The 461,373-nt window shown below is 58.6% G+C and carries 392 protein-coding genes, 4 tRNA genes, 26 pseudogenes, 1 riboswitch and 2 other annotated features (1 of these 425 only partly in view); of the genes and pseudogenes, 243 read left to right on the top strand and 179 right to left on the bottom strand.

The features are described from left to right. Both AC4ANE_RS19385 and AC4ANE_RS19380 read left to right on the top strand, forming a co-directional pair. A protein-coding gene (locus AC4ANE_RS19385; RefSeq protein WP_002554485.1) for a lactonase family protein crosses the window boundary here: on the top strand, positions 1-1,077 show its 3' portion. It extends 96 nt beyond the left edge of the window; 1,077 of the gene's 1,173 nt are visible here — the last part of the coding sequence; its start codon lies beyond the left edge, outside the window; the stop codon is at positions 1,075-1,077. 175 nt (positions 1,078-1,252) lie between these two features. Beyond that, a complete protein-coding gene (locus tag AC4ANE_RS19380; protein ID WP_011169181.1) occupies positions 1,253-1,435 on the top strand; it encodes a hypothetical protein in 183 nt (60 codons plus the stop codon). Between the two features lie 281 nt (positions 1,436-1,716). Here the strand turns inward: AC4ANE_RS19380 and AC4ANE_RS19375 are convergent, their stop codons facing one another. From AC4ANE_RS19375 to AC4ANE_RS19330, 10 genes are all read right to left on the bottom strand, one after another. Then, complete coding sequence (locus AC4ANE_RS19375; protein WP_044423719.1) at positions 1,717-5,361, bottom strand: AAA family ATPase; 3,645 nt, start codon at positions 5,359-5,361, stop codon at positions 1,717-1,719. Then, positions 5,358-6,602, bottom strand: coding sequence for an exonuclease SbcCD subunit D C-terminal domain-containing protein (locus AC4ANE_RS19370; RefSeq protein WP_002554482.1), 1,245 nt, complete (start codon positions 6,600-6,602; stop codon positions 5,358-5,360). Before AC4ANE_RS19370 ends, AC4ANE_RS19375 begins: the two co-directional genes overlap by 4 nt. 41 nt (positions 6,603-6,643) lie before the next feature. Continuing rightward, positions 6,644-8,302: a BatD family protein gene (locus AC4ANE_RS19365; RefSeq protein WP_002554481.1), complete on the bottom strand. Its 1,659-nt coding sequence runs from the start codon at positions 8,300-8,302 to the stop codon at positions 6,644-6,646. Beyond that, a complete protein-coding gene (locus tag AC4ANE_RS19360; RefSeq protein WP_002554480.1) occupies positions 8,299-10,017 on the bottom strand; it encodes a VWA domain-containing protein in 1,719 nt (572 codons plus the stop codon). Before AC4ANE_RS19360 ends, AC4ANE_RS19365 begins: the two co-directional genes overlap by 4 nt. After that, a complete protein-coding gene (locus AC4ANE_RS19355) occupies positions 10,014-11,072 on the bottom strand; it encodes a vWA domain-containing protein (RefSeq protein ID WP_031595706.1) in 1,059 nt (352 codons plus the stop codon). Before AC4ANE_RS19355 ends, AC4ANE_RS19360 begins: the two co-directional genes overlap by 4 nt. Further along, positions 11,065-11,559, bottom strand: coding sequence for a DUF4381 domain-containing protein (locus AC4ANE_RS19350; protein WP_002554478.1), 495 nt, complete (start codon positions 11,557-11,559; stop codon positions 11,065-11,067). Before AC4ANE_RS19350 ends, AC4ANE_RS19355 begins: the two co-directional genes overlap by 8 nt. Continuing rightward, on the bottom strand, positions 11,556-12,500 hold the full coding sequence (locus AC4ANE_RS19345) for a DUF58 domain-containing protein (protein WP_002554477.1): 945 nt from the start codon (positions 12,498-12,500) through the stop codon (positions 11,556-11,558). The genes AC4ANE_RS19350 and AC4ANE_RS19345 overlap by 4 nt, the downstream gene beginning before the upstream one ends. A 4-nt stretch (positions 12,501-12,504) precedes the next feature. Then, positions 12,505-13,464 carry an AAA family ATPase gene (locus AC4ANE_RS19340; protein ID WP_002554476.1) on the bottom strand — a complete coding sequence of 320 codons (960 nt, stop codon included), beginning with the start codon at positions 13,462-13,464 and terminating at the stop codon, positions 12,505-12,507. Between the two features lie 210 nt (positions 13,465-13,674). Beyond that, a complete protein-coding gene (locus AC4ANE_RS19335) occupies positions 13,675-14,421 on the bottom strand; it encodes an amidohydrolase family protein (protein WP_002554475.1) in 747 nt (248 codons plus the stop codon). Between the two features lie 46 nt (positions 14,422-14,467). Further along, a complete protein-coding gene (locus AC4ANE_RS19330; RefSeq protein WP_460408469.1) occupies positions 14,468-14,827 on the bottom strand; it encodes a hypothetical protein in 360 nt (119 codons plus the stop codon). Between the two features lie 366 nt (positions 14,828-15,193). Between AC4ANE_RS19330 and AC4ANE_RS19325 the strand changes: the two genes are divergently transcribed. Beyond that, complete coding sequence (locus tag AC4ANE_RS19325; protein WP_002554473.1) at positions 15,194-20,053, top strand: NAD-glutamate dehydrogenase; 4,860 nt, start codon at positions 15,194-15,196, stop codon at positions 20,051-20,053. An 86-nt stretch (positions 20,054-20,139) separates the two neighbouring features. Here AC4ANE_RS19325 and mntP read toward each other — a convergent pair whose 3' ends face one another. Both mntP and acnB read right to left on the bottom strand, forming a co-directional pair. Continuing rightward, on the bottom strand, positions 20,140-20,685 hold the full coding sequence (gene mntP, locus AC4ANE_RS19320) for a manganese efflux pump MntP (protein ID WP_460408467.1): 546 nt from the start codon (positions 20,683-20,685) through the stop codon (positions 20,140-20,142). A 278-nt stretch (positions 20,686-20,963) separates the two neighbouring features. Continuing rightward, positions 20,964-23,564: a bifunctional aconitate hydratase 2/2-methylisocitrate dehydratase gene (gene acnB, locus AC4ANE_RS19315; protein WP_002554471.1), complete on the bottom strand. Its 2,601-nt coding sequence runs from the start codon at positions 23,562-23,564 to the stop codon at positions 20,964-20,966. A gap of 402 nt (positions 23,565-23,966) precedes the next feature. Between acnB and AC4ANE_RS19310 the strand changes: the two genes are divergently transcribed. The 5 genes from AC4ANE_RS19310 to AC4ANE_RS19290 all read left to right on the top strand — a co-directional run bounded on the left by AC4ANE_RS19310 (position 23,967) and on the right by AC4ANE_RS19290 (position 28,670). Beyond that, on the top strand, positions 23,967-24,437 hold the full coding sequence (locus AC4ANE_RS19310; RefSeq protein ID WP_002554470.1) for a DUF1289 domain-containing protein: 471 nt from the start codon (positions 23,967-23,969) through the stop codon (positions 24,435-24,437). A gap of 96 nt (positions 24,438-24,533) precedes the next feature. Continuing rightward, entirely contained in the window at positions 24,534-25,145 is a 612-nt protein-coding gene (locus AC4ANE_RS19305) for a MiaE family protein (RefSeq protein ID WP_002554469.1), read from the top strand. A 149-nt stretch (positions 25,146-25,294) separates the two neighbouring features. Further along, on the top strand, positions 25,295-25,783 hold the full coding sequence (locus tag AC4ANE_RS19300; protein WP_002554468.1) for a MarR family winged helix-turn-helix transcriptional regulator: 489 nt from the start codon (positions 25,295-25,297) through the stop codon (positions 25,781-25,783). A gap of 76 nt (positions 25,784-25,859) precedes the next feature. Next, positions 25,860-27,068 carry an HlyD/EmrA/EmrK family protein gene (locus tag AC4ANE_RS19295; RefSeq protein ID WP_002554467.1) on the top strand — a complete coding sequence of 403 codons (1,209 nt, stop codon included), beginning with the start codon at positions 25,860-25,862 and terminating at the stop codon, positions 27,066-27,068. 63 nt (positions 27,069-27,131) lie between these two features. Next, complete coding sequence (locus AC4ANE_RS19290; RefSeq protein ID WP_002554466.1) at positions 27,132-28,670, top strand: DHA2 family efflux MFS transporter permease subunit; 1,539 nt, start codon at positions 27,132-27,134, stop codon at positions 28,668-28,670. 183 nt (positions 28,671-28,853) lie between these two features. On the opposite strand, the gene AC4ANE_RS19285 is transcribed toward AC4ANE_RS19290, so the two are convergent. Next, entirely contained in the window at positions 28,854-30,308 is a 1,455-nt protein-coding gene (locus AC4ANE_RS19285) for a TrkH family potassium uptake protein (RefSeq protein WP_004665905.1), read from the bottom strand. Positions 30,309-30,481: 173 nt separating this feature from the next. Here AC4ANE_RS19285 and AC4ANE_RS19280 point away from each other — a divergent pair, with 173 nt between their 5' ends. Beyond that, positions 30,482-31,042 carry a nitroreductase family protein gene (locus AC4ANE_RS19280; RefSeq protein ID WP_002554464.1) on the top strand — a complete coding sequence of 187 codons (561 nt, stop codon included), beginning with the start codon at positions 30,482-30,484 and terminating at the stop codon, positions 31,040-31,042. On the opposite strand, the gene AC4ANE_RS19275 is transcribed toward AC4ANE_RS19280, so the two are convergent. From AC4ANE_RS19275 to AC4ANE_RS19250, 6 genes are all read right to left on the bottom strand, one after another. After that, entirely contained in the window at positions 31,039-32,388 is a 1,350-nt protein-coding gene (locus tag AC4ANE_RS19275) for a sensor histidine kinase (RefSeq protein ID WP_031595702.1), read from the bottom strand. The genes AC4ANE_RS19280 and AC4ANE_RS19275 overlap by 4 nt on opposite strands. A gap of 86 nt (positions 32,389-32,474) precedes the next feature. After that, positions 32,475-32,960 carry a Spy/CpxP family protein refolding chaperone gene (locus AC4ANE_RS19270; RefSeq protein WP_002554462.1) on the bottom strand — a complete coding sequence of 162 codons (486 nt, stop codon included), beginning with the start codon at positions 32,958-32,960 and terminating at the stop codon, positions 32,475-32,477. Between the two features lie 109 nt (positions 32,961-33,069). Continuing rightward, positions 33,070-33,747 (bottom strand): response regulator transcription factor, encoded by a 678-nt coding sequence (locus AC4ANE_RS19265; RefSeq protein ID WP_002554461.1) that lies wholly within the window; start codon positions 33,745-33,747, stop codon positions 33,070-33,072. Positions 33,748-33,754: 7 nt separating this feature from the next. Then, positions 33,755-34,168 (bottom strand): SH3 domain-containing protein, encoded by a 414-nt coding sequence (locus AC4ANE_RS19260; RefSeq protein WP_002554460.1) that lies wholly within the window; start codon positions 34,166-34,168, stop codon positions 33,755-33,757. Between the two features lie 143 nt (positions 34,169-34,311). Next, on the bottom strand, positions 34,312-34,611 hold the full coding sequence (locus AC4ANE_RS19255; protein ID WP_002554459.1) for a YciI family protein: 300 nt from the start codon (positions 34,609-34,611) through the stop codon (positions 34,312-34,314). 1 nt (position 34,612) lies between these two features. Further along, the gene (locus tag AC4ANE_RS19250) at positions 34,613-35,209 is read right to left on the bottom strand and encodes a septation protein A (RefSeq protein WP_002554458.1); all 597 of its coding nucleotides are present in this window, start codon (positions 35,207-35,209) and stop codon (positions 34,613-34,615) included. A gap of 65 nt (positions 35,210-35,274) precedes the next feature. Between AC4ANE_RS19250 and AC4ANE_RS19245 the strand changes: the two genes are divergently transcribed. The 8 genes from AC4ANE_RS19245 to arfB all read left to right on the top strand — a co-directional run bounded on the left by AC4ANE_RS19245 (position 35,275) and on the right by arfB (position 42,397). Then, a complete protein-coding gene (locus AC4ANE_RS19245; RefSeq protein ID WP_002554457.1) occupies positions 35,275-36,138 on the top strand; it encodes a PHP domain-containing protein in 864 nt (287 codons plus the stop codon). 13 nt (positions 36,139-36,151) lie between these two features. Beyond that, a complete protein-coding gene (locus tag AC4ANE_RS19240) occupies positions 36,152-36,781 on the top strand; it encodes an L-threonylcarbamoyladenylate synthase (protein WP_031595699.1) in 630 nt (209 codons plus the stop codon). Next, positions 36,781-37,599: a segregation and condensation protein A gene (locus tag AC4ANE_RS19235; RefSeq protein ID WP_002554455.1), complete on the top strand. Its 819-nt coding sequence runs from the start codon at positions 36,781-36,783 to the stop codon at positions 37,597-37,599. The genes AC4ANE_RS19240 and AC4ANE_RS19235 overlap by 1 nt, the downstream gene beginning before the upstream one ends. Positions 37,600-37,614: 15 nt before the next feature. Beyond that, complete coding sequence (gene scpB, locus AC4ANE_RS19230) at positions 37,615-38,400, top strand: SMC-Scp complex subunit ScpB (RefSeq protein WP_044318422.1); 786 nt, start codon at positions 37,615-37,617, stop codon at positions 38,398-38,400. Positions 38,401-38,671: 271 nt separating this feature from the next. Beyond that, positions 38,672-38,863: a DUF1289 domain-containing protein gene (locus AC4ANE_RS19225; protein ID WP_002554453.1), complete on the top strand. Its 192-nt coding sequence runs from the start codon at positions 38,672-38,674 to the stop codon at positions 38,861-38,863. 181 nt (positions 38,864-39,044) lie between these two features. After that, positions 39,045-40,271 (top strand): 23S rRNA pseudouridine(2605) synthase RluB, encoded by a 1,227-nt coding sequence (gene rluB, locus AC4ANE_RS19220; RefSeq protein WP_002554452.1) that lies wholly within the window; start codon positions 39,045-39,047, stop codon positions 40,269-40,271. Positions 40,272-40,542: 271 nt separating this feature from the next. Further along, positions 40,543-41,952: an amino acid permease gene (locus AC4ANE_RS19215; protein WP_002554451.1), complete on the top strand. Its 1,410-nt coding sequence runs from the start codon at positions 40,543-40,545 to the stop codon at positions 41,950-41,952. A 31-nt stretch (positions 41,953-41,983) separates the two neighbouring features. Further along, positions 41,984-42,397 carry an alternative ribosome rescue aminoacyl-tRNA hydrolase ArfB gene (gene arfB, locus AC4ANE_RS19210; protein WP_002554450.1) on the top strand — a complete coding sequence of 138 codons (414 nt, stop codon included), beginning with the start codon at positions 41,984-41,986 and terminating at the stop codon, positions 42,395-42,397. Between the two features lie 145 nt (positions 42,398-42,542). Here arfB and AC4ANE_RS19205 read toward each other — a convergent pair whose 3' ends face one another. The 4 genes from AC4ANE_RS19205 to phhA all read right to left on the bottom strand — a co-directional run bounded on the left by AC4ANE_RS19205 (position 42,543) and on the right by phhA (position 45,714). Continuing rightward, positions 42,543-43,742, bottom strand: a complete 1,200-nt coding sequence (locus tag AC4ANE_RS19205; protein WP_002554449.1) for an MFS transporter — start codon at positions 43,740-43,742, stop codon at positions 42,543-42,545. A 138-nt stretch (positions 43,743-43,880) separates the two neighbouring features. Further along, positions 43,881-44,060: a hypothetical protein gene (locus AC4ANE_RS19200; protein WP_002554448.1), complete on the bottom strand. Its 180-nt coding sequence runs from the start codon at positions 44,058-44,060 to the stop codon at positions 43,881-43,883. Between the two features lie 464 nt (positions 44,061-44,524). After that, positions 44,525-44,881: a 4a-hydroxytetrahydrobiopterin dehydratase gene (locus AC4ANE_RS19195; protein ID WP_031595694.1), complete on the bottom strand. Its 357-nt coding sequence runs from the start codon at positions 44,879-44,881 to the stop codon at positions 44,525-44,527. A 35-nt stretch (positions 44,882-44,916) separates the two neighbouring features. Further along, positions 44,917-45,714 (bottom strand): phenylalanine 4-monooxygenase, encoded by a 798-nt coding sequence (phhA, locus tag AC4ANE_RS19190; protein WP_031595692.1) that lies wholly within the window; start codon positions 45,712-45,714, stop codon positions 44,917-44,919. A 267-nt stretch (positions 45,715-45,981) separates the two neighbouring features. On the opposite strand from phhA, the pseudogene AC4ANE_RS19185 reads away from it, so the two are divergent. Further along, positions 45,982-47,511, top strand: a pseudogene (locus AC4ANE_RS19185) (sigma-54-dependent transcriptional regulator); the annotation flags it as partial. Positions 47,512-47,659: 148 nt separating this feature from the next. On the opposite strand, the gene AC4ANE_RS19180 reads toward AC4ANE_RS19185, so the two are convergent. Continuing rightward, positions 47,660-47,926, bottom strand: coding sequence for a DUF2790 domain-containing protein (locus AC4ANE_RS19180; protein ID WP_002554445.1), 267 nt, complete (start codon positions 47,924-47,926; stop codon positions 47,660-47,662). A 318-nt stretch (positions 47,927-48,244) separates the two neighbouring features. On the opposite strand from AC4ANE_RS19180, the gene acs reads away from it, so the two are divergent. The 11 genes and pseudogenes from acs to AC4ANE_RS19125 all read left to right on the top strand — a co-directional run. Continuing rightward, positions 48,245-50,200 carry an acetate--CoA ligase gene (acs, locus tag AC4ANE_RS19175; RefSeq protein ID WP_002554444.1) on the top strand — a complete coding sequence of 652 codons (1,956 nt, stop codon included), beginning with the start codon at positions 48,245-48,247 and terminating at the stop codon, positions 50,198-50,200. A 529-nt stretch (positions 50,201-50,729) separates the two neighbouring features. Next, positions 50,730-51,506 carry an ABC transporter substrate-binding protein gene (locus AC4ANE_RS19170; protein WP_002554443.1) on the top strand — a complete coding sequence of 259 codons (777 nt, stop codon included), beginning with the start codon at positions 50,730-50,732 and terminating at the stop codon, positions 51,504-51,506. Positions 51,507-51,606: 100 nt separating this feature from the next. Further along, positions 51,607-52,269: pseudogene (locus AC4ANE_RS19165) on the top strand (ABC transporter permease); the annotation flags it as partial. After that, on the top strand, positions 52,266-52,964 hold the full coding sequence (locus AC4ANE_RS19160) for an ABC transporter permease (protein WP_002554441.1): 699 nt from the start codon (positions 52,266-52,268) through the stop codon (positions 52,962-52,964). The pseudogene AC4ANE_RS19165 and the gene AC4ANE_RS19160, both read left to right, overlap by 4 nt. 1 nt (position 52,965) lies before the next feature. Beyond that, entirely contained in the window at positions 52,966-54,078 is a 1,113-nt protein-coding gene (locus AC4ANE_RS19155; RefSeq protein WP_002554440.1) for a succinylglutamate desuccinylase/aspartoacylase family protein, read from the top strand. A 22-nt stretch (positions 54,079-54,100) separates the two neighbouring features. Then, positions 54,101-54,865 (top strand): ABC transporter ATP-binding protein, encoded by a 765-nt coding sequence (locus AC4ANE_RS19150; protein WP_002554439.1) that lies wholly within the window; start codon positions 54,101-54,103, stop codon positions 54,863-54,865. 135 nt (positions 54,866-55,000) lie between these two features. After that, a complete protein-coding gene (argR, locus tag AC4ANE_RS19145; RefSeq protein ID WP_002554438.1) occupies positions 55,001-55,993 on the top strand; it encodes a transcriptional regulator ArgR in 993 nt (330 codons plus the stop codon). A gap of 236 nt (positions 55,994-56,229) precedes the next feature. Next, on the top strand, positions 56,230-57,447 hold the full coding sequence (locus AC4ANE_RS19140) for an aspartate aminotransferase family protein (RefSeq protein WP_002554437.1): 1,218 nt from the start codon (positions 56,230-56,232) through the stop codon (positions 57,445-57,447). A 132-nt stretch (positions 57,448-57,579) separates the two neighbouring features. Then, a complete protein-coding gene (gene aruF / locus AC4ANE_RS19135) occupies positions 57,580-58,611 on the top strand; it encodes an arginine/ornithine succinyltransferase subunit alpha (RefSeq protein WP_002554436.1) in 1,032 nt (343 codons plus the stop codon). Positions 58,612-58,674: 63 nt separating this feature from the next. Beyond that, positions 58,675-59,700, top strand: coding sequence for an arginine N-succinyltransferase (gene astA, locus AC4ANE_RS19130; protein ID WP_002554435.1), 1,026 nt, complete (start codon positions 58,675-58,677; stop codon positions 59,698-59,700). After that, positions 59,697-60,155 (top strand): annotated as a pseudogene (locus AC4ANE_RS19125) (aldehyde dehydrogenase family protein); the annotation flags it as partial. The gene astA and the pseudogene AC4ANE_RS19125, both read left to right, overlap by 4 nt. Before the next feature lie 127 nt (positions 60,156-60,282). On the opposite strand, the gene AC4ANE_RS19120 reads toward AC4ANE_RS19125, so the two are convergent. After that, positions 60,283-61,263 (bottom strand): IS5 family transposase, encoded by a 981-nt coding sequence (locus tag AC4ANE_RS19120; protein WP_044424202.1) that lies wholly within the window; start codon positions 61,261-61,263, stop codon positions 60,283-60,285. Between the two features lie 60 nt (positions 61,264-61,323). Between AC4ANE_RS19120 and astD the strand changes: the two are divergent. The 4 genes and pseudogenes from astD to astE all read left to right on the top strand — a co-directional run. Then, positions 61,324-62,337: pseudogene (gene astD, locus AC4ANE_RS19115) on the top strand (succinylglutamate-semialdehyde dehydrogenase); the annotation flags it as partial. A gap of 48 nt (positions 62,338-62,385) precedes the next feature. Further along, positions 62,386-63,732 (top strand): N-succinylarginine dihydrolase, encoded by a 1,347-nt coding sequence (gene astB / locus AC4ANE_RS19110; RefSeq protein WP_002554433.1) that lies wholly within the window; start codon positions 62,386-62,388, stop codon positions 63,730-63,732. A 61-nt stretch (positions 63,733-63,793) separates the two neighbouring features. Beyond that, positions 63,794-64,081, top strand: coding sequence for a hypothetical protein (locus AC4ANE_RS19105; protein WP_002554432.1), 288 nt, complete (start codon positions 63,794-63,796; stop codon positions 64,079-64,081). 12 nt (positions 64,082-64,093) lie between these two features. Then, the gene (gene astE, locus AC4ANE_RS19100; RefSeq protein ID WP_002554431.1) at positions 64,094-65,101 is read left to right on the top strand and encodes a succinylglutamate desuccinylase; all 1,008 of its coding nucleotides are present in this window, start codon (positions 64,094-64,096) and stop codon (positions 65,099-65,101) included. 218 nt (positions 65,102-65,319) lie between these two features. Here astE and AC4ANE_RS19095 read toward each other — a convergent pair whose 3' ends face one another. Beyond that, entirely contained in the window at positions 65,320-65,832 is a 513-nt protein-coding gene (locus AC4ANE_RS19095) for a 6,7-dimethyl-8-ribityllumazine synthase (RefSeq protein ID WP_002554430.1), read from the bottom strand. A gap of 80 nt (positions 65,833-65,912) precedes the next feature. Between AC4ANE_RS19095 and AC4ANE_RS19090 the strand changes: the two genes are divergently transcribed. From AC4ANE_RS19090 to AC4ANE_RS19055, 8 genes are all read left to right on the top strand, one after another. Further along, positions 65,913-66,893, top strand: a complete 981-nt coding sequence (locus AC4ANE_RS19090) for an IS5 family transposase (protein ID WP_044424202.1) — start codon at positions 65,913-65,915, stop codon at positions 66,891-66,893. A 236-nt stretch (positions 66,894-67,129) separates the two neighbouring features. Further along, positions 67,130-67,296, bottom strand: a riboswitch (FMN riboswitch). A gap of 212 nt (positions 67,297-67,508) precedes the next feature. Continuing rightward, a complete protein-coding gene (gene ltaE / locus AC4ANE_RS19085; protein WP_002554429.1) occupies positions 67,509-68,513 on the top strand; it encodes a low-specificity L-threonine aldolase in 1,005 nt (334 codons plus the stop codon). A gap of 144 nt (positions 68,514-68,657) precedes the next feature. After that, positions 68,658-71,282 (top strand): alanine--tRNA ligase, encoded by a 2,625-nt coding sequence (gene alaS / locus AC4ANE_RS19080; RefSeq protein ID WP_002554428.1) that lies wholly within the window; start codon positions 68,658-68,660, stop codon positions 71,280-71,282. 93 nt (positions 71,283-71,375) lie between these two features. Continuing rightward, positions 71,376-72,608 carry an aspartate kinase gene (locus tag AC4ANE_RS19075; protein WP_002554427.1) on the top strand — a complete coding sequence of 411 codons (1,233 nt, stop codon included), beginning with the start codon at positions 71,376-71,378 and terminating at the stop codon, positions 72,606-72,608. A 171-nt stretch (positions 72,609-72,779) separates the two neighbouring features. Next, positions 72,780-72,968, top strand: coding sequence for a carbon storage regulator CsrA (csrA, locus tag AC4ANE_RS19070; RefSeq protein ID WP_002554426.1), 189 nt, complete (start codon positions 72,780-72,782; stop codon positions 72,966-72,968). 62 nt (positions 72,969-73,030) lie between these two features. Next, positions 73,031-73,121: transfer RNA gene (locus tag AC4ANE_RS19065), tRNA-Ser, on the top strand. A gap of 109 nt (positions 73,122-73,230) precedes the next feature. Continuing rightward, positions 73,231-73,307 (top strand) — tRNA-Arg (locus tag AC4ANE_RS19060). A gap of 87 nt (positions 73,308-73,394) precedes the next feature. After that, positions 73,395-73,471 (top strand) — tRNA-Arg (locus tag AC4ANE_RS19055). 43 nt (positions 73,472-73,514) lie between these two features. Here the strand turns inward: AC4ANE_RS19055 and bamE are convergent. Then, positions 73,515-74,006, bottom strand: a complete 492-nt coding sequence (gene bamE, locus AC4ANE_RS19050) for an outer membrane protein assembly factor BamE domain-containing protein (protein ID WP_002554425.1) — start codon at positions 74,004-74,006, stop codon at positions 73,515-73,517. Between the two features lie 324 nt (positions 74,007-74,330). Here bamE and mgtE point away from each other — a divergent pair, with 324 nt between their 5' ends. Then, a complete protein-coding gene (mgtE, locus tag AC4ANE_RS19045) occupies positions 74,331-75,773 on the top strand; it encodes a magnesium transporter (protein WP_002554424.1) in 1,443 nt (480 codons plus the stop codon). 177 nt (positions 75,774-75,950) lie between these two features. Here mgtE and AC4ANE_RS19040 read toward each other — a convergent pair whose 3' ends face one another. The 3 genes from AC4ANE_RS19040 to AC4ANE_RS19030 all read right to left on the bottom strand — a co-directional run bounded on the left by AC4ANE_RS19040 (position 75,951) and on the right by AC4ANE_RS19030 (position 77,184). Next, entirely contained in the window at positions 75,951-76,277 is a 327-nt protein-coding gene (locus AC4ANE_RS19040) for an Arc family DNA-binding protein (protein ID WP_002554423.1), read from the bottom strand. A 445-nt stretch (positions 76,278-76,722) separates the two neighbouring features. Beyond that, complete coding sequence (locus AC4ANE_RS19035; RefSeq protein ID WP_002554422.1) at positions 76,723-76,908, bottom strand: PA3371 family protein; 186 nt, start codon at positions 76,906-76,908, stop codon at positions 76,723-76,725. A gap of 36 nt (positions 76,909-76,944) precedes the next feature. Beyond that, positions 76,945-77,184: a hypothetical protein gene (locus AC4ANE_RS19030; protein WP_002554421.1), complete on the bottom strand. Its 240-nt coding sequence runs from the start codon at positions 77,182-77,184 to the stop codon at positions 76,945-76,947. A gap of 315 nt (positions 77,185-77,499) precedes the next feature. Here AC4ANE_RS19030 and AC4ANE_RS19025 point away from each other — a divergent pair. Then, positions 77,500-77,576 (top strand) — tRNA-Arg (locus tag AC4ANE_RS19025). Between the two features lie 289 nt (positions 77,577-77,865). On the opposite strand, the gene AC4ANE_RS19020 is transcribed toward AC4ANE_RS19025, so the two are convergent. Then, positions 77,866-78,171 carry a hypothetical protein gene (locus tag AC4ANE_RS19020; RefSeq protein WP_180273449.1) on the bottom strand — a complete coding sequence of 102 codons (306 nt, stop codon included), beginning with the start codon at positions 78,169-78,171 and terminating at the stop codon, positions 77,866-77,868. A 110-nt stretch (positions 78,172-78,281) separates the two neighbouring features. Beyond that, positions 78,282-79,541 carry an IS256-like element ISPsy17 family transposase gene (locus tag AC4ANE_RS19015; protein WP_054082596.1) on the bottom strand — a complete coding sequence of 420 codons (1,260 nt, stop codon included), beginning with the start codon at positions 79,539-79,541 and terminating at the stop codon, positions 78,282-78,284. A gap of 291 nt (positions 79,542-79,832) precedes the next feature. On the opposite strand from AC4ANE_RS19015, the gene AC4ANE_RS19010 reads away from it, so the two are divergent. Together AC4ANE_RS19010 and AC4ANE_RS19005 are read left to right on the top strand one after the other, a co-directional pair. Next, positions 79,833-80,813 (top strand): IS5 family transposase, encoded by a 981-nt coding sequence (locus tag AC4ANE_RS19010; RefSeq protein ID WP_044424202.1) that lies wholly within the window; start codon positions 79,833-79,835, stop codon positions 80,811-80,813. Positions 80,814-80,972: 159 nt separating this feature from the next. Further along, positions 80,973-81,221, top strand: a pseudogene (locus AC4ANE_RS19005) (transposase); the annotation flags it as partial. A 139-nt stretch (positions 81,222-81,360) separates the two neighbouring features. Here the strand turns inward: AC4ANE_RS19005 and AC4ANE_RS19000 are convergent. Beyond that, complete coding sequence (locus AC4ANE_RS19000; protein ID WP_002554419.1) at positions 81,361-82,377, bottom strand: IS110 family RNA-guided transposase; 1,017 nt, start codon at positions 82,375-82,377, stop codon at positions 81,361-81,363. Between the two features lie 74 nt (positions 82,378-82,451). Between AC4ANE_RS19000 and AC4ANE_RS18995 the strand changes: the two are divergent. The 5 genes and pseudogenes from AC4ANE_RS18995 to AC4ANE_RS18975 form a co-directional block, all read left to right on the top strand. Further along, positions 82,452-83,351 (top strand): annotated as a pseudogene (locus AC4ANE_RS18995) (IS3 family transposase); the annotation flags it as partial. 130 nt (positions 83,352-83,481) lie between these two features. Continuing rightward, positions 83,482-83,733: a type III secretion system chaperone family protein gene (locus tag AC4ANE_RS18990; protein ID WP_170947405.1), complete on the top strand. Its 252-nt coding sequence runs from the start codon at positions 83,482-83,484 to the stop codon at positions 83,731-83,733. Positions 83,734-84,262: 529 nt separating this feature from the next. After that, entirely contained in the window at positions 84,263-85,777 is a 1,515-nt protein-coding gene (gene istA, locus AC4ANE_RS18985) for an IS21 family transposase (RefSeq protein ID WP_054082386.1), read from the top strand. Positions 85,778-85,797: 20 nt separating this feature from the next. Continuing rightward, positions 85,798-86,552, top strand: a pseudogene (istB, locus tag AC4ANE_RS18980) (IS21-like element ISPsy14 family helper ATPase IstB). Between the two features lie 860 nt (positions 86,553-87,412). Further along, entirely contained in the window at positions 87,413-88,951 is a 1,539-nt protein-coding gene (locus AC4ANE_RS18975) for a PAS domain-containing hybrid sensor histidine kinase/response regulator (RefSeq protein ID WP_031598481.1), read from the top strand. A gap of 589 nt (positions 88,952-89,540) precedes the next feature. Here the strand turns inward: AC4ANE_RS18975 and AC4ANE_RS18970 are convergent. The 3 genes and pseudogenes from AC4ANE_RS18970 to AC4ANE_RS18960 all read right to left on the bottom strand — a co-directional run. After that, complete coding sequence (locus AC4ANE_RS18970; RefSeq protein ID WP_005734824.1) at positions 89,541-90,056, bottom strand: GAF domain-containing protein; 516 nt, start codon at positions 90,054-90,056, stop codon at positions 89,541-89,543. A 302-nt stretch (positions 90,057-90,358) separates the two neighbouring features. After that, positions 90,359-90,607, bottom strand: coding sequence for a hypothetical protein (locus tag AC4ANE_RS18965; protein WP_031598479.1), 249 nt, complete (start codon positions 90,605-90,607; stop codon positions 90,359-90,361). Between the two features lie 826 nt (positions 90,608-91,433). Further along, positions 91,434-92,111: pseudogene (locus AC4ANE_RS18960) on the bottom strand (Tn3 family transposase); the annotation flags it as partial. A 126-nt stretch (positions 92,112-92,237) separates the two neighbouring features. Here AC4ANE_RS18960 and AC4ANE_RS18955 point away from each other — a divergent pair. Then, positions 92,238-93,893 (top strand): annotated as a pseudogene (locus tag AC4ANE_RS18955) (HopW family type III effector protein). 40 nt (positions 93,894-93,933) lie between these two features. Continuing rightward, positions 93,934-94,056, top strand: a pseudogene (locus tag AC4ANE_RS18950) (transposase); the annotation flags it as partial. Between the two features lie 161 nt (positions 94,057-94,217). On the opposite strand, the gene istB (AC4ANE_RS18945) reads toward AC4ANE_RS18950, so the two are convergent. After that, positions 94,218-95,021 (bottom strand): IS21-like element ISPsy20 family helper ATPase IstB, encoded by an 804-nt coding sequence (gene istB / locus AC4ANE_RS18945; RefSeq protein WP_031598096.1) that lies wholly within the window; start codon positions 95,019-95,021, stop codon positions 94,218-94,220. Then, on the bottom strand, positions 95,014-96,513 hold the full coding sequence (gene istA, locus AC4ANE_RS18940; protein ID WP_122302115.1) for an IS21-like element ISPsy20 family transposase: 1,500 nt from the start codon (positions 96,511-96,513) through the stop codon (positions 95,014-95,016). The genes istB (AC4ANE_RS18945) and istA (AC4ANE_RS18940) overlap by 8 nt, the downstream gene beginning before the upstream one ends. 530 nt (positions 96,514-97,043) lie before the next feature. Here istA (AC4ANE_RS18940) and AC4ANE_RS18935 point away from each other — a divergent pair. The 5 genes and pseudogenes from AC4ANE_RS18935 to AC4ANE_RS18915 all read left to right on the top strand — a co-directional run bounded on the left by AC4ANE_RS18935 (position 97,044) and on the right by AC4ANE_RS18915 (position 99,013). After that, a complete protein-coding gene (locus tag AC4ANE_RS18935; RefSeq protein ID WP_003381346.1) occupies positions 97,044-97,301 on the top strand; it encodes a FitA-like ribbon-helix-helix domain-containing protein in 258 nt (85 codons plus the stop codon). After that, positions 97,298-97,729: a type II toxin-antitoxin system VapC family toxin gene (locus AC4ANE_RS18930; RefSeq protein ID WP_460408466.1), complete on the top strand. Its 432-nt coding sequence runs from the start codon at positions 97,298-97,300 to the stop codon at positions 97,727-97,729. Before AC4ANE_RS18935 ends, AC4ANE_RS18930 begins: the two co-directional genes overlap by 4 nt. Positions 97,730-97,769: 40 nt before the next feature. Then, positions 97,770-98,367: pseudogene (locus tag AC4ANE_RS18925) on the top strand (recombinase family protein). 176 nt (positions 98,368-98,543) lie between these two features. Next, entirely contained in the window at positions 98,544-98,732 is a 189-nt protein-coding gene (gene relB, locus AC4ANE_RS18920; protein ID WP_002556028.1) for a type II toxin-antitoxin system RelB family antitoxin, read from the top strand. Beyond that, positions 98,732-99,013, top strand: coding sequence for a type II toxin-antitoxin system RelE/ParE family toxin (locus AC4ANE_RS18915; RefSeq protein ID WP_002556029.1), 282 nt, complete (start codon positions 98,732-98,734; stop codon positions 99,011-99,013). Before relB ends, AC4ANE_RS18915 begins: the two co-directional genes overlap by 1 nt. Before the next feature lie 299 nt (positions 99,014-99,312). On the opposite strand, the gene xopAG is transcribed toward AC4ANE_RS18915, so the two are convergent. Next, positions 99,313-100,794, bottom strand: coding sequence for a XopAG/AvrGf1 family type III secretion system effector (xopAG, locus tag AC4ANE_RS18910; RefSeq protein WP_002556030.1), 1,482 nt, complete (start codon positions 100,792-100,794; stop codon positions 99,313-99,315). Between the two features lie 395 nt (positions 100,795-101,189). Here xopAG and AC4ANE_RS18905 point away from each other — a divergent pair. Next, a pseudogene (locus tag AC4ANE_RS18905) lies at positions 101,190-101,555 on the top strand (transposase zinc-binding domain-containing protein); the annotation flags it as partial. A gap of 55 nt (positions 101,556-101,610) precedes the next feature. Here the strand turns inward: AC4ANE_RS18905 and istB (AC4ANE_RS18900) are convergent. Both istB (AC4ANE_RS18900) and istA (AC4ANE_RS18895) read right to left on the bottom strand, forming a co-directional pair. Continuing rightward, a pseudogene (gene istB, locus AC4ANE_RS18900) lies at positions 101,611-102,365 on the bottom strand (IS21-like element ISPsy14 family helper ATPase IstB). Positions 102,366-102,385: 20 nt separating this feature from the next. Beyond that, positions 102,386-103,900, bottom strand: a complete 1,515-nt coding sequence (istA, locus tag AC4ANE_RS18895; protein WP_054082386.1) for an IS21 family transposase — start codon at positions 103,898-103,900, stop codon at positions 102,386-102,388. A gap of 204 nt (positions 103,901-104,104) precedes the next feature. Between istA (AC4ANE_RS18895) and AC4ANE_RS18890 the strand changes: the two are divergent. Continuing rightward, a pseudogene (locus AC4ANE_RS18890) lies at positions 104,105-105,022 on the top strand (IS91 family transposase); the annotation flags it as partial. A 211-nt stretch (positions 105,023-105,233) separates the two neighbouring features. Here the strand turns inward: AC4ANE_RS18890 and AC4ANE_RS18885 are convergent. Next, positions 105,234-105,551 (bottom strand): hypothetical protein, encoded by a 318-nt coding sequence (locus AC4ANE_RS18885; RefSeq protein ID WP_080719072.1) that lies wholly within the window; start codon positions 105,549-105,551, stop codon positions 105,234-105,236. 34 nt (positions 105,552-105,585) lie between these two features. Next, on the bottom strand, positions 105,586-105,783 hold the full coding sequence (locus AC4ANE_RS18880; RefSeq protein ID WP_031599159.1) for a hypothetical protein: 198 nt from the start codon (positions 105,781-105,783) through the stop codon (positions 105,586-105,588). Positions 105,784-105,933: 150 nt separating this feature from the next. Between AC4ANE_RS18880 and AC4ANE_RS18875 the strand changes: the two genes are divergently transcribed. Together AC4ANE_RS18875 and AC4ANE_RS18870 are read left to right on the top strand one after the other, a co-directional pair. Continuing rightward, entirely contained in the window at positions 105,934-107,019 is a 1,086-nt protein-coding gene (locus tag AC4ANE_RS18875) for a DUF3616 domain-containing protein (RefSeq protein WP_002556026.1), read from the top strand. Positions 107,020-107,313: 294 nt separating this feature from the next. Beyond that, positions 107,314-108,329 (top strand): annotated as a pseudogene (locus AC4ANE_RS18870) (phosphatase domain-containing protein). A gap of 389 nt (positions 108,330-108,718) precedes the next feature. On the opposite strand, the gene AC4ANE_RS18865 reads toward AC4ANE_RS18870, so the two are convergent. Beyond that, complete coding sequence (locus AC4ANE_RS18865; RefSeq protein WP_460408464.1) at positions 108,719-109,753, bottom strand: IS110 family RNA-guided transposase; 1,035 nt, start codon at positions 109,751-109,753, stop codon at positions 108,719-108,721. Between the two features lie 398 nt (positions 109,754-110,151). On the opposite strand from AC4ANE_RS18865, the gene AC4ANE_RS18860 reads away from it, so the two are divergent. Together AC4ANE_RS18860 and AC4ANE_RS18855 are read left to right on the top strand one after the other, a co-directional pair. Further along, entirely contained in the window at positions 110,152-111,186 is a 1,035-nt protein-coding gene (locus AC4ANE_RS18860) for an IS110 family RNA-guided transposase (RefSeq protein ID WP_460408464.1), read from the top strand. Between the two features lie 733 nt (positions 111,187-111,919). Then, positions 111,920-113,001: pseudogene (locus tag AC4ANE_RS18855) on the top strand (type III effector); the annotation flags it as partial. Positions 113,002-113,039: 38 nt separating this feature from the next. Here AC4ANE_RS18855 and AC4ANE_RS18850 read toward each other — a convergent pair. The 3 genes from AC4ANE_RS18850 to AC4ANE_RS18840 all read right to left on the bottom strand — a co-directional run bounded on the left by AC4ANE_RS18850 (position 113,040) and on the right by AC4ANE_RS18840 (position 116,073). Then, positions 113,040-114,262, bottom strand: a protein-coding gene (locus tag AC4ANE_RS18850) for an IS3-like element IS51 family transposase (protein ID WP_095178853.1) whose coding sequence is annotated in 2 segments (ribosomal slippage) — positions 113,040-113,977 and positions 113,977-114,262 — 1,224 coding nt in all. Because the reading frame shifts where the segments join, the coding sequence is not laid out codon by codon here. Beyond that, positions 113,868-113,984: a sequence feature (AL1L pseudoknot), on the bottom strand. It overlaps the preceding gene by 117 nt. An 89-nt stretch (positions 114,263-114,351) precedes the next feature. Further along, a complete protein-coding gene (locus AC4ANE_RS18845) occupies positions 114,352-115,140 on the bottom strand; it encodes an SDR family NAD(P)-dependent oxidoreductase (protein WP_031598579.1) in 789 nt (262 codons plus the stop codon). 333 nt (positions 115,141-115,473) lie between these two features. Continuing rightward, positions 115,474-116,073 carry a TetR/AcrR family transcriptional regulator gene (locus AC4ANE_RS18840; protein WP_460408463.1) on the bottom strand — a complete coding sequence of 200 codons (600 nt, stop codon included), beginning with the start codon at positions 116,071-116,073 and terminating at the stop codon, positions 115,474-115,476. Positions 116,074-116,189: 116 nt separating this feature from the next. Here AC4ANE_RS18840 and AC4ANE_RS18835 point away from each other — a divergent pair, with 116 nt between their 5' ends. From AC4ANE_RS18835 to AC4ANE_RS18825, 3 genes are all read left to right on the top strand, one after another. After that, on the top strand, positions 116,190-117,074 hold the full coding sequence (locus AC4ANE_RS18835; RefSeq protein WP_005733776.1) for an alpha/beta hydrolase: 885 nt from the start codon (positions 116,190-116,192) through the stop codon (positions 117,072-117,074). A gap of 45 nt (positions 117,075-117,119) precedes the next feature. Then, positions 117,120-117,434 (top strand): hypothetical protein, encoded by a 315-nt coding sequence (locus tag AC4ANE_RS18830; RefSeq protein WP_002554386.1) that lies wholly within the window; start codon positions 117,120-117,122, stop codon positions 117,432-117,434. 257 nt (positions 117,435-117,691) lie between these two features. Beyond that, positions 117,692-118,723 carry a methyl-accepting chemotaxis protein gene (locus AC4ANE_RS18825; RefSeq protein WP_002554385.1) on the top strand — a complete coding sequence of 344 codons (1,032 nt, stop codon included), beginning with the start codon at positions 117,692-117,694 and terminating at the stop codon, positions 118,721-118,723. 68 nt (positions 118,724-118,791) lie between these two features. On the opposite strand, the gene AC4ANE_RS18820 is transcribed toward AC4ANE_RS18825, so the two are convergent. The 4 genes from AC4ANE_RS18820 to AC4ANE_RS18805 all read right to left on the bottom strand — a co-directional run bounded on the left by AC4ANE_RS18820 (position 118,792) and on the right by AC4ANE_RS18805 (position 125,081). After that, positions 118,792-120,669, bottom strand: coding sequence for a methyl-accepting chemotaxis protein (locus AC4ANE_RS18820; protein ID WP_002554384.1), 1,878 nt, complete (start codon positions 120,667-120,669; stop codon positions 118,792-118,794). A 219-nt stretch (positions 120,670-120,888) separates the two neighbouring features. Then, on the bottom strand, positions 120,889-121,218 hold the full coding sequence (locus AC4ANE_RS18815; RefSeq protein ID WP_002554383.1) for a hypothetical protein: 330 nt from the start codon (positions 121,216-121,218) through the stop codon (positions 120,889-120,891). Positions 121,219-121,222: 4 nt separating this feature from the next. Beyond that, positions 121,223-123,295 carry a hybrid sensor histidine kinase/response regulator gene (locus AC4ANE_RS18810; RefSeq protein ID WP_002554382.1) on the bottom strand — a complete coding sequence of 691 codons (2,073 nt, stop codon included), beginning with the start codon at positions 123,293-123,295 and terminating at the stop codon, positions 121,223-121,225. A 334-nt stretch (positions 123,296-123,629) separates the two neighbouring features. Further along, a complete protein-coding gene (locus AC4ANE_RS18805; RefSeq protein ID WP_002554381.1) occupies positions 123,630-125,081 on the bottom strand; it encodes an NCS1 family nucleobase:cation symporter-1 in 1,452 nt (483 codons plus the stop codon). 344 nt (positions 125,082-125,425) lie between these two features. Between AC4ANE_RS18805 and AC4ANE_RS18800 the strand changes: the two genes are divergently transcribed. Beyond that, entirely contained in the window at positions 125,426-126,145 is a 720-nt protein-coding gene (locus AC4ANE_RS18800; protein ID WP_002554380.1) for a GntR family transcriptional regulator, read from the top strand. 10 nt (positions 126,146-126,155) lie between these two features. Next, positions 126,156-126,887 carry an aspartate/glutamate racemase family protein gene (locus AC4ANE_RS18795; protein ID WP_002554379.1) on the top strand — a complete coding sequence of 244 codons (732 nt, stop codon included), beginning with the start codon at positions 126,156-126,158 and terminating at the stop codon, positions 126,885-126,887. A 243-nt stretch (positions 126,888-127,130) separates the two neighbouring features. On the opposite strand, the gene AC4ANE_RS18790 is transcribed toward AC4ANE_RS18795, so the two are convergent. Both AC4ANE_RS18790 and AC4ANE_RS18785 read right to left on the bottom strand, forming a co-directional pair. Continuing rightward, positions 127,131-128,366 (bottom strand): zinc-dependent alcohol dehydrogenase, encoded by a 1,236-nt coding sequence (locus AC4ANE_RS18790; RefSeq protein WP_002554378.1) that lies wholly within the window; start codon positions 128,364-128,366, stop codon positions 127,131-127,133. Positions 128,367-128,468: 102 nt separating this feature from the next. Further along, a complete protein-coding gene (locus AC4ANE_RS18785) occupies positions 128,469-129,374 on the bottom strand; it encodes a LysR family transcriptional regulator (protein WP_002554377.1) in 906 nt (301 codons plus the stop codon). A 172-nt stretch (positions 129,375-129,546) separates the two neighbouring features. Here AC4ANE_RS18785 and AC4ANE_RS18780 point away from each other — a divergent pair, with 172 nt between their 5' ends. The 3 genes from AC4ANE_RS18780 to AC4ANE_RS18770 are packed head-to-tail and all read left to right on the top strand — an operon-like array spanning position 129,547 to position 133,120. Beyond that, positions 129,547-130,437, top strand: coding sequence for an NAD(P)-dependent oxidoreductase (locus AC4ANE_RS18780; RefSeq protein WP_460408462.1), 891 nt, complete (start codon positions 129,547-129,549; stop codon positions 130,435-130,437). A gap of 3 nt (positions 130,438-130,440) precedes the next feature. After that, a complete protein-coding gene (locus AC4ANE_RS18775; protein WP_002554375.1) occupies positions 130,441-131,958 on the top strand; it encodes an aldehyde dehydrogenase family protein in 1,518 nt (505 codons plus the stop codon). A 4-nt stretch (positions 131,959-131,962) separates the two neighbouring features. Next, the gene (locus tag AC4ANE_RS18770; RefSeq protein WP_002554374.1) at positions 131,963-133,120 is read left to right on the top strand and encodes a M20 aminoacylase family protein; all 1,158 of its coding nucleotides are present in this window, start codon (positions 131,963-131,965) and stop codon (positions 133,118-133,120) included. 122 nt (positions 133,121-133,242) lie between these two features. On the opposite strand, the gene AC4ANE_RS18765 is transcribed toward AC4ANE_RS18770, so the two are convergent. Continuing rightward, positions 133,243-134,169, bottom strand: coding sequence for a LysR family transcriptional regulator (locus tag AC4ANE_RS18765; protein ID WP_002554373.1), 927 nt, complete (start codon positions 134,167-134,169; stop codon positions 133,243-133,245). 151 nt (positions 134,170-134,320) lie between these two features. On the opposite strand from AC4ANE_RS18765, the gene AC4ANE_RS18760 reads away from it, so the two are divergent. Together AC4ANE_RS18760 and AC4ANE_RS18755 are read left to right on the top strand one after the other, a co-directional pair. Further along, entirely contained in the window at positions 134,321-135,103 is a 783-nt protein-coding gene (locus AC4ANE_RS18760) for a YqcI/YcgG family protein (protein WP_031597270.1), read from the top strand. A gap of 6 nt (positions 135,104-135,109) precedes the next feature. Next, positions 135,110-135,751, top strand: coding sequence for a LysE family translocator (locus AC4ANE_RS18755; RefSeq protein ID WP_002554371.1), 642 nt, complete (start codon positions 135,110-135,112; stop codon positions 135,749-135,751). A gap of 13 nt (positions 135,752-135,764) precedes the next feature. On the opposite strand, the gene AC4ANE_RS18750 is transcribed toward AC4ANE_RS18755, so the two are convergent. Next, the gene (locus tag AC4ANE_RS18750; RefSeq protein WP_002554370.1) at positions 135,765-137,141 is read right to left on the bottom strand and encodes an L-serine ammonia-lyase; all 1,377 of its coding nucleotides are present in this window, start codon (positions 137,139-137,141) and stop codon (positions 135,765-135,767) included. 129 nt (positions 137,142-137,270) lie between these two features. Between AC4ANE_RS18750 and AC4ANE_RS18745 the strand changes: the two genes are divergently transcribed. Continuing rightward, positions 137,271-138,182 (top strand): LysR substrate-binding domain-containing protein, encoded by a 912-nt coding sequence (locus AC4ANE_RS18745; RefSeq protein WP_002554369.1) that lies wholly within the window; start codon positions 137,271-137,273, stop codon positions 138,180-138,182. Positions 138,183-138,194: 12 nt separating this feature from the next. Here the strand turns inward: AC4ANE_RS18745 and AC4ANE_RS18740 are convergent, their stop codons facing one another. From AC4ANE_RS18740 to AC4ANE_RS18730, 3 genes are all read right to left on the bottom strand, one after another. After that, complete coding sequence (locus tag AC4ANE_RS18740; protein WP_002554368.1) at positions 138,195-139,523, bottom strand: DUF3100 domain-containing protein; 1,329 nt, start codon at positions 139,521-139,523, stop codon at positions 138,195-138,197. A 780-nt stretch (positions 139,524-140,303) separates the two neighbouring features. Continuing rightward, on the bottom strand, positions 140,304-141,683 hold the full coding sequence (hglS, locus tag AC4ANE_RS18735) for a 2-oxoadipate dioxygenase/decarboxylase HglS (RefSeq protein WP_002554367.1): 1,380 nt from the start codon (positions 141,681-141,683) through the stop codon (positions 140,304-140,306). A gap of 23 nt (positions 141,684-141,706) precedes the next feature. Next, on the bottom strand, positions 141,707-142,954 hold the full coding sequence (locus AC4ANE_RS18730) for a 2-aminoadipate transaminase (protein ID WP_002554366.1): 1,248 nt from the start codon (positions 142,952-142,954) through the stop codon (positions 141,707-141,709). 253 nt (positions 142,955-143,207) lie between these two features. On the opposite strand from AC4ANE_RS18730, the gene amaB reads away from it, so the two are divergent. Both amaB and amaA read left to right on the top strand, forming a co-directional pair. Next, positions 143,208-144,698, top strand: coding sequence for an L-piperidine-6-carboxylate dehydrogenase (amaB, locus tag AC4ANE_RS18725; protein WP_002554365.1), 1,491 nt, complete (start codon positions 143,208-143,210; stop codon positions 144,696-144,698). A gap of 42 nt (positions 144,699-144,740) precedes the next feature. Then, on the top strand, positions 144,741-146,027 hold the full coding sequence (gene amaA / locus AC4ANE_RS18720) for an L-pipecolate oxidase (protein ID WP_002554364.1): 1,287 nt from the start codon (positions 144,741-144,743) through the stop codon (positions 146,025-146,027). 12 nt (positions 146,028-146,039) lie between these two features. On the opposite strand, the gene AC4ANE_RS18715 is transcribed toward amaA, so the two are convergent. After that, positions 146,040-147,413 (bottom strand): sensor histidine kinase, encoded by a 1,374-nt coding sequence (locus tag AC4ANE_RS18715; RefSeq protein WP_002554363.1) that lies wholly within the window; start codon positions 147,411-147,413, stop codon positions 146,040-146,042. Continuing rightward, a complete protein-coding gene (locus AC4ANE_RS18710) occupies positions 147,410-148,072 on the bottom strand; it encodes a response regulator (protein WP_002554362.1) in 663 nt (220 codons plus the stop codon). The genes AC4ANE_RS18715 and AC4ANE_RS18710 overlap by 4 nt, the downstream gene beginning before the upstream one ends. 168 nt (positions 148,073-148,240) lie before the next feature. Here AC4ANE_RS18710 and AC4ANE_RS18705 point away from each other — a divergent pair, with 168 nt between their 5' ends. The 7 genes from AC4ANE_RS18705 (at position 148,241) to AC4ANE_RS18675 (ending at position 156,246) form a co-directional block, all read left to right on the top strand. After that, positions 148,241-148,504 carry a PepSY domain-containing protein gene (locus AC4ANE_RS18705; RefSeq protein WP_002554361.1) on the top strand — a complete coding sequence of 88 codons (264 nt, stop codon included), beginning with the start codon at positions 148,241-148,243 and terminating at the stop codon, positions 148,502-148,504. Further along, on the top strand, positions 148,504-149,049 hold the full coding sequence (locus AC4ANE_RS18700; protein WP_002554360.1) for a cytochrome b/b6 domain-containing protein: 546 nt from the start codon (positions 148,504-148,506) through the stop codon (positions 149,047-149,049). The genes AC4ANE_RS18705 and AC4ANE_RS18700 overlap by 1 nt, the downstream gene beginning before the upstream one ends. A gap of 38 nt (positions 149,050-149,087) precedes the next feature. Next, a complete protein-coding gene (locus AC4ANE_RS18695) occupies positions 149,088-150,386 on the top strand; it encodes a sialidase family protein (RefSeq protein WP_460408460.1) in 1,299 nt (432 codons plus the stop codon). After that, positions 150,383-151,003: a hypothetical protein gene (locus AC4ANE_RS18690; RefSeq protein WP_002554358.1), complete on the top strand. Its 621-nt coding sequence runs from the start codon at positions 150,383-150,385 to the stop codon at positions 151,001-151,003. Before AC4ANE_RS18695 ends, AC4ANE_RS18690 begins: the two co-directional genes overlap by 4 nt. 10 nt (positions 151,004-151,013) lie before the next feature. Next, positions 151,014-153,047: an LTA synthase family protein gene (locus AC4ANE_RS18685; protein WP_031597956.1), complete on the top strand. Its 2,034-nt coding sequence runs from the start codon at positions 151,014-151,016 to the stop codon at positions 153,045-153,047. A gap of 350 nt (positions 153,048-153,397) precedes the next feature. Beyond that, entirely contained in the window at positions 153,398-154,012 is a 615-nt protein-coding gene (locus AC4ANE_RS18680; protein ID WP_460408459.1) for a biliverdin-producing heme oxygenase, read from the top strand. Then, a complete protein-coding gene (locus AC4ANE_RS18675; protein ID WP_460408458.1) occupies positions 154,009-156,246 on the top strand; it encodes an ATP-binding protein in 2,238 nt (745 codons plus the stop codon). Before AC4ANE_RS18680 ends, AC4ANE_RS18675 begins: the two co-directional genes overlap by 4 nt. 47 nt (positions 156,247-156,293) lie before the next feature. Here AC4ANE_RS18675 and AC4ANE_RS18670 read toward each other — a convergent pair whose 3' ends face one another. The 4 genes and pseudogenes from AC4ANE_RS18670 to AC4ANE_RS18655 form a co-directional block, all read right to left on the bottom strand. Next, a complete protein-coding gene (locus AC4ANE_RS18670) occupies positions 156,294-156,935 on the bottom strand; it encodes a hypothetical protein (RefSeq protein ID WP_002554354.1) in 642 nt (213 codons plus the stop codon). Next, positions 156,932-157,441 (bottom strand): annotated as a pseudogene (locus tag AC4ANE_RS18665) (hypothetical protein); the annotation flags it as partial. The pseudogene AC4ANE_RS18665 and the gene AC4ANE_RS18670, both read right to left, overlap by 4 nt. A gap of 116 nt (positions 157,442-157,557) precedes the next feature. Continuing rightward, positions 157,558-158,241: a permease gene (locus tag AC4ANE_RS18660; RefSeq protein WP_460408456.1), complete on the bottom strand. Its 684-nt coding sequence runs from the start codon at positions 158,239-158,241 to the stop codon at positions 157,558-157,560. Beyond that, a pseudogene (locus tag AC4ANE_RS18655) lies at positions 158,238-158,903 on the bottom strand (hypothetical protein); the annotation flags it as partial. The pseudogene AC4ANE_RS18655 and the gene AC4ANE_RS18660, both read right to left, overlap by 4 nt. A 52-nt stretch (positions 158,904-158,955) precedes the next feature. On the opposite strand from AC4ANE_RS18655, the gene AC4ANE_RS18650 reads away from it, so the two are divergent. Then, complete coding sequence (locus AC4ANE_RS18650) at positions 158,956-160,215, top strand: IS256-like element ISPsy17 family transposase (protein ID WP_054082596.1); 1,260 nt, start codon at positions 158,956-158,958, stop codon at positions 160,213-160,215. A 55-nt stretch (positions 160,216-160,270) separates the two neighbouring features. Here AC4ANE_RS18650 and AC4ANE_RS18645 read toward each other — a convergent pair. From AC4ANE_RS18645 to pobA, 12 genes and pseudogenes are all read right to left on the bottom strand, one after another. Continuing rightward, positions 160,271-163,018 (bottom strand): annotated as a pseudogene (locus tag AC4ANE_RS18645) (toxin VasX); the annotation flags it as partial. Between the two features lie 292 nt (positions 163,019-163,310). Continuing rightward, the gene (locus AC4ANE_RS18640) at positions 163,311-164,081 is read right to left on the bottom strand and encodes a DeoR/GlpR family DNA-binding transcription regulator (RefSeq protein WP_002554350.1); all 771 of its coding nucleotides are present in this window, start codon (positions 164,079-164,081) and stop codon (positions 163,311-163,313) included. 39 nt (positions 164,082-164,120) lie between these two features. Further along, the gene (locus AC4ANE_RS18635) at positions 164,121-164,807 is read right to left on the bottom strand and encodes an SDR family NAD(P)-dependent oxidoreductase (RefSeq protein WP_002554349.1); all 687 of its coding nucleotides are present in this window, start codon (positions 164,805-164,807) and stop codon (positions 164,121-164,123) included. A 54-nt stretch (positions 164,808-164,861) separates the two neighbouring features. Further along, the gene (locus tag AC4ANE_RS18630; protein ID WP_002554348.1) at positions 164,862-165,986 is read right to left on the bottom strand and encodes a sialidase family protein; all 1,125 of its coding nucleotides are present in this window, start codon (positions 165,984-165,986) and stop codon (positions 164,862-164,864) included. Continuing rightward, positions 165,973-167,388, bottom strand: coding sequence for a sodium:solute symporter family protein (locus AC4ANE_RS18625; protein WP_031595782.1), 1,416 nt, complete (start codon positions 167,386-167,388; stop codon positions 165,973-165,975). The genes AC4ANE_RS18630 and AC4ANE_RS18625 overlap by 14 nt, the downstream gene beginning before the upstream one ends. A gap of 78 nt (positions 167,389-167,466) precedes the next feature. Continuing rightward, entirely contained in the window at positions 167,467-168,501 is a 1,035-nt protein-coding gene (gene pdxA, locus AC4ANE_RS18620) for a 4-hydroxythreonine-4-phosphate dehydrogenase PdxA (protein WP_460408454.1), read from the bottom strand. Then, on the bottom strand, positions 168,494-169,753 hold the full coding sequence (locus tag AC4ANE_RS18615; protein WP_002554345.1) for a four-carbon acid sugar kinase family protein: 1,260 nt from the start codon (positions 169,751-169,753) through the stop codon (positions 168,494-168,496). The genes pdxA and AC4ANE_RS18615 overlap by 8 nt, the downstream gene beginning before the upstream one ends. Then, positions 169,750-170,919 (bottom strand): iron-containing alcohol dehydrogenase, encoded by a 1,170-nt coding sequence (locus AC4ANE_RS18610; RefSeq protein ID WP_031595786.1) that lies wholly within the window; start codon positions 170,917-170,919, stop codon positions 169,750-169,752. Before AC4ANE_RS18610 ends, AC4ANE_RS18615 begins: the two co-directional genes overlap by 4 nt. 10 nt (positions 170,920-170,929) lie before the next feature. Further along, the gene (locus AC4ANE_RS18605) at positions 170,930-171,415 is read right to left on the bottom strand and encodes a dihydrodipicolinate synthase family protein (protein ID WP_235208760.1); all 486 of its coding nucleotides are present in this window, start codon (positions 171,413-171,415) and stop codon (positions 170,930-170,932) included. A gap of 91 nt (positions 171,416-171,506) precedes the next feature. Continuing rightward, positions 171,507-171,824, bottom strand: a pseudogene (locus AC4ANE_RS18600) (dihydrodipicolinate synthase family protein); the annotation flags it as partial. Between the two features lie 170 nt (positions 171,825-171,994). Further along, on the bottom strand, positions 171,995-173,320 hold the full coding sequence (locus tag AC4ANE_RS18595; protein WP_002554342.1) for an MFS transporter: 1,326 nt from the start codon (positions 173,318-173,320) through the stop codon (positions 171,995-171,997). 301 nt (positions 173,321-173,621) lie between these two features. Beyond that, complete coding sequence (gene pobA / locus AC4ANE_RS18590) at positions 173,622-174,806, bottom strand: 4-hydroxybenzoate 3-monooxygenase (RefSeq protein WP_002554341.1); 1,185 nt, start codon at positions 174,804-174,806, stop codon at positions 173,622-173,624. Positions 174,807-174,958: 152 nt separating this feature from the next. On the opposite strand from pobA, the gene AC4ANE_RS18585 reads away from it, so the two are divergent. Next, complete coding sequence (locus tag AC4ANE_RS18585; RefSeq protein ID WP_002554340.1) at positions 174,959-175,828, top strand: helix-turn-helix domain-containing protein; 870 nt, start codon at positions 174,959-174,961, stop codon at positions 175,826-175,828. Positions 175,829-175,879: 51 nt separating this feature from the next. Here AC4ANE_RS18585 and ppnN read toward each other — a convergent pair whose 3' ends face one another. Further along, positions 175,880-177,253 carry a nucleotide 5'-monophosphate nucleosidase PpnN gene (gene ppnN / locus AC4ANE_RS18580; RefSeq protein WP_002554339.1) on the bottom strand — a complete coding sequence of 458 codons (1,374 nt, stop codon included), beginning with the start codon at positions 177,251-177,253 and terminating at the stop codon, positions 175,880-175,882. Positions 177,254-177,705: 452 nt separating this feature from the next. Between ppnN and AC4ANE_RS18575 the strand changes: the two genes are divergently transcribed. The 7 genes from AC4ANE_RS18575 to AC4ANE_RS18545 all read left to right on the top strand — a co-directional run bounded on the left by AC4ANE_RS18575 (position 177,706) and on the right by AC4ANE_RS18545 (position 184,000). Then, the gene (locus tag AC4ANE_RS18575) at positions 177,706-178,380 is read left to right on the top strand and encodes a TIGR04211 family SH3 domain-containing protein (RefSeq protein WP_002554338.1); all 675 of its coding nucleotides are present in this window, start codon (positions 177,706-177,708) and stop codon (positions 178,378-178,380) included. A gap of 367 nt (positions 178,381-178,747) precedes the next feature. Further along, positions 178,748-180,349, top strand: coding sequence for a tetratricopeptide repeat-containing response regulator (locus tag AC4ANE_RS18570; protein WP_002554337.1), 1,602 nt, complete (start codon positions 178,748-178,750; stop codon positions 180,347-180,349). Then, complete coding sequence (locus tag AC4ANE_RS18565; protein WP_002554336.1) at positions 180,346-181,041, top strand: sensor histidine kinase; 696 nt, start codon at positions 180,346-180,348, stop codon at positions 181,039-181,041. The genes AC4ANE_RS18570 and AC4ANE_RS18565 overlap by 4 nt, the downstream gene beginning before the upstream one ends. A 275-nt stretch (positions 181,042-181,316) precedes the next feature. After that, positions 181,317-181,526, top strand: a complete 210-nt coding sequence (locus tag AC4ANE_RS18560) for a hypothetical protein (RefSeq protein ID WP_002554335.1) — start codon at positions 181,317-181,319, stop codon at positions 181,524-181,526. A 52-nt stretch (positions 181,527-181,578) separates the two neighbouring features. After that, positions 181,579-182,340, top strand: coding sequence for an SDR family NAD(P)-dependent oxidoreductase (locus AC4ANE_RS18555; RefSeq protein ID WP_002554334.1), 762 nt, complete (start codon positions 181,579-181,581; stop codon positions 182,338-182,340). Next, positions 182,337-182,978, top strand: coding sequence for a dTDP-4-amino-4,6-dideoxy-D-glucose acetyltransferase VioB (vioB, locus tag AC4ANE_RS18550; RefSeq protein WP_002554333.1), 642 nt, complete (start codon positions 182,337-182,339; stop codon positions 182,976-182,978). Before AC4ANE_RS18555 ends, vioB begins: the two co-directional genes overlap by 4 nt. Before the next feature lie 5 nt (positions 182,979-182,983). Beyond that, a complete protein-coding gene (locus AC4ANE_RS18545; protein ID WP_002554332.1) occupies positions 182,984-184,000 on the top strand; it encodes a ketoacyl-ACP synthase III in 1,017 nt (338 codons plus the stop codon). A 62-nt stretch (positions 184,001-184,062) separates the two neighbouring features. Here the strand turns inward: AC4ANE_RS18545 and AC4ANE_RS18540 are convergent, their stop codons facing one another. From AC4ANE_RS18540 to vioA, 3 genes are all read right to left on the bottom strand, one after another. Beyond that, positions 184,063-187,584 (bottom strand): glycosyltransferase, encoded by a 3,522-nt coding sequence (locus AC4ANE_RS18540; protein WP_002554331.1) that lies wholly within the window; start codon positions 187,582-187,584, stop codon positions 184,063-184,065. Positions 187,585-187,658: 74 nt separating this feature from the next. Next, complete coding sequence (locus tag AC4ANE_RS18535; RefSeq protein WP_002554330.1) at positions 187,659-188,384, bottom strand: class I SAM-dependent methyltransferase; 726 nt, start codon at positions 188,382-188,384, stop codon at positions 187,659-187,661. Continuing rightward, entirely contained in the window at positions 188,384-189,502 is a 1,119-nt protein-coding gene (gene vioA, locus AC4ANE_RS18530; RefSeq protein WP_460408452.1) for a dTDP-4-amino-4,6-dideoxy-D-glucose aminotransferase VioA, read from the bottom strand. The genes AC4ANE_RS18535 and vioA overlap by 1 nt, the downstream gene beginning before the upstream one ends. Before the next feature lie 384 nt (positions 189,503-189,886). Between vioA and AC4ANE_RS18525 the strand changes: the two genes are divergently transcribed. Continuing rightward, on the top strand, positions 189,887-191,128 hold the full coding sequence (locus AC4ANE_RS18525) for a glutamine synthetase family protein (protein WP_161794679.1): 1,242 nt from the start codon (positions 189,887-189,889) through the stop codon (positions 191,126-191,128). Positions 191,129-191,182: 54 nt separating this feature from the next. Further along, a complete protein-coding gene (locus AC4ANE_RS18520; RefSeq protein WP_002554327.1) occupies positions 191,183-192,592 on the top strand; it encodes an MFS transporter in 1,410 nt (469 codons plus the stop codon). Between the two features lie 77 nt (positions 192,593-192,669). Here AC4ANE_RS18520 and AC4ANE_RS18515 read toward each other — a convergent pair whose 3' ends face one another. The 4 genes from AC4ANE_RS18515 to flgA all read right to left on the bottom strand — a co-directional run bounded on the left by AC4ANE_RS18515 (position 192,670) and on the right by flgA (position 195,249). After that, positions 192,670-193,416 (bottom strand): flagellar brake protein, encoded by a 747-nt coding sequence (locus tag AC4ANE_RS18515; RefSeq protein ID WP_031595790.1) that lies wholly within the window; start codon positions 193,414-193,416, stop codon positions 192,670-192,672. A gap of 82 nt (positions 193,417-193,498) precedes the next feature. Continuing rightward, on the bottom strand, positions 193,499-193,966 hold the full coding sequence (locus AC4ANE_RS18510) for a flagella synthesis protein FlgN (protein WP_002554325.1): 468 nt from the start codon (positions 193,964-193,966) through the stop codon (positions 193,499-193,501). Between the two features lie 49 nt (positions 193,967-194,015). Then, positions 194,016-194,330 (bottom strand): flagellar biosynthesis anti-sigma factor FlgM, encoded by a 315-nt coding sequence (gene flgM / locus AC4ANE_RS18505; RefSeq protein WP_002554324.1) that lies wholly within the window; start codon positions 194,328-194,330, stop codon positions 194,016-194,018. 160 nt (positions 194,331-194,490) lie between these two features. Further along, entirely contained in the window at positions 194,491-195,249 is a 759-nt protein-coding gene (flgA, locus tag AC4ANE_RS18500; protein WP_002554323.1) for a flagellar basal body P-ring formation chaperone FlgA, read from the bottom strand. Positions 195,250-195,327: 78 nt separating this feature from the next. On the opposite strand from flgA, the gene AC4ANE_RS18495 reads away from it, so the two are divergent. After that, entirely contained in the window at positions 195,328-196,254 is a 927-nt protein-coding gene (locus tag AC4ANE_RS18495; protein WP_002554322.1) for a chemotaxis protein CheV, read from the top strand. Positions 196,255-196,305: 51 nt separating this feature from the next. After that, positions 196,306-197,133 (top strand): protein-glutamate O-methyltransferase CheR, encoded by an 828-nt coding sequence (gene cheR, locus AC4ANE_RS18490; RefSeq protein ID WP_002554321.1) that lies wholly within the window; start codon positions 196,306-196,308, stop codon positions 197,131-197,133. Positions 197,134-197,225: 92 nt separating this feature from the next. Here cheR and cynR read toward each other — a convergent pair whose 3' ends face one another. Continuing rightward, positions 197,226-198,137, bottom strand: a complete 912-nt coding sequence (gene cynR, locus AC4ANE_RS18485; RefSeq protein ID WP_002554320.1) for a transcriptional regulator CynR — start codon at positions 198,135-198,137, stop codon at positions 197,226-197,228. A gap of 73 nt (positions 198,138-198,210) precedes the next feature. On the opposite strand from cynR, the gene cynS reads away from it, so the two are divergent. The 7 genes from cynS (at position 198,211) to AC4ANE_RS18450 (ending at position 204,297) form a co-directional block, all read left to right on the top strand. Next, positions 198,211-198,678, top strand: a complete 468-nt coding sequence (cynS, locus tag AC4ANE_RS18480; RefSeq protein WP_004658714.1) for a cyanase — start codon at positions 198,211-198,213, stop codon at positions 198,676-198,678. Between the two features lie 10 nt (positions 198,679-198,688). After that, entirely contained in the window at positions 198,689-199,162 is a 474-nt protein-coding gene (locus tag AC4ANE_RS18475) for a nuclear transport factor 2 family protein (RefSeq protein WP_002554318.1), read from the top strand. Positions 199,163-199,441: 279 nt separating this feature from the next. After that, on the top strand, positions 199,442-199,849 hold the full coding sequence (gene flgB, locus AC4ANE_RS18470) for a flagellar basal body rod protein FlgB (protein WP_002554317.1): 408 nt from the start codon (positions 199,442-199,444) through the stop codon (positions 199,847-199,849). A gap of 3 nt (positions 199,850-199,852) precedes the next feature. Next, entirely contained in the window at positions 199,853-200,293 is a 441-nt protein-coding gene (gene flgC, locus AC4ANE_RS18465) for a flagellar basal body rod protein FlgC (protein ID WP_002554316.1), read from the top strand. Between the two features lie 15 nt (positions 200,294-200,308). Further along, positions 200,309-200,995, top strand: a complete 687-nt coding sequence (gene flgD, locus AC4ANE_RS18460) for a flagellar hook assembly protein FlgD (protein WP_002554315.1) — start codon at positions 200,309-200,311, stop codon at positions 200,993-200,995. Between the two features lie 25 nt (positions 200,996-201,020). Beyond that, positions 201,021-202,346 carry a flagellar hook protein FlgE gene (gene flgE, locus AC4ANE_RS18455; RefSeq protein ID WP_002554314.1) on the top strand — a complete coding sequence of 442 codons (1,326 nt, stop codon included), beginning with the start codon at positions 201,021-201,023 and terminating at the stop codon, positions 202,344-202,346. Positions 202,347-202,536: 190 nt separating this feature from the next. Continuing rightward, positions 202,537-204,297 carry a flagellar hook protein FlgE gene (locus AC4ANE_RS18450; protein WP_002554313.1) on the top strand — a complete coding sequence of 587 codons (1,761 nt, stop codon included), beginning with the start codon at positions 202,537-202,539 and terminating at the stop codon, positions 204,295-204,297. On the opposite strand, the gene AC4ANE_RS18445 is transcribed toward AC4ANE_RS18450, so the two are convergent. Further along, on the bottom strand, positions 204,298-204,489 hold the full coding sequence (locus AC4ANE_RS18445; protein WP_005754776.1) for a hypothetical protein: 192 nt from the start codon (positions 204,487-204,489) through the stop codon (positions 204,298-204,300). It abuts the gene before it with no gap. A 283-nt stretch (positions 204,490-204,772) separates the two neighbouring features. On the opposite strand from AC4ANE_RS18445, the gene AC4ANE_RS18440 reads away from it, so the two are divergent. From AC4ANE_RS18440 to AC4ANE_RS18190, 51 genes are all read left to right on the top strand, one after another. Continuing rightward, complete coding sequence (locus AC4ANE_RS18440; protein ID WP_004658719.1) at positions 204,773-205,513, top strand: flagellar basal body rod protein FlgF; 741 nt, start codon at positions 204,773-204,775, stop codon at positions 205,511-205,513. 46 nt (positions 205,514-205,559) lie between these two features. After that, on the top strand, positions 205,560-206,348 hold the full coding sequence (gene flgG / locus AC4ANE_RS18435) for a flagellar basal-body rod protein FlgG (RefSeq protein WP_002554310.1): 789 nt from the start codon (positions 205,560-205,562) through the stop codon (positions 206,346-206,348). Positions 206,349-206,432: 84 nt separating this feature from the next. Next, the gene (gene flgH, locus AC4ANE_RS18430; RefSeq protein ID WP_002554309.1) at positions 206,433-207,146 is read left to right on the top strand and encodes a flagellar basal body L-ring protein FlgH; all 714 of its coding nucleotides are present in this window, start codon (positions 206,433-206,435) and stop codon (positions 207,144-207,146) included. A gap of 13 nt (positions 207,147-207,159) precedes the next feature. Continuing rightward, complete coding sequence (locus AC4ANE_RS18425) at positions 207,160-208,269, top strand: flagellar basal body P-ring protein FlgI (RefSeq protein ID WP_031595793.1); 1,110 nt, start codon at positions 207,160-207,162, stop codon at positions 208,267-208,269. A gap of 10 nt (positions 208,270-208,279) precedes the next feature. After that, positions 208,280-209,524 carry a flagellar assembly peptidoglycan hydrolase FlgJ gene (gene flgJ, locus AC4ANE_RS18420; RefSeq protein WP_002554307.1) on the top strand — a complete coding sequence of 415 codons (1,245 nt, stop codon included), beginning with the start codon at positions 208,280-208,282 and terminating at the stop codon, positions 209,522-209,524. Between the two features lie 11 nt (positions 209,525-209,535). Continuing rightward, positions 209,536-211,596 carry a flagellar hook-associated protein FlgK gene (gene flgK / locus AC4ANE_RS18415; RefSeq protein WP_002554306.1) on the top strand — a complete coding sequence of 687 codons (2,061 nt, stop codon included), beginning with the start codon at positions 209,536-209,538 and terminating at the stop codon, positions 211,594-211,596. 13 nt (positions 211,597-211,609) lie between these two features. Further along, positions 211,610-213,202 (top strand): flagellar hook-associated protein 3, encoded by a 1,593-nt coding sequence (locus tag AC4ANE_RS18410; protein ID WP_002554305.1) that lies wholly within the window; start codon positions 211,610-211,612, stop codon positions 213,200-213,202. Positions 213,203-213,290: 88 nt separating this feature from the next. Beyond that, positions 213,291-216,866, top strand: coding sequence for a glycosyltransferase (locus AC4ANE_RS18405; RefSeq protein WP_031595794.1), 3,576 nt, complete (start codon positions 213,291-213,293; stop codon positions 216,864-216,866). Positions 216,867-217,007: 141 nt separating this feature from the next. Continuing rightward, a complete protein-coding gene (locus AC4ANE_RS18400) occupies positions 217,008-219,914 on the top strand; it encodes a glycosyltransferase (protein ID WP_002554303.1) in 2,907 nt (968 codons plus the stop codon). 285 nt (positions 219,915-220,199) lie between these two features. After that, the gene (locus AC4ANE_RS18395; protein WP_002554302.1) at positions 220,200-221,126 is read left to right on the top strand and encodes a ketoacyl-ACP synthase III; all 927 of its coding nucleotides are present in this window, start codon (positions 220,200-220,202) and stop codon (positions 221,124-221,126) included. 328 nt (positions 221,127-221,454) lie between these two features. After that, entirely contained in the window at positions 221,455-222,303 is an 849-nt protein-coding gene (locus tag AC4ANE_RS18390) for a flagellin domain-containing protein (RefSeq protein ID WP_002554301.1), read from the top strand. A gap of 72 nt (positions 222,304-222,375) precedes the next feature. After that, complete coding sequence (locus AC4ANE_RS18385) at positions 222,376-222,768, top strand: flagellar protein FlaG (RefSeq protein WP_002554300.1); 393 nt, start codon at positions 222,376-222,378, stop codon at positions 222,766-222,768. An 83-nt stretch (positions 222,769-222,851) separates the two neighbouring features. Continuing rightward, complete coding sequence (fliD, locus tag AC4ANE_RS18380; protein WP_002554299.1) at positions 222,852-224,330, top strand: flagellar filament capping protein FliD; 1,479 nt, start codon at positions 222,852-222,854, stop codon at positions 224,328-224,330. Between the two features lie 125 nt (positions 224,331-224,455). Continuing rightward, positions 224,456-224,854: a flagellar export chaperone FliS gene (gene fliS, locus AC4ANE_RS18375; RefSeq protein WP_002554298.1), complete on the top strand. Its 399-nt coding sequence runs from the start codon at positions 224,456-224,458 to the stop codon at positions 224,852-224,854. A 26-nt stretch (positions 224,855-224,880) separates the two neighbouring features. Continuing rightward, the gene (gene fliT / locus AC4ANE_RS18370; protein ID WP_002554297.1) at positions 224,881-225,177 is read left to right on the top strand and encodes a flagellar protein FliT; all 297 of its coding nucleotides are present in this window, start codon (positions 224,881-224,883) and stop codon (positions 225,175-225,177) included. Between the two features lie 177 nt (positions 225,178-225,354). Continuing rightward, the gene (fleQ, locus tag AC4ANE_RS18365) at positions 225,355-226,830 is read left to right on the top strand and encodes a transcriptional regulator FleQ (protein WP_002554296.1); all 1,476 of its coding nucleotides are present in this window, start codon (positions 225,355-225,357) and stop codon (positions 226,828-226,830) included. 122 nt (positions 226,831-226,952) lie between these two features. After that, entirely contained in the window at positions 226,953-228,167 is a 1,215-nt protein-coding gene (locus AC4ANE_RS18360) for a sensor histidine kinase (RefSeq protein ID WP_002554295.1), read from the top strand. Further along, positions 228,167-229,576, top strand: a complete 1,410-nt coding sequence (locus AC4ANE_RS18355) for a sigma-54-dependent transcriptional regulator (protein WP_002554294.1) — start codon at positions 228,167-228,169, stop codon at positions 229,574-229,576. The genes AC4ANE_RS18360 and AC4ANE_RS18355 overlap by 1 nt, the downstream gene beginning before the upstream one ends. Positions 229,577-229,818: 242 nt before the next feature. After that, positions 229,819-230,148, top strand: a complete 330-nt coding sequence (gene fliE / locus AC4ANE_RS18350; RefSeq protein ID WP_002554293.1) for a flagellar hook-basal body complex protein FliE — start codon at positions 229,819-229,821, stop codon at positions 230,146-230,148. 15 nt (positions 230,149-230,163) lie between these two features. Beyond that, a complete protein-coding gene (fliF, locus tag AC4ANE_RS18345; RefSeq protein ID WP_002554292.1) occupies positions 230,164-231,948 on the top strand; it encodes a flagellar basal-body MS-ring/collar protein FliF in 1,785 nt (594 codons plus the stop codon). Further along, positions 231,941-232,957: a flagellar motor switch protein FliG gene (fliG, locus tag AC4ANE_RS18340; RefSeq protein WP_002554291.1), complete on the top strand. Its 1,017-nt coding sequence runs from the start codon at positions 231,941-231,943 to the stop codon at positions 232,955-232,957. Before fliF ends, fliG begins: the two co-directional genes overlap by 8 nt. 15 nt (positions 232,958-232,972) lie before the next feature. After that, entirely contained in the window at positions 232,973-233,791 is an 819-nt protein-coding gene (fliH, locus tag AC4ANE_RS18335; protein ID WP_002554290.1) for a flagellar assembly protein FliH, read from the top strand. Then, positions 233,781-235,139: a flagellar protein export ATPase FliI gene (gene fliI / locus AC4ANE_RS18330; RefSeq protein WP_031597204.1), complete on the top strand. Its 1,359-nt coding sequence runs from the start codon at positions 233,781-233,783 to the stop codon at positions 235,137-235,139. The genes fliH and fliI overlap by 11 nt, the downstream gene beginning before the upstream one ends. A gap of 6 nt (positions 235,140-235,145) precedes the next feature. Then, a complete protein-coding gene (fliJ, locus tag AC4ANE_RS18325) occupies positions 235,146-235,595 on the top strand; it encodes a flagellar export protein FliJ (protein WP_002554288.1) in 450 nt (149 codons plus the stop codon). 85 nt (positions 235,596-235,680) lie between these two features. Beyond that, positions 235,681-236,031 (top strand): STAS domain-containing protein, encoded by a 351-nt coding sequence (locus AC4ANE_RS18320; RefSeq protein WP_002554287.1) that lies wholly within the window; start codon positions 235,681-235,683, stop codon positions 236,029-236,031. Then, a complete protein-coding gene (locus AC4ANE_RS18315; protein ID WP_031597201.1) occupies positions 235,988-237,694 on the top strand; it encodes a fused response regulator/phosphatase in 1,707 nt (568 codons plus the stop codon). Before AC4ANE_RS18320 ends, AC4ANE_RS18315 begins: the two co-directional genes overlap by 44 nt. A gap of 33 nt (positions 237,695-237,727) precedes the next feature. Next, a complete protein-coding gene (locus tag AC4ANE_RS18310) occupies positions 237,728-238,084 on the top strand; it encodes an Hpt domain-containing protein (protein WP_002554284.1) in 357 nt (118 codons plus the stop codon). Positions 238,085-238,209: 125 nt separating this feature from the next. Next, positions 238,210-239,613, top strand: a complete 1,404-nt coding sequence (locus tag AC4ANE_RS18305; RefSeq protein WP_002554283.1) for a flagellar hook-length control protein FliK — start codon at positions 238,210-238,212, stop codon at positions 239,611-239,613. 778 nt (positions 239,614-240,391) lie between these two features. Then, positions 240,392-240,892: a flagellar basal body-associated protein FliL gene (gene fliL / locus AC4ANE_RS18300; protein ID WP_002554282.1), complete on the top strand. Its 501-nt coding sequence runs from the start codon at positions 240,392-240,394 to the stop codon at positions 240,890-240,892. A gap of 9 nt (positions 240,893-240,901) precedes the next feature. Then, a complete protein-coding gene (gene fliM / locus AC4ANE_RS18295; protein ID WP_002554281.1) occupies positions 240,902-241,870 on the top strand; it encodes a flagellar motor switch protein FliM in 969 nt (322 codons plus the stop codon). A gap of 61 nt (positions 241,871-241,931) precedes the next feature. After that, positions 241,932-242,390, top strand: a complete 459-nt coding sequence (fliN, locus tag AC4ANE_RS18290; RefSeq protein WP_002554280.1) for a flagellar motor switch protein FliN — start codon at positions 241,932-241,934, stop codon at positions 242,388-242,390. Continuing rightward, the gene (fliO, locus tag AC4ANE_RS18285; RefSeq protein ID WP_002554279.1) at positions 242,391-242,831 is read left to right on the top strand and encodes a flagellar biosynthetic protein FliO; all 441 of its coding nucleotides are present in this window, start codon (positions 242,391-242,393) and stop codon (positions 242,829-242,831) included. It begins immediately after the preceding gene. Next, positions 242,831-243,583 (top strand): flagellar type III secretion system pore protein FliP, encoded by a 753-nt coding sequence (gene fliP, locus AC4ANE_RS18280; protein WP_002554278.1) that lies wholly within the window; start codon positions 242,831-242,833, stop codon positions 243,581-243,583. The genes fliO and fliP overlap by 1 nt, the downstream gene beginning before the upstream one ends. 25 nt (positions 243,584-243,608) lie before the next feature. Next, positions 243,609-243,878 carry a flagellar biosynthetic protein FliQ gene (locus AC4ANE_RS18275; RefSeq protein ID WP_002554277.1) on the top strand — a complete coding sequence of 90 codons (270 nt, stop codon included), beginning with the start codon at positions 243,609-243,611 and terminating at the stop codon, positions 243,876-243,878. 6 nt (positions 243,879-243,884) lie between these two features. Further along, entirely contained in the window at positions 243,885-244,670 is a 786-nt protein-coding gene (gene fliR / locus AC4ANE_RS18270) for a flagellar biosynthetic protein FliR (RefSeq protein ID WP_002554276.1), read from the top strand. Position 244,671: 1 nt separating this feature from the next. After that, positions 244,672-245,808: a flagellar biosynthesis protein FlhB gene (gene flhB, locus AC4ANE_RS18265; RefSeq protein ID WP_002554275.1), complete on the top strand. Its 1,137-nt coding sequence runs from the start codon at positions 244,672-244,674 to the stop codon at positions 245,806-245,808. 619 nt (positions 245,809-246,427) lie between these two features. Then, complete coding sequence (locus AC4ANE_RS18260; protein ID WP_044424202.1) at positions 246,428-247,408, top strand: IS5 family transposase; 981 nt, start codon at positions 246,428-246,430, stop codon at positions 247,406-247,408. A 237-nt stretch (positions 247,409-247,645) separates the two neighbouring features. Then, positions 247,646-249,775 carry a flagellar biosynthesis protein FlhA gene (gene flhA, locus AC4ANE_RS18255; RefSeq protein WP_002554274.1) on the top strand — a complete coding sequence of 710 codons (2,130 nt, stop codon included), beginning with the start codon at positions 247,646-247,648 and terminating at the stop codon, positions 249,773-249,775. A gap of 11 nt (positions 249,776-249,786) precedes the next feature. Beyond that, a complete protein-coding gene (gene flhF / locus AC4ANE_RS18250) occupies positions 249,787-251,115 on the top strand; it encodes a flagellar biosynthesis GTPase FlhF (RefSeq protein WP_002554273.1) in 1,329 nt (442 codons plus the stop codon). Between the two features lie 115 nt (positions 251,116-251,230). Next, entirely contained in the window at positions 251,231-252,064 is an 834-nt protein-coding gene (gene fleN, locus AC4ANE_RS18245) for a flagellar synthesis regulator FleN (protein ID WP_003412391.1), read from the top strand. Further along, entirely contained in the window at positions 252,061-252,801 is a 741-nt protein-coding gene (gene fliA / locus AC4ANE_RS18240) for an RNA polymerase sigma factor FliA (RefSeq protein WP_002554271.1), read from the top strand. The genes fleN and fliA overlap by 4 nt, the downstream gene beginning before the upstream one ends. 252 nt (positions 252,802-253,053) lie before the next feature. After that, positions 253,054-253,428: a chemotaxis response regulator CheY gene (locus tag AC4ANE_RS18235; RefSeq protein WP_011169086.1), complete on the top strand. Its 375-nt coding sequence runs from the start codon at positions 253,054-253,056 to the stop codon at positions 253,426-253,428. Positions 253,429-253,447: 19 nt separating this feature from the next. Then, positions 253,448-254,233 (top strand): protein phosphatase CheZ, encoded by a 786-nt coding sequence (locus tag AC4ANE_RS18230; RefSeq protein ID WP_002554269.1) that lies wholly within the window; start codon positions 253,448-253,450, stop codon positions 254,231-254,233. A 33-nt stretch (positions 254,234-254,266) separates the two neighbouring features. Continuing rightward, positions 254,267-256,555 carry a chemotaxis protein CheA gene (locus tag AC4ANE_RS18225; protein ID WP_044423774.1) on the top strand — a complete coding sequence of 763 codons (2,289 nt, stop codon included), beginning with the start codon at positions 254,267-254,269 and terminating at the stop codon, positions 256,553-256,555. A gap of 50 nt (positions 256,556-256,605) precedes the next feature. Continuing rightward, a complete protein-coding gene (locus AC4ANE_RS18220; protein ID WP_002554267.1) occupies positions 256,606-257,769 on the top strand; it encodes a protein-glutamate methylesterase/protein-glutamine glutaminase in 1,164 nt (387 codons plus the stop codon). Further along, positions 257,769-258,509, top strand: a complete 741-nt coding sequence (locus tag AC4ANE_RS18215; RefSeq protein ID WP_002554266.1) for a flagellar motor protein — start codon at positions 257,769-257,771, stop codon at positions 258,507-258,509. Before AC4ANE_RS18220 ends, AC4ANE_RS18215 begins: the two co-directional genes overlap by 1 nt. 6 nt (positions 258,510-258,515) lie before the next feature. After that, a complete protein-coding gene (gene motD, locus AC4ANE_RS18210) occupies positions 258,516-259,403 on the top strand; it encodes a flagellar motor protein MotD (protein WP_002554265.1) in 888 nt (295 codons plus the stop codon). Positions 259,404-259,447: 44 nt separating this feature from the next. Next, positions 259,448-260,236: a ParA family protein gene (locus tag AC4ANE_RS18205; RefSeq protein ID WP_002554264.1), complete on the top strand. Its 789-nt coding sequence runs from the start codon at positions 259,448-259,450 to the stop codon at positions 260,234-260,236. A 75-nt stretch (positions 260,237-260,311) separates the two neighbouring features. After that, the gene (locus AC4ANE_RS18200; RefSeq protein ID WP_005731582.1) at positions 260,312-261,199 is read left to right on the top strand and encodes a CheW domain-containing protein; all 888 of its coding nucleotides are present in this window, start codon (positions 260,312-260,314) and stop codon (positions 261,197-261,199) included. A gap of 57 nt (positions 261,200-261,256) precedes the next feature. Then, on the top strand, positions 261,257-261,736 hold the full coding sequence (locus AC4ANE_RS18195) for a chemotaxis protein CheW (protein ID WP_002554262.1): 480 nt from the start codon (positions 261,257-261,259) through the stop codon (positions 261,734-261,736). Then, positions 261,737-262,138, top strand: a complete 402-nt coding sequence (locus tag AC4ANE_RS18190) for a DUF2802 domain-containing protein (protein ID WP_002554261.1) — start codon at positions 261,737-261,739, stop codon at positions 262,136-262,138. Positions 262,139-262,703: 565 nt separating this feature from the next. Here the strand turns inward: AC4ANE_RS18190 and AC4ANE_RS18185 are convergent. Next, the gene (locus AC4ANE_RS18185; protein ID WP_002554260.1) at positions 262,704-263,252 is read right to left on the bottom strand and encodes an adenine phosphoribosyltransferase; all 549 of its coding nucleotides are present in this window, start codon (positions 263,250-263,252) and stop codon (positions 262,704-262,706) included. Positions 263,253-263,313: 61 nt separating this feature from the next. Next, complete coding sequence (fnr, locus tag AC4ANE_RS18180) at positions 263,314-264,048, bottom strand: fumarate/nitrate reduction transcriptional regulator Fnr (RefSeq protein ID WP_002554259.1); 735 nt, start codon at positions 264,046-264,048, stop codon at positions 263,314-263,316. A 152-nt stretch (positions 264,049-264,200) separates the two neighbouring features. Between fnr and AC4ANE_RS18175 the strand changes: the two genes are divergently transcribed. Further along, the gene (locus AC4ANE_RS18175) at positions 264,201-264,671 is read left to right on the top strand and encodes a hypothetical protein (protein WP_002554258.1); all 471 of its coding nucleotides are present in this window, start codon (positions 264,201-264,203) and stop codon (positions 264,669-264,671) included. A 14-nt stretch (positions 264,672-264,685) separates the two neighbouring features. On the opposite strand, the gene hemN is transcribed toward AC4ANE_RS18175, so the two are convergent. The 12 genes from hemN to ccoN form a co-directional block, all read right to left on the bottom strand. Then, positions 264,686-266,068: an oxygen-independent coproporphyrinogen III oxidase gene (gene hemN / locus AC4ANE_RS18170; RefSeq protein ID WP_002554257.1), complete on the bottom strand. Its 1,383-nt coding sequence runs from the start codon at positions 266,066-266,068 to the stop codon at positions 264,686-264,688. A 96-nt stretch (positions 266,069-266,164) separates the two neighbouring features. Then, complete coding sequence (locus AC4ANE_RS18165) at positions 266,165-266,848, bottom strand: sulfite exporter TauE/SafE family protein (protein ID WP_002554256.1); 684 nt, start codon at positions 266,846-266,848, stop codon at positions 266,165-266,167. Next, positions 266,841-267,044, bottom strand: coding sequence for a cbb3-type cytochrome oxidase assembly protein CcoS (ccoS, locus tag AC4ANE_RS18160; protein ID WP_002554255.1), 204 nt, complete (start codon positions 267,042-267,044; stop codon positions 266,841-266,843). Before ccoS ends, AC4ANE_RS18165 begins: the two co-directional genes overlap by 8 nt. Further along, positions 267,023-269,497: a heavy metal translocating P-type ATPase gene (locus AC4ANE_RS18155; protein ID WP_002554254.1), complete on the bottom strand. Its 2,475-nt coding sequence runs from the start codon at positions 269,495-269,497 to the stop codon at positions 267,023-267,025. The genes ccoS and AC4ANE_RS18155 overlap by 22 nt, the downstream gene beginning before the upstream one ends. Positions 269,498-269,499: 2 nt before the next feature. Next, entirely contained in the window at positions 269,500-270,036 is a 537-nt protein-coding gene (locus AC4ANE_RS18150; protein WP_002554253.1) for a FixH family protein, read from the bottom strand. Positions 270,037-270,046: 10 nt separating this feature from the next. Beyond that, on the bottom strand, positions 270,047-271,459 hold the full coding sequence (gene ccoG, locus AC4ANE_RS18145) for a cytochrome c oxidase accessory protein CcoG (RefSeq protein WP_031595107.1): 1,413 nt from the start codon (positions 271,457-271,459) through the stop codon (positions 270,047-270,049). Between the two features lie 64 nt (positions 271,460-271,523). Further along, on the bottom strand, positions 271,524-271,976 hold the full coding sequence (locus AC4ANE_RS18140; RefSeq protein ID WP_002554251.1) for a type II toxin-antitoxin system VapC family toxin: 453 nt from the start codon (positions 271,974-271,976) through the stop codon (positions 271,524-271,526). Next, the gene (locus tag AC4ANE_RS18135; RefSeq protein ID WP_002554250.1) at positions 271,976-272,227 is read right to left on the bottom strand and encodes a type II toxin-antitoxin system prevent-host-death family antitoxin; all 252 of its coding nucleotides are present in this window, start codon (positions 272,225-272,227) and stop codon (positions 271,976-271,978) included. Before AC4ANE_RS18135 ends, AC4ANE_RS18140 begins: the two co-directional genes overlap by 1 nt. 124 nt (positions 272,228-272,351) lie before the next feature. After that, positions 272,352-273,329 carry a cytochrome-c oxidase, cbb3-type subunit III gene (gene ccoP / locus AC4ANE_RS18130; protein ID WP_002554249.1) on the bottom strand — a complete coding sequence of 326 codons (978 nt, stop codon included), beginning with the start codon at positions 273,327-273,329 and terminating at the stop codon, positions 272,352-272,354. Beyond that, complete coding sequence (locus AC4ANE_RS18125) at positions 273,326-273,517, bottom strand: CcoQ/FixQ family Cbb3-type cytochrome c oxidase assembly chaperone (protein WP_002554248.1); 192 nt, start codon at positions 273,515-273,517, stop codon at positions 273,326-273,328. The genes ccoP and AC4ANE_RS18125 overlap by 4 nt, the downstream gene beginning before the upstream one ends. A gap of 5 nt (positions 273,518-273,522) precedes the next feature. Beyond that, on the bottom strand, positions 273,523-274,131 hold the full coding sequence (ccoO, locus tag AC4ANE_RS18120; protein ID WP_460408448.1) for a cytochrome-c oxidase, cbb3-type subunit II: 609 nt from the start codon (positions 274,129-274,131) through the stop codon (positions 273,523-273,525). Then, positions 274,131-275,573, bottom strand: a complete 1,443-nt coding sequence (gene ccoN, locus AC4ANE_RS18115; protein ID WP_002554246.1) for a cytochrome-c oxidase, cbb3-type subunit I — start codon at positions 275,571-275,573, stop codon at positions 274,131-274,133. Before ccoN ends, ccoO begins: the two co-directional genes overlap by 1 nt. A 666-nt stretch (positions 275,574-276,239) precedes the next feature. On the opposite strand from ccoN, the gene AC4ANE_RS18110 reads away from it, so the two are divergent. After that, a complete protein-coding gene (locus tag AC4ANE_RS18110; protein WP_002554245.1) occupies positions 276,240-276,929 on the top strand; it encodes an alpha/beta family hydrolase in 690 nt (229 codons plus the stop codon). Between the two features lies 1 nt (position 276,930). Here AC4ANE_RS18110 and AC4ANE_RS18105 read toward each other — a convergent pair whose 3' ends face one another. From AC4ANE_RS18105 to AC4ANE_RS18095, 3 genes are all read right to left on the bottom strand, one after another. Then, complete coding sequence (locus tag AC4ANE_RS18105) at positions 276,931-277,389, bottom strand: hypothetical protein (protein WP_005731593.1); 459 nt, start codon at positions 277,387-277,389, stop codon at positions 276,931-276,933. A gap of 91 nt (positions 277,390-277,480) precedes the next feature. Then, positions 277,481-279,073: an immunoglobulin-like domain-containing protein gene (locus tag AC4ANE_RS18100; RefSeq protein ID WP_031595106.1), complete on the bottom strand. Its 1,593-nt coding sequence runs from the start codon at positions 279,071-279,073 to the stop codon at positions 277,481-277,483. A gap of 51 nt (positions 279,074-279,124) precedes the next feature. Beyond that, entirely contained in the window at positions 279,125-281,005 is a 1,881-nt protein-coding gene (locus tag AC4ANE_RS18095) for a hypothetical protein (RefSeq protein ID WP_002554241.1), read from the bottom strand. 337 nt (positions 281,006-281,342) lie between these two features. On the opposite strand from AC4ANE_RS18095, the gene AC4ANE_RS18090 reads away from it, so the two are divergent. The 3 genes and pseudogenes from AC4ANE_RS18090 to AC4ANE_RS18080 form a co-directional block, all read left to right on the top strand. After that, the gene (locus AC4ANE_RS18090) at positions 281,343-281,840 is read left to right on the top strand and encodes a hypothetical protein (protein ID WP_460408447.1); all 498 of its coding nucleotides are present in this window, start codon (positions 281,343-281,345) and stop codon (positions 281,838-281,840) included. Positions 281,841-281,852: 12 nt separating this feature from the next. Continuing rightward, a protein-coding gene (locus tag AC4ANE_RS18085; RefSeq protein ID WP_095178853.1) for an IS3-like element IS51 family transposase occupies positions 281,853-283,075 on the top strand; the annotation gives its coding sequence in 2 pieces (ribosomal slippage) (positions 281,853-282,138 and positions 282,138-283,075; 1,224 coding nt in all). Continuing rightward, positions 282,131-282,247: a sequence feature (AL1L pseudoknot), on the top strand. Its footprint overlaps the gene before it by 117 nt. Before the next feature lie 30 nt (positions 283,076-283,105). After that, positions 283,106-284,953: pseudogene (locus tag AC4ANE_RS18080) on the top strand (autotransporter outer membrane beta-barrel domain-containing protein); the annotation flags it as partial. 64 nt (positions 284,954-285,017) lie between these two features. On the opposite strand, the gene AC4ANE_RS18075 reads toward AC4ANE_RS18080, so the two are convergent. The 4 genes from AC4ANE_RS18075 to acnA all read right to left on the bottom strand — a co-directional run bounded on the left by AC4ANE_RS18075 (position 285,018) and on the right by acnA (position 291,801). Continuing rightward, positions 285,018-285,542 (bottom strand): hypothetical protein, encoded by a 525-nt coding sequence (locus AC4ANE_RS18075; protein ID WP_002554239.1) that lies wholly within the window; start codon positions 285,540-285,542, stop codon positions 285,018-285,020. A gap of 931 nt (positions 285,543-286,473) precedes the next feature. Then, positions 286,474-288,039, bottom strand: coding sequence for a methyl-accepting chemotaxis protein (locus AC4ANE_RS18070; protein WP_031595104.1), 1,566 nt, complete (start codon positions 288,037-288,039; stop codon positions 286,474-286,476). 96 nt (positions 288,040-288,135) lie between these two features. Continuing rightward, entirely contained in the window at positions 288,136-288,909 is a 774-nt protein-coding gene (locus AC4ANE_RS18065; RefSeq protein WP_460409004.1) for a CPBP family intramembrane glutamic endopeptidase, read from the bottom strand. Between the two features lie 147 nt (positions 288,910-289,056). Next, positions 289,057-291,801, bottom strand: coding sequence for an aconitate hydratase AcnA (gene acnA, locus AC4ANE_RS18060; RefSeq protein ID WP_460408446.1), 2,745 nt, complete (start codon positions 291,799-291,801; stop codon positions 289,057-289,059). A gap of 192 nt (positions 291,802-291,993) precedes the next feature. On the opposite strand from acnA, the gene rlmM reads away from it, so the two are divergent. After that, positions 291,994-293,067, top strand: coding sequence for a 23S rRNA (cytidine(2498)-2'-O)-methyltransferase RlmM (rlmM, locus tag AC4ANE_RS18055; RefSeq protein WP_002554235.1), 1,074 nt, complete (start codon positions 291,994-291,996; stop codon positions 293,065-293,067). Positions 293,068-293,967: 900 nt separating this feature from the next. Here the strand turns inward: rlmM and AC4ANE_RS18050 are convergent. The 5 genes from AC4ANE_RS18050 to AC4ANE_RS18030 form a co-directional block, all read right to left on the bottom strand. Beyond that, positions 293,968-295,428, bottom strand: a complete 1,461-nt coding sequence (locus tag AC4ANE_RS18050) for an aldehyde dehydrogenase family protein (RefSeq protein ID WP_002554234.1) — start codon at positions 295,426-295,428, stop codon at positions 293,968-293,970. Between the two features lie 184 nt (positions 295,429-295,612). After that, a complete protein-coding gene (locus AC4ANE_RS18045; RefSeq protein ID WP_002554233.1) occupies positions 295,613-296,473 on the bottom strand; it encodes a GNAT family N-acetyltransferase in 861 nt (286 codons plus the stop codon). Between the two features lie 38 nt (positions 296,474-296,511). Further along, entirely contained in the window at positions 296,512-297,696 is a 1,185-nt protein-coding gene (locus AC4ANE_RS18040) for an NAD(P)/FAD-dependent oxidoreductase (protein ID WP_460408444.1), read from the bottom strand. Positions 297,697-297,715: 19 nt separating this feature from the next. Beyond that, a complete protein-coding gene (locus AC4ANE_RS18035; RefSeq protein WP_002554231.1) occupies positions 297,716-298,108 on the bottom strand; it encodes a RidA family protein in 393 nt (130 codons plus the stop codon). Next, entirely contained in the window at positions 298,098-299,234 is a 1,137-nt protein-coding gene (locus AC4ANE_RS18030) for a DSD1 family PLP-dependent enzyme (protein ID WP_002554230.1), read from the bottom strand. Before AC4ANE_RS18030 ends, AC4ANE_RS18035 begins: the two co-directional genes overlap by 11 nt. Positions 299,235-299,329: 95 nt before the next feature. Between AC4ANE_RS18030 and AC4ANE_RS18025 the strand changes: the two are divergent. Both AC4ANE_RS18025 and recR read left to right on the top strand, forming a co-directional pair. Continuing rightward, a pseudogene (locus AC4ANE_RS18025) lies at positions 299,330-300,213 on the top strand (LysR family transcriptional regulator). Between the two features lie 110 nt (positions 300,214-300,323). Continuing rightward, positions 300,324-300,926, top strand: coding sequence for a recombination mediator RecR (gene recR, locus AC4ANE_RS18020; protein WP_002554228.1), 603 nt, complete (start codon positions 300,324-300,326; stop codon positions 300,924-300,926). An 18-nt stretch (positions 300,927-300,944) separates the two neighbouring features. Here the strand turns inward: recR and AC4ANE_RS18015 are convergent, their stop codons facing one another. From AC4ANE_RS18015 to fliK, 3 genes are all read right to left on the bottom strand, one after another. Next, entirely contained in the window at positions 300,945-301,841 is an 897-nt protein-coding gene (locus tag AC4ANE_RS18015) for a metal-dependent hydrolase (RefSeq protein WP_460408443.1), read from the bottom strand. A gap of 119 nt (positions 301,842-301,960) precedes the next feature. Further along, positions 301,961-302,284 carry an EscU/YscU/HrcU family type III secretion system export apparatus switch protein gene (locus tag AC4ANE_RS18010; protein ID WP_002554226.1) on the bottom strand — a complete coding sequence of 108 codons (324 nt, stop codon included), beginning with the start codon at positions 302,282-302,284 and terminating at the stop codon, positions 301,961-301,963. Next, complete coding sequence (gene fliK / locus AC4ANE_RS18005; RefSeq protein WP_031595100.1) at positions 302,284-303,921, bottom strand: flagellar hook-length control protein FliK; 1,638 nt, start codon at positions 303,919-303,921, stop codon at positions 302,284-302,286. The genes AC4ANE_RS18010 and fliK overlap by 1 nt, the downstream gene beginning before the upstream one ends. Positions 303,922-304,111: 190 nt before the next feature. Between fliK and ccmA the strand changes: the two genes are divergently transcribed. The 10 genes from ccmA to AC4ANE_RS17955 are packed head-to-tail and all read left to right on the top strand — an operon-like array spanning position 304,112 to position 311,526. Next, on the top strand, positions 304,112-304,789 hold the full coding sequence (ccmA, locus tag AC4ANE_RS18000) for a cytochrome c biogenesis heme-transporting ATPase CcmA (protein ID WP_460408442.1): 678 nt from the start codon (positions 304,112-304,114) through the stop codon (positions 304,787-304,789). Next, positions 304,786-305,457, top strand: coding sequence for a heme exporter protein CcmB (gene ccmB, locus AC4ANE_RS17995; RefSeq protein WP_002554224.1), 672 nt, complete (start codon positions 304,786-304,788; stop codon positions 305,455-305,457). Before ccmA ends, ccmB begins: the two co-directional genes overlap by 4 nt. Positions 305,458-305,511: 54 nt before the next feature. After that, positions 305,512-306,315 (top strand): heme ABC transporter permease, encoded by an 804-nt coding sequence (locus AC4ANE_RS17990; RefSeq protein ID WP_002554223.1) that lies wholly within the window; start codon positions 305,512-305,514, stop codon positions 306,313-306,315. Beyond that, positions 306,312-306,488 (top strand): heme exporter protein CcmD, encoded by a 177-nt coding sequence (gene ccmD, locus AC4ANE_RS17985; RefSeq protein WP_002554222.1) that lies wholly within the window; start codon positions 306,312-306,314, stop codon positions 306,486-306,488. Before AC4ANE_RS17990 ends, ccmD begins: the two co-directional genes overlap by 4 nt. Then, positions 306,485-306,952 carry a cytochrome c maturation protein CcmE gene (ccmE, locus tag AC4ANE_RS17980; RefSeq protein ID WP_002554221.1) on the top strand — a complete coding sequence of 156 codons (468 nt, stop codon included), beginning with the start codon at positions 306,485-306,487 and terminating at the stop codon, positions 306,950-306,952. Before ccmD ends, ccmE begins: the two co-directional genes overlap by 4 nt. 3 nt (positions 306,953-306,955) lie before the next feature. Further along, positions 306,956-308,929, top strand: coding sequence for a heme lyase CcmF/NrfE family subunit (locus AC4ANE_RS17975; RefSeq protein ID WP_002554220.1), 1,974 nt, complete (start codon positions 306,956-306,958; stop codon positions 308,927-308,929). Next, entirely contained in the window at positions 308,926-309,462 is a 537-nt protein-coding gene (locus tag AC4ANE_RS17970) for a DsbE family thiol:disulfide interchange protein (RefSeq protein WP_002554219.1), read from the top strand. The genes AC4ANE_RS17975 and AC4ANE_RS17970 overlap by 4 nt, the downstream gene beginning before the upstream one ends. Then, positions 309,459-309,929, top strand: coding sequence for a cytochrome c-type biogenesis protein (locus AC4ANE_RS17965; RefSeq protein ID WP_002554218.1), 471 nt, complete (start codon positions 309,459-309,461; stop codon positions 309,927-309,929). Before AC4ANE_RS17970 ends, AC4ANE_RS17965 begins: the two co-directional genes overlap by 4 nt. Further along, positions 309,926-311,107, top strand: a complete 1,182-nt coding sequence (gene ccmI, locus AC4ANE_RS17960; RefSeq protein ID WP_002554217.1) for a c-type cytochrome biogenesis protein CcmI — start codon at positions 309,926-309,928, stop codon at positions 311,105-311,107. The genes AC4ANE_RS17965 and ccmI overlap by 4 nt, the downstream gene beginning before the upstream one ends. Positions 311,108-311,118: 11 nt before the next feature. Beyond that, positions 311,119-311,526, top strand: a complete 408-nt coding sequence (locus AC4ANE_RS17955; RefSeq protein ID WP_002554216.1) for a hypothetical protein — start codon at positions 311,119-311,121, stop codon at positions 311,524-311,526. Between the two features lie 59 nt (positions 311,527-311,585). Here the strand turns inward: AC4ANE_RS17955 and AC4ANE_RS17950 are convergent. The 3 genes and pseudogenes from AC4ANE_RS17950 to AC4ANE_RS17940 all read right to left on the bottom strand — a co-directional run bounded on the left by AC4ANE_RS17950 (position 311,586) and on the right by AC4ANE_RS17940 (position 314,681). Beyond that, positions 311,586-312,583, bottom strand: a pseudogene (locus AC4ANE_RS17950) (sulfate ABC transporter substrate-binding protein). A 103-nt stretch (positions 312,584-312,686) separates the two neighbouring features. Continuing rightward, positions 312,687-313,520, bottom strand: a complete 834-nt coding sequence (locus AC4ANE_RS17945; RefSeq protein WP_002554214.1) for an ion transporter — start codon at positions 313,518-313,520, stop codon at positions 312,687-312,689. Positions 313,521-313,667: 147 nt separating this feature from the next. Beyond that, positions 313,668-314,681 (bottom strand): AraC family transcriptional regulator, encoded by a 1,014-nt coding sequence (locus tag AC4ANE_RS17940; RefSeq protein ID WP_031595095.1) that lies wholly within the window; start codon positions 314,679-314,681, stop codon positions 313,668-313,670. Positions 314,682-315,002: 321 nt separating this feature from the next. Here AC4ANE_RS17940 and AC4ANE_RS17935 point away from each other — a divergent pair, with 321 nt between their 5' ends. The 6 genes from AC4ANE_RS17935 (at position 315,003) to AC4ANE_RS17910 (ending at position 321,568) form a co-directional block, all read left to right on the top strand. Next, positions 315,003-316,250: a dienelactone hydrolase family protein gene (locus AC4ANE_RS17935; protein ID WP_031595093.1), complete on the top strand. Its 1,248-nt coding sequence runs from the start codon at positions 315,003-315,005 to the stop codon at positions 316,248-316,250. 9 nt (positions 316,251-316,259) lie between these two features. Next, positions 316,260-317,063, top strand: a complete 804-nt coding sequence (locus AC4ANE_RS17930) for an SDR family oxidoreductase (RefSeq protein ID WP_002554211.1) — start codon at positions 316,260-316,262, stop codon at positions 317,061-317,063. A gap of 84 nt (positions 317,064-317,147) precedes the next feature. Beyond that, positions 317,148-318,386, top strand: a complete 1,239-nt coding sequence (locus tag AC4ANE_RS17925; RefSeq protein WP_031595090.1) for a styrene monooxygenase/indole monooxygenase family protein — start codon at positions 317,148-317,150, stop codon at positions 318,384-318,386. Between the two features lie 23 nt (positions 318,387-318,409). Further along, positions 318,410-318,946, top strand: coding sequence for a flavin reductase family protein (locus tag AC4ANE_RS17920; RefSeq protein ID WP_002554209.1), 537 nt, complete (start codon positions 318,410-318,412; stop codon positions 318,944-318,946). Between the two features lie 40 nt (positions 318,947-318,986). Further along, complete coding sequence (locus AC4ANE_RS17915) at positions 318,987-319,922, top strand: SphA family protein (protein WP_460408440.1); 936 nt, start codon at positions 318,987-318,989, stop codon at positions 319,920-319,922. Positions 319,923-320,005: 83 nt separating this feature from the next. Then, positions 320,006-321,568, top strand: a complete 1,563-nt coding sequence (locus AC4ANE_RS17910; RefSeq protein WP_031595087.1) for a methyl-accepting chemotaxis protein — start codon at positions 320,006-320,008, stop codon at positions 321,566-321,568. A gap of 160 nt (positions 321,569-321,728) precedes the next feature. Here the strand turns inward: AC4ANE_RS17910 and AC4ANE_RS17905 are convergent, their stop codons facing one another. After that, the gene (locus AC4ANE_RS17905) at positions 321,729-322,739 is read right to left on the bottom strand and encodes an AraC family transcriptional regulator (protein WP_002554206.1); all 1,011 of its coding nucleotides are present in this window, start codon (positions 322,737-322,739) and stop codon (positions 321,729-321,731) included. A 208-nt stretch (positions 322,740-322,947) separates the two neighbouring features. Between AC4ANE_RS17905 and antA the strand changes: the two genes are divergently transcribed. The 6 genes from antA (at position 322,948) to catA (ending at position 328,378) form a co-directional block, all read left to right on the top strand. Then, complete coding sequence (gene antA / locus AC4ANE_RS17900; RefSeq protein ID WP_002554205.1) at positions 322,948-324,351, top strand: anthranilate 1,2-dioxygenase large subunit; 1,404 nt, start codon at positions 322,948-322,950, stop codon at positions 324,349-324,351. Positions 324,352-324,353: 2 nt separating this feature from the next. Further along, on the top strand, positions 324,354-324,863 hold the full coding sequence (antB, locus tag AC4ANE_RS17895; RefSeq protein WP_002554204.1) for an anthranilate 1,2-dioxygenase small subunit: 510 nt from the start codon (positions 324,354-324,356) through the stop codon (positions 324,861-324,863). 15 nt (positions 324,864-324,878) lie between these two features. Further along, on the top strand, positions 324,879-325,901 hold the full coding sequence (antC, locus tag AC4ANE_RS17890; protein WP_002554203.1) for an anthranilate 1,2-dioxygenase electron transfer component AntC: 1,023 nt from the start codon (positions 324,879-324,881) through the stop codon (positions 325,899-325,901). Positions 325,902-325,958: 57 nt separating this feature from the next. Beyond that, entirely contained in the window at positions 325,959-327,080 is a 1,122-nt protein-coding gene (locus tag AC4ANE_RS17885) for a muconate cycloisomerase family protein (protein ID WP_460408439.1), read from the top strand. 40 nt (positions 327,081-327,120) lie between these two features. Further along, positions 327,121-327,411 (top strand): muconolactone Delta-isomerase, encoded by a 291-nt coding sequence (catC, locus tag AC4ANE_RS17880; RefSeq protein ID WP_005733728.1) that lies wholly within the window; start codon positions 327,121-327,123, stop codon positions 327,409-327,411. A 61-nt stretch (positions 327,412-327,472) separates the two neighbouring features. Further along, positions 327,473-328,378 (top strand): catechol 1,2-dioxygenase, encoded by a 906-nt coding sequence (gene catA, locus AC4ANE_RS17875; RefSeq protein WP_005733729.1) that lies wholly within the window; start codon positions 327,473-327,475, stop codon positions 328,376-328,378. A 118-nt stretch (positions 328,379-328,496) separates the two neighbouring features. On the opposite strand, the gene AC4ANE_RS17870 is transcribed toward catA, so the two are convergent. After that, a protein-coding gene (locus AC4ANE_RS17870; protein WP_460409003.1) for an IS3 family transposase occupies positions 328,497-329,872 on the bottom strand; the annotation gives its coding sequence in 2 pieces (ribosomal slippage) (positions 328,497-329,401 and positions 329,401-329,872; 1,377 coding nt in all). Positions 329,873-330,252: 380 nt separating this feature from the next. Here AC4ANE_RS17870 and AC4ANE_RS17865 point away from each other — a divergent pair. After that, the gene (locus AC4ANE_RS17865; protein ID WP_002554199.1) at positions 330,253-330,798 is read left to right on the top strand and encodes a GNAT family N-acetyltransferase; all 546 of its coding nucleotides are present in this window, start codon (positions 330,253-330,255) and stop codon (positions 330,796-330,798) included. A 20-nt stretch (positions 330,799-330,818) separates the two neighbouring features. On the opposite strand, the gene AC4ANE_RS17860 is transcribed toward AC4ANE_RS17865, so the two are convergent. Genes AC4ANE_RS17860 through AC4ANE_RS17840 form a run of 5 tightly spaced genes read right to left on the bottom strand, consistent with a single transcriptional unit; the run spans position 330,819 to position 335,872 of the window. Further along, entirely contained in the window at positions 330,819-332,252 is a 1,434-nt protein-coding gene (locus tag AC4ANE_RS17860) for an efflux transporter outer membrane subunit (RefSeq protein ID WP_002554198.1), read from the bottom strand. Then, the gene (locus tag AC4ANE_RS17855) at positions 332,249-333,133 is read right to left on the bottom strand and encodes an efflux RND transporter periplasmic adaptor subunit (protein WP_005744634.1); all 885 of its coding nucleotides are present in this window, start codon (positions 333,131-333,133) and stop codon (positions 332,249-332,251) included. The genes AC4ANE_RS17860 and AC4ANE_RS17855 overlap by 4 nt, the downstream gene beginning before the upstream one ends. After that, positions 333,130-333,339, bottom strand: coding sequence for a DUF1656 domain-containing protein (locus tag AC4ANE_RS17850; protein ID WP_002554196.1), 210 nt, complete (start codon positions 333,337-333,339; stop codon positions 333,130-333,132). Before AC4ANE_RS17850 ends, AC4ANE_RS17855 begins: the two co-directional genes overlap by 4 nt. Then, a complete protein-coding gene (locus tag AC4ANE_RS17845; protein WP_002554195.1) occupies positions 333,336-335,423 on the bottom strand; it encodes an FUSC family protein in 2,088 nt (695 codons plus the stop codon). Before AC4ANE_RS17845 ends, AC4ANE_RS17850 begins: the two co-directional genes overlap by 4 nt. Next, entirely contained in the window at positions 335,420-335,872 is a 453-nt protein-coding gene (locus AC4ANE_RS17840; RefSeq protein WP_002554194.1) for a MarR family winged helix-turn-helix transcriptional regulator, read from the bottom strand. The genes AC4ANE_RS17845 and AC4ANE_RS17840 overlap by 4 nt, the downstream gene beginning before the upstream one ends. A gap of 555 nt (positions 335,873-336,427) precedes the next feature. On the opposite strand from AC4ANE_RS17840, the gene AC4ANE_RS17835 reads away from it, so the two are divergent. Then, positions 336,428-337,096, top strand: coding sequence for a polysaccharide lyase family 7 protein (locus AC4ANE_RS17835; RefSeq protein WP_002554193.1), 669 nt, complete (start codon positions 336,428-336,430; stop codon positions 337,094-337,096). A 19-nt stretch (positions 337,097-337,115) separates the two neighbouring features. On the opposite strand, the gene AC4ANE_RS17830 is transcribed toward AC4ANE_RS17835, so the two are convergent. Then, positions 337,116-338,504, bottom strand: a complete 1,389-nt coding sequence (locus AC4ANE_RS17830) for a heavy metal sensor histidine kinase (protein WP_031597597.1) — start codon at positions 338,502-338,504, stop codon at positions 337,116-337,118. After that, on the bottom strand, positions 338,483-339,172 hold the full coding sequence (locus tag AC4ANE_RS17825; protein WP_002554192.1) for a heavy metal response regulator transcription factor: 690 nt from the start codon (positions 339,170-339,172) through the stop codon (positions 338,483-338,485). The genes AC4ANE_RS17830 and AC4ANE_RS17825 overlap by 22 nt, the downstream gene beginning before the upstream one ends. 169 nt (positions 339,173-339,341) lie before the next feature. Between AC4ANE_RS17825 and AC4ANE_RS17820 the strand changes: the two genes are divergently transcribed. The 3 genes from AC4ANE_RS17820 to AC4ANE_RS17810 all read left to right on the top strand — a co-directional run bounded on the left by AC4ANE_RS17820 (position 339,342) and on the right by AC4ANE_RS17810 (position 341,407). Next, positions 339,342-339,947 carry a hypothetical protein gene (locus AC4ANE_RS17820; RefSeq protein ID WP_002554191.1) on the top strand — a complete coding sequence of 202 codons (606 nt, stop codon included), beginning with the start codon at positions 339,342-339,344 and terminating at the stop codon, positions 339,945-339,947. Positions 339,948-340,019: 72 nt separating this feature from the next. Beyond that, the gene (locus AC4ANE_RS17815) at positions 340,020-340,640 is read left to right on the top strand and encodes a cytochrome b/b6 domain-containing protein (protein WP_002554190.1); all 621 of its coding nucleotides are present in this window, start codon (positions 340,020-340,022) and stop codon (positions 340,638-340,640) included. After that, complete coding sequence (locus AC4ANE_RS17810; protein ID WP_002554189.1) at positions 340,637-341,407, top strand: molybdopterin-dependent oxidoreductase; 771 nt, start codon at positions 340,637-340,639, stop codon at positions 341,405-341,407. The genes AC4ANE_RS17815 and AC4ANE_RS17810 overlap by 4 nt, the downstream gene beginning before the upstream one ends. Positions 341,408-341,839: 432 nt before the next feature. Here the strand turns inward: AC4ANE_RS17810 and efeO (AC4ANE_RS17805) are convergent, their stop codons facing one another. From efeO (AC4ANE_RS17805) to efeU, 4 genes are read right to left on the bottom strand one after another with little or no spacing between them, the layout of a single operon-like run. Then, complete coding sequence (efeO, locus tag AC4ANE_RS17805; RefSeq protein ID WP_002554188.1) at positions 341,840-342,664, bottom strand: iron uptake system protein EfeO; 825 nt, start codon at positions 342,662-342,664, stop codon at positions 341,840-341,842. Between the two features lie 29 nt (positions 342,665-342,693). Beyond that, positions 342,694-344,016 carry an iron uptake transporter deferrochelatase/peroxidase subunit gene (gene efeB, locus AC4ANE_RS17800; protein WP_002554187.1) on the bottom strand — a complete coding sequence of 441 codons (1,323 nt, stop codon included), beginning with the start codon at positions 344,014-344,016 and terminating at the stop codon, positions 342,694-342,696. Between the two features lie 24 nt (positions 344,017-344,040). Then, on the bottom strand, positions 344,041-345,252 hold the full coding sequence (gene efeO, locus AC4ANE_RS17795) for an iron uptake system protein EfeO (RefSeq protein WP_002554186.1): 1,212 nt from the start codon (positions 345,250-345,252) through the stop codon (positions 344,041-344,043). Between the two features lie 8 nt (positions 345,253-345,260). After that, on the bottom strand, positions 345,261-346,115 hold the full coding sequence (gene efeU, locus AC4ANE_RS17790; RefSeq protein ID WP_002554185.1) for an iron uptake transporter permease EfeU: 855 nt from the start codon (positions 346,113-346,115) through the stop codon (positions 345,261-345,263). 261 nt (positions 346,116-346,376) lie between these two features. On the opposite strand from efeU, the gene AC4ANE_RS17785 reads away from it, so the two are divergent. Both AC4ANE_RS17785 and ada read left to right on the top strand, forming a co-directional pair. Further along, positions 346,377-347,042 (top strand): DNA-3-methyladenine glycosylase family protein, encoded by a 666-nt coding sequence (locus AC4ANE_RS17785; protein ID WP_460408437.1) that lies wholly within the window; start codon positions 346,377-346,379, stop codon positions 347,040-347,042. A 70-nt stretch (positions 347,043-347,112) separates the two neighbouring features. Continuing rightward, entirely contained in the window at positions 347,113-348,219 is a 1,107-nt protein-coding gene (gene ada, locus AC4ANE_RS17780; protein ID WP_002554182.1) for a bifunctional DNA-binding transcriptional regulator/O6-methylguanine-DNA methyltransferase Ada, read from the top strand. On the opposite strand, the gene ampC is transcribed toward ada, so the two are convergent. Together ampC and AC4ANE_RS17770 are read right to left on the bottom strand one after the other, a co-directional pair. Next, positions 348,208-349,365 carry a class C beta-lactamase gene (gene ampC / locus AC4ANE_RS17775; RefSeq protein ID WP_031595856.1) on the bottom strand — a complete coding sequence of 386 codons (1,158 nt, stop codon included), beginning with the start codon at positions 349,363-349,365 and terminating at the stop codon, positions 348,208-348,210. The two genes, ada and ampC, sit on opposite strands and share 12 nt — an antisense overlap. Continuing rightward, complete coding sequence (locus tag AC4ANE_RS17770) at positions 349,365-349,511, bottom strand: hypothetical protein (protein WP_005744526.1); 147 nt, start codon at positions 349,509-349,511, stop codon at positions 349,365-349,367. The genes ampC and AC4ANE_RS17770 overlap by 1 nt, the downstream gene beginning before the upstream one ends. On the opposite strand from AC4ANE_RS17770, the gene AC4ANE_RS17765 reads away from it, so the two are divergent. Further along, entirely contained in the window at positions 349,510-350,955 is a 1,446-nt protein-coding gene (locus AC4ANE_RS17765) for a SulP family inorganic anion transporter (protein WP_031595854.1), read from the top strand. The genes AC4ANE_RS17770 and AC4ANE_RS17765 overlap by 2 nt on opposite strands. Positions 350,956-351,006: 51 nt before the next feature. Next, positions 351,007-352,122: a cell division protein ZapE gene (gene zapE / locus AC4ANE_RS17760; RefSeq protein ID WP_031595853.1), complete on the top strand. Its 1,116-nt coding sequence runs from the start codon at positions 351,007-351,009 to the stop codon at positions 352,120-352,122. A gap of 3 nt (positions 352,123-352,125) precedes the next feature. Here zapE and rarD read toward each other — a convergent pair whose 3' ends face one another. Beyond that, a complete protein-coding gene (gene rarD, locus AC4ANE_RS17755) occupies positions 352,126-353,010 on the bottom strand; it encodes an EamA family transporter RarD (RefSeq protein ID WP_002554179.1) in 885 nt (294 codons plus the stop codon). A gap of 224 nt (positions 353,011-353,234) precedes the next feature. On the opposite strand from rarD, the pseudogene AC4ANE_RS17750 reads away from it, so the two are divergent. Continuing rightward, positions 353,235-354,388 (top strand): annotated as a pseudogene (locus tag AC4ANE_RS17750) (MFS transporter). Between the two features lie 6 nt (positions 354,389-354,394). Here AC4ANE_RS17750 and AC4ANE_RS17745 read toward each other — a convergent pair. Continuing rightward, positions 354,395-355,228: a PhzF family phenazine biosynthesis protein gene (locus AC4ANE_RS17745; protein ID WP_460408435.1), complete on the bottom strand. Its 834-nt coding sequence runs from the start codon at positions 355,226-355,228 to the stop codon at positions 354,395-354,397. A 128-nt stretch (positions 355,229-355,356) separates the two neighbouring features. Beyond that, complete coding sequence (locus AC4ANE_RS17740; protein ID WP_002554176.1) at positions 355,357-355,839, bottom strand: multidrug/biocide efflux PACE transporter; 483 nt, start codon at positions 355,837-355,839, stop codon at positions 355,357-355,359. A 99-nt stretch (positions 355,840-355,938) separates the two neighbouring features. Between AC4ANE_RS17740 and AC4ANE_RS17735 the strand changes: the two genes are divergently transcribed. The 3 genes from AC4ANE_RS17735 (at position 355,939) to AC4ANE_RS17725 (ending at position 359,440) form a co-directional block, all read left to right on the top strand. Then, positions 355,939-356,823: a LysR family transcriptional regulator gene (locus tag AC4ANE_RS17735; protein ID WP_002554175.1), complete on the top strand. Its 885-nt coding sequence runs from the start codon at positions 355,939-355,941 to the stop codon at positions 356,821-356,823. A gap of 97 nt (positions 356,824-356,920) precedes the next feature. Continuing rightward, positions 356,921-357,139 (top strand): DUF6434 domain-containing protein, encoded by a 219-nt coding sequence (locus AC4ANE_RS17730; protein WP_002554174.1) that lies wholly within the window; start codon positions 356,921-356,923, stop codon positions 357,137-357,139. Positions 357,140-357,346: 207 nt separating this feature from the next. Continuing rightward, positions 357,347-359,440 carry a hybrid sensor histidine kinase/response regulator gene (locus AC4ANE_RS17725; RefSeq protein ID WP_002554173.1) on the top strand — a complete coding sequence of 698 codons (2,094 nt, stop codon included), beginning with the start codon at positions 357,347-357,349 and terminating at the stop codon, positions 359,438-359,440. Positions 359,441-359,452: 12 nt separating this feature from the next. On the opposite strand, the gene AC4ANE_RS17720 is transcribed toward AC4ANE_RS17725, so the two are convergent. Both AC4ANE_RS17720 and katB read right to left on the bottom strand, forming a co-directional pair. Then, positions 359,453-360,013: an ankyrin repeat domain-containing protein gene (locus AC4ANE_RS17720; RefSeq protein WP_002554172.1), complete on the bottom strand. Its 561-nt coding sequence runs from the start codon at positions 360,011-360,013 to the stop codon at positions 359,453-359,455. Positions 360,014-360,074: 61 nt separating this feature from the next. Continuing rightward, a complete protein-coding gene (katB, locus tag AC4ANE_RS17715; RefSeq protein ID WP_004665787.1) occupies positions 360,075-361,580 on the bottom strand; it encodes a catalase KatB in 1,506 nt (501 codons plus the stop codon). 567 nt (positions 361,581-362,147) lie between these two features. On the opposite strand from katB, the gene AC4ANE_RS17710 reads away from it, so the two are divergent. The 4 genes and pseudogenes from AC4ANE_RS17710 (at position 362,148) to AC4ANE_RS17695 (ending at position 365,718) form a co-directional block, all read left to right on the top strand. Then, entirely contained in the window at positions 362,148-362,873 is a 726-nt protein-coding gene (locus tag AC4ANE_RS17710) for a GNAT family N-acetyltransferase (RefSeq protein WP_002554170.1), read from the top strand. 115 nt (positions 362,874-362,988) lie between these two features. Beyond that, a pseudogene (locus tag AC4ANE_RS17705) lies at positions 362,989-363,840 on the top strand (MCP four helix bundle domain-containing protein); the annotation flags it as partial. Continuing rightward, complete coding sequence (locus tag AC4ANE_RS17700) at positions 363,835-364,698, top strand: methyl-accepting chemotaxis protein (RefSeq protein WP_410477270.1); 864 nt, start codon at positions 363,835-363,837, stop codon at positions 364,696-364,698. The pseudogene AC4ANE_RS17705 and the gene AC4ANE_RS17700, both read left to right, overlap by 6 nt. Before the next feature lie 138 nt (positions 364,699-364,836). Then, positions 364,837-365,718, top strand: coding sequence for a CAP domain-containing protein (locus AC4ANE_RS17695; RefSeq protein ID WP_002554168.1), 882 nt, complete (start codon positions 364,837-364,839; stop codon positions 365,716-365,718). Between the two features lie 28 nt (positions 365,719-365,746). Here AC4ANE_RS17695 and AC4ANE_RS17690 read toward each other — a convergent pair whose 3' ends face one another. From AC4ANE_RS17690 to AC4ANE_RS17680, 3 genes are all read right to left on the bottom strand, one after another. Beyond that, positions 365,747-366,175, bottom strand: a complete 429-nt coding sequence (locus AC4ANE_RS17690; RefSeq protein WP_002554167.1) for a nuclear transport factor 2 family protein — start codon at positions 366,173-366,175, stop codon at positions 365,747-365,749. A gap of 141 nt (positions 366,176-366,316) precedes the next feature. Then, positions 366,317-367,945, bottom strand: a complete 1,629-nt coding sequence (locus tag AC4ANE_RS17685; RefSeq protein WP_002554166.1) for a methyl-accepting chemotaxis protein — start codon at positions 367,943-367,945, stop codon at positions 366,317-366,319. Positions 367,946-368,130: 185 nt separating this feature from the next. Continuing rightward, positions 368,131-368,760, bottom strand: a complete 630-nt coding sequence (locus AC4ANE_RS17680; RefSeq protein WP_002554165.1) for a TetR/AcrR family transcriptional regulator — start codon at positions 368,758-368,760, stop codon at positions 368,131-368,133. A 224-nt stretch (positions 368,761-368,984) separates the two neighbouring features. Here AC4ANE_RS17680 and AC4ANE_RS17675 point away from each other — a divergent pair, with 224 nt between their 5' ends. Next, positions 368,985-369,506, top strand: a complete 522-nt coding sequence (locus tag AC4ANE_RS17675) for a DUF3237 domain-containing protein (protein WP_002554164.1) — start codon at positions 368,985-368,987, stop codon at positions 369,504-369,506. Between the two features lie 58 nt (positions 369,507-369,564). On the opposite strand, the gene AC4ANE_RS17670 is transcribed toward AC4ANE_RS17675, so the two are convergent. The 3 genes from AC4ANE_RS17670 to AC4ANE_RS17660 form a co-directional block, all read right to left on the bottom strand. After that, complete coding sequence (locus AC4ANE_RS17670) at positions 369,565-371,685, bottom strand: TonB-dependent siderophore receptor (RefSeq protein ID WP_002554163.1); 2,121 nt, start codon at positions 371,683-371,685, stop codon at positions 369,565-369,567. Between the two features lie 110 nt (positions 371,686-371,795). Continuing rightward, positions 371,796-372,233: a GNAT family acetyltransferase gene (locus AC4ANE_RS17665; protein WP_002554162.1), complete on the bottom strand. Its 438-nt coding sequence runs from the start codon at positions 372,231-372,233 to the stop codon at positions 371,796-371,798. 54 nt (positions 372,234-372,287) lie between these two features. Continuing rightward, positions 372,288-373,232 (bottom strand): alpha/beta hydrolase, encoded by a 945-nt coding sequence (locus AC4ANE_RS17660; protein ID WP_002554161.1) that lies wholly within the window; start codon positions 373,230-373,232, stop codon positions 372,288-372,290. A gap of 363 nt (positions 373,233-373,595) precedes the next feature. Here AC4ANE_RS17660 and AC4ANE_RS17655 point away from each other — a divergent pair, with 363 nt between their 5' ends. The 3 genes from AC4ANE_RS17655 to AC4ANE_RS17645 all read left to right on the top strand — a co-directional run bounded on the left by AC4ANE_RS17655 (position 373,596) and on the right by AC4ANE_RS17645 (position 376,865). Then, positions 373,596-374,078, top strand: coding sequence for a GNAT family N-acetyltransferase (locus AC4ANE_RS17655; RefSeq protein WP_002554160.1), 483 nt, complete (start codon positions 373,596-373,598; stop codon positions 374,076-374,078). A 459-nt stretch (positions 374,079-374,537) separates the two neighbouring features. After that, positions 374,538-374,798: a DUF1652 domain-containing protein gene (locus AC4ANE_RS17650; RefSeq protein WP_002554159.1), complete on the top strand. Its 261-nt coding sequence runs from the start codon at positions 374,538-374,540 to the stop codon at positions 374,796-374,798. 666 nt (positions 374,799-375,464) lie between these two features. Beyond that, complete coding sequence (locus tag AC4ANE_RS17645) at positions 375,465-376,865, top strand: hypothetical protein (RefSeq protein ID WP_002554158.1); 1,401 nt, start codon at positions 375,465-375,467, stop codon at positions 376,863-376,865. Between the two features lie 108 nt (positions 376,866-376,973). Here the strand turns inward: AC4ANE_RS17645 and csrA (AC4ANE_RS17640) are convergent, their stop codons facing one another. From csrA (AC4ANE_RS17640) to AC4ANE_RS17630, 3 genes are all read right to left on the bottom strand, one after another. Next, complete coding sequence (gene csrA / locus AC4ANE_RS17640; RefSeq protein WP_002554157.1) at positions 376,974-377,162, bottom strand: carbon storage regulator CsrA; 189 nt, start codon at positions 377,160-377,162, stop codon at positions 376,974-376,976. A 558-nt stretch (positions 377,163-377,720) separates the two neighbouring features. Beyond that, a complete protein-coding gene (locus AC4ANE_RS17635) occupies positions 377,721-379,073 on the bottom strand; it encodes a GntP family permease (protein WP_004667761.1) in 1,353 nt (450 codons plus the stop codon). 100 nt (positions 379,074-379,173) lie between these two features. Then, positions 379,174-379,662, bottom strand: a complete 489-nt coding sequence (locus AC4ANE_RS17630; RefSeq protein WP_005732609.1) for a gluconokinase — start codon at positions 379,660-379,662, stop codon at positions 379,174-379,176. Positions 379,663-379,944: 282 nt separating this feature from the next. Here AC4ANE_RS17630 and gntR point away from each other — a divergent pair, with 282 nt between their 5' ends. Together gntR and AC4ANE_RS17620 are read left to right on the top strand one after the other, a co-directional pair. Beyond that, positions 379,945-380,961, top strand: coding sequence for an HTH-type transcriptional regulator GntR (gene gntR / locus AC4ANE_RS17625; RefSeq protein WP_002554155.1), 1,017 nt, complete (start codon positions 379,945-379,947; stop codon positions 380,959-380,961). Between the two features lie 328 nt (positions 380,962-381,289). Further along, positions 381,290-382,261 (top strand): WD40 repeat domain-containing protein, encoded by a 972-nt coding sequence (locus AC4ANE_RS17620; protein WP_002554154.1) that lies wholly within the window; start codon positions 381,290-381,292, stop codon positions 382,259-382,261. A 78-nt stretch (positions 382,262-382,339) separates the two neighbouring features. On the opposite strand, the gene AC4ANE_RS17615 is transcribed toward AC4ANE_RS17620, so the two are convergent. From AC4ANE_RS17615 to glcD, 4 genes are read right to left on the bottom strand one after another with little or no spacing between them, the layout of a single operon-like run. Beyond that, positions 382,340-382,747, bottom strand: a complete 408-nt coding sequence (locus AC4ANE_RS17615; protein ID WP_002554153.1) for a heme-binding protein — start codon at positions 382,745-382,747, stop codon at positions 382,340-382,342. 35 nt (positions 382,748-382,782) lie between these two features. Beyond that, positions 382,783-384,015, bottom strand: coding sequence for a glycolate oxidase subunit GlcF (gene glcF, locus AC4ANE_RS17610; RefSeq protein ID WP_460408433.1), 1,233 nt, complete (start codon positions 384,013-384,015; stop codon positions 382,783-382,785). Positions 384,016-384,017: 2 nt separating this feature from the next. Continuing rightward, the gene (gene glcE, locus AC4ANE_RS17605; RefSeq protein ID WP_002554151.1) at positions 384,018-385,076 is read right to left on the bottom strand and encodes a glycolate oxidase subunit GlcE; all 1,059 of its coding nucleotides are present in this window, start codon (positions 385,074-385,076) and stop codon (positions 384,018-384,020) included. Then, the gene (gene glcD / locus AC4ANE_RS17600; RefSeq protein WP_002554150.1) at positions 385,076-386,575 is read right to left on the bottom strand and encodes a glycolate oxidase subunit GlcD; all 1,500 of its coding nucleotides are present in this window, start codon (positions 386,573-386,575) and stop codon (positions 385,076-385,078) included. The genes glcE and glcD overlap by 1 nt, the downstream gene beginning before the upstream one ends. Positions 386,576-386,734: 159 nt before the next feature. On the opposite strand from glcD, the gene maiA reads away from it, so the two are divergent. Next, positions 386,735-387,370 (top strand): maleylacetoacetate isomerase, encoded by a 636-nt coding sequence (maiA, locus tag AC4ANE_RS17595; protein WP_031595844.1) that lies wholly within the window; start codon positions 386,735-386,737, stop codon positions 387,368-387,370. 144 nt (positions 387,371-387,514) lie between these two features. Further along, the gene (hppD, locus tag AC4ANE_RS17590) at positions 387,515-388,591 is read left to right on the top strand and encodes a 4-hydroxyphenylpyruvate dioxygenase (RefSeq protein ID WP_031595842.1); all 1,077 of its coding nucleotides are present in this window, start codon (positions 387,515-387,517) and stop codon (positions 388,589-388,591) included. A 58-nt stretch (positions 388,592-388,649) separates the two neighbouring features. On the opposite strand, the gene AC4ANE_RS17585 is transcribed toward hppD, so the two are convergent. Continuing rightward, complete coding sequence (locus tag AC4ANE_RS17585; protein WP_031595840.1) at positions 388,650-390,848, bottom strand: putative bifunctional diguanylate cyclase/phosphodiesterase; 2,199 nt, start codon at positions 390,846-390,848, stop codon at positions 388,650-388,652. A gap of 356 nt (positions 390,849-391,204) precedes the next feature. Here AC4ANE_RS17585 and AC4ANE_RS17580 point away from each other — a divergent pair. After that, positions 391,205-392,775: pseudogene (locus AC4ANE_RS17580) on the top strand (sensor domain-containing diguanylate cyclase). Between the two features lies 1 nt (position 392,776). Here the strand turns inward: AC4ANE_RS17580 and AC4ANE_RS17575 are convergent. After that, positions 392,777-393,568 (bottom strand): IclR family transcriptional regulator, encoded by a 792-nt coding sequence (locus tag AC4ANE_RS17575; protein WP_002554144.1) that lies wholly within the window; start codon positions 393,566-393,568, stop codon positions 392,777-392,779. A gap of 138 nt (positions 393,569-393,706) precedes the next feature. Between AC4ANE_RS17575 and hmgA the strand changes: the two genes are divergently transcribed. Then, positions 393,707-395,014, top strand: coding sequence for a homogentisate 1,2-dioxygenase (gene hmgA, locus AC4ANE_RS17570; RefSeq protein WP_002554143.1), 1,308 nt, complete (start codon positions 393,707-393,709; stop codon positions 395,012-395,014). Further along, entirely contained in the window at positions 395,011-396,306 is a 1,296-nt protein-coding gene (fahA, locus tag AC4ANE_RS17565) for a fumarylacetoacetase (RefSeq protein ID WP_002554142.1), read from the top strand. The genes hmgA and fahA overlap by 4 nt, the downstream gene beginning before the upstream one ends. A gap of 18 nt (positions 396,307-396,324) precedes the next feature. Here the strand turns inward: fahA and AC4ANE_RS17560 are convergent, their stop codons facing one another. Beyond that, positions 396,325-396,939 (bottom strand): TetR/AcrR family transcriptional regulator, encoded by a 615-nt coding sequence (locus tag AC4ANE_RS17560; protein WP_002554141.1) that lies wholly within the window; start codon positions 396,937-396,939, stop codon positions 396,325-396,327. A gap of 194 nt (positions 396,940-397,133) precedes the next feature. Between AC4ANE_RS17560 and AC4ANE_RS17555 the strand changes: the two genes are divergently transcribed. The 3 genes from AC4ANE_RS17555 (at position 397,134) to AC4ANE_RS17545 (ending at position 400,581) form a co-directional block, all read left to right on the top strand. Beyond that, positions 397,134-398,237: an MBL fold metallo-hydrolase gene (locus tag AC4ANE_RS17555; protein WP_031595838.1), complete on the top strand. Its 1,104-nt coding sequence runs from the start codon at positions 397,134-397,136 to the stop codon at positions 398,235-398,237. Between the two features lie 113 nt (positions 398,238-398,350). Continuing rightward, entirely contained in the window at positions 398,351-399,568 is a 1,218-nt protein-coding gene (locus AC4ANE_RS17550) for a cyanate transporter (RefSeq protein WP_002554139.1), read from the top strand. A 77-nt stretch (positions 399,569-399,645) separates the two neighbouring features. After that, on the top strand, positions 399,646-400,581 hold the full coding sequence (locus AC4ANE_RS17545; protein WP_057425588.1) for a LysR family transcriptional regulator: 936 nt from the start codon (positions 399,646-399,648) through the stop codon (positions 400,579-400,581). Positions 400,582-400,587: 6 nt separating this feature from the next. Here AC4ANE_RS17545 and AC4ANE_RS17540 read toward each other — a convergent pair whose 3' ends face one another. The 3 genes from AC4ANE_RS17540 to AC4ANE_RS17530 form a co-directional block, all read right to left on the bottom strand. Further along, a complete protein-coding gene (locus tag AC4ANE_RS17540) occupies positions 400,588-400,737 on the bottom strand; it encodes a hypothetical protein (protein ID WP_002554136.1) in 150 nt (49 codons plus the stop codon). Positions 400,738-400,863: 126 nt separating this feature from the next. Next, positions 400,864-401,541: a type 1 glutamine amidotransferase domain-containing protein gene (locus AC4ANE_RS17535; protein WP_002554135.1), complete on the bottom strand. Its 678-nt coding sequence runs from the start codon at positions 401,539-401,541 to the stop codon at positions 400,864-400,866. 158 nt (positions 401,542-401,699) lie between these two features. After that, entirely contained in the window at positions 401,700-402,917 is a 1,218-nt protein-coding gene (locus tag AC4ANE_RS17530) for an aldose 1-epimerase family protein (RefSeq protein ID WP_002554134.1), read from the bottom strand. A gap of 314 nt (positions 402,918-403,231) precedes the next feature. On the opposite strand from AC4ANE_RS17530, the gene AC4ANE_RS17525 reads away from it, so the two are divergent. Then, positions 403,232-404,583 (top strand): IS3 family transposase gene (locus AC4ANE_RS17525; protein ID WP_095077641.1). Its coding sequence is split into 2 segments (ribosomal slippage): positions 403,232-403,691 and positions 403,691-404,583, totalling 1,353 coding nucleotides; the frame shifts between segments, so codons are not numbered across the junction. Between the two features lie 536 nt (positions 404,584-405,119). On the opposite strand, the gene AC4ANE_RS17520 is transcribed toward AC4ANE_RS17525, so the two are convergent. The 3 genes from AC4ANE_RS17520 to AC4ANE_RS17510 all read right to left on the bottom strand — a co-directional run bounded on the left by AC4ANE_RS17520 (position 405,120) and on the right by AC4ANE_RS17510 (position 407,666). Next, positions 405,120-405,446, bottom strand: coding sequence for a DUF7693 family protein (locus AC4ANE_RS17520; RefSeq protein WP_002554133.1), 327 nt, complete (start codon positions 405,444-405,446; stop codon positions 405,120-405,122). Between the two features lie 82 nt (positions 405,447-405,528). Next, positions 405,529-406,440, bottom strand: a complete 912-nt coding sequence (locus tag AC4ANE_RS17515; protein WP_002554132.1) for a hypothetical protein — start codon at positions 406,438-406,440, stop codon at positions 405,529-405,531. Positions 406,441-406,505: 65 nt separating this feature from the next. Next, on the bottom strand, positions 406,506-407,666 hold the full coding sequence (locus AC4ANE_RS17510) for a TDT family transporter (protein WP_002554131.1): 1,161 nt from the start codon (positions 407,664-407,666) through the stop codon (positions 406,506-406,508). Between the two features lie 129 nt (positions 407,667-407,795). Between AC4ANE_RS17510 and AC4ANE_RS17505 the strand changes: the two genes are divergently transcribed. Then, on the top strand, positions 407,796-408,749 hold the full coding sequence (locus AC4ANE_RS17505) for a LysR family transcriptional regulator (RefSeq protein ID WP_002554130.1): 954 nt from the start codon (positions 407,796-407,798) through the stop codon (positions 408,747-408,749). On the opposite strand, the gene AC4ANE_RS17500 is transcribed toward AC4ANE_RS17505, so the two are convergent. From AC4ANE_RS17500 to AC4ANE_RS17450, 11 genes are all read right to left on the bottom strand, one after another. Further along, positions 408,683-410,098: a lipid II flippase MurJ gene (locus AC4ANE_RS17500; RefSeq protein ID WP_002554129.1), complete on the bottom strand. Its 1,416-nt coding sequence runs from the start codon at positions 410,096-410,098 to the stop codon at positions 408,683-408,685. The two genes, AC4ANE_RS17505 and AC4ANE_RS17500, sit on opposite strands and share 67 nt — an antisense overlap. Before the next feature lie 15 nt (positions 410,099-410,113). Further along, positions 410,114-410,935 carry an acyltransferase gene (locus AC4ANE_RS17495; protein WP_002554128.1) on the bottom strand — a complete coding sequence of 274 codons (822 nt, stop codon included), beginning with the start codon at positions 410,933-410,935 and terminating at the stop codon, positions 410,114-410,116. After that, positions 410,932-412,347: an O-antigen ligase family protein gene (locus AC4ANE_RS17490; RefSeq protein ID WP_031594878.1), complete on the bottom strand. Its 1,416-nt coding sequence runs from the start codon at positions 412,345-412,347 to the stop codon at positions 410,932-410,934. Before AC4ANE_RS17490 ends, AC4ANE_RS17495 begins: the two co-directional genes overlap by 4 nt. Beyond that, complete coding sequence (locus AC4ANE_RS17485; RefSeq protein WP_002554126.1) at positions 412,347-413,447, bottom strand: glycosyltransferase family 4 protein; 1,101 nt, start codon at positions 413,445-413,447, stop codon at positions 412,347-412,349. Before AC4ANE_RS17485 ends, AC4ANE_RS17490 begins: the two co-directional genes overlap by 1 nt. Further along, positions 413,438-414,655: a glycosyltransferase family 4 protein gene (locus AC4ANE_RS17480; RefSeq protein WP_002554125.1), complete on the bottom strand. Its 1,218-nt coding sequence runs from the start codon at positions 414,653-414,655 to the stop codon at positions 413,438-413,440. The genes AC4ANE_RS17485 and AC4ANE_RS17480 overlap by 10 nt, the downstream gene beginning before the upstream one ends. 2 nt (positions 414,656-414,657) lie before the next feature. Continuing rightward, positions 414,658-415,971 (bottom strand): cellulase family glycosylhydrolase, encoded by a 1,314-nt coding sequence (locus tag AC4ANE_RS17475; RefSeq protein ID WP_002554124.1) that lies wholly within the window; start codon positions 415,969-415,971, stop codon positions 414,658-414,660. Between the two features lies 1 nt (position 415,972). Next, positions 415,973-417,151, bottom strand: coding sequence for a glycosyltransferase (locus AC4ANE_RS17470; RefSeq protein ID WP_002554123.1), 1,179 nt, complete (start codon positions 417,149-417,151; stop codon positions 415,973-415,975). Further along, the gene (locus AC4ANE_RS17465) at positions 417,151-419,142 is read right to left on the bottom strand and encodes a GumC family protein (RefSeq protein WP_002554122.1); all 1,992 of its coding nucleotides are present in this window, start codon (positions 419,140-419,142) and stop codon (positions 417,151-417,153) included. Before AC4ANE_RS17465 ends, AC4ANE_RS17470 begins: the two co-directional genes overlap by 1 nt. A gap of 17 nt (positions 419,143-419,159) precedes the next feature. Next, positions 419,160-419,939, bottom strand: coding sequence for a polysaccharide biosynthesis/export family protein (locus AC4ANE_RS17460; RefSeq protein WP_002554121.1), 780 nt, complete (start codon positions 419,937-419,939; stop codon positions 419,160-419,162). 131 nt (positions 419,940-420,070) lie between these two features. Continuing rightward, the gene (locus AC4ANE_RS17455; RefSeq protein WP_002554120.1) at positions 420,071-421,528 is read right to left on the bottom strand and encodes a mannose-1-phosphate guanylyltransferase/mannose-6-phosphate isomerase; all 1,458 of its coding nucleotides are present in this window, start codon (positions 421,526-421,528) and stop codon (positions 420,071-420,073) included. Then, positions 421,528-422,964: an undecaprenyl-phosphate glucose phosphotransferase gene (locus AC4ANE_RS17450; RefSeq protein WP_005732642.1), complete on the bottom strand. Its 1,437-nt coding sequence runs from the start codon at positions 422,962-422,964 to the stop codon at positions 421,528-421,530. Before AC4ANE_RS17450 ends, AC4ANE_RS17455 begins: the two co-directional genes overlap by 1 nt. Positions 422,965-423,486: 522 nt before the next feature. Here AC4ANE_RS17450 and yegS point away from each other — a divergent pair. Further along, complete coding sequence (gene yegS, locus AC4ANE_RS17445; RefSeq protein WP_002554118.1) at positions 423,487-424,404, top strand: lipid kinase YegS; 918 nt, start codon at positions 423,487-423,489, stop codon at positions 424,402-424,404. On the opposite strand, the gene AC4ANE_RS17440 is transcribed toward yegS, so the two are convergent. Together AC4ANE_RS17440 and AC4ANE_RS17435 are read right to left on the bottom strand one after the other, a co-directional pair. Next, positions 424,388-425,050 (bottom strand): response regulator, encoded by a 663-nt coding sequence (locus AC4ANE_RS17440; protein WP_460408431.1) that lies wholly within the window; start codon positions 425,048-425,050, stop codon positions 424,388-424,390. The genes yegS and AC4ANE_RS17440 overlap by 17 nt on opposite strands. Positions 425,051-425,207: 157 nt before the next feature. Further along, complete coding sequence (locus tag AC4ANE_RS17435; protein ID WP_002554116.1) at positions 425,208-425,639, bottom strand: hypothetical protein; 432 nt, start codon at positions 425,637-425,639, stop codon at positions 425,208-425,210. A 450-nt stretch (positions 425,640-426,089) separates the two neighbouring features. Here AC4ANE_RS17435 and AC4ANE_RS17430 point away from each other — a divergent pair, with 450 nt between their 5' ends. Next, the gene (locus AC4ANE_RS17430) at positions 426,090-427,016 is read left to right on the top strand and encodes a chemotaxis protein CheV (protein ID WP_002554114.1); all 927 of its coding nucleotides are present in this window, start codon (positions 426,090-426,092) and stop codon (positions 427,014-427,016) included. A gap of 102 nt (positions 427,017-427,118) precedes the next feature. Then, a complete protein-coding gene (locus AC4ANE_RS17425; RefSeq protein ID WP_005732645.1) occupies positions 427,119-427,928 on the top strand; it encodes an MOSC domain-containing protein in 810 nt (269 codons plus the stop codon). Between the two features lie 48 nt (positions 427,929-427,976). On the opposite strand, the gene AC4ANE_RS17420 is transcribed toward AC4ANE_RS17425, so the two are convergent. Further along, positions 427,977-429,905, bottom strand: coding sequence for a transglycosylase SLT domain-containing protein (locus tag AC4ANE_RS17420; RefSeq protein ID WP_460408430.1), 1,929 nt, complete (start codon positions 429,903-429,905; stop codon positions 427,977-427,979). Between the two features lie 204 nt (positions 429,906-430,109). On the opposite strand from AC4ANE_RS17420, the gene AC4ANE_RS17415 reads away from it, so the two are divergent. Continuing rightward, positions 430,110-432,020, top strand: a complete 1,911-nt coding sequence (locus tag AC4ANE_RS17415; protein ID WP_002554111.1) for an ATP-binding cassette domain-containing protein — start codon at positions 430,110-430,112, stop codon at positions 432,018-432,020. 66 nt (positions 432,021-432,086) lie between these two features. On the opposite strand, the gene AC4ANE_RS17410 is transcribed toward AC4ANE_RS17415, so the two are convergent. Beyond that, entirely contained in the window at positions 432,087-432,527 is a 441-nt protein-coding gene (locus tag AC4ANE_RS17410; protein WP_002554110.1) for a universal stress protein, read from the bottom strand. Positions 432,528-432,658: 131 nt separating this feature from the next. On the opposite strand from AC4ANE_RS17410, the gene AC4ANE_RS17405 reads away from it, so the two are divergent. The 7 genes from AC4ANE_RS17405 to AC4ANE_RS17375 all read left to right on the top strand — a co-directional run bounded on the left by AC4ANE_RS17405 (position 432,659) and on the right by AC4ANE_RS17375 (position 441,101). Continuing rightward, positions 432,659-433,096, top strand: coding sequence for a hypothetical protein (locus AC4ANE_RS17405; protein ID WP_002554109.1), 438 nt, complete (start codon positions 432,659-432,661; stop codon positions 433,094-433,096). A 651-nt stretch (positions 433,097-433,747) separates the two neighbouring features. Further along, positions 433,748-435,913 (top strand): fatty acid oxidation complex subunit alpha FadB, encoded by a 2,166-nt coding sequence (fadB, locus tag AC4ANE_RS17400; RefSeq protein WP_002554107.1) that lies wholly within the window; start codon positions 433,748-433,750, stop codon positions 435,911-435,913. 4 nt (positions 435,914-435,917) lie between these two features. Further along, positions 435,918-437,093, top strand: a complete 1,176-nt coding sequence (fadA, locus tag AC4ANE_RS17395) for an acetyl-CoA C-acyltransferase FadA (protein ID WP_002554106.1) — start codon at positions 435,918-435,920, stop codon at positions 437,091-437,093. 106 nt (positions 437,094-437,199) lie between these two features. Further along, positions 437,200-437,490 (top strand): DUF1653 domain-containing protein, encoded by a 291-nt coding sequence (locus AC4ANE_RS17390; protein ID WP_002554105.1) that lies wholly within the window; start codon positions 437,200-437,202, stop codon positions 437,488-437,490. A 59-nt stretch (positions 437,491-437,549) separates the two neighbouring features. Next, positions 437,550-440,162, top strand: a complete 2,613-nt coding sequence (gene topA / locus AC4ANE_RS17385; protein WP_002554104.1) for a type I DNA topoisomerase — start codon at positions 437,550-437,552, stop codon at positions 440,160-440,162. Positions 440,163-440,284: 122 nt separating this feature from the next. Continuing rightward, positions 440,285-440,806, top strand: coding sequence for a DUF6586 family protein (locus AC4ANE_RS17380; RefSeq protein ID WP_002554103.1), 522 nt, complete (start codon positions 440,285-440,287; stop codon positions 440,804-440,806). A 61-nt stretch (positions 440,807-440,867) separates the two neighbouring features. Then, entirely contained in the window at positions 440,868-441,101 is a 234-nt protein-coding gene (locus AC4ANE_RS17375) for a hypothetical protein (protein ID WP_002554102.1), read from the top strand. A 16-nt stretch (positions 441,102-441,117) separates the two neighbouring features. On the opposite strand, the gene sulA is transcribed toward AC4ANE_RS17375, so the two are convergent. Both sulA and lexA read right to left on the bottom strand, forming a co-directional pair. Further along, positions 441,118-441,588 (bottom strand): SOS-induced cell division inhibitor SulA, encoded by a 471-nt coding sequence (gene sulA / locus AC4ANE_RS17370; protein ID WP_002554101.1) that lies wholly within the window; start codon positions 441,586-441,588, stop codon positions 441,118-441,120. Between the two features lie 9 nt (positions 441,589-441,597). Then, the gene (lexA, locus tag AC4ANE_RS17365) at positions 441,598-442,206 is read right to left on the bottom strand and encodes a transcriptional repressor LexA (protein ID WP_002554100.1); all 609 of its coding nucleotides are present in this window, start codon (positions 442,204-442,206) and stop codon (positions 441,598-441,600) included. Between the two features lie 258 nt (positions 442,207-442,464). Between lexA and psrA the strand changes: the two genes are divergently transcribed. The 3 genes from psrA to AC4ANE_RS17350 all read left to right on the top strand — a co-directional run bounded on the left by psrA (position 442,465) and on the right by AC4ANE_RS17350 (position 445,045). Further along, positions 442,465-443,181 carry a transcriptional regulator PsrA gene (psrA, locus tag AC4ANE_RS17360; RefSeq protein WP_002554099.1) on the top strand — a complete coding sequence of 239 codons (717 nt, stop codon included), beginning with the start codon at positions 442,465-442,467 and terminating at the stop codon, positions 443,179-443,181. Positions 443,182-443,296: 115 nt separating this feature from the next. After that, complete coding sequence (nagZ, locus tag AC4ANE_RS17355; protein ID WP_170947350.1) at positions 443,297-444,295, top strand: beta-N-acetylhexosaminidase; 999 nt, start codon at positions 443,297-443,299, stop codon at positions 444,293-444,295. A 9-nt stretch (positions 444,296-444,304) separates the two neighbouring features. Further along, complete coding sequence (locus AC4ANE_RS17350; RefSeq protein ID WP_002554097.1) at positions 444,305-445,045, top strand: S-methyl-5'-thioinosine phosphorylase; 741 nt, start codon at positions 444,305-444,307, stop codon at positions 445,043-445,045. 1 nt (position 445,046) lies between these two features. Here the strand turns inward: AC4ANE_RS17350 and AC4ANE_RS17345 are convergent, their stop codons facing one another. Next, positions 445,047-445,586: a cytochrome b gene (locus AC4ANE_RS17345; RefSeq protein ID WP_002554096.1), complete on the bottom strand. Its 540-nt coding sequence runs from the start codon at positions 445,584-445,586 to the stop codon at positions 445,047-445,049. Positions 445,587-445,802: 216 nt separating this feature from the next. On the opposite strand from AC4ANE_RS17345, the gene AC4ANE_RS17340 reads away from it, so the two are divergent. The 3 genes from AC4ANE_RS17340 to AC4ANE_RS17330 are packed head-to-tail and all read left to right on the top strand — an operon-like array spanning position 445,803 to position 448,830. Then, positions 445,803-446,588, top strand: coding sequence for an endonuclease/exonuclease/phosphatase family protein (locus tag AC4ANE_RS17340; protein WP_002554095.1), 786 nt, complete (start codon positions 445,803-445,805; stop codon positions 446,586-446,588). Beyond that, entirely contained in the window at positions 446,585-447,835 is a 1,251-nt protein-coding gene (gene clsB / locus AC4ANE_RS17335) for a cardiolipin synthase ClsB (protein ID WP_002554094.1), read from the top strand. Before AC4ANE_RS17340 ends, clsB begins: the two co-directional genes overlap by 4 nt. Then, positions 447,832-448,830, top strand: coding sequence for a lysylphosphatidylglycerol synthase domain-containing protein (locus tag AC4ANE_RS17330; RefSeq protein WP_002554093.1), 999 nt, complete (start codon positions 447,832-447,834; stop codon positions 448,828-448,830). The genes clsB and AC4ANE_RS17330 overlap by 4 nt, the downstream gene beginning before the upstream one ends. A 19-nt stretch (positions 448,831-448,849) precedes the next feature. Here the strand turns inward: AC4ANE_RS17330 and AC4ANE_RS17325 are convergent, their stop codons facing one another. Continuing rightward, on the bottom strand, positions 448,850-449,758 hold the full coding sequence (locus tag AC4ANE_RS17325) for a MurR/RpiR family transcriptional regulator (protein ID WP_002554092.1): 909 nt from the start codon (positions 449,756-449,758) through the stop codon (positions 448,850-448,852). A 292-nt stretch (positions 449,759-450,050) separates the two neighbouring features. Between AC4ANE_RS17325 and AC4ANE_RS17320 the strand changes: the two genes are divergently transcribed. The 9 genes from AC4ANE_RS17320 to AC4ANE_RS17280 all read left to right on the top strand — a co-directional run bounded on the left by AC4ANE_RS17320 (position 450,051) and on the right by AC4ANE_RS17280 (position 461,232). Next, positions 450,051-451,988, top strand: coding sequence for a bifunctional 5-dehydro-2-deoxygluconokinase/5-dehydro-2-deoxyphosphogluconate aldolase (locus AC4ANE_RS17320; protein WP_002554091.1), 1,938 nt, complete (start codon positions 450,051-450,053; stop codon positions 451,986-451,988). A 46-nt stretch (positions 451,989-452,034) separates the two neighbouring features. Next, complete coding sequence (iolE, locus tag AC4ANE_RS17315; RefSeq protein ID WP_004665739.1) at positions 452,035-452,940, top strand: myo-inosose-2 dehydratase; 906 nt, start codon at positions 452,035-452,037, stop codon at positions 452,938-452,940. A gap of 13 nt (positions 452,941-452,953) precedes the next feature. After that, positions 452,954-453,763 (top strand): 5-deoxy-glucuronate isomerase, encoded by an 810-nt coding sequence (iolB, locus tag AC4ANE_RS17310; RefSeq protein WP_002554088.1) that lies wholly within the window; start codon positions 452,954-452,956, stop codon positions 453,761-453,763. Between the two features lie 28 nt (positions 453,764-453,791). Continuing rightward, positions 453,792-455,294 carry a CoA-acylating methylmalonate-semialdehyde dehydrogenase gene (locus AC4ANE_RS17305; protein ID WP_002554087.1) on the top strand — a complete coding sequence of 501 codons (1,503 nt, stop codon included), beginning with the start codon at positions 453,792-453,794 and terminating at the stop codon, positions 455,292-455,294. A 35-nt stretch (positions 455,295-455,329) separates the two neighbouring features. Next, on the top strand, positions 455,330-456,160 hold the full coding sequence (locus AC4ANE_RS17300) for a TIM barrel protein (RefSeq protein ID WP_002554086.1): 831 nt from the start codon (positions 455,330-455,332) through the stop codon (positions 456,158-456,160). A 58-nt stretch (positions 456,161-456,218) separates the two neighbouring features. Further along, positions 456,219-458,156 (top strand): 3D-(3,5/4)-trihydroxycyclohexane-1,2-dione acylhydrolase (decyclizing), encoded by a 1,938-nt coding sequence (gene iolD / locus AC4ANE_RS17295; protein ID WP_002554085.1) that lies wholly within the window; start codon positions 456,219-456,221, stop codon positions 458,154-458,156. Positions 458,157-458,223: 67 nt separating this feature from the next. After that, on the top strand, positions 458,224-459,234 hold the full coding sequence (gene iolG, locus AC4ANE_RS17290) for a bifunctional inositol 2-dehydrogenase/D-chiro-inositol 1-dehydrogenase (protein WP_002554084.1): 1,011 nt from the start codon (positions 458,224-458,226) through the stop codon (positions 459,232-459,234). 51 nt (positions 459,235-459,285) lie between these two features. Next, positions 459,286-460,146 (top strand): sugar phosphate isomerase/epimerase family protein, encoded by an 861-nt coding sequence (locus AC4ANE_RS17285; RefSeq protein ID WP_002554083.1) that lies wholly within the window; start codon positions 459,286-459,288, stop codon positions 460,144-460,146. 66 nt (positions 460,147-460,212) lie between these two features. Beyond that, positions 460,213-461,232: a Gfo/Idh/MocA family protein gene (locus tag AC4ANE_RS17280; RefSeq protein WP_460408428.1), complete on the top strand. Its 1,020-nt coding sequence runs from the start codon at positions 460,213-460,215 to the stop codon at positions 461,230-461,232. The last annotated feature ends 141 nt before the right edge of the window (positions 461,233-461,373 follow it).

Below are 461,373 nucleotides of genomic sequence, written 5' to 3'. Positions count from 1 at the left end.
GGTTCCTACACACAAGGCAAGAGTGAAGGGATCTATCGTTTTGCCTTCAACAGCGAAACCGGGATGATCGATGCCAAGCCGCTGCAAGTGGTCAAAACCGAAAACCCCTCGTGGCTGACAGTGTCCAGAGACCAGCGTTATCTGTTCGCGGTCAATGAAAACGGCCCAGGGCAAAAAGATGTGGTCGGTAAGGTCAGCAGCTTTGCAATCGACCCGAAAACCCGTCAGATCACGCCGATCAATCAGGTTCAAAGCCGCGGTGAAGAACCGACGCACTCCAGCCTGAGTTATGACGGCCGCTACCTGTTCGTTGCCAACTACGCAGTAAACCCTGAACCGGGCGGCGCGCTGACAGTGGTGCCAGTGGGCAAGGACGGTACGTTGAGCGAGGCCGTTCAGGTCTTGCCGCTGGGGCCCGGAAGCAAGGTCAACAGTGAGCGGCAGATGTCGTCACATGTGCACCTGGCCGTGCCGACCCCGGATGACAAGTACGTAGTGAGCGCTGACTTGGGCGCTGACAAGCTGTTTGTGTATCGCTACGACGCGAGCCAGGCCAAGCCACTGCAGCCAGCCAAGGAGCCGACCGTGCAATTGCCGGGTGGCTCCGGACCACGTCACACCCTGTTCAGTGCTGATGGCAAGCATGCCTGGCTGGTGCTGGAAATGACGGCGCAGGTCGCGGTGTTTGACTACCATGACGGCGTCTTCAAGCAGACCCAACTGGTTGATATGAAGAACAAAGGCGTGCAGGAGAAAAACGGTGGCGGTGCCTTGCACACCTCACCGGACGGCAAGTTTCTCTATGTGACCAATCGTGGTGACGCGAATCAGGTCGTGGTATTCCGTATCGATCAGGCCAGCGGCAAGCTGGAAGAAATTCAGCGCCGTTCCCTGGAAGGCAAGGAGCCACGCGAGTTCGCCTTTGACCCGACTGGCAAGTACATGCTGTTCGCCAATCAGAAGAGCAACCAGATCGTAACCGTGCGCCGTGATCCGCAGAGCGGGAAGATCGGTGAAACTGTGCAGAAATTTAATGCAGATTCACCTTCTTATCTGCGTTTTCTGACTGACAAGTAAGCCTTTCCAGCTCCAGCCCTCTAGATACAAGGGCTGGAGCCGTTATCATTCTTGATGATATGGGTTAGTGCTACAAAAGATTTCTGCTGAACCACCCTCGGGCGTAAGTTTGAGTCACGGCCAAGACGGCTAACACTTCAAGCAAACGCTAACCGGATAACGAGGGGTGACCGACATGAATTTCAATCTTTTCTCCATCATTGCTGCATCGGCTGTTTCCGCAAGCGTTGCGCTTCCAGCCAGTGCCAGTGTCGATGTAACTGACAAAAAAGCCCACGCTGCTCAGACCTACACCTCGAAATACCTGCAACAGAGCGCTAATTTCTACGCAGCGCTGGATCACAAATCCGCTCAATGATTCATCAGCCGTCACGCTTTCGCGAGCATGTTCGCCAACACAGGTCCCTGCGACTTACTGCCCACTGCGCGGCAGACCATGCACGGAATGTCAGGCGAGCCTGTTCGCGAAAGCATTGACGGCGATGGCGTATTCAAGACCGGACGCAGAGCGTCCATAACGGCATGCGACGCGGAGCGCCGCACGATAGTTGAAAGCGTCCAGAACACGATAGTTGAGATTATCGTTCCGCACGCTCCAGCGTGGGAATGCCGTTCGTGACGCTCCGCGTCACAGCTCTTTCAGTTACCCAACTCGATTGTGCTCAACCCATTCCCCTGGCGACGCACTTTGATCTGCACCGGAATCCGTTCATGCATTTCCTGTACGTGGGAGATCACGCCGACCTTGCGACCCTGTGCCTGCAAGCCGTCCAGTGCGTCCATCGCCAGTTGCAGCGATTCCGGGTCGAGGCTGCCGAAGCCCTCGTCGATGAACAGCGATTCGATACGCAGCGTGCTGGAGGCCATCGACGCCAGTCCCAGCGCCAACGCCAGCGAGACCAGGAAGGTTTCGCCACCCGACAGCGAGTGAACCGAGCGTAGTTCGTCGCCCATTTCGGTGTCCATGACCAGCAGGCCGAGCATGCTGCCGCCGCGTTTCAGGCGGTAGCGGCGCACCAGTTGCCGGAGCTGCGCATTGGCATGGTGGACCAGCAGGTCAAGGTTGTAGGCTTGGGCGATCTTGCGGAATTTGTCGCCTTCGGCCGAGCCGATCAGCGATGCCAGGCGTGCCCAGCGCAGGTATTCGTCATTGGCATCGTTGATGCGCGCCTGCAACTCGCTGTTGGCGTTGCGACGGCGCTGATCTTCGCTGAGTTCGGCGCGCAGGTCGGCGCATTGCTGCTCGCCGAGCGCGGACTGTTCATGGGCCTGTTGCAGCGCTGCCGCCAGTTGCGTGCTGTCGCTAAGGTCGCTGTGTTGCGCCTGATGCTGTTGCAGGCGCTGATCGCGCTCCTGCAGCAATACTTTTGCCTGCTCCAGCGCTTTGTCGGTAGCGTTCAGTTGCAGACGCAGTTGCTCGACATGCGCGTCATCGTAAGTCAGCAGCGTGTCGAGCGCGGTATCGTCCAGCTCGGGATGCTGGCCGCGCCACTCGCTGATCTGCACATCAAGTTCAGCCAGTTCCTGCTGCAAGGATTGCTGTTGTTGCTGGGCGGACTTGAGTTCGGCAGCCAGCTGGATCAACTGGCTTTGAATCTGCTGCAGAGCCTCGGCGGCCGAGCTTTCGGTTTGCCTGGCTTGCTCGATGGCGTTTTCCAGCGCCTGTTGCCAGTGCTCGGCAGTCGCATGCTCGCCCAGCAAGCCGGTCAGTGCCTGCTGGCTGGCCTGTTGCTGCTCGCCTAGCCGGGCGACTTCCTGCGCCAGTTCGGTCTGGCGGTGCAGGCGAGTCTGCTGCTCGATTTGATGCTTTTCGATCTTCTGCTGGCGCTCGCTCTGCTCCTGCTGCTCTTCGTGTTGCTGCTCAAGTTGATCCAGACGCTGAGTCACCTGCTGCTCAAGCTGCATCACCGTTGCCGATGCATCGCTGCGCAGCCCCTCAAGCACGTGTGGCGAGACCAGCGGCGTGAATGCGCTCAGTTCTTCTTCCAGCCGCTGCCTGTCGACGTCCAGCTGCTTGAGCTGCTCGGCAACATGGCTCGCCGCGGTCTGACTGGCTTCTGTGGCTGCCTGAAGTTGCTGCTGCAAGCGGGCGGCGTCTTTCTGCAGGGTCAGCAACGCTTCCTGGCGTTGCTCGTCACGGGTGATGACTTCGCTCAGGTTATTCAATTGCTGGCTCAACCAGCTGTCACGCTTGCCTGCGTCGTGGTCGAGCAATTGAGCCGCGAGGGGATGAGATTCCAGGTCCGGTGCAAGGGTTTGATGGCGCAGGGTGAGCTGTTCGTGCTGACGCAGCAGCTCTTTCTGGCGAGCGATCACGCCGCCAACCTGCTCGCGCAATTGGTTGCGCTGTTCGGTCAGTTGGTCCACCGCCTTCTGCGCGCTGGCCTGCTCGTTGTCATCATGTTGCGTGAGGCTTTCCAGCAAAGCTTCCGGCTGATGCCAAGGGTGTTCGATGCTGCCACAGACCGGGCAGGGCTGGTCGTCCTGCAACTGGACGCGCAATTCTTCAACGCTGGCGCTGCGGGCCAGGCGTTGACGTTCCAGCAGTTGCCGGGTAACGGTCAGGGTCTGTTCGGCGACGGTCAGTTCATCACGAACGCGAATGCCTTCGCTGTTGAGCTGTTCGCGTTGCTGCTGAGCGCTTTGCTGTTGCTGCGCCAGATCGGCCAGTTGTCGGTCTACGTCCTGCTGGCTGGCCCACAGACGGGCCAGGTCTTCGAATGCGCGTTGCTGCTTGCGATTGTCCTGCAGCAGGCTGCCGAGAATCTGTACCTGTTCAGTCACCGCATCCACTTCGCAATCGGCTTCGCGGTACAGCAATTCCAGCGCGCTGCGTTGCTCGGTCAACTGTTGATCGGCCGTGCTGGCACGTTGCTGCAGTGCAGGCAGTTCACTCTGCCCGTGCTTGAGGCGGTTGGCGATCAGCGTGAGGGATTTCAGGCGGTCGCGCCAGGCGCTCCAGGCCTGAGCCAGCGGGGCCAGTTCGCTGCTGTGCTCCAGTTGCTCGGCAATACGTTCAAGGCGCTGCGAAACCTGTTGCTGCTGGTCGAGCAGAATGTGCAGGCTGGCCTGACCCTCAGTACAAAGCTGTCCGGTTTGCTGATGCAGGTCAGACACCTTGGCCAGTTCCTGGGCCAGGTGGTTCAGCGTGTTCTGTGTGTCAAAAGCCTGCTGCAACAGCGGTTTGGCGTTGCTGTGGGTTTGCTGGGCCGCCAGCAGACTGGCGTGCGCCTGGGTGCGGCGGGTCTCCAGTTGTTGCTGCTGATCTTGCAGCGAAGCCTGCTGTTGCTGATGCTGACGAATTTGTTCCGCCAGCGGGTTGAGCTGGGCGTTCAGCGTGACCCGACGCGTGAAACGGTGGCGCTGCGGGCCCAGGCGTTCCAGTTGGCCGAGGGTCTGACGTGCTCCGCTCTGGTCGTCCCAGGCCTGTTGAGTACGGGTGATCGCTTCCTGAGCGGCAAGATGTTCGTCGCGCAGGCGGTGCAGCTCGATCAGCCACTGCTGTTTGATTTCCAGTTGCCGTTGCTGTGCCTGGTGCGCCTTGAGCTGCTGCTGCGCATCGTTGAGGCGTTGCTCCAGTTCGGCCAGCAGCTCCGGAGCCAGCGGGACGATGTTGCTGGCTTGAGCAGTGAGGGTTTTAAGCGCTTCCTCGGCCTCTTTGCTCTTGCTGTAAGCGCGCCGCCCGAGCTGGCTGTAGATGGCGGTATTGGTCAGCTTCTCCAGCAGTTCGCTGCGTTCCTTGTCGTCGGCCTTGAGGAAGGCGCTGAACTCGCTCTGGGCAAGCATCACGGCACGGGTGAACTGCTCGAAGTTGAGCCCCAGACGCTGCTCGATCAGTTGCTCGAATTCACGCTTGCTCTGGTTGCTGAGCACCTGTTCGCTGTCCAGGTCGGTCAGGGTCTGGCGGCTGGCCTGCAGCTTTTTGGTCGCGTTGTCGCGTGCGCGGTTGGTTTCCCAGCGGGCGCGATAACGGCGCTGATCGATGCCGATAAAGTCCACTTCTGCGTAACCGCTGCCCGTGCCACGCCGCAGCAGGGTGCGCGGGTCGCTGGTGGTGATGTCGCCGTCGATGTCCGGGACCTTGGACTGGCCGATATTACTCAGCCGCGGAATCGCTCCGAACAGCGCCAGGCACAAGGCGTCGAGCAGGGTGCTTTTACCTGCGCCGGTCGGGCCGGTAATGGCGAACAGACCGGCGCTGGCCAGCGGCTCGGCAGTGAAATCGATTTCAAACGGCCCGGCCAGCGAGGCAAGGTTTTTCAGGCGAATGGCAAGGATTTTCATGGCTGTTCGCTCTCCTGCTGGACTTCACGCAGCAGCGTGGCGAAATCGGTCAGGGTCTGTTCGTCGACCTCGCTGCCGAAGTTGTCCTGCCAGGCACGGCTGAACAATTCCTGAGGCGTTAGCTGGTCCAGCTCGATCAGGGCGGCTTCACCCTCGTTGCCGTCGGCACTGCTTTTACCGGCGTATTCAGCACCGATGCGCACCAACCGCACGGCTTTGCCTTGCAGCGCGGTTTCGATCTGGTTGCGCAGGTCCGGTTGCGGTTCATCAAGACGCACGCGCACTTCCAGCCACGGCTGGCGGTCCGGGTCGGCAAGCAGGTCGATGTCCGGCAGCGCCTTGAGCTGTACCAGCAAATCGGCCAAGGGCGCAGGCCCCAGGCGTTGCAGGTTGACGGCGCGAGGGATGAGCAACGGCTCGACACTGGTCAGCGTCTCACCGTCGCAATTGATCTCGAGAATCTGGTGCTGATAGCTGATTTCCGAAAAGGACAGCGGGATCGGCGAGCCGCTGTAGCGAATGCGCTCTTCACCATTGACTCGTTGCGGCTTGTGCAAATGGCCAAGCGCGACATAGGTGATGCTCGGCCCGAACAGGCTGGCCGGCAGGGCTTCGGCGTTGCCGATGATTAGGCTGCGCTCGGAGTCTTCCGAGACCGAACCGCCCGCCATGTGCGCGTGGCTGATGGCGATCAGTGCCTGACCTGGCTGGCGCTTGAGGTTGGCTGCTTCGATCAGCAACTCATGAACCCGACCGATACCGCGCAGGTAGTCGTCACCCAGCGTCGGGCCGGTGACCTCGGCAGGACGCAGGAAGGGTAGCGCCAGGCACCAGGCTTTGACGTTGCCTTCGGCGTCCGGCAACGGTAGCAGCAGGCGTTCGGCGTCCAGCACACCGTCGTCCAGCCACATCACCCTGCCCAGTGCGTGTGTGCGCAAACGGCGCATCAGGGGTGCAGGGAGTTCGATACGCGAGCCGGAGTCGTGGTTGCCTGCGATCATCACGATGGTCAGCAGCGGCTGCCGTTCATGGGCGTTGACGATGAAGTCGTACAGGCGTTCCTGCGCTTTGACCGGCGGGTTGACGGTGTCGAAGATGTCGCCCGCGATCAACAGTACATCAGGTTTTCGTTCGGCCAGACGGGCCAGCAGCCAGGTCAGAAAGCAGGCGTGTTCGAAATCCCGCTCCTGACCGTGCAGGTTCTGACCCAGATGCCAGTCAGAGGTGTGAAACAGACGCATTGGTTTACCTTGTCGTGAGAGGTGTTGCCTGAGCTGCATCCTCACTTGGGATACAGCGGTGGCAACCCGGCATCGCCTGCCGGGTCCTTGATATGTTCGGCGGCGGGCAGCTTGCGCACGGCGCGCCAGAGGTCTTCACCCAGCCACAGCTTGCCGGTCTCGCTATAAAGCGCGCCGTTCAGACCGTCCAGTGCATCGGACAGCGGCACGAAACGCGCGGCCATTTCGGCCAGGGTTTCCGGCTGCTGGCGTGCCCACGCGTCGAGTGCCTGACGGGTGCCTTGAGGGTCGTTGGCCAGGCAGGCGCGTTTGAGGTCATCCAGTACGGTACGCGGGCTGGGCCCGGTCTGCACGGCCCGGGCGATTGCCGGCTGCCCGCGGGCCCGCCACCACAGGGCGAAACCGTAAAAGGTGGTGCAGGCCAGCAATAGCGTGCTCAGTTGCCACGGCCAGACCGGCGGGCCGATCACCGTCACGCCGCTCATGTCGTTGTTCACCGGCGTGTCCACTGCCAGGCCGGGGTTGCTGCTGATCTGCAGGGTACGTGCGGCCAGGCTGGTGTGTTCCAGGTGATCTTCACGGGTATTCCACCAGGTCACTTCAACCGCAGGCAGGTCAATTGCCCCGGCGCGGGTTGGCACCAGTGCCTCGCGTTCTTCGCGGGTACCGATCAGGCCGCGTTCGCTGGGCAGGTTGCGCAGCTGTGGCTGATCCGGATAACGCCGCAGGCCGGGCACTTCGGTGGGCGGCAAGGGTGGCAGTTGCGCACCGGCCAGGCCTTCGGCCTTGAGTATGAGGGTGCGGGTCAGTGAATCGCCGACCTGAGTGGTGCCGGGCTCGGGGCTCCAGCTCTCTTCAAGGCTGATACTGCGCGCCGGCAACCAGGCGACATCAGCCGGGTAGTCGGCGGGCTTGGGTTTGACGGTCAACGGCACTTCGGCGGATTTGACCCGCACCGATCGACCTGGTTGCGGGCCGAACGGGTTGGCATCCTGGCCTTGCGAGCCTTCGGCAGGTGTCTGCACCAGCGTAGCGCTGAACACTTGTGCCGGTATCTTCAGCACGCCGCTTTGCTGCGGATAGATCGCGTAGCGTGTTTCGATCACGCCATGACGCACACCATTGATCAGCTTTTCGTAGGTGCGCGAATCACCCAGTTTTTCGACCCGTGCGTCCGGTACTTGCAAAGGGCTCAGGCTGCTGTCGTCGAACAGCGACACCGAGTGGTAGACGCGCAGGGTCAGCACGGTCTGGGCCTGAACATAGACGCTGTCCTGATCGAGGCTCGCTTCGATGAAGATCGACGCCAGATGGCTGCCTGGGTCCTGGGGCTCGCTTTGCAGAACCTGTAGCGTCAGTGGCTGGCTTTTCAGCTCACCCAGTTGCAACAACGGGATCAACACGCTGCCGGTCTCGCGAGGCAGCAGGGTGACGATCCAGCGAGTGGTGGCCTGACTGCTGCCGTCCAGGGTTTTCAGGCTGTTGAGCTGGCGCGTGTCGCGCACCTCGAAACTGCTTTCCAAGGCGCTCATGTCCGGCTTGCCGAACTGCGTCACATCATCGGTTTCCAGCGTCAACTCGACAGTTTCCCCGGCGTTCAGGCGCGTGCGGTCGACGCTGGCGGTCAGTTGCGCAGCCTGCAATGACAAGCTGATCAGGCTCAGCAGCAGGCCGATCAATAAGGTGTACACGCGACTCATCGGGTCTTTTCCTGATGTTGCTGTTCGTAGCGAAATTTGCGCCGCAGCAGCTCGCCCGGATCATCCGGAATCTGCCTCAGCCACTGTTCCAGTTCCTGACGCCGCTCGCCGGTAATAGGGGTGTCTGCGGCCTGGAGCGGTGGGCGGGTAGTTTGCTCGTCGTCCGCCGATTCGCCTGAGGTGGCCTGACCGCTGACGTCTGGCGGCAGGCTCTCGCTGGCACCGGGCTGATCCGAGCGGGACGGGTTCTGATCGGCTGGCGATGCACTGCTGTTGGGGTCCTGTGACGCTTGCTGGCCTTCTTCGCCCTGATCGGCCTTGTTCTGTTCATCCTCGGCAGGCTTCTGGACATCGGCCTTGTCCAGCAGGCTTTGTACCAGCGCCCGGTTGGTTTGTGCCGCGGGAAACTCGGGCTGGCGGTCCAGGGCCTGTTCGTAGGCATCCAGTGCTGCCGCCAGCTCGCCGCTGCGCGCCAGGGCATTGCCGCGATTGTAATGGTCGGCGGCGCTGTTGCCTTCGGCAAACTGCTGGGCGGCGCTGACGTAGTCTTCGGCCTGGTAAAAGGCCACGCCTTTCCAGCGCGGGTCTTCGAAGCGTTGTGCGGCCTCGGCTGGCCGATGCTGCTCCAGTAGCCGCTGGCCCTGTTGATCGGGACGCAGCCACAGGTCCTGAAACTCGAACGCCTGGCTGTTTTGCGGAAACATGAACAGTAGCGGCAGACAGAACAGCCAGCCGCGCCGACCAGCCAGGGCTGCGATCAACAATAGCGGGAGCAGGAACCAGTGGCCCTGATCGGCCCAGGTATCGAGTTGCACGACCTGCCCGTCGCTGCTCATGTGCTGGGGGCTGGCCAGCAGGCCAAGGCTGTGCAAATCTTCTTCATCGCCTCGTGCCTGACGATAGCTGCCGCCGACCTGATCGGCGAATTCGTTGAGGCTGTTGCTGTCCAGGCGCGACACCAGAATGGCGCCCTGGTCGTCCTTGAGCAGGCTGCCGTTTTCCTGCATGACCGGCGCGCCGTCAGCCGTACCGATGCCAAGGATCAGCAACGGCGGCGATTGCCCGCGCAACGCCGTACGGATGCCCTGACGTTCCTGTTCGCTCAGTGACGAGGTGATCAGCAGAATTCGCCCTTGGCCCAGTGCGCCCTGTTTCAGCAGGTGCAGGGCTTTCTGGACCGCCAGATCGGCACGCTGGCCGGTCATGGGCATGATCGACGGCCTGATGGCTTCCAGCAGGTTATGGCTGGTGACCAGGTCATCGGACAGCGGCACCAGCGTGTGCGCGCTGCCCGCATAGACGACGATGGCGGTCTGCGCATCGCTGCGCTTTTGCAACAGGTCCAGCAGTTTGCGTTTCGCCTGTTCCAGGCGGGTGGGCGCATTGTCGGTGGCGAGCATCTGCGGGGTGAGTTCAAGTATCACCACCAGCGGATCGACCGGTTTCTGGCTGATCTGTTCGACACGCTGCCAGCTGGGGCCCAGCAACGCGAAAAGCGCCAGCAGCCATGCCAGCCCGAGTGCGACCCACGGCAGTTTACTGTTGCTGCCGCGCCCACCGTTGAGCAGTACGGCATGAAAGTGGGTCGGCAGAAGCATTTGCCAGCGCCCGGCGCGTTTCTGCCGATGCCAGAGCCGCCAGATCAACAGCGCCAGCAACGGCAGGATCAGCAGCCATTCGGGGCGAAACCAGTGCGGCCACAGAGAGGCGATCATCGCGACCTCCAGAGGCTTTTGACGTGCTCACGCCAGTTGACGGAACGCACGACGGTCAGCAGGCGTTGCAGCGCATTGTTTGGCCACAGTTCACGCAGTACCAGCAGTACGCTCAACAGCAGGGCTGTCGCCAGCGGCCATTGATAAAGCGTCTGCGCCGGACGTGCCTGGGTGGGCTGCTGGGCAACCGGTTCCAGGCTGTCCAGGGTGGCGCGAATCTTTTCCAGTTGGTCGCCGTCGCGAGCACGGAAATACTGGCCGCCACTGAGGCTGGCGATTTCCTTGAGCGTCGGCTCGTCCAGATCAAGGCTCGGATTGAGGCCGAGGACGCTTTGCAGCGCGTCCTTGTCGGGGTCCGAGCCAATACCGATGGGGTAGATTTTTACGCCTTCTTCGGCAGCCAGCCGCGCGGCAGTGATCGGATCGATCTGACCGGCGTTATTGGCACCGTCGGTGACCAGCACCAGCACGCGGCTGGTGGCCGGGCGCAAGCGCAGGCGTTTCAGGCCCAGACCGATAGCATCGCCAAGCGCAGTGTTCTTGCCTGCAATACCGATTTTTGCCTCGTCAAGCCAGACCCTTACAGTGCGCCGGTCATAGGTGAGCGGTGCCTGGACAAAAGCCTGAGTGCCAAACAGGATCAAACCGACCCGGTCGCCCTTGCGGCCCTCGAGAAAGTCACCGAGCAACTGTTGCACCAGCACCAGTCGGCTGACTTCATCGCTTTTCCACTGCATGTCGGGGTAGTCCATGGAACCGGACACGTCGACAGCCACCAGCAGGTCGCGCCCGCTGGCAGCCACTGGCAGTGGCTCGCCCAGCCATTGCGGTCGCGCGGTGGCTATCAACAGCAACAGCCAGATGAGCAGAAAGGGCGCACGCTGTCTCCAGACCGGCAGATTGGCCTTGGCGCGGCGTCCACTCAGCCCTTCGAGTTCACTGAGAAAACTGACCTTTAGCGCCGGCTCGCCGCTGTCGGCCATGGGCAGCAGGGCGCGCATCAGCCACGGCAGCGGCAGCAGGGCGAAAACCCAGGGCCAGACGAACTCAAACATGTTTGCGGATCCAGGTATCAACCGCCTGGGTCAGCCCGGTGATGGCCTTGTCGTCCAGCTTGCACTCGGGTTTGTAGGCACCTTCGACCAGAATCATCCAGCGCGTCAGGCCTGCCGCCGGGCAGCGGTTGTCGAGGAACGCCAGCCATTTTCGGCCGTTCAGCGTGTGGCTCTGGCTGTGCGGATAATGGTTGCGGCACAGGCGTTTGAGCAGGCCGTTGATCTGCTGCAGCCAGGCACCTGCCGGGGCGCCATCGTAGGGCTTGGGCAAGCTGGCGAGTTCCGCCAGGGCGGCGAGGCGAACCGGGTCCAGCGGTTGTTCGCTGCGAACCTTGCGCGCCTTGACCGGCAGCAGTACACGCAAACGCCACAGGCCCCAGCCCACTGCCGGGATCAGCAACAGCAGCAGCCACCACCCCGGGGCAAGCGGCCAAAAGCCGACGGCTTCGGGAGCAATCAGCGGCTCGAGCTGATCAAGCGGATTCATTTGCGCTTCACCGGACGCTTTGCGTTGAGGTATTCGCGCAATTGTTCAACGAGTTCCGCCTGGGTGCTCAAGGGCATTAGCAATACCCGCAGTTTCTGCGCCAGCAATTCCCAGCGCGCAGAGCGGTCTTCGCCCTGTTGCCGGTAGGCGCGGCGCAGTTCGGGGTTGAGGGTATCGAGTTCCAGCTGCGCGCCGCGTTCGGCAAAGCGCAGCAGGCCCGCAGCGGGCAGCGCACGGTCCAGTGGGTCGGACAATGGCAGCAACAGCAGGTCGCTGTGGCGTGACAGCAGGCTCAACTGTTGTTCGGCAGCATCGGAAAGGGCGCGTTCGTCGCACAACACGATGACCAGGCTGCCAGGGCGCAGCACTTCCCTAGCGCGACGCAGCGCAGTGCCGAAGGCATCGCGGTCTGCCGGGATCTCGGTGTGCAGTGACTGATTGACCCGCACCAGTCGGTTGAGCAACTGCAACAGGCTTTGTTTGCTGCGTCGGGGCTTGATCTCGTAGTGCTCGTTATCGCCGAACACCAGCCCGCCGACCCGGTCGTTGTGTTCCAGCGCGGCCCAGCCGATCAGCGCGGCAGCCTGGGCCGCGAGTACCGACTTGAACATCAGGCCGGAGCCGAAGAACAGTCGACGGCTTTGCTCCACCAGAATGAAAATCGGCCGCTCGCGTTCTTCGTGGAACAGCTTGGTGTGCGGCTCCTGAGTGCGTGCGGTCACTCGCCAGTCGATGCTGCGCACGTCGTCGCCAGCCTGATAGACCCGCACCTGATCGAAATCCACGCCGCGCCCGCGCAGTTTGGAATGGTGCAGGCCGATCAACGGGCTGCGTTGGCTGGGCGTAGAGAACAGCTGCACTTCCCGCACCCGATGACGCATTTCGATCAGCTCGCTGAGGCTGACGCGGATGCCCGGCTGGGGGATCAGGTAGGGTTGCATGGGCTCAGGCGACGGCCACGACGTCGAGGATGCGCTGAATCACGCGATCCTGATCGATACCGGCAGCTTCGGCTTCGAACGACAGGATGATCCGGTGGCGCAATACATCGAACAGCACTGCCTGAATGTCTTCGGGGCTGACGAAGTCACGTCCGGCCAGCCAGGCATGTGCGCGGGCGCAGCGGTCCAGCGAAATGGAACCACGCGGGCTGGCACCGTAGGCAATCCACTCGGCCAGTTCCGGGTCGAATTTGGCCGGGGTCCGGGTGGCCATGACCAGTTGCACCAGGTACTCCTCGACCGCATCGGCCATGTACAGGCCGAGAATTTCCTTGCGTGCGGCAAAGATCGCCTGCTGGCTGACACGGCGTTCCGGCTTGGTTTCGCCATTCAGGGCTTCGCCACGCGCCTGTTGCAGGATCTTGCGTTCGACGGCGGCATCCGGGAAACCGATCTTGACGTGCATCAGAAAGCGATCGAGCTGAGCTTCTGGCAACGGGTAGGTGCCTTCCTGCTCAATGGGGTTCTGGGTGGCCATGACCAGAAACAGCGGTGACAGGTCGTAGGTGCTGCGGCCCACGCTCACCTGGCGTTCGGCCATGGCTTCGAGCAGCGCTGACTGAACCTTGGCCGGCGCACGGTTGATTTCGTCGGCCAGTACCAGATTGTGGAAGATCGGCCCTTGCTGGAATACGAAACTGCCGGTTTCCGGGCGATAGATTTCCGTACCGGTGATGTCGGCAGGCAGCAGGTCGGGGGTGAACTGAATGCGGTGGAACTGTGCTTCGATGCCTTCTGCCAGTTCCTTGATGGCCTTGGTCTTGGCCAGGCCGGGTGCGCCTTCGACCAGCATGTGACCGTCGGCAAGCAGGGCGATGAGCAGGCGTTCGATCAGCTTTTCCTGGCCAAGGATCTGCGTTGAAAGAAAGGTTCGCAGCGCAATCAGCGCTTCACGATGTTCCATCGGTGACGGTTCCTGGCAGGGTGATCAGCTGTGTCTGGTGACTGCTGAGCTGGGGGCGATACTTTAATCCATCCAGGCAGGTATCGACTAACGACTACCGCGTTTTTTATTGCATTTAGAGACGCATACGTCATTTAACTGGGAATTGCCCTACATGTTCTGTGTATGGGCGTGTAGGACGACAGGGTCAGGCCGTCGAATGCGGCAGGGTTAGAGCCGATAGAATTCAGCTGCGTTATCCCACAACGCCTGACGGGCGCCGCCTTCACCCAGTGCGTCGATCAGCAATTCGATATCGTCAGGCTGGAAAGGGCGGGGCGCTCGCGTGGAGGGCAGGTCAGTGCCGAACATCAACGCATTCGGATTGGCGGCATGGATATCCCTGAGTGCTTCGCGCACCGGGAAGTCAACGCGTCCAAAACCACAGGCCTTGACCCGCACACCGCGCTCGGCAAGACGCAGCACCACGGGCAATCCTTCGGCGCTCAATCCCAGGTGATCGATGCTGATCGCTGGCAATTTCAGCAGACGGGTTTCTATTTCCGCCAGTTCTCGGGAGTCGATGTACAGCTCCGAATGCCAGCCTGCGCGTTCATGCACTCGCACGGCCAGCGCTTCCAGCTGGTCGAGCTGCTCCGAGCCGCCGCGCTTGAGATTGAAACGCAGGGCGCGCACGCCTGCGGCATTGAGGGTGTCCAGTTCAGTATCGGTGACACTGGCGGGCAGTTGAGTGACACCGACGAAGCCCGGCCCCAGCAAGCGCAGCGCCTGAAGTAAATAACCCTGATCAAAGCCCTGAAAGGACCCGGACACCACCGCGCCGCCCTGAACGCCCAGCGGCTGGACCGTCGCAAGGTAGTCTCCGACGCCGAACGGGTCCGGCAGGTAGCCGTTATTGGCGATCAGCGGGAAGTGCGGGTCGATGATATGGCAGTGGGCGTCGAAAATGCGGTTCATGACGGGCTCCTGTACGGCGAAGTACTCACTCTAGCGGTTTTGCCCGTTAACTGATCGTGCTGGTGTACTCGCCCACGTTTTCAAGAATGATCTGTAGCGTGTGGTGAACATCCTGCAGCTCGGCTGCGTCGGTGCCGTGCAGAATTTCATACTGGTGGTGGCCATCGAGCTGCTTCGCGTCCTCCGGGGTGATTTCCACCAACAGGCGCTCGGCACTGAAGCTGACTTTCAGGCTGGACACATTCAGTGACTTTTCATCGCTGACAGTGATTTCCACTTCGTTCTCGTCCGGGAAGCGGGCCAGGGAAAACAGCACGCCGTTCTCTGCGTGGCAGCAAAGCAGCGCCATGTCGTCGTATTCGTCGTCGCACGGGTTGGCGATGAGGCTGGCGGTCTTGATTTGCATGATGGGGCTCCGGGTCTTGGCAACTGAGGCGTCAGGGGGATTTTGCCAGTCCCGAGTAAATTTTGTCGGGGATGTTTGGCACCATCGTGCGGATTTTAACGCGACCTGATGACCGAATATGTCGCAGCCTCGTAAGCAGCACGCCGTCAGCTCTCGTTAAGCTGCATGGCAGACGAGTGGTGTACGGTGTCGGATGCGCGCAGTTTTTTATTCCCGCATTCAAATGTGACTACCCTGACACAGCGCGCGTTAGTACTTTAGCTTTACACTCGATCAGGTTATGCCCACGCAAGTGAATGTAAGGGCACACCGGTCGCAACACCTTCTTCAAGCCTCCCCAATAAAAGCCAAAGCGGAGTACCACAGATGGCGTTCTTCACCGCAGCCAGCAAGGCCGACTTCCAGCATCAACTGCAAGCGGCACTGGCTCAGCACATCAGCGAACAGGCACTGCCACAAGTGGCGCTGTTTGCCGAGCAATTCTTCGGCATCATTTCCCTCGACGAACTCACCCAGCGGCGTCTGTCCGACCTGGCAGGCTGCACCTTGTCCGCATGGCGCCTGCTGGAGCGTTTCGAGCACGCTCACCCGCAGGTCCGGGTCTACAACCCTGATTACGAGCGCCACGGCTGGCAGTCGACTCATACTGCCGTTGAAGTGCTGCATCACGACCTGCCGTTTCTGGTCGACTCCGTGCGTACCGAGCTGAACCGTCGCGGTTACAGCATCCACACCCTGCAGACCACCGTACTGAGCGTGCGTCGCGGCGCTGCTGGCGAACTGTTGGAGCTGCTGCCCAAGGGCACCACCGGCGAGGACGTGCTGCAGGAATCGCTGATGTACCTGGAGATCGACCGCTGCGCCAACGTCAGCGAGTTGAATGTGCTGGCTCGCGAGCTGGGGCAGGTGCTGGGCGAGGTACGTGCTGCCGTCGAAGACTTCGGGCCGATGAAAGCGCGTCTGCATGAGCTGCTGGCCAGTATCGATGCCAACGAATCCAATACCGACGTCGAAGAGAAGGCCGAGATCAAGGTCTTCCTGCAATGGCTGGTGGATAACCACTTCACCTTTCTGGGTTATGAAGAGTTTGAAGTACGCAACGACGCCGAAGGCGGCCAGTTGGTGTATGACGAGTCGTCTTTCCTGGGGCTGACCCGACTGTTACGCCCCGGTCTGACCCGCGAAGAGCTGCACATCGAAGACTACGCAGTGAAATACCTGCAAGAGCCGGTGCTGCTGTCGTTTGCCAAGGCGGCGCATCCAAGCCGCGTACACCGTCCTGCCTATCCGGATTACGTGTCGATCCGGCAGATCGATGCCTCGGGCAAGGTCATCAAGGAATGTCGCTTCATGGGCCTGTACACCTCGTCGGTGTATGGCGAGAGCGTACGGCAGATCCCGTACATCCGTCGCAAGGTCGCAGAAGTCGAGCGCCGTTCCGGTTTCGACGCCAAGGCGCACCTGGGCAAGGAGTTGGCGCAGGTCGTCGAAGTGCTGCCCCGTGACGACTTGTTCCAGACGCCGGTGGACGAGTTGTTCACTACGGTCATGTCCATCGTGCAGATTCAGGAGCGCAACAAGATTCGCGTGTTCCTGCGCAAGGACCCATACGGCCGTTTCTGCTACTGCCTGGCTTATGTGCCGCGCGACGTGTATTCAACCGAAGTGCGCCAGAAGATCCAGCAGGTATTGATGGATCGCCTGAAAGCCAGCGATTGCGAGTTCTGGACGTTCTTCTCTGAATCCGTGCTGGCGCGTGTGCAGTTGATCCTGCGGGTCGATCCGAAGGTCAATCTGGACATCGACGTTGCCCAGCTGGAAAACGAAGTCATTCAGGCCTGTCGCTCGTGGAAAGACGACTACGCCAGTCTTGTGGTCGAGAGCTTTGGCGAGGCCCACGGCACCAACGTGCTGGCCGATTTCCCGAAAGGTTTCCCGGCCGGCTACCGCGAGCGCTTTGCTGCGCATTCGGCGGTGGTCGACATGCAGCACGTGCTGAGCCTGAGCGAAACCAATCCGCTGGTGATGAGCTTCTATCAGCCACTGGCTGGTGGCCGCCAGCAATTGCATTGCAAGCTGTATCACGCCGACACACCGCTGGCACTGTCCGATGTGTTGCCGATTCTTGAAAACCTCGGTCTGCGTGTACTGGGCGAGTTCCCGTATCGCCTGCACCACGCCAATGGTCGCGAATTCTGGATTCATGACTTCGCCTTTACCTATGGCGAAGGTCTGAACCTCGATATTCAACAGCTCAATGACACCTTGCAGGATGCGTTCGTGCATATCGTGCGCGGCGACGCCGAAAACGATGCGTTCAACCGTCTGGTGCTGACTGCCGGTCTGCCTTGGCGCGACGTGGCGCTGCTGCGTGCCTATGCGCGCTATCTGAAGCAGATTCGTCTGGGCTTCGATCTGGGCTACATCGCCAGCACGCTGAACAACCACACCGACATTGCCCGCGAGCTGACGCGTCTGTTCAAGACCCGTTTCTACCTGGCGCGCAAGCTGGGTTCCGACGATCTGGATGACAAGCAGCTGCGTCTGGAACAGGCGATTCTGACTGCCCTGGACGACGTTCAGGTGCTCAACGAAGACCGCATCCTGCGTCGTTATCTGGACCTGATCAAGGCGACCCTGCGGACCAACTTCTATCAGGCTGATGCCAACGGGCAGAGCAAGGGCTATTTCAGCTTCAAGTTCAACCCGCGCCTGATCCCCGAATTGCCAAAGCCGGTGCCCAAGTTTGAAATCTTCGTCTACTCGCCGCGCGTCGAAGGCGTGCACCTGCGCTTCGGCAACGTGGCGCGTGGCGGCCTGCGCTGGTCTGATCGCGAAGAAGACTTCCGTACCGAAGTGCTGGGCCTGGTAAAAGCCCAGCAGGTGAAGAACTCGGTCATCGTGCCGGTCGGCGCGAAGGGCGGTTTTGTGCCGCGCCGTCTGCCGACCACTGGCAACCGTGATGAGGTGCAGGCTGAAGCGATTGCCTGCTACCGCATCTTCATCTCGGGGCTGCTGGACATCACCGACAACCTCAAGGAAGGCGTGCTGGTACCGCCGGTCAATGTGGTGCGTCATGACGATGATGACCCGTATCTGGTAGTCGCAGCCGACAAGGGCACCGCTACCTTTTCCGACATCGCCAACGGCATCGCCATCGACTACGGCTTCTGGCTGGGTGACGCGTTCGCGTCCGGTGGTTCGGCCGGTTATGACCACAAGAAGATGGGCATCACCGCCAAGGGCGCGTGGGTAGGCGTGCAGCGTCACTTCCGTGAGCGCGACATCAATGTCCAGCAGGACAGCATCAGTGTGATCGGCATCGGCGACATGGCCGGTGACGTGTTCGGCAACGGCTTGCTGATGTCCGACAAGCTGCAACTGGTTGCCGCATTCAACCACCTGCACATTTTCATCGATCCGAATCCGGACCCGGCCAGCAGCTTTGTCGAGCGTCAGCGCCTGTTCAATCTGCCGCGCTCGTCCTGGACCGACTACGACACCAGCATCATGTCCGCTGGCGGCGGGATCTTCCCGCGCAGCCTGAAGAGTATCGCCATCACCGAACAGATGAAGGCGCGCTTCGATATCAAGGCCGACAAGCTGACCCCGACCGAACTGCTGCATGCGCTGCTCAAGGCGCCGGTCGATCTGTTGTGGAACGGCGGTATCGGCACGTACGTGAAGTCCAGCGAAGAATCGCATGCCGATGTGGGCGACAAGGCCAACGATGCGCTGCGCGTCGATGGCAACGAGCTGCGCTGCAAGGTGGTGGGCGAGGGTGGCAACCTGGGCATGACCCAGCTGGGCCGTGTCGAGTTCGGCCTCAATGGCGGCGCGACCAACACCGACTTCATCGACAACGCCGGTGGTGTGGACTGCTCCGACCACGAAGTGAACATCAAGATCCTGCTCAACGAGGTGGTGCAGGCCGGTGACATGACCGGGAAGCAGCGCAACCAGCTGCTCGAAAGCATGACCGACGAAGTGGGCCACCTGGTGCTGGGTAACAACTACAAGCAGACTCAGGCACTGTCGTTGGCAGCACGCCGTGCTTACGAGCGGATTGCTGAATACAAGCGTCTGATGAATGACCTGGAGGCCCGTGGCAAGCTCGACCGCGCCATTGAGTTCCTGCCTGCTGAAGAGCAGATCGCCGAGCGGGTGGCGGCCAAACAGGGCTTGAGCCGTGCCGAACTGTCGGTATTGATCTCATACAGCAAGATCGACCTCAAGGAAGCGTTGCTGGAATCCCGTGTGCCGGATGACGATTATCTGGCGCGCGATATGGAAACTGCATTCCCGCCATCGCTGGGGGCCAGATTTTCAACGGCCATGCGCAGTCATCGTCTGAAACGCGAGATCGTCAGCACCCAGATCGCCAACGATCTGGTCAACCACATGGGCATCACCTTCGTGCAGCGGCTCAAGGAGTCGACCGGCATGAGTGCTGCGGCTGTGGCTGGTGCTTACGTGATTGTGCGCGACATCTTCCACCTGCCGCACTGGTTCCGTCAGATCGAAGCGCTGGACTACAAGGTTTCCGCCGAGATCCAGCTGGCGCTGATGGATGAACTGATGCGTCTTGGGCGTCGTGCAACGCGCTGGTTCCTGCGCAGTCGTCGCAACGAGCTGGATGCCGGTCGTGACGTGGCGCACTTCGGTCCGCACCTCGCCGCACTGGGCCTCAAGCTTGACGAGTTGCTGGAAGACGGGCCTACCCGCGAGATATGGCAGACGCGTTATCAGGCTTATGTCGAAGCCGGTGTGCCGGAACTGCTGGCGCGTATGGTGGCGGGTACGACGCACCTGTACACGCTGCTGCCGATCATCGAAGCCTCCGACGTGACCGGGCAGAACGCTGCCGACGTGGCCAAGGCGTACTTTGCCGTGGGCAGCGCGCTGGACATCACCTGGTACTTGCAACAGATCAGCAGCCTGCCGGTGGAAAACAACTGGCAGGCCCTGGCGCGTGAAGCGTTCCGTGACGATGTCGACTGGCAACAGCGGGCGATCACCGTGTCGGTCCTGCAAATGGCTGACGGTCCTTCGGAGATCGATGCGCGTCTGGCCCTGTGGCTGGAGCAGCACTCGCTGATGGTCGAGCGCTGGCGTGCCATGCTGGTCGAGCTTCGTGCGGCAAGCGGCACGGATTACGCCATGTACGCCGTTGCCAACCGTGAGCTGCTGGACCTGGCCATGAGTGGGCAGGCCCTGACGGTCTGACCGCTGTCGTAGCAAGGCCGTAAGCAAAAAAACCGCATCGAAAGATGCGGTTTTTTTGTGCGTGGTTACAGGCTTCAGGCTGTCGATCAAGCCGCTGACAGGTGCTCGTACAGAATCGTCGCGCCGACGATTTCAGCGCGCTTGCCGACCATGGTGCCGAGCACTCGGCCCAACATCACCCCGATGGTGACCATTACCGTGGTTGCCAAGCCAATCGCCAGGGCGGCAATCACGATATTGACGTCGACAAATGCCAGACCTACGCCGACCGCCAGTGCATCGATGCTGGTGGCGAATGCGGTGACGGCGAGAATCCAGAACGAGTGCTGGCCGGGTTTTTCCTGTTCTTCATCGTCATCGTGTTTGATGCCGTTGTAGATCATGTGCAGGCCCAGTACCAGCAACAAGGTGAAGGCAATCCAGTGGTCCCAGCTTTCAGCGAAGCGGGCGGCGACCTGACCGATGCCCCAACCGATCACCGGGGTGATGGTCTCGATAGCGCCGAATATCAAACCGGTACGCAACGCTTCGATAAAGCGCGGTTTATGCAGGCTTGCTCCTTTACCAAGGGCCGCAGCAAAGGCGTCCGTGGACATGGCAAGCGCGAGAAAGAGGAGGGAAATCGGGTTCACGGTTATATCCAGTCGGGCTATGAGTCAACGACGCAACCACACGCCCGACTTTAGGCATGGATGCATCGTTGGTCTCGCCAACCAGAAGGTGTCCGCACCACGGCATGCAGCCGAGAATGTTGATGCGAACGCTCAGTGACCGGAGTCAAGAGCAGGCTACTCCCCAACAAGGGTCGCTACTATAGCCATCCGAATGTGAAAAATATATGTACGAGGGTGATTCAAACAAAAAAAACCCCATCACGAGGATGGGGTTCTTTTAACGCCTGCTTTCGTGCTTACACTTGAACGGCCGGGATGTTGGCGTTCGCAGCGGCTTCACGGAACTCGGCGATCTGATCGAAGCTCAGGTAGCGGTACACGTCCGCTGCCATGGTGTCGATCTGGTTGGCGTAGCCCATGTACTCTTCGACGGTCGGCAGGCGACCCAGAATCGAAGCAACGGACGCCAGCTCGGCGGAGGCCAGGTAGACGTTCGCGCCGTCACCCAGACGGTTCGGGAAGTTACGGGTCGACGTCGACACTACGGTCGAGTTCGGTTCCACGCGTGCCTGGTTACCCATGCACAGCGAGCAGCCCGGCATTTCCATACGCGCGCCAGCCTTACCGTAGATGCCGTAGTAGCCTTCTTCGGTCAGTTGGTGAGCGTCCATCTTGGTCGGCGGCGACAGCCACAGACGCGTCGGCAGCTGGCCCTTGACCTGATCCAGCAACTTGCCCGCAGCGCGGAAGTGGCCGATGTTGGTCATGCAGGAGCCGATGAACACTTCGTCGATCTTCTCGCCCTGTACCGAAGACAGCAGGCGGGCATCGTCCGGGTCGTTCGGCGCGCAGAGCACAGGCTCTTTGACGTCGGCCAGATCGATTTCGATGATTTCGGCGTACTCGGCGTCCTTGTCGGCTTCCAGCAGCTCCGGGTTGGCAACCCAGGCTTCCATCGCCTGAGCACGACGCTCCAGGGTGCGCGGATCACCGTAACCCTGTTCGATCATCCAGCGCAGCAGGGTGATGTTCGAATTCAGGTATTCAATGATCGGCTCTTTGGCCAGCTTGATGGTGCAACCGGCAGCCGAACGCTCGGCAGAGGCGTCAGACAGCTCGAAAGCCTGCTCGATGCTCAGGTTGTCGAGGCCTTCGATTTCCAGGATGCGGCCGGAGAATGCGTTCTTCTTGCCTTTCTTCTCTACGGTCAGCAGGCTAGCCTGAATGGCGTAGTAAGGAATGGCGTGAACCAGGTCGCGCAGGGTGATGCCGGGTTGCATCTTGCCCTTGAAGCGAACCAGGATCGACTCAGGCATGTCCAGCGGCATGACGCCGGTAGCAGCGGCAAACGCCACCAGACCGGAACCGGCCGGGAAGGAGATACCGATCGGGAAGCGGGTGTGCGAGTCGCCACCGGTGCCGACGGTGTCCGGCAGCAGCATGCGGTTCAGCCAGCTGTGGATGATGCCGTCGCCTGGACGCAGGGAAACGCCGCCGCGGGTCATGATGAAGTCAGGCAGCGTGTGGTGCGTCTTGACGTCGATAGGCTTTGGATAGGCTGCAGTGTGGCAGAACGACTGCATGACCAGGTCGGTCGAGAAGCCCAGGCATGCCAGGTCTTTCAACTCGTCGCGGGTCATCGGGCCAGTGGTGTCCTGGGAACCGACGGTGGTCATCTTCGGCTCGCAGTAGGTGCCAGGACGAACGCCTGCAACGCCGCACGCCTTGCCGACCATCTTCTGCGCCAGGGTGTAACCCTTGGTGCTTTCGGCTGGCTGGTCAGGGGTCTTGAACAGGTCGAACTCAGGCAGGCCCAGTTCGGCGCGCGCCTTGCTGGTCAGGCCGCGACCGATGATCAGCGGAATACGACCGCCTGCGCGAACTTCGTCGAGCAGCACCGGGGTCTTCATTTCGAAGGTGGTGATGACTTCGTCGCTGTCGTGCTTGCACACCTTGCCGGCGTACGGGTAGACGTCGATCACGTCACCCATGTTGATGTTCGAGACATCGAATTCGATCGGCAGGGCGCCAGCATCTTCCATGGTGTTGTAGAAGATCGGGGCAATCTTGCTGCCGAAGCAGAAACCACCGGCACGCTTGTTCGGCACGTAAGGAACGTCGTCGCCGAAGAACCACAGTACCGAGTTGGTTGCCGATTTACGCGAGGAACCGGTACCGACCACGTCGCCGACGTAGGCAATAGGGAAACCCTGACCGCGCATTTCTTCGATCTGTTTCATCGGGCCGATAGAGCCCTGAACGTCTGGAACGATGCCGTCACGGGCCATTTTCAGCATGGCAAGGGCGTGCAGCGGGATATCCGGACGGGACCAGGCATCAGGTGCCGGGGACAGGTCATCGGTGTTGGTTTCGCCGGTGACCTTGAAGACGCGCAGGCTGATCTTGTCGGCCAGCGTCGGACGCTTCTTGAACCACTCGCCGTCAGCCCAGGACTGCAGGACAGCCTTGGCGTGAGCGTTGCCGTTTTTGGCTTTTTCGGCCACGTCGTGGAAGGCATCGAACATCAGCAGGGTGTGCTTGAGCTGTTCGGCGGCGACCGGCGCGAGGGTGGCGTCGTCGAGCAGTTCAACCAGGGTGACGATGTTGTAGCCGCCCTGCATGGTGCCCAACAGTTCGGTTGCACGTTTTTTGTCGATCAGGGGAGAAGTGGCTTCGCCCTTGGCCAGGGCAGACAGGAAACCGGCCTTTACGTAAGCGGCTTCGTCAACGCCTGGCGGAACGCGGTTGGTGATCAGATCGACAAGGAAAGCTTCTTCGCCAGCCGGGGGATTCTTCAGCAGCTCGACCAGGCCTGCAGTTTGTTCGGCGTTAAGCGGCTGGGGCACGATGCCCTGGGCGGCACGCTCTTCGATGTGTTTACGGTAGGCTTCAAGCACAGTATTAACCCTCATCAGTGGTCCCAAATGGGTGTCCGGGACGCTCATCCAGAAATCGTCCGTACCCACGCAAGGCTTATTGAGCCTTGTTGGCAGGGTGTCGGCGATTCCTAACAGAAGCTGTTTTCAAAGTTTTACGCCTGCAGAACGGGGGGAGTGACGGTCGACACGGCCATTCTTGATGAGGGAATGGCCTGTCGACGCCGCAATGCGGGGTTAACCTGACTGTGCTCGTGACGCTTTGAAAACAGCTTCCAACGGACATTGGCGCCTTAAAAGGCTCGCTGATTCTACGCCAAAACTTCGCTAAAGGTAAGTTAGCCCCTACATCTTCGGGGGTGAACTTGCTTAGACAAAGGGCTAACATTAGCCCCTGTTTCGCCTTCCCCAGTCCTGCCTGACATGCCCGATTACATTATCAAAACCCCCTGCGTCGGCCTTTGCTCCACTGTTTATGGGGACCTGGTGTGCCGTGGCTGCAAGCGGTTCCACCACGAGGTCATCCACTGGAACGGCTATAACGAGGATGAAAAAAGAGCGGTATGGCTGCGTCTGGAACAATTGCTGGTCCAGGTGATGACTGCCAAGCTTGAAGTCTTCGATGCCGACAAGCTGCGCGCGCAGCTCACCCAGCGCAAGATCCGTTTCGTGCCGCATCAGTCCGAGTATTGCTGGGCCTACCAGTTGATCGCGCGCGGCGCACGGGTCATTAGTCAGGTTGAGGCCTACGGCTTTGTGCTGCTGCCGGAGTTTCGTGACTGGACGCTGCCGGAATTGCGCGATGCGATCGATCGCGAGTTTTTCCTGCTGTCCGAGGCGCATTATCAGCGTTACATCGCACCGGGCTTTCTGCGCGATGCGTTCGGGGCCTGATCAGGCAGCCGTCCTTCATTGCATGCATTTGTATCGCGAGGCATCGTCGCTCCTCGTATAATGCCGGGCTTTGTCTCTCTGTCATTCTGTGAGCTTATGTACCCGATCCCCGAAATCGAAGCCTTCCTGCTTTGCCGCACCCCCGACAGCTGGGTTCAGGCCGCGTTGCGCAACCTGGATATCTTGCTGATCGACCATGCGAACAATGAGAAGAAGGCGGCCGGGGCTGCGTTTCAGTTCATGTTTCAGTACAACGACAAGTTCGACCTGTTGAGCAAGATGTCGCGTCTGGCTCGGGAAGAGCTGCGCCATTTCGAGCAAGTGATCAGCATCATCAGAAAGCGCCAGATCCCTATGGCCAACATCAGCTCGGCGCGTTATGCCGGAGCGCTGCGCAAACTTGTGCGCAATCACAATCCTTACCGACTGACCGACGCGCTGATCGTCGGTGCCATTGTCGAGGCCCGTTCCTGTGAGCGCTTCGCTGCGCTGGTGCCTCACCTGGACGAAGAGCTGGCCAAATTCTACGGCGGCCTGCTGAAATCCGAAGCGCGGCATTTTCAGGATTATCTCAAGCTGGCTTACAGCTACGGCGACAAGGCTGATGTCGATGCCAAGATCGAGGAAATCCGTCTGGCCGAGCGTGAGCTGATCGAAAGCCCTGACGAAGAGTTTCGCTTTCACAGTGGTGTGCCCTTCGCCGCCTGATTCCCCGCGCGCACCTTCAAAAACGACCGCCTTGCCAGCGGTCGTTTTTTTATGGGTATTTAGTAAGCAAGCTAATAAATGCTTTGACAACGGCTGCCTAGGCAGTAATATTTTGCAATCACTGCCTAGGCAGCTATCTGGATGATTTTTTGAAACATTTCAGCCCCGACAATTTCGATTCCAGCCTGATCGGGCTGCTGGTCGGTCGTACCAATGCGCTCAAAGACCGCATGCTCGACAAGTACCTGCTGCCTTATGACGTGACGTTCGCGCAGTTCAAGGTGCTGATCATCATTGCCCAGTTCTCGACCGACACCCCTGTGGAATTGTGTCGTCACCTGTCGCTGGACAGCGGTTCGATGACCCGCATGCTCGATCGTCTGGAGCAGAAAGGGCTGGTTGTGCGCCAGCGGTCAGCGACTGATCGTCGCCAGGTGCGCCTGGCGCTGACGGAGCAGGGGCAGGCGCTCTCGGACCTGCTGCCGCAGATTGGTGCGGACGCCATGAATGACACCTTTGCCGCGCTCGACAGTGGTGAGGTCGAGACCCTGACAAGGATTCTCACCAAGGTACTGGTGGCCGCCGATGACCACATCACCCTGACTCGTCTGAGCTTCAACCCCAAAGCTAAAAGCTGAGCGGCAGACCTGTCGGCAGGCGTGCGCCTGCCGCTCGTTCCTGTCTCGCCGCTTCGCTGATAAAAAGGTAACTGCCATGGCCACTGCCGCCACTGAAAACACATCTGCCCCGTCCTCACAGCAAACGCCGAAGCCCGGCAAGCGCAAGTTCCTGCTGATCGGGCTCGCCGTCATCGTCGTGATTCTTGGTTTGGCCATCTGGGCCTGGTACGAGTTTTACGGCCAATGGAGCGAAGAGACCGACGACGCCTACGTGAATGGCAATGTCGTCGAAATCACCCCGTTGGTTACCGGAACCGTTATCAGCATTGGTGCCGACGACGGGGATCTGGTGCACGAAGGGCAGGTGCTGCTCAAATTCGACCCGAGCGATGCCGAAGTTTCGCTGCAAAGCGCCGAGGCCAATCTGGGTAAGGTTGTGCGTCAGGTGCGTGGTTTGTACAGCAATGTCGATGGCATGAAGGCACAACTGGCTGCGCAGCGCACCGCCGTGCAGACCGCTCAGGAGAACTACAACCGTCGGCGCAGTCTGGCTGCGGGCGGGGCGATTTCCCAGGAAGAGCTGTCGCATTCCAGAGACAGCCTGACCAGCGCGCAAAGTGAGTTGAACAACATTCAGCAGCAGTTGAGCACCAGCGTGGCGCTGGTCGATGACACGGTTGTTTCTTCACATCCCGACGTCAAGGCTGCTGCCTCCCAGTTGCGTCAGGCCTTTCTGGCCAATGCACGCAGTACGCTGGTAGCGCCGGTCACCGGTTATGTGGCCAAGCGCAGCGTGCAACTGGGCCAGCGCATCCAGCCGGGCACCGCGACCATGGCTGTGATCCCGCTGGATCAGTTGTGGATCGATGCCAACTTCAAGGAAACCCAACTGGGCAAGATGCGCATCGGTCAACCGGTGGAGATCAGCTCCGACCTGTATGGCAGCGATGTGAAGTACAGCGGCACCATCGACAGCCTGGGCGCAGGCACCGGCAGTGCCTTTGCGCTGTTGCCGGCACAGAACGCGACGGGTAACTGGATCAAGATCGTCCAGCGTGTGCCGGTCCGTGTACATATCAACCCTGAAGAGCTGGCGAAGCATCCGTTGCGCATCGGTCTGTCGACCACCGTCGAGGTCAATCTGCATGACCAGAGCGGTCCGGTGCTGGCGCAACAGCCGCGCAAGCAGGCCGCTTTCAGCACTCAGGTTTACGCCACGCAGCTTGCCGACGCTGATGCGTTGATCGCCCGTCTGATTCACGAGAACAGTGCTTCCAGTGGCAAGACTGCCGTTCAGCGCTGAACCGCCAATCCGTGAACCCCGACCACTTGGCCGGGGTGTCGCACTCGTCTTCAGGGATTTGCGATGAGCAACAACGCCCCCGCTTCTTTTACCCCGCCAAGCCTGTTGCTGTGCACCATCGGTCTGTCGCTGGCGACCTTCATGCAGGTGCTCGATACCACGATTGCCAACGTGGCGTTGCCGACCATCGCCGGCAACCTGGGGGTCAGCTCCGAGCAGAGCACCTGGGTGATTACCTCGTTCGCAGTCAGCAACGCGATTGCCTTGCCGCTGACCGGCTGGCTCAGTCGCCGCTTTGGTGAGGTGAAGCTGTTTCTGTGGGCAACCATTCTGTTCGTGATGGCGTCGTTTTTGTGTGGCATTTCCCAGTCCATGCCGGAACTGGTGGGGTTCCGGGCGTTGCAGGGCATGGTGGCCGGTCCTCTGTATCCGATGAGCCAGACATTGCTGATCGCGGTTTATCCTCCGGCGAAAAGGGGCATGGCGCTGGCATTGCTGGCGATGGTGACGGTGGTTGCGCCTATCGCCGGGCCGATCCTCGGTGGCTGGATCACTGACAGTTACAGTTGGCCGTGGATTTTCTTTATCAACATCCCCATCGGCCTGTTTGCGGTACTGGTGGTGCGTTCGCAGATGGCTAAAAGGCCGGTCAGCACTGCTCATCAACCGCTGGATTACATCGGCTTGCTGGCCTTGATTGTCGGTGTCGGCGCGCTGCAGATAGTGCTCGACAAGGGCAATGATCTGGACTGGTTCGAGTCGAACTTCATCATCTTCGGTTCGCTGATTTCGCTGGTTGCGCTGGTCGTCTTCGTGATCTGGGAAATGACCGACAAGCACCCGATCGTTAACCTGCGGCTGTTTGCCTACCGCAATTTCCGTATCGGTACGCTGGTCATGATCGGCGGCTATTCAGGCTTCTTCGGTATCAACCTGATTCTGCCGCAGTGGTTGCAGACCCAGATGGGCTACACCGCGACCTGGGCGGGGCTGGCCGTCGCGCCGATTGGCATCCTGCCGGTGCTGATGTCGCCCTTTGTCGGCAAGTACGCGCACAAGTTCGACTTGCGTCTGCTGGCAGGGCTGGCGTTTCTGGCGATGGGGCTGAGCTGTTTCATGCGTGCCGGCTTCAATACTGACGTGGATTTCGAGCACGTGGCGCTGGTGCAGTTGTTCATGGGCATCGGTGTGGCGCTGTTCTTTATGCCGACCCTGAGCATTCTGTTGTCCGACCTGCCACCCAATCAGATCGCCGACGGCTCGGGGCTGGCGACCTTCCTGCGCACCCTGGGCGGCAGCTTTGCGGCGTCGCTGACCACCTGGATCTGGATCCGTCGCGCCAACCAGCATCATGCCTATCTGAGTGAAAACATCAGCACTTTCGACCCGACAACCCGGCATGCCCTCGACAGCCTGGGCGGCGCGAGCCCGCAGGCCTACGCACAGCTGGAACGCACCCTCAACGCGCAGGCCTACATGATGTCCACGGTGGATTATTTCTACCTGCTGGGCTGGGTATTCGCGGGGCTGATACTGCTGGTCTGGCTGGCCAAACCGCCGTTTGGCGCCAAGGCGGGGCCAGCGGCGGGTGGCGGGCACTAGTTGCTATGCGCCTGGCTGAACCGAGCCTTGGCCAAACCGCCCCAGGGCGCTTTTAAACCGCGATGGCACTGACGACGCAGAGTGCGACTGCATTACCACCCGGAGCTTGGGAACGATAAATCAAATGCCGTCTTCGCGAATAAGCGAAGCGTCGCCCGGTCTGCTCCCGCGCCCAGCCAGACCTCAATGCCGCCAGAACGCCGGCACACACAGCACCAGCACGGTAATGATCTCCAGGCGGCCGAGCAGCATGCCGCCGGACAGAATCCATTTGGCAGCATCGGGTAGGGTAGAGAAGTTGCCCGCAGGCCCAATCACCTCGCCCAGCCCCGGCCCTACGCCGGACACAGTGCTGGCAGCCCCGGTCAGTGCGGTCATCCAGTCCAGCCCGAGCAGCGACAACATCAATGCGATCAGGCAGATGGTGATGGTGAAGAAAAACGAAAAGGTCAGAATCGAGCGAACGATTTCGTCGTCCAGTCTATGGCCGTTGTATTTCTGCTTCATCACCGCGCGTGGGTGAATCAGTTGATTAAGGTTGGTCTTGAGCAGGATATAGGCGACCTGAAAGCGGAAGATCTTCACCCCGCCCGCCGTCGAGCCCGAACAGCCGCCGATGAAACCCAGATAGAAGAACAGCATCAGCGAGAAGTTGCCCCACAGGCTGTAGTCACCGAGTGCAAAACCGGTAGTCGTCACCACCGACGTCACGTTCAGGGCCACGTGACGCAGCGCCTCGGTCCACGGCAGGTCGGTGGTGTTGGCGTACCAGACGGTCATTACCAGCCAGGTGACCAACAGCAGCCCGATCAGCCCCTGCACCTGCTCATCCTTGATCAACGCCTTGCGATTACCGCGCAGGGTCGCGACATACAGGGTAAAGGGCAGGCTGCCGAGGATCATCACCACAATCGCGACCCAATGCACCGCAGGCTGCGGCCACTTGGCCAGCGACAGGTCGGAGGTAGAGAACCCGCCCGTGGAAATGGCCGACATCGCATGGTTGATCGCATCGAACAGGCTCATGCCCGCCGCCCAGAAGGCCAGGCTGCCCAGCGCGGTAAAGCCGACATAGGCCAGCACAATGAACTTGGCCACCATGTGCGAGCGGGGCATGACCTTTTCCGAGCGGTCCGACGATTCGGTCTGGAACAGGCGCATGCCACCAATGCGCAGCAACGGCAGAATCGCCACGGCCATACCGATGAAGCCGATACCGCCAAGCCAGTGCAGCATCGAACGCCAGATCAGAATGCCCGGTGACATGCTGTCCAGATGGCTGAGCACGGTGGAACCGGTGGCGGTGATGCCTGACATGCTTTCAAAGAACGAATCGGTGTAACTGATGTGCTGGGTCAGCAGAAAGGGCAGGGCGGCGAAGATGCACACCACGATCCAGCTGGAGACGGTCAGCATGTACATGTCCCGCGGGCGCAACTGGACGTTGTCGGGGCGTCCGGGCACCACCAGCGCCAGGCCGGCGATAAAGGTGATGGCGCTGGCCCACAGAAACTCGCGCAGGTCCTCGAAACGGTCGTAGATGACCAGCGTAGCCATAGGCACGATCATGGCGACAGCCAGGGTGATCAGGAAGATGCCGATAATGAAACCGATGATGCGAAAGGTCGGCAACGACATGAATGGCTCGGGCGGGTGTGAGGGAAGGCGCCATTCTACCCGCGCTTGAAGGCATGTAAACCAGTGCAGCCAGGGGCAGGGTTCGACAGAGTGGGTAAGGAATTGTCCGTCGCACTCGTTATTGACGGTAAACAGGCTCTAGAATGCTCGATCACTTTTCAAGGAGACAGTCCATGCAGGCGCTCGACGTTTTGCTCAATCGTGTATCGGTTCCACGACTGGTCGACCCGGCCCCGGACGCTGCGCAGCGGGAAATCATGTTCGGTGCGGCGCTGCGCTCACCGGATCATGGACAGCTCAAGCCTTATCGTTTCCTGACCGTCGAAGGCCCGGCCCGTGAGCGCATGGGCGAGCTGCTGGTGGAAGCGCTGCAGCAAAGTAGCGGTGAGATTACCCCGCAGGCGCTGGAAAAGGCCCGTCTGGGACCGTTGCGCGCACCCTTGGTCGTGGTGGTGATCGCTCGCTTGCAAGACCATTTCAAGGTTCCGCGTTCGGAACAACTGATCACCGCCGGGTGCGCCGCCCACGGCGTGTTGCTGGCGGCATATGCACTGGGTGTCGGCGCGGTCTGGAGGACGGGTGAGCTGTGCTATACGCCACACGTCGCCAAAGGGTTCGGGCTTGAGGCCGACGAAGAGGTGATTGGCTTTCTATACCTCGGCACCCCGCAGAACCCGCCGCGCGAAGCCCCGAAAGTCGACGTTGGCGGGTTTGTCAGCGAGTGGCAAGGCTAAACAGATGATGAGCTGAGCGGTTCTCTGGGCAGATCCAGCGTGGCAATGAAGCCGCCGTCCGGGTGATTGCCCAGTATCAGGCTGCCGCCATGCCGTTCCGCTGCGCGTTTGGCGATCGCCAGCCCCAGGCCGTGTCCCGGCGTCGTCTGGCCGGGGGCGCGGTAAAACGGCTCGCCCAGTTGTGCCAGATGTTCGTCCGCAACCCCCGGGCCATGATCGCGGACGCTCAGACGGACGTAATCGCCGACCTGAGTTGCCTGCAGATCGATGCGCTGACCGGTGGAGTTGAAGCGCAGCGCGTTGCGCAGCAGGTTGTCCAGCGCACGTTCGATCATGTCCGGCCAGCCTTTGAGCTGCAGGTTGTCCTGCACCTCGACGCGAATGTTCTGGTCGATACCGTCCAGTTGGGTGTCGTTCTTCAGGCGCTGCAGCAGCGCTTCGAGGTCGACAGGCTCAGGGCCGCGAAGCTCGGCGTCGAGGCGCGCCAGGGCCAGGATCTCGCTGATCAGCGCCTCCAGCCGGTCGCATTCACGACCCAGCCGTGGCCAGAGCTTTTCCCGCTCGGCGGGCTCCGCACGTTCAGCCAGCGCCAGGGCGATACGCAGCCGGGCCAGTGGCGAACGAAGTTCATGTGACACATCACGCAATAGCTGCCGCTGGCTGCCGATAAGGCTTTGCAGGCGTGCGCCCATACGGTTGAAGTCAGTGGCCAGTACGCCGAATTCGTCACGCCGATTGGCCAGTTGGCCGAGGCTGTGCTGTTGATAGCTGGTCTGCCCCAGATCATGCACGGCGCCGCGCAGACGGCTCAGCGGTCGGGTGATCGAGAGTGTCACGAACAGGCTGAAAAGGGTCAGCACCACCAGTGCAATGCCCAGCGCACTCAGCGGCCACATCAGGCTCTGGCGATGCCACTCGTCGAGCTCCGGGTGTGGAACGCGGTAGATGAACAGGTACGTTTCACCGGTTTTCGGGCTGCTGTATTCAGTGGCCAGGCGGCGCCATGGCAGTTTGCGGCCCTGATCCTCGTCGGCCTGCTGTCGGGCTTCCAGCGCGGCGGCGCGCGGCGGGAAAGTGCCACGCACCATAGGCTCGCCGCTGTCGCTGAGCACCTGAACGTCGATACGATTGCGTCGTTTGATGTCCTGAAGGAAATCCTGAGCGTTATCCGCGCCCTTTTCCTCGAAGCGCTGTGTCCATTGTTCCGGCAGTGAGTTGAGCACCGGATGACGATTGAGAATCCATGCGTCCTGATTGAGCATGTGCCCGACGAGCACCGACAGGCCTCCCACCAGAGCAATGGCCAGCCAGAAGCTGGCCAGGATTCGCCAGAACAATGAACGCACAGGATTTCCTCGGTCTCAGTAAAAAAGCCCGGCATGCGCGTGCATGCCGGGTTGTGTTCAGCTTATCGGGCCGCGAGGCCTGATGATTACAGCGTTTTTGCCGCTTTTGCTGCTTTCCAGGCCTTGAACTCGGCCCATTCGGCGCGACGCTCATCTTCTTTCTTCTTGATTTCGTCAAACAGCTTCTGCTGGTCAGGCCTCAGCAGTGCACGAACTTCGCTGTCGGTCTTGGAGCGTTTGGCTTCGATTTCGTCGTGCATTGCTTTCTGGTCGGCAGCAGGCATTTTTTCCAGGTAGCTCTGAGTGATTTCGCGGCGCTCGTGCCGTTGCTCGCGCATCAAGCGTTCGATCTGCTGACGCTGTTCACGTGTCAGGTCCAGCTTGGCCATCGGTCCCATCGGGCCAGGGCCGCGATCCATACGTGGGCCAGGGCCAGGGCCGCGGTCATCGCGATCCATGTGCATGGCAGGTGCGTCAGCATCCGGGCCACCGGCAGGTGGCGCTGGTGGTGCGGCCATGGCAATGGTCGGCAGGGCAGTGGCGAACATCAAAGCGATCAGGGTCTTGCGCATGGTGTATCTCCTTGTCTCTAGTGCGGCTCGATGCCGATGAGCCCAGTTTAGGGAGATCAAGGTCAAGCGCAGTCAGCGCTTGGTAAAGCTTGTGTAAGGGGGCAGTTGCTTACAAAGCATAATAATAGCCGCGGCTGCGCAGGGCGACGATGCGTGGACGACCGTCAGCGTGAGGGCCGATTTTCTTGCGCAGGTTGCTGACGTGCATGTCCAGGCTGCGGTCGTAGAGCGTCAGTTTGCGGCCCAGCGCCAGTTGCGCCAGCTCCTGCTTGTCCAGTGGTTCGCCGGGCTGGCGCATCAGTGCTTCAAGCAGACGGCTTTCGGAGACGGTGAGGGTCAGTTCCTTTTCGTCGACACTGACCACGCCGCGCATCGGGCTGAAGGTCAGGTCACCCAGTTCCAGTTGCGTAGACGACGCCACCGGGTGACTGCGACGCAGCACGGCGCGCAGGCGGGCGGTGAGCTCACGCGGGTCGCAGGGTTTTGCCAGGTAGTCATCAGCGCCCAGTTCAAGGCCCAGAATGCGGTCCAGCGGTTCGCCACGTGCCGAGAGCATGACCACCGGCAGGTCCGGGTGGTCATTGCGCAATTGCTTGAGCAGTTCCAGGCCGCTGCCATCAGGCAGCATCACGTCCAGCACCACGGCCGCCGGAGCTGCATCGGCCAGAGCCTGACGCGCACTGGCCCCGTCGTGACAGGCGCGCACCTGAAAGCCTTCCTGGCTCAGCCAACTGCTCAGCAGTTCGCACAGCTCCTGATCATCATCAATTAGTAACAGCTCGCTCATGACTCACTCAATTTAGCCACTGCCGACGTTGCCTACGCCAACCGCTGACCAATATACCGCACAGAAGGGCGAACATCGCAACGCCACCGCCTGCGATGAACCATTGTTGCTGCTCTGTCAGCAGGCGCGGGGGCACTGCGGACAGTGCTTCTTTGAGCTGCAACTTGAGCTTTTGGTTCTCCTGGCGCAAACGTGTCAACAAGGCGTTGTCGCGTTCCGGATCGACGTTTTGCAACTGCCGTGTCAGCTCGTCGCGCTGACGCTCGCTGTCCTTGAGCCGCAACTGAAGGTCGGCAATCTGATTGGCGGGGCTGGGCAGGTGCAAAGGCTGCACTGCGCCGCTCTCATTGACCGTCTCGGCGTTCACCTGAAACCCCGTCGCCATCAAAACTGCCAACAGACACCACGTACCTGAACGCATCTGAACTCCCTTTTACCGAGCCGTATAAATTCGCACATTGAGCAGGGTATCGGCAGGGTGTCAGGAAGGATGAGCAAGAGGCGGGGTTCAATACGGCTCTGCCTCGGTTGAGGCAGAGCGCGTAAGGGTGTCCGAGGAGGTGATCAGGGCAGGACGAGCTTGAATGGCTTGACCACGACATTGGCATAAACGCCTGCCGCAACATATGGATCGGCTTCGGCCCACGCCTTGGCGGCGCTTTGCGATTCAAACTCGGCCACGATCAGGCTGCCGCTGAAACCGGCAGCACCCGGGTCGTTGCTGTCGACTGCCGGGTGTGGGCCGGCCAGCACCAGACGGCCTTCATCCTTGAGCGCGTTTAGGCGCTCAAGGTGTGCCGGGCGCACGCTGAGGCGTTTTTCCAGCGAGTTTTCGACGTCGGTGGCGATGATTGCGTAGAGCATGTCAGTCCTCGGATTTGGTCGTATTGGGTGCGGTGTCGTGCAGATGGCGTGACAGGTAGATCCCCTGGCCGACCAGGAAGATCAGGGTCATGCCCAGGCTGCCGAATACTTTGAAGTCGACCCAGAATTCCTGATAGGTGAAGGCCACGTACAGGTTGGCCGCGCCGCAGAACAGGAAGAATACGATCCAGGCGATGTTGAGCCGGGTCCAGATCGCCGCTGGCAGTGTCAATGCGTGGCCCATGATGCGCTGGATAAGCGGGCGGTCACCGATGAAATGACTGCCGGCGAAAGCCACGGCAAATAGCCAGTTGACCACCGGGGCTTTCCATTTCAGGAAGGTTTCGCTGTGGAAGGCCAGTGTCAGACTGCCAAACACCAGACAGGCGACCAGTGTGAGCCACTGGCTTTTTTCCAGCTTGCGCTGTTTGAGGTAAAGAATGCCGTAGACCACCACCGAACTGATGATCAGCATCGCCGTTGCGCTGAAAATGCCGCCTACCATATAGGTATTGCCGAGGATATCCACGGCACGCGGCTCGGTTTTGTAAACGATGAAAAACAGGAGCAGCGGGATGAAGTCGATGAATTGTTTCACAATGGCAGCCAGAAGCAGGATGTGGCGGCATAATAACAAACATCAATGAACACGAAAGCACCACTATGAATGTTGACCTGCACTGCCACAGCACCGCTTCCGACGGGGCGCTCTCGCCCACGGCACTGGTTGCCCGTGCTCATGAAAACGGCGTGCGCGTCCTTTCGCTGACCGACCACGACACCCTCGAAGGGCTTGAAGAAGCCCGCGCGGCAGCGCATTCATTGGGCATGCAGCTGGTCAACGGGGTGGAGCTGTCCTGCACCTGGGGCGGTGCGACCATCCATATTCTGGGCTATGGATTCGATACCCAGGCCCCGGCGCTGACTGAAGCTATCAGCCGTTTGCATGAGGGACGCTGGCTGCGTGCTGAAGAAATCAGCCGCAAATTGGCGATCAAAGGTATGCCTGGCGCGCTGGAAGGCGCTCGCGCGATCCAGCAGGAGCTGGGTGACAGCGGTAATGCGCCTGCTCGCCCGCATTTTGCTGACTTCATGGTGCGCGCAGGTTTCGTCAAGGACCGCGCCGAGGCGTTTCGCAAATGGCTGGGTGCTGGCAAACTGGGCGATGTGAAGCAGCACTGGCCAACGCTGGAAGAAACCGTCGCCACCTTGCGGGCATCGGGTGCATGGGTCAGCCTCGCGCATCCTTCACATTATGACTTTACTCGCAGTAAACGGCGTAAACTGGTCGGCGATTTCGTCCAGGCCGGTGGGCACGCCATAGAAGTGGTCAATGGCATGCAGCCTGCCGATCAGGTGGGGACCCTGGCCATCCTTGCACGCGAGTTCGGTCTGCTGGTTTCTGCCGGCAGCGACTTCCACGGTCCTGGCAACTGGGGCGAGATCGGCACTTATCGTCCCGTGCCTGAAGATCTACCGCCTTTGTGGTGCAGATTCAAACATGAACAGCCTACTGCCGCCGTCTGAACAGGAAGTTACCGTGAGTCAATTTTTCCAGGTCCATCCGGAAAACCCGCAGCAGCGCCTGATCAAACAGGCCGCGGAAATCATAAAAGCCGGCGGGCTGGTGGTGTACCCGACAGATTCGTCCTATGCGCTGGGTTGCCAGATCGGTGACAAGAGCGCCATCGAGCGTATCCGCCGCCTGCGTCAGCTGGACGACAAGCACAACTTCACCCTGATGTGCTGCGACCTGTCGCAACTGGGGCTTTTTGCCAAGGTCGACACTGGCGCTTTCCGTGCCCTCAAGGCTCACACCCCAGGGCCTTACACCTTTATTCTCAACGCCACCCGCGAGGTGCCGCGCCTGGTGCTGCACCCCAAGCGCCGCACTATTGGCCTGCGCGTGCCGAGCCATCCCATTGCCCAGGCCTTGCTCGAGCAATTGGGCGAGCCGCTGATGAGCGTCAGCCTGATCATGCCGGGTGACACTGTGCCGCTCAGCGATCCCTACGAGATGCGCCAGATTCTCGAGCATCAGGTGGACCTGATCATTGATGGCGGGATCGGCGGTATTTCGGCGTCCACAGTCATCAACCTGGCTGGCGGAGAGCCAGAAGTGGTTCGGGTTGGCTGCGGTGATCCAACGCCGTTCGGTGAACGCGCTTAATGACCGTCGTCGAGTCCGTCGACAGCCAGGCAGACGCCCAGCAGGAGCTGCCGTTCGCGCTGGTCTACGGGCGTGCGGTCACGCAGATGCCGCTGGACCTGTACATTCCGCCCGATGCGCTGGAGGTCTTTCTTGAAGCGTTCGAGGGGCCGCTCGACCTGCTGCTGTACCTGATCCGCAAACAGAACATCGATATCCTCGATATTCCCGTGGCCGAGATCACCAAGCAGTACATGGGGTACGTCGAGTTGATGAAAACCGTGCGCCTGGAGCTGGCGGCCGAATACCTGGTCATGGCCGCCATGCTGGCTGAGATCAAGTCGCGCATGCTGCTGCCGCGCTCGGCGGAAGTCGAAGAGGAAGAGGGCGACCCGCGCGCCGAGCTGATTCGCCGCCTGCAGGAATACGAGCGCTTCAAGGCCGCTGCTGAAGGTATTGACGGCCTGAGCCGGGTCGGCCGCGATGTCATCGTACCGAAACTGGACGCCCCCGAAGCCCGTGCGCGCAAGTTGCTGCCGGATGTCAGTCTTGAAGAAGTGCTGATGTCGATGGCCGAAGTGCTGCACCGCGGCGACATGTTCGAAAGCCATCAGGTCAGCCGCGAGGCGCTGTCGACGCGTGAGCGCATGAGCGACGTGCTGGAACGTCTCAAGGGCAGCGGTTTTGTACCGTTCGCCGAGCTGTTTACCGCAGAAGAAGGGCGTTTGGGTGTGGTCGTGACATTTATGGCGGTGCTGGAGCTGGTCAAGGAATCCCTTGTCGAGCTGGTCCAAAACGAGCCCTTTGCGGTGATCCATGTCCGGGCGCGAGCCGAGTAGAGCAAGAACACACCCATGAACCTCAACGAACCGCGTGAACTGGCCCCGTTGCTTGAAGCCTTTCTGCTGGCCTCCGGAAAGCCGCAGACACTGGAGCGGCTGTATGAGCTGTTCGAAGAGGGCGAGCGTCCCGAACCGCCGATTTTCAAAAAAGCGTTGGAGGTGCTGCGTAAGTCCTGCGAGGGGCGTGCTTTCGAACTCAAGGAAGTCGCTTCGGGGTATCGCCTGCAGATTCGTGACCGGTTCTCCCCTTGGGTCGGACGGTTGTGGGAAGAACGGCCGCAGCGTTACTCCCGCGCCATGCTGGAAACCCTGGCTTTGATCGCTTATCGCCAGCCGATCACGCGGGGCGAAATTGAAGACGTGCGCGGTGTTGCGGTGAACAGCCACATCGTCAAGACCCTGCTGGAACGCGAGTGGATTCGGGTGGTGGGCTATCGTGACGTGCCCGGTAAGCCGGCGATGTTTGCCACCACCAAGGGTTTTCTGGATCACTTCAACCTCAAAAGCCTGGACGAGCTGCCGCCGCTGGCCGACCTGCGCGAGATGGAAACCGAGCCGGTCCTGGATTTCGAAGACGCCCCCGTACCCGCGCACCTGCAGGCCCTGGCCGACGCCAGCCTCGATCCGGAAGCGGAACCCGAAGCACCTCGCGACGAAACCAGCTTCCGCAGCCTGCTGGTGGAACTGGATTCGATGGAGCAAGGCCTCAAGACCGACTTCGACGACCTGCTGCGGGCGGAGCCAGAGCCAGAGCCAGATCCAGATCCTGAAGACGACAAAGGCGACGATGAGGTCTGATTGACTATCGCTCCCACGCTGAAGCGTTCAGCGTGATACACAAGTCTCGTGGGAGCGAGCTTGCTCGCGAAGGCGATGGTGCAGGCTCGCTATTTTCGGATTCTGTAAGGGCCCTTTCGCGAGCAAGCTCGCTCCCACAAGACCTGTATGTAGCCATGAGCGTTCTGCGTCCTCTTGATACCTCGTCCTGGAGCGTGCAGCGCACTTCGGTCGAATTCATACGCCTGACCAGAGTCACAAACTATATCCCTCGCCATGAGACCCGCTGCCCATGAGTTCGACCAAGAACCCCTGCATCAGCCTGTGCAAGTTCGATGATGATATCTGCCTGGGCTGTGGCCGCAGCAAGCGGGAAATCAAGGCCTGGAAGAAACTCGACAAGGATGACAAGCGCACGGTACTCGAGGAGTCTGCCAAGCGGCTGGCGAAGCTCAAGACCGCCGGTCGTAAAAAGAAGAAGTGATTCGGGCATTTGCCACTGACGCTGGATGCGTAAACCGACGCAGGGGCGTATGATGGCCGACCCTCGGCGATCATACGCCCGGGCTTTCAAGTATTTCGCCCTGCCGCTATCCACAGCGTGCCGGGCACAGGTCTTGCCGGTTCTCGGCCAGCCCTGATTCGACACACCGGGAGGTGCCCAGATGAGTGAAAAAGACAAGCAGGACAGCCAGGAAATCGGACCCGCAGGCGAAAAGCTGCAGAAGGTTCTGGCGCGCATTGGCGTGGGTTCACGCCGTGACGTAGAAGCCTGGATTACCCAAGGCCGCATCAAGGTCAATGGCAAGGACGCGACCCTCGGTCAACGCGTCGACCTGCATGACGCCATCAGTGTCGATGGTCGCGTCATCAAGCGCGAAGAAGCAGCCGAAACGGTTCGCCGCGTGATCATGTACAACAAGCCCGATGGCGAAATCTGCACCCGTGACGACCCTGAAGGTCGTCCGACCGTGTTCGATCGTCTGCCGCGCCCGAAAGAGGGTCGCTGGATCAACATCGGCCGTCTCGACATCAACACCACCGGTCTGCTGATGTTCACCACTGACGGTGAACTCGCCAACCGTCTGATGCACCCGTCGTTTGAAATGGACCGCGAATACGCGGTTCGTGTGCGTGGCGAAGTCGATGACGACATGCTGCTGCGCCTCAAGAATGGTGTGATTCTTAAAGACGGTCCGGCACGTTTCACCGACATCCAGCAGGCACCAGGCGGCGAAGGTTTCAACCACTGGTATCACTGCGTGGTAATGGAAGGTCGTAACCGTGAAGTGCGCCGTCTCTGGGAATCCCAGGGGCTGGTGGTCAGCCGTCTGAAGCGCGTGCGTTACGGGCCGGTGTTCCTCAACTCCGACCTGCCGATGGGCCGCTGGCGCGAAATGAGCCAGTACGAAGTCGACATTCTGGCTGCCGAAGTCGGTCTGCAACCTGTGGCCCAGCCGCAGATGAATGCCAAGACCAAAGACAAGATGGAACGTCTGCAGCGTCAATCGTCGCGCCCTCTGGGCAAAGGCGAGCGCGTTCGCACCTTGCGTCCGGCTGCTGGCGCTCCGGCGACTGGCGACCGCGCACCGCGTCAGCCGCAAATTACCGGCAGCGAACGTGATCGTCCGCGTGGCGGCGACTCCACGCAGCGTCCTTCGCCGCGCAAGGACTCGGGCAAGCCCGGTTCTCGTGCACCGCGTCCGGCAGACAACAGCCGTGGCACACCGGTCGCCGAGCGTCCGAGCGAGATGAATAAGCGCCCGGCCAAGCCTGGGCCAAAGCGTGTCGGCATCAAGCTGGTCAACGACGATGCGCCGTCAGGCAAGCGTCGCGGTCCACCGGCAGGTTCAGGTCAGCGTCCAGGCTTCGGTCGTCGCAAGCCTGAGTGATCCTGTGGTGTGAATGAATGGCATCGCCAGCCCCAAGGGCTGGCGTTGTCGTTTTTGGCGATGTGAAAAACCTTGTCATACAGCCCCGCTGCATTCATTTCCCTGTTTCAAACCTCAACCTGGATGCAGGTGTACAATGCCGCGCTTTTTTCTGTGAATCATTGCTGCTCAATACTTCGGATCACCCGTCCGGGGTGCTGCAATTCTGTTGCGTCACAAGCGCGGCAGTTCCTTTTCGGTCACAGAACAAGAACAATCAGGTAGCTATCGAATGAGTGAAACAACTGCATCCTCGGGTGAATTGAAGCGCGGTCTGAAGAATCGGCACATTCAGCTGATTGCTCTGGGCGGCGCTATCGGCACTGGCTTGTTTCTCGGCTCGGCGGGCGTGCTGAAATCAGCCGGGCCGTCGATGATTCTCGGTTATGCCATCTGCGGCTTCATCGCCTTCATGATCATGCGCCAGCTTGGCGAGATGATCGTCGAAGAACCCGTCGCCGGGTCGTTCAGCCATTTTGCCCACAATTATTGGGGCGGTTTCGCCGGGTTCCTGTCCGGCTGGAATTGCTGGCTGCTGTACATCCTGGTCGGTATGTCGGAGCTGACTGCTGTCGGCAAGTACATTCATTACTGGCTGCCGGACATCCCGAGCTGGGTTTCAGCGGCTGCGTTCTTCATTCTCATCAATGCCATCAACCTGACCAACGTCAAGGTGTTCGGCGAGACCGAGTTCTGGTTCGCGATCATCAAGGTGGTGGCGATTATCGGCATGATCGCGCTGGGCAGTTACATGCTGGTCAGTGGCAGTTGCGGCCCGCAGGCGTCGGTCAGCAACCTCTGGGAACACGGCGGATTCTTTCCCAATGGTGTCGGCGGGCTGGTCATGGCGCTGGCAATCATCATGTTCTCGTTTGGCGGCCTGGAAATGCTCGGCTTCACCGCTGCCGAGGCCGAACAGCCGAAGACCGTGATCCCCAAGGCGATCAATCAGGTCATCTACCGCATTCTGATTTTCTACATCGGCGCACTGGTGGTGCTGTTGTCGCTGACACCCTGGGACAGCCTGCTGGCCAGCCTCAATGCCTCGGGTGACTCCTATAGCGGCAGCCCGTTCGTGCAGGTGTTCTCGATGCTGGGTAGCGATGCGGCGGCGCATATCCTGAACTTCGTGGTACTGACTGCAGCGCTGTCGGTCTATAACAGCGGCACTTATTGCAACAGCCGCATGTTGGTAGGCATGGCCGAGCAGGGCGATGCGCCCAGGGCGCTGGCGCAGGTCGACAGGCGCGGGGTGCCGGTCAAGGCTATCTTTGCGTCTGCCGCGGTGACCGTGGTGGCGGTTCTGCTCAATTACTTCGTGCCGCAGCAGGCGCTGGAGCTGTTGATGTCGCTGGTAGTGGCCACCCTGGTCATCAACTGGGCGATGATCAGCTATTCGCATCTGAAATTCCGCCAGCACATGAACCGTACCGGCCAAGTGCCGCTGTTCAAGGCGCTGTGGTATCCCTACGGTAACTACGTGTGTCTGGCGTTTGTGCTGTTTATCCTCGGCATCATGCTGATGATTCCCGGCATCCAGATATCGGTTTACGCGATACCGGTCTGGCTGGCGGTCATGTGGGTGTGTTATCGAGCCAAGAACAGGCGTAGCGTTGTCATGAATGCCGAGACTGGTAAATAACCGTGCCTGGAGCAGAAAAGAAGATGCCCCGATGCTGGTGATTTCCAACAATGTCCATCTGCCGGACGCCGAGATCGAGTTGACGGCCATTTGCGCCCAGGGCGCGGGCGGTCAGAACGTCAACAAGGTCTCCAGCGCCGTGCATTTGCGTTTCGACATCAACGCCTCGTCGCTGCCGCCGTTCTACAAGGAGCGGCTGCTGGCGTTGAGTGACAGCCGCATCACCAGAGATGGCGTGATCGTGCTCAAGGCCCAGCAATACCGCACTCAGGAACAGAACCGCGCCGACGCGTTATTGCGCTTGAGCGAGTTGATCGTCAACGCCGCCAAAGTCGAAAAGAAACGCCGCCCGACACGGCCGACCCTGGGTTCCAAGACCCGCCGCCTGGAGTCCAAGAGCAAACGCGGCTCGATCAAGGCCGGACGCGGGAAAGTGGATTTCTGAGTACGGCTGGCCCTTCAAGATCGGACGCAGAGCGTCCAGAACGGCGTTACCACGCGGGAGCGTGGGAACGATCAGCCCGAATATCGTGCGTCGCTCCGCGTCGCATGCCGTTCTGGAGCGCGGGAGCGATGACCGGAACAGATCATCACTGGCGTACCACCTGCGTCTGCTTGTACAGATAGACGCTCAACGCCAGCCCGGTAAGTGACGCCAGCGCCGCGAACAGGAAGATCGAGACAAAGCCGAAGCCTGCGGCAATCGCGCCTGCCAGTGGGCCGGTGATGCCCAGGGACAGGTCGATGAACAGCGAATAAGCGCCGACCGCAGCGCCCCGGCTGGAGGCAGGGACGAGATTGACGGCTTCCACGCCCAGTGCGGGAAACACCAGCGAGAACCCGAAACCGGTCAACGCCGCGCCAGCCAGTGCCAGCTCCGGAGTGGGGGCCATCCACAGCAGCAACAACCCCAGGCTTTCCACTGACAGGCAGACAATCGCTACCCGAAAGCCGCCCAGACGATTGATCAGGTTGCCGAACAGCAGGCGCGCCGCGATGAAGCTGCCACCGAACAGGGTCAGACACAGCGCCGCATTCGGCCAGTGGTTGCTCGCGTAATACAGGGTGATAAAGGTGGCGATGGTGCCGAAGCCGATGCCGCCCAGCGCCAGGCCCATGCCGTGTGGAAACACTCGCCCCAGTACGTGCATGAAGGGCAGCCGTTCACCTGGCACAATCGGTGCGGCCTGCTTGTGCCAGGTCAGGTACAGGCCCAGTGCGCAGAGCAGCATGATGCTGACACCTACTGTCCACAACCCGAGTGAGTCAACCATCCAGACACCCAGCGGTGCGCCGATGGCCAGAGCGCCGTAGCTGGCGATACCGTTCCAGGAGATCACTTTGGCAGTGTTCTGCGCGCCGACCCGGCCGATGCCCCAGCCAATCGAGCCCGAACCTACCAGACTTTCCGCGCTGCCGAGAATCACCCGGCCAATCAGCAGAATCACCAGGCTCGCCATCGGCCAGCTGTCCAGCCAGACCGGCACCAGCATGAACACACCGCTCAGTCCGCAGCCGGTCAGGCCGATCTGCACGGCTTTCTTGCTGCCCAGATTGTCGATGATACGGCTCGCCCATGGTCGACTGATCAATGTCGCCAGGTACTGCACGCTGATCACCAGGCCTGCGATAACCGCGCCGAAGCCTAAATCGCTGTGGACGTAGCCTGGCAGTACGGCAAGCGGAATACCGATATTCAGGTAGCCGATAAACGTGAACATCACAATGGAAATGACGGTCTGGGTAACAGCCATAGAGGTTTGCGGCGTGGTTTGCTGTGTCTCGGGCATGGGGCAGGCTTTCATTCTGTGCGGGTATGGCGTTCGAGCGGGCAGGGAAAAACCCTTAGCAAGCTCTCGAAGTGCTTATCATACCGACGCATCGCGTCATGCAGGTGCAACGAAGTGAAATAAACGGCGAATGGAGGATTATTTGTTTGCCGGGGCTACAAGCTGTGTGGTCACGAGGGCGGCCAAGGCGTTTTCCTGAGTACCGAAACGGGCGAGCAGGGCGCTCTGTTTTTCCGGGCTGAGGCGTGACCAGATTTCGATCATTTTCTCGGCGGTGCCAATCAGGGCATTGGCTTGCGTTTCAGTGAAGTCGCTCATAAAAATCTGCTGTTTGCCTGTTACTGGTTTTCCAGGCGTATTGAAAATCGGCAGAACCGTTTTTCGATACGCCTGAAAACAATCGCCTTCAGTCTTTGCTTCCGGCTTTCTGGCTGTCTTGAGCCGAGGGTGCTGCTTTCATTGCGACAGGTTGACCAAGCTCCTGTTGAGCCAGGGTCGACTGTTGTGGTTCCTGTTGGCCTGGTGGGAAGTTAGGGATTTCATGCATCGTCGTCGCTCCTCGCAAGGGGTTGCAGATAGAACCGTGCTTTAAAAAAGCCTGCGCAGGATACCCCACTGAAAATGACAATCAGGATATTTTTTTATCCTCATTGGCTTGTCAGCGAAACAAAATCGCATTTTCACTGTCCGGGCCTATGCCTTGCGAGTCGCTGCACGCTTTGGTTTTACTGCGTTATGGCTGCATCAGGGCGCAATAACCCTCGTAGACCTTCTCGCAAAAATTATTTGCGGCCCTCGGCGCCACGGGCCACTTCATCGGTGCGTGCGGCCATGATGAAGTCGTTGCGGTGCAGGCCTTTGATCGAGTGGCTCCACCAGGTCACCGTCACTTTGCCCCATTCGGTCAGCAGGCCTGGATGGTGGCCTTCAGCCTCGGCAATCTCGCCGACCGCGTTAGTGAACGCCAAAGCGAATTTGAAGTTCCTGAACAGGAACACTTTTTCCAGCTGCATGACGCCGTCGCGCACTTCAATGTTCCAGTCGGGGATCTGTTTGAGCAGTTCCGGCAGCTCGGCTTCGCTGACTTGTGGGGCGTCTGCTCGGCAGGCTTCGCAATGGGCTTGATTCAAGGTACTCATAAACAGGGTTTCCTTTTCAGATACCTGGCCGCGTTTCAGGCCGCGTGGCTTTTGGTTTTAGGTGGGAATTTCGGGGCGTGCAAGCCCAACTGCATGCCCTGTTCTACCAGCGCCATGATGTCTTCCTGCGCCAGGTCGAACAGGCGCTTGAGGCTTGGCAGAACAAAATACAGCGGTTGCAGAATGTCGATGCGGTACGGCGTGCGCATCGCTTCAAGCGGGTCGAATAGCTGGTGTTCGGGAGCCGGCGACAGGCTGTACACCGCTTCCTTGGGCGAAGAAAGAATACCGCCGCCGTAGATTTTGCGCCCCTGTGGTGTATCGACCAGACCAAATTCGATGGTCATCCAGTACAGCCGGGCCAGGTACACGCGTTGTTCCTTGCTCGCGCTCAGGCCGAGTTTGCCGTAGGTATGGGTAAATTCGGCAAACCACGGATTGGTCAGCAGTGGGCAGTGACCAAAGATTTCATGAAAGATATCCGGCTCCTGAAGATAATCCAGTTCTTCCTCGGTGCGAATAAAGGTCGCCACCGGGAAGCGCTTGCTGGCCAGCAGTTCAAAGAACGTCTGGAACGGGATCAGCGCTGGCACTCGCTCAACCTGCCAGCCGGTGGTTGCACCCAGCACCTTATTTATTTCACCCAGCTGCGGAATGCGCTCATGGGGCAGGCCCAGTTGCTCGATACCGTCCAGATACTCCTGGCAGGCCCGACCTTGAATGATCGTCATCTGCCGGGTAATCAGAGTGTTCCATACCGAATGTTCGGCTGCTGTGTAATCAATGAAGCCCGAAGCGTCCGGCTCGCGTGCCACGTAAAGCGTCTGGGCCATGCTGATGTCCTCGAAAGGCTGCTCTTGTAAACGTATTTTTGTAAAAGCCTGCCTGCAGGAATAACCCGCTTTCGACGATGGGTCTGCCTGCGAAAGCCGTCGCGCTCCCATCTTGTCGCCCAAATTCGTAACGAAAACTTTACTTATGGTTCCCGTGGACCATGAATTCAGCAGATTTCTCTCTCGCGAAGCGTGCCTCTGTAACGTATTGTTGACGGAAAACTTTGCCACTCTCTAAAAACCCACGTTCACAGGGGCGACCGAATCATGCGCATCAAGGTGCATTGCCAGAACCGGATCGGCATTCTTCGCGACATTCTCGATCTGTTGGTGGCCTACGGCGTCAACGTGGCGCGTGGTGAAGTGGGGGGCGAGCATGGCGACGCTATCTATCTGCATTGCCCGAACCTGATCAATCTGCAGTTTCAGGCCCTGCGCCCGAAGTTTGAGGCGATCACCGGTGTATTCGGCGTCAAGCGCGTTGGGCTGATGCCCAGCGAGCGTCGGCACATGGAGCTTAACGCCTTGCTCGGCGCGCTGGAGTTCCCTGTGCTGTCCATCGACATGGCCGGTGCAATCGTCGCAGCCAATCGTGCCGCCGCGCAGTTGTTGGGCGTGCGGGTGGATGAAGTGCCGGGGATGCCGTTGTCGCGCTATGCCGAGGATTTCGACCTGTCTGAGCTGGTGCGGGCCAGCCAGTCGCGGATCAATGGTCTGCGGGTCAAGGTGCGCGGCGATGTGTTTCTCGCCGACATCGCCCCGTTGCAATCGGAGCACGATGACAGCGAAGCCATGGCCGGGGCTGTATTGACCCTGCACCGCGCTGATCGGGTTGGTGAGCGCATCTACCATGTGCGCAAACAGGAGTTACGCGGCTTTGACAGCATCTTTCAGAGTTCGAAGGTCATGGCTGCGGTGGTCCGCGAGGCGCGGCGCATGGCACCACTCGATGCGCCGCTGCTGATCGAGGGCGAAACCGGCACCGGCAAGGAATTGCTGGCCCGTGCCTGCCACCTTGCCAGCCCGCGTGGCCAGTCACCGCTGATGGCGCTCAACTGTGCCGGGCTGTCGGAGTCCATGGCCGAGATTGAGCTGTTCGGCTACGACCCCGGTGCGTTCGAGGGCGCGCGAGCGGAAGGCCGGCTCGGGTTGCTGGAGCTGACAGCAGGCGGCACGCTGTTCCTTGATGGTGTGGGTGAGCTGAGTGCGCGAATGCAGGCCAAGCTGCTGCGTTTCATTCAGGACGGCAGCTTTCGCCGGGTCGGCAGCGACGAGGACATGTTTCTCGATGTGCGTGTGATGTGTTCGACCCAGGTCGACCTGTCGGAGCTATGCGCCCAAGGGGTCTTCAGGCAGGACCTTTATCATCGCCTCAATGTGCTGTCGCTGCACATACCGCCGTTGCGCGATTGTCTGGACGGTCTTGAGCCGCTGGTGGAGCACTTTCTGGATCACGCCAGCCGCCAGATCGGCTGCCCGTTACCAGGCATTGCGCCGGCTGCCATCAAGCGCCTGAGTCAGTACCACTGGCCCGGAAATGTAAGGCAATTGGAAAATGTATTGTTTCAGGCTGTATCGCTGTGTGACGGCAGCAAGGTGCAGGCCGAGCATATTCGTTTGCCGGATTACGGTGTGCGGCCAGGGCTGAGCGACGTGTCTCTGGAAGGGGGGCTGGACGCTATTATCGGGCGTTTCGAAAAATCGGTGCTGGAACATTTATATGCGCAATATCCCAGCAGTCGCCAATTGGGCAAACGCCTGGGGGTGTCACATACAACCATTGCCAACAAGTTGCGTGGCTATGAGTTGAGTTGGGGCGTGAGTCAGGCCGGCACGCAGCCGATCAACAATCCGCTGATTGACCGCCCGGCAATCAACGCTCGTGTATACGCCCCGCAATCAATATCTGCGAGGCGTCGAGCACGGGTCGCAACAGCGAAAAGCATCAACCGTTACTGCAGCCGTTGCCCATCACCTGGTAGCTCATGGTGTGCCTTGCGCCTTGCGAGTCTTCATAGACCATGCGCGCCGGGACCACTTCGCAGACATTGGGGATCTGGCTGATGGAAATAACCCGGGCGATATCCAGATGAGTGCCATACGTGTATTGCTCGACACGGGCTTGCTGGGCAGCAACTTTGGTCTGCGATTCTTCGGCCATGGCGAAGCTGCTGACACCGCACAGTGCCAATGTCACTAATAAAGCTTTCATTGTGTTTTACCTTTTTGAAAGTGAGCGCGTCCGCATCACGTTTTTAGCGTCATGTACGAACTCTGTTTGATATCAAGAAGCGGGCTGCGTGGGGGCAGCTGATAGTTGCCGTATTGGCGAGATGAATTCTAGGCCTGTTGCATGGCGACATATATAAAGACTTTGGATAAGCGCTTTCATCAAAACGGTAATAATCCGGGGGGGGGGGGGCGCTTGACGCTCCGGTCCCGCCGGTAATACCAACGTCGAATGGCCCCACCGGGTGGGGCGGGATACAACGGGTGCATAAAACAACAACTATCCACCGAGGTAACCAAGATGAGTGCAGCTTCCCTGTACCCCGTCCGCCCAGAAGTCGCAGCGACTACGCTGACGGATGAAGCGACCTACAAGGCCATGTACCAGCAGTCGGTGGTCAACCCTGATGGTTTCTGGCGTGAACAGGCTCAGCGCCTCGACTGGATCAAACCTTTCAGTGTGGTCAAGCAAACCTCGTTCGACGACCATCGGGTCGATATCAAATGGTTCGCCGACGGTACGCTGAACGTTGCCTATAACTGCCTGGATCGCCATCTGGCAGAGCGCGGCGACACGATTGCGATCATCTGGGAAGGCGATGACCCTTCCGAGCACCGTGAAATCACCTACCGCGAGCTACACGCCGAAGTCTGCAAGTTTGCCAACGCACTGCGCGGGCAGGACGTGCACCGTGGTGACGTCGTCACTATCTACATGCCGATGATCCCCGAGGCTGTGGTCGCCATGCTGGCGTGCGCCCGGATCGGTGCGATTCACTCGGTGGTATTCGGCGGTTTCTCGCCGGAAGCACTGGCTGGCCGGATCATCGATTGCAGTTCCAAGGTGGTCATTACTGCGGATGAAGGCCTGCGCGGTGGCAAGAAGACTGCGCTCAAGGCGAATGTCGACCGTGCACTGACCAATCCGGAAACCAGCAGCGTGCAGAAGGTCATCGTCTGCAAACGTACCGGTGGCGAAATCGAGTGGAACCGTCATCGTGACATCTGGTACCACTCGCTTCTGGAAGTGGCCTCCAGCACCTGCGCGCCAAAAGAGATGGGGGCCGAAGAGTCGCTGTTCATCCTCTACACCTCGGGCTCGACCGGCAAACCCAAGGGTGTGTTGCACACCACTGCGGGTTATCTGCTTTACGCGGCGCTGACCCATGAGCGTGTGTTCGACTACAAGCCGGGCGAAATCTACTGGTGCACCGCGGACGTCGGCTGGGTCACCGGGCACAGCTACATTGTCTATGGCCCCTTGGCCAATGGTGCAACCACGCTGCTGTTTGAAGGTGTGCCGAACTACCCGGACATCACGCGTGTGTCGAAAATCATCGACAAGCACAAGGTCAATATCCTCTACACCGCGCCTACCGCGATCCGCGCCATGATGGCCGAGGGCACCAAGTCCGTTGAAGGTGCCGACGGGTCCAGTCTGCGTCTGTTGGGTTCGGTGGGCGAGCCGATCAACCCGGAAGCCTGGGGCTGGTACTACAACACCGTTGGCAAACAGAACTGCCCTATTGTCGATACCTGGTGGCAGACCGAAACCGGTGGCATTCTGATCAGCCCGCTGCCAGGCGCAACAGCGCTGAAACCGGGCTCGGCAACACGTCCGTTCTTCGGCGTGATTCCGGCGCTGGTGGACAACCTGGGCAACCTCATCGAGGGCGCGGCCGAAGGCAATCTGGTGATTCTCGATTCCTGGCCGGGTCAGTCACGCTCGCTGTATGGCGACCACGACCGTTTCGTCGACACCTACTTCAAGACCTTCCGTGGCATGTACTTCACCGGTGACGGTGCCCGTCGCGATGAGGACGGCTACTACTGGATCACCGGGCGCGTAGATGATGTGCTCAACGTTTCCGGCCATCGCATGGGCACCGCAGAGATTGAAAGCGCGATGGTTGCGCACCCGAAAGTCGCCGAAGCCGCAGTGGTCGGTGTGCCACATGACTTGAAAGGGCAGGGCATCTACGTCTACGTCACCCTCAACGGTGGCGAAGAACCGAGCGACGCGCTGCGCACTGAGTTGCGCAACTGGGTGCGCAAGGAGATCGGCCCGATTGCTTCGCCTGATTTCATCCAGTGGGCACCTGGATTGCCGAAGACCCGTTCGGGGAAGATCATGCGCCGTATCCTGCGCAAGATTGCCACCGCTGAGTACGATGCGCTGGGTGACATCTCGACGCTGGCCGATCCGGGTGTGGTGCAGCACCTGATTGACACGCACAAGACCATGAACGCTGCCTGACCGCTCATTGACTGAGCGCGCCTCGTCCGGTTAATGCCGGGCGGGGCGCTTTTGTTTGTGCGGCCCGGTATCGGAAACGAGATATATATCGGTTTGTTACGGGTTTACACGGCGTTGTCGGACGGTGCTTCATTGTGGGACGTTCTCTGGCTTTCTTGTAGGAAGCTGCGACGCATCAGGGCGTTTCATCCGCCATATGGAACGCTGGGCTTGCCGGATTAGAAGGGTTTGCCAATAATGGGCGCGCTTTTTGCTGTTATGACAGGTTTGGCTGGCTCTGCTGGATCAGCAGAAATATGCTTCGTCAATAGCTGGTAGTGGGTTTTTCGGTGCATCTGTAACTAGTTGTCGCATTGAAGAAATATCGACTTCGAGCCTGTCGTTAAAATGCCCGTCATTCGCCGAAGGTCCGTGAGCCACCAATGCGGTGTCACGCCCCCGGCGTCGCTCTCCCCCGAGATTGTCCTTTCGCACATTGGGCGCTTGCTCACTTTGCCACTTGTCGTGCTTTACCGATGGAGTCCTGGAAATGAAGAAGCTCATGCTTATTGGCGCGATGGCGTTGTCCGTGCTCGCCCAGCCGATCTTTGCTGATGAAAAACCGCTGAAAATCGGCATCGAAGCGGCTTACCCTCCGTTCGCTTCCAAGGCTCCGGATGGCAGCATCGTCGGTTTTGACTACGACATCGGCAATGCGCTGTGTGAAGAAATGAAGGTCAAGTGCACCTGGGTCGAGCAGGAATTCGACGGCCTTATCCCGGCGCTGAAAGTGCGCAAGATCGACGCGATCCTTTCTTCCATGTCGATCACCGACGACCGCAAGAAGTCTGTGGATTTTACCGGTAAGTACTACAATTCCCCGGCCCGTCTGGTCATGAAAGACGGCACCGTGATCAGCGACAGCCTGGCGGAACTCAAGGGCAAGAAAATCGGCGTGCAGCGCGGTTCGATCCATGAGCGTTTCGCCCGTGAAGTTCTTGCCCCCAAAGGTGTGGAAGTGACGCCGTACGGTTCGCAGAACGAAATCTACCTGGACATCGGTGCGGGTCGTCTGGATGGCACGATTGCCGACGCCACCCTGCTGCAGGACGGTTTCCTGAAGACCGACGCAGGCAAGGGCTATGCGTTCACAGGTCCATCGTTCACCGACCCGAAATACTTCGGTGACGGCATCGGCATCGCCGTGCGCAAGGGTGACAAGGCCAACCTTGAGCGCCTGAATGCCGCCATTGCAGCCATCCGTGCCAACGGCAAGTACAAGGCTATCCAGGACAAATATTTCGACTTCGATATCTACGGCAAGTAAGTCGTCATACCGATCCTGATCAATGGCGCAAACAGAATTGCCTGGCTTGCGCCATTTTTATTCCACGCTTGAGGACCGCACATCATGTTGAAAGGTTACCCTCGAAGGTGCCTGGCTGACGTTGCAGCTGGCCCTGTCGTCGATGGCTCTGGCGATCGTTCTCGGTCTGATCGGCGTGGCGCTTCGTCTGTCGCCGGTACGCTGGATTGCCTGGCTGGGCGATCTGTACAGCACGGTCATTCGCGGCATTCCCGATCTGGTCCTGATATTGCTGATTTTCTACGGCGGTCAGGACCTGCTCAACCGCGTTGCGCCGCTGCTGGATTTTGATGACTACATCGATCTTGACCCCTTGCTGGCCGGGATCTGCACTCTGGGCTTCATTTTTGGTGCCTATCTCTCGGAAACCTTTCGCGGTGCGTTCATGGCCATCCCCAAGGGGCAGGCCGAAGCAGGCATGGCGTATGGCCTGAGCAGCGGCAAGGTGTTCTTCCGCATTCTGGTGCCGCAGATGATTCGTCTGGCCATCCCCGGTTTCACCAATAACTGGCTGGTCTTGACCAAGGCCACTGCACTGATTTCCGTGGTCGGCCTGCAGGACATGATGTTCAAGGCCAAGCAGGCGGCCGATGCCACCCGCGAGCCTTTCACCTTTTTTCTGGCGGTTGCAGCGATGTACCTGGTGATTACCAGTGTTTCGCTGCTCGCTCTGCGTTACCTCGAAAAACGCTACTCGGTAGGCGTCAGGGCGGCTGACCTATGATCTTTGACTACAACGTGATCTGGGACAGCCTGCCGCTGTACTTCGGCGGCTTGCTGACCACCCTGAAACTGCTGGCGATTTCGCTCGCATTCGGGTTGCTCGCGGCGTTGCCGCTGGGCCTGATGCGGGTCTCGAAAAACCCTTGGGTCAATATGCCGGCCTGGCTGTACACCTATGTGATCCGCGGCACGCCGATGCTGGTCCAGCTGTTCCTGATCTATTACGGGCTGGCTCAGTTCGACGCGGTGCGCGAAAGCTTTTTATGGCCTTGGCTGTCCAGTGCTACGTTCTGTGCCTGTCTGGCGTTCACTATCAATACCAGCGCCTATACGGCCGAGATCATTGCCGGCAGCCTCAAGGCCACGCCGGCCGGTGAAATCGAGGCTGCGCGGGCCATGGGCATGTCGAAGGCCAAAATGTATCGGCGCATTCTGCTGCCGTCGGCCTTGCGCCGGGCGCTGCCGCAGTACAGCAACGAGGTCATCATGATGCTGCAGACGACCAGTCTGGCCTCCATCGTGACCCTGATCGACATCACCGGCGCTGCCCGCACGGTCAACGCGCAGTTCTACCTGCCGTTCGAGGCTTACGTTACCGCAGGCGTTTTCTATCTGTGCCTGACATTCATTCTGGTGCGGCTGTTCAAAATTGCCGAACGCCGCTGGCTGGGCTATCTGGCCCCACGGAAGGTCTGAAATGCAAAGAATCGATCATGTATTGCCGTGGAGCACCCTCGGCACCGAACGCACGCTGAGTGTCTTTCGCTTCGGCACTGGCGAGCGAAAAGCCTACATTCAGGCCAGTCTGCACGCAGACGAACTGCCCGGCATGCGCACCGCCTGGGAGTTGAAGAGACGCCTGACCGAGCTGGAACAGCAAGGCGCGCTCAAGGGCGTCGTCGAGCTGGTGCCGGTGGCCAACCCGCTGGGGCTGGGGCAGTTGCTGCAAGGTGCGCATCAGGGGCGTTTCGAGTTCGGCAGCGGCAAGAATTTCAACCGTGACTTCACCGAGCTGAGCGAGCCGGTCGCCGAGTTGCTGGAAGGCCAGTTGGGCGATGACCCGCGCGCCAATACCCAATTGATTCGTCAGGCGATGATGACTGCACTTGAAGGCTTGCCTGCCGCGCAATCGGAGTTGCAAGGCATGCAGCGCATCCTGCTCAAGCATGCCAGCATCGCTGATGTGGTGCTGGATCTGCATTGCGATGCCGATGCCGCGCTGCACATGTATGCCTTGCCACAGCACTGGCCGCAATGGCGCTCGCTGTCGGCGCACCTGAATATTCAGGTGGCACTGCTGGCCGAGGATTCCGGTGGCAGTTCCTTCGATGAAGCCTGTTCGCTGCCGTGGTTGCGTCTGTCACGGACCTTCCCGCAGGCGCAGATCCCGCTGGCGTGTCTGGCGACCACTATCGAGCTGGGTGGTCAGGCCGACACCGGCAAGCCTCAGGCGCAAGCGCACGCCGAAGGCATTCTGGCGTTTCTGGCCGAACAGGGTTTTATCAGCGGTGACTGGCCGCAGCCCGCACATCAAGCCTGTGAAGGTCTGCCATTCGAAGGTACCGAATTGCTCTATGCGCCGCATCCTGGCGTGGTGACATTCCTGCGTGCCGCAGGCGATAAAGTCGAAATCGGCGATGCGCTGTTCGAAGTCATCGACCCGCTGTCCGATCAGGTCAGTACCATTTGTGCGAATACTGCCGGGGTGCTGTTTGCCATCGAGCGGCTTCGTTACGCTCAACCAGGTTTCTGGCTGGCCAAAGTGGCGGGGCGCACCGCGCTGCGTCATGGACGTCTGCTCAGTGATTGACCGTTCTGTGGGAGCCCAAAGCATGAACAAACTGGAAGTGCAGGACCTGCACAAGCGCTATGGCAGTCACGAAGTGATCAAGGGCGTGTCCCTGACCGCCAAAGCTGGCGATGTCATCAGCATCATCGGCTCCAGCGGCTCGGGCAAAAGCACCTTTCTGCGCTGCATCAACCTGCTCGAACAGCCCCATGCCGGCAAGATCCTGCTCAACAACGAAGAGTTGAAGCTGGTGCCGAACAAGGACGGCGGTCTGAAAGCTGCCGACGCCAGACAGTTGCAGCGCATGCGCTCACGTCTGTCGATGGTGTTCCAGCACTTCAACCTGTGGTCGCACATGACGGCGCTGCAGAACATCATCGAAGCGCCGGTTCATGTTCTGGGCGTGTCGAAAAAGGAAGCGCTGGAAAAAGCCGAGCACTACCTGGCCAAGGTCGGCGTGTCCCATCGTAAGGACGCTTATCCAGGACACATGTCCGGTGGCGAGCAGCAGCGTGTGGCCATTGCCCGCGCGCTGGCGATGGAACCTGAAGTGATGCTGTTCGACGAGCCTACCTCGGCGCTCGACCCTGAACTGGTTGGTGATGTGCTCAAGGTCATGCAGGGGCTGGCTCAGGAAGGCCGGACCATGGTGGTGGTGACTCACGAAATGGGCTTTGCCCGGGAAGTCTCCAACCAGCTGGTTTTCCTGCACCAGGGTGTGGTTCTGGAGCGTGGTGACCCGCGCGAGGTACTGGCCAACCCGCAGACCGAGCGTCTGCAGCAGTTCCTGTCCGGCAGCCTCAAGTGACGATCGGCATCGCATGGCGATGCCTTTTTACGGCAGAACAGGGCATGCTGCGCGACGCGCGACATGACCTGGATGTTCCAGATCGAGCCATCTTCTGAGGCTCGGCTTTTGCGGCAATACGTATCGGATGTCCCAATGACTGCCCATCGAATAGGTTTTCTCGTCTGGCCTGGCACCAAAGCCCTGACTCTGGCACTTGCCGAGGAAGCCTTGCGTGTCGCTCAGCGCGTTCATCCTGAAGTGGTCTACGAATTGTCGTTTCTACAGGCCGAGGCAGGGGAGCCGACAGCGGTTGCCGGAGCCTGGCAATTGCCGGGCGAGCCCTGGACCGGGCGACTGGACGGTTTTCAGAAGCTGTTTCTGCTCGCTGATGAGCCTCCGGCAGGCGTGGCTCCGGCGCTGGGCAGCGCGCTCAAGCAACTGGTGCGTGCCGGCTGTTCGATTGGCGGGCTGTCGGCGGGCGTTTACCCGCTCGCGCAACTGGGCCTGCTGGATGGCTATCGCGCTGCCGTGCACTGGCGCTGGCAGGACGACTTCGCCGAGCGCTTCCCCAAGGTCATCGCCACCAGCCATTTGTTCGACTGGGACCGGGATCGTCTGACCGCCTGCGGTGGCATGTCGGTGCTCGACCTGCTGCTGGCGGTGCTGTCTCGCGATCATGGCGCGGAACTGGCCGGGGCGGTTTCCGAAGAACTGGTGGTCGAACGCATTCGCGAAGGCGGCGAGCGTCAGCGCATTCCGTTGCAGAACCGTCTGGGCTCCAGCCATCCAAAGCTGACCCAGGCTGTACTGTTGATGGAAGCCAACATCGAAGAGCCGTTGACCACTGACGAAATCGCCCAGCACGTGTGTGTGTCGCGCCGTCAGCTAGAGCGAATCTTCAAGCAGTACCTCAACCGTGTACCCAGTCAGTATTACCTGGAGCTGCGCCTGAACAAGGCGCGTCAGATGTTGATGCAGACCAGCAAGTCGATCATTCAGATCGGTCTTTCGTGCGGTTTTTCCTCGGGGCCGCACTTCTCCAGCGCCTACCGCAACTTCTTCGGTGCCACGCCGCGTGAAGACCGCAACCAGCGACGCAGCAGCAGCCCGTTCGAACTTTCGCCGGTGCCTGCCGAACGCGGTTGATTGTCTTGTCACGATAGAAGTGCTGCCGCGACAGCTCTGGTCCAGACAGGCCGGCCTCAATCCGTTTAAACTGCGCCTTTGTGACGCAATATGTCGCATTGCCGAAAACCTTGAAAAAACCCGGTTTTGCGCTGTAACAAGTTGTCGCCTGGCGGCAAGGCCGAACACAATTCAGTCCTTACAATCTTCCCATCGCTCGCCAGTTTCAGGCAGGCGTTCCTCATCAGGAGACTCCGATGTCCGTTGAGCATGCTGCGGTGCAACGCGCCGATTTCGACCAGGTAATGGTCCCCAATTACGCCCCGGCCGGGTTCATCCCCGTGCGCGGTGCGGGCTCCCGGGTCTGGGATCAGGCGGGGCGCGAACTGGTGGATTTCTCGGGCGGGATCGCCGTCAACGTATTGGGCCACTGCCATCCGGCGCTGGTCGGTGCCTTGACCGAGCAGGCCAACAACCTCTGGCATGTGTCCAACGTTTTCACCAACGAGCCGACCCTGCGTCTGGCGAAAAAGCTGGTGGATTCGACCTTCGCCGAGCGCGTGTTCTTCTGTAACTCGGGTGCTGAAGCCAACGAAGCCGCCTTCAAGCTGGCGCGTCGTGTGGCGCATGACCAGTACGGCCCGGAAAAATACGAAATCATCGCGGCGCTGAACAGTTTTCATGGCCGTACCCTGTTCACTGTCAGCGTCGGTGGCCAGCCGAAATACTCCGATGGTTTCGGGCCGAAAATCACCGGCATCAGCCACGTGCCGTACAACGACCTTGAAGCGTTGAAAGCGGCTGTTACCGACAAGACCTGCGCCGTGGTGCTGGAGCCGATTCAAGGCGAGGGCGGCGTGTTGCCGGGCCAGCTGGAATACCTGCAAAGCGCGCGCAAGCTGTGTGACGAGCACAACGCGTTGCTGGTATTCGATGAAGTGCAGAGCGGCATGGGCCGTAGCGGTCATCTGTTCGCCTACATGCATTACGGCGTGACCCCGGACATACTTTCCAGCGCTAAAAGCATCGGTGGCGGCTTCCCCCTGGCGGCCATGCTGACCACTGAAAAACTTGCCAAACACTTTGCGGTCGGCGTTCACGGCACCACGTATGGCGGCAACCCGCTGGCCTGCGCGGTCGGTGAAGCGGTGATTGATGTCGTCAATACGCCTGAAGTGCTGGCTGGCGTGCAGCGCAAGCATCAGCAATTCAAGACCCGCCTGGAGAGCATCGGCCAGCAATATGGCGTGTTCACCGAAGTGCGCGGCCTGGGCCTGTTGATCGGCTGCGTGCTGTCCGACGCCTGGAAAGGCAAGGCCAAGGACATTTTCAACGCCGCTGAAGCCCAGGATCTGATGATTCTGCAGGCCGGTCCCGACGTGATCCGTTTCGCGCCGAGCCTGGTGATTGAAGACGCAGACATCGAAGAAGGCCTGAACCGCTTCGAGCGTGCCATCGCCAAGCTGACGTCCTGATTCATCCGCTTTATCCCGGTGTCTGCCTGATCGGCAAACACCGGACATTTTCCTGTGCTGTGCGGCATGATGCCGTGTGGTGCTTTTACCAGTGCCGGCGTAAATGCCGGTCGATCTACAAGGAGTGGCACCATGCTGGTGATGCGCCCTGCGCAAATGGCTGATCTGGCCGAGGTTCAACGCCTCGCTGCCGACAGCCCTATCGGTGTCACGTCCTTGCCCGACGATGCTGGCCGCCTGACCGACAAGATCGGCTCGTCGGAGGCATCATTCGCCGCCGAGGTCAGCTTCAACGGCGAAGAAACCTACTTTTTCGTGCTCGAAGACAGCGAAAGCGGCAAGCTGGTGGGCTGCTCGGGCATTGTTGCTTCGGCGGGCTACTCCGAGCCGTTTTACAGTTTTCGCAACGAAACCTTCGTGCATGCTTCCCGCGAACTGAAGATCCATAACAAGATCCATGTTCTGTCCCAGTGTCACGACCTGACCGGTAACAGCCTGCTGACCAGTTTCTACGTGGTCCCGGAGCTGGTTGGCACTGCTTGGTCGGAGCTCAACTCTCGCGGCCGCCTGCTGTTTGTTGCCAGTCACCCCGAGCGTTTCGCCGATTCGGTGGTCACCGAGATCGTCGGTTACAGCGACGAACAGGGAGATTCGCCATTCTGGGATGCCATCGGGCGCAACTTCTTCGATCTCAACTACGCCGCTGCCGAGCGCCTGTGCGGGCTGAAAAGCCGGACCTTCCTCGCCGAGCTGATGCCGCATTACCCGATCTACGTGCCATTGCTGCCTGACGCTGCGCAGGAGGCCATGGGTCAGGTGCATCCGCGTGCGCAGATCACCTTCGACATCCTGATGCGCGAAGGCTTTGAAACCGACCATTACATCGACATCTTCGACGGTGGCCCGACCCTGCATGCCAAGGTATCCGGAATCCGGTCCATCGCGCAGAGCCGTCTGGTGCCGGTCAAGGTCGAAACCGCGCAAAGCAGCGATGTCGGCACAGGCGGGCGTCTTTATCTGGTTGCCAACGGCCTGTTGCAGGATTACCGCGCGGTGCTCCTGGAACTGGACTGGGCACCTGGCAGACCGGTGGTGCTGAGCCTGCAGGCCGCCGAAGCACTGGGCGTTGGTGAAGGTGCCAGTGTGCGGATCGTCGCGGTCTGAGCCAGACGTTCGATAGCCGATTAGCGAGTTTCAAGGCTCTCGATGAGCCGCTGAGGAGATAACATGATCGTTCGTCCTGTACGCAGCAGTGACCTGCCTGCGCTGATCGAGCTGGCGCGCAGCACCGGTGCCGGTCTGACGACACTGCCCGCCAATGACCAGCGTCTCGCGCACCGGGTAGGCTGGGCTGAAAAGACCTTTCGCGGAGAAGCCGAGCGCGGCGATGCCGACTATCTGTTCGTGCTTGAAGATGACGATGGTCGGGTGGTCGGTATCTCTGCCATCGCCGGGGCGGTCGGCCTGCGCGAGCCCTGGTACAACTATCGGGTCGGCCTCACGGTCAGTGCGTCGCAGGAACTGAACATCTACCGGGAAATCCCGACCCTGTTCCTGGCCAACGACCTGACCGGCAATTCCGAGCTGTGCTCGCTGTTCCTGCACAGCGATTCACGCAATGGCCTCAATGGCCGCCTGCTGTCCAAGGCGCGCATGCTGTTCATCGCCGAATTTCCGAAGCTGTTCGGTAACAAGATCATTGCCGAGATGCGTGGCATGTCCGACGAGAATGGCCGGTCGCCGTTCTGGGAAAGTCTGGGTCGGCATTTCTTCAAGATGGAATTCAGCCAGGCCGATTACCTGACCGGTGTTGGCAACAAGGCATTCATTGCCGAGTTGATGCCCAAGTTTCCGCTGTACAGCTGCTTTCTTTCCGAAGATGCACGCAATGTGATCGGCCGCGTGCATGCCGACACCGAGCCTGCGCTGACCATGCTCAAGGGCGAGGGTTTCTCGTATCAGGGTTACGTCGACATCTTCGATGCTGGGCCTGCCATCGAGTGCGAGACCGGCAAGATTCGCGCAATCAAGGACAGCCAGACGCTGGTACTGGCCATCGGTACGCCAGGTGACGATGCGCCGCAGTTTCTGATTTACAACCGCAAGCGTGAAGACTGCCGCATTACGGTAGGCGCTGCGCGTTTCGCCGCTGGCACGCTGGTGGTTGCGCCACAAACCGCCAAGCGGCTGCGCATGAGTGCAGGCGACAACGTGCGCGCCGTGCCTTTGTCTGCGGCGCGGGAGGGCGTTTGATGAGTACCCTCTACATTGCAGGTGCATGGCAGGCCGGGCAGGGCGAGCTGTTCCATTCGTTGAACCCGGTGAGCCAGCAAACGCTCTGGTCTGGGCAGGCTGCTACGCCAGAACAAGTCGATTACGCAGTGCAGGCTGCGCGTCAGGCATTTCCCGGCTGGGCGCAGCGCTCTCTGGATCAGCGCATTGCTGTGCTGGAGGCCTTTGCTGCCAGCCTCAAGGGCCGCGCCGATGAACTGGCGCATTGCATCGGTGAAGAAACCGGCAAGCCTTTGTGGGAGTCAGCGACCGAAGTAACCAGCATGGTCAACAAGATTGCCATCTCGGTGCAGAGCTATCGCGAACGAACCGGCGAAAAGAGCGGGCCGCTGGGCGACGCCACGGCAGTATTGCGTCATAAGCCACATGGCGTGGTCGCGGTGTTCGGGCCGTACAACTTTCCTGGTCATCTGCCTAAGGATGCTCCGATCAACTTGCCGCGCAGCGGTGGCAAGCCGTAATTTGCCAGGCACATAGCGCTATTTTTCTGAAAACGGTCTGATGCAGTGTGAGTCGAGCGCGTTTTTCGCTCGGTTTTCCGTGTTAAGCGCGCAACTCACCCAAACCCATTAGTCGCTTTCGAGCCATCCACAGGTTCGACAGGGCGAACAGCGTGGTCAGTTGGGCCGTGTTTTTCATCAGCCCACGAAAGCGTACTTTCACGTAACCAAACTGGCGCTTGATGACCCGAAACGGATGCTCGACCTTGGCGCGTGTCTGCGCTTTGCAGTACTCGATCTTGCGCTTGGCTTTGTACAACAGGCTGCGTTTGTTCAGCTTGGAATACGTGCTGCGCCGCGCCGCGATTTGCCAGATCACGTTACGATTTTCGTGCTCTTCACGCTTCTCGACACCGGTGTAGCCAGCGTCCGCATAGACCGCGTTTTCTTCCCCGTGGAGCAGTTCGGCGACTTGAGTGACATCGGCCACATTGGCCGCAGTGCCATGGACGTGATGAACCAGTCCAGACTCAACGTCAGCGCCGATGTGGGCCTTCATACCGAAGAAATACTGGTTACCCTTCTTTGTCTGATGCATCTCGGGATCACGCTCGCCGTCTTTGTTCTTGGTCGAGCTTGGGGCATGAATAATGGTGGCATCGACGATGGTGCCCTGGCGCAGCGACAGGCCTTTTTCCTGCAAATAACCGTTGATGACCGCGAGGATTGCAGGAGCCAGTTGATGTTTCTCCAGCAGGTGCCGGAAGTTCATGATCGTGGTGTCTTCCGGTATCGGCGCACTCAACGTCAGGCGTGCAAACTGGCGCATGGGGGTGATTTCGTAGAGCGCTTCTTCCATGGCCGGATCACTCAGGGAGAACCAGTTCTGCAGCAGGTGAATGCGCAGCATGGTTTCCAGCGGATAAGGTTTTCTGCCACCGCCGGCCTTGGGGTAGAACGGTTCGATCAGGCCCAGCAGACCTGTCCAGGGGACGACCTGATCCATCTCGGCGAGGAAGCGTTCGCGGCGTGTCTGCTTGCGCTTGCTGGCATATTCGAAATCGGAAAAGCTCATCTGGCTCATGGGAGGCTCGGATCAGGTGGTCAGGCGATTTTCGCATAACCGGGACTTGTTCGGAGATTCCCTAACGGGCACATCGTTCCGGCCTTGCTGGCGGGCAATACGGTAGTGTTCAAGCCCAGCGAACTGACGCCGAAAGTCGCCGAACTGACCATCAAGTGCTGGATCGAAGCCGGGTTGCCTGCCGGTGTTCTCAACCTGCTGCAAGGCGGGCGCGAAACCGGTATCGCACTGGCTGCCAACCCAGGCATCGACGGGCTGTTCTTCACCGGCTCAAGCCGCACCGGTGATGCGCTGCACCAACAGTTCGCCGGGCGTCCCGACAAAATTCTCGCGTTGGAAATGGGCGGTAACAATCCACTGATCGTTGATCAGGTTCAGGACATCGACGCAGCGGTTTACACCATCATTCAGTCGACGTTCATTTCTGCAGGCCAGCGCTGCACCTGCGCGCGTCGCCTGTTGGTGCCCGAGGGCGACTGGGGCGATGCCTTGCTGGCGCGGCTGGTTGCCGTCAGCGCGACTATCGAGGTGGGGGCGTTCGATCAGCAGCCGTCTCCGTTCATGGGCTCGGTCATTTCACTGGAGGCCGCACACGCCTTGCTCGACGCGCAGCGCAACCTGCTCGCCAACGGCGCAGTGACCTTGCTGGAAATGCGTCAGCCGCAGGCCGGAGCAGCGCTGCTGACGCCGGGCATTATCGATGTCAGCGCGGTCGCCGAGCGGCCTGACGAAGAGCTGTTCGGCCCGCTGTTGCAGGTTATCCGCTACGCCGGTTTCGACGCCGCCATCGCCGAAGCCAACGCCACTCGCTATGGCCTGGCGGCAGGCTTGCTCTCGGACTCCGAAGCACGCTATCAGCAGTTCTGGCTGCACAGCCGCGCCGGGATCGTCAACTGGAACAAACAGCTGACCGGCGCCGCCAGCAGCGCACCGTTCGGCGGGGTCGGCGCCTCGGGCAACCACCGCGCCAGCGCTTATTACGCAGCCGACTATTGCGCCTATCCGGTGGCTTCGCTGGAGGCGGGCAGCCTGACCCTGCCGACGACACTGACTCCCGGCATCAGGCTGAGCTGACAGGGTGCGCACGATTGCTTATAAAAACAGATCCACGGAGCCTTGCCGATGAAGTCCTGTGAAGTGAATTTTGACGGTCTGGTCGGGCCAACCCACAACTACGGCGGGTTGTCCTACGGTAATGTCGCCTCCCAGAGTAACAGCCAGCAATGCGCGAACCCGCGTGAAGCGGCGCTGCAAGGCCTGGCGAAAATGAAAGCGCTGATGGACCTGGGTTTTACCCAGGGCGTGCTGGCACCGCAGGAACGCCCTGATGTGGCCGGTTTGCGGCAGTTGGGTTTCACCGGCAGCGATGAACAGGTGATTGAAAAAGCTGCCCGTCAGGACATGCCGTTGCTGGTTGCCAGTTGCTCGGCATCGAGCATGTGGGTGGCCAACGCCGCGACGGTCAGCCCCAGTGCAGACACGGTAGATGGGCGCGTGCATTTCACGGCGGCCAACCTCAACTGCAAATACCATCGCAGCATCGAGCACCCGACCACCAGCCGCGTGCTGGGGGCGATGTTTGCCGATGCAAAGCACTTTGCCCATCATCCTGCGTTGCCACCAGTCGCGCAGTTCGGTGACGAAGGCGCGGCCAACCACACCCGTTTCTGTCAGGACTACGGCCAGCCCGGTGTGGAGTTTTTCGTTTTTGGCCGCAGTGCGTTCGATACCCGCTACCCGGCACCGCAAAAGTATCCGGCCCGCCAGACCCTGGAAGCGTCACGAGCTGTTGCGCGTTTGCATGGCTTGAGCGAGGGCGGCGTGGTTTATGCTCAGCAGAACCCGGCGGTCATTGATCAGGGTGTATTTCATAACGATGTGATCGCGGTCGGCAACGGTGAGGTGCTGTTCTATCACGAGGATGCATTCCTCAACACCGAGCTGATGCTCAATGAGCTGCGCGACAAACTCGGCCGTGTCGGTGGGCAGTTGCGGGCGATTTGTGTGCCGCGTGCCGAAGTCTCGGTGCAGGATGCGGTGCGCTCTTACCTGTTCAATAGCCAGTTGTTGTCACGCCCGGACGGCTCGATGCTGCTGATCGTGCCGCAGGAGTGTCAGGCCAATGCGAGCGTCTGGGCTTATCTGCAGCGATTGATTGCCGATGACGGCCCGGTTGCCCAGGTCAAAGTGTTCGACCTCAAGCAAAGCATGCAGAACGGCGGCGGCCCTGCATGCCTGCGACTGCGTGTGGCGCTCAAGGAAACCGAGCTGGCTGCGGTGAACCCTGGCGTGATCATGACCGCGCCGCTGTACGACACGCTGACGCAATGGGTCGACAGGCACTACCGTGATCGCATGAGTGAAAACGATCTGGCCGATCCCCGATTGCTGAGCGAATGCCGTACGGCATTGGATGAACTTACGCAAATCCTTAAACTGGGTGCCGTCTATCCGTTTCAACTGAATTGAAACACCCTGCGCGCCGGGCAAATGTCTGGCGCATGATTTCTTTATCTAGAGCATTCCGACTATGAGCGACGCCCTGCAACTGATCCTTGAAGACACCGATGGCGCCCAGCTGGAAACCTCTTGCACCCGCGTTGCCATTATCTGGCAGGGCAAGGAGCTGTGGATTCAGCAGGATGGCCGTGGCCAATTGCTGATCGGTGTTGATGTCGAAGAAGACGATGCCGAGTACGCCAACCTGCTGCTGCGCCCGTTGGCAACCAACCTGGTCAGCCTGCAACTGGAAATGGAGCCAGCCGACGCAGGTGCCGACGAAGACGGTCACGTTCACGGTCCTGACTGCAACCACTAAGGAAGTTGCCCTATGCTCGCCCTCGGCAAATTGCTTGAACTGACCCTGGCTGGACGTGAGCCAGCGGAAAAGACTCAACTGACCGTCGAAGGCGTGCGAATGCGATGGATGGGCGAGGGGGCTCTGGAGGTCCGCCCGCCGGAGGTCCGTGACAATGGCACGGACCTGCTGCTCTCTGCCGGTATTCATGGCAACGAGACTGCACCCATCGAGCTGCTGGATGAACTGATCCGCAGCATCGCGCGCGGCGACCTTAAACCGCGCGCACGTATTCTGTTCCTGTTTGGCAATCCCGACGCCATGCGGCGCGGTACCCGGTTTGTCGAGCAGGACGTCAATCGGCTGTTCAACGGTCGTCACGAGCAAAGTGGCGGTGCAGAAGCCCTGCGTGCCTGCGAGCTGGAGCACTTGGCCGCCAGCTTTTTCAGCCTGCCGGATCGCTACCGCCTGCATTACGACCTGCACACTGCCATTCGCGGTTCGAAGATCGAGCAGTTCGCGCTGTACCCGTGGAAAGAAGGTCGTCAGCACTCGCGTCTCGAACTGGCCCGGCTGCGTGCTGCGGGGATGAGTGCGGTGTTGCTGCAGAACAAACCGTCCATTGTGTTCAGTGCCTATACCTACGATCAGCTGGGTGCCGAGGCCTTTACTCTGGAACTGGGCAAGGCCCGGCCGTTCGGCCAGAACCAACAGGTCAACCTTGCGCCGCTGCGTCTGCGTCTGGAGCAGATCATCGAAGGCCGCGAGCCCGAGCTGGATGAAAATCTTGAGGGGTTGCAGCTGTTCAGCGTGGCACGCGAAGTCATCAAGCGCACCGATGCATTCACGTTCAACCTCGCCGATGCTGTAGAAAACTTCTCACCGCTGGAAAAGGGCTACGTGCTGGCCGAAGACGCGGGTGGTTCACGCTGGGTGGTAGAGGAGGATGGCGCGAGAATCATCTTCCCCAACCCGAAGGTCAAAAACGGCCTGCGGGCGGGGATTCTGATTGTGCCGACTGATGCGGGTAGCCTTGGCTGATCGCTGGGCACCCACAAGATCGGACGCAGAGCGTCCAGAACGGCATTCCCACGCTGGAGCGTGAGGAACGATAATCTCAACTATCGTGCGACGCTGCAGCGTGAGGAGCGATAATCTCGACTATCGTGCGACGCTCCGCGTCGGCATGCCGTTCTGGACGCTCTGCGTCCTCTTTGCGACCGTCCTGAAGAACGCCTCTCGTGCCGCTGCTACGCGTTTCAGCAGGCCGCTTTTTGCTGAGCGTCCAGGCGACGCAGGCTGCGTACCTTGTTCAAGGTGTCAGCGCAGGTCTTGGCCGCTTCTTCGCCTTTGTGCGAGAAGTGATCGAAGAAGAACTTCTGATGTTCTTCGCCCGCATGGAAGTGGTGCGGTGTCAGGACCACGGAAAACACCGGTACTTCGGTTTCCAGCTGGACCTGCATCAGCGCGCTGACCACTGACTGCGCAACGAATTCATGGCGATAGATGCCGCCGTCCACTACCAGTGCAGCGCCGACGATGCCAGCGTAGCGGCCGGTATTGGCCAGCAGTTTTGCATGCAGCGGAATTTCGAAGGCACCGCCCACTTCAAAGATGTCGATGTCACTTTCCGCATAGCCATGATTGGCCATCTCGGCGATAAAACCTTTACGGCTTTGATCGACGATATCCTTGTGCCAGCAGGCCTGGATGAAGGCGACGCGTTCGTTCGGGTGGTTTTTGCTTTTGCTGTCGATTGCAGTAGGTTGCACGTGTTCTGACTCCTGTTTAGGAATCTCCGAACAAGTCCCGGTTATGCGAAAATCGCCTGACCACCTGATCCGAGCCTCCCATGAGCCAGATGAGCTTTTCCGATTTCGAATATGCCAGCAAGCGCAAGCAGACACGCCGCGAACGCTTCCTCGCCGAGATGGATCAGGTCGTCCCCTGGACAGGTCTGCTGGGCCTGATCGAACCGTTCTACCCCAAGGCCGGCGGTGGCAGAAAACCTTATCCGCTGGAAACCATGCTGCGCATTCACCTGCTGCAGAACTGGTTCTCCCTGAGTGATCCGGCCATGGAAGAAGCGCTCTACGAAATCACCCCCATGCGCCAGTTTGCACGCCTGACGTTGAGTGCGCCGATACCGGAAGACACCACGATCATGAACTTCCGGCACCTGCTGGAGAAACATCAACTGGCTCCTGCAATCCTCGCGGTCATCAACGGTTATTTGCAGGAAAAAGGCCTGTCGCTGCGCCAGGGCACCATCGTCGATGCCACCATTATTCATGCCCCAAGCTCGACCAAGAACAAAGACGGCGAGCGTGATCCCGAGATGCATCAGACAAAGAAGGGTAACCAGTATTTCTTCGGTATGAAGGCCCACATCGGCGCTGACGTTGAGTCTGGACTGGTTCATCACGTCCATGGCACTGCGGCCAATGTGGCCGATGTCACTCAAGTCGCCGAACTGCTCCACGGGGAAGAAAACGCGGTCTATGCGGACGCTGGCTACACCGGTGTCGAGAAGCGTGAAGAGCACGAAAATCGTAACGTGATCTGGCAAATCGCGGCGCGGCGCAGCACGTATTCCAAGCTGAACAAACGCAGCCTGTTGTACAAAGCCAAGCGCAAGATCGAGTACTGCAAAGCGCAGACACGCGCCAAGGTCGAGCATCCGTTTCGGGTCATCAAGCGCCAGTTTGGTTACGTGAAAGTACGCTTTCGTGGGCTGATGAAAAACACGGCCCAACTGACCACGCTGTTCGCCCTGTCGAACCTGTGGATGGCTCGAAAGCGACTAATGGGTTTGGGTGAGTTGCGCGCTTAACACGGAAAACCGAGCGAAAAACGCGCTCGACTCACACTGCATCAGACCGTTTTCAGAAAAATAGCGCTATGTGCCTGGCAAATTACGGCTTGCCACCGCTGCGCGGCAAGTTGATCGGAGCATCCTTTATGGAAAAAACAGGGCGTTTGGATCGAAAGGGATTCAAGTCGCGTAGGAAAGCCTCCTGAACGATGTCGTTCATGATGAGGTTTTGCAGACGTTCTTGCAGACACCAATCCCGCTCTCTCTTCATCCGGACTATGACCGTCGGCCCCGGAATCACACCGGGTCTGCTGACCTTGCCGATCGCCAGCCAAAGCTGCGACCCCCAAGCGCTCGCGGGCTAGACGCATTGCGCGCCATTACCGCCGGTGGGGAATTGCACCCCGCCCTGAGAACGTTGCCGGCACTTTACGTGGCCGGCGCGGGATTTTTATCACAGTTCGCTGGATCATGCATGGACACTTTCGTACGGTGCACCTACCTTTTTCTTATAAGGGCACGGAGTATCGAGAGCGGCGGTGCTTGATTATCATGTACCGCGTCTTCAGTAATGCCTTGTTGCAAGCCAAAGGTTGCATGCATTATCGATCTTCAACTTCAGGGAGCTTTTTCGTGACTGTCATCGATCTGCGCAGCGACACAGTGACTCTGCCTACGGCCGGTATGCGCGATGCCATGGCACGTGCGCCCGTTGGCGATGACGTCTACGGTGAGGACCCAACCGTCAACCTGCTCGAAGCGACGCTCGACGAGCGCCTCGGGTTTGATGCTGCGCTGTTCGTGCCGTCAGGCACCATGAGCAATCTGCTGGCACTGATGGCGCACTGTGAGCGTGGCGATGAATACATCGTTGGTCAGCAGGCCCACACGTATAAGTACGAAGGCGGCGGTGCAGCGGTGCTGGGCTCTATTCAGCCACAGCCACTGGACGTGCAGGCCGATGGCTCGCTGGACTTGCAGCAGGTGCTCGACGCCATCAAACCCGATGACTTTCACTTCGCCCGCACACGCCTGCTGGCCCTGGAAAACACCATGCAGGGCAAGGTGCTACCGTTGGAATACCTGGCCGCCGCACGCACACTGACGCTGGAAAAAGGCCTCGCCCTTCATCTGGACGGCGCACGGCTGTACAACTCATCGGTCAGGCTGGGAGTCGATGTCCGCGAGATTACCCGGCACTTCGATTCGGTATCGGTGTGCCTTTCCAAGGGTCTGGGCGCACCGATCGGCTCGGTGCTGTGCGGATCGCAGCCGTTGATCGCCAGAGCGCGCCGCTTGCGCAAAATGCTCGGTGGCGGCATGCGTCAGGCCGGAGTGCTGGCTGCCGCAGGGCTCTACGCGCTGGATAATCAGGTCGAGCGGCTGGCGGATGACCATGCCAATGCTGCGTTTCTGGCCGAAGGCCTGAGCGGGCTCGGCTACGCTGTCGAGCCGGTGCAGACCAATATGGTCTACGTGCAGATTGGTGAGCGCGCTGCAGCACTCAAGGCGTTCTGCGCCGAGCGTGGCATCGTGCTCACAGCCGCGTCGCGACTGCGCATGGTGACCCATCTGAATGTGTCGCGTGCGCAGGTTGAACAGGTCATCGCTGCATTTGCAGCCTTTGAACACTCATGAGATGACGATAATCCAGTTAGTTGTTTCTATCGCACAAACACACTGTACCGAGGGCGCAACGCCTATATAATGCGGCCCTTTGCCGTCGCTACGTCATTTGACGTTTTGCACTTGCCTCTGGCCGCAGTCTCCGTGGAAGAACCTATGAAAAGCGCAGAAATCCGTGAAGCCTTCCTTGGCTTCTTCGAAGAGCAAGGCCACACCCGTGTTGCTTCAAGCTCCTTGATTCCGGGCAATGACCCAACCCTGCTGTTCACTAACGCAGGCATGAACCAGTTCAAGGATTGCTTCCTGGGCCAGGAAAAACGCGCCTACACCCGCGCCGTTACCAGTCAGAAATGCGTGCGTGCCGGTGGCAAGCACAATGACCTGGAAAACGTCGGCTATACCGCTCGTCACCACACTTTTTTCGAAATGCTGGGCAACTTCAGCTTCGGTGACTATTTCAAGCGTGATGCCATCACCTACGCCTGGACTTTCCTGACCTCCGAGAAATGGCTGAACCTGCCCAAGGAAAAGCTTTGGGTCACGGTCTACGCGACCGACGACGAAGCCTACGACATCTGGACCAAAGAGATCGGCGTGCCTGCCGAGCGCATGGTTCGTATCGGCGACAACAAAGGCGCGCCTTACGCCTCCGATAACTTCTGGACGATGGGCGATACCGGGCCATGCGGTCCTTGCAGCGAGATTTTCTTCGATCACGGCCCGGAAATCTGGGGTGGCCCGCCAGGCTCGCCGGAAGAAGACGGTGACCGTTACATCGAAATCTGGAACAACGTATTCATGCAGTTCAACCGTACGGCTGATGGCGTGTTGCACCCACTGCCGGCGCCCTCGGTCGATACCGGTATGGGCCTGGAGCGTGTCAGTGCCGTTCTGCAACACGTACATTCCAACTATGAAATCGACCTGTTCCAGAGCCTGCTGGCTGCGTCGGCCAAGGCCATTGGTTGCAGCAATGACAACCAGGCTTCGCTGAAGGTCGTGGCGGACCACATCCGTTCTTGCGGTTTCCTGATCGCAGACGGCGTGCTGCCTTCCAACGAAGGTCGTGGCTATGTCCTGCGCCGCATCATTCGTCGCGCCTGCCGTCACGGCAACAAGCTGGGTGCCAAGGGCAGCTTCTTCTACCAGATCGTTGCGGCGCTGGTGGCCGAAATGGGCTCTGCGTTCCCTGAGCTGGTGCAACAGCAGTCGCATATCGAGCGCGTGCTGAAAGGTGAAGAGGAACAGTTCGCCAAGACCCTTGAACAGGGTCTGAAAATTCTTGAACAGGATCTGGCTGACCTCAAAGGCACCGTGGTGCCGGGTGAAGTCGTGTTCAAGCTGTACGACACCTACGGTTTCCCGATGGACCTGACGGGTGACATCGCCCGCGAGCGCAATCTGACCCTGGACGAAGCCGGCTTCGAGCGTGAAATGGACGCCCAGCGCGTGCGCGCCCGTTCGGCCAGCTCGTTTGGCATGGACTACAACAGCCTGGTCAAGGTCGACGTCGCCACGCAGTTCACCGGTTACTCTGCAACGACTGGCAGCGCCAGCGTTGTGTCGCTGTATAAAGAAGGTCAGTCGGTCACTCACCTGAATGAAGGCGAAGAGGGCGTGGTGATTCTCGACACCACCCCGTTCTATGCCGAATCAGGCGGTCAGATCGGCGACAGTGGTTTCCTGCATGCCGGTGATGTGCGTTTTGATGTCAGTGACACCACCAAGACTGGCGGTGCGTTCCTGCACCACGGTGTTGTGGCGTCCGGCAGCCTGAGCGTTGGCGCACAGGTTGAAACACAGGTGGCCGATGAAGTTCGCGATGCAACCAAATTGAATCATTCGGCCACTCACTTGCTGCACGCCGCATTGCGTCAGGTGCTGGGTGAGCATGTTCAACAGAAAGGCTCGCTGGTCGACAGTCAGCGTCTGCGCTTTGACTTCAGCCATTTCGAGGCGATCAAGCCCGATCAACTGCGTGCGCTGGAAGATATAGTCAACGCCGAGATTCGCAAGAACACCGAGGTAATGACCGAAGAAACCGATATCGACACGGCGAAGAAGAAGGGCGCCATGGCGCTGTTCGGCGAAAAGTACGGCGACAGTGTTCGCGTACTGAGCATGGGCGGCGAGTTTTCCGTCGAGCTGTGTGGTGGCATTCACGCCAGCCGCACCGGTGACATCGCGCTGTTCAAGATCGTCAGTGAAGGCGGTGTCGCTGCAGGTGTGCGGCGTATCGAGGCGGTTACCGGTGCTGCTGCGCTGGCCTGGCTGAATGCGGCCGAAGATCAACTCAAGGAAGCTGCGACGCTGGTCAAAGGCAATCGCGACAACCTGCTGGACAAGCTGACGGCTGTGCTTGAGCGCAACCGTCTGCTGGAAAAACAACTGGAACAACTGCAAGCCAAGGCAGCCAGTGCCGCCGGCGACGACATGTCGTCTGCCGCGCTGGATGTCAAAGGGGTCAAGGTTCTGGCTACGCGCCTGGATGGCCAGGACGGCAAGGCGCTGCTGGCGCTTGTCGACCAGTTGAAGAACAAGCTCGGCCGCGCAGTGATCCTGCTCGGCAGTGTTCATGAGGACAAGGTTGTCTTGGTCGCAGGCGTGACCAAGGACCTGACTGGCCAACTCAAAGCCGGTGATTTGATGAAGCAGGCGGCTGCCGCTGTCGGTGGTAAAGGCGGTGGGCGTCCTGATATGGCTCAAGGCGGTGGTGTCGATGCAGGTGCGTTGGATTCAGCGCTGGCACTGGCCGTTCCTTTTGTAGAGCAGGGTATCTGAGTCGAGTCTGCAGGCCTGTCGATTGCCGGCAGGCCTTGCAAGGATTTGAATGGGTTAATAGGTGCTCTTAACGGGTTCTGAGGCGGCTTTGAGATGGCTTTAATCGTACAGAAATTTGGCGGCACCTCGGTGGGCTCTGTAGAGCGCATCGAGCAGGTGGCCGACAAGGTCAAGAAATTCCGTGAGGCTGGAGACGACCTTGTGGTCGTGCTGTCGGCCATGAGCGGCGAAACCAACCGTTTGATCGAGCTGGCCAGGCAGATCAGTGATCAGCCGGTTCCCCGTGAGCTGGACGTGATCGTTTCCACTGGCGAGCAGGTCACCATCGCGCTGCTGGCGATGGCGCTGATGAAACGTGGCGTGCCTGCGGTGTCCTACACCGGCAATCAGGTCCGTATCCTTACCGACAGCGCGCACAACAAGGCGCGCATCCTGCAGATCGACGACCAGAAGATCCGCTCCGACCTGAAAGCCGGTCGTGTGGTGGTGGTCGCCGGCTTCCAGGGCGTCGATGAGCACGGCAACATCACCACCCTCGGCCGTGGTGGCTCGGACACTACCGGTGTTGCGCTGGCCGCAGCGCTGAAAGCTGACGAGTGCCAGATCTACACTGACGTCGATGGTGTGTACACCACCGACCCGCGTGTCGTGTCGCAGGCTCAGCGCCTCGACAAGATCACCTTCGAAGAGATGCTGGAAATGGCCAGCCTCGGGTCCAAGGTGCTGCAGATCCGAGCGGTCGAGTTCGCCGGCAAATACAACGTCCCGCTGCGCGTTTTGCACAGCTTCAAAGAGGGGCCGGGCACCCTCATTACAATCGATGAAGAGGAATCCATGGAACAGCCGATCATTTCCGGCATCGCCTTCAACCGCGATGAAGCCAAGCTGACCATCCGTGGTGTGCCAGACACCCCCGGCGTAGCGTTCAAGATTCTCGGCCCGATCAGCGCGGCCAATATCGAAGTCGACATGATCGTGCAGAATGTTTCGCACGATAACACCACCGATTTCACCTTCACGATCCATCGCAACGACTATCAGGCGGCCTTGCAGGTGCTTGAGTCCACCGCGCGTGAGATCAGCGCTCGTGAAGTGTCCGGCGATACCAAGATCGCCAAGGTGTCCATTGTCGGTGTCGGCATGCGCTCGCATGCAGGCGTTGCCAGCCGTATGTTTGAAGCATTGGCCAAGGAAAGTATCAATATACAGATGATCTCCACGTCGGAAATCAAGGTTTCCGTGGTCATCGAAGAGAAGTATCTGGAGTTGGCTGTGCGCGCGTTGCACACGGCTTTTGAGCTGGATGCTCCGCGGCAGGGTGAGTGATCCTGTCGTCGAAGGACGCGGTCCGACCGCGTCTTTCGGGTGCTGCGCAGAAAGGCTGTGGTTTTCTTTGCGTTAGTCGATACACAGGTAAGGGTTGTGGCCTTGTGCTACAGGTCGATGCCTACTGGTTTGCAGACTGTTGTCCCTGAATAAAGGCGTAAGGAGAAAAGTATGCTGATTCTGACTCGTCGGTGCGCGGAAAGCCTGATCATTGGTGACGGTGAGATTACCGTGACCGTGCTCGGAGTGAAGGGTAATCAGGTGCGTATTGGTGTCAATGCGCCCAAGGAAGTCGCTGTCCACCGTGAAGAGATTTACCTTCGCATCAAGAAAGAGAAGGACGAAGAACCAAGCCATTAATTTTTATTGAATTTTTGGTTTGCAAACGGGGAAAAGGGTGGTTATTATACGCCCCGTGTTGCGGAGAGCTGGCCGAGTGGCCGAAGGCGCTCCCCTGCTAAGGGAGTACACCTCAAAAGGGTGTCGGGGGTTCGAATCCCCCGTTCTCCGCCATTATTTATGTAGTGCGTAAGATTGGGTTTGATCGGTAAGTTGTTGAATTTACTAGAAAAAGTGCTTGACTAAACAATATTACGACCTATAATGCGCGGCACCAACACATGCACTCGTAGCTCAGCTGGATAGAGTACTCGGCTACGAACCGAGCGGTCACAGGTTCGAATCCTGTCGAGTGCACCATTTAAAGTTGTTTGAAGTGTTGTAAGCAATTACAAGGTTTCCGATAACTGGCTTCAACCAGAGGTGATCTGGTCTAAAAACACCAATGCACTCGTAGCTCAGCTGGATAGAGTACTCGGCTACGAACCGAGCGGTCACAGGTTCGAATCCTGTCGAGTGCACCATACAACGAAAAGCCCACATCGAAAGATGTGGGCTTTTTGCTTTCTAGCGTTTTCCTTTAACGCATCCGTTCCCGTCGAATGTCACATTGTTGCTGCGGCCCTTTTTCTGGTTGTACACGTAATGCAATTCGCCATTACGGTTGGTGATTTTGTCCGGACGCCCCAGCAGGCTCTCGACATCACGCATAGTCATGCCGGGAGGTGTGCGCTGGTTGATGATAGCTGCCCGACGCTGTTCGGCGCTAAGGCGGTTGCCGCAACCATCATCGCGCGTGCCGACCACTACCAGTTCCTGGCTCGCGGGCTTCCTGCGTGTTGGCGCTGAAAGGTTTGCGGGCGGGAGTAACCCGATGTTGGTTCCCGGTGGCGCATTGAAGGCCCTTTGCATGCTGGTGCTGTGGCCTTCAGGGCAGCCGAGAGTGGTGAACATGATTTTTCCGGAAGCGTCTTCGCAGCGATGAACAGTGCTGGCGGTCGCGGGTGCAGGAGCGCAGAGTAGAGCGCTCCACAGGGATAGATGAACGGCTGTGCGCATGCTCAAGTCCTCCATGACAGGGTGTCGTGCAAGCCTAGCCGCAGCCTCTGGAGGCGGCGAGCAGGTTTTCTTGGCTGAATGTGACGTTGAGGCCGGGCCAGCTCACAGAGTTTTACAGGTTTGTGCTGCAAACGGTTGTTATAGGCCGAATTTCTCGCATGCGCTTCTCTAAAAGCGGTGTATCATTGCGCCCGTCAGCTCCGCCGGGGCTTGTGGAACACCTCCATGGACTTACCCAGTCGTTACTCAATAATGTTTTTCAACAATCATGAATTAACTGATTGATCTCCCGGCGTGCTCCGCTGCTGGGAGTGGAGTTCGCCTATGACCGAAAGAGAAGTAAAAAAAACGCAGGAAAGCTTGCAGGATCGCCTGGCTCAGGTTGTCGATCTGCTGCAGCGCCAGCGTATTGTTGAAGACCTGACCCATCGTCAGGAAGGTCAGCATCAGGACCGTGTAGAAAACCTGGTTCACCGGCAGAACCTCGTCGAGTTGCAACGCAAGCTCGAAGACCTTCACTCTGCCGACGTCGCTTATATCCTCGAAGCCCTGCCTCTGGAAGATCGTCTGACCGTATGGCAGCTGGTCAAGGCTGAGCGTGACGGCGACATTCTTCTTGAAGTATCCGATTCCGTTCGTGAAACCCTGATCGCTGACATGGATGATCACGAGTTGCTCGCGGCGGCACGGGACATGGACGCCGACGAACTGGCTGACCTTGCTCCCGAGTTGCCCCGTGATGTCGTTCACGAGCTTATGGAGGCACTGGATTCACAACAGCGTGAGCGCGTCCGTTCGGCTTTGTCCTATGACGAGGATCAGGTCGGTGCGCTGATGGACTTCGAGATGGTGACGATCCGTGAGGATGTCAGCCTTGAAGTGGTGCTGCGCTACCTGCGCAGGTTGAAAGAGCTGCCGGGCCACACCGACAAACTGTTTGTGGTCGACTCCGAAGGCGTGCTCAAGGGTGTGCTGCCGATCAAGCGCCTGCTGGTCAATGATCCGGAGAAGCAGGTTGGCGAAGTCATGGCCAACGATCCGGTCAGCTTTCACCCGGAAGACGATGCCTACGATGCGGCACAGGCCTTCGAGCGTTACGACCTTATCTCTACGCCGGTGGTGGACAAGAACGGCAAGCTGATCGGCCGTCTGACCATCGATGAAATGGTCGACCTGATTCGTGAAGAGAGCGAAAGCGAAGTTCTCAACATGGCGGGTCTGCGCGAAGAAGAAGATATTTTCGCTTCGGTATGGCGTTCCCTGCGCAACCGTTGGGCCTGGCTGGCAGTCAATCTGGTGACGGCCTTCCTGGCTTCGCGCGTGATCGGCCTGTTCGAAGGCTCCATCGAGAAGCTGGTGGCGCTCGCTGCGCTGATGCCTATCGTGGCCGGGATTGGTGGCAACTCCGGTAATCAGACCATCACCATGATCGTTCGCGCGATGGCGCTGGATCAGGTCAATACCGGTAATACCGCCCGCTTGCTGCGCAAGGAACTGGCTGTCGGCTTGATCAACGGTTTGCTCTGGGGCGGGGTGATCGGCGTGGTTGCCTACATGCTGTATGGCAGTTGGTCGCTAGGCGTGGTCATGACCGCAGCCATGACGCTCAATCTGCTGCTGGCGGCGCTGATGGGCGTTTCCATCCCTATGGCGCTGGCGCGCCTGGGGCGAGACCCTGCCATGGGAGCAAGCGTCATGATTACGGCGATGACCGACAGCGGCGGTTTCTTCATCTTCCTGGGGTTGGCGACGATCTTTCTGCTCTAAGCTTTCTGTTTCAAGATAGGCTCTTAAAATAAAAAAACCGCCATGATCAGGCGGTTTTTTATGCCCTGACGAAGTCTTCGGCTTGCCATGTACTGCCGCTAGGCCTACGACTACTAACGAAAAAGGCTACAACGAAAAAGGCCAGCTTTCGCTGGCCTTTGTCTGTTACACCAAGTCTCAGGACTCTTCGGAAGCGAGTTCCGTGTCATGAGCAATCAGCGAAACAAGTGCATTCTGTTGACGATGTGAAAGCTGACGAAAACGTTGCAGCAGCTCGCGTTCGTGCAAGGACAGCTCAGGACTGTCAAGACGCAGGCTTGGTTCATCACCAAGTGCGCCTTCCTGAATCAGGCTTTGTTCGAGACGAGCAATGATTTCCGAGTTCATGCTGCGGTGATGATTCTTGGCTACCTCTTGCACGCGATTACGCATGCCGTCTGGTAGGCGAACGACGAACTTGTCAGCCGTGCGGCTGGAATAAGTAGCCTGTTTCATAGGGCTCATATATTTAACCGGTTAGTTCAGGGGAAGCGGTTCTAGCAAGTGGCCGCAAGATTGTCATCGTGAGACAGTCATTTTGGCCAAATGTTCAACCGGGGTTCCAAGGGGCCGACATCATGCCGTAATACGTCGAATCCTTGGCGTCAATTCTGTGACAAATATTGACTCAGGTGGCGGCTTTTGGCCAGCACCAATTATCAGAAATGCGAGCAAATTTGCAAAGTCCTCGCATTTGCCCCTGAATAACCGGGCACGTCACTGAGCTTCTTTTTGCCATCATGGCCATCTGACTCTGAGAGTAGGTCGGAATTCAGCGCAAACGAAGCTACCCGACCAAGGGTTGCGAGGGCGGGGCGAAAGCAGGATTTGGAGGATATGAGCGCAGTGCTCGGCGCGATGAGCGGGTCGAGCGAGAGGGTTGTGAGCTTTTGGTGCTATGCCTTTTAGATTAGCGAAGCACCGGGTCGAATTTGATACGACGGCCGAGAAAAAGCGCTACTACGAAAAGACTGGCGAACACGCCTGCAGCGATGTTGGCAGCGATGCTCAGGGTGTGCGCTTGGACAGGAAGCAACAGGTCAACGATCACAGCCATAATCGCCAGGACCAGAAATGACAACGCGGATTTTGACATGGCTACTCTCTCTATAAATGGCTGGTTCAAGCGTTCTCAGAAAATCCAGCGCTGCTCGGCGCGTGGCATCTGGAGTGAATCATCATCGTCATTGGCCAATACCGCTGCGCTAGCAATGCGGTCAGTCATGATAGCCAACTGAGGCGCATGGCTGATCTGGTGATGAACAGGAGCAGGTGCGGTGACCTGCGTGTCACTGGCGCCGGAGTCATGAAAATGAAATGCCACCAGAGCCACCAGAGCTGCCGCATTCAACACTGAGAGAGTCTTGTTCATTTTCCAGTACCTGTGCCCGACCGTTTGGGAGGAGATGTGTTCACTGATACTGATAATGCAGTCTGCATGCCAATCAGAAAATGATAAAAATTCCTTTTAAATCAATGACATATTAATTGAAAAAAGTCGGGTGCAGTGCGTTTTGCAATGATGGCTTTTTGGGGGATTGCAAATTGCATGATCGGTTTATTCAGCCGCGTTTCGGGGCGACATCGGCTACAGCTTTGAAGGGCAATGACGACATGACAAAAGCGGCACATGCCGCTAAGATGCACGCCGTCCTCGCTGGCACCGATCGGTGTGCTGGCACGCAGTGTCTCAGTAGCTCAATTGGATAGAGCATCCCCCTCCTAAGGGGAAGGTTGGCAGTTCGAACCTGCCCTGGGACACCATAATTATCAAGTGGTTAGCGAGACTTGGTGTTAGCTTTTTCGATTATCCTTGTCGCTAGTCCCCACTTTGGTCCCCACTTCTCTGCACGTTCATTATCGAGAGATCCACCAAGGAACCATGGTTGTTTTGGTCGATTTCCGAAACTGGTGCTAGCTCGTTCTCACTTTCTTTGAATTCCATTCCAATTGAAAAGTCATTTGCGCTGCAGTTGATCTCGATACGTCGGAATTGGTCGGCACGTTTGAGCCGCCCATGTAGGGGCGGCTGACAGAGATAAACCCTTACAGGTCATGTGTGCTTGTGCCCAAATCCCCGAGGCTGAAGAAACATGTTTTCTAGGTCATTTGGGCCAACATCGGAAGCGTCCTTCACCTGCAACGATCTCTTAAGCAGATAGATTCCGTCGATGAATTGCGGTGGTTGCCCAGGCACCATTACAACTGGCATTAAGAGATAAGCACCAGCCTTCTTGTAGTCGTCCAAAAACCTTGTGAGGTTGACGTCATCAGCAGGTTCCATGGTCAGGGAGCGCGACGCCAGCATCGCAACTTGTAGATCCCCTTGATCCCTCGGGATCTTTGAGGTGATGACCATTCCGTAATGCGTCGGATGCTCGATGGAAAACCGGCGAACAATGCCTACGGGGAGTATCAGTTTTTTTGTGTTCGGGCTGGTTAGGGCCTGCCGTCAGGCAGGCCCTTGTTTTACCAGCTCGGTCTGGTAAATCGGTCTCCGTACAGGATCGCAAATTGATTCATTGCCACTTTCCAGTCGTGTGCCGCATGACCCCAGTTGGCGGTGATGTTGCGCAACCCAAGCCATATCAGTTTCGTCGCGGCCTCATCGGTCGGGAAGTGCCCTCGAGTCTTGATGATCTTGCGTAACTGGGCATTGATGCTCTCGATGGCATTGGTCGTGTAAACCACTTTGCGGATGCCCGCCGGGAAAACAAAAAACGGTATAACCCGATCCCAGGCGCGACGCCATGCAGCAACCACAGTCGGATACTGCTTGCCCCAGGGGCCCGCTTCAAAGGCGTTAAGCTCTTGCTCAGCCACATCTGCATTGATCGCCTGGTAGATCGGCTTGAGTGCTTTGGCCAGTGCCCGACGTTTATCCCAAGCGGCATAGTCCAAGCTGTTGCGGATCAGATGCACGATGCAGGTTTGCAGCGTCGTGGCAGGAAAAACCGCCCCCAACGCCTCCGGTATTCCTTTGAGGCCATCCGTGACGGCGATCAGAACATCTTCAACGCCACGAGTCTTGAGGTCGTTGAACACCTTCATCCAAAACTTGGCACCCTCGGTGCTCTCGATCCATATACCCAGAATGTCGCGCGTGCCATCAGGTAATACCCCCAGCGCCAGATAAATAGCCTTGTTGCACACTAACCCCTCGTCCCGGATTTTGACCCGTAACGCATCGAAGAAGATCACCGGATACATCGGTTCCAAGGGTCGTTGCTGCCAAGTGCCCACCTCTTCCATGACCGCATCGGTGACTGAGCTGATGAAGTCATGGGACACGTTAGTTCCATACTGCTCAGATAGAAAAGCGCGGATCTCACGCACCGTCATGCCCCGGGCGTACATGGCAATTATCTTGTCGTCGAAGCCTGTAAAACGTCGTTCGTGCTTGGGAATCAGGATCGGGGCGAAGCTACCATCGCGGTCTCTGGGGATATCCAGGCGAAGCGGCCCGTCGTCGGTCAGAACCGTCTTGCTGCTTTTGCCATTACGCTGATTGGTCGACTCCTCAGGGCGCTCCGCGCCCTGAGGGTAACCAAGGTGGTGACCCAGCTCGGCGCCTAGCGCACGCTCGATCAGAGCCTTCTTGAACGCCATGGACGCGTCTTGAATGGCTTCGGCGCTCATCGGGCCTTTAACAAACTGCTCGATCAGCTCTTGGGGAATCGAGGGCAACTCCCTCGCTGTTGCATTGGCGGACTTCTTTTTGGTCGGCATACATGCACCTCTAGCTACATGTTATGCCCGAACACAAAATTTCTGACAGTCTCTGCCTACGTGGATTTCCTCCTCCTTGTCTACTGTCCCGAATCGCTCTCGCCACCGCTCAAATATTTTTACGGCCGCATCCCTATCCTTAAACATTATCGCAATGAAGGGCGGCGCCATGGGATTAACCACTCCATAAGCTATGTGTAGTGGTCTAATGAAACCGGACACCCATTTAGGGAATCTCCGAACAAGTCCCGGTTATGCGAAAATCGCCTGACCACCTGATCCGAGCCTCCCATGAGCCAGATGAGCTTTTCCGATTTCGAATATGCCAGCAAGCGCAAGCAGACACGCCGCGAACGCTTCCTCGCCGAGATGGATCAGGTCGTCCCCTGGACAGGTCTGCTGGGCCTGATCGAACCGTTCTACCCCAAGGCCGGCGGTGGCAGAAAACCTTATCCGCTGGAAACCATGCTGCGCATTCACCTGCTGCAGAACTGGTTCTCCCTGAGTGATCCGGCCATGGAAGAAGCGCTCTACGAAATCACCCCCATGCGCCAGTTTGCACGCCTGACGTTGAGTGCGCCGATACCGGAAGACACCACGATCATGAACTTCCGGCACCTGCTGGAGAAACATCAACTGGCTCCTGCAATCCTCGCGGTCATCAACGGTTATTTGCAGGAAAAAGGCCTGTCGCTGCGCCAGGGCACCATCGTCGATGCCACCATTATTCATGCCCCAAGCTCGACCAAGAACAAAGACGGCGAGCGTGATCCCGAGATGCATCAGACAAAGAAGGGTAACCAGTATTTCTTCGGTATGAAGGCCCACATCGGCGCTGACGTTGAGTCTGGACTGGTTCATCACGTCCATGGCACTGCGGCCAATGTGGCCGATGTCACTCAAGTCGCCGAACTGCTCCACGGGGAAGAAAACGCGGTCTATGCGGACGCTGGCTACACCGGTGTCGAGAAGCGTGAAGAGCACGAAAATCGTAACGTGATCTGGCAAATCGCGGCGCGGCGCAGCACGTATTCCAAGCTGAACAAACGCAGCCTGTTGTACAAAGCCAAGCGCAAGATCGAGTACTGCAAAGCGCAGACACGCGCCAAGGTCGAGCATCCGTTTCGGGTCATCAAGCGCCAGTTTGGTTACGTGAAAGTACGCTTTCGTGGGCTGATGAAAAACACGGCCCAACTGACCACGCTGTTCGCCCTGTCGAACCTGTGGATGGCTCGAAAGCGACTAATGGGTTTGGGTGAGTTGCGCGCTTAACACGGAAAACCGAGCGAAAAACGCGCTCGACTCACACTGCATCAGACCGTTTTCAGAAAAATAGCGCTATGTGCCTGGCAAATTACGGCTTGCCACCGCTGCGCGGCAAGTTGATCGGAGCATCCTTAGGCGAGAATGCTCGCCAGACAGAGGTGTCTGATGACCAAACAACGCCGTACCTTTTCCGCTGAATTCAAACGTGAGGCCGTAGGCCTCGTGCTCGATCAAGACTATAGCCACATTGAGGCCTCTCGCTCGCTTGGTGTCGGAGAGTCTGCTTTGCGCCGATGGGTCGACCAGGTGCAGCAAGAACGCACGGGCGTCACCCCGCAGAGCAAGGCGCTGACCCCGGAGCAGCAGAAAATCCAAGAGCTGGAAGCCCGAATTGCTCGCCTTGAGCGGGAAAAAGGCTAACGGCTTCTTGCTGAGCCAATTTTTAAAACAGGTTCTTCGTCAGGCTGATAGGCCGTTTACGTCATCCACTATTCAGCTATCGCAAAACCTGAAAGGTAAATCGTGGTACAGCAACAACTGCCGAATCAGGCGCTCAGGCGCCTGGCCCTGCTTCGTACTGCGTATGGTGCGCGGCTATCGCCCAAGCGATTCGCGCCAGCTTGTTAGCCAAGGCACAGGCCACAACATTGGAGTGGCGTCGACTCAGCAATGAACGAACCCAGTCGGCCAAGGCTCCTTTCTGGTGATCGAGTCTCTGCATGTAGACCCTGGAACATTGCACGAGCAACTGTCGAAGGTGCTTGTCGCCGCGTTTACTGATCCCCAGTAAGTTGGCCTTGCCGCCGGTGCTGTATTGCTTGGGTACCAATCCCACTGATGCGGCAAAGTCCTGGCTGCATCGATACTGCTCACCATCGCCCATCTCCACAGCTAGCAGGCTGGCGGTGATCGGGCCTACACATGGAATGCTCAGCAAACGGCTACCCAGATCATCATCGGCCACTTGGCATGCCAGCTCTTTATCCATTGCCTTGATTTGCTCATCCAGATAGATGAGGTGATTGTGCAAACGCTGCAGCAGCACCGTCAGACGAACGGGAAGTTCATGCTCAGCCAAAACAACCGCCAGACGCTTCATGATGGCCAAACCTCTGGGCAGGCTGACGCCAAATTCCAATAGAAAACCGTGCATCTGATTAGCGGTTCTGGTGCGATCACGCACCAACGATTCGCGCATCCGATGGAGTACAGAAAGGGTTTGCTGGGATTCAGTCTTGGGCGTAACGAAACGCATCGAAGGACGAGAAGCGGCTTCGCAAATCGCCTCAGCGTCGACAAAGTCGTTTTTGTTGCCCTTGACGAAGGGCTTGACGAACTGCGGGGAAATCAGCTTGGGCGTGTGTCCAATTGCCGCCAACTGACGAGCAACACAGTGCGACCCCGCACAGGCCTCCATTGCCACGACACAGCTCTGCGAGCTGGCAAAAAATTGCATCATGTGCGCCCGTGAACATTTTTTGCGAAACACCTCCCGGCCTGACTTATCCTGGCCGTGCAGATGGAACGTATGTTTACCGAGATCAATACCTATCAGCGCTGACTCGCTCATGATGATGCCCTCCGAAAATAAAGCACCCTGCTAAAGCTTAGCCCTCGCAGGGTGTGGGGGTGACCATCTCATTAGGCTACCGCGCTCTTGATATCGGAAGATCTCGAGGGTTCGCGCTGATTGACCAGTTGAGCATCCACGAGCCGGTTGATTGGCTGTGCAAGGTGTTTGAAGTGACCCGCTCGTGCTACTACGCTCGGCGTCTCAGGCGCCGCACACCGGATGTAGAACGCCTTCGATTGCGCAGTCGGGTGAACGAGTTGTTCACCCAAGGCCGCAGTGCTCCCGGTAGCCGTAGCATCACGGCCATGATGCAGGACGACGGCGAGCGAATCGGGCGATTCAAGGTGCGCAGCCTGATGCGCGAGCTGGAGTTGGTCAGCAAACAACCGGGATCGCATGCTTACAAAAAGGCGACGGTCGAGCGGCCCGACATTCCTAATATTTTGAACCGGGAGTTTGATGTGTCCGCTCCTGACCACGTCTGGTGTGGCGATATCACTTACACCTGGGCTCAAGGGAAATGGCAGTATCTGGCGGTTGTGCTAGATCTTTTTGCCTGCCGTGTTGTGGGCTGGGCGTTGTCGGGAAAGCCGGATGCCGACTTGGTCATCAAGGCCTTGGACATGGCTTACGAGCAGCGAGGGAAGCCTCAAGGTTTGCTGTTCCACTCCGACCAAGGCTCGCAATATGGAAGCCGGAGTTTTCGCCAGCGCCTTTGGCGATATCGCATGCGTCAGAGCATGAGCCGGCGAGGAAATTGTTGGGATAATGCGCCGATGGAGCGGGTGTTCAGGAGCCTTAAAACCGAGTGGATACCGACCATGGGCTACACGACGGTCCAACAAGCTCAGCGGGATATCAGCCATTTTTTGATGCACCGGTACAACTGGATTCGACCGCACCAATTTAATGGTGGACTGCCACCGGCTCAGGCCAAGAAAAAACTTAACGTCGTGTCCGGGATCAGTTGACCACTACAATGCCACACTAAATCCAGCCGAAAAATACGGGCCGCCCGGAATCTTGGTATGCCGCTATGGAACTAAACCCATAATATCGACCACACATATCATATGTGTCATCTACGAATGGGAAAAACATATGAAAACAAATTTTGATCGATGGGTGGATGCTCTGATAGCGCGTTACAAGCTACCTACGCCACCCGGAAAGCAGTTCGAGGATGAGGTTTATCGCTTTATGGTCAACGACGATATTCCCGTTAAGATTTATGGAGAACGTGACGGTTGTATTTATTTACATAGCACTCTTGGTGCGTATCAAGATAAGTACGAAGGATTTAGTCGTGAGCTACTTCAAGCTAATGACTTTAGCCTAAAAAAACCTGCCTGATATTAGGTCTTGATAATCAATATAATCTGATTTTGCATGCTCGGCTGTTGCCAGCGGACATCGAAGGCGCACAGGGGGTCGCAAGTTTTGAGCACTTTATCGATAGCAGTAGCGCAATAAAAAACCACTTCAATCTTAAGTGAGGAATCTTCCATGGGCATATGTGCATCATCCAGTCGCAACCAATATAGTCCAACAGTATCTAGTACCTGTTCACCTCAGCATGTCGCGTCGCACGGAAACCTAGCCAGCAGCGGCGGAAATCGTATTACGTCTGTAGACCAGCTAAACTCTACTGAGCGTAAACGGTTTTTAGAACAGCAAGATTGCGGATTCCACGACTATCCGGACACCCATTCCACCAACATCCGGACACTGATTCCATGCTGATCCGGACACTCATTCCACAAGCATCTGGACACCGATTCCACGGCCATCCGGACACTTTCAGGCAGGCAGCAACGCAGGACTATTCACTACTATCGACCTCTTTTTTCGAAGCGAAGAGGTCGTCGTGGAGCGTTTATCCATGCGTAAAATCCGAGAGGTACTACGCCTAAAGTTCGACGCTGGCCTGTCCGTGCGCAAGATCGCCGCCAGCTTATCCATCGGCCATTCGAGTGCAGGGGATTACCTTTGCCGGTTCGCCGCCAGTGGGCTTCAGTGGCCCATCGATATTTCTGACGCGGAGTTGAATCGACGGCTGTTTCCACCGGCAGTGCCAGTGCCGACCGACCAGCGCCCAATGCCTGACTGGGCATGGGTACACGCGGAGTTGCGCCGCCCCGGCGTCACTTTGGCCTTGCTCTGGCAGGAATATCGACTCGCTCACCCGCAAGGCTTCCAATACAGCTGGTTCTGCGAGCACTACCGCCTTTGGACCGCCAAGGTCGACGTGGTCATGCGCCAGGAGCATCGTGCTGGCGAAAAGCTGTTCGTCGATTACGCCGGGCAAACAGCGCCGGTCATCGACCGACAAACCGGCGAGATCCGTCAGGCTCAGATCTTCGTCGCCGTTCTCGGCGCGTCCAGCTACACCTTTGCCGAGGCCACCTGGTCGCAGAAACTGCCCGACTGGCTGGGCTCGCACGTCCGATGCTTTGCTTTTTTCGGCGGCACAACGCAGATCCTGGTGCCCGATAATCTGCGCAGTGGCGTGACTAAAGCGCACCGTTACGAGCCGGATATCAACCCCAGCTACCGCGATCTGGCCGAGCATTACGGCGTCGCCGTCTTGCCTGCTCGCTCGCGCAAGCCCAAGGACAAAGCCAAGGTCGAAGTCGGCGTGCAAGTGGTCGAACGCTGGATCCTGGCGGTGCTGCGCAACCGCCAGTTCTTCTCGCTTGGCGAACTCAACACAGCCATCGCGCTACTGCTGGATCGCCTCAACCACAAGCCCTTCAAAAAGCTGCCCGGCTCACGCCGGTCAGCCTTCGAGGCCATCGACCAACCGGCCCTGGAAGGCCTGCCGGAACACCCGTACGTCTATGCCGAATGGAAAAAGGTACGCGTCCATATCGACTATCACGTTGAGGTCGATGGCCACTTTTACTCGGTGCCGTACCAGCTGGTGAAGCACCAAGTCGAAGTGCGGCTCACGGCCCAGACCGTCGAGTGCTTCCACGCCAACCAGCGCGTGGCCAGCCACCTTCGCTCGCAGCACAAAGGCCGCCACACCACCCAAACCGAGCACATGCCCAAGAGCCACCGCGAGCACGCCGAATGGACACCGCAACGGCTGATCCGCTGGGCAGAGCAGACCGGGCCTAACACCGCCGGCGTCATCACCTACATCCTCGAACGCCGAATCCATCCGCAACACGGCTTCCGCGCCTGCCTGGGCATCCTGCGCCTGAGCAAACAGCACGGCGAAGCGCGGCTGGAAGCCGCGTGCCAGCGTGCGCTGGCACTGGGCGCATGCAGCTACAAAAGCCTCGAGTCGATCCTGCGCCAAGGGCTGGAGCGCCTGCCGCTGGCCCAGCAAAACCTGCCGCTGCTGCCTGACGAGCACATCAACCTGCGTGGCCCGGGCTACTACCACTGACCTGAGAAAGGAGCTTCGAAATGCTACCGAATCCAACGCTCGACAAGCTACAAACCTTGCGCCTGCACGGCATGATCAAGTCGCTGGGCGAACAACACGCAACGCCTGATATCAATGATCTGAGCTTCGACGAACGCTTCGGTCTGATGGTCGATCGCGAGCTGACCGAGCGCGAAGACGCCCGCCTGACCACCCGCCTCAAAGCCGCGCGGTTGCGCCACAACGCCTGCCTGGAAGACATCGACTACCGCAGCCCGCGTGGCCTGGATAAGGCCTTGATCCTGCAACTGGGCAGCGGCCAATGGCTGCGCGATGGCCTGAACCTGATCATCGGCGGCCGACGGGCGTAGGTAAAACCTGGCTTGCCTGCGCGCTGGCTCACAAAGCCTGCCGCGACGGTTACAGCGTGCGCTATCTGCGTCTGCCGCGCTTGATGGAAGAACTAGGCCTGGCCCACGGCGATGGCCGCTTCGCCAAATTGATGGCCGGCTACGCCAAGACTGACCTGCTGATCCTGGACGACTGGGGCCTGGCACCGTTTACCGCCGCGCAACGGCGCGACATGCTTGAGCTGCTGGACGACCGCTACGGCAACCGCTCGACGCTGGTGACCAGCCAAATGCCAGTGGACAAATGGCATGCGTTGATCGGCGATCCGACCTTGGGCGATGCGATCCTCGACCGGCTGGTGCATAACGCTTATCGAATTGAACTGAAGGGTGAATCGATGCGCAGGCGCGCAACGAAATTGACGGCGGCAGGGGCTTCAGACTAACAATGCAAACCTGCGTCGCTGCGCTCCGACTGCCTGTCCGGATAAGCGTGGAACGAGTGTCCGGATGTTGGTGGGCTGAGTGTCCGGATGACGTGGAATTCGCACAAAGGAGACACATTGATTGCTAAAGAGGTGATGCGCCTTAGTAAACCCTATATTGGTCCCGTGAGGTTAGAATGGCCTGAGATTACGGTTTCGAAATTAGGGTCTGCCAGGGACATCGCAACACCCCCATTACAAGTGATCTACAGCCATCCTGTTGAATCTGCCGTCGACCTCATCTACTCACAGATTCGGTGGATGACCCTGTGGATAACCTCAGCGCAAGTTGGGCTTACCCGCCGTGCTGCTGGGCTGTGAAGCATTGGTCTTTTTTTGACCAATGCCTGTCGCGTCAACGGCGTGAGTCGATTGGAGGTATTTTCAACACGGTGTTGACCTGTCTGTGCATCTGGTTGGCTTCTGCATGCAGTGTCGCCGCCAAGGTGCTGGCTATGGGCGACAAAGCATTGTCTGTTGGCGCTGATTGCGAATTAACCCGTTGGGTGATGACATGCTAATCCAGCATCAATCGGTAAATATTCAGCATTGATATGATGCGCAAGGTAGAAGCCAGGGGCAGCAAAATTTCGGTAACGGAGTCAACCCTGCGCCAGCGTCACCATAACCCGGGAACTAAGCACGTTCGGCGGGGCCATACTGACTCACGATCAAATAGACTGGACTCGCATCGTAGACATGGGGCATTTTTCAAGCGGAAGCTACGCGCTGAGCTATCAGCATCCACTCGTTCATCTTTGAATTGGGTTTTCCAGTCCTGCCAAGGATTTTTAGTTGTTACTTTCCGATGAGACATCATCATGGATGCGTTACCCACCCACCTGCTTCAGCTCGCGCTACAGAGTGCCGACCTGGGGGTCTGGATGCTCGATCTGGAGCGCGACCAAGAAGTCCTGAGATCTCTTCGCCACGATCAGATTTTTGGCTACGAAACCCTCCAGCCCCAATGGGGACTGGAGATTGCTCTGACGCATATCGTTGAGGAGGATCGCCATATCCTCACGGATGCTTTCGAGCGTGCAAGAACGGTCGGCTCACTGAGTTGCGAATTTCGTGTGCGCTGGCCGGACGGTTCCATTCATTGGGTTTCACCGCTCGGGCGGACCGAGTTTTCTGAAGGCGGCATTCCTCTACGTGTATCTGGCGTGGTCGCGGATATTACAGTCCGCAAGCAAATGGAAGCCGAATCGTTGCAAAGAAGCAAAATGGCTGCGATCGGCGAGCTTACTGCAGGCATCGCCCATGACTTCAATAATATCCTCCAAGGTCTCGGCGTCTCTTTCGAACTTATTTCTAACCTCGCCAGATCTGGACGCTTCTCGGCAGTTCCTGAGCGAGCTAGGCGCGGACAAGAGCTGGTTCAGCGGGCTGCAATGATCACACACCGACTACTAGCTTTCTCTCGGCGCTCGCCACTTGCCCCATGTGCACTCGACCTTGCGAGCCGTCTGCCTGATATCGTAAGCCTCCTACGTCCTACTGCGGAACACCACGTCAACGTGACGGTGTGGGTATCTCCGAATCTTCCAGCTATTCACGTTGATAGTGCCCAATTTGAGGCGGCAATCCTCAATCTTTTGGTCAATGCGCGAGATGCGAGCCCACGAGGTGGGAATATCGAAGTGACGGCGCAACAAGCCCAGGATATGACGCTTGCTCTGGATGACGATAAAACGTATCAGAGCTTTGCACTCATCGAGGTCATGGACCAAGGTAGTGGCATCCCGCTGGAGCAACTCGACCAGGTATTTGAGCCATTCTTTACCACCAAACCGATTGGAGCCGGGACGGGACTGGGCTTGTCCCAGGTTTACGGTTTTGCTAACCAGTCGGGGGGCAAAGTCGACTTGGATAGTGTGCTCGGAGTCGGGACTCGGGTTCGAATGTGGTTACCCTTTGAAAGTTCTGACTCATCAACAGACGCGGTCGTCGAAACGCTGTCACCTAGCCTTGAGCAGTCATCAGTTATAGATAAGCCAACAGGCCGCATTCTGTTGGTAGATGATGAGTTTGAAGTGCGTGAAACGATGGCGACCTGGCTAAAGCAGTTGGGTCATGAGGTTATCGTCGCCAGCGACGCTTCCGGTGCACTAGAGCGCATGCGCGAAGCTGCTGAATCCTTCGATTTGATGATCAGCGATATCGGCTTGACCGGCCCAATGGATGGCTGCGAGTTGGCCTATCAATGCCGAGTGCTGTACGACGATATGCCCGTATTGCTTGTCACCGGTTATGCCGGAGACGACTTGGAGAAACGTCTCCCGCCAGACACGCTGGTGCTGGTCAAACCCTTCGATATGCCGACGTTGGTCGCTGCGATCGCCAAATGTGTAACTTAGAGCCAGTTGGTTTAGCTCGCGCCCGGCCTGGAGGGCAGCGGCCCTAGAAATGATCAGAGCCCATACCAACGTGCTGATTGGCGTGGTCGTGCCAACTACTGATCAGACTCGGCCACCGAATACTGATCTCGTGAAGCTCGCACATTGGAAGCGAGAGTAAGTCAACGCAAGCGAACTCGCTGCTTGCCAGTTGCCTCGCGTCGTTCAAAACAGTAAGCCGACAACCAAGCCAGAATCTTGGTACGGGCAACCTGAACTGCTGCAGGAAATCCTGAAATTGGCGAATCCTGTGCGCGGGAGTAAGGTTGCAGCTTTCAAATGGTTGGAAAAGCCCAACCCTATTTAGACGATAAGCGACCAATTGAACTCGCTGAATCTGATGAAGGTGCGACTCGAGTGCTGGAGTACATGAAGAACTGGGTTGCTCAGCATTTATAAGTCTCCGTTTCGGACGAACAGAACGAGAGCTGATCCTCCAGTATTGCTGTCTGGCCGCCTTCTTAAGCTGCTAACTGTTATTCCGGGGCTATGTACTGCGAGGAGAAAAATCAGTCTCAGCGTGCTGTAAAGATGAACTTTTTCGCCATGGCTACGACGCATGTTCTTGTTGGTTTATACGCATAGAAAAAATCACGCCGATCAGCTTGGCAATTATTTCCAAAGTGCTAATTACATCTGGGTCATCAAGCAGCGCTGGCTGTGAATCTATGGCACACAGGCTCCCAAAAAGCGTTCCATTAGAAAAAAATATAGGTATTGCTACGTAGCTTTCGAAGCCAAAAAGGCTCACGTTCGGATGATCGCGGTATTTCGGATCTTGGCTCAACCTCGGAATCACTAGAGTCTTGTGATCAAAACGCATTGCATTGCAAAGGCTCTCCTCCAAAGCAAAAGCATCACCTGGTGCGATGCCAAAATGCACGGCATCATGAACTGCACACGCAATCCAGTCGCTTTCTGTAAACTTGGCAATGGACACGAATCTCATCTGAGTAAGGCGGCTGACCAATTGCAATGTGCTAGTAGTCGCTTCAATTTCAGCGATAGCGGAGAATTCGGCCGCGGTGATCACAGGTTTATCTGGGTTGGTATTGGAAAATCTCATGTGCGTCCTATCAGATAAAGCTTTCTTTTGAATCGTTCCGTATACGGTATCATGGGCTCACTGGACGTGGCCAAAATATCTCAACGTTTCTCGCCGCAGAAGTACCGACAGGGTCGCGGTTGGTGGTGTTGCTTCAACGGCTTTTGAGCAGCCGATAAGCGCTCTGCGAACTTGCCTTGCCAAAAATGCTATTGATTTATACCACGCTCGCACAGCCGTCACCATATGCATTAGGGCGACGGGGCCAGCCAGAGAAAGCCGCTCAGTTATTGGGGCCGCAGTTTCATGGGCATGGAATGCTTTTACTGTTCTTGGCAGGCTCGACGACGTTTCCAAAAATGCTTCTTAGTCTCAATTTCGTCGAGCAAGGCCATCCATTGATCAACTGTGATTAGCATCTGATCTTGCGCACAATGTAGATACCCAGCTGCATATGCAGCTTGTGTTTCTAGAACCTGTTCGTTTGAGGAATCAGAGATCCTATCAATCACGATCCGAGCATCTTTCAGGGTAAGCTCGAAAAACAGTGCAGATAAACTACGTTCTTTCACTAGACGCTATCCTTAGGTGTGGTGCTCAGCGGGGTGTCTTCTGTGCACGCTTACAATCTTCACTGACAAGCAGCGCGTGTCCGACTACTGCTAAGGCCGCGACTTAGCGGGCTGATGGAAGATATGGATTTTCAGTCAGGTGTTTGTCACTGATCTGAGTCTGGTAGGTGTTCGTCGCACCACAAATCCAATCCATCGGCACGGTAGGTAGTCGATCGCTCCCCGATTCGGAGCCAGTGTTCTCGTAACATTCGATAGCGATTGGCGTCTCGCCGTAGCGTGTCCAGCTCGTTATCTGCCGCCTCGATTAGGTCAACCGTAATGGAGACTGCTTTGTCTGTGAACTCGTCCCAATTCCGGGGTTCATGCGCAGCAGACCTGAGATCCACAAGGCCTCCACCAAATTTGGGAGACCCATAAAAGATTACTAGCGCGTCACGCATCGCGACTCCAGGTATTCCATACCCGCAATCGGAGTGCTGTTCTACAAGTCCGTTGGCATGCACAAGCCGCCATTCGTAGCTGGCATTCTCAGGGTCGCCAAAGACTTCAGCCGTTACACCTTCTTCCAAGTCAAGTCGGTAGCGGTCCAAGGTGCGCACGTCCTTTGTTATCCTAAGATACAATTCGGCACGAAATTTCATAGTGCAGATCCGTTCGATTTCTCGGATAGATTACAGCCTCGAGTGCATCATTGTTCACAGAAAATGAGAAAACCGAGGCCAAGCGGCTACCGCCCTGCTTGGCCAGCCCGCTTTACCACTGCTTGCGGCTAGTGGGCGGTTCAACCGTGAGCCAGCGATCTGCAGGAGATGCCTGGTGACGCCCCCCTGCGAGTGCATGGCAAAGCACGCAAGATCTCGTTCCTGTGGGTACGGACGTGCTCGATGTTCAGCGTGCCGCCCATCATGGGTCGCAGTGTGGTGTAGTCTTGGATATTCTGCGGCATATACAGCTTAGTTTCGGTCAAGTCGTCGCGGATGCGCGGCGCAAAACGAAAGCCAGCAGGTGCTTTATGACGAAGACAAGGTCAGTGAACCTCGCCGTGCCTGTGTAGTGTTACTCGGTCAGAAGATCTGACTCGTGATACAGCAAACCATCGAGCGCGTAGGTCGCGTCCCGCACACCGACTTTAAACATGCGGGCACTGAATGGTGCGAGTTGGTCAGAGAGGCGGGTATGGAACAGCCACCCACGGTTCGTTGCCGTGCTTCGGGTTGACGTGCCCCATGCTGTGGCCTCGACCGCCTGCAAGGAAGCGCTAGCCATCGCAGGGCAAGGTAGTGCCGTCTCGATCATTGCCAGGGGCGGTGTCGAGTGCTGATGCATCCCGGGGCGGGATCATCAGTCCGGACTGGGTGAGGATAGCGTCAGGGAGTTCACTGTCCTTGGCCAGCTTGGCGACAGTCGCCAGCGCAGCTCCAGCAACTGCAAGCGCTCCTCCAGATTCTGGTCGCTGTTTGGGTTTGTTCGCCAATGGCAGCGCCTGTTCCTTCTTGAGTGCAGGGCGCCGGTGCGTGCGTTTGGCGGCGACTCCTGCCTCACTAAACGCGGGTATCAAGAGGGCATATTCCGTCTAGGTGGTGCTTACCGTACAATTTTATCCCAGCCCTGCTAATTCCTCGGGTTCATGCGGTTTCACCCCCGACGCAGGGAACCGTTCTGGGCGGGACACCACTCATTCCTTTCATTGCGTCGCTATGCCGTTGAAAGAAGGAGTAAATCAATGAATCCAGCTCAGATCACGCGTCCGTCTCAATTATTCCTGGCGAGTATTTCCACTGCGTCCTCCGAAGCCGAGAGCAGCCATGCGCAATCGCCTCAGCAAGCTCGTACTCGTGCATTCGTCGCCTCTGGTGAATTGAACGCTGCATTCGGGCGCACTTCAACTGCGCCGACGCAAGACTTCACAAGACTGTTGGGTGCTGTTCAGCGTGAACTGGAGAGGGCGATCACATCGTTTCCTGCTGTTGCCGAACTCGCCAATCAGCTTGCCGAGGCTGCAATGGGCAAGCATTGGTCGGCGCATGATGAGCAGCAGGCGCTGAAAGAGGTAATTGACCGCTGCACGAGCCAGCAGGCACACACACCGGTGTCCCATCCTTCTCATGATGCACTGACCCAAGTGTGCGAAAGTCTGAAAACGGTGCGGCTGCATCAGTCAATAAGCGATATGGTCAATGAGTCACACGCGACGGTTCGAGGCGTTCCGGATCTTTTGGCCTTGATCCATATTGATCCCAAGGTTTTGGCCGATATGCCAGTCAGTATGTCGTCCCATGTGAAGTTCGGCAGTTTCATTTGCCTGGCCAGAGCTCGCGTAGCGGAGCTAAGTGAAAGCCTCAATAGTAATTCTGGAGAAGTCGCCCTTTAGCTCCATCCTCATGCCGATACGCTTTTGGGTCTTGAGAAGCTGCCTGAGGCTTTGGCTGCATTAACGGAGAATTGCCCAGATACACCTACGCAGGATGATCTACTCGCCTTGGCGGAAGAGGCTGGGGGCTTGCTGCAGAATTTGCGTAGCAAAGGTCTCTTGCCCCGATCAGAGGTATCGAGCGAGTCGTACGAAACGTTGGTGCGCAGTTGCGAGGCCGTCGAGCCAAAGTTGACGCTGGGCCAGGTGTTGCTCAAGGCGGGCGGTGATGGGCCGCTCGACGCACGGCGTGTTCATCTTGAAGCTTTGCGCCACGCTCCGACACATGCAGCTTCCGGCGATTCTGGATCACGCGCGCCCGAGCGAGTGGCTGGCGGTTCGCGAAAAGCGGCTGGTCTTTATGCAGAGAAAAAGAGGACAAATTGGACCCAAGCAACCGGGGTCGCCGGGAAAATCGGTCACAAGATTGAATCCCTGTTGGGGATGCGAGATGCGCAGTCTCGTGTCCAGGTGTTCGTCGCATTCATGGCCGATGGGAAGGGGAATACGGACGCAACAACGCTCGATCTAGGTAACGGGTGGACGAGGGTAACGCGTGTCATCAAGGGGAAAACGGCCTTGATCGACTTCCAATGCGAAAGTGATGGGCAGGTTGTAGACGCACGACATCCCGGCAGATTTCCCTTGTTGCCCGAAGGGCATGAGCGGGAAGCCTTCAATACTGTACTTCAAGAACTGAAATTCAGGGGAGCTGAGACGTTGTCCAAAGTCCCTGTATATTACGTCAATAGGAATACGCGGGGTTACGTCATTCCTACCCATGGCTATGTGGTCGCTGGTCACCCCAACCGCGGGCGCAAGAGCGGAGCAGTGTTGTATGGCGTTGGGGGTGAGTCGCCCCGGGTTTTGTAGACACCTCCATGCCTTAAACTGAGGCCAATCAGGAGGTGCCATGAGCAACCCACGTTATCCCGAAGAATTCAAAATCCAAGCGGTCAATCAAGTGACCGAAAAGAAGCTGCCTGTCGCTGATGTGGCGGCGCGTCTTGGCGTGTCGACGCATAGCCTCTATGCCTGTTGGCGCTGATTGAAAACTGACCCACCCTGCCGATTGAAAATTGACCCAGGACGGATTGCTGATTTTTGCCCCAGCAATTGTGGATAAGCTTAGCAGCAGTGTTCCGATTGAAGACGCATCAAGCCCCACCGCATGCAGCAGGGCATTTATGGTGCGGATCAAAATGGCTCATCGTCCTCGATATCATTTCCGTCCTTTCGCTTTCGTTCGCGTGTTTTGATCTTTGTCTGGGCAGCCAATGTGCTGTGTTGTAGGCGGTAGGACTCGTTGCCCGTTTCGACGATGTGGCAGTGGTGTGTCAGCCGATCCAGCAACGCGGTGGTCATCTTGGCGTCGCCAAACACACTCGACCATTCCGAGAAGCTCAGGTTGGTGGTGATGACCACGCTGGTGTGTTCGTACAGTTTGGACAGCAGGTGAAATAACAGGGCGCCACCGCTTTGGCTGAAGGGCAAATATCCGAGTTCATCCAGTATCACCAGGTCTGTGCGCAGCAGTGCCTGGGCGATTCGCCCTGCCTTGCCATCGTACTTCTCACGCTCCAGCAGATTCACCAGATCCACCGTGGAAAAGAAGCGCACGCGTTTGTTGTAGGCCGTGATTCCGGATACAGCCAAGGCACTGGCCAGGTGTGTTTTCCCGGTGCCAGGGCCGCCGATGAACACGACATTCTGCGCGGTTTCAGTGAACGCCAAGCTGGATAGATCGCTGACCAGCCGGGCATCAGCGCTGGAAGCGCTGAAGTCAAAGCCAGCTAAGTCACGGTGCATGGGGAGTTTTGCCATGTTCATCTGATGATTCACCGAGCGCACCGCGCGATCCGCATGTTCCTGCTGAAGCAGATGTTCCAGCAGCCATTTCGATGAAGCCGTCGACGCTGTTCCTTGAGAGACCAGTTCTTCCCAAGCACTGGCCATGCCGTGCAGGCGCAGTTCTTTGAGTTCAGTCATTAGGTCACGCATTGCGATTCTCCTCATCGGTCGTACGGAGCCGGTCGTAGCGTGCTGTATTGGCAACCGGCGCCACTTTGAGTTGCAGGCTGGTTTCTACACAGGGAGGTGGTGCGGTGGAGGTCAGGCGGGCAACGACATTGAGGATGTGATCGGCGCTCAGACTTCCCGATTCAAGTACCAGCTCCACCGCCACCAGCACTGGTTCGAGACCGGCGATGGGCACAGCAGCCAGTACCTGCATCATGATTCGATCACCGTTGGTGTGACGCCTCAGTCCGCGTTTAAGAAGCTGTAACGGTTTTGGCAGATCAGCAAATGGAGCGCCATTGCGCAGTGCACCAGGCTTGCGTTCGATGAGTGGGATGTAGTGCTGCCAGTCAAAACCGATCTGATCTCGATCAAAGAGGCGCTCGTGACTGGCGATCACCGTTTCGTCGGCAATGACCACGATTCGCGAAGGGTACAAACGGCTGCTGACCCATTGACCCACACGCTCGCAAGGCACCGAATAACGATTGCGCGCCACGCTGATCAGGCAGGTGCTAGAGACACGGACGGTGCGTTCCACGTAGCCATCAAAGGCCGTCGGCATCGGCATCATTTCAGCCTGCTCCAGCTCCAGGACTTCTGCCACCGTCAAACCGTTGTACTGCGGATGTACAAGTTCAGCCCAGAGCGTACGACAGCGTTGGCCGAGCCAGACGTTCAGCTCCTCGAAGGTATGGAACATGCAATTTTGAGCATCGAGCCAGATTCGCCTCCGGCTGTCTTGCACGTTCTTTTCGACGATGCCTTTCTCCCAGCCAGAGGCCACGTTGCAGAAGTCCGGATCGAACAGATAGTGCGCGCACATCACGGAAAACCGGGCATTGACCGTGCGGCCTTTGCCTTTGTTAACCTTGTCGACAGCCGTTTTCATGTTGTCGTAGATGCCGCGACGTGGCACGCCACCCAACGCTCCAAACGAACGTGTATGGGCATCAAACAGCATCTCGTGGCCTTGACTGGGGTACGCAACCAACCAGAACGCGCGACTTGCGCACAGCTTCATATGGGAGACCTGGATACGTCGAAACAGGCCACCGATCAGCAGGCCTTCTTCGCTCCAGTCAAACTGAAAGGCCTCACCGAGGGCAAAAGTCAGCGGTACAAAAGCGCGTACAGACTTGCCTTGCTCGCACCGCCAAGAGCGGACAAACGCCGTGAGCTGGCTGTAACCGCCGTCATAACCCTCGGCCTTGATCTGCTCAAAAAGTGCCTTGGCGCTCCTACGGTTGTGTTTTGGCCGGAACGAATCAGCCTTGAGCGCCTGCTCTAAGGTCTCGTGAAAAGGGTTGAGCTTATTGAAGGATGCGCACCGTTGGTACGCTGGTTGATTGGCTTCGGGCGCTCTGACCCATTTTCGGATGGTGTTTCTCGACAGCCCGGTACGCTTGGCTATCTGATGCAGCGAGAGCTTGTCGCGGAAGTACATCCGCCGGATTTTTCCCAACATTTCCATGCTGATCACCCTGTGTTCTCCTGCTCAAAAAGTGAGCAGAAGCAGTTGAACACCTGGGTCAGTTTTCAGTCGGCAGAACAGCCTCTACTGGGTCAGTTTTCGGTCAGCGGCAACAGCGCGAGCAATGGCGCTCTTGTAAACGCCCCCTTTTTGAGATGCCGTACCGATACGAAGTGCCATACCGCCTCCAGTCAAGCTCAGTGCGTTATTGCGTTATTGCGTCAATTAACGCAATCAATCGTAATCCTCATTCATTGCACAAGCAAGAGAATTATAACGCTTTGACGCTTTGACGCAAAATTAGGTAGGGAGATAGCTCAGAGCGTAATATGGAAGGAAACCAATCATCATGGCGTAAAAGGTAGGCTCATTGTGACCTAGCTCTAAAGGGTCGCGTTTAGGCCGATTGATCCATAGCTAATGAGCAGAGCTTCGTCGGGTATACCTAAATAGACCAGCCTAGCATTCTTGATTTATGGTATCAAAAGCATATAGTGATAGCACTGATGGCAAAAACTGGTAACTACCAAGTGGCAAACGTGAACGTAAGAAATCTACCCGATGAAGTGCATCGAGCAATCCGCATCCAAGCTGCCCTGCACGGGCGCAGCACCGAGGCCGAAATACGCGACATCTTGGAGCGGGCGGCGAGACCCGAGGGACGTGTGAAACTTGGCTCGTTCCTAGCTTCTATTGCCCGTGAGGTTGGTGGTCTGACCGATAAAGAACACACCTTGTTTGAGAACACGCGCATCACGTCTCCGGCCCGTGCGGTGAGCTTTGAATGATCCTGCTCGATACGAACGTAATTTCAGAACCGCAGCGCCGAGAGCCCAATGCCCACGTCCTTGACTGGATAGACGCACAAGCGCTGGAAACGCTTTATGTGTCCACCATCACGGTAGCCGAGTTGCGTGCAGGTATCGCGCTGATGCCTGTCGGAAAACGCCAGGATAGCTTGCGTGAAAACCTGGAAAAGCACCTGCTGCCGATGTTCGCCAATAGGGTGCTGTCGTTCGATATGACTTGTACGAAGGCTTATGCCGAGCTGCTGGCCAAGTCCCGCGCAGCCGGGTTGGCGGTCGAAACGGCAGATGCCTTCATTGCAGCCATCGCCATCGCCATCGCCATCGCCAACGGCTTCACCGTCGCCACCCGTGACACTGGCCCTTTTGAGGCTGCCGGGTTGAACGTCATTAACCCCTGGGAAGCGTAAACGTAGTGTTGAATCAGGAACGTATCTAAAGGATTAAAGTATGACGACTCTCAACGTTGCGCGGGTGTACCTGCGTGTCAGTACCGAAGACCAGGACTTGCAGCGCCAAGAAGCGATCATTGGCAATGCGCGAGCATCGGACTACTACGTGGCTGCGGTCTATCGCGAAAAAGCATCGGGCGCTCGATCCGACCGTCCCGAGCTGTTGCGCATGAGATCGAATCAGCCGTCTTCCCTTGGTCGAAGCAGAAAAGCTTGTGGACGCGATCAAGGCTAAGGGCGCACGCTTGGCGGTTCCCGGCATCGTCGATCTATCGGAATTGGCCGAGGCATCCAGTGGCGTCGCCAAGGTGGTGTTGCAAGGCGTACAAGACATGCTGTTGCGTGTGGCACTGCAAATAGCACGTGACGACTTCGAGGACCGGCGAGAGCGACAGCGGCAGGGCATCGACTTGGCCAAGAGCGCTGGTCTATATAGAGGACGCAAGCCGAATGCTAAAGTGCATGAACAGATCATTGCCTTTAAAAGCGGCGGGTGTAGCATTGCAGAGACTGCGCGGCTGGCGGGTGTCAGTGTCAGTGTCAGCCAGGTAAAACGTGTTTGGTCGCAGTACCTGGCGGCTAAGGCAGATGTCTGAGCGCTGCCTTGGTCCAGAGCCTGTCTGTGACCTTGCTGAAGTATTTTCAGTCACTTGATTTGCAGTGCAACGATGGATGGCTCAGATTTGGCGTACATATGATGCGAAAATGACGTACACATGGCGTGAACGCTATGTAACAGTGATGTAAAACCCTCCCAGCTGGAGAAAGCCACATGGCCAACCTCTCACCCATCGTTTCAGAATTCGAAACCGATGAACAGGCCGCAAGCTACGACCGCTGGTTTCGCGCCAAGGTCGCCGCCAGTCTGGCCGATCCGCGTCCGGCCATCCCTCACGATGAGGTCATGGCGGAAATAGAAGCGCTGATCGATCAGGTTGAAACCCAACGTGAGAAACGCTGATGCTGCCGGTGGTCTGGCTCAGTCCCGCACTGGATGATCTGCGCGAAATCGCAACCTACATCGCATGGGAAAACCCGAGCGCAGCGCGCCGGTTGAAAAGCCTCCTGCAGGAGGCTATCGAGCCGGTAGCCGAACACCCCTATTTATATCGTTCTGGGCGAGCGCCAGGCACTCGCGAGCTGGTGGCTCATCCAAACTACGTCCTGGTCTATCGTGTCACCCTCAAGCGCATCGAGGTCGTGAACGTAATCCACGCTAGGCAGGAATACCCCTCTCCCTGATTGGTGGCGTATTTGCGGGTATTAAGCGGCTGCTTGCTGAGCGTCCGTAGGACGATCCTCTTTCGGACAGCGTATTGAGCAGATTACCGTGAGCTCAGGAGAGTCCTGCGGCTCCTGAAGTCGGTTGGCTGTTCCATTGCTCCCCGGACCCCAACAGAAACTATTGGGCTTGTGCTCAATGGGGAAGCCCTTGTAGTACGATTTTTTCCGAATTCTGCGGGCTCCCCAACCAGAGAGGCGACAACCATCCTGAGACCGGAGGGACTATCGGCATTCTTTCTGTCGACCGTCCCCACACTTTAGCCGTTGTAAAACTGCTTAGAGGCGTTTTTGCATATCTGTTTGTAGAAATCGTCACCGTCCTGGACAGTAAAACCAGCACCCACAAAGCACCCTCGCGCAATTTCGCGGAGAGAATGCCTGATTCCGCTCGAATTGTCGTATACGGCATTGAGGCAACCTATCAGAATCACAACATCATCTTTTGACAAGGGGGCCTCACCACTCATTATTCTTGCGTGATTAACACAGGACGTCGCGTTGAGAGCTGTAAACGAGTCTCCTAATCCAGAGGCGTCTTCAAATCCTACACCTGAATCAATAAGTTTTACATGAGTTAAAGGTAGGTTTTTCAAGTCTGACATTGATTTATGTTCCAAATCCTCTATTTTATCGAGGGGTAGCTTGAAGATTTTTTCTTGTATATAAATATATGCATGGTAGAGCACCGGTCCTGCAATGCTGGTATTCCTCTTAAACACACTCTTTGCTAAATCTTGCTCTGAGAACGGCCTACTTAGTTCTATTTTATCAGCTTCGTCTTGGAGTACAGTGCCTCGATTATAATGACTTTTCAATATGATCCGTTCCGCATCACCCCAAGTGTCTTCACCCGCATAGACCTGTCTGAAAACCAAAAGTGCTTGGCCTGCTGCGAATTGGGAATCACTGTTGAGCGTGATATTCTTTCGAAGTAAGTTATCAAGAGTTTCCATACACTGCTTGGGCGTGAGAGCTTTTTCGCTATGAGTCTTTTCTATGAAGTGTTTCAGGCCTTTTTCCACAAATGGCTTTGTGATAGAGCGAGATGTATAACCAGTAGATCCCGTTTCCTCATTTCTAACTCCAGTCAAAGAATATTTGTTCTTGCTTATATAGGCCTCGCTATTTGTAAGGTCGAAGTCTTTTGGTATTTTTTCCGGATTGAGTTTTTTTATTGCTTCTTCATTGGTAAGCTCACCTTTCAGGCACATAATATTCTTCAGAATTGATGAGTGCGCTTGTTCGGTGTCAACTAGGTCGGAGAGGTACTCTTTAGTTGCCGCACGATAATCAATCATCGTTAAAAATTGATTCTCTCCGCAAAGCCTAAGCGGGCTTAAAAGCGAGTTATTATTTTCAAGAGTGCTGCTATGGTTGTTTTGGTAGCGCTTTCGCGCTTTGTCTTGTGCATCGTTAAGCCTGGCATCGCTGGTAAAACCACATTTGCCATCATGCAGAGAAGTGGTAGAAAGAAAAAAATTATTGGCAGTTTTATCGTAGAGGTAGGCGCTGCCTGCAAGGTATGCAGCGTACCTCATGGCGCGGAACGGCAATTTAGAGTTATTGCTGGATTGGCCTTTTGAATCGCCTTCGTGTGTCTTTGCGGTTTGCGTAGCGCTCAGCGCAGCGGGTTCATTATTTTTCGCTATTGTATTAGTTGCTTCTATCTTAGGCGATGCATTAAAAGTAGTCTGCACCATTCTTGACGCTGAAGAGAGATGACTGTTCTTTATTTGCATAATCTAGGTATCCTATGTGCTTCTGGTCATTAGCTCGTTTTACAAAGCTATACGTGGTCGTCGCCAAGCGTAGAGTTCCACAATGAATTTTCCTTCCCCCTCCAGCTCCAGTCCAGAGTGCATCCAGATTGATTATGTTGCCATCGCTCTGGATGGTTAATGTCCGCTAGCCAGGATCAACCAACTATTAATATAGGTCAAAGAAAGTTGCAGTTATCTGCTCCTAAACTTGCACTGATTGCAAGCGCGGCCGTTTTCGATTGCAAGCCGCTACACCTAACTTTAACGACTTGCACGAACAGGGCAGCCTGCGGCTGCAAATCGCCCGTTCTTGCGATCGCGTAGCAGCAGAAACATGGATTTGAGCTTTGTCATGAGGCCCATTATTGATCATCATGAAGCCTGCTTACCCACCGCTGCTGCTTCAGATGAGTCCAGCCTACACACCTCGACCGCTCAAAAACCTCTTCACCGCCAATCAATGCTGGGCACACCTCCTCGAGGAGGGCGGCTTGCGCAACATCGAAGTCGAGTCCGTCACCAAAATGCTGGCCTGCGGCACCTCGATCCTGGGCGTCAAACACTACACCTGCGGCAACCACAGCTGCCCGCACGCCAAATACCTGTGCAACACCTGCAGCTGCCGCGCCTGTCCATCCTGCGGCAAAAAAGCTACCGATCAGTGGATCGCCAATCAACAGCACCGCTTACCTGCGAATTCCACGTCATCCGGACACTCAGCCCACCAACATCCGGACACTCGTTCCACGCTTATCCGGACAGGCAGTCGGAGCGCAGCGACGCAGGTTTGCATTGTTAGTCTGAAGCCCCTGCCGCCGTCAATTTCGTTGCGCGCCTGCGCATCGATTCACCCTTCAGTTCAATTCGATAAGCGTTATGCACCAGCCGGTCGAGGATCGCATCGCCCAAGGTCGGATCGCCGATCAACGCATGCCATTTGTCCACTGGCATTTGGCTGGTCACCAGCGTCGAGCGGTTGCCGTAGCGGTCGTCCAGCAGCTCAAGCATGTCGCGCCGTTGCGCGGCGGTAAACGGTGCCAGGCCCCAGTCGTCCAGGATCAGCAGGTCAGTCTTGGCGTAGCCGGCCATCAATTTGGCGAAGCGGCCATCGCCGTGGGCCAGGCCTAGTTCTTCCATCAAGCGCGGCAGACGCAGATAGCGCACGCTGTAACCGTCGCGGCAGGCTTTGTGAGCCAGCGCGCAGGCAAGCCAGGTTTTACCTACGCCCGTCGGCCGCCGATGATCAGGTTCAGGCCATCGCGCAGCCATTGGCCGCTGCCCAGTTGCAGGATCAAGGCCTTATCCAGGCCACGCGGGCTGCGGTAGTCGATGTCTTCCAGGCAGGCGTTGTGGCGCAACCGCGCGGCTTTGAGGCGGGTGGTCAGGCGGGCGTCTTCGCGCTCGGTCAGCTCGCGATCGACCATCAGACCGAAGCGTTCGTCGAAGCTCAGATCATTGATATCAGGCGTTGCGTGTTGTTCGCCCAGCGACTTGATCATGCCGTGCAGGCGCAAGGTTTGTAGCTTGTCGAGCGTTGGATTCGGTAGCATTTCGAAGCTCCTTTCTCAGGTCAGTGGTAGTAGCCCGGGCCACGCAGGTTGATGTGCTCGTCAGGCAGCAGCGGCAGGTTTTGCTGGGCCAGCGGCAGGCGCTCCAGCCCTTGGCGCAGGATCGACTCGAGGCTTTTGTAGCTGCATGCGCCCAGTGCCAGCGCACGCTGGCACGCGGCTTCCAGCCGCGCTTCGCCGTGCTGTTTGCTCAGGCGCAGGATGCCCAGGCAGGCGCGGAAGCCGTGTTGCGGATGGATTCGGCGTTCGAGGATGTAGGTGATGACGCCGGCGGTGTTAGGCCCGGTCTGCTCTGCCCAGCGGATCAGCCGTTGCGGTGTCCATTCGGCGTGCTCGCGGTGGCTCTTGGGCATGTGCTCGGTTTGGGTGGTGTGGCGGCCTTTGTGCTGCGAGCGAAGGTGGCTGGCCACGCGCTGGTTGGCGTGGAAGCACTCGACGGTCTGGGCCGTGAGCCGCACTTCGACTTGGTGCTTCACCAGCTGGTACGGCACCGAGTAAAAGTGGCCATCGACCTCAACGTGATAGTCGATATGGACGCGTACCTTTTTCCATTCGGCATAGACGTACGGGTGTTCCGGCAGGCCTTCCAGGGCCGGTTGGTCGATGGCCTCGAAGGCTGACCGGCGTGAGCCGGGCAGCTTTTTGAAGGGCTTGTGGTTGAGGCGATCCAGCAGTAGCGCGATGGCTGTGTTGAGTTCGCCAAGCGAGAAGAACTGGCGGTTGCGCAGCACCGCCAGGATCCAGCGTTCGACCACTTGCACGCCGACTTCGACCTTGGCTTTGTCCTTGGGCTTGCGCGAGCGAGCAGGCAAGACGGCGACGCCGTAATGCTCGGCCAGATCGCGGTAGCTGGGGTTGATATCCGGCTCGTAACGGTGCGCTTTAGTCACGCCACTGCGCAGATTATCGGGCACCAGGATCTGCGTTGTGCCGCCGAAAAAAGCAAAGCATCGGACGTGCGAGCCCAGCCAGTCGGGCAGTTTCTGCGACCAGGTGGCCTCGGCAAAGGTGTAGCTGGACGCGCCGAGAACGGCGACGAAGATCTGAGCCTGACGGATCTCGCCGGTTTGTCGGTCGATGACCGGCGCTGTTTGCCCGGCGTAATCGACGAACAGCTTTTCGCCAGCACGATGCTCCTGGCGCATGACCACGTCGACCTTGGCGGTCCAAAGGCGGTAGTGCTCGCAGAACCAGCTGTATTGGAAGCCTTGCGGGTGAGCGAGTCGATATTCCTGCCAGAGCAAGGCCAAAGTGACGCCGGGGCGGCGCAACTCCGCGTGTACCCATGCCCAGTCAGGCATTGGGCGCTGGTCGGTCGGCACTGGCACTGCCGGTGGAAACAGCCGTCGATTCAACTCCGCGTCAGAAATATCGATGGGCCACTGAAGCCCACTGGCGGCGAACCGGCAAAGGTAATCCCCTGCACTCGAATGGCCGATGGATAAGCTGGCGGCGATCTTGCGCACGGACAGGCCAGCGTCGAACTTTAGGCGTAGTACCTCTCGGATTTTACGCATGGATAAACGCTCCACGACGACCTCTTCGCTTCGAAAAAAGAGGTCGATAGTAGTGAATAGTCCTGCGTTGCTGCCTGCCTGAAAGTGTCCGGATGGCCGTGGAATCGGTGTCCAGATGCTTGTGGAATGAGTGTCCGGATCAGCATGGAATCAGTGTCCGGATGTTGGTGGAATGGGTGTCCGGATAGTCGTGGAATCCGCAGCTTACCCGAGTGTACCTGGCAACACCTGGTGTTCACATTGCCTGACACCCTGTGGCCGCTGTTCTTTCATAACCGTCACTGGCTCGATGCCTTGTGTCGCCTGGCCGTCGACAACCTGCTCTATGCGGGCCGACGCCGGGGCGTGGAGGTGGGTGTTTTCTGCGCCATCCACACCTACGGCCGGCGACTTAACTGGCACCCACACATCCATGTCTCGGTCACCTTGGGTGGGATCGATGACGCAGGTGTCTGGAAAGATCTGTCGTTTCATCCATCAGCCTTGCGTCGGCGCTGGATGTGGAATGTACGCCAGTACCTGCTCAGTCAGTGGGAGCACACCACCGTCCCACCTGAAAACGCTCATCTGCAGAGCGAAAATGACTGGCGTCACCTTGTGCTCAACGCCGGTGGTCAGCACTGGCACATCCACTTGTCGAAGAAGACGAAAAACGGCCGAAAGACAATCAATTACCTGGGCCACTACCTGAAAAAACCGCCCATCTCGGGCAGTCGTCTGGCGCACTACACCTCCGGTGCCACGTTGAGCTTCACCTGCCTGGATCACCGCACCAAGACCTATCAGCAGGAAACACTGAGCCAGACCGACATGCTGCGCCGGGTGGTGCAGCACATCCCCGAAAAGCACTTTCGGATGATCCGGTATTTTGGATTTCTGGCCAACCGCGTCTGTGGCCGACAGCTACCCCGGGTGTATGAGGCGCTACGCATGGAAAGGCGTGGCAAAGCGCCAAAACTGTATTTTGCGCAGATGAGCAAAGCGTTCTTGCATCGGGATCCGTTCAGCTGCGTGCTGTGCGGAGCGCGGATGGTGTACACCGCAGCCATCGCCGGCCTGACGGTGCAGGGCTTGATCAACAACGCTCAAAGCATCACGCAATTGAGGTACGTGCCGGCCTGATACGGGAGAGGTGCGTCCAAAATCTGGAAAAGGTACAGAAAAGTCGCTTTCAATCCATTTTTCGGCGTGGGTGATGGGTGAAAAAAGCTTTTTGCCGACATCGACGCCACGTTGGCATCACGCAGAGGGTGCCTTTTTAGGAGGATTACCCTGTATAGGAATTATTGAAATTCCTATACATCGAGGCACGCTGCGTGTTCAACTACGACCGTCATGAAGCTCCGCGACGAGCTCGCGCAACGTTACGAAGCACCCAGCCCGCTTTTGAAAAAGCCCACCGGTTCAGGACGAGGCTATCAAGCGGGTCATACGGGCGGTTGTCCCAGTCGTGGCTTGAGATATTCACCCTTCTAGCATTTGTGATCAGTGTTCCTGTGTGCCCTCCCCGAGAAATCAATTGGACTGAATCATCTGACTGTCGCTCGAATTCGATCCGAACCAGAATGGGATAGTCATACCCATTGCCTTTGGCCTGAAGCGGCTCAGTACACGTTATGAACCCCATGACAGGGATAGCAATCGCGTTCATAGAATGTCCCTTAGCCCTTTGGCTGTGCAGCGGCTCATTGGATATAAGCGCTTTCGATCAACCACGTAGCATCAGCGGCTGTGGGTACAGGATTGAGCGCTATGTTAGCCAGCTTTTTTTCTATCCACGTCAGCAGTGCGGTACGCCCTGCTGGACAAGGCATTAGATCACGCTCCAAATGGTTGGCAAGCTCTGAGATAGCCACATCGCGCTCGGCACTTTTTGCAGTCATCGCAATTTTCCTATGCATGGACCGGGGCATTGCCCTCTGAAGCGGTGGGTGTAGCATTACGGAGACAGCGCGGCTGGCCGGGGTCTACGCCCCCGCAGCGCAGCATGTCGGCTTGTCACCCTGTCAACTTTATCTGAAAGGAGCATACTCATGCGTAAACGTACTGCGCTACTGCGTTTTGATCCAGCGCTTGCCTCATTGCGCGATGGCATTTCGGCAGTTCAACGGATTGGTACCACGCTCTGGATCGCCAACGATGAAACCACGAGCCTTGAACGGCTGACCGTTAGAAATGCTGCGCGAGGCGAGGTGATATGTGATGAGCACCGATCATTTTCACTAATCAAGTATTTAAAGTTACCTCTACCAAAGTCGGATGCGGAGATCGATATCGAGGGGCTGGCCTATGATCACGGCACGGGTTACCTCTGGCTGGCCGGCTCACATAGCCTGAAACGCAAGAAGGCCAAAGCCGACGATTCCTCGCAGAAGAACATCAAGCAGCTATCGACGGTAGAGGCGGATGGCAATCGTTATTTGTTGGCCCGCATCCCGGTGGTTCAGGAGGGCGACAGCCATGTACTTACCAAAAAGGTGGATACCGATGCTAGAACAGCAGCACAGCTAAACGGTAACGAATTCGGCAATGACTTGATCAAGGAAATTGCAAAAGACGATCAACTGAAAGACTTTCTGCTGATCCCGAGTAAGGACAATGGTTTTGACATCGAAGGGCTGGTAGTCATCGGCTCGCGCCTGTTGTTAGGGTTGCGTGGTCCGGTACTCCGCGGTTGGGCCATCGTGTTTGAGATCGAGCCCGAACTGAGCAAGGACTCGACTGATACGCTGGTGCTCAAGAAGATTGGTCCAGATGGGCGCAGATACCGTAAACACTTCTTCGAGCTGAATGGCCTGGGTGTGCGTGACCTGTGCATCTCTGGTGACGACCTGCTGATTCTGGCGGGGCCGACAATGGAGCTGGACGGTCCGGTAAAAGTCTTTCGCTGGCACGGTGACTTTGCCGAAGAAGAAAGCGTGATTTTCTCGGACCAATTGGAGATCGTGATGGAGGTGCCTTTCGGGCAAGGCGTCGATCATGCCGAGGGCATGTGCATCTTTGGCACCGGAGAACAGGCCGGTGATGAGCTGTTGATTGTTTACGACGTTGCCGCGCAGCGTCGCAAGCTTGGTGACACAGATGTAGAAGCGGACTTGTTTACGCCAAATCAGCTTTAAAGACTTGGCGAAATCGGGGTTTGGGGAGCAACGGAACCGTAAACGCACTTAAGAAGTGGTTAGATGTAGCGGCTTGCAATCGAAAACCCGCGGGCTCGCATTAATTGCGACTATCAGTAGCCGCTGGCTCGGATTGCCAACGACATGCGCAATGTCGTCGCACGTTTCAAGCTGGTTGGCTGATCAGACCGGCACAAAATGCCGAAATTTCCGTCACGGGGTCTCACTGCCAGTTGGAACCGTTGGAGCCTATGCGCCCACGAAAGAGGTGCATTTGTTCATAGGATCCAATTCATGCAGAATCATGTCATTACTTCCCGAGGCGTCATACCTTTGTCGAGAGGGGGTTCAGCCAGCGATCTCGAGCCTGCCTATGCGCAGTTGACTCCCGAAGCCTATCGACACGCGGTTACGAAATTCAAACAAGCGCTGACTACACCGGAGCGGCCGACCGGTGAACCCGTGTTCCTCTATGACCGCACACCAGGCGAACTGGAAAATTTCCGTTCTTCGGACAGTTTTATTCTTCCTCATCACCTCAATCAAAAAGGCTGGGACACGCTGCACATTTCCGGCAGTGCCAGTATCGCCAGTTTGGAGCAAGTGCAACGCTTACATCCCACCCCCGAAAGCCCCGTCGTGGTATTGGATGTACGAGAAGAATCTCACGCGATCGTTGGGGGCTATCCATGTACTTGGCGACTGGGCAACAATTGGGCGAACGTGGGTAAAAGTCGCAATGCCGTCATCGCCGATGAGCAATCTCGCATCGCTGCGCTCAAGCAGCAGCCAGCAGTCGAGATCATTCATCGCAAGGATGCCAAACACGGGCTGGAGAATCCTCGTAAGGTAGTGTTGAAGAACCCGGATATCTCCAGTGAAGAAGACTTGGTGAAGTCCACTGGTGCAGGGTACCTGCGTTTGATGGTGACCGACCACATGGGCCCACGTTCGGAAGACATTGACCTATTCCTAGCCATGGAGCGCGCGTTACCCGAGCACGGTCGGGTACATATCCATTGCGGTGTCGGGCAAGGCCGCACAGGCATCTTCATCGCCATGCACGACATGCTCAAGAACGCTCACCGCGTATCGTTTCATGACCTGATAGAACGCCAACTCGCGTTCAATCCAGGTCGCGCGCTGGATTTCAACAAGGATGTCACCCACGAAGGCCGCGCCAACCTGCGCAATGACCGCTTGGAATTCATTTCGCTGTTTTACGAATACGCCAAGCAAACCCCAAAGGAGCGCCCCGCTCATGGTCAGAATGGCTCGCTGACCCGAACACCCCCTCTCAACAACGCTGACTGACTAACAGGGGTACTTCAGAAAACGGAATTTAAAGTAGGGGAGCACGCAGAATCCGGAAAAAATCGTACTACAAGGGCTTCCCCATTGAGCACAAGCCCAATAGTTTCTGTTTGACTCCGCTGCATATGCCGGATCGACGTAAGAAGGTGAAGGACTGCGGTACTACAAACGGTCATCTTGAGCTGATCGCTCGGACCCTGATGAAAGACGCACGTGAGGGCCTCGTTCGCTAACCGGGACTGAATTTCCCATACGATTTTTCAGGTATCCCCCACGCAGGTCCAACCCGCTTCACATCAACGACGGCAGTGCACATTGATCCTTTTATCCGCTCATGATCCTCGCCCTAACGCCTTACAAGGTGATCAGTCATGACCTCTGGTGTTTACGCGCCCGTTGGTTCTGCCTGTTCAGGCTTGAACGTGTCGCCGTAATGCAGAACGGCCCAGGCCATCCTCGCATTCTTGGCGGCAATCGCCACGGCCGCACGCCAGTAACCCCGTCGCTCCATGAGGTTGCGGATCCAGCGACTGAGAGGGTCTTGCTTATTGCCCAGGTTGGCCATGACAGATCGAGCTCCAAGCACCAGTAGACTGCGTAAATAGGCATCCCCGGCTTTGGTGATACTTCCCAGGCGCTGCTTGCCGCCGCTACTGTACTGGCTTGGCGTCAGACCGTGCCAGGCAGCCACTTGGCGACCGTTTCTGAAGTCGTGCCCATCTCCAATACTGGCCACTAAAGCACTTGCTGTGGTCGAGCCAACCCCACGCAATTGCAGCAGCCTACGGCTGCGGTCGTCTTCGCGAGCGATCTGATTGATGGCTCGATCAAGTTCCACCAGCCGATCCTCGATATGGCTGGTGTGCTCCAACAGTTCACTCATGCACCGTCTTGCCCAGCCAGGCAAGGTGTCCAGACAGGGACCAATCTCTTTTCTCAATCGCTCTGGGCTTTGTGGCAGGACCACGCCGAATTCAGAAAGTAATCCGCGCAGTCGGTTGTACGTAGAGGTGCGTTCTTCGATGAATCCCTGGCGGGTTCGATGAAGGCAAAGAGTGGCCTGCTGATGCTCGTCTTTAACAGGGACAAACCGCATGCTGGGTCGGGTCACTGCCTCACAGATCGCGGCCGCATCTGCGGCATCGTTCTTGCCGCGCTTACCCGACCTTCTATAAGGCGAAACGAGTTTAGGAGCCATCAACTTGACCGTATGGCCGTGCTCGGCGAACACCCTCGCCCAATGATGAGCGCCTGAGCAAGCCTCCATACCAATCAAGCACGGGGGCAACTGGGCGATCAATGGCACCAGTTGATCCCGCGCAACCTTGGGCTTCACCAAGGTTGCATTACCAGCCTCATCAACGCCGTGAACGGCGAATACGGCCTTGGCTAGATCGATTCCCACGGTAATAATTGGCATGGACTTCCCCTCCTGTGGTTTTGATGCAGGTTTGACACTTCATCATGGCACTTCGATGCCGATTCGCGACTTTCGCCGCGCCCTCTGGACGGGGAAGTCCCTTTCATTCGGTAAGCTCTGCCGACAGGAGATAGGGCCATGTCACGCCTGGGCGGTGTCTAATTGAAGTACACCTCAATCCGGCGTCAGGATACTCACTGGCACCGCGTCAGACTAGGGCCGTTTTCTGCATTTTCTGACGCCGAGGCGTCTATCTTTATGGTTTCAACTGACAGGTAGAATGCTTAGCGAATGAAAGGGACTTCCCCGTCCCAAGGGCGCGGCGAAAGTCGCGAATCGGCATCGAAGTGCCATGATGAAGTGTCAAACCTGCATCAAAACCACAGGAGGGGAAGTCCATGCCAATTATTACCGTGGGAATCGATCTAGCCAAGGCCGTATTCGCCGTTCACGGCGTTGATGAGGCTGGTAATGCAACCTTGGTGAAGCCCAAGGTTGCGCGGGATCAACTGGTGCCATTGATCGCCCAGTTGCCCCCGTGCTTGATTGGTATGGAGGCTTGCTCAGGCGCTCATCATTGGGCGAGGGTGTTCGCCGAGCACGGCCATACGGTCAAGTTGATGGCTCCTAAACTCGTTTCGCCTTATAGAAGGTCGGGTAAGCGCGGCAAGAACGATGCCGCAGATGCGGCCGCGATCTGTGAGGCAGTGACCCGACCCAGCATGCGGTTTGTCCCTGTTAAAGACGAGCATCAGCAGGCCACTCTTTGCCTTCATCGAACCCGCCAGGGATTCATCGAAGAACGCACCTCTACGTACAACCGACTGCGCGGATTACTTTCTGAATTCGGCGTGGTCCTGCCACAAAGCCCAGAGCGATTGAGAAAAGAGATTGGTCCCTGTCTGGACACCTTGCCTGGCTGGGCAAGACGGTGCATGAGTGAACTGTTGGAGCACACCAGCCATATCGAGGATCGGCTGGTGGAACTTGATCGAGCCATCAATCAGATCGCTCGCGAAGACGACCGCAGCCGTAGGCTGCTGCAATTGCGTGGGGTTGGCTCGACCACAGCAAGTGCTTTAGTGGCCAGTATTGGAGATGGGCACGACTTCAGAAACGGTCGCCAAGTGGCTGCCTGGCACGGTCTGACGCCAAGCCAGTACAGTAGCGGCGGCAAGCAGCGCCTGGGAAGTATCACCAAAGCCGGGGATGCCTATTTACGCAGTCTACTGGTGCTTGGAGCTCGATCTGTCATGGCCAACCTGGGCAATAAGCAAGACCCTCTCAGTCGCTGGATCCGCAACCTCATGGAGCGACGGGGTTACTGGCGTGCGGCCGTGGCGATTGCCGCCAAGAATGCGAGGATGGCCTGGGCCGTTCTGCATTACGGCGACACGTTCAAGCCTGAACAGGCAGAACCAACGGGCGCGTAAACACCAGAGGTCATGACTGATCACCTTGTAAGGCGTTAGGGCGAGGATCATGAGCGGATAAAAGGATCAATGTGCACTGCCGTCGTTGATGTGAAGCGGGTTGGACCTGCGTGGGGGATACCTGAAAAATCGTATGGGAAATTCAGTCCCGGTTAGCGAACGAGGCCCTCACGTGCGTCTTTCATCAGGGTCCGAGCGATCAGCTCAAGATGACCGTTTGTAGTACCGCAGTCCTTCACCTTCTTACGTCGATCCGGCATATGCAGCGGAGTCAAACAGAAACTATTGGGCTTGTGCTCAATGGGGAAGCCCTTGTAGTACGATTTTTTCCGAATTCTCTAGGCTCCCCAAGAAGGCAATCGATAACCGAGGCATACGGATCGTCTCTGTGGATCCGCCCACCAGCCATCAAGGCATGACGGCTTAGTCGGGTGATGAGTTCACCGACCGCATGTCCCATTCGTTGCGTAAGATGTTTTCACCCTTCTAGCATTTGTGATCAGGGTTCCTGTGTGCCCTCCCCGGGAAATCAATTGGACTGAATCATCTCACTGTCGCTCGAATTCGATCCAAACCAGAATGGGATAGTCATACATTGTCTTTGGCCTGAAGCGGCTCAGTACACGACACGTTATGAACCCCGTGACAGGGGTAGGAATCTCGTTCATAAAATGTCCCTCAGCGCTTTGGCTGTGCAGCGGCCCAGCAATCCTGCCAAGTCTATTATCAGACTCTGTTTCGAAGCTGTCTTTGGAACCCTCCTGTGATTTCGAACACTCATTGGCGGGGCGTCGGCTCTTGCCGGCTGGTCAAATAAACAACAATGTCGAGGCAGCGATGAAGCCCGTTCAATCAGTTAGTGCAACACAACACTACAATCCTCTAACCAATCTTGGGCAAGAAGCGTCATGCTCTCATGAAATAAGTGGCATCACGCAAACAGAGGGAATGCAGGCCACCGCTGCAACGACGCAGACCGCAGAGCAACTTACCACGGCGCGCGTTAGAGACATCACGGCGGCGGCCAAGGTCATACCGGACGGGACGACTGTGATGTCGCGCAAGCCGGAAGACCTCAGCCAATTGCAGACTGCCTATCTGGCCGCCAAAAATGCGCCCACGCACCCTGACCTCTACCTTAAGCTCTGCGAAACTTTTCGGGTACACGACGAGCGCCACGCCAGCGAAGGCCATGAGAACATCTGCGCGAAGACCATGACTGCTCGGATAGACGACGATGCGATCCGTGTAATGGCATATGCCTCTAGGGGCATGCATGGCGGTGATGTGAACAATTTCCTAAAGTTCAGCTTCAACTCTGGCCTGCCAAACCCTATCAGCAGCGCGTTACCCAGTATGCTTACGTTCGGTGCGTCAAGCTTCATCGGCGCCGTCCACGGACCGTGGTCTGGTTTCGGCAGCGCGCTTGCGTTCGCGGCCGCCAAGCCGTTCATGGCCGGCGGCATTCAGCCTGCCATTGTTTCGTTGTGCGACAACATCCGCGGACGTAATGCGCCAACCGTGCTGGCCAAAGGCGAAGTCAATGACGAGATCTGGTTGGATGCCGCAGCCCAGACTCTGGAGGGCCTGAACGAGGACACGCGTCGTGCTCTGACTTCTTTCGATGATGCTGTGCAGGCCGCGATTACGTCGGTGGGGATAAGGGATCCGAAGTTTCTCGAAACGGACGAAGGACTTGAATTGTTTTTCGATCATTTGAGCGATACCCACTTCAATTGTCTGCGCGAGGCCCTAGAGGGCGTCAATAATGCGCTGCAGAACACCGCTCCGCAGACTCGGGAATCACTTAGAGCTGAACCGCCCCGGGTTTCTCGGAGACCCTTTTGTTTGAGTCATGCCACCTGGGCAGACTCGGTGAGTTGCTGATAATAGATTGCTTCTGCTTCGACCGGTGGAATATGACCGATTGGCTCCAGCAGGCGGCGGTGATTGAACCAGTCCACCCATTTCAGGGTTTCCAGCTCCACCGCCCCCCGTGTGGGCCAAGAGCGTCGATGAATCACTTCAGCCTTGTAAAGACCATTGATGGTCTCAGCCAAAGCATTGTCGTAAGAGTCACCGACACTCCCGACCGATGGCTCAATACCGGCTTCGACAAGACGCTCGGTATAGCGAATGGACACGTACTGCACGCCACGGTCACTGTGGTGAATGAGTCCACCCTGCTTGACTGGGCGACGGGCGTAAAGGGCTTGCTCCAGTGCATCGAGTACAAAATCGGTACGCGCTGAACTGGACACCTTCCAACCGACGATGAATCGGGCAAAGACATCAATGATGAAGGCCACGTAAACAAAACCCTGCCAGGTACTGACGTAGGTAAAGTCCGATACCCATAGGGCGTTCGGGCACTCAGCCACAAACTGACGGTTGACATGATCCTGCGGGCACGGCCTGGCTTGGTCGCTGACCGTCGTCTTGACGGGCTTGCCGCGTACCACGCCTTGCAGGCCCAGCTCTCCCATCAGACGTTGCACTGTACAGCGGGCGACTTGCAGTCCGTCACGCAGCAATTGTCGCCAGACCTTGCGCACGCCATATACCTGGAAGTGCTCATCCCAGACTCGCTGGATGTGCTCACCCAGTTCCTGGTCACGCTGCGCACGCGCTGACTGCTGGCTGGGGTCAGCCTGCTGAGCAGCGTACCGGTAGTACGTCGACGGGGCGATTGGCAACACCTTGCAAATCGGCTCGACCCCGTAAGACTGGCGGTTTTCATCAATAAACGTCTTCATCGTTTGAATGGGCGGTCGAGCTCCGCCTGGGCAAAATAGGCTGAGGCCTTACGCAAGATCTCGTTAGCTTGACGCAACTGACGGTTCTCACGCTCCAAGAGCTTGACTCGCTCACGTTCGACTGTGCTCAGCCCATCACGCTGGCCGCTGTTGCGCTCAGATTGGCGAACCCACAGCCGTAATGTCTCGGGCGTGCAGCCGATCTTGGGGGCAATGGCACTGATGGTGGCCCACTGCGACTCGTACTCAGGAAGGTGTTCGAAAACCATCCTGATGGCCCGCTCACGGACCTCTGGGGAATACTTCGGTAGTTTTTTCATCGCTCCATCCTCTCAAAGGTTGGAGTCTCCGAGAAACCCGGGGCGGTTCAGTCTGCAGATTTGAGCTACTCATGATGGGTACCCTGGTTTCAGGCTTTGGTCAGATAGCGCTCTGCGGCGTTCGCCTGTCGAATGTCCGACAGCAACCCTTGCCGCGCGCCATCAAGCGCGTCCCATCGACCTGCAACGTGCAGTGGCGGAATGGTCACCAGTTCGCGACGATCGAAGCCCACCAGCGCTGCATCGACCAGTTCTTCGACGTCCATCACCTCGGGGAGGGTGTTGAGGTCGATCCCGGCGCGCTCCCAGATTTCGGTGCGGGTAGCTGCCGGCAGGACCGCCTGGATGTACACGCCCTTGGGTGCCAGTTCCAGGTTCAAGCCTTGAGACAGGAACAGCACATAAGCCTTGGTGGCACCGTAAACGGTCATACCGAGCTCTGGCGCCAAGCCCACCACCGACCCGAGGTTGACGATTGAACCGGTACCGGACTGCGCGAAGCGAGGGGCCACTGCGGCAGCGAGTCGCGTCAGCGCAACAATGTTGAGGGCGACAAGCTTTTCAATAGCCTCAGCGCTCTGCTCAATGAATCCGCCGGACTGAGCAATACCTGCGTTATTGATAAGGACGCCGATCCGGGCATCGTCGCGCAGGCGAGTTTCAAGCGCTGTGAGGTCGTCAGAGTTGGTCAGGTCGGCCTGAAGCACTTCGACAGATACGTCGTTTTCTTCACTCAGCCTTGCTGCCAGAGCATCGAGGCGTAGCTTGTCACGTGCGACAAGCACCAGGTTGTGGCCACGACGGGTAAATCGCTCAGCATAAATGGCACCAATACCGCTGGAAGCGCCAGTGATGAGAACAGTGGAGAGAGTAGTCATTGGTGATGTCCTGACAAGTAATGCAATAAGGGCAGCCAGGCGTTTGCGCCTGCGATTGTCGGTCACCCGGCAGGGCCTTCGACGCTGACGCAGAAGGGCCCTGCCAATTGATCCTTGGCGTTATGATTACGATCAAAATCTAAAATGTCAACTTATTGATGTTGGTCGACATCAAAATATGGCGAGGTCGTGTGCGCCTGCATTCATAGGCGAGAGGGGCGAAGAGAAATCTCGCGCGCAGGCGCTTTGGCCGCTCGGGAGATGCGGCGCAGAGGGCGTTTCAGAGGGCGAAGTGGGCATATAGGCACGGGCGCTTTTGCGGGGCGCGGAGCGCTATGGTGTAAGCAAAAAAGACGCCATCGGTTTGAGTATCGATTCGGCCGAGGCCACAGAGAGTTCGTCCGGCTTTCTGTCGATCGCCAATGAGGCATACACATGCGCAGTGCTCCAGGCGAGGAAGGTGCGTTGCTCAAGCACTGTCGAGTCTGGTTCGGCACCGTTTTTTGCGACCCATGCTGTACGTATCGACTGACGAAGCAGTTGCAGCGTGGCTTCGCCTGAAGTGAGCAACCTGGGTAATGTGCGGTTGACCCCGCCCATTCCGAACATCAACCGGAAGTGCTGTGGGTAGTTTTTAGCGAAATTGACATAGCCTATCCCACAGCCCAGTACACAGTCGCCAAGGTCCCGCTGCGCGGCACGGATAGCGTCGACCATCCGTTCATAACCATCGGCCACCACCTCTGCCATCAGGTTTTCCAGAGAGCCGAAATGGTGCGCAGGTGCGGCGTGTGAAACGTTCGCCCGTCTTGCGCATTCACGCAGTGAGAGTCCTCGCATGCCTGCTTCCCCCACGATGTCCCAGGCCGCCTGCCGCAAGACGGTCGGCAAGTTGCCATGGTGGTAAGTACGCGGGGTATCTGAGGTCGACATACGAAGCTCCCTGTCATGAAATAAAAGTTATACAGCCATCGTACAGCCTATCTTGTCAGTGACAAGATAGGCTGCTCTAATTGCTCCAGGTATTATGGCTGGTGCGGAGAATACCGATGAGCAAACTTACCAACAGGCTTCGATTATTGACGCTGCGGGGCACCTTCATGCTTGCCAGCCGTATTCTACCTGGCCCCACCGGAAGATACCTTGCCCGACGTTTCGTGACACCCCAGGCCGCAGGACGTGCCGAGGCTGCGGCTGCGCTGAGCGCATCGGCGGATGTGCAAACGGGTACTCTGGAACTGAACGGGTTCAAGATCTGCACCTACGTGTGGGGAGATCCTTCCAGTCAACCTTATGTGTTGTTCTCCCATGGGTGGTCAAGCTACGCGATGCGTTTTGTCGGCTGGGTGCCGTTGTTACGATCGATGGGCTATGCGGTGGTTGGTTTTGATCAGCCTGCCCATGGATTAAGCTCTGGCGATATCAGCCACATGCCGCAGTTTGTGGAAGTGCTTCAGCAGGTAGGACGCCATTTCGGAAAGCCTGCGGCCGTGATCGCTCATTCGTTGGGCGCTTCGTCAATCATTTTCGCTCAGGAAGAGCAGTGGCGTCCCGACCGGTTTGTGTTGATTGCGCCGTTCCTGGCCCCGGCTGACAACGCGCTTCATCAGTTTGAAACTTTTGGTATCGCGCACAAGGTTTTCGCACCTTTTGAAGGATACTTGCATGCGCTGAGCGGCCGCCGCTTCGCGGATTACGACGCTTCTGCGCGACTGCAGTTGCTTGATCGTCCAGCGCTTATTATTCATGACCGCCGAGATCGCGAAACCCCGTGGGAAAAGGGGGCTCGGTTCGCAAAGCTATGGCCCGGAGCACGTCTTTTTACCACGGAAGGGCTGGGCCATAACCGGCTGATTGATCACCCCTCCGTTACTGCTGAAGTGATGGAGTTTCTGAAGCCGGATAGCCACTTGCCAACGCCGATTGAACCATGACCTGGCTGGAGACGCGGGTCGTGGTTCCTGAAGCTGGAGGTCACTGTGAGCAATCATCATTTTTCCGATGAGCTGGCCGTGCTGGAGATCGTTGACAGCGCCCATTTTTTCCGCCCTGGAAAGATGACGTCTGGTCAGCTGTACCTGAGTTTGATTCGTCTCCAGCCAGCGGTTCCGGCAATAGGGGAATTCATGGAGATGATCGATACTCTTGTGAAAGAAGGCCTGTTGATTTCAGGTGCCGTATTGCCCTGTGACGCTTCGTTTCCCTATGTGCAGCATATTATTTTCGGTCTTACCGAGGTGGGCGAGGCTGTAGTGCAAGCAACAAAGTCTGAGATCGAAAGCGTCAACAGTTGAGTGCATGCCCTCAGCCCGAAGCCCTTCCGCATACATGCTTCTTAAACCCGTCGTGCAAACGTTCCGTGCGCAATGCTTGCAGATTGTCGACCTTCAAAACTACATTAGCGGGGTTGAGGGCATTACGACATCAGTCGATAAAAACAGGAAGCCCAGACTTCCGCGCCCTTGAGAATGACAACTTCTTTCCCTCTGTTTTTTGCACGACGATTGTGCGATGGCTGCCGCCTACGGTAACTCATTGAAGCAGAAAGAAAATGATCGAACCCGAACGAATTGTGACCCTGTCCCGTGAAGTGGAATCTCTGGCAACTCGTGGCGTCAGCGATATACAACTGATCACCCGCCAGACTCGATTGCTGGCAATAAACGCGCTGATCGAAGCGGCGCATGCAGGTAAAGCCGGTCGGGGTTTTGCGGTGGTGGCCGAGGAGGTGAAGAATATCTCCGAGCAGATTTCAAAGATTGCCAGCGGTCTGACTCAAGACCTGCAAGCGTCGGTCAATGAACTGACCGAACTTGGTAAGGGCATGTGTTTTGATGTGCGAGGACAACGGCTGGCAGACCTCGCACTGAACCTGATCGAAATCATTGATCGCAATTTGTACGAGCGCACGTGCGATGTTCGCTGGTGGGCGACCGATGCATCGCTGGTTGATGTACTGATGACCCCAACTGCGCAGAGTCGCGCACACTCCAGTGAGCGCCTCGGCGTCATTCTGGACAGTTATACGGTGTACCTGGACATCTGGGTTGCTAATACAACCGGCTGCGTGATTGCGTCCGGTCGGCCCGATACCTTCGACAAGGTTATCGGTGCGAATGTAAATGAGGCGACTTGGTTCAAGCAGGCGGTGCGGCACTCGTCTGGCGATCAATACTTTGCCGGTGAAGTCGCTGTGGAGCCCTTGCTCAACGGCTCGCAAACCTGTGCGTTCAGTGCAGCCGTGCGCAGTAACGCCGGCAAACACTCACCTGTGATCGGCGTCATCGGGATTTTCTTTGACTGGAAGAATCAGTCGGACTCGGTGATCAATGGCGTGCGTCTGAGTGATGAAGAGCGCATCCGCACCCGAGTGATGATGGTCGATGCCAGCCACAGGATAATTGCCAGTTCCGACCCCCAAAGCCCGTTGGGCCACAGTATCGACTTGCAGACCAGGGCGGGGCAGGCCACCGGTTACAGCACACTGCCCAACAACAGCATTCAAGGGTATTCAATGACCCCGGGCTTTGAGACTTATCCCGGCATGGGGTGGCTGGTGGTGATTGAACAGCAGTTGCCTTAGTTGCGCGTGCTTCCTGGCAGTCGGGATGTAGAGCCGCTGCCAGAAATTCTCTGGCAGCGGCTTGAGCGTTATATACGGAAGCTACCCACCAGCTGAGTCAAGCGGGTGGATTGCTGTTCAAGGTCAGTGCAGGCGCGCAGGGTAGCGTTCAAGTTCTCCACGCCTTGCTGGTTCAGGGTATTGATCTCTGTGATATCCACATTGATCGCTTCCACAACGGCAGTTTGTTCTTCGGTCGCCGTGGCAACCGAATGGTTCATGCCGTCGATTTCGCCAATGCGTTCGGTAACGTGTTCAAGGCTTGCAACGGCCTTGTTGGCAATGCCGACCGTTTCAACACTTTCACGCTGGCTTTCGTTCATGAGCGCAACAGCCTCGCGAGCGCCCGATTGCAGCTGCTCGATCAGGCTCGCCGATTCTTGCGTTCGGTGGGCCAGGCTGCGTACTTCGTCGGCCACCACGGCAAAACCTCGGCCGGCTTCACCCGCGCGTGCCGCCTCGATGGCTGCGTTAAGGGCCAGCAGGTTGGTCTGTTGAGAGATGCCGGTAATCACTTCCAGTATCTGGCCGATGTTGGCGGTTTTTGTATTGAGCGTTTCAATCTGTTCACTTGCGTTGCTGATGCGCTTTGACAGGCGGCTCATGGCCGCGATGTTCTGCCCGACCACGTCCTGACCGTCCGAGGCCAGCGTGCGTGCATCGCTTGAATGGCCAGAGGCGCGCGCGGCGTTCTGGGCAATCTCCTGGGTTGCAGCGCCCAGCTCATTGATGGCTGCGGCCACGCTGTTGGTACGGTTGGACTGCTGATCGGAATTGAGCATCGACGAGTTGGAGGCATTCACTACCCGCTGGGCAACTTCATTGAGCTGTACCGTGGAGGAGGCTACTTCACGCATCGAGTCGTGGATTCGTTCTACAAAGAGGTTGAAGCCGTTGCCCAGATACCCGAACTCGTCTTCGCTCTGAATCGTCAAGCGTTTGGTCAGATCACCTTCGCCGGCAGCGATATCGTGCATGGCGCGGCCCATCAGGTTGAGCGGCCGCATCAGTACGCTCAGAAGCATTCCCAGCAGAAGGATTATCAGCACCACCGCAATGACAGTCGCCACGATGGCCGAGTTTCTGAACTCGCCCAGTGCTGCATAGGCGATCTCTTTGTCCATCGCCACGCCCACATACCAGTTGACGGAAGGCAGCCCGTCTACATGGGCAAACGTAAGAATCTGAGCTTTTCCGGCATGCTCGCTTTCGCTCAGGTTCTGGGACAATTTCGGCGTATTCGCCGGGTAGACTTCTGCCAGCGTTTTCATTACCAGCGAAGTGTCCGGGTGGACCAGAATGCGGCCATTCGCATCGACCAGAAACGCGTAGCCGTCGCCATGAAGGCGCAGCGAGCTGATCATTTTCACCAGTATTTCCAGGCTCAGATCACCGCCAATGACCCCGGATACACCCGATGCACTTTTGACCGGTGTGGCAAGAGTCACGATCAACCCTTTGGTCACAGCATCCAGATACGGTTCGGTGAGGATCGTCTTGCCTGCGCGCACGGCATCGACATACCACGGCCGGGTCCTGGGGTCATAGTCGGCCGGCATGTCATCAGGCGGCTGAGTGACGAAAGAACCATCGCTCTTACCCTGGTAAATACTCATGAAGGTGGCGATAAGCGTGGGTTGGCCGAGGGCAAGATTCTGCGCGTCGGTTGATTGCGGCGAAGACGCATTTTCCGCCAGGTTCTCTACCAGAAGAATTCGCCCTGAAAGCCAGTTGCGGATGTTGCCTGCGGTGCTGTCACCCGTCTGATTCAGGTTCTCCTTCAATTGCAGGCGCAGGGCGTTGCGTTGCAGATAGTCGTTGTAAAACGTGAACAGGGTGAATGCGGCGATCACTACGAGAGACGCCGCCAACAGGATTTTATGGCTGAATTTTAGCGATTTTGTCATGCCGATAAGGGCCTTTAGAGGGGGAGTGCCGAGATGTGAAGTACAGCAAAAGCAATAGCGGTTTATCGGCGGGCGCGCCGATTAATAAATGCTGGTTATCATATAAATGCTTCGCGGAGCGTCTATCACAGCGCCTCAGGGGCAAGGCGAGGCCTAATCCGATGATCAAGCGGGGCGGTGAATAGTAATGAATGAGGTTTGCCGCTGTATCGAAGGCGTTTACTTAGTCGATCGTTGTGCTTCTGACACTTCATACCACTGCGCATATGGCGTGTTTTCCACATTGCACCGATTGAAATCCCTCGCCCCGTCAGTCCACCAGACGTCGCCGCGCTCCCCAAGTGCAACCTTGGCCTGGTGAACCCCGGTCCGGGCGGCTTTCAGTGCATCTGAATCCGCGCTTGCCTTGGCTGCCTTGACTTCGCGCCGGGCAGCCATCAACTCATTCACTAGTCGCTGACGAACCTCTTCGCTCAGGGACGGATTGGAACATCGCCAGAGTTGTCCCTTGACCACAAAATACCGGCCATCGGGTGTCGTAGGGTGCACGCTATCAATAGCAGCGAGTGGCTGCATCCGCGCCGATCAGGCCTGTCACTCGCCCGGCGAGAGCATCCAGCCCGAACGGTTTGGTCAAAACTTGTGTGCAGGGCCGCAGGTGGCAGTCGTCCAGCACTGAAGTCTTGGCGTAGCCAGTGATGAACAGGGTCGGCAGCCCCGGTCGGCAGTCGCCCGCAGCGTCAGCCATTTCCCGGCCGTTCATGCCGCCCGGCAAACCGATGTCACTGATGAGCAGGTCGATGCGGGTATCTGACTGCAGGATCTGCAAACCTGACTGAGCGTCGCCTGCTTCCAGGCAGTTGTAGCCCAGGCCGGTGATCACCTCGGCGACAAGCATTCTGACCGACGGCTCGTCATCAACGATCAGAACGGTTTCGCCGGTGTGCTGCGCTGGCTCTTCGGTTATTTCGGGCTCGGCAGCGCGTGGAGCATTTTCAGCAATATGCCGTGGCAGGTGCATGACTACGCTGGTGCCATGACCTTCAACCGACTCGACGCGGATCTGACCGCCGGACTGGCGCACAAAACCGTAGACCATCGACAGGCCCAGGCCGGTCCCGGCGCCAATGGGTTTGGTGGTGAAGAACGGTTCAAACGCCTTGGCGACGGTGTCCGGGCTCATCCCCATGCCAGTATCTGTGACGCGGATGCTCAAGTGCTCGCCGGCAGGAATGCCGTGGTCAGGGTCGGTACATTCTTCAATGGACGCATTGGCTGTTTCGATGACGATGCGCCCGCCACTGGGCATTGCGTCACGGGCGTTCAGGCACAGGTTCAGCAGCGAACTTTCCAACTGGGCATGATCGATCAGTGCAGGCCACAAGTCATCGTGGGCGACGACTTTTATATCTATCTCCGGGCCGACCGTGCGTGCAATAAGTTCTTCCATGTCCTGAATCAACACGTTGACGTTGGTGACTCTCGGGGACAGGTTCTGACGCCGCGAAAACGCCAGCAGCCGGTGAGTCAGCGAAGCCGCGCGCCGTACTGCGCCCTGAGCGACCGACACGTACCGGTCTACATCACCGACACGGCCTTGAGCCAGTCGTTTGGTGATCAGTTCAAGGCTGCCGGAAATGCCGGCCAGCAGGTTGTTGAAGTCATGTGCGATGCCGCCTGTCAGTTGTCCGACGGCGTCCATCTTCTGGGAATGGCGCAGGGCGTCTTCGATCTGCTCACGTTCGAAAACGGCTTGTTCGATGCGCTGTTCGAGTGTCTGATTGAGTTCTCTGACCGCTTCTTCGGCTTTTTTTCTGGCGGTGACATCAACAGATGAGCCGATCAGACCGATCACCTCGCCGTTTTCATCGAGCAAGGGCGCTTTGGTCGAGAGCCACGTCGCTGCAGAGCCGTCAGGCAGGTTGACCTGTTCTTCGATCTGTTCGCTGACATTGTTCTGCATGATCCGCCGGTCGGTTTCCATGAGCACCCGTGCCTGTTGCTGATCATCCAGAAACTCCAGGTCCGTCTTGCCGATGAAAAACTCGGGCGGCTTGCCGATCAGTTCAGCGGTGCCACGATTGGCGACCAGCATGCGACCTTCGAGATCCTTGGCGTAGACAACGCCCGGAACGGCAGCCGTGAATATCCTCAGCAACTCGTTGAGCCGGTCGCGCTCGTCTTCAGCCATGCGACGGCTGTCTATATCAAGCAATACGCCCGGACTGCGAACAGGCTTGCCGCGACTATCACGCTCGATTTTTCCGCTGGCTTCAACCCAGCGATAAAGGCCGTCTTCATGCAGAACCCGGTATTCGCATCGGTAGGTTTCGCTGTTCTGAAGCGCGTCCTCGATTGACTTGTCGACTCTGGCCGAATCGTCGGGATGAATGGAAGCTATCACCAGCTCCAGTGGCAAGCCTTTGGCGCACAGCTTCGGGCACAAGCCGAAGGTCCGGGCAAAACGCTCATCGCCGGTCAACTGATCGGCAATGATGTCCCACACCCAAGTGCCGACAACTGCCCCTGAATCAAGGGCGAGTTGTAGCTGCTCGACCGCTTCCTGCTCTGAAGGCGGGAGTGGCTGGGGGGCGAATGGCATGCCGCCGGAAACATCATTGCTCATCACTATCGACCCACTTGAACGCCTGGTTCACAAAGACTCAGTCATAGGGCAGCGCAGCGGCCTGAAAGTTGTACAAATTTTATTCTATTTTGTGCCCCAGGCCTTACAGGCGATCAGTGACACTCCATCATTCCATGGGTTTGGTCTGAGAGTGATATTAAATTAATATCATCTGATAAGTGCAGTATTTTCTACGGAGGCAGTCTGGGCAGTGCTTTCAGGTCATATCGGGCTTGCCGAGCCAGCTGAAAGCGCTGATTTCGCGAGGCGACCGGTGTTTGTGTAACGTGCAGGCGCTGGTCCCGGTCAGGTGCCAGCGCCTCTGCAGTAGCTCTTAGTTCTGGCCGACAGGCGCAGGCAGGTTGGCAGTCTGCACGGGCGACCAGCGGGTCATCACATAAAACAGCGCGCCACCCAGGATGCACCCGGTGAACCACGCAAAGTTGGCAATGGGCTTGAACCACTCGACAAAGGTAAAGCACAGGCCCACCAGCGCCGTCAGCACTAGCGCTTTGACCGCAATCCAGTTCACGCCATTGGTGTACCAGTAACGACCGCTTGGCGTGTCATTGAACAGGGCGTCGACATCAATCTGCTGCTTCTTGATCAGGTAGTAATCCACCAGCAGGATGCCGAACAGTGGGCCGATGCAGGCCGCGAGCACGTCCAGGGTGTAATGGATCACTTCAGGGTTGTTGAACAGGTTCCAGGGCGTGATAAAGATCGAAGCTACGGCAGCAATCATGCCGCCTGCACGCCAGCTGATGCGGCTGGGGGCCACGTTGGCAAAGTCGAAGGCCGGGGAAACGAAGTTGGCGACGATGTTGATGCCGACAGTGGCGGTCACGAAAGTAAATGCGCCGAGCAGCACGGCGGTGGTGTTATCGATACGCGCTACGGTGGCAATAGGGTCGTGGATCATTTCACCGAAAATCGGCAGCGTGCCCGAGACAATCACCACCGTCACCAGCGAGAACGCCAGAAAGTTCACCGGCAAGCCCCAGAAATTGCCGCGGCGCACGTCGGCCATGCTGCGGCAATAGCGGCTGAAATCACCGAAGTTCAGCGTCGGGCCGGAGAAGTATGAGACCACCAGCGCGATGGCCATGACCACCTGCCCGAACGCCGCCCAGCCGGATAACTCTTTTTCAGCCAGGGTGAAACTGATGTTATCCCAACCGGCGCGCCAGACAATCCAGCCTGCCAGCGCGAACATCACCGCGTAAACGGCAGGACCGGCCCAGTCGATGAAGCGCTTGATCGATTCCATGCCGGTCCAGAATACAGCAGCCTGGACCACCCACAACGCCAGAAAACCGAACCAGCCAAGCCACGACAACCCGAGAAAGGTCGGGTTCTGATACGCAGCCAGTTCCGGGAAGAAACGCAAAACCACGATCACCAGTGCGCTGGACGCCAGATAGGTTTGAATGCCGTACCACGCCACTGCAATCAGCCCGCGGATGATTGCAGGAATGTTGGCACCGAATACCCCGAAGGCCAGGCGGCAGATGACCGGGTAGGGCACGGCGGCTTGCTGGCTGGGTTTGGCGACCAGATTGGCAATCACCTGAATGATGCAGATGCCCACCAGCAGCGCAATCAACACTTGCCAGCTGGCCAGGCCGAGCGCGAAGAGGCTGGCGGCGAAAACGTAACCGCCGACGCTGTGCACGTCGCTCATCCAGAACGCCAGAATGTTGTACCAGGTCCACTTCTGCTGCACCGGCCCCAGATCATGGTTGTGCAGGCGCGGGCTGTATCCGGCCGGGCGTTGGTCTGTCATAGCGTTACTCCCTCGATGGATCGTGGCGGGATCGGGGTACGATCGATGATATTTTTGTATACGATCCTGTACGCAAAAGATGTGCCATACGTTTTTTCATAGGCAAAAAGTCAATGCGCGCTATGCCAGCTGGCGTTCCAGTCCAGAAAAGTCAGCACAGTGGGCACGTCCGTCATAGCGCTTAAAGCGCACACTAACGGAGCGCAATGGCCCATTTTCGGTGCGATTTTGCAGGCTGCCCAGCCCATAGGCGTTGCTTGGCGGCTTAGATAGCGCTATTCATCAAGTGGTACATCGGGCACTATTCCTGTATACGATCTGTACCGAAAAAGTGATCTGAAACCATGACTCGACCTGCCAGCGCTCCCTTGTTCCTGACGCCCGCTGCCGATGAAAAAGGCCGCGACGAGCAAATTTATCAGCACGTACTGGAAGCAATCGTCGAGCACCGGCTTGCGCCAGGCACGCGTTTGCCCGAGGACGCATTGGCTGAAGTGTTCGAGATCAGCCGGACCGGCATTCGCAAGGTCTTGCAGCGCCTGGCCCTGGAACGGCTGGTGACCTTGCGTCCCAAGCGCGGCGCAGAGGTCGCGCAACCGTCGGCGCAGGAAGCGCAGGATGTGCTGGGTGCCAGGCAGTTGATCGAACCCGCGCTGATGGCCGATATCGCCGCACGGGCAGGCGGTCAGCGTCTGGAATCACTGCGTGCGCTCTGTGAACAGGAACATGAGGCGCAACACGCCGGGCGTCACAGCGAAGCTATTCAGTTGTCGGCCAGATTTCATGTGCAATTGAGCGCGTTGGCGGGCAATCAGGTATTGACCGAGCAAGTCGCGCAGCTCGCTACGCGTTCTTCGCTGATCGTGGCGGTGTACGGTTCGCGGCGCAGCGTCGGCTGTGATTGTGGTCAGCACGTTGACTTGCTGACCTTGCTCGAAGCCGGGCAGGGCGAACAGGCCCGCGAGTGGATGGCCGAGCATCTGCGCCGTATCCGCGCCAGCCTGAATGTAGATGCACCGGTGAGCGAGACAGTAGATTTTCATAGCATTTTCAAACGGCGCTGAAGGAGTTCCGGTGCGTATTCAAGTGATCAACCCCAACACCAGCGAAGCCATGACCCACAAGATTGGCCTCGCGGCGCAAGCCATTGCACGCCCCGGTACGCAGATTCTTGCGTGCAGTCCCGATGATGGCCCGGTGTCTATCGAAGGCCATTTTGACGAAGCGATAGCGACCCTTGGCGTGCTGGAAGAGATACGCAAAGGCCGTGAGCAACAGGTCGACGCGCACATCATCGCCTGTTTCGGCGATCCTGGCCTGCTGGCAGCCCGCGAGTACGCCAGCGCACCTGTTATCGGCATTGCCGAAGCGGCTTTCCATATGGCCAGTCTGATTTCCACCCGCTTCGCAGTGGTCACCACGCTGACCCGAACGCGGATCATCGCCGAGCACCTGTTGCAGCGCTATGGCTTCAGCGAACTGTGCACCTCGGTACGTTGTATCGATCTACCGGTGCTGGCGCTGGAAGAGAGCGGGCCTGAGCTGATCGAGTGCATGGCCGAACAGGCTCGCCGGGCACGTGATGAAGAGGGGGCAGGTGCCATTGTGCTGGGCTGCGGCGGGATGGCCGATCTGGGTCGGCAATTGAGTGAAGCGATTGGTCTGCCGGTGATCGACGGCGTGGCGGCGGCGGTGAAACTGGCAGAGTCGCTGGTGGACCTTGGGCTGAGTACCAGCAAACACGGCGACCTGGCCGACCCCATCGGCAAACCGTTCAAAGGGCGATTTGCCTACCTGAGCCGATAAAATGTGCGTCCGCAAATGCACTGACACACGCTTTGGGTGATGCTCCGCGGCACAAAGATCGGACGCAGAGCGTCCAGAACGGCGCCCCACGCTGGAGCGTAGGGAACGATAGTCTCAACGACCACTATCTTCTGGACGCTCCGCATTCTCTATCGACGGAGCGTGTGGCGATCGCTCCCACGCGCCGCGTGTTAGCGCACTTCTGGACGCTCTGCGTCCGATCTTGAGCACCAAGGGTGCGCCTTACATGGCCGGCACGCCACCCGCAACCAGCGCTTCTGTCGTGGCGTCTGGCACCACAATGGTGTTGTTGCCCGGAGTCAGAATCACCTTGCGGCAATCCTCTTCCTTCTTGTCGAACAGCTTGTAACCTTTCGCAGCATCTTCCAGCGACATGCGGTGGGTGATGATGGCTTCCGGTTCGAGTCGTCCCGCTTCGATGTGCTCGAGCAGTTCAGGCATGAAGCGATGGACATGGGTCTGGCCCATCTTGAACGTCAGGCCCTTGTCGAACGCATCGCCGAACATGAAACCGTGGATAAACCCTGCGTAAACGCCCGGTACGCTCACTACGCCGCCACGCCTTACCGCTGCGATGCACTGACGCAATGCCTTGCCACTGCTGCCTTCCAGTTTCAGCGTGGCCAGAATGGTTTCGGTGGTGCTGCCCTTGGCTTCGAAACCGACTGCATCGACCACACCGTCCACGCCGCGCATGCCAGCTGTCTGACGAATGATGGTATCGGCCGGGTCATCGTCGTCATCGAAATTGATCGGGATCACACCATAGGTTTTCTGCGCGTAGGCCAGGCGATACGGGTGGTGATCGACCATGAATATCTTCTCGGCGCCGAGCATTCTCGCGCATGCGGCGCTCATCAGACCCACCGGACCAGCGCCATAGATGGCAACGCTCGAACCCTGGCCGATGCCCGCATTGGTTACCGCCTGCCAGGCAGTGGGCAAGATGTCGGAAAGGAACAGAACCTTCTCGTCAGCCAGTGTGCCCGGCACTTTGAACGGGCCGACATTGGCCTTTGGCACGCGCACGTACTCAGCCTGACCGCCGGGAATGCCGCCATACAGATGACTGAAACCGAACAGTGCTGCCCCTGGCGGAATGGACTTTTTGTTGATGATCGCGCCGCGCCCGGTGTTGGTGGTTTCACAGGCTGCGAACAGGTCGATGTTGCAGAAAAAGCAGCTGCCGCAAGCAATCACAAAAGGGATCACTACGCGATCACCTTTCTGCACAGCGGTGACCGCCGGGCCAGTCTCTTCCACAATGCCCATGAACTCATGGCCGAATATGTCGCCGTGTTCCACCGTGGGTATCTTGCCGCGATACAAGTGCAGATCAGAGCCGCAGATTGCGGTCGCGGTGGCTTTCAAAATGATGTCGTCAGCTTCTTGTATTTCCGGGTCTGGCACTGTGTCGACCTTCACACTGTTCGCGCCGTGGTAAGTCAAAGCTCTCATGATTAATCCTCGATGGCGGCAGAAGTTCTGATCCGTACTGAAGATGAACCATGAGGATTTTGTTGGTTCAGCGCGATTGGTCGAAGCGGGACTAACGGTAGGTCAATTGCGAAACGCCGTCATGTCCTGCAACAGCATGCCCATCAGGCGGTTGGCACCGACGCTGAGCTGCCGACCCAGACGGCTGATCAAATGCGTCTGCGGGCTGCTGAACACCTCATGCTGCAAGGGCAGGGCGCGCAGTTTTCCGGCCTTTATCTCCTCCTCCACAACAAAGGTCGGCAACAGCGTGACGCCACCCTGCATGGCGAAATGCTTGAGCATGGCGAAGGTGCTGCAGGTCAGTGTCGGCTGCACTGTAATACCCAGTTGATGTTCGGCCTGCAGAAGAATCTGGCGAATGCCGTAAGACACAGCAGGCAGCGCGACACGGTAGTGTTCCAGTGCCCGCAGCTCTATCGGAGCCTGCTCTTGCGTCAGCGGATGATCGGGTGCGGTGATCACGCACACTGGCTTGCGCTGATGGGCGTGAGAGCGGATTTTCGGGTCGGCAGCGGGGTTGAAGACCAGGCCGATATGCGCTTCGTCCTCCACCACCTGGCGAATCACCTCGTTGCTACCACAAACGTTCACGAGCAGTTCGATGCGCGGGTACAGCTCGGAAAACCGGGCCAGCGGCTGCGCGAGGCTTTCAAGAAAACCTTCTCCGGACACCAATGTCACCGAGCCGCTGTGCAGGCCTTTCAGCGCCTGAATCGAATCCAGCAGGACCTCCTGCTGCGTCAGTCGCTGGCGGTAGTAGGCCAGCACCTTGTCGCCTGCTTCAGTGGGTTTGACCCCTCGGCGATGGCGCTCGAGCAATGGCGAGCCGAGCTCCTGTTCCAGTTGCGCGATCTGGCGGCTGACCGCCGAGGGCGCGACGTTGAGGAAGTCGGCGGCAGCCCTGACGCTGCCCAGCCGCACGGCTTCGAAGAAATACAGGATGCGTCGATCTTGCACCAGGCTCATAAGGCTCCTGTAGAGGCTCTGTGTTGCGCTAAAGGCAACATAAATTCGATTTGAGGATTATTGCTGAGAGGTGAGAACGCTGTCCATACTCGGATCATCAGCACATTGCTCGCCGAAAAGGCTCGCAGCGTCGTTCTCGAATTCGTACAAAACCTTTGACCGGGATGCAGACATGACTTTGAAAGCAGGTGTGATCGGATTGGGCAACATGGGCGGCGGCATGGCTGCCACGCTGGCGGGCAAGGGCTTTGATGTCAGCGGCTTCGACTTGTCGCAGGCTGCGCTGGCCCAGGCTGAAAGCAAAGGCGTCAAGCCGGTTGCCGACCGCAAACAACTGATTCAAGGCGTGGATATTCTGATCCTGTCGCTGCCCAAGGCCGAGCATGTGGAGTCGGTGTGTCTCGGTGCGGGCGGTATCAGCGAGTTCGGTCGCAACGGCTCGATCGTGGTCGATACCACCACATCAACACCGGAAATGAGCCGTAAGGTCGCCGCTGAACTGGCCAAAACCGGCATTGCCTTTATCGATGCACCTGTCTCGGGCGGCCCGAAAGGCGCAGCCACCGGCACCATGTCGATGGTCATCGGCGCTGAAGATGCCGATCTTGCGCGCGCCATGCCGATTTTGGAAGGAATGAGCGGCACACGCGTGCACGTCGGCCAGTGCGGCGCAGGCAATGTGGCCAAGATCGCCAACAACATGCTGGCCGCCTGCCACCTGATCAGCACTGCCGAAGCCGTGGCGATGGCCGCGCGTGCAGGTGTCGATCCGGAAAAACTTCTGCAGGGCCTGAATGCCGGTTCCGGACGCAGCGGTGCCACGCAAGTGATGTTCCCGACCTGGGTACTCAACAAGGCCTATGACTCGGGTTTCACCATGGGCCTGATGCGCAAGGACGTCGGCCTGGCCAGCGATCTGGCGGACAGCCTGGGCATGGACCTGCCGCTGTCGCGGGTCGTCGCGCAATTGTGGCAGGCCAGCAGCGAAACCCTTGCGGACAACGAAGACTTCTGCGCCATCGTGCAACGCACCGATGGCAAACTTTACGGTCATGGAGAATAAGCGATGAGCACTGCAAAAATCCTCGAACTGATGCGTCCTTACTGGGGCGATCGCAGTGTCATCGCCAGCTACGTCGGCGGCCAGTTCATCGAAGGCCACGGCGCGCCGGTTGAAGTGCGCAATGCCCATGACGACAGCCTGTTGCTGAGCTTTCCGGACGCTGACGAGTCGTTGGTCGACATCGCCGACAAGGCGGCCAAGGCTGCGCAGCAGCAATGGTGGGCGCTGACCGCTCAGGCGCGGGGTCGCGCCATGTACCAGGTAGGCAATCTGATTCGTGAAGAACTGGAACATCTTGCGCAGATCGAATCCCTGACCGCCAACAAGCCGATCCGCGATGCCCGCGTTGAAGTGCTCAAGGTAGCCGAGATGTTCGAGTATTACGCCGGCTGGGCAGACAAGCTGCATGGCGAAATCATCCCGGTGCCGACCACCCACCTCAACTACGTGACCTACGAACCGCTGGGCACGGTGTTGCAGATCACCCCGTGGAACGCGCCGATCTTCACCTGCGGCTGGCAGATCGCCCCGGCGATTGCGGCGGGTAACGCAGTCATCCTCAAACCGTCGGAACTGACGCCGCTGAGCTCTTTAATGGTCGGTGTGCTGATTGAGCGCGCGGGAGTACCGAAAGGGCTGGTCAACGTGATTGCCGGTTTCGGCCATTCCATCGGCCAGGCGTTCATTGCCAAGGCTGACCTCCGCAAAGTGGTGTTCGTCGGCTCGCCAGCGACCGGTCGGCATATCGCCGTGGCTGCGGCGCAGCGCTGTATTCCCGCGGTGCTGGAGCTGGGTGGCAAGTCAGCCAACATCGTATTCGACGATGCGGATCTGGAAGTGGCCTTGCGTGGCGCTCAGACGGCGATTTTCTCCGGTGCCGGGCAAAGTTGTGTCTCCGGCTCACGGCTGCTGGTGCAGGAATCGATTTTCGAGAAGTTCACCAAAGCGCTGGCGGTGGCGGCGACTCAGTTCAAGGTCGGCGACCCCGGCGACCCGGACACCCAGATCGGCCCGATCAACAATGCCAAGCAGTACAACCACGTGAAGAGCATGGTCGAGCGCGCATTGAAAGACGGCGCAAGACTGATTGGCGAGCAGGCTGATCCGATCCCGAACAAGCCGGGTTATTACGTCAACCCGACGGTGTTGGCGGGCACCAACGAGCTGCATTGTGCGCAGGAAGAAATCTTCGGCCCGGTGGTGGTAGCGATTCCGTTCAAGGATGAAGAAGACGCGATCCGCATCGCCAACGACAGCCGTTTTGGCCTGGCCGGTGGCGTCTGGACCCGTGATGTCGGGCGCGCCCATCGCGTTGCCAGACAGGTGCGTGCCGGGACGTTCTGGGTCAACGGCTACAAGACTATCCACGTCAGCTCGCCGTTTGGCGGCTATGGTGAAAGTGGTTATGGCCGTTCTTCGGGTCTGGATGCGCTGCGCGAGTACAGCGAAGTGAAAAGCGTCTGGGTCGAAACCGCCGCCAAGCCTGCCGCCAGTTTTGGCTACGGCGCGAGTCTGGAGTAAGTACATGCCTATTTCAAAGACACTGATCGACGAAGCAACTGTCTGGCGCCGCACGATCCACGCTGCGCCGGAGCTGGGGTTTCAGGAGCTGAAAACCTCGGACAAGGTGGCTGATCTGCTGAGTAGCTTCGGCATTCAGGTGCACCGCGGTCTGGGCGGTACTGGCGTGGTCGGCACCCTGCGCAATGGCGACGGCCCGACCATCGGCATTCGTGCCGACATGGACGCTCTGCCTATTCAGGAGCTGGGCGACAGCGTGCACAAGTCGGCCCATAAGGGCTGCATGCATGCCTGCGGACACGATGGCCATACGGCAATTCTGCTGGCCACCGCCCGGCACCTGTCGGAAACCCGCCGGTTTGCTGGCACAGTGCATTTTGTCTTTCAGCCTGCCGAGGAAAACCTCGGCGGCGCGCAACGGATGATCGAAGACGGTCTGTTCGAGCGCTTTCCGATGGAAGCGATCTACGGTTTGCACAACTGGCCGGGCGTGCCTGCTGGCAAGGTGGTGATCAATCCAGGGCCGATGATGGCATCGCTGGACACCTTCGAAATCACCCTGACTGGCAAGGGCAGCCATGCGGCCATGCCGGACAAGGGCAATGACCCGATTGTGGCTGCTGCCGAACTGGTGCTCGGGCTGCAGACCATCGTTTCCCGTCGTCTGTCGCCACTGGATTCTGCGGTGGTCAGCATCACCCAGTTCCACGCCGGTGAAGCAATCAACGTCATCCCGGAAACCGCAGTTTTGCGCGGCACGGTGCGTTGTTTGCAAACGCCGGTGCGCGAGAAGGTTCAGCAACTGATCGGCGAGTTCGTCGAGCGTTTGCCGACGGCCTTCGGGGTGCGTGGCGAACTGGTCTACAACGTGGGGTATCCGGTGACTGAAAACCACGTCGATGCTGCTGCTACGATCCGCCGCGCAGCGGTCGCCGCGGTGGGGGAGAACAACGTGCAGTGGGGCTGCAACCCGTCGATGGCCTCCGAAGACTTCGCCTTCATGCTGCATGCCTGCCCGGGTGCGTACATCTGGATGGGCGTCGATGGCGAGAAACCGTCGGCGGCGTTGCATAACCCGTATTACGACTTCAACGACCAGGTGATCGAACCGGGTGTGGCGGTCTGGACATCGCTGGTGGAGCAGTGTCTGCCGCTGAGTTGAATGGCTTGCATCCTATGCCGTAGGAGTGAGCTTGCTCACGAAGGCAATGGTCCAGACGCCCTTTTTATGGGGTTGTCCGGCTTCTTCGTGACCAAGCTCACTCCCACCGGGAACGGACTCCTTCAAGGTGCCGCGAGCAACTCCACTGCAATACCGGATATGTCCGGCAGGCAGGTCAGCAGGTGGTCGCGCAGTTCCAGTACTCGCTGGCGCTTGAAGCTGTCCTGCAGCCAGACCAGGTAATAGGCATCCCCGGTGCCAACCGCCGAGTTGAACGGCAGAAAGACCTGACCTTCGTTCAAGTCATCAGCGACCAGAAACAGATCGCCAATCGACACACCGTGCCCTCTGACTGCAGCGGTAATGCCCTGATCAAGGGTGTCGAACACCTTGCCTTTGCTCAACGTCACCTGACCAGAGAGGTCCATCCGGCTCAGCCAGCGCCGCCAGTCGCGGCGGTCGCTGGATGGATGGATAAGTTCAGCGGCCTGAAGCCTCTCTGTTCCCCACGGCTGGTCGCCTAACGTGTCTGCCGAGCAGATCGGAATCAGCCATTCATCGAACAGCTTGCAGGTTTCCACCTCGGCACCAAAGTTGCCATTGCCCAGCAGAATCGCGCAGTCGAAAGGCTCCGAATAGAAGTCCACGCTATCAAAGTCCATCCACACGCTGGAGAGCTGTACCGGCAGGGCAGGCGCAGGCTTTTTGAAGGACTCCAGCGCGTGCAGCAGCCAGCGCATGGTCAGGGTGGACGGTGATTTGAGGCGCAGATTCGCGCCCTGACCCCGGAATGGCTGGCAGGCGTCCTCGATAATCCGGAAGCCGATCTTGAGTTGACTGGACAGCCGCCGGCCCTCGTCACTGAGCGAAAGCCGCGGGCCATTGCGCTCGAACAATCGACAGCCAAGGGTTTCTTCCAGGGTACGAATATGACGACTGATGGCACTCTGGGTAAGGGAGAGCTCCTGCGCAGCACGCGTAAATGAACATGATCGAGCCGCGACTTCAAAGGCTCTCAGCGCGTAAAGCGGCGGTATACGTTCAGTCATGTGATAACTAATCATGATTATTTGTCATAGTAGGTTACACCTTTTTCCATTTTTCCGCGCACGCGTCTCCGGTCAGAATCGCCGGTTCGTCCACTGTCGTAAAAATCAAACAATAAGGCGGTGTTCTTATCTGCTGCGTGCGTGAGGGAATATGCTGCCCAAGTCCGAAAAGCTGTTACGCCAATCTGTTGTAAGACATTTGCTGGAAAGTGACACCGCCCTGGAAATGGGCTGGAGGGTTCAGGCTTACAGGCAGTTCGAGCAGGTGCTGAGTGACAAGGGCTTTCCTTGTCTTTTTGGCCGCCGTGCCAACAAGTCCGGAAGCTGTCTGCTGCTGTTCATCCCCTGTGAGAATGAGCAACAAGCGCTACGTGACGGCATGGAAGCGTACGTAAAGTTCGTTAATGACACGCCACTTGAAGATCGCCTGTTCAACCCGTTGATTGTCATTTTCGAGAAAACCGATTTCAACACCTTGGCCGAAGAGCAGGCTTATGCGTGGGCCACCTTGCAGCATTTACATGACGGTGACCGAACGCCCTGGCCGGCCAAAGCCTGCACAGACCCTGAAGTGTTCGAGTGGACCTATCACTTCGCCGGACTGCGGATGTTCATCAACATGAGCTTTCCCCGTCACAGCGCGATGAAAAGCCGTTCGCTGGGTGGGCACATTGTGTTTGTGGTCAACCCTCGGGAGAACTTTGACGAGGTGGCAAGCGCCGAGACGGAAAGTGGTCGCAAGGTCAGGGAAAAGATTCGCCAGCGAATCGCCGATTACAACAACGGCGTGGTACCCGACACGCTGGGTTTTTTCGGCGACCGTAGCAGCCTGGAATGGAAGCAATACCAACTGTATGAAGAAGGCGGGCTTTCACTGTCCCGTTGTCCTCTGCATATCAAAGTCGACAAGACTGACCATTTGAACGAGCGTTGAGTACCCATGGATATATCGTTGCTGCTGATCTACATGTTCAGCGTCTTCATGCTGATCATCACCCCTGGTCCGGTGGTGGCACTGGTCGTCAATACCAGCCTGGCGTGCGGGCCGAAACGCGCGATGCTGACGGCGCTGGGCACCAACTGGGCATCACTGGTGTTGGTGTTGGTCGCGGCATTGATTCTGACGGGAACGCTGTCGGTGAGCGTAAGCATGCTCAACTGGATCAGCCTGGTGGGCTGTTTCTTCATCGCCTATCTGTCAATGCAGGCGCTGGAACAGGCGTTGCGTTACGCCCAGACGCCGCCTGAAGCAGCGCCAGCGCCGTTGCCTGCGCGTAGCAGGCACAGCGGGCTAGTGACCGGTTTTCTGGTGGGGATTTCCAATCCGAAGGACATCATCTTCTTCGTCTCGTTTTTCCCGCAGTTCATTCACGTCACCGAATCGTTCAAGGGCAGCATTGCCTTGTTGTCGTTGCTGTGGATCATCATTGACCTGTCGATCCTGTTTGCCTACATCTTCCTGATGCGTCAGAAGCTGGCCTTGAAGTACAAGCGCAAGATCGAAGTCGCCTCCAGCGTGACCTTGCTGCTGATCGCGCTGGGCGGGATATTCTATTCGGGCTCGGCACTGTTGAATCAGTAAACGCCTGCGCCGATCAGCACTCGATCAGATTGACTGCCAGCCCACCGCGTGAAGTTTCCTTGTATTTGTCGTGCATGTCCGCGCCGGTATCGCGCATGGTGCGGATGGCGTGGTCCAGCGAGATGAAGTGCTCGCCGTCGCCGCGCAGGGCCATTTGTGCAGCGTTGATTGCTTTCACGGCAGCAATTGCGTTGCGCTCGATGCAAGGGATTTGCACCAGCCCGCCGACCGGATCGCAGGTCAGTCCCAGGTTGTGTTCCAGACCAATTTCCGCCGCGTTTTCCACCTGTTCGGGCGTGGCACCGAGAATTTCCGCCAGGCCAGCGGCGGCCATTGCGCAGGCCGATCCTACTTCGCCCTGACAACCCACTTCGGCACCGGAAATGGACGCGTTCTTCTTGCACAGAATGCCGACCGCAGCGGCGCTGAGGAAGAAACGCACCACGTCGTCATCATTGGCCGTAGGCTTGAACTTCATGAAGTAATGCAGCACCGCAGGCACGATACCCGCCGCGCCGTTGGTGGGCGCAGTCACCATGCGCCCGCCCGCGGCGTTTTCCTCGTTGACCGCCAGGGCGAACAGGTTGACCCACTCCATGGCGCTCAGAGTCGAGCCGATCACGTTCGGGTTATCGAGGTTCTGCAGGCTCTGATGCAGGCGGTAGGCGCGACGGCGCACGTTCAACCCGCCGGGCAGGATGCCGGTTTCAAGCAGGCCCTTGTCGACGCAGGCGCGCATCGCGGCCCAGATGACCATGATTTTCTCGCGAATTTCTTCCTCGCTGCGCCAGACCTTCTCGTTGGCCATCATCAGTTCGGAAATACTCATGCCGTGGGTCTTGCACAGCTTCAGCAACTGCGCGCCACTGAAAAAGTCGTAAGGCAGAACAGTAGTGTCGTTGTCCAGCACGCCGCTGGCTGCCTGTTCGGCATCGATCACAAAGCCGCCACCCACCGAATAGTAGGTTTGCTCGTAAACTTCACCGGTCTTCCCATAGGCGCACAGCGTCATGCCGTTGGGGTGATAGGGCAGGTTTTCATTGAGCAGGCACATGTCCCGCTCCCAGACGAAGGTGATGGCCTGCTCGCCCGCCAGCATCAACTGGTTATCGGCACGCAGCGCGTCGATGCGCTGGTTGACCTGGCCAGGGTCGATCTTGTCCGGCCATTCGCCCATCAAGCCCATGACTGTTGCGCGATCGCTGCCGTGTCCGATGCCGGTGGCTGACAGAGAGCCGTACAATCGCACCTCGATCCGTTCTACGCTGTGCAACCGGTTCTGGTTGCGCAGCTCGGTCACGAACAGTGCCCCGGCGCGCATTGGCCCGACGGTGTGAGAACTGGACGGCCCGATGCCGATTTTGAACATGTCGAAGACGCTGATAGCCATCACGAAGGTCCTTCAGGTGAGATGATGCACGGGAATTTGGTATTCCCCTTTTTCTGTTACTCATCTTTGGCTTCGGCTGTCGAAACGACAAACGATTGTTGCTATGCAACGCTTTAGCGGAACTCTTCAATGAGCAGAATCTTCAACGCACAGATGCACGCCTGGTTACAGGTGTTCGCCTGCGCAGCCCGACATCTTTCCTTCACCCGGTGCGCCGAAGAGCTGCACGTCACTCCCGGCGCGATCAGCCAGCAGATGCGCCAGCTTGAAGAGCGCCTGGGCTTCGCGCTGTTTCACCGGGTCGGGCGCGGGCTGGAGCTGACCGCCGAAGGCCAGCGTCTGGCGGTGGTCGCCAACGAGGTGCAGAGCCGTATCAGCGAAGAGCTGCGTCTGCTGTATTCCGGACGCATTGGCGGGGTGTTCAAGCTGCGCTGCATCCCTTCGTTTCTCAGCAAATGGCTGATGCCACGCCTGCCACGTTTGCAGGAAGCGTTTCCGGACATCCAGTTGCGGATCATTGCCGAAGACAGCAGCGGGTCGTTGCGCGATGACGATTTCGATCTGGCCATCGACCTGAACGACGGCAGCTATCCGGGGCTGTCGACCACGCCGTTGCTGGAAGAAGAGCTGTTTGCGGTCTGTTCGCCAAGCCTGCTGGTGGGCAAGCCGCCACTCGATACGCCCAGCCAGCTGGTGCATTTTCCGTTGCTGCATGACATCACTGCCTGGCGCGGCAGCTACGAATACGCTGAGTGGGAGTTTTATCTGACCGCCATCGGCGCTGATGGTATCGACGTGCGCCGTGGTCACACCTTCAACCGCAACCACCTGACCATCGACGCCGCGCGCATGGGCATGGGCGTGGCCATTGCCCGCAAAGCGCTGATTACTGATGAGCTGGAGCAAGGCTTGCTGATCGTGCCGTTCGGGCATCCGATCAAGGCCAGGAAGAAATACGTCCTGGCCTATCGTGAGGGTGCGCTCTCTACTCCGGCACGCCGCGCCGTGCATGACTGGCTGGTGAACGAAGCGGTGATCTAGCCCGCTCCAGAATCAATGAAACATCTCGGCAATCAGCACGGCGCCGATGAAGGTGCCGAAGTTGGCCAGGAACGATACCAGCACAATTCGCCAGCCCAGACGGCGGAAGGCTGGCAGGTCCTTGGCAATCGACAGGCCGGCAAAGGTCAGCATCGGGGTAATGACCGCCAGCATGTTGATCGAACTGGTCATCCGGGCAATCTCGGCCGCCCAGGGGCAGGCCGGTGAAGTCAGGAACATCGCCACCAGCGACACCATGCACACTGCCGGGATCTTGCGACGGATCAGGTTGCACAGCGCTTCGCCGACGAAGGCACAGAAAATCATGATGCCCATGCCGGTGAATGCATCGGCCGACAGGGTCTTGTAGCCGACATAGTTGGCAATCAGCGCCAGTGCACCGGCTGCCAGCCACGCACTGATCTTGCCCGCCCAGCCCAGTTCCGGAACTTCCAGTGACACATCGCTGTGGCGCAGGCCTTCATCAGTCATGGACGCCTTGGTGGTGCGGCCGATCAGCGGCTCAAGCACCCGATAGCCCCACACCGCCAGTGGCAGGGAGATAAACAGGGTGAAGTAAGTGCCGATGGTGGTGGTGATCAGGTTTGATGCCGCCGCCAGCGTCATGACCTCCTTGGCAACTTCCGGCGTCTGCTGCGGGGCAATCGCTCCGGCTGCAGCAGCCATCATGCTGCCCGAGCCGATGCCCGAGCCCATCGCCAGCGAATTGGGATGGAAGATCCCCAGGCTGGCGATAAAGCCTGCAACGATGGCAATGAACAGCGCACCGAACAGGGTGCCGGTCAGGTACTCGGCCAGTACGCCGCGGCCTTCCGGGGAGTCCATGCCGTAGCGCTCGCCGATGATTGCCAGGCTGGGCTCGCGGCCAACCGAGAACGTCGCGCCGATTGCCTCACGCTTGATGCCCAGCAGCAGCGCGACCGGCAGGCCGAGCACCACGGTGCCGACAAAGTGGCCAAACTCCTGAAACACCAGCGCCCATCCCGAGGCGAACACCACCGGCAGCGAGCCGCCGACGACGAGACCGAGTTTGGCGATGAAAATCAGCAGGGCGGGTTGCAGGATCGAGGCCGAGCGCAGCTGGATGCCGTGATCGATACCGATGCTGCCTGGCAGGCGGCGACTGGCGATCCCGACCATCGCGCCTAACAGCAGCGCCCACACCATCGGTAGCAGCACCACCTTGCCGGGGCCCAGCGGGATACTGATGGCACCGATCATCTCGGCAATGATCAGGATAACGGCGGCCCAGAGATACAGCTTCACCGTCGATGAAACGGCCTGATTGTCGCCCGACACTGCAGCGTGTGAGTTTTGCATGATGATCCCCTTGCCTGCTGAATGGCCTTTTTCAGGCCTTATCAATCGTTATTCTGTTTTTCAGGTCGGCGCGATGAGGCGCCAGGGCAGCGTTGGAAAGTCCATGAAGTCATGGAGGCCGTTATCCGGCCGAGTATTTTTATGAGGTCTGAACGTGATCCGGACCCAGGCTGCTTCGAGCCTTTGCAAGGGGATTACAGGGTGCGTTATTTGAAGGGATGAGCCTTTGAATACGGCACTTTGCTGTCCACACGCAATCGCAGTATGCATAGCGCGAGGTTGCACACCAATATTGCGAATTTTATTTATCGTTGCTTTAAACAGAACGCAGAACGCTAAGGGAATGTGACGCAGAGCGCTCATCATTATGCACAAGTCCGCTTTTGATTCTGGCCGAAGGCCGTAGGAGCGAACTCGTTCGCGAAGACGATGTTGGCTATCGTGCCGACGCTCCGCGTCGTCATGCCGTTCCGGACGCTCCGCGTCCTCTTTGCGACGCAGAGCGTCGAGACCTGCATTCCCACGCGGAGCGTGAGGAACGATAGTCTCAACTCCGTGCCGAAGCTCTGCGTCGATCTGCACGGACAATCCGATTATCGTGCGACGCTCCGCGTCGTCATGCCGTTCTGGACGTTCCGCGTCCTCTTGGCGACGCAGAGCGTCGTGAACTGCATTCCCACGCTGGAGCGTGAGGAACGATAATCTCAACTTCGTGCTGACGTCCCGCGTCGGTGTGTACGGATAATTCAACTATCGTGCAGCCCCTGTCGCTCTCACTAATTAGTAGGCGGGACTGCTCAGTTCCAGCGCCCTGGCGCATTCCTCCAGTGAGCGCCGCTGGGTGTCGGCATACAGGTCCAGTTCGTTGAGCGTCCCGCGTCCCAGTGCCTGCTCGAAATCCTGCTGATTCGAATTCGTCGCGTAGTGCGCCTGTGCGTTATCGCCCAGGTTGGACTGGAAAATGCCCGCCGCACTGACCGGCAAAAAGTCTTCGTACACCAGTGGCTCGAAGCGCACGTGACCTGCGTCGACAAGCTGTTCCAGACTGCCGGATGCATGCTCGGCAATACCTGATTCGGTCGGGAAATAGCGGAAGTAGGCCAGGCCCTGCCTGCGCATTTCAGCGTGGCTGTCCGGAAACGCCTCGAACGTGTTTTCCAGCAGTTCGGCATAGCGCAGGGCATTCGCCTCATTGGGGAACTCACCCAGCGCGTCGCGGGCCTTGTTCAGCAGCCGGTCATACAGCTCGCGACCTTTGGGGGTCAGTGCAGCGCCACGCTGTTCGATCTCGCCGAAGCGTGCCGAGTGGCTGCCCGACTGACCAATGAACGTAATGGGTTCTTCAAGCGCCTTGAAGCTGGTCTGGCGCAACAGAATCGGACACTGGCGACGCGGTGGCCCTTCAACCACGGCCTTGGGCGTGATGCCTTTGCCGGGCATGCCGCTTTGCACCGCATCGATGTCAAGCGTGCGCGGGGTGAGGTGGTTGATGTGCGTGCCACGAAACGCCACCACATCAGCGATCAGGCGATGCTGGACGTTGAGCTTCTGGTACTCGTCAAGCGAGACCGTCGCCGTGTTATGCCAGCGAAAGGTTTCCAGCGCCTGCTGAATGAACTCGGCAGCGTCGGGCTCGCTCAACCCGCCGTCTGTCTCATGCTTGTCGATCAACGCCAGGGCACCGGGCGTGAAGATTCTGCGCTTGGCCAGCACCTGACTGGCAAACTCGCGCAGGCTGTCACTCTCGATCAGTTCCAGGCGCAGCAGTGAGGTAAACACCCGAAACGGGCTGACCTGCAACGCCTGTTCATGCACGGCACGAAACGCTGTGGAGTGAACCGGCACACCGGCTTCGGTCAGGTCGTAATAACCGACCGGCTGCATGCCCATCACCGCAAACAGGCGGGCGAGGGTGGCCAGTTCCTCAGCCGTACCGACGCGGATCGCGCCGTGGCGTTCCATGTCCAGCCGCTGGATCTCGCCGGTCTGGCGCAGGCTGTTCAGCACCTGGCTGTCGCGGCTCATGGCCTGCGCATTGACCTCGCTGACCAGCCCCATCAGCGTGCCGTACAGCGGCACTTCGTGCTGGTACATCTGCGACATGGCGCGAGAAAAGCCCGCGCGGATCTGGTCCGGGTCGGCAAAGCGTGCAGTGCTCATCAGGATGGTTTCTCCGTACGTGTTCAAGCCAGCGCTGACAGGCAACGCTCGAAAATATCCAGCCCTTCGTGCAGAACATCGGGCTCGATGGTCAGCGGGATCAGCAGGCGGATGATGTGCCGCGACTTGCCGCTGGGCATCAACAACAGGCCAGCGTCCCTCGCTGAGGCCAATAGGTCGGCAAGCTGCCGGGTCCCTGGCTCGCCATCCGCTGTGATCAGTTCGATACCGCGCATGCAGCCTACGCCGGTCAGCCTGCCCAGGTACGGCGACAGCTTGCCTGCCTGCCAAGCGTTATAGCGCGAGACAGTGGCGTTTTCCTGCTGTTCACCCCAGGTGGACAAATTGGCATCAGTCATTTGTGCCAGCGAGGCCAGGCCCGCAGCGCAGCCAATCGGGTTGCCGGAATAGGTGCCGCCGAGCCCGCCCTTGGGCAGGTTGTCGAGCAAATGCTTGCGACCGACCACGGCGCCCAGCGGAATGCCGCCTGCGATGCTCTTGCCCAGCAGAATAAGGTCCGGCTCGATGCCCAGGCGGCTGAACGCAAAGCGCTGCCCGGTACGGCCGAAACCGGATTGAATTTCGTCGGCGATCAACACGATGCCATGTTCATCGCAGAACGCTCGCAGCGCCTGAGCAAAATCCGCCTCCATGGCCAGAAAGCCGCCTTCACCCTGCACCGGTTCAAAGATGATGCAGGCGACATCGTTGACATCGATCTCTACGCTGAACAGTCGCTCCAGTGCCTTTAGCGCCTGCTCGGTGGTCACGCCGTTGTCCTTGCTGGGAAACGGAATGTGAAACACCGGGCCGGGCAGCACGCCGACTTTCTGTTTATAGGGCGCCACCTTGCCATTGAGGTTCAGGGTTGCCAGTGTTCGGCCGTGAAAGCCGCCATCGAAGGCAATCACAGCCGTGCGGCCCGTCGCGCCACGTACGATCTTCAAGGCGTTTTCCGCCGCTTCCGCACCGCTGTTGGTGAGCATGCCGCTGAGCGGGTAACTCACCGGTACGAACTCCGTCAGTTGCCGCATGAAGCGGATATACGGATCGTGAGGCGTAGCGTTGAAGCAATAGTGGGTCAGCTTTGCCGCCTGATCCTGAATGGCCGTGACCACCTGAGGGTTGCAATGCCCCAGATTGAGCACCCCGATGCCGCCGACAAAGTCGATATAGCGCTTGCCGGTGGTGTCCCATACTTCGGCATTGCGGCCGTGGGACAACGTTATGCTGTGGACAAACGAAATGGATTCGCTGATGTGTTCGCTCATCGGCCTGGACCTGACTCCGGGGGATCATGATGGCCTTATCCAAACAAACATCGGGCAACGCTCGCAAACGAAATAAAATCACCGGGTCATTCCAATAATTCCCGATGTAGCCGCTTTCGTTGCTGTTAATGGCAGGCAGTTCATTCCTAAAAGGAATCATGTTTTTCAAAAACGTCGTTTGTGGGCCAGCCCCGAGTGGATCAATACTGGGTTCATCAGTGATTTCCACCGTTTCCATGACAGGAGAATCAACATGGTTGCCGAGTTATTAGCACGTCTGGGCGTGGCGAACAGTGCCCACACACAAGGGGACTATCCGGTTTACACCCCGATTGATGGCAGCCAGATTGCCTCGGTCACGCTTGAAGGCAAGGAGCAGGTCGTGGCGCGCATCGACAGCGCCCACAATGCGTTTCTAAAGTGGCGCACAGTACCGGCCCCACGGCGTGGCGAGCTGGTGCGGATCTTTGGTGAAGTGCTGCGTGAGCACAAGGCTGATCTGGGCGAACTGGTATCGGTCGAGGCCGGCAAGATCACTCAGGAAGGTCTGGGTGAAGTGCAGGAAATGATCGACATCTGCGACTTTGCCGTCGGTCTGTCGCGTCAGTTGTACGGCCTGACCATCGCCTCCGAGCGTCCCGGTCATCACATGCGCGAAACCTGGCACCCGCTGGGTGTGGTCGGCGTGATCAGCGCGTTCAACTTTCCGGTTGCGGTCTGGGCCTGGAACACCACGCTGGCGCTGGTCTGCGGCAACCCGGTGATCTGGAAGCCTTCGGAAAAGACTCCGCTGACGGCACTGGCCTGTCAGGCGCTGTTCGACAAGGCGCTGAAGATTTTCGGTGATGCGCCCGCAGCACTGGCGCAGTTGGTGATCGGTGATCGTGACGCCGGTGAAGCGCTGGTCGATGACCCGCGCGTGCCACTGATCAGCGCCACCGGCAGCACCCGCATGGGCCGCGAAGTCGGTCCGCGTGTTGCTGCCCGTTTCGGGCGCAGCATTCTGGAGCTGGGCGGCAACAACGCGATGATTCTGGCCCCGAGCGCCGATCTGGACCTGGCCGTGCGCGGCATTCTGTTCAGCGCCGTGGGCACTGCCGGTCAGCGCTGCACCACGCTGCGTCGTCTGATTGTGCATCGGTCGATCAAGGACGAAGTGGTTTCCCGGGTTAAAGCGGCCTACGCCAAGGTGCGTGTCGGTGATCCTCGTGAAGGTAATCTGATCGGTCCGCTGATTGACCAGCAAGCATTTTCGGCCATGCAGAATGCGCTGACCAAGGCGCGCGACGAGGGCGGTCAGGTGTTCGGTGGCGAGCGTCAGTTGCAGGACAAATACCCGAACGGCTACTACGTCACGCCGGCCATTGCCGAAATGCCTGGCCAGAGCGAAGTCGTGCGTCACGAAACCTTCGCGCCGATTCTCTTCGTGCTGGCTTACGACGACTTCGAAGAGGCCTTGCGCCTGAACAACGAAGTGCCGCAGGGCCTGTCGTCGTGCATTTTCACTACCGACCTGCGTGAGGCCGAGGCTTTCCAGAGTGCCGCGGGCAGCGATTGCGGTATTGCCAACGTCAATATCGGCACCAGCGGTGCGGAAATCGGCGGGGCATTTGGTGGCGAGAAGGAAACCGGTGGGGGGCGCGAGTCCGGCTCCGATTCGTGGCGCGCCTACATGCGCCGGCAGACTAATACCGTCAACTACTCCCGCGAGTTGCCGCTGGCTCAGGGCATCGTTTTCGACTGATGTGAACCGGGCGCTTATTGCCGACATTGCTGGAGCTTTTCGATGGTGCAGTTTGCTGAAGGCTGTCTGTGGGAACAATTGACTCCGCAACGTCCGGTCAGTCCGGCCTTGATTGGGGACCGAAGCGCCGACGTGTGCATCATCGGCGCAGGTTTCACCGGTTTGTCGGCGGCGTTGCGGTTGCTGGAAGGCGGCAAATCGGTGTGCGTGGTGGAAGCTCATCAGGTTGGTCATGGCGGCTCCGGGCGCAACGTCGGTCTGGTGAATGCAGGCACCTGGGTGGCACCCGATGAACTGGACAAGGTATTGGGCAGTGTCGAGGCCAGCCGCCTCAATAGTGCATTGGGCGCGGCTCCGGCGCTGGTGTTTTCGACTATCGACAAGTACCGCATCGAGTGTCAGGACACCCGCACCGGCAACCTGCACATGGCCCACAATGCAAAAGGACTGGCTGATCTGCGCAGCCGTGCCGAGCAGTGGCAGCGGCGCGGTGCCAGGGTCGAACTGCTGACCGGAAAACCCTGTGAAGATGCCTGTGGCACCGACAAGGTCAGCGGGGCATTGCTCGATCACCGTGCCGGTACGGTGAACCCGATGGCGTATGTGTCAGGCATGGCGCTCAATGTTGTGGCGCTGGGCGGTCAGTTGTTTGGCGAGTCTCCCGTCAACGGGCTGCAACGCACTGCCGATGGCTGGAAAGTGTCCACCGCCGCGGGCAGTGTGCGCGCCGAGAAGGTCATCATTGCCTCCAACGCCTACACCGAAGGTGAGTGGACCGACGTCAAGGATCACATCTTCGCAGGCTACTACTATCAGGTCGCTTCACAGCCGCTCAGCGGCAGCGAGCAGGCGGGCATTCTGCGTGGCGGGCAGGGTTCCTGGGACACGCGCACGGTGCTCAGCAGTATTCGTCGCGATGCCCACGGGCGACTGGTGCTGGGCAGCCTTGGCAACGCTGGCAATTATCCGCTGTGGTTTATTCGTCAGTGGGCTGATCGCATCCAGCAGCACTACTTTCCCCAGTTGGGTCGGGTTGAGTGGCAGAGCACCTGGACTGGCCGAATCGGTTTCACGCCCGACCATTTGCTGCGTCTGTTCGAGCCTGCGCCCGGCTTGCTGGCCGCGACCGGTTTCAATGGCCGCGGCGTAACCACCGGAACGCTGGTGGGCAAGTGCTTTGCTGATTACCTGCTGAGCAACGACGCAACTGCGCTGCCGGTGAGCTTTTCCAGCAGCAAAAAGGTCTCGGCCAATGGCCTGCGTACGCTGGCTTACGACGCCGGTTTCACGCTGTATCACGCTGGCCAGTGCTTACGCGTGGTGCTCTGAGCCGACTGGCTTTCAAGCCATTCTGCTTTTGATTCGCAGCTCCGCACACAGCCCGCCCTGCGCTGAATTACGCAGGTGCAGGCTGCTTTCCAGTTTGCGCACGATCATATCGACGATCGCCAGCCCCAGCCCAGCGCCATTGCTGTGGCCCTGACTGTAGAAGCGTTCAAAAAGGCGTGCTTTCTGTTTCTCGTCGATACCCGGCCCTGCGTCTTCGACTGACAAGTACGCGCTGCCGTCTTCCTGGCGGTTGAGCATCACGCGAATCTCGCTGGCCGGCGGGGCGAAGTTGAGCGCGTTGGTCAGCAGATTCTGCAGTGCGATGGTGATCGCTGATGGGTCGCTGTGGATCACGCAGTCATCGCCCGCCTCGAACACCAGATCGACACGCTTCTCCAGTGCCAGCGGCGTGAGCTCGGCCATTTCCTCGCGCACCAAAGTGTTCAGTTCAAAGGTTTGTAACTGGCTGACTTCAAGGCGCGGCTCAAGTCGGGCCATCGTCAGCAACTGGCTGGCCAGACGGGCAGCACGGTCGACGCCGTGCACGAGAAAATCCAGTGCCTCCAGACGCTGTTCCGGGGTTTCAGCCTGGCGGGCGTTCTGTGCGTGGATGCGCAGAATGGTCAGCGGTGTACGCAGTTCGTGGGCGGCGTCGGCGATAAACCGCCGCTCGCGCTCCAGCACGCTTTCGATCTGGGTCAGCAGACGGTTGAGCGCGTGTTGCATGGGTTCGAGCTCTTTGGGCAGCGGTGTTATATCAAGCGGCTCAAGGCTTTCGGCATCGCGTTGGCGAATGACCCTGGCCATCGACTGCAACGGGCGCAGGCCCCAGCCGATCGCCAGCCAGATCGCGACCACCAGCAGCGGCACGCCGATCAGCGTCGGCCACAAGGTGTGGCTGACAATGCGCTGAATCAGGTCCTGACGCACATCGTCGCGCTCACCGACCCAGATCAGGAAACCCTGCTGCGGGTCGGCCAGGAGGAAGCCGCACCACTCATGCCCGTTCTCGACCAGATCATGCGAGCCTTCTTCTGCGGGAGGCGCACTGAGCAGCGGCGCTTCGGCCGAACGCACCAAAAGCTCGCCCGACGTGCGCCAGACCTGAAACGTCAGCCGGGTTTCGTACGGATGGGCAACGCCACTGGTGCCGACCCGGCTCATGGCCTGATCGAACGCCTGATAAAGCTTGTCCAGATCCTGCTCACCCGCAGCGCGCTGGCGCAGCACACCCTGCAACAGGCGCGCGCTCTGGGCCAATTGCGCATCGTAGACTTCTTCGATTTCGTGATGGCTGTCGCGCAGCGCGAGCAGGCTTATCGCCAGGTTGCCGAGCAGCAACAGCACCAGCACCGGGACCAGAATGCGCGCGCGTACCGAGGTCATGCCTTGAGCTCCAGCAGGTAGCCGACGCCGCGCACGGTGCGGATCAGTTCGGTGGACAGTTTCTTGCGCAGGTTGTGAATCAACACTTCCAGAGTGTTGCTTTCGACCTTGTCCTGCCAGCCATACAGGGTATTGGACAAGCGCTCGCGGGTGACCACCTTGCCGGGGCGGATCATCAATTGGTGCAGCAGTTGATATTCCATTGGCGTCATCGGCACTTCGCTGCCCTGAAAACTGACCTGCTGCGAAGCCGGGTCGAGGCTGATGCCGGCGTGTTCCAGCAACGGCTGCGCACGTCCCTGGCTACGCCTGAGCAAAGCCCGGACCCGGGCTTTGAGTTCATCGACGTCGAACGGCTTGATCAGGTAGTCGTCTGCACCGGCGTCCAGACCGGCAATACGGTCGGCGGTGCCGTCGCGCGCGGTCAGGATCAGCACCGGCAGGGCAAGCTCTTCGGCGCGCAACTGGCGCAGCAGATCGAAACCATCCATGCGCGGCAGGCCGAGGTCGAGCAGCAACAGGTCGAAGGGTTCGCTGCGCAGGGCGTGCAGCGCGCTCAGCCCGTCTTCCAGCCAGTCCAGCGTGTAGCCCTCGGTGTTCAGGGCCACACGGATGCCTTGGCCAATCGCACGATCATCCTCGACAAGAAGCAGGCGCATAGGGTTGTGACCAATGAATAGGGTGAGAAGGGCGCCATCATGCCGTCAGCAGGCAGCGTCGCGAAGTGCCGTGTGTCCGGGAAGATGTTACGAGCTGTTGCGTATTAAGCTTTTCCTAAGACTGGTTTCGCACAGTAGCGGCTCCTTAACTGCCTGTGAGTATCTGTCATGCGTAAAGTCCTGCTGGTTTCCCTGTTGCTGGCCAGCCCGCTGGCCCTTGCCGGTCCGCAATGCACCACCGCTGAAAAGTCCCAATGGCAGGATCAGGCCAAATTCCAGGAGCAGCTCAAGGCTCAGGGTTACGAGATCAGCAAGTTCAAAGTGACTGACGGCAACTGCTACGAGATTTACGGCTTCGACAAGGACAAGCGCAAGGTCGAGATCTATCACGATCCGGTCACTGGTAAAGCGGTCAAGACCGAGATCAAGTAATGAACCGGGTTTCCCTGCGCCTGTGGGACCCGCTGGTCAGACTGTTTCATATCTCGATCGCGGGTGTTTTCGTTGCCAATTACTTCTTCAATGAGGCGGGTGACGACTGGCACGTCTGGCTGGGCTATTACGCGGTTGCCTGGCTGGCGGTGCGAGTGGTGTGGGGATTCATCGGACCAGCCAGCGCGCGCTGGAGCGATTTCTGGCCGAGCCCGGCGCGCCTGCGTGCGCATGTCCGGTCGCTGATCAACCGGCAGCCGGTACACAGGCTCGGTCATTCTCCGCTCGGTGCGCTGGTCATGGTACTCATGATGGCGCTGATCTTCGGCATGGGCCTGACCGGCTTCCTGATGGAGGAAGTCGATGCCTTGTGGGGTGCTGACTGGCCTTTGCAGGCTCATGAAATTCTCGCCAATACATTGTGTGCCCTGGTAGTGCTGCACATGGCCGCGGCCATCTTCGAAAGCTTTCAAGTGCGTGACAACCTGCCCTTGTCGATGCTGACAGGCAAACGACGTCCGTTACCTGAAGATCGCCATCGCTGAAACCACCTCCTTGCCCTTCATCACAGTGATGCCTCCTGATGCGTGTTATTTCCCAAAACCTGACTGCATGGAGCGCAGGCCTGATTGTTGTAGTGATTTTTCTCAGTGCATGGCTAAGCCATCCACAGCACCGGATATCTGCCTTTGTCGTGAGCACCGCACCGGTCGATGCTGAAAGTGTGGCACCCAAGGCATCCTACATTTCGCGTTTCGCGTCTTCTGATCTGGACGATTTCGTGCATTCGTCAGCCGTGACGGCATTGCCTGGCGGCGACCTCATGTCGGTATGGTTCGCCGGTTCTCGCGAAGGCGCGGGAGACGTTGAAATACGTACCTCGCGGTTCGATGCGACCAACGGTGAATGGGGCGGCGAGCAGGTCCTGGCGACCCGGGCGTCCACTCAGTCAGGTACTGGCAAATACATCCGCAAACTGGGCAACCCGGTGATCGCGCTGGCTCCGGACAATCGCCTGTGGCTGTTCTACGTGTCAGTCTCGGTCGGCGGCTGGGCGGGCAGTACCGTCAATGCCATGGTGTCCAGCGATATGGGGGCCAGTTGGTCGCCGCCGTGGCAGCTGGTGATATCGCCGTTTTTGAACATCAGCACGCTGGTACGTGGCGCGCCGGTGTTTCATACCGACGGCTCGATCGGCCTGCCGGTCTACCACGAGTTTCTCGGCAAGTTTGCCGAATACCTGTATCTGAGCGCAGATGGCGAAGTCATCGACAAGTTTCGCATCAGCCGCGGTAAAAATTCCCTGCAGCCCACCGTCGTACCGTTGGACGGCCAACGCGCCGTAGCCTTGCTGCGTTATGCCGGCGAGACGTTTCACCGGGTACTGGCCAGCCGTACCGAAGACGGCGGTCAGACCTGGAGCGAGCCGCAACCGCTGACACCCAGCAACCCCAACTCGTCGCTGGCCGCCGTCGGCGTACCGGGTAAGGGCTTGCTGGTGGCGTTGAATGATCTGCGCGAAGGTCGCTTCAAGCTCAGCCTGTACAGCACCGACGAGCAGATGAAGGTCTGGCGGCCGCTGCCGGATCTGGACAAGTCACCCGATCCGCTGGGTACACCGTTTGCCCTGGAAGCCTACAAGGCTGCCATCGGCGAAGGCTTTCGCGCTTCCAGCGGCGCACGTCGCCAACCGATGGAAGCCGAGTTTCTGAGCAATCTGGACCAGCGTGTCTGTTCCGCGCAGGGGTGTGATTTCGAATACGAATACCCGTACTTCATCCGCAGCCCGGACGGCCTGTATCACCTGGTCTACTCGTGGAATAACACCTTCATCAAACACGTCAGCTTCAACGAGGCCTGGCTGGCGGAGCAACTTTTATGATCGCTTTGGGATTGGCTCATCTGGCGTTTGCCTGGACCCTGTTTGTGCTATTGGCTCCGCTGACCGCATCGTTATGGTGGCGCTGTGGCCTGCTGGCAGCGACCTCGCTGTTGAGCGTTATTTCATTCGACGGTTTGTCGATGGCGTCGTACGCTCGCAGCCTGACCGACGATCTGGCAATCAGCAGTCTGGTGGTGCTGGGCTGGCTGACCTTGCAGCGATTGGGTGTGCTCAGACCGATGGCAGTGTCCCGGCGATGGGTGATGCTGCTGGTGTTCGCTGTGCTGGCGCTGACGTTGTATCCGGCCACGCTGGGTCTGACTTACTTCGACCCCTACCGCTGGGGTTACAATCCGCGACCGATGATCATTATTGTCGCCGTTATCGCGTTGGGGCTGGTCTTGATGCGTAATGCGCTGGCTGTGGTGATGCTGGCTGCTGCGACGCTGGCATTCACATTTCGTATCAAACCGTCGGAAAATTATTGGGATTACCTGATTGACCCGCTTCTCGCCCTGTACTGCTGCGGGGCTTTGCTGAGCCTGGGCATCCGTTTTGTTTATCGCCGGGCAACGGAGTCGCGCCGTTCGGCCACTCTGTCTGCTGGCAATGTCTAGAGGAATGACGATGAGTTGGTTGCAATCGCGACACCTGCACTATTGGCTGAGCGCGGTCATATTGGTATTCCTGCTGTCGGCGTTACTGAGGGGGGTGTTTTTCTTCGGATTTTCTGGCGTCGAGCCGGGCGCCCTGTTTACCCATGGCGAGGTTGCGCAGACGCTGGGTATCGGCGTGCGTTTCGACCTGCGTCTGGCGCTGCTGATACTGCTGCCGGTCGCAGTGTTGCTCTGGTTGCCGCGCTGGAACATGGTCAGCCAGCCGGTCTTGCGCTGGCTGGCGCGAGGCTATCTGATTGTTGCGCTGGCTGTTCTGACGATGATTCATATCGTCGACTTTGGTCATTACGCCTATCTCGGGGTCAGGCTCAACGCCAGCGTGATGCGCTATCTGGAGGATGCGCAGATTTCCCGGGACATGCTCTGGCAGACCTATCCGGTGCTGTGGATCACTGCCGGCTGGTTGCTGACCGTTGCAGCGCTTGGCTTGGCGCTGCTCAGGCTTGAACGTGTCACTCTGGACCGCCAGGCCCGGCCGCTCAATCGCTGGTCCGTGGTCTGGGGTTCGGCACTGGTGGTCTGTGCGACCTTTCTCGGTTTGCTGGGCCGGGTCGAGAATCTCAATCTGGAAAATCCCGTACCGTTGCGCTGGAGCGATGCATTCTTCTCCGGCAACAGCCAGGTCGCGGCACTGGGGCTCAACCCGGCGCTGTTCCTGTACGACACGCTCAAGGTCTCCCAGTCCCACTTCGATGAAGCCCAGGTGCGCGAGCACTATGAGTCGGTCGCGCGCTATCTGGGTGTCCAGCAGCCAGATGCGCAGGCCTTGAACTTCAAGCGTCACCAGCCTGTGCAGCCTTACCGAGTGCGCAGCGAGCGGCCGCCGAATGTCATGTTCGTCATGCTTGAATCACTGGGCACCAGTGCTGTCGGTGCCTACGGCAATCCGCTGAACCCGACGCCGAATCTGGACCACCTGGCGACTCAAAGCTGGTTCTTCAAGCACTTCTATGTGCCGGTGACCGGCACCGCAAAAACGGTCTGGGCAAGCATCACCGGGGTGCCTGATGTGACCCGGCAGGAAACGGCCACGCGTCATCCGCTGCTGACCCGTCAAAACACCATCATCAATGACTTCAAGGGCTACGAGAAGCTGTACATGATTGGTGGCAATTCCGGTTGGGCCAACATGAACGCGTTGATCCGCCGCAGTATCGATGACGTGCGTCTTTACGACGAGCGCGACTGGAAGTCGCCGCAGGTGGATGTGTGGGGGATTTCCGACCTGGATCTGTTCAAGGAGAGCGACCGGATTCTGCGCGCGTTGCCAGCTGACAAACCGTTCTTCGCCTACGTACAGACCGCTGGCAATCACCGGCCATTTACCATCCCCAAAGACAACGATGGTTTTCAGGTCAGCGACAAGACACTGCAGCAGGTCCAGGCTGCCGGTTCGCGAAGCGTGGAGCAATACAATGCGGTGCGTCTGCTGGACTTCAATATCGGTCGGTTGATGGAACTGGCCAAGGCGGGCGGTTATTACGAAAACACCATCTTTGTGCTGTTTGGTGATCACAACACACGCATTAGCCAGATCCCGCACATGGCCCCGGCGTTCGAACAACTGGGGCTGGAGAGCAATAACGTTCCGCTGTTGATTCATGCGCCCGGCCTGCTGGGCACCCGGGTAGTCGATGACGCGGTCGGCCTTGCGGATCTACTGCCGACACTGGCGGGAATGACCGGTATGCCATTCACCAGCGGCACGATGGGCCGTGACATTCAGCAGCCCGCCCCCGAAGGCGAGCGTGTGGTGCCGTTGGTACTGCGTGAAGGCACGTTCCCGCTGATTGGCGGTGTTACCCGTAACTACCTGCTGCAAATGGAGCACGATGGCAGCTCGCCCACGCTTCACGATCTGTCTTCCCCCACGCCGCTGGATAACGTCGCCGAGCAGAACCCGCAAGAGTTCGAGCGGCTGCGTGACCTCACTCGCGGTCTGCATGAAACCTCGCGAATGATGCTGTATCAGAACGTGCGTTGATCACCCGAACCGCGCCAGGCGCAGGATATTGCGCAAGCCTATGGTCAAGGCCGTATGCTTGCGTAATGATGGCATCTGTATTTGATGATGTTAAAGTGCTTGCCAATGTGAACCCTGCACGGATTAAAGACGTACATGGCGCTGTTTTCGACTATCGTCACCAGTCAAGAGCAAGTTCTTCGGGCGGTATAAATAGCTGACCGAGACACTGGCTATTTTTCTGGTGGATTATGGTATTTCATCGCTAATACCGGAAAAAACTGTCGGATTTTGCTTCGAATCTGTATTTTGGCGGCCTGTTTTCGCTCGGATGCGTTTTTTGTCTATTGCACACTCAAGAGCCTTCCTGGATGCCGGCAAGTTTTTCATGTGTTACCCCGCTGAAACTGCTTGATGCACTGCGTGCTGAAACGAGTCAGCTTCACGTTAAGCTCGAAAAACGCATGCCGTTTTTTTCACCCGCGCTGGATCATGCTCTTTACCTTCGCTTGCTTAAGGCTTATTACGGCTTTTATGCACCGCTTGAAGCTGCATTGCACGACAGTGCCTTGATGCCTGCGGAGCTTATCCCGCAAGATCGGGTCAAAACCGCTGTGCTGGTCGAGGACCTGCGTGCTCTGGGTCTGTCTGATGACGACATCAGGCAACTGCCTCGCTGCGAGCAATTGCCAGCAGTGGATACGCCCGGTTCATGCCTGGGAGTCATGTACGTCCTTGAAGGTGCAACGTTGGGCGGGCAGGTGTTACGGCGCGAAATAAACAGGCGACTGGGTCTGGATGAGCAGAGTGGAGCGGCCTTTCTCGATGTTTACGGTGCCGATACCGGGCCACGCTGGAGGGCGTTTTTGAACCACCTGGATGCAGTGCCGCGAGAAGTTGTTTTTATTGACGCCGCAGCGTTTGCGGCGCAGTCCACATTTGCATGTTTCGAGCAATGGCTCGATAGTCAAGAGGTACTGCTATGAGCCAACTCGACAAGGACGCTTTTGAAGTCCTCCTGGCCAATTGTGCGGATGAGCCTATTCAGTTTCCCGGAGCCATTCAGCCTCACGGTCTGTTGTTCACTCTGGAAGAGCCAAACCTGACGATCCTGCAGGTCAGTGCGAACGTGCAGAGCGTGCTGGGCCATGCACCCGAACAGGTTCTCGGTAAAGGCCTCGAGCATGTTCTGGGGGCCGGCTGGGCCGAGGTGATCAGAAGCGCCAGCGCTCATGATTTGTTCGTTGATGCGCAACGCTTGCTGATGACGGTCAATGGCATCGAGTTCGAAGCCTTGATGCACCGCAATCAGGGGGTACTGGTTCTGGAACTCGAGATTCAGGACAAGGACGCGCAAGCGGTCAGTTATACCGAGCGCACTGGCAACATGGGCCGTATGTTGCGTCAGTTGCACGCTGCGAGTGATCTGCAAACGCTGTATGAAGTCAGTGTCCGCGAGATCCAGCGTATGACCGGTTACGACCGGGTACTGATCTATCGTTTCGAAGAAGAAGGCCATGGTCAGGTGATCGCTGAAGCGTCTGCACCCAGCATGGAACTCTTCAACGGCCTGTTCTTTCCGGCGTCGGACATTCCCGAGCAGGCGCGCGAACTGTACCGCCGCAACTGGCTGCGCATTATTCCTGATGCCGATTACACCCCGGTGCCATTGGTGCCTCAATTGCGCCCCGACACTCAGCAGCAACTCGATCTGAGTTTTTCGACGCTGCGAAGTGTTTCGCCGATCCACTGTCAGTACATGAAAAACATGGGCGTGCTGTCGTCCATGAGTGTTTCGCTGATTCAGGGCGGCAAGTTGTGGGGCCTGATCAGTTGCGGGCACCGTACCCCGTTGTACGTGTCCCACGAACTGCGCAGTGCCTGCCAGGCGATCGGTCAGGTGTTGTCGCTGCAGATCAGCGCGATGGAAGCGCTGGAAATAAGCCGTCAGCGAGAGGCGAAAGTCAGGGCGCTCGAGCAATTGAATCTGGTCATGGCCGAGTCCGAAGAAAACGTCTTTGACGGTCTGGCGCAGCAACCACAGTTATTGATGGATCTGGTAGGCGCGAGCGGCGTCGCCATCATCGAAGACCGGCAAACGCATTGTTTCGGGGCCTGCCCGGAGGTTTCGGATATACGTGCGCTGCACACATGGATGATTGCAGGCGGCGAGCCGGTGTATGCCAGTCATCATCTTTCCAGCGTCTACGCGCCCGGGGAAGCTTACCAGCCAGTCGCCAGTGGTGTATTGGCCATGAACTTGCCCAAACCTGTGGATAACGGCGTGATCTGGTTTCGTTCCGAGGTCAAGGAAAGCGTCCAGTGGAGCGGTGATCCGAACAAACCGCTGAACATGGAAAGCTCGGAAGGCGGTATGCGCCTTCGGCCGCGCACATCGTTTGAAATCTGGAAGGTCGAAATGACCGGGATTGCGCCAAAGTGGAGCCATGGCGACGTATTTGCAGCTAACGACCTGCGCCGCTCCGCGCTGGAAAACGACCTTGCCCGCCAGGTGCGCAAGGAGCAACAGGCCGTTCGTGCCCGTGACGAACTGGTAGCGGTCGTTTCCCATGACCTGCGCAACCCGATGACGGTCATTTCCATGCTCTGCGGAATGATGCAGAAGTCGTTCAGCTCCGATGGGCCACACACCTCGCGGCGTATTTCCACGGCAATCGACACCATGCAGCAAGCAGCCAGCCGCATGAATGTGTTGCTCGAAGACCTGCTCGACACGTCGAAAATCGAAGCAGGCCGCTACACCATCACACCGCAGCCACTGGAAGTCAGCCAGATTTTCGAAGAGGCCTACACCTTGCTGGCTCCGCTGGCGTTGGATAAATCCATCGAGATTTCCTTCAATGCCGAGCCCGACCTCAAGGTCCAGGCCGACCCGGAGCGCCTGTTTCAGGTGCTGTCTAACCTGATCGGCAACGCCATCAAGTTCACCCCGAAACTGGGCAAGATCGGCGTGGCGGCGATGTCCAACGGCACTGAAATCGTGTTCACCGTGCGTGATTCCGGCGAAGGCATCCCTCCCGAGCAATTGCCGCACATCTTCGAACGCTACTGGACCGTCAAGGAAGGCAACCCGACCGGCACCGGTCTGGGTTTATACATCTCCCAAGGCATCATCAAGGCACACGGCGGTGAACTGGCTGCGCAAAGCCGGGTGGGCGAGGGCAGCGAGTTCCGCTTCACGGTGCCAATCGCAGTTTGATCGCTTTCTCAGGCTTGCAGTGTGTGTCGGCTCAAGCCTGAGTTGCGTCAGCCCTGATGCCAGTTAGTGGCTTTTTCGATGTATTCAGCGTTCGCCGGAAGTACCTTGCGCAGAAACGCGAGGTACTTGTCCATAAGCGCCTTGCTGGGAAAACGCGCGGCGAATCCGCTGGTTATATCCTCGCAATGGATAATGACCATCAGACGTCTGTGATCAACCGTGACAAATTCATGCAAATGCCACGGGGCGGTTTGTCGATGGTGGACGGGGTTTTCCCAGTTCAGCAGTTTGATGGCTGTGATAAAGGCCATCGCCACTGGGCCGATCAGGAAGAGCAATGATCCGGTGAGAAGGGCGACGAGGACGAATGCCAGGATGACGAAAATAGCGATGCCTTTGAAAAGTGCGGAGGCGAAGTCGGGGTAGTGGAGGTAATACTCGACTGTGGCACCGTCGGTTTTTAGGCTGTAGTTGTAGATGGTTTTTTGGCGGATGAGCAGGCCTACGAAATAGGCAAGAATACCGGCCAATGCTAATAAAGTTCCCACTAATGAGTAGAGGCTATCTGAAAACATTATCCAGCCTCCCCACATATAAAGTGTGCATCCTGTTATCGCAAGTGTTTTGATCTTCCAGTTCAGAGCATCTCTACCCTGTGGCAAGGTTGGGTTGTTTTCTTGTTGAGTCATAATGGCGTACCCTCTGCGACTTCTAGAGCCAGCGTACCGACCCTGTTTGATGCCTTCACTTCAAGTTCCACAGCAGCCAATCCATCAATAGCGGTATCACCTCTTAGGCCAAGCTCTATCTGAAACAGATAGCTTCTATCGTCTTCGCCAGGGCTTAAACGACTGGCCGGATACCAGATTTGCAGCTCAAGATATGTCGCGTCCTTGTTCAGTGGCACCCAGGTTTCCCAGATGAGGTCTTCATTTTCTGGTGGCATAAGAGGATAGGTGAAGTCTTCACTCGCTTTGCCAGCTTGCTTGTTGGTAAGCGTCCCGAACTGTTCGGCCTTCCTGAATTGCCCGCGGTCCAGAAAAGCTTGATGCAGTGGGTCGTCCATTTTTTCTACAGGTAGCACTCCCCATTGTCGCTTGCTGCTGACTATGTTGAAGTGCACGGACTGCCCGGGTAATAGACTTGGCAAGCGCACTTGTACTCCTGCGCCATTTTGTAGCGCTACGCTGTAGTAATATCGGGTGCGATTAAGCAACCACTGGTTTATGCAACCGAGCAGCCAGATAGGGTGAATACCAGAGATCTCGTGGTTCGGCCTTAAGGGAGTGCTTATTGAGGTCGGCAACGGGGCTACCATTTCCAGGCTTTTTCCGTGAACTCAGTTGTTGGGGGGAGCACGGTGTGGAGAAACGCGAGGTATTTGTTAAACAGCACCTCATGCTGGAATCGGGCCTCAAAGCCTAGTGTGACATCCGTGCGGTGTGTGACGATCATCAGCCGTTTACGGTCGACGGTCACAAAGTTGTACTCATCCCAAGGCAGGTTTTGTTCATGGTGAATGGGGTTTTCCCAGCTGAGTAGCTTGAGGGCTGCGATACAGGCGATGGCTGCCGGCCCGACCAGGAAAAGCAGTGAGCCGGTGAGAGCGGCGATGAAGACGAATATCAGGATGACGGCTATGGCAATGCCCTTGAAGAAGGACGAGGCGAAGTCGGGGTAGTGAAGGTAGTACTCCAGGTGGGCACAGTTGGTTTTTATGGTGTAGTTGTAGATGGTTTTTTGGCGGATGAGCAGGCCTATGAAGTAAGCCAGAACCCCTCCAAGGGCAAGTATCAAGCCCGCTAGTAGAGGCGGGTTTTTTAAAAATACTTTCCAGCCCCCCCAAATAAAAATTGAGCTCCCGGTCAGATGAATTGCGGCAAATATGGACTGCGCTATCATGATTTCTTTAGGTGATTTAGCCAGCGTTTTTATTTTCCAGTTTAGAATGTCTCGGCCTTTTAGCAGGCATGGGGAGGGCGTCTGTTGAGTCATAAAGGAGTACTCTCTGCGACTTCCAGAGTCAGGGTGCCAATTCTGCTTGATGCCTGTACTTCAAGCTCCACAGCAGCCAAACCATCAATAGCGGTATCGCCCCTTGTGCCAAGCTCCATCTGAAACAGATAGCCTCTATCGTCCTCACCAGGATTGATCAGATTGTTCGGATACCAGATTTGCAGCTCAAGATACGTTGCGTCCTTGTCGAGCGGCACCCAGGTTTCCCAGATGAGGTCTTCGTTTTCAGGTGGCATGAGAGGATAGGTGAAATCTTCACTCGTCTTGCCAGCTTGCTTGTTGGTAAGCGTCCCGAACTGTTCGGCCTTCCTGAATTGTCCGCGGTCCAGAAACGCTTCATGCAGAGGGTCGTCTATTTTTTCTACAGGTAGCACTCCCCATGGTCGTTTGCTGCTGACGATGTTGAAATGCACAGATTGCCCGCGTAACAGATTGGGTAAGCGCACTTGTACCCCCGCGCCATTTTGTACGGCTACGCTGTAGTAATCGCCTTTGCCAAGGTAACGGTCTTCGTAATGCACGGTGCTTTTTGCATGGACCTGCGGAGATAATTGAATTTCCATCAGCGCGCGCACTTCTTCCTGCTCACCTTCGGCAGTCTCAGCGTAACGATAGGCTAGGGTTCTCGACCAACAGCACTGAGACTGTCAGAAATTTTGTGTTCGGGCATAACATGTAGCTAGAGGTGCATGTATGCCGACCAAAAAGAAGTCCGCCAATGCAACAGCGAGGGAGTTGCCCTCGATTCCCCAAGAGCTGATCGAGCAGTTTGTTAAAGGCCCGATGAGCGCCGAAGCCATTCAAGACGCGTCCATGGCGTTCAAGAAGGCTCTGATCGAGCGTGCGCTAGGCGCCGAGCTGGGTCACCACCTTGGTTACCCTCAGGGCGCGGAGCGCCCTGAGGAGTCGACCAATCAGCGTAATGGCAAAAGCAGCAAGACGGTTCTGACCGACGACGGGCCGCTTCGCCTGGATATCCCCAGAGACCGCGATGGTAGCTTCGCCCCGATCCTGATTCCCAAGCACGAACGACGTTTTACAGGCTTCGACGACAAGATAATTGCCATGTACGCCCGGGGCATGACGGTGCGTGAGATCCGCGCTTTTCTATCTGAGCAGTATGGAACTAACGTGTCCCATGACTTCATCAGCTCAGTCACCGATGCGGTCATGGAAGAGGTGGGCACTTGGCAGCAACGACCCTTGGAACCGATGTATCCGGTGATCTTCTTCGATGCGTTACGGGTCAAAATCCGGGACGAGGGGTTAGTGTGCAACAAGGCTATTTATCTGGCGCTGGGGGTATTACCTGATGGCACGCGCGACATTCTGGGTATATGGATCGAGAGCACCGAGGGTGCCAAGTTTTGGATGAAGGTGTTCAACGACCTCAAGACTCGTGGCGTTGAAGATGTTCTGATCGCCGTCACGGATGGCCTCAAAGGAATACCGGAGGCGTTGGGGGCGGTTTTTCCTGCCACGACGCTGCAAACCTGCATCGTGCATCTGATCCGCAACAGCTTGGACTATGCCGCTTGGGATAAACGTCGGGCACTGGCCAAAGCACTCAAGCCGATCTACCAGGCGATCAATGCAGATGTGGCTGAGCAAGAGCTTAACGCCTTTGAAGCGGGCCCCTGGGGCAAGCAGTATCCGACTGTGGTTGCTGCATGGCGTCGCGCCTGGGATCGGGTTATACCGTTTTTTGTTTTCCCGGCGGGCATCCGCAAAGTGGTTTACACGACCAATGCCATCGAGAGCATCAATGCCCAGTTACGCAAGATCATCAAGACTCGAGGGCACTTCCCGACCGATGAGGCCGCGACGAAACTGATATGGCTTGGGTTGCGCAACATCACCGCCAACTGGGGTCATGCGGCACACGACTGGAAAGTGGCAATGAATCAATTTGCGATCCTGTACGGAGACCGATTTACCAGACCGAGCTGGTAAAACAAGGGCCTGCCTGACGGCAGGCCCTAACCAGCCCGAACACAAAAAAACTGATACTCCCACAGCACTTGCGTAGCCACCAGCCAACACTGTCTTGCTTGAAATAATTCAGGGCCATCGTAGCGATGAGATAAATAAAACCAGTTGCCATCAAGGCTACGCTGAACCAAGGATTCATCGCGATAATCGTAAAAACACCAGCGGGAAAAATGCCTGCCAATAACTGGGCTGCAGAACCCAATCCCATTACCAATACAGAAAATCCCTTAATGCCAATTCCGTATTCTTCTCCTGATGTTTTTGCTTCGTGAAAATCATCTGTGATACCAAATAGTTCAAGCGTAACTGCTGCTACCCCAAACCCACCCATCGCCACCATCGAAACCCTGAACCCACGTATTGCATTACCCCACGTCGCATTTCCCTTGGTTTTCCAATACGCACTGGACCTGTCCAGAATTGCCACATTCTTGCCGTCAATCAGCTCCGGCGTCGCATCCCTTATTACGCTCCACGGCGCTTCAACAAACACCGCCATCAACAGATTGAAGCTGTAACCCAGTCCATACGTGACCTTGCCAATATCCTTGGCACTGAAGTCTCCATCACGAGTAACGTCCCGGTAAGTGAGCGCGGTATTGATGAAGTTGAGCATGATCACACCCCAGGTGATCGAGCCCGCAGTGCCGCCGAGTCGGTCGGTCCAGCGTTTGGCTTGGGCCAGCCAGTCCTTGGCCAGGGTTTTGCCGGACTGGAAGTACTGGCGAATCTCGTCCTGCAGTAATTTGGCGTATTCGTTGTTCTGGAAGTCGAGCAGAGCGGGGATGCTCAGTTCGTGGACGCGCAGTTTCTGTTTATGGGCGTGCAGGTTGCGAGCGGTGCTTTGGCGTGTGTTGTAGGCATTCGGATAGAGCCACCGGCGACGGGTATCGCTGATCTGCTTGTTGAGGACCTGCCATTCGCGGGTCCACTGTTTGAGCTTGGTGAATACCTGTTGATCGACTGCGATGCGTGCCGTCGAACCAAGCAAAATCTGGCCAATCAACAGGGTGCGAAGCAACGCGACGATGTTCTGCTGTTTGCCCAGGGCCATGCGGCTGTCCATGGGTACCCAGGCCAGCAGGATGCTCTCAAGCGTCGTTTTACCTGCGCCGCTGGCCAGTTCGCCGAGGGCTTTGAAGGTGCCCTGAACGGGTTGCTTCAGCGCCTTCATCCACGGTTTGTCGGCAAAGCCCTGGTGATTGAGAGCACCATTGAGTTCGCCAATGCGCGTGGCTAGGTTAGTGACGTCGCCGAGGCCGTTCAATAGCGCGTCGGCCTCTTGGTGCAACGCCTGTTTGAGCGCGGGTGAGAAGCCGTAGCGCAAGGTACCAAACAGCGTGCTGGCGTTGGCTTCCTGCTCGGCCAGCCAGGTGGTGGCTGCGCTGTCCTGGGCGTAAATGATCTGCAGGTTGAGCATGATCGTTTGCAGGTACAGCAGCTGTGTTGGACGGGTGGTATCGATAAACAGCTTGAGCGGGTCTGTGCCGATATGTGTTGCCCAGAGCTGAAAATCGCGTTGAGTGTCACGCACCTGTTGCAGCAGTGCGTCTCCGCTTGGCAGATGCTGTTGAAGATACTGACGCGCGCTGCCCAGATCGACTTCGCGTCGCCATTTGTGGCGATCTTTCCAGGTCTGTGCGGCCTCTTCAGTAGGGGCGCTGCCGTAACGTGCTTCGATCGATTTGCGCATGTCCAGGCTCTTGAACATGTCCGGCAGCAGTAGAAAATCTCCGGGAACGTTGCTGCTGCTGATCTGTGCCTCTTCAAGGATGCATTGCTCGAAGTACGCTTCGACCTCGCTCAGGTACTGGTGCGTGCGAGCCGCATTGCCGCGCACCGACGCTGGCAGTTTTTGCGGGTCGCTCTCGGCACCACACAGTCCGGAGACAGTCTGGGCGATCTGGATCTTGTGTTCGTGCTCGGCTTGCCAGTCGCGAAAAGCCGCCTGATCAGCGGCCAGTTGCATGCCCAGATCATTGAAAACGGCCAGCGGGTCATCAAGGGCGATGAGCAGGGAACTGTCCTGATCGTCGACGCTGCCTTGCCAAAAAACATCAGCACCCAGTGGTGCCCATAACGGATGTGTTTCGGCGTCTTCCGACAGCGGGCGAGCAGTGGGGATCGCCGAGTCAGCGAAACGGCCGTCGTCGGCAACATGGCCCTTGTCGATGTCCGCCACGGCCTCGGCGATACGGTTCAACGGCAGGGTGTCCGGCTCGGCCATGGTGATGCAGTAGCTGGCCAGATCCAGCGCTTTCATCCACAGCGCACGGCTTGGGGCGCTGGAGCGCATATGCTCGCAAACTCGCCATGTCCATTGCTGCGGGGAAAAGGCGATGTGCAGTGTGTTACGTCGCGGGTAGAGCAGAAAGGGCTTGCCATCACTGGCGCCACTTCGCTGGTCATTGCCGATCTGCGCGTCCGTCCAGACAATGCGGCTCAGATGGCCGTTGTTTGCTGAGGCGACATATTCATGCAGCGTCCCGGCCGTTTCGTCGAACACATAGACGTAGCCATCGTACAGCTGGCGAAGGGTGTAGCTGCGTGTTTTCAGTGTCGGCATCAGCGCCCATTTGCCCTGTTTCGGCAACGGCTTCAGTTGCTCCGGCGCGGCGTCGTAGCGGGAGCGATCCAGCGCGTAGCGCACCGGCACGATGGCGACGTTCGGTCCTCTGAAAGGACAAAGGCTGGTGGCCGTCGCCGGAGTCTTGGGGAACAGTGCGGCGCGTCGTTGCTGGTGCGTGCCGTGCTTATCGGTCATGTGGGAAACTCTCTGCGCAGAAACGGGCAATTTCGCCCGCTGTATGCAGAAGTACATTCCAAGATGCATGCCGACAATTTTTTATCTATTTAAAACAAATAGATAGCGTTTAAAGGTTTAAAAAAAGCTCAATGGCCAGACAAAAAATGCGAAATATTGCGCAGGCTTTTGCGCATGTATGCGCAAGCTCGTTTAGGTGCTGGAGGGCTTTGTGTATGGGGCGTGACCAGTTTCAGCGGTCATGTGATGCGCAAGAATTTGCACATCACGGTTTTATGCTATGAGCGTGAAGTCAGCCGGGCAGGGCAATTTCCACCTGAATGCTTTTGCGCGCCTTGAAAGGGGCGAGCAGTGACTCGTCATCCACCGGGTTGGTGATCAACGTCCAGGGCTGGCGTAACGGTGTCCAGTGCTGCTGACGCGCGCGGCCCAGCTTGGTGATGTCGGCCAGTACGAAGACCTGTGCGGCACGCGCCAGCATGTTTTCCTTGAGGTACGCCTGCTCGGCGCTGGCCTCGCACAGGCCCAGTTCGGCCACCACGCCGTCGGCACTGATGAACAGTTTGTCGGCGCTCAGGTGTTCCAGCGCTGCCTGCGCCGCCACGCCATAAGTCGACATGCTCGATGCCCGCAGTGTGCCGCCCAGCACGGTAATACGGCCATCGGGTATCAGCGCCAGATCGCTGAGTGCCAACAGGTTGTTGGTGATTACATGCAACCCGCGGCGCTGGTTGAGAATGTGCGCCAGTGCGCTTGTGCTGGTGCCGCCTTCAAGAAACAGCGTGTCGTGATCGTTGATATGCGCCAGCGCGGCACGGGCGATGTCCATTTTTTCCTGGCTGTGCTGGCGGCTGCGCTCTTCCAGCGAGGTTTCCGGTTCGCGCTGGCCGACATGCGCCGCACCGCCATAGGTGCGCAGGATCAAGCCATCTTCGGCCAGGGCTGTGAGGTCGCGGCGTACGGTGGCTTCCGAGACGCCCAGTTGGGCGCACAGCTCGTCCACATTGGATTTGCCGGAAAGAACCAGTTCGAGTATCGCTTGACGACGGTTGGCGACTTTCATTACAGCCCTTGCATTAAAGCCTGGAAACGGGATGCAACCTTACAACGACGCACCGCCGCACACCACCAGGCTTTGCCCGGTAATTGCACCCGCGTCGGGGCCAAGCAGAAAGGCCGCCAGACCGGCGATTTCATCCGGTTGCACAAAACGGCCGATGGGCGGTTTTCGCGGTGGCGTGCCACTGCGTCCGGGGGCCAGCAACATGGGCGTTTCGGTGGCACCAGGGGCGATCAGGTTGACGGTGATGCCGCGTGGTGCCAGTTCGATGGCCCAGGAACGAACCATGCCTTGCAGCGCCGCTTTGGTGGCAGCGTACTGACTGCGTCCGGCGGCACCCTGCATGGTCCGGCTGCCGATCATCAGAATCCGCGAACCGGCGCGCAGCCGTGGGTACAGCGCGTTGACCATGTGACTGGCAGCGGCGACATGCAGATGCCACATGGCCTGGCCATCGGCGTCGTTCAGATCGCCCAGCGGCGCGGTGCGCATGAAGCCTGCCGCATGGATCAGCGCATCGATGTGTGGCGTCTGTTGCAGCGCCTTGTCCAGCGCGGCGAAGTCATTGAGGTCGCACTCGCGCCATGTGAAGTTCGGGTTTTGCAGGTCCGGCGCACGCCGGCTCAGACCGGTGACCTGCAGGCCCTTTTCCAGCAGGCGCGTGACAATGGCTTTGCCGATGCCGGAGCTGGCACCGGTGACGAGTACGGACTGAATCGGTTCGGGCATGACATGGGTTCCGCAAAGGTGTCGATTGGCAACAGGCCAATCGACGCGGGTGGGTCAGCGGATCGCGTTCAGCGGCAGGTGAACATGCTTGATCTTCTGCCGGAAGTAGGTGAACGCGACGTGCAGGCTGCCATCGGCGGCCTGAATGATGCTGGGGTAGGAGAACTCGCGATTGAGCTTTTCCTGCGAGTTGTTGGTCAGGCAGAACCCGTCCCCCAGCTCCAGGTCCAGCCGGGTCGGCCAGCTGTGCCCGCCGTCGCGGGAGATCGCCAGGCTCATCGGTGCGCGGGGGATGCCCCACACCGCTGCCTTGCCGTCCTGACGTGCGCCCGGTGTGACGCGGTCGTCGCCCTCATCCTCGATTTCGTCGTACAGCGAGGCCCGGCGCTGGGCGTGGCCCTCGGCACTGACCGGATTATAGACCAGAGCCAGTTCGTCGGTCGCCAGCTTCACGAACTGGATCGACGAATTGTTATTGGGCAGTTCGGTCGGCGTCGGGGCGCTCCAGGAGCGGCCACGGTCGGTTGAGCGGCTTCTGTAGATAAAGTCTGCCCAGCGGCTGCGGAACAGGCCGAGCAGGCTGCCATCCGGCAATTGATGAACATTCATGTGCACGCTGCCGGTGCTGTCCGGCACGTCATGGCGAGACCAGCTGTGGCCCTGATCGGTGGAGATCATCACCGCGCTGACATCATGGTTGCCAACCCACTTTTCGCCGGGCCCGGTGATGCAGTACCAGACCGGCAGCAACCAGTCGCCGTTATCCAGCACCACTGGCGGCTGGCGCACAAAGGTGCCGGGCTCGTCGAACAGGGTATCAATCGGCCCCCAGCTTTGGCCGTTATCCAGTGACAGACGACGGCGGATGATGGCGGTCTCCTGATTGCCGGAAATCTGTGCTGTCCAGATCAGCCACAACGGGCCACCGGGTGCCTGGAACAGAATCGGGTTCTGTTCCGAGCGGGACGCATCTTCGGACATCTTCTGCGGCTCGCTCCAGACGCCGGTGGCCGGGTCGCGGCGCGACAGCAGCACGAAGATGTCGGCCATGCCCTCCTGAGTACCGGCGAACCAGGTACACAGCAGCGTGCCGTCGGCCAGCTCGTGCAGGTTCGCGGCATGGTTCTGCGCGTAAGGCGTTGGCAGGAATGCGTCCTGGCGGGTATCAGCGGTTGGCATGAGGAACCTCGGTTTGAGCAGGTTTGGACGACGCGGACTGCGGCAGCAGTCGCTCGATGGCAATGACGATAGCCGGTGTCACCAGCGCGATATACATGTTGTCGATGCCGTAGGGGTTGTTCAGCAGATACCAGACGCTGGTGGTGATGGCTGAAGCGATCAACCCCAGGGTAGCGCCTCGGCCCGAACCGAAGAACGGCAGGTAGATCGCGATCATGGCGACCACGGCAATCGACAGCCGCAGGGCACGGGTAAAGAACGACAGGTTAAGGATCTCGGGCACGAAGAATACGAAGAACAGCGGCACGAAACCGATCACCAGTGCAATCAGGCGGGTGGTTTTGAACTCCTGATCCACCGACGGCTTGCGCCACGGCACGTAGAAGTCACGGACCACCAGCGAGGCGATGGCCAGTGCCACGGTGCTGACGCTGACGAAAATCGAGGCAACCAGCGAGATGGTCACCACGCCAGCCAATACCGGGCTCATCGATTGCAGGAAGATCGGCAGGGCGTACAGGCTGCTCATTTCCGGGTGCAGGTATTTGGAGGCGACACCGATGAAGCCCAGCGCCAAGGCAATCGGGATGCACAGCAGCGAGGCGTAGAAGGTCGAGCGGCGTGCCGCGTTCTGATTCTGGGTCGAGGAGATGGCCTGAATGATGAACTGCGTGGAGAAAATCGCGCCGACCGTGCCGATGATCCAGGCCATGATTTTCGAGCCGCCGATGGCCCCGTCCCACGTGAAGTAATGCTCGGGCATGTTCTGCACCACGGGGCTGAAGCCGCCGGTCATTTTCAGCGCCACGCCCAGCACGATCAACACACCGATGTATTTCACGCCGGTGTGCAGGATGCTCATGTAGGCCACGCTTTTCAGGCCGCCAAACACGTAGTACAGCGTGCTGATGATCGCCGTGATGAACGCCGCGGTGGTCAGGTTGATTTTCAGTACCGTGGCAATGGCTGCCGCGCCGCTGACGTAGTTGCCGACGTTCACCAGCAATAGCGCGTAGATCATGATGATCGAGACCGCGAGCTTGGTGGAGGTGCCGTATTTTTTGGCGATGAAGCCGGAAATGGTGAATTCGCCGGAGCTGTACAGCTTGCGCGCCATCAGCAGGCCGAATAGCGGGAAGCCGATGGCTGCGGCGATCACTGACCAGGAGGCGGCAAAACCGCTTTCGAAGGCCGCTTGTGCCGTACCGACCGTAGACTTGGCGCCGATGAATTCGGACATCATCAGCACGCCGACGACGAAGGCGGGCATGGTGCGCGAGGCGACCATGTATTGCTCGCTGGTCTTGCTGCGCAGGCGCATGCTCATCCAGGTGGTTATGACGATATAGACGACCACCATGCCGATGATGATCGAGGTGTCTTGCGCGTTGAAGGTATCCATCAGTCTCGCTCCATTGTTGTTGTTCTGGCGCGTTATGGGGTGCCGCTGGGGATCGTTGGGTCAGTACCGGTAACGACCTCAGACGGCGATGGAATTGCGGGTGTCGCGTTTACGGGTTGCCAGCTCCACGGCCTGACGCATGGCTTCGATAAGGCTGCGTTCGTCGGCAATGCCTTTGCCGGCAATGTCGAAGGCGGTGCCGTGGTCTACCGAGGTACGAATGACCGGCAGGCCGATGGTTACGTTGACGCCGGCTTCCAGGCCCATGACCTTGACCGGGCCGTGACCCTGATCGTGGTACATCGCAACCACCGCATCGAAGTCGCCACGTCCGGCGCGGAAAAACAGCGTGTCGGCGGGCAGCGGGCCTTCCACACGCCAGCCGCGGGCGTGCAGTTCATCGATTGCGGGCTGAATCTTGGTGGCTTCCTCGCCATAACCGAACAGGCCGTTTTCCCCGGCATGCGGGTTGATGCCGCACACCGCGATCAACGGATTTTCGATACCGGCGCGGATCAGGGTTTCCCGGGCGCGTTCTATGGTGCGCTTGACCAGCCCTGGCTCGATCCGCGCAATGGCGTCGATGATGCCGATGTGCGTCGTGACGTGAATGACGCGCAAGGTCGGGGTCATCAACATCATCGAGACTTCTTCGATGCCCAGCAGGTGCGCGAGTATTTCGGTGTGGCCGGGGAAAATATGCCCACCTGCGTGCAGCGCTTCCTTGTTCAGCGGGGCAGTGCATATGGCGTCCAGCTCACCGGCCTGAGTCAGTTGCACGGTGCGCTCGGTGTAGCGGAAGGCTGCATTGCCGGCCACCGCTGACAGTTTGCCGTAGGGCAGGTCAGCGGGTATCAGGCCCAGATCGATGCAGTCCACCGTGCCCTGGGTGAAACGGGCTTCTGCAGGGCTGGCGATGCTGTTGACGCGCAACTGGCTGCCGACGATGCGGTTGGCGTCTTCCAGGCGTTGGGCATCGCCGATCACCAGCGGACGGCAGGTGGCGTACACCGAGGCGTGGGTGAGCATTTTCATGATGATTTCCGGTCCCACCCCGGCGGCGTCGCCCATGGTGATACCAATGACGGGACGTTCAGACAGACGCTCAGACATAGGAAGCTTCCTCGTTGAAAGGGGTGCCGGTCGCAGCCGGTGCGTGGAGCATTTGCCAGGCGGTGAGCAAGGTGTCGGGGTTGCCGAACCCCCCGGCTTTGGTCACGACATTGAACGTGTGCTTGCCCAGTCGGGCCTCGGCCAGAACCACGCCGGTGGCCAGTTCGCCAAACAGCGTCAAGCGTTTGATATCCGCTGCAATCAGAATGGCTCTGGCGGTTTCGCCACCGGTGGCTACCACTGAACCGGCATGGGGCAGGGCGGGGGCCAGCCACTGCGCCAGCGCGTTGCTCAATGTGGCCGCCTGCGCCGGGTCGCGTTGTTGTTGATCGAGGCGTACCAGCACATCTCGCCCGGTAGCCAGATGCTCTTGGAGTTGCAGGTATGCTGCGGCGCGCTCGGCGTGCGCATCTTCATTGAGTAACATTGCCGGTTGCAGTGTCAGGCACAGTGGCTTGCTGGCCTGTGCGAGTCGGTCGGCCTGGGCCTGGGAATGCCGGGACATGCTGCCCACCACGGTCAGCACCGGAGAACGCGGCTCGACCTTGATCGGCAAGGCTTCGGCCAGCTCGAAGGCGTGCGGTAGATGGCGAGCCAGCCCGGCCGAGCCGACCCAGAACAGTTCTTCATGCCAGGCCACCGATGCCTGGGCCAGTTGCAGCAGGTCACTGTCCAGTTGTGCATCGCAGACCAGCGCCTGCACACCCTGTTCAAGTGCGTTGCGCAATGTGGTTTTGAGCCGTGAAGAATCACGTAGGGTGTCCAGGCCGAGCCACTGGGTACGCAGGCCCTGCGCGACAAACAGATCCAGCAGGTTGCCGGTGCCGTGCAGGTTCTCGTTGCGCCAGACATCGCTCTGATCGACTGGCACACCGTCAATCAATTGCACGCCCTGAACGGTCGTGCGTTTCATGGCCGGGAACGCCGGAGCGACCAGCGCCATGCCGCGCAGGCCTTGCAAGGCATCGACCTCACTGGCGACGTTGCCGCGCAGTGTGGAGTCGATTTTCTTGTACAGCGCCATACCGATTCGGGATTGCTGTTGCAGGGCTGCGCGGTTCTGTTCGGCGGCCTGTTGCGGGTCAAGGCGACGTGAGTCGGCATCAATGGCGATCACCCCCGACAAGTCTTTGGCATTGCCGGTCAGGACCACATGAGTGTCGATCCGTGAAGCAAAGTCCGCTGCGCAATCGGCTGCCCCCGACAGGTCGTCAGCAATGATCAGCAGGCCCGGAAATTCGGCGCGGCTCATGGCAGCAGGCACCGATACAGTTGCTGGATATCATCCAGGCTGAGGACTTTGGGGTTGTTGGTCATCAGGCGTGTGACCTTGGAAGCCGCTACCGCCATGTCCGCCAGATGCTCTTCGGCAACCCCGAATTCACGCAGGTTCTGTGGGATGTTCAGCACCTGGGTCCATTGGCGAATCTGTCCGATCAGCTTGTGGGCAGCGGTCTCGTTACTGTCGTCCTGCTGTGCCACGCCGCAGACCAGTGCCGCACGCTTGAGGCGTTCGGCGCAGCTGTCCAGGTTGAAAGCCATCACGTGAGGCAACAGCATGGCGTTGGCCACGCCGTGGGTGACGTGAAACTTGCCACCCAGCGGGTAAGCCAGTGCATGCACCGCTGCGGTTCCGGCGGCGGTCAGCGCCAGGCCCCCATACATCGAGCCCAGCAGCATGTCGCCACGTGCGCGAACCGATTCCGGTTGTTGCCAGGCTTCGACAATGCTGCCTGCGATCAGGCGCATCGATTCCAGCGCAAACGCATCGCTGATCGGGTTGGCCTTGGTGGAGATGAAGGACTCCAGCGAGTGGGTGAAGGCATCCATGCCGGTCGCGGCGGTGATCGGGCGCGGCAGGCTGAGGGTCAGCAGCGGGTCGAGAATGACCAGCGTCGGCAGCAGATGACGGCTGACGACGCCTATCTTCAGTTCTTCATCGGGCAGAGTGACGATGGCATTGGGCGTCACTTCCGACCCCGTACCGGACGTGGTCGGGACCAGCACCATAGGCTTGCCGGGGTGAGTCACCTTGTCGATGCCCAGCAGGTCTCTGAGCGGTGTGTCGTTGGTCAGCATGACGGCGAACAGCTTGGCGGCATCCAGCACGCTGCCCCCGCCAATCGCGATCAGGGCTTCCGGGGCGTGCGGCGCGACATCTTCGCGGAATACCCGCTCGATATTTTCCAGCGTCGGTTCGATTTCGACGTTATCAAGCATGTGCACACGGATATTCTGCGCACTGAGTTGCTCGGTGACGCGCTGGGTAACCCCCAGGTTATGCATGGCGTTCTGAGTAACCAGAATTACGCTTTTGACCGGCACATCGAGCAGCGGCAGTTTTTCGCTCAGCAGGTCGAGGCTGCCGGGGCCGTGGAGCACATGTTTCACAGTCTGGAAGTGGTAAGTAGCAGACATCGCGATTACCTCAGGCTTGGCGGTAGACGGCCAGCAGCTTCTGGAGTTTTTCCAGTGCGGCGGCATCGAGCGGCTGCACGGGCGCACGGCACGGGCCGACCGGGACATTGAGCAGTTGCGTTGCGGTTTTCAGCACCACCGGCATGGTGCCCAGCGCGAAGGCATCGCGCAGCGGGCGCAGGGCTTCCTGCGCGGCACGGGCCGCTTCGTGGTTGCCTGACTGGAAGTTGTTCCAGATCGACATGACCACCTCCGGCACGGCGTTGGCGGTTGCGGCAATAGCGCCGTCACCGCCAGCCAGCAGGTTCCAGTAGATCAGCGAGTCGGTTCCGGCGAACACCGCAAAGTCGTCGCTGCGGTACTGCATCATCTGCACCAGTGCGTCGAAATTGCCGGCGCTGTCCTTGATGCCCTTGATCTGCGGATGCTGGCTGAGGGTTGCCACGGCACCGATGCCGATCGACATGCCGGTCTTGGCCGGGATGTTGTACATCATCAGCGGCAGCTCGGCAGCTCGGCAGCTCGGCAGCGTCGGCGATGGCGGTGTAGTGCTTGATCAGTTCGGACTGGCTGATGGCATTGAAGTACGGCGTGATGATCGACAGGGCATCTGCGCCCACATCAATCATCTTTTTGTTCATTTCAATCACTTCGTGCGTGGCGAACGCGCCGGTACCGACCACAACCGGCACACGTCCTGCCACGGCTTCGACAGTGATTCGAGCAATTTTGAGTTTTTCCGATTCGGAAAGGGTGAAGAATTCGCCATTGGTGCCCAGTACGAAAAGCCCGTGAACGCCTGCATTCAGGAGGTTTTCGATCAGATTGCGCAGGGCTTGCTCGTCGAGTTGCTGATCAGCGGTGAAGGGTGTGACCAGAGCTGGGATGATGCCGCGAAATTGCATGGCCAGGTTCTCGTTTTATTTTTAGTAAAACGATAATGATTGAATCAATCATTTATGGCAAGCGTTTTGATCGTTTTTTTCATTTTTCGGTAGGGTTTCTGCCTGAAAGTGACAGGTTCAATCAAAAAGCCAGGCACATGGCCTGGCTCAAGAGAACTGTGTGGTTAAGTTCAGGCGGTCGCCGCAACCTTGCCTTTCGATTGACGACTGACTCGCAAGGCCACCAGGCTGCCGACGATGGTCAGCGCGGCCAGCGAGTACAGCGCAAGGGTGGTCGAGCCGGTCTGGTCCTTGATCCAGCCCACCAGATACGGGCTGAGGAACCCTGCCATCTGGCCGATCGAGTTGATCAGCGCCAGCCCGCCCGCTGCAACGCTGGCGCTGAGCAGTGCGGTTGGCAAGGGCCAGAACATTGGCAGGCTGGTGAGGGCACCCATGGTCGCGATGGTCAGGCCGAGAATGGCGATGATGGGCATTGTCGCGAAGTTGGCGGCGATGATCAGGCCCGTGGCGCCCATCAGCATCGGCACCACCAAATGCCAACGGCGCTCATTGCGCAGGTCGGCGGAGCGGCCGACCAGCAGCATGAACACGCCTGCCATCAGGTAAGGCACGGCGCTGATCCAGCCGATCACCAGGGCATCGCTGAAACCGAGGTTCTTGATGATTGACGGTAGCCAGAAGTTGATTGCGTAGACACCGCTCTGAATGCAGAAATAGATAAAGCCCAGAATCCATATGAACGGCATGCTCAGCACCGAAGCCACCGAGCTTTTACCCTGCACCGGACGGCTCAGTTCATCGTTGGTGATATCGGTCTTGACCCGCTGACGCTGCGCGGGCGTCAGCCAGCGGGCATCCTCGACCCTGTCGCACAGCAGAACGAAGGCCAGCACACCCAGCGCCACGGTAGGCAGCCCCTGAATCAGAAACATCCATTGCCAGCCGGCCATTCCGCCCTGGCCCGCAGCGAAATGGTTGAGAATCCATCCGGAAAAAGGACCGCCCAGCAGTCCGGAGACCGGAATGGCCGACATGAACAGTGCCATGATCCGTCCGCGACGCTGGTTCGGATACCAGCGCGAGAGGTACAACACGATGCCGGGGAAGAAGCCGGCCTCTGCCATGCCGGTCAGAAAGCGCAGGACGTAGAACTCGACTGGCGTGGTGACGAACAGCAGGCAGGTCGAGAAGATGCCCCAGGTAATCATCATCAGGCCGATCCAGCGGCGCGGCCCGAAGCGGTTCAGCGCCAGATTGCTGGGCAAGCCGCACAGCACGTAGCCAATGAAGAAGATACCGGCACCGAGGCCATAGACAGTCTCGCTGAAACTCAGGGCGTCGAGCATCTGCAGCTTGGCGAAGCCGACATTCACGCGGTCCAGGTAATTGAACAGGTAGCAGATGAAGATAAACGGAATAAGGCGCAGGGTGATACGACGGTAGACATGATTGCCGTCAGCGTCGCCCGCCTCTTGGGTCGAGGTAGCGGTCATGGCGTGTGTTCCTCTGTGCTTGTTGTTTTTATGCAGCTATGGAGCTGTCAGGTGCACTGCCGATCATAGAGTGGTGCCCATGAAAACGCTTTGGGGTTTTGCACGGCTGTGGAGGGCCTGCGTTGTGTGATTGCACAACGCAGGGCTCTGCGCTGGCGTGCATTGCATTGCATGGCTGCGCATCCTCTTGGCGACGCTGCTCAAGACCGGACGCAGAGCTCACTACCGCTATCGTGCGACGCTCGGCGTCGGCATGCTTTTCAGGACGCTCTGCGTCCTCATACGCAATAGGTGAAATACGCTACTCAATCGCCTCATACGGCAAGCCCACATAATTCTCCGCAATGGTCCTGCGCCCGGCTTGCGAGCCGACGTAGTAGTCCAGTTCGGTTTGCTGGATGCGCTGGCTGAACGCATCGGTGTCGGGGAAGTTGTGCAGCACCGAGGTCATCCACCAGGAAAAACGCTCGGCCTTCCACACGCGGCGCAGGCAGATTTGCGAATACTTTTCCAGAAGGTCGGTGCGGCCCTCGCGGTAAACCTTGAGCAGAATCCGGTACAGCGTGCTGACGTCACTGGCCGCCAGGTTCAGTCCCTTGGCGCCGGTAGGCGGGACAATGTGCGCAGCATCGCCGAGCAGGAACAGGCGACCGTACTGCATGGGTTCAACCACGAAGCTGCGCAGCGGCGCGATGCTTTTCTCGATGGACGGGCCGGTCACCAAGCGGTCTGCCAGATGCTCGGGCAGACGGGCTTTCAACTCGGTCCAGAAGCGTTCGTCCGACCAGTCTTCGATTTTCTCTTCGGCACTGACCTGCACGTAATAGCGGGTGCGAATGGCCGAGCGCATGCTGCACAGGGCAAAGCCACGCGGGTGATTGGCGTAGACCAGCTCTTCGTTGACCGGCGGCGTGTCGGCCAGCACGCCGAGCCAGCCAAACGGGTAAACGCGCTCGAAGATTTTCAGCGTTTCAGACGGGATCGATTGCCGCGATACACCATGGAAACCGTCGCAGCCGGCAATGTAGTCGCAGTCCAGGCGCACGGTTTCGCCGTCTTTCACGAACGTCACATAGGGACTGTCGGTCTTTGGATCGTGGATGTTCACGTCAGACGCGTCATAGACAGTCATCGCACCTGCTGCTGCGCGCGCGGCCATCAAGTCGCGGGTGACTTCAGTCTGGCCGTAGACCATCACGGTTCTGCCACCGGTCAGGGTTTTCAGGTCGATGCGCTCACAGCGCCCGTCGAAGGCCAGCTCGAAACCGTCATGAATCAAGCCTTCGGCGTCCATTCGTTCGCTGACGCCTGCTTCACGCAACAGGTCGGTCATGCCTTGCTCAAGCACGCCGGCGCGGATGCGCGAGAGGATGTAATCGGGGTCCTTGCGCTCGACAATCACGTTGTCGATGCCGGCACGCTGCAGCAGTTGGCCCAGCAGCAGCCCTGAAGGGCCTGAACCGATAATGGCAACCTGGGTTTTCATGGCGATGGTCCTGTTTTTGATCCCTGCCAAGTGTCATCAGCGGGATATGATTGTTTTTGTCTCCTGCATTTTTAATGGATGCCATCGAGATAAGAAGGCAATATTCGACGCATTATCTGGACTTTTCGAGGGTCCGGACGGGAGAAGAACACATGGCCAGACCTGCCACTGCAACGATACCGGTGTTCAAGCTTTACGGGGAAACCGCGGCCTGGCCGACCCCGGACCTGATCCATTGCGAGTCGATCCCCGAGCGCAGCAAGATGCACGAATGGGAGATCAAGCCGCATCGCCATGGAGATCTGGTGCAGTTGCTGTATGTGCAGTCCGGCAGGGCGATGCTCAAGGTCGAGGATGTGGTCACCGAGGTCGAGACACCTTCGCTGCAGGTGGTTCCGGCGTTAAGCGTGCACACCTTCAGGTTTGCCGAAGATATTCAGGGGCACATTCTCAGTCTGGCCAAACCCTTGGTGGAGCAGCTTGAGACGGCACTCGACAGCTCGGCAATGCGCACGACACGGTGTTACGAGCTAGGGGCGGACAGCCATTACGTTGATACGCTGTTCAGCGCCATCGCCCGTGAGTACCGGCAGCCCAGGGCTGGTCGCGATCTGATGCTGCATTCATTGATCAACGTGCTGGTGGTCTGGCTCAGTCGGCGCAGCAGCGAGCATGCTGGCGAAGAAATTCACGCCATGGACCGCGGCCGTGAGCATTTGCAGGTGTTCATGCATCAGTTGGAGGCGAGTTTTCGCGAGCACTGGTCCATTCACCGGCATGCGCAGGCCATGGGCATCAGCGCCGCGCATTTGAATTCGCTGTGTCGGCGCCTGTGCAACCAGTCGGCCTTGCAGATCATCAGCCAGCGGCTGTTGCTGGAGGCCAGGCGCAACCTGATCTACACCACCATGACCATCAATCAGGTGTCCGACAGCCTCGGGTTTTCCGAACCCGCTTATTTTTCGCGCTTCTTCAAACGCGCCACCGGGCAGTCGCCCAAAGCGTTTCGTCAGCAGAAATAGAAACGGGGCGCTCAAGGGCGCCCCGTTTGCCTGCCGGTTATTGCCGTGGGATCAGGCCACGACCTGATAACACGGCACGTAGGCCGCGCCACCGGGCAACTTCATCCGGTGCTGATCGACAAACGCCTGCAGCAGCTTGTCCAGCGGCCCCATGATCGAAGGATCGCCTTGAATCTGATAAGGACCGTGCTCCTCGATCAGGCGAATGCCCTTGTCCTTGACGTTGCCCGCGACAATCCCGGAAAACGCCCGGCGCAGGTTGGCGGCCAGCTCGTGAGTGGGCACGTCGTGGTTCAGTTGCAGTTTCGACATATTCTCGTGAGTGGGATCGAAAGGGTGCTGGAAGCTTTCCTCGATCTTCAGCAGCCAGTTGAAGTGAAACGCGTCATTCCGCTCGCGGCGGAACTGCTTCACTTCTTTCAGGCCCTGAGTCATCTGCCGGGCGACGTCTGCCGGGTTGTCGATGATGATCTGGTAATGACGCTGCGCTTCTTCACCCAGCGTGGCACCGACGAACGCGTGCAACTGTTGCAGGTACGGCTCGGTATTTTTCGGACCGGTCAGGATTACCGGGAACGGTACGTCCTTGTTGTCCGGGTGCATCAGAATGCCAAGCAGATAGAGGAATTCTTCAGCCGTGCCTGCGCCACCGGGGAAGATGATGATGCCGTGGCCAACGCGCACGAAGGCTTCGAGACGTTTTTCGATGTCCGGCAGGATCACCAGCTCGTTGACGATCGGGTTGGGTGCTTCGGCCGCAATGATGCCCGGCTCGGTCAGGCCCAGATAGCGCCCGCCGACAATGCGTTGCTTGGCGTGGGCAATGGTCGCGCCCTTCATCGGGCCTTTCATTACGCCAGGGCCGCAGCCGGTGCAGATATCCAGGCTGCGCAGGCCCAGTTCATGGCCGACTTTCTTGGTGTATTTGTATTCTTCAGTGTTGATCGAGTGACCACCCCAGCACACCACCATCTTCGGCTCTACGCCAGCGCGCAGCGTGCGGGCATTGCGCAGCAGGTGGAACACGTAATCGGTGATGCCCTGAGAATTGCTCAGGTCGATGCGCTGGCTGTCCAGTTCGCTTTCGGTGTAAACGATGTCACGCAGGGCGCTGAACAGCATCTCGCGGGTGCTGGCGATCATTTCACCATCGACAAACGCATCGGCCGGAGCGTTGAGCAGCTCCAGGCGCACACCGCGGTCCTGCTGATGAATTCGCACTTCAAAGCTTTCGTACGCCTCAAGAATGGTCTTGGCGTTATCAACGTGGGCGCCAGTATTGAGAATGGCCAGGGCGCACTGGCGAAACAGGGTATAGGTGCTGCCTGAACCGGCCGCGCTGAGTTGCTGCACTTCGCGTTGGGACAGGGTTTCAAGGCTGCCTTTCGGGCTTACGGTGGCGTTAATCACTTGTCTTGGGATCATTCTATTTTCCATTAGAGCGATGCAGTCGAGCATCAGGATGGTGAACATTGAGAACATTCACCCCTGTGGAGCCTTTTCTACAGCACTTGGCCGGGAAAGCAAACGCCGGACCGCAGACGTCCCCTGTTTGAGCCTTTGTGCGCCATCGCAGAATTGAATCGACAAGCGAATTCTTTTGAAAGCAGGCACTTGCCCGGGATGACCGTGCGGCTGAATTTTGACGCGGACAACGGGCAATAGTGAACCTGACCCCGTTAACGGAGTCTGTTAGCTGATGGACTTTCTGGACGGCCTGCACGAAACGGATCATCAGGTGCTTTTTAAGCGCGCCTGATAGGCAGACATTCCGTCCGGGCAGGAGTTGCAAAACCTTTGATCTCCTGCCGCTCCCATCCTTAGCCGGCCCGTTAAACGAGGCTTTATTTTCATTTCAGATAAAGATAATTATCGCCATGTCTCGTCATTTCTCCGCACTTCTTTCCCGAGCCCCTGGCCTGTTCGCTGTTTCGCGTCGCTTGCTCGGCGCAGGCCTGTTTGGCGCTGCATTGACCGTTGTCGTTCCTGGCAACGCGCAGGCCGCAGGCAGCGATCGCTGGGTCAGCGACAGCCTCACCACCTACGTACGCAGCGGACCAACCGATGATCATCGGATTGTGGGGACGCTGAAATCCGGGCAGAAGGTCGAGCTGCTCAGCTCTTCGGGCAAGTTCAGCCAGGTGCGCGGCGAAGGCGGTTCCACGGTGTGGATCCCCAGCACTGACCTGCAGGAGGTGCCTGGTCAGGCCGAGCGTGTGCCGCAACTGACCCAGCAGGTCAGCGAACTGACCGATCAACTGGCAGGCATCGACAATACCTGGAAGACCCGTGTGCAAGGTATGCAAGAGACTCTTGATGCGCGCAAGAAACTGGTCGACGAACTGGAAGCCCGCACCAAGACCCTTAACGATCAACTGGCTGATTCTCAGGCCGAATTGCGTGCCACTCAGGCGCGGCTCGGCGACGAGAACAAGCAGGTGATGATGCGCTACATGGTCTATGGCGGCAGCATTGCCGGTGCAGGCCTGCTGGTGGGCCTGATCCTTCCGGCGTTGACCAAGGGTCGCAAGAAGAACGATGGCTGGGTGTAAACCTGCCCGAAACACCTGTTCATGCCAGCGCCGCGCGCTGGCATGAGCGAAAGGTGATGAGCCTCCGCTAAAACTCCCTTCCTGCTCCTGCAATTACGATCCAGCTCGCAAAATGTCTGCATGCCTGCCGCCCGGACAATGCGCGAAGTTGATGTTCGTTCTACAGTTTCTGCCCGTATGGTCGAAAAACTGAGTGTTGCCCTGAACCGCGTGGCTTGTTGCGGGGAGGGCGGCAACGGCGAACTGTGTTATGGCATGTTGCCATCATTTATTATGTGCGTCCTGAAAAATGGGCTGCCGAGTCGGGTCTGAGTGGTTTTCAGGCCGTGGGTCTCATATTTTCACCCTCTCCTGTGCAGGAATCCGGATGCTGGCGTACAACCAAAAAAGCTTTCTTATCGTTGATGACTTCTCTGACTTTCGCAGTTCAGTGCGGTCGATGCTGCGTGAACTGGGCGTCAAGGAAGTGGATACCGCCGACACCGGCGAGCAGGCGCTGCGCATGTGCTCGCAAAAGCGTTATGACTTCGTATTGCACGACTTCAATCTGGGTGATGGCCGCAAGAATGGCCAGCAGGTGCTGGAAGACTTGATGGTCGAGCGGCTGCTGAGCTACGAAAGCGTGTTCATTATGGTCACCGCCGAAAACAGTCAGGCGATGGTCATGAGTGCGCTTGAGTGGGAGCCGGACGGTTACCTGACCAAGCCGTTCAACCGTGCCGGGCTGGCCCAGCGCCTGGAAAAGCTGGTGCAGCGCAAGACCTTGCTCAAGCCGATTCTGCAGGCCCTCGACCGGCGCAAACCGGCCGAGGTACTGGCCGCGTGCAACAAGCTGATCGAGCAGGACCCGCGTTATGCGCCGTTGTGCTTGCGCTACAAGGCGGATGCCTTGCGGGACCTGAAGCAGAACGAGCCACTGGAAGCTTTTCTCAAGACCATTCTGGCTGATCGTGCCACGCCGTGGGCCTACGGCGCGTTGGGCAGTCTGCTGCTGAAACGCGGCAAGACTGCCGAAGCGCAGGCCGTCTATGAGCAGGCAATCAAGGCGTTTCCGGCCATGCCGGCGCTGTTCGACGGCCTGGCTGATGTGCTGGTGGCGCTTGGCGATGCCAAGCGGGCGCAGACGGTCCTGGAAAGCGCTGTGCGCCTGTCCCCTCTGGCAGTCCGTCGACAGAAGCTGCTGGGCAAGCTGGCGCTGGGCAACGAGGATTTTGAAAGTGCCTCCAAAGCCTATCGCCAGGCGGTTTCCCAAGGCCAGCATTCGCGCTTCAAGGACCCGGAAACCAACCTGGGTCTGGCACATGCTCTGATCAGCAAGGGCGGCGAGCAGGGGCTGGATGCGCGCACGCGTGTCGAGATCAACAACGCCCTAGTCGACGTTGCCAAGGAACACACCGACGACGAAGGTCTGCAAGTGCGCACCCGCCTGATGAAGGCTGCCAGCCTGCAGCACTCGGACCCGGAAACCGCAGCCAAGCTCACCGAGCAGGCCATGGCCAGGCTCGATGGCATGGAGCAGGTGCTCAGCGCAGATGCCGCCCTGATGGTGGCTGCGCAGCTCAAGAAACTGGGCCAGGAAGAAGCGGGTGCCAGTGTTTTGAAGAGCTGTGCTGAAGCCTATGGCGATGATCCTGCGGTGATGAAAAGCGTCGCCAGCATGACCGACGATCCCGCGATTCTGGGCGCCAGCAAGGCTGCCGTCGATTTCAACCTGCAAGGCGTGCGCAGTTACAAGGCCGGCAACCTCACCGAGGCACAGGCGTTTTTCCGCAGCGCCCTGGGCTTGCAGCCGAAGAACATCAGTATTGTGCTGAACATGGTGCAGTCGCTGCTTCATCCGGGGCAGAACCTCGGGCAGGCCGGCATTGACGAGTGCCGTGCCAGCCTGACCGTGCTGGGCAAGATTCCGGAAAGCGATCCGCGTTATGAGCGTTACCAGAAACTCAGGGAGAGGGCGTTTGGCGCATGAGTGAAGAGACAGAGCAGGGCCTCGACTTTTCGATGGTGATCGCCTCCACCGTACATGACATGAAAAACTCGCTGGCGACCCTGACACAGGCGCACAGCGAGTGGCTGGCGAAGCTTTCCGGTCATCAGCGTGACATGCCGGAACAGGGCGTCATCGACTATGAGTTCGCCAACCTCAACGGCATGCTTGTGCAGTTGCTTGGCCTTTACAAACTCGGGGTCAACCAGCTGCCGTTGCGTCCGGATTACCATGAACTGGACGACTTCATCGAAGCGCAGTTGGCGCACCATCAGGACGTGCTGGCCAGCCGCGGTATCGCCGCGCGCTATGAAATCGATGAGATGAGCCCCTTGGGCTTTTTTGACCGTGAACTGGTGGGCTCGGTGGTCGGCAATATCATCGTCAATGCAATCGGTTTTGCCCGCGAGCAGATCGTGATCAGCATCGGTGAAGAAGGCGGTCAGTTGAAGATCACCCTCAATGACGACGGCCCCGGTTACCCGGCGTATCTGATCGAGCGTCAAACCGAATACGTGCAGGGCATCAATCAGGGCAGTGGCAGTACCGGCCTGGGCTTGTACTTTGCTGCGCACATTGCCCGGCTGCATGTGCGCAACGGCATGCGCGGGCGAATCGAAATCGCCAACGGCGGCGTGCTGGGCGGGGGAATGTTCAGCATTTATCTGCCCTGAAACCCGAACTGCAATTGCTGCGAAATATGAGACAGCCGCGCACCAGCATTATATTGACGCGGTGCCGCGCACTTGCGTTATCCCGTTGTCGATAAGCCTGTCATGTTTTTGACTTTCGTGTCCTCAATGCCTGCCTTTTGCCCCTGTCCAGCCCGATAACAGGGGCTTCCCCGTGTGCTCAATGGCTTGGTTCGATTATTGCTAACGTCCTGTCAGGCGCAGGCTTTGGTCGGCGCGCGTTTTAATCCAATAGCAGGCTGTCCGGGAGCATCGAGATGGAAGACAAAGTACTTAAGCTGATCGAAGAAGCGATGGAAGCAGGCGAAGGCACCTTGAGCAAAGGACAAAGTCTGGATTGGGACTCCATTGCGGTCCTGACCTTCATGTCGCTTGCGAATGAACGGCTGGATAAGAACCTGTCGGCCAACCGTCTCAACGCTTGTAAGAGTGTGGATGACGTCATCGGTCTCGTTACAGAGTCATAAGCGATCAGGGGTTTTCCAGGCGGTGCCGGTCAGCCCTGAAGAGGAACGTTGGGTGGTGAGTAATCCGTTTTCATTAAGCGGCAAATTGATCATGGTCACAGGTGCCTCTTCCGGCATCGGCAGCCAGGTTGCGATATGGCTGAGCCAGCAGGGCGCCCGGGTGGTACTGGTTGCCAGGAACACCGAACGGCTTGAAGCAACAAGGCGCCAGCTTCACGGTGAGAGTCACGGGGTCGAGCCTTTTGACTTGCTTGACGGGCACGCAGTCCCGGCCTGGATGAAAACCCTGGCCAGCACCTACGGGCCTTTCGACGGGCTGGTGCATGCTGCCGGTGTACAGATGCCGCTACCGATTCGAGCCCTGGCAATCGAGCAATGGGAAATGGTGTTTGCCACCAACGTGACCTCTGGCTTTTCGCTGATAAAGTCATTCAGGCAGAAAGGCGTCTTCGTTCAAGGGGCCAGTATTGTTCTGCTTTCATCGGTGATGGCTCAGGCCGCCCAGCCTTCCCTGATGGCCTACTGCGCCAGTAAAGGCGCAGTGGAATCGATGGTCCGCGCTGCGGCACTTGAACTGGCCAGAGACGGAATAAGGGTCAATGCCATTGCGCCGGGCATAGTGCGAACCGAAATGACCCGCAAGCTTGAAGATCTGGTCGGTATCGATTCCATGGCCGTGGTTGAGCAGAAGCACCCGCTGGGGTTTGGTGAGCCGCTGGACATAGCCTATGCGGTCAATTACCTGTTGTCTCCGGCGGCTCGCTGGGTGACCGGAACAGCGATGGTTGTGGATGGAGGATACCTGGCGCAATGAATGCCAATAGATTGCTCATCGTAGGTGCCGGCGCTTTCGGCCGTGAAGTGCATGCTTGGCTGACGGATTGGGTGGAGAACAATCCGGGATGGCTCATCGCCGGATTCATCAATGACGGCCCGGGCTCAACCGAGCGCTTCGACCATTATCCGCCTGTCGTTTCGACGGTGGACGGCTACCAGCCAAAGCCCGAAGAGTATCTGGTCTGTGCGATCGGCGACCCGAGCGGCAAGCGCCTGGTCGTGGAAAAACTCCTTGCCAGGGGCGCGCAATTTTTCACCCTCATTCACCCCTCGGTCATCATTGGCGAAAATGTTTCCATTGGCCAGGGTGCGGTGATCTGTCCTTCAACGGTGCTCACGGTCGATCTTCGCATCGGCGCATTTGTAACCCTCAATATTGGCTGTCTGGTGGGGCATGACGCAGACATCGGCGACTTCTCCACCTTGAGCGGGCATTGCGATATCACTGGCGGTGTCGTGCTGGAGGAGGGTGTTTTCATGGGGACGCATGCCAGCGTCCTGCCAAAGGTAAGGATCGGCAAACAGGCTGTGGTCGGAGCGGGTAGCGTTGCAATACGCAATGTCGCCGCTGGCACTACAGTATTCGGTGTACCTGCCACACGCATATCGGGGTAACGCTCATGGGCGCTCATGCCAGGATCGTGAACATAGAATATGAACTGCCTGCTCATTCGCTGGACAATGAAACACTGGCGCGCGAATTTCCCGAATGGGATGTCGAGAAAATCTTCTCGAAGACCGGTATTGGCGAGCGGCGCATCATCGACAAGGATGAAACTGCGTCCGACCTTGCGTACCGCGCCTGCGAGAAGTTGTTTCTCAACGGAGATATTCAGCGCAGCGAAGTAGACGCGTTGATTTACTGCACGCAAAGCCCGGATTATGTATTGCCCGCCACCGCCTGCATTCTGCAGCACCGCTTGCAGCTCCCCACCCACTGCGCCGCCTTCGATTTCAATCAGGGCTGTTCAGGCTACATTTACGGACTTGGCATCGCCAAAGGGTTGATCGAGTCAGGGCAATGCCGGAATGTGTTACTGGTGACGGCGGAAACCTACAGCCGCTACATTCATCCGCAGGACAAAAGTGTTCGTACCCTGTTCGGTGATGCCGCGGCCGTGACCCTGCTCAGCGCGACTGAGGGCGGGCCTTTCCTGGAACGTTTTCGTTATGGCAGTGACGGCTCCGGGGCGGAAAACCTGATGGTCCCGATTGGTGGTGCGCGAAGGCCCTCGGCGGAAAACCTTCAGCCTGCCGAGTATCAGGATGACGGTGGCAGCGTGCGTACCGATGCACACCTGTACATGAATGGCCCGGCGATTTTCGAGTTTTCCATGACCCGCGTACCGCAGTTGTTCGCGTCGTTGTTCGATGACGAACTGGGTGTGGCCGATGTCGATCTGTTCGTGTTTCATCAGGCCAACCACTTCATGCTGGATGCCCTGCGTCGGCGTTTGAAGTTGCCGGTCGAGAAGTTCGTTTCTGCCTTCCAGCACTGTGGCAATACGGTGTCGTGCACCATTCCCATTGCGCTGAAGGAATCCTTGAACCGCGGTACGCTGAAACCGGGCGACCGGGTTGCTGCGGTCGGGTTCGGGGTGGGCTATTCGTGGGGGGCGTGCGTCATACACTGGTAAACATCATCGCTCTGCGTCACCGCCCGGACGCAGAGCTTGTTGTTGGTTTTAATCCTTTCTGATCAGCCCTTCAGCCAGGCATCGCGCCAGGCTTGCAAGTGATCGGCCTCAAGCATCCAGTTATCAACGACAGCCTGTCTCAAGGCATCGCCCTTGCGTGCGCACTCATCCAACTGATCAATGTGTTGCTCGATGGTACTGACCCAGGCATTCGTCTCGTTTTCCACCCGAGTGACGGGCAGGTCTTCAGGCACGCTGAGCACATCACTGCAAATGACTGGAAAACCGCAGGCACCGAACTCCAGCAGGGCCACCGGGCTTTTGCTCGTATTGATCAGGTTGGATTCTGCAGGCGCCAACACCAGATCCAGGTTCAGACTGGCCAGCGTCCCGGGGAACAAAGTGCCCTCCACGGGCGAACGCAGTTCATGAATATAAGGGCGTAGCCAGCGCGTGCAGGGTCCCATGATGACCCACTCCACACGGTCTGCCAGCGCCTTGATGACTTCTGACAGAATCAGCAGGTCGCCCGTTTCTGCCGCCGTGCCTACCCAACCTACACGAGGTCTGGGGCGAGTCTGGCGCTGGCTTTGCAGATTGCGCCATGGCTCAGGCGCAAGTCGGGTTTCAATCACCTGAACGTTGGGGTGTGAGCCCTCCAGCAGCTCCACCAGCGCTGTTGTGGGGACTGTGATCAGATCTGCCCGCGCCAGCCCGTGGCGCAGGGAGGCCTGCACTGTTGCGAGTGGCACAGCGCTCTTGTCGATTTCAGCGTACGCCGGGTAGTGCGGCAGGTCGTAGGCCACCCAGGCATTGGTGTGGTCCTTGATCGCGTTGATGCTGGCAATCAGGCTTTCGTTTACTGGCCCCTGGATAACCACCGTATCCGGGCTGAGTCTGGCAATTTCCACGAATGGAAGCGGCGCATGGCTGATGATGCCGTCTGTCTCGCGCTCGGCGCTCAGGCTTTGCAGCGCGGTGCTGATGCGATTGCCGGCAGCCGCATGATTGCAGGGCAGAGCAAGGACCACCGGCAGTGGACGGTGGGTCAATGGCCGCCAGCTCAGTTGCGGGTTGCTCTGGGCAACGAAACTGTCAGTCAGCGTCAGATTCTTGTTGTATGCAGGGTCCCAGGCCATGTAGTGCAGCCAGCGGTGGTAGAGCGCGCGCGTCGCGAAGTCCAGTGCTTCAGCGTCGCTCTGTGCGTCGTCCGGGCGCAGCGCGACGATGGCGTGCGGTGTCCAGACGACCAGATGCCCGGTGCTGCGTGTCTTTAAGCACAGGTCCACGTCATTGAAGTGCAGGGGGAACAAGTGCTCGTCCAGGCCTTGCACCTCTTCATGCACGGACTTGCGAATCATCAGGCAGGAGCCGCTGACAGCGCTGTAGTTCTGATCTGTTTCCAGACGTTGCGCATCGCTCGCAGATCCTGCGATGTCGCTGGCAGTGACGGTGGCCGCGGTGCCATTGAGGCCCATGATGATGCCGGCCTGCACGACATTGCCATCCGTCGAAATGAGTTTCGCGCCGACAACACCTACTTCAGGGCGCAGTGCGTGGTTGAGCAGGTGGTTGAGCCAGTCCTGCTGAATGATCAGGGCGTGGCTGTCGAGCATCACAAGATAGTCGCCCAGCGCGTGTTCGGCTGCGGAGTTGAGCAGCGCCGACGGGCTCAGTGCCTGTTCGTGGCGAACGATGCGAATCCGCTCCGACTGCATCGAATCGATGGTCGCCAGCCATTGCGTGGTCTGTGCCGACTGGCTGTTGTTGTCGCAGATCAGAATTTCATAGTGCGGATATGTCGTGTTTTCCAGAATGCTCTCTACGCAGGGCAGCAGCGTTTCGAGCTGATCCTGCGAGGTGACGAGAATGGAGACCAGAGGCTGTTCGGCATGGCCGTAATCGATCCGGTAAAGTCCCGATTCCAGCGCATGCACCTTACTGCCTGGGTAGCCACGCACGTGCAGATGCCGTTGCACGGTGCGCGCCTGATCGTAGTTCTCCTGCGCCTGCCATAAGGGCGAGATGATCATCGGCTCGCAAGAGTGCGCAAATTCGGTATAGCCCGAACCCTCAATCATGCGCAGGATCAGGTCGAGTTCAATGGCCTGCGCGTGGACTGGGTCGAAGCCGCCCACTTCCAGAGCTTTTTCACGATTGAACAGCCAATTGCGGCTGGTTGCCGCCGGGCAGGTCAGCAGGTAATCCAGGCTGAAGTCCGGGCGAAAGGCCAGATGAGCACCTGCCTGCGCATGCAGGGTCACTTCGTCGCCGAACACTGCACAGGCTTCGGGTGTTTCGATCATTTTCATGACGGCGCACAGCAGGCCGCTCAAGGTGAACGTCGTGCCGGCGTCAACCAGGATCCACCACGCTTGGTCGTTTTCCTGCATCAACGCGTTGATGACTGTTGCGCGGTTTTCCATGCTGGCATCCCGCCAGGGCAGTTGCGCTTGCAGCGGCGTCTGCTGTTCCCGGTCGTAGTCGGCAAGGACAAACACCTTGAGCTTGTCGAGCAGAGGCGCATCGGACGCCAGGCTTTGCAGCGTGCTCAGCACGCTCTCGGGCTGCTGATTGAAGTCCGACACGACAATCGCAACCGCAGGGCCGCCGTTGTGTTGTTGCAGGTACTCTTCAAGCAACACATGCTGGGCTGGCGTAGGTCGACGCTGAGCCAGCCAGCCGGCGACACGGGTATTCCGAACAGTGGCTTCGGGCCTTCTGTCGAAGTAGGCCAGCAGGTCCATTTCCTGAATATTGTCGCGTTGTGGCAGCGGAGCAACCTTGACCTTGCCATTGAACTCGTCAGGCCTTACCCAGCCCAGCTCTGTGGGAATGCGCCTGAAGTTGGCGTGACCTTCGCGAGGCAGGGTCGGGTCTTTTCTGAATGCCTCGCTGCTCTGCTGATCCGACACCCGGAAATAGGAAAGGGGACGGGCGAGCATCGCCAGGTTGCCATGACGCAAGAGCTTTACGTACATGGCCAAATCACCCAGCCCCCAGATCAGCACCTGTTGCAGAGACATGATGTCCTGCCCGAATACCAGCAGGTCTTCGCGACGACACATGACTGCACTGGGCTCGCCGACGAAGTTGATCGGGTGACTGGCCAGAAAGGACACCAGCTCGGGACCGTTCAGAACGACGTTTTTGCCGAATGGGTAGGCCGTGTAGAGGTTGTCTGCCAGCAGAGCGCCGTTGGCGTCGATCCTCTTTCTGGTCGCTGACACGACTTTGATGTCCGGGCTGTCGTGCATGACATCGAACATCAGGCGCACGCAGTCCGGGAGAAGGATGTCATCGTCGTAGAGAAACTTGATGTACTCACCCTGCGCACGCGCTATGGCGTGTGCGATGTTGTGAGGTTCGCCCAGCGGCGTTGCATTTTTGAAATAGTGAATGGGCCAGCGGCTGTTCGGGCTGAGCTTTTCGACAATAGCCTTGATGCCATCGTCACGGCAGTCGTCGGTGATGATGATCTCGATGTCGTCGTGGTTCTGGCGCAGCGCGCTGGCAAGCGCTGCTTCGAAGAAAGCCGGTTTGTAAGCGGGGATGACAATACTGACCAGGCGTGAAGAACTCATCGCAATACCACTTTTGAAAAAGTTTTAAAAACCAACCGGGCAACGCAGTCGGCGTCCATGATCTGCAGTTGTCGTCAGCTTTTTTGGCCTATATACAAAACCGACTGCTCCGTAATGCCGTGCTGCTTGAAGACGCCTTCACCAAATGCCTGCGAGCCGAGGGCCTTCACGTCGAAACCGGCCTGCGTCAAACGGGACTGGAAGTCTTGTCTGGCGTACATCCGCACATGATCGTCCTGGCCGAAGCGCGCCCAGCGCTCATCGACGCTGGCCTCGTCCGGGTCTTCTTCGGTTTCGGTGGCGGTCAGCAGAATCGGCACCATCAGGATGGCAGAGCCGCCTTTGGCCAGTACCCGAAACAGCTCGGACATGGCCTTGCGGTCATCAGGTACGTGCTCAAGTACGTGCGAGCACACGATGAAATCGAAGGACTCGTCGGCATACATGTGCATGTCCATGATGTCGACCACGTCATCAGCCAGCGGCGAGAACAGGTCGGCCGAGCGATATCGGGCGTTGGGCAGGCTGCGCAGAAACTTCGAGAGCACCACTGCCGGTGCTATATCGAGAATGCGCAGCGGTTTGCCCGGCGGGTTGTCGAGCATGTTCATGGCAAACAACGCGTAAAGCCGGTCACGGTCCGACGCCATGCATTCGGGGCAGCTGTATTGCCCGACGTTAAGGGTCTCGAAGTCTTCGATGCAGTAGTGGACGTTCAGGCGGTGGAGGATTTCCAGATGGCTTCTACCCAGCGGATAGAAGTTCGGAAAACGACAGGAGCAGACCGGGCACGTTCGCATTAGCAGTTCTCTTTACTGGCTGTGACGATCACATCAATGATGCTGTCGAAGGCTTCATCCGTCAGGCTGTCGTAGATCGGCAGGCACAGGATCTGACTGGACAGACCGGTCGCGACACGCAGGCGATCAGGTTTTGCCGAGTCAAGGCCCCGGTACATCGGGAATGTGGAAATGAGCGGGTAAAAGTAACGGCGCGCCAGGATGTTGTGGTCGCGGAACCGCTGATAAAGGTCATCGCGAGAAATCGCGAAGTCTTCGGTGACCAGCACCGGGAAGTACGAGTAATTGTGTTTTTCGGTGCTTTTCCAGAGAATTTTCAGCCCCGGTACCGTTGCCAGCGCATCGCGATAGCGTTCATCGATACGTTGCCGTTTCAAGAGCGCTTCATCGATGTACTTCAACTGAAGCAGACCGAACGCAGCGTTGATTTCACTCATCTTGCCGTTGATTCCCGGCGCGACCACGGTCACTTCGTCAGCAAAGCCGAAGTTCTTCAGGTAATCGATACGTTGCTTGGTCTTGGCATCCGGACTGATGATGGCCCCGCCTTCGAAGGTGTTGAACACCTTGGTGGCGTGAAAGCTCAGCACCGACAGATCCCCGTGATTCAACAGGCTTTGCCCGCGATGCTGGACACCGAACGCATGGGCGGCATCGTAGATGACCTTCAGGCCATAGCGATCGGCAATCTGCTGAATGCGGTCGACGTCACACGGGATGCCGTAGCAGTGTACGGGCATGATCGCCGTGGTAGCCGGAGTGATGGCTTCTTCGATGCGCTCCGGGTCCAGGTTATAAGTACCCGGGTCTATGTCGACAAACACCGGCGTCAGGCTGTTCCAGAGCAGCGAATGGGCGGTTGCCACGAACGAGTAGGGCGTGGTGATGACTTCGCCCTTGATGCGCAGCGCCTGAATGGCAGTCATCAGCGCCAGCGTGCCATTGGAAAACAGCGAGAGATGCTGCACGCCCAGGTTCTCGGCCAGCTCCTTTTCAAGCTGCTGGTGAAACGGACCGCCATTGGTGAGCTGGCGGCTTTCCCATATGTGTTCGAGGTAGGGAATGAACTCCTCCAGAGGCGGTAACAGAGGACGAGTTACTGGAATCGGTGCGCTCATGGAGGGTTCTCTGCTCGTGTTTTATCCGATTGCTGTTCGAAAGGGCATCTGCTTCAAGGGCTTCCGGCAAAGGCGTTGCCATTGACATAAAAATGACAGTCGAACTGTTGTGACCGGGGTACACAGCAAGAACCCGGCCAAGACCGCTTTCGTCGGATCAGGTCGAGGCCGGGTTGTAATCCTTCTCACTAAGTCGTTTCAGTGCTTGATATCCCGAACGCCCGCTGCGTATTTTGTACGGGTTGCCGCCAAGCGGCCTGGCCCATGACAAAGGATTGAACCATGACACGCAATGACCCCCATCCGCTGGCACAGCTGCTGATGGGCATTGATGAAGTGGAGTGTGTGACCCCGGACCTGAACGGCGTGCCTCGCGGCAAGGTGATGACCGCTGCCGGTTTTCTGGAGGGCAGGCGATTGCAGCTTGCGCGGGGGGTGTTGCTGCAATGCATCATGGGCGGGTACCCGCCGTCACGGTTTTACGGTAGCGATGATGGCGACCTCGCGCTGCTCAGCGATCCGCAGCAGGTCCATCGTCTACCCTGGAGCGAGCAACCGCGCGCCCTGGCGATTTGCGATGCCGAGGAGTTGAGCGGCGAGCGTTGCATGCTCTCGACGCGCAGCCAGCTAAAGGCCGTCATCGCCCGCTACGCCGCACGGGGGTTGGCACCGGTTGTGGCCACCGAACTGGAGTTCTTTATCTTTGCGCCCAACCCCGAGCCGCTGTATCCGTTCGTGCCGCCGACAGGGCTTGACGGACGACGCGAGCAGGGGCATTCAGCGTTCAGTGTCAGCTCGAACAATGGCTTGCGGCCTTTTTTCGCCGAGGTATACGCCTGCATGGCGGCGTTGGGTCTGCCGCGTGACACGGTGATGCACGAGATGGGCGTCAGCCAGTTCGAGATCAACCTGCTGCATGGCGACCCGCTGCTGCTCGCCGACCAGACCTTTCTGTTCAAGCACCTGCTCAAGGAGGTCGCGCTCAAGCACGGGCTTATTGTGGTCTGCATGGCCAAGCCGCTCGCTCACACGGCGGGCAGTTCGATGCATCTTCATCAGAGCGTTGTAGCAACAGACTCCGGGGTAAACGTCTTCAGTGGTGCAGATGGCCAACCGACTGACACGTTTCGTCACTTTATTGCGGGTCAGCAAGCCTGCATGGCTGATTTCACAGCGCTGTTCGCGCCCAATGTGAATTCCTATCAGCGCCTGTGCCAACCCTATGCTTCGCCCAATAACGCCTGCTGGTCCTACGACAATCGCGCAGCCGGCCTGCGCATCCCGTCGAGTGCAGCAGCGGCTCGAAGGGTGGAGAACCGTTTGCCAGGCGCCGACGCCAATCCTTATCTGGCCATTGCCGCAAGCCTGGCAGCCGGGCTGCATGGCATCGAGCAAAAGCTGGAACCCACCCCGCCCATGCAAGGCGCGATTGAGGTGCCGGAAGAATTGTCATTGCCGTGTACCCTGCACGCCGCTCTGGAGCGTCTGAAAAGCAGTCAGTTGGCCAAGGAACTGTTTGGTCATGAATTCATCGAAGGCTACATCGCGTCGAAGACCCTGGAACTGACCAGTTTTTTTGACGAGATAACCCCCTGGGAACGGCGCGTTCTGGCTGCTCAGGTTTAAGAATCGCAGTGTTGGGCTCGCCCGGTCGGGCGACTCCCTATTTTTGGAAAGTTGATGCGCCAAATCTGGAAGTCCTTTCGAGCGCTTTATTTTGCCTCGTTGATGATGTTGATCGGCTCAGGTCTGCTGAGCACTTATCTGGCCCTGCGCCTGGCGGCCGATCAGGTCGACAGCCTGTGGGTCGGTGCACTGATGGCCGCCAACTATTTCGGTCTGGTCCTGGGGGGCAAGATCGGTCACCGTCTGATCGGTCGTGTCGGTCATATTCGGGCCTATGCCACCTGCGCCGGTATCGTTGGTGCTGCGGTGCTCGGGCATGGCCTGATCAGCTGGCTGCCCGCCTGGCTGGTGCTGCGGGTGATTGTCGGCCTGGGCATGATGTGCCAATACATGGTCATCGAGAGCTGGCTGAACGAGCAGGCCGCCGCCAAACAGCGCGGCATGGTGTTCAGCGGTTACATGATTGCGTCCTATCTGGGCCTGGTGCTGGGGCAACTGGTACTGGTGGTCCACCCGCAACTGGGCCCTGAGCTGCTGATGCTGGTGGCGTTGTGCTTCGCGCTGTGTCTTGTGCCGGTCGCCATGACCCGGGCGATTCACCCCGCACCGTTGCACCCGGCACCGCTGGAGCCGCTCTTCTTCATGAAGCGTGTGCCGCAGTCGCTGACGGCGGTGTTGGGTGCCGGGCTAATCATCGGTTCGTTCTACGGTCTGGCACCGGTTTACGCCGCCGAACAGGGGCTGTCCACCGAGCAGGTCGGTCTGTTCATGGGCTGCTGCATTCTGGCCGGGTTCCTGGTGCAGTGGCCATTGGGTCTGCTTTCCGACCGCTATGACCGATCCGTACTGATGCGCATCTTTGCCGCTGCACTGGTGGTGGCGTCATTGCCGCTGGCGGTGTTTCCGAGTGTGCCGGTCGAAGTCCTGTTCGGCGTCGGCTTTCTCGCCTCGCTGATGCAGTTCTGCCTCTATCCACTGGCGGTGGCGTTTGCCAATGACCACGTCGAGGCCGAGCGCCGGGTGTCGCTGACGGCCATGTTGCTGATGACCTATGGCATCGGCGCGAGTATCGGCCCGTTGGCTGCCGGCGTGGTCATGAAGCTGTTTGGCGGCCACATGCTGTATGCGTTCGTCTGTGGTGCCGGGGTGATTCTGGTGATGCTGATCAGACCCAAGGCCGTTACCCATTTGCATCAGGTCGAAAACGCACCGCTGCATCACGTCGCCATGCCGGACAGCATGTCCAGTTCGCCCCTGGTGGTTGCACTCGACCCGCGTGTCGATGAGCAGGTGGTTCAGGAGCAGATGCAGACCACCGTCGAGCCGGAGTCCGAACCTGAGTCTGAAGTGGTGGCCGACGCCGACGCAGAAACCGAGGCACAGGCCGAGCCGGTCGCGGGCACGGAAACAGCCGAAGCTGAAGAGCACGAACGCGAGCGTGAAAGCGAGACCTGGAAGGCTTGAGTGTAGCGGGGGCAGAGCAGGGGATTACGGTGTGATTGCGGCAGGTTGCCGCAATCACCAGCAAGCAGAAGCGGGGATCAGAAGTCGTCGTCTTTGTCGAAGCGGCGAGCTTCACGCTGCAACTGGTAGACGAAACGCTCAACCTGACGCTGCACAAGCCCACTCATGTTGTGGAAGCGCACGCCGGCAAAGGTGGTGTGAAATCTTTCCTCGAAGTGCAAATAACGCAGCTCGACCGGAGCTGTCATTGCTCCGAATGGCAACTTCGCAATAAATCGTTCGTATACCTGGCCCAACTGCATGCGCTCGGACACATCGCCTTCAAAGCGCAGTTTGCAACCGGTTGCAGAGATGTCCAGCAGTTTGCCGGTCAGAGGGGATTTCAAACGGTCTCCACCGATCTCGATGTCGACCAGCTGCGCCAGCTTCAGCGCTGCACGAAATGCGTTGCGCCGCTGGTGGTAAATCACCTCTTCAGGCATCGGCCCGCGGTACAGGCGCTGCCCGTTGGTATCGACAATCTCCATCTGCGATGAGCTTTCCCAGGCGATACGCACGCCGTCGTGAAAACCTTCGACGCGGAAAGACTCGCCATTACTTAAAAAGCGTTCGCCATCGCGGGGGATCATTTCGTCGAGCGCCATGACGTTGCTGTCACGGTCGACTTCAAGCAGGTAGCTCTGAAAGCGTTGGGCACGCTCATGGAAGGTAATGATCAGAGGATCATGACTCTCGAGTAGCAACCGCAGGTTAGCGGCAATTTCCAAAGGTGTGTTGAGGACCTTCGGGGGCTGCGGAACATCGTCCGCGCTTGAGCCATTCACGTTCTTGAATCTCCAGGCAAAATACTACGGCAACGCAACAACAGGCATTCTGCCACTACGCACGAAACCTTGATACAGGAAGTTACGCCTGACTCAGAGGGCGTGGTTTTGCTCTAAGCGCAGTTGACCCGCGACTGTCATAGAGCGTGGGCGTCTCACCGCCGTTCAGTATGCGAAGCTGATGAGCGGTGCTGATCTGTTGCAGCTGGATCAGACTACCATTCTGCTCGTTCAGCGTCTGGCATTCATTGATCAACGCATTCAGTTCGTCACCGGCCATCAGCAATTGCTCGCCGACATCCGACTGGCTGGCCAGTTGCTGGAGACCACTGCGATTGGCTGGCAGCCCCATGCCCGCAAGCACCTGGCTACGTTTGCGCCCATGTTGATCGAGAAGAATGACCAGCGCCTGTTTCTGCGCCAGTACCTGCTCCATCTCGCCCATGTCGCGGCCGTGAAGAATCAGGGATTCGGCCTGCAGCAGCTCTAGAAGCTGTCGGGCCGAAACCATGTCGTCAGTGATCATCTGCAACAAAGTAGTGTCTTGCATCGCATGCTCTGGTTTTTAAGCGTCCAGAATATCCAGCGCCAGCCTTGGCTTAGCGTTGGGTTTCGAAATTCAACAGCTTGCTGGCGACACGGTTGCTGTCCACTGTGTAACTACCGTCGGCGATGGCCTGTTTGAGCTCGGCAACGCGAGCACTATTGACGGTTGGCAGATCGGTCAGCTTGTCCGTGATTTTCTGCAACTGTTGAGCCTCACTGCTCAAAGAAAAAGTTTCCCCGGTGCTTTTGACACCTGCGGTGGCTGCAGGGGCTGGTGCATCGGTTTTGACGGTGTCTTTACTGGCACTGGTACGTGTTGTACCGGCAACAGACTGTGAATTGTTAAGGCGACTGAAATCTATGACCATGATTGAAAAAACCTCTGGGTGTTTGGACGCTTGCCTTGTTTTCGGCCAACCCCTATCAAACTTTAGGCCGATTGTGAGAAAGCTTCCCAATAGACGCTTTTCACCGTCGGATATTCCCCGCAGTCTAAAAAAACACACCCTGTGCGCCAGCATCAATGCATTACATGGCCACTTCCACCTGCCCTGGGCCGGTGACATTCGCTTTGATCACCCGCTGGGAATTAAGGTTTTTCACCCGTATCTGTTCGTTGAAACCGCCGTCGGACATCGCTTCGCCGGGCATGCGCACCGCCAGCGAACCGCTGCGGGCGATGATGACCACTTGGTCGCCCTTGTGAATCATTTGTGGCTGTTCCAGCGCCACCGGGGTAACGACCTGGTCGATGACCATTTGTCGGACAACCTTTTGACCGACGGCCTGATCAAGAGAGGCCAGAAATCCCTGGCCCAGGCTGCTCACGTCGCGCTCACGCAGCGCAACGTCTTCTTCAGTAACGATGGCGTCGCGTTTCAGCGGGCGCATCACGGTCACGACGTTGCGATACAGCAGCACCTGGGCCGGCACAAATACTGTCCAGGGCGAAGAGCCTTCGCAGCGTACCCGCACCGTAACCCGGCCGACCGGGCGCGGGCTTTCCAGTGTGGCTGTCAAATCCTTGTCACAGGCACCCATCCGTAAACGCGGGTCGAGCTGCTTGACCTGTATGTCATGACGCCCGTCAATCTGGTTGGTTGCCAAATAGTCTTCTACTGTGAACTCAAGAAACCCTTGGGTGACGCCGATAAGCTGTTCAGGCAGTGTGAAATTCTCTGCGCGAGCGAGGCTCACCGTGCCACAAAGGCACAGCAGAGCGATTGCGCACAGAAGCCTGCGGGTTTCTAATGCGAGGTGTCGAGAAATTGTCGTCTTTGCGTTCATGAGGTAATAAATAGCAAAGCCCGTGCCGCTTGTTGATCTGGTGTCTGGGCGGCGGTCATTTTGGTAAGGGGGTTCGGCATGGCAGGTGTAATGGATTCGGTAAACCAGCGAACTCAGCTGGTGGGTCAGAATCGCCTGGAGCTGCTCTTGTTCCGTCTCGACGGCAAGCAGCTCTACGGGATCAACGTCTTTAAGGTAAAAGAAGTACTGCAATGCCCGAAACTCACCATCATGCCCAAGTCGAGCAAGATCGTCCGGGGTGTGGCCAATATTCGTGGCGGCACGATCCCGATCATGGATCTGGCGATGGCGACGGGTTCCACAGGCATGATTTCGCTGGTCAACTCCTTCGTCATCATTACCGAGTACAACACCAAGGTTCAGGGTTTTCTGGTGCATTCTGTAGAACGCATCGTCAACATGAACTGGGAAGAGATTCATCCACCACCCAAAGGTACCGGGCGCGATCATTACCTGACCGCAGTTACCCGGGTTGATAATCAGTTGGTGGAAATTATCGACGTCGAGAAGATTCTTGCCGAAGTCGCACCTATTTCCGAAGAAGTGTCGGTCGGTGTGATCGATGCCGAGGTTCAGCACAAGGCGATTTCGCTGCGTGTGCTGACGGTCGATGACTCGTCGGTGGCCCGCAAGCAGGTCAGCCGCTGCCTGGAAACCGTCGGTGTGGAGGTGGTTGCCCTTAACGATGGCCGTCAAGCGCTGGATTACCTGCGCAAAATGGTCGAAGAGGGTAAAAAACCGGAAGAAGAGTTCCTGATGATGATCTCCGACATTGAAATGCCGGAGATGGATGGCTATACCCTTACAGCTGCGATACGTAATGACCCGCGTATGCAGAAGATGCACATCACCTTGCATACCTCTCTGTCCGGGGTATTCAACCAGGCGATGGTCAAGAAAGTCGGCGCTGATGATTTTCTCGCGAAATTCCGGCCTGATGATCTTGCGGCCAGGGTTGTTGCGCGGATCAAGGCAGCAGAATAACCAGCCGGGGGCGCCGTCCCCGGTGATTCACATGATTTGAGAGGCGGCACCTTGTCTACGGGTAATTTGGATTTTGATCAGTTCCGGGTATTTCTGGAAAAAGCCTGTGGCATCTTGCTTGGGGAAAACAAGCAGTATCTGGTGTCCAGCCGCCTCAACAAACTGATGGAGCAGCAAAGCATCAAGTCGCTTGGCGAGTTGGTTCAGCGCATCCAGACCCAGCCGCGCAGCGGGTTGCGCGAACAGGTTGTCGATGCGATGACCACCAACGAAACCCTGTGGTTTCGCGACACCTATCCGTTCGAAGTGCTGAAGAACAAAGTGCTGCCCGAGCAGATCAAGGCCAGCCCTGGTCAGCGACTGCGCATCTGGTCGGCGGCCTGTTCATCGGGCCAGGAACCGTACTCGCTGTCGATGTCGATTGATGAGTTCGAGCGCGCCAATCAGGGCCAGCTCAAATCGGGCGTGCAGATTGTTGCCACCGATCTGTCTGGCGCAATGCTCAACAACTGCAAGACCGGCGAGTACGACAGTCTGGCTATCGGCCGCGGCTTGTCGCCGGATCGTCTGCAGCGTTTCTTTGATATAAAAAGTCCAGGTCGCTGGGTCGTCAAGACGCCGATCAAGAGCCGTGTGGAGTTCCGCTCGTTCAACCTGCTCGACAGCTACGCCTCGCTGGGCAAGTTCGACATCGTGTTCTGCCGCAACGTATTGATCTACTTCTCCGCTGAAGTGAAGAAGGACATCCTGCTGCGCATCCACGGTACGCTCAAGCCAGGCGGCTACCTATTTCTGGGGGCTTCCGAAGCGCTCAATGGTTTGCCGGATCACTATCAGATGGTTCAGTGCAGCCCCGGGATCATCTATAAGGCCAAGTGACGGTCTGTCAGTTGCCTGCGATGAAAAAAGAGACCTTCGGGTCTCTTTTTTTGTGCGCGGCTGAAAACAGCTTCGATCGTCTGCCCATCGGTTCATGTTTGCGTACTGTTACTCACCAGTTTGGCAAAAGCGTTGGCGGCGGCGCTCTGGTAGCCGTTTTTACGCCGCAGCAGCGCAACCGTCCGCCCAGGAAGGGCAGGGGTCGTCTGAACTTCGCGCAACCCGGGCTGCTCGCGAACGATGGCATCGGGAAGAATGGTTGCCATACGCCCCTGGGCAACAACCTTGAGCAAAATGGCGATCGAGTTCGCCTCCAGGTTGACCGCAGGCTTGAAATTCTGCGTCTGGCACCAGGCATCCAGCAGCTGGCGAGTGGCGAATCCGGGGGCGAGCAAGGCAAAGCGAAGCGTTTGCAGGTCCTCAAGTGTCAGCGCGGTCTGCTTATCGGGGGCAGGTTTTGCCATGACCAGGCACAGTTGTTCATCGAACAGAGGCTGGCTGTCTATCTCGACAGCATGACTGCCGGCAAAACCAATGGCCAGATCGAGCGCGTCATTGATCAATGCCTCGGTAATCTGCTCCAGAGGCAGCTCTGTGAGGATTATCGCCACTCCGGGGTACAGCGCGCTGAAGCGGTCGATCAGCGGCGCTATCAGGTATTCACTGAAGGTTGGCGTGACACCTAGGCGCAATTGTCCGCGTGACAGATCGCTGACATCGTTGAGCGCACGCTTCCCGGCCTCCAGCTCAAGCAGGCAACGACGCGCGTGGTCCAGATACACGCGGCCGGCATCGGTCGGCACGACGCTGCGGCGGGTGCGGTCGAACAGTTGCACACCCAGGCTGCTTTCCAGCTGCCTGATCTGTTGCGACAACGCCGGTTGCGAGACATGCAGGGCCTCGGCCGCCCGGGTGAAATTGCCATGGTCGGAGACTGCCAGCAAATAACGTATATGGCGTAACAGCACGGCATCACCATAAGGCAGGATTATGGCGATGATCATAAATCAGTCTTGGATCTTATGGTGATAGTTGCCGATGCTGTGATTGATATGAATTCATTCCGGAGGGTTACCTATGCCGCACAGCAACATTTCCAGAGCACCGCGCCAGAATCTGACTGAACGTGTGCTGCAGGCCAAGACCGCAAAGAACCTGACGTGGGCAGGGCTTGCAGAAGGTACGGGGTTGAGCGTGGTGTATGTCACGGCTGCATTGCTCGGTCAGCACCCATTGCCGGAAGCGGTGGCCGAGGTAGTCGCCGAGCGTCTCGGGCTGGACAGGGACGCGGTCGCCGAACTGCAAACCATCCCGTTGCGCGGCAATGTCGAAGACGTCTCCAGTGACCCGACGATCTATCGCTTCCACGAAATGGTTCAGGTCTACGGCACAACGCTGAAGGCATTGGTGCATGAGCAGTTCGGCGACGGCATCATCAGCGCAATCAACTTCAAGCTCGACATCAAGAAAGTCGAAGATCCGGAAGGGGGCGAGCGAGCCGTGATCACCCTTGATGGAAAATTTCTGCCCTATAAACCGTTCTGAGGACGCTGAGATGAGTGATAAAGGAAGACCGCCATTTCCACCCTTTACCCTGGAGACGGCTGTCCAGAAAGTCCGTGGCGCCGAGGATGGCTGGAACTCTCGCGATGCGGCGAAAGTTGCGCTGGCCTACACCGAAGACACCTACTGGCGTAACCGCAGTGAGTTCATCAATGGCCGCGCAGAGGCTCAGGCCTTTCTGGAACGCAAGTGGCGCAAGGAACTGGACTACCGGCTGATCAAGGAGCTCTGGGCATTTACCGATAACCGCATAGCCGTGCGCTATGCCTATGAATGGCATGACGACTCTGGCAACTGGTTCCGTTCGTGTGGCAACGAAAACTGGGAGTTCGCTGCAAACGGCCTCATGCAGCGGCGCTTTGCCTGCATCAACGATTTGCCGATCGCCGAGTCCGAGCGCAAATACCATTGGCCATTGGGGCGGCGACCTGATGACCACCCTGGGTTAAGTGAGCTTGGCCTCTGATTCAGTCGTCAAAGAGACCTTCGGGTCTCTTTTTTATTGGGCGTCCGAATGAGGCAATGATGAAGTGCCGCCATTGTCAGGCGGCAAGTCGACACTGGCAAAAAAACGGCACCCCGCTTGCCGCTTTCTCCTCCCACAGCGGAAATGCCTTGCCGCTTTTCTGGCATTGCCGCCTCGCCGCCGCCTGCGGCCCCCGCAATCATTGGCTTTTGCAACATGGCACGCCGATTGCTTTGTCAGTAACAACAGAATCAGGTCAACCGGCAAAGGTTTCCCGAAATGAGCATCAGCTTCGATAAAGCGCTAGGCATACATGAAAAGGCTCTGAACTTCCGGGCTCAGCGTGCAGAGGTGTTGGCCAACAACATCTCCAACGCCGATACCCCGAACTTCAAGGCTCGCGATCTGGACTTCTCGTCGGTGCTGGCTGCCGAAAACGACAAGGTGCAGAACGGTCATTTCGCGCTGAACAAGACCAACAGCCGCCATATCGAAGCCGAAGGCATGGGCAATGATGACGGGACGCTGCTGTATCGCACCCCGTCGCAGCCTTCGCTGGACCAGAACACCGTCGATTCCCAGGTCGAGCAGGCCAGCTACACCGAGAACGCCATGGGCTTTCAGGCCAGCTTCACATTGCTCAACAGCAAGTTCAAGGGGCTGGTTGCAGCCCTTCGCGGAGAATAATTCATGTCACTAGCCAATGTGTTCAACATTGCCGGTAGCGCCATGAGTGCCCAGACCACGCGTCTGAACACTACGGCCAGTAACATCGCCAACGCCGAGACCGTGTCTTCGAGCATGGACCAGACCTACCGCGCCCGTCACCCGGTGTTTGCCACCGTGATGCAGGGTCAGCAGTCCACAGGCGGTTCGCTGTTCCAGGATCAGGGCGAAGCCGGGCAGGGCGTTCAGGTCAACGGCATCATCGAAGACAGCTCGAACCTGGAAGCACGTTACGAGCCCAATCATCCTTCCGCTGACAAGGACGGGTATGTCTACTACCCCAACGTCAATGTCGTGGAAGAAATGGCCGACATGATTTCTGCCAGCCGGTCTTTCCAGACCAACGCCGAAATCATGAACACCGCTAAATCCATGATGCAGAAGGTTCTGACCCTCGGTCAGTGATAGAAGGCGAACGTTATGGCCGATAACACCACAGCAAGCAGCGTCTCATCGACGTTCTTGAACACACTGCAGAATCCGACGCCGACCGCGACGAATTCCACCGGTACGCTGGGCAAGGACGCGTTCCTGCAGCTGCTCGTGACGCAGATGAAGAACCAGAACCCGCTGGACCCACAGGACAACACGCAGTTCGTGGCCCAGCTGGCACAGTTCAGCAGCCTTGAAAGCATGCAGAACCTGACGTCGACGGTTGACACGATTGCAACCAGTTACAAGTCGTCCCAGGCGTTGCAGGCATCGTCGCTGGTAGGTCGCTCGGTGATCATCGATTCGAGCTCCACCACCGTGGATACCACCAAGGGTATGACCGGTTCGATCGTTATTCCGAGCGCCACTACGGCGACAAGTATCAAGGTTTACGATTCGCAATCGAATCTGGTCGACACCGTCGAGCTGGGCGCGCAGAAAGTCGGCACCACCAGCTTTTCCTGGGACGGTACGGACAGCGACGGTACAGCGCTTGCGTCGGGCAACTACACCTTCAAGGCTGAAGGCTCGGTTGACGGCAAGAACACACAGCTTTCGACTTACCTGCCTGCCACGGTCAACAGCGTCACGTTGGGTGTGAATGGTGCAGAAACAATGCTCAATCTGGCCAGCGGCAGTGTTGCCCTGTCCAAAGTTCAAACCATCGGATTGTAGAGCCTACCAGGCGCAGGAGTGAAACATGTCTTTCAATATCGGCCTTAGTGGGCTCTATGCTGCAAACAAAAGTCTCGACGTTACCGGCAACAACATTGCCAACGTTGCGACCACTGGCTTCAAATCGTCGCGCGCGGAGTTTGCCGATCAATACGCTCAATCGATTCGCGGCACTTCCGGCCAGACCAATGTGGGCAGTGGCGTAACAACCGCAGCGGTTTCCCAGCAGTTCTCGCAGGGCAACCTGACTACCGGTACTGCCAACAGCCTCGACCTTGCCATCAACGGCAACGGTTTCTTCATGCTCAGCAATAACGGCGAGAAGCTGTACACCCGTGCCGGTGCATTCCACACCGACAAGGAAGGCTACGTCGTCAACAGCGGCGGTATGAAGTTGCAGGGTTACAACGTTGATGCCAACGGCAGTGTGGTAACCGGTGCATTGAGCGACCTGCGGGTGGATTCGTCCAACCTTCAGCCCAAGGCAACCACCGCCATTACCAACGTTGCCAACCTGAATTCGACCACTGCCTTGCCGTCGCTCACTACGTTCGACGCGACTGACACCAAGTCGTACAACATGAAGTACAGCACGCCGACCTATGACACTCAGGGTAACGCGCATACGCTGGATCAGTATTTCGTCAAGACCGGCACCAACACCTGGTCCATGTACTCGCTGATGGACGGTCGCAGCATTTCCGACCCGACCACTACTACGGCCGACAAGAACGACCTGACATTCGACTCCTCGGGTAATCTGGTCGTCGCAGCGCCGGGCACCGTACCGACCGACAGTGCGAACATCAAGTTCAACACTGATGGCACCTTTACTGTCGCCAACTGGGTACCAGGTGTGCAATCCGGCACCGGCACGACCGCCAGCTGGGGCGCGAACGGTGCTACGGGTGCCTCCATCAAACTGAACATGGCCGGTATTACCCAGACCGCGTCGGTGTCGGGCCTGATCACTCAGGACCAGGACGGTTACGCCACTGGCCAGCTCAGTGCGATGAGCGTTGATGCAACCGGCAACCTGTTCGCGACCTACACCAACGGCAAATCCCAAGTGATCGGGCAGACCTCGCTGACCAACTTTGCCAACGTGCAAGGCCTGGCGCAGGCAGGTGGCACCAACTGGCGTGAAACCTTCGCTTCGGGCGTACCGGTCAGCGGCACGCCGCAATCGGGCACCCTCGGCTACATCACTGGTCAGGCGCTGGAAGAGTCCAACGTCGATCTGACCATGGAGCTGGTCAACCTGATCAAGGCGCAGAGCAACTACCAGGCGAACGCCAAAACTATCTCCACTCAAAGCACCATCATGCAAACCACTATTCAGATGACTTGATAGTGTAGAGCGTTAAATAAAGCCCCTTTTCGAAGGGGCTTTTTTTTGGTTGTTTTTTACAAGGTGATGCACGCTCGAGTTTAATTAAACTTGCAGAAAGTTCAGTCAATGTACTTGGAAATCTCCTACGCGCGATGATGTGAGAATCAAAACTCCTCTATGAGTTGCCCTTTGGGGTAAAGGAGTTTTCATGTCGTTCAATACCGCGATCAGCGGCATTCATGCCGCGAATAAAAGGCTGGAGGTGGCCGGTAACAATATTGCCAACTCCGGCACTATCGGGTTCAAGTCGTCGCGTGCGCAGTTCTCGGCGCTGTATTCAGCCAGCCAGTTGGGCAGTGGTCGCAATGCTGTAGGTGATGGCGTACGTCTTGCTTCAATGCAGCAAAACTTCAATCAGGGCGAAAGCATGACCACGTCGGGTAATCCGCTCGACATGCGTATTCAGGGCAACGGCTTTTTTGTGGTGAGTGACGGTGGGTCTCTTGCCTATACCCGTGCCGGAGCGTTCCTCAAGGACGCGGCGAACTTCGTTGTGGACAGCGAGGGTGGACGATTGCAAGGCTATGCGGCAAACGAGCAGGGCGAGATCAAGCGCGGGTTGCGTACCGACTTGCAGATTGATACATCGAATGTATCGGCCAGAGCCACCACGCGGGTTGCCGAGAACATCAACCTGGACGCCTCGCTGCCTTCGCTCGCGCGCTTGCCGGTCTTCGACCCGGCCGATCCTGCGACCTACACGCGGGTCGTTGGCCGTACCATTCAGGATGCGGGGTCTGGAGCAGGAGCCACTGCGGTGCCTGCGGCGGATCATGAGCTGAAGCAGTATTTCGTCAAGACCGGCGACAGTCAGTGGTCCATGTATGTGCTGATCGATGGGCGTAATCCGGTGGACCCGAACAGCGTGGCACCGTTGCAAGTAACCCTTGAGCAAAGACCGAACGGATCGCTGTCATACAGCGGCAATAGCCAGCACCTTCGTAAAATCTCGGATACCGAATTTGCCCTGCAAGGCTGGCGGCCGGCTGAAGAGGTCAATGGTGCCTGGGTCAGTAACGGCGCTGCCAATGGCGGCACAGTGTCGCTGCCGTTGAATAATGGATCGATCAGCATGCTTGATCCTGGTGATGCGTTGATGGATCGCCCGGTTCCGGCGTTCGATCCATCGGACCTGAAGACGTACAGCGATATGTTTGCCAATGCGATTTTCGACAGCCAGGGCAATCAGCACGAGCTGAAGCAGTATTTCGTGAAGGACGGCACCAACAGCTGGCGCATTCATGCGCTGATTGATGGCCGCAACCCGCAGATGCCTGATTCCACCGACCCGCTGACTGCAAACATCGTGTTTGATTCTGGCGGCTGGGTACAGTCATTGACCGGCGGCCCTGGTTTTGCGAGTACCCATAGCAACGGTCTGCAACTGACCGGCTGGACACCGGCCATGCCTGCCGAGCGGGTCACAGGGCCAGAAAAATGGGTACCCAACGGTGCGGCTGGCAGTGCGAAGGGCATTACGATCGACTTCACCAACCTGCTGCAGCACAACGCCGCCAGTTCGCGTTCTTCCACGCATGTTGATGGCCATGCGGCGGGGCAGTTGAGCAGCTTGAGCGTGGGGCGCGATGGCATCCTGTGTGCCGGGTTTACCAATGGCATGAACAAGAATATCGGTCAGGTGATACTCGCCAGCTTCTCCAATCCGCAGGGGTTGCAGGCGCGCAGTGATACGCGCTGGACCGAATCCGCCGACTCTGGCGTTGCCGATTACGATGTGCCGGGCGTCGGCACGCTTGGCAGCCTCATTGGCGACGGGCTGGAGGGGTCCAATGTCGTCCTGGCTGATGAGCTGATTGCTCTCATCCAGGCGCAGACGGCTTATCAGGCCAACTCCAAAGCCATATCGACAGAGGCGACCGTGATGCAGACGCTGATTCAGTCGACCTGATCAGATTGAGCAGTCGGATTTGATGAAGTGACCTTTCAGCCGTGTCCAGCCAGGCCCGGGGCTGGTCTGGGCGCAGACAATCCGGCTGTCGCCCTGCCATTTGTAATAGTGAGCGGGGGCGGCCTGGGCGAGGAGGGCGAGGGTCATCAGGCTCGCGCTGGCGATGCCGGCAATGCATGCACGAAAAAGCATGAGGGTTCCCGTTCAGGGCTGCGGTGTCGGCAAGATTATCACTGTCGATCCGCTTGTCAGCCCATACCAATGAAGTTTTTTTGGCGGTGCTCGCTGCTTGATGATCGGCAGGCGGCAGTCCTCCGCCGCTATTGGGCGGCGCTTTGCCCGAAGGGCATCATCGAATGCCGGTTTTTGCTGGTTAATCAGGCATTTGTATCGAGCCTGACAAGTTGGTTCAAAAATTGCTTTAACCCTTTCAGAACAGCTACAGGCGGCAAGCGTCTGTCGGAGGAGGAAGACTGTGGACAAGTTGCTTTACGTCGCAATGAGCGGTGCATCCGAAAACGCGATCGCGCAGAAGGCTCACGCCAACAACCTGGCAAACGTATCAACAAACGGTTTCATGCGTGACCTTGAACAGGCCCGCTCGATGCCGGTGTTTGGCGAGGTCATGCCGTCGCGTGCCTATGCGATGAGCGAACGTCCGGGGACCGACTTTTCCGCCGGTGCCATGGTTGAGACCGGCCGTGAACTGGACATCGCCGTCAAAGGTGATGGCTGGATTGCAGTGCAGACCCCCGATGGTGGCGAAGCCTACACCCGCAGCTCCGGCATGAACATCGATGCCCTGGGTGTGTTGCGCGACGGCAGCGGTTTGCCGGTAATGGGCAATGGCGGTCCGATTGCCGTGCCGCCTCAGCAGCAGATCGAGATCGGTGCCGACGGCACAATCAGCATTCGCTCACTCGGCGAAAGCCCACAGGTGATGGCGCAGGTCGACCGTATCAAGCTGGTCAAGCCTGACCTCAAGACCATGGAAAAAGGCCCCGATGGCCTGATCCACACCAAGACCGGTCGGCCTGCCGACGCAGATGCCACCGTTCAGGTCGAGTCCGGCTTTCTGCAGGCGAGCAACGTCAATGCGGTCGAGGAAATGACCTCGGTACTGGCCTTGTCCCGTCAATTCGAATTGCACGTCAAGATGATGAAGACCGCCGAAGAAGACGATCAGTCTATGGCTCGCGTCTTGCAACTTGGCTAATCAATGACAGCTTGCGCCGACAAACCGGCGCTTGAGGAGAACACACATGCTTCCTGCACTATACGTCGCTAAAACCGGCCTTGCCGCTCAGGACACCAACCTGACCACTATCTCCAACAACCTGGCGAACGTTTCGACCACAGGTTTCAAGAGTGATCGTGCCGAGTTCCAGGACCTGCTCTACCAGATCAAACGCCAGCCGGGTGCCCAGTCCACTCAGGACAGCGAGCTGCCATCCGGTCTGCAATTGGGTACCGGTGTGCGCATTGTCGGTACGCAGAAGAACTTCACAGCCGGTAGCCTGCAGACCACCAACAACCCGCTGGACCTGGCGGTCAACGGTCGTGGTTTCTTTCAGGTGACCCAGCCGGACGGCACTGTTGCCTACAGCCGCGACGGTACTTTTCACCTGGACGCCAACGGCCAGATCGTGACTGCCAACGGCTACGCTCTTGAGCCTGCGATTGTCGTTCCACAGAACGCCCAGACCTTCACAGTCGGTCAGGACGGTACTGTTTCCGTCACGCTGGCCGGTGCAACCGCCACACCGCAGATCATCGGCAACATCCAGACCGCTGACTTCATCAACCCGGCCGGCCTGCAGGCCATCGGCGGCAACCTTTATCTGGAAACCGGTTCAAGCGGCGCGCCGCAGATCGGCACGCCTGGCCTCAACGGCCTGGGTCCGACCCTGCAGAACACCCTGGAAAACTCCAACGTCAGCACCGTTGAGGAACTGGTCAACATGATCACCACCCAGCGTGCTTACGAGATGAACTCCAAAGTGATCTCGACCGCCGACCAGATGCTGCAGAACCTGACTCAGAACCTGTAAGTGTTTGATGTTGTCGCTCGTAAAACTGCTCAATCCGATGGGGCGCCTGATAAGCGCCTGTTACACCGCGAGGTTTCAAGTGTCATGAACCGCCTTAGTGTTCCGCGTTTTTCAGTGTTGATCGCTTCATTGTGCGGGATCACCCTGCTGTCTGGCTGCGTTGCGCCGACGGCCAAGCCCAATGACCCTTATTACGCTCCGGTGTTGCCGCGTACACCCATGTCGGCCGCTGCCAACAATGGTGCCATCTATCAAGCCGGTTTCGAGCAGAACCTGTATGGCGACCGCAAGGCTTTCCGTATCGGCGACATCATCACCATCACGCTTTCCGAGCGTATGGCAGCCAGCAAGGCGGCCACTTCGGCCATGACCAAGGACAGCACCAACAGTATTGGTCTGACCTCGCTGTTCGGTTCGGGGCTGACCACCAACAACCCGATTGGTGGCAACGACCTGAGCCTGAACGCCGGTTACACCGGCGCGCGGACCACCAAGGGTGATGGCAAGGCCGCACAGAGCAACAGCCTGACCGGTTCGGTCACTGTGACCGTGGCGGATGTGTTGCCCAACGGCATTCTGGCGGTGCGTGGCGAGAAGTGGATGACCCTCAATACCGGTGACGAGCTGGTGCGGATTGCCGGTCTGGTTCGGGCTGATGACATCGCCACCGACAACACAGTGTCGTCCACCCGTATTGCCGATGCACGTATTACCTATTCGGGGACTGGAGCCTTTGCCGATACCAGCCAGCCAGGCTGGTTCGACCGGTTCTTCCTCAGCCCGTTGTTCCCTTTCTGATAGCGGGATAAACATGATCAAGCTCAAGCAACTGATAGTGGCGACCTTGTTGTTGTCCACAGCGTTCGGCGTTCACGCCGAGCGTCTGAAGGACATCGCAAGCATCTCCGGCGTGCGGGCCAACCAGTTGATCGGTTACGGTCTGGTCGTGGGTCTCAATGGTACGGGCGACCAGACCACCCAGACCCCGTTCACCCTGCAGACGTTCAATAACATGCTGTCGCAGTTCGGCATCAAGGTGCCGTCCGGTTCCGGCACTGTGCAGTTGAAAAACGTTGCAGCAGTTGCTGTGTACGCGGATCTGCCAGCGTTCGCCAAGCCGGGTCAGACGGTCGATATCACCGTTTCCTCGATCGGTAACTCCAAGAGCCTGCGCGGTGGTGCGCTGTTGATGACGCCGATGAAGGGTGTCGACGGCAATGTCTACGCCATCGCACAGGGTAACCTGGTGGTCGGCGGTTTTGACGCGGAAGGCCGTGACGGTTCGAAAATCACTGTCAACGTTCCGTCGTCGGGCCGTATTCCCGGTGGTGCGTCGGTCGAGCGCTCGGTGCCGAGCGGCTTCAATCAGGGTAATACCCTGACCCTTAACCTGAACCGGTCCGACTTCACCACTGCCAAGCGGATTGTGGACAAGATCAATGAGCTGCTTGGTCCTGGTGTTGCTCAGGCGCTGGACGGTGGCTCGGTACGTGTGACCGCGCCGCTTGATCCGGGCCAGCGTGTCGACTACCTGTCGATTCTGGAGAACCTGGAAGTCGACCCGGGCCAGACCGCTGCCAAGGTCATCATCAATTCGCGGACCGGCACTATCGTGATCGGTCAGAACGTCAAGGTTTCGCCCGCTGCGGTAACGCACGGCAGCCTGACCGTGACCATTACCGAAGACCCGATTGTCAGCCAGCCGGGCGCATTGTCCGGTGGTCAGACGGCGGTCGTGCCGCGTTCGCGGGTCAATGCCCAGCAGGAGCTACACCCGATGTTCAAGTTCGGTCCAGGCACCACGCTGGATGAGATTGTTCGTGCGGTCAATCAGGTGGGCGCTGCGCCCGGCGACCTGATGGCCATCCTCGAAGCCCTTAAGCAGGCCGGCGCGTTGCAAGCCGATCTGATAGTTATCTGAGGACTCGAGCATGGATATGCCCAAGAGCGGAATTTCGTCAGCGGTCGACTCCGGTGCCTACACCGACGTCAACCGTCTGGCGTCGCTGAAGCATGGCGACAAGGACAGTGTGGAAAACCAGAAGAAGGTGGCTCGCGAGTTCGAGTCGCTGTTCGTCAGCCAGATGCTCAAGGCCATGCGCTCGGCCAACGAAGTGCTGGCCAAGGACAACCCGATGAACACCCCGGCGACGCGCCAGTATCAGGACATGTATGACCAGCAATTGGCGGTCACCCTGTCCACCCGTGGCAACGGCATCGGTTTGCAGGACGTGTTGATGCGTCAACTGTCCAAGGACAAGGGTATTCAGCACGCAGCACCGACCGATACGACGGCCACGCCTGTAACGACCACCGATGCAACCCCGGCCAAAACCGGGCTGGCGACCAGTGTCTATCAGCGTCCGCTGTGGGCCACGCGCTCGGCGGCGGCAGATCAGGCGGCTGCGGCAGTTTCGGCATCTGGTGATGGGCGCAATGACATGGCGGCGCTCAACTCGCGTCGTCTGTCGTTGCCAACCAAACTCACCGACCGATTGCTGGCCGGCATCGTGCCTTCCGCCACCGCAGCCGTCAGCAACAGCCCGGTACCTGCTCGCGCAACCGCCAGCAGCAATGGCAACAACGGCGACTGGACGCTCGACCCCAACCTGGCACCCGCGCCTGAGTACGTGCGTTCCATGGCCCAGCCACCGCTGGCACCGGCCAAGCGCGCATTCAGCAACGCCGATCAGTTTGTCGAGACCATGCTGCCGCTGGCCAAGGAAGCAGCCGCACGCATCGGCGTCGATCCAGTGATGCTGGTGGCGCAGGCTGCGCTGGAAACCGGCTGGGGCAAGTCGATCATGCGTCAGCAGGATGGCAGCAGCAGTCACAACCTGTTCGGTATCAAGGCAGCGGGTAGCTGGAAAGGCGCTGAAGCGCGTGCCATTACCAGCGAGTTCCGTGACGGCAAGATGGTCAAGGAGACCACGGATTTCCGTTCCTACGACTCCTACGCCGACAGCTTCCATGACCTGGTCAGCCTGCTGCAGAACAACAATCGGTATAAAGAAGTGGTCAATTCGGCCGATAAACCGGAACAGTTTGTAAAAGAATTGCAGAAGGCAGGTTACGCCACTGACCCGGACTATGCCAGCAAGATTTCGCAGATCGCGAAGCAGATGAAGAGTTACCAGACTTACGCTGCTGCATCGGGCTCTTCCACGACTTTATAAGGTTTTGAATCATGTCGCTGATTTCAATTGGGCTCTCAGGTATCAATGCCAGCAGTGCCGCGATCAACACCATCGGTAACAACACGGCCAACGTGGATACCGCCGGTTACTCGCGTCAGCAGGTAATGACCACGGCTTCGGCACAGATCAATATCGGCCTGGGTGTCGGTTATATAGGCACCGGTACGACGCTGTCCGACGTGCGTCGTATCTACAACAGCTACCTTGATGCCCAATTGCAAACCAGTACTGCCCTGAGCGCCGACGCGGTTGCGTACTCCGGCCAGGCCAGCAAGACCGATACGCTGCTGTCCGATAGCGCCACTGGCGTGTCCACGCAGCTGGCCGACTTTTTCACCAAGATGCAGGGCATTGCCACCAACGCTACCCAGTCGTCGGACCGTTCGGCATTTCTGACTCAGGCTTCTGCGTTGAGCTCACGCTTCAATTCGGTCGCTTCACAGTTGTCGTCGCAGAATGACAACGTCAATGCCCAGCTCACCACCTTCACCAAACAGGTCAACGAGCTGACCACGACCCTGGCAAGCCTGAACAAGCAGATCACTCAGGCAGGGGCTGGTAACACTACGCCCAATTCGCTGCTCGATTCGCGCAATGAGACTGTGCGCCAGCTCAACGGGCTGGTGGGTGTCAAGGTAATCGAGAACAACGGCAACTACGATATCTACACCGGCACCGGCCAATCGCTGGTCAGCGGTGGCACGTCGTACACCATGTCGGCGACCCCGAGCCCTGCCGATCCTCTGCAGTACAACGTACAAATCGCTTACGGCCAGACCAAGACTGACGTCACCTCGGTGATCAGCGGTGGCTCGATTGGCGGTCTGCTGCGCTATCGCTCCGATGTGCTGGTGCCTGCGACCAATGAGCTTGGCCGTGCCGCGATGGTGCTGGCCGATCAGGTCAACAGCCAGATGAGCCAGGGCATCGACAGCAAAGGCAACTTCGGTTCCAGCCTGTATTCCAACATCAACAGTGCCGACGCCATTTCGCAGCGCAGTACCGGCAAGACCACCAACAGTGCCGGTTCCGGCAACCTGGACGTGACCATTGGCGATACCAGCAAACTGACCGCCGACGATTATGAAGTCACCTTCAGCGACGCCTCCAACTTCACGGTTCGTCGCCTGCCCAACGGCGAAAGCGTCGGCACCGGTGCGCTGACTGACAACCCGCCCAAACAGTTCGATGGCTTCAGTGTCAGCCTCAATGGCAATGCGCTGGCTGCTGGCGACGTTTTCAAGGTCACTCCGACACGCAACGGCGCCTCGGGTATCTCGGTGGTGTTGACCGATCCCAAGGACATTGCAGCCGCCGCGCCATTGACCGCTACTGCCGGGGCCAGCAACTCGGGTACAGGTGGCTTCACGCAGCCAGTGCTCAATACCAAATCGGACATCTATAACAGCGTTCAGACGTCTGACCTGCGTAACGCGATCAAAGACTCCGCGCCGATGAAGCTGGTGATGGGTGCGGTCAGCAGTACCGGTGTGCAGAGCTACACGCTGATCAATGCCAGTGGTGCGCCCGTGCTCGACCAGAATGGCAGCGCGGTAAGTGGCACGATCATTCAGGGTCAGAGCAACGCTGTAAAGCTGAGCATCGGTTACACCGACAACACCACCACGCCAGCCGGCAAGACGGCATTCGAAGTGCAGATGACCCTCTCCGGTTCGCCGTTGGTCAATGACACGTTCAGCATCGGCCTGACGGGTGCCGGCTCTTCGGACAACCGCAACGCGCTGGCAGTAGTAGGGTTGCAGACGGCCAAGACTGTCGGCGTCACCAACGGCGGCGTGGGCACCAGCCTGTCCGGCGCATACGCCGATCTGGTCTCGGTGGTCGGTACGCTGGCAGGGCAGGGCAAGAGCGATGTCACCGCCAGCGCTGCCGTCGTTGCACAGGCCAAATCGGCGCGTGATTCGGTCTCCGGCGTGTCGCTCGATGAAGAAGCGGCCAACCTGATCAAGTATCAGCAGTACTACACCGCCTCTTCGCAGATCATCAAGGCGGCCCAAACCATTTTCAGCACGCTGATCAACAGCCTTTAAGGAGTCGTGAACCATGCGGATCTCAACTACCCAGTTCTACGAATCCACCAACACCAACTATCAGCGTACTTATTCGAATGTGCTCAAGACCAGTGAAGAGGTCTCCAGCGGCATCAAACTCAATACCGCCAGCGATGATCCGGTAGGCGCTGCACGTGTCCTGCAACTGGCTCAGCAGAACTCAATGCTGACCCAGTACGCGTCGAACATCGGCACGATCAATACCAACATCGTCAATTCCGAGACCGCGCTGACCAGCATCGTTGATACGATGCAGACAGCCCGTGAAGTGATCGTATCGGCAGGCAACGGTGCCTACACCGATTCCGACCGCCTGGCCAAGGCTGCTGAACTCAAGCAGTATCAGAGCCAGCTTCTCGGCTTGATGAACAGCCAGGACTCCAACGGCCAGTATATTTTTGCCGGGTCCAAGTCTTCGGCTCCGCCGTACGCGCAGAATGCCGATGGTACTTACAGCTATAGCGGGGACCAGACCAGCGTCAATCTGGCGATTGGTGATGGCCTGGTTTTACCGAGCAACACCACAGGCTATGAAGCGTTCGAGCAAGCCGTCAACACTACCCGTACGTCCTCGACCCTGCTTTCGCCTGCGACCGACGACGGCAAGGTTGGCCTGACTGGCGGTCAGGTGACGTCCACCAGCGCCTACAACTCGGGCTATCAGGCTGGCGAACCGTACACCATGACGTTCCTCAGCGGTACGCAGTTCAAGATTACCGATGCCAGCGGCACCGACGTCACGACCGATGCGTCAACTGCCGGTAAATTCAGCTATGGCTCGTTCGCTGATCAGACCTTCACCTTCCGCGGTGTCGAGCTGACCATGAACATCAACCTGTCAGCTGCCGAATCTGCCACGCCTGCAACGGCCGCTACTGCACTGACCAATCGCAGCTATGAACTGGCCTCGACGCCGGACACGGTTTCGGCGTCGCGCAGCCCGGGCAACACGTCGGCCGCTACTATCAGCAGTTCGGCAGTGGGCAACACAACGGCTGACCGCACGGCGTTCAACAACACCTTTCCGCCCAATGGTGCGATTCTCAAGTTCACCAGTGCCACTGCCTACGACCTGTATGCGTCGCCCGTGACCAGCAGCAGCAAACCCGTGTCGAGTGGCACGTTGACCGGTTCGACGGCCAATGCGTCGGGCGTCAATTTTACGGTCAGCGGTACGCCAGCAGCCGGTGACCAGTTTGTCGTGGAGTCCGGCACGCACCAGACCGAGAACATCCTCAATACGCTGACCGCAGCGATCAAGGCGTTGTCGACACCGACTGACGGCAATCTGGTTGCCTCGCAAAAGCTTGATGCCGCATTGGGCTCGGCGCTTGGCAACATTGCCAGCAGCATCGACCAGGCGTCCACAGCGCGCTCCGCCGGCGGCGCACGGCAATTGGCGGCGACGGCGCAGGGCACGACCAACGATTTGCTCAAGGGTAACAACACAGTTGAGCAAGGCACCTACGTCAACGCCGATATCGTTGAGGCCACCACCCGATTGACGTTGCAGAAGACTATGCTGGATGCCTCTCAGCAGGTATTTGTCCAGTTGTCCAAGCTGAACCTGTTCAGCCAGCTGTAACCTTGGCATTGAGCATCCGCCGTCTTTATTTCAGCGGTGAGGGAGGTTACTTGACCGGTAACTTCCCGCCGCTCGCGAGTCTGCAATAGTGAATTCAGTCCCCCTCGTCAGTATCGTCATTCCCGCCCTCAATCCCCGGTTCTTCCGCGCCGCGCTACAAAGTGCCTTGAATCAGGTTTACGACAACCTGGAAATCATTGTCTGCGACGATTGCCGCACCGATGAAATCAAGGCCGTTTTCGACGAACTGGTGCCTGCATCCAGCAACCTTGCGCGTTACGTGCGCAACCCGCAGCGGCTGGGGTTCCAGGCCAATCTGCTGAAGTGCCTTGAAGAGTCGCGCGGCGAATACATCAAGTTTCTGTGTGACGACGACCGCCTCTTTCCGTACTTCATCGCTAATCAGGCAGGCGTTCTGGATGCCTATGAAGACGTGAGTCTGGTGGTTGGCCGACGACATCTGGTCGACATCGATGACTATGTATTGCCACCCCGTCTGGAAAACGTCGGGCTTGTGCCCTACGACGCCGTGTTCAAAGGCGAGGACATGCTGGCGATTTTCGAGCGTACGCCACGCAATTATCTGGGTGGGTTCAGTGCTGCTCTGATACGCCGGGCCGATGTTATGGAGTACCTGCCTTCGATTGCCCAGTCGGGACAGGGGTTTATCGCACTGCTGGATTTTGCCCTGTTCATATGCCTGTTGCGCCGTGGCAACCTGGTGGCGCTGCATACTATTCAAAACGTCGAGCGCCGGCACCCGGATCGTTTCAGCGGCCAGCCCGACGTGATTCAAAAGGCCGCCACTGAATGGGGCTGGCTGAGCGAAATGCTCAAGGCACGTAGCGGTGAGCAGGCCCCGGCCCAGGGCTGGGTGCGCTTTTTGCCCTTGCGCAAGGCGCTGGAGCAGCCCCGCGAGTGGGACGAGGTCGGCATTTACGGGATAATGGCCAGTCGTCAGGGTGTCATGCACAGCAGGGTGGGCAGCAAGAGCGAAACCTACGCCGAGCTCTACACTGAATGGCTGTCGTGTCGGCAATTTACCGCCCCGCAGAGAAAACTGATCGAGAAACGCATCGGACACTGGACGTGGCAGCCGCGCATCGTTCCGGTGGTCGTTGACCCGTTTGGCGATGCCGAAGGGCTGGATATCACCCTGCGCAGCATTGCCGAGCAGGATTACGCCGCTGATTCAGTGGTTGTGTTGACCAATGCCGATGTTGACGATCCGCAGGTGCTGCGTTTCTCGTTGCAGCCGGATTGGGCGCGCCAACTGAACGAAGTGCTGCCGCTGCTGGAGAACGCCGATTGGGTTTATCTGCTGCGTGCCGGTGACCGGCTGACTCGGCCGTCACTGCTGGTGCTGGCAGAGCGAGTCGCGCAAAGCGAGGGCCTATTGTGCATTTACAGCGACGAAGGCGCGCTGGTCGATGGGAAATCCAGCGAGCCGATCTTCAAGCCTGATTTCAACCTGGACCTGATGCGGGCCTATCCTTACGTTGGCCGCACGCTGGCGTTCCAGCGCCGCAATCTGCTGGACACAGGCGGCTTCGACCCTGTGCACGGCGAACTGGCACCGCACGATTTCATCTGGCGTCTGGTGGAAGGCGTCGGGCCTCAGTCTGTCGAACACATCGCCGAGGTTCAGGTTGAATCGACCCTGACCTACGCTGAATGGCTTTCGCTGCCTCAGGTGATCGAGCATAACGAGTCGGTCGTATCGGCCCATCTTTCGCGCATTGGCCGAGAGCACGTCATCCACCATGATCAGTTGCCACTGCTGAACCGGATCGAGTACCGGCATGCTACAAGCCCGCTGGTATCGGTGATCATTACCACCCGGGATCAACTGGCAGCCCTGGAGCGCTGTGTAGAAAGCCTGCTCAGCAACACGACTTACCCTTATTTTGAAGTGCTGATCGTCGACAACGCCAGCGAGGGCGCCGATACCCGCGCCTGGTTTGCCGCGATGAGTGAGCTGGGCAGCGACAAGCTGCGCATTTATGCGCTGACCGAGCCCGGCAGCGAAGCCAGCGCCCAGAACCTCGCCGCCCGGCACGCCAACGGCGATTATCTGCTCATGCTCAGCCCACATGCCGTGCTGCATCAGGCTGACTGGCTGCAAGGCCTGCTCAATCATGCTCAGCGCCCCGAAGTCGGTATCGTCGGTCCACGAATCCTTACCCCTCAGGGTAATATTCTCTATGCAGGGATGGTGATGGGCATGGACGGGCTGGCGGGTCGGCCCTTCATCAATTATCCGACAGGCTCAAGCAGCTACATGCAGCGCTTGCAGTTGACACAGAACTGGAGCGCGGTCAGTGGCAATTGCCTGATGGTCCGCAAGGAAGTGTTCGACCACGCAGGCGGCATGCAAGCAGCAACCTTCACTCAGGGGCTGCAGGATCTGGACCTGTGCATGCGGGTCGGGCGTGACGGCTACCTGATTGTCGGCACACCCGATTCGTCACTGGTATTGGCCGAGCCTGCCGCCGCCGAGCGCTCTGAAACGTCTCGTCAGGCGCTGGATAAAGAGCAGCAATCGTTCTTTGAAAAATGGCTGCCGAAAATGGCCCGGGACCCGGCCTATAACCCCAATCTTCAGCTCAGTGAAGTGCAGGCGTTCGATCTTGACCCAGGTCTGCAAATGGGCTGGGAACCGTTCTGCACCCGCCATCTGCCTTCGATTCTGGGCATGCTGGTCAACTCGTCGGCGGTAGGCCACTACCGTGTCAGCCAACCCTTGCTTGAGTTGATGACAGCCGGGCGAGTGGTAGGCCGAATGTCCTATGAGTCGACTACGCCCGTCGAGATCGAGCGCCAGCGTCCGGACGTCATCGTTTTTCAAGGGCGTTATTCCGAACCCAAGATCAAAGACATCGTTCTGGCCAAAAACTACTCCAGTGCCATGCGCATTTTTGAACTGGATGACTACATCATCGATGTGCCCGAGCGCAACGAGCACCGGCGCAGCATGCCCGACAACATTGCCGAGATGCTGCGCAAGGGCATAGGCCTGTGCGACCGAGTGGTGGTGTCTACCCAGCCACTGGCTCAGGTGCTGTCGAGCATGCACAGCGATATTCGTGTCGTACCGAACATGTTGGCGACGCACTTGTGGAGCAGCCTCAAAAGCCAGCGTCGCACTTCCGGCAAGCCGCGCATCGGCTGGGGCGGCGGGACCAGTCATCGGGGCGACCTGGAATTGATTGTCGATGTCGTGCGTGAACTGGCCGATGAGGTCGAGTGGGTGTTCTTCGGCATGTGCCCGGATTTGCTCAAGCCTTACATTCATGAGTATCACACAGCTGTAAGCCTGCAAACCTACCCGGCCAAACTGGCCAGCCTGAACCTCGATCTGGCCCTGGCACCGCTGGAATTTCATATCTTCAATGACTGCAAGAGCAATCTGCGGCTGCTGGAGTACGGTGCGTGCGGCTACCCGGTCATCTGTTCGGACACCGAGGCGTACCGGGGCCATTTGCCGGCTACCCGGGTCTACACCAACAGCTCCGAAGAATGGTTGCAGGCGATTCGCATGCACCTGTCAGACCCCAATGCGAGCTATCGTATGGGCGACGAATTGCGCGAAACCGTCTTGCGCGATTTCATGTTGCGTGGAGAAAACCTGCAATATTGGGCTAACGGCTGGTTGCCCGACTGACCCGACCTGTTTAATGCGCTCCAGTCACTGATGGCTGGAGCTGTGTTGTTTGCTCTTGCGTTGACCGGGTCTTTTGGTTATCAGGGTTTCTTCTGGTCACCAGGATTAGAGACGCGATCGGCACGCTATCAAGGAAAGCTCATGCAAAGCCATTCTGGAAATGAAACCACCCCGTTGAGCCAGCGTTTGACCCTGCTGTTGCTCGCCGAGAATCAGCCGGATTTCCTGCGTCGTGCGCTGAAGTACTACGGCAGTTATCCGTGCAATGTGATTGTGGTCGATGCCTCGCCTGCGCCCGACGCGCAGTTTGCGGAGCGTGCCGGGCTGCAGTACATCCACAACGCCGCCCTCAGTGAAACCGGGCTCAGCGCCAGAATTGCAGAAGGCCTCAAGCAGGTGTCCACGCCCTTTGTGGTGTACGCGCAGGTCGACAGTTTCCTGCTGCCTGACGCACTGACCGAGGCCGTGAGTTTCCTTGAAAGCAACGAGCGTTACGGTGCTTGCCAGGGCTATAGCCTGGGTTACCAGGCTTACGTCGATCACGTGGATTATTTCCGCCGCGACCGCAAGGTTCATGAGGACTACGCGTCTGATCAGGCCGACGAGCGGCTTCTGAGCTTCATGGGTCAGAGCGTGTCACTGCTCAACGCCGTGACCCGGACCGGGCTGGCGCGTCAGTGGTTCACGTCAGTGCCTGAGGGCACCGAGCTGCACTGGCAGGAAATCGGCCATATGGCCTTTCTGGTTGCGGCTGCTGCCTTGCGCATCCTGCCCATTCCCTATGCGTTGCACGTCAACGCCGGCAAGGAGGCAGAGCATCGCTATGGCGCTGCCATTGCATGCGCAGTCAAGCATATCGACCCCAAGGCCAAAGCCGAGCGCGAAACGCTTGCGCGCCTGATTGTTTCGTCGCTCGGCAATAGCCGCGATCTGCAAGGTGAGCAGGGCGAGCATGCTGTACTGGCCGGCCTGGCAGCCATGGCTGAATGCCTCGAAACCCAGCCGTATCAGGGCGGCGAAAAAATCATCAGTTCAGCGTGGAACGTTGCCCTGACGCAGGCAGATGCGCAGTTCGAGCCTCGCCAGTTCGTTGAACTGCCGTTCTACAACCAGCCGTTGTTCGACGAACTGGCGCAAATCGAGTTTCTGATCCATCTCTTGCCGGCAGGGCAGGTGCAGATGGAAGGGCTGGAGTCCGTGCTGGTGAAGCAGGCCGAGCTGTTGCGCGTACAGAGCAATCCGGACGCCGAGTCGCTTTTGAGCCGTCTGTGGCAAGCCTATGCACACTACTCCTTCAGTCACAGCGTCGTGCAACGTCTGGCCGATGAGTTGGGCAAGTCCGAGGACGAGGACGACATCGAGCGCGCCGAGCGCATCGTTGCCTGGGGCCAGCGTCTGCAGGCTGATTCCGCTTTCGATAACAGTCAGCTGTTGCGTGGCATGCCTTCCGGCAAGTTGCTCGACTGGCTCGATGCGCGTGATCCGGCACCGGCACAACTGAAAAAGCTCACCACGCAGCTGACGCGTCGGCCAGCAGGTTCGCAAATCGGTATTTTGCTGCTTGATCTGGACGCCGACGTGTTCAAGCTGCAGGCAACCTTCGACAGCCTTATCAACAGCCATTATCGAGCGTTCAAGGTCGTGGTATTCACCACCGGTGATCTGCCGGCAACCACCAGCCTGAACGACACACTGCACTTCGTCAAAGTCACCGAAAGCAACTATGTCGACAAGATCAATCAGGTCGTCAAACAGGCTTCCAGCGACTGGCTGATGCTGGCGCAGGCGGGTGAAGAGTTCACCCGCAGCGGTCTGCTGCTGGCCAGCGCCGAGCTGATTGACGCCGGGCAGTGCCGAGCCGTTGCTGTGGATGAAATTCACCGTCAAGCCAACGGCACCCTGGCGCCGTTGTTCCGTCCGGGCTTCAACCTCGATCTGCTGCAAAGTGTGCCGACGCTGGCCGCTCGGCACTGGCTGATTCGCCGCGAACTGCTGGTCGAGGCGGGCGGCTATTCGCGAGAGTTTCCCAAGGCGCTGGAATTCGACCTGCTGCTGCGCCTGATCGAGCAAGGCGGCATGAGCGGTCTGGCGCATTTGAGCGAGCCGGTACTGATCTGCGATGCCCCCGAGCTTGAAGAGAATCAGGACGAACAAAAGGCGCTGACGCGTCATCTAGGGCAGCGGGGTTATCAGGCTGAGGTCAGCTCGGCGTTGCCCGGCACCTACAAGATCGATTATCGCCATGCCCATCGGCCGGTGGTCTCGATTCTGCTCCACAGTCAGGACAATCTGCCGGAACTGCAGCGTTGCCTGCACAGTATCCTGCAACGCACCCGCTATCAGCGCTATGAAGTGTTGATCGGTGATAACGCCAGCACCTCTGCCGAATTATCGACGTGGCTTGATCAGCAGCAACAGCTGTCCAGCCGGGTACGCGTATTCCGCGCCGAGCAGCGTGTCAGCACGGCCGCCTTGCGCAATCTGGTCAGCCAGGAAGCCAGGGGCGAGTACCTGATTCTGCTGGATGCCGAAAGCCAGATCGTCAATGTCGGCTGGATCGAGTCGCTGCTCAACCAGGCACAACGTCCGGAAGTGGGCGTGGTCGGGGTCCGTCTGGTTGATCGTGAAGGAACCATTACTCAGGCAGGTCTTGTTCTGGGACTTAATGGCGGTGTCGGTTCCGGTTTCGTTGGCGAGCCAAAGACGTCGCGCGGTTATATGCAGCGGCTGGTGGTCGAGCAGAACTACTCCGCGGTGTCATCGGCCTGCCTGATGATTGCCAAAGCGTTGTACGACTCACTGGGCGGGCTGGACGAAGAGGCTTTTGCCGAGTCTCTGGGCGATGTCGACCTGTGCCTGAAGGCGGCGCAGGCGGGCTATCTGACGGTCTGGACCCCGCATGTTCAGGTGGTGCATTCAGGCGTGGTAAATGCTCCCGAACCAGCGCTTGGCGCGCTGGCCGGAAAGTGGGCGGCGCATTTTGCCCAGGACGAAGCCTATAACGCCAATCTCGATCTCGACGGCAAGGGGTTCACACTGGTGGTTTAAGCTGCATGCATCACGCGATCCGGCTGTTTTACGGCCGGATCGTCGCCCTCCTGCTGCGGCAGCATTTTGTTTTTTCCCTCCGCCAATAATCGCAAAGCGTGCAAACCGGCGTGACCTGCGGGTCATAACGTGCATCTTCACTGTATTGTGTTACAGGGAGCGACACGCGCCTGGCTTGCTTTCACACGCCTTGCGCCCTGAAAATGTCTGCAATCACCCTTATTCGGTAGCGCCCTGATTCTTATCGGGACGAAAAATGACCTGTTTACTCATCGGGAAGCCATGATGATTGGCATTAAAAGCATAGCGAGTTACGTGCCCACTGCTGGCGTGGATAACTACGCTCAAGGTGCCAGTTTCGGCAAGGATGAAGATTTCATCCTCGGGAAAATCGGTTCCACGTTCCTGCCGCGTAAAGACGCTGGCCAGGAAACCTCGGACCTGTGCGTTGAAGCGGCCAATACCCTGTTTGCCAACAACCCGCAGCTCAAGCGCGAAAGTATTGACGTTTTGATCGTCGTCACCCAGAACGGTGACGAAGAGGGGCTGCCGCATACCGCAGCCATCGTTCAGGACAAGCTGGGTCTGTCGACCAATGTCGCTGCGTTCGACATTTCACTGGGCTGTTCCGGCTATGTCTATGGCATCTACGCGATCAAGGGGTTCATGGAGGCAGCAGGGCTCAAAAACGGCCTGCTTATAACCGCTGACCCGTATTCGAAAATCGTCGACCCGCAGGACCGCAACACCACCATGTTGTTTGGCGATGCAGCCACAGCAACCTGGATGGGCGAGGACGCTGCCTGGCAACTGGGCAAGGCAAAATTCGGCACCGATGGTTCGGGTGCGCCGCACTTGAAGGTCAGCAACGGCGTGTTTTTCATGAACGGTCGTCAGGTGTTCAATTTTGCGCTGCTGAAAGTACCGGCGCACCTGCACGAACTGTTGGGAGAGTCAGACCTGACGCCTGACGATATCGATGCATTCTGCATTCATCAGGGCAGCGCTGCTATTGTCGATGCCGTGGCACGCCGCTTTGAAGACAAACCCGAGAAATTTCTCAAGGACATGGTTGAAACGGGTAACACCGTGTCGTCGAGCATTCCATTGCTGATTGAAAAGCACGTACTCAACTCTTCGTGGCATCGAGTAGCACTGAGCGGTTTTGGCGTGGGGCTTTCCTGGGGTTCTGCGATTATCTATAAAGCCTGAATCGCCGCAGGCTAAAAACAGCGCCCGTGACTAGTTCACCGGGCGCTTTTTTTTGAATAATCGATTCTGGTCACATTTTTGAACTTCTACAGTGGCCTGCTCCTTCTGGAACGTGAAGTTCAGACAACGGGTTTTCTCGCGTCATGTTGGTTTGGTTTCGTCTCAAACCCTTGTTTTATAAGGGGTACAGGCATGATGGCAAAATATTCAAAAAAAACACTCAAGCAACCTGCCATCGCGACGATAACTATTACGAAGGTTCTCTAGGCACACCCGGCGCTTGCAGGGGCCGGAAGCCACGTAGTACCAAACCAACGAGGAATTCATCATGGCTTTAACAGTAAACACCAACGTAGCATCGTTGAACGTCCAGAAGAACCTGGGTCGCGCTTCCGACGCACTTTCGACCTCGATGACTCGTCTGTCTTCCGGTCTGAAAATCAACAGCGCCAAAGATGACGCTGCCGGCCTGCAAATCGCTACCAAGATCACTTCGCAGATCCGTGGTCAGACAATGGCGATCAAAAACGCCAACGACGGTATGTCTCTGGCGCAGACCGCTGAAGGCGCACTGCAAGAGTCGACCAACATTCTGCAGCGTATGCGTGAACTGGCTGTTCAGTCGCGAAACGACAGCAACAGCTCGACTGACCGTGACGCGCTGAACAAAGAATTCACCGCGATGAGTTCCGAGCTGACCCGTATCGCTCAAAGTACCAACCTGAACGGCAAGAACCTGCTCGACGGTTCCGCCAGCACCATGACTTTCCAGGTCGGCTCCAACTCTGGCGCTTCGAACCAGATCACTCTGACTCTGAGCGCAAGCTTCGACGCCAACACCCTGGGTGTCGGTTCTGCTGTGACCATCGCTGGTTCCGATAGCACCACTGCAGAGACCAACTTCTCTGCCGCTATCGCCGCCATCGACTCGGCTCTGCAGACCATCAACTCCACCCGTGCTGACCTCGGTGCTGCACAAAACCGTCTGACCAGCACCATCTCCAACCTGCAGAACATCAACGAAAACGCCAGTGCTGCACTGGGTCGCGTACAAGATACCGACTTCGCTGCTGAAACTGCACAGCTGACCAAGCAACAGACCCTGCAACAGGCTTCCACCTCTGTTCTGGCTCAGGCTAACCAGCTGCCATCCGCTGTACTGAAACTGCTTCAGTAATAGCGACATGAGTTTTAGCGGGGGAGTGCGTAATAGCGCTCTCTCGCTTTTTTACTTTCGGAGGTGATGGTTATGGATATGAGTGTAAAGCTGAACGTTTCTTATCCGGCCGCCCAACCGGCGAGTCAGGCTCCAGTGCCGGACAAGTCTGTTGACAAGCCTGCCGATACGCCGTCAGTCGAGCGTGTTGCCGCCACAGCGGAAAGTAAAGGCTCAGATCTGCACAAGGATGACTCCCACGACGAGGCGAAAGTCAAAGCCGCGGCAGAAGACATCCAGAAATTTTTTCATTCGGTGAAGCGCAATCTCGAGTTTTCGATCGATGAAGCTTCTGGCAAAGTGATCGTCAAGGTCATTGCCAGTGACTCGGGTGAAGTGGTAAGACAAATTCCCAATGCAGAAATCCTGAAGCTGGCCGATAGCCTGAGTGATGCGAACAGTTTGTTGTTCCGCGCCAAGGCCTGATTGTCAGTACGGTATTTGTTGCCGTTTTGCGAGACCTGTGAAAAGGCGGTAAAACCGGTGACATTCTTGAAGGGAGAAGCAAAATGGCTAGTCCAATTACATCTACAACAGGCCTGGGTTCGGGTCTGGCAATCACGTCCATTGTCGAAGGTCTGGTGGGCGCAGAGAAAGCGCCCAAGCAAAACCAGATCGACAAGCAGACCGCCGCGACAACCGCATCGCTGTCGGGTGTGAGTCAGCTGACGTCGGCACTGGCTGCGTTCCAGAAAACTCTTGATACTCTGGGCAGTTCCACGACGCCTGCGTTTCAGGGCTTTGCTGCGACATCTGCCAACGAAGCAGTGGTAAAGGCAACTGCTGGCAATACGGCCGTCAACGGTACTTACGCGATCGGTGTCACCCAGCTGGCAACGCCTTCAAAGGTGGCCACAGCCGCGCTGAATTCCACGCAGGCGAGTGCTATTCCGAGTGGTACCCTGAAAATCACTCAGAATGGCACTGACTACGATGTCAAGATTGACAGTACTTCGACGTTGCAGGAAGTGCGCGACAAGATCAACTCGTCGCTGCAGGGTAAAGGCATTACTGCCAACATCATCAACGATGACAATGGTGCCCGTCTCGTTTTCAGTTCTACCACCACCGGCAAGGGCAGTGACATTTCGGTCGTGGGTGCTTCCGGTCAGGAAGCGCTGAATATCGATGGCACCAAGCTGATGAGCGATACCAGTACGGGGACCGATGCCAACGGCAAGGCGATTCCCGGTGCTGGCGCGATTACTGCGACCGCCAAGGACGCTGCTTTCACTGTTGACGGCCTGAGCCTGACCAGTAAGACGAATACAATCAGTACCGCGATTTCCGGGCTGACGTTCGATCTGGTCGCGCCAAGTGCTGCTGGAGCAACCACTACCGTCACGGTGGCGACCAATACCGATGGGTTGAAGGCGTCGCTGCAGTCCTTTGTGGACTCCTACAACACGCTGGCCACTTTGGTGACTTCCCTGACCAAGGGCTCGATCAGCGACAAGGGTGTTTACACGGCGGCCGCCCTTACTGGTGATGCTACGCCGCGCGCGCTGTTGGCGACTATCCGTGATCAGCTGGCGAGTGCCTCTTCAAGTGCCGGCCTTAGTGCTCTTTCGCAGTTGGGCATCAAGACCGAGCAGTCCAACGGTACGCTGTCACTGGACACTGCTACATTCACAGCAGCGCTGAACGATAAAAAACTGGGCAGTCAGATTCAGACGATGTTCACTGGTACGGGTGCAACAAATGCCGACGGTACGGTTGATGGCGGCCTGGTTTCGCGTATGACCAAGGCGCTTCTGCCCTACACAAAGTCTGACGGTGTTCTGGCAAGCAAGACGAGCAGTCTCAATAAAATACAGACCCGTATTGCCAGCGATCAGGACGCTCTTGATCGTCGTATTGCCAGCTTGACGACCAGTCTGACCAGTAAATACAACGCCATGGACCTGGTGGTCGGGCAGCTCAAGGCGACCGCTACCAGTATCACTTCGATCTTCGAAGCGATGAACGCGCAGAAAAACGCTTCTTAAATTCGTTTTACAGAAGTACCCAGAACCCGACTCCGTGTCGGGTTTCTGCTTTTGGGCTAAAGTTTCTGCGCCATGCGTCGATAGCTTGAGTATCAGTATTATGGATTTGCGACGAGGTCCCCTTTATGAATCCGATGTTAGCGTTGCGGCAGTATCAGAAGATCGGCTCCCAGGCTCAGACCTCGGAAGCCAGTCCTCACCGTCTGGTTCAAATGTTGATGGAGGGTGGCCTCGACCGTATCGCTCAAGCCAAGGGTGCCATGGCACGCAAGGACGTCGCCAGCAAAGGCGTGTTCATCAGCAAGGCTATCGGTATTGTAGGTGGTCTGCGTGAAGGGCTTGACCTGGACAACGCCCCCAGCGAAGCGCTGGTCAGGCAGGACAGCCTTTATCACTACATGATGACGCGTTTGGCCGAAGCCAACGCACGCAACGATCAGAAGATGCTCGACGAGGTTGCCGGGCTGCTGATTACCGTCAAGGAAGGCTGGGACGCTATCGGTACCGCACAAGCACAACAATAAGTTGCTGCCCTGAGGAGAACAACAAGATGAGTGCTGCGCTCAAGCGTATCGAGGAAACCCGGGAAGCCCTGGTGGGGGCGCTTGCCGAACGCGACTGGGAGGCTATCGTCAAACTTGACCTGGCGTGTCGCGAATGTGTCGATGCGGTGGTCAGCGAAGCACCTGCTGACGAGCCGGCTCTGCGCAGCAATCTCGAGGAGTTGTTGGGGGTCTACAGGCAACTGATTGATGTTGCAACCGGGGAGCGTCAAGCAGTCGTCGATGAAATGACTCAAATCCAGAATGCGAAGAACGCGACGAAGGTATACCATCTGTTCGGTTAATGTTTAATTGTCATTTTTATTGTTCGACAAGAATTTCGCCATAAATTTGACTGTGTTCGTTTTTTTGACTTAACTAGTGATGTTTACTATTTTCTGGCGTCTCAAGGTTTGTACAGCTGAGATGCCAAGCTGCCCCCCAATCATGGGCATTGAGTTGACTAGGGAAGTTGCTATTGCATGTGGCGTGAAATCAAGATTCTGCTAATCGATGACGATAGCCAGCGCCGCCGGGATCTGGCGGTTATCCTGAATTTTCTTGGCGAAGAAAATCTCTCCTGTTCCAGCCAGGACTGGCAGCAGGTGGTCGGCTCTCTGGCGTCTCCGCGAGAAGTCCTTTGCGTGCTGGTCGGTAGCGTAAGTGCTCCGGGCAGCCTTCAAGGGCTTCTTAAGACCATCGCAGCATGGGATGAGTTCCTTCCTGTGCTGCTTATGAGTGAAAATTCTTCTGTCGAGTTGCCGGAGGATCTGCGCAGGCGGGTTCTTTCCGCGCTTGAGATGCCGCCCAGCTACAGCAAGCTGCTCGACTCCCTGCATCGTGCCCAGGTCTATCGCGAGATGTACGACCAGGCCCGCGAGCGTGGACGTCATCGTGAGCCGAACCTGTTCCGCAGTCTGGTGGGGACCAGTCGCGCGATTCAGCATGTTCGGCAAATGATGCAGCAGGTCGCCGACACTGATGCCAGCGTGTTGATTCTCGGTGAGTCGGGGACCGGCAAGGAAGTGGTAGCGCGCAACCTGCACTATCACTCCAAACGCCGCGATGCGCCGTTTGTGCCGGTCAACTGCGGTGCCATTCCGGCCGAGCTGCTCGAAAGCGAGTTGTTCGGGCATGAGAAAGGCGCGTTTACCGGGGCAATCACCAGTCGTGCCGGCCGTTTCGAGCTTGCCAACGGCGGTACGCTGTTCCTCGATGAAATTGGTGACATGCCGCTGCCCATGCAGGTCAAGTTGCTGCGCGTGTTGCAGGAGCGCACTTTCGAGCGCGTGGGCAGCAACAAGACGCAGAGCATCGACGTGCGCATTATTGCCGCGACGCACAAGAATCTCGAAAACATGATCGAGCTTGGCAGCTTCCGCGAAGACCTTTATTACCGTCTCAATGTGTTCCCCATCGAGATGGCACCGTTGCGCGAGCGTGTCGAAGACATTCCGCTGTTGATGAACGAACTGATTTCGCGCATGGAGCACGAAAAGCGCGGCTCGATTCGTTTCAACTCCGCCGCCATCATGTCGCTGTGTCGTCATGCCTGGCCGGGCAACGTTCGCGAGCTGGCCAACCTGGTCGAGCGCATGGCGATCATGCACCCGTACGGCGTGATCGGCGTGGCCGAGCTGCCGAAGAAATTCCGCTATGTCGACGACGAAGACGAGCAGATGGTCGACAGCATGCGCAGCGATATCGAAGAGCGCGTTGCCATCAACAGCAACACGCCGAACTTCGCGTCGGGCGCAATGCTGCCGCCTGAAGGTCTGGATCTGAAGGACTATCTGGGTGGCCTGGAGCAGGGCCTGATTCAGCAGGCGCTCGACGATGCCAACGGCATTGTTGCCCGCGCTGCAGAGCGTTTGCGGATTCGTCGCACTACGCTGGTCGAGAAGATGCGCAAGTACGGTATGAGCCGTCGTGAAGGTGATGAACAGGCAGATGATTGACGCCTGTCTGTGGCGCCAAAAATCAAGCCCCTGAATTTTCAGGGGTTTTTTTTCGGCACGAGGATTGCAAAGTCCCTCTCAACACACCGTTTACTGACGGTTCGCCACGAGAGAGATGAACTATGTCCCAGGCCGCCCAACTGACTTCCGCCCTATCTGCTCAGGCTCAATACTCCCCGGAGCTGGAAAGTCGTCAGGGGCTTGAGCAGGCGTTCTCGCTGTTCAATCAAATGTCGGCGCAATTGACCGACTCCTATGGTCTGCTCGAAGCGCGTGTCACTGAACTCAAGGGCGAACTGGCCCACGCCGGTGCTCAGCGTCTACAAGAGCTGGCGGAAAAGGAGCGGCTGGCCAACCGCCTGCAAAACCTGCTTGATCTGCTTCCCGGTGGCGTAATCGTTATTGATGGCATGGGCGTGGTGCGCGAAGCCAATCCTGCGGCAATCGATCTGCTGGGCCAGCCCTTGCTGGGCATGCTCTGGCGTCACGTCATCAGTCGGTGTTTTGCCCCGCGTGAAGACGATGGCCACGAAGTCTCGCTCAAGGACGGCCGCAGGCTTTCCATTGCAACCCGCTCGCTGGACGCTGAACCCGGGCAGTTGGTGCTGCTTAATGATCTGACCGAAACCCGCCGTCTCCAGGAACAGCTGGCGCGTCACGAGCGGCTGTCATCGCTGGGTCGGATGGTCGCTTCTCTGGCGCATCAGATTCGTACACCGTTGTCGGCCGCGATGATCTACGCCAGTCATCTGACCGAGCAGGAATTGCCGGTGGAAACCCAGCAGCGCTTTGCCGCACGGCTCAAGGATCGTCTGCATGAGCTCGAGCATCAGGTTCGCGACATGCTGGTGTTTGCCCGTGGCGAGTTGCCGCTGACGGATCGCCTGACGCCCGTTGCCTTGTTTCAGGCTTTGCAAAACGCTGCGGTCACCCATGTGCAGGGCGTACCGGTGCGTTGGCAGTGCGACAGTATTGAAGGCGAGTTGCTGTGCAATCGCGACACGTTGGTCGGTTCGTTGCTCAACCTGATTGAAAACGCCATCCAGGCCAGTGCTGGCCGGACACTGCTGAAAGTTCATGTGTACAGCCGCGGCAATGTGTTGCGCATATGCTTCAGCGATAATGGCAGTGGTATGGACAAGGCTGCGCTGGCGCGTATCGGCGAGCCGTTTTTCACCACCAAGACCACCGGCACCGGGCTTGGTCTGGCTGTGGTGACGGCGGTGTCGCGTGCGCATCAGGGCGGTGTGCATTATCTGTCGCGGGTCGGTCGTGGCACCTGTGCAATTGTCAGCCTGCCATTGATTCCGGCTTCCGGCTCGATGGGTAACAACTGATGTCGATCAACGTGCTGTTGGTCGAGGACGACCGTTCGCTGCGCGAGGCACTTGGGGAAACCCTGGAATTGGCTGGCTATGGATACCAGGCGGTCGGCTCTGCTGAAGAGGCGTTGGTCGCAGCCGAGGCGCAACCGTTCAGTCTGGTGATCAGCGACGTCAACATGCCGGGCATGGACGGTCATCAGTTGCTGAGCCTGTTGCGCAGTCGGCATCCGCAACTGCCGGTATTGCTGATGACCGCTCACGGTGCCGTTGATCGCGCGGTCGATGCAATGCGTCAGGGCGCGGCCGATTATCTGGTCAAGCCTTTCGAGCCCAAGGCCCTGATTGCATTGGTTGCACGACATGCACTGGGTCGTCTGGAGCCTGCCGAGCGCGACGGGCCGATTGCTGTTGAACCCGCCAGTATCCAGTTATTGAACCTGGCCAGCCGTGTGGCGAAGAGCGACTCCACTGTGCTCATCTCCGGTGAGTCCGGCACAGGCAAGGAAGTGCTGGCGCGTTTCATTCATCAAAATTCTCCGCGTGCCGATAAGCCTTTTATTGCGATCAACTGCGCTGCGATTCCGGACAATATGCTGGAAGCGACGCTGTTCGGTCATGAAAAGGGCTCGTTTACCGGCGCCATTGCCGCGCAGGCCGGCAAGTTCGAGCAGGCTGACGGCGGGACAATCCTGCTTGACGAGATTTCCGAAATGCCACTGGGGCTGCAGGCCAAACTGTTGCGTGTGTTGCAGGAGCGGGAAGTCGAGCGCGTGGGTGCGCGCAAGCCGATCATTCTGGATATTCGCGTTGTGGCTACTACCAACCGCGATCTGGCAGGGGAAGTGGCGGCGGGGCGCTTTCGCGAAGATCTGTTTTATCGCCTGTCGGTATTTCCACTGGCCTGGCAGGCGCTGCGTCAAAGGACTGCCGATATTCTGCCACTGGCCGAGCGGCTTCTGGCCAAGCACGTCAATAAAATGAAGCACGCGCCGGTTCGTCTTTCTGCCGAGGCGCAGCAGTGTCTGGTCAACTACCCCTGGCCTGGCAATGTGCGTGAGCTGGATAACGCCGTGCAGCGAGCCTTGATTCTGCAGCAGGGCGGGGTGATACAGGCGCAGGATTTCTGTCTCTCCGGGCCGGTGACAAGTCTTCCAGCCGCTGCCGTGGTGGAGGCTGTGCCGTCTTTGCCTGTCACATCCTCGCCTGATAATGCAGGTGGCAATGCGGAGTCTGTCGGTGCACTGGGTGATGACCTCAGGCGTCGCGAGTTTCAGATGATTATTGACACGCTGCGTGCGGAGCGCGGTCGTCGCAAGGAGGCCGCCGAGCGCTTGGGTATCAGCCCGCGTACCTTGCGTTACAAGCTGGCGCAGATGCGCGATGCCGGGATGGATGTGGAAGCCTATCTGTTCGCTACCTGAACCGGTGGCGCTGATCGGTGGTTGTGATCGCCGGTCAGTGAATATCGTATAAACGGCGCAAGCCGGAAATATCCGGATACCCCCATGAATACGGGAGGTCTGGAGTGATTTGATGTCGGGCAACATGGCATTCCCATTTGGTGTGGCAAATAGCCGCCATCTAGCTGGCACCGTTGTTGCTATGTCTTCTGTACCCGCTGAATCAGTGTCAAAAATTTGCGGGCCTTACGAGAGAAACGTCCATGAGCCAAGGTGTTGAATTTAATCGCTTGATGTTGGATATGCGGGCCATGCAGATGGATGCGATGTCTGCACCCAAGCCCGTGTCCGGCGCGCAGGAAGCCGGCGCCAGCAGCTTTGCCGACATGCTTGGCCAGGCCGTCAACAAGGTCGCGCAGACCCAGCAGGCCTCCAGCCAGTTGGCCAATGCATTTGAAATCGGCAAGAGCGGCGTGGATCTGACCGACGTCATGATTTCGTCGCAGAAAGCCAGCGTGTCTTTTCAGGCGTTGACCCAGGTGCGTAACAAGCTGGTTCAAGCTTATCAAGACATCATGCAGATGCCGGTTTAAGGGACGTACTGAGTCATGGCCGAAGCAACTGCCGATCCCGTTCCAGCAAGAGCGGGCGCTTCCGATAAGAAACCGTTGTTCGGTTTGTCTTTTCTGGAAAACCTTTCCGAAATGACCATGCTGCGTCAGATCGGCCTCATGGTCGGTCTTGCCGCGAGCGTGGCCATCGGCTTTGCCGTGGTGCTCTGGTCCCAGCAGCCTGACTATCGTCCGCTTTATGGCAGCCTGGCGGGCATGGACAGCAAGCAGATCATGGACACCCTGACTGCGGCGAATATCAACTACACCGTCGAACCCAATTCCGGCGCGCTGCTGGTCAAGTCCGATGATGTGCAGCGTGCGCGTATCCAGCTGGCGCAGGCAGGCGTGGTACAGAACGACGCCAACATCGGTTTCGAAATCCTCGACAAGGATCAGGGCCTGGGGACCAGTCAGTTCATGGAAGCCACGCGTTATCGTCGTGGTCTGGAAGGCGAACTGGCACGTACCATCTCCGCCCTGAACAACGTCAAGGGTGCCCGAGTGCACCTGGCGATTCCGAAGAGTTCGGTGTTTGTCCGTGACGACCGCAAGCCAAGCGCTTCGGTACTGGTCGAGCTGTATGCTGGCCGCTCGCTGGAGCCCAGCCAGGTTATGGCCATTATCAACCTGGTGGCCACCAGTGTTCCCGAGCTGAGCAAGTCGCAGATCACCGTTGTCGACCAGAAGGGCGCTTTGCTGTCCGATCAGGCGGAAAACTCCGAACTGACCATGGCCGGCAAGCAGTTCGACTACAGCCGTCGCATGGAAGGCATGCTGACCCAGCGTGTGCAGAACATTCTGCAGCCGATTCTGGGCAACGATCGCTACAAGGCTGAAGTCTCGGCAGTGGTCGATTTCAGCGCCGTCGAATCGACCGCCGAAAGCTTCAACCCTGACCAGCCTGCCTTGCGCAGCGAGCAGTCGGTCAACGAACAGCGCTCCAGCAGTTCAAGCACGGGCGGCGTTCCGGGCGCGTTGAGCAACCAGCCGCCAGGTCCTGCGACGGCTCCGCAGAATGCCACTGCCGGTGCGGCCGGTGCTGCCGGCCCTATCGCGCCAGGCCAGCCGCTGCTGGATGCCAATGGTCAACAGATCATGGACCCGGCGACCGGTCAGCCAGCCTTGGCTCCGTACCCGGCCGACAAGCGCGTGCAGTCGACCAAGAATTTCGAGCTGGACCGTTCGATCAGCCATACCAAGCAGCAGCAGGGCCGTCTGACTCGTCTGTCGGTTGCGGTGGTAGTCGATGACATGGTCAAGACCAACGCCGCCAACGGCGAAGTTACTCGTGCTCCGTGGAGCGCTGCTGACCTGGCTCGCTTTACCCGTCTGGTGCAGGATGCCGTCGGTTTCGACGCCAGCCGCGGTGACAGCGTCAGCGTGATCAACGTGCCATTCTCCAGCGAGCGCGCTGAAGTGTTGCCAGAGGCGTCGTTCTACTCGCAACCGTGGTTCTGGGACATCGTCAAACAGGCGGTGGGTGTGATCTTCATCCTCATCCTGGTGTTTGGCGTGTTGCGTCCGGTGTTGACCAACATCACCACCGGCAAGAGCAAGGAACTGGCCGGTTTCGGTGGCGACGCCGAGCTGGGTGGCATGGGCGGCCTGGATGGCGAGTTGTCCAACGACCGCGTCAGCCTGGGTGGCCCGCAAAGTATTCTGCTGCCTAGCCCGACCGAGGGTTATGACGCACAGCTGAACGCAATCAAGAGCTTGGTGGCCGAAGACCCGGGTCGTGTGGCCCAGGTCGTGAAAGAGTGGATTAACACTGATGAATGATCGAGCCATGGTAGCCAAACTCTCCAAAGTCGAGAAAGCCGCAGTGCTGCTGCTTTCCCTTGGCGAAACCGACGCGGCTCAGGTGCTCCGGCACATGGGTCCCAAGGAAGTCCAGAAAGTGGGCGTAGCGATGGCTCAGATGCGCAACGTGCATCGCGAGCAGGTCGAAGAGGTCATGAGCGAGTTCGTCGACATCGTCGGCGATCAGACCAGCCTTGGTGTCGGTTCCGATGGCTATATCCGCAAGATGCTGACCCAGGCACTCGGCGAAGACAAGGCCAACGGCCTGATCGACCGGATCCTGCTGGGTGGCAACACCAGCGGTCTGGACAGCCTTAAGTGGATGGAGCCGCGTGCCGTAGCCGACGTGATCCGTTTCGAGCACCCGCAGATTCAGGCCATCGTGGTGGCTTATCTTGACGCCGACCAGGCGGGCGAGGTGCTTGGGCATTTCGACCACAAGGTCCGTCTGGATATCATCCTGCGCGTTTCTTCGCTCAATACGGTGCAGCCAGCAGCGCTCAAAGAGCTTAACCAGATTCTCGAGAAGCAGTTCTCCGGTAACGCCAACACGTCGCGTACTACCCTAGGTGGTATCAAGCGTGCAGCCGACATCATGAACTTCCTCGACAGCTCTATCGAAGGCGCACTCATGGATTCGATCCGCGAGGTCGACGAAGACCTTTCGGTACAGATCGAAGACCTCATGTTTGTCTTCAACAACCTCTCCGACGTGGACGACCGCGGTATTCAGGCGCTGTTGCGCGAAGTATCCTCGGACGTGCTGGTACTGGCGCTGAAGGGCTCGGACGAGGCGATCAAGGAAAAAATCTTCAAGAACATGTCCAAGCGTGCCGCCGAACTGTTGCGCGACGACCTGGAAGCAAAAGGTCCGGTGCGTGTCAGCGATGTGGAAACCGCCCAGAAAGAAATCCTCACCATTGCGCGTCGTATGGCCGAGGCCGGCGAGATCGTACTCGGTGGCAAGGGTGGCGAGGAAATGATCTAAGGATTCAGCCGACTCATGTCCAGTTCCAATAAAGAATCGGCCAGCGACCTCATTCGCGCCAAGGACGCCGGGTTACTCGATATCTGGTCGTTGCCCAGCTTCGATCCACATGTGGAACCCGAGCCTGAGCCCGAACCGGAACCGGTCGACGAACCGGCCGAGATGGAAGAAGTACCGCTGGACGAAGTTCAGCCGTTGACCCTGGAGGAGCTGGAAAGCATCCGCCAGGAGGCGTGGAACGAAGGCTTCGCCACCGGTGAAAAGGAAGGCTTTCACAGCACCCAGCTAAAAGTGCGCCAGGAAGCGGAAGTCGTTCTTGCGGCCAAGGTCGCCAGCCTGGAACAACTGATGGGCCACCTGTTGGCACCTATCGCCGAGCAGGACACACAGATCGAAAAGGCCGTCATTCATCTGGTCGAGCACATCGCGCGGCAGGTCATTCAGCGCGAACTGGTCACTGATTCCGGGCAGATCGCCAGCGTGTTGCGCGATGCCCTCAAGCTATTGCCGATGGGTGCGCAGAACCTGCGAATTTTCATCAATCCTCAGGACTTCCTGCTGGTCAAGGCCATGCGCGAGCGTCATGAAGAGTCGTGGAAAATAGTCGAAGACGAAGACTTGCTGCCGGGTGGTTGCCGTATCGAAACTGAGCACAGTCGTATTGATGCCAGTGTCGAAACGCGAATCGCCCTGGCTATTTCCAAAATGCATGACCAGTTGCATGAGCAGGTGACGCATCCGGCTGCGGCGGACCTCAGCGTCGAGCTGGAGGCTGCGCCCGGCAAGGCTTCCAGTGCAGCCGAATCTGACGCGGACACGCTCGATGCGCCTTGATCGCACCAGTTTCGGCAAGCGCCTCGGCTCCTACGCCGAGTCGATCAGTCTGCCTGCCCAGCCGGTAGTAGAGGGTCGCCTGCTGCGTATGGTTGGCCTGACGCTTGAGGCCGAGGGCCTGCGTGCGGCGATGGGTAGCCGTTGCGTGGTCATCAACGATGACAGTCATCACCCGGTCGAAGTCGAGGCTGAAGTGATGGGGTTTTCTGGCAGCAAGGTGTTTCTGATGCCGGTCGGCAGCGTGGCGGGCATTGCGCCCGGCGCGCGGGTGGTGCCGCTGGCCGATACCGGTCGCCTGCCGATGGGCATGAGCATGCTGGGCCGCGTGCTTGACGGCGCGGGCCGGCCGCTGGACGGCCGCTCGCCGATCAAGGCTGAAGACTGGGTGCCGATGGATGGCCCGACCATCAACCCGCTCAAGCGTGACCCCATCAGCCAGCCGCTGGATGTCGGCATTCGCTGCATCAACGGTTTATTGACGGTTGGCCGCGGCCAGCGTCTTGGGTTGTTTGCCGGTACTGGTGTGGGCAAGAGTGTGCTGCTGGGCATGATGACGCGCTTCACCGAGGCGGACATCATCGTCGTCGGCCTGATCGGTGAGCGGGGTCGTGAGGTCAAGGAGTTCATTGAGCATATTCTTGGCGAAGAGGGTCTGAAGCGCTCGGTGGTGGTTGCATCGCCAGCCGATGATGCGCCGCTGATGCGGCTGCGCGCTGCCATGTATTGCACGCGGATCGCCGAATACTTTCGTGACAAGGGCAAGAATGTCCTGCTGCTGATGGACTCGTTGACCCGTTTTGCTCAGGCTCAGCGGGAAATCGCCCTGGCCATCGGCGAGCCGCCAGCCACCAAAGGCTACCCGCCCTCTGTGTTCGCCCGGCTGCCCAAGCTGGTGGAGCGCGCTGGCAATGCCGAGGCGGGTGGTGGTTCCATCACGGCCTTTTACACGGTGCTGTCGGAAGGCGATGACCAGCAGGACCCGATTGCCGACTCCGCGCGGGGTGTGCTCGACGGTCACATCGTGCTGTCCCGGCGTTTGGCTGAAGAAGGTCATTACCCGGCCATCGATATCGAAGCTTCCATCAGTCGGGTCATGCCTGCGGTGGTCAGCCCCGAGCACATGGCGCGTGCGCAGCATTTCAAACAGTTGTGGTCGCGTTACCAGCAGACTCGCGACCTTATAAGCGTGGGCGCCTATGTCGCGGGTGGCGATCGCGAGACCGACATGGCGATTGCGTTGCACCCGGTGTTGGTGCGCTATCAGCGCCAGGGCCTGCGAGACAACGAAAGCATGCAAGGCAGTGGCGAGGCGCTGGCGTCTATATTCGCACCGGCACCTGGCGGCTGATAGCCTATGGCTCAGAGTCGAGCGGCGCGTCTGGCGCCAGTGGTCGAGATGGCGGAAGCCGCCGAGCGAACGGCGGCTCAGCGGCTTGGGCATTTTCAGGGGCAGGTCAATCTGGCCAACAACAAGCTGCAGGAACTTGACCAGTTTCGTCAGGATTATCAGCAGCAATGGTTGCAACGCGGCAGCGCTGGGGTTTCCGGGCAGTGGTTGCTGGGTTATCAGCGCTTTCTCAGTCAGCTCGATGTCGCCGTTGCCCAGCAATACAAAAGTCTTGAGTGGCACAAGGCCAATCTCGATAGGGCGCGTAGCGCCTGGCAGGATTGTTATGCGCGGGTTGAAGGCTTGCGCAAGCTGGTGCAGCGTTATATGGATGAAGCACGCAGACTGGAGGACAAGCGGGAGCAGAAATTGCTCGACGAGTTGTCGCAGCGTCTGCCTCGTCACGAACAATTCTGACGTTTGACTCAATCAGACCCGCGGTGATTTCTCTGGCTGGTCTACGCTATCAATGTCTCGGTGATGAAACACCTCGAGGTTCCTCATGACAGTCACTTCCGAACGCTCTGCCGATGGCCAGACGCTGACCCTTTACATCGAGGGGCGCTTTGATTTTCAATCCCATCAGGCGTTTCGCGCAGCCTACGAGGATTACCCGCAGACGCTGAACTATGTGGTCGACCTGCGGGGCACGCATTACCTGGACAGTTCTGCGTTGGGGATGCTGTTGCTGTTACGCGACCATGCCGGTGGCGATAAAGCGGTGGTGCACCTTGTCAATTGCACGCCTGATGTACTGAAGATTCTGGCTATTTCCAATTTCTCGAAGTTGTTCGAACTGAGCATACCCAGTGCAGTCATCCCCGAAAAAACTGTGCATTCTGATCGCCGATGACAGTGCCAGTGACCGGTTGCTGCTTTCAACCATCGTTGCGCGGCAGGGCCACAGGGTTCTCAGTGCTGGCAATGGTGTCGAGGCTGTGGCCATCTTCAAGGCCGAAAGCCCGCATTTGATCCTGCTGGACGCCATGATGCCGGTCATGGATGGTTTTGAAGCGGCGCGACGGATCAAGGCGATGAGTGGTGAGTCGCTGGTGCCGATCATCTTCCTCACCTCGCTGACTGAAGGCGAAGCGCTTGCACGCTGTCTGGATGCCGGTGGCGACGACTTCATGTCCAAGCCTTACAACCCGCTGGTGCTGGCCGCCAAACTCAATGCCATGAACCGCTTGCGGGTGTTGCACGAAACCGTCCGTCAACAACGTGACCAGATCAGCAAGCACCACGAGTACCTGCTCAACGAGCAGCGTGTCGCCAAGGCGGTGTTCGATCAGATTGCCCACGCCGGTTGCCTTGGGGCCGGCAATATCCGCTATTTGCAGTCTCCTTATGCCTTGTTCAACGGCGACCTGATGCTGGCCGCCTACACGCCGGCCGGGCACATGCAGGTCCTGCTTGGGGATTTCACCGGGCACGGCTTGCCGGCTGCCGTCGGGGCGATGCCGCTTGCCGAGGTGTTCTACGGCATGACCGCCAAGGGCTACGGCCTGGTTGAAATCCTTCGTGAAATGAACGCCAAGCTCAAACGCATCCTCCCCGTCGACATGTTCTGTTGTGCAACGCTGCTTTGTATCAACCTTGCACAACGGCAGGTCGAGGTCTGGAGCGGGGGCTTGCCGGACGGCTACCTGTTGCGTGGCGCGCAGGGTGAGCATGTGCCGCTGGCTTCCAGTCACCTGCCATTGGGCGTGCTGAGTGTCGATGCTTTCGATGCACGCACCGAGGTCTATCCGTTGGCGCCGGGCGATCGCATCTTCCTGCTGTCCGACGGGGTGCTCGACACCAGCAACAACAATGACGAACTGTTCGGTGCGCAGCGTTTGCGCCAGGTGCTTTCTACCAACCGCGAGCCGCATTTGCTGATCGAGGAAATTCTCGTAGCGCTCAACGATTTTGGTGGCAAGGCACGTGACGATGTCAGTCTGCTGGAAATCAGCGCCGTCGATGAGCCATTGCAGAGTCTGCCTGCCCTGACCTATTCGGACAGCGGTGCCTCCAGCCCACTGGACTGGTCGGCCAGCTTCGAGTTTCGCGCTTCGACCCTGAGGCGCTTCAACCCGTTGCCGTACGTCTTGCAGTTGCTGCTTGAAGTTCATGGCCTGCGCAATCAGGGTGCTGCATTGCACATGGTGCTCGGCGAGCTTTATAGCAATGCACTGGAACATGGTGTACTAGGGCTGGATTCGGCGCTAAAGCATGATGCAGCAGGTTTCGCCCTGTATTATCAGCAGCGCGCCGAGCGGCTTGGCATGCTTCAGACCGGGTTTATCCGCGTGACTGTGCGGGTCGAGCCGGTCGCAGCGGGTGGTCGGCTGACCCTCAGCGTGGAGGACAGTGGTCAGGGATTTGATATTGAAAAAGTCCGGATGCAGATACCTGCGGGCAATGAGCTGTATGGTCGCGGGCTCCGCCTGGTGTGTGAATTGAGTCGTGAGGCTCGATGGTCCGCGGATGGCAGGACGGCCTGCGTGGAATTTTCCTGGGAGGGAGTGGCATAATCCCCCCTGGAGTCTTGATCAAGGAGTGAACAAGTGTCGATTCATCTGGATTACAGCGTGCTGAATGCCTTGCAGGAAGTCATGGAGGACGAATATCCGACCTTGCTGGATGTGTTCCTCAAGGATTCCGAGCAGCGTATCGCGCAACTGCGTCTTGCTGTTCAAGTCAGCCATCCTGACTTTCAGGAATTGAGCCTCACCGCGCACAGTTTCAAGGGCAGCAGCGCCAATATGGGTGCCTTGCAACTTTCCGAGTTGTGTCGTCAGTTGGAAGAGCAGTCCCGTCAGCAGTTGTTCACAGGTCTGCCAGAGTTGATCGGTAAAATCGACAGCGAATACATGACTATTCGCGGTTTGTTTAACGCAGAGCGGCAGTTGTTTGTCAGCTGATCACTGATTTCCAGATCCCCGATCTTCCTTTATTCGGCAACCTTTGAAGTGGGTGTGGAAGGTTGGCCCGCATATTGCTCAGTGTTCTGGTAAGGCGATAACCAGCAGCTTATGCGGAGACCGAAATGCCCCTCGCTACCAATGCGCTTCTTCAGGCCACAAGCACTGCGACCTCAAGGTCCGGTACGGCCAATAATGCGGTCAAGTCTGCTGACAGCAGCAAAGACGGGGCCTCCAGCTTTTCCAATGTCTATGCCAAACAGGCGAAGGATGCCGTTCCGTCGCGTGATGATGCGCCGGTCAAGCCGGCTCGCGACAAGGCTGCGCCTGACAAGGACAAGGTTGCCGCCGGCAAGGACAAGCCTGCCAGTGATCAGGCCAATGCCGCTGACACGTCGAGTGTTGCCGATAGCGGCAATGATTTGCCAACCCGATCGACTGCCGCTGAGGATGATGCTGCCAGTGCCGGTTCAAAGCAGGATGACGCACAGGCATCTGCCGACTCTGCATTGACTGAAGGGCTGGCGATTGTCGATCCGGTGCTTGACCCGGCGTTGCAGGCGATGGCTGCTCAAGCGCCTGCGTTGCCGGTCGCCAGACCACAAAGCCCTGACGCCACGGCTGCGCCCGTAGCTACCGTGCTCACGGTCACTCAGGCTGCTCCGCCCGCAGCGACTGAAGAAGCATTCAATCCGGACGCCGATCCGCTTGATGGTCTGGATGCAGTGCAATTGGCGCTGGAGAATGCCAACGCCAAAACGCAGCTGGCTGCGCAGAATACCCATGCTGCCAACAAAGCGACGCCGACCAACGCAGAGGCCGATCCAAACCAGAATCTCGTCAATAACCTGTCGGCCCTGAGCGAGCAGCTTCCCTCGGAAGAGAGCAGCACGGAAAGCAGTGACAAGTCGTTCAGCGGCTTGATCGGCGAAGGACTGAAGGATGTCAAAAGCGCCGCGGGCGACACGCGCGTCGACAACTTTGCCGATCGCCTCGCTGCGCTGAGCCAGGCCGCGCAACCGGCCCGTGTTGCGGCAGCACCTGCCGCAGCGCCGTTGATGAATCAGCCGTTGGCCATGCACCAAAGCGGCTGGACCGAAGGCATTGTCGACCGCGTCATGTACCTGTCGAGCCAGAACCTCAAAACCGCCGATATCAAGCTGGAGCCCGCCGAACTCGGACGTCTGGACATTCGCATCAACATGGCACCTGAGCAGCAGACCCAGGTAACGTTCATGAGCGCCCATATGGGCGTGCGTGACGCACTGGAAAGCCAGATGTCGAGGTTGCGTGAGTCGTTCGTTCAGCAGGGGCTTGGCAACGTCGACGTCAACGTTTCCGACCAGTCGCAACAGCAGGCCCAGCAACAGGCTCAAGAGCAGGCCAGCCGTGCCCAGCGCAACGGTCGTGGCAATGGCGTGAGCTCAGGCGACACTTCGGATGAGATTGCAGGCGTCGATGCCGCTGTTCCGGTCAGCCAGCCGGCTGCACGCGTGATCGGCAGCAGCGAGATCGATTATTACGCGTGATGCTCCTTGCCTCACATGGCAGCCGCGACGCGAAGTCATGCCTTGTCTGCTAGTTGTTAAGGCAGAAATGATTTTCGATCCCGATGGTACAGACGACGCAAATTGCGACCTTAGTGACGGCTGAGTCCTGGCGCTGATCCGGGGGTAGCCTGGCAGGACGCCAGGCTAGCCGCACCGGGCCATGGATGGCCCGTTGCGGCGACCCCCGGATCAGTGACAGGGCGAAGGAACCCGACGAAGTCGGGCCGGAAACAGGAGCGAGGGGATTTGCCTACTTTGGCCTCATCAAAGTAGGTCGCCGAGGGACGAAAAGGTAACCTGAGCCGGACACAAACATAACTGACATAGCAGAACCGCTGTGTGACGCAGAGCGTCACGAAAGGCATTACCACGCGGAGCGTGGGAACGAGAATCTGGGCCGAACGCCAATCCACCTGATCTCGCAGGACCGCTGTGTGACGCAGAGCGTCACGAAAGGCATTACCACGCGGAGCGTGGGAGCGAGAATCTGGGCCGAACGCCAATCTACCTGAAGTCGCAGAACTGCCGTGTGACGCAGAGCGTCACGAACGGCATTCCCACGCGGAGCGTGGGGACGATAGTCATCAGCTCCCGGGTCGGGCTGATTCGGCACTGACACAAGCATTACCATCCCTCCGCGCCCAGCCGCGTAACCGGTTGTGTCCAATACATCTCCATCTCGTACAACTCTGGCATAACACTTGCTCTGCCTCTGTCACGTATTGAAGAACCTATTGAATAGTGACGGATTATTGGCATGGCGAAGAGCGAAGAAGTTAAAGACCCGGCAACCAAAGGCAAACTCAAGCTCATCATCCTCGCCGTTGTGGCGTTGCTGCTGGCGGTAGGTTTGTCGGTGGGCGCGACCTGGTTCCTCATGCACAAGAGCGAAAGCACACCAGACCCGGCTGCTGCCGCTGCCGCAGCTAACGTCAAGCCAGTGGCGGTGTTCGAACCCATGACCCCGGCCTTCGTGGTCAACTTCAACTCCAATGGTCGCCAGCGCTATATGCAGGTCAGTATCACCATGCTGGCGCGCAATGCCGCCGATATGGAAGCGCTGAAGGCGCATATGCCGCTGATCCGCAACAACCTGGTCATGCTGTTTGCTGCTATACCCTTTGAGTCGCTGGCCTCGCCGATCGGCCAGGAAATGCTGCGTCAGAAAGCGACCGCGAGCATTCAGGAAGTGGCACAGAAAGAACTCGGCAAGACTGTGATTGAACAGCTGCTCTTCACTAACTTCGTATTGCAGTAGGACTCTCACATGGCCGTGCAAGACCTGCTCTCCCAGGATGAGATCGACGCGCTGCTGCATGGCGTCGACGACGGGATGGTCCAGACCGACACCGTCAGCGAGCCTGGCAGCGTCAAAAGCTACGACCTGACCAGTCAGGACCGGATTGTCCGCGGGCGCATGCCGACGCTGGAAATGATCAACGAGCGATTCGCCCGCTACACGCGTATCAGCATGTTCAACCTGCTGCGCCGCTCGGCGGACGTGGCGGTGGGTGGCGTTCAGGTCATGAAGTTCGGCGAGTACGTGCATTCGCTGTACGTGCCGACCAGCCTCAACCTGGCCAAGATCAAGCCGCTGCGTGGTACTGCGCTGTTCATCCTTGATGCCAAGCTGGTGTTCAAGCTGGTGGACAACTTTTTCGGTGGCGATGGCCGTCACGCCAAGATCGAAGGCCGTGAGTTCACGCCGACCGAACTTCGCGTCGTGCGCATGGTGCTGGATCAGGCGTTCATCGACCTCAAGGAAGCCTGGCAGGCCATCATGGAAGTGAACTTCGAGTACATCAACTCGGAAGTGAACCCGGCCATGGCCAACATCGTCGGGCCGAGCGAGGCCGTGGTGATTTCCACTTTCCATATCGAACTGGATGGCGGTGGCGGCGATCTGCACGTGACCATGCCGTACTCGATGATCGAGCCGATCCGCGAAATGCTCGATGCCGGTTTTCAGTCGGATCTGGACGATCAGGATGAGCGCTGGATCAACGCGCTCAAGGAAGACGTTCTTGATGTCAATGTGCCGCTCACCACGACCATCGCTCAGCGCCAGTTGCCGTTGCGGGACATCCTGCACATGCGTCCTGGTGACGTTATCCCGGTGGAACTGAGCGAGTCGCTGGTCATGCGTGCCAATGGCGTACCGTCATTCAAGGTCAAGCTTGGCTCGCACAAGGGCAAGATGGCCCTGCAAGTAATCGAACCCATAGCGCGACGCTGACCTGTCTGGTCAACGTCGGAAATTGTTGCGTAACTGAAATACTGCGTGCAGAGGACAACTGATGGCTGATGAAAACGATATGACGTCTGCTGAAGATCAGGCGTTGGCCGACGAGTGGGCTGCTGCATTGGGCGAAGCTGGCGACAGTCAGGCTGATATCGATGCGTTGCTGGCGGCGGATGCGGGGAATTCGGGTAGCCGGATGACCATGGAAGAGTTCGGCAGCGTGCCGAAAAGCACGGGTCCGGTTTCTCTGGACGGTCCCAACCTGGATGTGATTCTCGACATTCCGGTGTCGATCTCCATGGAAGTGGGCAGCACCGATATCAATATTCGTAACTTGTTGCAGCTCAACCAGGGCTCGGTGATCGAGCTGGATCGCCTGGCTGGCGAACCGCTGGATGTGCTGGTCAACGGCACGCTCATCGCGCATGGCGAGGTGGTGGTGGTCAACGAGAAGTTCGGCATCCGTCTGACCGACGTGATCAGCCCGAGCGAACGCATCAAGAAGCTGCGCTAAATGAGGCGCTGGCTAAGTGTTCTGCTAACCCTGCCGTCGCTGGCCTGGGCTGCCGAGCCCGCTGCTCAGGCCGCACCTGCGCAGGTAGCCAATACGGTATCCGGCGGTATGGGCGGGCAGTTGGTGCAGCTGCTGTTCGGTCTGATATTGGTGATCGGTCTGATTTTCGTGCTCGCATGGCTGATGCGCCGCGTGCAGCGCGTGGGGCCGAACAATGGTCAGGTCATCGAATTGGTGAGTTCGCGCGCGCTCGGTCCGCGTGATCGGTTGGTGCTGGTGCAGATCGGCAGTGAACAGATCTTGCTGGGTATCACGCCAGGGCGGATCACGCCCCTGCATGTGCTCAAGGAACCGGTACAGGTGCCAGTGCGTGAGCAGGCGACCCCTGAATTCGCTCAGCGCCTGATGGAGCTGATGGGCAAGGATAAGGACAAGAAGTGATGGGCGCGCTGCGTTTCGTGATACTGCTGTTGCTGGTCATGGTGACGCCTGCTGTACTGGCAGCCGATCCGCTATCGATACCGGCGATCACGCTGTCCAATGGTGCGGATGGTCAGCAGGAGTATTCGGTCAGTCTGCAGATCCTGCTGATCATGACTGCGCTGAGCTTCATTCCGGCGTTTGTCATGCTAATGACCAGTTTCACCCGGATCATCATCGTCTTCTCGATTCTGCGTCAGGCCCTCGGTTTGCAGCAGACACCTTCCAACCAGATCCTGACGGGCATGGCGCTGTTTCTGACCATGTTCATCATGGCGCCGGTTTTCGACCGTGTGAATCAGGATGCGCTGCAGCCTTACCTGGCTGAAAAGCTCACTGCACAGGATGCAGTCGCCAAGGCGCAGGTGCCGATCAAGGATTTCATGCTGGCGCAAACCCGTACCAGTGACCTTGAGCTGTTCATGCGCCTGTCCAAGCGTACCGACATCCCCACCCCGGATGCCGCGCCGCTGACCATTCTGGTTCCAGCGTTCGTGATTTCGGAGCTCAAGACGGCGTTTCAGATCGGCTTCATGATCTTCATTCCGTTTCTGATCATCGATCTGGTGGTGGCCAGTGTGCTGATGGCGATGGGTATGATGATGCTGTCGCCGCTGATCATTTCGCTGCCGTTCAAGATCATGCTGTTCGTGCTGGTGGATGGCTGGGCGCTGATCGTCGGCACCCTGGCTGGCAGTTTTGGTGGCGTATGAGCCGTTTCACTGAGGAGTCTGCCCGATGACGCCGGAAGTAGCTGTCGATCTGTTTCGCGAGGCGCTGTGGCTGACCACCGTGCTGGTCGCGATTCTTGTGGTGCCGAGCCTGTTGTGCGGTCTGCTGGTGGCGATGTTTCAGGCGGCCACGCAGATCAACGAACAGACCCTGAGCTTCCTGCCGCGCCTGTTGGTCATGCTCGTGACGCTGATTGTCATCGGCCCCTGGCTGCTGAAAATTTTCATGGAATACATGCTGTCGTTGTACACCAGTATTCCGACGCTGATCGGCTAGCGCCGCATGCAGCCGATGCTTGCGCTGACCGATATCCAGATCAGTACCTGGGTAGCGAGCTTCATGCTGCCGATGTTTCGTATCGTCGCGTTGCTGATGACCATGCCGGTGATCGGCACCACGCTGGTTCCCCGACGCGTGCGTCTTTACCTCGCATTTGCCATCACTGTGGTGGTCGCTCCAGCGCTGCCAGCCATGCCGCCGGTTCAGGCGCTTGACCTCAGTGGGCTGTTGCTGATCGGCGAGCAGATCATCATCGGTGCCGGCATGGGGCTGTCCCTGCAGATGTTTTTCCATATCTTCGTGATCGCCGGGCAGATCATCTCGACGCAGATGGGCATGGGCTTTGCCTCGATGGTCGACCCTACCAACGGCGTATCTTCGGCTGTCATTGGCCAGTTTTTTACCATGCTGGTCACGCTATTGTTCTTGTCCATGAACGGCCATCTGGTGGTGTTGGAAGTGCTTGTCGAAAGCTTCACCACGATGCCGGTGGGTGGTGGTCTGCTGGTCAATAATTTCTGGGAGCTGGCGAACGGGCTAGGCTGGGCGTTGAGTTCCGGACTCAGGCTGGTGTTACCTGCTATTACTGCGTTGCTGATCATCAACATCGCTTTTGGCGTCATGACCCGTGCAGCGCCGCAACTCAACATCTTCTCGATCGGTTTCCCGCTGACTCTCGTGCTGGGCATGGTCATCCTGTGGATGAGCATGGGCGATATTCTCAATCAGTATCAGCCGATTGCCAGTCAGGCACTGCAATCGTTGCGCGACATGGTGAGGGCTCGTTGAGATGGCAGAAAACGAGAATGGCCAGGACAAGACAGAAGACCCCACGGAAAAAAAGGTCAAGGACTCCAGAGCGGATGGGCAGATTGCGCGCTCCAAGGAGCTGACCACGCTGGTGGTCATGCTGATGGGGGCGGGCGGGTTGCTGATGTTCGGCTCAGGCATTGCGCAGATGATGTCCGAGCTGATGCGCGACAATTTTACGATCAGCCGCGAAACGCTCATGGATCAGTCATACATGGGCAAGGCGTTGCTCAGCTCCGGCCTGCACGCGCTGGTCGTGATGCTGCCGTTTCTGATCGCCATGCTGGTGGCGGCGCTGGTGGGGCCGATCATGCTTGGCGGCTGGTTGTTCGCAACCAAATCGCTGATGCCCAAATTCAGCCGGATGAACCCGGCGGCAGGGCTCAAACGCATGTTTTCACCGCATGCGCTGGTCGAGCTGCTCAAATCCTTCGGCAAGTTTTTGATCATCCTCGCCGTTGCGCTGGTGGTCTTGAGCAACGAGCGCAATGATCTGGTGGCCATCGCTCATGAGCCATTGGAACAGGCGATGATACACAGCCTGCTGGTGGTCGGCTGGAGCAGCTTCTGGATGGCCTGTGGTCTGATATTCATTGCTGCTGCCGACGTGCCCTTTGTACTGTATGAGGCGCACAAGAAGTTGCTGATGACCAAGCAGGAAGTGCGCGACGAGCATAAGAACAGCGAGGGCAGCCCCGAGGTTAAACAGCGTATTCGCCAGTTGCAGCGCGAAATGTCCCAGCGGCGGATGATGGCGTCGATTCCGGAAGCGGATGTCATTATTACCAACCCGACGCACTTTGCCGTAGCCTTGAAATACGATCCCGAGCAGGGCGGGGCGCCGATGTTGCTGGCCAAGGGCACGGACCTGGTGGCGCTGAAGATTCGCGAAATCGGCGCGCATAACCAGATACTGATTCTGGAATCTGCGGCGTTGGCCCGCTCCATCTACTACAGCACCGAGCTGGACCAGGAAATCCCTGCCGGGCTCTATCTGGCCGTGGCCCAGGTGCTGGCCTATGTCTACCAGATCCGCCAATTCCGCGCCGGTCAAGGCAAGCGCCCAGACCCACTGGGTGACATCAAGATCCCGCCCGACCTGCAGCGCGATGCGTAGCCCTTTGCTTTGTCGCCAGCAGACCACCCTCGCACCCGTGCTCCGCATGGGTATGCGGTTCCTGAAGCTCTGCGTCCGCTCTTGGGCGTGTGGTGCGGCGCAGATTTGTGACGCAGAGCGTCACCCACGGCATTCCCACGCTGGAGCGTGAGGAACGATCATCTCAACTATCGTGCGACGCTCCGCGTCGCATGCCGTTCCGGGCGCTCTGCGTCCGCTCTGTGCGATTCCCACGCAGAGCGTGAGGAACGATCATCTCAACTATCGTGCGACGCTCCGCGTCGCATGCCGTTCCGGGCGCTCTGCGTCCGCTCTGTGCGATTCCCACGCAGAGCGTGAGGAGCGATCATCTCAACTATCGTGCGACGCTCCGCGTCGCATGCCGTTCCGGGCGCTCTGCGTCCGCTCTGTGCGATTCCCACGCAGAGCGTGAGGAGCGATCATCTCAACTATCGTGCGACGCTCCGCGTCGCATGCCGTTCTGGACGCTCTGCGTCCGCTCTTGAAGATTTTCTGACTGCGCAAGGTATGCTGGTTTCCCATTACTTCTGTCTCTAAGGAATCTCCGAACAAGTCCCGGTTATGCGAAAATCGCCTGACCACCTGATCCGAGCCTCCCATGAGCCAGATGAGCTTTTCCGATTTCGAATATGCCAGCAAGCGCAAGCAGACACGCCGCGAACGCTTCCTCGCCGAGATGGATCAGGTCGTCCCCTGGACAGGTCTGCTGGGCCTGATCGAACCGTTCTACCCCAAGGCCGGCGGTGGCAGAAAACCTTATCCGCTGGAAACCATGCTGCGCATTCACCTGCTGCAGAACTGGTTCTCCCTGAGTGATCCGGCCATGGAAGAAGCGCTCTACGAAATCACCCCCATGCGCCAGTTTGCACGCCTGACGTTGAGTGCGCCGATACCGGAAGACACCACGATCATGAACTTCCGGCACCTGCTGGAGAAACATCAACTGGCTCCTGCAATCCTCGCGGTCATCAACGGTTATTTGCAGGAAAAAGGCCTGTCGCTGCGCCAGGGCACCATCGTCGATGCCACCATTATTCATGCCCCAAGCTCGACCAAGAACAAAGACGGCGAGCGTGATCCCGAGATGCATCAGACAAAGAAGGGTAACCAGTATTTCTTCGGTATGAAGGCCCACATCGGCGCTGACGTTGAGTCTGGACTGGTTCATCACGTCCATGGCACTGCGGCCAATGTGGCCGATGTCACTCAAGTCGCCGAACTGCTCCACGGGGAAGAAAACGCGGTCTATGCGGACGCTGGCTACACCGGTGTCGAGAAGCGTGAAGAGCACGAAAATCGTAACGTGATCTGGCAAATCGCGGCGCGGCGCAGCACGTATTCCAAGCTGAACAAACGCAGCCTGTTGTACAAAGCCAAGCGCAAGATCGAGTACTGCAAAGCGCAGACACGCGCCAAGGTCGAGCATCCGTTTCGGGTCATCAAGCGCCAGTTTGGTTACGTGAAAGTACGCTTTCGTGGGCTGATGAAAAACACGGCCCAACTGACCACGCTGTTCGCCCTGTCGAACCTGTGGATGGCTCGAAAGCGACTAATGGGTTTGGGTGAGTTGCGCGCTTAACACGGAAAACCGAGCGAAAAACGCGCTCGACTCACACTGCATCAGACCGTTTTCAGAAAAATAGCGCTATGTGCCTGGCAAATTACGGCTTGCCACCGCTGCGCGGCAAGTTGATCGGAGCATCCCTAAAGCCTTACCAGCACTGGCTTTGTAAAAGTTGGACAGCTTTTTGCAACAGGGTCGATACAGGTCGCCATCGGCGTCAATGTTTTGATCTAGTGCGCAGGTAAACAATCAGTGGATCGTTCTCAGATATTCAGTAGCGCACGCAGCAATATCACTGGCCTGGGCCGTGGTCAGTTGGGCGTTCCGCTGTTGTTGCTGGTCATGATGGCAATGATGATGTTGCCTATGCCGCCGTTCCTGCTGGACGTGTTCTTCACGTTCAACATTGCACTGTCCATCGTCGTGTTGCTGGTGTGTGTTTACGCTCTGCGGCCGCTGGACTTCTCGGTGTTTCCAACCATTCTGCTGGTCGCTACGCTGTTGCGTCTGGCACTGAACGTTGCTTCCACGCGAGTGGTCATGCTTCACGGTCAGGACGGTCACGCCGCTGCGGGCAAGGTGATTCAGGCCTTCGGTGAGGTGGTGATCGGTGGTAACTATGTTGTCGGTATCGTGGTGTTCGCGATTCTGATGATCATCAACTTCGTAGTAATCACCAAAGGTGCCGGCCGTATTTCCGAGGTCAGCGCGCGTTTCACCCTCGACGCGATGCCAGGCAAACAGATGGCAATCGACGCCGACCTCAACGCCGGTCTCATCGATCAGCCAGAAGCCAAGCGCCGCCGTGCTGAAGTCGCTCAGGAAGCCGAGTTCTACGGTTCCATGGACGGTGCCAGCAAATTCGTGCGCGGCGATGCAATTGCCGGTTTGCTGATTCTGTTCATCAACCTGATCGGCGGCATGCTGGTCGGTATTCTGCAACACAACATGACATTCGCTGATGCAGGCCGCGTTTATACCCTGCTGACCATCGGTGACGGTTTGGTGGCGCAATTGCCATCACTGCTTTTGTCCACTGCCGCAGCGATCATGGTGACCCGCGCTTCCGGTTCGGAAGAGATGGGCAAGCTGATCAATCGTCAGATGTTCGCCTCGCCCAAGGCACTGGCAGTTTCCGCTGCGATCATGATCGTAATGGGGCTGGTGCCGGGCATGCCGCACTTCTCCTTCATCAGCCTCGGCCTGGTGGCTGCGGGTGGTGCGTATCTGCTCTGGAAGAAAGAGAACCAGGTGAAAGTCGAGGCGCTGGCCGAAGTGCAACGCCAACAGGACCTGCTGCCTTCGCCGACCCGTGTTCAGGACGCCAAGGAGCTGGGTTGGGATGACGTCACCCCTATCGACATCATCGGCCTGGAAGTGGGTTATCGCCTGATTCCGCTGGTGGACCGCAATCAGGGTGGTCAACTGCTGGCGCGTATCAAGGGCGTGCGCAAGAAGCTGTCGCAAGAGCTGGGCTTCCTGATGCCGACCGTACACATCCGTGACAACCTTGATCTGGCACCCAGCGCCTACCGTCTGACGCTGATGGGCGTGATTCTGGCCGAGGCCGAGATTTATCCGGATCGCGAGCTGGCGATCAACCCCGGTCAAGTGTTCGGCACCCTGAACGGCATCACCGCCAGAGACCCGGCGTTTGGTCTGGAGGCCGTTTGGATCGAAATCAGCCAGCGCAGCCAGGCGCAGTCGCTGGGTTATACCGTGGTGGACGCCAGTACTGTGGTGGCAACCCACTTGAACCAGATTCTCTACAAGCACTCTCATGAACTGATTGGTCACGAAGAAGTCCAGCAGTTGATGCAATTGCTGGCCAAAAGCTCGCCCAAACTGGCTGAAGAGCTGGTCCCTGGTGTGCTGTCCCTGTCCTCGTTGCTCAACGTGCTGCAAGCGCTTCTGGCTGAGCATGTACCTGTGCGTGATATTCGCAGCATTGCAGAAGCTATCGCCAACAACGCCGGCAAGAGTCAAGATACCGCCGCTTTGGTGGCTGCCGTGCGAGTGGGTCTGAGCCGCGCAATCGTCCAAAGCATTGTAGGTGTTGAGCCGGAGCTGCCTGTTATCACTCTGGAACCAAGGTTGGAACAGATATTGCTCAATAGTTTGCAGAAGGCTGGTCAGGGTCAGGAAGAAGGCGTTCTTCTTGAGCCAAGCATGGCTGAGAAGCTCCAGCGTTCGTTGATTGAGGCCGCCCAGCGTCAGGAGATGCAAGGGTTGCCGGTAATTCTTCTGGTAGCAGGGCCTGTCCGGGCGATGCTGTCACGATTTGGACGATTGGCTGTACCGAACATGCATGTTCTGGCGTATCAGGAAATTCCGGACAACAAGCAAGTAACCATCGTAGCGACTGTCGGGCCGAACGGCTGAGGTAGTGAGTCATGCAAGTTAAGCGATTTTTCGCCGCCGATATGCGTCAAGCCATGAAACTGGTTCGCGATGAGCTGGGCGCCGAGGCGGCCATCATCGGTAACCGGCGCATTGCCGGTGGCGTAGAGCTGACTGCCGCTCTGGATTACAAGCTGTCCGCCCTGGCACCGCGTGTGCCGAACATGGAGCTCGAAGACGAGCTGCGCAAGACCCAGTCGCGCATCGTCTCTGCTCAGGCCGAATTGAACAACCGCAGCGACAGTGACGCGTCGATCAATCTTCAGCTGTTTTCCGGCAAACCGGTCAGCGCTGTCGATACGCACATCGAGCCGACGCTCGAAGAGCCGCCACGACCATTCGCGTACACGCCGCCTGCGCCCGCAGAGCCTGCTGTCGGCCAGCGCGCCTATGATTCGATGCGCTCCGAATTGAACGGCTTGCGCGAGCTGCTGGAAGTCCAGCTTGGCTCCCTGGCCTGGAACCAGCTGCAGGGCAGTCGTCCGCAGCAGGCCAATCTGTGGCGCCGCCTGCAACGTGTCGGTTTGTCCGGCCCGCTGTCGCGCGATCTGCTGTCGATGATCCCGGAGATTGACGAGCCTCGTCAGGCCTGGCGCATGTTGCTGGCCCATTTGGCGCGCATGATTGCCGTGCCGGACATCGAGCCGCTAGAAGAGGGTGGAGTCATTGCCATGGTCGGGCCTGCCGGCATGGGCAAGACCACCACGCTGGCCAAGCTGGCGGCACGTTACGTGTTGAAGTACGGTCCGCAGAATATCGCTCTGGTCAGCATGGACAGTTTCCGCATCGGCGCACAGGAGCAGCTCAAGACCCTTGGGCGCATCCTCAACGTGCCGGTTACCCATGTCGATCCTGGCCAGTCGCTGGTCCAGGCGCTGGAGCCGCTGCTGCGCAAGCGCGTGGTGTTGATCGATACCGCCGGGCTGCAAGCCAGCGATCCCGCGCTGCGCATGCAACTGGAAAGTCTGGCAGGGCGTGGCATCAAGTCGCGTAACTACCTGGTACTGGCGACCACCAGCCAGAAGCAGGTGCTGACCGCTGCTTATCACAGTTACAAGCGTTGTGGCCTGGCCGGATGCATTCTGACCAAGCTTGATGAAACAGCCAGCCTTGGCGAAGTCCTGAGCCTGGCGATCAGTCATGAATTACCTGTGGCCTACCTCACGGACGGACCCCGTATTCCTGACGACCTGCACACCCCGCGTCGTCATCAACTGGTGAGCCGTGCGGTGAGTGTGCAGATGCAGGATGAGCCGAGCGAGGAAGCGATGGCTGATATGTTTGCTGACCTCTATCACACCCCTGGCAAGAGAGTGGGTTAAGTGATGGATATTATTGGAATGTCCCTGCGTCAACGGTCTGCCATGCGGTGTTCATTTGCGAACGTGCAGCCCTCGATGTGGTTTCGGTCTACGCAAGACAAGGTAAAGAAATAACATGGGCAGCATGCATCCCGTACAGGTTATCGCGGTGACCGGTGGCAAAGGTGGCGTCGGTAAGACTAACGTGTCAGTGAATCTTTCACTGGCCCTTGCCGAGCTTGGCCGTCGTGTCATGCTGCTGGACGCCGATCTGGGTCTGGCCAATGTCGACGTTCTGCTTGGGCTGACGCCTAAACGTACACTTGCCGATGTGATAGAGGGCCGTTGCGAGTTGCGCGACGTTCTGTTGCAGGGGCCGGGTGGGGTGCGTATCGTGCCTGCCGCCTCTGGCACCCAGAGCATGGTGCATCTGTCCCCGGCCCAGCATGCGGGTCTGATCCAGGCGTTCAGCGAGATTGGCGACAACCTTGATGTGCTGGTGATTGACACGGCTGCCGGTATCGGCGAATCGGTGGTCAGCTTCGTGCGCGCCGCTCAGGAAGTGTTGCTGGTGGTGTGCGACGAGCCCACGTCGATCACCGATGCCTACGCCCTGATCAAACTGCTCAACCGCGACTACGGCATGAACCGCTTCCGTGTGCTGGCCAACATGGCGCAGAGCCCGCAGGAAGGGCGCAACCTGTTCGCCAAACTCACCAAAGTGACGGACCGTTTTCTTGATGTCGCGCTGCAGTATGTAGGTGCCGTGCCGTACGACGAGTGCGTGCGCAAGGCCGTACAGAAACAGCGCGCCGTCTACGAAGCATTCCCGCGATCCAAATGTGCGCTGGCGTTCAAGGCCATTGCCCAGAAGGTTGATACCTGGCCGCTGCCAGCCAACCCGCGGGGTCATCTCGAGTTCTTCGTTGAGCGACTCGTTCACCAGACCAGTGCAGGGCCTGTGCAATGACTGCGAGCGGCTACCAGATGTACAGCAAGGCTTCCCGTAATTCGCAATACGAGTTGATCGAGCGTTATGCGCCATTGGTCAAGCGTATCGCTTATCATCTGCTGGCGCGCTTGCCGGCCAGCGTGCAGGTCGAGGATCTGATCCAGGCTGGCATGATCGGTCTGCTTGAAGTCTCCACCAAATATGATTCAACCAAAGGTGCGAGTTTCGAGACCTACGCCGGCATTCGCATTCGTGGTGCGATGCTGGATGAAGTGCGCAAGGGCGACTGGGCACCACGCTCAGTGCACCGCAATACCCGAATGGTCAGTGACGCAATTCGTGCAATTGAAGCTAAAACCGGCCGTGACGCTAAAGATCACGAGGTTGCGGCCGAACTCCAGTTGAGTCTTGATGATTATTACGGGATTTTGAATGACACCTTGGGCAGCCGCCTCTTCAGTTTCGACGACCTGCTTCAGGACGGCGATCACGAAGGGCTGCATGAGGATGGCGCAAGCGGTTCGCTTGAGCCGTCGCGCGACCTGGAAGACGAGCGCTTCCAGGCAGCGTTGGCCGATGCAATTGCCAATTTGCCAGAGCGTGAGCGTCTGGTGTTGGCGCTGTACTACGACGAAGAGCTGAACCTCAAGGAAATCGGAGAGGTTCTTGGGGTCAGCGAATCTCGGGTCAGTCAGTTACACAGCCAGTGCGCAGCTCGTTTGCGGGGGCGTTTGGGGGAGTGGCGAGCGCGTTGACGGCAGTGCGCGACGTTTGTCGTGCGTTGTCTGCATGCCGGCTGTGCAAAGCGTTACGTGGTAGCAGGATAGACGAGGCAAGGGCCTGTCGGGCAATGTCTCGATGGGCTTTAGTCGCAGTCTTGACTGTCGTTGTGCCAAGCCCGTCGTCGTTTCGTATAGCTGGGGGTGTGCTGTGCCAGTATTGAGTGAACAGCGTGTTCAGGTGCTGAACGCGTTAAAGACTGCTTGGAGGTCGAATTGGACAAGAACATGAAAATCCTCATCGTTGATGACTTCTCAACGATGCGGCGGATCATCAAGAATCTGTTGCGTGATCTGGGATTTACCAACACATCTGAAGCGGATGACGGTCTGACCGCATTGCCGATGCTGCAGAGCGGTGCCTTTGACTTTCTGGTGACGGACTGGAACATGCCTGGCATGACCGGTATCGACTTGTTGCGTCAGGTCCGTGCGGACGAGCGTCTCAAGAGCCTTCCTGTACTGATGGTTACTGCCGAAGCGAAGCGTGAGCAGATCATTGAAGCTGCCCAGGCCGGGGTGAACGGTTATGTAGTCAAGCCATTCACGGCTCAAGCGCTTAAAGAGAAGATCGAAAAGATCTTTGAACGCGTCAATAGCTGATGCATGCCGCGAGGGCGCTATGGATAACAATGATTCGATGGCCGACTTTGAGTCGACCTTAAAGAGACACGCGCAGGAACTCGTCACCAGCCTTGAAAAGGGCCGCTTCGGTGACGCTGTGCAGCTGATCCATGAACTCAACCAGACACGCGACCGCGGCCTTTATCAGGAAGTGGGCAAGCTGACTCGTGAGCTGCACAGTGCAATCGTCAACTTTCATATTGATCCGCACATGCCTCAAGCCGAGGAAGTGTCGCAGATCACCGACGCGACCGAACGCCTGTCGTATGTGGTGAGGCTGACCGAGAATGCGGCCAACCGCACTATGGACCTGGTCGAGGAAAGCACACCGCTCATGAGCGGTCTGAGCTCCGATGCCAAGGCATTGAGTGACGACTGGGGGCGTTTCATGCGCCGCGAAATCGGTGCTGAAGAATTCCGTGAGCTGGCCAAGCGGGTCGATGGTTTTCTGACGCGCACCGAGCAGGAGGCAGATAGGGTTTCCGGGCATCTCAACGATATTTTGCTTGCCCAGGATTACCAGGACCTTACGGGGCAGGTTATCAAGCGCGTGACGCAATTGGTTACGGAAGTCGAGAGCAATCTGCTCAAACTGGTGCTCATGGCCAGCCATGTCGATCGCTTCGCAGGCATCGAACATGACGAAGAATCCATCCTTGCTGAAAAAGATCCTAAAAAACATCTCGCCAAGGGTGAAGGTCCGCAGATTCATGCCGATAAACGTGAAGACGTCGTATCCGGACAGGATGATGTAGACGATCTGCTATCGAGCCTCGGCTTCTAAGATCTGTTGACGGTTAATTTTAGGGAGCACCCCATGAGCTTCGGCGCCGATGAAGAAATCCTTCAGGATTTTCTGGTAGAGGCCGGCGAAATTCTGGAGCAGTTGTCAGAGCAATTGGTCGAGCTGGAAAGCCGACCGGATGATGCTGATCTGCTCAATGCAATTTTTCGCGGTTTTCACACTGTAAAAGGGGGCGCCGGCTTCCTCCAGCTCCATGAGCTGGTGGAGTGCTGCCACATCGCCGAAAACGTGTTCGACATTCTTCGCAAGGGTGAGCGTCGCGTTGATTCCGAACTGATGGATGTGGTCCTGGAAGCTCTGGACACCGTCAACAGCATGTTCGGTCAGGTACGTGAACGGACTGACGTAACTGCGGCGACGCCAGAACTGCTGGCTGCGCTTTCGCGACTGGCCGAGCCACAATCTGCCGACGAAGTCGCAGCGCCCGAGCCCGAGCCGGTGGTTGAAGCCGAGGCTCCGGCTCCGGTTGCCGAGCAAGCGGCCAGCGATGACATTACCGATGATGAGTTCGAGCAACTGCTCGATTCGCTGCACGGCACCAGTCCGGTGTCTGCGGCACCATCAGCGGCACCTGCGGTTGCGCCAGCTCGCGATGAAATTACCGATCAGGAATTTGAATCCCTGCTTGATCAGTTGCATGGCAAGGGCAAGTTTGCGGCCGATGCTGTAGCCGCTCCAGCCCCGGCACCTGCTGCACAGAGCAAGGGTGCAGCGCCTGCCGGCGATGAAATCACCGACGACGAATTCGAAGCCTTGCTTGATCAACTGCATGGCAAGGGCTCGTTTGACGGTGCCATAGCCGCTACGGCTGCTGCTGCACCTGCACCTGCACCTGCACCTGCACCTGCGGCCGTTGCTGCCAAGGCACCCTCTGCTGCAGCGGCATCGGACGAAATTACCGATCACGAATTTGAAAGCCTGCTCGACGAACTGCATGGCAAAGGCAAGTTCGAGCCTGATGCGGTCGTTGCCAAGGCACCTGCTCCGGCAACTGCCATAGCTGCTGCTCCGCCACCGGCTGCCAAGCCTGCTGCGGCGCCTGCACCTGCGGCAAAGGCCGAGCCCGCCAAGCCTGCTCCAGCACCTGCACGCGCTCCTGCGCCCACTGGTGAAAAGCCGGTTGCGACTGAAGCCGAAACCACGGTTCGTGTGGATACCGCCCGACTGGACGAGATCATGAACATGGTCGGCGAGCTGGTGCTGGTACGTAACCGCCTGGTGCGTCTGGGTCTCAACAGCGGCGATGAAGCCATGTCCAAGGCGGTTTCGAACCTGGATGTGGTCACTGCCGACCTGCAGACCGCGGTCATGAAGACCCGTATGCAGCCGATCAAGAAAGTCTTTGGTCGCTTCCCGCGTCTGGTACGTGACCTGGCTCGCCAGCTCAAGAAAGAGATCAATCTGGAACTGGTCGGCGAAGAAACCGACCTCGACAAGAACCTCGTAGAGGCGCTTGCCGACCCGCTGGTCCACTTGGTGCGCAACGCGGTCGACCACGGTATCGAAACGCCGGAAGAACGCGAAGCCTCGGGCAAGTCCCGCGGCGGCAAGGTAATTCTTTCGGCAGAGCAGGAAGGCGACCATATCCTGCTGTCGATTTCCGATGACGGCAAGGGTATGGACCCCAACGTGTTGCGCTCGATTGCGGTCAAACGTGGTGTCATGGACAAGGATGCAGCCGATCGGTTGAGCGACACCGATTGCTACAACCTGATCTTTGCACCGGGCTTCTCGACCAAGACCGAGATTTCCGATGTGTCAGGTCGCGGTGTGGGCATGGACGTGGTTAAAACCAAGATCTCCCAGCTCAACGGCTCGATCAACATCTACTCGACCAAGGGCCAGGGTTCCAAGATTGTCATCAAGGTCCCGTTGACCCTGGCGATCATGCCGACCCTGATGGTGATGCTGGGCAACCAGGCTTTTGCCTTCCCGTTGGTCAACGTCAACGAAATCTTCCACCTGAACCTGTCCACTACCAACGTGGTTGACGGTCAGGAAGTGGTGATCGTACGTGACAAAGCCTTGCCGCTGTTCTATCTCAAGCGCTGGCTGGTCAGTTCGGCGGCTCATGAAGAGCAGCGAGAAGGGCACGTCGTGATCCTGACGGTCGGCACCCAGCGCATCGGCTTCGTTGTCGATCAACTGGTCGGCCAGGAAGAAGTGGTTATCAAACCGCTGGGCAAGATGCTGCAAGGTACGCCAGGCATGTCGGGCGCCACCATCACCGGTGACGGTCGCATCGCCTTGATTCTCGATGTACCCAGCATGCTCAAGCGTTACGCCGCACGGCGTATCTGAACCCGGGGGTGCGGGCAGCCTGGCTGCCTGCAACACCTATTGGAGTGTTTATGGCAGTCAAGGTCCTGGTGGTGGATGATTCCGGTTTTTTCCGCCGCCGTGTTACGGAAATTCTTTCTTCGGACCCCAACATTGTAGTGGTTGGCACCGCCACCAACGGCAAGGAAGCGATTGAGCAGGCGCTGGCGCTCAAACCTGATGTCATCACCATGGACTACGAAATGCCGATGATGGATGGCATTACGGCAGTTCGTCATATCATGCAGCGTATCCCCACCCCGGTATTGATGTTCTCGTCGCTGACGCACGAAGGTGCGCGCGTGACGCTGGATGCTCTGGACGCCGGTGCCGTGGATTTCCTGCCCAAGAATTTCGAAGATATCTCGCGCAACCCGCAGAAGGTCAAACAACTGCTGTGCGAGAAAATCAACAGCATTTCGCGCAGTAACCGCCGTTCAAGCGGGTTTGGTGCGGCCAGCGCTGCATCGGCGGCTGCACCGGCAGCGCCGACGTCGTCCAGCCGTGCACCTGCGCCCACCACCGCGCCAGCCCGTGCCGTGCCGACGCGCACTGCAGCGCCTGCCACGGCCCCTGCGGCTCATGCTCACCATGCTCCGGCACACCCGACCACCTCAGGCACGCCCAAGCGCAAGGCATACAAACTGGTGGCCATCGGCACCTCAACCGGTGGCCCGGTTGCGTTGCAACGTGTACTTACCCAGTTGCCAGCCAGCTTCCCGGCACCGCTGGTGCTGATTCAACACATGCCTGCGGCCTTCACCAAGGCCTTTGCCGAGCGTCTCGACAAGCTGTGCAAGATCAGCGTCAAGGAAGCAGAGGACGGCGACGTTCTGCGCCCTGGTCTGGCGTTGCTGGCACCGGGCGGCAAGCAGATGATGGTGGATGCGCGCGGTACGGTGAAGATTCTGCCGGGTGACGAGCGCCTGAATTACAAACCTTGTGTAGATATCACCTTTGGCTCTGCCGCCAAGTCCTACGGTGACAAGGTGCTGTCGGTGGTATTGACCGGCATGGGTGCCGATGGCCGTGAGGGCGCGCGCCTGCTCAAGCAGGCGGGCAGTACCGTATGGGCGCAGGACGAAGCGAGCTGCGTCATTTACGGCATGCCGATGGCAATCGTCAAGGCTGAGCTTGCAGATGCGATCTACAGTCTGGATGACATAGGTCGCCACCTGGTAGAGGCCTGTCTCTGATGGATGTACTCAGTCTTATCGGCCTGATCCTGGCGTTTGTCGCGATCATTGGCGGCAACTTTCTTGAAGGCGGACACCTCGGTGCGTTGCTCAATGGCCCGGCAGCCCTGATTGTACTGGGCGGCACACTGGGTGCGTCGCTGTTGCAGTCACCGATGAGCGCGTTCATGCGTGCCATGAAAATCATCCGCTGGATCATTTTCCCGCCTCGTATCGATCTGCCCGGCGGTGTCGACCGGGTGATCGGCTGGAGCATGACCGCCCGCAAGGAAGGCTTGCTCGGTCTGGAAACGGTCGCCGATTCCGAACCTGACAGTTATGCCCGCAAAGGCTTGCAACTGTTGGTCGATGGCGCCGAGCCTGCAGCGATCCGGAGCATTCTTGAAGTGGATTTCATCACTCAGGAAACCCGCGATATTCAGGCTGCCAAGGTATTCGAAAGCATGGGCGGCTATGCGCCGACCGTGGGCATCATCGGTGCGGTAATGGGGCTGATTCACGTCATGGGTAACCTGGCCGACCCGAGCCAACTGGGCAGTGGGATTGCGGTGGCTTTTGTTGCCACCATTTATGGCGTTGCAATGGCCAACCTGATTCTGTTGCCGGTGGCCAACAAGCTTAAAGGCATTGCCCACCGTCAGTCGCGTTACCGCGAAATGCTGCTTGAAGGCTTGCTGTCCATCGCCGAAGGTGAAAACCCGCGCTCCATCGAACTCAAGCTGCAAGGCTTCATGGAGTAACAGCGCATGGCTCGCCGACGTCAGGCCGAAGAACACGAAAATCATGAGCGCTGGCTGGTGTCGTATGCCGACTTCATTACCCTGCTGTTCGCCTTTTTCGTGGTGATGTACTCGATTTCCTCGGTCAATGAAGGCAAATACAAAATTCTGTCCCAGGCACTGGTTGGCGTATTCAACGATACCGAGCGCACTATGAAACCGATCCCTATTGGTGAGCAGCGCCCGGTCTCGATAAAGCCCGCCGAGCCGCTGGTCAAGGACAGCGAACAGACCGATGCCGGAATTGGCCAGGCTTCTGATGATCCGCTGCAGACCATCGCTCAGGATGTTCGCGATGCGTTCGGCGACCTGATCAAGTCCGATCAGATGACGGTGCGCGGCAACGAGTTATGGATCGAGATCGAACTCAACTCCAGCCTGTTGTTCGTCAGCGGCGACGCCATACCCAGCGACAAGGCTTTCACGATCATTGAAAAGGTTTCCGGAATCGTCAAACGCTTCGACAATCCCATACACGTTGAAGGCTTCACTGACGATCAGCCGATCAGCACTGCGCAGTTTCCGACCAACTGGGAACTGTCTTCGGCTCGATCTGCCAGCATTGTGCGCATGCTGGCGATGGACGGTGTCAATCCCGCGCGACTGGCCTCTGTGGGCTACGGTGAGTTTCAACCGATCGCGCCCAATACCACTGCCGCCGGACGTGCCAAGAACCGCCGCGTAGTGCTGGTCATCTCGCGAAATCTGGATGTGCGTCGCAGCCTGACCAGTTCAGGGTCGGCCAATGTGCAACCGGATGCTGCACTGAGGCGTGCTGGCACACAAACTGCACCGGTGCCAGCAAAGCCGCCGGTACGTGCGAACGCCGTCAATTCTCCGTCACCTGCCCCCTAACATCGTATCGGTATGGTCGTTGCTGTACGCAAGGAAAAACATCAATGAGAGTCTGGGCAGTAGCCAACCAGAAAGGTGGAGTCGGAAAGACCACCACGACCATCGCCCTGGCCGGCCTGCTGGCCGATGCGGGCAAGCGTGTGGTCGTGGTCGATCTGGACCCCCACGGCTCCATGACCAGCTATTTCGGGCATAACCCGGACGAACTGGAACACAGTGCCTTCGATCTGTTTCTCCACAAGGGTGCGGTTCCGGAGGGGCTTCCGGGCCAATTGCTGCTGCCGACCAGTGACCAGCGTATCTCGCTGATACCCTCCAGCACGGCGCTGGCCACACTGGAGCGTCAATCCCCTGGCCAGAGCGGCCTGGGCCTGGTGATCGCTAAAAGTCTGGCGCAGTTGTGGCAGGATTTTGACTATGCGCTGATCGACAGTCCGCCGCTGCTGGGCGTTCTCATGGTCAATGCGCTGGCGGCAAGCCAGCAGTTGGCGATACCGGTACAGACTGAATTTTTGGCCGTGAAAGGCCTGGAGCGTATGGTCAATACCCTGACCATGATCAACCGTTCGCGCAAGGTGCCGTTGCCTTACACCATCGTGCCGACCTTGTTCGACCGTCGTACCCAAGCGTCGATGGGCACATTGAAATTATTGCGCGACAGTTTTCCCGATCATGTCTGGCAAGCCTACGTGCCGGTCGACACGCGGCTGCGCGATGCGAGCCGTCTGGGGCTGACGCCGTCGCAGAATGACAGTAAGAGTCGCGGTGTGATTGCTTATCGGGCATTGCTCAAGCATATGCTCGCCGAGCAGCTCAATGCTCAGGTGGCCTGACGTGAACGTCCATTCTTTCTACACAGTTTGCTCAAGTGATGCCTCAATGCGGCCGATAACTCTATCAGGTTGCACATGCTCCATTTTTTGTTGGGCCCCGGTATGAACCGCCCTGTAGAAGTAGCAACACGACCCAAGCTGGCGTTGCAGTCCTATCTGGACGCATTGCTGTACGACGCGACTGAGGTGCTTGAAGAGCCTGTCAGCAGCATCGATGAATTTCAGGCGGCTGTGCTCGAAGAGCAAGCCTTTGATGCGCGGATGCAAGCGCAGATCAAACCGCTGGCGGTTGCGGTGGCCGCGCCGGCTCCGGTGGCTGTAGCGGTAAAGGTTGAAGCGCCTGCGCCGGTGATTGAAGTCGCTCCGGTGATTGTTGCCGAAGTGGTGAAGGTTGAAGAAGCAGTTTCGACCGTTGAGCTGGTCGAGCCGGTCGCTGAGTTGAGCACACTGGTGACCCAGCGCACGCCGACGCCGCCGCCTACCAGTGATGGTCGCCCGGCATGGGCCGCCGAGCCGTTCGAATGCCTGTTGTTCGACGTGGCCGGACTGACGCTGGCAGTGCCGCTGGTATGCCTGGGGTCGATTTACCCGCTGGCAGGGCAGGAGCTGACGCCACTGTTCGGTCAACCGGACTGGTTTCTCGGGATCCTGCCTTGCCAGGCGGGCAACCTGAAAGTATTGGATACCGCGCGCTGGATCATGCCTGATCGATACCGCGACGATTTTCGCCAGGGATTGCAGTACGTGATTTCGGTGCAGGGATACGAGTGGGGACTGGCGGTGCATCAAGTCAGCCGTTCGTTGCGTCTTGATCCGAATGAGATCAAATGGCGCACGCAGCGAGGTCAGCGCCCATGGCTGGCGGGCACGGTTATCGAGCACATGTGCGCGTTGCTGGATGTTGCAGAGTTGGCCGAGCTGATAGCCAGTGGCGCGGTCAAGCAGTTGAACAAGTCGAAATAATCATGGGTCGATGCCAGTGGCATCACCTGCAAAGAACACACGTGAGGGGTTGGGGTTATGAATAAGTCGTCTGCACAAGGTTCCGAAGATCCTATCCTGCAATGGGTTACGTTCCGCCTGGACAACGAGTCCTATGGCATCAACGTGATGCAGGTGCAGGAAGTGCTGCGCTACACTGAAATCGCCCCGGTCCCGGGTGCGCCAAGCTACGTACTGGGCATTATCAACCTGCGCGGTAACGTGGTCACCGTGATCGATACCCGTCAGCGCTTTGGTCTGGCTCCGGTTGAAGTCAGCGACAATACGCGTATCGTGATCATCGAAGCCGACAAGCAAGTGGTCGGGATTCTGGTCGATAGCGTGGCTGAAGTGGTTTACTTGCGTCAGTCTGAAGTCGAAACTGCGCCAAACGTGGGTAACGATGAGTCGGCCAAATTCATTCAGGGCGTTTGCAACAAGAACGGCGAACTGTTGATTCTGGTTGAACTGGACAAAATGATGTCCGAAGAAGAGTGGTCCGAACTGGAGAGCATCTGATTGATCTTTGAGGTAGCTGTCTTCTTCCTGGGCATTCTCTGGGTAGTCACCCTGTTTATGTTCCTGGCCCATACCAGGCGTCAGCGCAAGCTCGATGCCGAGCGTGATGAGGCGGCTGCCTTGCGTGATCAGCGGATCAAGGAGTTGGCCAGACGCCTGGACAACTACCAGAACGGCACGGTGCGCATGGGCGAAGCGTTGCACGAGCTGCGTGCCATCGTTGCGCCGTTGCCGGACAAGCTCACTGCACTGGAACAGCGCGATCCCTCCACGCTGTCCTTTGCCCAGGCTGCACGCCTGGTCGGCATGGGTGCCAGCATCGATGAGCTGACCCAGTCCTGCGGCCTGACCCAGGCCGAAGCGCAACTGATGACCAAACTGCACAGCAATACTGCGAGCTAGTTTCTCTTCGGTACACGCCTGCGCTGCCCATTCAAGGTCGGACGCAGAGCGTCCAGAACTGCAACGATAATCTCAACTATCGTGCGACGCTCTGCGTCGAATGCCGTTCTGGACGCTCTGCGTCCGATTTTGAGTATGATTCTCGTGTCAATCACTCTGCATTGGCATGCTCTTCTTAACGCTTGGCGTTGCAAATTTCCGGTGCGGCAGAACATCATGCCTTACCTGTTAATGCTGCCATACAGTGCTTTTTTATCGCGATGGTACTGACGACGCAGAGTGCGACGTAAGTGACGGCTGAGTCCTGGCGCTGATCCGGGGGTAGCCTGGCAGGACGCCAGGCTAGCCGCACCGGGCCATGGATGGCCCGTTGCGGCGACCCCCGGATCAGTGACAGGGCGAAGGAACCCGACGAAGTCGGGCCGGAAACAGGAGCGAGGGGGTTTGGTTACTTTGGCCCGTCAAAGTAACTCGCCGAGGGGCGAAAAGGTGACCTGAGTCGAACCCCAATCCATCTGACATCGCAGAACCACCGTGCAAAGCGGAGCCACGGTCAGCGCCGGTCTTACTGCTCGTCCAGCGCAAACTCGGTCAGACAGAACGTCGGGATCTTCAGGTCGTTAAGACGCTTGGAGCCACCCAGTTCCGGCAGGTCGATGATCGCAGCGGCTTCATGTACCTCGGCGCCCATGCGGCGGATGAGGTTGGCGGCGGCGATCAGCGTGCCTCCCGTCGCGATCAGGTCATCGAACATGATGACTGAGTCACCTTCGCACAGACTGTCGGCATGCACTTCCAGATACGCTTCGCCGTATTCTGTTTGATAGGCCTCGGAGAGTACGTCGGCAGGTAATTTGCCTTGTTTGCGAAACAGCACCAGCGGCTTGTTCAGTTGATACGCCACCACCGAACCAATCAGAAAACCACGCGCGTCCATGACGCCGATATGGCTGAAATCGGCTTCTATATAGCGCTGCACGAAGCTGTCGATTACCTGACGGGTAGCCTTGGGCGACTGAAAGAGGGGAGTGATGTCGCGAAAGACCACGCCCGGCTTGGGAAAGTCTATGACCGGGCGTATCAGGGACTTGAAGTTCGATTGATCGAAAGTCATCAGGGGGATCCATGGCAGGTTTGGCCGATAGTTTAAGCCGACCCGCCACAGATCGCACGTATCAGCTTTGCATTGCGCCGCCCGCCAGCGCGCACAGCTCGATCGGGGCGAGGATATGAATCTCTTTGCCTTCTGCAGCAATCAACTGGTTTTGCTGGAACCGGGTGAATACCCGCGACACCGTCTCGACGGCCAGGCCCAGGTGATTACCGATTTCGTTGCGCGACATGCTCAGACGAAACTTATTGGCCGAGAAACCTCTGGCCCGAAAGCGCGCAGACAGATTGATCAGAAACGTGGCAATACGCTCATCGGCGGTCTTCTTCGACAGCAACAGCATCATTTGCTGATCTTCGCGAATCTCGCGGCTCATGACGCGCATCAACTGGCGACGCAGTTGCGGCAACTGCACCGACAGTTCATCCAGGCGTTCAAATGGTATTTCGCACACTGAAGTGGTTTCCAGTGCCTGCGCCGAGACCGGGTAAGCCTGGGCGTCCATGCCTGACATTCCGACCAGTTCGCTGGGCAGATGAAAGCCGGTGAGTTGTTCTTCGCCGTTGTCACTGATGTTGAAGGTTTTCAGCGCGCCGGAGCGTACTGCATAGACCGACTCGAAGGTATCTCCCTGACGGAATAGAAACTCGCCTTTTTTCAGCGGACGGCCCCGTTTGACGATCTGGTCAAGGCAGTCCATATCTTCCGTGTTCAATGAGAGGGGCAGGCAGAGTGGAGCGAGACTGCAATCCTTGCAGTGAGCCTGGTTTTGAGCGCGCAACTTTACTGGCTCGGACATCACTTAATTCCTTGTGGGAAAACACACATAAGCCGTAAGGGTACCTCACCCTTGCTTGTCGGGGCCAGCCTACAAAGCCTTCTGTACCATCAAGGTTCCAGAGCGGCTGCCGATAAGCCTGTATTCCCTCGGATGAACAAGGATGCCTTGGCATGTCAACGACACTTCCGTTGATCAACAGTATTACGATACGTACTGCGACCTCGCAGATTACGTACAGCAGCCAGGCCAGCGAAAGCAGCGTCGAGACGCCTGCCGGTGAGGCAAAGGGTGTTGAAGTCAATCTGTCGTCAGCAGGCAAGGCTGCCGCTGCGTCGTCTTCCAGAAATGCCGATATCGAGCAGAGCGGCCTGCCGGCTTCCGTGCAGAAGATCCTCAAGGCTATTCGCGAGCTTCAACGCAGGATCGCGGAAACCATGGAGCAGATCCAGAAGGCTCTGAAGGACCCGAGTCTGAGTCCCGAGGAGCGCCGCACCAAGGCCGCGGCGCTACAGACCGTGCTCACCACATTGCAGGCGCAGGTGAGCAATTCCACGGCCGATTTGTCGTCGCTGATGAACAGCCTGAACTCCAGCGACGCCGACAAGACCAAGGCGGGCATGCTGGTTCTGGCCAAAATGTAGAACCAGGCCGCTGCTCATATCACCCGGGAGAACTGCTGCCTGTTCTGCCGGGTCAGGTACGCATCGAAGACCATGCACACAGCACGCACCAGCAACCGGCCTGACGGTTTCACTTCAATTCCCGCGGCGCTCAACGCAATCAGCCCGTCCTCCGCCATGCCAAGCAGTTGTGGCCATGCGTCGCTGAAATAGTCTCTGAAATCGATGGAGAATGCTTTTTCAATCTCGGCGAAATCCAGCATGAAGTGGCAGATCAACTGCTGAATGACTGCGCGTCTTATCCGGTCGTCATCGCTGCACATCAGCCCTCGTCTGGTTGCTGGCTGGTCGCTGTCCAGCAGCCTTTGATAGTCGCTCAGGTCGCTGCTGTTCTGACTGTACAGCTCGCCAATCTGGCTGATGGCCGAGACGCCCAGCCCGATCAGATCACAGTGACCATGCGTGGTGTAGCCCTGAAAATTGCGTTGCAGGGTCAGGTCTTCCTGGGCGATAGCCAGCTCATCGTCGGGCAGGGCGAAATGGTCCATGCCGATGTAGCGATAACCGGCGTTGCCCAGCTGCTCGACGGTGCGCTCGAGCATGAGCAGTTTGCTCCGGGCATCCGGCAGTTCGGCCGTGTCGATGCGCCGCTGCGGCATGAAGCGTTCCGGCAGGTGGGCGTAGTTGAACACAGATAACCGGTCGGGCTGTAATTCGATGATTTCATCCACTGTGCGGCTGAAGGCTTGCGCGGTTTGTCTGGGAAGTCCGTAGATCAGGTCGATATTCACAGAACGAAACTGCAGCGTGCGGGCGGCTTCGACGATGGCGCGGGTTTCCTCCAGGCTTTGCATGCGGTTGATCGCCCGTTGCACGGTCGGGTCCAGGTCCTGCACGCCAAGGCTGACCCGGTTGAAACCCAGCTCGCGCAGCAGGCCCATGGTCGACCAGTCCGCTTCGCGAGGGTCAATCTCGATGCCATAGTCGCCGGAGTCATCTTCCAGCAAATTGAAATGCGCGCGCAGCTGCGCCATGAACCGACGCAGTTCAGCATGACTCAGGAAGGTCGGCGTGCCGCCGCCCAGGTGCAGTTGCTCCACTACCTGACCGGGTGCCAGGTGGCAGGCGAGCATCTGTATTTCGTGTTCGAGCCGCTGCAGGTAAGCCTGGGCGCGTCCGCGGTCCTTGGTGATGACCTTATTGCAGGCACAGTAGTAACAAATGTTCGCGCAGAAGGGCAGATGCACATAGAGCGACAGCGGGCGCAACGCCTTGCGGCTTTCCCGCAGAGCATGCAGCAGTTCAAATGCGCCTATTTGTGTGTGAAGTTGCACTGCTGTCGGATAGGACGTATAGCGCGGTCCTGCCACATCATAGCGATGGATCAGGTCTGAATCCCAACGAATGGCGTCAAGCATGCGCACGTTTCCCGGTCAGGCTGGCGATGTCGCGAGCATACGCAGGCGCTCAAGGGCGGGCGTTGACGTGGATCAAGCGGTGTGAGCTGCCCGGCCTCAGTGCCGCATCAGCCAATGCTGATGCGGCCCCGGCAAGGTCCAGAGGCCAAACACGATCACCAGCAACCCTCCGGCCATGCGAATACCTCGTTTGCGCAGCAGGACAGTGGTGCGCTCGGCGGCAAGTCCGGTGGCCAGCAGAACGGGCCAGGTGCCCAGCCCGAAGGCCAGCATCAGCAAGGCGCTATGGAGAGGATTGCCCTGGCTGGCGGCCCAGAGCAGGGCGCTGTAAACCAGCCCGCAGGGCAGCCAGCCCCACAGCGCGCCGAGCAACAAGGCGCGGGGCAGGCTGGACACCGGCAGCAAGCGACTGGCCAGCGGTTGCAGGTATCGCCACAGTCCTCGGCCCAGGCGCTCGATATGCGTCAGCCCGCTCCACCAGCCAGCCAGATACAGCCCCATCACGATCAGCAACACTGCGGCGATGACCCGCATACCCGTTGCCAGCGGACTTTGCGCGACTGCCCAGCCGACCAGCCCGGAACCCAGGCCGGCAATCGTGTAACTGAGAATGCGCCCAAAGTTATATGCCAGCAGCAGCCGGAATCGACGGCTGCGCTGTTCCTTGGGAATGGCCAGTGTCAGCGCTCCCATGAGGCCGCCACACATCCCCAGGCAATGGCCGCCGCCCAGCAGCCCGAGAATGAACGCCGAGAGCAGCGTCGAAGCAAGTTCAAACATCGTGTTTCTCGTCAGCGCCAGGCCGTTGCTGTTCTGGCCGGGCATGATCCACTGACGGCGGATCATCGAACAATATGCTGTGCGCCGGGCCTTCCATATCGTCGTACTGGCCGCTGTCCACCGCCCAGAAGAACACGTAGATCGCGACACCCACCAGCAGCAGCGCAGCAGGGATCATGATGTAAAGCGCGGGCATGAAACCTCCGGGGCAGGTTGTGACGTCAGGGCGCGGCGCGGCATGCGGGTCAGGCGCAAGGCGTTGAGCACTACGGTCAATGAACTGAGCGACATGCCGATGGCCGCCCATACCGGGGTGATCCAGCCCAGTGCCGCGAATGGCAGCATGAGGCCATTGTACAGGCTGGCCCAGAGCAGATTTTCGATAATGACCCTGCGCGTACGTCGGGCCAGATTCAGTGCGTCGATCAGCACCGGCAAACGGTTGCACAGCAGCACGGCGTCAGCGCTGGTTTTTGCAAGGTCGGTGGCCGAGCCCATTGCCACACTGATGTCGGCAGCGGCCATGACCGGGACGTCATTCACCCCGTCACCGATCATCAGCACCTTGCGTCCCTGAGCCTGAAGTTGCCGCAGCACCTCCAGCTTGTCGTCCGGGTGCATACCGCCACGCGCTTCGTCTATCCCCAGCGCCTGCGCGACACTGGCGACCATCGGTGAGCTGTCTCCGGACAGCAGCAGCGTTTTCCAGCCTCGTGCCTTGCAGGCTTGTAACAAGGTGCCGGCATCGTCGCGCAGTCGATCGTCGAGTACCAGCCAGGCCAGCGGCCCTTGCGCATCGCCCAGCAATAGCCACTGGCCGGACTCATCAGTGATCACCGGCGGTTCAGTGCCGCTCGGCGCACAGACGAACGGCGCCTGGCCGATGCGCAGCAGTTTCCCGTCAACACGTCCTTCCAGCCCTAGCCCCGGTGTGCTGTGCACCTCTTCGGCGGCCCTTGACGCTCGACCAAAGGCGCGGGCAATAGGGTGCTCGGAACGGTTTTCCAGCGCCGCCGCCAGCTCAAGACAGCGGCTGGCGTCCAGTTCGCGTAGCGGGTGAATGCTGCGCAGCGCCAGATGTCCCTCGGTCAGGGTGCCGGTCTTGTCGAAGATGACTGTGTCGATCTGATTCAGGCCCTCCAGTACATGACCTCGGGTCAGCAACAGACCAAGCTTGTGCAGCGTGCCGGTGGCTGCTGTCAACGCGGTCGGTGTCGCCAACGACAGCGCGCAGGGGCAGGTGGCAACGAGCATTGCCAGGACAATCCAGAATGCACGGGATGCGTCGATTTGCCACCAGACAACGCCGATCAGCGCCGCCGCCATCAGCGAAAACAGTAGAAAGGTCTGTGCAGCCCGGTCGGCGATCTGCGCGAGACGAGGCTTCTGCGCCTGGGCGCGCTCGAGCAGGCGGACAATGGCCGAAAGACGGGTTTCCTGACCCAGCGCCGACACGGCAATGGTCAGCGGACTCTCGACATTCAACGTTCCTGCGGTGACCGCATCGCCCGCGCTGCGCACTTGTGGCAGGTACTCGCCGGTCAGCAGTGACTCATCGATACTGGAATGACCTTCGAGGATCCTGCCGTCAGCCGGGATCACCGCACCGGGGCGCACCAATATACGATCGGTCAAACGCAGTTCGCTGAGCATGATGCGCTGGCTCTGGCCATCGTCACCAAGGCGCAGGCATGAGGCAGGCAGCAGGTTGACCAGCTGCGCCGTGGCTGCCGCTGTGCGCTCGCGGGCGCGGCGCTCCAGGTAGCGTCCGGCCAGCAGGAATAATGCAAACATGCCTACCGCATCGAAATACAATTCGCCAGCGCCGGTGACCGCAGTCCAGATGCCGGCGACATAAGCCGCGCCTATTGCCAGCGACACCGAGACGTCCATCGTCAGTTGACGGCTGCGCAGGTCGCGCAACGCACCGCGGAAGAACGGTGCGCAACTGTAAAACACGATCGGAGTGGTCAGAAACAGCGCCACCCAGCGCAGGATGGTGTGCATCTGCGGGCTGAGGTCGATGTTGAACTCCGGCCAGGTGGCCATGGTTGCCATCATTGCCTGAAACCACAGCAGGCCAGCGACGCCCAGTTGCCGCAACGCCAGACGGTTTTCACTTGCCAGACGTTCGGCGGCGCGATCGGCCTGCCAGGGGTGAGCGACATAACCAATTGCGTGCAGCTCGCTCAGCAGTTGACTGAGGGCAAGCTGGTCGCCGCGCCAGCGTACGTGCAGGCGATGGGTGGAGAGGTTCATGCGCGCTTCGGCCACTGCGGGCAAGCGGCTCAGGCGCTTTTCGATCAACCAGCCGCAGGCTGCGCAACTGATGCCCTCGACAAGCAAAGTGGCTTCTGACAAATCGCCTTCGTGGCGTACGAACGGCGCCTGTACTTCAGGGCGGTCGTAGAGTGCCAGTTCATCGATCAATTGCGTGGGCAGGCTTTCCGGGTTGGCCGAGGCCTCGCTACGATGGCGGTAATAGCTTTCCAGGCCGCTGGCGACTATGGCCTCGGCCACCGCCTGACAGCCGGGGCAGCACAGCTCCCGGGGTTCACCGAGCACAACCGCCGTGAAACGGCTGCCGGCCGGCACGGGCAGGTCGCAGTGGTAACAGCGCATTGGAGTGGCGCGGGGCAACGTCGCCATGTTCAGTCTTTCCGGCGTTGCGCGGCTTGCAGGGGTTCGTCGCCCAGGGTCAGGTCAGCAGCGTCGACCTGCTCTTCTTCGAACAGACGCCAGGTCTGGTCGCCTTCGACACCCAGCAGTTCCACAAAGCGCCGACCCTCGACCCGGTCTTGCAACTGCCCGATGTAACGGCCCGGTTCAGACGGGCTGCGGGTCAGGAACACACGGCGATCACTGGCAGGGCGCGTCGGCGAAATAAGGTTCAACTCCAGACGCTCCGGGTTGCTGTTGCCGCTCAGGCGCAGCTCGACTTCGCCGGTCAACTCGTCCAGATGTACACGGGCGTGCAGTTTGAGGTTTTGCGCAAGCACTTCCCGATTCAGCGAGCGATTGATGCCTTTGCCGGCCTCGTAGTAATTATCGGTAACCAGCGGGTCAGGGTTGGTGACTGCAATGAACACCATCGACAGGCTCAACGTCACCGAGCAGGTCAGAATGGCGATGATGATCCATGGCCAGAGGTGCCTGTACCAAGGGCTTGCAGCAGTCGCAACGGGCATGACGGTGCTCTTAACGAAGAGGTGGGCCGATGAAACGGCTTTTGGTGTCGACATGTGTGTCGCTGTCGATGTCCTTGAGGGTAAAGGTGACTTCATTGCTGTGTGCCGGGAGCTTTTCGGGCGCGCTGGAGAGCTCCACCGGCAGGCTGACGATCTCGCCTGCCGGGACGTTTATTTCCCGACGGCCCTGCAGTTTCAGGTCGGGCAGGCCGCTGGCCTCCAGCACATAGTCGTGATCCACCTGATCCTTGTTCATCACTTTCACGGTGTAGACGTTTTCGATACGGCCTTCGGCGTTTTCCCGAAAAAGCATACGGTCCTTGCTGACCTCCAGACCCACCAGCCCACGCATGCAGAAGGCCGCGATCAGCAGCCCGATCATCAGCAACAGAACCAGTGCATAACCGATCAGGCGCGGGCGCAAGGTGCGGGTGCGCTGCCCGGACAGATTGTGTTCGGTGGTGTAGCGAATCAGGCCGCGAGGGTAGTCCATCTTGTCCATGACTGTATCGCAGGCATCGACGCACGCCGCACAGCTGATGCATTCCACCTGCAGGCCGTCACGAATGTCGATGCCGGTCGGGCAGACCTGCACGCACATCATGCAGTCGATGCAGTCACCCAGCCCCAGTGCCTGAGGATCAGCCTCCTTCTTGCGCGGGCCTCGGGCTTCGCCACGATTCTGGTCGTAGGAGATGATCAGCGTGTCCTTGTCGAACATCACGCTCTGGAACCGCGCGTAGGGGCACATATAGATGCACACCTGCTCGCGCAGCCAGCCTGCATTGAGGTAAGTGGCCAGGGTGAAGAAGCCGACCCAGAAATACGCCCAGCCATCCGCTTCGCCCGTGAACAGATCAATGCACAAGTCGCGAATGGGAGAGAAGTAACCCACGAAGGTCATGCCCGTGGCAAAGCCGATCAGCAGCCACAGGCTGTGCTTGGCGAGCTTGCGCGCCAGTTTGCCGGTGCTCATCGGGGCATGGTCAAGCCTGATGCGCTGGTTGCGGTCACCCTCGGTGACTTTCTCGCACCACATGAACATCCAGGTCCAGACGCTTTGCGGGCAGGTGTAGCCGCACCATACCCGTCCGGCATAGACCGTGATGAAGAACAGCCCGAAGGCTGCAACGATCAGAATGCCGGACAACAGGATGAAATCCTGCGGCCAGAACGTCGCGCCGAAGATGTAGAACTTGCGTTGCGGCAGGTCCCACCAGACCGCCTGGTGCCCACCTTTATTGAGCCAGACCGTGCCAAAAAAGATAAGCAGCAACACGGCACCGCCCAACATGCGCACATTGCGAAACAGACCTTTGAACGCGCGGGTGTGGATTTTCTCGCGCGAGGCATAGAGGTCGATGAATTCGCCGCTTTTTTCGGATGGCGGTGTGATGTCGTGTACTGGAATCTGGTTGCTCATTGATGGGTCCAGCGGCGGTGGAGTAGCCCGGGCCGATACAGGTCAGGCAGGTTTACATCCGCGTTCAACGTGACGCACGTGAGTAAACGGCCGCTTCTTCATTCAACTGGCTGACCCAGGGGTTGAGCAGCGCGACCCCGCACGACTGAAAATCGATTGTGTTGCGTGTGACCACAGTCATGCCATGCACCAGCGCAGTAGCCGCGATCAACGCATCGCATTCGCTGCGCGGGTCGGGAACATGCAGTTGGGCGCAGCGCCTTGCGACCTGAGTATCGACTGTCAGGATACGCCCGGCGAACGCTTTCAATACATGCTGGTCAAGCCACATTCGCAATACTGCACCCTGTGCCGGGTCGCGGCGTTCGATACGCAGGATACCTGTTTCGAGCTCAAGAATCGTGATGGACGAGATGAACAGGCTGGAGGCCATCTGTGTTCGCGACCAGCGAAGCACGTTGGCGTCTGCAGTGCGCTTTCTGAGCTCTGAAACCACGTTGGTGTCGAGCAGGAACATCAGGACAGATCAACCTGTCGCGGGGTGATCACGGCACGCTGAGGCTCGAATTCGATATCGATGTCAGTGGGCATTATCAGCATGTCGGCGATGCTTGCTGCGCTGCCGGTCAGCTTCAGGTAATCCTCGATGCAAAGCAGCACATGGGCCGGGCGACCTCGGTCGGTAATGAACACGGGGCCTTCATTCGCGGCCTTCTTGGCCCCGCTGGTGTCCTGATTGAATTCACGGCTGGAGAGGGTAGTGGTCATGTGCGCGACTTCCAGAATGAGTAGACAGATTATTGTGGTCGTGAAGGAGTCTAGTCATGTAGAGATGTAACTACAACGAATTTGTTCTTTCAGAATGCAACAACCATGCGCTAATCGAGCCGCGTCATCTGGATTCAGGTGGCTTCTCCTGGCGGGACATGCTGTAAACATAGGCAGCCAGAATGTGAACCCGGTCATTGCCTCGCAGTACCTGCTGAGCGGGCATCTGGCCCTGGCGGCCATCGCGAATGGTCTGCTGCAACTGCGCGAAGCTGGAACCGTAGATAAACGCGTTGGGATGCGTCAGGTCCGGCGCGCCGAGAATCGGCATTCCCTTGCCTTCTGGCCCGTGACAGGCAACGCAGAGTGTCGCGAAGGTCTTCTGGCCCGCGACCGGGTCAGCTTTGGCACCTTCGGGCAACTGCCGGGCGTTCAGTTGGTTCAGCACGTAGGCCGACACATCACGCACACCCTGTTCGCCCAGCACTTCGCCCAGGGCGGGCATCACGCCCATGCGCCCGGCCATGATCGACGTCTTGATCGCCTGAGCGTCGCCGCCCCAGCGCCAGTCGGCATCGGTCAGATTGGGAAAGCCGTAGGCGCCTTTCGCGTCAGAGCCGTGGCAGACCGAGCAGTTGGAGGCAAACAGGCGAGCACCGATTTTCAGCGCCTGTGGGTCTTTGGCTACCTCCTCGACGGGCATGGCGGCGTATTTGGCGAACAGCGGGCCATAGCGGGCCTCGGCAACGGCCACTTCCCGTTCCCATTCGTGGACACTGCTCCAGCCTTGCTGGCCGTCGGAGAATTGCACTTTGCTGTCCTTGTCCCGATAGTCGTAACCGGGCAGCAAACCCTTCCAGTTGCCCAAGCCCGGGTACAGGACTAGATACCCCAGCGCAAAAACGATGGTCGCTATGAATAGATAGAACCACCATCTGGGTAGTGGGTTGTCGTACTCCTCAATGCCGTCGAACGCATGGCCGACGGTCTCATCTGTCGGTTCGTCGGGCTGACCTTTGCGCGTGGACAGCAGCAGCCAGAGCATGGCGATGATTGTGCCCAGCGTCAGGACCGCGACGTACAGGCTCCAGAACGTACTCATGGTTGATCTTCCCGTTCAGCCCTGGCGCGCTCGACCCTGCCTATGGCCTCGGGGTCATCTGCGAAAGGCAACAGGGTCGCATCGTCGAAGTGCGCCTTGCGGGCAGGGCTGAACACCCACAGCATCAGGCCGATGAACGCAACCATCACGACCAGTGTGCCAAGGCCTCGAATCATTCCGATGTCCATCATGTTCACCGTTTGCTCTTGATGAGCGTGCCGAGGCCTTGCAGATAGGCCACCAGCGCGTCCATTTCAGTCTTGCCCTGCACGGCGGCGGCCGCACCGGCGATGTCCGCGTCGGTGTACGGGGTGCCAAGGGTACGCAGCACTTGCAGCTTTTTTGCCGTCTGCGTGCTGTCGATCTTTTTCTCGGCCAGAAACGGATAGGCGGGCATGATCGACGTTGGGACCACGTCCCGAGGGTCATTCAGGTGCACACGGTGCCACTCATCCGAGTAGCGACCGCCGATCCTGGCCAGGTCCGGCCCGGTGCGTTTGGAACCCCATAGAAACGGATGGTCCCAGACGCTTTCGCCCGCCACCGAGTAATGCCCGTAGCGTTCGGTTTCGGCGCGTAATGGCCGGATCATCTGTGAGTGGCAGCCTACGCAACCATTGGCGATGAATACATCGCGGCCTTCTACCTCCAGCGCGCTGCGTGGTTTCATGCCTTCGATCGGTTGATTGGTCACATCCTGAAAAAACAGCGGGACGATCTGCGTCAGCCCGCCGATGCTCACGGCAATAACCATAAAGAACGCCAGCAGGCCGATGTTTTTTTCGAGCACATCATGTTTCATCAATGCGCTCCCACGACGGCAATGCGCGCAGCGGCCTCGGCCGCCTGCGGGTCAGAGGCTCGCACTGTACGTATCACGTTGTAGGCCATCAACAGCATGCCGCTGGTGAAGATGGCACCGCCGATGGCGCGCACGATGTAGCCGGAGTGACTGGCCTGCATGGTCTCGATGAAGGAATAGGTCAGCGTGCCGTCGTCGTTCACTGCACGCCACATCAGGCCCTGGGTGATGCCATTGACCCACATCGAGGTGATGTACAGCACAGTACCGACGGTCGCGAGCCAGAAATGCGTGTTGATCAGGCCGACACTGTGCATGTGCGGACGGGCGTAGAGTTTCGGGATCATGTGATAAACCGACCCGATGGTAATCATCGCCACCCAGCCCAATGCCCCGGCATGTACGTGGCCGATGGTCCAGTCGGTGTAGTGCGACAGCGAGTTGACGGTCTTGATTGCCATCATCGGGCCTTCAAAGGTCGACATGCCATAGAACGCCAGCGAGACCACGAGAAAGCGCAGTATCGAATCGGTCCGCAACTTATGCCATGCACCCGACAGTGTCATCATGCCGTTGATCATCCCGCCCCAGCTGGGTACCAGCAGAATGATCGACATGACCATACCCAGCGACTGTGCCCAGTCTGGCAGGGCGGTGTAGTGCAGATGGTGCGGACCGGCCCAGATATACAGGGTGATCAATGCCCAGAAATGCACGATGGACAAACGATACGAGTACACCGGGCGCTCGGCCTGTTTGGGCACGAAGTAATACATCATGCCGAGAAAGCCGGTAGTCAGGAAAAAACCTACGGCATTGTGCCCGTACCACCACTGGATCATGGCGTCGGTCGCTCCGGCGTAGGCCGAATAGGATTTGAACAGGCTGACCGGCAGCGAGATGTGGTTGACGATGTGCAGCATGCCGGTCACCACGATGAATGCGCCGTAAAACCAGTTGGCGACATAGATATGCCGGGTCCGGCGTTTGACGATGGTGCCGAAAAACACCGCAGCGTAGGCGGCCCAGACGATCGCCAGCAGAATGGCCACCGGCCATTCAAGTTCGGCATATTCCTTGGTGGTGGTGTAGCCCATCGGCAGCGTCACGATGGCGCCGACAATCACGGCTTGCCAGCCCCAGAAGGTAAACGCCGCGAGGCCATCGGAAACAAGCCGTGTCTGGCAGGTGCGCTGTACCACGTAATAAGAGGTGGCAAACAGCGCGCAGCCACCGAACGCAAAGATCACCAGGTTGGTGTGCAACGGCCGCAGGCGTCCGAAGGTAGTCCATTCAAGTTCCAGGTTCAGTCCCGGCCAGACCAGCTGCGAAGCGATGAACACTCCCAGGCTCATGCCGATCACGCCCCAGACCACGGTCATGATGGCAAACTGGCGCACCACTGTGTAGTTGTAGGTCGTCGGACTGGTTGTTGTGTTCATTACAGACTTCCACGATTCAGATGTTGACCGCAGACGTAATCGGGCTCGGGCGATGCATCGCTGGAAATGGCATCGAGGCACACGAAAAGGCAGGGGCAGGAACAGACAGGCACATTAGCGAGCGTCAAATGGTTGCAGCAGACGTGTGTCGACGAGTTTAGCTTTGAAAGAAGGGTGTGGGAAGCCGCAGCGCGGAGCGGATAATCTGCGTTGTATTGTCAGCGAGTATTCCGCACCCCGTTGCAGGGTGCGGAGTTCACGCATCGCCGCTGGATTGGAGCAAAGCGGTGGCGACCCTCGCGTACAGACGAGTTGATCAGGACTCGCGCAAAGACTGTCACGCATGTTCAATCGGCGGTTGCATCTGTCATAGCCCAGCAAACTGGCCTGAGCAGGCATATGACTCTGGCGACCGACTCAGCGGTTCTGTTGCAATTGTGCGAGGCCAGTACCGTCAATGAAACCGCCCGGCGGTGTCAGGTTTGGGGCGCTCATCGCCTTGGTACTTTTACCTTGTGCACCTTGGCAGATTAACCGGGCGGACCTGAATGGTGGCTGTCCGGCAGGGCCTGTCGGTGCGTCCACGCGCTCTGCGCTTGCGCGATTCACGCAGGATTCGCGGTTATAGTAGCGGGCTACTCTGAGATTCATCTGAACGAGGCAAGCATGAGCAAAGGCCCACAGCCCGGCACTGGCAAGGATCAATGGCTGCAACTGATCAACGAAAAAGGCTGGTTATGGACGCCCACCCTGCGGGCAGACGCGCAGGAGGCGCCCACCTTGCTGCTGGCACATGGCGCAGGCGCACCGATGGACAGCGATTTCATGAGCCACATGGCCACCGATATTGCGGCGCAAGGCGTCAGCGTCCTGCGCTTCGAGTTTCCTTACATGGCCCTGCGGCGTCACGGCGGCAGCAAGCGTCCGCCCAATCCGCAGGCGCAATTGCTGGAATGCTGGCGAGAGGTCTATGCCTTGGTCAGGCCTTTTGTGGCTGGGCGACTTGCTGTTGGCGGCAAGTCGATGGGCGGGCGAATGGCCAGCCTGATTGCCGATGAGATCGAGGCGGATGCGCTGGTTTGCCTGGGGTATCCGTTCTATGCCGTGGGCAAGCCGGAGAAACCGCGCGTGGCCCATCTGGCTGAATTGAAAACACCTGCTCTGATCGTTCAGGGCGAGCGCGATGCGTTGGGTAATCGCGAAGCAGTGGAGGGTTATGCGTTGTCCAGCGCTATTCAACTGCACTGGTTGCCGACCGCCAATCACGACCTCAAACCATTGAAAGTCGCAGGTATCAGCCATGAACAATGCCTGGTCGAGTCGGCGCAAGTGATTGCCCGCTTTCTGCGCACCTGATTTATCGGCAATGTACGTCGAAAAAGCCGTTGGTCACTTCGAAATTAATCGATGACATGCTGAAACTGAAGCGTCCGCGCAGGCGCAGAGTATAGGGATTGGCTTCCAACAGGCTCAGGGTGCCGTTTTGAAAGTGTGCCGAATGATAGAGGGTGTTCTGCCGGTGCTGCGTCTCGTTGTAAATCACTTTGATCTGGGCATGGCCTGGCAGATTGTGATCACCGGGTTTCAGGTCGTTGTCCAGAAACAGCCCGATAGTCGTTCGTTTTGTGCCCACCTTGCCGTCGACGATCAGCTTCCATACCCACTGATCGGGTGCCTGCTCCAGCTCAGCCCGCAGGGTCAATTGGCCCGCCAGGGCAAGCACCTTGAACGGTCGCTTATTGACGCAGGCCTGAAAGCTGCCTTCACACGACGCGGGACGAACAAAGCGTTTGGCTGGGGATGTGGTGGGGTGCATGGCCTGACTCTGTAGAACGTATGAATAGAAGCAGGGCGTTGCCCTCTCAGGTAACGCCCTGTTTGATAATTACAGGTTCATCAGTTTTCGATCATCTGATGCCAACGCCAAGACTGGAGTTGTGGCTCTTCAACTTGAAGTTTCCGCCAGAGACCATGTTCTTCACGTAGTACCAGTTCCAGCCCCCGATGCCGGCGCTTGAAACAGTGGACGACCAATAATTACCGTTGCCCATCGGCCAGCGATTGCCGTACAGGTTATAGATCTCCACCAGTTCGTGAATAGTCGGAATCCTTGCGCCGTTGTTGCCTGCGTTTTTGCTGATCTGAGAAAAGCTCCCGCTGCCCAGGCCGATGCAATGGATGACGCCGACGACGGTGATCAGGTAGCTTTTACTCGCGCCCGAAGCATCGGACGCCGTAATGGTGGCCGTGCCGTTGCCTCGAACCGAGGCCAGGCCGTTGCTGTCCACTTTCGCGACCAGCGGGTTGCTCGATGTGTACTGATAGGGTGCCTGTCCGCCGCTGGCCTGACGCTGAAGGGTGGTGTCGGCCGGGAAGTTCGGCAGCAGGTCCGGCGAGCCCGGAAGCAGATAAACCTTGCCGGCCAGCGTAACCGGCGAAGTGTCCAGCACCAGCTCGGGCTGCCCCATCAGAATCTGCAAGGCCAGTGTGTCGGATACCTGTACCAGACCATTGACGCGATTGACCACATAAGAAACCGCCACCGTCTGCCCGGCGTTTGCCGTTACCAGCGCCGCAGCAAACACTACCTCCAGCGTCTTGCCCGCGTCCGCGCCGGTCAGCGTCTTTTCCCGTGTGTCATTGCCGTTGGGCCCTTGCCATTGCACGATCACCTGATCGCCGGCTTTCAGGTTGGCGGTGGCGTCGATCACTACGGTTGCCCCGGATGGGGCGTTAGCTGGGTCTAGCGTGTTGCCGGTGGCTTCTTTTATGGTTGGAGTGGGCAGGGGCGTTGCTTGCGCGAGTTGCAGCTTCACGTCCACCGCCTCCGAGGCCATGGACAGATTCCCTGCCAGATCTGTAATCGTGTAGTAAACCGGCGCCTCAATGTCGCCGATCAACTCCAGAAACGGCCTGGCGAAGTCGACCATTGTTCGTTTAAGACCCACGTCATCACTGCTCACCACCGCCATCGGACCGGGCAGATCATTCCAGTAGGTGCGGACAACATCGCCCTCCTGCATGCCGTTGTAGCTGGCAATCGTCCCTGAAAGCACGTTACCCATGGTTTGCAGTTCTTCTGAGGTCAGACCGTTCTGTACCTGCGTGGGAAAAATGATGGGGGCCAGCAGCGGATCGCCAGGCGGGGTAAGGTCTACGATTACAACTGCCTCGGCAGAAAACTCGACGACCATATTGATCGGGTTTTCGACCGCGTAAGCCACAGAGTGACGACCTTCCGTCAACAGCTCGGATGGAATGTGCAGCATGAGGTCGTCACCTGGCATCTGCGAAAGCAGGATCTCTTTCTTGAGACCAATAAGCACTCCATCGAAGTACAGCTGATAGGTATAGCCGGGGCGCGCGCCTTGCCAGACGTTCAACAGCACTTCGAGGGGCGTGTTCAAACTGTCGATGGGTAATAGCCCATCGTTCAAGGCGGCTGCGATGACTGGCGCAGTCAGCACGGTTTCTTTTTTTTCAGTCGCAAGGTTATACATGGGTGTTCCTTATAAGTTTAAAAGTTGCGGGCGTTGTGAGCCCGCAACGGTTTAGCGACCCAGACAGGTAAAGTCGGTAGGTTTAAGCATATGCACGATGACGCGAGTGACCGTGGAGTTTGCCGGACTTTGATTGCTGCCTTCGACAGGGTCGACGGTATAACTCGCCTCCGCAAACCCTGTGCAAATAAGCAGTGTGTTGATCTGAGGGACCTTGAATACATGCCCTTGCACAACATCCACTTCATCCAGCTTACGAGTCGTCACATAAGTAGCGGCTTCGATGGGATTATTGAAGTCGTCAAAACCCTTGAACGTGAAGGTGATCTTCTGGCCCTCGGCAATATTTACATAAGGTGAAACTTTTACATCGGCACCGTCCGGATTTTCATTGGGGCCCAGCACTCCGTTGGACGTGAGATTGAACGTGGGCCCGGTCAATCCGTTTTCGCCACCGGGTTGCTCTTCTCGAGACCGTACTGTTACAGGCTGAGTCGGACTCGTCATACTGTTTGGGTTTCCTGTACGCGTGACTGTGAAATACACGGGAATGGCTTCGCCGGTGCCTTGCAACTTCATCAGCTCGTTATCAATCGGAATAATCAAGTCTCTTGCCGCTGCAACGTCGCTAGACCGTATTTGATACCACTGCGTTTTTACCTGATTGCCCCAGTACAGGTTCAGATCATCATTGATTTCGAACCCCGTATTCCAGGCCACCCCCCCTCTGCCGTTCAACTCGTAATCGTCTTCATCGATAAAGTTGTCCTGAGTGTTCGGGTTTTGTACGCTCGTCCCTTGTATCGTCAAATTGTTCAAGGGGGTGGGGAAGGGAAGTGTTGTAAAAACGTCTATATGGGTGTCCAGCGATGTGCCCGTCAGTTCGCCGTTGCGAAACACTTCATAATGAACCGCTGTGTCGCCTTGCGGACCTTGGGCAATGGCCTCAAATGGCAGTTTCAACGTGAGTATGACGGCTTCATCTTCGTCGCCAGGCGCGACGAATACAGGGGTCAAGGGATTACTGGTGCCCCAGAATAGCTGGATGCTATCAAGCGCCGCTGCGCCCGGATAATGGGGGATGTCGACAAGTACTCCCGCTTGAGCTTCCAGATAATCAACCAGATCGCCTACCGCTTGATCAATGACAGGTGCCGGATAATCAGAAGGCAAGTCTTTCAGCCTTAATTTCACCTCTACAGTGTTCGAGAGGATTGAAGGGTTGCCCGCACGGTCGATGACCTGGTAACACACCTGCTTTTCTTCCTCCCCCAACGTTTGTAGAAACGCTCGTGTAAAAGTGACCGAGACCTTGTCCAGCCCCATATCGGTTTCGTTGACGACAGCAGTGGGGCCTACGATATCTCCCCACCTGGTCAGAATGCGGTCATGCTTGGCCATACCGGTGTAGCCGGCAATCTGTACATCAAGTTGGCCACCCAGTTGATCGAGCTCGGCGGCAGTCAGACCGTTCTGGATCTCGGCTGGGAACTGTATGGCAGCAAGCTCCGGAGCGCCTGGCGCTGTCCGGTCGATCTGAATCCGGAAAATTTCCGATTTCTGTTCTACCTGATTGATCGGATTGACAACGACGTACGCGACATCGTGGAAACCTTCCAGCAACAGTTCGGCCGGGATCTCCAGGTGCAGGGGGTCTCCTGGTGCATGTGAGGGCAGAATCAGTTTTCGGGGACCGGTCGCGATACTGTTGAACAGCAGTTGATAGGTGTAACCAGGAAGTGCGGCTGGCCATACAACGAGATCGACCGTCAACGTTTGGGATGCGTCAGCGACCGGTATGAGCCCTGGCGTATCCTGATCATGAAATGCGACTGCAATATCGGGTGCAGTCAATACAAGATTCAAGTTTCGATGCCTGTTTCCGGAAACTGAAACAGGTGTTGGGAGATAGTTGTTTGAGCAATTTTTCATGTGTAGATGCCTTGTCATTAAAATTTTGTAGGGGATTTCCTACTTTTTCGAGCGCGTTTCTGAATAAGGTTTTTTTGGCTGGTACTTGGCGAAAGAGCTAATGATGTTCCCAGTCACAATTGGACGTAATAGGGTTTTAGTGGGTTGGTCAAGTGGTTGCGTGGGAATTATTTAATTGGTTTGCGAATTTTTTGCTTGGCGTCCATTTGGATGCTCGCTGTAAGAAAATTCTTATATTATTTTGGGAATGATCCTACGTTTTGGGTATTGAACAGGGCCAGAGTTTATGAATTAAGTGAGCTATCTTTCCACTCTCAAAAAAACGAGGAGATGGACGGTGTCTAGTAGAAGAAGTAATGTCGTTAAGTCGCGGGGTGGCGCGTTTCAACTTGCCGTGATTGCCTTTGGTGCTCTAGCTAATGTGCAGGCGTCGGCAGCGGCATCGAGCGATAATAATGGTCTGTCTTTAGACACTGAAGCAGTCACCGGATTGTGGCCGGATGAAAAGTTGCCAGATGAAACCGTTAGACGGGCTGAAATCATTACCGTAGGTCCTGATACTCCCTTCGATTCTTATCATATTGGTGATCAAAGTATTCTTAATATTGTCGGTGGGCGAGCAGACCAGGTGGTTGTGAGAGACGCTACTGTCAATATTCAGTCCGGCGTGGTTGAAAGCGGTATCAGCCTTTCCGATGCGCTGGGTAGTCTCTCCAACGCTACCGTGAAAAACGCGACAGATAGCGGCATTGTTCTTCATGGAGTGATGGGCTCTATCAACCCTGGCTCCACGGTATTGAACCGCCCCGGGTTTCTCGGAGACTCCAACCTTTGAGAGGATGGAGCGATGAAAAAACTACCGAAGTATTCCCCAGAGGTCCGTGAGCGGGCCATCAGGATGGTTTTCGAACACCTTCCTGAGTACGAGTCGCAGTGGGCCACCATCAGTGCCATTGCCCCCAAGATCGGCTGCACGCCCGAGACATTACGGCTGTGGGTTCGCCAATCTGAGCGCAACAGCGGCCAGCGTGATGGGCTGAGCACAGTCGAACGTGAGCGAGTCAAGCTCTTGGAGCGTGAGAACCGTCAGTTGCGTCAAGCTAACGAGATCTTGCGTAAGGCCTCAGCCTATTTTGCCCAGGCGGAGCTCGACCGCCCATTCAAACGATGAAGACGTTTATTGATGAAAACCGCCAGTCTTACGGGGTCGAGCCGATTTGCAAGGTGTTGCCAATCGCCCCGTCGACGTACTACCGGTACGCTGCTCAGCAGGCTGACCCCAGCCAGCAGTCAGCGCGTGCGCAGCGTGACCAGGAACTGGGTGAGCACATCCAGCGAGTCTGGGATGAGCACTTCCAGGTATATGGCGTGCGCAAGGTCTGGCGACAATTGCTGCGTGACGGACTGCAAGTCGCCCGCTGTACGGTGCAACGTCTGATGGGAGAGCTGGGCCTGCAAGGCGTGGTACGCGGCAAGCCCGTCAAGACGACGGTCAGCGACCAAGCCAGGCCGTGCCCGCAGGATCATGTCAACCGTCAGTTTGTGGCTGAGTGCCCGAACGCCCTATGGGTATCGGACTTTACCTACGTCAGTACCTGGCAGGGTTTTGTTTACGTGGCCTTCATCATTGATGTCTTTGCCCGATTCATCGTCGGTTGGAAGGTGTCCAGTTCAGCGCGTACCGATTTTGTACTCGATGCACTGGAGCAAGCCCTTTACGCCCGTCGCCCAGTCAAGCAGGGTGGACTCATTCACCACAGTGACCGTGGCGTGCAGTACGTGTCCATTCGCTATACCGAGCGTCTTGTCGAAGCCGGTATTGAGCCATCGGTCGGGAGTGTCGGTGACTCTTACGACAATGCTTTGGCTGAGACCATCAATGGTCTTTACAAGGCTGAAGTGATTCATCGACGCTCTTGGCCCACACGGGGGGCGGTGGAGCTGGAAACCCTGAAATGGGTGGACTGGTTCAATCACCGCCGCCTGCTGGAGCCAATCGGTCATATTCCACCGGTCGAAGCAGAAGCAATCTATTATCAGCAACTCACCGAGTCTGCCCAGGTGGCATGACTCAAACAAAAGGGTCTCCGAGAAACCCGGGGCGGTTCAGTATCGGCTCATTCAAGCGATGTATCGGGATCGGGCTACGGTATTTCAGTCGGGTTGTGGGGGGCGCTGAGTATTTTCAATACCGATGTGCGCGGGTTTGCGTCGCAAAGCAAAAGTGGCCAGGGGATTTTTGTTTCTGGCGCCAATGTGCTGATCGCCGACAACAGTCATGTGACAGGCGACATGAATGGAATCCATCTGGTAGATGGATCCCAAGCCGGAATACTGGTCGGAAACAAGTCCGTTGCTGTGATTGACCGATCGATAGTCCAGGGTTTGGCCGGGGCCGCCATCAAAGTAAACCAGCGCGCTGCGCTCGACATCGAGGCCGACATTGCTGTGCAAAACCATTCCGAGCTATGGGCCGGAAATGGCAACCTGCTGGAGGTGGAAGATCACAGCACTGTCAACTTCAACGTCGACAACAGCACCCTCTACGGCGACCTTGTCGCCGATGACACCAGCACCCTGAACATCACGCTGCAAAACGACGCGCAATTGAACGGCAACATCGTCAATGGCAACCGTCTGGCGATTACCTCGGGCAGTCACTGGCAGATGCAGGGCGACAATGCCGTCAAGTCGCTTTCTCTGCACGGGGGGAGGGTTTCGTTTGCTGGTGAAGGGTTCCATACACTTTCGCTGAATGAGTTGTCAGGGGGCGGCACGTTTGGCTTGCGCGTGGATCTGGACAACGGTGTCGGAGATCTTATAGACGTCAACGGCCCGGCCAGTGGGCAGTTCGGGTTGCGGGTGCGCAACACGGGGGTGGAGGTTGTCTCTGCTGACATGGCACCGCTCAAGGTGGTGCATACCGAAGGTGGTGACGCGCAATTCAGCCTGCTGGGCGGGCGTGTCGACCTCGGCGCCTATTCTTATCTGCTGGAGCAACAGGGCAATGACTGGTTCATCGTCGGTAAAGACAAGGTCATAAGCCCCTCGACCCAGAGCGCACTTGCGCTTTACAGCGCGGCACCTGCCATCTGGATGAGTGAGCTCTCTACCCTGCGTTCGCGCATGGGCGAGGTTCGCGCAAGCGGCAGGGCGGGCGGCTGGATGCGTGCCTATGGCAACAGGCTTAATGCCACGACCAGTGATGGTGTCGGCTACCGGCAGAAGCAAAGTGGCCTGTCGCTGGGTGCCGATGCGCCTGTCGAGGTCAGCAGCGGCCAATTGGTGTTGGGTGTGCTGGGAGGGTACAGCACGTCCGGTATCGATTTGAGCCGTGGTACTACGGGAAAAGTCGACAGCTACTATGCAGGTGCCTATGCCACCTGGCTGTCGGACGACGGCTACTACGTTGACGGGGTGCTCAAGCTCAACCGCTTTCGCAACAAGGCAGATGTTGCCATGAGCGATGCAAGCAAGGCCAAGGGTGACTACACCAACAACGGGGTAGGGGGCTGGGTAGAGTTCGGCCGCCACATCAAGCTGGCGGACGATTACTTCCTTGAGCCCTTCGCTCAGCTGTCCAGCGTTGTCGTTCAGGGGCAGGAGCTGCGCCTGGACAACGGCATGAAAGCGAAGAACGATCAGACCCAGTCGGTATTGGGCAAGGTTGGCACCTCGCTCGGCCGCAGTGTTGCGCTCAAGGATGGCGGAGTGTTGCAGCCTTATGTGCGTGTCGCCATTGCGCAGGAGTTTTCGCGCCATAACGAGGTGAAAGCCAACGATGTTAAATTTGATAACAGCCTGTTCGGTTCTCGCGGCGAACTGGGCGCCGGGGTATCGGTGTCGCTGTCCGAGCGTCTGAAACTGCATGCAGACTTCGATTACATGAAAGGTCGGCATATCGAGCAACCCTGGGGTGCGAATGTGGGGCTACGCCTGGCATTCTGATTCTTAAGGCCAGTACCTGAGCAACACCAGAGTCCCCGGTGAGTGATCACCGGGGGCTCTTCAGTTATTGATCGATAAACCTGCGTTTGCGTTGCCTCTGTCGGGACGTGACAGGCACTGCATAGTTGACGTTCACCCGCAACACCGGCGATGTGCCGATCAGGCGATGATCGCGATAAAGCTCGTAATACAGGTCAACCAGACCGTACTGAACATAGGGCGTGAAGTTGTAGGAAATACACAGCACACGTACCACGCTGTTTTCGCCTACCCGATGGAAAAGCGTTGTCGATGACAGGTTTTTCCCCCAATAGAAATGGATTTCGTCACCCCAGCACATTTTGACCGACCCGGGGATATGAATGGTAATGCCCGCATGTGCCTGTTCGTGACTGATGGAATCAGGATCGATGTCAGGCAGCACAGGTGCTTTCAGCGTGTTGGAAATATCGGACGGAAGATGGAGGGGGCTCGCCTGTCGGTAGAGGCTCTCGTGGGGTGGGGCTTCTTGAACAGCACTCGCGCTTTTGGGGTTGTTTTTTTCTTTTTGGGTGCGCGCCGCTACATCCGTGGATTGTTCTTTATCCATCGTAAACTCTTTTATTGACATTAAGTTGAGTTGTTATGTATATGCCGGCAGTTGTCGGCAGCGGAAATATTACAAGGCACATAAGTGTTCAGGTCAAGTGTCTGCCCATTTCAAAGCCATGCACGGGTTGTGTATGGTTGTGAGGTTACATTTTGTAGCATGTGCGTACTAAATTATTGATCATTAGTGTCAAGGATGCTGTAAATAAAGGGTAAAGCTGGGTGCAGGTATTTTTCTTGAACTTTTTCTGCGTGAAATACCTGTAGGACGTTAACTACAGATAAATCTTACAAAAGGTAAAAAACTGCGTTTTGTCTAGATTCCCACTCATGCATAGGAATATTCACTCAACTTTATCATTAGGGTCTCGCACGCATCAGCGTGCGAAACCGTCAAGTTGTAGGCAAGAAATGTAGGCTGCTGTGCTTAAAGCTGCATTGACAGCGTCACGGAGTGCGAGAGTAGTGACGCATTGTCCGCACAGTCGATGACCTTATAGTTGATCGTGACATGGTCGCTGGCAGGAACCTCTGACTGAAAGCTATCTACAGGGCTTGCTGCTGGAACACGGGTGTGGAAAATTGATAGTACTCGCTGAAATCCTGCAAGTTGTCTCTCCAATTAAAAAGGCAGGCGCCACATGGCGCAGAGCTGAAGTTTTTACTCAAGTGATAAACGATAGTTACAGGGGTAATAAATAACTACCGCACCACTTGAATTTCAACTCATCGGAGTATGAGTGCGCTGTAACGGTAAAAAGTGCTACGTTGCTGTCGTCGAAGGTGTTAAAGAAATATCCTACGCAGTCTTCAGATCGCTTCCCGGATTCTGTCAGATTTATATTTAAAACTAACCGCGCACACCACTAGCGTTCCATAAAAAAGCCCCGACCAACCGAAGTTTGTCGAGGCGTTGAAAACAGTCTCAAGTCTCAGCGATTAAATCGCTCCACCAACGAATACTGCGAGTTTGCCGTATCGGTCAGTTCACCACTCAACACTGCCGAGCGATGGGCTTCGTCCGATGTCTGGTCAGCCAGGCTGGCGATGGTGGCGATATTGCGGTTGATCTCCTCGGCGACGGCGCTTTGCTCTTCAGTGGCGGTGGCGATCTGGGTGGTCATGTCAGTGATGTTGGCGACGGCCTCGCTGATGCCCACCAGTGCCTGGTCCGCTTCCAGCACCCGGGCCACGCCTTCTTCTGCCTGACGGCGACCTGCGTCCATGGTTTGTACCGCGTCGTTGGCGGTCTGCTGCAGTTTGGCGATCAGACCATGGATCTGCCCGGTGGACTCAGCAGTGCGTTGCGCCAACTGGCGTACTTCATCCGCCACGACCGCAAAGCCGCGGCCCATCTCGCCGGCGCGCGCCGCTTCGATCGCGGCGTTTAGGGCCAGCAGGTTGGTCTGGTCGGCGATGCCTTTGATCACATCGACCACGCCGCCGATTTCATCGCTGTCCTTGGCCAGTCGGATCACGGTCAGGCCGGTTTCACCCACCGAGGTGGACAGGCGCTGAATGGCTTCGCGGGTTTCACCGGCGATATCGCGGCCGCGACGCGTCAGTTCATTGGCCTGCTGGGTGGCATCGGCAGCACGGTTTACGTGGCTGGCGACTTCCTGGGTGGTGGCGGCCATCTGGTTGATCGCGGCGGCGACCTGCTCGGTTTCCACACGCTGGCGCTCCAGCCCGGTCGAACTGGCATTGGCCAGCGAGTTGGACTGACGAGCCTGACTGGTCAAGTGTTCGGCGGTGTCCTGCAAACGCGTGAGACAAGTCTTCAGACGTGCTTCCTGGCTGAGGATCGACATTTCCAGGCGCGCTTGTGGGCCACGGCTGTCGGTATACATCTGTGCGATGAGTGGGTCAGAGGTCGTCTGCTCGGCCAGGCGCAACAAACGTTTGGTGCCGCGCTGCTGCCAGGACAACCCCAGCAGGCCCAGTGGCACTGAAAGCGCCGCCGCCAGGGCAAAGCCCCAATGCGAGTTGAGCCATACGCCGATCAGGAAGCTCAGTTGACTGACCAGAATGAACGGCAGCCAGTCCTGAAGTACCGGCAGCCACTTGTCGCGGCTCGGTATCGCGCTCTTGCCCTTGTTGATCCGGGCATAAAGCGCCTCGGCACGACGGATCTGTTCGGCTGTCGGTTTGATGCGTACCGACTCGAAACCCACCACCTTGCGGTTTTCCAGCATCGGCGTTACGTAGGCGTTGACCCAGTAATGATCGCCGTTCTTGCAGCGATTCTTGACGATGCCCATCCACGGCTGCCCGGTTTTGAGAGTGGTCCACATGTGCTCGAAAACCGCAGGTGGCACGTCCGGGTGACGCACGGTGTTGTGCGCTGCACCGAGCAGTTCCGCCTCGCTGTAACCACTGATGTCGACGAAGGCATCGTTGCAATACGTGATCGTACCGCGGGTGTCGGTGGTGGAGATCAGTCGCTGCTCGGCAGGAAAAGTCCGCTCATGTTGAGTGATGGGCTGGTTGTTGCGCATTGGGTTTCGATCCTTCGATCCGGAAGACTATGGTGTGTTATCGGCCGGCGTGTCGATAAATTGAGCGGTGCGTCACAAATGACCGGGCAGTCAGCATTACCGGCCAAGCATGGGGTAGGTGAAAAGCCCGAAGTGCACCAGATTCAGACCGAAGTGACTGATGATCGCCGCTTGCAGGCCACCAAAACGAAACGCGATGCCGTAACCCACACCTGCCATGCTCGCCAGCACCATCCACTCCCAGCCGGCGCCTGTGTGAGCGAGCCCGAACAGGCTTGCAGCAAGGGTGATCGACAGTGCGCTCGCAAACCTAGAGCCCTTGAACAGGCGCTGCAGACCGCCTTGCAGATATGCGCGAAAAAACAGTTCTTCGGTCAGGGTCACCAGCAACAGGTTGTTGAGCAGCCATATCAGGCCTTGATCAGGCCATTTGGGTGCCCAGCCGACAACGTTGAGAATGACGGCTGCTGTCATGCAGAACGCTGACGTCACGATCAGCGCGAGAACGCCGGTTTGCAGCGAATGGGTCATGTCGACCCTGGGCATGATCCACGGGCAGGCCAGTATCAGCCAGAAGCCGATCAGAGGCTTGTCCAGATAAAGCGACATGGAAAAAACCTGGGCATCGGCCGTGAATCGGGTGGCCTCGATGACTTGCGCGCTATTGAAGCCGGGTGCCAGATGAAAAGCCAACGCGAGGCCCGTCACAATAAACAGCGCGTGACCAAAAAGGCGGATGTATTGATGGGAGGGCAACGCCACGCATAACCAGGCGAGGAGCAACAGGCTGAAACTTGCGGCCGCAGAAGGGGCAAGGCTGCCATAGGACAGTGCAAGCGCGTAGCCAGCACTCAGAAGAAAGAGAACCAGCCGTGCCTCGTACTCATGAGATACATCCTGCTTCAAGAAGCGCAGGATTCTATCCGACGTCCAGCGATGCCGGTTTGAGCTTAGACAAATCTTCATGCACGAGCCTGACCCCTAAGCTGGGGCAGGCTGCGTGTCAGGCAATGCGTGTCAGGAAGCGATCAGCTGTCGCAACACGTAATGCAGAATGCCCCCCGCCTTGAAGTATTCCACCTCGTTAAGCGTGTCGATGCGGCACAGCACGTCGACGGTTTCCTTGCTGCCGTCTTCGCGGTTGATATGCAGAGTCAGGCTCATGCCCGGTTGCACGTCGGCGTTGGTCAGTCCGGTGATTTTCAGCGTTTCCTTGCCGGTCAGGCCCAGTGTCTTGCGGGTCTGGCCGTTCTTGAACTGCAAAGGCAGCACGCCCATACCGACCAGATTCGAGCGATGAATCCGTTCGAAGCTTTCGGCGATGACAGCCTTGACGCCTAACAGATTAGTACCCTTGGCCGCCCAGTCGCGACTGGAGCCAGTGCCGTATTCCAGCCCCGCGATGATCACCAGCGGCGTATTTTCTGCCTGGTAGCGCATGGCTGCATCGTATATCGCCAGCTTCTCGCCGGAGGGCACATGCAACGTGTTACCGCCTTCCTCACCGCCGAGCATTTCGTTGCGAATGCGGATATTGGCGAAAGTGCCGCGCATCATCACTTCGTGGTTACCGCGGCGTGAGCCGTAGGAGTTGAAGTCCTGATACTTGACGCCTTTTTCCTGAAGGTAGCGTCCGGCGGGGCTGTCGACCTTGATATTCCCGGCAGGGGAGATGTGGTCGGTGGTCACCGAGTCGCCCAGCAAGGCGAGGATGCGCGCGTTTTCCACGTCTTCGCTAACCGGTAATGGACCACCGATGTCTTCGAAGAACGGCGGGTGCTGAATGTACGTGGAGTCGTCCTGCCAGACATAAGTGGCGGCCTGTGGCACTTCGATGGCTTGCCATTGTTCGTCACCGGCAAACACTTCGGCGTATTCCTTGTGGAACATACCGGTGTTGACGCTGGCCACCGCATCGGCGATTTCCTGCTGGCTTGGCCAGATATCGCGCAGGTAAACCGGTTTCCCGTCCGACCCTTCGCCCAGTGGCTCGCTGCTGATGTCGATTCGCACCGAGCCTGCCAGTGCGTAGGCGACCACCAGAGGCGGCGATGCCAGCCAGTTGGTCTTGACCAGCGGATGGACGCGACCCTCGAAGTTGCGGTTGCCCGAGAGCACCGAGGCCACTGTCAGGTCGGATTGCTGAATGGCTTTTTCGATAGGCTCCAGCAGTGGGCCGGAGTTACCGATACAGGTGGTGCAGCCGTAACCCACCAGATCGAAGCCCAGGGCGTCGAGGTATTGGGTCAGACCTGCCGCGTTGTAATAGTCGGTCACGACTTTCGAACCGGGTGCCAGCGAGCTTTTCACCCAGGGCTTGCGCTTCAGGCCTTTCTCGACAGCTTTTTTTGCCACCAGCCCGGCGGCCATCATGACGCTGGGGTTTGAGGTGTTGGTGCAGGAGGTGATCGCCGCGATGACCACGGCACCGTCCTTCAGGTTATAGGTCTGGCCGTTGTACTCATACTGGGTTTCACCGCTGACCTGAGCCTCGTTGCCCACCGCGACACCGCCGCCGCCTTCGCTTTCCAGACGACCTTCGTCGACCTTGGCGGGCTTGACCTGCAAACCGAGAAAGTCGCTGAATGCCTTGGATACATTCGGCAGCGCGACACGGTCTTGAGGACGTTTGGGGCCTGCAAGGCTGGCTTCCACGGTACTCATGTCCAGTTCCAGACTGTCGCTGAACACCGGTTCCTGACCTACCAGACGCCACAGGCCCTGAGCTTTGCAATACGCCTCGACCAGCTTGACGGTCTCGTCAGGACGACCGGACAGACGCAGGTAGTCCAGCGTCACCTCATCGACCGGGAAGAAACCACAGGTCGCGCCGTATTCCGGTGCCATGTTGGCAATGGTCGCCCGGTCTGCCAGTGGCAGATCAGCCAGGCCGTCGCCGTAGAACTCGACAAACTTGCCGACCACACCTTTCTTGCGCAGCATCTGGGTGACCGTCAGCACCAGATCGGTGGCGGTGATGCCTTCCTTCAATTTGCCGGTCAGCCTGAAACCGATGACTTCCGGGATCAGCATCGACACCGGTTGGCCAAGCATCGCCGCTTCGGCTTCGATACCGCCCACGCCCCAGCCCAGCACGCCAAGGCCATTGATCATCGTGGTGTGCGAATCGGTGCCGACCAGGGTGTCGGGGAACGCGTAAGTGCGGCCGTCTTCTTCCTTGGTCCACACAGTGCGGCCCAGGTATTCGAGGTTCACCTGATGGCAAATGCCGGTGCCGGGCGGCACTACGCTGAAGTTATCGAAAGCGCTCTGGCCCCAACGCAGGAACGCGTAGCGCTCACCGTTGCGCTGCATCTCGATGTCGACGTTCTCGCCGAACGCTTCGGCGTTGCCAAACTTGTCGACCATCACCGAGTGGTCGATGACCAGGTCCACCGGGGACAGCGGGTTGATGCGCTGCGGGTCACCACCAGCCTTGGCCACGGCAGCGCGCATGGCGGCCAGATCGACCACTGCCGGCACACCGGTGAAGTCCTGCATCAGCACGCGGGCAGGGCGGTATTGAATTTCCCGGTCCGAACGGCGCTCGGTCAGCCAGTCGGCAATAGCCTTGAGGTCGTTGCCAGTGACGGTCTTGTTGTCCTCCCAACGCAGCAGGTTTTCCAGCAGCACTTTGAGTGACATGGGCAGCTTGTCGAGGTCGCCAAGGGAGCGGGCAGCTTCCGGCAGGCTGAAATAATGATAGGTCTTGTTGTCGATTTCGAGCGTTTTCAGGCTCTTCAGGCTATCAAGGGAGGGCATGAATGTCTCCTTTCTGGATTGTTCTCCGAACATCGGTTCACGGGCTCCATGTGCATCAGGTCGGGAGCGCCGCATCAGGCTTCAACTGCTGTGGACTGTTGCGCAGCACCAGTGGTTCCTGGATTGGGCTATCATGCGCGGCTTTCAAGTCTGCGGGGTTACGCCCGAGTGCCCACTGCCCAGGAGTAACCCATGAATACACTGTTTATGCACTGCCGACCCGGTTTTGAGGGCGAAGTCTGCTCGGAGATATCCGATCACGCCGCGCGCCTGGACGTTGCCGGGTACGCCAAGGCACGTCCCGATACCGCCTGTGCCGAATTCATCTGCACCGAGGCGGATGGTGCCGAACGGTTGATGAATGGTCAGCGTTTCGACGCGCTGATCTTTCCCCGGCAATGGGCGCGGGGGATGTTTCTCGAGTTGCCGGAAACCGACCGCATCAGTGTGATCCTTGCGCAGCTTTCGGCGTTTCCGGGCTGCGGCAGCCTGTGGCTTGAGGTCGTGGATACCAACGACGGCAAGGAGCTGTCGAATTTCTGCAGGAAGTTCGAGGCACCGCTGCGCAAGGCTCTGATGCAGGCAGGCAAGCTGGTTGACGATCCGCGCAAGCCGCGTCTGTTACTGACCTTCAAGAGTGGCCGTGAAGTGTTTCTCGGTCTGGCCGATGCGGACAACTCTGCCATGTGGCCGATGGGCATCCCGCGCCTCAAGTTTCCCCGCGAGGCGCCTAGCCGTTCCACCTTGAAGCTGGAAGAGGCATGGCACCATTTCATCCCCAGAGACCAGTGGGACGAACGCCTTTCCGGCGACATGACCGGCGTGGACCTTGGCGCCGCACCGGGTGGCTGGACGTATCAACTGGTGCGCCGGGGCATGCTGGTGACGGCCATCGATAATGGGCCGATGGCGGAAAGCCTGATGGATACCGGGCTGGTCCAGCACTTGATGGCTGACGGTTTTACCTACAAACCCCGGCATCCGGTGGACTGGATGGTCTGCGACATCGTCGAGAAGCCTGCGCGCAATGCCGCGTTGCTGGAAACCTGGCTGGGTGAAGGCCTGTGCCGCGAAGCAGTGGTCAACCTCAAACTGCCGATGAAACAGCGCTACGCCGAAGTACGCCGATTGCTCGACCGTATCGAAGAAGGCTTTCAGGCGCGTGGCGTACGGGTGTCGATCGGCTGCAAACAGCTCTACCACGACCGCGAAGAAGTCACCTGCCACCTGCGCAGGCTTGATGTGGCCAAAGCGGCCAGAAAGTGATTTCTCACACTCGCGCCGCATGCTTCAGTGACTATCGGATTTCAGTGACTATCGGATTATCGTGCCAATGCTCCGCGTTGGTACGCAGTTCGTGACGCTCTGCGTCACAAATCTTCGATACGAAACAATGTCATGCCTTACACGCAGTCGCTGCCAACGCAGTGCTTTTCAACCGCGATGGCACTGTCTACGCAGAGTGCGACGTTAGTGACGGCTAAGTCCTGGCGCTGATCCGGGGGTAGCCTGGCAGGACGCCAGGCTAGCCGCACCGGGCCATGGATGGCCTGTTGCGGCGACCCCCGGATCAGTGTCAGGGCGAAGGAACCCGACGCAGTCGGGCCGGAAACAGGAGCGAGGGGGTTTGGTTACTTTGCCCCGTCAAAGTCACTCGCCGAGGGGCGAAAAGGTGACCTGAGTCGACCCTCAATCCACCTGAAGTCGCAGAACCGCTGTGTGACGCAGAGCGTCACGAACTGCATGCCTACGCGGAGCGCAGGCACGATAATCAAACGCAGTGCTTTTTAACCGCGATGGCACTGACGACGCAGAGTGCGACGTTAGTGACGGCTGAGTCCTGGCGCTGATCCGGGGGATGCGAGGCAGGAAGCCGAGCAAGCCGCACCGGGCCAAGGATGGCCCGTTGCGGCGACCCCCGGATCAGTGTCAGGGCGAAGGAACCCGACGAAGTCGGGCCGGAAACAGGAGCGAGGGGTTTGGTTACTTTGCCCCGTCAAAGTCACTCGCCGAGGGGCGAAAAGGTGACCTGAGTCGACCCTGAATCTCACTGAATCGCAGAACTGTGTGACGCAGAGCGTCACGAAAGGCATTACCACGCGGAGCGTGGGAACGATCCTCATCGTAGTCTGAGCCCATTTTCCGGACTTTCAGCACCAGCGCCACTCAACCAAACCCCACAATAGCCTTGGTCTCCAGATACTCTTCAAAGCCATGCACGCCATACTCGCGGCCATTGCCCGAGCGCTTGTAGCCGCCGAACGGGGCCATCGGGTTCCAGGCGGGGTAGTTCAGATGCACTTGTCCGGCACGAATGCGCGAAGCCACCGAACGGGCCTGCTCAAGATCCTGCCCCTGTACATGCGCGCCCAGACCGTAAACGGTGTCGTTGGCAATCGCCACGGCCTCATCAACCGTGTCGTAGGCAATCAGGCACAGCACCGGACCAAATATTTCTTCCCGGGCGATACGCATGGACGAGTCCACTTCGGAAAATACCGTCGGCCGGGTGTAGAAGCCTTGCTCATGGCCTTGCACACGGCCTGGCCCGCCGCAGACCAGCTTCGCGCCTTCACTCAGCCCGGCATCGATCATCGCCTGTACGCGGTGAAACTGTGCCTCGTTGGCGATCGGCCCCAGCACTGTTTCCTCACGCTGCGGATCTCCCACAATGATCGTCTTGGCCGTCTCGGCTGCCAGCGCTTCAACTTCCGCCAGTCGGTTCCTGGGCACGATCATGCGGGTCGGCGCGCTGCACGACTGGCCAACGTTGCGGAACGCGGCCATCACGCCGGGCGGCACCGCTTTGGCGAAGTCGGCGTCGGGCAGCAGAATGTTCGGTGATTTACCGCCCAGTTCCTGAGTCACCCGTTTCACGGTCGGTGCGGCAGCCTGCGCAACCAGCGCGCCTGCACGGTTGGACCCGGTGATCGAGATCATGTCGATGTCAGGGTGCGCAGCCATCGCGCTGCCTACTTCAGGGCCGCTGCCATTGACCAGGTTGAACACTCCCGGCGGCAGGCCCGCGTCATGCACCAGTTGCGCGAACAACAAGGCGCTCAATGGCGAGAGTTCGCTGGGTTTGAGCACCACCGTGCAGCCAGCGGCAATCGCCGGGGCGACTTTTGCAGTAATTTGATACAGCGGCCAGTTCCACGGCGTGATCAGCCCGCACACACCGATGGGTTCGCGTTCAATCGCGGTGCCGCTTTCGACGCTCTGGAAGCGATAGGTCGCCAGCAGGTCACGCGCAACACGAACGTGCTCTGCGGCAAGTGGCACCTGCATCGCCCGCGCAGAACTGATAGCTGCACCCATCTCCAGCGAGATGGCCTGCGCCAGTTGTTCCTTGCGCTCGAGGATAAGCTCATGGATGCGCCCGATTATCTCGGCCCGGGCGGGCGCCGAGGTGCCGGACCAGCCCGCAAAGGCTGCCCGCGCCGCTGCAACCGCGCGGTCGACGTCGGCGGCCGAGCCACTGGCAACGTGCGCCACCACTTCTTCGGTCGCCGGGTTGATCACCGCAATACTGGCCGGGTTGAGCGGCGCCGACCAGCGACCATCAATATAGAATTTCTGCGCGGTGTCTGGATCAACGCGACGGCTGTTCAAGGACTGTGAGGTCATCCAGCGAGCTCCCTGGAGCGATAATGGGCGAGGTCAGGCCGTTTGATATCAGGCCGTTATATGCCTATAAGCTAACAAAGCGGTCTGGATAAAAAGCGCCGATCTGCCGGTCTGCAAAGAATAATCTGCTGTATGCGACCCGCTAACATTGCGGACCTGTTCCGGGGCTTTATCCGCGCTGATTTCAGCCTATGGCCTGGGTCACCAGTGCAAACTGCTGCACGTTCTTGCTCGATGGCGGCGGCGTTCCGAGCACCATGCGCGGTGCCCTGTCGACACACGGCAGGCCAAGGCTTTCGAGCCACGGCGCCAGGCCGCAATCAGCCAGAATGTCGAAGCGCACGAACATGCCGGGTATCCGTTGCAGCAGATGGGCAATCAACTGCCGTGCCTGCCCCACGTCACGGGCCACCAGCGGGCCGATGATATGCCCGCTGCCGAAGCGACGCAGCAGGGCGATGCCTGTCAGGCGCCCCTCATGGTCGATGCCCACCACCTCTTCTGCATCGCGCGACAACAGGTCATTCAGCACGACGGTGCGATCCAGACCGCTGCCCGTGTTGGCCAGCCTGATCAGTTCGGCATGGTCGGCCGGACATAGCGTCCGAACCGGCAGACCATCGCTCGGTGTCGCCAGCCCTGACAGGTCAGCAATGCCCTGATGCTGCTGGATCCGCGCAAAATCGACAAAGCCAAGGCTCCGGTACAACGGCGCGCCCAGTTCCGTGGCATTGAGGATCGGTGTGCGCGGTGCGGTTGCGTCAAGGCACAGATGCATCAGGCGGCGACCGATGCCTTTGCCCTGATGTTCATCGCTGACAATCACCAGACCTATGGATGACCAGTCGCCCTGGTGGCAGGTGAATGCCACGCCCACCAGTTGGCCGTCACGTTCGGCGACAAAACCCTCGGAGGTGCGTTGCACCATGGCCCAGTCTTCTTCGCGGTGCGGCCATTTGAGGTGTACCGAGAGGGCATGGGCCGCAGGAATGTCCGCCTCAGTCACCGGGCGATATCGATAGAGGGTATCTGGGGTCGCGTGCATGGAGCCTCCGTTGCAAGGGTGAAGTGGGTCGTTTCGGCTCATATGAGCTTGCCTGTGCTCATCAGGCTGGACGTGAACGGCATCTCGATGGCCGTCGGGTCAGTGAAGCGGCGAATATCGAACGGGCTGATCAAGGTGCGCGTACTGCCGGTGCTGATCAGCTCGGCCATGACATCGCCGACGCCGGGGCCGAGCTGAAAGCCGTGGCCGCAGAAGCCAAACGCGTAGAACAGGCCGTCCACCTTGCCACTGCGGCCCATGATCGGCAGAGAATCCGGCGTATAGCTCTCGATGCCGCTCCAGACACGGATGATGTTCAGCTTCTCTGCGCCGGGTAACAGGCGTTTCATCTGCTTCATCTGGTTGATCAGGCTTTCCGGCTTGAAGTAGGCGCGGCGATTGAGCATGTCCGGTTTGTTGCGATTACCACCGCCGATGATGATGTTGTCGCGCGGTATCTGGCGGAAATAGATCACTTCTTCCTTGATTTTGGTGAACACTCCGAGCACCGTCGGCAGGGCGTAGGGAACCGGTTCGGTCACTGACATTTGCGGCCCGTTGGGCTCCAGCGGAACCGGCTCGCCGAACTGCTCGGCCAGCTTGGCCGCCCAGGCCCCGGCGGTGATCAGCAATTGCTCGGCGACGAACAACTGGCCGTCGGTGGTGCTGACGTGAAACTCGCCGCCGACCTTCTGCACCTCTGCCACCTCGGTGCGCTCTTCGATTCTTGCCCCGGCGCGAATCGCCGCACGGGCGAAGGCGGGTGCGGCCAGGCGCGGGTTGGCGTGCCCGTCGTGGGGCGCATAAGAGCCGCCTTTGACCTCCGGGCCGAGAAACGGGAAGCGCTCATGCAGCGTCTTGCCCCTGATCACCTGCAAATCCAGCTCGCGGGCTTCGGGTGCGGCGGCATAGGCCTCCAGTTCAGCGATTTCGTCTTCGCGATAACACACGCGCATATGGCCGCTTGGAATGAACTCCAGGTCTTCGCCGATCAGTTCGGGCAGGCGTTTCCACAGCGCCCAGGAGCGATTGGAGAGTTCCAGCTGGCCGAGAAAGCGGCCCTGGCGGCGCACGTTGCCGAAGTTGACGCCGCTGGCGTACTGGCCGATCTGGTCGCGTTCCAGCAGAGTTACCGAGCGCCCGTGCTGGCGCAGGAAAAACGCTGATGACGAGCCCATGAAGCCGCCGCCGATAATCAGAACGTCGCTTTTTTGCGGGGTCATGAGGTGCTCCCGATAGTGTTCATCGTACGGTGCGCGCCAGGGCTTCGATCTCGATCAGGTAGCCGTGGTGCAATTCTGGAACCGGCACCACGGCGCGGGCCGGGCGATGGTCGCCCAGATAGCCTGCATAAATGCGGTCGAAGGCCGGCCAGTGCTGGATGCCTGCGATGTAAATGGTCACTTTCAGCAGGTCATCGGTCGTGCATCCTGCTGCCTCAAGAATGGCAGCCAGGTTGTCCAGCGCAATAACGGCCTGCACCTCGAATGGCTCGTCGACGCTGTGGCTGCCGTCAGCGCGCACCGGCAGTTGCCCGGAAACATGCAGCGTGCCTTCATGCAACACTGCCTGGGAATAATGCCCGCCTGGCGCGGCGGCCAGGGGTGTGCGAATCAGTTCGATATCACCAGCCATGCAAGCGACTCCAGGTGTGAATTGCGCCTTCGGCATCGCAGGCGTGGTAGTCCGGGAACTGCGCACCGGTAGCACAGGCGTGGTTGGGCAGAATGCGCAGCCGGCTGCCGATGGGGAAGCGCGCAGTAATGTCTGCCTGGCTGCCGGTGGCGAGCGTGATGATGCCATGCTCCTGATTGGCACCCGTCACCCGCGCGCCGTCGATCCACTCGCCGGTTTCGCTGCACACCTGGCCGTAGCCGAAATCCTCACACTGGCGCTGGGTGCCGCGATCCCGGCTCATGGCCATCCAGCCTGCGTCAACGATGATCCAGCCCTTGTCCTGCTGATGGCCGATGACCGTGGTCAGCACACTCAGGGCCAGTTCGTCGGCGCGGCACACGCCGATGTTGTGCATCACCAGATCGAAGAATACATAGACCCCGGCACGTACTTCGGTCACGCCTTGCAGGCTCTGCGCCGACAGCGCGGTAGGCGTCGAGCCGATGCTGACTTCCGCGCAGGGCAGCCCCGCTTGCCGAATGCGCTCGGCGGCGCTGACGCAAAGCCTGCGCTCCTGCTCGGCGAGGGCTTGCAGCGCTTCGGGGGTGTCGAGGTCGTAACTGGACCCGGCATGGGTCATGACCCCTCGCAGGTGCATGCCGCCCTCGATCAGCGTTCTCGCGACGTCGAAGAGCGAAGGGTCGTCGACGGTCAGCCCGGAACGATGGCCGTCGCAATCGATTTCGATCCACACATCAAAGTTCTCATCATGTCGCTGGCCGAAGGCGACAATCGCCTGGGCAGCGACCACGCTGTCGGTCAGGATGCTCAGGCGGCAACCGTTGCGCCGCAGTTTGAGTGCCTGGTCCAGTTTGCCAGGTGCGATGGCGACGGCGTAGAACACGTCGTTGATGCCCTCGGCAAAGCAGTGTTCGGCCTCCTTCAGGGTCGAGACCGTCACGCCGCTGGCACCTGCAGCTATCTGCGCCTGAATCACCGGCAGGCATTTGCTGGTCTTCACGTGCGGACGCAAACGCACACCCAGTTCATTCATGCGGTGTTGCATGCGCTGGATATTGCGCTGCATACGCGGCACATCAAGCAACGCGACAGGCGTATCGAGAGAAGACAAGAGGGCAGACATGGCAGAGCTCGCGTGACTGGGTACGGCTGTCACTCTACTCATGCGTGATGAAGCTGTGGTTCAATGCTTTGTCATCAATCCTTAAGCTGAGCTGAATGATCGCTATTGAAGACCTGCGTCTGGCCGTGACCCTGTCGCGCTGCGAATCCCTCAGTGCTGCTGCCAGAGTCCTGAATGTCTCGCCGCCCGCGTTGTCGATGCGCTTGCGCAAGCTGGAGACGCAACTGGGCATTACCCTGGCCAATCGTGACGCCAGGCGCTTGAGCCTGACGGCCGATGGCGAACGTTTCGCACAGGAAAGCGCGCACCTGCTGGAACAGCTTGAAGCGCTTCCGGAATCGTTCAAGCAGCACGATGAGCGACTGGTCGGCACCCTGCGTCTGGCAGCGCCGTTTGGTTACGGTCGCCAGCGCATTGCGCCTTTGCTGGCGCGCTTTGCCAAACTGCATCCGCAGTTGTGCCTGCACCTGGACCTGCGCGAAACGCCGTGGCCTGATCGGCATGACAGCGACGCAGTGATTCATATCGGCAGCCTCAATGACAGTCTGTGGATCGCCAGACCTCTGGCGCACAACCATCGCTGGCTGTGCGCCAGCCCGGCTTATCTGGAGCAGCACGGCGCGCCTTCGACGCCTGACGAGCTGGCTTGTCATCGCTGCATCTGCATTCGCGAAAACGATGAAGACGTGACCCTCTGGCACCTGAGCAAGGGCCAGGCGAAAAAGACCCTGCGCATCGAGCCTGCGCTGCTCAGCAACGACGGCTCGGTTGCCCGGCGCTGGGCCGAGCAGGGGCTGGGCATCGTCTTGCGCTCGCAGTGGGACGTCAGCGACGCCATTGCCAGCGGCAGGCTGGTGAGGGTGCTGGCCGATTGGCAACTGGCCAGCGCTCCGATCAACCTGCTGGGCCCGTGCGCAAGCACCGCAGCGCCAGGGTGCAGGCACTGACGGAGTTTCTGGAGACGGCGCTGAAGAGCTGATCACATTAATCACGTAGGCGCTGTTGGTCGCAGTATCGAACACCTCAATTGACGCTCACAGCAACGCGCGGGTATAAACCGCGTCTTGTATTTTTGTCGGATTTTTCTCCATGAGCTTCAGCCCCCTGATTCGCCAGTTGATCGATGCCTTCCGCGTGCTGCCGGGCGTCGGTCAGAAAACCGCTCAACGCATGGCGTTGCAGCTGCTGGAGCGCGACCGCAGCGGCGGCTCACGGCTGGCGCTGGCCTTGGGGCAGGCGATGGATGGCGTTGGTCATTGCCGCTCATGCCGCACCCTCACCGAAGAGGAGCTCTGCCCGCAATGCGCCGACCCGCGCCGTGATGACACGCTGCTGTGTGTGGTGGAAGGGCCGACGGATGTCTACGCGGTGGAGCAGACTGGTTATCGCGGTCGCTACTTTGTGCTCAAGGGCCATCTGTCGCCACTCGACGGCCTGGGACCGGAAGCCATCGGCATTCCGCAACTGATGGAGCGTATCAGCCAGCAGGGCACCTTCACTGAGGTGATCCTCGCCACCAACCCGACGGTGGAAGGCGAAGCGACGGCGCATTACATCGCCCAGTTGCTCCACGAAAAAGGCCTGGTGGCGTCGCGCATTGCTCACGGTGTGCCATTGGGTGGCGAGCTGGATCTGGTCGACGGCGGCACCCTGGCGCACTCGTTTGCAGGGCGCAAGCCGATTGCGTTGTGACCGTGCCGACAGCCTCCTTCAAGGTGAGGTCTGGCGTCTGACCAGCTTTCTCATGGCGGATGCCAGGGCAGCGCTGTTGTCGTCCTTCCAAGGGTGATAGCCTGGCAGCAGGTACTGAATCCATACCCAGGCGTTGGAGGAGATCAAGCCTCTGACGCCAAACATCATCTTGAACAACTGCCAGTAGCCGGACAGCGCTTTGTCCGACCGCCTGCTTGCACAGAGTACCCGCAGCAGTGAGATATAAAAGGCACTCCAGAAGGGTGGACTTATAACCAATGTGGTCAGTGTGCGGTACACGTACTGCCGCCATCCTGGCGTGATCACCTGCTGCCAGACCTCAAAGGACACCGACTTGTGTTCGAGCTCCTCGAGTGAATGCCAAGTCAGCATGTCTCGATAGCCTTCGACGCTGCTCTGCAGAATGGATGGCATTTTCAACAGTTTTGACGAGGCGGCAGCGGTGTGATGTTCGAGCATCATGACCGTCGCCAACCTGAACCATCGGGCAACCCAGCGCTTTTGGGTGATACCGTACAAGGTCTGCCATCCCCGGATGATTTGGTCGACGGGCAGCCCGGCTGCCTCAATCAAGGCGTTGTAGCGTCGGTGCTCACGGCTGTGGATGGCCTCTTGCGCCACCAGACCGTCGATTTTCTCGATCAGCTCCGGATCTTCGATACTCTCGCGATATTCGCGCAGGCTCTCGATGATGTAGCGCTCCGTCAGCGGCGTTACGATGGACATAGTATTGAGCAATACCGTTGTCTGAACGCAGTGGTTGTGCCAGTCGGTAATGCGATCCGCCGGCAGGTCAAACTTCAGGTCTCTGCGCACCGGGATCATGGATATCAGGCCATCCTGGGTGCTCCCGTAATTGAGTTCTGCCGACACCGGCGCTGTATGATGATTCATCATTAATCCTCCGACTGAGTACTCTTGATTTCAGTAACCACGAAGATTAGATGTTCAGACGTTCAACAATGCCTCTGGCAGACCAACTGCAAGACTATTTCGCGATGGTGCCTGCGCGTTTATCGACGCGGCGTAATATCCCGCTCCACCGGCGGCGCATCCGGGTCCTGACCCACCGGAAACTTGCCTTTCAGGTGCCAGGCAAACGCGATGATTTCGGCAATCGTGCGGTAGAGCGGCTCGGGGATGCTGTCGCCCAGTTCCATGCGTGCCAGCAGTTTGACCAGTTCGGCGTTCTCGTAGATCGGCACTTCATATTCACGGGCAATGGCCAGAATGGCCTCGGCCAGCTGGTCGTCGCCCTTGGCGCTGAGCGTCGGGGCCTGTTGGCCGTCGTAGCTCAGGGCAATAGCCTGGCGCGGGACATGATCGGGTAGGGACATCAGGCGTTCTCGTCAATCCAGCGTTGTTCAAGGGCGGTGCGCGGGCCGCTGGGCGGTGCGCCGTGGCTGCAGGCCAGTTCGCCCACTGCCAGGCCGCAGGCAATCAGCCGCTCGCGCAAATATCCCAGTTCATGTTCGATCAAGGCCGCACTGTCGGGCCGCTCGGCCCATAGCTGACTGGACAGCGTGCCGCGCAACAACTGCGCATGCACCTGCAGCGGCCCCAACGGCTCAAGGTCGAATGCCAGATCGACTTTCCAGAGCTTTTCCCGGGTTTCCTTGATCTCGACATCGTCGCGGTCTTCGGCAGCTTCCTGATCCGGCTTGTCTTCACGCTGCACCTTGACCTGCAAGGGCACGATGTCATGCGCGTTACGCATCGGCACTTCCAGTTGCCAGGTGGTCACCTGCGTGCCGTCGGCATTGGTGCGGGTCTGCTCCAGACCGCCCAACTGGTGGCTTTGCAGGCGCGAAACAGCCGCCGCAGCCAGCTTGAGCAGAATCTCCAGGTCGTCCTCTTTTTCGCCACCGCTAACATTGCGCGACGGCAACGGAAAGATGCTCGGCTGGGTGCGTGCGGCAACCAGCCCAAGGGTGCCCAGGGCATTGCGAATCGCATTGGGCATGGCCCGCGCCAGGGTGTTGGAAGCAGCGGCGGCGCTGTAAGTGGTGTTGTCCGGCAACCCCGGCAGAATCTGTGCAATCAGGCGCATCAGGTTGGCTTTCATGTCCGGAACCTGAGCCGGATTGAGCCCGGCAAGCAGCTTCGCTTCCAGAAACACGCCGCTGGCATTGAGGGCCTGGGCGACGCCTTTCGGTGTGCTCATCTGCTCTATGTCGGGCAGATCGTCCAGCAACTGGCTGATGGCGGCTTGCAGCGGGGCGCTGATCCCAGAGTTGCTGGCAGGGCTGGCACTGGTTGTATTGGCTGACTGCAGGTTTTGCAGGGCGTTGATCAGGTTATCCAGCGAGCCCTGGCGGTTTTGCTGAGCAGCCAGTTGCTGCGCCACGGCCAGTTGATCGAAACGACCGGGCAGGGCGACGAAGTTCAGCGCCTGGTTGCCTTGTACCTGCGCGCTCAGCAGGCTGCCGACCGTCAGCGGCTGCGGGCTTTCGATGGTCAGGCTGGAGCCCGCCAGTGCAGTATTGAGCAGCATCACGATGGAGCGATAGGTGGGCGTTGCGGCACCCGGGTTTTGCGTGGCCAGTTGATTGACTGCCTGCGCGATCACCTGGCTGGTCATGACCTTGCCCTGCAACAGCGTGCCGACCGGCAATTGTTGCGTATCGATGCTGGTCATCGAGTTTTTCAGTGCGCTGTTGATCTGTTGCAGCGTCAGTGTCAGCTCGTTGGGCGAGGCTTGCGCCACCTGCAACAGGCTGCCGGGCGTGAACGGTACGCTGCTGGTGACCTGCAGGTTGGTCAGGCTGCCATTGGCGAGTACCAGCCGCAGCAGCAACTGGAAGTTCTGGTTGACCTGCTTGAGGGTCAGCACTTCGGCGTCGACGGTTTCGCCTTCGGGGATCAGATTATCCGCCGATTGCAGCAGGGTCAGCACCTGCGCAGGGGAGATGCCGGCGCGCAGCAGGGTTGTGGTAGGGATTGTCGCCGGGACGCTGGTGATGTCGCCTGTCATTGAAATATCGACCTGAGGAAATTGCCCCTTTGATAACAGGACTCGCATGTATAATACCGGCCAAAACCGGACCGGCCGCCATTAACTTCTCTTCATGTAACGGCCATATCACCCCCGACTTGAACCGCCTTTTACTGCGTATGTGTCTGTTTTGGTACATTTCGCGATGCTCCAGCACTGGAAACGCCCGATGATCCCAGCCCCCCCATTTTTGCAAGCGACGGCCCTGACGTGTGAGCGGGACGGGCGGATGCTTTTCGAAAACCTTGATCTGCAGGTGCGCACGGGGGACATGCTGCAGGTCAGCGGCCCCAATGGCAGTGGCAAGACCAGCCTGCTGCGCCTGTTGTGCGGGCTGATGCAACCCACGGCCGGGCACGTGCTGCTCAACGGCCAGCCAGCGGGCCGCCAGCCGACAGCGCCGGGGCTCAATCTGTTGTGGGTTGGCCATGCGTCGGCGCTCAAGGACCTGCTGACACCGCTGGAGAATCTTTCCTGGCTCTGTGCGCTTCATCATCCTGCCGATGCCGATGCCGATGCCGATGCCGATGCCGATGCCGATGCCGATGCCATTTTCAATGCGCTTGACGCGGTCGGGCTGGCAGGTTTCGAAGATGTGCCGTGTCACACCTTGTCGGCCGGGCAGCAGCGTCGCGTCGCGCTGGCGCGTCTGTATCTGCCAGGCCCGCCACTCTGGCTGCTCGATGAACCGTTCACCGCGCTGGACCGCCAGGGCATTGCCCAACTGGAACACCATCTTGCCGGGCACTGTGAAAAGGGCGGCATGATCGTCATGACCACTCATCACACCCTGAGCCGCCTGCCTGCGGGCTATCGGGACATCGATCTGGGGCAGTGGTCAGCATGAACAATGTCTTTGCCCTGCTGATCGCCCGTGAGTTTCGCCTGCTGGCCAGGCGTCCGGCAGAGCTTGCCAACCCGCTGGTGTTCTTTGCGATTGTGGTCGCCTTGTTCCCGCTGGCGCTGGGGCCGCAGACGCAATTGTTGCAAGCCTTGTCACCGGGGCTGGTCTGGGTCGCGGCACTGCTGGCCGTGTTGCTGTCGCTGGACGGGCTGTTTCGCAGTGATTTCGAGGATGGCTCGCTGGGACAGTGGGTTCTTTCGCCGCACCCGCTGGCCCTTCTGGTCTTGAGCAAAGTGCTGGCACACTGGGTTTTTTCCGGGCTGGCACTGGTATTGTTGTCGCCCTTGCTGGCGCTTATGCTGGGGCTGCCGGTGCGGTGCCTGCCGGTGTTGATGGTGTCGCTGCTATTGGGCACGCCAGTGCTCAGCCTGCTGGGTGCAGTCGGTGCGGCGCTGACCGTGGGTTTGAAGCGCGGCGGCCTGTTGCTGGCGTTGTTGATTCTGCCGCTGTACATCCCGGTATTGATTCTGGGCAGCGGTGCGTTGCAAGCCGCGCTGCAAGGCATGCCAGCGACTGGCTATCTGCTGTGGCTGGGCTGCCTGAGCGTGCTGGCGATCACTCTGACCCCCTTTGCGATAGCCGCTGGCCTGAAAATCAGCGTCGGTGAATAAATTGAGGTTCCGGGATCGAGAATTCGATGCCGGTCAACACCCTGGATACACCTGATGAAAAGCAACGCCATGAAAAGCAGCATCGGTTGGGCCTGGCTGCACACACTCGGCTCACCAAAAGGGTTTTACCGCATCAGCGCACGTCTGCTGCCGTGGCTGAGTGTGGCCGCTGCACTGCTGCTCGGCATCGGCATCATCTGGGGGCTGGCGTTTGCGCCGCCGGATTACCAGCAGGGCAACAGCTTCCGGATCATTTATATCCATGTGCCTGCCGCCATGCTGGCCCAGTCCTGCTACGTCATGCTGGCCCTGTGCGGCGTGGTCGGGCTGGTCTGGAAAATCAAACTGGCCGATGTCGCGCTGCAATGCGCTGCACCCATTGGCGCGTGGATGACCGCGCTGGCACTGGCGACCGGCGCGATCTGGGGCAAGCCGACCTGGGGCGCGTGGTGGGTCTGGGACGCGCGCCTGACCTCAATGCTGATTCTGCTGTTCCTGTATTTCGGCCTGATCGCGTTGGGCAATGCCATCAGCAACCGCGCCAGCGCTGCCAAGGCCTGTGCACTGCTGGCCATCGTCGGCGTGGTGAATATCCCGATCATCAAATATTCGGTCGAGTGGTGGAATACCCTGCACCAGGGCGCGACGTTCAGCCTTACGGAAAAACCGGCCATGCCTGCCGAAATGTGGCTGCCGTTGTTGTTCACGGTGTTGGGTTTCTACTGCTTCTTCGGCGTCGTATTGCTGCTGCGTATGCGCCTTGAAGTGCTGCGTCGCGAGTCGCGCACCCAGTGGGTCAAGGCCGAGGTTCTGCGGAGCCTGGGGCAAACGCCAGAACCGTCGGAGGGCAGGTCTTGAACTTCGCGTCATTCAGCGACTTTCTCGCCATGGGCCGCCACGGGCTGTTTGTCTGGTCGGCCTACGGTCTGTGCCTGTTGGTGTTGCTGATCAACGTGGCAATGCCGCTGGTGGCGCGCCAGCGGTTCCTGAAACAACAGGCGCGTCGCCTGAAACGGGAGAATCGTTGGTGAACCCGTTGCGCAAAAAACGTCTGTTGATCATTGCCGCCCTGCTGGCTGGCGTCGGGCTGGCCCTGACCCTGGCGCTCGGTGCGCTGAAGGAAAACATCAATCTGTTCTACACCCCAAGCCAGATCGCCAACGGCGAAGCACCGCTGGACACGCGCATTCGTGCTGGCGGCATGGTGGAAAAGGGCTCATTGCAGCGTTCGGCGGACTCGCTGGATGTGCGTTTTGTGGTCACCGATTTCAACAAGTCGGTGACCATCACCTATCGCGGCATTCTTCCCGATCTGTTCCGCGAAGGGCAGGGCATTGTCGCGTTAGGCAAGCTCAATGCGCAGGGTGTGGTGGTGGCCGATGAGGTGCTGGCCAAACATGACGAGAAGTACATGCCGCCCGAAGTCACCAAGGCGCTGCGCGACAGCGGCCAGGCGGTACCGGGCGGCTCTTCCACACCTGCGAAACAGGGCTGATCGATGATTCCCGAACTCGGCCATCTCGCGATGATTCTGGCACTCGGCTTTGCGCTGGTGCAGGCCATTATTCCGCTGATCGGTGCATGGCGCGGCGACCGCCTGTGGATGAGCCTGGCGCGTCCGGCGGCGTGGGGCCAGTTCAGTTTTCTGATCTTTGCCTTCGGTTGCCTGACCTACGCGTTCATGACCGACGACTTTTCCGTTACCTATGTGGCGCAGAATTCCAATACGGCGCTGCCCTGGTATTACAAATTCAGCGCCGTGTGGGGCGCGCATGAAGGCTCGTTGCTGCTCTGGGCGCTGATTCTCGGCGGCTGGACCTTCGCTGTTTCGGTGTTTTCCCGGCAATTGCCTCAGGTAATGCTGGCGCGGGTGCTCGCCGTGATGGGCATGATCAGCCTGGGCTTTCTGTTGTTTCTGATCCTCACCTCCAACCCGTTCGCCCGTCTTCTGCCGCAAATGCCTGCCAACGGACGCGATCTCAACCCCCTGTTGCAGGATATAGGCCTGATCGTGCATCCGCCGATGCTCTACATGGGCTATGTCGGTTTTTCCGTGGCCTTTGCCTTCGCCATCGCCGCCTTGCTTGGCGGCCGACTCGACGCCGCCTGGGCGCGCTGGTCGCGGCCATGGACGCTGGTGGCCTGGGCCTTTCTCGGTATCGGGATCAGCCTTGGCTCATGGTGGGCTTATTACGAACTGGGCTGGGGCGGCTGGTGGTTCTGGGACCCGGTGGAAAATGCCTCGTTCATGCCCTGGCTGGTGGGCACTGCGCTGATTCACTCGCTGGCGGTCACGGAAAAACGTGGCGTGTTCAAGAGCTGGACGGTATTGCTGGCGATTGCCGCTTTTTCCCTGAGCCTGCTGGGCACGTTCCTGGTGCGTTCCGGGGTGCTGACTTCGGTGCACGCCTTTGCCTCGGACCCGGCACGCGGCGTGTTCATTCTGATGTTCCTGCTGGTCGTGGTGGGCGGCTCGCTGACCCTGTTTGCGATTCGTGCGCCGGTGGTCAAAAGCCATGTCGGCTTCGGCCTGTGGTCGCGGGAAACCCTGTTGCTTGGCAATAACCTGTTACTGGTGACTGCTGCGTCGATGATCCTGCTGGGCACCCTTTATCCGCTGGTGATCGATGCCATGAGCGGAGCCAAGATGTCGGTCGGCCCGCCGTATTTCAATGCGCTGTTCGTACCGTTGATGGGGCTGTTGCTGGTGGTCATGGCGGTCGGCGTGCTGGTGCGCTGGAAGGACACACCGCTGAAATGGCTGCTGGGCATGCTCGCCCCGGTACTGGTCGGCAGCGCCGTGCTGGCGGTGATCGCCGCCCTGCTCATGGGCGATTTTCAGTGGGCGGTGCTGGCCACCTTCATGCTCGCCGCCTGGGTGCTGCTGGCCGGGGTCCGCGACTTGCTCGACAAGACCCGTCACAAGGGCCTGCTTCGCGGCGCGCTTGGCCTGACCCGCAGTTATTGGGGCATGCAGTTGGCGCACCTTGGTATCGTGGTGTGCGCGCTGGGCGTGGTGTTGTCCAGCCAGAACAGCGCCGAGCGCGATTTGCGCATGGCCCCTGGCGAGTCCACTGAGCTGGGCGGTTACGTCTTTGTATTCGAGGGCGCGAAGCATTATGAAGGGCCGAACTTCACCTCCGATCGCGGCACCGTTCGCGTCTTGCGCAACGGGCTTCAGCTCACCGAGCTGCACCCGGAAAAACGTCTGTACAGCGTGCAACAGTCAATGATGACCGAAGCAGGCATTGATGCCGGTTTCAGCCGTGATCTTTACGTAGCATTGGGTGAACCGCTGGGCAATGGCGCCTGGGCCGTACGGGTTCACGTCAAACCGTTTGTGCGCTGGATCTGGCTCGGCGGTCTGCTGACCGGTCTGGGTGGTGTGCTGGCGGCGTTTGACCGTCGTTATCGCACGCGGGTCAAAAGCAAGGTGCGCGAGGCATTGGGCATGTCGGGAGCTGCACTGTGAAACGCTGGGTCATGCTCCTTCCACTGGCGTTGTTTCTCGGCGTGGCGGCGTTCCTGTATCGCGGTTTGTATCTGGACCCCGCCGAGCTGCCGTCGGCGCTGATCGGCAAGCCGTTTCCGCAGTTTTCGCTGCCCGAAGTTCAAAGCAGCCGCGTATTGACCCGCGCCGACCTGCTGGGCAAACCCGCACTGGTCAACGTCTGGGGCACCTGGTGCGTGGCCTGTCGGGTGGAGCATCCTGTGCTGACCCGGCTGGCGCAGCAGGGCGTGCTGATCTACGGCGTTAACTACAAGGACGTCAACGCCGACGCGCTGAAATGGCTCAAGGAATTTCACGATCCTTATCAGCTGAATATCCGTGACGACGACGGCTCGCTGGGGCTGAACCTGGGCGTGTACGGTGCGCCGGAGACCTTCCTGATCGACCGTCAGGGCATTATTCGTTACAAGCATGTCGGGGTCATCGATGAGGCTGTGTGGCGAGAAAAGCTCGCTGCCCGTTACCAGCAATTGGTTGATGAGGCGCAGCCATGAAGCGCTGCCTGATGATTGTCCTGCTCAGCGTGCTGTGCTCAGGCATCGCCCACGCTGCCATCGACGCCTACACTTTTCGCGACGAGGCCGAGCGTGCACGCTACAGCGAACTGACCAAGGAACTGCGCTGCCCCAAATGCCAGAATCAGGACATCGCCGATTCCAACGCGCCTATTGCCGCTGACTTGCGCAAGGAAATCTACCGCATGCTGGGTGAAGGGCAGAGCAATCAGCAGATCATCGACTTCATCGTTGATCGCTACGGTGACTTCGTTCGTTACAAACCCAGCCTCAATGCGCGCACCTGGTTGCTCTGGTTCGGCCCGGCCGGTCTGCTGATCGGCGGTCTGGTGGTGATCTGTTTCATCGTCGGGCGGCGTCGCAAGGCGAACTCCGAACAGGCCGATGTGCTTTCCGAGGATGAGCGACAACGCCTCGCCGCTTTGCTGGATGACCACCGCCCATGACCGATTTCTGGATCGCGACCGGGCTTCTCTTGCTCGTGGCGCTGGGGTTTCTGCTGATACCGGTGCTGCGCGGCCATCGTGCGCAACGTGAAGAAGATCGCACAGCCCTGAACGTGGCGTTGTATCAGGAGCGGCTTAGCGAGTTGCAGGTTCAGCAAGAGCAGGGCGTGTTGTCGGTGACGCAATTGCAAGGCGCTCGTGCCGAAGCTGCGCGCAAGCTGCTCGCCGACACTGAAGGCGCAGAGCCTGCCCGCACATCGCGTCTGGGCAAGCCCTCGCTGGTGCTGGCTGCGGTGCTGGTCCCTGTATTGGGGCTGGCGGGTTATCTGCAACTGGGTGCCAGTGACCGGGTTGAACTGAGCCGCGAATTCGCTCGACCACCAACCTCGCTGGCAGACCTGACCCAGCGCCTGGAGCGCAGCGTGCAGGCTCAGCCGGATTCAGCCGAAAACCTGTATTTTCTGGCGCGCAGCTACATGGCGCAGAACCGCCCCGGTGACGCCGCGCAGATGTTCGAGCGCTCGGTGGCACTGGCCGGAAGATCGCCAGAGTTGCTCGGGCAGTGGGCACAGGCGTTGTATTTCGCCAGCGACAAACACTTCACCGCACAGGTGCAGGCGCTGACCGACGAAGCGCTGCAGGCCGACCCCAACGAAGTCACCAGCCTCGGCCTGCTGGGGATTGCCGCGTTCGAAACACAGCGTTATCAGGCAGCCGTGGATTACTGGACCCGCCTGCTGGCGGCGTTGCCCGCGCAGGACGCTTCGCGCTCGGCGCTGGAAGGCGGCATAGCCCGCGCCAGAGAAAACCTTGCCGGGCAGGCCGCGCCGGTCAAGGCCAGGGCGCTCAAGGTGCGTGTCACGCTGGCTGCCTCGCTCAAGGGTAATGTTCAACCGGGTGACAGCGTGTTCATCTTCGCCCGTGCAATCAACGGCCCGGCCGCGCCACTGGCGGTCAAACGCATCACGGTGGCGGACCTGCCTGCCGAGGTTGAACTGAGTGATGCCGATGCAATGATGCCGCAACTGAACCTGTCGAACTTTGCGCAAGTCCAACTGGTTGCGCGAGTGTCTCGCGCAGGGCAGCCAACCACCGGTGAGTGGGTTGGCCGCAGTCAGCCGCTGGCCAGCGATACTCAGGCGCAGCAGGCGTTGATCATCGACAGTCCGGATAACTAGAGAAATCGCTTATGTACCGTACCGCACGCATCACCTTGTTGGGGCTGGTCGTTGGCCTGAGTGCCTGTGCTGTCCAGCATCCGGCACCGCCTCACAGCCAGGATCCGATCCTTAACCTGCCGGGCGGCCAGCAACCCGGCGCACCGCGCCCGAACACGGCGCCTGCCGAGCCTGCCAAAGCGCCAGCCGCAGCGCCGAAGACCTCGGCCAGTTTCGCCCCGCCACCGGGCGGTGGCAGCCATTGGGACCCGCGCCTGGGGGTGTACGTGATGGACGATCAGCCCAACACCTTCTATCGCCAGCGTACTTACTATCAGTGGAACAACGGCTGGAGCTGGGCAACCAACCCTAACGGTCCGTGGCAGGCGACCGACGCCAGCGGCGTTCCGGCCGGGCTGGGTAAGCAGTTCAGTAACTGATTCAAGCCTGCAAATGAAAACGGCGACCTGATGGGTCGCCGTTTTGCGTTTCGGGGGACTTATTTGCCCGGATAGATCTGGTCGAACACACCACCGTCAATGAAGTGGGTCTTCTGCACTGTGCGCCAGTCACCGAAGGTTTTCTCGACCGACAGGAAGTCCACTTTCGGGAAGCGGTCGGTGTATTTGGCCAAGACCTGCGGATCACGTGGGCGCAGGTAGTTTTTCGCCGCGATTTCCTGACCTTCCGGTGACCACAGGTATTTCAGGTAATCTTCGGCCAAGGCGCGGGATTTTTTCTTGTCCACGACCTTGTCGACCACACTCACTGGCGGCTCGGCTTCTGCCGACACGGACGGGTAGACCACTTCAAACTGGTCGCGACCGAATTCACGAGCGATCATTTCCGCTTCGTTTTCGAAGGTCACCAGCACGTCGCCGATCTGGTTAGTCATGAACGTTGTGGTCGCGCCTCGACCGCCCGTGTCGAGCACGGGCACATGGCGGAACAGTTCACCGACGAATTTCTTCGCGGCCGCTTCATCGCCACCTTTTTTCAGGGTGTAGCCCCAGGCCGACAGGTACGTGTAGCGGCCGTTGCCCGAGGTTTTCGGGTTAGGCACGATGACTTCCACGCCATCCTTGATCAGGTCCGGCCAGTCTTTCAGGGCTTTCGGGTTGCCCTTGCGCACGATAAAAACAGTGGCCGAGGTGAACGGCGCACTGTTATTCGGCAGGCGGCTGACCCAGTCTTTCGGCACCAGCTCGCCATTGTCGGCCAGCGCGTTGATATCGGTCGCCATGTTCATGGTGATGACGTCAGCCGGCAGCCCGTCGATGACCGAGCGCGCCTGCTTGCTCGAACCGCCAAAGGACTCTGCACGGTCACGTCTTCATTTTTCTCGGCTTTCCAATGCTTCTGGAAGGCGCTGTTGTAGTCCTTGTAGAAATCACGCATCACGTCGTAGGAGACGTTGAGCAGCGTCGGGGCTGCCTGGGCAGCGCTGGCAAAGGCCAGGCCAGCGGCCAGTAGCGAGGCGGCGAAGAGTTTATTCACTGCAGGGTCCTTGAGATGAAGAATTGTGTGTAAAGCCTGATGGCGTAATGCCGCGACACTATCAGTATCGCGCCTGCTGTTTAAAGACTGAAAAGGTCTTTGCTTATGCCTTGGACTCTACTTTTGCAAACAATTGATTACCGCAGCGTGAGCAGAACGCCGCGCCGTGTTCGTGGAAGTTCTTCGAGCACACCGGGCAATCGTGTTTCAACTGTTCGCCGCGCATGGCGTTGGCCAGTTCGGCGGTGAATATACCGGTGGGCACGGCGATGATCGAGTAGCCGATGATCATCACCAGCGACGAGAGCATCTGCCCGACCGGCGTCTTCGGCACGATATCGCCAAAGCCCACAGTGGTCAGGGTCACGATAGCCCAGTAAATGCCTTTGGGGATGCTGGTGAAGCCGTGCTCCGGGCCTTCGATCACGTACATCAGCGTGCCGAACACCGTGACCAGAGTGGAAACAGTGACCAGAAACACGATGATCTTCTGCTTGCTGCCGCGCAGCGCAGCAAGCAAATAGTTGGCCTGGCGCAGGTAAGTGCCGAGCTTGAGCACCCGGAAAATCCGTAGCATACGGATGATCCGCACGATCAGCAGGTATTGCGCGTCGCTGTAATAGATCGACAGAACCCCCGGCACAATGGCCAGCAGGTCGACCAGCCCGTAGAAACTGAACGCGTACTTCAGCGGTCGGGGCGAGCAGTACAGGCGCAGGATGTATTCGATCGCGAACAGCAGCGTAAAGCCCCATTCGATCCAGGCGAACAGCATTGCGTAATCGCGATGAATACTCTCGATGCTGTCGATGACCGTGACCAGCAGGCTGAGCAGAATCGCGACCAGCACAATCTTGTCAAACGTTCTGCCAGCAGGCGTATTCGCCTCGAAAATAACGATATGCAACCGCTCGCGGCGGCTGAGAGAGGTGTCCATGGTGCTTCCCGATTCGAATATCGGCAGAGCCTAGGAGCATGGGCGGGTGAGTGCAAGTGCGTTGGCACCCCATTCAAAGATCGGATGCAGAGCGTCCAGAACAGCGTTACTACGCTGGAGGGTCAGGAACGATAACCTCAACTATCCTCATTGACGAAAGCGCAAGGTTGCCGAGGGCAACTCGCCGTAGTACTTGCGATATTCCTGCGAGAACCGCCCCAGGTGCGCAAACCCCCATTTCATTGCGATATCGGTCACCGAATCGGTACCGGGGTTGCGCAATTCCAGGTGTACGCGCTCCATGCGTACGTTGCGCAGGAACGCCATCGGACTGATGTTGCGAAACTCCCGGAACCCGGAAAATAGCGTACGCACGCTGACCCCCGCATGCTCGGCCAGTTGTTCGATGGACAGCGGCTCATGAGCGTGGGCGAGGATGAACTCTTCGGTGCGTTTGACAAAGTACGGCGAAACCCGACGGGCCGGTTCCGGCGCGCTCAACGGGTTTTGCAGGGTGTTTGGCTGCCCGTAGATAAGGGCATTGATCAGCGTCGCTTCAAACTGCTTGAGCACCAGCGGGTTATGGATGGGGTGCCCGTCGCAGGCCAGTGCATCGGCCAGTGCACCGAGCAACTGCAGAAAGTAGCTCGCGTTAGGATGGGTCAGCAGCAGTTCGGGTTTGAAGCGCAGCGGGGTTTTCAAACCATGGCCCAGATGCTGGGCACAATGTTTTTCGACCTCTTGCCGATCCAGACGCAAGGCCAGTTGTGGAGCATCGGCGGCCCAGCGCATCGAAACCGGTGTGTCGGGCGAGATGATTGAGGCGCATTGTGCCGAGGACGTAAAACGCACGCCGTCACAGTGGATCTCGGCACTGCCGCGCGTTGGAATCTGAATCAGAAAGAAATTTTCCAGTCGGCCCGGATCGATGCTCACCGGCACCCCGTACTCCAGCCGGCTCAACGACAGCTTGCCCAGATGCACATGGTGCATGGAAGCACTGACTTCCTGCGTGGATGTCGCCACCTTCAGATCATGAGGTTTGAATACCTTGCCCACCTGTTCACGAATGCGTTCCCGGTCATGCAGCAAAAAGAGACGGTTCTGCGCTGTAAACAGCGGCGTGTTTTCAAAAAGCGCCCCACCCAATTCCGAATTCATGGCAACTCTCACTCGTGCACGGTTTCAAGGCAGCTTGAGTCTTTATGTCACCCGCCATTTTCACACTGCGGATAACGCTCGCAGTTTCTGGATACTGCGGCCGCTCTGCTGTTTCTTTTTGGCCACTTTTTTGTGGTCCTGACGAGTACTTAGCAAACGCCACGCCAGTTCTACGCATGCGGATTTATTGCGTATCGAAAGAAAAAAAGCGTTGTGCAACTTTCCGCGCCGTCCGGACAGGGCCCGCAGCCAGCGGATAGTGGATCCCGTTCAAGGCTCGCAAGATTGGCTCCAACTTCACACGATGTTGGAGACTCGCAAATGAACGGTCGCTATGTCAGCGTCAATGCGCACGATGGAAGACAGTTCCAGGCCTACGTGGCCACTGCAATCGGTGGAAGCGGCCCCGGAGTGGTGCTTTGCCAGGAAATATTCGGGGTCAATCAGGCAATGCGCGACGTTGCCGACTTCCTCGCCGAGGAAGGCTACAGCGTACTGGTGCCCGATCTGTACTGGCGGCAGAAGCCTGGCGTCGAGCTGGGTTACAGCGAAGAGGATTTTCAGCAGGCGTTCGGTTTTTATCAGGCGTTTGACGAGCGTGCCGGTGTCGATGACATTCGCGCCAGCCTGCATGCCCTGCGCCAACTGCCTGAATGCACCGGCAGTGCTCAAGGGGTGGTGGGTTATTGCCTGGGCGGCAAGCTGGCGTATCTGGCCGCCTGCCGCCTACCCGAGGTGGCGTGTGCAGTTGGCTATTACGGGGTTGGCATAGAGAAGGCGCTGGCCGAGCTGGAAGGGCTGCAAGGTCGCCGTCTGGTGTTGCACGCTGCCGAGCTGGATCAATTCTGCCCCACAGAGGCCCGTGCCGAGATATTTGCCGCCGCACAGAACACGCCGGGCGTGGAAACCTACCTTTATCCCGGCGTCGATCACGCCTTCGCCCGTCCCAACGGCCACCACTTCAACAAGCCCGCCGCGCTGATGGCGCATGAACGCACTGTGGCGGCACTGCGCCGCACGCTTGGCCCCGAATACGACCTGTCAGCGCTCTGGGAAGAGCACATTCGCCATGAGTTCGAGACCCGTGACGTGCCCGCAACCATGGCCACCATGGTTGCCGAACCGTACGTCAATCACATTCCGACCATGACCGGCGGTGTCGGCCATGCGCAATTGAGCCGCTTCTATCAGCACCATTTTGTGCACGGCAACCCGCAGGACATGGCGCTGACGCCTATTTCCCGAACGGTGGGCGCTACCCAGATCGTCGACGAATTCATCATGACCTTTACCCACGACAGCGAGATCGACTGGATGCTGCCGGGCGTCGCTCCCACGGGGCGCAAGGTGCAGATACCGATGCTTGGCGTGGTGAAGTTTCGAGGCCCCAGGCTTTGTCACGAGCACATCTATTGGGACCAGGCCAGCGTGCTGGTGCAGGTCGGTCTGCTCGACCCGTCCGGGCTGCCCGTCGCCGGGGTTGAAACCGCCCGCAAACTGCTTGATGAGAGCCTGCCTTCCAACAGCCTGATGCCCAACTGGGCGAACAGTGCCGACCAAAGCGCCTGAGGATTAACCATGTCTACATTTCTGAACTCCGATGCCTTGCACGGCAAGGTCGCTTTGATCAGCGGCGGCGCAACACTGATCGGCATGGCCGTGGCCCGTGGACTGATCGATGCTGGCGCGCGAGTGGCGCTGTTCGACATTGACGCCGAAGCCGGTCAGCGCGCTGCCGAACAGCTGGGCAAGCAGGCGCGATTTTTCCCCGTTGATATCACCAGGGATGAAGAGATCAGCGAAGCCCTGACCGGGGTGCGCCAGGTGTTGGGCTCGGTAAACCTGCTGATCAACCTGGCCTGTACCTATCAGGATGACGGCTTTGCTTCCTGCCGCGAAGACTGGCTGCAAGCATTGAACGTCAATCTGGTTTCGGCCATCGCTCTGGCTCAGGCCGTACACGACGATCTCAAGGCCAGTGGCGGTGCGATTGTCAATTTCTCTTCCATTTCTGCGGGCTGCGCGCAGACCGGTCGCTGGCTGTACCCGGTTTCCAAGGCGGCGATCAAACAATTGACCCGCAGCATGGCTATGGACTTAGCCCCCGACGGCATTCGTGTCAATTCGGTATCACCGGGCTGGACCTGGTCGCGGGTAATCGCCGAGGTCAGTGGTGGCGATCGCGCCAAAGCCGATCAGGTGGCGGCTTCGTATCACCTGCTGGGCAGGCTCGGCGAGCCCGCTGAAGTGGCCAACGTCGTGACTTTCCTGTGCTCGTCAGCAGCCAGCTTTGTCACCGGTGCCGACTATGCCGTGGACGGCGGCTATTCGGCGATGGGGCCCGAGCAGAACCTGTCTGCCATCCCGCGCCTGGCGCAGTGATGGCTTCGGTAGACACGCAGCCTTTTCATAACGCTTGGCCCCGGTGTGACACGCCTACCCACTCACAACAACAGGAATGCCATCATGCGTCGTATTGCAATCGTCGGAGCCGGCCAGGCCGGTCTGCAACTCGCTCTCGGGCTACTTGCCGAGGGCTATCACGTCACCCTGACCACCAACCGCACGGGCGAGCAGATTCGCAACGGCAAGGTCATGTCCAGCCAGTGCATGTTCAACACCTCGCTGCAGACCGAACGTGATCTGGGGCTCAACTTCTGGGAGCAGCAATGCCCGGCTGTCGAGGGTATCGGCCTGACCGTGCCGCACCCGGAGCTGCCCGGCGAGCAACTGTTCAGTTGGGCCGCGCGGCTGGATCGCTACGCTCAGTCAGTGGATCAGCGGGTGAAAATGCCGGTATGGATGGACGAGTTCGTCAAACGTGGCGGCGAGCTGGTCATTGCCGATGTGGGCATCGACGAGCTGGAAACCTTGTCGTTGAACCATGATCTGGTGCTGCTGGCCGCTGGCAAGGGCGAAGTGGTCAACCAGTTCGCCAAAGACCCGCAACGCACGCAGTTCAGTCAGCCGCAGCGGGCGCTGGCGCTGACCTACGTAAAGGGCATGACGCCGGTTTCGCCGTTTTCCAGGGTGGCGTTCAATCTGATTCCCGGAGTCGGCGAATACTTTGTGTTTCCTGCGCTGACCACCAGCGGCCCTTGCGAAATCATGGTGTTCGAAGGTATCCCCGGCGGCCCTCTGGACTGCTGGCAGGACATCAAGACGCCTGAAGCCCACTTGCAGAAAAGCCTGGAAATCGTTCGCCAGTACCTGCCCTGGGAAGCCGAGCGTTGCCACAACCTGAGCCTCACCGACGATCAGGGTTTCCTCTCCGGGCGCTTCACGCCGATGGTCCGCCGCCCGGTACTGACCCTGCCGTCCGGACGTCAGGTGTTGGGTATGGCTGACGCGCTGGTGGTCAACGACCCAATCACCGGACAAGGCTCCAACAACGCCGCCAAGTGCAGCAAGGTCTATCTGCAATCGGTGCTCGATCGTGGCGATCAAGCGTTCGATCAGGCGTGGATGGAGCAGACCTTCGAGCAGTACTGGAGCTACGCCCGGCATGTGGTGGAGTGGACCAACAGCATGCTCACGCCGCCGCCCCGGCATTTGCTCGAACTGCTCGGCGCGGCCAGCCAGTCACTGCCGCTGGCTTCTGCCATCACCAACGCGTTCGACGACCCGCGCCAGTTTGCTCCGTGGTGGTTCGACGCCGAACAATGCCAGGCCTTTATCCAGAAGAACAACAAACAAGCGGCATAAGACTGCTGCCAGAGGGAGCCCCTATGAGCACTGATATCGAAACCACCCAGCCACTGTGTGACGCGAAAGACTCTGACCCCCGCGACTTGCGCGGTCTGTTGGGCCAGTTCGCCACTGGCGTCACGGTCATAACGACCTGCACTGCCGACGGACGCAAGGTGGGCATGACCGCCAACTCGTTTTCATCGGTTTCGCTGGAGCCCGCGCTGGTGCTCTGGAGCCTGGCACGCAGCGCACCGAGCCTGAACGATTTCTGCGAGGCCAGCCACTTTGCGATCAACGTGCTCGGTGCCGAGCAGCATGGCCTGTCGCGGCACTTTTCCCGACCTTCCAGCGACAAGTTCGCCGGCGTGGCACACGCGGCCGGTACGGCTGGCGTACCGCTGCTCGATGACGTGGTCGCTACGCTGGTGTGCCGCAACGTGCGCCAGTACGAGGGCGGTGACCACCTGATCTTCATCGGCGAAATCGAGCATTACCGATACAGCGGCGCAGAACCGCTGGTCTTTCACGCAGGCCAGTACCGGATTGCCGCCGCGCACCCCGGACTGGCCCAGTAAGCCTGCCGCACGACATGCAGAAAAACGGGGAGATAAACGCATGAAAACGCAACTGATGTGTGTTTGCGGGGCGGGTTTATTGATCGCACAAGGGGCCGGTGCCTATGACTTGCCGGTGGTCAATCTGGGCCTGACCAGCTTTCTGGACGGCGGTTTGCCCGCAGGTCCCGGATGGTACTTGCAAGAGTATTTCCAGAATTACAGCGCTGATCGCCTGCGCGACAAGGACGGCAAAGCCCTGGGTTTGCCTAAGCAGGATCTGGATTATCAGGTCGCGGTGACGCAGCTCAGCTACCTGTCGAACGTGCGTCTGGGCAACGCCAGCCTGGGGCTGAACGCAGTATTGCCTGTGGTGACGCGCATGAAGGTCGACGACGGGCTGAACAACGCCGCGTTGCGCGGCCAGACCGGTATGGGCGATCTGTTGATCGGGCCGTTCATTCAGTTCGACCCGGTGATGGGGCCGGCCGGGCCGCGCTTCGTGCAGCGCATTGAGTTGCAGGTCAACCTGCCTACCGGCGAGTACGACGACAAACACGCAATTAACCCTGTCAACAACGCCTGGTCGTTCAATCCGTATTGGGCTGCGACCTACTGGTTCACGCCGAAGTGGACGGCGTCGGTTCGCGCGCACTACTTGTACAACGGCAAGAATGACGACCCGGCACAGTCGTTCGGCAATGTCAGCGATATTCAGGCAGGGCAGGCGCTGCACGCCAACTTCGCGACTGAGTATGCGGTCACCGATCAGCTTCGGCTGGGGATCAACGGTTACTGGCTCAAGCAGATCACCGACACCCAGGTCGACGGTCACGACGTTTCCGGGCGTAGGGAAAAAGTCTGGGCAATCGGGCCAGGTGCGATGTACAGCTTCTCTCAAAACGACCATGTGTTCGTCAACGCGTACTTCGAACAGGATGTCGAAAATCGTCCTGACGGCAGTCGCGTGCAGATGCGCTACGTTCACCATTTTTAAATCACCGCAGGCGCTGCTCCACAGCTGACTCGGGTTTTGCCTGTCGTTGCGACAGGCTTTTTTTCTGCGTGCGAGTTTTCGATATGACCATTCCTTCTAATAGCTCTGCACCCAGCAGGCCTGCACTGATTTGCCGGACCAACCTCAAAGGTCAGATCAAACACTGCTCCGATGGATTTGCCCGCGAGCATGGTTACGCTCGCGATGAGCTGCTGGGGGCCTCGGTGACGCTGCTTCGTCACGAGTTGATGCCCGCCGCTGTCTTTGCAAGCCTGTGGTCGACGCTGGGCCAAGGCACACCGTGGATGGGCATCGTCTGCAACCGTCACAGGGACGGCAGCCAGCGTTGGCATAATGTGTACATCAAACCGGTGTATGGCAGCGAAGGTGTGCAGGGTTACGGTGCCATCTATCTGCCACTAAGCAGTGAGCAACAACACCGTGCCCAGGTATTTTTTGCCCGCTGGCAGCGTCGTGGCTCGCCGGTCTCGGCGGTTGCGGCGGTTGCGGCGATGACTCGCTGGTTGTCGTGGAGCTGGCCGACTCTGCTGGTCGGTTCCGGCATCGCTCTGGCCTGCGCGGGGCTGGAGTCGGCCTGGCTGCAAGGTGTCAGCGCATTGCTGGGTGTCCTTGTGCTCACGGGTTGGCAGAGCTGGCGTCAAAACCGGCAAGTGCGGGCGGTACTGGCGTCGCACCCCAAAGCGTTCGCCGCCCCTGCGCTGGCCGGGTTGTACGCTGACCTGAGCGCTACGCCAGCGTTGGTCAACATGGCCTTGATCGCCGGGGAGGCGCGTCTGCAAACCGCCCTCAGCCGGATTGGCATGAGTGGCCGGTTGATTGACGAGCACATGGGCGCGCTGCATGAACTGATCGGACACGAGGCACGGCGACTCGAAGAGCAGCGCAGTGAATCCGATCAGTCGGTGGTGGCGTTGAGCGAGATGACTGCGACCATCCAGGAAGTCTCTCGCAACCTGCAACACAGTGCTGAAGCCACCGGCCAGGCGGTGGAACAATCCAGTCAGGGGCAAGCCCTGGCTGAACAGAGCTTGTCGGCCATGCAGCGGTTGAATGCCTCGGTCGCCGAAATTTCCGCTGCGGCCGGCGAGCTTTCGACGGCAACCGAATCCATCGGCAGCATCACTGACATCATCAGCAACATTGCCGGACAGACCAACCTGCTGGCGCTCAATGCCGCCATCGAAGCCGCGCGTGCCGGTGATGCCGGGCGCGGCTTCAGCGTGGTGGCCGATGAGGTTCGGCAACTGGCGACCCGCACCCAGGAAGCCACGCTGAATATTCAGCCGCTGTTGCAGCGTTTTCGCCAGACCACCGAACAGACGGTGCAGCTCACCCATGAGGGGCAGACGCTTTCCCGGCAAGGCATGACAGCGGTCACGTCGGTGCGTGAAAGTTTCTCTCAGGTCAACGAAGCGCTGGACCGGATTTCCTCCATGAGCGTACAGATCTCCAGCGCCATGGAGCAGCAGGGGCAGGTCGCTGAAGACCTGAACCAGCAAGCCATGCGGATCGCCGACGCCTCGCGACAAAGTGCGGCCAAGGCACTGGATGGCCGACGCATCAGTGAGGAAATCGGCCATCAGGTGGAGGGTTTGAGGAGCCTCGCCGAGCGCTTTGATCGTTAGCGGTTACGGCTACTGTCTCGCCAGGCTGAAGATTTGTGACGCAGAGCGTCACGAACTGCATGCCAACGCGGAGCATTGGCACGATAGTTATAAGTCTCGTGGGGGCCTGCGGCCAATCAAAGCAGATTTGTGGATGACAAAGAGCGTTGCACAGGGGCGATCAGTGTCGGCTGCCGCGTTCCAGCGTCTGCGAGGGCAGCTCGCCGAACAGGCGCTGGTAGTCCTGTGCAAAGCGCCCCAGATGATTGAAGCCCCATTGCGAGGCAATGGCCGCGATGTTGTAGCCACTGTGCCCCTGCAACAGGCTGCGTCGCGCCGACTGGAGTCGAAAACGCTTGAGGTAGGCCACGGGCGAGACGCCGAAGTGCGTCTTGAAACTGTCGTGCAGTTTCTGCGGCCCTATACCGGCCGCGCGTTCGATATCGATCAGGTGGATATCATCGCCGCAATGGTCTTCGATGAACTGTTGCGCCCGTTTCAGATAGGCCGGACAGCGGCTCTGGACCTTTTCGTTCAGGGCCGCCGAATAGTTGTTCGGTTGCGAGAGAATCAAGCCTTTGATCAGGCTGCGCTCCAGGTCCCGCGCCATCGGCAGGTGCTCGAAATAGTCGCAGTCGCCGTCCATTTCATCGACCAGATACCGCACCATGCGCCACCACGACGCCGTGGCACCCAGCTCCGCGTTGATACACGGCTCAAACACCAGCGGCGCCTGGGCCGGGCGCTCCAGCAACTCGTCCAGCACGCGCTGCATTGAGCAGCAGTCAATCGCCACCTGCAACTTGCGGCAGTTGCCGGTGATGCTCAGTCGCTGCGAGTCGAACGGCGAAATAATCAGCCCGGTTCCGGCATTGGAACGCAACAGCCCCTTGCCGCAGTCAAGCTCCTGCTCGCCGTCCAGCGGCAGGCTGATGCTGTAGCTCTTCAACGAACTGCCGGGCTCGACGCCGATCACCACATCGGTGCCGTACTGGATACGCCCCAGCACCGTAGACATTGCGCTGAGCACGTTCGCCGAATGTTCGAATTCCAGGCAATGCGGAGCGCTGGCCTGAAGGCTGTGCGGGCCGCAGATGGTCGACATCCAGGCCCGCGCGCCGTCCAGATCATGGTGCGCGGCATGAAGGCCATGGGCGCGCAAGTCGTTGGGCAAAACAGCTTCACTCTTCATATCGATGCCCTGCCGGTAGGTCTGCCGGTAAGTCCGGTCTGGTTCTGATCAGGTTCTGCTCACGTTACTGCAGCGCGTATGCCGCCTCTATCCACTTACTGCAAATAACCGCAAAACGGATACGTTCTGCCGGGAAAACGGATAGAAGGGCAGTGCTGCGGGGCGTTCAATCAGTTCAAGGCTGATGACTCTAAAAAGGAGCCCCCTGATGAGCAGCGCAAAAACCGTAAGCCAATGGCAGCACTTTGTTGAAGGTTGTCTGGATTTTCGTCCCGTCGAAGGTGTGTACCGCATTGCCCGGGAGATGTTCACCGAGCCCGAGCTGTTCGATCTGGAGATGGAACTGATCTTCGAAAAGAACTGGATCTACGCCTGTCATGAAAGCGAAATTGCCAATAATCACGACTTCATGACAATGCGCGCCGGTCGCCAGCCGATGATCATCACCCGTGATGGCAGCGGCCAGCTCAATGCATTGATCAACGCCTGTCAGCATCGCGGCACCACCCTGACCCGGGTCGGCAAGGGTAACCAGTCGACGTTTACCTGCCCGTTCCATGCCTGGTGTTACAAAAGCGATGGTCGCCTGGTGAAGGTCAAGGCGCCCGGCGAGTACCCGGAAGGCTTCGACAAGGCCACGCGTGGTCTGCGCAAGGCGCGCATCGAAAGCTACAAGGGGTTTGTTTTCATCAGCCTCGATGTGCATGGCAGCGACAGCCTTGCCGACTACCTGGGCGATGCCAAGGTGTTTTTCGACATGATGGTCGCGCAGTCGGCTACCGGTGAACTGGAAGTGCTGCCGGGCAAGTCGGCCTACACCTACGACGGCAACTGGAAACTGCAGAACGAAAACGGTCTGGACGGTTATCACGTCAGTACCGTGCACTATAACTACGTCGCCACGGTGCAGCACCGCCAGCAGGTCAACGCCGAAAAGGGCGCAGCGGCGGGCAGTACGCTGGACTACAGCAAGCTGGGGGCCGGTGATGCAGACACCGACGACGGCTGGTTCTCGTTTCATAACGGTCACAGCCTGCTGTTCAGCGACATGCCCAACCCGAGCGTACGCCCCGGTTACGCGACCATCATGCCGCGCCTGGTGGAGGAATACGGGCAGAGCAAGGCTGAATGGATGATGCACCGGCTGCGCAACCTGAACATCTACCCGAGCATGTTCTTCCTCGACCAGATCAGCTCGCAACTGCGCATTATCCGCCCGCTGGCCTGGAACAAGACCGAAATCAACAGTTTCTGCCTGGGCGTCAAGGGTGAGTCCGACGCCGACCGCGAAAACCGCATCCGCCAGTTCGAAGACTTTTTCAATGTGTCCGGGCTGGGCACGCCGGATGACCTGGTGGAGTTTCGCGAGGCCCAGCGTGGCTTTCAGGCGCGCCTGGAACGCTGGAGCGACATCTCGCGCGGGTACGAAAAATGGGTCGACGGGGCAACACCCAACAGCGAGGCCATCGGCATCTCGCCGGTACTCACCGGCACCGAGTTCACCCACGAAGGGCTGTACGTCAATCAGCACGGTAACTGGCAGCGCTTCCTGCTTGAAGGGTTGGCACGCAAGGCCGCTGAAGAACACTCCCTGAAACTGCGTGAGGTCTGAACATGAGCGCCCAATTGCAGTACCGCATCGAGCAGTTCCTGTACCACATGGCCGAAGTCTGCGATGCCCAGGATTGGGATCGCTACCTGGACCTGTTCAGTGAAGACAGCGAGTTCCACCTGCCGCAGTGGGATTCGGAGCATGTCTACACCACCGATCCCAGAAAAGGCATGTCGCTGATCTATTACCCCAACCGCGGTGGCCTGGAAGATCGTGTCTACCGCCTGCGTACCGGCAAAGCGGCGTCAACCATCCCGATGCCGCGCACGCTGCACCTGATCAGCAATGTGCGCATCGCACCTGCGGGTGAGGGTGCAAATGGGCAGGCGGGCGAACTGGACGTGCAGGTCAACTGGCACACCCTGTATTACCGCCTGCAAGTTGCGGAGCAGTTCTTCGGACGCGCCAGCTATCGCCTGCGTCCTGATGGCGACAGCTGGAAAATCGCCCGCAAACACGTGGTGCTGCTCAACGACACCATCAACTCGGTGCTCGATTTCTATCACCTCTGAGGTAGCGGAGCGGACATGACTTATAAGGTCGCTTTCAGTTTTGCTGACGGCAAGACGCTGTTCTGCAACGTGCAGAACAATGAACTGTTGCTGGATGCTGCGTTACGCAGCGGGATCACGTTGCCGATGGATTGCCGCGAAGGCGTGTGCGCCACCTGTCAGGGGCGTTGCGAGTCGGGGCAGTACACCCAGGATTACGTGGACGATGAGGCGCTTTCGGCCAGCGACCTGGCGCAACGCAAGGTGCTGAGCTGCCAGACCCGGGTGAAGTCCGATGCGGCGTTCTACTTCGATTTCGCCTCCAGCCTGTGTGACAACACCGGCCCGAGCGCCCTTCAAGGCAAGGTCAGCCAGGTCGAACTGGTTTCGCAGGGCACCGCCATCGTGCAGGTGACGCTGGATGAGCAGAACAGTGGGCTGGATTATCTGCCCGGCCAGTACGCCCGGTTACAAATTCCCGGCACTGATCTGCGTCGCTCTTACTCGTTTGCCAATGCTCCCGGCAGTAACACGCTGGAGTTCCTGATTCGCCTTTTACCTGACGGGGCGATGAGCAACTACGTGCGTGACCGCTGCCAGGTGGGTGACGTGATTCAGTTCGAAGCACCACTGGGCACGTTCTACCTGCGCCATGTCGATCGGCCGCTGACGCTTGTTGCCGGAGGTACGGGGCTGTCCGCCTTCCTCGGCATGCTCGATCAGATCGCCGCCAAAGGAGGCTGCGGGCAGCCCGTGCATCTTTATTACGGCGTGCGTACGGCACAGGACCTTTGCCAGCTGGCGCGAATTGAAGCCTACAGCCAGCAGATTCCCGGGTTCAGGTTTGTCCCGGTGGTCAGCGAAGAGCAGGCCGACTGGAGCGGAAGGCGCGGTTACATCGTCGATCACCTGGACGCCGCTGCATTGGCCGAAGTACCCACGGACATTTACGTGTGCGGTCCGCCGCCGATGGTCGAGTCCATCAAGGACTGGCTGCACGGGCATTCGCTGGACGCCTCGCGTTTGTACTTCGAGAAATTCGCCGACAGCAGCGTTTGACCGGCCGCCTGACGCCAGTCGCTGCTCCAGAACAATTACCCAGCAGACGGAACCCCCATGAGTGCCATCACGATCGAACGTTTCGAGACCCTGATCGTCGACCTGCCGACGATTCGTCCGCACAAACTGGCCATGCATACCCTGCATGGTCAGACACTGGTCATCCTGCGCATTCGGTGCAGTGACGGCATTATCGGTATCGGCGAGGCCACCACCATCGGCGGTCTGGCGTATGCCGGAGAGAGCCCGGAAAGCATCAAGGTGAACCTCGACAAATGGTTCGCTCCGCTTCTTGTCGGGCAAGACGCCACCAACCTCAACGCGTTGATGCAGCGCGTGGATCGTGCCGTTCGCGGCAATACGTTCGCGCGTTCGGCGGTTGAAACGGCGCTGCTTGATGCCCAGGGCAAGCGCCTTGGGTTGCCGGTTGCCGAATTGCTTGGCGGGCGCGTGCGCGACGGTGTGGAAGTGGCCTGGACACTGGCCAGTGGCGACACCGGCAGGGACATCGAAGAAGCCGAGCACATGCTGGAGATGCGCCGTCACCGGCATTTCAAGCTGAAGATCGGTGCCGGTGAACCCGCCCGTGATATCGCTCATGTTGCGGCGATCAAGCGGGCATTGGGTGATCGAGCCAGCGTGCGTGTCGACATCAATCAGGCGTGGAGCGAGGCGGTGGCCATACGTGGCTGCCAGTTGCTTGCAGAGGCAGGCGTCGAGTTGATCGAGCAGCCGCTTTCGCGCCACGACCGCGCGGCCATGGTTCGTCTGAATGCTAGCAGCCCGATTCCATTGATGGCCGATGAAGCCATTGAGTCGGTGCAGGACAGCTTTGCGCTGGCGCAGTCGGGTGCAGCGTCGATTTTCGCTCTGAAAATCGCCAAGGTCGGCGGCCCGCGTGCCGTGTTGCGCACCGCTGCGATTGCCGAAGCCGCCGGTATTGGTTTGTACGGCGGGACCATGCTGGAGGGTAGCGTCGGCACGCTGGCAGCAGCTCACGCCTTCGCCACACTCGACCGGCTGGAGTGGCACACCGAACTGTTCGGGCCACTGCTGCTGACCGAAGACATTCTGGTCGAGCCTCCGGTCTATCGCGATTTTCAACTGATCATCCCCGACACCCCAGGGCTTGGGATGGAGCTGGATGCTGAGCGTCTTTCGCACTTTGCCCGCAGCTGATCTGCCGGAGCACAAGACTAGCCACGAGGATACCCACAACATGCTTTTCCACGTCCGCATGACCGTCAAACTTCCGATCGATATGCCGGTCGACAAGGCCGCTCGACTCAAGGCTGATGAAAAAGCCCTGGCCCAGCGCCTGCAGCAAGAGGGCACCTGGCGCCATCTGTGGCGCATCGCCGGGCTGTACGCCAACGTCAGTATTTTTGATGTGGCAGACGCCCAGGCACTGCACGACACATTGCTGCAACTGCCGCTTTATCCCTACATGGAAATCGAGGTTACGGCCCTGTGCAGGCACCCGTCTTCCATCCATCAAGACGACCGCTGAGTTCGTACCTTTTCAGCCCGACACCGGCAAAACAACAATGAACACCGATGAGGAAAAGACCATGAGCGTACGCATTTCCCAGACCGACGATGTGCAACAGTTCTTCAATGAGGCTTGCGGCCTTGACCAGCCGGGTGGCAGCCCGCGGATGAAAAGCGTTGTGCACCGGGTGCTGACCGAGACGATAAAAATCATCGAAGACCTGCGCATTACGCCGGAAGAGTTCTGGAAAGCCGTCAATTACCTCAACGTGCTTGGCAGCCGTCAGGAAGCCGGTTTGCTGGTCGCGGGGCTGGGGCTCGAGCATTACCTTGATTTGCTGATGGACGCTGAAGACGAACAGGCCGGGCAGACGGGCGGTACCCCGCGGACCATTGAAGGGCCGCTGTATGTCGCAGGGGCTCCGCTGTCCGATCACTATGCCCGCCTGGACGATGGTCAGGACCCTGCAACCGTACTGTTCATGACCGGCCAGGTTCGCGGCACCGATGGAGCGCCGCTGGCCAATGCCATCGTCGATGTGTGGCACGCCAATACCGGGGGCACCTACTCGTATTTCGACCCGTCGCAATCGGCTTTCAACCTGCGTCGCCGGATCCGCACCGATGCACAAGGGCGCTACCGCTTCCAGAGCATCGTGCCATCAGGCTACGGCTGCCCGCCGGATGGGCCGACTCAGCAATTGCTCGACCAGTTGGGTCGTCATGGTCAACGTCCGGCACACATTCATTTCTTCATTTCAGCGCCTGGCCATCGTCACCTGACCACGCAGATCAATCTGGCGGGCGACAAGTACCTGCACGATGATTTTGCCTACGCCACGCGCGATGAACTGATCGCCGAAATTCGCTTCACCGAAGACGCCAACGGCCGCCACGCAGACATAGACTTCGACTTTGTGCTCCAGCCTGCAACGACTGTCGAGGACGAACGCCGCCAGGAACGCCTGCGGGCACTGGAAGTCTGAGTCGAGCGTCCTCTCACGAAGATGTGACGCTTCGGCCACTCAAGATCGGACGCGGAGCGTCCAGAACGGCATTCCCACGCGGAGTGGTATGCCCCCCGAAGGTTGGACAATTATCCACTTACGCTGCCTTGACGGCCTGCATCCTGAATTCCACAGGACTCAGGCCGTTAAGCTTCAGTTTTATGCGTGAGTGATTGTAATACTCAATGTACTCTTCGATACCCGCTTGAAGCTCATCCAGATCGTTAAATTTGTTCAGGTAGAAAAATTCGGATTTCAGCGTGCTAAAAAAGCTCTCTATAGCCGCGTTGTCATAGCAGTTACCCTTGCGCGACATGCTGGCTGTGATCGAATTCTCATGGAGCAGTCGCTGGTAAATAGGCATCCGATATTGCCAGCCCTGGTCAGAATGCAAAATCGGCTTTTCATCCGGTCCAAGCCGCGTGAATGCTCCGTCAAGCATTTCGTCGACCATGGAGTACAGCGGGCGCCTGGCAATCGCATAGGAAATGATTTCGCCGTTGTACAAATCCATGATCGGCGACAGATAGAGTTTCTGGCCTCCTACTTTGAATTCGGTCACGTCGGTGGCCCATTTCTGGTTAAGGTATTGCGCTTTGAAATCACGCTTTAGCAGGTTAGGCGCGGCCTTACCTGTTTCGCCTTTGTAGAAACGGTATTTCTTCACGCGTATCAGGCTCTTCAGGCCTAGCTGCCCCATTAGTTTCTGCACCGTCTTGTGGTTCACAAGATGGCCCGCCCTGCGCAAGACTGCCGTGATGCGACGATAGCCATACCGGCCCTTATGCTCGTAGAACGTTGCCTGAATCAGGTCCTTCAGCCCTGCGTATTTGTCGTCTGCCAGCAGTACCTTTTGTTGATAGTAAAAAGTGCTGCGTGCCAGACCGGCAAACTTCAGCAGGCCGTCCAGAGAATGCAAAGGCCTCAGTTCTATTACGATTTGCGCTTTTTCTGCTGCGCTATTCGTTGCTTCTTCTGAACCAAGGCATCGAGCTTTTTTAGATAATCGACCTCCATCCGCAGTTGCTTCACCTCGGCAAGCAACTCGTCACGCGAACGCGATTCATCGTCGACTGGAGCGGAATTCACAGGGGGAAGGGTCGTCGTCATCTTTCTTGGGCGTCCAGCTTTCTCAGGGGGCTTTGAGGAGGCGTTAAGCGCACCTTCGTCAAAAAGGCGCTGCCATAGATTGATGATGCCGAACTGACGGATATCGAACAAGGCCGCTGTCTGGCGCAGTGATAATCGCTCATCATGCATGCGCTTCAAAACAGCTAGCTTGAACTCGTCACTGTAACGCTGCCGCTTTTTCTCTTTAAGAGCCGCTGGGCCGTGGATCTGATAAGCCGCGACCCACTGACGAAGACAGGAAAAGTCCACATCGTGGCGATGCGCAACATCCCTCAACCCTGCCTTGCCGGCACAATATTCTTTCACGGCTGCGAGTTTTGCCTGCACTGTATATTTACCCATGACGCCTCCAAAGGTTGCGTCCAACCTTCGGGGGTCATACCAGAGCGTGAGGAACGATACCCTGACTATCGTGCGTCGCTCCGCGTCGTCATGCCGTTCGGGAGCGTGAGGAACGATCATCGCAACTATCGTGCGTCGCTCTGCGCCGCATGCCGTTCGGGAGCGTGAGGAACGATCATCGCAACTATCATGCGTCGCTCTGCGCCGCATGCCGTTCGGGAGCGTGAGGAACGATCATCGCAACTATCGTGCGTCGCTCTGCGTCGCATGCCGTTCTGGACGCTCCGCGTCCTCTTGTGGCGTAGAGCGTCCAGTGCTGGAATCATCAGGTATAACAAGCCAGGTGGTGAGCGTCGGCAATGACTGACGCGGGAGGATGCATGCAGTATTCAGGTGAGGGCTTTTCTATAAGGGTATTGGCGTTTGATGATTGCGAGTTGATCAACCGGTACGAAAAGGCCAATCGCAAGCATCTGCAGCCTTGGGAACCGTTCAGGGACGATGACTATTTCATTCTCGAAAACGCCAGATCCAGGGTTCAGCAGCAGTGGGAAAGCATGCAGTCCGGCAGCGCGGTTTTCTTCCTCGTCATCGACTCAGTCGGCGGCGAATTGCTGGGGCGGTTCAGTTACACGAATATCGTGAGGGGCGTTTTTCAGGCCTGCAACCTCGGCTTCTCGCTGGCAGAGACTGCTCAGGGGCGTGGCTTGATGCAAAGGGCGCTTGAGGTGGGCAATCGCTATTGTTTCGAACAGATGGGGCTGCATCGAATCATGGCCAGCCACATGCCAGCCAATGTACGCAGCGAGCGACTTCTGCAATCACTCGGCTTCGAAAAGGAAGGGTACGCGCGCGCCTACCTGAAAATTGCCGGAGTTTGGGAAGACCATGTCCTGAGGGCACTGATCAATCCGAACGAGGCCTGATGGCGAGGCGAGCGCCTTTCCTACTTCTGCGCCACGTCATCCTTCTCCCAGCCGCCGCCGAGCGCCAGAAACAGGTTGATCTGTCCCATGGCCACCTGGGTGTTGGCTTCGGCCATTTGTGCGCGCACGTCGGTGTAAGTGCGTGTGGCTTGCAGGTCAGCGAGGAACGAGGCGCGTCCGGCCTGATAGAAGCGGTGGGTCTGGTCAGCCGCTTGCTTGGCCGATTGTTCGGCTTCCTTGAGAGCATCGCGACGGTCGAGCAGGGCGGTGTATTGCGCCAGACCGGTCTGGGTTTCACGGATGGCGTTGAGCACCACACCGTCAAAGCGCGCCAGTGCAGCTTGCGCGGAGGCTTCAGCCTGATGGATGCGTGCGCGTGAGCCGTTGGACGGGATGGTCCAGTTCAGCAGCGGCCCGAAGCCCCAGCGGTTGGCGGCCGGTTTGCCGAGGTTCTCGATCAGGCCGGTAGTACCGATGCTCGCGCCGATGCTGATGTCAGGATACAACTCGCCGGTGGCAACACCGATTTGCGCAGTCGACATCGCCAGATGACGTTCAGCCTGACGCACATCCGGGCGGCGTTTGAGCAGTGTTGCGCCGTCGCCTACCGGCATGACCTGCGCAATGTGCGGCAGCGCATTGCAGCTGCTGACCCCGGCGGGCAGTTGCTCTACAGGTTTGGCCAGCAGCATCGACAGGCGGAACATCGCCGCCTGACGCCGCGCTTCGTAACGGGGCATTTCGGCTCGCAGTGACTTGAACTGCGTCTGCGAGCGAGTGACCTGGGTTTCATCGCCTCGCCCGGCATCGCGAAGACGCTGGTTGAGGGTTACGCTCTGTTTCTGCAGGTCCAGCGATTCGCGAGCGATGTCGAGTTCTTCGTTGGCAGCGCAAATCTGCGTGTAGGCGCGCACCACATCGGCGACCACTGTGATACGTGCCGTATCCACCGCCGCCTGATTGGCGTCGACATTGGCCTGCGCTGCTTCGATGCCGCGCTGCAAGGTGCCGAACAGATCGAACTGATACGACGTAGTCAGACCCACATCCCCGACGTTGGCGACCGGCACCTTGTCGGTCAGCAGAAACGCTTCGCCCGATTCCTGCACGCGCTGTGCGCCGATTTTCGCGCCGTTGGTAAATCCGCCCGCCGCCTCGGCCTCCGAGGTCTGGTAGCGGGCGCGCTGCAGGTTGGCGGCGGCGATGCGCAGGTCGGTATTAGAGGCAATGGCCTGGCGCACCAGTTCATCCAGACGCGCATCCTGATACAGCCGCCACCAGTGCGCAGGCACCGGGGCCGATACCGTATTGACCGAGCGCCCGGCCAGTTCGCCCTGTAAATCCGGACGATTGATCGCGCCATCCTTGGGCAGTTGGTAATCCGGCCCGACTACCTGACAGGCCGACAACACGGCAGTAAAACCGAGTGCGGCCATGCGTAAGGCACGTTTCATCGTGTGCCCTCCTGCGTATCGTCGATGATTGACACCGTTGCAGTACGCCCGGCGATCATACGGAAGTCGGCAGGTACGTCATCAAAGGCAATGCGTACCGGAATGCGCTGTGCCAGACGCACCCAACTGAAGGCCGGGTTGACGTTGGGCAGCAGGTTCGAGCCACTGCTGCGGTCGCGGTCTTCGATGCCGGCAACGATGCTCACCACATGGCCGGTCAGCCGTGCGTTGTCACCGATGACACGAATGTCGACGCCCTGGCCGACATGAATGCCGTCCAGTTTGGTTTCTTCGAAATAGCCGTCGATATGGAACGATGCGGCATCGACCACCGATAACACCGGACGCCCGGCGGTGACAAATTCATGGTCGCGGGGCGCGCGGTCGTTAAGGTAGCCGTCCACCGGGCTGCGGATCACCGAACGATCCAGATTCAGCTGCGCGGCATCCACTGCGACCTTTGATTCACCAAGCGCAGAAAGGGCGCGGGCTTCGCGGGACTGGCTTTCTTCCAGTTGCTCACGCGCCACCAGGTTGCCCAGGCCACGGTTACGCCTGTTCTCGCGACGTGCCTGTTCCCAGGTTTCCTGGCGCTCGGCGACTGTCGCCTGCGCCTGACGCAAGGCCAGGCGGAAGCGGTCCTGATCGATTGTGAACAGCACCTGGCCCTTGTGCACGGGCTGATTGTCGGTGACCTCGACCTTCTGGATCAGCCCGGACACGTCCGGCGCGATCTGCACGATATCGGCGCGAATATGCCCATCGCGGGTCCACGGCGCGTACATGTAATACATCACCATGCGCCATACAACGACGGCAGCCAGAGTGACAACCAGCAGGGTCAGGACCACGCGGCCCAGTGTCAGTATCGGTTTTTTCATGTCATCAGGTATCGACTTAGAGTATCCACGGCGCCGAGCAACAAAGCGTATAGACCTACGTTGAACAAAGCCCGGTGCCAGACCAGACGGTAGAAGTGGGCACACGACAGCAGCGCGTGCACGGCGAGAAACAGCAGATAGGCGATGCCCATCATCGCCAGGAACGTGGGGATGAAGATCCCGCTGATATCCAGATCACCGATCACAGGGGCGCTCCATCGATGTTATGCGGCAGTTGCTCGGTCAGTTCGCCGCCGACGGTGACAATCTCGACCCCCGGCAACAAGGCCAGACGCAGGCCGCTGAGGGCGTGCAACAGATGCAACCGGGCCGGGTTGTCGCCCATCTCCTGAGCCGTCAACGAACGGCGTGCGCGGTCCATGGCCATCAGCAGGCCGCGGGGCGCGGGCAGCCTTTCACCGGCCTTGCGACAGTGTTTGAAATAGCCGCTGACTTCATCGATCACCTGACGCAACAGCACCTGGGCCGCAGGCGTGGCGCGTCGGGTGTAGGCCAGCAGGTCGAGCATGTTCAGCGCGACGCGCAATTCACGCAGGGCAATCCCGGTGTCCTGCGCGGTGAGTGTCAAACGCGGCAACTGCTGCATCAAACGGTCGAGCATTTGCACGCCCATGCGCCGGTGTTCGGCCAGAGACGCGTCTTCGCTAAGGCTGGCGATGTCACGCCAGCTGAAACGGGTCAGACGCTTGACCGCCAGTTCAACCCCGAACGGGCGGAACACCAGCGTCCAGATAAAGGCGAACAACAGCCCGGCAGGTCCGGCCAGGTTGGAGTTGAGAAAGTTCATGAAGTCCGCGTCGTAGGCGCTCTGAATGCTGATGAACGACGAGGTGTTGACGATGGTCAGCAGCGTGCCGAGAAAGAAGCGCGGTTGCACAGTCAGGGTGCCGACGCAGATGAAGGGCACCGCAAAGGCCAGCACCAGCATCGGAAAGTCGTGCAGGTTAGGCAGCACCACGAACAGGTACAGGCTGGCAAATACCACCGAAAGCAGAGTCCAGAAAAAGAACCGGTAGATTTGCGGGGCAGGGTCGTCCATGGCTGCAAAGAAGCTGCACGACACCGCTGCCAGCGCCACGGCACTGGCGCCGTCTTTCCAGCCCAGCAGAATCCACAACACCGATGCAGCGATGATCGCCAGCACCGTCGAGGTCACTGAATAGAGCATCAGGCCGCGGTCCAGAAACGGCGTCAACCGACCCAGACGCCAGTGGCGATAGACCGCTCTCCATGGCGATTGATCGTCTGTCTTGATCGCATATTGCAGGGTCCGGCAATCCAGCCACAGGTCAATCCACTCGCCGAGCCTGAAAAGCGTGTTGGAGAGCAGCAGCTGATCGCGGTCGTCCAGTTGCGTAGAGTTCGGCTGAAGGCGTTCCAGCTCATCATGCAACTGTTGCCATTGCTCCCGTTGCGGGCCGTCGGCAGTGCTTTCAAGCCAGTCGCAAGCCTTTTGCAGCACGGGTTTCAAGCTGGCCAACAGCTCAGGCGTGCGTCGCTCCAGCGCCCACAATGCGTCATCCAGTGCATCGATGACCGGCAAGAGATGGATCATCCGGCCGCGCAGCTCATTGGCGTTGCGTACGGTTTGCTTGCGTGCGCCCTCGTGGCTCAACTGGCCGATCATCATTTCCAGCGAGTTGAAGCTGCCAACCATCGAATTGCGCAGCGCGCCGATTTCCTCGGGCTGACAGGTGCGGCTGATAAAGCGCTGGCTGTAGGTCGAGGCGTCACTGAACCATTTTTCCGTGGTGGCCTGAAATACCGGTGCCAGACGTCTGGGCCAGAACATTGCACCCACGACGGCGGCGCAGATGATGCCGAGGAAAATCTCTTCGGTACGCGACACGGCGATGTCGAACACGGCCTGCGGGTTGTCGACCACCGGCAGGGAAATCAGCGGCATGGTGTAACCCGCCAGCATCAGTGCGTAGCTGTCGGCCGTGCGCAAGTGCAGGGAAAGGAACAACAGGGTGCCGGTCCACAGTCCGACCACGATGGCCAGTAGCAAGGGCGTCTGTACGAACATCGGTACCAGCAGCACCGACGCCGCTGCACCGGCCAGGGTGCCGGCGGCCCTGTACAGGGCTTTGGAGCTGGTCGGGCCGACAAAGGGGCTGGAGACAATGTACACCGTGGCCATGGCCCAATAGGGGCGAGGCATTTCCATCAACAGCGCGATGTACAGCGCCAGCATCGACGCGCCGAAGGTACGCACGCCGTAGAACCAGTCGCGTGCCGGTGGGACGCTGGAGAAAAATCCGTTCAAACCTGCCCCCCGTGCTCACCTTGTGCAGCCTCGGCGAAGGCCTGAAATACCCGCAAGGTGGCTTCGAGATCGGCAGGTTGAAGGCCCTGAAGCACATCCGCCCGCAGACGCGTCAGCTCCTGTTCTATCGAGCCTGCCAACGCACGACCCTTGTCCGTAAGGCTGAGGGCCTTGGCGCGGCGATCATTGGGGTCTTCGCTGCGGCAGACGATGCCGGCCTTGCACAGTTGGTCGAGCAGGCGCACCAGTGTCGGGCTTTCCATGCCGGCCGCCTGCGCGACTTTTACCTGATGCACGCCGTCACCCAGGCGCGCAATGGCCAGCAGTGGCCCGGCACATGCTTCAGAAATTTCATAGGTGACCAGTGTGTTCTGGCAAATGCGTCGCCATTGGCGAGAGGCGGCTACCAGGCCGCTACTGACAGCGCGATGCAGTGGGTCGACAAGCATGAATCACCGGGGGCTGAGTCGTGAACAATTTAGTTAGGAACAATATTGTTAGGTAGGATGTTAGTAGGGTGCTAACTAATATCTCGTAACAAGTTCTTACAGTCAACCCGTAACTGCCCAGTGGGGCTTTTTGGGTTGCAGGGACGCCCGAAAGGGTTTTTTGAGAGGGCGTAGAGGCGATGAACGGCTGTTCGCGTCCGCTTTTAGCGGGGAAAGTTCATTATTTCAAAAAATAATTGCTACCGTTCGTCGGTAAAAAGCCCAAAAATCCCGCGCATCTACGCAGCACCATTCAAAAAAATGGCGCGGCACCCGATAGGAGGGTCCTGATGAATCACCGTCTGCAGCAAATGGATGGCGATCTGCCTTGTGTAGGGATATGGCATCAAAGTAGTGGCATCGGTCTTTTTGTGGCGGTTTATTGGCGTCATTGCGTTGTCGTTGCTGTTTAAAAAATAAACGATTGAGCCGATAGTCTGGTTGACCACAACGGGCCAGCACGCCCGTTCCAGAGCCATTCTGTCGGTGCGCAATGCGTACCTTGCGAGCTACTCCATGATCGACCTTGCCACCTGGAATCTTTCCGTCCCTGTCGGAAGTCCCGCGACCATCATCGAAACCCCCAAGTTGGTTAAGGGTTATCGGGATGGCTATTTTCAATCCGGGGATACGCTGTTTTTCTGGGCACCGGTGACCGGTTCCACCACAGAGAACGCCAAGTACCCGCGCTCCGAATTACGCGAGACGACGTCCGATGGCAGGGTCTTCAACTGGGCCTACTCAAGCGCTGACAATTTTCTGCGCGCGACGCTGGAGGTCGATCAAGTGCCTTCCACGGGCAAAATCGTGATCGGTCAGATTCACTGCTACCAGAGCACCGAACCGCTGCTGAAGGTGGAGTATCAGTACAAGGAGAAGCTGCAGACCGGCAATATCGTCGCCAAGTTTCGTCGTACGCCGGACTCGGAAATCGAGGTCATCAACATCGCCCAGGGTGTGCCGCTCAATAAGCAGTTCAACTACACCATCAACCTGTCGCCGTCTGGCGATCTGACGGTGAATGCGTTCGACGCAGTCTGGTACGCCAAGCTGGATTCAGCCTGGGCCAGCAAACTGTTCTATTTCAAGGCAGGGGTCTACACCCAGGACAATACCGGTTACACCACTGAAGGCGGTTCGGCCACTTTCTACAAGCTGGCCATTGCCCACGAGAAAAAGAATTGATCGTTACGGTCTGGAAGATTCAGACCGCTGGAAATATCAGACTGAAGCAGATTCTGCCGGCGGCGGGTTGAGCCACTTCGGCCCGCCCGCCATGCAGGTGCATGATTGCTGTAACAATGGCCAGCCCCAGGCCGTTGGAGTCCGAGCGCTCATGGCGCGAGGCGTCACCCCGATAGAAGCGGTCGAACAGTCGCGCGAGCGTGGCTTGTGGTAATACCGGGCCCTGATTTTCTACCTCGATTCGCCACTGACGATCAACTGCCGCAACACGAATCAGGATTTCGCTGTTTTCATTCGCATAGCGAATTGCGTTGGCGACCAGATTGCTCAGTGCACGGCGCAGCAGGATCGGGTCGGCCAGCAACGTGCCTTGTCCGCTATGGCTCAGCCGCAGATTACGCTCTTCAGCCAGCCCTTCGAAATAACCTGCCACGCGTTGCAATTCATCGTGCAGGTCCAGCGGCTGGCGTTCCAGCGCGGCCTGGGCTTCGTCCGCTCGAGCCAGAAACAGGATGCTTTCCACCAGCCTTGAGATACGTTCCAGCTCTTCCAGATTGGAAGCCAGCAGGACCTGATATTCGTCGGCGCTACGGTTCTGGCGCAAGGCAACCTGGCAGTGGCCCATCAGCGAACCGACCGGCGTACGAATCTCGTGGGCCAGATCGGCGGAGAACTGCATCAGGCGTCGATAGCCGTCGTCCAGACGGTCAAGCATGGCATTGAAGGCATCGCTCAATTGTTGCAGCTCGACAGGCGTGTCGTGGCTGTCGAGCCGTTTGTGCAGGCTGGCCGGGGTTATTGCGGCAGCGTGGGCGGCCATTCTGCGCAGTGGGCGCAAGCCGCGTCGCAGCAATACGTAACCCAGCACGGCGGTAATCAGGAACGCCAGTGCAACGGCGATATAAATGCTCTGCCGGAAGCTGGCGAGCATGGCCATCTCCTTGACCATCAGGTGCGCGGCCTGCAAGCGCACTGCAACGCCATTGGACATCACCTGTACTGCCGCCGCACGCAACGGCACGCCTTGCAGGCTCAGGCCACTGCGCAGGTCATCGACCCGTAAAGGCTGATCCTGCGCCACGGTCGGTAGCTCTGGCAGTGGCGCGCGTTGCGGGTTGACCGATATCACCGGTGGCTTGCCAGGTTCGCCGATGATGAAAATATCTTCCTCGCTGTCGAGCATGTTCTCGAACAGTTGCGGGCTGCCTTTGAGGTTGTCCATCGTCAGGTCATAGCGCAACAGCTTGCGGAAATGATCGAGCCGCGCCAGTACCGCGTGGTCGCTGCGTTGCATGACAGTTTCTTCTATGGACTGGTACAGATAAAGCCCCGCGCCGCTGACCGTAAGCATCGCCACCAGCGCGAAGGCGAGGGTAGAACGCAGGGTCAGGGAAGGCTGGCGTCGCATGGCCGCACCTCGCACACATAACCGATACCGCGCACGGTGTGGATGAGCTTGACCGGGTAGGGCAGGTCGACCTTGCTGCGCAGGCGCTTGATGGCGACGTCCACAACATTGGTGTCACTGTCGAAATTCATGTCCCAGACTTCCGAGGCAATCTGTGCCCGTGACAGCACGTCGCCTTCGCGGCGCAATAACAGGTGTAGCAGGGCAAACTCCTTGTTGGTCAGCACGATGACCTGCTGCTGACGCGTCACGCGGCGGCGCAGCAGGTCCAGTTCAAGGTCGGCCAGATGAAAATGGTCTGCCTCGCGCACCACGCCCCGGCGCAGGATGGTGCGGATGCGCAGCAGCAGTTCAGTGAAGGAAAACGGTTTGACCAGATAATCGTCAGCGCCGAGCTCCAGCCCGCGAATCCGGTCCTGCAACTGGTCGCGAGCGGTCAGGAATAGCACCGGCACGTCCTGCCGGGCGCGCAGCACTTCGATGATCTGCCAGCCATCGATGCCTGGCAGCATCACATCCAGCACGATCAGGTCGTAGCGGTTTTCCAGTGCCAGGTGCAGGCCGTCGGCACCGTGCTGGGTCCAGTCGACCTTGTAGCCGGATTCACCCAGGCCCTTCTTCAGGTATTCACCGGTTTTGGTGTCGTCTTCAATCAGCAGGATATGCATCGTTTTGTCCGCTACGCTTTTGCAGGCACCCACGTGCGCCGATGCCAAAGTCTAACCAGTTGCCGACAAGGTGTCCGGCGAATGACAAAAATGTCATTGCCCGGTCATTCTGCGGTGCCGGTAGCGGTGCAAGGATGGGTTCCAGATATCAACTGCCAAGGAAGTACCGATGAAGACTGCACTCTCTACTACGTTCGGCCTGCTGTTGCTCAGCGCTGCTGTCATGACTCAGGCTGCTGACATGAAAGTGGTCAAACCCATGCGCGGGACCGTCGACAGCGTAAGCGCCGACACCCTCGATTTCACCACCCGCTCGGGTCAGCACGAAAGTATCAAGCTGACTGACAAGACCGGTATTCGTCTTGTGTCCGAAGCTGACTTCAAGCAAATCAAAGGCGACAGTTTTGTAGGTTCGGCTGCCATCCCGCAGGCGGACGGCACACTGAAAGCGCTGGAAGTGACCGTTTTTGAAGCCAGCCTCAAAGGCAGCGGCGAAGGTCACTACGGCTGGGAAAACGCTGATGGCAGTACCGGCACCATGACCAATGGCACCGTTGGCACGTTGGCTGGCACCGATGGCCGCACGCTGACCGTCAAATACGAGGGTGGCGAGAAGAAGCTGGTGGTGCCGCAGGATGTGCCTATCGCCTACGTCGAGCCAGGCAAGGTTGATCAGTTGACCAAGGGCGCCAAGGTCGTGGTGTTCCCGGCTGACGACGGCAAGTCGGCACGTGGTGTCGCAGTCGGCAAGGACGGTTTTACCCCGCCGATGTAATCGCAGCCGAGGCTGTCAGTGGCAGGCTGCTGCTGACATCCTCGGTTACACCTGATCTAGAGGGATCTGCGCATGAAAACCCGCCCTATCCACCCGTGGCCGGTGCGCCTGACGCATTGGGTCAATGCCTTGGGCATGGTCTGCATGTTCATGAGCGGTTGGGCTATTTATAACGCGTCGCCACTGATGCCATTCACCTTTCCCAAATTCCTGACACTCGGCGGCTGGCTGGGCGGCTCCATTGCCTGGCACTTCGCGGTCATGTGGCTGTTGGTGATCAACGGCCTGCTGTATGTGCTGTATGGCGTATTCAGCCGCCACTTCAAACGCGATCTGCTGCCAGTTCGCCCGTCCGAAGTGAAGCGTGACATGAGTGATGCGCTGCACTTTCGGCTGGCCCACGTCAAAGGCCGTTACAACGCGGTACAACGGTTGATGTACTGGCTGGTGTTGGTCATGGGCGTGCTGGTGGTGGTGTCCGGGCTGGCTATCTGGAAACCGGTGCAGTTTCAGGGCCTGGTTGCCCTGCTGGGCGGGTTCGATTTTGCCCGCTGGGTGCATTTTGGCGCGATGACGGCCATTGGCGCGTTTGTTGTTGTTCATCTGGTGCTGGTCGTGCTGGTGCCCAGTACCTTGTTACCCATGATTACCGGCGGCCGCCAGCCGAACGAAGACGGAACTGCGCAACCATGAACGAACCTCGTAAACGCATCACCCAGCGCATTCGTCTGGAGCCTGCGCAGCAGAGCCAGCTGGTCGATATCCAGCGCCGCTCGTTTCTACGCGCCGGGCTGACAGTGGGGGCGATGTCGATGCTCACCGGCTGCAACCTGCAGGATGGCGATCAGGTCGACAAAGTGCTGTGGGCCATGTCGCGCTGGAATGACCGGGTTCAGGCCTGGCTGTTCAACGGCCAGAAACTGGCCCCGACCTACAGCAAGGCGCAGCTGACCAACCCGTTCCCGTTCAATGCGTTCTACCCCGAATACAACGTGCCGGAGGTGGAGCTTTCCGACTATCGGCTGGCGGTGTCCGGGCTGGTGCGTGACAAGCAGCCGTGGACGCTGGATGCACTGCGCAAATTGCCGCAACGCACCGACATCACGCGGTTGATCTGCATTGAGGGTTGGAGTGCGATAGGACAATGGGGCGGTGTGCCGCTGAAGACTTTTCTGGAGTACATCGGTGCCGATACCACGGCACGTTTCGTCGGCTTCAAGTGCGCCGATCGCTATTATTCAAGCCTGGATATGCCTACTGCGCTGCATCCGCAGACATTGCTGGCGCTGGACTTCGGTGAAGTCGCCCTGCCACCGGATTACGGTTACCCGCTGCGGGTGCGAGTGCCGACCAAGTTGGGCTTCAAGAACCCCAAGCACATCGTCGAGATCTTCGTCAGCAACGAAAATCCTGGCGGGTACTGGGAGGATCAGGGCTACAACTGGTTCAGCGGGATCTAGGAGCGGACGCAGAGCGTCCAGAAGGGCATTCGACGCAGAGCGTCGCACGATGGCGGTAGTTAGATTATCGTTCCTCACGCTCCAGCGTGGGAATGCCGTTCGTGACGCTCTGCGTCACATGGCGGTTTTTTCTTTGTCAGGTGGATTGAGGTTCGGCTCAGGTCACCTTTTCGCCCCTCGGCGGGTTACTTTGATGGGGCCAAAGTAACCAACCCCCCTCGCTCCTGTTTCCGGCCCGACTTCGTCGGGTTCCTTCGCCCTGACACTGATCCGGGGGGCGCCGCAACGGGCCATCCATGGCCCGGTGCGGCTAGCCTGGCGTCCTGCCAGGCTACCCCCGGATCAGCACCAGAACTCAGCCGTCACTAACGTCGCACTCTGCGTCGTCAGTGTCATCGAGTTAAAAAGCGCTTTCAGGCGCGGCGTTTCAGGTCAGTTCAGGCCCAGTTTGCCGCGCAGGGTCGAGAGGTCTTCAGCCAGGGTGTTGACCGGGCCGACCAGGGCTTTGCGGTCGTTCTCTTTCACCTTGTCGTAGGTTTCAAAGCCAACGTCCTTGGTCTTGTACTTGGCCAGAATCTTGTCCACGGTGGCAAAGTTCTTGTCGACTTTGCTGGAGAAGGCTTTGTCCTGCTGCTCGATCTGCGGGCGGAACAGGTCGACGATTTTCTTCGCGCCGTCGATGTTGCCCTGGAAGTCGTACAGGTCGGTGTGGCTGTAACGGTCTTCTTCGCCGGAGATCTTGGTCGCCGCCACTTCTTCCAGCAAGGCGGCTGCGCCACCGACGACTTTTTCAGGCGGGAAGGTCAGGTCGGCTACACGCTTTTCCAGGTCCTTGACGTCGCTCATCAGCTTGTCGGCGATAGGGCCCTGGTCCTTGGTGGTGTTCTGAGAGAACAGCGCGTACTCCAGACGATGGAAACCGGTGAAGTCTTCTGCCGTGACGCCTTGTTCGTGGTCGTCGACGCGTGAGTCGATGGACGCGTCCAGGTCACTGAACAGTTCGGCAATCGGCTCTACCGACTCGTAGTACACGCGGGTAGGGGCATACAGCTTTTTGGCTGTCGCGATGTCGCCCTTCTTCACGGCATCGGTGAACTTCTGGGTATGGCTGACCAGTTCTTCGATGTTTTCGGTTACGTAAATCTTGTAGTCCGAAACCGGACCTACCAGGTCCAGCGGCGCGGTGGCGGCAAAGGCAGCCAGTGGCGTCTGGAGCAGGCCAAGGGTCAAGAGCAAAGCCAGGGGCGTCTTTTTCATGGGTGTCTTCCGGGTCTGGAGTGGGTAGGTCATGCGGTTTTAGTGGGCGAAGCAGCTGCCAGCAGCGAGCGGCCGATGAAATCCTGGTCACCGGTTACCCCCGGCAGGGTGAAGAAATAACCCCCACCGACCGGCTTGAGGTATTCCTCCAGCGGCTCGCCGTTGAGGCGGCTCTGAACGGTGATGAAGCCTTTTTCCAGGTCAGCCTGATAGCAGATGAACAGCAGGCCCATGTCCAGCTGACCGTTCTTGTTCACCCCGTTGGAGTAATTGAACGGACGGCGCAGGATCAGGTTGCGCTGGCTTTCGGCGGTACGCGGGTTGGCCAGGCGGATGTGCGAATCCAGTCGGGTTTTCTTGCCTTCCGGGTCTGCCGCGTAGTTGGGTACGTCGGTCTCGACCTTGCCGTCCATAGGTGCACCGGTGCTTTTGCTGCGGCCGAAAATCGATTCCTGCTCCTGCAATGGCGTGCGGTCCCAGCGTTCCACGAAGTTACGGATGATCCGCACGGCCTGATAGCTACCGTTGGCGGCCCACGCTGGCTCGTCGCTACCCGGCTGCACCCAGACCAGCTCGTTCATGGTCTTCTGGTTGTTGGAATCCGGGTTTGCCGAGCCATCCCGGAAACCGAGGAAATTGCGCGCGCTTTCCGGCGGCTGGCCAGGCTTCTTCGGTGCCTGGGGCGGCACGGTGCCTTCCTGCTTCCAGCGCACCAGCAGCAGGTCAGGCAGGTTCTTGACGATGTCGCGCAGGGCGTGAATGTTGCTGTCGGCGGTGTTGGCGCAGAACTGGATGCTCAGGTCGCCATGGCAACTGGCCGGATCCAGCGCGTCGTTGGGGAAGCCGGTCATGCGGATCAGGCGTTTGGGTTTGACCGGGGTCAGGCCAAAGCGCTCATCGAACAGCGATTCGCCTACCGACACGGTAATGGTCAGGTTGTCCGGGGTGACCACCGGGCCAAGAATGCCGGAATCAGGCGGTGGCAGTTTCGGATCAATCTCCGGCACCGGGCCGCCGGTCATCAGGAACGCGATGCGCTCATTGAGCGTGCGGAACAGGCGCTCGAGATCTTCGCGGTCGGCAGCCAGCACGTCGAACGCGACCAGCATGCCTGCGGCCGGACGCGGGTTGACGATGCCGGTCTGATGCAGGCCATGAAAGTCGTTGTGGTCCTGGGTCTTTTCACTGTTCGGTGCTTCGGTGACTTGCGCCGGCGTTGCGGCCAGTACGTTGCCGCTCAGGCTGCTGCCAGCCAGCGCGGCACCGGCAGCACCGAGACCCATCAGGACACGGCGACGCTGTATTGAAGCGGGGGCGTTAGTGGCTTCTGGACTGTTGTCTGGGTTTTTCATCGTAGTGTGCTGTGCTCCAGTGAATCAGAGGCCAGAAAGGCCAAGTGCCGCGTCGATGCCGTTGAGTGCGTCAGCCAGCGCGCCGGCCTTGGCGGCGATTTGCCGACGCTGCGTCTCGTCCACCTGGTCATAGGGGCGCATGCCTCCCTCAGCGGTGCTCAACGCATCAAGTGTGGTGTCCAGATCAGCCATGGCCGCATCGATCTTCTGCAGCAGATCGGCAGCACTGCGGGTCAACAACGGACGCAGCAGATCGACGATTTTGCGGGTTCCGTCCAAGTTGGCGGCAAAGCCGTTGAGGTCGCTGTGGCTGTAGCGTTCCTCTTCGCCGTTACTGCGTACGTCAGCCAGGCTGCGCATCGTGCGGGTGGCGATGGCGGCCAGTTGTTCGGGGGCCAGCGATTGCGCCATCAACTGCTGTTTGAGCTGAGTGACATCGGTTTGCAGGCGCTGCGCGACGGGCGACAGGCCCTCGACGCTGTGCTGATCGAACAATGCGTATTCAATGCGATGGAAGCCGGTAAAGCCCGGATCCTGTTCACGCTTCTCGTAGTAATCGGCGCGGGCGTTGATGGCGTTGTCCAGTTCCGAGAGGCGCTGAGCAGCCGGAGCAATACGCTGATACGCGGTGCGGGCGGGCAGGTAGGCCGCCTGAGCGGCGCTCAGGTCGCCAGCGTCAATGGCTTGTTGCAGAGCCGTCACGGCCTTGATCAGCGCCGAACCTTGCAGGCTCAGGTACACCCGGTATTCGGAAAGAGGGCCGATGAAGGCGGTCATCGACGGGCGCGCCTTGGCTTTTGCATCGGACTCGGCGGTCGGGGTGACGTGCAAGGTGCCACGCGGGTTGCTGAGCAGGCCGCAGGTGATCGCGTAATCGCCGGGAGCCAGATTGGCATTGATCACCTGGCTCAACCCCGGCGCAATGTTTTCCCGCTCTTCAACCACCAGCACGCCATCGAGAATTTCCCATTCGACGGCGCGTTCCGAGCGGTTGACGATGCGGAAGGCATTCTTGCCCGCCGCCACTGTCAGCACATTCGGCTCACAGTTGCGGGCGTGAATATTGACCACGGTTTCAGTGCCGGCATTGGCTGCACGCTTTTTTGCCGCGACCTGCGAGGCGTAATAGAACAGCCCGCCAGCGGCAATCATCAGGATCACCGAACCGGCGACAGCCAATTGCAGGACACGGGGCGGCCGGGCGTTCTCGGAAGGCCCTGGGGTACGGATAGACATGGGTGCCCTTATTCGTTCGTCACAGAAGATGTTTTCGGCTGTAGGGTCTTGCCGGACGCCGGGGTGTGCGGCATGAAGAACAGCAGCAGCGCCCCGATCAGGTAAATCAGGTAGACGCTCAAGGTGCTGACGGTCGGAGCGTCCTGGTAACCGAACATGCCGGCCAGTACCGAGCCGGCAGGCCCATCCATCGGCAACAGTGCGCTGATGTCGAAGACCACTTCCTGCAGATGATTCCAGATCCCGGCTTCATGCAAAGCCTGAACGGAGTTGGCCAGAATGCCCGCAGCCACCACCAGAATGAACAGCCCGGTCCAACGGAAAAACAGGCCCAGGTTCAGGCGCATGCTGCCGCTGTAAATGGCTACGCCGAAGCCCACGGCCAGCAACAGGCCGAGCAGGGCACCCAGCGGTGCGCCCGAGCCTTCGCTCTGCTGGAACACGGCGAGCAGAAAGAATACGGTCTCCAGCCCTTCGCGGGCCACGGCGAAAAACACCATGGCGATCAGCGCGTAGGTCTGGTTTTTCGAGCCGGTGAGGGCAGCGTCCAGAGACTCATGCAACGCGTGCTTGATCGAGCGGGCAACCTTGTGCATCCAGAACACCATCGAGCTTAAAATGCCCACGGCGATCAGGCCGACAATGCCTTCGAACAACTCCTGTTGCTTCTGCGGGAATTCGGCGCTCATCAACTCAAGCCCGCCACCGACGAACAGCGACAGCGCGGCAGCGAGGAACACGCCGATCCACACCGCAGGCATCCACTCGCCGCGGCCGGTCTGCTTCAGGTAACTGGCGATAATGCCAACAATCAGCGCGGCTTCGATGCCTTCGCGCAGCATGATCAAAAACGGAACGAGCATATCTCACCGGGTCAAAACTGTAGGGTGAACGTGCTTCAGCGAGCTATAAGCCGGAAACACTGCGTAACATAATGATACTCATTCTTGACTGCGGGTAGTTGTTTTTTATCGGGATTGCGTTTTTGAAAAGTCGTTCAGGTCAGGTTCAGCTAATCGATCACGGTTTTCTGAACGTTCCGCGGTCTTCGGAAATCAGCGATCATTTTCAACACCCCTGTAAACTGTGGTTGCCCGTCTGACCGCCTTATTCCGGAAATCATCATGTCATCAGAATCAGACAGCGCTGACCGCAGGCATGCTGAGGCGGTCGCTGCGCTCAGGTCCATAGACCCGCAATGGCAGTCGCTGATTGACCAGGTCGGCCCCTGTCTGCACCCGGTCAGTGCAGCGCAGGACCCGTTTCAGGCGCTGGTCAAGGCCGTCGCCTACCAGCAATTGCATGCCAGGGCAGGCGATGTGATGGTCATGAGGTTGCGTGCGCTTTTTGTGGATGACAGCTTCCCGGGGGCGCAGGCACTGGTCGAGCTGGATGATCAGGCACTGCGCTCCTGTGGGTTCTCGGCGTCCAAATGCCGGGCGATCAAGGCGATTGCCGCTGCGCGAGTGGACGGTCTGGTGCCTGAGGTCAGTGCGGCACTGGCCATGGGCAACGAAGCACTGGTCGAACGCCTGATCCAACTGCCGGGCGTGGGGCGCTGGACCGTGGAGATGATGCTCATTTACGGGCTCGGTCAGCTGGATGTGATGCCCGCCAGCGACTTCGGCGTGTGCGAAGGCTACCGGCGACTGTATGCTCTGGAACTCAAACCGTCGCACCGGCAAATGGCACGGCTTGCCGAGCGCTTCGCGCCTTACCGAACCATTGCCGCCTGGTATTTGTGGCGAGTACCGGCCAACTTCAGCGACATCGATTTATCTCGAATTTGAGAGCAAGACTCGGAGTGCCTGTGTGTTGCGACAGGGATAGGCTCATCGAAACCCAAGACAGGCCATCACCATGGAAAACATGAAAGGCACGTTGAAAACGCGCGCGCCACGAACCGAAGAGGACCCGCGCTGGGAGGTCCTGCTCAATCGTCGTTCAGGTGCGGGCGCTGACTTCGTCTACGGTGTGCTGACAACCGGTATCTACTGCAAACCCGGCAGCCCGAGCAAACTTCCAAGGCCGGAAAACCTCGTGTTCTTTTCTTCGGCGAGCGAGGCTGAAGCTGCCGGGTTTCGCCTGTCGCGGCGCAGTGGCAGTGATCAGCAAAGCGTGGACCTCAAGCATGCTTCGGCCGTTTCCGAAGCCTGCAGGCTGATAGACGCCTGCGACTCGATGCCCAATCTCGCTGCGCTTGCGGAAAAGGTCGGGATGAGCAGTTTTCATTTTCATCGCACTTTCAAGAAACTCACCGGGTTGACGCCCAAAGCCTACAGCGTCGCGTCCTTGCGCTCGCGAGTGAAAGTCCAGCTTTCCCACGATGTGACCATCACCAGTGCGCTGTATGAAGCAGGTTTCAACTCCAACAGCCGATTCTATGAGGCTTCGCAAAAAATGCTGGGCATGAAACCTTCTGAGTACCGGGCAGGCGGGGCCAATGTCGACATCAGGTTTGCACTGGGTGAAAGCTCGCTGGGTTCGATTCTGGTGGCCAGAAGCCCCAAGGGTATCTGCGCCATTTCACTCGGAGACGACCCCAATGTGCTGGTCGAAAAGTTTCAGGACCAGTACCCCAATGCCAACCTGATCGGCGGGGATGAAGAGTTTGAACGACTTGTCGCCAGGGTCGTGGGCTTTGTCGAGTCGCCTGCGACCGGCCTCGCGCTGCCGCTTGATATCCGCGGCACGGTTTTTCAGGAGCGGGTATGGCAGGCGCTCAGGGATATACCTGCCGGATCGACCGCAACCTACACCGATATCGCCACGCGTATCGGTATGCCCAGCGCAGTTCGCGCAGTGGCGAATGCGTGCGGTGCCAACACGCTGGCAGTTGCCATTCCCTGTCATCGGGTCGTGCGCAGCGACGGGTCGTTATCCGGTTATCGCTGGGGTGTCGAGCGCAAGCGCAAGCTGCTTGAAATCGAAGCTGCCGGGGGAGCAGGGCTTTTTTCAGGGCTTTGAACAGCAGCCTGACTCGCCGAGAATCCGGTAGGCCAGCCTTACCCGTTCTTCATTCGGATAGTTCTTGTTGGCCAGAATCACGATGCCGAGCTGTTTTTCCGGTATGAACGCGACATAGCCACCGAAACCGTTGGTTGATCCGGTCTTGTTGACCCAGACCGCAGATTGCGCTGCCTGCGGCGGCTCGATCACTTCGGTTTTGAGCGTGTTCAGCATGGCACTGGCGTTGCCTTCAAGCAGATGCGCCAAGCCAACCGGCATCGGATACTGCTCCCAGATCAGGTCCTGAGTCATGCCGCCGACTTTGAAATAGCTGATCCGTGTGTCACTGAGAGCGCGTTGCAGCGGCGCGTCGTACTGACCAGGCCCAAGGTTTGCCTCGACAAAACGGATCATGTCCCGCGCACTCGATTTCACGCCGTAGGCTTCACTAGCCAGAGGACCTGGGTTAACCCTGACCGGTTCGTCGAGTTTGTTGTAGCCCTGCGCATAAAGCTTCTGCTTTTCGTCGGGCACGTTCACGTAGGTGTTGCTCAGGTTCAGCGCCGGAAACAGGCGCTGCTGGAGGGCTTTTTCATACGGCAGCTTCATGCTGCGCGCCGCAACCAGGCCGAGCAGGCCCACACTGGGGTTGGCATAAGTGCGGTGGGTGCCGTGCAGGTAGTCGGGCTGCCAGGCCTTGAAATAGTCCATCAATTGGCGAGTGTTCCGCACCTTGTCGGGCACTTGAAGGGGGAAGCCGCCTGCTGTGTGGGTGCCGAGGTGAAAGACCGGTATTTTGCCCAGGCGTGTGTCATTCAATTGCGGCAGGTAGGTGTCGATGCTGTCGGTCAGCGACAACTGCCCATTGGCCTGCGCCCAGGTGGCCAGTGTGGCAGTGAAGGTTTTGATGATCGAGCCCAGTTCGAACAACGTATCGCTGGACACCGGCTGGCCGGTTGTTTTTGAGGCGACGCCGTAGTTATAGAACTGTTGTGTACCGTTGCGGGTGATGGCGATGGACATGCCTGCAATGTTGTTTTCCTGCATCACCTGCTGCGCCGCTTGCTGCACAACGGCATCAAGGTCAGGTGCCGGGTCTTGAGCGCAGGCAAGGGAAGCGTTCAGCACAAGCGCCGCGCATAACAGTGTCTTATTCCTTGGCATCACATGATTCCTTGTTGTTTTGGGTCGCCGCCGATCATCGAAGAACGCTGTTTTGAAGCCTTGCTGCGGTGGTCGGTGGCGGCGGGTTTGCGTAATATGCCTCCTTTTTTGCGCTTCCTCCACGGGGCGCGGTTCAGGTAACCCATGAAATCAATCCGTATACGCGCCGAAGTCCTGGCCGGGCTCACGACATCCTTTGCCTTGGTGCCCGAGTGCATTGCCTTTGCACTAGTGGCCCATCTCAACCCGCTGATGGGGCTCTACGGCGCGTTCATCATTTGTACGCTGACGGCCCTGTTCGGCGGGCGTCCGGGCATGGTTTCCGGCGCGGCCGGTTCGATGGCGGTGGTGATCGTCGCGCTGGTGGTGCAGCACGGCGTGCAATATTTGCTGGCGACCGTATTGCTGGGCGGTTTGATCATGATCCTGTTCGGGCTGCTGCGGCTCGGCAAACTGGTGCGGCTGGTGCCTTATCCGGTGATGCTGGGCTTCGTCAACGGCCTGGCGATTGTCATCGCGATGGCGCAATTGGAGCACTTCAAGGTGGGTGAGTCATGGCTCAGCGGTACGCCGCTGTACGTGATGCTCGGTCTGGTGGCGTTGACCATGGCGATTGTCTATCTGTTGCCGCGCCTGACCCGTGTTGCACCGCCTGCGCTGGTGGCGATCCTGAGCGTCGGGCTGGCGGTTTATTTGCTCGGCCTGCCGACCCGCACCCTGGGCGACATGGCGCACATTGCCGGTGGCCTGCCGGTATTCGCCATGCCGGACATTTCGTGGAACCTGGACACCCTGCGCATCATCGCCCCATACGCCATCCTGATGGCGCTGGTCGGCCTGCTGGAAACCCTGCTGACCCTGAACCTGACCGACGAGATCACCGAAACCCGTGGCTATCCGGATCGTGAGTGCGTAGCGCTGGGCGCTGCCAACGTGGTCTCCGGTGCCTTCGGCGGCATGGGCGGTTGCGCGATGATCGGCCAGACGGTGATCAACCTCAGTTCCGGCGGCCGCGGTCGTGTGTCGGGCGTGGTGGCGGGTTTGATGATCCTGATGTTCGTGCTGTTTCTGTCGCCGCTGATCGAGCGCATTCCATTGGCGGCGCTGGTCGGGGTGATGTTTGTGGTTGCCCAGCAGACTTTCGCCTGGGCATCGTTGCGTGTGCTGCGCAAGGTGCCGGTCAATGACGTACTGGCGATCATTGCCGTGACCGTGGTCACGGTGCTCACCGATCTGGCCACTGCGGTGCTGTTCGGCATCATCATCGCGGCGATCAACTTTGCCTGGCAGCAGGCCCGCGAGCTGTATGCAGACAGCCATGTAGAGGCCGATGGCAGCAAGGTCTACCACCTGCACGGCACGCTGTTCTTCGCCTCGACCACGCCGTTTCTCGACCAGTTCAACCCGGCCGAGGACCCTGCACAGGTGACACTGGACTGTCGCCACCTGAGTTTCGTCGATTACTCGGCCATTGCTGCGCTCAAGACCTTGCGCGAGCGCTATGTCAAAGCGGGCAAGCATTTGCGAGTGGTGCATCTGTCCGAGCGCTGCAAGCGGCTGCTCAAGCGCGCCGGCGTGCAGCACGCATGAGCCGCGTTTCAGGCTGGATGTCTTTTCTCTGATACCTAAGGTGTGTGCCTGATGGATGCTGTCTCCCCGCTGCAAGCCTACGAACGTGCCGTCCAGCGTGGTTTTCAGCCTGATCAGGCGCAGTTGCAGGCTGCCCGACAGTTGCAGGCGTGCTATGAGGCCCTGGCCGATGCGCGGGGTCGGGCACAGGGCGTCTATTTGTGGGGGCCGGTCGGGCGCGGCAAGACCTGGTTGATGGACCGCTTTTTCGAAAGCCTGAGCGTGCCGGCCCGGCGTCAGCATTTTCATCACTTCATGCGCTGGGTGCACAAGCGCATGTTCGAGCTGATGGGCACGCCTCAGCCGCTGACCGTGGTCGCCAAAGAGCTGGCGCGGGAAGTGCGGGTGATGTGTTTCGATGAGTTGTTCGTGACTGACATCGGCGACGCAGTGATTCTCGGTGGGCTGCTGCAAGTTATGTTCGAAGAGGGCGTAGTGCTGGTCTGTACGTCCAATCAGCCACCGGAAAAGTTGTACAGCCACGGCCATAATCGTGAGCGCTTCCTGCCAGCGGTCGCCGCGATCCTGAAATACATGAATGTGGTGGCGGTCGACGGCGGCGAGGATCATCGCCTGCACCCCGGACAGTTGCACCAGCGTTACTGGGTTGCACAGGCCGGTCAGCCAAGTTCATTGAAGGGGATATTCGAAGCGCTGAGCGCTGGCCAGCCGGTTCACGACTCGCAGGTCATGCTCGGTTATCGCAGCATCAATGTGGTTCAGCATTCCGATACGGCAGTGTGGTGCCGCTATCGTGACCTGTGTGAACAACCGCTGGCTGCGATGGATTTTATCGCGTTGTGTGATCGTTTCTCGGTGATTCTGCTCAGCGAAGTGCCGCCCCTCAGCGCCGCCCAGCGCGAGGCGAAGATTGCCCGTGGCACCGAGGATGGCGTGGAGCAGGTGACGGCAGGCGACCGCGAGCTGCCGCAGTTATCGCCCAACGACGACGGCGTGCGACGTTTCATTGCGCTGGTGGACGAATGTTACGACCGGCGCATTCCGCTGTATGTAGAAGCGCCTGTGCCGATGGACGAACTGTACACCCAGGGTTATCTGTCGTTTGCCTTTCGGCGCACCCTGAGTCGGCTTCAGGAAATGCAACTGGAGCGTTTCACCGAGACCTGAGCTTCAGGCTGCATCCCGACGGCGCTGGGCCAGCACGTGTTTGGCGCCTTCGATCATCAGCACCACGACGGCCAGCCAGATTGGCAGGTAAGTCAGCCATTCATCGCGGCCGATGCTCTCGCCCAGCAACAGGGCGACGCCGACCAGCAGCACCGGCTCGACATAACTGAGCAACCCGAACAGGCTGAACGGCAGCAACCGGCTGGCAACGATATAACTGACCAGTGCCGAGGCACTGATGACCCCGAGCACGGGAATCAGCAGGTACAGCAGCGGTGCCTGCTGGATGGCTTGTGGATGACCGTTGGCGATAAACCACAGGCCGATGGGTAGCATCAGCAGCATGTCGAACCAGAGCCCGCCGAGGTGGTCGGTCCTGAGCTTGCGACGCAGCACGAAGTAAAGGGGATAGCCGCCCGCGACCAGCAGGGTTTCCCAGGAGAAACTGCCCAGCCTCCACAGCTCATGCGCCACGCCGATCATGGCAAACACCGCAGCGACTTTCTGCAGGTAGGAGAGGTGCTCGCCGTACACGATGCGGCCGGTGAGAATCATGCTCAGCGGCAGCAGGAAATAACCCAGCGACACCTCCAGGCTGCGCCCGTGCAGCGGTGCCCACATGAAGATCAGCAATTGCGCGCCGATCAGCACCGAAGACAGCAGCAGCGCGAAGATCAGCAGCGGTTGCTGCCTGAGCCGGACAGTCACTTCGCGGACTCGCCGCCAGTCTCCGCTGACCAGCATGAACAGCGTCGCGCATGGCACGGTGAGCAGCATGCGCCAGCCGAAGATCTCTTCACCGTCGAGCGGGGTCATCAGTGACGTATAGAAATACATGACCCCGAACAGCGTTGACGCCAGGATCGACAGCACTACACCTTTGGACACGACGGCCTCCGCGACAGCTGATTCGACAGATTGCGCACCTGTCTGGTGCGCGTGGTAGTCAGTCTACTGGCCTGAGGTGCAAAAAGCTGCAAATCGGACGGCCCTTGCACGACGATGGAACGAGCCTCATGCAAGTGCATCAGAGGTTTTGGCTAATCGATCAGCTTTGTTAGGCTGTCGCGCTGGCCGGTGTGACCGTACTCGGCAAATTACAAGGAGCATGCATGACCTCTTTCAGCACCGCAGCCCAGGATGCCAAGGCTCGGGCGGAGCAGTCTTCGACGCGTATCGCGTTTTTCATTGCCGGTTTCAGTGTCGCCTCTTGGGCGCCGCTGGTGCCTTACGTCAAACAGCGGATGGGCCTTGATGAGGGCACGCTCGGGCTTTTGTTGCTGTGCCTCGGCGTAGGCTCGATTCTCTCGATGCCGTTGGCCGGTGCGCTGGCAGCGCGGTTTGGCTGTCGGCGGTTGCTGGTCTGCTCGACGGTGTTGATCTGTCTGTGTCTACCGCTATTGGCGACGATATCCAGTCTGCCGCTACTCATAGCCACGCTGTTCCTGTTTGGCGCGAGCATGGGGGGTGTGGATTGCACGGCCAACGTTCAGGCGGTGATTGTCGAGCGTGCCAGCGGCAAGACCATGATGTCGGGATTCCATGGCCTGTTCAGCCTCGGTGGGATTGTCGGTGCCGCGGGTGTCGCCGGCTTGCTCAGTCTGGGCATCTCGCCGTTCACGGCGATGCTGATCGTGGTATTTCTGACGTTGGTTGCGCTGGCCAAAGCGGCTCCGAATCTGTTGCCTTACGGCAGTCCGGCCGATGGGCCAGCCTTTGCCATCCCGCGTGGCGTGGTGCTGTTCATCGGCCTGCTGTGCTTCACCGTATTTCTGGCCGAAGGCGCAATGCTTGACTGGAGCGCGGTATTCCTGACCTCGTTGCGTGGTGTCGAAGCGTCGTATGCCGGACTGGGCTATGCGGTATTCGCCGCGACCATGACCCTGGGGCGGTTGTTTGGCGATCCGGTGGTAAAAAACGGGTGGGCTCCAATCGAGTGATCATTCTTGGCGGGCTGTGTGCCGCAGCGGGGCTGGCCGTCGCGACATTGATCCCGGTCTGGCAGGCGGCGCTGCTGGGGTATGCATTGGTAGGCGCGGGTTGCTCGAACATCGTACCGGTCTGCTACAGCGCAGTCGGTCGGCAGAAGACCATGCCGGAAAGCGTGGCGATTCCGGCGATCACCACGGTTGGTTACGCCGGGATTCTGATTGGTCCTGCGGCAATCGGTTTCATCGCCCATGTCAGCAGCCTTGAGCTGGCGTTCATGATCGTTGCCGTGATGCTCTTGGGCGTGGCTATCGGCGGCAGCAAGCTCAGGACCTGATTCTGACTACAACGTGCGCGCCATCCCCGACACCCGGATCGAACTCCCGGGCTGCTCGGGGATTTCCGCGCGCAGACGTGACGGGCTGCCCATGTCCTCGCCCTGAATAATGTCTATCAGGCCACCGTGCGGCCAGCCTATATCGCGCAGATAACCACCCAGGGCCGCCGTGGCCGCACCGGTAGCCGGGTCTTCATAAACGCCGCCGAAGGCAAATGGGTTGCGAGTGTGGAACAGCTGTTCGGTTTCGGCCCATACCAGCAAAATAGTCGCCCAGCCTTCGCGTACCATCAGCTCTCGACCGGCCTGCTGGTCATAGTGCATAGCCTTGAGCTGTGCCCGGCTGTTCAGCGCGAGCACAAGGTGCCCAGCACCGCCGTTGATATGCGCTGGCTTAATGCGTTCATCCAGATCGTTGTGCGTATAGCCGAATAGCGCCAGGGCCTCTTCCAGCAACTGCGCGCTGATCGGCTTGCTGAAGATCGGTGGCGATTGCAGTGCTGCCGAAGTCAGGGAGCCTTGCGCATGGCCTTCGACAGTGATCTGCGCCTGATTGAGCGTCAGGCTGAACACGCCGTCGCCTTGCCGTGCCGCCAGTGCTGCGCCCAAAGCGATGGTCGCGTGTCCGCAGAACGGGACCTCTGCCAGCGGCGAGAAATAACGTACACGCCAGCAACTTTCCACAGGAGCGGCAAACACGGTTTCGGAAAAGCCGACCTCGGCGGCAAGCTGCTGCATGACGAGGTCATCGGGCAGCGCATCGCCAATCCACACGCCTGCCGGGTTTCCACCGCGATCGCCATCGCTGAATGCCGCCAGTTTGAGTATTTCAGTTGTCATTGAAGGGTGTCCTTGCCGTGGTCATTGGGCGACAGTTTGCAACGGAGCTGATTTGATAATCCAGTGAGAAGAACTGATGCGGTGCATCTATATAGCTGATGCCTGAGCGCCCGCGCAGACCTCTCCTCTCAAGGCACCTCACACCTGGCCATACGCCGCTGCACTACACGTTCACGCAGTGCGTCGTAGGCCCAATTGAACAGCATGGTGTAAGGCAGAAACATCAGCAGCAGACCGATATCCAGCCAGAATGCTTCCATCAGGCTGATCGTCAGCCACCATGCGGCCAGTGGCACGACGGCCAGAATCAGTCCGGCTTCGAAACCTGTTGCGTGCAGCACGCGAGTGGTCAGGCTCATGGCAAACCCGTACCTGTTGCGCAGTCTGTCGAACAGGGCGTTGTAGAGCATGTTCCAAAGCATGGCGATGGTGGAGATCATCACTGTCATGGCGCCCATCATTGCCAGCGAATGGTTCATGAGCCAGGCCAGCAGCGGTGCGACCAGAATCACGCCACCGATCTCGAACAGGCTGGCGTGCAGCGCCCTTTCACGCAGGGTCTTGGACGCTACGGATGCGTGCTGGCTGGCGTGTTGTGGGCTGTTGCTCATGATAAGACTGTCCTTTGTGCTCGTGGGTGGCAGCATTATCATCGGTGTTTGCGTTAACCTGAAAATCAATACCATCGGTAAAGCCGATAAGAGAGTGTCATGAGTTATTCACCGGAAGCCCTGGAAGCCTTCGCCCAGATTGCCGCGCTGGGTTCGTTCAGTGCAGCTGCACGCCGTCTGGGCAAGAGTCAGTCGACGATCAGTGAAGCAATTGCCCGCCTGGAGATCGATTTTGGGCTGGAGCTGTTCGATCGCTCTTCCAGGCAGCCGGTTCTGACCGAAGCCGGGAGGGTCATGCTCGGCCGTGTCGATGACCTGTTGTGCGCCTCGGACCGACTGCGCCGGGCTGCTGCAAGGCTTGCGGCAGGCGTCGAGCCAAGGCTGACGCTGGTGCTGTCGGACGCCAACCAGTTCGCTGATTTCGAACGGCTGATGACCGAGCTGGATCAGCGCTTTCCGGAGCTGGAGATGGAATGCGTATTCGCCGAGCACGGTGATGCCATCAGCCTGGTGCAGTCGGGCAGGGCATCATTGGGGCTGCTGTCGGCGCAAGCCAGCTACCCACCGGAGATCGGTCACGCGACCATCGACGAAAGTGCCGATTTCGGTCTGTTCGTCTCGCATAAACATCCGCTTGCCGCGCTGGAACGGGTCGATTATCAGCAACTGGCGGGTTACCGCGCATTGCGCCTCAACACGCTGGTCGAGCACAGCATCCCCACCGACGACCTGCCCACCAGCGGTCACCGTCATTGGTCAGCGCCCAATTACCTGCTGTTGATGGACATGGCTGCCTTCGGTTTTGGCTGGTCGGCGTTGCCGCGCTGGCTGGTGTCGCGCTATTCGGGCGGGCTGCTCAAAGAGCTGAAAGTCTCGGGCTGGCCGCGTCGCTCGGCGGTCGATGTCATCTGGTCATTCCAGCGCAGCCTGGGGCCAGCAGGTGCATGGCTGCTGGAGTCGCTGGTGCCGTTTGCCGGAGAGTAAACGGATCGGCTCTCATAACCGGCAGTCAGCAGTCGCGGGGCTTGCTGATTTCCAGCTATAAAGCACAGACTTTCAACACTGTCGGGCAGGGTAACGCATGACATTCGACGGGCACTCCGATCCTGTTACACGTGATACCCCGGTGGACGACCGCTACCGAAATACGAAGAACGTGAGGCGCTTCATGACCGGACAATGCGGGCCGTCGTTCAGGTTCGACCGGCCATTCATGGCGTGGATCACTAATGGCGAGCCCAAAAACATGGGCCAGATCGTGGATGAATGGTTGCTTCTGCGAACAGCAGGATCGGAATGAGCTGACGTTGTGTGCTGTTGGAGGGCTGCTCGGCTGGGCTCGCTCTGGCTGTATCGAGAAGCACATACCGCCCTGACTTTCGAAAATCATCGATTTTCGAATGCAAAATGCCATTATTTTTGCAACTGAGCGTTTTTTCTCGTAGCGTGCTCGTGCCGCCCTGCCTGAAGGGAACGCGGCGCAACCCACACCGCAGGTGCCTCCGCCGTGACCCCGACAGATCTACAACATCTCCAGAGCCGATTATCGGCTCTGGAGCAGGAAAACGCCTCGCTTAAAGAGCGCCTGAGCGTCAGTGGTCAGGAGGCCGAAAACGCCCTGGCGCACTCTCAGGAGCGTTATCGTTTTCTGTTCAACGCGATGGATGAAGGCTTTTGCATCATCGAGTTCTTTGACGGCCCGCACGGCCCGTTGAGCGATTACATTCATATTGAAGCCAACCCGGCTTACGAGTATCACGCCGGCATTCCCAATGTGGTGGGCAAGAAGCTGCGCGAGATGGTTCGCGAAGAGGCGGATGGCTGGGTCGAGTTCTACGGCAAGGTATTGCGCACCGGTGAGCCGGTCCGCTTCGAGCGCGAGCTGGTGGCGACCGGGCGCTACCTGGCACTGACCGCGTTCCGCATCGAGCCGGCCAGCCGCAAGCAGGTAGCGGTGTTGTTTCAAGACATCACCGAACGCAAGCGCGCAGAGCTGGCGTTACAGCAGATGAATGAAACGCTGGAGGCTCGTATTGTCGAGGCCGTCGCCGAGCGCAATGTGCTCGCCGATGTCGTCAATGGCACCAATGCATTCATCCATGTCATCGACGCCAATTACCGCTGGATGGCCATCAATGGCTCAGCGCTACGCGAGTTCGAGCGTCTTTTTGGCGTCCGTCCTCAGGTAGGCGACAATATGCTCGACCTGCTGGACGACTGTCCGCAGAGCAAAGCGGGCCTTAAGCAGCGCTGGACGCGGGCGTTGGCAGGCGAGGAGTTTGCCGAAAGCGTCAGCTTCAGCGATTCGAAGGATCCGGCCAGCCACTTCGAAATGCGTTACAGCACGCTTCGCGATGCACAAGGCCAGTCCATTGGCGCGTATCTGTTTGCCTACGACGTCAGCGAACGGTTGCGCGAGCAGGAACGCCTGGCTCAGGCTGAGGATGCCCTGCGCCAGTCGCAGAAGATGGAAGCGGTTGGTCAGTTGACTGGCGGTATCGCCCACGACTTCAACAACCTGCTGACCGGTATCACCGGCTCGCTGGAACTGCTCAAGACGCGCATGAGCCAGGGCCGTTTCACTGAAATAGATCGCTACATAGGGGCTGCGCAGGATGCATCCAAGCGTGCAGCGTCGCTGACTCACCGGCTGCTGGCGTTTTCACGTCGACAGACGCTTGACCCCAAGCCGGTCGATATCAACCGGCTGGTGATCGGGATGGAAGAGCTGATTCGACGTACGGTCGGACCTCACATCACGCTGGAAGTCGTGACCTCAGTCGGGTTGTGGTCGACGTTCATTGACGCCCCGCAACTGGAAAATGCGCTGTTGAACCTGTGTATCAATGCCAGGGATGCCATGCCGCGAGGCGGGCGAATCACCATCGAAACCGCTAACCGGTGGATTGACGAGCGCGGCTCCCAGAGCCGGGATCTGACACCGGGGCAATACCTGTCGCTGTGTGTCAGTGACACCGGTACCGGCATGTCGCCTGAGGTTATCAACCGCGCGTTCGACCCGTTTTTCACCACCAAGCCACTCGGGCAGGGCACGGGTCTGGGATTGTCGATGGTGTACGGTTTTGTGCGCCAGTCCGGTGGGCAGGTGCGTATCTACTCTGAACCTGAGCAGGGCACGACCATGTGCCTGTACCTGCCGCGTCATTACCTTGGGGCTGCGGAAGAGGTCGAGGCTGTCGAGACTTGCGAATCGGCGCCTGCGCAGACCGAGCGTACGGTGATGATTGTCGACGATGAGCCGACCATCCGCATGCTGGTGGCCGAAGTGCTAGAGGATCAGGGGTATATCCCGATCGAGGCGGGCGAGGGCGCGTCTGCGCTGAAGATGCTGGAGTCCGATATGCGTATCGACCTGCTGGTAACCGACGTCGGGTTGCCTGGCGGCATGAACGGTCGGCAACTGGCGGATGCTGCGCGCATCATTCGACCAGACCTTAAAGTGCTGTTCATCACCGGTTATGCTGAGAACGCCATCATTGGTAACGGCCATCTGGATCCGGGGATGTGGGTGCTCACCAAGCCGTTCACCATGGACGCGTTCGCCAGCCGCATCTACGAAATGATCGAACGCAAGGATTGAGTCCAAAAAACGTCAGCGGGCAGGCAGTGTCTGGAATTCGCCTTTCGACAAGCCCTGCACGTCGTTGCCCATGCTGTCACGGATGGTCAGGTCGGCACCTTGGTCGGTCAACGCCTTGAGCACTTCAGTGCGTTTGAACAGCGCCGCGTACATGGCCGCCGTCTGCCCGGCATTGTTGGTCAGGTTTGGGCCGCAATCGGCCTGAACCAGGTGCTTGGCGATGCTCAGCTCACCCTTGAAAATCGCGCCCATCAGCGCAGTGTTGCCGCGATTGTCCTTGGCGCAAGGGTCAGCACCGGCATTGATCAGGCGTTCCACCGAATCTTCATGGCCGTGATAGGCGGCCAGAATAAGGCCGGTATAGCCCTGTTCGTCACGCACGTTGAGGTCGTAATGGGCTTCGATGAAGGTGTCCAGCATCGGGTTGTTACCTTCACGGGACGCGTCGAAAAACAGCGTGCGCAACTGGCTGGCGGTCTGTTCAGCGGTCAGTTCGGAAGCGGGTGCCGGGGCGGGTGGGGTTGCGTTTGCGGCTGCAGCAAACAGCAGCAAGGCATAGATCAGATTTTTCACAGGCGTTCTCCTGGCTGGAACCGCCCCGGCGTCGTGAACGCCGGAGCGGGACATCAGATCATCAGTCTTTGAGGCTTGCAGCCAGCGACTTGACCTTGCTCAGATCGCCCTTGGCGACTTCGGTTACCCGAGTGCCGTAGTCCGGATCTGCCTTGTACAGGAACGACAGCATAATGTTCTTGCTTTCGGTGTCGGTGTCAGCCAGCGACTCGCCAAAGCTCTGCACCAGGTCGGTCTTCTCTTTAGGGCTGTAGGAGCGATACAGATCACCCGCCTGCTTGAAGTTCTGCTCACGCGTAATCTTCGCCTGCTGGGTGGTGCCGCTGATCGGCAGTTCGCTGTAGCGCGCTTTTTCGTCGGCTGGACGTGGCTCCAGACGGCTCGGCTCATAGTTGACGCCGCTGGTGGTGTGACCGGTATTCAGAGCACCGTCCTGATTACCGTTGTTCACCGCAACCTTGGGCTGGTTGACCGGCAGGCTCAGACCATTCGCGCCCAGGCGATACATCTGGGTGTCGGCGTAGGAGAACACACGGCCTTGCAGCAGACGGTCCTCGGAAGGCTCGATACCAGGAACCAGGTTAGCCGGGGCCATTGCGACCTGTTCGGTTTCCTGGAAGAAGTTGTCGACGTTCTTGTTCAAGACCATCTGACCGATTTTCTTCTCAGGGACATCAGGCCAGATCTTGGTGGCGTCCAGAGGGTCGAAGTCGAATTTCGACAGCTCTTCAGGCTTCAGGACCTGAACGTACAAGTCCCATTTCGGGAAATCGCCTTTTTTGATGGCACCGACCAGATCGTTGGTCAGATGGCTGTAGTCCTTGGACTGGACCTGAGCGACTTCTTTCGGATCAAGGTTCTTGATGCCTTGCAGGGTCTTCCAGTGGAACTTGACGTAGTGCACTTCGCCTTTGGCATTCACCAGTTTGTAGGCGTGTACGCCGTTGCCGTCCATGAAGCGATAGCCTGCAGGCGTACCCTCATTTGAATACAGCAGTGTCAGCGTACGGGTGGCTTCTGGAACATGCGAGAAGAAGTCAAAGCGACGCGAATCGTTGTCCAGGTTGGTACGCGGGTCAGGCTTGAAGGCGTGGACCATGTCCGGGAACTTGATGGCGTCACGGATGAAGAAGGTTGGAAAGTTGTTGCCTACCAGGTCCCAGTTACCGTCTGCCGTGTAGAACTTGGTGGCGAAGCCGTGTGGGTCGCGCAGGGTTTCAGGCGAGTGGTTGCCATGGACAACGGAGGAAAAGCGCACGAAGACCGGGGTTTTTTCGCCCGATTTGAACACCGTGGCCTTGCTCAGATCGCTGATATCGGCCGATGCGGTGAACTCACCTTTGACACCCGTGCCGCGAGCGTGGACCACGCGCTCCGGAATACGCTCGCGATCAAAGCGCTGCAGCTTTTGCAACAGCTGCACATCTTGCAGCAGGACAGGCCCTTGGGCGCCTGCAGTCTGAGAGTTCTGATTGTCGCCGACGACGGCACCATTGTCGCGAGTCAGGGTGTCTGCTGCATAGGCGGTCGGAACAGTAACGAGACCGACTGCAGTCAGACACACCATATGTCTGGACCAGTTTAATAACGGCATTTTGAATCCCTCATATTTTTAGTAGGCCGGTATATCTTAGGCGCGCGGGGGCAGGGGGGTGATTATAAAAATATATCGGGGTGATTAAGATAAATACTGAGAGGGGAGAGGAACCGAGTAAAAACTTTCACAATTAGTTGAATAATTTCCTTGGCTATGAGGAAGGCGGGCTGCAGGTGAACGTATAAAAAATCATGGTTTTAGTTATTTATAGTCATGAAATTAAAGGATTTTTTATTAAATGTTGGTGTTAATAAAAGGCACGTTTAATCACGCTGTTCAAGGTTAATAGCAATCATTATCATTTTGAAAGCTCGTCAATAATAAAGTGCTGGCGTCCCGGTGTGGAACGATCGTGCAACTAAATAATGTGACATTCAAGATTGCTGGCTTTTTGATATTGTCTTCTGCGGTCGTCGTATAAGTTACAACTAAGTTATCCTGCGGCAAAGTGACATTATCGGTTTTGAAAGCGTTGACGCGCTATCATGTGGCCACACCTTGTGCAGCCACGCCGCGTTTAATGGAGCCGCTCGTCTCATGCCCACCATCATGTTGCTACAAACCCCGCCACCGGAGTTCATCCGTAGCCAGATCCAGCAGATGGTCGTGGACTACGTGACCGACATCAGCATGGTAGCCATTGCGCCGAGCAATCCGCTGTACAACCTGTATCAGTATGGCGTGGGGTATGAGGTGCATCTCTACCTGAACGCCATGGACGGCTCGCAAAACCTGGCGGTCGAACTGATCGTCGCGCTGGACGATGAGGACCCGGAAACCGTATTGGGGTTTTTACTGTACCTGCCTGTGCAAGATGATCCACAGGCTTGTGCCGTGGCCTATATGGCGGTGCGCGAAAGCCATCGTCGCCAAGGCATTGCACGCTCGATGCTGAGTAAAATGGTCGGTCGCTACCCTCACGCAGAGCTGTATTGCGTGGTGGGCAAAGTGGCGTATTTCGAAGCGCTGGGCTTCCAGGTCCTGGGCGCACGCGGGCCGCAGGTCATCATGAACACGTTGGATCACGGAACGGATGGCCTGCTTGCGGTCATGGACATCGCTCCGATCTACAGCTCGGTGGAAGTGCGTCAGATTCATGCGTACCTGCTCAAACAGCACGGCAAGAGAGCGATGGTCGATGCAGAGAAGCAGCGTGACCGTCATCTCGACCGTATGACCCGGGATGCCAGGGCGTTCGCCGAGCAGCGTCTTGAAAACCCTGGCGTGCCGGAAGGTGTTGCGCAAGCGTCAAGGCTGCACTGACAGCCAGGGTGTCGCGCAGGCAGACCTGTATTGATAGACGGAAGTAGTCGCACAAGCGCAATTTATCAAAAAAGTGGGGAGTGCGTTGGAACGATCCAAATGGAGTGAAGTCATTATGACATCACGACTATTTGGTCACTCTCAGGCACGGATGTCGCACCTCATTCAGCAACAGGTAAGCCCCATGAATTTCCTGCGTCAGTCCAAGTTTTCGACCAAGCTTCTTTCGGCATTCATTGTTTGTGCACTGATCACACTGACCGTTGGCGGCCTGGGCATGGTCGGGGTTACCCGCTTGGGCAACGCGCTTGAGCTTACCTTTTCCAACAACCTTGTTTCTGTCAGCAACACTAATGAAACGCTGACCAGCCTCACCGCTCACAACCGTGGACTGTACCGTTTGCTGGATGCGCAGGATGGCGGTGTTCCTGAAGCCGACAAGGAACGTGTTCGACAGGCGTTGAGCGAAGATCTGGCTCGCGCACAGAGGATATTCGCGATTTACCGTGCCACGCCGCTGGAAGATGACGAGCGTGCCGCCGGTGACCAGTTTGAGCTGATGATGCCCGACTACGTTGCCGGAGCCCAGCAGGTTGTCGATCTGATCAAGGCCGGTGATTACGACGCTGCCCGCACCCGACTGAACACACTGTCTTCGGAAGGCTTTACCAAGGTGCGCAGCTATTTGCGCACTATGATCGATTCCAACAACCGTCAGATCAAAGAGGGTGCTGCGGCTGCTGCCGATCTGCGGAATTCTTCGGTGATGATGCTTGAAATCGGCGTAGTCATCGCCTTTCTGGTGGCAATCATGTTGGGGCTGTTGATCACCCGCATGATTACCCGGCCGTTGGCGGTCGCGGTAGCAAGTGCTCAGCGCATTGCCGGTGGCGACCTGACCCAACCGATTGTTTCTGATCGTGGCGATGAGGCCGGACAACTGCTGGACGCACTGTCCGACATGCAGACCGGTCTGAAAAATACCATTCAACAAATTGCCAGTGCTTCAGACCAGTTAGCCTCTGCTGCCGAAGAATTGAGCGCCGTTACCGATGAAAGCACCCGCGGACTGACTCGCCAGAACGACGAAATCCAGCAGGCTGCGACTGCCGTGAATCAGATGACTGCTGCCGTGGAAGAAGTGGCGCGTAATGCGGTGTCGACGTCCGAGGCGTCGAAGGCTGCAACCGATGATGCAGTCGATGGACGTGGTCAGGTGGATCATACGGTCAAGGGCATCACCACCATGGTGCACGAGATCACCGAGTCCACCGGCGCTGTATCAGAACTGGCCGGGCATGTGCGGGAGATCAGCAAGGTGCTGGACGTGATTCGCAGTATCGCCGAACAGACCAACCTGCTGGCGCTGAATGCCGCCATCGAAGCCGCGCGTGCCGGCGAACAGGGTCGTGGTTTTGCGGTGGTGGCTGATGAGGTTCGTGCCCTGGCACACCGTACCCAGGCCTCGACAGTGGAAATCGAAGGCATGATCAGCACCGTGCAGTCCGGAGCCGATGGCGCCGTTGCTGCGATGGGCAAGAGCCTGTCACTGGCCACCAACACTCAGGAGCTGGCGCTGCGTGCCGGTGCCGCGCTGGAAAAAATCACCCTGGGTGTGGCGACCATCAACGAGCGCAACCTGGTCATTGCTTCGGCTTCCGAAGAGCAGGCCCAGGTCGCCCGCGAGGTGGACCGCAACCTGATCAACATTCAGGACCTTTCGACCCAGAGCGCCGCAGGTGCCAACCAGACCAGCGCTTCGAGCCAGGAACTGTCGCGACTGGCCACCTCGTTCAATTCGCTGGTCGCCACCTTCAAGCTTTGAGTCGTCTCGCCAAATTACTGTCTGGCGCACGTCTTTGCCTTTTCGGTGGCTAATTTCCGCACTGACATGAAAAAGGCGTTGCGCCCGACCGGGTCATTTCGCGCATCATAGGCGGACTCAGCCCGAGAGAGACTTTTCATGCCTGTCATTTTCAACACCCTGCGCCTGTCGCTCCCGAGAGTATCGTTATCATTTGTGGCCGTGCTGTGCTGTGGAATCTTTGCCAGTGCTGCGTTGGCCAGCGACGATACGCAACTGATCGAATCCATCAACGCCTATCGTGGTCAGGCACAGCGCTGTGGCGAGCAGGTATCCATGGAACTGCCGCCACTGACCAGTGATGCACGTCTGGTGCTGCCCGCCAGTGGCAATCTGGACCTGCAACAGGCGCTGACGCGTGCCTCCTATCCAATGGTCACTGTGCAGGCGATCAGTCTGTCCGGCCCAAATGACGCTGACTCGGCACTTAAAGCGGTGCTGGAGAGTTTTTGCCGAGTAGTGCTGGACCCGCAATTTGTCGACATCGGGGTTAGCCGGCAGGGGCGAGACTGGCGCATTGTCCTGGCACGCTCGCTGGTGGCTTCGCGTCTTGGCGATTGGCAGGTAGAAGGGCAAAAAATTCTGGAAATGGTCAATAACGCCCGTACCCAGGCGCGTCAGTGCGGAACGCAATCCTTCGCTGCTACCACGCCTCTGGTCTGGAACGCTGTTCTGGGCAGTGCCGCACAACGTCATTCGCAGGCAATGGCTAATCAGAACTTTTTTGACCACAAGGATCGCGACGGTCGTACGCCTGGCGATCGGGCCGAACTTGCTGGCTATATAGGCCAGCAGGTCGGTGAGAACATCGCTGCAGGCCAGGACAGCGCGCGCAAGGTGGTGGATGGCTGGCTGCTGAGCCCCGGCCACTGCGCCAACCTGATGAGTCCTGATTTCCGCGAGTTGGGAGCAGCCTACGCGATGGACCCGAAAAGTGACGCAGGAATTTACTGGACGGCGATGTTCGGCACGCAGCAGTAGCGCCTGCTGCTGCCTTGAACCGGTGGGTTTAAAAGCGGAATGCCTGACGGCCGATGAGCAGCCATTGTCCATTCTGCTTTTGCCAGATCTGGAAGTTCTCGATTTCGGTCGGCACAACCTTGCCGCTATTCACTGCCTGTGCCGAGAAATGATTGCGCACCAGGGCGGTGTCGTCGGAAAGAATGATTTTCTGATTGAGCATCTTCAGTTCGTTAAAGGCGCTCTTGCCGGTCTCGATGTCTGCGATGAACGCTTTCTTGTCCTGAATGGTGCCGCTGGAGTGTCCATACGTGAGGTTGTCGGCGGTCAGCGCATTGAGTTGCTTTATGTCCTTGTGCCACATGGCTTGCGTGAGCTTGTATACCGCCTCGGCAACATCAGTCTCGTCAGAAGTTGCCGCAGCGGCGTAGCCGGTAAACAGGCACAGAAACGCCATTAGCAGTGTCAGCTTTTTCATGTTCATCCCTTTTTCTTGTCGTTATTGAATGTGAGCGAAGCCCGCGCAGATGAGTAATTCATCTGTCGTCGTACAACTTAGATCAGGGCAGGCCATTCGACAAGGGGAGATGCCGGGAAGCGCGCTTCCCGGCGATAGAGCTTAAACGCGGAACTGCTTGGTAAGACGGTTCAGGCCTGACGCCAGCGTCGACAACTCGGCAGTGGCGATGGCGGTCTGATTGGAGCCCTCGGACGTCTGACTGGACAGGTCACGAATGCTGACCAGGCTCCTGTCGACCTCACGAGCAACCTGGGCCTGTTCTTCGGCAGCGGTAGCGATCATCAGATTGCGTTCGTTGATCTGGCTGATGGAGTCGGTAATTTCGAGTAGCGCCTTGCCGGCGCCATTGGCCATCTCCAGGGTCTTGTGTGCCTGAACGCTGGTCTGCTCCATGGCAGTGACAGCGTTGCCGGTGCCGGTCTGAATCGAGCCGACCATCTGTTCGATTTCGCGGGTCGATTGCTGGGTGCGGTGTGCCAATGCGCGTACTTCGTCCGCGACCACGGCAAAACCTCGCCCTGCTTCGCCTGCACGGGCCGCCTCGATCGCAGCGTTGAGTGCCAGCAGATTGGTTTGTTCGGCGATGGCGCGGATCACATCCAGCACCTTGCTGATGTCCGTTGCCATGACCGCCAGGCCCTGCACCTCGGTTGAGGTGATCTGAACTTTGGAGACCATCAGGTTGATCGCCGTGACAGTCTCATCGACCTGCGCACGTCCGGCCATGGCTGCGGTGCTCGATTGAGACGTCACTTCCGATGCCGATGCGGCGTTGCTGGCCACTTCCTCTACCGCCGCGCTCATCTGGTTGACGGCCGTAGCTGCCATCTCGATCTCATTGCTCTGACGCTGAATGGTGCGCGATGCATCTTCGGTGACTGCGTGCATCTCTTCGGAAGTAGCGGCCAGCTGGGTGGACGAGTCGCCGATCAGGGTCAGGGCACTGCGCAGGTTGGCTTGCATCAACGCCAGTGCGGCGATCAGTCTGGCCGCTTCATCACTGCCGTCTTGTGGAATGTCTTTGCTCAGGTCATTGGCCGCAATGCGTTGCGCAATGTTCAGCGACTCACCGATCGGCTGAGTCAGGCTGCGGGTGTACATCCAGGCCAGCAGCAGGGTAGTAATCACGCCGACCGCGATAAAAATACTCACCATCAACAAGGTTTGCTGATAAGCAGATTCGGCTTGATCACCCGCTTTTTCCGCTTTGCTGTCGTTGATGCCGATGAGTTTTTTCAGCGTGTTTTCGACCTGATCCGCCGCAACTTTCATGTCGCCATTGGAAATGGCAACTGCCCCTTCCAGATTGCCCGCTGCAACAGAGGCCAGGTAGCGATCCTGGGCTGTTTGATAGTCGGCGTTGGCTTTGCGGAGCTCGTCGAATGCCTGACGCCCTTGAGGGGTAACGATCAGTTTGCTGAGAGAGTCCGAAAGACCGGCAGTCAGCGAGCGGGCCTGCTGAATGTCGCTAAGTGCCTTGGTCCTGCGATCCTGCGGCTCAAGGGGGTTACGAAGTCGGGCGTTATTGCCCCTGATACCGACAAACTCCCTGTCCAGAGAGCCGAGCAGTTTTACGCTGGGTAGCACGTTGGTTTCGATGAATTTTTCTGCTGTGTTGAGAAGTGCTGCCTGACGCAAAGCCAGCAGGCCCAGTGCAACGATCATCAGGCAAAAAATACCGAAGCATAAAGCCGAACGCGGTGCAAGATTGAGTTTTCGCAGGATCATTATTATTTTTCCGAAGTGGGCAATAGGCTATCGCCTTCCTTCGGGTTTTCTTGACGAGCTATACGGGCCCGGAATCGAGGTTTGAATCAGGTTGTCCGAATAAATGGTAAGCAAATATGTCACGGCCTGGCAGCTTTACATTTTAACCAGCATTTAAAGAGGGCTACCTGTCGCAGCCCGGTGAATCAGCGCTTTTCCATGCCCAGCATAAAAGTATCAATTGCTCGTTTGACCATGCTTTGAATCTGCTCGACGCTCAAGCGTGCGGGTGTTTGTTGATAGAGGCGAATATCGGTTTCCGCAGTCAGCAGCGAGGTGAGTTGCAGCGCTGCGATATGCGGATCAGTGGTACTTAGCTGGCCACGTTGCATGGCCGCATTCATCAGCGTCGTCACCGTTTGCAGGAATTCCCTGGGGCCTGAGTCATAGAACATTGTGCCGATGTCGGAGTGCCCGGATTCGGCCACTACCATGCGGTACACCGCCAACGCGCTGTCATCATTGATGAGTACCATCAACATTCGCTCCCCGAAGCGCGTGAACAGCGTTCGCAGGTCTAATTCTGCATCTGCGTCCTTGTCGACAGAGATCGCCAGTTCCGAAACGGCCTCGGCAAGATGAGCGTTTGCAACCCTGTTGACCACGGCGATGAACAGCTCCTCCTTGGAGGGGAAGTAGCTGTAGATCGTTGCTTTGGAGCCGCCCATCCGTTTGGTGACTTCATTCATCGACGCACGTTCGTAGCCCATTTCAAGGAAGACACTTGCTGCGGCATCGATGATGGCTTCGCGGCGTGCTTCAGTACGCACCTTCATTTATATCCTCAATCCCTTAGTGAACCGGGTAGTACAGTAAATGCAAAATTCTCTAGACTGGAACTGAACCGTTCGGTACGATTTCAGCTGGTTTCAAGGAGCTTACTGGAAAAGACAGCGCAGATAAATGCCGACGGATCGAGGCGTTCTATATTTTGCAAATCCGATGGCTGCGCCCAGCCATCCATTGCCCGAATTCATTCAACGATGGAGTGAAGAGGTCCATGAACATCATCGATTTCAAGAAACCCGTCAAACGCTCTTTTCGTGGTAATACGGCAGTGGTGCCTCAGCTTGAGAAAGTGCTCACCGTCATTCTGAAGACCGACGTTCCTGTGCTTATGGGCATATGCAGCGATGGACTGCGTAGCAGCAGCAGGATTCTGGGCGGAGAGTTCCATGCCGAATATTTCAGCGGCTCGGTGCAGGCTGGCGGCAGCAGTATGCAGGTTGAATTGTCATCCGAGCTTGCCTTTCTGGACACTCGTTTCACTCTGGTCACGCAATTGGGTGAATTGATCAGCGTTGAAAGCCAGGGTGTCCTGCTCATGGACGAAGTGGGTCAGCAGGAATTGCAGAACGGGGTCTGGCCGATCAGTGACGGCCATTACCAATGCACATGCACGCCGCGCTTCAAGGTTTCCCTTGGGCCTAATGAATGGCTGGAAAAGAGCGCCTTCATTGGCAAGACCGAATACATTCAAGACAATGAAACGCTGATCAGTTTTTATCGGATGAAGTCCTGATTCATCCCATTGGTTAGGCGTGGAGCAGGCCGTTGCAGGCCTGCTCCGTTGTAACTGGTTAAAAAGTGACACTGGCGCTCAGGCGCGCGGTGCGCGGCTCGCCAACGTTGACCTGCAACTGGCTGCCTGTACTGGAGGGGTAGTACTGCTTGTCGAACAGGTTATCGACGTTCAGTTGCAGGCGCGTCTTGTAACCGGCCATCGGCACATCCCAGCGTAGAAACGCATCGGCTACGGTGTAGCTGCTCATATAGAAGGTATTGGCATCATCACCAGCGCGCTCGCCCACATAGCGTGCGCCGCCACCTGCATGCCAGTCGCCCAGACCGGACGGGACTTGCAGATGGTGGGTGAGGTACAGGCTGGCCGTATGCTTGGGTGCCTGGCTAAGACGATTGCCCTTGTTGCTTGGATCATCCAGCACTTCGGTGTGGGTGTAAGCGTAAGTGCCGATCATGTCCCAGCGCTCGGCTATGCGCCCGGTCACGTCCAGCTCCACACCTTGTGAGCCGACCTTGCCAGCTGCTTCGCTGACGCCGGTCACGCCAGTGGGGGTGACGACGTTTTTCTTCTCGATGTCGAACACCGCGAGGTTGAGGTTAAGCGCCGGTGCCAGTGCATATTTGGCACCAACTTCGTAACTGCGGCCTTCTTCCGGGTCGAAGGTCGTGCCGTCATCGTTCACATCGTCGTTGGGCACGAACGAACGGCTGTAGTTGCCGTACAGCGAGAGGTCTTCATTGACCTTGAATACCAGACCGGCCATTGGCAGAAATACATCGTCATTCTTGTCCAGATTGGTGACTCGGCTAGCACCAAGGCCTTGTTTGATGTACTGGTCATAATGCTGATAGCGACCACCCAGGACCAGAATCCAGCGGTCATTCAGGTGCCAGTTATCCTTGAGGTACAGGGAAGATGAGGTCAGTTGATTGCTCAGGTTGCTGGTGGTCGTGCTGACGACACTGGGTTCAGCCAGGCTGCCGTAGCTGGGCGAAAAGATATTGAAGCCGTTTTGAGCCGTGTTGCGGTAGGTCTTGCCACGATACTTGTCGGAGTCTTCCTGCTCGGCACCGATCAACAGATCATGTTGCTGGCCAAGAATCTCTTGCTTGCCGATGAAGTCCCAACTGGCATAACGCGTTTCATAATCATAGTGGCCGCCATTGGCCTGACGACGCAGTACACCGCTGCTGGACAATGTGCTTGGCTGGGCAATCGAGAGGCTGTAGCGGTCGTTGTTCCAGCCGTAGGTCAGACGGGTTTTCCAGTCATCACTAAGCTGATACTCGAAGCGCGCGGTTGCGGTTTCGCTGATGCCCACGGTATTGGCCCACTTTTCGTCGAGCCGCTTGTCATAGCTGATATCGGCCGGATGACCACCTGTGAACACCGTGCCGCGGTCGAACGGGCTGATGTAGTCGTTGTATTCGTAGGCGAGCGTCAGGCTGGCGCGTTCTCCGGTCCAGGACAACGAGGGCGCGATCAGGGTGTGCTGATCGACGCCATAGTTACGCCAATAGTCCTCGCTCTGACGCTCTGCCACCAGTCGGTAGGCCAGCCCGGAATCGCCCAGCGGTCCGGTGGTGTCGATGCCGAAACTGCCACCGCCTTCGCTGTAGGCCGAGCCACTGAGCGTGGTGCTTTGCACATATTGCGGTTGTTTGCTGATCACGTTGATCACGCCACCCGGCTCCATCGCGCCGTACAGCAGCGATGCCGGACCTTTGAGTACTTCAACGCGCTCGGTGGTGGCACCGAAGTTTTTCGATACCACCGAGCGTACGCCATCGCGCAGGATCGAGCCGTCGTCGTTGGTACCGAAGCCACGCTTGATCACCGAGTCCTTGGTGTTGCCCAGTGTGTTGCCCTGGCTGACGCCGCTGACAAACTTCATGGCGTCGTCCAGTGAGCGCACGTTGTAGTCGGCGATGGTCTGCGGCGTTACCACATTGACCGACTGTGCCTCCTCCTTGATCGGTACATCACTTTTGCTCGCGGTACTGGTGCTTTCGGCGCTGTAGCCTTCCCGGCCTTCGGTAGCGGCGGCGGATACCTGGGTGGCAGGCAAGGTTGCGGTTTCAGCAGCATGCACTGCGCCGCTGGCGCACATCGCCAGTGAAAGTGCGGACAGCAAAAAAGGGCCGGGACGGCGAGGGCATTGGGAGGAGGTGCTCAAGGGAAATGCTCAGCAAGGACGTTAATAGCAATAATTGTAATTTGATACTGATTCTCATGTAAATAAATGATTGAGCCCGGTGCTCTGCAAACAGGGGCCTTTTCAGGTTATCAATGACTATCGACGTTGGCGTCAATCCGCTTGCCCATGCTGATGATGGGCTCGGGCGTGTACCCCAATGTTTGATAAAAAGCCTGCACACTTTCGTTGAACGTATGAATCTGCAGATTGATCTTGACGCAGCCAAGGTCCGTAAGAGCCTGTTCTGCGTGCCTGACCAGTGCTGTTCCCAGTCCTTTGCCACGCTGGTGCGGGGCAACTGCAACCGAATACAGCCAGCCGCGATGGCCGTCGTAACCGGCAAGAATGGTCCCGGTCACGCGGCCGTCCATGACGGCGACGAAAAACAGCCGGTCCCCGACAGCCAGTTTCTTGTCGATCGACAACTCCGGACGGTTATGCGGCATGGGGTCATTGAAGACGGTCTTCCACAGTTCGATGACGGCAAGGCGGTGATGCGGGTCTGAATACTCGACAATGCAGTTCATTGCGCGGTCTCTGGGTGATGAGCCCAGAGACTACTGCGTCGTGTCCGGCCATGTCTAACCGGCGTTCTTTGACGGCTGGTCCTGTGTTGTGACCCTGGGCAGTGATGCCGGTGTATCAAGCAACGTACGGATGGCCCGACTATAAGCGGGCTGTCCGATCTGCATGCTGTTGTTGTGTGTACCGCCAGGCACCAGTATCAGCTTCTTGGGTTCCTGCGCTGCTTCGAACAGCTGCTCGCTGAAGCGTGCTGGTACGTAGCGATCCTCGGTGCCGTGCACGATCAGCACTGGCATGTGGATGTCTGCAATCTTGTCCAGAGAGTCGAACTTCTGCGACAGCAACCAGCGCACAGGCAGCGAGGTATTGGCCAGCGCTGTGGCCACATCGGCCAGGTTGGTGAAGGTGGATTCTATTATCAGCCCGCGGGCCTGAATCGGCGCGTTGCCCTTTTCTGCGTCATTGCCCAGTTCGGCTGCCAGATCCACCGCAACTGCCCCGCCCAGCGAGTGCCCATATATAAGTCTGCGTTGCGGATCGGGCTGCAGTTGTTTCAGGCGTGCCCAGGCGATGCGTGCATCTTCGTACACCGACTTCTCGGATGGCAGCTGGCCCATGCTCTGACCGAAACCCCGATAATCGATCGCCAGTATCGAGTAGCCCTGCGCCTTGAGTTGCTGGATACGGAACAACTGGCCGGTGAGGTTCCATCTTGAGCCATGCAGGTACAGCACGGCCGGGGCGTTCTTGTCCGATGCGGGCCACCACCAGGCGTGGATATTCTGCGATGGTCCAAATGACGGTGTGCTGAGTTCGATCTCCTGGACATCGGCGGGCAGGCCGCTGTACCAGCTTGCGGTGCCGGGCTCGATGCGAAACACCAGTTCGCGTTCCTTGTGCTCAAGCACTGCACAGCCGACCGGGAGGCCAATAATGATGGCTAACATGCAGACCCATTTGATCGGACGAGCCTTGAAGCGAGCCAGGGGCGAAATCGGCATAAGACGCATGATCCAGTCAACAAAGTGAAATAAATGCCGGTTCTGCGTCAGGGTTGCAAGATGAACCACCAAACATGGGTTACAGAATATTGCACAGCGGGGTTCCGGGTATGTTTTCAAGCTGAGCAATCATGATGTACACGCAAACCCCTACGCTTCAATACGTTGCGCCAAGAGGTCCGAATGCAGCGTCAACAAAGGCGCTCAATAGCACAATTCGTTATTGAGGTGCCCTTTTCGATAGCCGGGGATTATGCTGTGAAGGGACAGGCGCTGTATTTTTGTCACCAGCCGTCGCCCGAATCGCCGATCTGCTTAACGTTAACTCGCGCTTTCTTCAATTTCTTCAAGAGGTTACCGCTCATGTTCCATCACCGCCCCCTGGAAGAAAAAGACATCCCCACGATTTGCGAACTGCCGCAGAATGCCGACGAACTGTTCTACATGTTCCCCAGAGCGACTTACCCGCTGACTGCCTCGCAACTCAGCGAAGCACTGGAGACCCGACACGACTCGACCGTCATCGAGATGGATGGCGAAGTTGTCGGTTTTGCCAATTTCTCTCAATGCAAATTTCGCGGCCGTTGCTCGCTGGGTAATGTGATCATCGCTCCGAAGGCCCGCTCCAAAGGGGTAGGGCGTTACATGATTACCAGTATGATGGGGATCGCATTTGACAAGCACGAAGCGACTGAGCTGATTGCATCCTGCTACAACCATAACGTCCCCGGGTTGCTGTTTTACCCGCGGATGGGCTTTCGCCCTTATGCCATCGAAGAGAAACGCGATAAACAAGGTGCCCGGGTGGCGCTGATCCATCTGCGTCTGTCTGGCTCGGAACAGTAAGTTTTTCATGCGGGGGCACGCACGGCTATTATTGCATCGGCCCGGGCGTGCCTTTTATCTTTAACCCGTTTTTCAAGCGACTCGATAACAGTGTCTGGTTATTTTTTCAGATAACGCCGTCCCGGCAGTCGACCGTTCGTCAGTATTTATGCTGCTTTCTAGTGTGACTTCTGTACGCCGTGATTCACGTCAGGCCGTAGTACGCTGGAAATCATTACGGTGAATCGTTTTTTCTGTTGATTCTTCAATAAGGGACAGCATTAAAAGGAGCAAGGATATTCGGTTGTGGAAGTTGCTAGAGGGGCTGCGAGAGGTGTATAACTCGTTTAAGCATAACGCGAGTGACGACAGATAATTGGCGGGCTGGTCTGGGCCGTTTTTTAAAAGAGTCATCAACAATAAAAATTGTCAAAATTTGTCATGGTCGGGACATGCTTACACCCATAAGGAGATAAAGAGATGATTACGAGTGGACTGTCTGAGTTAGAACTCAGGAGTATCGTTGAACGTGCATTCCTGCCGTTGCGTTGCACCTGCACCATTGCCAACGATCAGATGACGGTGCAAATAAGCGATCCGGTGTCCGGGCGTACCCATCGTCAGACGAGCCTCCCGCTCAGCCGTATCAAGACTGTCCGGGATATCTCTGCACTGGTAGCCGGGTTGCGTGAAGAACCGGCAAAAGCCAAGGCGTCACAAGCGCATTACAGCGCTGCCTGATACTGCTTCATCCCTCTGATGTCCAGGCATCACGCAGCAGGGCCTCGATCAGTGTTGATCGGGGCCTTGTCGTTTGTGCGGTTGCCGGTTCGACTTTTTCGGGCAAAACCCGCTGCCCGATCGCACGTCAATTTAACAGCGTCGGAGTCATGCTGTTTCGGAGATGGGCGATAAAAAAATAATAGAAATTCATGAAACTTTTTAACCGTCTTGAACTGTGCGCACGTCAAGGGTTTAAAAAAGTACAAGCGCCGTGAAATCATCAGCTTATCGCGCACTATTGAACGGGTTGCTCAACGCCCTGCCTATTTGACACTTTTGCGTTTCTTTGCAACTATCCGATTGCCTCCTGAATGCGTAACGCATTGTCACGCTTTTCCACTTGATAAAAAACGCCGCTTAAAAAACGGGCGGTAGCATTGAGCGGTTTTTTACTGCCCACTCCGCTACTTCAAGGTCCCGCCTGTTTTACGTGTTGTAACTTTCTGTAAAAAACACTGTTTCATGACGACTCATCACTTCGGTGAATGAGCCTTTGTCGGTGTTCGGTTGTATGTGTTTCGCCTCGAATCGTGCAGGGACGCTGGTTCGCCTGATCAGCCAGGCACTCGATCATCCAGAACTTCTGTGCTGCACCAACGTATGAAATGACGATGGAGCATCATCATGTTTGATAACGGTATGGAAACAACCTGCGGCTGCGTCGTCGGAGGGGCCGGGCTCGCCGGCATGGGTTTTTTGTTCAGTGCCCTGAAGACCGGCGCAATGCCCGGAATTGCCGCGAAAGGATTGGTCGTCATTGATGCAAGCGACCGGCCCGGAGCAAGCGTGCTGGGGGAGTATCGGATTACCGCCAATTCTGTGGGCGATGTATTCATCGATTGCCTGCGCGATCCGGCATTACGTGAGGTATTCGAGCCGTTGGAAAACTCGGCAGCGTATTGGCGTATCAAAGCGCAGGCACAAAGCGCGCCGCAGCTGTCTGATGCCGGTCTGCTCATGGCCGAGGCCGCCAGGCTGGTACTGGACCACATCGTGCAACGCTACGGAGTAAAAGTCTGGTCCGGTACGACCATTAATGAAGTGGTCAGTGACGGCAACACATTTTGCCTGCACGTTGACGGTCCGCACGGCAAAAGACGTGTGCGCTGCCGGGCGCTGGTACTCAATCTGGGTGGGCGTCAGGATCCACAGCACCTGATTGATGCTCTCGCCGGGCAGGGGCTGGCGCTGCCAGGCAATGTGAGTATTCAGAGCGCGGACAGGTTGCTGCGTATGAATGCGGTGCAATTACGCGAAGTGTTCGGTCCCGCGCTGGCCGGTAAAGGGCGAATCACGATTGTGGGTGGCTCACACAGTGCCTTTTCAATGCTGGAAAATCTGGCAGATGCACTGGAGTTCGCGGGCTTGCAGGAACTGACGCTTATTCATCGAAGCCGCATCAGGCTGTTTTATGAAAGTGTCGAACAAGCACAGGCAGCTGGTTACCTTTTCGACGCCCAACACGATGTGTGTCCGGTATCAGGCCGAGTCAACCGCTCCGGCGGCTTGCGTTATAGAGCGCTGGACATTGGGCGCGAGGCGCTGTGTAGCGGCCGTGTCGGCAAGACGGGCGTGCGGGTGCAGATTTTTCAGACGCTGGGCGGGCGACCTGGTGACCACGAGCCGGCCCGGCTCGCGCTTGCCGACTCGGCGGTGATCGTGCAGTGCTCTGGCTATCAACCTGTGCTGCCGACGCTAAAAGATGCCGAAGGCAACTTCATCAGCCTGCGCGAGACAAAGGGCGGTCTTGAGTCCGACGCTTGCGGCTGTCCGTTGGACCAGCAGGGTCGTCGAATGAAGGGCCTGTATCTTTTTGGTCTGGGGGCCGGGCTTGGCGTCGATCCGCATCTGGGCAGTGAACCCGCCTTCGATGGACGTATCTACGGCGTCTGGCAGTTTCACCATGATGCAAGCCGAGCAGTGGTTGAGGCCGTCACCAGCAGACTGTCCTGTCCAGCTGCTGTTCCCGAGATGATCGGTATGGACTTATTCATGCAGGCAGCGCTTCACATTCAGGCGGGTTAGGCAGCAATTACAGGTAAACAGCACCATAAAAAACGGCGCCCCAGGGACGCCGTACGGCTGTCTGCCAGTAAATGGCAAATCAACATTGAATAAGGGGTACTGCAGGAATTATTGTGGGTCCTGGTTCGGAGCCAGTTCTGCCTGGATACGTTTGTAGATTTCTTCACGATGCACTGAAACATTTTTTGGTGCATTGATGCCCAGGCGGACCTGAAGCCCTTGAACGCCAAGAATCGTGACAGTGATCTCGTCACCGATGTTTATGCTTTCGCCTACTTTGCGAGTGAGTATCAACATAATCTTTTCCTTGATGGCCTCTTGAAAACGCCTCTCTCAAGAGGCTGGCGTTTGCCTTTGCGTGGTGATTGTTGCCGAGTGCATCCAAATGCATCCGTCTTATGACGTCACATGGGTGAATTAAATTCCCTCGGTTCATTTTCTTGTCATCGAGATTTGCATCTGCGATACGACGAGCGCGCCAATTCTGCCCGTTTCGACGTGAAAATGCCCGTATTTACTGGCGTCATGTAAAAAGTATCGTGAACCGCTGCACGCTGTGAGGTCGTCATCGTCTCACTCGACGAGGCGGGATAAGCCCATCTCGGCATGAGTGTAAGCGTAGGCATGACTTTGCGAGATTGCTCGGACTTTCTGAAAATTCAGTTGAAAGTGTCGAACGAGGATGTAGGAAAGGGCTGCCGGGTCGCCATCGCTACTACGCTCAGGCTTGTTGACGCTATCAGGGACACTGGGTGGCCGGTCCGGAGTGCGCGCTGTGGCGCAGAGATGCGATGTACAGCAAGGCGTTGGCCTTCGCGGGTTTCATTGCCCGCAAAGGCCCTGCCGGAGTTGGGCTTAAAGCGCCATCGACAGCAACATGATGAAGATCAGGCCGACCACCGACAGGATGGTTTCCATCACCGTCCAGGTCTTGAAGGTTTCGGCAACCGTCATGTTGAAGTACTGCTTCACCAGCCAGAAACCGGCATCGTTGACGTGCGAGAGGATCAACGAGCCGGCACCGGTTGCCAGCACCAGCAGCTCGCGGTTGACGCCAGGAATCAGGCCGACCACGGGTGCCACGATCCCTGCGCCGGTGATGGTTGCCACGGTAGCCGAACCGGTTGCAATACGGATGACGGCAGCCACCAGCCAGGCCAGCATGATCGGGTTGATCTGAGCCTGCACAGCCATGTGTCCGATCACGTCGCCCACGCCGCTGGCGACCAGCATTTGCTTGAAGCCACCGCCTGCACCCACGATCAGAACGATTGCGGCAACCGGTGCCAGGCTCTGGTCCAGTAGTTTCATGATTTTTGTACGGTCAAAGCCACGCGCCGCACCAAAGGTGTAGAACGCCAGCAAAAGCGCTGCGAGGAGGGCGCTGATCGGGTGACCGATCAGGTCCATCCAGATGCGGAACATGTTGTTTTCCGGCAACACCACGTCGGCAAAGGTCTTGAGCAGCATCAGGAAGACCGGCAGCAGGATGGTCACCAGCGTGATACCGAAGCCTGGCAGGTTCTCAGTGCTCGACTCTTTGGCAATCTGATCCATCAGTTCCTTTGAAGGCGTGCCAGGGATGCTTTTTGAAATCCAGCTACCGAAGATCGGGCCAGCGATGATGGCCGTCGGCAGTGCAACGATCAGTCCGTAGAAAATGGTCTTGCCAATGTCGGCACCGAAAATGCCGATGGCCAGCAACGGACCCGGATGTGGCGGAACCAGGCCGTGCACGGCTGACAGGCCTGCCAGCAATGGAATGCCGATCTTGACGATGGATACGCCGGTGCGACGGGCAACAATGAACACCAACGGGATCAGCAACACAAAGCCGATCTCGAAGAACAGCGGGATGCCCACCAGAAAGGCCGAGAACATCATGGCCCAGTGCACTTTCTGCTTGCCGAAGGTGCGTATCAACGTTTGCGCAATCTGGTCCGCGCCGCCCGAGTCCGCCATCAGCTTGCCGAGCATGGTGCCCAGGCCGAGGATGATACCGACGAACCCCAGTACGCCGCCGAAGCCGTCCTGAAACGATTTCATGACTTTTTCAACCGGCATTCCCGAGGTCAGGCCAAGAAAGCCTGCCGCCAGGGTCAGCGCGACGAAAGGGTGTACCTTGAAGGTGGTGATCAACAGTACAAGGCCGACGATGGTCACCAGCGCATCGACGAGCAGGAACGTCTCATGGGTCATACCGAACATGGGTGTTTCTCCGGTTTATTGTTTTAAGGAGCTGTTAACAGCGCCGACGTTAATATCGTGTGTACGCAAGACAGCGCTGTCTTCTGCGCTCACGCCTTTATCAGGCGTGGGAGTCTTTCCACCATGCTGCGGCTTGTTCACCGATGACATCGATAGGCTGCGATGCGTCGACGATCAACGTCAGCGGCTCGCCGTAAGGCGGCTCGAGGGTTGCGAACTGGCTGTCCACCAGACTGGCGGGCATGAAATGCCCCGGCCGGTGCGAGCAACGTTCGGCGGCAAGTTCCTTGGTAAGTTCCAGGAAAACAAAACCCAGGCCGGGTACGGCATCGCGCAGACGCTGGCGATAGATAAGCTTGAGTGAGGAGCAGGTCAGCACAGGGTGCTCACCGTTTGCCAGGGCAGCAGCCATCTCTTCGCCCAGGCGGGTCAGCCAGCCGGCCCGGTCGTCATCATTGAGAGGGGTTCCGGCGCTCATTTTTTCGATATTGGCGGGAGGGTGGAACGCATCGCCTTCGATCAGGCGACCGCCGCTGTTGCGGGCGATCTCGGCACCGACGGCGCTTTTGCCGCAGCCAGAGACACCCATTACCACAAGGGCGGAAATAGCAGTATTCGCAGTTGTCACAGTAGGCACCTCATCTGGAGACAGCGCTGTCTTTGTCCGGTGGACATCAGGCTCAGCCCGGGCTGTTCCAGTTTTTGTCGTTGTTTTGGGCTCATCAATAAGCATTGGAGGCTGTTCTCCGCGGCGACCCTGACCGGGTGGCCCATGTGAAACCAGCGATAAAGCATTGTCACCTTCCATGAGACAGCGCTACCTTATGGGGCATTCGACACATTTGGCAACCCCTATGTTAGTTGGCAACGCATGATCCGCATTGGTTCCCGCTCTACTGGTCGCCCTACGCTCAATGAGGTGGCGAGGCTTGCCGCCGTGTCGCCGATCACGGCCTCCCGGGCGCTGCGCGGCGTTACCACTGTTGCGCCGGAGCTGGCGGAAAAGGTCCGCGCTGCGGCACAGACCCTGGGCTATGTCGCAAATTCTGCAGCCAGGGCGCTGGCCTCTTCCTGCAGCCAGACCGTCGTTGTGCTGGTGCCTTCACTTTCCAACCAGTTGTTTATCGAGACGCTGGAGGCCATTCAGGACGTGTTGCGCATCCGCGGTCTGGACGTGGTGATCGGCAACTATCACTACTCGCCCGATGAGGAAGAGAAACTGCTGCGCAACCATCTGGTCAATCGTCCGCGCGGTATTCTGCTGACCGGTTTCGATCACACCGCAGCGTCGCGCCAGATGCTTGAAACCAGCGGCGTGCCTTGCGTGCACATGATGGAGCTCGATACGCGACTGGGTACCTATTGCGTCGGCTTCTCGCAACAGCAGGCCGGAGCAGAAGCCGCACGCCATCTGCTGGGGCGTGGTCGTCGCCGACTGGCTTACATGGCCGCTCAGCTCGACCCTCGCGTATTGCAGCGCGGGGCCGGGTTTCGCCAAGTGCTGGAGAACGCCGGGCTGTTCGACCCCGAGCTGCAGGTCTCGACGCCTCAGTCGTCCTCGATTGGCCTGGGTGGTGAGTTGTTTGCCCGCCTGCTGGAGCAACATCCGGATGTCGACGGAGTTTTCTTCTGCAATGACGACCTCGCGCAGGGCGCTGCCCTTGAGGCTTTGCGTCTGGGCGTCGCCATTCCCGAACGCGTATCGCTGGTGGGCTTCAATGACCTGCCCGGTTCTGCCCACATGGTGCCGCGCCTGACCTCGATACGCACGCCCAGGGAGGAAGTCGGGCAGCGCGCGGCACAGCTGCTGCTGGGCCTGCTCGACGGGGTCACGCAGCATTCGCAGGTGGATCTGGGGTTTGAGCTGGTGGTACGGGAAAGCTCCTGAGTATTTATTAAGGCCATCCCTGCATGCTTCCCCCCTGGCCATCACGCTGACCAGTGGTCGTTGCGCTCCGGGCTTTCCCGACGCTGGGCTGGAGTGCCCGACGGCCCTGTCCTGCAACGCTGCTGATACCCTCATTCGGACGGTTTCGGTGCGTCTGGACTGTTATTTCTGACAGTACCCATCCCCTCGTGTTGAGTATTCAATGACCCTACGTTTTTGGATCGGAGCGGCATAAGTGTCTTGGCCGCATCGTTGGATGACGGGGATATATCTTCTTATCTATTCCCCGTCCTGGCGGTCTTACAAGACCTATTGAAGGGTGAGAGAAATGCAAAAAAAAGCATCTCAAAACGTTAGAGCTCTGACTCACATCGCAGACCCGGTCGGTTCAGGAGTCCCTCTGGACATCGCATGGTTGACCGGCATCATCCCGCTGGGCTTTGTACCCGCTGAGATCGTTATCAGTCCCGATGAAACTACGCTGTATGTCGCTCATGAGAGTGGCCGCGAAGTCAGCGTGGTCGACATCGCCAGTGCAAGCGTGGTCGGCAGTATCAAGCGGGCAGGCGCGGGTGCGATTACCCTGAGCCCCGATGGGAAACGGCTTTACACCATTGGTCAGAAGAGGTGCTACGTGGTGGACACGCGCTTGCGGGAGGTCATCAGGATACTTCCGGCTGCCAACGTCAACCGCATCCTGTGCAGCCCGGATGGCCGTTTTATCTGCCTGTCCTTTCAGAATGCGCTTGGCGGACTTATCCGCCTGATCGAGACCGAGAACTACACGGTCGAAAACGAGTTTGATCTGGGTGCCCTGACCAATGCGTCGCTGGCCCTCGGGATCAGCCCCCTGAATGACCGGTTTTACGCAACGATGCTGGTCGACCGGACGGCACCCACCGATGTTCTTGCAATCAGCAGGGTGGATTACCTGCAGCATGATATTCCCGGATTTTCAGATCCGCGGTCGATGGCCTTCAGTTCCGATGGCGCCTGGCTGTACGTGGGCGGAATCGACGAGGTGTACATTATCGATGCCGCCACCAACAAAATGTTTTATCGGGAGAAGATAGGTACCCAGGGCTATCCGGTAAAAGTCATAGGCGTCACGCCGGATGAGCGCTATGTGTATGCGATCTACACCTGCAATTACGACGTCTACCGGATCGACACTGTGAAGGGAATCGCCACCTGTATCGCCTATTTTCCTTCGGTGGGCGGCGCGGTACTCAACAGGACCGGTACGTATATCTACTCCTCCCACCCGGACATGAGCTGGATTTCGATCTACAGGCTGTAGTTGCGCCTGCCAAACCTGCCACGGCGGATGACGCAGGCGCAGTGGCCGGTTGTATATAGTCATCAGCGGCTTGCGCTGTCAGTCGGCATTCAGCGCCGCGATGCCGGCCTTGGCCACTTGTGCATCCTGCTCGGCCTTAACGCCGGAAACACCCACCGCGCCAATCACCTGACCGTCGACGATGACCGGAACGCCGCCTTCCAGCGAGGTCAGCAGCGGGGCGCTGAGAAATGCCGTACGCCCGCCGTTGACCATTTCTTCGTAACCTTTGGACTCACGTTTGCCGAGTGCCGAGGTACGGGCTTTTTCGATCGAGATATAGCTGCTGATCGGCGACGCGTCGTCCAGTCGTTCGAATGCGAGCAGATGGCCGCCGTCATCAACGACCGCGATGGCCACAGCCCAGCCATTGGCCTGGGCCTCGTCGCGTGCGGCACCGAGCATCAGGCTCACTTCGGTTTGGGTAAGGACGGCTTTGATTTTCATGGGTTGCTCCGGAGCAGTGGTTATTGGATAGGAGTTCAGCGAGATTCTGGAGTGCCAAGCGCTTCATCAATCAGCTCGATCCAGTGCCGTACCGAAGTTCGGTTGGCGCTGGCCAGGTGAGTCTGACAACCGATATTGGCGGTGGCGATGACCTGAGGTTTGCCGCTTTCAAGCGCGTTCATGCGGTTGTCGCGCAATTGACGGGCCAAGGCCGGCTGAGTGATTGAATAGGTGCCGGCGGAGCCGCAGCATAAATGGCCGTCCGGCACCTGGGTCAGGTTGAAGCCCAGACGAGCCAGTACGCGTTCCACTTCACCACCGAGTTTCTGTGCGTGCTGCAAGGTGCATGGGCAGTGGAACGCCAGTCGCGTGTCGACCTTGATGCCCAGGGTTTCCAGCGGCTCGTCACGCAGTACTTCGACCAGATCCTTTGTGCACGCACTGATGCGCTCGGCCTTGTCTGCATAGGCTGGGTCGTGGCGCAGCAAATGGCCGTAGTCCTTGACGAATGCACCGCAACCGCTGGCCGTCTGGATGAGGGTTTCGGCACCGCCTTCGAGCGCGGGCCACCAGACGTCGATGTTGCGCCGCGCCCGGTTCAGACCTGCCTCCTGTGCATTCAGATGGTAATCCACGGCGCCGCAGCATCCGGCCTTGCTGACCGCAGTAATACCGATGCCCAGACGATCAAGCACGCGTGCCGTGGCAGCGTTGGTATTAGGTGACAGACCTGGCTGCACGCAACCATCAAGCAGCAGCGCCTGACGCGCATGACGAGTGGTCGGCCGCAGCCCGGCAGCATGGACTGTTGCAGGCAGTTTGGTTGCCAGTGTCTGCGGCAACAAGGGCCTGAACTTCATGCCCATTCCGGTCAGCAAACGGAACAGTCCGGCATTGGGAATTACCTGGCGCAGGCCTTCACGCAGCAACCGCTGGCCAAGCGGGCGGGGCACCAGGGCCTCAACCGCTGCACGGCCGATGTCCAGCAGGTTGTGATAATCCACGCCGGACGGGCAGGTGGTTTCGCAGTTGCGGCAGCTCAGGCAGCGGTCCAGGTGCAAGCGGGTTTTTTCGGTGACTTGCTGGCCTTCGAGCACCTGTTTGATCAGGTAGATCCTGCCGCGCGGGCCGTCCAGCTCATCACCCAACAGTTGATAGGTCGGGCAGGTGGCATTGCAGAAACCGCAATGCACGCAACTGCGCAGGATGTGTTCGGCCTCTTCGGCGCGGGGCAGGGTTCTGGCGTGTTCACTCAATGTGGTCTGCATGCTTAAAACTCCGCGTACAGTCGGCCGGGGTTGAAAATGCCCTGCGGGTCGAGCCGGGCCTTGAGGGCCTGGTGGTAACGCAGTACAGGTGCGGCCAGCGGCTGGAACGGGTTGTCGACAACGCCCTGGCTGTAGCAGGTTGCATGCCCGCCAGCCGCCGTGGTGATCGCTCGAATGGTTTCGCCGTCTGCGTCGGATTTCAGCCAGCGTTGTGCGCCGCCCCAGTCGAGCAGTTGCTCGCCTGGCAGTTCCAGTACGGCGCTTTGGGCAGGTACGCAGAGCCGCCATAAAGGTCGCGGGTCCAGAAAAAAGGGCAGACGCTGCTCATTCAACTGCTGCCAGTAAGCGCCATCGAACACTTCGCCACCGAGCCTCTCATGGGCTGCTGCCACCGAGCCTTCGCCGCCCTCAAGACGCAGGCGCAGCACTTGACCGTCGTGGCTGGCTGCGCTGATAGGCATAGGTTGCTGACCCCATTCAGCGAGGCGGGCCAAGGCTTGCGAGCTGTCCATCTGCAACGCGATGCTGCTGCACAAACGCGGTTTGGGCAGCACCTTGAGCGACACCTCGGTCAGCACCCCAAGGCAGCCGAAACTGCCTGCCATCAGGCGTGAAACGTCATAGCCTGCAACGTTTTTCATGACTTCGCCGCCAAAGCGCAGATGCTTGCCGAGGCCGGTGATGACCCGGGTGCCCAGCACGAAATCACGCACCGACCCGCTCCAGGGGCGGCGCGGGCCCGACAGTCCTGCGGCGACCATGCCGCCGAGCGTTGCGCAGCCAAAATCGGGCGGTTCACAGGGCAGCATCTGGCCTGCGGCGTCCAGCACCTGCATCAGCTCGCTCAGCGGCGTACCGGCGCGGACGGTGATCACCAGTTCTGTCGGGTCGTAACTGACGATGCCACGGTGTTCGCGGGTATCGAGCACCTCACCTGTTGTCTCACGGCCAAGCAAGGCCTTGCTGTTGCCACCCTGAATACGTAACGGCGTGCTGTCCCGTAGCGCTTGATCGACCCGTTCGAGCAGAGCCTGGCTGACGTCTTTGTCCATCTCGCTCATCAGAAGCGCTCCAGTTCGGGAAACGGCAATTGCCCGGCATGAATATGCATGGCACCGAATTCCGCGCAGCGATGCAGGGTCGGGATGTTCTTGCCGGGATTGAGCAGGCCGCTGGCGTCGAATGCGGCCTTGATTGCATGGAAAAAAGTCAGTTCGTCACTGTTGAACTGCGCGCACATCTGGTTGATCTTCTCGCGACCGACACCGTGCTCGCCGGTGATGCTGCCGCCGACCTCGACGCACAGCTCAAGGATCTTGCCGCCCAGCGCCTCGGCGCGCTCCAGCTCACCCGGTTGATTGGCATCGAACAGGATCAGCGGGTGCATGTTGCCATCGCCAGCATGGAACACATTTGCCACGCGCAGGCCGTACTGAGCTGACAACTCCTTGATGCTGCGCAATACCCCTGGCAACTCGCGTCGCGGGATAGTGCCGTCCATGCAGTAGTAATCCGGTGACAGACGGCCTACGGCGGGGAAGGCGTTCTTGCGCCCGGCCCAGAAGCGCACCCGTTCGGCCTCGTCTTTCGCCTGACGCACTTCGATCGCGCCAGCCAGTGTCAATACCTCGCGAACCCGTTCGCAATCGGCATGTACATCGGCTTCGACCCCGTCCAGCTCGCAAAGCAGGATGGCTTCTGCATCAACCGGATAGCCTGCGTGAATGAAATCCTCGGCGGCACGAATCGCCAGATTGTCCATCATCTCCAGCCCGCCGGGGATGATGCCTGCGGCAATGATATCGGCCACCGCACCGCCGGCTTTTTCCACGGAATCGAACGCCGCCAGCAGCACTTTGGCCACCTGCGGCATGGGCAACAGCTTGACCGTGACTTCGGTAATGACACCGAGCATGCCTTCGGAGCCGGTAAACAGTGCCAGCAAGTCGAAGCCCGGTGAGTCCAGCGTGTCGCTGCCCAGGGTCATTGGCTCGCCTTCGACGGTCAGTATCTCGACCTTGAGCAGGTTGTGCACGGTCAGTCCGTATTTGAGGCAATGCACGCCGCCTGCATTTTCTGCCACGTTGCCGCCGATGGAACAGGCGATTTGCGAGGAAGGGTCGGGTGCGTAATACAGACCGTGGGGTGCTGCTGCCTGGAAAATGGCCAGGTTGCGTACGCCGGGCTGGACCCGCGCCAGACGAGCAGCCGGATCAATAGCGAGGATCTGATTGAAGCGCGCCATCACCAGCAGCACGCCTTTCTCCAGTGGCAGTGCGCCACCCGACAACCCGGTGCCCGCGCCGCGAGCGACCACCGGCACGCGATGCGCATGGCACAGTTTGAGCAGCGTCTGCACTTCTTCGACATGCCGTGGCAGCACCACCAGCATCGGCGTGGTGCGATAGGCCGATAACCCGTCGCACTCGTAGGGCCGAAGCTCTTCGGCGCGGTGCAGAATGTCCAGGTCGGGCAGTTGGCGTCGTATCTCGTGCAGCAATTGCTGCTTGTCGACTGCGGGCAGCGCGCCGTCGATGCGTTCGTCATAAAGAATATTCATGCAGGCACCCAGCGTTGTTTTTATCGGGTTAATGCATCCTAGCTCATTCAGCACAAGGCTTGAGTTGACAGCGTCAGGCGGATCGCGCAATTTACGCATTACGTAATGTTGTTACGAAAATAATAAACACAGCACCCGTGCGTCAGGCAGGCGACTTCCGTGGACCTATTCACTTACTACCGCTCGACCTCAAGTTACCGTGTGCGTATTGCGTTGGCCCTAAAAGGGCTGGATTACGCTGCGATCCCGGTCAACCTGCTGCCTGATGACGGCGAGCAGCGCACACCCGGCTACAAGGCGGTCAACCCGCAGGGCAGGGTGCCTGCATTGAGGCTGGACGATGGCGTGGTCATCACCCAGTCACTGGCGATCATTGAATACCTGGAAGAGTGCTACCCGCAGCCTGCGTTACTGGCGCAGGATGCTGTTCTGCGTGCGCGCCAGCGGGCCGTTGCGGCGCTGGTCGGCTGTGACATTCACCCCTTGCACAACGTTTCGGTGCTCAACCGGTTACGCGGTCTGGGTCACGACGAACCCGCTATTCTGAGCTGGATCGAGCACTGGATCGGCGAAGGTTTGCAGGCCGTCGAGCAGTTGATCGAAAAGGATGGTTTCTGTTTTGGTACGAGCCCCGGCCTTGCGGATATTTACCTGTTACCACAGCTGTATGCAGCCCATCGCTACAACGTCCAACTGAGTGCATACCCGCGTATCCAGCGGGTCGAGCGTCTGGCCATGCAACATCCGGCCTTTCAACAGGCACACCCTGATGCACAATCGGACAAGCCGGAGTAGGCTGCCCTCATGAAGATTCTTGGTCTGCAACTGATATTCGGTGATTTTCTCGCGCGCAGCGTGCGAGGGATCCCGTGTGCGCCGCCCGCAGGACAGTGATTGCGCTGGTTTAACCACTCTCACTTTTCCTGCAAGGAGCCAGTCATGGCTGATCTCTACGAAAACCCCATGGGCCTGATGGGCTTTGAATTCATCGAATTCGCGTCACCGACCCCCAACAGCCTGGAGCCTGTGTTTCAGATGATGGGTTTCACCAAAGTCGCAACCCATCGCTCCAAGGACGTGACACTGTATCGTCAGGGCGCGATCAACCTGATCCTCAACAACGAGCCGCACAGTCTGGCCTCATACTTTGCCGCCGAACATGGCCCTTCTGTATGCGGCATGGCGTTCCGCGTGAAAGACGCGCAAAAGGCCTACAACCGGGCACTTGAACTGGGCGCACAACCGGTGGAAATCGCCACCGGCCCCATGGAATTGCGCTTGCCCGCCATCAAGGGCATCGGTGGCGCGCCGCTGTACCTGATAGACCGTTTCGGTGAAGGCACCTCGATTTACGACATCGACTTCAACTTCATCGAAGGCGTTGATCGCCACCCGGTCGGTGCCGGCCTTAAATTCATCGATCACCTGACCCACAACGTGTATCGCGGGCGCATGGCGTACTGGGCAGGGTTCTATGAAAAGCTGTTCAACTTCCGCGAGCTGCGCTATTTCGACATCAAGGGCGAATACACCGGTCTGACCTCAAAGGCCATGACCGCCCCGGATGGCATGATCCGGATTCCCCTGAACGAAGAGTCGTCCAAGGGCGCCGGGCAGATCGAAGAGTTTCTGATGCAGTTCAACGGCGAAGGCATTCAGCATGTGGCGTTCTTTACCGATGACCTGATCAAGACCTGGGACGCGCTGAAGGAAACCGGCATGCGTTTCATGACGGCGCCGCCGGATACTTACTACGAAATGCTTCAGGGAAGACTGCCCGATCACGGTGAGCCGGAGGCCGAGCTCAAGTCACGCGGTATTCTGCTCGATGGCTCTTCCGAAGGAGGCGAGCGTCGCTTGCTGTTGCAGATATTCTCCGCAACGCTGATGGGCCCGGTGTTTTTCGAATTCATTCAGCGCAAGGGCGACGACGGGTTTGGCGAAGGCAACTTCAAGGCGCTGTTCGAATCCATCGAGCGTGACCAGATACAGCGTGGCGTACTGACGCCGGATTGAGCGATAACCGGAAGTGTCCGCCTTGCGATCAGACGAGCCTGCTCAGGCTCGTTCTGAGTCATTTGTGCTTGAGCACGTCAGCCTGTCGATTGAGAGACGAGATATAACGCTCGGTAAATTCATGCGCTGGCATGGGACGACCATACAAATAGCCCTGACCCTCGTCGCACACATAATGGCGCATCAGACTTTCCTGCTCGCGGGTTTCTATGCCTTCTGCCGTGACCTGGAGATTGAAGCCGTTCGCCAGCCTGATAACGGCCTCAATGATGACTTCGTCTTTCTTGCTGCGCTCCACGCCACTTACGAATGAGCGGTCAATTTTCAGCCGTGTCACCGGATAGTCTTTCAGCAGGCTCAGGGACGCATAGCCGGTACCGAAATCGTCGAATGCAATGCCCACACCCAATGAGCGAAGGTGGCGCAACGGTTCCATAATGCGTTGTTCGTTTCGCAGGATGATGTTTTCCGTGATCTCCAGCTCGAGTGAGTGTGCCGGCAAGGAAAAGTCTTCAAGCGCACTTTCAACCATTTCGGCAAAGTCACGCATGCGAAACTGAGCGGCGAACAGATTGACGCCGATGCGAAATTCGTCACAGCCGGTGTTTTGCCATTGCGCTGCCTGCTCACAGGCTGAGCGCAGGATCCATTCGCCCACCGGTACCGCGAGAAGACCCGCTTCCAGTGCAGGTAGAAAAACCGCCGGAGACACCACACCCAGTGTCGGATGGTTCCAGCGTATAAGGGCTTCGGCTCCGGTAATACGACCGTCCGCAAGTCGTACCTGAGGCTGGTAGTACAGCTCGAACTCTTTGTTGGCCCACGCCTGACGCATCGATGAGCTGAGCGCGCCTCTTCTTGACGCGGTCTGTCGATGCTCGGAGGTGAAGGTGCGAACAAGGGAGCGTCCGTCAGACTTGGCCTGGTAGAGCGCCAGATCCGCATTGCCGAGCATTTGCTCCTCGTCGTAGTCGGAGCCGGACCTTACGGAGACGCCGATGCTGGCACCGATGTAGATTGAATTGTCTTCAAACTCAATCGGCTCCTCGATGACCGCTATGAGCGCCAGGCCCAGCCTGGTTGCGTTGTCAGGGTCTGCCGTGTCTGACAGGAAAACGACAAACTCATCGCCGCCCAGACGGGCGACCATATGGCAGGCCGGTACGTGTTCGCGAAGACGCTGAGAGGTCACCTTGAGCACAAAATCGCCCGCAGCGTGGCCCAGCGTGTCGTTGACGTCCTTGAAACCGTCCAGATCGATCAGCAGGATAGCTGCTGGCAGCTGCGCATCGCACGCCTCCTTGATCCGCCTTTTGAGTGTCGATCGATTGGCAAGCCCGGTCAGATGATCGTATTCAGCCGCATGCTTGAGTAATTTGTCCGCCTCGACACGCTGGGTGACGTCACGAATGATCGCCCCGAATTGTGGCTCGCCGGCATACGTCCATTGTGAGAGCGAAAGCTCGATCGGGATTGTATGACCGTCGCGATGTATGGCCGTCAGGTTAATGGATTTTCCGATAATGAATGTCGGGCCGCCTGACGCCACCCTCGACAAACCTGCATGATGCCTGGAGCGCATTTCTGGCGGAATAATAATGTCGAGAGGCTTTCCCAGGGCGTCCTCGGATCGATGTCCGAAAATGAGCTCGGCCGAGTTGTTCCATGAGATGATCCGGTTTTTGCTGTCCGAGCAGATAATCGCGTCGGGTGAAGTCGAGGTGATATTCATGAAGCGGGCGTGGCTGTCTTCATTCTCAAGCGCAAGCCGACGCAACTCCATTCTTTCGATGACTATGACCGCCAGATCCTTAAGAACCAATTGATCTCGCTGCGAGAAAGTCTCCCGAGGTTTATTGTCGATCAGGCACAGGCTGCCCAGCACATGACCGCTGGCGGTTATCAGCGGCGCCCCGGCATAAAAGCGAATATAGGGAGCGCCTACTACCAAGGCGTTTGAGCTGAATCTCTCATCCTGCAATGCATCAGGCACCAGAAAAACGTTACGGCCCATGAGCGCAAAATTACAGAATGAGACGTCACGGCCCGTTTCGCAGACATCGAGGCCGATACGCGCCTTGAAGAATTGCCGATCGCGATGAACCAGCGAAATCAGCACAATGGGCACATCGAAAATCCGCGATGCCATTTGCACGATCTGATCGTATTCGTGCTCAGGTGGGGTATCCATCAACGAAAAAGCATTCAAAATCCGAATACGCTCTTCGTCGTCATCGCCGACTGGGTAAGTACTCATTTGAGGTCATCGCTATAAGCTGATCGCGCCTGAAACTCGAAGCGATCGATGTACAATGCCGCTGTGCCGGCATCGGTGAAAACACCCTGCCAACACGCGCTTGCGCCATGCCGGAAAAGCAAAGTTCGATACATTGCAGCACCTCTCACAGTAGTGTATCGGTAGCTGCCTCTAGCAGCTTAGAAGCTGTATCGTCAAAAAACCGAATACCTGTAATGACTTCTTGAGCAACTAGCCTGCGGGGCATTCATTCAACTAAGCCCCGCGTGACCTCGGTGTAACAACGTGTTCGGGTTAGTGGCGCTAAGGTATGGAAACTGCATGGCGGGGTTCACTGCCAATTTGATGACAACCCTATGAAACGGCTTTCCTTTATTTCGACGAGGCTTACACCTTCGGCGCTCAGCAAAGCGTTGATCGGCTTCATTGCCCTGGTCTGTCTATCGCTGACCCTGGCTACCGTCTGGCAGATGAACCAGTCGAAGCTCGAGCGCGCGGCCACCGCCAGGATTGCGGTGTCCAATATCGTGCTTGCCGCTGAGCAGCAGGCTCAGGACACCCTGCAACAGGCTGACAATACGCTGCGTGACCTTGTCGAGCGTGTGGAACAGGACGGGGTCGCAGGCCAGCAGCAAAGCCGCTTGACCAGGCTGATGGCTCAAGACCTGATAAACGTCAAAGGGCTTCAAGGGCTGTTCATCTACGATGCTCAGGGCAACTGGGTCGCCAATTCCTTTGCCAACGGCGTGCACACCAGAAACAACGAAGACCGCGATTACTTCATTTACCATCGCGATAACCCTGACCCGTCCATTCATGTGGGGTCTATCGTAGAAAGCCGTAATACCGGGGATATGGTCATCCCGGTCAGTCGGCGTATCAATGCTGCGGATGGCAGTTTTGCTGGCGTTGCACTGGCCACCGTGCCGGTGGCTTATTTCCAGGCTTTTTTCCAGCGCATGGATGTAGACGACAAGGGGGTGATCTTTCTCGCTCTGAACAATGGCGACCTGCTGGCGCGGCGCCCCACATTAACCGCACTGATGACCACCAATGTCGCCAAGGGCGATATCTTCACTCGCTATCTGCCCTACAGCGACAGCGGCACCGCGTTGATCAACTCCGTGGTGGACGGGGTGGAAAGGATCTACGCCTATCGGCGGGTGTCCGGGTTGCCGATCGTCGCCGCTGCAGGCGTCTCCTGTCAGCATGTGTTCGCGCCCTGGTGGGCCTATGCATACCGGTCCATGACCATCACCGGCATTATTATCCTTGCGCTGGTTTTGCTTGGCGTCCTGCTGTACCGGCAAATCCAGCAGTTGATCAATGCGGAAGGTGAACTGAACATCGCCAGGAACGAGCTGGAGATCATCGCTCACACGGACAGCCTCACGCACCTGGCCAATCGACGCTGCTTCGATGCGGCCTTGCAGCAGGAGTGGGGGGGGGGCGAGCCGGAATACTGCAACTATCGCGATCATTCTGCTGGATATTGACTGGTTCAAACAATACAACGACACCTACGGTCATCTGCAGGGAGACGACTGCCTGAAGCAAGTGGCTGGGCTCATAGGCAACAGTCTTGACCGGGCTGGGGATATCGCGGCACGTTACGGCGGCGAAGAGTTTGTCATTCTGCTGCCTGAAACCGACCTGGCAGGGGCGCTGAAGATCGCGGAAAAAATCAGATCATCCGTTGAAACCAATCGTATAGAGCACTCGGCCAGCCCGCTGGGCAAACTGACCATCAGCTCGGGCGTGGTGTCGATCAACGCAGCAGAGAAGGATGGACATACCGCCGCGTTGGCGGAAGCGGATCGGCTGCTTTACCTGGCAAACCAGAGGGCGTAACCGCGTCGAAGGTCGGCTGATTCACGGCTGGCATGGAGCGAGCCATTTTGCTTGGGTATCAACCGCCTCTTCCTGAGTCAGTCTGACGGACGGCTACCGCCCATACGCTCGCTGATGGCCTGCGCCGTTTGCAAAAGCCGCCTGGCCGCCAGATTCTGCGTCTCGTCGTTCAACACCGATCCCGGCCCAACCACGGTGATCACGCCTACCAGCTTGTTGCCCATGGCGAACAGCGGCGAAGAGGCTGCGTTTATGCCCGGCATCAGCAAGCCCTGAATCTGGTGGACGCCCGTCGTACGGATCTGCTCGATATGCAGCTTGACGTCGCGCAACTGGTCGGCACTCAGCAAAGGCATTTCCTGCTCGCGAAGCGCAGCGGTTTCGCGCTCGTTCAGAAAGCTGTCGAATACCAGGCCGGTAGACGAGCCGAGCAACGGCAGCACCGAGCCGATTTGCGTCACCAGCGTCACTGCGCCCATCGACGCTTCGACATACACCACAGTCGGCCCTTTGTTGCCCCATACCGCCAGGAAGCAGGTCTGGTTCAGTTCATCACGCAGGCTGGCCAGCCACGGCGCCGATACTTTCAGCACGTCCAGTTTGCCGAGTGAGGCCAGCCCGACCAGCAACGCTTCGCGCCCCAGCCCGTAGTGATTGTTGACAGCATCCTGCTCGGCAAAGCCACTGGCAATCAGCGCCTGTAGATAACGATGAACCTTGCTGGCAGGCATGCCCAGATGCTCGGCCAGTTTCGACAGGGAAGTGGAGGGCGACAGATCGGCCAGCGCCTTGAGCACGCCCAGCCCAACTTCGGCGGCCTGAACCTTTTGCTGACGTCCGCCTGTCGAGCTTTCGATGTCCTGGGTCATGGGTGCTGTGCGCCGATCGGGAAAGGCAGCTTTATAGCTTGACCGGCTGGCAAACTCAAATTACGTTATGCGTAATCGTTTTACGTTAAATGATGTTTTACCCGTCTCTGCCCGACCCCATAACAACAAGAGGTCCAGATGGCTATCCACTCCCGTTCCGACGCAATGGCTTATCAGTCGGGCTTTGGCAACCAGTTCAGCAGCGAGGCGCTGCCCGGAGCATTGCCGATTGGCCAGAACTCTCCGCAGAAGCACCCGCTGGGGCTTTATGCCGAGCAGTTCTCGGGTACTGCCTTCACGGTCGCGCGCAGCGAAGCCCGGCGTACCTGGTTGTATCGCATCAAACCTTCGGCGGCCCATCCGCGTTACCAACGCATGGGTCGGCAGATCGCCGGTCAGGAGCAGGGCCCGATCAACCCCAACCGGCTGCGCTGGAACGCCTTCGATATCCCCGCCGAGCCTGTCGATTTCATTGACGGCCTGATCCCTTTGGCGAGTACCTCGGCCGCGGATCAGGCAGACGGTGTGAGCGTCTACGTATACGCAGCCAACACTTCTATGCAGCGTGCGTTTTTCAGCGCCGATGGCGAATGGTTGATTGTGCCGCAACAGGGGCGACTCAGAATCATCACCGAATTGGGTCTGCTGGACATCGAGCCGCTGGAAATCGCCGTCTTGCCGCGAGGCATGAAGTTTCGCGTGCAACTGCTCGACAGCAGCGCCCGCGGTTACATCTGCGAGAACCACGGTTGCGCCTTACGCCTTCCGGAGCTTGGTCCGATCGGCAGTAACGGGCTGGCCAATCCACGTGATTTTCTGACGCCAGTGGCCTGGTTTGAAGACAATCAGCAACCGGTGGAGCTGGTGCAGAAGTTCCTTGGTGAACTGTGGTCGACACACCTGGAGCATTCACCCTTTGATGTGGTGGGCTGGCACGGTAACAACGTTGTGTACAAGTATGATCTGCGGCGTTTCAACACCATCGGTACGGTCAGTTACGATCACCCGGACCCATCGATTTTCACTGTGTTGACTTCACCAGGTGCCGCCCACGGCCAGGCCAATATCGATTTCGTTATATTCCCGCCGCGCTGGATGGTGGCGGAAAATACCTTTCGCCCGCCGTGGTTCCACCGCAACCTGATGAACGAATTCATGGGCCTGATCGATGGCGCCTACGACGCCAAGGCTGAAGGCTTCATGCCCGGGGGCGCCTCGCTGCACAACTGCATGAGCGCGCACGGCCCGGATAATGTCACGGCAGAAAAGGCCATTGCTGCCGAGCTGAAACCGAACAAAATCGAAAACACCATGGCCTTCATGTTCGAGACCGGCAAGGTATTGCGTCCCAGCCGCCACGCGCTCGGCTGCCCGCAACTGCAAGCCGATTACGATGCCTGCTGGAACGACATGACCAGGACATTCAACAAGGAACCGCGCCGATGACTGGCTCTCTCAATCGTCGTAGCTGGGTGGCATCGGCCAACGAGCACGCTGATTTTCCGTTGCAGAACCTGCCGCTGGGTGTGTTCAGCCATGGCACTACCGGCCCGCGTGGTGGCGTGGCGATTGGCGATCTGATTGTCGATCTGCGCGCAGCAACAGCCGCCAGGGTTTTTCACGGGCAGGCCGCTGAAGCTGCCGAAGTGGCCAGCCGTGACCAGCTCAACGATTTCTTTGCACTGGGCGCTCCAGCACGTCAGGCATTGCGCAGCGCATTGCTGCAACTGCTGGATGCGGACAACCCGCAACGTGACAGTATGCAGGCCGTTGCAGGTTTGCTGCTGCCGATGAGCGAGTGCAGCCTGCACATGCCGGCGCGGGTAGGTGATTATTCTGACTTCTACGTTGGTATTCACCATGCGCTGAACGTCGGAAAGCTGTTCCGTCCGGACAATCCGCTGCTGCCCAACTACAAATATGTGCCGATTGGCTACCACGGCCGGGCATCGACCCTCTGCACATCCGGTACGCCGGTCCGGCGGCCCAATGGGCAGACCCTTGCGCCGGGTCAGGACGTTCCCGTTTTCGGTCCCTGCAAACGCCTGGATTACGAACTGGAGCTGGGTGTGTGGATCGGGCCGGGGAATGCGCAGGGCGATGCCATCGCGATTGACCGCGCCGCGGAGCTCATCGCCGGGTTCTGCCTGCTCAACGACTGGTCGGCGCGTGACATTCAAGCGTGGGAGTACCAGCCGCTGGGACCGTTTCTGTCCAAGAGCTTTGCCACGACGATCTCGCCCTGGGTGGTAACCGCCGAAGCGCTGATACCCTTCCGCAGCCCCCAGCCACTGCGTCCGGAGGGCGATCCTCAGCCGCTGCCGTACCTGCTTGATCAGAATGATCAGCAGGGTGGCGCGCTGGACATCGAGCTGGAAGTGCTGCTGCTGACCGCGCAGATGAAGGCCGAGGGGTTGGAGCCTTACCGGTTGGGTCTGAGCAACTCGCTGAACATGTACTGGACCGTGGCGCAGATGGTCGCACACCACAGCGTCAACGGTTGCAAGCTGCAACCGGGCGACCTGCTTGGCACGGGTACGCTGTCCGGTCCTCAGACAGGTCAGTACGGCAGCCTGCTGGAGATGACCGCAGGCGGCAAGCAGTCAGTGGCGTTGCCCAACGGTGAAAAGCGCATATTCCTGGAAGCTGGCGACGAGGTCATCCTGCGTGCCCGTTGTCATCGGGAAGGGCAGGTGTCGATTGGCTTTGGCGAGTGCCGGGGCATCGTACTCGACTGAAAAACCGGATCAGAAGCCTCAGGGAGTCACTTCGTACCAGCCCAGAAACATGTTCAACGCCGACTCGACCACATCACTTTGCTCCTGAGGGTTGAGCAGTGCGGCATTGAAGGTTACCTGTGGCCAGAATGCGAACGACTTGAGCAACGCGTGCATCTGCGTCGCCGCAAAACCGGGGTCGACAGGCTTCAGGCGACCGCCTTTCTGAGCCGCCCGGATCCACGCGCTGAAGGTTTCTTCGCGCTCATTGATACGGGCCATCCACACTTGAGCACGCTCGGGCGAGTGAATTGTAGCGCCCACCACGACACGCGCCAGGTCGAGAAAATTACTGTTGGTCAGGTTGCGCATCTTGCCCCACAGCAGGTCTCGAAGTTGCTCGCGCAGACCGACATTGGGGTGATAAATCACTTCCGATTGCGGCGGGGCACAGCTCCACAGACGCTGCAGCATCTCGGCGAACAGCTCTTCCTTGCTGGGGAAATGGTTGTAGACCGTGCGTTTGGACACCTCGGCCCGAGCAGCGATGCGGTCCATGCTGGTGACCTCGAAACCACGATCTCCAAATTCGGCAATAGCTGCCTGGACGATGGATTCGCGTTTCTGATCGGTGAGGCGCATGGGTGCGGTCATAGGTTCGCTTCAAACGGACGTTTAGAGAAAGTTACACTCAGCAGTTTACTTGTCGCCAAGGATCATGCAAGCTTAAAACTACACCGTGTAGTGTAAAACACTGTTACATATCTTTCATCGAGCATCCTGCAACGGGATCACGTACAAAGTATGCACGGCTGGTGCCTCAACCTGTTCCCAGGAGTCAGCAAACCATGGCCTCGACACATCAGAAAAAGGATGCTTCTTCACTGCCTGTCCTGTCCCGTCATGAGGGGCGATATCGGAATCATGCGACGATGAAACCGGCGAGTCTGCTGCGAACGCTCCGCATTTTTTGGGATCAGGCATTCAATAAGCCCAAGGACACGCGCCCCGCAGGCGAAATTCCGGTGCAGCCGCTGTCGCGTCAGCAGTTGCTGGCAGCGCCCAACAACACGGTGTATCGCCTCGGGCATTCGACGGTCCTGCTCAAATTACGCGACCAGTTCTGGCTGACTGATCCCGTGTTTGCCGAGCGCGCGTCGCCGGTGCAGTGGGCGGGGCCGCAGCGCTTTCATCAGCCGCCGATCAGCCTCGAAGAGTTGCCGCCAATCAAGGCGGTGATCCTTTCGCATAACCACTACGACCATCTGGATCGTATGGCGATCAAGGCGCTGACCGACAAGACCGAGCATTTTCTGGCACCACTTGGTGTAGGCGATACGCTGATTGAATGGGGCGTACCCGCGCACAAGGTCCGCCAACTGGACTGGTGGCAGTCCACCGAAGTGGCGGGCATCGAATTTGTCGCTACGCCTTCGCAGCATTTTTCCGGGCGTACGCTGCTCGACAGCAACCGCACCCTGTGGGCGTCCTGGGTGATGATCGACGGCGATCAGCGGATCTTTTTCAGTGGCGACAGCGGCTATTTCGATGGCTTCAAGACCATCGGCGAGCAATACGGACCGTTTGACCTGACGCTGATGGAAACCGGGGCCTATAACGTCGAATGGCCGCATGTGCACATGCAACCCGAGCAGACGCTGCAGGCACATCTGGACCTGCGCGGTCGCTGGTTGCTGCCGATTCACAACGGCACCTTCGACCTATCGATGCACGCTTGGCACGAACCGTTCGATCGCATCCTGGCGCTGGCCTGGGAGCAGAATGTCTCGATCACCACGCCGATGATGGGCCAGCCGTTCTATGTGCAATACCCGTGTCGCGGTTTGACATGGTGGCTCGGCGTCGATGAAGTTGCCGAGCCTGAACCCGAGCCCGAGCCCGAGCAGCACGGCCGAGTAACGAACTGCAAATGCCCTCGGCAAAATGCCTGAAACTGCCCGCGCCATTGCTGAACTGATTTTTTAAATAGCAGCACCCAGATTTTGATTTGTCATATGAGCACGCGCACGGCCTAATCCTGATCATCGAAAGTAATAGTGACGGTATGCAGGTGCGTAGCTCGGCGGTTCGGAATATGGGGTTGATGGTCAGTATCGTACTGGTGGCGCTCAACCTGCGCCCATCGATGGCAGCGGTCGGTCCGTTGCTTGCGGCGATTCGTCTGGAGGTGCCGCTGGGCTTCGGGATGGCGTCATTGCTGACCATGCTGCCGATCATGGCCATGGGGCTGGCGATGTTTTTCGGCATCGGCATCGCGCGTTACCTGGGGACGCATCGCAGCATCCTGCTTTCACTGGTGCTTATCGGCCTGGCAACCCTGGCGCGTCTGGTTCTCGATTCTGCTGTCGAACTGATTTTCAGCGTCGTGTTGGCGGGGCTGGGTATTGCCTTGATTCAGGCGCTGATGCCCGCGTTGATCAAATCGCGCTTCAAAGCCAATGTCTCCTTGTGCATGGGCTTGTATGTGACTGCGATCATGGGCGGGGCCGCGCTGGCCGCTTCATTCAGCCCCGTGGTAATGGGTAGCAGTGGCAGTTGGCGCTTCGGCCTGGCGGTCTGGTCACTACTGGCTCTTCTGGCAATGTGCTTCTGGTTTGCCCAGCGGCGCGTATTGCGCTCCGATGCGTCAACCACTGCAGGGCTCCGGCAGACTTTCTTCCACACGCCTTGGGCCTGGATGCTGGGAGTTTTCTTCGGCCTCGGTACTGCGTCCTATACCTGCGTACTGGCCTGGCTTGCGCCGTATTATCTGGAGAACGGCTGGAGCGAGCAGGATGCCGGCCTGTTGCTGGGCTTTCTGACCCTGATGGAGGTCGTATCGGGTCTGCTGGTTCCGGCGCTGGCTAACCGCAGTCGCGATAAACGCGTAGCGCTGGCGGTGCTGCTGGTGTTGATGATGATCGGTTTTGCCGGGCTGATTCTGCTGCCGCAGCGGCTGGGCCTGCTGTGGACCTGTTTGCTGGGGTTGGGGATCGGCGGTTTGTTTCCGATGAGCCTGATTGTGTCTATGGACCATGCCGATGATCCTCGACAGGCAGGCGGCCTGACCGCATTCGTGCAGGGCGTGGGTTATCTGATTGCCAGCCTGTCGCCGCTGTTTGCCGGAATAATCCGCGACCTGACGGGCAGCTTTGCGGGTGCATGGTGTTCACTGATGGCGTTGGTCGCGATCATGCTGTTGATGGTGGTGCGACTCGACCCCCGGCGTTATGCTGATCATCTGCGCGACGCACTCGGCGAACCTGTCATCACTGGCAGATAGGCGGCATGATCGCATTTTGATGCTATCTTGTGCGCGTTGACCTGACCGCCTGGTCACAGCGCCAGCGAGATACCTTGATGCTTAACAGTAATGCCCTGAGAAAGCTGGACATGCAGGACCTGATGGTCTTTGTCTCGGTGTATGAGCAGCGCAACCTGACCCTGGTCGCGGAAGCGTTGCATGTCAGCCAGTCGACGGTCAGTTACTGCCTGAAAAAGCTGCGTGCGAACTTCGAGGACGACCTTTTCATCTGCACCCGCAACGGCATGCGCCCGACCCGCAAGGCATTGGCCATGCACGACCATGTGCAGCAGATTCTCCGCTCGGTCAATCTGTGCCATGACGGCCTCGATCTGTTCGACCCGACTCGCACACAAACGACCTTCACGGTCTGTGCGCCGGAGTATTTCGAGCTGCTGGTATTGCCGCATTTGATGCGTGACTTCGCTGCCGCTGGTTTCTCGGTGACGGTCAATGTGCAAAAACTTGAGAAGCAGTTGCCTGCCGAGCAGTTGAACGACGGTCGTTTTGACCTCGTCCTGTGCTTCGGGCCTGGCTTTCACCGAGTCCCGGACAGTCTGATTTCGCAGGTGTTGATGGAGGATGATCTGGTTTGCGTCATGGACTCCAGGTTCGCGCCGCTCAGCGCCCTGATCGACACTCAAACCTTCGTCCAGCACCGTCATGTCTACCCGACGCCGTGGACGTCCCACACCAACATGGTGGATGGCTGGCTGCAGCGACAGGGTCTGGAGCGCAACATTGTCGCGCGGGCCAACAGCTATCGGGCGGCCTTGCAATTGCTGGAAGGCACCGATTTCATGCTGGTTCTGCCACGGCGTATTCAGACGCTGCTGGGTAATGAACCGTGGATTTCCGTATTCGAACTGCCACCGGACCTGCCTGGCTTCAGCCTGGACATGCTGTGGAGCGCCCAAGCGGATCGAGACGAAGCCAGCGGCTGGCTGCGTGAACAAGTCGTGAAGGTGTGTGCCGAACGCGGCTTGCTCTGACGGGTGTCAGTTGCCTGACTTGTCTTTCTGCGGGTCGGGTGAGGTGGCAGGTCGGGCCTGTTCGCCCTGCTGATTGAGCTGTTTGTTCTTCTCGCCCACCTTGCCGGCGTTTTCCGGTTTGTGATCGAGGTCTTCGCGTTTGGATTCATCTGCCATGACCGTATTCCTTTTTGTCGGGGGGTGTAGTTATTGGTCAGTGTGGCGGGTGCAAGATTCGATTTAAATGACGCGCGGTTTATCGCCCGGTGCTGTTAGCGTCGGACGCTGAACCGCGCACATCAATCAGCTCAACAGAGTGATCAAGTCTTTGGCCGCCTGCGCAGAGCTGGCCGGGTTCTGGCCAGTTACCAGCTTGCCATCGGTCAGCACGTAGACGCCCCAGTCGTCGCCCTTGGAATAGTCACCGCCCAGTTGCTTGAGCGTGTCTTCGACCAGAAAAGGCACGACATTGGTCAGGCCGACCGCTTCTTCTTCACTGTTGGTGAAGCCTGTGACACGGCGGTCCTTGACCAGCGGCTGGCCGTCCGGCGACTTTACGTGACGCAATACGCCAGGTGCGTGGCAGACCATCCCGTGTGGCTTGTCTGCCTTGGCAAAGGCCTCGATCAGCGCGATGGAGTCCTTGTCTTCAGCCAGGTCCCACAGCGGGCCGTGACCGCCCGGGTAGAACACGGCATCGAAATCGGCCGCATTGACGCCAGACAGAAGGCCCGTATTGGCGAGCGCTTTTTGCGCATCGGCATCTTTGGAGAAGCGCTTGGTGTCGTCGGTCTGAGCATCAGGCTCATCGCTTTTCGGGTCCAGCGGTGGTTGACCGCCTTTCGGAGAGACCAGCGTAACGTCGGCACCGGCCTCTTTGAACGCGTAATACGGCGCGACGAACTCTTCGAGCCAGAAACCGGTTTTCTTGCCGGTGTCGCCCAGTTGGTCATGGGATGTCAAAACCATCAGGATTTTCATGTGCATGCTCGTCTTCGAAGGGGTGAGAGGGTGTAGACAGGCAAAAACCTCAAGTGTTGTGAGAATTTTTTACCGCCGGAACGAGCAGGGCCGGATGTCGACACAATGACGTGCGTCGACATCCGGCCCTGTTTCACCGCTGCGTTTTCGGATGAGGATCATTGCTCCTTGGTCAGATCCACCAGCGGTTCTTTGCGCACTTCTGTCTCGCGACCGTCCTGAATGTGCTTGACCTGCCCAAGGGCTTTGTCGACAGCACCTTTGTCAGCCAGCAGACTGTAGCTGATCTGGAACTGGCGTTGCTCTTTCGGCGCAATGGTTGGCACCAGATTCAGCGGGCGCTGGAAGCGGCGGTTGTAGGAGAAGCTGGTCCCCGGTTCCAGTCCGGTGACGTAGCCCTGGCCTTTGGTGTCGGTGTTTTTCCACAGCGAGAACACCGGCAACTGCTTGGTATTGAAACCGACCGACACGCCCAGGCTGCCAGCCTTGTTGTGCAGCACGGTCAGCGTGTCACCCTTGGCATCGCCGTAGGGCACGATGTTGTAGACCGTCTCGTCGTAATCCGGCGTCGGTGCGCGGTAGGTCTGCCAGTCGCCCAGGTCACCCTTGGCTTTTTCATTGAACGGCGAGACCTGCTTGACCGGCGCTTCGAAACGCGCCCCCTGCTCGAGGAACGGCGTGCTGAAGTTGCTGTGGTACAGCGCCTGGTATTCTTTCGGATAGTCGCCATTGTTGGTCAGCGTATCGTTGAGCGAAAAGCTCGTGCTGCCTGGCTCGGTGACCAGTTCGGTCTGCACCGAGAAGTCGACCTTCTTGAACGCCTGCTCCTTCAATTCACCCTTGAGGCGGATCGCGTAGGGCGGCTTTTCGTCGATCTGCAGTGTCACCTCACTCGCCGGAATGTTGGCAGCGCGACCGTGCAGGGTCAGCAGTTCGCCATTGTCCATGCCCGGGTGGCCCACCCACTCGTATCCGCAACGGGTCACCAGTTCGTTGAAACCCTCCAGCCAGCCCAGCCCGCCGCGGCCATTGAGCTCGATGAAGGCCGGATTGACCACGTCCTTGACCGGCGAATCCCAACCCATGCGCACATCGCCGACTGATGCCTGCAGCACGTTCATGCCACGGGTCGGGACGACTGACAGCTTCATCGTGCCATTATCGATATCGATAATGCTCACGCCTTCCTGACGACCGCCATGCAGCGTACGCATCGTGACAGTGAACGGCTTGTCGGTCTTGACGCCCAGCTGCTGACTGGTGATCTGCTGATTCTGCGCAGTCTTGTCGGTGTCGAGCAGCACATAATCCCAGGCAAACACACTGGAAGCGGCTGTGAGGGCACCGAGGCCCACGAGCAGGGGAAGGGATTTCATGGTGGTGGTCCTTCTGTAATTATTGGAATTATGGTGCTGCATATCGTTTCAACAGCTATTTAACGCCTAGTTAATCGATTCAGCAATGGGTCGAGTCGAGGCAAAGCGCTTTTCAATCACCATTGCACTGAAGACACGGAGTGCGACGTTATCGAAGTAACTCGCCGAGGGGCGAAAAGGTGACCTGAGTCGAGCCCCAATTCACCTTACATCACAGAACCGGCGTGTGACGCGGAGCGTCACGAACTGCATTCCCACGCGGTGAACTGCCCCCAAGAAGTTGGACACCAATCCGACCTCACGGGGGTGTTCAAATGGGTAAGTATTCAGAGCAGTTCAAGCTCACTGTCGTCAAAGCGTATCTTGAAGACAACATGGGCTTTCGTATGGTAGCCCGCCAGTTCTCGATCGATTTCAGCCTGCTTCGACGCTGGGTCGCTAACTACAAGAGTCATGGTCACACCGGCCATCGCAAGCCTGGTCTTCGATACAGCGAAGCTTTCAAGCGCTCAGTGCTTGAGCACAGGCGTGAACACAAGCTATCGCTCCGTCAGGCCGCTGCGCATTTTGGTATCGGGGATCCCGGCCAAATAGTCATTTGGGAAAAGCGGCATTACAGTAGCGGTACAGCCCCGTATGTTCCTGCCAGAAGAAAGCCTGTCGCCATGCCAAAGAAGCCTTATCCCGCCAAACCAGTAACCGCCGACGATACGCAGAAGACGCGCGACCAGTTGATGAGCGAGCTTGAATATCTGCGCATGGAGAACGCTTACCTAAAAAAGTTGGAAGAGCTGAAGGAGCAGAAACGACGGCAACCGAAAAAGCCCTGAGCATCAAGCAACTGAGGGGCCGGTTCCCGCTTTGCGCTCTGCTGAGGCTGGCGGGCTTGGCACGCAGCACGTTTTACTATCAGGTTCAGGTGCAATCCAGACCCGATCCCTATGCTGCTTTGAAACAGTTAGTCGAAAGCATTTACCACGAGGAGAAAGGCCTTTATGGCGCTCGGCGTATCACGGCGGTCATTCGCACTGCAGGTATTTTGGTCAACAAGAAGGTTGTAGAACGACTGATGGCAGAACTGGGCCTGCGATCAGTGGTGCGCCCCAAAAAATACCGCTCCTATAAGGGCGTAATCGGAACCATTGCGCCGAATTTGCTGGAGCGCAATTTCAGCGCGCAACGCCCGAACCAGAAGTGGGTGACCGATGTGACTGAGTTCAAGGTAGGCAATCGAAAGCTGTATCTCTCACCCGTGATGGACTTGTACAACGGTGAAATCGTGGCGTATGAAGTGTCGACAAGGCCGAGCTTTGAGCTGGTCACCAGCATGCTGGACAAGGCGCTTCAGCAGTTGCAGGACGAGCCGAAGCTTGTGATGCACTCGGACCAGGGCTGGCAGTATCAACACGCGCAGTATCGCCATAAGCTATCGGTACGAGGCGTCAAACAAAGCATGTCCCGTAAGGGCAACTGCCTGGACAATGCGGCAATGGAAAGCTTTTTCGGTACACTGAAATCCGAGTTTTTCTACCTGAAACAGTTTGAAAGCATCGATGAGTTGAAAGCAGGTCTGGATGAGTACATCCACTACTACAACCATGACCGCATCAAGCTGAAGCTCAACGGCCAAAGCCCCGTAAAATACAGGGCTCAGGCGGCAAGCTAAAACCGTCCAACTTTTGGGGGGCAGTTCACGGAGCGTTGGAACGATGGTCAAACAGCAGCCGCTCTCAGCGCATTGTTTTTTTACCGCGATGGCACTGACGACGCAAAGTGCGACGTTAGTGACGGCTGAGTCCTGGCGCTGATCCGGGGGTAGCCTGGCAGGACGCCAGGCTAGCCGCACCGGACCGTGGATGGTCCGTTGCGGCGACCCCCGGATCAGTGCCAGGGCGAAGGAACCCGACGAAGTCGGGCCGGAAACAGGAGCGGGGACTTTGCTCACTTTGGTCCCTCAAAGTAAGGCGCCGTAAGGGCGCAAAGGTGACCTGAGCCGAACCTCAATCCACCTGAAATAACAGAACCGCCGTGTGACGCAGAGCGTCACTAAATGCGTTCCTACGCGGAGCGTGAGAAACGAGAGGTGCCTCTGCTAAACTTGTAGTGACCCAAGCGCGCATTGGCACGTAATCTGGATTGCCCGACGCCCGTTTTCGAACCTGCGGTACTCAGCCATTAATAACGGATGCGTTGCAGGAACGATCATTGAGGCTTAGGTGACTGCCCCCGGACCTGATCGGCCGCCTCACCCAACAACCGCTCGATCTGCGAATGCTCCCAGCCACTGAGCAAACTGACCGGGTCGGTGCGCAGCCAGCTTTCGAACGAGCCCTCCCGGCCTTGCGGACAGCAGCACGCCCGACAGCGCGTCGGGCTGCCATCGGTTATTTCCAGCGTCAGCAGCCAGCCGTCGATATCGACCTTTTGCAGCCCGGAGCCGGAGGTTGTGCCGATAAGCCTCAACGACCGTGTGCCCATCGCAGCGTCCCGCAGTTGCTGATACACCTCACGAGTCGTCAGAGCTTTCACAGGCGTCACCCAATTCCATTTTTTTGAGTAAAGCACGATTTCGAAGCGTGCAGGATGAGATAACTGTCAGCTCAAAAGCCCTTCAGGTCGCCGCGCCAAACAGGCTCTCGATCTCGGGCCGGGTCTGATTGATGGCACCCAGCTGGCGGATCAGCTCGGCCTGCCTGCTGCCACGTATGCCTGCGGTGGTCATGACCGCGTCGCGCACGTAGGTATAGACACCGCTGACGCCAAACGGCGTGATGTAACGCACGTGCTCGCTGATACCTTGAGTGATGGCCTTGAAGTGCTCGCTGGCGTAATAGGTTCGACGGGCCCAGGCCGATTCGAACACCAGTTCCATCATGATGATGTTCAGGCGTGATTCCTCGACCTTGTGATCAACATCAGGCGCAGGCGGTGCCGGCTGGGCGTTGTCGTAGGGCTGCGCGAGGTGCAGGCGCAGTTTGAGTACGGCATCGGCAGCGGCCATTTCACTTGCGAGCTTTTCAATGGCCTTGCGGGCGGCGGGCAGGTCATCGCTGGCGAGATGGAAATGCAGGTGCATTTTGTCCAGCGTGGCTGTTTCGTTGGGGATCGGATCGGGCAGTCGGTCCACCAGTGTGCTGGAGCCATCCGGCACGTCGTAAGCAATGGTTTGCTCAAACATGTTCTGCTCGTCGGAGAACAGCAAAGCGCTGGCGTCCTTGAATTGTTGCTGACTTTCGGCGGATAGAAAGCCGATCTCCACACCGCCATCCAGCACGTAGCCCGGCAGTGGCGTGACGCCTTCGATCAGCGGCCACAAATGACCATCCTTTTCACGCGTCAAGTGATGCTGCACATACCAGCCAAGGCCCTCAAGCCTCGCGCACAGAGGGCCGTGAACATCGCGCCAGTAGGTGGCGAACAAGTCATGGGGAACGCCGTTCCTGCGCAACACCGTGGTATACGAATTGATAACGATGCTTTCATCGCGAGCGCCGTAGTTACCGGAAAATTCTGAGATATGCATGAGTGCTCTTTGTCCTGAAGATGTTTCTCTCAGGCGCTTCGTCCGCGAGGTAAGTTCAAGGGAAATTACCGGCGGACACATTGGCTCGAAGCGATGCAGGGCGAGACGAACAGATGTCCCCGGTAGGCGCCTGCCAGAGTACGTGCCGACACCACCGACCACATCAGTGCCAGCAGCGCGACGAGCCCGGTACCAAACACGTCGAAAAAGCTCAGGTGCAGGGTAGCGCCGAGTTTGAGCGTTGCCAGCGCATACACGCCGAGCGGGAAGGTAAATGCCCACCAGCCCAGATTGAATTCGATACCCTGCTTGAAGTAACGCGCCGTGATCAATACAGCCAGCGCCAACCACCACAGCCCCAGCCCCCAGAACAGCGTACCGACCATCACACCGATGCCAGCCACCACCGTGCCGAGCGACGCCAGGCCGTGGGCGGCAAAGATGACCGGGGCCTCGTTGCCCATCACCAGCATGCCCAATGCGCCTGTGCCGATAGGGCCAAGTGCCAGCCAGCTCGACGCCGCCATGCTTTCATGAGGCAGTTTGTGCAATGCCAGACGCAACAGCAGAATCACCAGAATGCTCAATGCCACCGGTACCGAGTAGGCCCACAACACGTAGCTGGTGATCAGCACGGTGAACTGCGAATCAGCGGCTGCGAGGTGCGGGGTCAGCAGTCCGCCGCAGGCTGCTGCAACTTCTGCTGCCACCACTGGCAACAGCCAGACAGCGGTCATCTTCTCGATACTGTGTTCCTGACGGGTAAACATCATGAACGGAATCAGCACGCCACACGCCAGGGCCATTGCTACATCCAGCCACCACAATGCTTCGGCCAGCGGCACGATGGCAGTGCCCCAGCGCGCCGGACCATACACCAGCAGGCCGCTGATGACAGTCGCCAGCCCCATGGGAATGGTGCCGAAGAACATCGATACGGTGGAGTGCCCGAACACCTGACGCGCCTCGTCGAAAAACAGCAGCCAGCGGCTGGCATACATGACGCTGAAGAGGGCGAACAGGCCTATGTTCAGGAGCCATAACGCTTCACCGAGCGTGCGCAATGCAGCAATGTCCCCCGGCAGTTGCGCCAGCGCCAGTGACAAAATTCCGGTGCCCATAGTCACTGCGAACCAGTTGGGGGTGAATTGTCGAACGGCCTCCAGCGGGCTCGTCAGCGCTGCAAGAGGCGCGTTGACCTTGTTGATAATAGCGAACCTGCTCATGACCGTATCCTGCTGCTGAATGGGAAACAGGTTTTCAGTCTACGTAGTCACAGACAATCTTCTAAACGGGTAATCTATCTTCTTGTTACCTGATTTTCAGGTAGATTTACCCGGCTACGGAGTTCAGTCTTGAGACTCAACCTGCGTCAACTACAGATTTTTTGCGCAATCACCCGCTGTGGCAGTACCACCAGCGCGGGTCATGCCTTGTCTTTGTCCCAGTCGGCTACCAGCGCGGCATTGAACGAGTTGGAAAGTGCGCTGGGCACCCGGCTGTTCGATCGAGTGGGCAAGCGGCTGGTCCTCAACGATAACGGCCAGACACTGCTGCCACGTGCCATGAAGATGCTGGAAAACGCCCAGCAGATCGAAGACAGCTTTCTATTGCCGGGCGCGACCTTGAATGCTCGCCTGCGAATCGGCAGTAGCAGCACCATTGGCAATTACGTCGTGCCGCAGATAGTCGGCGCACTGCGCAGTTCGACGCCTCTGCTGCGAGTCGATGTGGACATCGGCAACAGCACACTGATTGCTCGCAAGGTCGCGCAGTTTGAAATCGATATGGGCCTCATCGAGGCACCGTGCCATCTGCCAGAGCTGATCGCTGAGCCATGGCTGGTCGATGAAATGGTCATTGTTGCCGGCAGCGCTCATCCGTTGGCGCGGCAACAGCAGGTTTCACTGGGGGAGCTGCAAAACGCTGAATGGCTGTTGCGTGAGCAGGGTTCGGGGACCCGGGAGGAGGTCGAGCACTTGTTGCTCAGGCATTTGCACGATCTGCAGGACATGCGCCAGATAGGCAGTTCTGAAGCGATAATGCGCACCCTTGCTCAAGGCATTGGCATCAGTTGTCTGTCCCGGCGTATCGTCGCCGATCTGCTGGTGAGCGGGGAGTTGCGCACACTCGCCAGCCCGCTGCCGCCGCTCAATCGTCGGTTCTTCATGATCACTCACCGCGACAAGTTCGTCTCACCGAGCCTGGAGCTGTTCAGGGAGGCCTGTCGGCAGTCTGCCGATCAGGCAGGCACGTTGCGCCATGGTTTGAGCCACAACGTCAGCCCGAGCAGCAGCAAAGCGCCGTAAACACAGCTCAGGCCCAATTGCAGCCAGGTGTCGTGAAGCGGGTGCAGGAGCAGGGCGGCGAAGATCATCAGCAGGCTGGCCAGCAGCCAGTGACTGCGCCACGGCAAAACGCCGAGCAACGCCTGACGGCGCATCAGCAGCACGCCTGTGACCAGCGCGCCGCCCAGCGCCGCGATGGCGATACCGGTCAGGCCGAAGGCAAAGGGCAGCGTCGCCAGCAGCAGCGCGTTACACAGACTGCCGATCAACTCGCAGTTGAGCGGCAGGCGAGTGTCACCGGCGGCGTAGGCGTAGCGCGCCAGCAAGGCGTTCCAGGCACCAAACATCAGCGGCACGGCAAACCAGGCCAGCAGCTCAGGCAACGGACCCTCATGGCTCTGATTGGGCAGCAACAGGGTCACCAGCGCACCGGCCGCACCGATCAGCCCGGCTACGGCCGGCAGGGTCAGTAATGTGGCGCTGCCCAGCCCGCGTCTGAGTAGCGACAAACGCTGCTCGCCCGCGCTGCCGCTCATCAACCCGAGCAGTACCTGGTTCAGGCTCATCAATGCAATGAGCGGCAGGTTGATCAGTTTGCGCGCCAGATTGACCCAGGTTACCGCGCCTTCACCGAGCAACGACGCGACCATTCGCTCAAGCAAGGCAAGGCCCTGGCTGGCCAGGTTGCTGCTCAGCAGTGGACCAATGCGTTGCAGCAGTTCGCGCACGGCACCGGCTTCTGATTGCCACTGCCAGGGTCGCCATCCCGAACGATACAGGGCAGGCAACAACACGCCCGGCATAAGCACGCTGCCCAGTACGCACGCGCTGGCCAACCCGGTCGATGTTGCGGCGTGGCTGAACGTGGCGAGGTAGATAACGGGTGGCAGGTTGAACAGCAGCGAGCCGAGCCCGGCCAGTACGAAGCGCGAACGGGCCTGCAAAGGTACGCAGAACAGCGCGTGAAGCATGAAGCCGGGTGCGCACCAGGCCAGCCAGCGCAGGCCGCTGGCTGCCTGTGCATAGCCGTCGGCGTCCAGCCCCGGACCGATAAGACGCACCAGAAACCCGGCACCGATCGCCAGCACTGCGCTCAATGCCACCCCGGTCAATAACAAACGCGGTGCCATGCCGCCCAGCCAGCGTTGTTGCCGGTCAGCCGGACGTTGCTGATAAAGGGGCAGGGCGGCAGCGCTGAGCAGTCCTGCGGCCAGTGACATGCGCAGCGCTTCGGGCAAAAACATTGAGACCAGAAAGGCATCGCTCTGACTGCCGGCACCCCAGGCTGCTACCAACAGCCATTCACGGGCAAAACCGGCTGCCAGACCGGTGAGGGTGGCCAGTGTCAGCCAAAGTGTCGAGCCCAGCATCGCGCGCCCTGCCGATCAGTGAAACAGGGTGAACAGGCCTTTGCCGCCCACCTTGTAGTTGAGGCCGCGGGCGCGCTCACCCTTGACCTCGGCATTCGGCCCGCTGACGATCGCATACGGCGCGACAGGTTTGGACACCCCACTGTTGCCGCCCACTACCGCGCCTTCACCGATGTCTGCACCGAACGAGAGCAGCGCGCGGCTGCAGATCCATGCGTAGTCGCCGATGAACACCGGCCCGCCGACCGCCCAGAATTCGGGCTCGGCGAGGTCGTGTCCACCCGCAATAATCAGCACGTGTGAAGCGATGGTGACGTGATCGCCAATCACCAGCCCGCCACGGGCGTCAAGCTGGCAGTGCCAGCCCACGGTGGTGTCGTTGCCGATGCGCAGGCTGTCGACGCCCAGCACCTCGGTATTGCGCCACACAGTCGAACCCTTGCCGATTTTCGCTCCACCGATGCGCAACCACAGCAGGCGCAGGGTATGGCTGGGGATCTTGCAGATCAGGATGTTGTAAGCCTGTTCCCAGGTCCGCAACATGCGGTCACGCAGGGTCGGCCAGTTGATTCCGTACAAAGGAATCAGCGCACCCAGGGTTTCGCTGGACAGCAGCTTGTAGAAGCGCCGCGCCAGCGGGTTTTCGATTCTTGGTTCGATATTCAGGTAGCAGATGAACGACAGGGTGCGATCCTTGATACGTGTTTCAAAGCACACTTCGTTGTCCAGCATCCACTGGTAGGCGGCTTCCAGCTCTTCGAGCGGCACCGCCATCTTGCGCGCGTAGTCGGGCAGTGCCTCTCTGAGATTATGAGAATGCATCATGCGGTGTTTCATGAGGAGGCTCCCGGCTCGTGTGAGGCGTCAGGGTGTTGAGGAGTCGTTTCGGCCTTGGCGCGAAGGCGTCTGGTTTCGTGCAGGCTGATGCCGACAAATAGCCAGAACAAGGCAACCAGCACGCTGGTGAAACTGAAGTAGTGGTCAAACAGGCCGCTGAACAAAGCAGACAGCACGCCCGTGGTGCAGCCCAGCGCAATGGCGTTTTCCCGAGTCAGCACTACCCGGTCGCTGCCTGGGCGAACTTCTTTCCACCAACTGATGGTCACGGCGATGAACAGCAACATGCCCGGCAGGCCGATCTTGTAGATGAAGTTCAGCCACAGGTTGGAAATACCGAATTTTGTATAGCCCAGTACCGGCGGGTCGACCTTGAAGCCGATGCCGAACGGGAAGGTGGCGACTGCGTCGGGAAAATGACTGTATTCCAGGAAGCGAATCGCGGTACTGGCGTCGTCGGAGGTGAACAACCCCATCAGTCGGTCCTGCAGCGGCGGGTAGAACGCCAGCAGGAAAATACCGGCGACCAGTCCGCCCATCAACAGCCGTCCCAGATGCGGAATGCGTCGCCGGGCCATCAACAGCATCACGGCGATCAGGCTCAGCAGCGCGCCGCGTGAGCCGGTCAGCAACAGACCGATGGCACCCAGTGCCGCCACCGTCAGGCCCAGCCTGCGCGCCGAGCCGGTGCGCGTCATACCGAAGCAGAATGCCAGCGGCAGCAACATGGCCAGAGCACCGCCTGCCACGTTGGGGTGCATCCACGGTGAGCCCATGCGGCTGGCAAGCGAAAGCAGGCTCTCGCTCAAGATGTCTGCACCGCTGTAGCCCAGGCTGCCGAGGATCGGAATGATGGCAGTTGCCGAGCCTTTGGTCACATACACCGAGATCGACAGCACCAAAAGCAGCAAAGTCCCGCCGAGCAGCGCCATGACCGCCTTTTCCAGGGTCTTGAGGTCAGTCAGCAAGCGCGGTACCAGAAACAGGGTAGACAGGTTGAACAGCCAGCGAACCCAGTTGATCGGGCCGTTGCCGTCGGCGACGACGGTCAACTGGCCGACCAGAAACGGGAACGCACTGAACAGCATCAATGCCACCAGCAATTTTTCGGTGCTCAGCATTTTGGGCACAGTGTTGCGTTCCTGAAAGACTGCATGCAGCAGGTAGCTGGCCCAGGTCAGCATGATCAGCGCTTCGGACACCGTGGTACGAACGCCAATCTGAATTGTAGAGTAGGGCAGGAAGGTCCCGATCAGGCAGAACAGCACGAGCCCACGGACCGGGCGGCGAATGATCGTGGCCGCCGCTGCCAGACCGATTGCTGCCGCCACGACGAACGGTGCAGGCAGCATGCAGATCATCACACCGAATATCAGGCTGAACATCAGCCCCAGGGGTAAGGCCAGTGGCATCAGCGCAATTCCTCCAGTGTCGCGTGCACGCGTTCGCAAAAGGCTTTCAACTGGTAGCGTTCTGTCCATTCCCTGGCAACTGCGGGGTCCTCTTCGGGCGCATGCGACAACGTGCCCATCAGTCTGATCAGGTTGCCACTGTCGACAGGTGAAAAGCGCGGGCTGTCGGGCGGAGCGATTTCATCCAGCGAAGAGCCTGTGGCCACGGCAACCGGCGTGCCTGTGTTCAGTGCTTCGATCACCGGTAGCCCGAAGCCTTCGCTTCTGGACGGCTGCCAGAGTCGCTCGGCATTTTGGTAGACCGCGTGCAGTTCTGCATCGCTCAGGCCGCTGAGCACGTGCAGGCCCGGTAACTGGCGCTGGGCTTCGGTCAGCGGATCGTCGCCACCGACCAGTACCAGTTCCGGGGTGTCGACAAATTGCATGCGTGCGGTCTGCCAGGCATCCACGAACCACTTGATGTTCTTGCGCGGTTCGCGTGTGCCCACGCATAGCCAGTAACGCAGGGGCATTCGCAGTTGGCTGATATCAGCCGGCTCACCCTTGAAACCTTCTACCAGCAACGGCACCACGCGCAGCTTGCCTTTGACCTTGGGAAACAGGCGCGCGACTTCGTTGGCAGTGAATTGCGACGGCACCCAGATCTGGTCGGCCACTTTCAGCGACCAGGCAATCGAAAGGTAGTCGGTCAGCCGGTAAATCCTGGCTTTCAGTCGTGAGCCGTGACTGTTGTGCTGAGTGATCTGAAACAGATCGTGCAGCTGTAATACGTAGCGCATGTCAGCCGGTTTGCGCCCCAGCGGCAGGCCCATGTTGATGTTGGCGAAGTAGATCTGCACCCCGGCATCACGCAGGGCACCCGGCAGGAACATGCCTTCGAAGCGCAAGCGATCCGGCAGGCGATGCACCGAGTCCAGTGGTGCCGCCCAGCGTGGAGTGTGCATCAAACGGCGTACCGGGTGATCGTAGGGTGCCACGCCGAACAGCTGCAATTGCACGTCCGGATGTTCACGAAACGCCTGTTCCAGCGCGAAATTCTGGCGACCGATGCCGCTGATGGGGTAACCGGCTGCCGCGCGGTAGTCGAGTCCTATACGCATGAGCGCGATCCTTGCTTGGGGAGCGAAAAGCGGGTGTAGATCACTTCCAGCTGGGCGGCCGAAACGGACCAGTCGTGCCGGGCACGCACATAAACGCGGCCGGCTTCGCCAATCTGGTCGAGCCGTAACGGTTTATCGGTGTATTCAATGATCAGGGTTGCCAGCCCGGACGCGTCTTCGCTGCCCAGGTAATGTTCGCCATTGGTGACCGACAACCCGGAAACGCCTTGCGCGGTGGTGACTACCGGCAGTCCGGCGGCCATGGCTTCCAGCGTCTTGAGCTTGGAGCCGCCGCCCTGGCGCAGGGGCGCGAAGAACATTGAGGCACTGGCCTGCAAGACGCGCAGGTCAGGTACGAAACCCAGCCATTCGATACGCGGGTCAGGCCAGCGTTCACGCCAGGCTTCAGGCAGCCCGAAGCCGCCGATGGCAAAGCGCACAGCAGGTGCCTGAGCCCAGACCAGCGGCATGATTTCGTCCAGCGCCCATTCGATGGCATCGATATTGGGGCCATATTCGTAGTTGCCGATGAACAGCAGGCGATGGCTGTTTCGGTCCGCATGAACGCTGGCGTAGTAAGCGCAGTCGACGCTGTTGACGACATAAGACGTGGCCCTGCCGCTCAAGCGCGACAGCACCTTGGCGTCGTCTTCGGTGACCGCGATCAACTCGCCGGTCTGGCGAAATACCCGGGTTTCCCAACGCCGGTAGCGCCAGCGGTCATACACGGCGAAGGCATTGGCCCAGCGTGGCAGGCGGTCGTAACTGGCGGCGCCAAGGTCTGATTCAACATTATGTTCGGTCAGCACGAACGGTTTGCCTGAACGCTTGAGTACGCGTTCGAATGGCTGAAAGAAATAGGTGTGCTGCAACTGGATGATGTCCCAGTCCTCTTCAAGCAATTGCTCGAAGACTTTTTCCAGTTTCGGGGCGTAGCCGTTGACGCTGGCGAGCATCGGCGCAGGTGCAAACGCCACGGCCAGCAACGTGCGCAGGCTTAACAGCGGGCGTCGATCGATCACGATCAAGCGCTCCAGCCAGGGTTCCAGTGCCGAACGAGCGCTATCGTCCAGCGCGTTCTTGGACTGCACCAGCAGGGTGATGCGATGGCCGCGCGCTGCCAGATTGCGCAGCAAATGGTATTCCCGGGTTTTGCCGCCGCTTGTGGTAGGCCAGGGCAGGTAAGGGAGCGTCCATAGAATTCGCATACTTAGGGCTTCCATTCCAGAATTTGCAGAGTCGGCTTCAGCAGCAGAGTGACACCCTGGCTTGCGGACAATGGAGTGCGGCTGCCGCTCAGCGGGTCATGCACGACCGCGTCGGTGATGTTCGGGAAATTCAGCGAGGTGCCGGTCGCACTCCAGAACATCAGTAGATGAGTGCCATCGTCACGGGTCCACGGCACTGCGTAAAGATCGTCCGGTACACGGCTCACTGCGGGCGGCTCGGCGGGTTGCAGGCGCGGGCCGGTGATCTTGAGAAAATTCTGCAGTGCGGTGTAGACCGGTTTGGGGCTGGCTTGCAGGTCAAGCAGGCCGTAACCCTGATCGCGGGCCGAGGCGCGCTCATCCAGATCACTGAGATTGAACAGGAAGATGCGCTGGAAATCCATCGCACTCATCAGTGCCAGACGGCGCAGGGTGTAGTCGGCCTGACCTGAAGTGCCAATCAAATGTTGCATCTCCACTGGGCCTGCATAGCTTGACCAGCCCCATTCAGTGGCCCACACCTGCTTGACGCCATTGTTGTGCAGCAACTGGTTCATGGCATTGGCGCGCACCAGAAAATCGCGGTCCGGTAGCGAATCGCCTTCGGGGTACTCGGAATACGGATGGTATGCCGCCACGATGTTCTGCTGGCTCAGGCCATTATCGAGCAGGGCCTGCAGCATGTAGCCAGAGGTACTGTGCATCTGACTGTAATAAGCCATGCCCGCAGTGACGATGGTCTTGTCCGGCAGGGCGGCGCGAATCGCGCTGGCAGTGGTGGTCAGCAGGCGTCCATAGGCGGTCGGGTCCTCCTTGGGCAGCCAGACAATGTTCGGCTCGTTCCAGACCTGCCAGTTGTTCACCTGTGGATAGCGCTGGGCCAGGGCGGTCATGCGTGCGGCAAATACGTTGAAATCCGTGGGCGGATACTGATCGCGGCTTTTCGCACCGGCCGGTGCGCTGCTGGCGAAAGGTGCCGAGCCCACCAGATAAGCCACCGTGTTGTAGCTGTGCGCCTTGATTGCGGCCATGGCGGCATCCAGCTCGGTCAGTGCGTAGTGATCCTTTTGCGGCTCTATCACCGGCCAGTGAATGGTCAGGCGCACCCAGTTGAGGCCCAGTTCGTCCAGGCGGCTCATCTGTTGTTGATAGATATCAGGCGCAAAATACTGAAACTGCACGTTGACGCCCAGAAAGTCCGCCCAGACCACCTCGCGAGGTGCCTTGAGGACCGTTGCTGCCTGGGCCGCGCCAGTCATTGATGCGCTGAGCAGTGCGCTCGCGACGATTTGCCGGAATCTGGATGGACGCTGCATGTCACTTCTCCTCGCACGCCTGGCGGAATACATCCCGAAAATGCTCTGCGGTGTGGCTCCAGACTCTGGCCTTGCCCATGTGCGAGGCGTTTTCGGCCCATTTTTTGACCAGCTCCGGATCCGCGCAAGCTTGCGTCAGAGCCTTTGCCAGTCCGTCCACATCGCCTTGCGGATAGATCATGCCGTTGCCGTGCGAGACTTCTTCGGCAAACGAGCGTGCATTAGAAGTAATCACGCCCCTGCCACACGCCACCGCCCATGACAGCGCGCCGCTGGTGCCGCGCAGTTTGCCCAGAAGCTTCAGTTTGCTCGATTCGCGATAAGGCAGGACCATCACGTGATGGGCCTGGATTACCTGCGGGATCTGCTCGGCAGGCAGGTCCAGTTGCCAGTCGATCAGATCGACAAGGCCCAGTTGGCGGATACGCAGGCGCAGTTGCTCCAGGTAGCTGCCGGACGGGCCGAAGGCCATTTCCGGCTCGCTGCCGCCTGCCAGGGTCAGGCGTACGGTCGACCTCAACGCAGGCTGCGCGGTGAAAACGCTGGCCAGCGCATCAAGCAGGTCTTCGATTCCCTTGCCGCGATAAATGAAGCCGAAATACAGCAGGCGCAATGGCTTCAGAGGTGGTAGCGGGGCGGGAGCGATGGCGACGTTGCCGTGACTGATCACCGCCATCTGTGCGGTTTTCAGCCCCATGCGCTGACGCAGGCTCTGGCTGCCCGCCTGGGTCAGTGTCACCAGACGGGTCATGTGCTGCGCCAATTGCCGTTCTTCACGCAGGCACAGCGGGTCGGCCAGCACCGTCGCCATTTCCGGCAGCGGTGAGCGCATGCCGCTGGCGATCGATAAGGGCCACGGCAGTTTTTCGCGCCGCCACACCAGCCGCTCGGGATCGTGCACTGTCGCGGTCAGCGGCAGCTTCGGGAAGCGTCGACGCAAGGCACGCAGGGCCTGAAACTCTGCCAGCCGTCCGCCACCCAGTTCGGCATGGACCAGATCGATTTCGCTCCAGTCCGTTTCGGCCACGCGCCGTTCTGCGGCACGTGGATCGTTGCCGACACCCAGCAGCGGTGTACTGACCTGCAGGCCGAGGCTTTCGAGCGCATGCCGCAGGTGACCGGCATAATCGGCGATGCCGGTCTGCTCGGGTGGCAGCGGCGCAAGCAGGGCAATGCGCATCAGCCTCGGCTCCCGATCCGCTTGAGGAAGTTAAGTACCTGCTCCGGTACCTCGAAACGACGGCGGTTGATAATGATGCCGTCGACTTTCTTGAATGCGGTATTGAGGTTATTCAAGGTGTCTTCCAGCATCGGCACGGTGGTGTCTTCGGCACGCACCACCAACACGATCAGGTCAGCCTTGCGTAGCAGCACAAAAGCATCCTGATTGGCGGAAAGTGCCGAAGCGTTGATCAACACGATTTCGCCAGGGCTGGCCGGCCCGCGGCCTTCGGTGCGGACCTGATGACCCTGTTCGATCAGCAAGGTGCTGAGCCGCTCGATCACGAACGACACGCCAGCGCCGGACTTGACCGAGGTGAAGCCGATGGTCAGGCCGCGCTCGTCTACCTGATCGAGCGGCAGAATGCCGTATACCCGGTGCAAATTGGAGGTGAAGGCTGCACTGCGTTCCTGAGCGCGTTCCAGGTCGGGCAGGCTGGTCCAGACCGGGACGCCGAAGCTGCTCTCGATCTTGTCGCCGTCGTGGATGCGCTGGTCCAGCAGGTAGAAGAAGTACAGCGCCACGGCACCAACCACAATACTCAGCGGGAATGCCAGAAACAGCATCAGCAGGCTTTTCGGGAACACCCGGCTGGGGTTGAAGGTGGCGTCTTCGATGGTCGCGATATTGCTGATCTGGCTGTTGTCCAGCTCACGGTCAATACGCGATTTTTCCAGGCTGTCCTTGTACAGCGCATAGCTTTTCTCTGCCGCATCCAGTTCGTTCTGCAGGCGCGAAAGCTCCGGCTCCAGATTCAGTGCCTGCTGGCGGTCGCTTTCCAGCTGCGCGATCTGCGCATTTTGCTGAACGAGCTGGGTTTGCAGGCGCGCGTAGCTGGTCTGCTGATCGGCGTACACGTTCTGCATGCGGTTGTAGATGGGGTTGGGAGTGATGCTTTCAGAGCGCTGGACGGTGGCTTCCTGTTCCTTGAGCAGCTTCTTGAGGTTGTTGACCTCCTCATTGATCGCCCGGATTGGCGGCGCCTCTTCCTTGAACGAGCGGAGCATTTCCTGACGCTCCACTTCCTTGCCGTTGATGCGGTTCTGCAAGTCCTGGCGATTGGGGTTCAACGCCAGTTCGCGACCTGCCGAGACTGTCTTGGGCTGCTCTGCCAACTGCTTTTTCAGCAGGTCCAGGCCGGCCTTGGTAGACGCAATGGAACGGGTTGTATTGTTACGCTCGGTACGCAGATCGTTGAGCCCCTGCGAGGTATCTGCCAGGCGCTGGGAAATACTCACTGCGCTCAACTGGTTCAGGTAATTCTGGATTTGCTTCTTGTACTCGATGATGTTCGCGCCAGTCGTTTTCACTTCCGATTCATAGAACGCGTACAGGCTGACCCGGCCCAGTGTCTTGGTACGTTGCAATTGATACTCGGTGATCCAGGTCCTGAGCACGGTCTGGGCGATGTCCGGGTCGTTCCAGGTAAATCTCAGCTCCATCACCGACGAGCCCGGTTCGTGGCTGACCTTGAAGTTTTTCTCCAGATCCTCGGCCAGACGTTCGGCCTGCGAGCGGTGCTCCACCAGACCGATAAATTGCAGAACGTTGCGCACGCCGTTGACGACTGCCCCGACGACTGCCTTGAGGCCGTTCTTCACCGACGCCAGAATGCCGGTTTCGGGCGGCACCATAGACAGCTCGGCGAGGTATTTCTCGGACACTGCACGCATGATCGGCCGTCCGCTGAGCATGCGCTCTTCATCGAGCAGCGGATCACGCAGGCCGCTCGGTATCACGATGGCCTGACGGTCTGACAGCTCGATAGGCACAGTGCTGCTGTCGCGGCCGGGCTTGACTAACAGCAAAGCCGTGGACTCGTAGCGGTTGGGGAGCAGAAACGCGCCCAGAAGGATGATGACGAAGGTCGCCACCACGGTGATCCTGACTTCGCGCTTGAAAATGAACAGCAGGCGCAGCAGGTCGCGGAATGAGCGGATGTTGATCATGTCTGTTTCCCTGACAATTAATTGTTGTTGCGCAGCTCGTAGTTCATGCCCAGTCCGATCGACTTCGCGAAGGGGATCAGCTGGTTGAAATACAGGGATACGCCGTCAACCTTGTTGCCGACCGATGATTTGGGAACGAACACGATATCGCCACGTTTCAGCAGTACCGGCGCTGTAGGGCCACCCGCACCACCCGCCCAGAGAAACTTGCTGTAATCAAAGAAGTAGGTCTTGTAGAGCCCGTTTTCTTCCTGACGCAGCAGCGCGACCTGGCCGGCATCGGCATCCAGCGCTACACCGCCCGCGCCGACAATCGCCTGATCGAGATTGGTGGCGACATTGACCGGCAATGTCACCGAGTTGCGCACGGCACCGCCGACAAATACGGTATTGCCCGGTGACTGGGAAATGTTGATGGTCAGTGCAGTCTCGCGGTAGACATTCTGCAGCTTGCTTTCCAGCAGGTCATTCAACTGCTGGAGTGTCAGGCCCGCAGCCTTGATAGTGCCGATGTAAGGGTAGGAAAAGGTGCCGTCGTTGAGCACCTGAAACAGGGTCAGCTCGTAGATGGAGTTGGCGGTAAACGCCGAAATCGACGGTGCCTCGCCGCTGTTGCGCACGATTCGCAGGGTATCGCCAGGGCGGATTCTTTCCGGCGGCAGCGGTTTGCCCGCCAGTGCGCGACCTGCTGCCTGACCGGCTTCAATTTGCGCACGGTCATCCGGTAAGCCCACCCTGGACGGGGTGTTACATGCACTCAACAGCAATAAGCTTGCGATCAGCATCATGCTTTTCATTGGTCCTGAACTCCTGTCGAGCACAAATACGGCTCCCTTGCGGGTAATAAATTCATGTTGGCGGGTACTGCCTGTTCCGGTTGCTATCAATTGAAAACCGAGTGAATCAAGCGGCGTTTGCCGCTCGTGGATCAGCTCTTCACAGTCTTGTCGGGAACACGTCCGTAAATATCGGTGAAACGCACGATATCGTCTTCGCCCAGGTACTCACCGCTCTGCACCTCGATCATCACCAGGTCGATGACGCCCGGATTGACCAGCCGGTGCGTGAACCCCGGTTTGATGAACGTCGACTCGTTGGTATCAAGCATGAATTCACGCTCGCCGTTGGTGACGGTGGCCATGCCGCTGACCACGATCCAGTGCTCGCTGCGGTGATGGTGCATCTGCAATGAGAGTGATGCCTGCGGGCGAACCACAATGCGCTTGATCTTGAAACGCTTGCCTTCTTCGAGCACCGTGTAGGTGCCCCACGGACGCGTGACGGTGCGGTGCAGACGGTAGGCATCATGGCCCTGGCTCTTGAGCTCCTGAGCGATGACCTTGACGTCCTGACTGCGGCGTCCGTCTGCGATCAGCAAGGCGTCGGGGGTGTCGATGATGATCAGGTTGTCGAGGCCGATAGCGCCCACCAGACGTTTGGGTGAGTCGATGTAGCAATTGCTGACGTCATGCAGCACGGCTTCGCCATTGCAGTAATTGCCTTGAGCGTCGACGGGAGACAGCTCACGCACGGCCTGCCAGGAACCGATGTCACTCCAGCCGAGTTGGCAGGGCACTACGGCGACCTTTTCGGATCGCTCCATCAGCGCGTAGTCGATGGAAATGTCCGGGGTCAGGGCAAACGATTCGCTGTCCAGCTCGACTTGCAGTTCACGATTGCCTTCCTTTCGCGGGCTCGATGCCAGGCAACTGCTGACCGCATTCAGCACGTCAGGCGCGTGAGTACGCAGCTCTTGAAGCACGGCATCGGCACGCATGCAGAACATCCCGGCATTCCAGAAATGCAGACCACCGTCCACATAGCCCTGGGCGGTGACTGCATCGGGTTTTTCGACAAAACGGGCGACCTGACAGGCATCGGCGTCAAGTGCCGGGCCTTTTTCGATATAGCCAAAACCGGTTTCCGCTGCGGTCGGCACGATGCCGAACGTCACCATCCAACCCTCAGTGGCCAGCTTCTGCGCGGCCGTCACTGCTCTGGAGAATTCCTCGACATTGGTAATCAGGTGATCAGCAGGCAAAACCAGCAACTGCGCGTCATCGCCATACAGCTGGCTGACATGCAGCGCAGCGGCAGCGACCGCCGCTGCGGTATTACGCCCGAAGGGCTCGAGGATGAAATCCAGACGCGCATTGCCTTTGTTCAACTGGCGATAGTCGTCCACCGTGCGGAAGTACACTTCCCGGTTGGTAACCGTCAGCAGGCGGTCAACTCCGGGCAGACCGACCGCCCGCAGGAAGGTCTTCTGCAGCAGGCTCTGGCCGTCGGGAAGGCGCATGAACGGCTTGGGCATGGCTTCTCGCGAGACCGGCCACAGACGGGTGCCGGAGCCACCGGCGATGATGCAGGGAATAAGCGTGCTCATCAGTAAGCCTCGCGAGTGAATAGCACTGCAGGCACAGTGCGCATAAGGATGTACAGGTCGAACCAGACAGACCAGTTTTCGATGTACTCGAGATCGAACTCGACGCGTTTTTCGATTTTTTCCACGGTGTCGGTTTCACCACGATAGCCGTTAATCTGCGCCAGCCCGGTGATCCCCGGTTTGACGCGATGCCGCGACGTGTATTCTTTCACCGCCTGCTCGAACAAAATCCCTGCAGCCTTGGTGGCCGTCGCATGTGGGCGTGGCCCGACCATTGACATGCTGCCTGCCGCTACATTGAACAGCTGTGGCAGTTCATCCAGGCTGGTCTTGCGAATGAAGCGCCCGACCCGTGTGATTCTGGCATCGCCACGGGTGGTCTGGCGCTCGGCCGTTGCATCGGCCTGGTGCTGATGCATGGAGCGGAACTTGAATACTTCGATCAGGCGATTGTTGTAACCGTAGCGCTTCTGGCGGAAAAACACCGGGCCTGGGGAGTCGAGCTTGATCGCCAGCGCAACCAGCAGCATTACCGGTGACAACACCAGCAAAGCGAGCGACGACAGAACGATATCTTCGGCGCGCTTGATGAATGGAGACCAGCCACTGAGCGGCAGATCCGACGCATTGAACATCGGCAGCCGGGCCACTTCGGTAATGCGGTTGTGGGTATGCCGGAAGGCAATCATGTCCGGCACCAGCAACACGTTGACCGGTAGCCTGCGCAGTTCGCGAATGATGTAATCCATGCGGTTTTCCGCCGTCCAGGGCAGGGCGACCAGCACCTGGGTCACTTTCTCTTCGCGAATCAGCCGTTCCAGGTCGCTGGTATTGCCCAGCAGAGGCAGGTTGGCTACGGTCTTGGGCATGCGACCGATCCGGTCGTCGATAAAGCCGGTGACACCCGAACGGATGTCCTGATGCTCAAGCAGGTACTCGGCCAGGCGCAGGCCATTTTCTGTCGCGCCCAGAATCACAGCGTGTTGCAGGAATACACCCTTGCGCATCTGCCGCTTGAACAGCATCAACAGCAGCAGGCGAATGATGCCGAACAGCGCCAGGCTGGTCAGGTACCAGATCAGCGATTCTTCGGGAGAGAGATAGCCGAACAGCCCCATTGCCTGTTGCATGAACAGCAATAGCCCGAAGGCTGCGGTCCAGGCAACTGCCAGCGCGCCCATGCGCAGATCGTTGCTGAACAACGCTTCGGAATAGACGCCCATGGCCTGAAACACCAACACGCCGACAAAGCCGAAAAACAGCAGCATGGTCAGATAACCCTGCTGTGTTTCCGGGCCGTCATGCTTGATAAGCAGCATGATTGCAAGGCCGGGCAGAATGCAGGCAATGCCATGGGCCAGGCGAATACCGAAAAGAAAGTATTCGACCAGACTGGTGCGGGTGAGCGAAAGACTGTCGACCGGCTGCAACCTCATAGAACTCCCTTACTCCCTGTATGCGTCTGGATCCTGCTGATCCCAGGCGATTTGCAATGACGCGTTTGCAGCTTCAAATAGGCATCTGTTCACAGATAGTGTCCAAGCGTAGCCAGTTACGTGTCGAGGTCATGACGAATCTGGACTGTCTTTTGTGAATATCACTTTATATATGTCGTCCTGTTCCGAATTTTATTTAAGACTTTTCAACCATTTGTAGATGAAACTTCCCCCAAGTGAGGGACCTGCTGTCAGTAAAGCTCATGAAACAAATAGCGTCAGTACAAAGGTGTGCCAACTCTGATGCAATCGTTGCTCCAGAGCTTCTGCTTCCGGGTTTTGCCCAGTATTGGCGGGGGTTGATCTGTTCTTGATGACGTGAAAAAAATTTCTGTGACGGGTGGGCCTTTTTGACATGTGCGGGGTCACAGTCATGCGTCGTGCGAAATGTATGCGGGCGCTGATTACAGAAAGAGCGTCGCTCGCAGGCTTCAATTCGTAGGGTTCGTCAGAGGAGGTGTCATGACACAACGCAGGGCAATGCTCATTCTTCACGGTAAACAGGCGCTCAACGAAGACGTACGTGATGCCGTTGCAGACAAGCGCAAGCAGGGCTGGGAGCTGGACGTGAGGCTCACCTGGGAAGCTGGCGATGCCCAGCGCCTGGTTGGCGAAGCGCTGGCCGCCGGGCATCGGCATATCGTGGCGGGCGGTGGTGACGGTACCTTGCGAGATATCGCCGAGGCCCTGGCGCTGGCCGAAACACAAGCCAGCCTGACTATTTTGCCGCTGGGCACTGCCAACGATTTTGCCCGCGCAGCCGGGGTGCCTCTTGAGGTCTCCAAGGCTCTGCAACTGATGGACGTAGCACCGCGTGCCGTCGATCTGGGTGAAGTCGGCGGCAAACTGTTCCTCAACATGGCTACCGGCGGCTTTGGCAGTCAGGTAACGGCCAACACATCCGAAGACCTGAAAAAGGTATTGGGCGGCGCGGCCTATCTGTTTACCGGCCTGACAAGGTTCAGCGAATTGCATGCTGCCCACGGCGAACTCACCGGGCCGGATTTCCACTGGCGTGGAGACCTGCTGGCGCTGGGTATCGGCAATGGCCGGCAGGCAGGCGGTGGACACGAGCTGTGCCCGACCGCACTGGCCGATGACGGTCTGCTCGACATCAGTATCCTGCCCGCGCCTCAGGAAGTGGTCGGCACGCTGAGGAGTCTGCTGGAAGGCGGGCTGGGCATCGACAACATGTTCATTCGCGCGCGTTTGCCTTGGGTAGAACTCAAGTCGGCTCAGGGGCTGGACATCAACCTCGATGGTGAGCCGTTGTCTGGCGAGGACTTGCGCTTCGAAGCTCGGCCGGGCGCGCTTCAGGTGCATTTGCCGGCGGATTCTCCGGTGCTGAGCCGTGCACCGATGCTCAATCGTCCAGACTGATAATCCGCTCGCGAACGCAAAATAGTACCAGCCCGGCGACGTCGAATATCTGTAGCCGCTTCATGACCTGGGAGCGGTGGGTCTCGATGGTCTTGATGCTCAGTCCCAGGCCGACGGCAATCTCACGTGTGGACTTGCCGCGCACGATCAGACGCAGGATTTCCAGCTGGCGAGCGGTCAGGTGATACCGCTCCTTGGTCGCCTGGGCCCTGTCCGAGCGTGTTCCGCGCAGGGCGCGCTCGATAACGGTATGAGCGATGGCCGGGCTCAGGTAGCGTTCGTTGTTGCGCAGCGCTTCCAGTGCCTGTTCCAGTTCGGTCGCGGTGGTGTCCTTGAGCAGATAGCCGCGAGCCCCGATGTCGAGCGCACGTATGATCATGTCCGGATCGGTGTGCATCGACAGGATCAAGACCTTGCAATGTGGCTGTACTTTAAATAGTTGTTCAAGCGCCTCAAGGCCGTCGACGCTCTTCATCCAGATATCGAGCAGGATGATGTCGGGTTTGAGTCGCTGCGCCAGGCTCGACAACTGCGCGCCGTCCGCCGTTTCACCGATAATGGCGTAGCCCGGCATTTCTGCAACCAGCGCTCGCACGCCGGCTCTGATCAGGGAGTGGTCGTCGACCAGTAACAGATTGCAGGTCATTGTGGCTTCTTGTGTAAATGGGACCGCCGAGGCGTGCTTTCAGTCCCTGGTCAACCTTTAAGACGATTTGAAAGCAGTGAAGACAATAGGACGGAAAACCCTGACGTGACAACATCACTTCAATGACATTGCGTGTGTGATGCTCGACAGTCGAGCGTTATCGTTGGGTTGCATCCTTCACCGCTGCCGATTGCGAGGAAGCGCTGGCCAGCTTTTCCAACAGCTCCAGCTGTTCGTTGTTGTCCATCGTCAACTCACCCGTTTGCGGATCGAGAAGCTCGACCTGCCAGGACATCAGCATCAGGCAGTTTTTGACGGTCAGCAGGGTTTCCTGTGAGAGTTCATTGGCCTGGTCGCCGCTTTTCAATAATTGACACAGCTGACGTGAAAACTCGGCAATACAAGGCACAGGCGCGGCTTCCGCCTCCTGGGCCAGCGTGCGCAGGGTGGTCAGAAGGCAGCCGGTGGCGTCCTCGTCGTTGGGGATCAACTCCAGGTGCGAAAGACATTCTTCCGACTTGTACAGAAGTGCCTGAGAGGTGCTCAGGAACTGGTCGTGCTTATGCTGCCAATCGTTGTTGCTCAGCATCCTTTGTCTCCACTGATCATGGATAGCGAACTTCCGCCCGCGGCGAATGGCTGACAGTTAATGTCGATTTCAAACAAAAGTATGTAGGGCATTTCTGAATGTTGCCAGCGCCGCTTGATTACAAGGTTTGAAAAGCGGACACGAACCTGACGCCATTCTTGTATTGAGAATGGCGTCACAATAGTGGCAATTAGATGTCGATCATATCAGGTTATCCCCGATTGACTTTTTGTGCTTCTTTGATTTTTACCTTGAGCGACTGGGTATGTTCAGGCTTTTCCAGGACGCGCTCATCGTCGTATTTGTCTGGCAGGAAAGCGACACCAGTAAATCATGATGGTAAAGTGATATCAATACTGAGAATGGCCTTTCATCGCCATTAAGGTCCGGCTGGTTTCAGCCGATACAGGCTCAACAGACTCATCGTGACCATTGCTTCAGGAGCTAATAATGGCAGGCATTCTCGACACAGTAGATCAGCGCACACAACTGGTGGGCGAGAATCGCCTGGAAATCCTCATGTTTCGCCTTGCCGGTCGGCAATTGTTTGCGATCAACGTGTTCAAGGTCCAGGAAGTATTGCAGCTACCCAAGCTGACCCTCATGCCGCAACGCCACTCGTTCGTCTGTGGCGTAGTCAACCTGCGTGGCCAGACCCTGCCGGTGATCGACCTTTCCCAGGCCATTGGTATGCGGCCGCTGGTGCCGGGGCCTGGCAGCACGATCATCGTCACCGAGTACAATCGCTCGGTTCAGGCCTTCCTGGTCGGTGGTGTGGATCGCATCGTCAACATGAACTGGGACGCGATCATGCCGCCGCCGGCCAGCGCCGGTCGTCAGCATTACCTGACGGCGATCAGCAAGGTCGATGACCAACTGGTAGAAATCATCGACGTCGAAAAAGTACTTGCCGAGATCGTGCCGTACAACGCCAAGGTGTCCCGCGAGAAGCTCGAAGACCCGGTACTGGAAAATGCCCGTGGTCGTGAGGTGTTGCTGGTCGATGACTCCAAGGTGGCACTGGCGCAGTTGCGCGACACGCTGTCTCAATTGGGCCTCAAGCTGCACGTGGCCAGTGATGGTCTCAAGGCGTTGAACATGCTCAAGGGTTGGGCGGACGCGGGCGAGAACGTCCATGAAAAGCTGCTGATGGTATTCACCGATGCCGAAATGCCGGAAATGGACGGTTATCGCCTGACCACCGAGATTCGCAACGATCCGCGTTTGCGCAGTCTGTACATCGTTCTGCACACCTCGTTGTCCGGCAGCTTCAACGAATCGATGGTCAAGAAGGTCGGTTGCGACAACTTCCTCTCCAAATTCCAGCCCGACAAGCTGGTCGAAGTAGTGCGCGAACGTCTTTTGATGATTGGCTGATACCTCGCGCGATTGTTGATCGCGGATGCCTGCCGCTCCGGCTTCGGATAAGCTTCGATGTCTTCGTCAAAGCTTATCCCGCCATCAAAGGAACCGGCTCTCATGTTGCGTCTCAGCTCTCTCTATCGTTTCCCTCTCAAATCCTGCAAGGCGGAGACGCTGCAACGCGCGTCGTTCGACCAGTTGGGGTTGGCGGGGGACCGACGCTGGATGCTGGTCGACGAAAGCAACGGTCGGTTCTTCACTCAGCGCGCCCTGTCGCACATGTCCCAACTGACGGTGTTGTGGAATGCCCGCGGCGGTGTAACCCTTTCGGCACCCGGTTTCGAGCCTCTGGACGTCGCGGTTCCGCTGGATATCGAGTCAAACCTGCGCGGTGTGACAGTCTGGCGTGATTCGTTGCAGGTGCCGGACGCTGGCGATGTGGCAGCCGAATGGGTCAGCCGGTTTATTGGCAAGCCCACCCGCATGGTTTATCTGCCGGCAGAGCGTGCGCGCTGGCTGCCCGGGGGCTATCAGACGATTAACGATCGGGTGAGTTTTGCCGATGGCTTCCCGTTGCTGCTGATTGGTCAGGGCTCGCTCGATGACCTGTCGACCCGCCTGGGCAGGCCATTGGAAATGCTGCGCTTCAGACCCAATCTGGTGGTTGAAGGGGCCGAGGCCTTTGCCGAGGATGGCTGGAAGCGCATCCGTATCGGCGACATCGAATTCCAGCTACTCAAGCCTTGCGCGCGCTGCATTCTCACCACTATCGATCCCGCTACCGGCGAGCGCAGCCCGGATCGCGAACCCTTCGCCACGCTCAAGACCTATCGGGAAGTGGAGGGTAACGTGCTGTTTGGCCAGAACGTGGTCAACGAGGGGCTGGGCGAGCTTGAAGTGGGTATGCCGGTCGAAGTGCTGGAATAGGCGTTGCGTGGCGGCAGGAGTGCTCTGAGAAGCACTCCTGCCGACCGGTCACTGATCGTCGAAAAACCGCTCGTGCCAGTCAACCAGCGGCTGAGGCGAGTTGAGTTTCTGGCCATAGATCACCGAATAGGACAACACGTTCTGTACGTACTGGCGGGTTTCATCGAACGGTATGCTCTCTACCCAGACATCGAGGGCCAGGTGATTGGCACCTTTCAGCCATTGGCGTACGCGGCCTGGCCCGGCGTTGTAGGCGGCTGAAGCAAGCACGCGGTTGCCGTTGAACTGGGCATGCACCGAACTCAGGTAGGCGGCGCCCAGCTGAATGTTGGTGTCCGGGTCCAGCACCTGCTGCGGCGAGGCCAGCGGGATGCTGAACTTGCGGGCAGTTTCCTTGGCGGTGGCAGGCATCAACTGCATCAGCCCGCTGGCACCGACGCCCGAGCGAGCGTCATCCATGAAGGCGCTCTCCTGGCGCGTAATGGCGAATACCCAGCTTGAGTGCAGCCCACGCACCTTGGCTTCGCGTACCAGTGTGTCGCGATGGGCCATCGGGAAGCGGATGTCCAGATCATCCCAGTATTGCGCCTGGCTGATCGTGCGAATGGCCGGGAAATACCATTTCAGGTCGTAGGCCAGTTTGGCCTGGGCAACCATTTCGTCACGGTTGAACTGGCGGCTGACGTGATACCACTCGCGTCGTCCATCGACGATTTCGCCGCGATCATGAAACTCCAGCGCACGACGCACTCCAGGGGTATTGCGTACCTTGTTGATCAGCGCCTGGCTGAGCACCAGGGGCTTGTTGTTGAGCTGATAGGGGCTTTGTGTGCGATCGGCCGCCAGAAAACCGTAGAAGTCGCGTTCTTTGGCCACGTCCTTGTACAGAGCGGCAATCAGCGGGCTGTTGGGCTGCGCCAGTTCCAGAGAGCGGGCTTCCCAGTAACGCCAGCGATTGGTTGCAGCAAGGTCCTTGGGCAGTCGACGTGCCAGTTCGTAGGCATCTTCCCAGCGACCCAGCCGCAGCAGCAGACGCATACGCCACTCGGTAACCGTATTGTCGCGCAGCTCCGGGTCGTACCGGGTCATGACCTCCAGGGCGCGGTCGTCGTAGCGACGTGCCAGGGTCAGGCCGATTTCCTTGGCAATTTCCACCTGCTCTTCACGGGAGAAGTGCATGGTTGCCGCGTAGCCATCGAGCATCGACAGGGCTTTCTGCGGATCCTCCTTGGCCAGTCTGCGCAGGCCAAGGCCGACCACATCGGACATGGCTTCATCCACCGGCGCAAACTGCGCGGGGTTGTTGACCATTTCCGGCTTCTGGGCGACGGCCAGCAGCAGGCGTCCTTGCGGGGCCAGCGAGTTGAGACTGTTGACCAGTGTGTTGGCCAGGCTGTAATTGCGTGCCTGAGCGGCCAGTTTGGCCCGTTGCCAGCGTTTCTGCTCTGTCAACTGGCCTGCGGCTGCCCATTGCGCGAAAAAGCCGTCACAGGCGGCTGGCAGTGTCTTGCCGGTCATCCACAGTTTTTCTGCGCTGGCATAGCCTTCGGCACGCTTGTTGTTGCTCAACTGGTATTGGCCGTACAGGCAATCCAGTTCGACGAAATTCATTTTCGGGTCGTAGTACTTGACGAACGGTTGCCAGTCACCGCGTTCCGCCAGCCAGCGCAACCAGCGCAACTTCATCCAGTTGGCCTGTGGCAGGTCTCCATGCTCGGCAAGAAACTTCTCGATTTCCGCGTTGCTGGCAGTCTTCAGGCGCGCCGTCAGCTCGTCGTATTCGAGGTAGGGCTCCAGCGGATAATCGGCCAGCGCCGTGCTGTACATCTGATACGGGCCTGAATCGCCCTTGGCCAGCGCACGCTTGGCTTCGTCGTAATACTTGCGTTGTTGGTTGAGGTCTACCGCATGAGCAGTCTGGATGGCGGTGGTGGAGAGGAGCAGGCACGATAAAAAGCTGAACAAACGACTGCGCATGAGACTTCCGAGCAGATGAGTCGTGAAAAGTATTGCTAGCTTAGCCTTTTGCCAGCTCATGGTGAAAGCATTGCCGACGAGCTTGTCTCATATGGAAATAATTGTCGGTTATGAAGGGTATGTGGAAGTTGTCACGGGTGCCACGATTCCCGACATCCGCCGGTTATCTCAGGTAGAATGCGCGCCCGGTTTTTGGAGAAGCTCATGACCCTGCTCAAATTCAGCGATGTGTCCCTTGCTTTCGGCGCCATGCCGTTATTGGACAAGGTGTCCTGGCAGATCGCCCGTGGTGAGCGGGTGTGCATCATCGGCCGTAACGGCACAGGCAAATCCAGCATGTTGAAGCTGGTAAAAGGCGTTCAGAAGCCTGATGACGGGGCTGTCTGGCGTGCGCCCGGCCTCAAGATCGGCGAATTGCCCCAGGAATTGCCGGTAGCCGACGGACGGACTGTCTTCGACGTGGTGGCCGAAGGTCTGGATGGCGTCGGTGCGTTGCTGGCCGAATACCACCATCTGGCGCAGAACTGCGTCACCGAGGAAGACCTGAACAAGCTGATGCATGTTCAGCAGGACCTCGAAGCCCGTGATGGCTGGCGCCTGCAGCAACTGGTCGAGAGCACTCTCAGCCGCTTGCAGTTGCCTGCCGACAAGACCCTGGCCGAGTTGTCAGGTGGCTGGCGTCGCCGTGTTCTGCTGGCTCAGGCGCTGGTTTCCGAGCCGGATCTGCTGCTGCTCGACGAGCCGACCAACCACCTGGATATTGGCGCTATCGCCTGGCTTGAAGAAGCCCTCAAGGATTTCCAGGGTGCGGTGCTGTTCATCACGCACGACCGGGCATTCCTGCAAAACCTTGCGACCCGTATTCTTGAGCTGGACCGCGGTGGCCTGATCGACTGGGACGGCGATTACGCCAGTTTTCTGGTCCACAAGGAAGCCGCACTGGCAGCCGAAGAGACTGCCAACGCACTGTTCGACAAGCGTCTGGCTCAGGAAGAGGTCTGGATCCGGCAGGGCATCAAGGCTCGTCGTACCCGTAACGAAGGCCGCGTGCGTGCCCTGAAGGAGCTGCGTGTAGAGCGTAGCGAGCGCCGTGAGCGTACCGGCAAGGCCAATATCCAGCTCGATACTGCCGAAAAGTCCGGCAAGCAGGTCATGGTTCTCGACAACGTCAGCTTTGCCCATCCGGGTGGCCCGATGTTGATCAAGGATTTCTCCATGGTCCTGCAGCGCGAAGACCGTATCGGTCTGCTCGGCGCGAACGGCACCGGCAAGACCACATTGCTCAAGCTGATGCTCGACAACCTGCAGCCGACCGGTGGCAAGGTTGAAGTCGGTACGCGTCTCGATGTGGCCTATTTCGACCAGTTGCGTCACCAGCTCGACCTGGAAAAGACCGTGATCGACAACGTTGCCGAGGGGCGTGACTTCATCGACATCGATGGCCAGAGCCGTCATGTCCTGAGTTACCTGGGTGACTTCCTGTTCAGCCCGCAACGTGCCCGCACGCCAGTCAAGGCGCTGTCCGGTGGCGAGCGTGCCCGTCTGTTGCTGGCCAAGCTGTTCAGCAAGCCTGCCAACCTGCTGGTGCTCGACGAACCGACCAACGACCTGGACGTCGAAACTCTGGAGCTGCTCGAAGAGGTCTTGCTGACCTTCAAGGGCACCGTGCTGATGGTCAGTCACGACCGGGCATTCCTGGACAACGTCGTCACCAGCACGCTGGTGTTCGAAGGTGAAGGCAAGGTTCGCGAATACGTCGGTGGTTATCAGGACTGGCTGCGTCAGGGCGGTTCGCCGCGTCTTCTGGGTGTTGCCGACACCAAGTCGGGCAAGGCCGAACTGGCCAGCGCTGTGGTGCAGGCCGCACCGGTTGCCGCGCAGGACATGCCGGTCGCCAAGAAGAAGCTTAGCTACAAACTTCAGCGCGAGCTGGAGGCGCTGCCTGCACAGATCGATGAGGTTGAAGGCAAGATGGCCGTCCTGACTGCAGAAATGGCCGAGCCGGGCTTTTACCAGCGTTCTGCGGAACAGACTGCTGCCGTGCTGGCGCAGCTGGAAAACCTGCAGGCCGAGCTGGACAAGCTGCTGGAGCGCTGGGCCGAACTGGACGAGTGATCGCTGACGCGTTCGTGTGATGCAAAAAAGCCCGGGTAACCGGGCTTTTCGATGTAGCAGGTCAGATTACTCGGGCTTTTTAAGGCTCACTGCCAGCACATCGCACGGAGCACCGTGCAGGACGTCGTTGGCGGTGGAGCCAAGCAACAAGGCCAGGCCATGGCGGCCATGGCTGCCGACAACGATCAGGTCGCAAGCTTCGCTCTTGGCCAGCTTGTGGATTTCCTGTCGTGGCTGACCAAACACCATATGGCTTTCACTGTTTTCCAGCTGCGGGTACTTGAGTTTGAGCTTTCCGAGCTTTTCCCTGGCCTGATCGATCTGTTGTTGTTGCAATTGCGAAAGGTCCATCGGGACATCACCGCCAAATGCCATGGCGATTGGCTCGACGATGTGCACCACTGACAGTTTTGCTTCGCTGGCCTTGGCCAGCAAGCTGGCGCGACGGATGACCGGGTCACACTCATCGGTGAGGTCGATGGCAACCAGAATGTGTTCGTACGGCATGAGGGTGTCCTCCGGGAACATTGCGATGGTGGGAGTATGGCTCTTTCGTTCGCATCTGGGCAGACCCTTGTGCAAGCCATTGTTTTCAAAAATGTTGTGAGAAGTCCGAAATCGGCTTGGGGGCAAGAAATATGACGGTCTGGATAGTCCTGTCAATCATTGGTGTGATGCTGAGCCCGCTTGTGTGGTTGCGCCCGTCGCGTCATCAGAGCGGCAGGATGGCATTGCGCATGGAGGCGCGCCGTCTGGGAATGGGTATGCAGCTTGCCCCGCAAGAGTGGCCGCACTGGCTGACGAAAGAGCCGCCAAGCCCTTGCGCGCAGTACCATCGCCCGCGGCTGGGCTCGCATGCAGATGCCTGGGTTTACTGGCAGAGCGAGCCGGGCGTCTGGCGCAACCGCTGGCGTGAGGTCTGCGAAGATCCAAAGCTGCTGCCTCATCTGCAGACGTTGCCCGCAGATGCCTACAAGGTCGAAGCTGACGGGCAGATGGTTGCCGTGTACTGGGCGGAGCGGGGCGAGGCAGAAGTGTTGCAGCGTATTGATAAGCTGCTCAGGGAATTGGCCTGAGCCTGACTCTCAGGCATTAAATCGCAGGCATTAAAAAGCCCGATAACAACATCGGGCCGGGGTTGGCCAGGCAGGCCGATAATTCGTCGCGTGCCGACAGGCTTTCACCGCCATGTCGGCCTTCGCTGTTGCGCACCCGCAAATCAGCTGCATTGCGAGCCTCTTGTGGCGCAGTGTTGCGACTCTAGCCCTTTTGCTCCATTTTGTCGCGATTCCTGCAAATATTTTTTGTATGTGCCCTCAGGCGGTGCGTCCGCACCTGATTTTCCTGGCCTACAGCTGTCTCGTGTCACGCTCTCTAGATCAGGCTACAGCACCTGAGTTCGGCTACTATCACGCTGGCGAATGATGGCGGATCGCACACAGGCGTGGGCATTATGGAGTGCCTGCATATTCCCGCGAAAACGAATATTTTCGAGTGTTTAGTCGAATTGACAATCTCTCGGTTATGCCTGATGGTGTGCGTACCCAAATCAAACGGGCGTATGAAATGATCGTTTGGTCGTCAGAAGGCTCTGACAGAATCCTGGCTACCACGTCGCGGCGGGTAAACGTGTGATTTGGCGAGTTCATCGACGGCGACGTCGTAGCCCCGTCGGACATTAATGTCCGGCGGGTATTGTTCAGCTTCCATATTGTGGAGATCAGTTGATGATTTACGAAGGTAAAGCCATCACGGTTAAGGCTCTTGAAAGTGGCATCGTCGAATTGAATTTCGATCTCAAGGGTGAGTCCGTCAACAAGTTCAACCGCCTCACCCTCAATGAATTGCGTCAGGCAGTCGATGCAATCAAGGCCGATGCCTCGGTCAAGGGCGTGATCGTCAGCAGTGGCAAGGACGTGTTCATCGTCGGTGCCGACATCACCGAGTTCGTCGACAACTTCAAGTTGCCGGAAGCCGAACTGGTTGCGGGCAATCTGCAAGCCAACAGGATTTTCAGCGATTTCGAAGATCTGGGCGTGCCCACCGTTGTCGCTATCAACGGCATTGCGCTGGGCGGCGGTCTGGAAATGTGCCTGGCCGCAGACTATCGGGTCATCTCCAGCAGTGCTCGCATCGGTCTGCCCGAAGTCAAGCTGGGCCTATACCCTGGTTTCGGCGGTACTGTGCGTTTGCCGCGCATCATCGGTGCTGACAACGCAATCGAATGGATCGCGTCAGGCAAGGAAAGCTCCGCAGAGGATGCTCTGAAGGTTGGTGCCGTTGATGCGGTAGTTGCACCCGAGAAGCTTCAGGCCGCGGCCCTTGACCTGATTCAGCGCGCCATTTCCGGCGAGCTCGACTACAAGGCCAAGCGCCAGCCCAAGCTGGACAAGCTCAAGCTCAATGCCATCGAGCAAATGATGGCATTCGAAACCGCCAAAGGTTTTGTCGCAGGTCAGGCCGGACCGAACTATCCGGCACCGGTCGAGGCCATCAAGACCATCCAGAAAGCCGCCAATTTCGGTCGTGACAAGGCGCTGGAAATCGAAGCCGCCGGTTTCGTGAAAATGGCCAAGACATCTGCTGCGCAGAGCCTTATCGGCCTGTTTCTGAACGATCAGGAACTGAAAAAGAAAGCCAAGGGCTACGACGCAGTCGCCAAGGAAGTGAAACAGGCCGCCGTACTGGGCGCCGGGATCATGGGCGGCGGCATTGCCTATCAGTCGGCAGTCAAGGGCACGCCCATCCTGATGAAGGACATCCGCGAAGAAGCCATTCAGCTGGGTCTGAACGAAGCCTCCAAACTGCTTGGCGGCCGTCTGGAAAAAGGCCGTCTGACTGCGGCGAAGATGGCCGAAGCGCTTAACGCGATTCGTCCTACGCTTTCCTACGGCGATTTCGGCAACGTCGACCTGGTGGTCGAAGCGGTTGTCGAAAACCCGAAGGTCAAGCAGGCGGTACTGGCGGAAGTCGAAGCCAACGTGGGTGAGCACACCATTCTGGCGTCCAACACTTCGACCATCTCGATCAGCTTGCTGGCCAAGGCCCTCAAGCGTCCGGAAAACTTCGTCGGCATGCACTTCTTCAACCCGGTGCACATGATGCCGCTGGTGGAAGTGATCCGTGGCGAGAAGTCCAGCGAAGAAGCGGTCGCCACGACCGTTGCCTACGCCAGGAAAATGGGCAAGAACCCGATTGTGGTCAACGACTGCCCGGGCTTTCTGGTCAACCGCGTACTGTTTCCGTACTTCGGCGGTTTTGCCAGGCTGGTCAGCGCAGGCGTGGATTTCGTGCGCATCGACAAGGTCATGGAGAAATTCGGCTGGCCGATGGGGCCTGCCTACCTGATGGACGTTGTCGGTATCGACACCGGCCACCATGGCCGTGATGTCATGGCCGAAGGTTTCCCTGACCGGATGAAGGATGATCGCCGCTCTGTGGTTGACGCGCTGTATGAAGCCAAACGTCTGGGACAGAAGAACGGCAAGGGCTTCTACGCCTACGAGACCGACAAGAAGGGCAAGCCCAAGAAGGTCAATGACCCGGCTGTGCTGGATGTGCTCAAGCCGATCGTCTACGAACAGCGTGAAGTGAGCGATGAAGACATCATCAACTGGATGATGATCCCGTTGTGCCTGGAAACGGTTCGCTGCCTGGAAGACGGCATCGTCGAAACCGCTGCCGAAGCCGACATGGGCCTGATCTACGGTATTGGTTTCCCTCCATTCCGTGGCGGTGCGCTGCGCTACATCGACTCCATCGGTGTTGCCGAATTCGTTGCCCTGGCTGACCAATACGCCGAGCTGGGTGCCCTGTATCAACCGACCGCGAAGCTGCGTGAAATGGCCAGTAAAGGCCAGAGCTTCTTCGGTCAAGCGTCTTCCGAGGAATGAACGAATGAGCCTTAATCCAAGAGACGTCGTGATTGTCGACTTCGGTCGTACCCCGATGGGTCGCTCCAAGGGCGGCATGCACCGTAACACCCGTGCTGAAGACATGTCCGCGCATTTGATCAGCAAATTGCTCGAGCGCAACAACAAGGTTGATCCGGCTGAAGTCGAGGACGTGATCTGGGGCTGTGTCAACCAGACCCTGGAGCAGGGTTGGAACATCGCGCGCATGGCGTCATTGCTGACCCAGATCCCGCACACTTCGGCTGCGCAGACAGTAAGCCGTCTGTGTGGTTCGTCCATGAGCGCGCTGCACACCGCTGCGCAGGCGATCATGACCAACAACGGTGACGTGTTCGTCATCGGTGGTGTGGAGCACATGGGCCACGTCAGCATGATGCATGGCGTGGACCCGAACCCGCACATGTCCCTGCACGCTGCCAAAGCCTCCGGAATGATGGGCCTGACCGCTGAAATGCTCGGCAAAATGCATGGCATCACCCGCGAGCAGCAGGATGCCTTCGGCCTGCGTTCCCACCAGTTGGCCCACAAGGCGACGCTGGAAGGCAAGTTCAAGGATGAGATCATCCCGATGCAGGGGTATGACGAGAACGGCTTCCTCAAGGTCTTTGACTACGATGAGACCATTCGTCCGGACACCACCCTGGAAAGTCTCGCCGCGCTCAAGCCGGCGTTCAATCCAAAAGGTGGCACCGTGACTGCCGGTACGTCCTCGCAGATCACTGACGGTGCGTCGTGCATGATTGTCATGTCGGCGCAGCGCGCCCAGGACCTCGGTATCCAGCCTCTGGCGGTGATTCGCTCGATGGCCGTGGCCGGTGTCGACCCAGCGATCATGGGCTATGGTCCGGTTCCGGCAACTCAGAAAGCGCTCAAGCGTGCAGGCCTGACGATCGCCGATATCGACTTCATCGAGCTCAACGAAGCCTTCGCTGCACAGGCCTTGCCGGTGTTGAAAGATTTGAAAGTGCTCGACAAGATGAACGAGAAGGTTAACCTGCACGGCGGCGCCATCGCTCTGGGTCATCCGTTTGGGTGTTCCGGCGCGCGCATCTCCGGCACCTTGCTCAATGTCATGAAGCAAAATCGCGGCACCTTCGGTGTGTCTACCATGTGTATTGGTCTGGGGCAGGGCATCGCGACCGTTTTCGAACGCGTCTGATTCCTGTGTGTGATGCGAGCCGGGGCTTGGTGCCCCGGCTTTTGTTTTTTGAAAAAAAGGTTTCTTCAGCCAAATTTTTTGAACGTGTTTACAAGAGGACCGCAGCATGCAACTGCAACCAGGGCTCTATCGCCATTACAAAGGCCCGCAGTACCGGGTTTTCAGTGTTGCCAGGCATTCCGAAACCGAAGAGGAAGTCGTGTTCTATCAGGCTCTGTACGGCGATTTCGGGATGTGGGTGCGTCCCTTGAGCATGTTTCTGGAGTCGGTCGAGGTTGACGGCGAGCACGTCCCGCGCTTTGCTCTGGTTGAGGCTGAACCCAGCCTGTTTCACCAACGTGAGAAGGAATTGCACAACAGGCTGTGCTTGACCTCACCTTGTAGCCACTATATATAGCGTGGCCTTTACAAGCTCCTCACTGTCTTTCATCTAGTTATTCAGGAATTTTCTGATCCATGGGCAAATCGCTGGTCATCGTGGAATCCCCGGCTAAGGCCAAGACCATCAACAAGTATTTGGGCAACCAGTACGTGGTGAAGTCGAGTATCGGCCATATCCGAGACCTGCCCACCAGCGGTTCGGCTAGTGCCGCCAAAGACCCTGCCGCCAAGCGTGGCAAGGCTGCTGCGGGCGAGGGCCCGGTACTGACGCCTAAAGAAAAGGCGCAGCGCCAGCTGGTCTCGCGCATGGGAGTCGATCCGGAACATGGCTGGAAGGCCAAGTACGAGATCCTTCCTGGCAAGGAAAAGGTCATTGAAGAGCTGCGCAAGCTCGCCAAGGATGCCGACACCATCTATCTCGCGACGGACTTGGACCGCGAAGGGGAAGCCATTGCCTGGCACCTGCGCGAAGCCATCGGCGGGGATGACAGCCGCTACAAGCGCGTGGTGTTCAACGAGATCACCAAGAAAGCCATTCAGGAAGCGTTTTCCAAGCCAGGCGAGCTGGACATTGCCCGGGTCAACGCTCAGCAGGCGCGTCGTTTCCTTGACCGCGTCGTAGGCTACATGGTCTCGCCGCTGCTCTGGCAGAAAGTGGCCCGTGGTTTGTCTGCCGGTCGTGTGCAGTCGGTTGCGGTGAAGCTGGTGGTGGAGCGTGAGCGTGAAATTCGCGCGTTCAACCCTGAAGAATACTGGGAAATCCACGCCGATCTGGGCACCGCCAAAGGCGCCAATGGGCGGTTCGAAGTGGCGCGTGAAAACGGCGAAGCGTTCAAACCGCTGAACGAAACCCAGGCCATGGTAGCCCTTGAAAAGCTCAAGGCGTCCAGCTACAGCATCGTCAAGCGTGAAGACAAGCCGACCAGCAGCAAGCCCTCGGCGCCGTTCATCACCTCGACCCTGCAGCAGGCGGCGAGCAATCGCCTGGGCTTCGGCGTCAAGAAGACCATGATGATGGCACAGCGCTTGTATGAGGCTGGCTACATCACTTATATGCGTACCGACTCGACCAATCTATCGGCCGACGCGGTAAGCATGGCGCGTGACTACATCGAAACCGAGTTCGGCAAGAAGTACCTGCCGGAATCGCCTAACGTCTACAGCAGCAAGGAAGGCGCGCAAGAGGCTCACGAAGCGATTCGACCTTCCGACGTCAACACCCACCCGAGCAAGCTTGCCGGGATGGAGCGTGACGCCGAGCGCCTTTACGAGTTGATCTGGCGTCAGTTCGTGGCTTGCCAGATGCTGCCTGCACAATACCTGTCGACCACTGTCACGGTCGCCGCAAGCGACTTCGAGCTGCGCGCCAAGGGCCGCATCCTCAAGTTCGACGGCTATACCCGTGCGTTGCCACAGATGGCCAAGCCGGGCGATGACGACGTTTTGCCGGACATGGCGCAGGGCGAAGCGCTGAAGCTGAACAAGCTCGACCCCAGCCAGCACTTCACCAAGCCGCCAGCGCGTTATTCCGAAGCCAGTCTGGTCAAGGAAATGGAAAAGCGCGGTATCGGTCGCCCGTCGACCTACGCCGCGATCATTTCGACCATTCAGGACCGTGGCTACGTGGCGCTGCACAATCGCCGCTTTTACTCGGAAAAAATGGGTGACATCGTCACCGGACGTCTGTCCGAAAGCTTTTCCAACCTGATGGACTATGGCTTTACCGCCGGGATGGAAGAAAACCTCGACGACGTGGCTCAGGGTGAGCGCGACTGGAAAAGCGTCCTGGACGAGTTCTACGGTGATTTCCGTAAAAAGCTCGACGTGGCCGAGGCCGCTGATGGCGGCATGCGTGCCAACCAGCCGGTGATGACCGATATCCCGTGCAAGGTATGCGGCCGCCCGATGCAGATTCGCACCGCCTCGACGGGTGTGTTTCTGGGGTGCTCCGGCTACAGCCTGCCGCCCAAGGAACGCTGCAAGGCGACTGTCAATCTGACCCCCGGCGACGAAATTGCCGACGATGACGAGGGCGAGTCCGAGTCGCGGGTTCTGCGCGGGAAACATCGCTGCCCGATCTGTAGCACGGCGATGGACGCGTATCTGCTCGACGAAAAGCACAAACTGCACATATGCGGCAACAACCCCGATTGCACAGGTTACGAGATCGAGGAAGGCACTTACCGGATCAAAGGCTACGAAGGCCCGAGTCTGGAATGCGACAAGTGCGGCAGCGAAATGCAGCTCAAGACCGGTCGTTTCGGCAAGTTCTTCGGCTGTACCAATCCGGAGTGCAAGAACACCCGCAAGCTGCTGAAAAGCGGCGACGCAGCACCACCGAAGATGGACCCGGTGAAGATGCCGGAGCTCAAGTGCGACAAGGTCGACGACACCTACATTCTGCGTGACGGCGCTTCGGGCCTGTTCCTGGCTGCCAGCCAGTTCCCGAAAAACCGTGAAACCCGTGCCCCGCTGGTTATCGAGATCGCGCCGCACAAGGACGAAATCGATCCCAAGTACCACTTCCTTTGCGAAGCGCCGAAGAAGGATCCGGACGGTCGTCCAACAGTGATCCGTTACAGTCGCAAGACCAAAGAGCAGTATGTCCAGACCGAAGTAGAGGGCAAGCCTACGGGCTGGCGTGCGTTCTACGACGGCAGCGCCTGGAAGGTTGAAGACAAGCGTTGATCGCAAGCGCCCGACGCAAACGTGTCGGGCGCTGTTTTCGACAGGCACGGCCTGCGGTGCCAGACTGATCCGGCGCCACAGGCTATGCTGTCCTCTATCCCATTGTTATGGAGAGTCTCGCCATGGCTCATGAGCTCTATACCCGTACCAACCAGAAGATCTATTTCGCAGGGCTTGCGCTCGACGCGTTGGGGAAGGCGGAGAAGGGGCAGGCGGTGAACGCGCCTGCATTGTTGCAGGCCGAGCGTGAGTCCGCCTTGTTTCATCTGTATGGCGCGCTGCTCGGCTTGTGCCACGAGATCGCGGGGTTCTACCGACTGCCGCAGGCCGGCTCGCGTCGTGCGGAGGACTTGTTGACTCAGGAAGTGCTGAACGCCATAGCAATTCCCGAAATGGCCGAGTTGGTTGAGCTTGCCCAGAACCGCCAGACATGGCTGGCTCAGTTGCTGACGGCCTATAACGCGTTGTATGAGCCGCCGCGTGCACCGAAAAAGCTCAAGGGTGACGTCACGCAGCCGATGATACAGGCTGTGAACCTGGACGCTGAGCCGGAGTCTGAACTGACACGTGAAGAGCTCGAAAACTGGCGTCAGCAACTCAAAGGGTTGGCCATCCGTTTTCGTGAAGGCCTGAGCGAGTGCTGAAAACCAATGAAGTGCAGGCTGGCAGGCTGTTACAATGCCCGCCTCTTGCGGAGTAACTGTAATGCCTACCTCTTTCCTGGAAATTGTCGAACTGCCTGACGGACGTATTGAACTGCGTCGTGCCGATGACGAGGGTTCTCTGGTGACGCTTGATTTCTCTGCGGATGCCAAAGCGTTCATGCAAGGTCAGCATGTTGAAGTCGCCAAGGCCATGTTGAGTGTGGGCGTACAGATGGCTGGCCGTCTGGCTGAGGGCGAAGTCGAGAAGGATGACGTGCCCCACGTCCTGCACTGATCGACGACCGGGCTTTTTAGCCCAGCCGGATGTTCAGGCTCTGTGCTTCCCCGATTTTTGCAGCACTGATCAATTGCTGACGCGCTGCGGTGCCAAGTGGATTGATCCAGCTCACAACCGTATGGCTACGGCCAAGTCTGAGTGCTTCGCGAGTCAGCTCCAGTACACTTTGTGTGCCGCGCGGCTCCAGTAGCAGAATCCGTTCCCTGTTGAGTCCTGCATCGCGCAACCAGGTCTGGGTCAGGCTTGAGGGTGGCGCAATCAGCGTCAGCCAGCGTGCGTCGATTTCTTCGCTCAGTTCCCGAAGGATAGGGGCCAGAAGGTTCAGGCAGTTCCCGGCGGCGCCGCGCAAAGACAGTTCACTGAAGAGTTCTGGCTCGTTGCCCCAGGGTGTTTCGACTGCATCGGCAAGCAGCGGGGCGATGGGCTGAGCCAGAAACGCCTCGAACAGTGGCAATTGTGAATGCGGTGCTTGATGGAACTGCATAACGCCTCCTTAGCGGCGAATGACGCCGACGCTCAAACCTTCGATCACCAGCTCCTGATCCTTGAGATCGACCTCGATAGGGGCGAAATCAGGGTTTTCAGCCAGCAGCCAGACTTTGCTGCCTTCACGCTTGAAACGCTTGACGGTGACTTCGTCGCCGATCCGGGCAACTACGATCTGGCCGTTACGTGCTTCGCGAGTGGTGTGCACCGCCAACAGGTCGCCATCCAGAATCCCGACGTCCTTCATACTCATACCGTGAACGCGCAGCAGGTAGTTGGCGCTGGGGTGGAAAAAGGAAGGGTTGATGTTGCAGGACTCTTCGATATGTTGCTGAGCCAGAATCGGCGCGCCAGCTGCTACGCGACCAATGACCGGCAGGCTGCTTTCATCCGGCCGTGCTTCAAAGCCGGGAATGCGGATGCCGCGTGAGGCACCAGGGGTCATTTCGATGGCGCCTTTGCGAGCCAATGCCTTAAGGTGTTCTTCCGCTGCGTTGGGCGATTTGAAACCCAGCTCCTGGGCTATTTCCGCACGTGTAGGTGGAAAGCCGTTGTCTTCCAGGCAGCGTTTGATGAAGCCCAGGATTTCAGCCTGGCGTGGCGTCAGTTTGATCATGATGGGCGCTCTGGCTTTTTATACAGTGACTGGGATTATATACAGTGAACGCGCGTTGGCAATCATCCTTTTTACTTTCGCTGCCAGGCGGTGCGATGTGTGGTTGCGAAGCCTTGCGTCAAAAAGCGCTGCATAAGCTGTCTGTTGTCATTTAACATCCAGTTTCGTGACTGTTCAGCCACAAAATGAACGGGTCCGCTTGACAAACGGGGCGCCTGATACGTATGTTTCAAACGTTCGTTTGTTAGGCAGAGAGCCATGGCCCAGTCGGAAACCGTTGAACGCATTCTTGATGCTGCCGAGCAGTTATTCGCAGAAAAGGGGTTTGCTGAAACCTCCTTGCGTCTCATCACCAGCAAGGCTTCGGTCAATCTGGCTGCGGTGAACTATCACTTCGGTTCGAAAAAGGCGCTGATTCAGGCGGTGTTCTCACGTTTTCTCGGCCCGTTCTGCATCAGTCTCGATCGCGAGCTGGAGCGTCGCCAGGCAAAACCCGAACACAAGCCGAGCCTGGAAGAACTGCTGGAGATCCTCGTCGAGCAGGCGCTTGTCGTGCAACCGCGAAGCGGTAACGACCTGTCGATCTTCATGCGTCTTTTAGGGCTTGCCTTCAGTCAGAGTCAGGGCCACCTGCGCCGTTATCTTGAAGACATGTACGGTAAGGTGTTCCGTCGTTACATGACGCTGGTCAACGAAGCCGCCCCCCGTATTCCGCCTATCGAGCTGTTCTGGCGCGTGCACTTCATGCTCGGTGCCGCTGCATTCAGCATGTCCGGCATCAAGGCCTTGCGCGCGATTGCCGAAACCGATTTTGGCGTCAATACCTCCATCGAGCAGGTCATGCGCCTGATGGTGCCATTTCTCGCCGCAGGTATGCGTGCCGACACCAGCGTCAGTGACCCGACAATGATCGCCGCTCAACTCAGGCCGCGCAGCAAGAGCAGCACCGGCACGCCTGCGGTCGCCAAGGCCTGACCCGCAAAGCCTTAATGTACCGGCGCATCGCATTGCGTCAGGCTTCAGGATCAAGCACCATGCCCGGATTGCAAATGGGCACTGGTGTGTAAGGGTTTTTTCTATGAGTTCTGGCCTGCAAGGCTCCCTGATGGTCGATGTCGCCGGCACCTGGCTGACCAGCGAAGACCGTCAGTTTCTGCGTCAGCCCGAAGTGGGCGGTTTGATTATCTTTGCCCGAAACATCGAGCATCCCCGTCAGGTTCGTGAACTGAGTGCGGCGATTCGCGCCGTTCGCCCGGACTTGCTGCTGGCAGTTGATCAGGAGGGCGGCAGGGTCCAGCGCCTGCGGCAGGGGTTCGTGCGTCTACCGCCGATGCGCGCCATTGCCGACAAGCCAGATGCTGTGCTGCTGGCCGAGCATTGCGGCTGGCTGATGGCCACCGAAGTATTGGCTGTCGGCCTGGACCTGAGTTTTGCTCCGGTGCTGGATCTGGACTACCAGCGCAGCGCGGTCGTCGGGACGCGTTCGTTTGAGGGCGACCCGGAGCGTGCTGCGCTGCTGGCAGGGGCGTTTATTCGTGGCATGAACGCGGCTGGCATGGCTGCGACCGGCAAGCATTTCCCTGGCCACGGCTGGGCCGAAGCCGACTCTCACGTGGCTATCCCGAATGACGAGCGCAGTCTGGAACAGATTCGCGCCAGCGATCTGGTGCCGTTCGCACGCCTGAGCCGACAGCTCGCTGCAGTGATGCCTGCTCATGTCATCTACCCGAAAGTCGATTCGCAGCCTGCCGGTTTCTCCAAGCGCTGGCTGCAAGACATCCTGCGCGATGAACTGAAATTTGACGGTGTTATTTTCAGCGATGATCTGTCGATGGCCGGTGCCCATGTGGTCGGTGATGCCGCCAGCCGTATCGAGGCTGCGCTGACGGCGGGTTGCGACATGGGGCTGGTATGCAACGACCGCGCTGCGGCAGAGCTGGCCCTCGGTGCGGCCCAGCGCCTGAAAGTCAGGCCTTCGCCGCGCATCGCGCGTATGCGCGGCCAGGCATCAGCCAGTACTGATTATCGGCAACACCCGCGCTGGCAGGCCGCGCTTCAGGCCCTGCGCGCTGCTCAACTGATCGATTAAGGATTTGCGATGACTGTTTACGCGATTATTGGTGGGACTGGCCTGACCCAGCTGGAAGGCCTGAACATTCGGCAGTCCTTGCCCATGAACACGCCTTATGGCGCACCTTCCGGCGAAATCCAGATTGGCGATTATGCCGGTCGCGAAGTGATGTTTTTGGCGCGGCATGGTCATCCGCACCGTTTGCCACCGCATCAGGTCAACTACCGGGCCAACATCTGGGCCTTGAAGCAGGCTGGTGCCGAAGCGATTCTGGCGGTCAATGCGGTAGGTGGCATACATCCTGCGATGGGCACCGGGCACTTTTGCGTGCCGCATGATCTGGTCGACTACACCAGCGGTCGCCAGCACACGTTCTTTGCCGATGATCTGGAAGAGGTCACGCACATTGACTTCAGCTATCCCTACAGCGAAGCGTTACGGGCGCGGCTGGTTGCAGCACTGGCCGCTGAAGGGTGCGAGTTCTCTGATCGGGGTGTCTATGCCTGTACTCAGGGGCCGCGCCTGGAGACGGTCGCCGAAATCATCCGCCTTGAGCGTGATGGCTGCGACATCGTCGGCATGACTGGTATGCCCGAGGCCGCTCTGGCCCGTGAGCTGGAGCTGGAATACGCCTGCCTGGCGCTGGTGGTCAATCCGGCAGCGGGCAAGTCGACCACTGTCATAACCATGGCAGAAATCGAACAGGCCCTGCGCGATGGTATGGGCAAGGTAAAAGCCACGCTCGCCCGGGTTCTGTCAGCCTCCTGACTTACAGCATGCGCTTGAGGGTATTGTCCTTGCGCAGAAGGTGATGCCAGAGCGCGGCGACTACGTGCAGGGCGATGACGTAATAGAAGATCGAGCCCAGCAGCTTGTGCACATCTTCGAACGTTTCGGCCCTGCGATCCGAGGTCGGCAGGGGCCAGGGTATCTGCAGGTCGGTGAGGGGAATGGGTAACGCGCCTTTTTCCACCATCACCGTCAGCAGACCCAATAAAGGCTGAGCGAACAGGAACGCATACAGCGCGTAATGCGTAAGTGTCGCGGCTAAGCGCAACGCGCCTTCAAGCGGCGGCGTTATGCCGGGCGGACGATGCCGTCGACGTTCGGCGACGCGGAAAAACGCCATGGCCAGAATCACAATCCCCACCCAGAAATGGCTCTGCACGACCAGTGTGCGGTATTCAGAACCCTTGCCAAACTGACTGCGGCTCAGAATCAGGGTATACGCCAGCACAATCAGTATGGCCATGACCCAGTGCAGCCATCTGGCTCGTGCGGTGTAGCGTTGAGAAGTCGGTGCATCCACGGTTGGATTCCTTGTCGCTTTTTTACAGGTCCCGTAAGCAGTTTAGGCAGTTGCCGGGATCCTGCGTTTCATTTGTACGCGTTTTTTTCAGCGTCAGATCAGTGCCATTGAATATGCCCGACTGAATATGGCAAATACGCAGCACAGGCGACACGGGACGGAACCTGTGCCGATGGGTGGCTTCATATGACGTGAATATTCACCCGGGAGCGAGTCTTGACCAGTGCCAATCCGCCTGTCGGCCCAGCAACGCCAGTGTCCGCCAGTGTTTCATTGAATGTACTGACCATGAACATGCACATGGGCTTTGGCATTTTCAATCGCCGCTTCATTTTGCCGGAGTTGCGTGAGGCTGTGCGTACTGTATCGGCCGATATCGTGTTTCTTCAGGAAGTGCACGGCGAGCACCAGAGCCATGCGCGCAGCGTCAAGGACTGGCCGACGATTTCCCAGTACGAGTTCCTCGCCGACAGCATGTGGAACGACTTTGCCTATGGTCGTAATGCGGTGTACCCGGATGGCGATCACGGTAACGCGCTGCTGTCCAAGTACCCGATCATCCAGCACGAGAACCTCGACATTTCCATTCATGGCACCGAGCAGCGCGGTTTGCTGCACTGCATCCTGGAGGTGCCATACGCCGGTCGGGTGCATGCGGTGTGTGTTCACTTGGGCTTGCGTGAAAGCCATCGGCGTCAGCAGCTCAACCTGCTCGCCGAACTGATGGAGCGTCTTCCCGAGGGTGAGCCGGTGATCGTTGCCGGTGATTTCAATGACTGGCGTCAGCGCGCCGATGCTTTGCTGGAGGGCACCGGGTTGCACGAGGTTTTTGTCGAGCGCTTCGGCGCGCCGGCCAAAAGCTTTCCGGCCCGCTGGCCGTTGCTCCGGCTGGACCGGATCTATGTCCGCAACGCGACTTCCCACAGGCCGAAAGTATTGTCCAGCCGCCCGTGGTCTCATCTTTCCGATCATGCACCGCTGGCGGTGGAGTTGACCTTATGAGTAATACGACAGGGCAGTGGTGTGATGGCAACTCGGTAGAGCTGCTGATCAACGGTGAAGACTTCTACGCCCGGGTGTTCGAGTGCATACGGGCCGCGCGCAAAGAGGTGTTGATCGAGACTTTCATCATCTTTGAAGACCGGATTGGCGAGGGCTTGCAACAGGCGTTGCTCCAAGCTGCGGCCAACGGCGCGAAAGTGGTTGTCACGGTAGATGACTACGGGACATCGGACCTGAGTTCGGTGTTTGTCAAAACCATGATCGATGCCGGTATTCAGATTCAGCTGTTCGACCCGCGTCCGCGATTCATGGGTATGCGCACCAACCTATTCCGCCGTCTGCACCGCAAGGTGGTCGTCATTGATGGCGAACTGGGCTTTATCGGCGGCATCAACTACAGCGTCGATCACATGACTGACACGGGGGTGACGGCCAAACAGGACTATGCCGTTCTGGTCCGTGGCCCGATTGTTGGCGATATTCACCACAGCGCGTTGAACATGCTCAGCAAGGTCGTTCGTGACAAATTGCCGCCCATTGCACTGAAGCTGGACCGCGCCGGTGACGCCAGCATGCTGCTCGCCGAGCGCGACAATGACGAGCACAGTACCGATATCGAAGAGCAGTACCTTGAGGCGATTCGCGCTGCGAAGCAACGGATCACCCTGGCCAACGCGTATTTTTATCCCAGCTACCGCTTTCTGCGTGAGCTGCGCAATGCATCACGGCGGGGCGTCAAGGTCACCCTGATTTTGCAAGGTCAGCCCGACATGCCGTTCGTGCGGGTCTGCTCGCGGCTGACCTACACCTACCTGCTGCGCGACGGCGTGGTCATTCACGAGTACAAGCAACGTGCATTGCACGGCAAGGTCGCGCTGATCGATCAGGACTGGTCCACCGTGGGCTCCAGCAATCTAGACCCGCTGAGCTTGGCGCTGAACCTGGAGGCCAATCTGTTCATCCGTGATCGCGGGCTCAATGAGCATCTGCAAAACCATCTGATGGAGCTTGCCGCTGCCCACAGCAAGCAGATGAGCCTCAAGGGCGCGGCGCGCGGCCAGTGGTGGCGTGCGCCGATGATCGTTTTAAGCTTCTTTTTCCTGCGGCGTTTTCCGGCCATTGCCGGCCTGTTCCCGGTTCACGGTGTGCGCCTCAAGCCGTTACGGGCCGGTGACGTGGTGCCGGAAGCGAAAGTCATCGAACAGCAACAGAACAACCACGAGATGGACCAGGAGAAAACTTCATGACTCAGGCCGCAAATGCAGCGCCGCGAAGTGCGCAGGGAGCCAAATGGAAATGGGCAAAGCGGATATTCAATCTGTTTTTCTTCATTGCTGTCCCGGTCCTGTTGTTTCTGCTGGTCAAGAACCTTGACTGGCAAGAGGTCAAGCAGGCGCTGTCGTCCTACAAGGCCAGCACTCTGGCCATTGCCGCTGTTGTGGCCTTTGCCAGTTATGCAACCTATTGCGGTTTTGACGTACTGGCGCGGTATTACACCCGCCACACATTGTCGATCAAACAGATCGTGCCTGTGACCTTTGTCTGCTACGCATTCAACCTCAATCTCAGTTCATGGGTTGGCGGCATCGCCTTGCGTTACCGGTTGTATTCCCGGTTGGGGCTGGACGTGTCGACCATCACCCGGATTCTGAGCCTCAGCCTGATTACCAACTGGCTGGGCTACATGCTGCTGGCCGGTTTCGTGTTTTCGATGCGTTTTCTGGAGTTGCCAGAGGAATGGTCGATCGGCACCACGACCCTGCAATTGATCGGTTTCGGACTGTTGGCCGTGTGTGTTGCCTACCTGTTGGCCTGCCGGTTTTCCAAAAAGCGCTCATGGACCGTTCGTGATCAGGAATTCAATCTACCGTCGATGAAGCAGGCCTTGATGCAGGCCAGCCTGGGGGCTCTGAACTGGTCGCTGATGGCTGCGGTGATTTACACGCTGCTGCCCGACAAGGCGTTTTACCCGGCGATTCTCGGTGTGTTGCTGATCAGCAGCATCGCGGGTGTCATTACTCACATTCCAGCCGGGCTGGGCGTGCTTGAGACTGTATTCATTACCTTGCTGGCTCACCAGTTCTCCAAGGGCAGTCTGCTGGCAGCTCTGATCGGCTACCGCGCCATTTACTTCCTGCTGCCGCTGTTGATTGCATTGGTGGTGTATCTGGTGCTGGAAAAACGCGCGAAGAAAATGGGTGAGAAGAACCAGCAGCGAATGGGGCAGGAAGCTAAGACCTGAGGGCCAGGAATCTCAGCCCTCAATCATCAAACCCGACCTGCTCGTGGATCTCGTCGACTTTCAGCTCCAGCCGATACGCCACTGCAATGAACAGTGCTTGGCACAGGCACAGGGTGGCGCTCAGCGAGCGGAAGGCGAACGAGCTGCCTTCATTGACCAGCAACACCGAGTTAGCACGCTTGGCCAGCGGCGACAGATTGCTGTCGGTGATGATCAGCGTCTTGGCCTGATGATGCTGGGCGATGCGTAGGCAATGCTGGGTTTCCTTGCCGTAGGGCGTGAAGCTGATGGCAATCACCAGATCGTTGGCACGCACGCTGCGCATCTGCTCTCGATAGCTGCCCCCCAGGCCCGATATCAAGTGAATACGCTTGTTGGTGTGTTGCAGGTTGTAGACCAGATAATCCGCCACAGCAAATGAGCGGCGCACACCCACCACGTAGATATTGTCGGCGTTGACCACCAGGTCTACAGCCTTTTCGAACTCATCGTCGTCCAGCTCTGCACTCAAACGCTCCAGCCCGGAGAGTGTTGCGCTCACGCATTCGCGTGCCAGATCACCCGAGTGGGCCTTCTGAGACTTATTGGCGATCATGCTGCGGATGCGTTGCTGGTAGTTCTGCACCGGCGTGGTCTTGTGCGTGTAAGCCTCGCGAAACAACGCCTGCATCTCACTGAAGCCGCTAAACCCGAAACGCTGGGAAAAGCGCACGATGGCCGACGGGTGGACTTCGCACTCGCGGGCAATGTCACTGATCCGGTCAACCATGATCCGGTCGCTCTGCTGGCTCATATAGCTGGCGATGCGCTTGAGCTGACGCGGTAAACCGTCGTACTCATCAGTGATCAGCCTTAGCAGGCCTTCGGCATTGGTCGGCGGCATGTCGACGCTCGTCTCGGGCAGAGTGGGCTGATCGGCGCGGGTCATATTCAAATCCTTTCTACCTGTTCTTTCAGGGCAATTTCTTACAGGGCAACATCTTTCAAGGTAACGCAGTTGTGTGCCCGACGATGGAGGCTGCCTTGGGCCGGGACGACTATAGCTTACCCGTCTGTGCATTGTGCCAGCACTTGAATAGCGGTATGGAAAAAATATTCCACTAAAAATAATTATAGAATAAATATTGATTGATGAGGCTCGACGTTTTACGCTGCATTCACAAAGCAGCGTGTACACATGATGCAGGCGCTGCAGGCTGATAAAAATAACAGGAGCCACCATGGGCCAGACACGCTTTGCCACTGGGCGTCAGTTGGATCTGATCTGCCTCGGACGCCTGGGCGTCGATCTTTATGCGCAACAAGTAGGTGCGCGGCTGGAAGACGTTTCCAGTTTCGCCAAATACCTGGGCGGCTCATCGGCCAATATCGCATTCGGTACTGCCAGGCTGGGGCTCAGGTCGGCCATGCTTAGCAGGGTAGGTGATGACCATATGGGTCGCTTCCTGGTCGAGTCGCTGGCCCGCGAAGGCTGTGATGTCAGCGCTATCAAGCGCGATCCCGAGCGCCTGACCGCCATGGTGCTGCTGGGGCTGAAAGACCGCGAAACGTTCCCCTTGGTGTTCTACCGCGAAAATTGCGCCGACATGGCTTTGCGCGCCGAGGACATCGACGAACAGCAGATCGCGTCGAGCAAGGCGCTGCTGATCACCGGCACGCATTTTTCTACCGATCAAGTGTTCAAGGCCAGCAGCCAGGCGCTCGACTACGCCGAAAAGCACGACGTCAAACGCGTGCTGGATATTGATTATCGCCCAGTGCTCTGGGGCCTGGCGGCCAAGGCTGATGGCGAGACACGTTTTGTCGCCGATCAGAAGGTCAGCCAGCATGTGCAGCGCATCCTGCCGCGTTTTGACCTGATTGTCGGTACTGAAGAAGAATTTCAGATTGCCGGCGGCTCTACCGATTTGCTCACGGCCCTGCGTACCGTGCGCGAACTGACGGCAGCAACGCTTGTGGTCAAGCTCGGCCCGCAAGGTTGCACGGTGATTCACGGTGCCATTCCTGAGCGGCTTGAAGACGGCGCAATCTACCCCGGCGTGCGGGTGGAAGTGCTCAACGTGCTGGGCGCTGGCGATGCGTTCATGTCCGGTTTTCTCAGCGGCTGGCTCAAGGATGCCAGTGACGAGCGCTGCTGCCAGCTGGCCAATGCCTGTGGCGGTCTGGTGGTATCGCGCCATGCCTGCGCGCCTGCGATGCCGACGCCTGCCGAACTGGATTACCTGTTCAGCAGCCCGCACCCCATTACCCGGCCTGATCAGGATGTTGTCCTGCAACGGCTGCATCAGGTCAGCGTGCCACGCAAGCAGTGGCGGCAGTTGTTCATCTTCGCCTTCGATCATCGCGGCCAACTGGTCGAGCTGGCCCAACAGGCCGGGCGCGACCTGAGCAGCATCAGCCAGCTCAAGCAACTGTTCGTGCAGGCGGTTGAGCGGGTCGAAGCCGGCCTGCGCCAGCGTGGCATCGAAGCCGATGTCGGGCTGCTCGCCGATCAGCGCTTCGGTCAGGATTCACTTAACGCTGCGACCGGTCGCGGTTGGTGGGTGGCGCGTCCGGTGGAAGTGCAGGGTTCAAGACCCCTGGCGTTCGAGCATGGCCGCTCCATCGGCAGCAATCTGCTCGCCTGGCCGCAAGAGCAGATCATCAAGTGCCTGGTGCAATATCACCCCGATGACGAGCCCATGCTGCGTCTGGAACAGGAAGCGCAGATCAAGGCGCTCTACGACGCGTCGAAAGTCAGTGGTCACGAACTGCTGCTGGAAATCATTCCACCCAAGGATCACCCCTCGTCTCATCCTGACGTGATGGTCCGGTCGCTGAAGCGTTTGTACAACCTGGGCATCTACCCGGCGTGGTGGAAGATCGAGGCGCAGAGCGCGCAGGTCTGGCAGCAGCTGGACGAGTTGATCCAGCAGCGCGATCCGTATTGCCGTGGCGTGGTACTGCTCGGGCTCAATGCGCCTGTCGAAGACCTCGCTGCCGGTTTTGCCGAAGCACGACACAGCCGCGTCTGCCAGGGTTTTGCCGTCGGTCGGACCATATTTCGCGAGCCAAGCCGGGCCTGGATGGCCGGGGAAATAGACGATGCGGCGCTGGTCAGTCGGGTGCAGAGCACCTTCAACTGGTTGATCGAGTCCTGGCGCGAAAGCCGCGCCTGACTCTTTCTTGATCTGACGTCGCGATAACAACAAAAAAGGTGCAGCCATGCCCGTTTCCATTTCCACACCCAGGATCCGCATCGGCATCAACCCGATCTCCTGGAGCAACGATGACTTGCCGGCCCTCGGCGGAGAGACGCCACTGAGCACCGCCTTGAGCGAAGGCAAAGCCATTGGTTACGAGGGCTTTGAGCTCAACGGCAAATTTCCGAAAGATGCCAAGGGGGTCGGCGATGTGCTGCGGCCCTATGATCTGGCGCTGGTTTCCGGCTGGTATTCAAGCCATTTGGCGCGGCGCTCGGTGGCCGAAGAAATCGAAGCCATTACCCCGCATGTGCAATTGCTCGCCGAGAATGGCGCTTCGGTACTGGTGTACGGTGAAGTGGCTGACTCGATTCAGGGGCAGCGCATTCCGTTGGTTGAACGACCGCGTTTTCACACCGATGCAGCCTGGCTTGAATATGCCGAAAAACTCACCGAACTGGCGCGTTTCACCCTGTCCCGAGGGGTACGCCTGGCGTATCACCACCACATGGGCGCTTACGTCGAGTCGCCACAGGATATTGATCGGCTGATGACACTGACCGGCAAGGAAGTCGGACTGCTGTTCGATTCGGGGCATTGTTACATGGGCGGCGGCGAGCCTTTGCAGGTGCTGAGCAAGCACATCGAGCGCGTCTGCCATGTGCATTTCAAGGATGTGCGCAAACCTGTGGTGCAACTGGCACGCAACAATCTCTGGAGCTTTCCGGACTGCATCATCAATGGCACGTTCACGGTGCCAGGCGACGGTGATATCGACTTTTCTGCGCTGCTCAAGGTGTTGTTGCAAGCCAGCTACAGCGGCTGGCTGGTGGTCGAGGCCGAACAGGACCCAGCGGTAGCGCCGAGTTATGTGTATGCCAAAAAGGGCTATGACACCTTGCGCCAACTGCTGGCCGATGCGCAATAAGGAGGATTGAACCATGAATCTGCTGACCAAGAGCAAACCCCAGGGCCGTGACATCGTGACGCTGGCGCCCGGCTCGCTCGAGTACGTGAACTTTGCCGCCTACCGACTGGAGGGCGGAGAGCGCCTGCCTCTCGCTGCAGAAGAAAACGAACTGTGCGTGGTCTTGCTGGCCGGGCACGCCAGCGTGAATGGCGAAGCACCGGGGCAGGGCGCTTTCAGTTGGGAAAACATCGGCGACCGGCAATCGGTGTTCGAGGAAAAATCGCCGTTTGCGGTCTACCTGCCACCGCATAGTCAGGCAGAGTTCGTTGCGCGTGGTCCGCTGCATCTGGCCGTATGCACGGCGCCGGGCGATGCGGGCAAACAGCTTGCGGCGCGGCTGATCATGCCGGGCAGCATGAAACGCAGCGTACGCGGCAAAGGGGCCAACACCCGTTACGTGTGCGACATTCTGCCGGACAGTGAACCGGCGCATTCGCTGCTGGTGGTCGAGGTACGGACTCCTTCGGGACATTCGTCCAGCTACCCGCCGCACAAGCACGACCGGGACAATCTGCCCCACGAGAGCTTTCTCGAAGAGACCTACTACCACCAGGTCAACCCGCCGCAGGGTTTCGTTTTCCAGCGGGTTTACACCGACGACCGCAGTATCGATCAGGCCATGGCCGTGGAAAACAATGATCTGGTGACAGTGCCCAAAGGTTATCACCCGGTGTCTGTGCCCTACGGTTACGAATCGTATTACCTGAACGTGATGGCCGGTCCGACACGCGCCTGGCAGTTCCACAACGACCCGCAGCACAGCTGGCTGCTGGATCTTTGATTTCCCCTTTTTACTCTGGAGGCATGAGATGAACGAGTCACCGGTAATCGGCCATTACATCAACGGACACCTGAATGACGGCGATGGTGAGCGTTACAGCGATGTCTTCAACCCGGCAATCGGCACTGTTCAAGCGCGCGTTGCGCTGGCCAGCGTGAAAACCGTGGATGAAGCGGTCGCTTCGGCCAAGGCTGCTTTTCCCGGCTGGGCCGATCAGTCCTCGCTGCGCCGGGCGCGGGTCATGTTCAAGTTCAAGGACTTGCTGGACCGGCACCACGACGAGCTGGCGCAGATCATTTGCCGCGAGCACGGCAAGGTGCTGTCCGATGCGCGTGGTGAAGTGGTGCGCGGTATCGAGATTGTCGAATTTGCCTGCGGTGCGCCCAGCCTGCTGAAAAGTGATTTCAGCGACAACATTGGCGGTGGTATCGATAACTGGAACCTGCGTCAGCCACTGGGCGTCTGCGCCGGGGTCACGCCGTTCAACTTTCCGGTCATGGTGCCACTGTGGATGATCCCTATGGCATTGGTGACCGGCAACTGCTTCATCCTCAAACCTTCCGAGCGCGATCCGTCGGCCAGCCTGCTGATGGCGCGCCTGCTCAAGGAGGCCGGTCTGCCTGATGGTGTATTCAACGTGGTGCAGGGCGACAAGGTCGCGGTCGATGCCTTGCTGCAGCACCCTGACATCGAGGCCATTTCGTTCGTCGGTTCGACGCCGATTGCCGAGTACATCCACCAGCAGGGCACGGCCCACGGCAAGCGCGTGCAGGCGCTGGGCGGGGCCAAGAATCACATGATCGTGATGCCCGATGCGGACCTGGATCAAGCCGCCGATGCCTTGATCGGGGCGGCGTATGGTTCGGCGGGTGAGCGCTGCATGGCGATTTCCATTGCAGTGGTGGTAGGCGATGTCGGCCAGCAACTGATCGACAAGCTGCTGCCGCGCATCGATCAGCTCAAGGTCGGCAATGGCATGCAGGCCGATTCGGACATGGGGCCGTTGGTCACCGCCGTGCACAAGGCCAAGGTAGAGGGTTTCATCGATCAGGGCGTCAACGAGGGGGCGAAGCTGATTGTCGATGGTCGCCACTTCAAGGTGCCGGGTGCCGAGCAGGGCTTTTTCGTCGGGGCGACGCTGTTCGACCACGTCACGCCGCAGATGCAGATCTACAAGGAAGAAATCTTCGGCCCGGTGCTGGGCATCGTCCACGTTGCGGATTTCGCCAGTGCCGTCGAGCTGATCAACGCACACGAATTCGGCAACGGTGTGTCGTGCTTTACCAGCGATGGTGGTGTGGCCCGTGCGTTTGCGCGGACCATCAAGGTCGGCATGGTCGGTATCAACGTGCCTATCCCGGTGCCCATGGCCTGGCATTCGTTTGGCGGCTGGAAACGTTCACTGTTTGGCGATCACCACGCGTATGGCGAAGAAGGCCTGCGCTTTTACAGTCGCTACAAGAGTGTCATGCAGCGCTGGCCGGACAGCATCGCCAAAGGCCCCGAGTTCAGTATGCCGACTGCCAAATAGCCTTCATCAATGGAATGTTGCGGAGAACAAGAACAATGAACCAACCTCTGCGTTTCGCCCTTAATCGAATGGTCGCGCCGCGCCTGTCTCTGGAAGGTTTCGTCGATCTGGCGGTGAAGCTGGGTGCCGATGCCATCGAGATTCGCAACGACCTCAAGGGTATCGAGATCGAGGACGGCACTGCACCCCAGGTCGTTCGTGACCTTTGCGCTGCCCGGGGGGTAAAGGTGCTGTCCATCAACGCCCTGTACCCATTCGATGTCTGGAATGAAGAGCGCGCAGCCCAGGCGACGAAGCTTGCGCAGTACGCTCGCGACTGCGGTGCGCGCGGTCTGGTGCTATGTCCGCTCAATGACCGTGCAGATCCGCGTAACGGCGCGCAGCGCGCTTCGGGGTTGCGCACCGCGTTGACTGCGTTGGCACCTATTCTTCGTGAGCACGGCATTCTCGGCTTCGTCGAACCGCTGGGCTTCGAGGAGTGCTCGTTGCGCCTCAAACGTCAGGCGGTGGACGCAATCAGGGCGGTGGGTGGGCTGGACGTTTATCGGCTGGTTCATGACACCTTTCACCACCACCTGGCCGGTGAGGTCGAGCTGTTTCCAGAGTTGACCGGGCTGGTGCATATCTCCGGTGTCGAGGATGCGCAGGCACCGCTCAACAGCATTCGCGATGGCCATCGCGTGCTGGTCGGCGAAGCTGACATTCTGGGTAATGCATCGCAGATCGAGCGTTTGCTGGACAGCGGCTATGAGGGCCATCTGTCGTTCGAACCATTCGCCGAAAGCGTCCATGCGCTGGCCGACATCCCTCAGGCGATAGCGGCGAGCATGACGCACTTGTCACGAGCCGTTTCGCAGCGTCACTGACGTCAGCCGTCAGGCCGCCTCAAACCCTGGCCACCTCAAACAACAACAAGGTGCGAACATGAGTACAACCCGACTGACCATGGCCCAGGCCCTGGTGAAGTTTCTCGATAATCAGTACGTCGAAGTCGACGGCGTGCAGAGCAAATTCGTCGCTGGCATCTTCACCATTTTCGGGCATGGCAACGTGCTGGGTCTTGGGCAGGCGCTGGAACAGGACAGCGGCGACCTGATGGTTCATCAAGGCCGTAACGAGCAGGGCATGTGCCACGCCGCCATCGGTTTTGCCAAGCAGCACCTGCGGCGCAAGATCTACGCGTGCAGCTCTTCGGTCGGGCCAGGCGCGGCGAACATGATCACCGCCGCCGCAACCGCCTCGGCCAACCGCATTCCGTTGCTGCTGTTGCCGGGGGACGTCTACGCCAGCCGCCAGCCTGACCCGGTGCTGCAACAGATCGAGCAGTTTCACGACCTGAGCATCAGCACCAACGATGCATTCAAGGCGGTGAGCAAATACTGGGACCGTATCAACCGTCCCGAGCAGTTGATGAGCGCGGCGCTCAATGCCATGCGCGTACTGACCGACCCGGCTGATACCGGTGCCGTCACGCTGGCGCTGCCTCAGGATGTGCAGGCCGAGGCCTACGATTATCCGGACAGCTTCCTGCAAAAACGTGTGCACCGTATCGACCGCCGCCCGCCCAGCAAGGCCATGCTTGACGACGCGTTGAAGCTGCTGGCCGGCAAGCGCAAACCGCTGCTGATCTGCGGTGGTGGCGTGCGTTATTCCGGCGCAGCCGATGCCTTGCAAGCCTTTGCCGAGCGCTTCGATATCCCGTTCGCCGAAACCCAGGCAGGCAAGAGTGCCATCGTTTCGGCGCACCCGCTGAACATGGGCGGCATCGGCGAAACCGGCACGGTGGCGGCCAATCGGTTGGCGAAAGAGGCGGACCTGATCATCGGCGTCGGCACCCGCTATAGCGATTTCACCACCGCGTCGAAATGGCTGTTCCAGAACCCGGATGTGCAGTTTCTCAACCTCAATGTCGGTGCCTTCGATGTGCAGAAGCTGGATGGCGTGCAGGTCCTGGCCGATGCGCAGGTGGCATTGCAGGCACTGACCGAAAGCCTGCAAGCCAGCGGTTACCGTGCTGCCTGGGACGATGCGCCGCAGACAGCCCGTGCGCAGCTGGATGCCGAGGTTGATCGCCTGTATGCGGTCGAGTACCAGAGCGAGGATTTCGTCCCGGAAATCAACGATCACCTGGATCCGGCCGTGCTGCGCGAGTTCATCGAGCTGACCGGCTCGTGTCTGACCCAGAGCGGCGTACTGGGCATCCTTAACCAGAACCTGCCTGCTGACGCAGTGATCGTTGCGGCCGCGGGCAGTTTGCCGGGCGACCTGCAGCGTGCCTGGCGCAGCACCGGGGTCGACACCTATCACGTCGAATACGGCTATTCATGCATGGGCTATGAGGTCAATGCCGCACTGGGCGTCAAGCTCGCTGCGCCGCACCGCGAGGTTTTCGCGCTGGTCGGTGATGGCTCTTACATGATGCTTCATTCAGAGCTGGCGACCTCGATTCAGGAGCGGCGCAAGATCAACGTGGTGTTGCTGGACAACATGACCTTCGGCTGCATCAACAACCTGCAGATGGAGCACGGCATGGACAGTTTCGGCACCGAGTTCCGCTTTCGCAATCCCGACACAGGCAAGCTCGACGGCGACTTTGTACCGGTGGATTTCGCCATGAGCGCTGCCGCCTATGGCTGCAAGACCTATAAGGTCAGCACCGCCGAACAACTGCGTCAGGCGCTCGTCGATGCGCAACGTCAGACGGTCTCGACGCTGATCGACATCAAGGTCCTGCCCAAGACCATGATCCACAAATACCTGTCGTGGTGGCGTGTCGGCGTTGCCGAAGTATCAACGACCGGCACCACGGCCCAGGTTTACGAAAAACTCAACCGCGAACTGGCCAAGGCTCGACAGTACTGATCACTGGTTATCGTTCAGCGCCCGTGACCCGTTCACGGCAACATCCAATAAAAAAAGGAACATGAAAATGGCATTGAAACTCGGCGTGATCGGTACAGGCGCAATCGGTCAGGATCATATCCGGCGTTGCAGCAAAACGCTGGTTGGCAGTCAGGTAGTAGCGGTCACCGACATCAACCTGGAGCAGGCAGCCAAAGTGGTGCGCGAGCTGGACATCGGCGCCGAAGTGTATGCCGATGGCCACGCGCTGATTGCCGCGCCCGACGTCGAGGCGGTGCTGGTCTGTTCCTGGGGCCCCAGCCATGAAGAGTACGTGCTGGCGGCCATTGCCGCAGGCAAGCCGGTGTTCTGCGAAAAGCCTTTGGCCGTTACCGCCGAGGGTTGCCGGCACATTGTCGAGGCCGAGATCGCCAGCGGCAGGCGTCTGGTTCAAGTGGGCTTCATGCGCCCCTATGATCAGGGCTATCGCGCCCTGAAATCGGTGATCGACAGCGGCCGTATCGGCGAACCGCTGATGCTTCACTGTGCGCACCGCAACCCTCGGGTCGGCGAGAACTACAAGACCGACATGGCGATCACCGACACGCTGATTCATGAACTCAATGTGCTGCGTTGGCTGCTCAACGATGACTATGTGTCGGTACAGGTGGTGTTCCCGCGCAAGACCAGCAAGGCCCTTGCGCACATGAAAGATCCGCAGATCGTGATGCTGGAAACGGCCAGAGGCACGCGCATCGACGTCGAAGTGTTCGTCAACTGCCAGTACGGCTACGACATCCAGTGTGAAGTGGTCGGCGAGAGCGGCATTGCCAAACTGCCTGAGCCTTCCCAGGTGCAGTTGCGTAGCGAAGCGAAATTGTCCAACGCGATCCTGATGGACTGGAAAGACCGGTTCATTGCCGCCTATGACGTCGAGTTGCAGGACTTCATCGATGGCGTTAACGCCGGCACGATTTACGGACCTTCTGCCTGGGATGGCTATGCCGCTGCGGTGGCCGCCGATGCCTGTGTGCAAGCGCAGAACAGTGGAGCAGTCGTGCCGATTGCCCTGGAGATGCGTCCCGCGTTTTATGACTGACAGAGGTGTCTGGAATCGGGCTGTCTTTCAAACAGTAAAAGGGAGGGCATCATGCGCATCGCACTGGATCCTTATATGTATCGCCACCTGTCGCTGGGTGCGATGGTCGATAAGACGGCGGAACTGGGCTACGACTACATAGAGCTTTCACCGCGCGAAGATTTCATGCCGTTCTACAAGTACCCGCGCGTGGATCGTGCGCGAATCAGGGAGTTTCGCAAAGCCCTGAGCGATGCTGGTGTGAAACTCTCCTCGCTGTTGCCGCTGTACCATTGGGCTGCGCCGGATGAAGATTTGCGTATTGCAGCGGTGCGCAACTGGAAGCGCGCCATTCAGGTGGCCGTGGAAATGGACTGCGACCTTATGAATACCGAGTTCAGCGGACAATCCGATCATGCACTGGTGTGCGAAAACCAGTTCATGAAATCCATGGATGAACTGATGCCGTACTTCGAGCGAGAAGGCATCCGGCTCGATATCCAGGCGCATCCTTATGACTTCTGCGAACGTAACAACGAGTCAGTCGACATCATTCGCGGCCTGGACCGGGACTGGATCAATTACCTGTATGCCGCGCCACACACCTTTTTCTACGATGATGGCGTGGGGGACATTGCCTCCATGCTGCAGTACGCAGGTGACAAGCTCACCCACCTGATCATTGCCGACACCTATAATCACCGGGCTTCGTCCAACCTGCGCTACATCGTCAACCCGCCTGGCGTCACGGCAACGGTGCATCAGCATCTGGACATCGGGCAGGGCGAGGTGGACTGGGACGCGTTCTTCTCGACATTGCGGGACATTGATTTCGACGGTATTGCCACAGTGGCCGTATTTGCCTGGGAGGAGCGTGCAGATGAATCGAGCCGATTCATGCTGGAGCGGGTCAAAAGCGAGCTGCTTCGTTGAAACGGTGGCATCCAATACACGACCGATGGCTGCGGCCATGAGGTTCATGGACTACAGGAGATATCCATGCGAGCAGGGCTGGTGGGCTACGGCAAAGGCGGGCGTTACTTTCATGCAACGCTGATTTCGAGTTTGCCCGGTGCCACATTTGCAGGCGTTGTCACCCGTTCACCCGAGCGAAAACAGGAAGTGGTCAACGATCATCCCGGCGTGGCAACCTTCGACACGCTGGCCGAGCTGGTCGCTGCCGGGGTAGATGTGGTGGTGATTTCCACGCCCCTGGCTTCGCGCCGAGCGTTGATCCTTGAAGCGATAGAGCTGGGCGTCGGGGTGGTCAGCGACAAGCCCTTTGCCAGCGACGCCGCCCAGGCGCGCGAGCTGGTGGAAGCGGCCGAACGGCGGGGCGTGCTGCTTAGCGTTTATCAGAATCGGCGCTGGGATTCCGACTTCCTCACCGTACGCAAGTTGATCGACAACAAGGCGCTGGGGCAGATCAGCCGGTTCGAGTCCAGTATCGAGCGCTATTCGCCACGCTCCGTAGGCAAGGCCAGCGGTGGTGGCATGCTGCGTGATCTGGGCAGTCATCTGGTGGATCAGGCACTGGTACTGTTCGGGCAGGTCGAGCGGGTGTATGCAGAATTGCAGTTCGCTACGCCGCAAGACGAACTGGACCACACGTTCTTCGTGTCCTTGAGGCACGCCAGCGGTGTGACTTCGCACCTGTCAGGCAGTTGTCTGCAAAATACCCCCAAGCCGCGTTTCAGGGTCAGTGGATCAAAGGGCTGTTACAGCGTCGAAGGGCTGGACGGTCAGGAGGAGGCTGCGTTTGCCGGCCTCACGCCACGGTCCGAGGGCGAGCGCTGGGGTGTCGAAGAGCATCGGCGCTGGGGCTGGTTCGAGCAGGGTGACCATCGCGAGCGTGTGCCTTCGGAGCGCGGTTGCTGGCTTGAGTTCTACCGCCTGTTGCAGAGCGCCGTTGACGAGCAGGGCGGTAATCCGGTTGATCCTCATGATGCCATCGCATCGGCACAGGTCATGGATGCAGCTCGCTTGAGCGCCAGTGAAGGGCGGGTTGTGGTGTTGTAATCATCGCGTGCCACGCTGCACATTCAAGCCTGCCATCGGACAAAGCCCGACGCCTGACAAGCGTCGGGCTTTGTCGTATGTGCAGCCGAATAAAAATGAAATGGAATAAAATTCTAAAATCAGTTGAATTGGAAAATATTT

It is taken from the genome of Pseudomonas sp. Pme6b (assembly GCF_058129925.1).
Note: the sequence above shows the minus strand (reverse complement) of the source record. Positions and strands in the feature narration are given on the sequence as shown.

Excerpts from the sequence above, each read along its gene's own strand:
- AC4ANE_RS19215 (WP_002554451.1), top strand. The coding sequence starts at position 40,543 with ATGAGTGAAACAACTGCATCCTCGGGTGAATTGAAGCGCGGTCTGAAG.
- AC4ANE_RS18970 (WP_005734824.1), bottom strand. The coding sequence starts at position 90,056 with ATGAGATTTTCCAATACCAACCCAGATAAACCTGTGATCACCGCGGCC.
- yegS (WP_002554118.1), top strand. The coding sequence starts at position 423,487 with ATGACACAACGCAGGGCAATGCTCATTCTTCACGGTAAACAGGCGCTC.
- istA (WP_054082386.1), top strand. The coding sequence starts at position 84,263 with ATGCGTAAAATCCGAGAGGTACTACGCCTAAAGTTCGACGCTGGCCTG.
- istA (WP_054082386.1), bottom strand. The coding sequence starts at position 103,900 with ATGCGTAAAATCCGAGAGGTACTACGCCTAAAGTTCGACGCTGGCCTG.
- AC4ANE_RS19305 (WP_002554469.1), top strand. The coding sequence starts at position 24,534 with ATGTACCCGATCCCCGAAATCGAAGCCTTCCTGCTTTGCCGCACCCCC.
- AC4ANE_RS18760 (WP_031597270.1), top strand. The coding sequence starts at position 134,321 with ATGCTGCCCAAGTCCGAAAAGCTGTTACGCCAATCTGTTGTAAGACAT.
- AC4ANE_RS18165 (WP_002554256.1), bottom strand. The coding sequence starts at position 266,848 with ATGTTTGAACTTGCTTCGACGCTGCTCTCGGCGTTCATTCTCGGGCTG.
- AC4ANE_RS19375 (WP_044423719.1), bottom strand. The coding sequence starts at position 5,361 with ATGAAAATCCTTGCCATTCGCCTGAAAAACCTTGCCTCGCTGGCCGGG.
- AC4ANE_RS18585 (WP_002554340.1), top strand. The coding sequence starts at position 174,959 with ATGGCCAGACCTGCCACTGCAACGATACCGGTGTTCAAGCTTTACGGG.
- AC4ANE_RS17420 (WP_460408430.1), bottom strand. The coding sequence starts at position 429,905 with ATGCGCAGTCGTTTGTTCAGCTTTTTATCGTGCCTGCTCCTCTCCACC.
- AC4ANE_RS18510 (WP_002554325.1), bottom strand. The coding sequence starts at position 193,966 with ATGCAAGACACTACTTTGTTGCAGATGATCACTGACGACATGGTTTCG.
- AC4ANE_RS17660 (WP_002554161.1), bottom strand. The coding sequence starts at position 373,232 with ATGCCGATTTCGCCCCTGGCTCGCTTCAAGGCTCGTCCGATCAAATGG.
- amaB (WP_002554365.1), top strand. The coding sequence starts at position 143,208 with ATGGTTGCCGAGTTATTAGCACGTCTGGGCGTGGCGAACAGTGCCCAC.
- topA (WP_002554104.1), top strand. The coding sequence starts at position 437,550 with ATGGGCAAATCGCTGGTCATCGTGGAATCCCCGGCTAAGGCCAAGACC.
- iolG (WP_002554084.1), top strand. The coding sequence starts at position 458,224 with ATGGCATTGAAACTCGGCGTGATCGGTACAGGCGCAATCGGTCAGGAT.
- AC4ANE_RS17650 (WP_002554159.1), top strand. The coding sequence starts at position 374,538 with ATGATTACGAGTGGACTGTCTGAGTTAGAACTCAGGAGTATCGTTGAA.
- AC4ANE_RS18410 (WP_002554305.1), top strand. The coding sequence starts at position 211,610 with ATGCGGATCTCAACTACCCAGTTCTACGAATCCACCAACACCAACTAT.
- vioB (WP_002554333.1), top strand. The coding sequence starts at position 182,337 with ATGAATGCCAATAGATTGCTCATCGTAGGTGCCGGCGCTTTCGGCCGT.
- AC4ANE_RS18075 (WP_002554239.1), bottom strand. The coding sequence starts at position 285,542 with ATGGATAAAGAACAATCCACGGATGTAGCGGCGCGCACCCAAAAAGAA.
- AC4ANE_RS19140 (WP_002554437.1), top strand. The coding sequence starts at position 56,230 with ATGTCCGTTGAGCATGCTGCGGTGCAACGCGCCGATTTCGACCAGGTA.
- sulA (WP_002554101.1), bottom strand. The coding sequence starts at position 441,588 with ATGCAGTTCCATCAAGCACCGCATTCACAATTGCCACTGTTCGAGGCG.
- AC4ANE_RS18695 (WP_460408460.1), top strand. The coding sequence starts at position 149,088 with ATGCGTGTTATTTCCCAAAACCTGACTGCATGGAGCGCAGGCCTGATT.
- AC4ANE_RS17500 (WP_002554129.1), bottom strand. The coding sequence starts at position 410,098 with ATGCTGGGCTCGACACTTTGGCTGACACTGGCCACCCTCACCGGTCTG.
- flgG (WP_002554310.1), top strand. The coding sequence starts at position 205,560 with ATGCTTCCTGCACTATACGTCGCTAAAACCGGCCTTGCCGCTCAGGAC.
- phhA (WP_031595692.1), bottom strand. The coding sequence starts at position 45,714 with ATGGCCCAGACGCTTTACGTGGCACGCGAGCCGGACGCTTCGGGCTTC.
- ccmI (WP_002554217.1), top strand. The coding sequence starts at position 309,926 with ATGACCGATTTCTGGATCGCGACCGGGCTTCTCTTGCTCGTGGCGCTG.
- fliL (WP_002554282.1), top strand. The coding sequence starts at position 240,392 with ATGGCGAAGAGCGAAGAAGTTAAAGACCCGGCAACCAAAGGCAAACTC.
- AC4ANE_RS17475 (WP_002554124.1), bottom strand. The coding sequence starts at position 415,971 with ATGCAGCGTCCATCCAGATTCCGGCAAATCGTCGCGAGCGCACTGCTC.
- AC4ANE_RS17945 (WP_002554214.1), bottom strand. The coding sequence starts at position 313,520 with ATGGACACCTCTCTCAGCCGCCGCGAGCGGTTGCATATCGTTATTTTC.
- AC4ANE_RS19000 (WP_002554419.1), bottom strand. The coding sequence starts at position 82,377 with ATGAGCGAGTCAGCGCTGATAGGTATTGATCTCGGTAAACATACGTTC.
- ppnN (WP_002554339.1), bottom strand. The coding sequence starts at position 177,253 with ATGATCCCAAGACAAGTGATTAACGCCACCGTAAGCCCGAAAGGCAGC.
- AC4ANE_RS18525 (WP_161794679.1), top strand. The coding sequence starts at position 189,887 with ATGACCGCTGCCGGTTTTCTGGAGGGCAGGCGATTGCAGCTTGCGCGG.
- AC4ANE_RS19020 (WP_180273449.1), bottom strand. The coding sequence starts at position 78,171 with ATGGTCATCACCTCAAAGATCCCGAGGGATCAAGGGGATCTACAAGTT.
- AC4ANE_RS19330 (WP_460408469.1), bottom strand. The coding sequence starts at position 14,827 with ATGCAAATCAAGACCGCCAGCCTCATCGCCAACCCGTGCGACGACGAA.
- fliP (WP_002554278.1), top strand. The coding sequence starts at position 242,831 with ATGGGCGCGCTGCGTTTCGTGATACTGCTGTTGCTGGTCATGGTGACG.
- AC4ANE_RS18825 (WP_002554385.1), top strand. The coding sequence starts at position 117,692 with ATGATCGAACCCGAACGAATTGTGACCCTGTCCCGTGAAGTGGAATCT.
- AC4ANE_RS18545 (WP_002554332.1), top strand. The coding sequence starts at position 182,984 with ATGGGCGCTCATGCCAGGATCGTGAACATAGAATATGAACTGCCTGCT.
- flgC (WP_002554316.1), top strand. The coding sequence starts at position 199,853 with ATGTCACTAGCCAATGTGTTCAACATTGCCGGTAGCGCCATGAGTGCC.
- AC4ANE_RS17865 (WP_002554199.1), top strand. The coding sequence starts at position 330,253 with ATGCAGTATTCAGGTGAGGGCTTTTCTATAAGGGTATTGGCGTTTGAT.
- AC4ANE_RS18755 (WP_002554371.1), top strand. The coding sequence starts at position 135,110 with ATGGATATATCGTTGCTGCTGATCTACATGTTCAGCGTCTTCATGCTG.
- AC4ANE_RS17280 (WP_460408428.1), top strand. The coding sequence starts at position 460,213 with ATGCGAGCAGGGCTGGTGGGCTACGGCAAAGGCGGGCGTTACTTTCAT.
- efeO (WP_002554188.1), bottom strand. The coding sequence starts at position 342,664 with ATGAAAAAGACGCCCCTGGCTTTGCTCTTGACCCTTGGCCTGCTCCAG.
- AC4ANE_RS17925 (WP_031595090.1), top strand. The coding sequence starts at position 317,148 with ATGCGTCGTATTGCAATCGTCGGAGCCGGCCAGGCCGGTCTGCAACTC.
- AC4ANE_RS18385 (WP_002554300.1), top strand. The coding sequence starts at position 222,376 with ATGGATATGAGTGTAAAGCTGAACGTTTCTTATCCGGCCGCCCAACCG.
- AC4ANE_RS18390 (WP_002554301.1), top strand. The coding sequence starts at position 221,455 with ATGGCTTTAACAGTAAACACCAACGTAGCATCGTTGAACGTCCAGAAG.
- AC4ANE_RS18745 (WP_002554369.1), top strand. The coding sequence starts at position 137,271 with ATGAGCAGAATCTTCAACGCACAGATGCACGCCTGGTTACAGGTGTTC.
- AC4ANE_RS18730 (WP_002554366.1), bottom strand. The coding sequence starts at position 142,954 with ATGAGCGAACACATCAGCGAATCCATTTCGTTTGTCCACAGCATAACG.
- AC4ANE_RS19290 (WP_002554466.1), top strand. The coding sequence starts at position 27,132 with ATGAGCAACAACGCCCCCGCTTCTTTTACCCCGCCAAGCCTGTTGCTG.
- AC4ANE_RS19350 (WP_002554478.1), bottom strand. The coding sequence starts at position 11,559 with ATGAATCCGCTTGATCAGCTCGAGCCGCTGATTGCTCCCGAAGCCGTC.
- AC4ANE_RS18700 (WP_002554360.1), top strand. The coding sequence starts at position 148,504 with ATGAACCGGGTTTCCCTGCGCCTGTGGGACCCGCTGGTCAGACTGTTT.
- AC4ANE_RS17455 (WP_002554120.1), bottom strand. The coding sequence starts at position 421,528 with ATGAGCACGCTTATTCCCTGCATCATCGCCGGTGGCTCCGGCACCCGT.
- AC4ANE_RS19280 (WP_002554464.1), top strand. The coding sequence starts at position 30,482 with ATGCAGGCGCTCGACGTTTTGCTCAATCGTGTATCGGTTCCACGACTG.
- AC4ANE_RS17620 (WP_002554154.1), top strand. The coding sequence starts at position 381,290 with ATGCAAAAAAAAGCATCTCAAAACGTTAGAGCTCTGACTCACATCGCA.
- AC4ANE_RS18185 (WP_002554260.1), bottom strand. The coding sequence starts at position 263,252 with ATGACTTTCGATCAATCGAACTTCAAGTCCCTGATACGCCCGGTCATA.
- AC4ANE_RS18015 (WP_460408443.1), bottom strand. The coding sequence starts at position 301,841 with ATGAATCATCATACAGCGCCGGTGTCGGCAGAACTCAATTACGGGAGC.
- AC4ANE_RS17330 (WP_002554093.1), top strand. The coding sequence starts at position 447,832 with ATGACTCAGGCCGCAAATGCAGCGCCGCGAAGTGCGCAGGGAGCCAAA.
- AC4ANE_RS19295 (WP_002554467.1), top strand. The coding sequence starts at position 25,860 with ATGGCCACTGCCGCCACTGAAAACACATCTGCCCCGTCCTCACAGCAA.
- AC4ANE_RS18635 (WP_002554349.1), bottom strand. The coding sequence starts at position 164,807 with ATGCCCGAACCGATTCAGTCCGTACTCGTCACCGGTGCCAGCTCCGGC.
- relB (WP_002556028.1), top strand. The coding sequence starts at position 98,544 with ATGGCCAACCTCTCACCCATCGTTTCAGAATTCGAAACCGATGAACAG.
- AC4ANE_RS17690 (WP_002554167.1), bottom strand. The coding sequence starts at position 366,175 with ATGAAAAAGCTGACACTGCTAATGGCGTTTCTGTGCCTGTTTACCGGC.
- AC4ANE_RS18575 (WP_002554338.1), top strand. The coding sequence starts at position 177,706 with ATGTCTCGTCATTTCTCCGCACTTCTTTCCCGAGCCCCTGGCCTGTTC.
- AC4ANE_RS17990 (WP_002554223.1), top strand. The coding sequence starts at position 305,512 with ATGAAAAGCAACGCCATGAAAAGCAGCATCGGTTGGGCCTGGCTGCAC.
- istB (WP_031598096.1), bottom strand. The coding sequence starts at position 95,021 with ATGCGTGACCTAATGACTGAACTCAAAGAACTGCGCCTGCACGGCATG.
- AC4ANE_RS17285 (WP_002554083.1), top strand. The coding sequence starts at position 459,286 with ATGCGCATCGCACTGGATCCTTATATGTATCGCCACCTGTCGCTGGGT.
- AC4ANE_RS18625 (WP_031595782.1), bottom strand. The coding sequence starts at position 167,388 with ATGGATACCTTCAACGCGCAAGACACCTCGATCATCATCGGCATGGTG.
- AC4ANE_RS17410 (WP_002554110.1), bottom strand. The coding sequence starts at position 432,527 with ATGCCGTACGAACACATTCTGGTTGCCATCGACCTCACCGATGAGTGT.
- AC4ANE_RS18875 (WP_002556026.1), top strand. The coding sequence starts at position 105,934 with ATGCGTAAACGTACTGCGCTACTGCGTTTTGATCCAGCGCTTGCCTCA.
- AC4ANE_RS17305 (WP_002554087.1), top strand. The coding sequence starts at position 453,792 with ATGAACGAGTCACCGGTAATCGGCCATTACATCAACGGACACCTGAAT.
- AC4ANE_RS19170 (WP_002554443.1), top strand. The coding sequence starts at position 50,730 with ATGAAGAAGCTCATGCTTATTGGCGCGATGGCGTTGTCCGTGCTCGCC.
- glcD (WP_002554150.1), bottom strand. The coding sequence starts at position 386,575 with ATGAATATTCTTTATGACGAACGCATCGACGGCGCGCTGCCCGCAGTC.
- AC4ANE_RS17510 (WP_002554131.1), bottom strand. The coding sequence starts at position 407,666 with ATGAGCAGGTTCGCTATTATCAACAAGGTCAACGCGCCTCTTGCAGCG.
- AC4ANE_RS17820 (WP_002554191.1), top strand. The coding sequence starts at position 339,342 with ATGAAGACTGCACTCTCTACTACGTTCGGCCTGCTGTTGCTCAGCGCT.
- AC4ANE_RS18680 (WP_460408459.1), top strand. The coding sequence starts at position 153,398 with ATGCCGGCAAGTTTTTCATGTGTTACCCCGCTGAAACTGCTTGATGCA.
- AC4ANE_RS17680 (WP_002554165.1), bottom strand. The coding sequence starts at position 368,760 with ATGAAGGTGCGTACTGAAGCACGCCGCGAAGCCATCATCGATGCCGCA.
- AC4ANE_RS17915 (WP_460408440.1), top strand. The coding sequence starts at position 318,987 with ATGAAAACGCAACTGATGTGTGTTTGCGGGGCGGGTTTATTGATCGCA.
- AC4ANE_RS17585 (WP_031595840.1), bottom strand. The coding sequence starts at position 390,848 with ATGAGTACTTACCCAGTCGGCGATGACGACGAAGAGCGTATTCGGATT.
- mgtE (WP_002554424.1), top strand. The coding sequence starts at position 74,331 with ATGACCGAAAGAGAAGTAAAAAAAACGCAGGAAAGCTTGCAGGATCGC.
- AC4ANE_RS19090 (WP_044424202.1), top strand. The coding sequence starts at position 65,913 with ATGAGCCAGATGAGCTTTTCCGATTTCGAATATGCCAGCAAGCGCAAG.
- flhB (WP_002554275.1), top strand. The coding sequence starts at position 244,672 with ATGGCAGAAAACGAGAATGGCCAGGACAAGACAGAAGACCCCACGGAA.
- pdxA (WP_460408454.1), bottom strand. The coding sequence starts at position 168,501 with ATGTCTGAGCGTCTGTCTGAACGTCCCGTCATTGGTATCACCATGGGC.
- AC4ANE_RS19010 (WP_044424202.1), top strand. The coding sequence starts at position 79,833 with ATGAGCCAGATGAGCTTTTCCGATTTCGAATATGCCAGCAAGCGCAAG.
- AC4ANE_RS18835 (WP_005733776.1), top strand. The coding sequence starts at position 116,190 with ATGAGCAAACTTACCAACAGGCTTCGATTATTGACGCTGCGGGGCACC.
- AC4ANE_RS18805 (WP_002554381.1), bottom strand. The coding sequence starts at position 125,081 with ATGACAGACCAACGCCCGGCCGGATACAGCCCGCGCCTGCACAACCAT.
- lexA (WP_002554100.1), bottom strand. The coding sequence starts at position 442,206 with ATGATCAAACTGACGCCACGCCAGGCTGAAATCCTGGGCTTCATCAAA.
- AC4ANE_RS18105 (WP_005731593.1), bottom strand. The coding sequence starts at position 277,389 with ATGCACCCCACCACATCCCCAGCCAAACGCTTTGTTCGTCCCGCGTCG.
- AC4ANE_RS19355 (WP_031595706.1), bottom strand. The coding sequence starts at position 11,072 with ATGTTTGAGTTCGTCTGGCCCTGGGTTTTCGCCCTGCTGCCGCTGCCG.
- AC4ANE_RS18235 (WP_011169086.1), top strand. The coding sequence starts at position 253,054 with ATGAAAATCCTCATCGTTGATGACTTCTCAACGATGCGGCGGATCATC.
- AC4ANE_RS18540 (WP_002554331.1), bottom strand. The coding sequence starts at position 187,584 with ATGAGTTCTTCACGCCTGGTCAGTATTGTCATCCCCGCTTACAAACCG.
- AC4ANE_RS17785 (WP_460408437.1), top strand. The coding sequence starts at position 346,377 with ATGTCATCAGAATCAGACAGCGCTGACCGCAGGCATGCTGAGGCGGTC.
- AC4ANE_RS18915 (WP_002556029.1), top strand. The coding sequence starts at position 98,732 with ATGCTGCCGGTGGTCTGGCTCAGTCCCGCACTGGATGATCTGCGCGAA.
- ccoO (WP_460408448.1), bottom strand. The coding sequence starts at position 274,131 with ATGAAACATGATGTGCTCGAAAAAAACATCGGCCTGCTGGCGTTCTTT.
- AC4ANE_RS18140 (WP_002554251.1), bottom strand. The coding sequence starts at position 271,976 with ATGTTCCTGCTCGACACCAACGTGGTTTCAGAGCTCAGAAAGCGCACT.
- AC4ANE_RS19260 (WP_002554460.1), bottom strand. The coding sequence starts at position 34,168 with ATGCGTTCAGGTACGTGGTGTCTGTTGGCAGTTTTGATGGCGACGGGG.
- ccmA (WP_460408442.1), top strand. The coding sequence starts at position 304,112 with ATGATCCCAGCCCCCCCATTTTTGCAAGCGACGGCCCTGACGTGTGAG.
- xopAG (WP_002556030.1), bottom strand. The coding sequence starts at position 100,794 with ATGCAAATAAAGAACAGTCATCTCTCTTCAGCGTCAAGAATGGTGCAG.
- AC4ANE_RS18045 (WP_002554233.1), bottom strand. The coding sequence starts at position 296,473 with ATGCACGCGACCCCAGATACCCTCTATCGATATCGCCCGGTGACTGAG.
- fliR (WP_002554276.1), top strand. The coding sequence starts at position 243,885 with ATGCAGCCGATGCTTGCGCTGACCGATATCCAGATCAGTACCTGGGTA.
- AC4ANE_RS18775 (WP_002554375.1), top strand. The coding sequence starts at position 130,441 with ATGAGCACTGCAAAAATCCTCGAACTGATGCGTCCTTACTGGGGCGAT.
- AC4ANE_RS18175 (WP_002554258.1), top strand. The coding sequence starts at position 264,201 with ATGTCAACGACACTTCCGTTGATCAACAGTATTACGATACGTACTGCG.
- AC4ANE_RS17530 (WP_002554134.1), bottom strand. The coding sequence starts at position 402,917 with ATGAAATCCCTTCCCCTGCTCGTGGGCCTCGGTGCCCTCACAGCCGCT.
- AC4ANE_RS18050 (WP_002554234.1), bottom strand. The coding sequence starts at position 295,428 with ATGACCTCACAGTCCTTGAACAGCCGTCGCGTTGATCCAGACACCGCG.
- AC4ANE_RS17835 (WP_002554193.1), top strand. The coding sequence starts at position 336,428 with ATGATCGACCTTGCCACCTGGAATCTTTCCGTCCCTGTCGGAAGTCCC.
- AC4ANE_RS18520 (WP_002554327.1), top strand. The coding sequence starts at position 191,183 with ATGCGCCAAATCTGGAAGTCCTTTCGAGCGCTTTATTTTGCCTCGTTG.
- AC4ANE_RS17575 (WP_002554144.1), bottom strand. The coding sequence starts at position 393,568 with ATGACCCAGGACATCGAAAGCTCGACAGGCGGACGTCAGCAAAAGGTT.
- fliN (WP_002554280.1), top strand. The coding sequence starts at position 241,932 with ATGGCTGATGAAAACGATATGACGTCTGCTGAAGATCAGGCGTTGGCC.
- cynS (WP_004658714.1), top strand. The coding sequence starts at position 198,211 with ATGCCGCACAGCAACATTTCCAGAGCACCGCGCCAGAATCTGACTGAA.
- catC (WP_005733728.1), top strand. The coding sequence starts at position 327,121 with ATGCTTTTCCACGTCCGCATGACCGTCAAACTTCCGATCGATATGCCG.
- AC4ANE_RS17460 (WP_002554121.1), bottom strand. The coding sequence starts at position 419,939 with ATGAAAAGCATGATGCTGATCGCAAGCTTATTGCTGTTGAGTGCATGT.
- flgJ (WP_002554307.1), top strand. The coding sequence starts at position 208,280 with ATGGATATGCCCAAGAGCGGAATTTCGTCAGCGGTCGACTCCGGTGCC.
- AC4ANE_RS17465 (WP_002554122.1), bottom strand. The coding sequence starts at position 419,142 with ATGATCAACATCCGCTCATTCCGCGACCTGCTGCGCCTGCTGTTCATT.
- fliS (WP_002554298.1), top strand. The coding sequence starts at position 224,456 with ATGAATCCGATGTTAGCGTTGCGGCAGTATCAGAAGATCGGCTCCCAG.
- AC4ANE_RS17320 (WP_002554091.1), top strand. The coding sequence starts at position 450,051 with ATGGGCCAGACACGCTTTGCCACTGGGCGTCAGTTGGATCTGATCTGC.
- amaA (WP_002554364.1), top strand. The coding sequence starts at position 144,741 with ATGGTGCAGTTTGCTGAAGGCTGTCTGTGGGAACAATTGACTCCGCAA.
- AC4ANE_RS19015 (WP_054082596.1), bottom strand. The coding sequence starts at position 79,541 with ATGCCGACCAAAAAGAAGTCCGCCAATGCAACAGCGAGGGAGTTGCCC.
- aruF (WP_002554436.1), top strand. The coding sequence starts at position 57,580 with ATGCTGGTGATGCGCCCTGCGCAAATGGCTGATCTGGCCGAGGTTCAA.
- AC4ANE_RS17325 (WP_002554092.1), bottom strand. The coding sequence starts at position 449,758 with ATGACCCGCGCCGATCAGCCCACTCTGCCCGAGACGAGCGTCGACATG.
- AC4ANE_RS18425 (WP_031595793.1), top strand. The coding sequence starts at position 207,160 with ATGATCAAGCTCAAGCAACTGATAGTGGCGACCTTGTTGTTGTCCACA.
- AC4ANE_RS18095 (WP_002554241.1), bottom strand. The coding sequence starts at position 281,005 with ATGAAAAATTGCTCAAACAACTATCTCCCAACACCTGTTTCAGTTTCC.
- AC4ANE_RS17560 (WP_002554141.1), bottom strand. The coding sequence starts at position 396,939 with ATGACCGCACCCATGCGCCTCACCGATCAGAAACGCGAATCCATCGTC.
- AC4ANE_RS19380 (WP_011169181.1), top strand. The coding sequence starts at position 1,253 with ATGAATTTCAATCTTTTCTCCATCATTGCTGCATCGGCTGTTTCCGCA.
- AC4ANE_RS18305 (WP_002554283.1), top strand. The coding sequence starts at position 238,210 with ATGCCCCTCGCTACCAATGCGCTTCTTCAGGCCACAAGCACTGCGACC.
- ccoP (WP_002554249.1), bottom strand. The coding sequence starts at position 273,329 with ATGAGTACGTTCTGGAGCCTGTACGTCGCGGTCCTGACGCTGGGCACA.
- recR (WP_002554228.1), top strand. The coding sequence starts at position 300,324 with ATGAGCTTCAGCCCCCTGATTCGCCAGTTGATCGATGCCTTCCGCGTG.
- AC4ANE_RS18860 (WP_460408464.1), top strand. The coding sequence starts at position 110,152 with ATGCCAATTATTACCGTGGGAATCGATCTAGCCAAGGCCGTATTCGCC.
- AC4ANE_RS17450 (WP_005732642.1), bottom strand. The coding sequence starts at position 422,964 with ATGAGGTTGCAGCCGGTCGACAGTCTTTCGCTCACCCGCACCAGTCTG.
- AC4ANE_RS18395 (WP_002554302.1), top strand. The coding sequence starts at position 220,200 with ATGATTGGCATTAAAAGCATAGCGAGTTACGTGCCCACTGCTGGCGTG.
- AC4ANE_RS18880 (WP_031599159.1), bottom strand. The coding sequence starts at position 105,783 with ATGACTGCAAAAAGTGCCGAGCGCGATGTGGCTATCTCAGAGCTTGCC.
- AC4ANE_RS18765 (WP_002554373.1), bottom strand. The coding sequence starts at position 134,169 with ATGACTGAACGTATACCGCCGCTTTACGCGCTGAGAGCCTTTGAAGTC.
- AC4ANE_RS17685 (WP_002554166.1), bottom strand. The coding sequence starts at position 367,945 with ATGATCCTGCGAAAACTCAATCTTGCACCGCGTTCGGCTTTATGCTTC.
- AC4ANE_RS18565 (WP_002554336.1), top strand. The coding sequence starts at position 180,346 with ATGAGTGAAGAGACAGAGCAGGGCCTCGACTTTTCGATGGTGATCGCC.
- efeU (WP_002554185.1), bottom strand. The coding sequence starts at position 346,115 with ATGCTCGTTCCGTTTTTGATCATGCTGCGCGAAGGCATCGAAGCCGCG.
- AC4ANE_RS18205 (WP_002554264.1), top strand. The coding sequence starts at position 259,448 with ATGAGAGTCTGGGCAGTAGCCAACCAGAAAGGTGGAGTCGGAAAGACC.
- AC4ANE_RS17635 (WP_004667761.1), bottom strand. The coding sequence starts at position 379,073 with ATGTTCGGTATGACCCATGAGACGTTCCTGCTCGTCGATGCGCTGGTG.
- AC4ANE_RS18710 (WP_002554362.1), bottom strand. The coding sequence starts at position 148,072 with ATGCGCCTGCTTCTTGTCGAGGATGATCGTGCGATTGGCCAAGGCATC.
- AC4ANE_RS17645 (WP_002554158.1), top strand. The coding sequence starts at position 375,465 with ATGTTTGATAACGGTATGGAAACAACCTGCGGCTGCGTCGTCGGAGGG.
- AC4ANE_RS18705 (WP_002554361.1), top strand. The coding sequence starts at position 148,241 with ATGCGTAAAGTCCTGCTGGTTTCCCTGTTGCTGGCCAGCCCGCTGGCC.
- AC4ANE_RS19040 (WP_002554423.1), bottom strand. The coding sequence starts at position 76,277 with ATGAGCCCTATGAAACAGGCTACTTATTCCAGCCGCACGGCTGACAAG.
- AC4ANE_RS19245 (WP_002554457.1), top strand. The coding sequence starts at position 35,275 with ATGAATGTTGACCTGCACTGCCACAGCACCGCTTCCGACGGGGCGCTC.
- flgA (WP_002554323.1), bottom strand. The coding sequence starts at position 195,249 with ATGAACGCAAAGACGACAATTTCTCGACACCTCGCATTAGAAACCCGC.
- csrA (WP_002554426.1), top strand. The coding sequence starts at position 72,780 with ATGCTGATTCTGACTCGTCGGTGCGCGGAAAGCCTGATCATTGGTGAC.
- AC4ANE_RS17840 (WP_002554194.1), bottom strand. The coding sequence starts at position 335,872 with ATGCTTGTCGACCCACTGCATCGCGCTGTCAGTAGCGGCCTGGTAGCC.
- AC4ANE_RS18560 (WP_002554335.1), top strand. The coding sequence starts at position 181,317 with ATGGAAGACAAAGTACTTAAGCTGATCGAAGAAGCGATGGAAGCAGGC.
- AC4ANE_RS18535 (WP_002554330.1), bottom strand. The coding sequence starts at position 188,384 with ATGCGAACGTGCCCGGTCTGCTCCTGTCGTTTTCCGAACTTCTATCCG.
- alaS (WP_002554428.1), top strand. The coding sequence starts at position 68,658 with ATGAAAAGCGCAGAAATCCGTGAAGCCTTCCTTGGCTTCTTCGAAGAG.
- AC4ANE_RS19235 (WP_002554455.1), top strand. The coding sequence starts at position 36,781 with ATGACCGTCGTCGAGTCCGTCGACAGCCAGGCAGACGCCCAGCAGGAG.
- AC4ANE_RS18670 (WP_002554354.1), bottom strand. The coding sequence starts at position 156,935 with ATGACTCAACAAGAAAACAACCCAACCTTGCCACAGGGTAGAGATGCT.
- AC4ANE_RS17555 (WP_031595838.1), top strand. The coding sequence starts at position 397,134 with ATGGCCTCGACACATCAGAAAAAGGATGCTTCTTCACTGCCTGTCCTG.
- fliH (WP_002554290.1), top strand. The coding sequence starts at position 232,973 with ATGTCCAGTTCCAATAAAGAATCGGCCAGCGACCTCATTCGCGCCAAG.
- AC4ANE_RS18110 (WP_002554245.1), top strand. The coding sequence starts at position 276,240 with ATGAGCAAAGGCCCACAGCCCGGCACTGGCAAGGATCAATGGCTGCAA.
- AC4ANE_RS19105 (WP_002554432.1), top strand. The coding sequence starts at position 63,794 with ATGAGCGACGCCCTGCAACTGATCCTTGAAGACACCGATGGCGCCCAG.
- AC4ANE_RS18570 (WP_002554337.1), top strand. The coding sequence starts at position 178,748 with ATGCTGGCGTACAACCAAAAAAGCTTTCTTATCGTTGATGACTTCTCT.
- AC4ANE_RS17935 (WP_031595093.1), top strand. The coding sequence starts at position 315,003 with ATGAACGGTCGCTATGTCAGCGTCAATGCGCACGATGGAAGACAGTTC.
- fliE (WP_002554293.1), top strand. The coding sequence starts at position 229,819 with ATGAGCCAAGGTGTTGAATTTAATCGCTTGATGTTGGATATGCGGGCC.
- AC4ANE_RS18150 (WP_002554253.1), bottom strand. The coding sequence starts at position 270,036 with ATGCCCGTTGCGACTGCTGCAAGCCCTTGGTACAGGCACCTCTGGCCA.
- AC4ANE_RS19340 (WP_002554476.1), bottom strand. The coding sequence starts at position 13,464 with ATGGAACATCGTGAAGCGCTGATTGCGCTGCGAACCTTTCTTTCAACG.
- AC4ANE_RS18100 (WP_031595106.1), bottom strand. The coding sequence starts at position 279,073 with ATGTATAACCTTGCGACTGAAAAAAAAGAAACCGTGCTGACTGCGCCA.
- efeB (WP_002554187.1), bottom strand. The coding sequence starts at position 344,016 with ATGAAAAACCCAGACAACAGTCCAGAAGCCACTAACGCCCCCGCTTCA.
- fliG (WP_002554291.1), top strand. The coding sequence starts at position 231,941 with ATGAATGATCGAGCCATGGTAGCCAAACTCTCCAAAGTCGAGAAAGCC.
- AC4ANE_RS17350 (WP_002554097.1), top strand. The coding sequence starts at position 444,305 with ATGACTGTTTACGCGATTATTGGTGGGACTGGCCTGACCCAGCTGGAA.
- AC4ANE_RS18220 (WP_002554267.1), top strand. The coding sequence starts at position 256,606 with ATGGCAGTCAAGGTCCTGGTGGTGGATGATTCCGGTTTTTTCCGCCGC.
- AC4ANE_RS17765 (WP_031595854.1), top strand. The coding sequence starts at position 349,510 with ATGAAATCAATCCGTATACGCGCCGAAGTCCTGGCCGGGCTCACGACA.
- AC4ANE_RS18740 (WP_002554368.1), bottom strand. The coding sequence starts at position 139,523 with ATGCAAAACTCACACGCTGCAGTGTCGGGCGACAATCAGGCCGTTTCA.
- AC4ANE_RS18930 (WP_460408466.1), top strand. The coding sequence starts at position 97,298 with ATGATCCTGCTCGATACGAACGTAATTTCAGAACCGCAGCGCCGAGAG.
- flgB (WP_002554317.1), top strand. The coding sequence starts at position 199,442 with ATGAGCATCAGCTTCGATAAAGCGCTAGGCATACATGAAAAGGCTCTG.
- AC4ANE_RS18780 (WP_460408462.1), top strand. The coding sequence starts at position 129,547 with ATGACTTTGAAAGCAGGTGTGATCGGATTGGGCAACATGGGCGGCGGC.
- flgE (WP_002554314.1), top strand. The coding sequence starts at position 201,021 with ATGTCTTTCAATATCGGCCTTAGTGGGCTCTATGCTGCAAACAAAAGT.
- argR (WP_002554438.1), top strand. The coding sequence starts at position 55,001 with ATGACTGCCCATCGAATAGGTTTTCTCGTCTGGCCTGGCACCAAAGCC.
- AC4ANE_RS18035 (WP_002554231.1), bottom strand. The coding sequence starts at position 298,108 with ATGGCTGGTGATATCGAACTGATTCGCACACCCCTGGCCGCCGCGCCA.
- flgD (WP_002554315.1), top strand. The coding sequence starts at position 200,309 with ATGGCCGATAACACCACAGCAAGCAGCGTCTCATCGACGTTCTTGAAC.
- glcF (WP_460408433.1), bottom strand. The coding sequence starts at position 384,015 with ATGCAGACCACATTGAGTGAACACGCCAGAACCCTGCCCCGCGCCGAA.
- AC4ANE_RS18975 (WP_031598481.1), top strand. The coding sequence starts at position 87,413 with ATGGATGCGTTACCCACCCACCTGCTTCAGCTCGCGCTACAGAGTGCC.
- AC4ANE_RS19155 (WP_002554440.1), top strand. The coding sequence starts at position 52,966 with ATGCAAAGAATCGATCATGTATTGCCGTGGAGCACCCTCGGCACCGAA.
- AC4ANE_RS17860 (WP_002554198.1), bottom strand. The coding sequence starts at position 332,252 with ATGAAACGTGCCTTACGCATGGCCGCACTCGGTTTTACTGCCGTGTTG.
- AC4ANE_RS18650 (WP_054082596.1), top strand. The coding sequence starts at position 158,956 with ATGCCGACCAAAAAGAAGTCCGCCAATGCAACAGCGAGGGAGTTGCCC.
- AC4ANE_RS18685 (WP_031597956.1), top strand. The coding sequence starts at position 151,014 with ATGAGTTGGTTGCAATCGCGACACCTGCACTATTGGCTGAGCGCGGTC.
- ampC (WP_031595856.1), bottom strand. The coding sequence starts at position 349,365 with ATGCCAAGGAATAAGACACTGTTATGCGCGGCGCTTGTGCTGAACGCT.
- AC4ANE_RS19345 (WP_002554477.1), bottom strand. The coding sequence starts at position 12,500 with ATGCAACCCTACCTGATCCCCCAGCCGGGCATCCGCGTCAGCCTCAGC.
- AC4ANE_RS17545 (WP_057425588.1), top strand. The coding sequence starts at position 399,646 with ATGCTTAACAGTAATGCCCTGAGAAAGCTGGACATGCAGGACCTGATG.
- AC4ANE_RS19370 (WP_002554482.1), bottom strand. The coding sequence starts at position 6,602 with ATGCGTCTGTTTCACACCTCTGACTGGCATCTGGGTCAGAACCTGCAC.
- fliM (WP_002554281.1), top strand. The coding sequence starts at position 240,902 with ATGGCCGTGCAAGACCTGCTCTCCCAGGATGAGATCGACGCGCTGCTG.
- AC4ANE_RS18495 (WP_002554322.1), top strand. The coding sequence starts at position 195,328 with ATGGCAGGTGTAATGGATTCGGTAAACCAGCGAACTCAGCTGGTGGGT.
- efeO (WP_002554186.1), bottom strand. The coding sequence starts at position 345,252 with ATGTCTATCCGTACCCCAGGGCCTTCCGAGAACGCCCGGCCGCCCCGT.
- cynR (WP_002554320.1), bottom strand. The coding sequence starts at position 198,137 with ATGATCATCGCCATAATCCTGCCTTATGGTGATGCCGTGCTGTTACGC.
- AC4ANE_RS17495 (WP_002554128.1), bottom strand. The coding sequence starts at position 410,935 with ATGAAACACCGCATGATGCATTCTCATAATCTCAGAGAGGCACTGCCC.
- clsB (WP_002554094.1), top strand. The coding sequence starts at position 446,585 with ATGAGTAATACGACAGGGCAGTGGTGTGATGGCAACTCGGTAGAGCTG.
- AC4ANE_RS17480 (WP_002554125.1), bottom strand. The coding sequence starts at position 414,655 with ATGCGAATTCTATGGACGCTCCCTTACCTGCCCTGGCCTACCACAAGC.
- hglS (WP_002554367.1), bottom strand. The coding sequence starts at position 141,683 with ATGAGCACTGCACGCTTTGCCGACCCGGACCAGATCCGCGCGGGCTTT.
- AC4ANE_RS17550 (WP_002554139.1), top strand. The coding sequence starts at position 398,351 with ATGCAGGTGCGTAGCTCGGCGGTTCGGAATATGGGGTTGATGGTCAGT.
- AC4ANE_RS18785 (WP_002554377.1), bottom strand. The coding sequence starts at position 129,374 with ATGAGCCTGGTGCAAGATCGACGCATCCTGTATTTCTTCGAAGCCGTG.
- AC4ANE_RS19225 (WP_002554453.1), top strand. The coding sequence starts at position 38,672 with ATGAGTTCGACCAAGAACCCCTGCATCAGCCTGTGCAAGTTCGATGAT.
- astA (WP_002554435.1), top strand. The coding sequence starts at position 58,675 with ATGATCGTTCGTCCTGTACGCAGCAGTGACCTGCCTGCGCTGATCGAG.
- AC4ANE_RS19310 (WP_002554470.1), top strand. The coding sequence starts at position 23,967 with ATGCCCGATTACATTATCAAAACCCCCTGCGTCGGCCTTTGCTCCACT.
- scpB (WP_044318422.1), top strand. The coding sequence starts at position 37,615 with ATGAACCTCAACGAACCGCGTGAACTGGCCCCGTTGCTTGAAGCCTTT.
- astE (WP_002554431.1), top strand. The coding sequence starts at position 64,094 with ATGCTCGCCCTCGGCAAATTGCTTGAACTGACCCTGGCTGGACGTGAG.
- AC4ANE_RS19030 (WP_002554421.1), bottom strand. The coding sequence starts at position 77,184 with ATGAACAAGACTCTCTCAGTGTTGAATGCGGCAGCTCTGGTGGCTCTG.
- glcE (WP_002554151.1), bottom strand. The coding sequence starts at position 385,076 with ATGAGCGAGATGGACAAAGACGTCAGCCAGGCTCTGCTCGAACGGGTC.
- AC4ANE_RS17430 (WP_002554114.1), top strand. The coding sequence starts at position 426,090 with ATGGCAGGCATTCTCGACACAGTAGATCAGCGCACACAACTGGTGGGC.
- AC4ANE_RS17930 (WP_002554211.1), top strand. The coding sequence starts at position 316,260 with ATGTCTACATTTCTGAACTCCGATGCCTTGCACGGCAAGGTCGCTTTG.
- AC4ANE_RS18750 (WP_002554370.1), bottom strand. The coding sequence starts at position 137,141 with ATGGCTATCAGCGTCTTCGACATGTTCAAAATCGGCATCGGGCCGTCC.
- acnA (WP_460408446.1), bottom strand. The coding sequence starts at position 291,801 with ATGCCCTCCCTTGATAGCCTGAAGAGCCTGAAAACGCTCGAAATCGAC.
- hemN (WP_002554257.1), bottom strand. The coding sequence starts at position 266,068 with ATGCTTGACGCCATTCGTTGGGATTCAGACCTGATCCATCGCTATGAT.
- AC4ANE_RS17515 (WP_002554132.1), bottom strand. The coding sequence starts at position 406,440 with ATGCATATCTCAGAATTTTCCGGTAACTACGGCGCTCGCGATGAAAGC.
- AC4ANE_RS19265 (WP_002554461.1), bottom strand. The coding sequence starts at position 33,747 with ATGAGCGAGCTGTTACTAATTGATGATGATCAGGAGCTGTGCGAACTG.
- AC4ANE_RS18885 (WP_080719072.1), bottom strand. The coding sequence starts at position 105,551 with ATGAACGCGATTGCTATCCCTGTCATGGGGTTCATAACGTGTACTGAG.
- AC4ANE_RS17940 (WP_031595095.1), bottom strand. The coding sequence starts at position 314,681 with ATGAATTCGGAATTGGGTGGGGCGCTTTTTGAAAACACGCCGCTGTTT.
- fleN (WP_003412391.1), top strand. The coding sequence starts at position 251,231 with ATGGGCAGCATGCATCCCGTACAGGTTATCGCGGTGACCGGTGGCAAA.
- AC4ANE_RS18605 (WP_235208760.1), bottom strand. The coding sequence starts at position 171,415 with ATGATGTACAACATCCCGGCCAAGACCGGCATGTCGATCGGCATCGGT.
- katB (WP_004665787.1), bottom strand. The coding sequence starts at position 361,580 with ATGGTGTGTCTGACTGCAGTCGGTCTCGTTACTGTTCCGACCGCCTAT.
- AC4ANE_RS18445 (WP_005754776.1), bottom strand. The coding sequence starts at position 204,489 with ATGCTTTTTCGTGCATGCATTGCCGGCATCGCCAGCGCGAGCCTGATG.
- AC4ANE_RS18810 (WP_002554382.1), bottom strand. The coding sequence starts at position 123,295 with ATGAGCAATGATGTTTCCGGCGGCATGCCATTCGCCCCCCAGCCACTC.
- fadA (WP_002554106.1), top strand. The coding sequence starts at position 435,918 with ATGAGCCTTAATCCAAGAGACGTCGTGATTGTCGACTTCGGTCGTACC.
- AC4ANE_RS17415 (WP_002554111.1), top strand. The coding sequence starts at position 430,110 with ATGACCCTGCTCAAATTCAGCGATGTGTCCCTTGCTTTCGGCGCCATG.
- AC4ANE_RS19150 (WP_002554439.1), top strand. The coding sequence starts at position 54,101 with ATGAACAAACTGGAAGTGCAGGACCTGCACAAGCGCTATGGCAGTCAC.
- AC4ANE_RS18675 (WP_460408458.1), top strand. The coding sequence starts at position 154,009 with ATGAGCCAACTCGACAAGGACGCTTTTGAAGTCCTCCTGGCCAATTGT.
- flgK (WP_002554306.1), top strand. The coding sequence starts at position 209,536 with ATGTCGCTGATTTCAATTGGGCTCTCAGGTATCAATGCCAGCAGTGCC.
- AC4ANE_RS18125 (WP_002554248.1), bottom strand. The coding sequence starts at position 273,517 with ATGGACATCGGAATGATTCGAGGCCTTGGCACACTGGTCGTGATGGTT.
- vioA (WP_460408452.1), bottom strand. The coding sequence starts at position 189,502 with ATGAGCGCACCGATTCCAGTAACTCGTCCTCTGTTACCGCCTCTGGAG.
- AC4ANE_RS18610 (WP_031595786.1), bottom strand. The coding sequence starts at position 170,919 with ATGTCTGCTACTTACCACTTCCAGACTGTGAAACATGTGCTCCACGGC.
- AC4ANE_RS17830 (WP_031597597.1), bottom strand. The coding sequence starts at position 338,504 with ATGCGACGCCAGCCTTCCCTGACCCTGCGTTCTACCCTCGCCTTCGCG.
- AC4ANE_RS19360 (WP_002554480.1), bottom strand. The coding sequence starts at position 10,017 with ATGATCGCCTCTCTGTGGCCGCACTGGTTTCGCCCCGAATGGCTGCTG.
- AC4ANE_RS18640 (WP_002554350.1), bottom strand. The coding sequence starts at position 164,081 with ATGAAAGTCGCCAACCGTCGTCAAGCGATACTCGAACTGGTTCTTTCC.
- acs (WP_002554444.1), top strand. The coding sequence starts at position 48,245 with ATGAGTGCAGCTTCCCTGTACCCCGTCCGCCCAGAAGTCGCAGCGACT.
- motD (WP_002554265.1), top strand. The coding sequence starts at position 258,516 with ATGGCTCGCCGACGTCAGGCCGAAGAACACGAAAATCATGAGCGCTGG.
- gntR (WP_002554155.1), top strand. The coding sequence starts at position 379,945 with ATGATCCGCATTGGTTCCCGCTCTACTGGTCGCCCTACGCTCAATGAG.
- AC4ANE_RS17675 (WP_002554164.1), top strand. The coding sequence starts at position 368,985 with ATGAACATCATCGATTTCAAGAAACCCGTCAAACGCTCTTTTCGTGGT.
- AC4ANE_RS17975 (WP_002554220.1), top strand. The coding sequence starts at position 306,956 with ATGATTCCCGAACTCGGCCATCTCGCGATGATTCTGGCACTCGGCTTT.
- fliO (WP_002554279.1), top strand. The coding sequence starts at position 242,391 with ATGAGGCGCTGGCTAAGTGTTCTGCTAACCCTGCCGTCGCTGGCCTGG.
- AC4ANE_RS17655 (WP_002554160.1), top strand. The coding sequence starts at position 373,596 with ATGTTCCATCACCGCCCCCTGGAAGAAAAAGACATCCCCACGATTTGC.
- AC4ANE_RS17490 (WP_031594878.1), bottom strand. The coding sequence starts at position 412,347 with ATGCCACTGGCCTTACCCCTGGGGCTGATGTTCAGCCTGATATTCGGT.
- AC4ANE_RS18770 (WP_002554374.1), top strand. The coding sequence starts at position 131,963 with ATGCCTATTTCAAAGACACTGATCGACGAAGCAACTGTCTGGCGCCGC.
- AC4ANE_RS17425 (WP_005732645.1), top strand. The coding sequence starts at position 427,119 with ATGTTGCGTCTCAGCTCTCTCTATCGTTTCCCTCTCAAATCCTGCAAG.
- AC4ANE_RS18840 (WP_460408463.1), bottom strand. The coding sequence starts at position 116,073 with ATGTCGACCTCAGATACCCCGCGTACTTACCACCATGGCAACTTGCCG.
- AC4ANE_RS17745 (WP_460408435.1), bottom strand. The coding sequence starts at position 355,228 with ATGACAACTGAAATACTCAAACTGGCGGCATTCAGCGATGGCGATCGC.
- AC4ANE_RS17300 (WP_002554086.1), top strand. The coding sequence starts at position 455,330 with ATGAACCAACCTCTGCGTTTCGCCCTTAATCGAATGGTCGCGCCGCGC.
- astB (WP_002554433.1), top strand. The coding sequence starts at position 62,386 with ATGAAGTCCTGTGAAGTGAATTTTGACGGTCTGGTCGGGCCAACCCAC.
- fliJ (WP_002554288.1), top strand. The coding sequence starts at position 235,146 with ATGGCTCAGAGTCGAGCGGCGCGTCTGGCGCCAGTGGTCGAGATGGCG.
- csrA (WP_002554157.1), bottom strand. The coding sequence starts at position 377,162 with ATGTTGATACTCACTCGCAAAGTAGGCGAAAGCATAAACATCGGTGAC.
- AC4ANE_RS17740 (WP_002554176.1), bottom strand. The coding sequence starts at position 355,839 with ATGAGCAACAGCCCACAACACGCCAGCCAGCACGCATCCGTAGCGTCC.
- fnr (WP_002554259.1), bottom strand. The coding sequence starts at position 264,048 with ATGTCCGAGCCAGTAAAGTTGCGCGCTCAAAACCAGGCTCACTGCAAG.
- antB (WP_002554204.1), top strand. The coding sequence starts at position 324,354 with ATGAGCGCCCAATTGCAGTACCGCATCGAGCAGTTCCTGTACCACATG.
- hppD (WP_031595842.1), top strand. The coding sequence starts at position 387,515 with ATGGCTGATCTCTACGAAAACCCCATGGGCCTGATGGGCTTTGAATTC.
- psrA (WP_002554099.1), top strand. The coding sequence starts at position 442,465 with ATGGCCCAGTCGGAAACCGTTGAACGCATTCTTGATGCTGCCGAGCAG.
- AC4ANE_RS19180 (WP_002554445.1), bottom strand. The coding sequence starts at position 47,926 with ATGAAAGCTTTATTAGTGACATTGGCACTGTGCGGTGTCAGCAGCTTC.
- AC4ANE_RS18230 (WP_002554269.1), top strand. The coding sequence starts at position 253,448 with ATGGATAACAATGATTCGATGGCCGACTTTGAGTCGACCTTAAAGAGA.
- AC4ANE_RS17855 (WP_005744634.1), bottom strand. The coding sequence starts at position 333,133 with ATGAAAAAACCGATACTGACACTGGGCCGCGTGGTCCTGACCCTGCTG.
- AC4ANE_RS18070 (WP_031595104.1), bottom strand. The coding sequence starts at position 288,039 with ATGCGCAACAACCAGCCCATCACTCAACATGAGCGGACTTTTCCTGCC.
- AC4ANE_RS19195 (WP_031595694.1), bottom strand. The coding sequence starts at position 44,881 with ATGAGTACCTTGAATCAAGCCCATTGCGAAGCCTGCCGAGCAGACGCC.
- AC4ANE_RS19205 (WP_002554449.1), bottom strand. The coding sequence starts at position 43,742 with ATGCCCGAGACACAGCAAACCACGCCGCAAACCTCTATGGCTGTTACC.
- AC4ANE_RS17630 (WP_005732609.1), bottom strand. The coding sequence starts at position 379,662 with ATGGGTGTCTCTGGCTGCGGCAAAAGCGCCGTCGGTGCCGAGATCGCC.
- AC4ANE_RS18135 (WP_002554250.1), bottom strand. The coding sequence starts at position 272,227 with ATGACCACTACCCTCTCCAGCCGTGAATTCAATCAGGACACCAGCGGG.
- AC4ANE_RS18715 (WP_002554363.1), bottom strand. The coding sequence starts at position 147,413 with ATGACCTCGGTACGCGCGCGCATTCTGGTCCCGGTGCTGGTGCTGTTG.
- AC4ANE_RS17770 (WP_005744526.1), bottom strand. The coding sequence starts at position 349,511 with ATGGGTTACCTGAACCGCGCCCCGTGGAGGAAGCGCAAAAAAGGAGGC.
- flgM (WP_002554324.1), bottom strand. The coding sequence starts at position 194,330 with ATGGTCATAGATTTCAGTCGCCTTAACAATTCACAGTCTGTTGCCGGT.
- AC4ANE_RS18010 (WP_002554226.1), bottom strand. The coding sequence starts at position 302,284 with ATGTCCCTACCCGATCATGTCCCGCGCCAGGCTATTGCCCTGAGCTAC.
- fadB (WP_002554107.1), top strand. The coding sequence starts at position 433,748 with ATGATTTACGAAGGTAAAGCCATCACGGTTAAGGCTCTTGAAAGTGGC.
- flhF (WP_002554273.1), top strand. The coding sequence starts at position 249,787 with ATGCAAGTTAAGCGATTTTTCGCCGCCGATATGCGTCAAGCCATGAAA.
- AC4ANE_RS17390 (WP_002554105.1), top strand. The coding sequence starts at position 437,200 with ATGCAACTGCAACCAGGGCTCTATCGCCATTACAAAGGCCCGCAGTAC.
- AC4ANE_RS18615 (WP_002554345.1), bottom strand. The coding sequence starts at position 169,753 with ATGAGCCGCGCCGAATTTCCGGGCCTGCTGATCATTGCTGACGACCTG.
- AC4ANE_RS17825 (WP_002554192.1), bottom strand. The coding sequence starts at position 339,172 with ATGCATATCCTGCTGATTGAAGACGACACCAAAACCGGTGAATACCTG.
- antC (WP_002554203.1), top strand. The coding sequence starts at position 324,879 with ATGACTTATAAGGTCGCTTTCAGTTTTGCTGACGGCAAGACGCTGTTC.
- catA (WP_005733729.1), top strand. The coding sequence starts at position 327,473 with ATGAGCGTACGCATTTCCCAGACCGACGATGTGCAACAGTTCTTCAAT.
- AC4ANE_RS18800 (WP_002554380.1), top strand. The coding sequence starts at position 125,426 with ATGACTCGACCTGCCAGCGCTCCCTTGTTCCTGACGCCCGCTGCCGAT.
- fliT (WP_002554297.1), top strand. The coding sequence starts at position 224,881 with ATGAGTGCTGCGCTCAAGCGTATCGAGGAAACCCGGGAAGCCCTGGTG.
- AC4ANE_RS19160 (WP_002554441.1), top strand. The coding sequence starts at position 52,266 with ATGATCTTTGACTACAACGTGATCTGGGACAGCCTGCCGCTGTACTTC.
- hmgA (WP_002554143.1), top strand. The coding sequence starts at position 393,707 with ATGGCTATCCACTCCCGTTCCGACGCAATGGCTTATCAGTCGGGCTTT.
- rluB (WP_002554452.1), top strand. The coding sequence starts at position 39,045 with ATGAGTGAAAAAGACAAGCAGGACAGCCAGGAAATCGGACCCGCAGGC.
- AC4ANE_RS18260 (WP_044424202.1), top strand. The coding sequence starts at position 246,428 with ATGAGCCAGATGAGCTTTTCCGATTTCGAATATGCCAGCAAGCGCAAG.
- AC4ANE_RS19285 (WP_004665905.1), bottom strand. The coding sequence starts at position 30,308 with ATGTCGTTGCCGACCTTTCGCATCATCGGTTTCATTATCGGCATCTTC.
- AC4ANE_RS18690 (WP_002554358.1), top strand. The coding sequence starts at position 150,383 with ATGATCGCTTTGGGATTGGCTCATCTGGCGTTTGCCTGGACCCTGTTT.
- AC4ANE_RS18155 (WP_002554254.1), bottom strand. The coding sequence starts at position 269,497 with ATGGCGACGTTGCCCCGCGCCACTCCAATGCGCTGTTACCACTGCGAC.
- AC4ANE_RS19200 (WP_002554448.1), bottom strand. The coding sequence starts at position 44,060 with ATGAGCGACTTCACTGAAACGCAAGCCAATGCCCTGATTGGCACCGCC.
- AC4ANE_RS19075 (WP_002554427.1), top strand. The coding sequence starts at position 71,376 with ATGGCTTTAATCGTACAGAAATTTGGCGGCACCTCGGTGGGCTCTGTA.
- fliK (WP_031595100.1), bottom strand. The coding sequence starts at position 303,921 with ATGACAGGCGACATCACCAGCGTCCCGGCGACAATCCCTACCACAACC.
- AC4ANE_RS17470 (WP_002554123.1), bottom strand. The coding sequence starts at position 417,151 with ATGCGCATTGCCCTGCTTGCGCCGCTGCCACCCGAGCAGACCGGCATC.
- AC4ANE_RS18355 (WP_002554294.1), top strand. The coding sequence starts at position 228,167 with ATGTCGATCAACGTGCTGTTGGTCGAGGACGACCGTTCGCTGCGCGAG.
- AC4ANE_RS17810 (WP_002554189.1), top strand. The coding sequence starts at position 340,637 with ATGAACGAACCTCGTAAACGCATCACCCAGCGCATTCGTCTGGAGCCT.
- AC4ANE_RS19365 (WP_002554481.1), bottom strand. The coding sequence starts at position 8,302 with ATGAGTCGCGTGTACACCTTATTGATCGGCCTGCTGCTGAGCCTGATC.
- AC4ANE_RS17665 (WP_002554162.1), bottom strand. The coding sequence starts at position 372,233 with ATGAACTGCATTGTCGAGTATTCAGACCCGCATCACCGCCTTGCCGTC.
- AC4ANE_RS19270 (WP_002554462.1), bottom strand. The coding sequence starts at position 32,960 with ATGCGCAAGACCCTGATCGCTTTGATGTTCGCCACTGCCCTGCCGACC.
- AC4ANE_RS17905 (WP_002554206.1), bottom strand. The coding sequence starts at position 322,739 with ATGAAGAGTGAAGCTGTTTTGCCCAACGACTTGCGCGCCCATGGCCTT.
- AC4ANE_RS18040 (WP_460408444.1), bottom strand. The coding sequence starts at position 297,696 with ATGACCCCGCAAAAAAGCGACGTTCTGATTATCGGCGGCGGCTTCATG.
- AC4ANE_RS17380 (WP_002554103.1), top strand. The coding sequence starts at position 440,285 with ATGGCTCATGAGCTCTATACCCGTACCAACCAGAAGATCTATTTCGCA.
- arfB (WP_002554450.1), top strand. The coding sequence starts at position 41,984 with ATGCTGGTGATTTCCAACAATGTCCATCTGCCGGACGCCGAGATCGAG.
- pobA (WP_002554341.1), bottom strand. The coding sequence starts at position 174,806 with ATGAAAACCCAGGTTGCCATTATCGGTTCAGGCCCTTCAGGGCTGCTG.
- AC4ANE_RS17375 (WP_002554102.1), top strand. The coding sequence starts at position 440,868 with ATGCCTACCTCTTTCCTGGAAATTGTCGAACTGCCTGACGGACGTATT.
- flgH (WP_002554309.1), top strand. The coding sequence starts at position 206,433 with ATGAACCGCCTTAGTGTTCCGCGTTTTTCAGTGTTGATCGCTTCATTG.
- AC4ANE_RS17885 (WP_460408439.1), top strand. The coding sequence starts at position 325,959 with ATGAGTGCCATCACGATCGAACGTTTCGAGACCCTGATCGTCGACCTG.
- AC4ANE_RS17735 (WP_002554175.1), top strand. The coding sequence starts at position 355,939 with ATGAGTTATTCACCGGAAGCCCTGGAAGCCTTCGCCCAGATTGCCGCG.
- ccmB (WP_002554224.1), top strand. The coding sequence starts at position 304,786 with ATGAACAATGTCTTTGCCCTGCTGATCGCCCGTGAGTTTCGCCTGCTG.
- AC4ANE_RS18225 (WP_044423774.1), top strand. The coding sequence starts at position 254,267 with ATGAGCTTCGGCGCCGATGAAGAAATCCTTCAGGATTTTCTGGTAGAG.
- AC4ANE_RS17815 (WP_002554190.1), top strand. The coding sequence starts at position 340,020 with ATGAAAACCCGCCCTATCCACCCGTGGCCGGTGCGCCTGACGCATTGG.
- AC4ANE_RS18475 (WP_002554318.1), top strand. The coding sequence starts at position 198,689 with ATGAGTGATAAAGGAAGACCGCCATTTCCACCCTTTACCCTGGAGACG.
- AC4ANE_RS17540 (WP_002554136.1), bottom strand. The coding sequence starts at position 400,737 with ATGGCAGATGAATCCAAACGCGAAGACCTCGATCACAAACCGGAAAAC.
- ada (WP_002554182.1), top strand. The coding sequence starts at position 347,113 with ATGGAAAACATGAAAGGCACGTTGAAAACGCGCGCGCCACGAACCGAA.
- fliD (WP_002554299.1), top strand. The coding sequence starts at position 222,852 with ATGGCTAGTCCAATTACATCTACAACAGGCCTGGGTTCGGGTCTGGCA.
- AC4ANE_RS18200 (WP_005731582.1), top strand. The coding sequence starts at position 260,312 with ATGCTCCATTTTTTGTTGGGCCCCGGTATGAACCGCCCTGTAGAAGTA.
- AC4ANE_RS19325 (WP_002554473.1), top strand. The coding sequence starts at position 15,194 with ATGGCGTTCTTCACCGCAGCCAGCAAGGCCGACTTCCAGCATCAACTG.
- fleQ (WP_002554296.1), top strand. The coding sequence starts at position 225,355 with ATGTGGCGTGAAATCAAGATTCTGCTAATCGATGACGATAGCCAGCGC.
- AC4ANE_RS19335 (WP_002554475.1), bottom strand. The coding sequence starts at position 14,421 with ATGAACCGCATTTTCGACGCCCACTGCCATATCATCGACCCGCACTTC.
- AC4ANE_RS17440 (WP_460408431.1), bottom strand. The coding sequence starts at position 425,050 with ATGACCTGCAATCTGTTACTGGTCGACGACCACTCCCTGATCAGAGCC.
- AC4ANE_RS18030 (WP_002554230.1), bottom strand. The coding sequence starts at position 299,234 with ATGTCTGCCCTCTTGTCTTCTCTCGATACGCCTGTCGCGTTGCTTGAT.
- AC4ANE_RS17535 (WP_002554135.1), bottom strand. The coding sequence starts at position 401,541 with ATGAAAATCCTGATGGTTTTGACATCCCATGACCAACTGGGCGACACC.
- AC4ANE_RS18320 (WP_002554287.1), top strand. The coding sequence starts at position 235,681 with ATGACAGTCACTTCCGAACGCTCTGCCGATGGCCAGACGCTGACCCTT.
- iolD (WP_002554085.1), top strand. The coding sequence starts at position 456,219 with ATGAGTACAACCCGACTGACCATGGCCCAGGCCCTGGTGAAGTTTCTC.
- fliA (WP_002554271.1), top strand. The coding sequence starts at position 252,061 with ATGACTGCGAGCGGCTACCAGATGTACAGCAAGGCTTCCCGTAATTCG.
- AC4ANE_RS17955 (WP_002554216.1), top strand. The coding sequence starts at position 311,119 with ATGTACCGTACCGCACGCATCACCTTGTTGGGGCTGGTCGTTGGCCTG.
- AC4ANE_RS17920 (WP_002554209.1), top strand. The coding sequence starts at position 318,410 with ATGAGCACTGATATCGAAACCACCCAGCCACTGTGTGACGCGAAAGAC.
- AC4ANE_RS17615 (WP_002554153.1), bottom strand. The coding sequence starts at position 382,747 with ATGAAAATCAAAGCCGTCCTTACCCAAACCGAAGTGAGCCTGATGCTC.
- rlmM (WP_002554235.1), top strand. The coding sequence starts at position 291,994 with ATGAATACACTGTTTATGCACTGCCGACCCGGTTTTGAGGGCGAAGTC.
- ccoS (WP_002554255.1), bottom strand. The coding sequence starts at position 267,044 with ATGCCCGCGCTTTACATCATGATCCCTGCTGCGCTGCTGCTGGTGGGT.
- fliF (WP_002554292.1), top strand. The coding sequence starts at position 230,164 with ATGGCCGAAGCAACTGCCGATCCCGTTCCAGCAAGAGCGGGCGCTTCC.
- antA (WP_002554205.1), top strand. The coding sequence starts at position 322,948 with ATGAGCAGCGCAAAAACCGTAAGCCAATGGCAGCACTTTGTTGAAGGT.
- AC4ANE_RS17730 (WP_002554174.1), top strand. The coding sequence starts at position 356,921 with ATGACATTCGACGGGCACTCCGATCCTGTTACACGTGATACCCCGGTG.
- istA (WP_122302115.1), bottom strand. The coding sequence starts at position 96,513 with ATGGAAATGTTGGGAAAAATCCGGCGGATGTACTTCCGCGACAAGCTC.
- zapE (WP_031595853.1), top strand. The coding sequence starts at position 351,007 with ATGGATGCTGTCTCCCCGCTGCAAGCCTACGAACGTGCCGTCCAGCGT.
- AC4ANE_RS17910 (WP_031595087.1), top strand. The coding sequence starts at position 320,006 with ATGACCATTCCTTCTAATAGCTCTGCACCCAGCAGGCCTGCACTGATT.
- ccoG (WP_031595107.1), bottom strand. The coding sequence starts at position 271,459 with ATGAGCAACCAGATTCCAGTACACGACATCACACCGCCATCCGAAAAA.
- fahA (WP_002554142.1), top strand. The coding sequence starts at position 395,011 with ATGACTGGCTCTCTCAATCGTCGTAGCTGGGTGGCATCGGCCAACGAG.
- AC4ANE_RS18630 (WP_002554348.1), bottom strand. The coding sequence starts at position 165,986 with ATGCCAACCGCTGATACCCGCCAGGACGCATTCCTGCCAACGCCTTAC.
- AC4ANE_RS18990 (WP_170947405.1), top strand. The coding sequence starts at position 83,482 with ATGAAAACAAATTTTGATCGATGGGTGGATGCTCTGATAGCGCGTTAC.
- AC4ANE_RS19120 (WP_044424202.1), bottom strand. The coding sequence starts at position 61,263 with ATGAGCCAGATGAGCTTTTCCGATTTCGAATATGCCAGCAAGCGCAAG.
- AC4ANE_RS17695 (WP_002554168.1), top strand. The coding sequence starts at position 364,837 with ATGCCTGTCATTTTCAACACCCTGCGCCTGTCGCTCCCGAGAGTATCG.
- fliI (WP_031597204.1), top strand. The coding sequence starts at position 233,781 with ATGCGCCTTGATCGCACCAGTTTCGGCAAGCGCCTCGGCTCCTACGCC.
- AC4ANE_RS17710 (WP_002554170.1), top strand. The coding sequence starts at position 362,148 with ATGCCCACCATCATGTTGCTACAAACCCCGCCACCGGAGTTCATCCGT.
- AC4ANE_RS17405 (WP_002554109.1), top strand. The coding sequence starts at position 432,659 with ATGACGGTCTGGATAGTCCTGTCAATCATTGGTGTGATGCTGAGCCCG.
- AC4ANE_RS18865 (WP_460408464.1), bottom strand. The coding sequence starts at position 109,753 with ATGCCAATTATTACCGTGGGAATCGATCTAGCCAAGGCCGTATTCGCC.
- iolE (WP_004665739.1), top strand. The coding sequence starts at position 452,035 with ATGCCCGTTTCCATTTCCACACCCAGGATCCGCATCGGCATCAACCCG.
- AC4ANE_RS18820 (WP_002554384.1), bottom strand. The coding sequence starts at position 120,669 with ATGACAAAATCGCTAAAATTCAGCCATAAAATCCTGTTGGCGGCGTCT.
- AC4ANE_RS17435 (WP_002554116.1), bottom strand. The coding sequence starts at position 425,639 with ATGCTGAGCAACAACGATTGGCAGCATAAGCACGACCAGTTCCTGAGC.
- AC4ANE_RS18450 (WP_002554313.1), top strand. The coding sequence starts at position 202,537 with ATGTCGTTCAATACCGCGATCAGCGGCATTCATGCCGCGAATAAAAGG.
- AC4ANE_RS18790 (WP_002554378.1), bottom strand. The coding sequence starts at position 128,366 with ATGAGAGCTTTGACTTACCACGGCGCGAACAGTGTGAAGGTCGACACA.
- AC4ANE_RS17700 (WP_410477270.1), top strand. The coding sequence starts at position 363,835 with ATGCAGACCGGTCTGAAAAATACCATTCAACAAATTGCCAGTGCTTCA.
- bamE (WP_002554425.1), bottom strand. The coding sequence starts at position 74,006 with ATGCGCACAGCCGTTCATCTATCCCTGTGGAGCGCTCTACTCTGCGCT.
- AC4ANE_RS17965 (WP_002554218.1), top strand. The coding sequence starts at position 309,459 with ATGAAGCGCTGCCTGATGATTGTCCTGCTCAGCGTGCTGTGCTCAGGC.
- AC4ANE_RS18360 (WP_002554295.1), top strand. The coding sequence starts at position 226,953 with ATGTCCCAGGCCGCCCAACTGACTTCCGCCCTATCTGCTCAGGCTCAA.
- AC4ANE_RS18595 (WP_002554342.1), bottom strand. The coding sequence starts at position 173,320 with ATGACCGCTACCTCGACCCAAGAGGCGGGCGACGCTGACGGCAATCAT.
- AC4ANE_RS18660 (WP_460408456.1), bottom strand. The coding sequence starts at position 158,241 with ATGACTCAACAGACGCCCTCCCCATGCCTGCTAAAAGGCCGAGACATT.
- AC4ANE_RS18275 (WP_002554277.1), top strand. The coding sequence starts at position 243,609 with ATGACGCCGGAAGTAGCTGTCGATCTGTTTCGCGAGGCGCTGTGGCTG.
- AC4ANE_RS18845 (WP_031598579.1), bottom strand. The coding sequence starts at position 115,140 with ATGACTACTCTCTCCACTGTTCTCATCACTGGCGCTTCCAGCGGTATT.
- AC4ANE_RS19255 (WP_002554459.1), bottom strand. The coding sequence starts at position 34,611 with ATGCTCTACGCAATCATCGCCACCGACGTCGAAAACTCGCTGGAAAAA.
- AC4ANE_RS17485 (WP_002554126.1), bottom strand. The coding sequence starts at position 413,447 with ATGCGTATAGGACTCGACTACCGCGCGGCAGCCGGTTACCCCATCAGC.
- AC4ANE_RS18195 (WP_002554262.1), top strand. The coding sequence starts at position 261,257 with ATGAATAAGTCGTCTGCACAAGGTTCCGAAGATCCTATCCTGCAATGG.
- AC4ANE_RS19035 (WP_002554422.1), bottom strand. The coding sequence starts at position 76,908 with ATGTCAAAATCCGCGTTGTCATTTCTGGTCCTGGCGATTATGGCTGTG.
- AC4ANE_RS18400 (WP_002554303.1), top strand. The coding sequence starts at position 217,008 with ATGCAAAGCCATTCTGGAAATGAAACCACCCCGTTGAGCCAGCGTTTG.
- ccoN (WP_002554246.1), bottom strand. The coding sequence starts at position 275,573 with ATGAACACAACAACCAGTCCGACGACCTACAACTACACAGTGGTGCGC.
- AC4ANE_RS18215 (WP_002554266.1), top strand. The coding sequence starts at position 257,769 with ATGGATGTACTCAGTCTTATCGGCCTGATCCTGGCGTTTGTCGCGATC.
- iolB (WP_002554088.1), top strand. The coding sequence starts at position 452,954 with ATGAATCTGCTGACCAAGAGCAAACCCCAGGGCCGTGACATCGTGACG.